This window comes from Flavobacterium gyeonganense (genome assembly GCF_029625295.1).
In the GTDB taxonomy this organism is placed as follows: domain Bacteria; phylum Bacteroidota; class Bacteroidia; order Flavobacteriales; family Flavobacteriaceae; genus Flavobacterium; species Flavobacterium gyeonganense.
The window spans coordinates 3,633,297-4,094,669 of sequence record NZ_CP121112.1 but is presented as its reverse complement, the minus strand read 5'-3'; the positions used below and the strand labels follow the sequence as shown (position 1 = coordinate 4,094,669).

Sequence of the window (461,373 nt, the reverse complement as noted above, 5' to 3'; positions counted from 1 at the left end):
GATTTTAGTCTTACTTTCCTGCAAAAGTTTGTCTTCTTTCGGATTAAAAACAAAATCATAAAAGACTTTTACAGGACTAAATTTCTCATAGAGCTCAATAATTTGCTCCTCCAGCTGTTCCTTATTTAGTCCCGTCAAATATTTTTTTAAATCACGTTTGCTCATACTCAAAGTTTAAGATTACAAAAGTAAATTACTTTTAGTACACATACTCCAATAATCATGGATAATACTTAATTTTGCGGTTATTAATTCAAAAAACAGATCATGCTTAAGATTTTTAAAGTTACTGCCATTTTAGAAGGAATCTCTTATTTAGTTTTATTCGCAAATATGCTTTTCATTAAAACAAATAATCCGGAACTGTATCACACCTTATTAAAGCCGTTGGGAATGAGTCACGGAATCTTATTTATAGGTTACATCTTATTGGCTTTTTTACTAAGAAAATCTCAAAAGTGGGACTTGAAAACATTTGGAATTATCCTGATTGCTTCTCTTATTCCCTTTGGAACGTTCTATGTTGAGAAAAAGTATTTAGAAAATAATGTATAAGTTTTTGGATAAAATATTCAACTTTTTATATCCACTTTTCAGGGATTGGGGAATGAGCCGCAACTTTGCGTCTTACATTAGCCTAATCTTTAATATTGCCATTATGCTGGCATTGGCGTATGCTATTTATTATGTTGCCAAATTTGTATTGGTTACACTTACTGCGATTTTTGCCCAGCGAACCAAAACCAAGTTTGACGACTATTTAATTAATAACAAAACCACCAAATATACCGCTTACTTAATTCCGTTTTTTTTTATTTACAAAGCCGTCCCCATCATTTTGGACCGGTATGAATATTGGGAACTGATGTTCGGAAAAATAGTAGGCGTTTATATTGTCCTGATCACCTTATGGATTGTCAGAACCATTTTTAATGCTTTACGTGATTATTTAAAAAACAAACCCGAATACAGCGACAAACCGATAGATAGTTTCGTTCAGGTAATTATGATCGTGCTTTGGATTTTTGGAATTGCCCTTATTGTTTCGACGATATTCGGAATGAAAAGAGGCGAATTACTGACTATCCTGGGAACACTTTCTGCAATTATTATCCTTATATTCAGAGATACAATCCTGGGATTTGTTTCCAGTGTTCAGGTATCCATTAACGATATGGTTCGGATTGGCGACTGGATTACAATGGATAAATTTGGTGCCGATGGCGATGTGATCGAAATTAACCTGACAACGGTAAAAGTCCGCAATTTTGATAATACCATCACTACTATTCCAACATATGCTTTAAGCTCAGATTCATTTCAGAACTGGCGCGGTATGCAAAACTCTGACGGAAGACGTATCAAGAGGCACATACTGATTAAAAGCAGCAGCATTCGTTTTTTGAATGATGAAGATTTGCATCATATGAAAAAAATACAATTGATCACCTCTTACATTGAATCAAGACAAGCTGAAATTGACAAATACAATGATTTACGCGGTATAGATAAATCCCTCAGTCTTAATGGTCGAAATATGACCAATTTAGGTTTGTTTAGAAAATATATTATACAATATCTTTTAGATCATCCCGGATTAAATAAAAATATGCATATTGTATGTCGGCAGCTGCAATCAACTGCACATGGTGTTCCGCTTGAAATTTATGTGTTTTCCAGCGACAAGCGCTGGGCCAATTACGAATATATAATGGCTGACATTTTTGACCACATTATGGCTTCAGTGATATATTTTGATCTGGAACTATTCGAACTGCCTTCTGCTATTGGATATTTAGATAAGTAATTTAGTTCAGGTTTTCAAAAATTGTAAAATCTGAATCCTGAACTATTTTTTTATCTCTTTAAAAACAAACTCAGAATCTTCATAATTAAGCGTTCCCGGCAAAAAACAGGGCAGGTTCATATAAGTTCCTATTACGCCATTTCCTAAAAACAGTTTGTTTTCTTTCTTTAATAAAGCAATTGGAATCCTTTTCCATCCTCCGCCGTTAGATATATAATGAAAATCACCTCTTAAAGTATCTCCTTTTATATCTCCCTTTACATCTCCTGAATCTTTACCAATTTGATAGTACGCTATTTCATAGCGGCCATAAAAACGTTTATCGCTCATATGAATTGCTAAAATCGCTGTGTCCTTATTATTTACAGCCCTGTAGACAAAATGATTGTACCTATCCTTTTCTTCTTTAGAATTACAGGAAATTAAAAAAGCAAATAATACTGAAGCCGTTATGAATTTTTTAAACATTTTAAGAGTTTTTTTACAATATAAAAATATTAAGTAAATAGAAGCTTAACCAAAAGTTACACGAACTTATTTTACTTATATGGTTGTATGTGTAATAATTTATAAACGATCTTTTACGAATTCTATTTTCGTTTTCCCATGTGGTTTTGGTTTTCCGTCCTCACCTAAATTAACCATTGTAGTATGATCAATTGTTATGATGATTTCGCGGGTCATCATGTTTCTTACAGCACATTTAAGCACCAAAGAAGTGGTTCCAAATTTTACCACATCGATTCCAATTTCTACAATATCTCCCTGTCTTGCCGAACTTTTAAAGTTAATTTCAGACATGTGTTTGGTCACTACTCTTGGGTTTTCTAATTGTACAATCGAATACAAAGCAAGCTCTTCATCGATCCAGGCTAATAACTGTCCTCCGAACAAAGTTCCGTTCGGATTTAAATCTTGGGGTTTAACCCATTTTCTGGTGTGGAATCTCATATTTTATTTTATTATGGGTAAAAATAGTTTTTTACTCCCATAATCGGATTATGTTTTTTTATTAATCCTTACGATTTCAATAATTCGAAAATTTGCTGCTGAATTATTTCAAAAATCATTTTTAAAACACCAAAAATTAAAGTCAACGAAATATTTTAATTTATGAACTTATTTTTTTAGAATTGTCAGTAATTAAATCCGGTGAAAGTATTTTTATAGAAGATATTTTTATAACTTTAAATAAAAACCATGGCAGAGAGAGACACTTTTTTAAAAGAATTCAGAGGCGAAACTTTAGGAACTATAAGCACTCAGTCATCACCTGATGAAATTTTTCAAAACCAAACCATTAGACCGATTTTAAAACTTCAGAATGATTTATTCATTGCTGTCTTCATCAACTATGTAAATAAAAACAAAGCTGATTTTTATTCTTATACTATCGAAAAGAAACTCCAGACCATAGAAAATTCTATCCAAAAAGATATCAAATTCAGAAATTCTTTAAAAGGAATTGTGATGGCACTTTTTACTATTGAAGAATATGACACTTATATCCAAAATTCATCAAGTTTAAACAAAAGAATGATGAATTTATTGATTGAAAGGTTAAAAAGTCAGGTGCAATTGTTTGAAAAGGAATCTAATTTTAAATAATTTTTAAATATACTTCCTCTAAGATCGCTTAAATTAAGACATCAAAAAAGGATTTGATAAATAATTATCAAACCCTTTTTCCTTATATAAATCCGTAATTTCAAATCTATTCTCCAGACAGCATCAACTCCCTGATATATTTAACCGGAGCACTTCCAAAACTTAAAAATTTCTCATGGAATTTTTTCAGGTTAAAATTTTCACCTTCTTTCTTTTTAAGCTCTTCCCTTAAATTGTAAATTTCTGTGTAACCTGTGAAATAAGAACATAATTGTACCTGAGATAACGTAACGCGTTTCCATTTTCCTTCTGCTTCTGCCTGTTGTTGGAAAGCTTCTTTAATAAGTAAATCCAAGGCAGCCTCTTTAGACATATTTTTGGTATGAACACTAATGTCCAAAATAGTATTACAAGTTGCTCTTAAATTCCATTTATAATACATCAGCCACATTTCATCAGAATTTTTATAACCGTTTTCCAGCATCATCTTTTCTGCATAAACAGCCCACCCTTCAATCATTGCGCCATTCCCAAGAATAGATTTAATAATACTTGGAGACTGATTGCTATAAACCAGCTGTGTATAATGCCCGGGAATTGCTTCATGAATATTTAAAATCTGTAAAATATAATCGTTGTATTCTCTTAAATAACTTTCAGCATTTTCGGCCGTCCAGCCAGACATACTGCCAACGTTATAATAGGTATTTCCGTTTTTGTCATAAGGACCCGGCGCAGAGATTGAAGCACCGGCAACTCCTGCCATATAAGCAGGCTCTTTACGAACAACCAATGGTTTTGACGGATCGATGTATAATAAATCTTTTTCTTTTACATAAGCTGTAAGTTCAGGAATCTGTTTTTCAATTTCAGACTGGAATTTTTCAGGTGTCGTATGTTTCAATGATATCTGATCAATAACCTGTTTGATTAAATCCAGCTTGTTGGCAGGTTTTGTCTGGCTTCCTTTGTATTTTGACCAAAGTTTATCAGCCAAAGCAAACATTTTATCATGCAGGTCTTTTTTGTGATCAACGGCGATTTTATAAATTTCATCTGTAGAATAACCGGACTGAATATCAAAACCAAACTTTTTAGCATACAAATCAGCTCCTAATCTAAAAGAACGTGGTGTTTTATTTGGCAGATTTTTTAGCCAGTCAGCATAATCTTTAATTGCTTTTACCGAAACTTTTGCTTTGTCCTGAATTTCTTTTTTCTCTGCAGGTGTCAGTTTACTTTTCGAAAGCGCATCATTTAAATCTGCTTCAAAAACAGAAGAACCTCCTATGTTTTGTGCGATTGCAAGTTCTGTATGTTCAACTGTTGGGTTTTTGATATTCTTTTTGGCTGCTTCATAATAAGCCGGAATAGCATTCATTTTTGTATTAAAAGAACGCAGTCGAACTTCAAGCGAATCATATTTACCATTTAAAATTTCTGCAAATGCACCACAGACATTATATTCGGATGGATTCCATTGTGAGGATTTTAATTCTTTAATACCGAAAATTACAGATTCCAAATGATTTTTTATCATGTGATAATCTGTTTTATTTTTATCGGATAAGTCTTCAATGTCATATTTCTTTAAAGAGTCTAATTGCACATTTGCAAAATCAAGCTGTACTTTGTCTGCCGCAGCATCAGGAACCACCAAAACGCTGTCTAATTTATGATAGCCGACAGCAGAAGCCCATCCTGGATTCATTTTCCACAAAGAGGTAACAAAACCATCTTTATATTTGTCAAATTTTTTATCTAAAGCATTGTCATCACCAGACTTCGTGCTTTTATTACAGGAAATAAACAATGTAAGCGTAAAAATTGAAACAAACAGTTTTTTCATATTTTAATGTATTTAAGTAATATTAATTTTAGATAATTTAAATCAGCTCCTTATTTTTTGGTTCTAATAAGCCAGCAAGTCCATAAGTTCTTTTTCAAAGCGCTCTTTTGGCAAAAACTGATCTTCCAGAGCCTTAGTAAACGGAATTGGAGAATCTAAGCTAGCAACTCTTTTTACCGGCCCGTCAAGATATTCAAAACACTGTTCCATGATCAAAGCGGATATATCGCTGGCAATTCCGCCAAACAAAGTATCTTCCTGATAAATAATCACTTTGCCCGTTTTTTTGACAGATGCAAAAATAGTTTCAGTATCCAAAGGCTGCAATGTTCTTAAATCAATCAAATCAGCCTCAATATCCGGATGTTTTTCTAATGTTTCCAGTGCCCAGTGAACCGTTGCACCAAAGGCAATAATGGTTATCTTTTCTCCTTCTTTTATCATTGCTGCTTTTCCTAATGGAATCGTATAATAATCATTTGGAACATCCTGATAGATGCTTCTGTATAAAAGTTTATGTTCAAAAAACAAAACCGGATTCGGATCGTTTATTGAGGTATTTAATAATCCTTTAGCATCATAAGGGAAGGCCGGGTAAACTACTTTTAATCCCGGAGTTTTGGTAAACCAGGCTTCATTTGTCTGTGAATGAAAAGGTCCTGCCTGAGTTCCTCCGCCACAAGGCATGCGTACTACAACATCGGCTTTTTCACCCCAGCGATAATGCGATTTGGCCAGTAAATTTACAATCGGATTAAAACCTGTTGAAACGAAATCTGCAAATTGCATTTCAACAATTGCTTTATAGCCGTTAATTGATAATCCCATTCCGGTTGAAACAACGGCGCTTTCACAAATTGGGGTATTTCGAACACGTGCTTTTCCAAAAAACTCAACAAAACCATCTGTTATTTTAAAAGCTCCTCCATATTCTGCTATATCCTGCCCCATCATAACGAGATTTTCATGCTTTTTCATAGACTGTTCCAGACTCGTTCTGATAGCATCTATAAAACGAATATTCTTAGATTCTGATGAATGAATCACTTCTTCATACTCATAAGGCTTATAAACATCTGCTAATTCACCTTCATAAGTCGGAACAATTTCCGGTTCCGCATGTGCTATAGCTAAATTTTCGTCGATTTCCTGCTTGATTTCATTATGAAGCTGTTCGTCGAATTCTGCTGTCAGGACACCACTTTCTGTTAAAAATCTTCGATAATTGGTAACCGGGTCTTTTTCACTCCACTCATCCCTCAATTCCTGAGGAACATATTTTGTACCGCTCGCCTCTTCATGCCCACGCATTCTAAAGGTTTTAAATTCCAATAAAACCGGACGGGGATTTTCCTGCATCTGCTCCTTAAGTTTTGAAAGTTTGTTATAAACTTCCAGAATATTATTTCCGTCAATAATATGGCTTTCCATACCATAACCCGTGCCCTTATCTGCCAGGTTTTCGCACATATACTGCTCATTTGTAGGTGTAGAAAGTCCGTAACCGTTGTTTTCAATAATAAACATTACAGGCAATTTCCAGACTGCAGCAATATTTAAGGCTTCATGAAAATCACCTTCGCTGGTTGCGCCTTCACCAGTAAAAACAGCAGTTATTTTTTTATTGTTTTGAAGTTTATTTGCCAAAGCAATCCCATCTGCAATACCTAATTGTGGCCCCAGATGCGAAATCATTCCGATAATTTTATATTCCTGGGTTCCAAAATGAAAACTGCGGTCCCTGCCTTTTGTAAAACCATTTGCTTTTCCCTGCCATTGCGAAAACAATCGGTACAAAGGAATATTTCTTGAAGTAAAAACCCCCAGATTTCTATGCATAGGCAATACATATTCTGACTCATCCAAAACAGCTGTAACACCTACTGCAATTGCTTCCTGTCCAATTCCTGAAAACCATTTTGATACTTTGCCCTGTCGGATCAGGATGAGCATTTTTTCTTCGATTAAACGTGGCTTGAGTATTTTTTTATATAAATCCAGTAATTGAGTGTCAGTCAGGTCTTGTCTGTAAAAGATCATTTTGTTTCGGTTTTAGCATTTCAAATATATTAAAATATAACAACTCAAATACTAATAGTGAAATAAATACTAAAAAATAAGCTGTTGCTCAACTATAATTGTAATAAGTAATTTTTAGCATAAAATTATTTAAGCAACAAAATAAGGAGATAAAATATCTTCAAAGTTATATAGTCCTTCTTCTTTATTTTTTAAATTTTCAGCAACAAATACAACCCCGCTGCCAAAAGCTTCACGGGAAATGCTTTCATGAATCAGCCTGACTGTCTGGAAAGGAAATCCAAAAACGACTTCGTGTTTCCCTACGATGCCACCGGCTCTTACCGAATTTATATCATTTTCCTCTAAATCAAGTGTTTCTGCAATTTTAAGGGCAGTCCCTGAAATGCCGTCTTTACCTTTAAAATGTTCTTCAATAATTTCGATATCAACCCAGGGCGCAATTTTCTTCAAAAATTTAGAAGCAAATAACAAATAATTTACCCCAAGCGTGATATTAGGACTCCAAAATACAGTAGTAATTTTTGAAAGCGACTTTAAAAAATCTTTTTCTTGTTTAGAATAATGAGAAATAGCAGATATAATTTTTACCTTTCTGATACTAGCTTCTTCTCCGTAACTATAAATTCCCATAGCTGAAGAAAAATCAATTATCATATCAACAGGTTCCTTATCCAGTAGTTCTGTTATCGAAGTACTTTCAATTGAATATATTTTACCTGTTTCTTCAGAATCAATTCCCAGATATTCCGCTGTAGTTCGATTCTCTAAAATATGACTTCTTTTCAAAACCCATTTAAGTGAAATTTTTTTATTTTGCAGCAAAACCGAAGCTACCGCTTTTCCGGTTTTCCCAAATCCGATTAGTCCTATTTTCATAATGTTCTTTTTTATAAAAATAGAATTTTCTATTTTAAAACCCATGTTTTTCAGAATTATTAACATGTTTTTAAAGCAAAACAAGTTCGAAATTAAAGTTTAATCAAAATTACCCTCTCCATCTTTATGTTAAATTATTACAGGAAAAATCTAATTTTATAGTATTTTTTAAAATTCAAATCTAAAATATTCTATACCTTTGTTATGAAGGCCTAAAACCTTTTTTTCTTAAAATAAAAATGTAAAGTATGCAAAACATTCCTAGTGTAGACTTACGTGATTTCCTTTCGGGCGACCCGGAACGTAAACAAAAATTTGTAAATGAAATCGGCAGTGCATTTGAAAACATTGGCTTCGTTGCCTTAAAAGGTCATTTTCTTGATGACCAGCTGGTAAACGAACTTTATGGCGAAATTCGAAAATTTTTCGCCTTGCCATTAGAAACCAAACACAATTATGAAATTCCCGGAATAGGCGGACAAAGAGGTTATGTTTCATTTGGAAAAGAACATGCTAAAGGACGAAAAGAGGGAGATTTAAAAGAGTTCTGGCATTTTGGCCAGTATGTTGACAAAGATTCGAAATGGGCTTCTGAATATCCAGACAACGTTGAGGTTAAGGAGTTGCCTCGTTTTAACGAAGTTGGTAAAGAAGCTTATCAAATGCTAGAAAAAACAGGTATTTATGTATTAAGGGCACTTGCCTTGCATTTAGGCCTTGATGAATTCTATTTTGATGAATATGCAAAAGAAGGAAACTCTATTTTAAGACCGATTCATTATCCTCCGATTACTTCTGAACCGGAGAATGCGATTCGTGCAGCTGCTCACGGCGATATAAATCTAATTACGCTTTTGATGGGAGCTCAGGGTAAAGGATTACAAGTTCAGAATCATAATGGGGAATGGATTGATGCCATTGCTGCAGATGATGAATTGGTAATCAACGTTGGAGACATGCTCTCAAGACATACAAACAACAAATTAAAATCGACTATACATCAGGTTGTAAATCCGCCAAGGGAATTATGGGGAACTTCACGTTATTCTATTCCGTTTTTTATGCATCCTGTGAGCGATATGCGTCTGGATTGTTTAGAAAACTGTATTGATGCTGAAAATCCTAAGAAATATGAAGATATTTCAGCAGGTGATTTTTTACATGAACGCTTAGTAGATTTAGGTTTAATAAAAAAATAAACTTATTAAATTCCAAATTTTATAAAATTCCAAATTCCAAAATTATTAAATTGGGATTTGGAATTTGATTTTTTAAATTTAAGCATTGGAATTTATTTTTTAAAACAAAACTTATGGACTTTAAAGATCAGTTAAAAAATTTATTTCCGGATCATATAGAATCCAATGAACCAGAAGAGGTTCAGGAACAAGAACATGTGCTTTATGTACAAAAGGAGCCTATGATCTGCAAATTCGAAAAACGAAAAGGAAAAGCAACAACCATCATCGAAGGTTACGAAGGATCTGATGAAGATTTTAAAATTCTGGCCAAAGAAATCAAGACAAAACTGAGCGTTGGCGGAACTTTTAAAGATGATTCTATTATCATTCAGGGAGATTACCGTGATAAAATTATGGCAATTTTAAAAGAAAAAGGCTTTAAAACAAAACGGGTTGGTGGATAAAAAATAGTTATTTGTTTAAAGTTTCATGTGCTCAACTTAAGCCGAAACCTGAAATAAAATCTTAGTAACTTAGCAACTTAAAAAAAATGATAAAGGCATCAGAATTAATACTCAACCCGGATGGAAGTGTTTATCACTTAAACCTTCGACCTGAACATATAGCCCACGATATAATTTTTGTGGGAGATCAGAACAGGGTTGAAAAAATTACCCAGTTTTTTGATTCGATTGAATATTCAACTCAAAAAAGAGAATTTAAAACCCAAACTGGAGTTTACAAAGGCAAAAGAATTACAGTCATGTCAACAGGAATTGGACCTGATAATATTGACATTGTACTAAATGAATTAGACGCCTTGGTTAACATCGATTTAGAAACACGTCTACCAAAAAAAGAACTAACCTCTCTAAATATAATCCGAATCGGGACTTCGGGTTCGTTACATGCAGATATACCTGTTGACAGCTTTGTAATATCTAAATTTGGATTAGGACTGGATAATATGCTTCGCTCTTATCTAATTGATAATGTTTCCCATAATGCGATTGAAGATGCTTTTATCCTGCATACCAACTGGGATATCAGAAAAGGAAAACCGTATGCAATTGCCTGCTCAGAAACATTAGAAAAAATTATTGAAAGTGAGAAAATTTTCAAAGGAATTACAGCTACTGCCGGAGGTTTTTATGGCCCCCAGGGGCGTATTCTGCGTTTAAATATTCAGGATGAGGAATTAAATAACAAAATGGATAATTTTGATTTTAATGATAACCGAATCACAAACCTGGAAATGGAAACTGCTGCTATTTACGGACTTTCAGCATTACTGGGACATAATGCTTTGTCATTAAATGCGATTATTGCGAATCGTGCTTCTGGAACTTTTAGTCAGGATCCTTATAAGGCAGTTGATGAACTGATTGCATATACTTTAGATAAATTAGCGGTAAAATAATTAGCCAATCTTAAAATTAGATAATTTATTATTTAAAAATTACAAAATTATGATGCTAAGAGTTGCAAGGCATACAAATAATTTAGAGACTATTGAAAATTTTTACGTCAATATTTTAGGTTTTGAAAGACTTGGCGGCTTCCAAAACCATAATAATTATGATGGTCTTTTTATTGGAAAACCTGATTTAGACTGGTATTTTGAATTCACACAATCTAAAACCAAAACTGATCATAAGTTTGATGAAGATGATATCATTGTACTTTATCCCAAAACAATTTTAAAATATAATACCTTAATAAAAAAGGTGGTAAATAACAATATTTCAATCATACCGGCCATAAATCCATATTGGAATGAAAATGGAAAAATGTTTATGGATCCCGACGGATATCGTATTGTAATATCGCCTTTAAAAGCCTTAAATTAATGTCTAAATAATGGAAGTAGAAACGCACAAAAAAATAGTATTCAGATATTACAGTGATTTGCTTGAAGATACAGTGGTTGAAACCATGTGGGCTGAAATTATTGATTTGGAAAAAGGAATTTTCAAACTAGATAATATTCCCTTTTTTGGGCCTTTAATTGCAACAGATGATATTTTCTTCGCTGAATTCGATGAAAATGAAGATGCGCTTGTTTACAGAAAGACTATAGAAAGTTTTGGAAATTCAATTCTCCAGGTTGTAATTTTAGAAAAAGGATTCGATAAAGAAATAATCCGTGAAGAACTAAAATCAGTTCATTGTGTTTCAGAAGGCTTAAATGAAACCTTATTTGCAGTTGAAGTCCCAAAAAATGTAGATTACGCAATTGTAAAGAACCTTTTGAGCCAATACGAATTACAGGAAATTATAGAATTTGCAGAACCATGCCTTTCTGAAAAACACAGAACAGATTTATTGAAAAATTAGATAGTGTGTCAAATTTGGTAATTAGATAATTTTTAAAATCTAAATACTTAAATAATCTAACATTCTAAAATTTATGAAGTCTAAAAATAATATGCCCAAACAACTTAACTTAAAACTTAATGAAAACAGTAAAAATTGTTGGTGTTCCTGAACACTTCAATTTGCCATGGCGGCTATGTATTGAAAATGGCGAATTTCAAACTGAAAATATAGATTTGCAATGGAAAAATATTCCTGAAGGTACTGGTAAAATGTGTCAGATGCTGCGTGATGGCAATACTGATATTGCTGTTATTTTGACAGAGGGCATTATAAAGGATATCGCAGCCGGAAATCCCAGTAAAATTGTTCAGATTTATGTGCAGTCACCTTTAATTTGGGGGATTCATGTTGCAGCTAACTCTGATTTTCATACTATAAAAGATCTTAAAAATAAAAAAGTGGCTATTTCACGTTTGGGTTCTGGATCTCAATTAATGGCATATGTTAATGCAAATGAACAGGGCTGGGAAACTGATAATTTAGAATTTGAAATCGTCAACACCATAGACGGTGCTGTAGAAGCTCTTACTAATGAAACTGCAGATTATTTCATGTGGGAACGTTTCATGACCAAACCTCTCGTTGATAAAGGTATTTTCAGACGCTTAGGTGATTGCCCTACTCCATGGCCTTCTTTTGTAATTGCTGCCCGTGATGAATTTTTGAAAAAAAATCCAAAAGTAATGGAGAAAATACTGGAAATCATTAATAATGCTACACGGGATTTTACCCAGATTCCGGATATTGACAAAACACTGGCAGATATTTTTGACCAAAGACTGGAAGATATTCAGGAATGGCTTAAACTGACACAATGGTCTCAGAAAAATTTAACCGAAAAAGCATTTGTAAAGATTCAAAATCAGTTATTTGATCTGGGAATTATTGATAAAAAAAGTACTTTTGTTGAAACCGTAAAAGCGATGTAAAAAACACTGCTTTTTAATGCTATGATAAAATTTCCAAAAATTGACTTTCCGCAATTAAAATCCAAGTTACAGGTAAAATCTCCCTGGGATAGGATTATTATTATGCTATTGAGTCTTTTGATTACCATCCCGGTTTTTATCATATTGCACCAAAACCTGATTGACTTAAAATGGTCTTTTAATTTAGACCGTGTTTTGATTTTTTTAGTTGTTTTTGCAGCAATTTACTTCCTGCTGATGTTGTTACGTACCATCATCTTAATTTGTATTGCCTTATACTTATTAGTTTTATTTTATGGAACAGTTATAGGGAATTATGGCTTTACCGAAATATCCGAAGATTATAATTCGATGATTTATACCATGTCTGACAATCCTTTCCCTCAGGATATCATTGTGGCAAAATTACTTCCGTTTCCTAATAAAACCAAAATTATAAACGCCATAGAGTATCAGAATCCTAAGGTTCGAAATTTTGCCATTATGGCGACTACAAAGCATTTCAAAGGTATCAGGGGGTATTCTGATTACAGAACCATCATTCAGTGTTTTGCCGTTTTTAAAGAAATTAATAATCGATGGAATTACGTTAATGATCCTAAAGAAGGCGATTATATTGCTACAGCTACTGAATCTTTAGAATATTTTTCCGGAGACTGCGATGATCATTCAATTTTGATGGCAGCTGCAATTCGTTCGATTGGCGGAACACCTAGATTAATTCATACCAAAGGACACATTTATCCCGAGATTCTGATTGGATCTTTAATTGATCTGGAAAAAGTCAATTATCTGATTAAGAATGTCCTTTTTGTGAAAGAAAGTAAAGGAAAAATAATTCATTATCATATCGACGAACGCGGCCAGGTCTGGATGAATCTTGATTATACCGCCAAATATCCTGGCGGCCCTTTTATGTATGAAGAAATTTTAGGGGCTTTAACGCTCAATTAGAAAGCAAAAAAACCTGTCAGAAAAACTTAATTCCCAACAGGTTTTCTTTAATATCTTTTATTAAAAACTACTTCTGACGCTTCTTTAAAACATCAACCACATCGTTTAACTGATATCCTTTTGCCTGTAACAAAATCAGGTAATGAAAAAGCAAATCAGCACTTTCGCTAAGGAATAAATCATCGTTGTTATCTTTGGCTTCGATAACCACTTCTACTGCTTCTTCACCTACTTTTTGAGCTATTTTATTTATTCCTTTTTCGAATAAAGAAGCCACATAACTTTTCTCAGAATCAGCATTTTCTCTTCGGGTTTTGATTGTATTTTCTAACTGGGAAATGAAACCATAATTAGCATAATTTGGTTCCTGCCAGCAAGTATCAGCACCAGTATGGCAAGTTGGTCCAACAGGTTTTGCCTGAATTAAAAGCGTATCACCATCGCAGTCATTTTTAATGCTGACCAGATTCAAAAAGTTACCACTCTCCTCTCCTTTCGTCCAAAGTCTTTGTTTTGATCGGCTGAAAAAAGTTACTTTTTGCGTTTCTATTGTTTTTTGAAGCGATTCTTCATTCATATATCCCATCATTAGGACATTTTTGGTTTCTGAATCCTGAATAATTGCCGGAATCAATCCGTGGGAACTTTTGATATCTATGTTCATCTTTTTTAGTCTAAAGTGGAAAGTCGAAAGTCTTAAAGACTATATTCGTACTTCAATATTATTGTTTTTTAACTCTTGTTTCAACGCCTTAATTTCGATTTCCTTAAAGTGAAAAACACTTGCCGCCAAAGCTGCATCTGCTTTTCCTTCTTTGAAAGAATCAACAAAATGCTGCATATTTCCGGCACCTCCCGAAGCAATAATCGGAATATTAATTAATCCTGACAATTTAGCCAAAGCCTCATTTGCAAAACCATTTTTGGTTCCGTCATTGTCCATAGAAGTAAATAATATTTCTCCTGCCCCTCGTTCTGCAACTTCTACAGCCCAATCGAATAAATTTAATTCTGTTGGTACTTTTCCACCCACCAAATGTACGATCCATTGTCCGTCAATTTGTTTGGCATCAATGGCTACTACCACACACTGGCTTCCAAATTTCTGGGCTAGGTCATTAATCAATTGTGGATTTTTTACTGCCGATGAATTGATCGAAACTTTATCAGCACCATTATTCAGCAGAATTTCAACATCTTCAACAGACGAAATTCCGCCACCAACAGTAAACGGAATATTAATTTTCTCCGCAACACTTCGGACCATATTCACTAGCGTTTTACGTCTTTCTTCCGTAGCTGAAATATCCAGAAAAACTAGTTCATCCGCACCTTCAGCCGAATAGATTTCAGCCAGTTCAACCGGATCGCCCGCATCACGCAAATCTACAAAATTTACGCCTTTTACAGTTCTTCCGTTTTTTATATCCAAACAGGGTATGATTCTTTTTGCAAGCATTTTTTTTGTTGTTTCACAGAGATTCGCAAAACGTTCACAGAGATTCACAAAGATTTTTTTTGTGAATCTTTGTGTTTTACTTCGTGCAACTTTGCGAAATAATCTATTTATTTAAAATATAATTCTCTAATTGCTTTAATGTAATTCTTCCCTCGTAAATTGCTTTTCCGATAATCGTTCCTTCACAGCCTAATTCGGCTAATTTTGGCAATTCATCAAAAGTTGAAATTCCACCCGAAGCGATTAATTTTATTCCTTTAGCTTCAGCCAAAATCTTAGCGTACAAATCGAAGCTTGGTCCTTCGAGCATGCCGTCTTTTGCAATATCAGTACAAATTACATACTGAATTCCTTTTGCCTGATAATCCTGAATAAACGGAACTAAATCTTCATCTGAATCTTCAAGCCATCCTGAAACAGATACTTTTTCATCTTTCGCATCAGCGCCCAAAATGATTTTATCCGAACCGTATTCTGCAATCCATTTTTCGAAAATAGTCCTGTTTTTTACGGCAATACTTCCACCTGTAATTTGGTTTGCACCGCTTTCAAAAGCAATTTTCAAATCTGAGTCTGCTTTTAGTCCGCCTCCAAAATCAATTTTTAAACTGGTTTGTGTCGCAATTTGCTCCAAAATTTTATAGTTGACAATTTTGCTTGATTTTGCACCGTCAAGATCTACTAAATGCAGGTATTCAATTCCGTGTGCTTCAAATGATTTCGCTACTTCAAGTGGATTTTCATTATAAATTATTTTGGTATCATAATCCCCCTTGGACAAGCGAACGCATTTTCCTTCAATGATATCTATGGCTGGTATTATTCTCATTTTATTAGTCTTAAAGTTTGAAAGTCAAAAGTCGCAAAGTCTTGGTTTTTGATTGCCGATTAACGATTTTTATTTCAGATTTTCTAAATTGATATTTATTGATTTTTGATATTGAATTGGAATTTGGGATTTAAATATTGGAATTTAACTTCAAAAAGTTATCCAATATCTTCTCCCCAACATCCCCACTCTTTTCAGGATGAAATTGTGTTCCGTAAAAATTATTTTTGTGTAAAGCCGATGCGTATTCGACATCATAATTTGTTGTGGCAATAGCTTCAGCACAATTTGGAGCATAAAAACTATGTACCAGATACATGAATTCATTTTCTGCAATATCCTTAAACAAATCCGATTTTAAATTATAGATTTGGTTCCATCCCATTTGTGGCACTTTTACTTTTGAAGTAAATTTAATCACATCTACATCAAAAATCCCCAACCCTTTTGTATTTCCTTCTTCTGTTGAATTACACATCAACTGCATTCCTAGACAAATTCCTAAAACTGGCTGTTTCAATGCCGGAATCAAAGTATCCAAACCGCTTTCTTTCAGTTTTTTCATCGCGTAACTCGCTTCGCCCACACCTGGAAAAATCACTTTATCTGCCGACTGAATTTCTTCAGGATTATTACTCAAAACAGCTTTAAAACCAAGTCTTTCAATAGCAAACATGATGCTTTGAATATTACCTGCGCCGTAATTTATGATAACTATTTTCATTTAATTTTTGTTTCAGGTTTCAAGTTTAAAGTTTCAAGTTGCCCAACAAAACGTGAAAGCTGAAACTTTAAACCTGAAACAATTTTTCTAAAGATCTGTATAATGAGCAATCATTTTATTTACCAATCCGTTTTCATTAAAAAACATAACTTCAACTGCCATTTTATTCATAACTGATTTATAATAAAGTGCAACCGAATCAATACCTGATGTAACTTCTATCAATTCAAAATGCAAATCAGGAATTTTGGTTAACGCTTTTTCCCAGTATGCCCTTACCTCTTCTTTTCCCTGGATTGAGCCACTTTCTATTCCTGCAGCCAGTTTTAACATTGGCGTTGTAATCTGAATATCATCCGCATAATGCTTCATGATATCTTCTAAATCATGCGAATTCCAGGATTCAATCCATTCTTTGGCAAATTTTTTAGCGTCCATTTCTTTTTGTTTCAGGTTTCAGGTTTAAAGTTACACGTTATTGTACAGAACCTGAAACTTTAAACCTGAAACAAAATTTTTTACAACATTCCCTTCGTCGAAGGCAAAATCATTTTCTCAGTATCTCTTTTTACGGCAACTTTTATAGCTTTAGCGAAAGCTTTAAAAATCGCTTCAATTTTATGGTGTTCGTTATCCCCTTCTGCTTTGATGTTGATATTCGCTTTTGCACCGTCAGAGAACGATTTAAAGAAGTGAAAAAACATTTCGGTTGGCATTTTACCTACCATTTCGCGTTTAAATTCGGTTTCCCAAATCAGCCAGTTTCTTCCACCAAAGTCAATGGCAACCTGAGCTAAACAATCGTCCATTGGCAAACAGAAACCGTAGCGCTCAATTCCTAATTTATTTCCTAATGCTTTTGCAAAAACTTCACCTAAAGCAATTGCCGTATCTTCAATCGTGTGGTGTTCATCAACTTCTAAATCACCTTTTACCAAAATTTCTAAATCCATTTGACCATGACGGGAGATTTGATCCAGCATATGGTCGAAAAAAGCAATTCCGGTATCGATTTTACTTTTTCCTGTTCCGTCTAAATTTAAATTGATAAAAATATCTGTTTCATGTGTTTTACGGGTGATTGAAGCAGAACGCGCCTCTAGTTTTAAAAACTCATAAATCGTTTTCCAGTCCGTTGTCTGCAGGATAATCGTTTCATCTAATTCTTCACGTTTTGATGAAATTTCAGTACTTCCTGCGCCATCAGTCAGGTTCATGAAAATGGCTTTTGCACCAAGATTTTTAGCCAGTTCAACATCGGTTAAACGATCTCCTAAAACAAAAGAATTAGCCAGATCATAGTTTGGATTGTCAATATATTTGGTTAGCATTCCTGTTCTGGGTTTGCGTGTTGGTGCATTATCTTCCGGGAATGAACGGTCTACAAAAATATCATCAAACAAAACACCTTCGTTTTCAAACGCTCTCAGAATAAAATTCTGCGTTGGCCAAAACGTATCTTCCGGAAAACTGTCCGTTCCCAAACCGTCCTGATTGGTTACCATTGCCAGTTCGTAATCCAGTTCATTGGCAATTTTAGCCAGATATTGAAACGCTTTTGGATAAAACTCTAATTTATCCAGACTATCCAATTGATATCCTTCTGGTTCTAAAACAATCGTTCCGTCACGATCGATAAAAAGTACTTTTTTCATATTATATTTTTTTTAGAATAAAGAAAACAGATTAAAGAGAATAGACTTGTTATAAAATCTCTATAGTTCTAAAATTTTTCTTTTTTCTTTACTCTATATTCTTTTCTTTCTATTTCAACAACTTCAATTCTTTAATCAAAACAGCATTTTCTTCAGGAATTCCAATCGTAAAACGAAGACAGTTTTCACATAAAGGCTGCGTAGTTCTGTTTCTGATAACAATTCCTTTTTCAATTAACTGATCGTATCTTTTATTTGCATCATCCACTTTTACCAACACAAAATTAGCTTCTGTAGGGTATACTTTTTCAACAAAAGCAACGTCTCCCAAAATTTTAAGCAGTTCTTCTCTCTGTTCGATGATAGCAGCAATTTCCTGTTTTATTTTTTCTCCATCCTTCAAACGTTCAATCGCTCTTTGCTGCGTTAGTTCGTTTACATTATAAGGAGGTTTAATTTTATTTAAAACTGAAATTACAGCTTGTGAAGCGTAACAAACCCCTAAACGAATTCCGGCCAGACCGTACGCTTTTGAAAGTGTTTGTGTGATTACAAGATTTGGATATTCATCGATTTCAATCAGCCAGCTTTCTTTATCCGAGAAATCAATATAGGCTTCATCAATTACGACTAACCCTTTGAAATTTTGAAGCAACTTCACCACACTTTCATCTGAAAAAGAGTTTCCGGTTGGATTATTTGGCGAACATAAAAAGATAATTTTGGTATTGTCATCAACCGCTTCTAAAATTTTATCAACCTGTGGCTGAAAATCTGTCGAAAGCAAAACTTCCCTGTTTTCTACCGCATTAATATTAGACAGAACGCTGTACATTCCGTAAGTTGGCGGCAATGAAATAATATTGTCTGTTTTCGGTTCACAAAAAGCCCTGAAAAGCAAGTCCAAAACCTCATCGCTTCCGTTTCCTAATAAAATCTGGCTTTGTTTTACATTATTATTTTTAGCTAAAATCGCTTTAACCGAATTCTGCTGTGGATCCGGATAACGGTTCACACCATTTTGAAACGGGTTTTCATTCGCATCCAGAAAAATCATTTCGGCAGTATCAAAATCTTCAAACTCATCACGAGCTGAAGAATAGGGTTTTAATATTTTTACGTTTTCACGTGTTATAGTATTTATATCGAAGGTACTCATTGTTTATATTTTTTTAGAAAATAGAAAAAAGAATCAAGAGAATAGACTTTTCGTATTATTCAAATTCTTTCTTGTTTCTTTGTTCTTTATTCTATTTAAAATGTTTCTTTATTTTATACTCTTTAATCGAAGTGTTACTGCATTTTTATGCGCCTGTAATCCTTCAGCTTCAGCCATAAGTTCAATTGCTGGTCCAATATTCTGAATTCCTTTTTCTGAAATTTTCTGAAAAGTCATGGATTTCATAAAACTGTCCAGATTTACTCCGCTGTAATTTTTCGCATAACCATTTGTAGGCAACGTGTGATTTGTTCCGGAAGCATAATCTCCGGCACTTTCAGGAGTGTAATTCCCGATAAAAACAGAACCCGCATTTACAACACCATTACAGTAAAAATCATCGTATTCTGAACAAATAATAAAATGTTCCGGTCCGTATTCATTGATAAGTTCTAAAGCAATTTTATCGTTTTCAACAAAAATTAATTTAGAATTGGCAATAGCTTTTTTAGCAATTTCTTTTCTTGGAAGAGCCTCTAGCTGAATTTCTATTTCTTTTTCAACAGCGTCAATCAGTTTTTTAGATGTTGAAACCAAAATTACCTGACTGTCTGCTCCATGTTCTGCCTGAGACAATAAATCCGAAGCTACAAAGGCAGGAACAGCTGTATCATCTGCCATCACCAATAATTCTGAAGGTCCGGCCGGCATATCAATTGCTACACCAAATTGTGTTGCCAATTGTTTCGCCACCGTTACAAACTGGTTTCCTGGACCAAAAATTTTATATACTTTCGGGATTGACTGCGTTCCGAAAGTCATTCCGGCAATAGCCTGGATTCCTCCTACTTTTAATATTTTAGTTACGCCACATAAATTGGCAGCATACAAAATTGCAGGATTAATTTTTCCGGTTTTATCCGGAGGTGAGCATAACACAATTTCTTTCGAACCGGCAATTTCTGCAGGCACAGCGAGCATTAAAACCGTTGAAAATAACGGAGCGGTTCCACCCGGGATATACAAACCAATTTTTTGAATTGGTCTTTTTTCCTGCCAGCAGTTTACACCTTCAATCGTTTCAACTGAGATTCTTTCTGTTTTTTGTGCTGAGTGGAATTTATAAATATTGTTTTTAGCCAGCTGAATCGCTTCTTTCAATTCAGCAGAAACTAAAGTAATTGCTTCTTCAATTTCTGCAGGAGAAACTTCATAATTGTCTAAAGCAATTCCGTCGAAGATAGAAGTGTATTTTGCAACAGCCTCATCCCCTTTTTTCTGTACTTCTTTAAATATTTCTTTAACCGTAACTTCGATATCATCGATTGTTTTCGTAGGTCTTTTTAATATTCCTGACCAGGTATCCGGTTTTGGGTTATTTATTTTATTCATAATATTTTATATTAAATTCCAAATTTTAAAATTCCAAATTCCAATGCTTTCGTCATAAAGCTAAAATTTTCAAGCTAAGTTTGGAATTTGGAATTTTATAATTGAAATTTTATTTATAGTACCATTTTCTCAATTGGGCAAACCAGAATCCCTTCTGCTCCTGCTTCTTTCAACTGATCGATTACGTCCCAAAAAGTATCTTTATCGATTACAGAGTGAACGCTGCTCCAGCCTTCCTGAGCTAAAGGCAAAACAGTAAGACTTCTTAAAACTGGTAAAATTTTGCCAATTTCATCAATCTTGTCATTTGGCACGTTCATCAAAATATATTTTGAATTTCTGGCTCTTAAAACAGACTGAATCCTAAATTTTAAAGTATCAATGTGCTTTTGAATTTCAGGGGAAACTTTTGGAGAAACCGCTAAAACCGCTTCACTTTTCAAAATTACCTCAACTTCTTTCAAATTATTTTTAAACAAAGTACTTCCGCTTGAAACGATATCAACAATCGCATCGGCAAGACCAATATTAGGTGCAATTTCTACCGAACCTGAAATCTGGTGAATATCAACTGTTAGTCCGAATGAACCAAAATATTCATTCACTGTATTTGGATATGAAGTTGCAATACGCAAACCAGCCAAATCCTGAACCGAATTGTATTCAAAAGTTTTTGGAACTGCTACAGAAACTTTACATTTTGAGAATCCTAATTTCTGAACCACTTCGATACCTTTTCCTTTTTCTACCAAAAGATTATCGCCTACAATTGCTAAATCTACTACTCCGTCAATTAAATATTGAGGGATATCAGAATTTCTTAAATATAAAACTTCAAGAGGAAAATTTGAAGCTTCTGCTTTTAACTGATCGATTCCGTTGTTGATTGAAATACCGCAGTCTTTTAGGATCTGAATGCTGTCTTCGTTTAAACGACCTGATTTCTGAATTGCAATTTTTAAAGTACTCATTTTTCTTTTTTTGTTTAATTAATAGTTTGAGTACAAAGAATAGGGAATAAAAAACCCGTTTGATGTACTCAAACGGGTTTTAAAATATGATGATTTACATCCATACATTAACACATCGCCTGAGAGCAATTATGAAAATGATGATGATGTAATTGGCTAATAAACATTTTTATGTTGTTTTTTATTCTTTGATTCGGTTGCAAATATACAGGTTAATTTCATAAAAAAGCAATTTTTATTTTAACTTAACAGCAGTTTATTGTTAAAAAAAGATTCTTTGCCATTTGCAGCCTATTTTTACTCCAGGATATTGAACTAAAAAGGTTTCGGATACATTTATAGAGAGCAAAGAAGCACACATTGTTTTTTATAGCCTAATTCCCTCTTCGTTAAATTCTAAAACTACTGTTGTACCTTCATTAATCCTGCTTTCTATCTGAAATTTAATATCAAGCAGTTCTGTAAAACGTTTAACGATAGACAATCCCAATCCTGTTCCTTTAATTTCTGGATGTACTGACGAATTCGACCTGAAAAAAGGATTAAAAATAGCCTCTAAATCTGTTTTCTTAATTCCGATTCCGTTGTCTGAAATCCTGCAGATAATTTTATTGTTTTCTTTAAAAAGTGAAACAGAAACGTGACCACCATTATTTGTATACTTAAGGGCATTAGAAATAATATTCCTAAAAATAGTTACCACAAGGTAATTATCTGAATTGATGTAAAATTCTTCTTCGGCATCAAATTTCATATGGATTGCTTTGCTGCTAATTTTCTCTGAATTTAAAGTAATTACATCTAAAATAACAGCGTTCAGATAAACAGATTCAGATAAAATATTATGTCTTTGATTCTCAAAACGCGCCAGCATAAGAAGCTGATCCACCAATATATTGAGATTATCTACTTCATTGATACAGTAATTTATTTTTTCTTCGTATTCTTTGTTATTACGTGGTTTTCTGATCAGCACTTCCAGAGTCCCCTTTATGACAGTTAAAGGTGTTCTCAATTCGTGTGATGCATCTGATGCAAATTGCTTTTCACGCTCTACGGCATCCTCAATACGATTCAGCAAATTATTGATTGTTTCAGAAAGCGTATATAATTCATCAAGCTTTTTAGGCAGCGGAATTCGGGTTTTAAGATTATCCCTTGTAATCATACCTGAAATATCTGTAATGGCATTAATAGGCCTGATGCTCCTTCCGGCAAAAAAGCGCGCAATTAAAAATAATAGTATTAAAATGAAAGGAAAAGCAATTAACAAAGTCTCAAAAAGGTTATTTAAAACTTTGGTCGAATCTGTAAGTGGCATCGCAATAATCAGATAACCAATTTTTTTTGATTTTATATCAAGCGGAACCTGAATCTGTCTGACAGTGCTTTTTAATAAGGTTGTATCAAAGGTTTTATAAAATCCTACATTATCATGAAATACAAGAACTTCATTTTTTAAATTTGGTGATTTTTCGATCACTTTTTTATGGAGATCCAAAAACTGGACAAAAACCGGATTTACATCCACTGAGTTATGCTCGCGCTCCTCCCATTCCTCTGCATCCATCAGGAAAACCATATTGTTTTCTATTTTGATCTCTTTTAAATGATTCTCAATTTCGATCTTTAAATTCTCATCAAGATGCTTATAAACCGTAAATTTTACTGTGAAATAAATAGCCGCAAAAACTACCAGGATCAACAATCCTGTTGTAATGATATAATTTAAGGCGATTCTGTTTTTAAAGGAAAGCTGTGTCATTACTTAGTCATTAGCAATATAACCTACACCACGGATGGTTTTTATATAGTCTTCTTCAATTTTTAAATTCAGTTTCTTTCTGATAGCATTCATGAAAACATCTATAACCCCGGTATCATATTCAAAATTAATATTCCAGACATCTTTTAAAATCTGGTTGCGGGTGCATACTTTTCCTTTGTTTTCAATCAGGTAACGAAGCAATTCAAATTCCCTTTGTGTAAGTGCAATCTCCTCATCATTTTTTAAGACAAGGTATTTTGATACATCAACTTTAATATTTCCTAACAGTAGTATTTCCAAACCTTTTTTATGCCTTAAATGAACTTTGATCCTTTCAGTCAGCTCCTCAAAACTAAATGGTTTCTTGATATAATCGTTTGCTCCGGCCCTCAACCCCTCGATGGTTTCTTTTACAGTATCTTTGGCTGTTAAAAAAATAATTGGGGTTGTCTGATTTTTAATCCTAATAGCTTTACAAAGGTCTATACCACTAATTTTTGGCAGCATCCAGTCCAGTAAAATCAAATCAAATTGCTGACTTTGGGTTAGTTCAAAACCTATTAAACCATCACTGGCTGTAGTTATCTCATATCCCTCTTCCTCCAGGCCCTGTTTCAAAAACTGAACAATACCCAACTCATCCTCAACTATTAAAATTTGCATTTTTTTATTTTATTAGGATTTTATTTATACATTTATAATCGCCTTTTATCAAAGATAAAAATTTTGTATGGTGTAAATGCTCAAAATTATGACAATAAAAAATATGCAATTTATCTTAAGCAAATATTAAGTTCATCCTAAGCAAGGTAAAGTTGTTTCTTAATTCCGAATTAATCAACCAGATTTAATTTTGTAAAAAAATAAGCCTATGACTTTCTACAAGAAACTTTCACCGTTTTATAATCTTGGTGTATTTTATTTTACCATCAGTTTTGTGTTGCGTATTGTACTAATGTTACATCCAATAACTCAAAGTTCTTTTAACTTTTTAGAAATAATTAAAATCTTCAGTCTTGGCTTATTGAATGATTTGCTTGTGTTTGTAATTCTAAGTGCTTTTTTATGGATGTATTTAATATTTATTTCTGATTCCAAATACAACAAGCCTGCAGGTTATATAATTCTGGGTTTTCTAACTCTCTTATTCTTATATATTGCATCTGGAAAAAGCATTTTTGATGAATATGGCGGTGCTTTGCCTAAAATTGTTACCATTTTTGTGGGAATTAAAACTTTATTGTTTGCAGTATTTTTGTTTATGCCAAAACTGAAAAAGAGAATCAGATTCTGGTTATTTGCTTTTGTTATTTTTCTATATGTTTTATTGATCCTGCAAAATGGAATAAGTGAATATTTTTTCTGGAACGAATTTGGAGTTAAATACAATTTCATAGCTGTAAACTACCTCATTTACACCAATGAAGTTATTGGGAATATTATGCAATCGTATCCTGTCATTCCAATATTTAGTGCTTTATTTTTGGCTACGGCAATCATTACTTATTTTATTATAAAAAAATCAAGAATCTATATTGATGAAATTCCTGATTTTAAAACTAAACTTAAGATTTCAGCGGTTTATATTGCATTATTTTTAGTTTCCTTAATTGCAATTCCAGCTTTAGCCAAAACAGAAAACTCAAAAAATGTATTTGTTAACGAACTGCAATCTAATGGCGTGTATAAATTTTTTCTTGCCTTTCAAAATAATAAACTGGACTATTTTGAATTTTACAAAACGCTGCCACACAGAAAAGCATATGCAATTCTACAACAGCAAATCAAAAGCGTTTCAGGGCAAAATACTAATCGTAATATAGAAAGCGATTATCCTGAGAACCATAAAAATGTAGTGCTGATTACAATAGAAAGTTATAGCGCTGATTTCCTTAAATCCTATGGAAACACTAATAATATAACACCTTTTTTAGATAGTCTGAAGCAAAAGAGTCTAGAGTTTACCAATTTATATGCAACAGGAAACCGTACGGTTCGCGGCCTCGAAGCTGTAACTTTATGCTTACCGCCTTCTCCCGGTGAAAGCATAGTAAAACGTGAAGACAATAAAAACAAATTCTCAACCGGAAACATTTTTAAACAAAAAGGATATAATGTAAAATTCATGTACGGAGGCGATGCCTTTTTTGACAATATGAGGGATTTTTATTCTGGTAACGGATATGAAATCGTTGACAAATCAAACTTTACAGATGAGGAAATTACGTTTTCGAATGTTTGGGGAGTGTGTGATGAAGATATGTACAATAAAGCCATAAAAATTATGAATGCCGAGGCAAAAGAAGGAAAACCATTCTTTAATCATATCATGACTGTCAGCAATCACAGGCCGTTTACGTATCCTAATAATAAAATTGATATTTCCGGAGATGCTAAATCCAGGGATGGTGGCGTAAAATATACGGATTATGCTTTAAGGAAATTTTTTGATATGGCAGGTAAACAACCCTGGTTTAAAAATACTGTTTTTGTAATTGTAGCCGATCATTGTGCTTCAAGCGCTGGAAAAACAGAGTTGCCGTTAGATAAATACCGAATTCCGGCTTTTATTTACAGTCCGTCTGTTAAAGCTGAAAAATACAATCAGCTCATGTCTCAAATAGATTTAATGCCAACCCTTTTCGGACTGCTGCATTTTGATTACGAAAGCAAGTTTTACGGACAGGATGTTTTTAAACCAGATTACAAACCAAGAGCTTTTATCGCAACATATCAGGATTTAGGAATGATAAAGGATAATGTGCTAACTATTTTGTCACCAAAACAGCAGGTAAAACAATACCAGTTATCTTTAATTCCAAAGAAAGGTATTTTACCCGAATATCAGATTCATTATGAAGAAAAAGCTTTGAAAACTGAAAGAACCGATTTAGTAAATGAAACTATTTCGTTTTATCAGACCGCTGCAGATTTACTGAAAAGAAAAGCATATCAAAAATGATAAGACTTTTGGTATTATGAAACCTGAAGCCCTAGCCGTGATGGAAGCGGCATCCTTTACTGCCGGGGTTCGGCAGTAAAGATATAGCGAACAGCGCGAAAATGCTCCTTAAAAACATTCTGCTTAACATTTTAAACCACTCTATTCTAAAACGTTAGATTTATGTATCTTTGAGAAGAAGCCAATTATAAATCTACAGGATGAAAGACATTTTAAAAAAATACAGCAACAAAACAAAAGCCGCTTTTATTTTACTGATTGTTATGCTGATCATCCTGCTTAGCAACTTTAATACGCTGCGAAATTCTAAAAATGTAAACGAAAACATTAACACGATTTATAATGACAGGCTGGTTGTGGCTTATTATATTTTTCAGTATGCAAATGAACTTCATTATATAAAGGCAGAAGCTCAGAAAGAGAACCTGAATGATGTCACCAAAAATGACGAAATTAAAAATGCTTTGAAAATAATACACACCATTGATGATTTGTATTTTAAAACAGTACTGACACCAAAGGAAAAGATACATTTTGACAGTTTTCTGGCTTCCTGCTCTGCGATTAATAAAGATGTACAGAATAAAAACTGGAAACATATTGTGCCTTTATGTGACAAGGCTTTGAAGACACTGGATCAGCTTTCTGAAATTCAGGTAAAGGAAGGAAAAGCAAAACTGGCAAGCGCTAATGCGATGCATAGTGGAAACAATAGTCTTGGACAGCTGGAGATAGGTTTACTGATTGTTCTGGGCGGCATTACTTTCTATTTACTTATTATAAAAAAGCATAAAAGAAATATTAAAATTCCGGGATCGCCGAGCCTTAATTAACTATTTTTATTTTACACCTTCTTTTATAAGATTTAAATTGTAAACCGGCTATTCAATATCTTAAGATATTCTGTTTTACAATTTAAACATTATTTAACTACTCTAAATACATCCCATACCAAAATGGCAATGGAATGATGTGCTTGTATCTTACTAAACTTAAACCTCAAAAGAATTTTACTCAAGATTCAAAAAAAACCAAAACATTGAACTAATTCAACTTTTTTTACAAAATATTTTATTATTCGCAATTAAATTTAATATTTTTTAAATATAATATAATTTTATATTAAAATTTTATTTAAGTTTACAAAATAAACTTTAATTGACAATCAATGATTTAACGTATCTGGAAAAATCCAGTTTTATAACCTCATTTTAACCAAACCAATTTATTTTATGAAAACAAATTTTAAGTTACTGATCATGTGTTCTATCATTCTTTTCGCTTCTTGTGATACAAATGATACTCCTGTAAAAGAAAACGAAGCAGCGACAGATTCTCAGGAAACCGTAACACAAACCAAATCCCTCACAGCAAAAAACAGTACAGTTACAAACGAAAGTGCATTACGATCTGCTGTAGCTGCTGCGGTTGCAGGAGACGTTATTACAATTAGCGGAACAATCAACCTTACAAAGACTTTAGAACTAGCTAAAAGCGGTACTGCAAGTTCAAAAATCAGTATTACAGGTGGCACCCTCAATTGTTCCGGGCTACCTTCTGGCAGCTGGGGTGTGAAAGTGAATGGCAGCTATTGGAACATCACTAATATGACAATTAAAAATGCCCCTGACTGTGGCCTGGTTTTTCAAATTGGCGGATATAATTATGCTAATAATGTTTCTACATTATCAAACGGCGATTCAGGCTTGCAAATTTACAATGGCGGACATGATAACTATATTCTTTCCTGTAAATCAAACGATAATTACGATGCTGCAAATGCCGGAGAAAATGCAGATGGCTTTGCCTGTAAATTATCTGCAGGAAAAAATAATGTGTTTGAAAAATGTACTGCAAACCATAATTCTGATGATGGATGGGATTTATACGGTCAACCTTATACTGTTACAATAAAAAACTGTACAGCAAGCAACAATGGTTTTGGAAGTAATGGAGATGGAAATGGTTTTAAATTAGGAAGCGCAGGACAAAACGTAGCTCATACAGTAACAAATAATACGGCAACAAATAATTTAGCCTGGGGTTATGATGGTAACGGAAATACCGGACATATTACAATTACCGGCAGTGGAGGATCAGGAAACAAAAAAGGATTATTTACAAGACTGTATTAATATATTCAGTAAATAGTAAAAACAAAAGGCAGCTCTATAAAAGCTGCCTTTCTTGTTCTTTATACAAGATTCTTAATCGTTTTGATTCTGCATTCCGAAAAGTTGTCCTTTATGGAATAACTTTAAATCTTCTTTTAACGCTTTGCTGTTACGTTTTGTAAGTTCCTTTGAATCTAAGTCGCTTAAGTCCGGTTTTCCTGCATTTACCCAGGCCGTGTACCAAAAACTTGCTGTTGCTGTAATGGCCTTTTTCATCTGGTTTTCTACCATTCCGTTTAATTCTGTATGCAGTTTTGCAGCATATTCGTCTGAGAATTTAGCCGAATTGTATTTGCTCTTCACAATTTTACCTTCAGCATCGACAACAAAAACCTGATTTTCGGGAGTTGAAGTTCTTAGTTTTTTGTCGACTGCCAAAAGCGGCTGAACCAGACTGTGTGTATCTTTAATCATATCCCAGGTTGCTTTGTGAACATCGTCGTAATACTGCGCTTCAGGAACATTTAATTTATAATTTTTCACAAAAAGTTCAGGCAATCTGCTTTCCCAAAGTGAATGGATTCCTTTTTGATCGCTTAATTGTCCGTCATGATTAGCAGAAGTATGCAATGGCATGTGGGCATCACCAATGTAATGTCCTAAATCGGCAGCCAGAAATAAGATTTCGGCTCTGTTTTTCTCCTTGAAGGCTTTAGTTAATTTGGTCATCATGTCTTCGATATACCAAGGTAAAATTCCGTTATCATTCAGGAATTTAGCATCATATTTTTTATTGGCTTCTTCTAAAGTTTTAGGCAAACTATCAACAGAAATATTGAAGTTTTCCAAATCAATATAATGTCTTGGGTTTTCATCTTTATACTTTAAAGCATATTTACGAATATCTGGAACAGAAGCTTCTTGTGTAATAAAATCAATATGATTATAAAAAAAGACTTGAAGTTGTTGAGGCAGCGCCATTACTGCCGCTTTATTGATGCGTTCATGACCTACAATTCCCCATGATAAGGTCAAAAATCCAATTATAACTGCAAAAAAAGCAATTAGTCTTGGTTTCATTTTAAAGTTTTTCATTTGAAGTTTATTTGAACTGCAAATTTATTTCATTTAAAGATAATTCAAAAGAATACTAATTAATATTGTGTTAATTTAATTATATTCAGTTTTAGATAAAATTCAGCACCAAGTATGCATAAAATTTATCTTTTAAAGATTTTCAAAAAGTTTGTACTATTTTTACCTTAAAATTGAAATATATGCGCCTTATTTATTCCGGATTTCTATTCTTAGTATTCACTTTTATTTGTACTGCACAAGATGATGTTGTTCAATTAAAAAACATTAGTGATACTATTCTAAATCCTAAAAGAACATTAAAAATAACCGGAACTTTAGATGGAATAAAAACAATGCAACAATTATTTCCCGGAAAGCTATATAAGAAATCTTCCTATAACACTTTTATAAGCTGGAAATGCAATACTTGTAAACCTACAGCCTACACCGATGTTAATGGCGTTGAAGAAGATCCGTTATTTCCTTACAAAGAAGGAGTTGCAACACGACTTGATACCACAATTAATTATACAGATTCAAAAGGAAATCAATTCAAAATGTTGGTTTTTAATCATTCTGTTTATGATGCCGATGGATCACAGACAGGGCGTTTTAGCGGAGGCCTTTTAGGATTAGCCAAATTTGCAAAAAATGGAAATGCCTGGGAAATGAAGTCGTATCAACCTGCAATTGCTGCGTTTGGTGCTTTCTCACACATTCCTGCTTTAAAACTGGTTGAAATTGGAGAAGATCAATATGCATTTTCGCTCATACATTCCAATGGTGGCGCTGGCGGACCTTACAATGCCTATTTGTACCTTATTGTTGGCTTTAACGGGAAATACCAAACATTGATGGAAGTTGGAGATTACAGGCTTTCTAATAATACTGAAGGCAGTACTGAATGGTCCAGTACATACAAAGTTGTTAATGATGGTAAGAAAAAGTTTTTAGGGATTTTGCCATTACAACCACCGGATTCTATAAAAAGGCCAAAGGCACCGAAGATGACTTTGAAGTAGAGATGCCAAAGGAGATAAGCGAAATGGTGAAGACGAAAAAACAATTTAATTTTAGTATTGAAAAACGACTTTCGTTTGATGGCAAATGGTACAAGATTGTTGGTAAACCAGTTGTAAAATTTTCTAATGTTAAATAAAATTATTTCAAATAAAGTATAGATATTAAACCCAGTCCCGCAATAAATATCCACAAGAAAACACCTTGCAACAAAGGCTTCACTCCTACTGATTTTAGAGTATTACTATTCAAAGTTGCCCCAATTAAAAACAAAGTAATGGTTAAACCGATTTTGGCAATTCCTACGATACTTGGTGTAAAAAAGGCTATTTGCGGCACATATGAATTAAGCAGCATTGCCAAAATAAATAATCCAATAAAGTACGGAATCTTAATTTTTGAGTTTTTATTTTTAAAAACAATTGCGGTCAGAATAGAAATCGGAATAATCCATAAGGCTCTGGCCAGTTTTACGGTTGTAGCAATCTGCAAAGCTTCGGCACCGTATTTATTTGCTGCACCTACTACAGAACTGGTGTCATGAATGGCAATGGCACACCATAATCCAAAATCTTTCTGGGATAAATCAAGCTGATGCCCAATGAATGGAAACACAAACAAGGCAACTGAGTTTAAAATAAAAATCACACCCAAAGCTATTGAAGTCTGATTTTCGTTTGATTTGATTGTTGGCGAAATGGCTGCTATGGCACTCCCGCCGCAGATTGCTGTTCCACATGAAATCAAGTGAGAAGTTTTTTTATCTGTTTTAAGCCATTTTCCTAAAAGTGTACCAAAAATTAATGTGCTGAAAATAGACAGGACTGTCAGCAAAAAACCTTCTTTACCAGCTGAAATCGCTGATGAAGCATTCATTCCGAAACCTAAGCCTATTACAGAAAACTGCAATAAAAAAGTGATGGCTTTATGATTGAATGCTAAAAACGGGTTTCCAAAAACATTTACAATCAGAACGCCTAATAATAAAGCAATGGGCGGTGATATAACTGAAAACAGACACAAAATGATTACTGCTCCAAAAATAAGCTGCTGAAGAAAAAGATTAACTTCTACTAAATGAGACGCTGTATGTTGTTGTGTTTTCAAAATAGGATACTTGATATTTACCCTGCAAAGTTCTGCCCTTTATTTTGAAAACACCAATCGTAAAATGCAATCGGCTATAACTTCAGGTTATAATAAGAAGATATATTTTGAATAAACAGTTCCGATAAGGCATCTGATTTTCCGAGTAAGGTAATAATGTAAAAGTATCTTTCAATCGTTAAATTCTTTACATCTAAAACTATCAGTTCGTTATTTTTAAGTTCCTTGCCTACTGCATGTATTGACATAAAAGCAAAACAGTCTGAATTTAATAAATAAGATTTGATACTTTCTGTATTACCTAACTGCATTTCGATTTGCAGATCGGATAATTTTAAACCAACTTGTTTCAAAGCATACTCTATAACTTCAAGTGTTCCGGAACCACGTTCGCGGGTAATGAATTTCATTGACTTTAAATCTTCCAATGAAATTTCATTTTGCTTTACAAAAGAATTCTGAGTATTACAAACCAAAACCAATTCGTCTTTTATAAACGGAACATATTTAATGGACTGATTTTTAGATTGTCCTTCTACAATTCCGATTTCAATTTCCTTGTTGATTAAGGCGTTTTCAATTTGCTCGGTATTTCCGTTCAGTAGATTGACTTTTATATCCTGCTGTTTTTGGTGAAATCTTGCCAAAACCGGTGAAATAATATATTGCGAAATGGTGGTGCTTGAACCCAATCGCAGTAATCCCTGACGCTCGTTACGAAACGAACTCATATCAAAGTCGATTTCACGATAGATTTCGAAGATGTTTTTGGTATGTTGCAAAAGGATTTTTCCTGCCGGAGTCAAGGCAATTTTAGAACCGTTTCGTTCAAAAAGCTTGGTTTTATAGGTTTCTTCGAGTTCTTGTATGTGTTTTGAAACGGCCGGCTGAGTAATGTATAATTCTGTTGCCGCTTTAGTAAAATTAAGGCGGAGTGCAACGGTGTAGAAAACTTTTAGCCTGAAGTCCATTATTATTAATATTTACCTATTGCTTCAACTCCAACTTCAGAAAATCTTAATATTTCAGTTGTAATTGGATATCCTGAATTATTGTATTCGTCAAGAACAACAGAACCAAGACGTTGAGAGAAATATTCAAAATCTTCTTCGGCAAAAATATAACAAAAATCTCTTACAGGAATAACAGCATAAAATGGAAAACCAATATTATTTTGAACTAAAGTTTTTATTTTTGAAGAAAAAAGGCAGGAGCTTTTAAGTGACACTTCTTGGATATTAATCATTCCAAGTTTATGATTATCTATATCTTCAAATTCTATCTTTACTTTATCTAATAGCTTTCCTAAATTAAAATCGGCTTGTTTTTCTAATTCGTTAAGATCTTTTTTCCAATCGGATAATTCTTCTTTAGTTATAAATGAAAAACCATTATTTATATTAAGTACGAAGACTTTACTAAATTCATTAGTAACTTTTTCATTTAGCATGTTTTCGAAATCAAAATCATTTGGGATGAATTGAATATATATTTTATCCTTTACATTCTCCCAATCCTCATTTTTTAATGAATGTGATACAATTACATCAACTAATTCATCAATATGACTTTCATCAGAATCTCTTTCATAATTTCGCCTAGCATTTTCTAAGCTAATTTTCAGATCAGATTCCCCAATTTTCACATTGATAAATCCATCTTCATCAATGGACCCAATGTTCAAACCATTGATTTCCAGTTTATTTTTAAATTTATTAAAAACAATATCTTCTTCTTGATTATTATTTTTGGAAAAATTAGTCATAGGACGAAATTTGATTTTATACTATTCAAAGAATTATAAAAGACCATTATACTTCCTGACAAACCATTCCGTAGTCAATACAGCAGCAATTAAAACCAACAACCAAACCCAGTCAATTAAAGGAGTTTTGGTCGAAATGTTTTTTTCAATTGATTTGTATTCCTTATTTTCTAAAAGCGTCTGAATCAAATCATCACTCTGGTTTTCGAAAAAGGCTTTTCCATTGGTCTGCAACGCCAGTTGTTCAAGTTTTTGAACATCCGGATTAACAAATTGTTTTTCGATATCAAAATCCAAAATCTCAAAACGGCTGGAATAAACCGTATTACTGTTTAATTCTTTTACGGTGAAACTATATTTTCCGGCAGCCAGACCGTCTAGGTTTGCCGAGAAAGAGTTATTTCCTTTAAGCAAATCGTAATTTTTGCTTTGCTTGGTTTTGGCATTTGTAACTGAGATTGTTAATCTGGCTTTTTCGTCAAACTCATAGTTTTTATTGAAGTATTGCGCGTTGATCACAATCGCTTCTCCCGAATTATAAAAACTTTCGTGCGTTACCACCAATGATTTTCTGGAAGCCGAGGAAGCCAGAAATTGAATTATTTTATCTGTAAAAACATCATACTTTGCAAACGACTGATTGTCAATATGACTTTGCAAACGCCATTTCCAGCTGTTTTCCCCTAAGAGAAAAGCGGTTCGTCTGCCCTGATTTTCGGCGAAAGCCAATAAAGGCGCATTGGTAGAAACGTTTCTGATTTTAGACGAAAGCAAAACCGATACATTTCCGCTCGTTGTAATGCTTCCGAATAGGTTCTGCAATGGCGGAAAATTTTCAAAACCAATGTTTTCAATCGCAAACAAATTGAACTGCGACTGAAATTCGCTTAAATAATCTTCTCTCTGACCACTCATTTTAAAAACCAGATTATTCTGTTTTTGATTCAGAAAATTAAAGTCGGTACTGTTTCCAGTAATGATAAAACTATTCGTCCCTGCCAGTTTATTGTTATCAAAAATAGGTTTGAAAGCACTATTTGGCTGATACAAAACCAAAACTGATACATCATTTAACTTATCTAGTTCATTTGGTTTTGCTAAAATCACTTTTCGTTGCGCGTTTGTTTCGATTGAACGTTTCAAAGCTCCTATATCAGGATGATTTATAGTAGAAACTATTGCAATAGTGGATTTTTGATCAATTATTTCAACTGCAAAGTTTTTGATGTTGTTGTAGCTGTTTTTCTCTTTTACGTTAGAAGAAACATTTGCCATGAAAATCTGCAGTCCAACTTTATCAGCAGGAAGTAATACATTTATAGAAGCTGTTTTTTTAGAAGGAGAGAAAGAAACTTTCTCTCTGGCTACAACTGAATTTCCTTGTGAAATTGTAAAATCGGCGTTTACAGCTTTAGTCCCTGCATATTGCAAAAATACTTCAACTGGGAATTTATTTTTATGAAAAGCGTATTTATTTACGTTTAACTGATTGATTTTTAAATCAAAAAAAGTGGTTGTATCTCCCACAACCAAAGGATAAACTTTATTAACAGGATCAAAACGATATACATAATCGTTTCCTGTAGTCTGATTTCCGTCGGTGATGATAACCGTTGGGTAAATCAGGTTTTTATTGATGCTTTTTAAATTTTTAGCAACCTCATCCAAATTAGTCTGTTTTCCTTTAAAATCAAACTTGTCCGAAGGCTTAAAATCAGCATCAAACTGATAAGACTGGATTTCAAATTTGTCCTGTAGAGCCGCATTCGAAATCAGTTTTTGATATAATTCGGTAACTTTTTTATCCGATTTTAAAGCTGTTATAGAACTCGAATTATCTACCGCAATGGCCAAAGGCGTTTTGGTAACCTGAAGCGAATTTTTCGTCATAACAGGATTAATCAGTAAAATCAATAATCCGAAAATTGCTAAAAAACGCAAAAAAGCCAAAAACACATTCACATTCGAATGGTTTTTGGCTTTGTAAAAATATTGAAAATACGACAATCCACCAGCTATTACTAAAGAAAGTAATAATAATAGAATCGTGTTTGTAGTCATATATATATTTAGTTTATAGTTGTTAGTTTATAGTTTTTGGTTCTGGACAATAACAACAAACCATCAACAATCAACTTATTTAAGTAAGCATTCCTCCGCAAACATTAAGTACCTGTCCCGTAACATAAGCACTCAAATCTGAAGCCAGGTAAAGACATGCATTGGCAACATCTTCAGTAGTTCCGCCACGTTTCAACGGAATTCCGTCTCTCCATCCTTTTACTACATCTTCCGGTAATTTTGCCGTCATTTCGGTTTCAATGAACCCAGGAGCGATTGCGTTGCAGCGAATATTACGTGAACCCAGCTCTAAAGCTACTGATTTTGTAAAACCAATTGCACCCGCTTTTGAAGCTGCATAGTTAGTTTGTCCCGCATTTCCTGAAACCCCAACCACAGAACTAATATTAACGATAGAACCTGAACGCTGTTTCAAAAAAGTTTTCTGAATTGCTTTAGTCATATTAAAAACCGATTTCAGATTGACATCTATAACCTGATCAAAATCAGCTTCAGACATACGCATCAAAAGGTTATCTTTTGTAATACCGGCATTGTTAATCAAAATATCAACTGTTCCAAAATCTGCTAAAACAGCGTCAACAAAAGTCTGCGCTTCATTAAAATCCGCTGCATTCGACTGGTATCCTTTTGCTTTTACTCCCAAACCGTTCAATTCTGCTTCCAGAGCCTGAGCTGATTCTACAGATGAACTGTATGTAAAGGCGACATTGGCACCATGTTTAGCAAAAACTTCGGCAATTCCTTTACCAATTCCGCGGCTCGCGCCTGTAATGATGGCTACTTTTCCTTCTAGTAATTTCATAATCAAAATTAATTTTAATAATTATTTGTAGCTAATCCTGCTATCCGTTGCAATCTTTTCTGTTTTAAAGAAAAACACAAAAGGATTTCCACTTCTATCAGGGCTAAAAACGACTTGTCAAATATAGGACAATTCCTTTTTTTAAAAAAATAACAATTGTAATAACGTTTAAAGATTGCCAAAGATAAAAAACCTAAAAGTATTAAATCAAAAAAAGCGGCTCCATTGAACCGCTTAATATTTAAATACTATGAAATAAAGTTATTAAAATCTGTAATTTGTCAATCTAAAAGGGGTTGAAGCACTTGCATAAGTATAAATTACATTGGTATAGAAAATTGTAAAACTCTCTTTTTTAAGATATAATCCTTTAGGGTTTGTTATTTCATCATCTAAAATTTTCAAAAATGCCCTTGCTGCCGGAGTTCCAATCCAACCATCATCAGTTAAAATAATGGTTTTATTTACAGGGTCTTCAGTCGTGGTAAAGAAATGATAGATAGGTGCTTTTCCCCCATTAAATGTATAAGCAATATAATTACCATTTAACGGATCGTTAAATGCTATCTGAACTCTCGCAAGTTTTTGATTAGCAGCCAGAGTAGCATTCACCTTATCTAAAATTGATTTAGCATATGGCGAGTTTGTAGCGGCTGTAGCTAAGTTGGCAGCTATATAGCCTATTGTAATTTGAGGACCACCCTCTAAGAATATTTTATAATCATCTGTTAACCTTGGTGGTGCATTTGTAAATTTAATAGATGCAGAGACTCCGTTTGTTCCTGTAGCTACAAAAGTCTTATCAATTGCATTATAAGTAAAATCTGTTAAACTCTGATTTCCTACAACTACAGCGGGTTTTACAGTTATTCCTGTAGGAGTGTAAGCAATAGCTGCTTTAAGTGTTTCTGAATTTTCTGCTTCTAATGGAATAGCTGATCCAAATCTCGTTACAGAATTAAAACTAAACTCGTATTTTTTTACTGAACCTCCATTAGTAGTTTCAAGTATTCTAAACAACGGACTATTAATATCTCCTGTCATATTAGCATTTATGACAGTATTTTTCTTTAAATCAGTCCAATCCTGAGCAGTTGCTTTTACAAAACGAACTTCTTTAACAGTCCTATTTGTTCTAAAAACAATGTCACCATTTTCTTGTCCATAATATAAAAACTGAAAATCACCTAAGAAGCCTTTACCTGCAGCAAGAGGCGAATTATTCGAATCTGATAATAAATGAATTTTGTTTTTTGTCGTAAAAACCAGACTTACTGTACTACCTAACTGAATTTCATACTGGCTATTATAAATTTCTGTATCAGAATCAAAATCAGAAGCCATGTCTACTTTTCCATTTGGTAAAAATTTAAATAAGTGTGTAAATCCACCTAATTGGCTATCGTCAGTATAATATACAGCTTTCCATCCATTTTCAGAGGAAAGTAATAAATTACTTAGTTCGCTTCTTTGTTTATTTAAACGTTCAGTTGGTGTTTCCTCAAATTTTTGTTCAGCCTCTGTACTGACACAACTATTTAGTTGCAAAGTCAGGACTAGAAGCATAAAATACTTAAATATATTTTTAGTTTTCATAATTCCTTTGTTTAAGTTTTTAATTATTTAAAACATCAGTAGTGTTTTTCTGAGCTTCGTCTCTTAAAGCATAAAAATCGATATTAAAAGCATCCCTGTAATACTGAACAACCAGAGCTTCTTTTTTCTTAAGAGCAGTAACTGCTGCGGGCACGGTGATACTTGCATATAAAGCGTCGTATTCTGCTTTTGACATGAGTAAAATTATTGCAGCAGTTTCTGCAAAATCCTCTGTATAATTTGATCTCGCGTAAGCACTAATAAATCCAAGCCTTTGAGCTGCAGCATCAGTAATACCAAACGGATTTGAAGTATAATCATTAGGTGTGATTTTTGCCCAGGCTTCTACATCAAAAGTTTTAGTCTGATTTAAAATATGTACGTATTCATGCTGAATAGTGTGTACAAATTGCGTAACACTTGCGCGATTTTTTTTATCAACATAATCTACCTGAAATAAAGATATTCTCTTTCCACCTTCGGCTAATCCTAAAGTGTTAGAAACATTATCCGGGTTTACATTGACACCACCTACCAAAACAAAATCTCTTGGTGCAATAATTTTAACAAAATCTTTTCCTGCAATAGCACTATAACTATCTATCCATATCTTTTTGATTATTTCAAGTGCAGGTTGTACTTTATTAATAGCTGGTGGATATAAAAATCTATTTTGTTCTACTACATTTTGGTTCCACTTATATTGAACACTAATATTGTAAGGATTTATATAATTTTGATCTATCCATGTATCTAAATCTGTTTTTACAGGCTGAGTAAAATCTAATGTACTTTGAGTTGGCTGATCTTCGTGAGAACATGATATTACTGACATAATCCCAGCTGCCAATACTATTTTTATATATTTTTTAATTAATTTCATAATAGTTTAAATTAAATTTATCTCGGATTTTTTTCTATACCATTGTTAGATGCATTTAGTGGTATTTGCACAGCACGACGCTTATCATCTTTAACCAGAATGTTTTTTTGCTTATTTGTCCCTGAGCGTTATAAGTATCATGTTCTACCACGAGATTAAATCTTTTGATATCAAACCATCTTTGTCCTTCATGCAAAAACTCTCTTCTTCTTGCCTCAGTAATTGCTTTAATAAAAGAAGCTTGTTCCGTAGTTAGGGAATAAAAAGGAGTATATTCATTATCAATAACAGGATACTTTGCATATATTTTAGCTTTTGTCAACACATCAGTAGATGTATAACCATCTGTTCTTGTTCCTAAAAAATATTCTAATTCTGCGGTGGCAATATCTAATTGATTGGTCATAACATGAGCTTCAATACGATTTAAAAACATTTCATCATTAGAAAAAAGTACAACTCCTGTATAAGGAAGACCAATCTGTGCTGTTAAATTTGTATATTTAAAATATTCATCAAATTTATAAACTGCTACATTAGCTCCACTCGCTCCTTGTATTACAATATCGATTAACCAATCCTTATTAAATATATTGGTTTCGCTTCCAAGTATTTCATCTCTTTCTTTTGCTCTGGTAAAAGCAAATCTGTTCAAATTAGTTGCCCTGCCGCAAATTGAACTTGGAAAACCAACTAATAAATTCGTAACCTGCGTATTTTTTGCATATTCGATAGGTTTATTAGGAAAATCATAGCTATTATAAGCTGCCCAGTCTCTTAATTTACCAACAGGTTTGTTTCCTAACCCATCTGTATATTCAAGGACTTTTTCCCAATCTCCTTTTATAGTGTAAAAACGTGCAGCAAATGCTTTAGCCGCTTCTTTATTAAAGTGATATTTTAAATACTCTGTCCTGTAATCATTTGTAACATACTTTAAGCCTTCTTTTATGTCGGATTCTACTAAATCAAAAACCTCTTTTACTGAATTACGTTTGTAATTCTTAATCAAAACCTCCTCAGGTTCTGTCACATACGGAATACCGAGATCAGTAGCAGCAGTAGCAGGATTATAACGATTAGACCATATAGAAACCAACATAAAATGAGCATAAGCCCTCGCTAATAAAGCTTCTCCTTTTTGAGGATTAAGATCAGCGGTGTCTCCCAATTCTTTTATAGCCGCTAATGCCTTATTAGCTGTAGCAATTGCTTTATATGCAGCATTCCAGTAAAATCCCTGAGTATCTCTGCTTGTTTGATCATCTTGCAATTCCCAGTTAAAACTTTGCTCATTATTTATATTTACAAGTGAGGTTTTATTGTCAGATACATTATCGGTCATACTTTCTGTAATAGAAATATAAGACCCATCCGGGTAAGCATCTGCCAATAATTCTGATATTTTTTCAGGAGTATCAATTTGCAATCTATTATCTGGTACTTCAGAAAGAAAATCATCGCAACTACTAATACAAATAAGCATCAATAGAGATAAGGCTATTTTTATATTTTTCATAATCAATTATATTAAAATGAAAGGTTTATGGTAAAAGTATATTGTGATGTGATTGGAAAAGCCACACCTCCAGTATTACGAAATTCAGGATCCTGACCGTTAAGTCTTTTATCTGAATAAATTAACAATGGGTTCACTGCTGATCCCTTTAATGAAAATATACTTAGTCCTAATTTTTTCTTTAAATCTGAAGGGAACTCCCAGCTAAGTGATACATTTTTTAATCTTACGAAATCTCCATCTGCAATTCTAACATCCGAGTAATTATAGGTATTATATGCTTTTGCTAACGTACGTTCCCCCCCATTGTTTTCTATTAGCCTTTTATCAGCAATCACAGGAACATTCGTAATGTTTTCGTCACCAGGATTTATCCAACGATTTGTAAAATCTTTTGTAAACACTGTCAAATCATCATAAACACTATCATATACAGGATTTAAACGAACTTTATTCCCTCCTGAGCCAACAATAAACACATATAATGACCAATTTTTATAAGTAAAAGTATTAGCTAAACCAATTGATTTATTTGGCTCAATAGAACCTTCATATTTAAGATATTTTGTAACATCTTTAGTGTCCTGAAAATCAGCATCAGTCATATTATTATCAGCCCCATCCTGCAATTTGAAAGTTGGTAATCCCTGATTATTTAATCCTGTAAATTCATATGAATAAATTGAATTTCTTGGGCTGCCTAATGCATTTCCGCCATTTCCGTTCACCAGGCTAAAAGCTGATGGCTTATTTTGCAACTTCGTAATTTTTTGATCATAAACTGAAAAATTAAGGGTTGTAGCCCATTTAAAATCTTTATTTACAATGTTTTGAGTCGTAAAACCTACCTCTAGTCCTTTAGTCTCCATATCTGCATTATTTCCTTGCTTGATACTTTGCCCTCCAACACCTGAAGTCGTTACAAAATCAACCAAATCAAAAGCTTTACGGCTATAAACATCTGTTACAAACTGTACTCTATTGTTAAACATTCCTAAATCTAGACCAATATTGGTTTCAAATTGTTTCTCCCATGTTAAATCGCCATTTTGTAATTCGTCAATTGATATTGCAGACTCTCTGTTTTGTAAGAAAAGACGATTCGTGATAAAACTTTTATAGATTGCCAATGAATTTGTTGCTGGTCCTGCAGTTGCTGTAAGTCCGTAGGAAGCTCTTAATGCTAAATTGTTTATGTTTTTTGAAGTTTTCATGAAGTTTTCTTCAGTAACATTCCATTTCCCACTAACTGTATAAGTTGGTAACCATCTGTTTGACCCGCTATTTCCTTGTCTGTTAGAACCATCATAACGACCTGTAAGTGATGCTGTATAACGTCGATCGTAAGTATAGCCTACTTTACCAAAAAAACCAACAGTTCTTTCTCTTTCGGCATCAAATCCATAATAGGAGTCTCCGTCATTTACAATTTTTTCAATAAATCTTGGATCAATAAAAGGTGTAAGACCTCTGTCAAATTGAAGTCCTGCTGCAGTAAAATTGTCACTACTTCTATCTACTGATCTAAGTTCTGTTCCCAAAAAACCCTCTAATTCGTGCTTCTCGTTTAATGTATTTCTATAATTAACACTATTTCTAATGTTATATGATGTCATTTCATTCGTGAATTTTCTTAAAAATCCACCATTTGGAAGTACAGATATTTTTGGCGCTGTTAAATTATCAGGATCTTTAAATAAAAAGATATTAGCTTCCTGAACAATAGAATTTTCACCTTCCGGGCTTAAAGCTGTACCTGCTTTGTAAGCTGCTGCTACATTTGAACCTTCATAAACTTTATGCTCTCTTGATGTATTTGCATAACGCGAAGAACCAGTTAGATTATAAGTTAAATTTTTATTTATTTTATATTCTAAATCCAATTGAAAACGGATGTCATTTACTTTAATATCCAGAGTGTTGTTATTAAGCTCATTGATAATATTCATAGGAGCCCAGTTATTTCTGTAATACTCTAAATTTCCGTTATCATCATAAGGCCTTAATGTTCTGCTGGTGTTTAAAACATACTTAAACGGATTGATATCAAACTCTCTGTTTACACTTCCATATACGGGATCTGATTTGCTTTCGTAACTTCCAGGAGCAGTTTGATTACGTACAGATCCCATTGTGGATACAGTCACATTTAATCTATCATTCACAAAAAAGGTTCCTTTAATATTAGAAGTTAACTGCTTTACGTTATCAGCAATTGTCCATCCCGGATCACTATAATACCCAAGAGATGCATAGAATGTATTATTTTTTCCACCACCTGAAAAGCTTAAAGAATGATTTTGTGTAATGGAAGGCCTAAATAATACGCTAAACCAGTCTGTATTGCCTAATTCATATTTTTTTAAAAACTGATTACGGCTAACCACATCATTTCTAACACCAAACTCCCCATTTGTGTTGTTGTAAGTATCAATTTGTTTGGCCAAAATATTATATACACCTCCAAATCTTCCGTTAAGAGATGATGCTATTTCTAAAAAACCCTTACCATCCCCACCGTATCCTTCTAATTCTTTTAAAATACTCATTGATTCCTGAGAATTTAAAATATCATATTGAGAATAATTTGGTACAGTTCTCACGGTATTTTCAACAGAATAACTCACTTTTAGTGGTGAGTCCCTGCGTCCTTGTTTTGTTGTTACAACTACAACTCCATTTAACGATCTTGAACCATAAATAGAAGTTGCCGAAGCATCTTTAAGTATTTCAATGCTTTGAATATCATTAGAATTTAAACCGGCTACAGAAGAACTTAATAAAGTTTCAGAATTTCCTGACGCTAAATCAGCAAAAGAAATATTAATAATATCTTCCTGCACAACACCATCAATTACCCATAATGGTTTAGTATCTCCAAAAATAGAAGATGATCCACGAACTGTAATTTTAGGAGCTGTACCAAATGTTCCGGTAACATTTTGTACAGTTACACCCGCAGCCTTGCCCTCAATCATTCTGCTCACATCCACTACTCCGTCAACTTTTAGTTCAGCAGCTGAGATTTTACTAATCGCTCCTGTAAAAGTCCTTTTAGAAGTTTTTTCATATCCAGTTGTAACAATAACTTCTTTTAAGTTCTGTCCTGCTTCATTTAAAACAATAGTGGGAGAAGTATTTTCTATTCCAATTTCTTTAGTTTCAAAACCTACATAAGAAATTACTAACTGACTGCTATTAGCAGGCATTTCAATAGAAAAATTTCCGTCAAAATCAGTCAGGACAGCTATTTTAGTACCTTTTGCAAGTATAGTGGCTCCAGGCAGAGGGCTACCATTTACATCTGTAACTTTTCCTTTTATAATAGGGCCAGCTGATAATATTTCAAATAAGGATGTATGTGATTCATCTGTAGAAAAACCATCTGATTTTGCGTTTTTTTGCAAAATAATCTGATTGCTTATTTCTGCATAAGTAATATTGAATGGTTTCAAAATTCTGTTAAGGATACTTTCCAGAGTTTCCTGATTTGCCTCGATACTAACTTTTTGATTTAACTGAGGCAATCTTGAATTGTATGAGAATTTCACATGGGCAGACTTTTCAAGTTTAGACAACGTATTATCCAAACTTAAATTATCAACTGCAATGGTAACTTTCGTATCTAATTTTCTTTGTCCACTCACACTGTTTGCCATGGTGACACTTGAAAATACAAGTGCTAAGACGAACTGAAATAGCGTTATTTTCATGATTCGATGGAGTAATCGTTGTTTCACAACTGGTTTTTTCATAATTTTGGTTTGTTTTGATTAATACTATTCACGTGTATTTTTAGAACGCAATAAATAAACCTTTACAGAGATTTATTTAATTTTTATAAGTGTCGAATATGTTACAGCATTTCGGCACTTTTGTTTTTTTTTACATAGGCAACAAGTTGATTATTATTTATTATACATATCCATTATCAAAAACTTAATTACAGCCTTGTGATGTTATTACAATTTGATTTCCATTCATCTCAAAACTCGTATCATTGCCAATACTCTTGCAAATAATTTTAAGTTTTTCTGATAAAGGCTGATCACTTAATGAAGTGGTTAAATGACAATCTTTTAATTTATCTTTAGGAAAATCAATTTCAACCTGATACGCTTGTTCTATCGTTGTAAGAATCTGTCCTACCGGAATATCAGTAAATTCAAAACTTAATTGTTCAATATTGCCCACATTCCTAGCTAATGACTTATCCTCTGTTATATTACTTATTTTATTAAAAATTAGGTCTTTTCTTAAAAAACGTAAAGCTTCATTAGGCAATAAAATAACCTCATGTTTTGAATCTCCTGCCAATTCATTTGAACTTACCTTAACTTTACCGGTTCGAACAAGTACTTCAACATTCGGCTGATCTGAATAAGCTCTTACCCTAAAACTAGTACCAACAACTTTTGTAATGATTTCGTTAGCATAAACAAGAAAAGGTTTTTGGGGATTTTTGCTAATTTCAAAAAAACCCTCACCTGATAAATACACTTTTCTTTGATTTCCGGTAAAGATTTTAGGATAACTTAATTTACTGTTTGGCTGTAATAAAACTGAACTGCCATCTGACAAAGTAATTATTTGTGGTTTATTAGAATTATTCGTCTGCTCAACGAGTCCTTCATTATTTTCTTCTAGAAGTTCCTTATAAGTTACAACAGAATCATTACTCTTAAATTCATTATTGTAAAACCAAAGTGATAAAAATGCAAAAAATAAAGTAGCAGCAATACTACGCCAATACACCTTTAAATACTTAAATGAATTATCTCTTATGCTTTTGTTTCGATTCTCTTTTTCTTCAATCTTAATCCAGGTGGATTGTAGTGCGGTAGTAAGCTCCGAGTAAGAAATTTTATTTTCTGGTACTTTCATTGCCAACAATAAAAGTCTGGCATCTTCAACCAATTTTGCCCGTTGCTGATTTTCTAATGTCCATTCTTCCCAGCCTTGCTGATCAATTTTTGACAAGACCCACAATTGAAATGACGAATCTGCTAAAAAATCTTCAATTTCGATATAATAATTACGTTTTTGCATCTATAGAAATAAGGTTACAAAAACATAGAGGACAGCTTTTTTATTATATACTCACCTATTTATGATTTTTTTTAATTTTTTTTAAGATATTTTTAATTAACAACAGACGACAGCAATACCAAGATAGAAAGACTTCCCTTCCATTCCTGGCGAAGCTTAAGTAAACCGCGGTGTAAAAGATTATTTGCCGATTGATAATTTACATCTAACATTTCTGCAATTTGTTCGACTGATAATCCTTGGTTGTATCTTAAAAATAATGCTTCTTTTTGGCGTGAAGGCAATTCATTTAGTAATTTATTGAGATAAAGCACATTTTCAGCAGTAGCCTCATCATCAATAAGTTCATGTTCTACCGAAAAATCAAAAAGAAACTCAATTGAATCGGTGGTTGTAATTTTTTTAAAAATATGGTCACGTTCATACAATCTTGCAATTCTTTTTCGGACACTTGATAATAAATAGGCCTTTACAACATTAGGCTCCTGCAATGATTCACGATACAGCCAAATATCTGCAAATACATCCTGAACGCAATCCTGAACCTTTTCTGCAAAAGGAGAAAATGAATTTCCATAATGAATTAAATCACCATAATACTTTTCAAAAAGTAAGGAAAAAGATTTTTCATCTCCTGCTTTAAGTTTGCTCCAAAGTTTACGATCGTCGTAAGTTTTTAATGTTAAGATTTGGGTCTTCATCATATTTTCCGGTTTACATTAGAATTTCACCCAAACTTATTTTTAAAAATTCAGCATTTATTAGTTTAATTAATTATTCAAAAACTAAATTATTAGGGCTAAAATATAATTGTCATAAGGATGAAAGTAAATAATTACAAAAACATAATTATAATTTAACATTATATTTAGTTTTTGTTTTATAAATATAGTTAGCTTAAATTTTAAAACAAATTTTTTTATAAAAAAGTAAACTCATATTTAAACTTTTAGATTTTCATAATTATATACAAAAAAACCTTGCTAATATTTAACAAGGTTTTTTTAGGTATTTATTAATAATGACTTTTAAAAAGCTACATTCCACCTAGGCAATTTTGCATTTTCATCAAGGAAATTCTGCAAAACCTGTCCTTCAACTGCAGTTGGAATAGCTTTAACATCAGCATTAAAAGTTTCATACCAGACCACTTCAAGAGCTTCAATATTTTCTAACTTCATTTGTGAAGGCCATGAGTATTTTCTTCCAGTTTTGGCAAATTGGTGTCCATTTACAATTTTATCATATAGACCACCATTTTTACTTTTTAAAATACCATCATTCTGAACAGTTCCTGTAGAAGCTACCATAATTAATTCCTTTGCATCACCTTCAACTGCATACACAATAAAAATTCCTGCACTCCCTTCTGGAGCATTACAGACCTGTTCTAAACTGTCTTCTACCGTAAAAGTAAAACTATTACTTACTTCAAACTTTTTTAATTCTTTCTTCATTTTTCTTGTTTTAAGCTACTCAGATTCTGAGAATCTGAGTAGCCAATTTTTTAATTATATTCCTGACACCTTAAAAATGTAAAAAAGTCTCAACAAAATATTGAGACTTTTTTGGAATTTGTTATTTTGAATATTGGAGATTATCCCAACACTTCTTTTACTTTTTTACCAATTTCAGCTGGTGAATCAACAACATGGATTCCGTTGTCTCTCATGATTTGTTTTTTAGCAGCAGCTGTATCATCAGAACCACCAACAATAGCACCTGCGTGTCCCATTGTTCTACCTGCTGGAGCAGTTTCTCCTGCAATAAAACCAACAACTGGTTTACGGTTACCATCAGCTTTAACCCATTTAGCAGCATCAGCTTCTAATTGACCTCCGATTTCACCAATCATGATGATGATTTCAGTTTCCGGATCGTTCATTAATAACTCAACAGCTTCTTTAGTTGTAGTTCCAATAATTGGGTCACCACCGATACCAATTGCAGTAGTGATTCCTAAGCCTTGTTTTACAACCTGGTCAGCAGCTTCATAAGTTAAAGTTCCTGATTTAGAAACGATACCAACAGATCCTTTTTTGAAAACAAAACCTGGCATAATACCAACTTTAGCCTCACCCGGAGTAATAATTCCAGGACAGTTTGGTCCAATTAATCTAGAATTTCTTTCTTTAACATAATTATTTGCTTTAATCATATCTGCTACAGGAATTCCTTCTGTAATAGCAATGATTACTTTAATTCCGGCGTCAGCAGCTTCCATAATTGCATCAGCAGCAAAAGCTGGCGGAACAAAAATGATCGATGTATCAGCTCCAGCCTGATCTACAGCATCTTTTACTGTGTTAAAAACCGGACGATCTAAATGGCTAGTTCCTCCTTTTCCAGGAGTTACACCACCTACAACATTAGTACCGTACTCAATCATTTGAGAAGCGTGGAAAGTTCCTTCGCTACCTGTAAATCCCTGAACAATTATTTTGGAATCTTTATTAACTAAAACACTCATGATATATATTTTATGTAGTTTTTAAAATTGTGATGCAAAAGTAAGGTTTTGTAACTTATTTTCACCTTTTTTATCGGCAAAAAATATCACGAAAATTGACTCATTTGATAACCACGATATAATTTACCGTCTTTTATCTGCCAAATTGTAAAAAAATGGGCTAATAACATTTCTTCACGAGGATTTTCGATTGTTTTTACATAATGAGAGTAACGTACTGAAACCAAATCATCTTCGGCAATTATATGAGTAATCCTTACTTTTGAACGAACATAGGCCCGATTTAATTCATTAGCCATATTTATTATCGAATCGTAATCCATATGGATTAACCCTCTGCTGCTATTCCACTCTATTGTAACGTCAGGATGCAGATAGGTTTTAAAAATTTCACTATCAATCAGAGCATCCGATTTATAAAATTTTTGCACAAATTCTTTAATAGACATATTACTTTAATTTATTTAGAATTTCAGGAATCTTTTTGATATTCGCTAATTGTTTCAGCTTTTCTCTTGATTCTTCTATTGGAGTTCCAAAGTAAGATTTTCCTCCTTCAACAGATTTAGTAACACCCGTTTGTCCCATCACAACAGCTTTTGCGCCAATTGTAATTCCGCTGGTAGTTCCAACCTGTCCCCATAGCGTTACTTCGTCTTCAATAATTACGCAGCCTGCAATACCTGTCTGAGAAGCAATTAAACATTTTTTCCCGATAACGGTATCATGTCCAACATGAACCTGATTATCTAGTTTTGTTCCCTCCCCAATAGTTGTATCTCCTGTTACACCTTTATCAATCGTACAAAGCGCTCCAATTCCAACATTATTTTCAATTACAACTCTTCCGCCCGAAATTAGCTGATCAAAACCTTCAGGACGCTTTTTATAATAAAACGCATCAGCTCCTAAAATAGTACCGGCATGAATAATTACATTATCTCCAATTACTGTATGATCGTAAATAGAAACATTAGAATGAATTAGACAGTTTTTACCAATTGTAACGTGATTTCCAACAAAAGAATTTGGCTGAATAACGGTCCCTTCACCAATTTGTGCCGATGGAGCAATAGCAACATTCGCAAATTGAAAAGGCTTAAAATGCCTTGTGAGGACATTAAAATCCCTGAAAGGATCATCAGAAATTAAAAGAGCTTTACCTTCTGGACAATCTACCTTCTTATTGATTAAGACAATAGTTGCAGCCGATTGTAAAGCCTTATCATAATATTTTGGATGGTCAACAAAAACGATATCTCCCGGTTCAACTACATGTATCTCGTTCATGCCTAAAACCTCAAAATTTTTATCACCAATAAATTCGCAGCTAAGCAAATTTGCAATTTCTAGTAAAGAGTGAACCTTTGGAAATTTCATATTTTATAATTAGAAAATGTGCTAATTGGAAATGAGTCAATTAGAATGTGAATATACAAATTATGCCGATTCACAAATTACCTAACTGACTCATTGCCAAATTATATCAATTAAAAAATTACTCTTTTACACGCTCCATATAAGAACCTGAAGCAGTATCTATTTTTATTTTATCACCTTCATTGATAAACAGTGGAACATTTATTGTTGCTCCTGTCTCAACCGTAGCAGATTTCGTTGCATTTGTTGCTGTGTTACCTTTTACACCTGGTTCAGCATATGTAACTTCCAGAACTACAGATGCAGGCATATCTACTGATAATGGTAAATCTGTTTCTGTGTTGATCTGAACCATTACATTTGTTCCTTCTTTCAATAAATCCGGAGCATCAAGAATATTTTTATTTAAAGAAATCTGCTCAAAGGTTTCAGCATTCATAAAATGAAACTCATCACCTTCCGGATATAAAAACTGAAATGTATGTGTTTCAACTCTAATAACGTCAATTTTGTGACCTGCTGAAAAAGTATTATCTAATACTTTTCCTGAAGTTAAACTTTTTAATTTTGTTCTTACGAAAGCTGGTCCTTTTCCTGGTTTTACGTGAAGAAATTCAATGATTTTATAAATATCGTGATTAAATTTAATACACAATCCGTTTCTAATATCTGATGTAGATGCCATTTTTTTGTTTTTTATTTAATGTTTGTATTCATCAATATTGTTTCGATTAACATTAAACGATACAAATTGCCGAATAAATTTTATTTAGTAATTCCCTGAATATCCCTTCATTACACCTCTTGATGAATTTCTGATAAAATCTAAAATTTCATCTCTTTCAGGAGTAGCTTCCATTTCTGCTTCTATAATACTCAGTGCCTGAGTAGTATTATAATTTTTTTGGTATAAAATTCTGTAGATATCCTGTATTTCTCTAATTTTTTCGGTTGAAAAACCTCTTCTCCTTAATCCTACTGAGTTAATACCAACATAAGATAAGGGTTCTTTTGCAGCTTTGGTATATGGCGGAACATCTTTTCTTAATAATGATCCTCCGGAAATCATAGCATGATCTCCAACACTAATAAATTGGTGAACTGCAGATAAACCTCCAATTATGGCATAATTACCAATAGTAACATGACCTCCTAAAAGAACTCCATTAACAATAATAGCATTATTACCTACATGGCAGTCATGAGCAATATGTGCAGTTGCCATTATTAAACAATTATTACCTATAACTGTCTGTCCAGAAGCTATTGTTCCTCTATTTATAGTTACACATTCTCTTATTGTACAATTATCTCCAATAATAGCCAGAGAATCTTCTCCTCCAAATTTTAAATCCTGAGGAACTGCTGAAATTACAGCGCCTGGGAAAATGTTACAGTTTTTACCAATTCTTGCACCTTCCATGATAGTTACATTTGAACCTATCCAGGTACCATCACCAATAACAACATTATTATGAATTGTTGTAAAAGGCTCAATTACAACATTTTTAGCGATTTTAGCGCCAGGATGAACATATGCTAATGGTTGATTCATCTGTATTTTTTATATTTTAATAAATAATCTAAATTTAGGCAACAAACGTAAACAATAATTTTGATTAATTATTGTTTTTTCGCAATTTGAGCCATTAATTCTGCTTCAGCTACTAATTTCCCGTTTGCATAAGCATTTGCCTGCATATGACATATTCCTCTTCTGATAGGAGAAATTAAATCACACTTGAATATTAGAGTATCTCCTGGTAAAACTTTGTGTTTAAATTTAACATTATCTATTTTCATAAAATATGTCAAATAATTTTCAGGATCCGGAACTGTACTTAAAACTAAAATTCCACCTGTTTGTGCCATTGCTTCAACAATTAATACCCCCGGCATTACAGGAGCATCAGGAAAATGACCCACAAAGAAATTTTCATTCATGGTAACATTTTTCAATCCCACTACATGACTTGATGACATTTCAATAATTCTGTCAATCAACAAAAATGGAGGTCTATGAGGCAATACAGCCATGATTTTATGGATATCCATCAAAGGCTCCTGATTTAAATCATAAACCGGAATATGGTTTCTCTGCTCTATTTTTATAATTTTTGCTAATTTTTTTGCAAATTGAGTATTTACATAATGCCCAGGTTTATTAGCAATAATTTTTCCCTGAATTCTAACTCCAATCAAAGATAAATCACCAATAACATCCAACAGTTTATGTCTTGCAGCCTCGTTTGGATAATGTAAAGTCAGATTATCAAGAACACCGTTTGGTTTAACAGAAATTTCATCTTTTCCGAAGGCTTTTTTAAGACTCTCCATTGTAGAATCAGAAATCTCTTTATCTACGTAAACAATAGCGTTATTTAAATCGCCACCTTTTATCAGTCCGTTTTCTAATAAAGATTCTAATTCGTGTAAAAAGCTAAACGTTCTCGAGTTTGAAATTTCATCTTTAAAATCAGAAATACTTTTTAATGTCGCATTTTGAGTACCTAAAACTTTAGTTCCAAAATCTACCATTGTAGTAACCTGATAATCATCACTTGGCATAACCAAAATCTCACTACCTGTAGCCTCATCAGTAAATGAGATTACCTCTTTTACTACATAAACATTTCGTTTTGCATCCTGCTCTTCGATACCAGCTTTTTCAATAGCCTCAACAAAATATTTTGAAGAACCATCCATAATAGGTAGTTCTGAAGCATTTAACTCTATAATAACGTTATCCAGATCACACCCTACTAATGCTGCTAAAACGTGTTCAGGAGTTTGAATTTTCACACCTAATTTTTCTAAATTGGTACCTCTTTGTGTGTTAACAACATAATTGGCATCTGCCTCAATTATTGGCTGACCTTGCAAATCAATCCTAACAAAAGTGAAACCATTATTAATAGGAGCAGGTTTAAAAGTCATAGTAACTTCTTTTCCAGTATGTAATCCAACTCCTGTTAGTGAAATTTCATTCTTGATGGTCTTCTGTTTAACCATTATTTCCATTTTTTGGGTTTATTATTTGTTTCTTTAATTCTTCTAATTCGGCAACAATCTTAGGCAAGTTCTTAAAATGCACATAGGATTTACTAAAATCACTATAACCAAAAGTTGGACTTCCCTGCAAAACTTCGTCATCTTTAATGTTTCTGCCAATTCCTGACTGTGCCTGTACTCGAACATTATTTCCTATTACTAAGTGTCCTGCAATACCTACCTGACCTCCAATCATACAGTTTTCACCAATTTTTGTTGAGCCTGCAACTCCTGATTGAGCTGCGATAACAGTATTTCTTCCAATCTCTACGTTATGTGCAATCTGGATCTGATTATCTAATTTTACTCCTTTTCTAATAATTGTAGACCCAAGTGTTGCCCTGTCTATTGTAGTATTGGCACCAATATCTACATTATCTTCTATAATAACATTCCCAATTTGTGGAACTTTAGTATACTCACCATCTTCATTTGGGGCAAAACCAAAACCATCAGCTCCAATGATACTCCCTGAATGAATTGTACAATTATTACCAATTATCGTTTCAGAGTAAATTTTAGCGCCTGCAAAAATATATACATTATCACCAATAACAACATTATCACCAATAAAACTGTTTGGATATATTTTTACATTATTACCCAAAGTTACATTTTGCCCTACATAACTAAAACTTCCCAAATACAGGTTCTCACCATATTTAGTGCCCTCAGTTAGAAAAGCATGTTTTTCGATTCCACTTTTATTTAATTTAACCTGATTATAAAATTCCAAAAGTTTTGAAAAAGACGCATAAGCATCTTCAACTTTAATTAAAGTGGTTGTAATTTCAGATTCCGGAACAAAAGAATCATTAACAATTGTAATAGATGCTTTTGTTGTATATATGTAGTTAATATATTTAGGATTTGCCAGGAAAGTAAGAGAACCTTCCTCTCCTTCTTCTATTTTAGAAAGCCGGGAAACTTCTGCATTGGGATCACCAACAACTTCTCCTTCTAAAATTCCTGCTATTTGTTCTGCTGTAAATTTCATCCCGACAAAAATATAAAAAATAGGTTTTAAATGTTAATTTTAGATAAGTTGTTTTGGAAAACAGATGTAATATTTTGTCACCAATTTAGATAACGATTTCAAATTCAACTGGTCAGATGCCTCAACAACATCTTCAATTGTTTTGTCTTTTTTCAAAATTCGTATAGGTTCTGCTTCTTTACTGTAAGCCTGATTTTTAATTTTCCCTCTAAAAATAAAGTAGCCTGCTTCCAGCTGGGAAATATTATGCTCCTCTGCAAATTCTTCTTTCATTGCCTGAGATTCCTCCATTGGAATTTTATCAGCACTCATTTTAATTTTCAATAAATCCCTGTTAATGATCATTTTACTCAAAGTAGACAATATAAAATCATTATGCTTCTGCCAAGCTTTCAAAGCGCTAATAATATCAAAATCATCTAATTGAGAAAATAAATCTAATTTTTCAGCATCAAAATTTTCAAGTGAAATCTTATTTTGCATGAAATATAAAAGAGGTTCACTACAATGCAATTTAACTCCCTTCAATGTTAGTTCTTTAGCTCGTTTAAGTACTTTCATCAAAATTAATTCGGCTACCAGACTTGTTTTATGCAAATAAGCCTGCCAGTACATTAATCTTCTTGATAATAGAAATTTTTCTACTGAATAAATCCCTTTTTCTTCTATAACTAAAACATCGTTTTCAACATTCATCATCTGGATGAGACGCTCAGAATTGACATTTCCCTCTGCAACTCCAGTATAAAAACTATCGCGTTTTAAATAATCCATTCTGTCCATATCCAACTGGCTCGAAATCAATTGCAGCATGAACTTTCTGTGATATTCTCCTTTAAAAACCTGAATTGCCAAACTCAGCTTTCCATCAAATTCATGGTTTAGCTGATTCATAAACAATAATGAAATGGATTCATGGTTAACATCTTCTACAATACTCTTTTCCATTGCATGCGAAAAAGGCCCATGACCAATATCATGCAGTAAAATAGCAATCAATAAAGCACACTCTTCATCACTTGAAATAGCAACTCCCTTAAAACGAAGTGTTTCAATTGCCTTTTGCATCAAATGCATACAGCCCAAAGCATGATGAAAACGTGTATGATTAGCTCCCGGGTAAACCAAATACGACAATCCCATTTGAGAAATACGTCTCAAACGCTGAAAATACGGATGCTGAATTAAATCATAAATAAGCTCATTCGGAATAGAAATGAAGCCATAAATCGGGTCATTGAATATTTTTAACTTATTGATATGATTCACTATTTCTGGTGTTTTTTTTAAGTGAACAAATATAAGTAATTAACTATAAACCGTTTTCTGTTTATCTTAAAAAACAAAGAAATTCATTTTACTAAAGAGAAAAACAAAACATCATTCAATATTTCTTAGTTGTATTTTTTAAGATGTTAATAACTAAGGATTAGTTTTCGTGTTGCTATAAACGATGTCACTTTCAAAATTAATATATTTGAAAGTAACAAAAATTTGGAAATTCATGAGAATAGAAACCGATCTTAAATTAGGCTTTAAAGATGTCATGATCAGACCCAAAAGATCGACGTTAAAAAGCAGGGCTGAAGTATCTTTACAAAGAAATTTTATTTTTTTGCACAGTTCAGCAGCATGGACAGGAATTCCAATTATGGCAGCAAATATGGATACTGTAGGCACTTTTGAAATTGCTGCTGTTTTAGCTAAAGAAAAACTTTTTACTGCTATTCATAAACATTATTCGCTTCAGGAGTGGAATAATTTTCTACAAAACGTATCTCCTGATTTCTATAATTACATTGCTATTAGCACAGGAACAGGAAAAGAAGATGCTTCAAAAATTACAGAAATTATTAAAGCCAATCCGTTATTGAAATTTATTTGTATCGATGTTGCTAATGGATATTCAGAACATTTTGTGCAGTTTTTAAAACAAACCCGCCAACAATATCCGGATAAAGTGATTATTGCAGGAAATGTAGTAACCGGCGAAATGACAGAAGAATTATTATTAGCCGGAGCAGATATCGTTAAGGTCGGAATTGGCCCTGGTTCCGTTTGTACTACCCGAGTAAAAACCGGCGTGGGATATCCGCAGCTCTCGGCTATTATTGAATGTGCAGATGCAGCTCATGGTTTGGGAGGGCATATTATCAGTGACGGAGGCTGTACTACACCCGGTGATGTTGCCAAAGCTTTTGGTGCAGGTTCAGATTTTGTAATGCTTGGCGGAATGCTGGCCGGACACACAGAAAGCGGTGGTGAAATGATCGAAATAAAAGGCGAAAAATTCAAACAGTTTTACGGAATGAGTTCTGCAACTGCAATGGACAAACATGCCGGAGGAGTAGCTGAATACAGAGCCAGTGAAGGAAAAACAGTTCAGATTCCGTTTAAAGGCAATGTCATCAACACAATTTTAGATATCTTAGGCGGTTTGCGCAGCACATGTACATATGTGGGTGCTTCCAGACTAAAAGAATTGACAAAAAGAACCACTTTTATACGCGTAAGCGAGCAGGAAAATCAGGTTTTCACAAAATAAAGTTATGATTAAAATTACTGAAGCATACATTGAGGATATTAGTAAAATTCAACAAATTGCGCATCTAACCTGGCCAATTACATATGGTCAAATTTTGACGGATGAACAATTAGATTACATGCTCGATTTAATTTATTCTGATGAAGCTTTAATCAGTCAAATCGAGAAAAAAGAGCAATTATTTTACTTGATTTCAGAAAACGAATCAATTTTAGGTTTTATCGGAATTGAGCATGATTATAAAAATGAACCAGTAACCCGAATTCATAAAATCTATCTTTTGCCTGAAACACAGGGGAAAGGTATTGGCAAAAAAGTAATTGAAGAGATTCAAAAACTGGCTTTAGAAAATAATTCAACAAGCTTATCTTTAAATGTAAACCGTTTTAACTCTGCATTAAGTTTTTATAAAAAAATAGGATTTGAAATCATTGATGAAGTCAATATTGACATTGGAAATGGCTACCTAATGGAGGATTATGTGATGGAAAAAAAGTTGTAATCAGCTCACAATTACATCATGCTTAAACAATAAACCTTTTACTTCATTCAAAGCAAAAACAGCTTTTTTAAGTTTCGTTTTGGATGGATCAATGGTGTAATTATAACTCGTTTTGAAATCAACTTTGTTGGCAATCGCTTTATTAAACTCAGAACGATACAAATCACAATTATCAAAAAGAACACTAGTAAGATCGGCAGCCATAAAATCGACGGCAACTAAACTGCAATTTGTAAAAGTTGTTCCTTTTATTTTTAAGGTATAAAACTTTGAAAAATCTAAAATACAATCGTTAAAATGAATTTCGAAAATGAGTTTGTCGCACATGGCAAAATTTACATCTTTGATTTCACACCGATTAAAAGTTGCTGTTCTAAAAGCCACATAATTGATTTTTGCTTCAGAAAAAGTGCAGTCATTAAAAACACAGTCAATAAATGTAACGGCTAAAAAAGTGCAGGCAGAAAAATTACAATTATTAAAAACACAAGATTCAAATTCCTTAAAATTAGCACCATCCTTATCATAAATGACATTATTATATTCTTTATCAAGGAAATACTCGCTCGTCATTAAAGATTTATTGTTTAATTTAAAATAAAAACGCAAGAATCAAATGTATGATAATTGCGTTTAGACTGAATATTATTTTACTAATTATTTTTTATGTACTCTTTTTAAAAGAAAAATTGCAGTCACGAAAAACAATCCTAAGAATACAATTGCCAAACGAGGACTTCCTGTAATTTGATCGATAATTCCGTAAAGACACATCCCTATTACGATTCCAATTTTTTCAGCTACATCATAAAAGCTAAAAAATGATGCTGTATCTTCTGTTTCGGGCAATAATTTTGAATACGTTGAGCGTGACAAAGCCTGAATTCCTCCCATTACAAATCCTGCTACCGTAGCCATTACATAAAAATGTATTGGCAAGGTAATAAAAAAAGCAAGTGCACAAAAAACTGCCCAAATAGTATTGATAACAATTAAAGTTGGGATGTTACCAAATTTCTCTGAAGCTCTAGAAGTTAAAATAGCTCCGATTACAGCAACCAATTGTATAATTAAAATACAAATAATCAAACCGATGGTACTTTCTTCTTTAGATGCCCACTGAATTTCCTGTGCTCCAAAATAAGTCGCTACCAACATTACAGTCTGAACCGCCATACTTGACACGAAAAATCCGCCTAAGTATCTTTTTAAAGGAATATTATTCTGTAATATTGCCCAAACTTTCTTTAATTCTTTAAAGCCATTAAACACAACATCTTTCGATAACTTTTGATTGGTTTCTTTGCTTCCCTTAGGTAAAAAATAATAGCTGTACTGGCTAAACAAAATCCACCACACTCCTACCATAATAAAAGAATATCTCATGGCTTTCATAGCTGCTTCACCATCTGTTCCAGTGATTCCAAATATTTTTGGTTTCATAATCATTGCCAGATTGATAATCAGTAAAATTACACTTCCAATATACCCTAAAGAATACCCTTTGGCACTAATTTTATCCTGCTGTTCAGGAAACGCAATATCCGGCAAATAGGAATTATAGAAAACCAAACTTCCCCAATAACCAATAAGCCCCAGAAAATAAAACAATAATCCGATGTAAATGTTTTCAAGGTTAAACCAATACAGTCCCATGCAGGATAAAGCCCCAACATAGCAGAAAAATTTCATGAATGATTTTTTATTCCCAACATAATCTGCAATACCGGATAATAATGGTGAAAAGACGGCTACAAATACAAAGGCAAATGCGGTTACAAAACTAATCAGGGCTGAATTTTTCAATTCCAATCCAAAAACTTCTATATAATGTCCTCGTTCAGAAAATAAGGCTTCGTAAAAAATAGGAAATACAGCTGATGCGATTGTAAGAGTGTAAACTGAATTTGCCCAATCATAAAAGGCCCAGGCATTCAATAATTTTTTACTCCCTTTTGGTAAGTTCGTCATGGTTATGGTTTTGAAGGAGCTAATTTATTTATTTTTTCTTATAAACATCACTGAATCTTCATTAATAAATAATCAATAATTAGTTTTATTGATGATGATAAGGTTCATTTCTTAAAATTGTAAAACCTCTGTACAATTGTTCTATAAAAAACAAACGCACCATCTGATGTGAAAAAGTCATCAGTGAAAGTGAAATTTTGCCTTGTGCCTTACTATAAACTGTTTCTGAAAAGCCATAAGGCCCCCCAATTACAAAAACCAGCGTTTTGATTCCGGAATTCATCTTTTTTTGCAACTCTTCAGAAAAACCAACACTTGAGAAGTTTTTTCCGTTTTCATCCAATAAAATCAACTGATCTGTAGGTGTCAATTTAGATAAAATCAACTCTCCTTCCTTCTCTTTTTGCTGGCTTTCAGATAAATTCTTTACATTCTTAATATCGGGAATGATTTCTAAATCAAATTTGATATAAAACGACAACCGTTTAGTATAATCATCGATTAATGTTTGTAATGATTTGTTATCCGTTTTGCCAATGGCGATAAGTTTGATATTCATTTTTAAATTGATTTATGAACAGCAAAGATAAAAATGATTTGAAGTCTATAGCATTAATTTTATTAGTATACCTGAAAATGCCGCTATTAAAATAATAATTGGCTCAGCTATTTTTTTTATAAATATTAAAGCAAAAATAGTAAGAATTGCAATTAATGCGGTCGACACATCAACAATACTTCTTGATGCAATTATAACTACAGCCCCTACTAATGCCCCAATAACTGCTGCTGTGATACCTGTAACAAAGTTTTTTATAGATTCATTTTTTGCAATTTTATGAAAGTAAGGAGCCGGAATAACCGTGAATAAATAACACGGCAAAAATGTCGCTAATGAAGATACACATGCGCCTGAAAATCCGGCAACAATATATCCTATAAAAGCAACTGTAATTACTACCGGGCCTGGAGTAATCATTGCTATAGCAACAGCATCAAGGAATTGCTGTTCACTTAACCAGTGATTTTCTGTCACTACACCTGCATATAAAAAAGGGATTATCGCTAAACCGCTTCCAAAAACAAAGGCTCCAGCTTTGATAAAGAAAATTGCTATTTTTTGTAAAATTGTCAGCTCATCATTAAAAAATAAAATTTGCAGCATAAACAAGGAGTATGTTTTTTTCGTTCTCCAAAATTTTTGAGGAGATTTATAAAACATATACATAAGACCTGCACAAATAAATAATAAAATATGCTCTCGTTTTGTTACCAATGTTATAGCCAAAGACACTCCAAATATTAACCATAAAAGCCAATTATTTTTTAGTGATTCTAATGTAAACTTTCCAATAGCTTTTTGTGTAAGTTTATATGAGCTCATTACGATAATTCCAATTACTGCCGCGCCAACACCATAAAAAATAGCCTGCAGCCATGACAGTCCTCCGTAGATCGTATAAGTAATACTTAATAAGACAACAATAATAAAGGAAGGAATTATAAAAGCTAATCCAGCCAGTGTCGCACCTAAAATTCTATAATGCAAAAAACCTAAATAAATACCAAGTTGTGCCGCTAAAGGTCCCGGAGCCAGTTGTGCTAATGCCAGACCTTCTCTATAGTTCTCCTCTGAAATCCATTTACGCTTTTCTACCAGATCTTCATGCATGTAACCTACTAAAGCAACAGGACCTCCAAATCCGGTTGTTCCCAGTTTCAAAAAATAGTAAACAAGCTGTCGTAAAGTATAAGTTGGTTTTTCTATCATGACAATTTTCTTTAAAATAAAACTCCGAATTGAAATCCAATAGTAAACGTTGCCGGTTTATCATTGCCAAATCGGGCAGGCAAAGGCAAAGCAGCATAGTAACTGCAATTTTCACTTTTAATAAGTGTCTTATTGAAAACCGGAGTAAAACCATACCTGCCGGAAGTTTCAAAGGCGGCTCTTCCTGCAAAAGAAAATCCGCTTCCGAGAGGTACCAAAACACCCGGATGAAAGGTTAAATTACTTGATTTACTTACTCCAGCTTCGTCTTTGATTGTTGGAACAATTTCGAAGGAAAATCCTATTTTAGAAGTTTTCCATAAATTGATTCCTATTGGAAAAGCTACAACATAATGACCATCAAAGTTCGTTGTTGTTTCATCTTCACTGAAAGTAACAATTGGATGCATAATGCCCACATAGCCATTAATTTTTGGATAAGTAGTTTGAGAATAAGCTGTTTTAAAAAATAATAAAAAAAGAAAAATAATTTTTGTAATCCGTGTCATTTTTGTTTGTTTAATTAATTTAAACAAAGCTACGGAGCTTAAAAAGCAACAAATAGGATACTATTTACCTTTTGTATCTGAATTACTTTTTTGCTGTTTTTTTCTAAATGAAGAAGGATTTTCACCAGTATGAAGCTTAAAAATTCTGGTAAAATGACTTTGATCTGAAAAACCTGTTAAGTAAGAGATTTCAGTTAACGTATAATTTGAATTCTGAATAAGGTTTATAGCCTTTTCAATTCTGATTTTCCTAATATAATCCCCAAAATTGAGATCTTCAAAATATTTAGAAAATTCTCTTGATAAATAAGAAGGATTCAATTCTAAATCGGTTGATATTTTTTTGAGGTCAAATGTAAACTGAGCATCAATCTGGTCCTGAATCATTTCTTTTAATTCATTTACCCAACCCGGAACTTTCTTTTTCTCTGTTTTATTCGTTTTTAAAAACTTAATGTAAACTTCATGTAGTAAATTTTCAAAAGGACTATTTTGAAGGTGTTTTTGATGATATAAATGAGAAGCCCAGCTATATAAAGCATCATAAATCACCATTCCCATTTCTAAAAGTTTAGCATCATCAGTAATATTATGCGCCAATCCTGCAGAAATTGCCCAAAGCCCAGCCGATTCATTAGCAATATCATGTCTGTCTGTATCAGCTCCCCGAACTATTTTTGAAATTACAGCAATAGCAGGATCATTAATTTTGTGTTTTTTAACTATATAGTCAAATGTACACTGATCTTCATAATGCGTGTATTCGACTCCGGGAATATCAAACGGAATTGCATTTAGCTTTTTTGCTTCTTCAATAACATTATCAAAAGGAACATAAATAAATTCAGCTTCAGCATCAACAAATTTCTGAATTAGCCATGGACAAGCTAAACGGTCTATTTTAGGTCGTTCCCGAGTAATCCATTTCATTTGTTACTTTTTAGAAAATTGGTTTTCAAAGGTTATAAATCTGGCATCCAAATCTTTTAATAATTGCTTTTTTACTGATGCATCCTGAATAAAACTGTAATTGATACTGTTGTAAACATATTGTTTTATTGTTGCATACGAAACATCTGGGTATCTTTTTGCCAATAAAACGTATTGTTCTGTCATATTGGTTCGCAAAATTCCTGCATCATCTGTACTAATTACAATTGGTACATTAAACTCTTTATAAAGTGCAAAAGGATGTCTTCCCTCTTTTACTTTTAAAATAAATTCGTTACTGGCCAAATTAATTTCAATAGGAATATTATTTTTTGACATATAGCGCAATAAGTCATACGAATTTGCTTCATAAGCAATATCAACTCCGTGTCCAATTCTATTGGCTCCGGCTATATAAATCGCCGAATTAATATGCCAGGTTAAATCTTCTGGCTGAACCAATCCTAATGTCAATTCACCTGCATGAAGCGTATATTTTACGTTAGGAAATTGAGAATGGCAATATTTAAACATCACCATATGCAACCAATAATCTTTCATGGAAGTTTCGCCATCTTCAGGAGAAACAATGTTTACGCCAGCAACCAGTTTACTTTCATTTCCGGAAATAAAAGCAATAGTAAGATTTTTAAACAAATCAACAGGTTCCATAAAGCGTAATACGAAATTTTGATAACGCATCGTAAATCTATCATCGTCAATTTTTAAATCTCTGTGAAGTTTTGTTATAAAATTGTTATTAAAATCTTCCGCATATTTTTTAGCATTTCTTTGTTGAATGTTTTTATACAGATCATCCAGAAGTTTTAAAACAGCTTTTTCATTTTTTTGAACAGAAGCCTCACGAAGTTTTAAATTGAAATCATTCAGATCATCTACTTTCATATCACATGGAATTGTAGACAATTGCGTTTCAATATAACTTACATTTTCAGAAAGTGCACGGTTCTTAAGTTCTGTCAAGCCTTCTGCAAAATGACCTTCGATTGCAGGAGAAAACTTTTGAAAAGAATCAAAAAACAAATCATCAGAAGGAACAGTCACACCATTAAAGTCTTTAGCTGACCAGGTTTGCATTATCTGCTGTTTATAAAAAGCCAGTTTTCCTGTGTTTTTTAACGACGAAAAAGTCTCCCAATCTCCTTTTACAGGTTTTATTTTGGAAACTTCCATCGTTTCTAAATTTAGATAAAAATCTTCTGCAATAACTCTTTCTAAAAGAGGTTCTGCATAAACAGATCCTGAAAAATGGTGGTGTAAATCGCCTCCTTTTGGCATTTGCTGAAAGAAAGCTGTTAAGAGAGCCTCATTATTTCTGATTTTTTCTAAATAATTTCCAACCGATTGAGAGAAATTAAATTGTGTTATCAAAAAACAGAAAAGTGTAATTATCCTTGTCATACTCTAAGTTTAAATTACATGCAAATATAGTCAATTTTGAAGACATTTGAGATATTAGCATAAGTTGCCATTTTTATAGTTTTGAATGTGTATCAATATTCTAAAAATTAACATTTTAAAAAAATCAAAAGCTTTTTAAGGCATTTATGTCGTTTTATTAAGCAAATTATTCAAATAAAAAAACAAATAAATACTTTTCATCAATCTCTATTTTAAGGAATCATCAAAAAATTAAATTTAAGGACATAACTATTACGATTTCAATTTTTCTATTATAAACGATTTTTCTCTTTTTGAATCTAAAATTGACTGTTTCCTGAATTTTTATATTCTGTATTTCTGTTTCAATTTGTTTGTTTAACTTTGTTCAAAACATATAAAAATGAAACAATTAGTTATATTACTTATTGCTTTTGCTACATTTTCTTGTACAAATGCTCAAAAGAACAATTTTTCGGAAGTAGCATTATCTGAAAAATTATTATCAACGAATGAAAGTCAGGTTGCATTTAAAGACATATTAAATAAATACAAAGGAAAAACTTTGGTAATTGAAGTATGGGCTTCATGGTGTGGTGACTGTGTAAAAGCAATGCCAAAAATAAAAGAACTTCAAGCAAATAATCCTGATGTCTCTTATTTATTCATTTCAGCTGATAAAACCGCTGATAAATGGAAAATCGGAATTGAAAAACACGAATTGAAAGGTGATCATTACATGATGAATGACGGAATGAAAGGTGTTTTTGGGAAATCAATTGATTTAGACTGGATTCCCAGATATATTATTCTTGACAAAACCGGAAAAATTGTACTATATCGTGCCATAGAAACCGACTTTGATAAAATCAATGAGACACTAAAAAGTCTTAAATAATTTCAATTTAAACAACCTTTAAAATTCATAAAAAACAAAAAATTAATACCTATCCAAAATGAGAAAACAAATTGTTGCAGGAAACTGGAAAATGCATAAAAATGCTAGTCAAACAGAAGAATTACTAAGCGAGTTAATTTCAAAAATTCCTGCAAAAACAAACGCACAGGTTATCGTTGCACCAACATTTATCAACTTGGCTGCAGCTGCTGCAAAATTAAAAAATACTCCTATTGGAGTTTCCGCTCAAAATGTTCACCAGGCTGAAGGCGGGGCTTTTACCGGAGAAATTTCTGCTGATATGTTAAAAAGTGTTGGAGTTGATACCGTAATTTTAGGTCACTCAGAACGCAGAGCTATTTTTAATGAAACTGATGCCTTAATTGCTAATAAAGTTGACACAGCTTTAAAACACGAAATGACTGTTATTTTTTGTTTTGGAGAAGAATTAAAAGACCGTCAATCAGACAATCATTTCAACATTGTTGAAAATCAATTACGTGATGGATTATTTCACATTTCAAAAGAATCATGGTCAAATGTAGTTTTGGCTTATGAGCCAGTTTGGGCTATTGGTACAGGGGAAACAGCTTCTCCTGAGCAGGCACAGGAAATGCATGAATTTATCAGAGAAACAATTCGTAAAGCTTTTGGAAATGATATTGCTGATGAAGTTTCTATATTATATGGTGGTTCAGTTAAACCGGAAAATGCAAAAGAAATATTCTCTAAACCTGATGTAGACGGCGGTTTAATTGGGGGTGCGGCTCTAAAAGCTGATGACTTTCTTGCAATTGTAACAGCTATTTAATTAGATATATATAAAACAAAACCCGATAACTTAATTTATCGGGTTTTGTTTTTATTCTGTAATATTAGATGTAGTCACATAAAAATCTTTACTTACTTCAATTGTTTTCTGATTGCCCGTAGTTTTCTCAGATTTCCATTCTGTTGTTGGTTTTAACCAAGTATCAATTCCATTTAGTTTTACTTTTACCGGCATATCAAATTTAGCCACACAATTAGACCAATGGTAGCCAAAAGATCCGTCTTTAAAAATATACTCTAAAACTGGAATTTTAGTCGTCGTTAAATATTGAGCAAATACCCTGTTTAAATTAATTCCAGACTGATTATTAATATAATCTTCAATCTGTTTAGATGTAACTGTCTGATGATAAAACGTACTGTTCAGACCTCTTAAAATAGATTTCCATTTCACATCATCATTAATTACCTGACGAATCATGTGCAGCATATTTGCTCCTTTTGGATACATATCACCAGATCCTTCATTATTTACATTATAGTGTCCTATAATTGGAATGTCATTTTCAATATTTTTTCTACATCCTATAACATATTCTGCTCCTGCTTCTTTTCCATAATAATATTCCAGAAAAAGGCTCTCCGAGTAATTAGTAAAACTCTCATGAATCCACATATCTGCAATATCTTTGTAGGTAATATTATTTGCAAACCATTCATGCCCTGATTCATGAATAATAATAAAATCGAATTTTAGTCCCCAGCCAGTTCCGCTCAAATCACGTCCTAAATATCCATTTTTGTACTGATTCCCATAAGTAACACTACTTTGATGCTCCATTCCCAGATAAGGAGCTTCAACCAATTTATAACTATCTTCATAAAAAGGATATGGTCCAAACCAGTTTTCAAAAGCTTTCATCATTTTTGGAACATCTTTAAATTGTTTTTTAGCTGAGGCTAAATTGTAACTCAAAACATAATAATTACAGTCTAAATCACCTTTTTCACCTTTATATTTCTCAGAAAAGTTTACATAATCACCAATATTTATATTTACACCATAATTATTAATAGGATTAGAAACGTACCAGTTAAATGTCTTTGTACCATCTTTTTGTTTTTTGATACTTTTTAATCTTCCATTTGAAACATCAGTCAAATCTCCCGGAACATTTACACTAATTAACATGTCTTCTACTTCATCATACATATGATCTTTACATGGCCACCAAATACTGGCCCCTAATCCCTGACATGATGAAGCTATAAAGTCTTTCCCATTTTTGTCTTTTTTCCAGGTAATTCCTCCATCCCATGGCGGATTAACCGCTTCTTTAGGTTTTCCTCCAAACGAAACAATAATCTCTTTAATTTCTCCTACTTTCTGATCTGCAACCAACTGAACAAAAAAAGCATTTCCATCTCTTTCAAATTTCAATTCTTTTCCGTCCTGTGTCACTTTATATATTTCCATTGGTTCCTGTAAATCAATCTGCATTTTCATAGACTCGTTTAAAACTGTATACCGAATTGTATTTGAACCTGAAATAGTTTTATCAACCGGATCTACCTTTATATCCAAATGATAATATTTTAAATCCCACCATGCTCTTTCTTTTGTTATACTTCCCCTTAAAGTATCCTGATGTGTAAATACCTTTTGTGACTTATTTAGAAGTCCTTGTGAGTTTGAAGTAAAAACTATAAATAGGAAGGTAAAAGTAATTATATAACTTTTCATTAATATAAATTTAAATTTTATAACAAAAATAAACATTCAATTCATTTTAATTACCTCTTTCCAACTTAAAATCAGAAACTTTTATAAAACAAAAAACCCTATTCTTATTCAGAATAGGGTTTTCAAAAGAAAGGCGACGACATACTCTCCCACAAAACTGCAGTACCATCTGCGCAGGCGGGCTTAACTTCTCTGTTCGGAATGGGAAGAGGTGAGCCCCGCCGCAATAACCACCTTAAGGTCGTTTGTTGCTTTGGCAACTTTTTTAATTGACAATTGATAATTAACAACTGATAATTAAAAACAATATCTTAACATACTGAGATAAAGAAAAGTATTTTTGTATTAGAAAGTTTCTCCCCGAGCCTTGCGGCTCGGGAAAAGGGTGTACATAAGCTTACGGATTATTAGTACTACTCGACTATGACATTACTGCCTTTACATCTATAGCCTATCAACGTGGTCATCTTCCACGATCCTTAAAAGAAATCTCATCTTGTGGTGGGTTTCGCGCTTATATGCTTTCAGCGCTTATCCCTTCCCAACGTAGCTACTCTGCGGTGCCCCTGGCGGGACAACAGATACACTAGAGGTTAGTCCAATTCGGTCCTCTCGTACTAGAATCAGATCCACTCAAATTTCTAACGCCCACAGTAGATAGAGACCGAACTGTCTCACGACGTTCTGAACCCAGCTCGCGTGCCACTTTAATGGGCGAACAGCCCAACCCTTGGGACCTTCTCCAGCCCCAGGATGTGACGAGCCGACATCGAGGTGCCAAACCCCCCGTCGATATGAGCTCTTGGGGGAGATCAGCCTGTTATCCCCGGCGTACCTTTTATCCTTTGAGCGATGGCCCTTCCATGCGGAACCACCGGATCACTATGCTCTACTTTCGTACCTGATCGACCTGTATGTCTCTCAGTCAAGCTCCCTTATGCCATTGCACTCTACGCACGGTTACCAAGCGTACTGAGGGAACCTTTAGAAGCCTCCGTTACTCTTTTGGAGGCGACCACCCCAGTCAAACTACCCACCAAGCACTGTCCCCCGCAATACGGGGTTAGGCCTCAGATAAACAAAGGGTTGTATTTCAACAATGACTCCACAACGCCTGGCGACGCCACTTCATAGTCTCCAACCTATCCTACACATCATTTATCCAAGGTCAATACTAAGCTATAGTAAAGGTGCACAGGGTCTTTTCGTCCCACTGCGGGTAAACGGCATCTTCACCGTTACTACAATTTCACCGAGCTCATGGCTGAGACAGTGTCCAGATCGTTACACCATTCGTGCAGGTCGGAACTTACCCGACAAGGAATTTCGCTACCTTAGGACCGTTATAGTTACGGCCGCCGTTTACTGGGGCTTCAATTCAATGCTTCTCCGAAGATAACATCTCCTCTTAACCTTCCAGCACCGGGCAGGTGTCAGGCCCTATACTTCATCTTACGATTTTGCAGAGCCCTGTGTTTTTGATAAACAGTCGCCTGGACCTCTTCACTGCGGCCAGCATTGCTGCTGGCGACCCTTCTCCCGAAGTTACGGGTCTATTTTGCCTAATTCCTTAGCCATGAATCTCTCGAGCACCTTAGGATTCTCTCCTCAACTACCTGTGTCGGTTTACGGTACTGGTACTAATTACCTGAAGTTTAGAGGTTTTTCTTGGAAGCCCTTAGGCGCACTATCTCTTTGTCCGAAGACTCCGAGTACTATTGTATTTCACCATTCCCTACGGATTTGCCTATAGGAAATATAGCTAGGTACTTTAACGAACTATTCCGTCAGTTCGCGGCGCTTTCATCACTCCGTCACCCCATCACAGTAATTAGTAGTACGGGAATATTAACCCGTTGGCCATCGACTGTCCCTTTCGGGTTCGCCTTAGGACCAGACTAACCCACAGCTGATTAGCATAGCTGTGGAAACCTTAGTTTTTCGGTGTGCGGGTTTCTCGCCCGCATTATCGTTACTTATGCCTACATTTTCTTTTCCAGCCAGTCCAGCATACCTTACGATACACCTTCAACCCTGCTGGAATGCTCCCCTACCACTTGCAGTAAACTGCAAATCCATAGCTTCGGTAATATGCTTATGCCCGATTATTATCCATGCTCGTCCGCTCGACTAGTGAGCTGTTACGCACTCTTTAAATGAATGGCTGCTTCCAAGCCAACATCCTAGCTGTCTGGGCAGACAAACCTCGTTCTTTCAACTTAGCATATATTTGGGGACCTTAGCTGATGGTCTGGGTTCTTTCCCTCTCGGACTTGGACCTTAGCACCCAAGCCCTCACTGCTGTAAAACATTATATAGCATTCGGAGTTTGTCAGGAATTGGTAGGCGGTGAAGCCCCCGCATCCAATCAGTAGCTCTACCTCTATATAACTATTATCAGCGCTGCACCTAAATGCATTTCGGGGAGTACGAGCTATTTCCGAGTTTGATTGGCCTTTCACCCCTACCCACAGGTCATCCGAAGACTTTTCAACGTCAACCGGTTCGGTCCTCCACTGTGTGTTACCACAGCTTCAACCTGCCCATGGGTAGATCACACGGTTTCGCGTCTAACACTACTGACTAAAGCGCCCTATTCAGACTCGCTTTCGCTACGGATCCGTGGCTTAACCACTTAACCTTGCCAGCAACGTTAACTCGTAGGCTCATTATGCAAAAGGCACGCCGTCACCCCACAAAAGGGCTCCGACCGCTTGTAAGCGTATGGTTTCAGGATCTATTTCACTCCGTTATTCACGGTTCTTTTCACCTTTCCCTCACGGTACTGGTTCACTATCGGTCTCTCAGGAGTATTTAGCCTTAGCGGATGGTCCCGCCAAATTCAGACAGGGTTTCACGTGCCCCGCCCTACTCAGGATACCACTATCTATTATACTTGTTACCCATACGGGGCTATCACCCTCTATGGCGTCACTTTCCAGTAACTTCCGGTTCCGTGTACATAAAATATCGTGGTCCTACAACCCCAATCATGCCGTAACAAAATTGGTTTGGGCTAATCCGCGTTCGCTCGCCACTACTTACGGAATCACTTTTGTTTTCTTCTCCTCCGCCTACTTAGATGTTTCAGTTCAGCGGGTTTGCCCACCTATCGGTGTACTATGTCTTCAACATAGTGGGTTGCCCCATTCGGGTATCTGCGGATCAAATGGTGTGTGCCCATACCCGCAGCTTTTCGCAGCTTATCACGCCCTTCATCGCCTCTGAGAGCCTAGGCATCCCCCATACGCCCTTATTTTGCTTATTGTACCAATCATTCACTTAAGAATGACCGTTTTTTTTGTCTTTTGTTTTTTTGTATTACTACAGAAAACAAAAAACGCTTTCTACTTTTTAAATTTTTCTTATCTCAATATGTCAATGAACTTTAACAATTAATAATTATCAATTGATAATTGTCAATTATTTCGTGGAGAATAACGGAGTCGAACCGTTGACCTCCTGCGTGCAAGGCAGGCGCTCTAGCCAGCTGAGCTAATCCCCCATTTTTTAGTTGTCAGTTAACAGTTTTTAGTTAACAGTACTTAAAACGGTTACTCAACCTCTAAAATTTCCTTTTTTAAGTTAAAATAGTAGTCCCGGGCAGACTCGAACTGCCGACCCCTACATTATCAGTGTAGTACTCTAACCAGCTGAGCTACGAGACTCTGTTTTTACTTAATTTTCATTATTTTTTAAATTAACAGCAAGAGTAATTGAACCTTACGATTCAGAACTTTCAAAATAATCATCTTTTATCCCCAACGTGTGTCTCCACTAACATATGAGGCTCTAGAAAGGAGGTGTTCCAGCCGCACCTTCCGGTACGGCTACCTTGTTACGACTTAGCCCTAGTTACCAGTTTTACCCTAGGCAGCTCCTTGCGGTCACCGACTTCAGGCACCCCCAGCTTCCATGGCTTGACGGGCGGTGTGTACAAGGCCCGGGAACGTATTCACCGGATCATGGCTGATATCCGATTACTAGCGATTCCAGCTTCACGGAGTCGAGTTGCAGACTCCGATCCGAACTGTGACCGGCTTTATAGATTCGCTCCTGGTCGCCCAGTGGCTGCTCTCTGTACCGGCCATTGTAGCACGTGTGTAGCCCAAGGCGTAAGGGCCGTGATGATTTGACGTCATCCCCACCTTCCTCACAGTTTGCACTGGCAGTCTTGTTAGAGTTCCCGACACTACTCGCTGGCAACTAACAACAGGGGTTGCGCTCGTTATAGGACTTAACCTGACACCTCACGGCACGAGCTGACGACAACCATGCAGCACCTTGTAAACTGTCTTGCGAAAGATCTGTTTCCAAATCGGTCAGTCTGCATTTAAGCCTTGGTAAGGTTCCTCGCGTATCATCGAATTAAACCACATGCTCCACCGCTTGTGCGGGCCCCCGTCAATTCCTTTGAGTTTCAAACTTGCGTTCGTACTCCCCAGGTGGGATACTTATCACTTTCGCTTAGCCACTGAAGTTGCCCCCAACAGCTAGTATCCATCGTTTACGGCGTGGACTACCAGGGTATCTAATCCTGTTCGCTACCCACGCTTTCGTCCATCAGCGTCAATCCATTAGTAGTAACCTGCCTTCGCAATTGGTATTCCATGTAATCTCTAAGCATTTCACCGCTACACTACATATTCTAGTTACTTCCTAATAATTCAAGTTCAGCAGTATCAATGGCCGTTCCACCGTTGAGCGATGGGCTTTCACCACTGACTTACTAAACCGCCTACGGACCCTTTAAACCCAATGATTCCGGATAACGCTTGGATCCTCCGTATTACCGCGGCTGCTGGCACGGAGTTAGCCGATCCTTATTCTTACGATACCGTCAAGCTGATTCACGAATCAGTGTTTCTTCTCGTATAAAAGCAGTTTACAATCCATAGGACCGTCATCCTGCACGCGGCATGGCTGGATCAGGCTTGCGCCCATTGTCCAATATTCCTCACTGCTGCCTCCCGTAGGAGTCTGGTCCGTGTCTCAGTACCAGTGTGGGGGATCTCCCTCTCAGGACCCCTACCCATCGTAGCCATGGTAAGCCGTTACCTTACCATCTAGCTAATGGGACGCATGCTCATCTTTTACCGTTGTGACTTTAATAATGTGTTGATGCCAACTCACTATACTATGGGGTATTAATCCAAATTTCTCTGGGCTATCCCCCTGTAAAAGGTAGATTGCATACGCGTTACGCACCCGTGCGCCGGTCTCTCCCGCCCGAAAGCGGGATACCCCTCGACTTGCATGTGTTAAGCCTGCCGCTAGCGTTCATCCTGAGCCAGGATCAAACTCTTCATCGTATATTGTAAATATTATATTGCGACGAATATCTATCGGTTCTTTTTCGAATCTCTCGATTCCATTACTCTTATTTTTTTGTTCTAACATCTCTGTTAAAACGGCTGTCAATTCAATATGTCTACGAACGTAATTTCTTTGTCTTTCCGCTTGTCTCTCAAAGCGGGTGCAAAACTAAAACTTCTTTTTGTTTCCTGCAAGAAAAATTTAAAAAAAATTGAAACTTTTTTTCGTCTCCGTTTTCTATTTTTTTCTCCCAATCTCTCAATGAACTTTCCCTGTTTTGCGGGGTGCAAATGTAAAAAGCATTTTCAAATCTCACAAGCTTTTTTGAATCTTTTTTTTTGAAAATTTCTTCTCTTTTAATTCTTATTACCTGTCAGTATTTCAGTGAACGACTTCGTTGTTGCGGGTGCAAAAGTACCACCTTTATTTACATTTACAACCCTTTTCTTTATATTTTTTCCATCTTTTTTAAAACTTTTTCTTAACTAACTCATAACAGCTTGGTTACAATTTAAACTTTTTTTACAAAATGTAAGTTTTTTCCTTTTACTAACTCGCTTTTCGTATTTTTAGCAGCTTTGGGTTTAACCATTTTACAGAGTTTACAGCTTTTTCATCCCTTTTCTGAAGAAATTTCAAGTTTCAAAGTTTCTTTTTATGTCGCTTTTAATCCCAAAAACTACTAAGACCCCTGGTTTTAACTTCTCTTTCTTCTGAAAAGCCATATCCTAGCCCCGATAGAAGTGAAAATCCTTTTGCTTTTTTCTTTAAAAAGAAAAAGATTGAAGCGCATAGCGGGAATAGCTACTAATATGAATCAATAATCCAACTCTTAAACTTATACCATTATATATATGTATAAAAAAAACAATCCTGATAGTATTAAGTAACTATCGGAATTGTTTTTTAGTAAATATTCAAGATCTTATTTCTTAGCAGGGAACTTCCAATCGAATTCATCTTTATCATTAATTATAGCTCCTATTTCGAATTTTACAACTTCTTCGAATTCAGTTTGCAGAATAAACCAGTTATCTTCGTTGAAATAGTTTTCGAAAGTATCAAAAGTTTCCTGAGTATATTTTGTAATTCCTTTAGTCGCCATGTCTTTTTTTACATCTGCAATTTTTCTACCTATTAACTTAAATCCAAAAACCTCGAGATCATTACTGGAAGCAACTACATATCCTAATTTTAAGTCTTCATCCTGATAAAATGTTAATCTAATTTTATATGTATTGTAAACAAAAATGACATTATCATCTTCATCCTTGTAATTCTTATCAGGTTTTCCTAAAGCTGCTGTCACATCATTTTGCTTCATTCCGAAAAGCAATTTATCAATTCCTGATTTTAGATTTATTTTCATATTCGTTATTAATTTTTAAAATGTAAATTTTGCGAAGTTTTTATAAACTCTTCAATTTTTGTTTTAGTTTTTCTTTGACTTCCTCAAACCATTCGTTTTTTAGAATACTCAAAACAATAGAATCACGACGGACTTCACTATTTGCAGTTGGCATATGACTTCTCAAAACACCTTCTACTTTACAGCCAATACTTTTCATTGCTGCAATACTTCTTTCGTTATTATTATCTGCACGGAATTCTACACGTTCTAATCCGAGAGTTTCAAACGCAAACTGAAGCAATAAAAATTTGCAATGTTTATTAAGTCCGGTTCCTCTAAAAGCAGAACCGTACCAGGTATATCCTAATTGAAGTGTCTTAAAATCTAAGTTTATATCGTAAAAACGAGTTGAGCCTGCATATTTTTGAGATTTTTTATCAAAAACGATAAAAGGAAATTCTTTTTTAGCCTCTCTTGCTTTTACGGCAGACTGAATATAATTTATCAGATTTTCTTTTCCATCGGCGCCAACTAGAGAATATTTCCATGTCTCAGGTTCGTTAATGGAAATTTCTAGTAAATTTTGAACATCTGATTCCTGAAGCGAACGTAATAAAACGAAATCATCTTCTAAAACTATATTTTTTGTGAAATTGAAATCTGATGCCATATTATATTTTTTAAAGAATCTTATAACTTTTCGTAGTAGCTATTCGAAAAAGACTCACGAAATAATCGAAAGATTCACAAAGATTTTTGAAAAAGAATTTAAGATTATTGAAGCAGAAAATTACTCACTCATTTCGTCATAGCGTTCCGGAACTTGCGGATCATATAAAGGACATTTGAATTCTTCCAGTACATCGACCAGTTTGTTCATTGTTTTACCTTCGGTTCCGTAGCAGTCTATTTTGATGCTCTGCGGTGTGGTTATAATTTGAAAAGCACCTTTTCCTGTGTTATTTTGCCAGCTGTTTTCATCTACTCTTTCCCATTGCGAGAAAACAGAATTGATTCGGTTAAGGATTAGCTGTACAGGGAGAATTTCGAGACCATCAACTTCCTGCTTTTCAAGTAAAGCTTCATAAACTTCCTGATTGTTCAGGTAAATTTCGTCTAAATATCTCCAAAAAAGCAGTTCATACATAACGAGGTCGTGTTTTTAGCCCCGATAGCAGCGGCATCCTTTTGTGGCGGTGTTCGCCACAAAAGATACAGCGAATAGCGGGATCAGCTCCTGAAAAAGCTAATAGTTATATATTTTAATATTCGAAAGTTCCGTATTCGCTGGAGATAGTCAGTTTTTTAGCATCAGCAGCTTCTACTCTTCCTACGATTTGTGCGTCAACATTGAATGATTTTGAAATCTCGATAATATCCTGAGCAATATTTTCAGGAACGTAAATTTCCATACGGTGACCGCAGTTGAAAACCTGATACATTTCTTTCCAGTCGGTTTTTGATTGTTCCTGAATCAGTTTGAACAATGGCGGAACCGGAAATAAATTGTCTTTTATAATATGTAAATTTTGAACGAAATGTAAAATTTTAGTCTGTGCTCCTCCACTGCAATGCACCATTCCGTGAATTTCGTTTGGTGTATAGTTATCTAAAATTTTCTTGATAATTGGCGCATACGTTCTGGTTGGCGAAAGCACCAACTGACCTGCGTTTATTGGACTGTTTTCTACAGCATCAGTCAAATTAACCTGACCTGAATAAATCAATTCTTCAGGAACGGCTGCGTCAAAACTTTCAGGATATTTTTTAGCTAAATATTTTCCAAAAACATCGTGGCGTGCAGATGTTAATCCGTTGCTCCCCATTCCGCCGTTATAGCTTTTTTCGTAAGTTGCCTGACCAAAAGAAGCCAAACCAACGATTACGTCTCCAGCCTGAATATTTGCATTATCTACGACATTGGAGCGTTTCATACGGGCTGTAACGGTTGAATCTACAATAATAGTACGAACCACATCTCCAACATCAGCAGTTTCTCCTCCTGTTGAATGAATGGTTACTCCGAAAGATTTTAATTCGTTGATTAATTCTTCTGTTCCGTTAATGATTGCTGAGATAACTTCGGCTGGAATTAAATTTTTATTTCTTCCGATAGTGGATGAAAGCAAAATATTATCGGTTGCTCCAACACATAACAAATCATCAATATTCATAATTAAAGCATCCTGCGCAATTCCTTTCCAGACTGAAATATCTCCGGTTTCTTTCCAATACATATACGCCAAAGACGATTTTGTACCTGCTCCGTCAGCATGCATAATCAGGCAGTGTTCTTGGTCCTGTGTTAAATAATCAGGAACGATTTTACAGAATGCCTGCGGGAATAAACCTTTATCAATATTTTTTATGGCGTTGTGTACGTCTTCTTTTGATGCCGAAACACCTCTTTGTGCGTACCTTTTGCTAGAATCTGAACTCATGAAACTTAGTTTGTGTTGAATGTGGGGCAAAGATAATCCCTTTTTTTAATTCTTTGATGATTCGTAAGTTTGATTGACAAAAAAATCCAATCTAACTTAAAATGTTACCATTCAATTTCTTTTAATCCCTTCGCTTTCAGGAAAGTATTTGTCTGGCTAAAATGTTTGTTTCCAAACCAAAACCCTCTGTTGGCACTTAAAGGCGAAGGATGTCCTGATTTTAAAATATGATGTTTTGAAGCATCAATCAAAGTTGCTTTTTTTTGAGCAAAACCTCCCCAAAGCAGGAAAACAACATTTTCTTTTTCAGCAGAAATTTGTTTGATAACGGCATCCGTAAATTTTTCCCAACCCTTTCCCTGATGGCTTCCGGCTTCAGATTGTCTGACTGTCAGAGTTGCATTTAAAAGAAAAACACCCTGATCTGCCCAACGTTCTAAATTTCCTGTTTTTGGAAGCGGCTTATTTAAATCTGTTTCAATTTCTTTGAATATATTATACAGGGATGGAGGAAACGGAATCCCGTCATTGACAGAAAAACACAATCCATTCGCCTGATTAGGACCGTGATAAGGATCTTGTCCAATAATTACCACTTTTACCTGATCGAAATGGCAATGATCAAAAGCGGAAAAAATCTGGCTGCCTTTTGGATAACAGACTTTCGTCGTGTATTCAGATTTTACGAAAGAAATCAATTCGGTGAAATATGGTTTTTCAAATTCTTCATTCAAAACCGGCTTCCATGAATCATGCATTTTTACGTCCATACTTTTTTTATGCGAATTTCAGGATTTTTTTATTGAAATCATATCTGCAGCGAATAAAATAACACCTATAAACTTTACAGCATTCATTGCTACTATTTTTGTATTTTTGTCTTCACTTTCTTAAAGAAATTAAATGATTAGTATTACCGAAAAAACATTACAAGACTTACAATTTCCAACAGTACTCGAAACCATCTCAGCCGGTTGTAATACAGATATAGGAAAAGAAAAAGCTTTACAAATAACACCATTTAGAGACAAAGAAACTTTGATGCAGGCCTTAATGCAGACATCTGAATATGTTTCGTCTTTTGAAAATAACAATGCCATTCCGAATCACGGATTTGACGCCATCACGCATGAAATTAAGTTTTTGGCCATTGAAGACAGTTTTCTTGAAGTGGGAAGTTTCAGAAAAATTGCCAATCTTTCTTCCACGACAAATGTCTTATTGAATTTCTTACGAAAGTTTGATGATTATTATCCAAACCTAAATGCAAGAGCTTCACGTGTTGAACTGACCAAAGAGATCATCACTGCAATTGATGCGATTGTAGACAAATACGGAGAAATAAAAGACAATGCTTCTCCTGCTTTATTAAGTATTCGCCAAAATATGAATTTGGTTCGCGGGAAAGTAAACCAAAGTTTTGGTGTGGCATTAACCCAATATAATGGTTTAGGATATCTGGATGATATTAAGGAGAGTTTTGTACAAAATCGTAGAGTTTTAGCAGTTTTAGCGATGTATCGCCGTAAAGTAAAAGGTTCTATTTTAGGAAGTTCCAAAACAGGAAGTATTGCTTATATTGAACCTGAAGCTACTTTGAAATATTCCCGCGAATTAGCGAATTTAGAATACGAAGAGAAAGAAGAAATTACGAGAATTTTAAAGAATTTATCGAATATCATTCGGCCATATCTTCCATTATTAATTGAATATCAGGATTTTTTAAGTGATATAGATGTCGTTGCCGGAAAAGCAAAATATGCCAACAGAATCAACGGAATTTTACCAGCCATTACAGACGAAAGAAGATTGTTCTTTAGAGAAGCGTATCATCCAATTTTGTATCTGAACAACAAACAAAAAAAGAAGTTACCCATCCGCAGACCATCGAACTGAAACAAGAAAACAGAATTATTGTAATTTCAGGTCCAAATGCCGGAGGAAAAACAATTTCCCTGAAAACGGTTGGATTATTACAATTAATGCTGCAATCCGGAATTTTAATTCCGGTTCATGAAAGAAGTGAAACATTCTTATTTGACAGAATCTTAACTGATATTGGAGATAATCAGTCCATTGAAAATCATTTAAGCACTTACAGCTACCGATTAAAAAACATGAATTATTTTTTGAAGAAATGTAATCATAAGACCATGTTTTTAATTGATGAGTTTGGTACAGGTTCTGATCCTGAGCTGGGTGGTGCTCTGGCTGAAATTTTCCTTGAAGAATTTTATCATCGTGAAGCGTTCGGGATTATCACAACACATTACTCCAATTTAAAGATTCTGGCTAACGAATTGCCATATGCAACGAACGCGAATATGATGTTTGATGAAAAGTCACTTGAACCGATGTACAAACTGGCTCTGGGTCAGGCCGGAAGTTCGTTTACTTTTGAGGTTGCTTTGAAAAACGGTATTCCGTTTGGATTGATTAATCGTGCGAAAAAGAAGATTGAAGTTGGTAAAGTCCGTTTTGATAAAACTATAGCTACGCTTCAAAAAGAAAGATCAAAACTGGAAAAAACTTCTCTGAATTTAAAAGAAGAAGAAACCCGAGCGCGTGAAGAAAGCAAAAAGATGGAAAATATCAATACCAGAATCCAGCAGAAACTGGAAAGCTACCAGGAATTGTATGACAGTAATCAAAAAATAATTTACATCGGTCAAAAAATTGATGATATTGCCGAGAAATATTTCAACAATAAAAACAAAAAAGAACTTATTGGTGAATTCCTGAAGATTGTTGAGATAGAAAACTCAAAACGTAAAAAAGCAACTCCAAAAGAAGCGAAAGCTATAGTGGAAAAGAAAAAAGAAGTTATTGCGGAAGTACAAGTAAAAGTTGAAGAAATCCGAAAAGAGAAAAAAGAAAAGAAACTTAAACCAGTTATAGAGAAACCAAAACCTATTTTAAAGGTTGGTGACAGGGTAAGAATGTTGGATGGAAGATCTGTTGGAAGTATTGATGCTATTGAAAAAAATAAAGCAACTGTTAATTACGGAATCTTTACTTCGAAAGTAAGTCTGGACGAATTGGAATTGGTTGAAGCGGTTAAAAAGTAATTTTATACTATGCAAAACTTGCCTAAAAATAAAAAAATAATCCTCTTTGACGGCGTTTGCAATCTCTGCAACGGAGCAGTTCAGTTTATTATCAAACACGATAAAAAAGACACTTTTCGTTTTGCAGCCTTGCAATCAGATTTGGGAAAAGACATTTGCAGTTATATTAATGTTGATCAGACTAAAATTGACAGTATTATTTTATACAATCCCGGAGTCGCTTATTATTATAAATCGTCTGCAGCTATTGAAATTACAAATGACTTAGGAGGGATTTACAGTTTAATTTCTGTTTTTAAAATTTTACCCGAAAAACTTCGAAATTACATTTACGATTATATTGCCCGAAACCGTTACAAATGGTATGGCAAAAAAGATAGCTGTATGATTCCTACTCCGGAACTGAAGACTAAGTTTCTTTAGAAAAATTCCAAATTTAAAATTCAAATTGTTCTCAGTTATAATTCTGAAGAAATGTTAGAAACAAAATCCCAAACTTCAATTTTACAATTGGAATTTGGGATTTTAAATATTTGAAAATTAAAAGATTTATCTAATCAATTTTCTGTATTTCAAACGTTTTGGAGTTAAATCACCCCCAAGACGTTTCTTTTTGTTTTCTTCGTAATCAGAGAAACTTCCTTCGAAGAAATAAACTTCAGAATCTCCTTCGAAAGCCAGAATATGTGTACAAATTCTGTCTAAGAACCATCTGTCGTGTGAAATAATAACGGCACAACCGGCAAAATTCTCTAAACCTTCTTCAAGTGCACGAAGTGTATTTACATCAAGGTCGTTTGTAGGCTCATCCAGTAAAAGTACGTTTCCTTCTTCTTTCAAAGTCATTGCCAAGTGTAAACGGTTACGTTCTCCACCGGAAAGCATTGACACTTTCTTGTTTTGCTCACCACCTCCAAAGTTGAAACGTGATAAATATGCTCTTGAATTCACTTGTTTACCACCCATCATAATCAATTCCTGACCATCTGCAAAGTTTTCCCAGATAGATTTATTCGGATCAATATTAGAGTGTGACTGATCCACGTAAGCTATTTTCACCGTTTCCCCAACAGAAAATTCTCCGCTGTCTGTAGCTTGCTCGCCCATAATCATTTTGAAAATGGTAGATTTACCAGCACCGTTTGGCCCGATAATTCCAACAATTCCGGCTTGTGGCAAAGTGAAATTTAAATTATCATACAATAATTTGTCACCAAAAGCTTTGGCAACACTTTTTGCTTCAATAACATTTGTTCCTAAACGTGGACCATTTGGAATGTAGATTTCCAAATTCTCATCTAATTGTTTTTGGTCTTCATTTAATAATTTATCGTAGTTCTGTAAACGCGCTTTTTGTTTGGTCTGACGACCTTTTGCTCCCTGACGAACCCAGTCAAGCTCACGCTCTAAAGTTTTTCTGCGTTTAGAAGCCACTTTTTCTTCCTGAGCCATACGGTTTGATTTTTGGTCTAACCATGAAGAATAATTTCCTTTCCACGGAATACCTTCTCCTCTATCCAACTCTAAAATCCATCCTGCTACATTATCCAGGAAATAACGATCGTGCGTTACAGCAATTACAGTTCCTGAATATTGCGCTAAATGCTGCTCTAACCAAAGAACTGATTCAGCATCAAGGTGGTTAGTAGGCTCATCCAGAAGCAATACATCCGGCTGTTGCAACAACAAACGACATAAAGCTACACGACGACGCTCACCTCCCGAAAGGTTTTTGATAGGTGTATCCCCTTCCGGCGTACGCAAAGCATCCATTGCGATTTCAAGTTTGGTATCGATTTCCCAGGCGCCAAGAGCATCAATTTTGTCTTGTAAAGCCGCCTGACGATCCATCAGTTTATCCATTTTGTCCGGATCTGAGTAGTTTTCTTCAAGACCAAACAAATCATTGATTTGATTGTATTCTTCTAAAACTGCCATAGTTTCAGCAGCTCCTTCACGAACAATTTCGATAACTGTTTTAGAATCATCCAGAATTGGCTCCTGCTCCAAATACCCAACTGTATATCCTGGCTGAAAAACCACATCACCCTGATAGTTTTTATCAACACCTGCAATAATTTTTAAAAGAGAAGATTTTCCGGAACCGTTAAGACCTAAAATCCCAATTTTTGCTCCGTAAAAGAAACTCAAATAAATATTCTTAAGTACTGGCTTGTCTGCTCCCTGATAGGTTTTACTCAATTTCTGCATTGAGAAAATTACTTTCTTATCGTCTGACATTTGTTTTTATTTTTATTAATTATTTTTTATTGATTTTATATTGCAATTGTTTTTTTGCAATTAATATTGAATTTTTCTTAAACTCTCCCTTTTAAAGCATTAAAAACCCAGGCATTAGCAAAAAAACCAACACCAACAGCACCAAAGCCCCAGCCAGACACATCACTGTATCTAAAAATCCCAAGACCTATAAGCAACAATCCCATAAGTACCATTATAAAAGTAGCCCATCCTAAAACGGTATTTTTATTCATTCCCATAATTGTGTAATTAATTTAAAGAGGTATTATTTTTTTAGAAATGCAAATATCGTGAATTTTCACGGCTTAATTAAAAATTTTATACAGCATTTCTTTTAGAAGATCTGATTGAGGTAAAGCATTAGCACCTACACCTTTGCTTTTTATATCAACATCTCTTAGAGCCCCTACAATCTGACTCACTTTTCGCATTGGATAGTTCTTTACAGCTAAATCGTATTCTTTTAAAAAATAAGGATTTACTCCAATTGCTGCAGCTACATTTTTAGGATTTTTATCTTTTAGTCCATGGTATTTTAAAAGCTGTACGAAAAATCCAAAAACTAATCCGGTTGTCATTACAAGTGGATATTCTTTTGGATTATGAGCGAAATTTTCGGCAATTTTATAAGCTCTTAATTGGTTGCGTTCACCAATTGCTTTTCGAAGTTCATAAACGTTATAATCTTTGCTGAAACCAATATTTTCCTCAATATGCTGAGGCGTAATCATGATACCCTGAGGTAAAATAATCTGTAATTTCTCTAATTCATTATTAATTTTACTTAAATCAGTCCCTAAAAACTCTACCAACATGGCATTTGCTTTTGGATCAATGGTATATTTTTTTCCGGCAAGAACACGCTTAATCCAGTCTCCTACCTGATTTTCGTATAACTTTTTACTTTCATATACGATTCCATTTTGCGCTAATAATTTAGTCACTTTTTTACGTTTATCAAGTGTTTTGTATTTATAACAAAATACCAAAACCGTTGTATCCATTGGATTATTGACATAAGATTCAATTTTATCAATAGTCCTTGATAAATCCTGGGCCTCTTTTACAATAACAACCTGGCGGTCTGCCATCATGGGATAACGCTTTGCAGTTGAAACTATATCTTCTACAGAAACATCCCTCCCATATAAAACCGTCTGATTGAATCCTTTCTCTTCTTCTGAAAGGACATTCTGCTCAATATATTCCGATAATTTATCAATGTAATAAGGTTCTTCACCCATTAAAAAATAAATTGGCTTTATATTTCCGGCTTTTATATCATTAACAATTTTTACAACTTCGTCCATTCAAATTTGTTTCAAGTTTCAGGTTTCAGGTTTGTTTCAATAACTTGAAACTTTAAACCTGAAACCTGAAACTATTTTATATTTTTGCTTTATGCAGCGATTAAATTTTCCAATCTATAATTTTCGATTCAAAAATAACGAAAATAAAGTGTCCATTTTTGATGAAATCAGAAAAAAATTCATAATTCTTACCCCCGAAGAATGGGTTCGTCAGCATGTTGTTCATTATTTAATAAATGAAAAAAAATACCCCAGATCGCTCATAAACGTAGAGAAAGTTTTGATGATCAATGGTTTACGAAAACGCTATGATGTTGTAGTTTTTAATCCGGATGGTTCAATACACATATTAGTAGAATGTAAAGCACCCGAAGTAAAAATATCGCAAGCAACTTTTGATCAGATTGCGCGTTATAATATGACAATGCAGGCACGGTTTTTGAAAGTCACAAATGGTCTGCATCATTATTATTGTCAGATGGATTTTGAAAATGAAAAATATGAGTTTTTAAAATCCCTTCCCGATTACAAAGAAATTTATTAAATTATTAAAAATATTACTTTTGGATAAAATTGCTGTTGTCATTTTAAATTGGAATGGAATAAAATTATTAGAGCAATTTTTGCCATCAGTAATTCAATTTTCTTCCGATGCTGCTATATATGTAGCAGACAATGCCTCAACCGATGATTCCCTAAAATTTGTTCAGCAGCATTTTCCAACCGTAAAAATCATTAAAAATACTGGTAACCATGGCTTTGCCAGAGGGTACAATGATGCTTTAAAAGAAGTTAATGCTGAAATTTATGCTTTAGTCAATTCGGATATTGAAGTAACAGAAAACTGGCTTAAACCCATAATTGAAACTTTCGAAGCAGAAAAACAAACTGCTATTATACAACCTAAAATCCTTGATTTTAAGAATAAAGAATATTTTGAATATGCAGGGGCTGCAGGTGGTTTTGTTGATAAATATGGATATCCATTTTGCAGAGGGCGTATTTTTGATACTATAGAAAAAGATAATGGACAGTATGATGACAATTGCGAAATATTCTGGGCTTCGGGGGCTTGTTTCTTTATCAGAAAAGAGGTTTACGATGAACTGGAAGGATTTGATGAATCGTTTTTTGCACATCAGGAAGAAATTGACCTATGCTGGCGTGCTTTAAATGAAGGCCATATCATTAAATATAATCCTAAATCTGTTGTTTATCATATTGGTGGAGCAACTTTACAACAGGGTAATCCAAAAAAAACGTATTTGAATTTTAGAAATTCACTTTTGATGCTGGTAAAAAATCTTCCTAAAAGGAAATTGTTTTTTATTATTTTATTCAGAATGATCTTAGATGGCATTGCCGGAATCCGATTTTTAACACAAGGAAAATTTAAACATACGCTAGCAGTCTTACATGCGCATTTTTCATTCTATTACATGTCAGCATCTTATCTAAAAAAGAGAAAAGATTTTCAAATAGAGAAATACTACACTGTAAAAAGTATCGTTTTCATATATTATATAAAGAAATTGACTTTTTTTAAAGAAATCTTTAACAGTAATCAAAATATTAAGAATTAAATTTGTAAATCAACGTCTAATTAAATTTAACATTATGAGAAAAATAGCAATTGCTTTAACTGTCCTTATGGCTCTAACATCGTGTGTTTCTAAGAAGAAATATGCTGAATTAGAAGCTAAAAACAAAGAAACCCAAGACTTACTAAATTCATGCACGGTTAAACTTAATGCCTGTCTCGAAGAAAAAGCTGGTCTGGCTGCAACAGCTGCAAGCTATAAAGAGCACAATCAGGATTTAATCAATAGTTCTAAAGATCTAACAGTTTTAACTACTAAAGGAGCAGAAAATCTTGAGAAATCATTAGAAAGCTTAAAAGAAAAAGATCTTAAAATATCAAGGCTTCAGGATGCTCTTACTAAAAAAGACAGTGTAACTCTGGCATTAGTTACAAGTTTAAAAGGCGCTGTGGGAATCAACGACCCAGATATCGAAATCAACGTTGAAAAAGGAGTTGTATTTATTTCTATCGCTGACAAATTATTATTTAAAAGTGGAAGCTATGATGTAACTGATAAAGCAAAATCAGTTTTAGCAAAAGTAGCAAAAGTAGTAAACGACAAACCTGATTTTGAGTGTATGGTTGAAGGTCATACGGATAACGTTCCTTATAAAAGCAACGGAATTTTGTTAGACAACTGGGATTTAAGTGTGAAACGTTCTACTTCTATTGTTAGAGTATTGACAAACGATTTAGGAGTAAATCCGGCTAAATTAATTGCAGCAGGTAGAAGCTCTTATATTCCTTTGGTACCAAATGATACTGCTGAAAACAAAGGTAAAAACAGAAGAACCCGTATTGTTGTTATGCCGAAAATCGATCAGTTCTATGATATGATTGAAAAAGAAATGAAAAAACAACAGCAGTAATAATTCACTTTATATTATTTACAAAAAAGCAGGTCTCAATTGACCTGCTTTTTTTATGCTCACCAATAAAACATATTACTATCTTTTAACTAACTAAATTTAACTATTCTAAAGTTACTTAAAATTTTCCAATAGTTATTCCGTTTAAGTATTTTTTTTACAAAATATCAATATCTCCTTTTCCTTCCCTTACAATTACCGGATCATGTTCAGAGAGATCTATGATGGTAGAGCCAACATTATCGCCATACCCTCCATCAATAACCATATCAACAAGATTTTGCCATTTCTCAAAAATCAATTCAGGATCAGTAGTGTATTCAATCACATCATCTTCATCCCGTATTGATGTTGAAACAACAGGATTGCCTAATTGCCTTACAATTTCGAGAATAATATTGTTATCAGGAACACGTATCCCTACAGTTGTTTTCTTTTTAAATTCTTTAGGCAAATTATTATTACCCGGTAAAATAAACGTATAAGGACCTGGCAATGCTCTTTTTAGTATTTTAAAAGTAGAAGTATTAATCTGTCTCACATAATCTGATAAATTACTCAGGTCGTGACAGATAAAAGAGAAATTCGCTTTTTCTAATTTAACTCCTTTAATTTTTGCAATTTTTTCTAAAGCCCTTGAATTAGTTATATCGCAACCCAGACCGTAAACAGTATCTGTTGGGTAAATAACTAAACCACCATTCTGAAGTACTTTCACTACTTTTGCAATTGCAGCTTCACTAGGTTTGTCGGGGTATATTTTTATAAATTCGGCCATAAATATGGGTTAAGACTAACGCTCGTTTTTATTTTCGCGACACTCTATTAATTTTTGTTTACAAATCTCTAAATCAGTAATATTATATTTTTTATTTACTTCTATAGTATTTTTTAATTCCTTTATATATTTATCCTTTTCTGATATTTTTTTCTTAAGTTCATTTATTAATTCCTGATTATTTGGAGTTAAATTTCCACTTTCTTTATTCTTTTCAATTAATCTGTTTAATTCTAAAAGTTTATCTTCTTTTATCTTATTTTGTATCTGAAGATTTTTTAATCTGTCGAGTAATAATTTATTAGAATCCAGAAGATCTTTAGTATTCTTTAGTACATTATTTGCATTAATAGTATCAGTCTTTTCTGTACTTAGATTACTAATACTATCTTTAAACCTTAGAAGCAACACCTTTTGTTTATTTACAATCTCCATTTTAGATCTGAGTAAACTTTCGTTTTCTTTTTTTAATTTTTTATTCTCTAAAAATAAATCATTATTCTCCCACCAATTTCTATTTTTTAATTCAAAAGGAAATATTGATGCCAAATTCAAACTACTATTATTTATTCCTGCAGCAGTTCGATTATTTTCATTTGAATAACCAAATTTGCTATTTGAAGTAATTGCATTTATACCAGAAGCATTTACAAAAATAAGAAGGCCGTTAAAAAAGGCAAATAACCAGTATTCTGTTTTAATACTTGTTTTTTTTAAAGTCATAATTATTGAAATTAGCATGCTAAAAACTAATGCTATAATTCGATAATACAATGGTTCCAAATTATTGTGAATATCTAATGAGCCAATAACTATGCACAACAACCAAACTGCGCCAGCAGTTCCTGCCAAAGTGTAAAAATTCGTAGATTTATAAAAATCTTCAGGTAAATTATTATTTACTTTATTAGTAGTTATAGCATCCATTTCTCTTGTCTTTAAAATTATTATGTGAATATAATGAATTTAACAAGTAAAAGTCTTAAAAATCTTAATTATATAATAACATCAAGTTTAGCAAACCTTAAAAGTAATTTCTTAATTCCGCCAACCTCAAATTTTATTTCGGCTTTTTTATCAGCTCCTACGCCTTCTAAATTTATAACCTGGCCTTTTCCAAAACGTTCATGCATCACTACATTTCCTATGGTCAGTTTGTTATCGAATAAGTTTGCTGCAGCAGCATTTGGATTATTTCCTGCAACAGGTTTTAACTTTCTGACATTTAAATCCGGTTTTGGGCTGTTATCTGTAACAGGTTTAGGAGGAGTTCCTCCTATTGGTTTTGAAAGTCTTAGTTTAGATTTATCAACATCTCCAAAAATATCGCTATCAATCGTTGGTTTATAGCGGTAATTGCTTTCGGACGGTGTTAAAAATTCCAAATATTGCCCGTCAATTTCTTCAATAAAACGTGACGGCTCGCTATCTGTTAATTTTCCCCATCGATAACGGGATTGTGCGTACGTTAAATATGCCTGATGTTCTGCACGGGTTAACGCTACATAAAATAAACGGCGCTCTTCTTCTAATTCACTTCTTGTACTCATACTCATGGCACTCGGAAACAAATCTTCTTCCATTCCCACCACAAAAACATGCGGAAATTCCAATCCTTTTGCCAGGTGAATTGTCATTAAGGCAACACGGTCTTCATCTGATGTATCCTTATCCAAATCGGTAGCCAAAGCAACATCTTCCATGAATTCAGATAAAGCACCTCTTGCACCGTCAATTTCTTTTTGCCCTTCTGTAAAATCTTTAATACCATTTAAAAGCTCTTCAATATTCTGAATTTTCGCCATCCCTTCCGGTGTAGCATCTTTTTTCAGTTCCTGAACCAAACCTGTTTTTTTGGCAACATGGTCTGTAATATAAAAAGCATCCTGATTTTCGTTAATAACCTGAAAACTCTGAATCATGGTCACAAAATCATTCAGTTTATTTTTGGTACCTGCATTCAGTTTTAAATCGATTTTATCAATATTCACCATTACTTCCCAAATCGAACGCTTGTAATGGTTAGCAGCGATAGTAAGCTTTTCAACAGTTGTATCTCCAATTCCGCGTGCCGGATAATTGATAACACGTATCAGTGCTTCTTCATCTTTCGGATTAATTACCAGACGGAGATAGCATAAAACATCTTTAATTTCTTTACGCTGGTAAAATGAAAGCCCTCCGTAAATTCGATACGGTATATCCCTTTTTCTTAAAGCATCCTCCATGGCACGTGATTGTGCATTGGTACGGTATAAAATTGCAAAAGCGCCATTATGCAACTGATTCTGCATTTTTTGTTCGAAAATCGTACTGGCAACAAATCGGCCTTCTTCAGCATCTGTCAAACTTCTGTGGACTTTTATTTTTGGACCAAACTCATTTGCTGTCCAGACAACCTTGTCCAGTTTGGTTTTATTATGTTCCATTACAGTATTTGCTGCTTCAACAATATTTCGTGTCGAACGGTAATTTTGCTCCAAGCGAAACATTTTAACCCCTTCATAATCCTTTTGGAAATTCAGGATATTATTGATGTTTGCCCCACGGAAAGCATAAATACTCTGCGCATCATCACCAACTACACAAATATTCTGAAACTTATCTGACAGAGCCCGAACAATTAAATATTGAGAGTGGTTCGTATCCTGGTACTCATCAACCAGAATATATCGGAAACGGTTTTGATATTTCGCCAAAACTTCAGGAAAACGAGTCAGTAATTCATTGGTCTTCAACAATAAATCATCAAAATCCATTGCTCCTGCTTTAAAACAGCGCTCTACATATTGCTGATAAATTTCGCCCAAACGAGGTTTTTTTGACATCGCATCCGCTTCCATCAATTCAGGATTGTTGAAATAGGCTTTTACGGTAATCAAACTATTTTTATATGTCGAAATTCGTCCTAAAACTTGTTTCGGCTTATAAATATCACGATCCAGCTGCATTTCTTTTATAATAGAAGAAATCAGTCTGGCCGAATCCTGAGAGTCATAAATGGTAAAATTGGACGGATATCCCAAATGTTCTGATTCTGAACGAAGAATGCGCGCAAAAATAGAGTGAAAAGTCCCCATCCACAGATTTTTTGCTTCACTTGCACCTACTATTGAAGAAATCCTGTGCTTCATTTCGCGGGCAGCTTTATTCGTAAATGTAAGCGATAATATATTAAAAGCATCAACTCCCTGATGCATTAAATAAGCAATCCTAATTGTTAAAACACGCGTTTTTCCCGAACCGGCACCTGCTATAATAATCATTGGCCCGTCTTTTTGTAAAACAGGCTGTCGTTGTGCTTCGTTGAGCTGGTCAATATAATTCTGCATGAAATTGTTCTCCTTTTATGCAAAAATAAGAATTAAACTGTTAGGATTTAAATTCTATAAAAATCAAACTTGACTAAAAGAAAAAAATAAAATCACTTCACAATAATTAAATTGTATTTTAAAAACAAGATTCGGCCATTGGTGCTTCTCCTGTAATTTCCATCCAGTCTATATTTGCAAATGGCAATGCATCAATAGTCTCTAAACGAATTGTATTTACACCTTTAATCAATTTAATAGTAAGTGGCTCAGTAGTAGCAAATTTAGTTGTGCTGGATGTTATTGGAAAAACTAAATCAATTGCATTCGTTCCATTTATCTTCACTTTTGCATTTGTTGTTTTACCTCTGTGCACATATCTAAATACAACCGAGTAAAGCCCTGAATCCGGAACTTTAACCGTGTAATTTATTCCACTGCCGGAAGCATCCGTAATGTTGGTTACTTTTCTGTTATCAGCACTTGAATTAATTGCGATTACGCCATCATATTTACAAAATCCAGGTGAAGCTTCTTCAATCCTTAAAGCATGGGTTCCTGTGAGTTTTTTCCCGAAAGTTGCCGTAATGCCCATTTCAGCAGTAATTGAGACTGTTATCGACTCAGTCGTTTCTCCTGAATTCCATGATTTTAATTCATTACCCGCTGAAGGAATAGCAGTAAGCATTACTGTTTCTCCTTCTGTGTAAGTAGCTTTATTGGGATTTACTGTAATTGTTCCGCCTTCAGCCGGATTAACTGCAGTTGTCAAAACGTAAGTGGCAGGTATTATACTTTTAAAATTAGCTGTAATCGTTTTATTGGTATCCATTTTAAAAGTCGTTGTGGCTGTAGTTGAACCATCGCTCCATGATTTAAATGTATAACCAGAAGATGGCATTGCGGTCAGGGTTACAACCTCCCCTGCATCATAACTTTTTTTAACGGGACTAACAGTCACTGTTCCTCCGGCAATTGGTTTTCCTGTGACTTTTAATACAAAATCTGTTGTTTGCTGAGATCCTGACTCCCTTGCTCCAAGATCTGGCGCAGTTCCGCTAAACTCTATTCCGGTTGCCTGTACTCCTGCATCAATAAAATCGCTTGTCGTCTTTAATGCCAGAAAATCACCCAGGTTCGGGCTTCCATCTTCATTTTTTAAAACAGCAGGAACAGTCAAAGAAACAAAATCATCATCACTGATTACAAGCGCAGGGTTTCTGCCATTGGTACTTCCTTTAATCCACCAAACATTTGAATTTTCGACATCTTTACCAAAGTTTTTATCCTTAAATGATTTGTAAGAGATGTTATTTCTGAATTGATGTTTTCCACCAGGACGAAAACCAAAACCATTACTTTTATTATTGTAGGAAGTATTATTAGTCATCTCAATTGCTCCTAAATTATTGTTGTCCGTAAAACCATGCTGGCCGTTCCCGAAAGCGATACAACGCCTGAGGATATGATTTACTGGAATGCCTTCTCCTCCTAATTTAAAACCATTTTTATCACCAGTCAACGTTGTACTGCCATTTGTGAGTGTGCCATTATTGTAGGCAACACAATTTTCGAATAGTACAGCTCCAATTGGTCCGGTTTTTTTCTTGGTGTACAAATCCCATCCGTCATCACTATTATTATGTGAAATGCAGCCACGAAAAATATTCCCCTTCCCACACGTTAACTTTGCGGCAAATCCATCTGCATTTTCTGCTAATGAATCTTTATTATCAAAAGATTCGCAGTTCAGGACCAAATTATTGGAAGGCCATTGATCAATTGATGTGTAAGCAGCGAAATATCTGCTAATCTGAAGACCGCTGTCTCTGTTTTTTTCAAAAATACAATTGTCAATTGTATTGTTATTTCCGGAAAGAAGCATGCCGTTGTCTCCAGCCTTTCTAATTATTATTCCTTTAAAATACCAATAGAATCCATCCAGAACAATTCCTTTATTTTCGTTGTTTTCCCTTTGTTCCGAAAAATCAAGAATTGGGATTTCACCATTATATGCCTCTATTCGCTTCAAGTTTCCTTCAGATCCACTATTTTCTCTGGTAATAAAAATAGTTGAAGCAATCGAATAAATCCCGCCACGCATATAAATCGTTTGACCGGAAACAATTTTATTAATGGCATTCTGCAGTGTTGTCGGACTTCCAATAGATCCCTCATTATCCAATTTTCCCGCCGGAGAAACATAGATTTGAGAAAATATGCAAAGCGGAAAAAGCAACAAAACACCAAATAGAACTGCCAATTTATTTTTCATCTCAATACTGTTTTTGATTTATACTTAATTGTGTTATTTTTCTTCTTCTAAAAATCATTTGTAAAAAACATCATAAGCAAACCGAATCAAAGTCCCCACAACTACAATCAAAAAGAAAATCCTGACAAAACCATTTCCTTTGTTGATGGCCAGTTTTGCACCAAGCCAGCCACCAATTCCATTACTGATAGCCAAGGGGATTGCAATGCCCCAGATAATTTTTCCTTTTATCATGAATAGACAAATCGAACCAAAGTTGGTCGCCAGATTTACCATTTTAGCATTTGCAGAAGCATGCAAAAAGTCAAACCCTAATAAGGCGATAAAAGCAACCACAAAAAAACTGCCGGTTCCCGGACCAATAAACCCGTCATAAAAGCCAATAATAATACTGATAACAACTGCATACATAATCTGAGTCGTTGCAGAATGATCTTTAGCCACATGCTGCCCGAAGTTTTTCTTAGCATACGTATACACAAACAGCAAAGATAATACCACCAGTAAAAGCGGTTTCATGAAATCATTGCTTACAAGTGTTAAAATAGTTGAACCCAAAAAAGCTGATGGAACTGCAAGACACATCATTATTATCAATAACCGCCACTGAATGATAACATTTTTAAGGTATTGGAAAGCCGCAAAAGCAGTTCCGCTAAAGGCTGGAATCTTCAATGTTCCTATAACTGTAGAAACAGGCAGATTAGGTAACAAAATCAATCCCATAGGGGTTTGAATCAGTCCGCCACCTCCCACTATTGCATCAATAAAACCTGCTGCAAAGGCAGCCACACAGAGAAAAAATATTGTATAAGAATCCATCAAAATTGTGTTTGCAATGTTAAAAATAACAAGTTGCAAAAATACGGCTTCCATTTTGTTTATTGCTGAAAATTTAAAGCGGATTTCTCCTCAAAAAGTATATTTTTGCTAAAAATTATTGAAATGGATTTTACACGAATTATAGAATTAGCGAGTTATACCTTACCTGCCACTGTTACCGGATTTGTTGCTTACAGTTTTTTTGAACTGCATATTAAGAACAACGATAAAAAACGTGCTTTTTTGTTAAGCAGAGAATACCAAAAACAATCTTTACCAATTCGCTTGCAGGCTTACGAGCGTATGACTTTATTTTTGGAGCGTATCAACCTGACTAAATTATTGATTCGTGTTGCACCAATTTCTCAGCAAAAACACGATTATGAAAATTTCATCATTGACCAGATTGAACAGGAATTCGAGCATAACCTAACTCAGCAGATTTATATGTCTGATGAGTGCTGGACCATCATTACAACTGCAAAAAATGCAACCATACAAATGATTCGTAAAGCTGCCATGAGTGACCGTGTAGACAATGCTGATAAATTGCGTGAAGTAATTTTAAATGATTTATTGGAAAAACAATCACCTAGCAATGCGGCTTTGGGATTTATTAAAAATGAAGTTGCGGAGTTGTGGTAATATTTTATTAGTACTTAGTCCTTAGTTTTTTAGTCCTTAGTCATTAAATGTCTCTTTTTTAAAAACTAAAGACTAACTGCTAATAACTAGGGACTAAAAGACTACTTATTATCACTCATAATCTCAGATTTATTCTGAGCGTATTCATATCCCTGTTCCCACCAGTTTTTCATTACTTCCTTATTAAAAATCAAGGCATTATTTGTAAGCTTTGTTGGCGTGTAATATAAATTAAGTTTGACATTTTTATTATTTGCTATTAGTTTTCCTATAGCAATGTCGTGTTTTTCAACCTGATCCAAAGCTATTCTAAACAAATCAATCATCAGTGAAAACGGATTTTTCCCAATCACGGTTTTCTCCATATTAACTTCAGTTTCCAGAATGATGACATCTATTTCTGTAGCTCCGCGATTGATTGCTTCGCGAATAGGAACCAGACTTGAGAAGCCGCCATCTCCATATTCACAGTTATTTTTTTCAACAAGGCTCATAAAAGGAACGTAATTACTCGAAATCCACGACCAGTCACAAAACTCTTCATAAGTACATTCTTTTATCGATTTATATTCGGCTTCGTTTTTTGTAAAATTGGTTACCGTAATGACAACATCCTTTTTAAGCTTTTTCAACTGATTGAAATCAGACAATGAGAAGTTACTTCTAATGTATTTCCTTAATCCTTTACTTTCCCCAAACGTTCTTTTCCCTTTAAAAAACTGACGGATTACATTGAAGTGATTAATGGTTACAATATCTACTCCGTCTTTAACTTTAACCACAAATGGACAAATATTAAATATTTTAGACATGCTGACATTGGTGTAAATCGAGTGAATCTGCTCAATATTTCCGAGTGCGAGATGCGGGATCAATAAACTTCCGGTTGAAGTGCCAAGAAATAAATCGTATTGATGTTTTTTTACTTCTAATAAATATTGTGCAACACCCCCGGCAAATGCGCCTTTACTGCCGCCACCGGAAATAACCAATGCTCTCATAAATTAATTGTAGGTTTTGTTTTTAGAACAAAGAAAATAGAATAAAGAATAAAGATTTTTGCATTCTTGCATCTTGTTTTTTTCTTCTATATATCTATGCTTCATCACTATTTTATTCTTTCAATAAACGATTCAATTGAAATTGTTCATCGGGGTTCAAATTAGGCAAAATTCTTTCAAACGAAGCACGCATTTCAGAATTTTTTAATAACAATCGAATAGTTTCTCTTCCAAATTTCGAAAATTGCCACATATGATGCGTTGTAGCCCCAACTAAATTACTCAGCACCTGATCGTTAATAATTTTAAACGCAATTAATTTTTCTAAAGCATTTTGCCTGGTTGTTGCCTCATATTTTACAGATGAAAAAGCAATCAATTCTGAAATCAAAACCTCAGGATCATTGCTGTAATTTTCTGTGGACAACGCCAATGAAAGCCATAAAGTACGAAGATTGTAATCGTTGAACCCAATCCATGTTTTTGTTTTATCAAGATATGCTGCTCTTAGTTCAGGAAAATTCTTCCACAAAAAATAAAGCGCTATTTCCTGCGTCTGATACGATTTATCTTCTAACAAAGTTTCATATTCTAACCTAAAATCTTCCGGGATTTTCGGTAAATTCTCAGCAACAGCCTGACGGACTTTTATATTGTTCGTTTGCAAAGCAGCTCTCAAAAGTGCTTTTTTAGCTTCATATTTTTCCGTTCCAACCTGATCAACAACAGATACTTTTACAGCCTGATAGGCATCTGAATTTAAAACTTTTAAAAAGTAATCCTGCTTTTCAGCCAAAGGTGTTTTTTTTAGTTTGTCTACTTCCAGTCTTTCCTGAATTGCTTTGTTTTTACTTAATAAAGCATTCGCTGTGGGAGTATCAAAAGCAGTAATTTCCAACCATGTTTTCTGAAATTTGTCCAGATCAAAATCAGATACTTTTTTAATTTCGTTGAAGAAATCCTGCGTGTTGACAGTTTGATAAGCATACTTCTTTAAATAGCTTTTTATAGCCTTTTTAAATGCTTTATCACCAATAGATTCATGCAGAATAAATAATGCCCAGGCTCCTTTTTCGTAAAAAGTCAGTGAACTGGCTTTGGGATTCAAAACAGGAATTGAATCGGTTCTGGAAGCAAATTTGAGCTGTTGCGCAGTATCGTATAATTTGGAATAAAAATAATCTTCTCCGTAAATTTCTTTCTCTGCCAATAAAGCATAATAGGTTGCAAAACCTTCCTGAAGCCAGTGATGTGTACTACTTTCTGCGGTAATTAAATCTCCAAACCAATGATGTGCCAGCTCATGTGCATCAACATTAGTATAGTTTCGGTCTTCAAAACCTATAGAATCTACGACATAGCGCGTAGCAAAAAGTGTTGTCGTCGTATTTTCCATTCCGGCATACAAAAAGTCACGAACCGGAATTTGTCTGTTGATTTTCCAAGGATATCTAACTCCTATTTCTTTCTCTAAAAAGTCAAAAATACGTTTCGAATAACGGTATGTCGGTTCAAAACGATCTGCATCTTCAGGTTCGAGATAATATTCAAGCGGAATTTTAGATTTTGATCTGAATTCTTTTTTATCAAATTTTCCAATGGCAAGCATTAATAAATAAGAACTCATTGGCTTTTCCATTTGATATTGCCAATAAAACTGATTGTTTTCTTCTTCCTTTTCTTTTAAAATCCCGTTAGAGATAACCTGATAGTTTTTATCGTAGGTAATTCTGAGGTTAAAAATCATTTTTTCATTCACATCATCAAAACTCGGAAACCAGTTACTTGTGTACCTTCCCTGCCCCTGTGTCCAGATTTGTACCTCGGCATTTTCAATATCTACAAAATACAAGGCTTGTTTAGGTTTTACAGTATATTCAAAAGTCAATTGATTTTCGCCTTCCTTAAAATGATCAACGATTTGTAACTGCTTGCCTGTATTAATAAAAACCGCTTCTTTATGATTGATTGCTACTTTGGAAAATTCCATATTTTTAGCATCAATCTTTATAGTATCTATTGGTTTTAAAACTTCAAAATGATAGTTAACAAAACCTGAAACCGATCTTTCATTTGCATTTAGTTTTAATTGTGCTGAAACCGATTTAAAATCCACAAATTGGATTTGTTGTGCAAAACCAAAGGTGGTGAAAAATAATAGAATGTATTTCATTGAATAAAATTGAAGGCAAAATCCAAAGTTACAAAGGTTTCATCAACAAATCGAATGAAATTTGTATGTTTACAATAGAAAAATTACCTGAACGTGTCAACACCTAAAAAAGCCTTATTCAACTGGAGCAGCGGGAAAGATTCTGCTCTCACTTTATATAAAATTCTTCAGAACCCTGATTATAAAATTGAATATTTGTTAACTAGTGTCAATCAGCAATATCAACGAATTTCAATGCATGGTGTCCGCACAGAATTACTCCAAGCACAGGCTAAAAGTCTTGGTTTGCCTTTGAAAATAATGCAGATTCCGGAAATGCCAACGATGGAAGTATATGAAAATGTCATGACTGAAACTTTATCCGGATTAAAAAAAGAGGGTATTACACATTCTGTTTTTGGGGATATTTTTCTGGAAGATTTACGAAAATACCGTGAAGACAAATTAGCTGAAATGGGCTTTGAAGGCGTTTTCCCAATCTGGAAAATCCCGACTTCTGATTTGATTCAGGAATTTATCCGTTTAGGTTTTAAAACAATTGTGGTTTGTGTTAATGAACGTTATCTGGACAAAAGTTTTGTTGGTCGAATCATAGACCAGGATTTTATAAATGATTTACCTGAAGATGTTGATGTTTGTGGCGAAAATGGTGAATTTCATACTTTTACTTTTGAAGGCCCTATTTTCTCAGAAACTATCAATTTCGAAATTGGTGAAATGGTATATCGCAAATATGAAAACCCAAAGACAGAATCCAGTAATACCGTGTGCGACACCAGTGCAACAGATGCCTTTGATTATGGATTTTGGTACATTGATTTAATAAAGAAAAGTTAGTTATCTATCGAAAGGATAAACTTTAATATCTCCTGAACATTTAAAACATAATCTGGCACTGTATTCTGGATAGCGTGATTGGGCATAAATGGCATGTCAGCAGAATCCGGATTCTGGACAATTATAGTTCCTCCTTGATTTTTAATTGCTTTTAATCCTTCTGTGCCGTCAGAATTTGAACCAGACAATAAAATCCCTGTCAGCTGTTCTTTATATATCTCAGCAGCTGATTCAAACGACACATCAATACTTGGTCTGCTGTAATTTACTTTTTCAGAAGTATCAAGTGACAGTGTGTGATTTTTTTCAAATAATAAATGATAATTTGACGGAGCTATATAAATAAATCCGGGTATTAATGCTACTTTATCTTCAACCTTTTTTACTTTAACAGGTGATTTTATTTCAATCAGTTCTTCAAAAGTTTGCTCATCTGTACTTTTACGATGCACAACAATTACAATAGCAAAAGATTTTATAACAGACAACTGAGGTAAGATTTGCATTAGCGCATTTAAACTTCCGGCTGAGCCTCCTATAATTACAACTTTAAAATCTGGATTTATTTGATTTTTCTCCATATTTTTTCCCTATCTAATTGTTTGTACTTACCTGGAGATATGGAATACTTTATGGTTTCTTTTGTACCCAAAGCTAAAAACCCCAAAACTGCCAGACTATCATCAAATAAGCTAATTGCCCTTTTTTGTAAATCATTATCAAAATAAATCAGGACATTACGACAAAAAATTACATCAAATTCATTAAATGAAGTGTCAGAAACTAAATTATGCTGTGAAAAAACCATTTTTTGGGATAGTTCTTCATTAAATTTTGCAATACCATAATTGGCCGTATAATAACTCGAAAAATCTTCTTTTCCTCCTGAGTCGCGGTAATTCTCTGAATACTCCTTCATCATTCTCAATGGAAAGATTCCTTTTTTGGCTGAATCAAGGACCTTTGCATTTATATCTGTAGCATAAATTAGGGATTTATGCAGTAGTCCTGCTTCCTTTAATAAAATGGCCATTGAATACACTTCTTCACCCGTAGAACATCCTGCATGCCATAAACGAATAAAAGGCTTTGTACCTAATAAAGGGAGAACCTGATTACGGATTACAGTATAAAATGCAGGGTCCCGAAACATTTCGGTAACATTTACTGTAATTTCATCAATAACATGCTTGAAATAGTCAGGATCGTATCTGACCTTAGATAAAAATTCACCAAAATGAATAAAACCATCCAATTGATATATTCTGTTTACGCGTCTTTTTAAAGAAGCTCTTGAATAACTACCAAAATCAAAACCATAATATTCATACACTTCATTTATAAAGGTTTCTAATTCGATATCTTCTATCATAAAATTCTAAATTCTGCTTAACATCAAAAGCAATTTATCCACATCAACTGGTTTAGAAATATAATCATCTGCACCAGCCTCTAAACATTTTTCTTTATCTCCATTCATTGCCTGAGCGGTAACTGCTACAACAAAAGTTGATTCGTGCGAAGGTATATTCTTTATCAAAGGAATAGCTTCATAACCATCCATTTCAGGCATCATCATATCAATTAAAACAGCATCTATATTTTCATCCGAATTTAATATTTTTAAAGCTTCCTCTGCACTCAGGCATGATAAACACTCAAATGATTTGGCACGGAGCGTATTTTCTAAAGCAAAAATATTTCTGGAATCATCATCCACAATCAAAAGCCTTTTTTTATCCATTTTTCACTTTTTAATTAAACTTTATCATAGAGCCACACTCGCAGCAATGAAAGCAGCTGGTCAATATCTACTGGCTTCGTGATATAATCTGAAGCTCCTGCCCTAATACATTTTTCGCGGTCTCCAGTCATCGCTTTTGCTGTAACTGCAATTAATGGCAAAGTTAAATATTTTGGGTTGCTTCGTATTTTTTCTGCTGTTTCATATCCATCCATATTTGGCATCATCATGTCCAGTAAAACAATGTCAGTATTTGGATTTTCTTCAAGCACTTTTATAGCTTCCTTACCATCAAATGCAGTTATTACATTCATTTTAAATACTTCAAGCGCTTTTGTCAACGAATAGATATTACGAACGTCATCATCTACGATTAAAACCGTTTTATCAAATAAAATATTATTCAGTAAATTCAGTTTTTTATGGTTTTCCTTTTTGCCTTCCGAACCTTTATTTTCTTCAACCAAATGCAGGAAAAGGGATACCTCGTCGAGCATTCTCTGATAGGAATGTGCCGTTTTAACGATTATAGAATCTGCATATTTTTTAATTTTTACTTCTTCTTTAAGGGATAAGCTTTTTCCGGTAAACACGATTACAGGAAGATTTTCTAAGCCGGGGCTTTTTTTAACGCCATCCAGGATTTCATAAGCCTGTTTGTCAGGAATTCCCATATCTAAAATTACGCAGTCTACGTCACTTTTATCAAGTGCTTTTAATCCTTCAGAAACTTCACTCTTAATTTCAGAATTGATATTATTACTTCCTAAAAAGTAAGCCAAAGCTTTGGCATGTTTAGGATTATCCTCAATAATCAGCACTTTTTGGGCCTCTTTACTGATGATATGTTCTATTCGCATAAAAACGTCAGGGATTTTTTCAAAAGCTACCGGTTTATCCAGAAAATCAACAGCACCTTTTAGTAAACTTTCCTGTTTTAGTTTATGTGAGGACATAATATGAACCGGAATATGTTTGGTTTGGGAGTTGTTTTTAAGTTCTTCCAAAATTTCCCATCCGCTTTTTACAGGCAATTCTATATCCAGCAACACACCGATTGGTTTATAGATCAGAGCAAAATTCACGGCATAATCTCCTCTTACAGCAACAACTCCTTTATATCCTTTTTCTCTGGTAAATGTTAACAATGATTTTGCAAAATTGATATCGTCTTCAACAATCAAAATAACTTTATCATCCTGTGAAATAGAATTTCGGTCATCTTCGATTTCATCCGGGATAACAGTACTGATATATTTATTTTTCTGATTTTCTGCATTAGCAGTTTCATTTGGTTCAATTTCTATTGGAGGTGTTTTTTCGACTGTTATTTTTTTATTTCGGAACCAAAAACAGGAAGGCATAGGGTAAAAGTACTTCCCTCGTTTACTTTACTATGCAAAATAATTTCTCCTTTAAGCAATTTGGCCAGTTCCCTGCTTATTGAAAGACCTAAACCGGTTCCGCCATATTTTCTTTTCGTAGAGCCGTCTGCCTGTTGGAAAGCTTCAAAAATCAATGGCTGCTTATCCAATGGTATCCCGATTCCGGTATCTTTTACAATAAAACAGATTATTTTATCATCGTCGTCATTCAACTTGATTTCTAAACTTACAGATCCTTTTTCTGTAAATTTAATTGCATTTGAAATTAGATTTTTAAGGATTTGCTCCAAACGCATTTTGTCGGTTTTTATAACTACAGGTGCATCTTTGGCGATGATTTCAAAGTCTATCTTTTTTTCTTTTGCTACTACTGAAAATAAATTTGACAGATTGTCTGTTATTTCTTTGGTTGAAACATCTAAAAATTCTAGTTCCATTTTACCGGCTTCAATTTTAGATAAATCCAGGATTTCATCAATTAAGCCTAACAAACTGTTTCCTGAACTCTGAATCACTTTAGCAAACTCAATTTCTTCGGAATTCATGCTTTTGTTGTTATTCTCAGCTAATAAGCGGCTTAAGAGCAAAATAGAATTCAAAGGAGTCCTTAACTCATGTGACATATTTGCTAAAAACTCCGACTTGTAACGTGTGGTAAGTTCCAATGCTTCAGATTTTTTCTGAATTTCAGTATTTCTTTCTTCTAATAACACACTTCGTTCTGATAGTTCTTCATTAGTCTGTTCCAGCTCCTCCTGCTGCACCCTTAATTCTTCTTCTGAAGCCTGTAGCTTTTCAGTCTGGGTTTCTAATTCGGCGTTCATAGCTTCCAATTCACTATGCTGAATTCTTAACTCTTCTGATTGTGCCTGGGTTTCCTCGAGAAGTTCCAAAACACGTTTTCTGTTTCGGGTTGATTTTATGGCAATCGCTATATTATTAGAAACAGTCTGTAGAAATTCTAAATCAATTTCAGTAAACTCTTTTACGTTTGCTAATTCAAAAGCACCTTCAATTTTGGTATCAATTAAAGGGACAGCAACAATATGTTTAGGTTTTATTTCACCAAGGGCATAGGTAATCTGAACATCATTTTCAGAAAAGGATTTTAATTCCAGTATTTTTCTTGAAGCCACACATTGCCCAATCAATCCCTCTCCCTTCTTGATATGTTCCCTGCTTTTGTTGGGAAGATAACTGTAACCCGAAATTGCATACAATTCATCACCTTCTGTTGAATAAATAACGCCAGCACTGCTTTTCGTATATTGGCATAAAAATTCAATAACGTCTTTCGATAGTGTTTCGAGTTCCTTATCTCCAATCATCACATTATTTAGCTGGGCAATACCGGTTTGCAGCCATTCTTTTTGAGACAATAAATCAAAAGATGATTTTAAGGAAATCCCCATACTGTTTAAAGACTCTCCAACGCTACCTAATGCATCAGAGTTTGTATCATCGACCCTTATATCGTAATTGCCCTGTGAAATATTAGATGCAACTGTACTTATTGCGTGAATTCTTTCAGCAGTTTCCCTGTCCTTTTTTTCTAACTCTTCCTGAAGAAAAGAACGTTCATTATAATCTTTTAAAATACGCAGCAAGAACATTATCGTTATAATAAAAGCGATTATGAAAGCTGCAATAATTAAAATAAAACTATAGTTACCATATCGCTGAGAATTGGCATTTCGTTCCTTTAAAAGTACCTGTTCAGTATTTTCAATGCTTTTGTAGTACGCACGAAGTTCATCCATCATTTTCTTTCCTTCGTTCAGATCAAAAGTAGCAGTTTGTCCGCCCAGTCGTTTTTTTACCACCAGATTGTGAAGGTATTTGTAAAAAACATTTGTACGTTCCTTTACTTCTTTTAGGTTTCTTTGCTGGGAAGGATTATCTTGTGTGAGTTCGTCCATTATGCCAAAAATCTTATCCGATCTTTTTTCGGCATCATTGTAATGGTCCAGAAACTGTTCGTTTCCGGTTATTAAATAACCCCGCATACTGGTCTGGGCATCGGTAAGTATTGATATACCTTCATTAAGATTATAAATCACTTCCTGAGTGTGATTTACCCAGTAGTTGCTGTTTAAAAGGTTTCTTATACTTAAAAATGAAGCTGTAGAGCTTATCATTAATATAAATAAAGAAACTAATGAGCTGATTAATAAATTTCTTTTAAAGTTGTTTTGCTTCATATAAAATTATTTTATTTCCTGATATTCTAAAGGTAAAACCATAATAAAGCTTGCCCCTTTGCCTATTTGGCTTTTGGCAGTAATTAGTCCGTTATGTTTTTCGATTATTTTTTTTGCAATTGCAAGTCCAATACCTGTTCCTTCATAGCTTTGACGATCATTAAGGCTCTGAAAAATGATAAAAATCCTGTCCAGGTAAATTTCATCAAAACCAATTCCGTTATCTTTTACAGTGATACGGCAATAGTCTCCGTTTGGAGAAGGTTTTGCATCGAAATCTTTGGTTTCAATCAATTCTGAAGTGATTTCGATTATCGGATTTTCGGTATTATTAGAAAACTTAAGGGCATTTCCGATCAAATTTTGGAAAACCTGCCTCAGCTGGCTCGGAATACTGTCTATAGTTGGAAGTACATTTGTTTTTATTGTAGCGTTTTTACGCTCGATCAGATAATCAAAATCAGAAAGCACTTCTTGCAAAACTTCATTTAAATCTGTTTTTTCAGGCTGTACCTTTGCAGATAACCTTGAATAAGCCAGTAAATCAGTGATTAACGTCTGCATTCTTTCAGCTGATTTAATAGTTCGGTTCACATAATCAACCGCTTTATCATCTTTGGCAAGATATAAATCTTTAATGATTTTAATAAAAATCTGAATCTTTCGGATTGGCTCATTCAAATCATGTGAAACTACCCATGCAAACTGCTGAAGCTCATGGTTTTTAAGTTCCAGTTCTTCGTTCTTTATTATTAATTCTTTGGTTCTTTCTGTAATTTTTATTTCCAGGTTATCCTGCGCTTCTTTTCTGATTTTGATTTCTTTAGACAGAAGCTCTTTCATTTCTCTTAACTGATTCTGCTGTTCGTAAATCTTTAGGAATGTTTTTACTTTTAAAATCAGCAAATCAGAGTCAACCGGCTTCGTAATATATTCTACTGCACCGGTTTCATAACCTTTAAAAATATATTTTTTTTCTATATTAAGTGCTGAAAGAAAAATAACAGGAATATCTTTTGTTTTTTTATTTCCGGAAAGGATTTTCACTACCTCAAAACCATCCAGTCCAGGCATCTGAACATCCATTATGATGAGGGAATAATTTATCTGTAAAATTTTCTTTAATGCCTCTTCACCTGATTCTGCGGTGTCTACATCGATATTATGCAGCTCTAAAGTTTTTTTAGGGCAAGTATATTTGCCTTTATATCGTCTACAATTAATACCATCTATTTGTAAGCTAAAGTGTTATAGTTACAGTAAATTTTGAAAATTTACTTCTAAGTTAAATTTTATAAAATCTCAAATATATCTAAAAAAAATTAACACTTTTTTTATTTAAAAACATATTAATTACATAATTCCCATATTGAAATTATTTATAAATCAAAAGACCTTTTGCGACAATCTAAAATTCTTTTAAGTCAATAATTACTGGGGGTTAGGGCTATTTTAGTAAAGTATTGTAAAAAAAATGAGTCATGAAAAAGATAAAAATATTTCCTGAACAAAAACAAAATTTGCCAGGAAACGAACATTTGATGAATCCTGAACCAGAAATTATTAAAGAAAATTATAATGGAAGCGGAAAACTTTTGGGAAAAGTAGCCTTTATAACCGGAGGTGACAGTGGAATTGGGCGAAGTGTTGCAGTTCATTTTGCCAGAGAAGGTGCTAACATAGCTATTGTTTATCTCAAAGAGGATAAAGATGCTCAAAAAACAAAAGAGCTTATTGAGAAAGAAGGTCAGCAATGCCTGCTAATAAGTGGTGATCTGAAAGATGAAAAATTCTGTAAAAGCGCCATAAAAAGCTGTGTAAAAACTTTTAGTAAAATAAACATAATTGTAAACAACGCAGCAGTTCAGTTTCCTCAGAATGAACTTGAAAAGATTACTGCAGCACAACTTCAAAAAACATTCGAGACCAACATTTACCCCTATTTTTATATTACTAAAGCCGCTTTACCCTTTTTAGATAAAGGTGACAGCATTATAAATACAAGTTCGGTTACGGCTTACAGAGGAAGCGAACATCTTTTGGATTATTCGAGTACAAAAGGTGCCATTCTAACTTTCACCAGATCATTGTCAACCATGCTGGCAAAAAGGCAAATCAGGGTTAACGGAGTGGCTCCCGGACCTATCTGGACACCGTTGATTGTTGCAACATTCGATAAGGTTTCTGATTTTGGAAAAGACAATCCAATGGGGCGTGCAGGTCAGCCGTCTGAAGTTGGTCCGGCTTATGTTTTTTTAGCTTCTGAGGACAGCAGTTACATTACCGGCCAATTTATTCACATTAACGGCGGTGAACTTGTGGGAGGCTAACTTAAAAAATCAAAATTATGAATTACATTGATCTGATTGGTCTTTTTGCGGGTATTTGCGTAACCATTTCGGTAATTCCACAAATTATAAAGGTCTGGAAAACAAAAAAGGTAAAGCAAATTTCACTGCTTACCTTTGGCGTCCTGACATTTGGAATCGCTATATGGGTTGTTTACGGGATTTTGAAAAAAGATTTGCCTGTAATCGTTACGAATAGTGTTTCTTTGTTCTTAAATTTAATTATGGTTTATTTCCTAATTTACTACGAAAAAGAACAATAAGCATAAAACTCTCTAATAAAAAAAACAGCTTCGGTAAAAGCTGTTTTTTTCAATATATAAGGCTTATTAGCTAACTAGTTTTTGATTGTATGATTTATTAAAGGACAAATGATATTTTTCTTTTAATAATCTTGGAAAATAATTTCGTCCTGATAAACCAGCTCCTGAGAATATTTCAAGAACATTAAAGTTCGAAACTCTTTTTAGCTCTACTATTTGTCTGTTTGCCAATGATAAAATTGGCTGTATATTTTTTCTATATCCATAAATATGCTGGTCAAGTTCGATTTGAAGGATATTTTCTAAAATTCGATATTTCAAGAGGTTCTTAACGATTCCTTTTTGAGGAAGAGCATTGAACTCTTTAATTTTTTCAGTAACTTTTGAATTTTGCTGACCCACATAGATATAATTTCCAGACTTGCTTACAAATCTGTTTTTTAAATCTAAAAATAATTTGCTGTTTTCAGATACTGCTGCATGATAGGTATTATTACAAATCATAGCAAACTGTATATGCTTATACCCTTCAAAATACAAAACACTATTAATATTAGAAGTATTTCGTATGATACCTGTTTGATTCGGTTTTATTGTTTTTCTTTCGCCGTTAATCCCGAAGCTATGTGTGACATTACCTTCAAAACAATACGTAAACAGAATTGGTGAATTAGCAAATGACTCCATACTCAATTCAATATCTTCATTAAAAACAATATCAAACTGAATGTATGAAATTTGTTTATTAAGCGTAATACCACTTATAGTTCCGTTTGCATTTTTGGACTTGACTTTTAAGTTGTACTGATTGTTTTCTAAAGTCAAAGTTCCATTAAGACTATCTTTAAGATCGTTAAAAATGGTATTAATTCCGCCTGTATTTAAGTAAAGTTTTTTCATTTGATAATAATTAAAAGTTCAAATAATTAAGTGTTCAAATTTTTAACTATTACATAATCATCTTCTTTTGAACAATTCAAATTTCGTCCAACTACAAATATTTAGTGTTATATAATTTTTCGTACAACTTTCATAATTAATACTTTATAAAAATTCCTGCAAAAACAAAAACAGCTGCTCCAGACACAATGTCCAAAACAGCTGTTTTTTCAGCAAAATAAAAAAATCCTTAACCTATTTATCTATAAATCTAAAATTACTTTTAAGTGAGCTTTTGTATATCCGCATTCGCCGAATAATTTTTTTCTGGTATGTCTTTAAAAAATTCAGCCGCTTCTAAATCCCCGGAAGGTCCATATCCTAATAAATAAGTCCCTTTTTTCTCATCTCCTGTTTCTATAACATATAAAATAGACATATCCTCAGGATTGCTCATTCCTTCATATCGATGATGGGCAACAATAAAAATTTCTTCAGGCTGATAAGCATATTTCGATTCGGTTTCTAAGAGGACTCCGTCCTGAAATAAAAAATTACAGCAATATCCTTTTTTTGATATTCATCAAGATATTCTAATTCATGTTTTGAAAGTTCGTTTTTCATGGCAATTTGAATTATTTGATTTATTTTAAAGTTTCCCAAACCTTACTTAGCAAAGTTCATCCTTTTAAAACCGACGTTTTAACTCAAAAAATTTTTTTTATCTCATTCAGATGATCTGTTAAAAATGTAAAAAGTACAATTTTTAAGAACTTTATGGTCTAAGAATTTATTTATAAATCACTACATTTATTGATTCTAAGCATCATCTCTTTTTTTTATAATATTCAATTAAAAATGATTCACACTAATCAGGATTTCCTGGCAAAAGGCGGGGAAATGGGAGAATTAATAAGGGCTAAAGACTGGAGTAAAACTTTAGTTGGTCCTGTTGAGAAATGGCCACAAAGTCTAAAAACAACACTTGGCACACTTTTAAATTCGAAATTCCCTATGTTTTTATTCTGGGGATCTGAACATATTTGTTTTTATAATGATGCTTATCGCCCAAGCCTCGGAAATGAGGGAAAACATCCTTTTATTTTAGGTGAGAAAGGAGCTGATTTCTGGCCTGAAATCTGGGGCTTCATAAAACCTCTTATTGACAACGTGCTTATAAATGGAGAAGCAACCTGGCATGAAGATCAATTGCTGCCCATTTACAGAAACGGAAAAATGGAAGATGTATACTGGACTTTCAGTTACAGCCCGGTAAACGACGAATCAGGTAAACCGGCAGGTGTTTTAGTTATTTGCAATGAAACAACAGATAAAGTCAATCTGGTCAAAAAATTAGAAGAAAGCAACAAACGTTATCTTAATAACATTCTTCAGACACCAAATGCAATGTGTATTTTTAGAGGCAAGGAATATGTTGTTGAAATAGCCAATGCACGTATGCTGGAAATTTGGGAAAGAAAGGAACATGAAGTTATAAACAGACCTATTTTTCAGGCACTTCCGGAAGCTGCAGGTCAGGGACTGGAGGCTATTTTAAACAATGTATATACAAATGGTGAAACTTTCAGGGATTATGAACTCCCGGTACGATTAACAAGAAATGGTAAGATTGAAAACACTTTTATAAATGTTGTTTATGAACCTTTAAAAGAGCCTGACGGAACTATCTCTGGAATTGTAGCCATTGCAAATGATGTTACTACACAGGTTTCTGCCCGAAATAAAGTAGAAGAAAGTGAAAAAAAATTCAGGAATACTATAAAACAGGTTCCTGTTGGAATCGCAATTTTAAAAGGAAACGATTTAGTAGTAGAAACAGCAAACGACACCTACCTTAAGATTATTGATAAAAGTAAGGATAAAATTCTGGACAAGCCGCTTTTTGAAGCAGTACCGGAAGCAAGAAAAACAGTTTATCCTTTACTTTCAAAAGTTTATAAAGATGGAACACCTTATTATACGGATGAACTTGCGGTAACTTTAAACCGTCATGGCAAGGAAGAATTAGGTTATTTTAATTTGGTTTTCTATCCTTTAAAGGAAGAAAATGATGAGATTACCGGAGTTATTACTGTTTGCTATGAAGTAACAGAAGCTGTAAAATCACGTCATCTTTTGGCAGAAAGTGAAAAAGCATTCCGGAAATTTGTAATGGAATCACCGCTAGCCATGACGATCTTCAGGGAGAAAACCATGTCATTGAAATAGCAAATGATGCAATGATGGAAAAAATCTGGCAAAGAAAGACAGATGAAACAATTGGGAAACCTATTCTGGAGGTATTCCCTGAACTATTGGATCAAAAATATCCCGAACTCTTAAATGATGTCCTTTCTAAAGGAATAACAATTCGTGAAAATGAATCAATAGCTTACATTCAACAGAAAGAAAAACTGGAAAAATTTTATCTGGATTATCAATATACTCCTCTTTTTGAAAAAAATGGGACGGTAAATGGAATAATGATTACTGTTTATGATGTGACAAATAAAGTGGAAGCCCGCAAAAAAGTAGAAGTCGCTGAGCAAAGAACAAGACTGGCTATTGAAATTGCCGAAATTGCCACCTGGGATTTAGATTTTCTAACAGACAACATTATTTATTCTGAAAATTTACCGCAAATTTTCGGGCAGGAAAAAGGCAGCGTCATAACACGCCAAAAAATTAAAAGACAGATACATAAAGACGATCTCCCTGTTTTGAAAAAAGCATTCGGACTTGCACTTCAGACAGGTATTTATAAATATGAGTGCAGGATCATCAAACCAGACGCTGAAGTGTGCTGGATCAGAGTTCACGGTAAACTCTTTTTTGATGAAAATAAAAATATTACTAAAATGCTCGGAACTGTTTTAGACATTACCGATGAAAAAAACAGCCATCAAACCTTAATGAAAAGTGAGGAAAAATTCAGACTTCTTGCAGATTCTATGCCTCAGCACATATGGACCAGCGACCCATTGGGGAATTTGAATTACTTTAATAAATCTGTTTATAAATACACGGGATTATTTATAGATGATTTAAAAGAACAGGGATGGATTCAAATTGTGCATCCTGATGACCAGAAGGAAAATATCAATAGTTGGATGGAGGCTGTAAAAACCGGTAACGACTTTTTGTTTGAACACCGTTTCAGACGTTATGACGGTGAATACAGATGGCAGTTAAGCCTGGCAATAGCCCAGAAAGATGAATATGGAAATATACAAATGTGGGTAGGCACCAGTACAGATATTCAGGATCAGAAAAACTTTACGGATAAACTTGAAAGAGAAGTTTCTGAACGTACTGCACAATTAGAGCTTAAAAACAGGGATCTTATTAATATGAATATCGAACTGCAGTCATTTGCTTATATCTCAAGTCATGATTTGCAGGAACCACTTCGAAAAATTCAGACTTTTGCCAGCCGCTTGTCTGACCTTGACGAACAGAACATTTCGGCAAAAGCCAAAACATATTTAGGCAGGATTGAAGTTTCTGCGAAAAGAATGCAGACTTTAATTCAGGATTTGCTCACGTATTCCAGAACTAATTCGGCTGAGAGGGTATTTGTAAAAGCTAATTTAGATGAAATTGCCGAAGAAGTGCATAGCGATTTTTATGAGCGTATTGAGGAAAAAAAGCTATTGTCAATTTTCACCCTTTAGGTGAAGCTACTATTATTACATTTCAATTCAGACAATTATTACACAATCTGATTGGAAATGCGCTTAAATTTTCCAGAAATGGAATTGCTCCTATTATAGAAATTAAAGCAGACAGAATTATAGGAAGTAAAATAAATATACAGGTCGATTTTCCTGATAAAATGTATTACCATCTTCAGATATCTGACAATGGAATTGGTTTCGAGCCGGAATACAAAAACCGCATTTTCGAAGTTTTTCAACGTCTAAATACTGAAAGTGAATTTACCGGAACCGGAATTGGATTGGCAATAGTAAAAAAAATTGTAGAAAACCATAAAGGAATCATAACTGCTAATGGCGAAAAAGACAAAGGAGCTACTTTCGATATTTATTTACCAGAATTATAAAAGACTTTATGATTTATAAACAAAATTACCTATTGTCGGAATAAAATTTTCCCAGTCTATTTCCAATGCATGATTAATTGATTTCACAATATCTTTCATCAGTACAGGCTTGGTTATAAATAAATTAGCCCCCAGAACACGGCATTTTTCAATGATTCCGGGCTCATTTGAAGTAGAAAAAATAATAATAGGGATATTTATTTTGAAATCACCGTTACGCAGTTCGGCCAAAACATCAAAACCGTTTTTCCCTGGCATGTTCAAATCTAAAAAGACAACAGTTGGAACTGGCGGCGGATTATAAATTGCACTTAACAATTTTTCGCCTCCAGTATAAGTTTGTAATATTATTTTTTTTTGTAATGAGTCCACAGCGTCTGCAAAAATACTTAAATCATCCTCGTCATCATCCGTGTAGAATATAATTATATCATTCATAAGTATTCCTGAAGTTAAATCTACCCCAAAGATAGAGAATAAAATAGAATTATCACTAAATTCTTAATTTCTGGAAAAGTTAAAAATAGAAATATCATAATCCTTAAAATGAATTATATAACTATAAAAAAGAGAAAATTCTGAAATTTATTTTGATATGTATTTAAAATAATCATTAAAAATAAAGTCATGGGAGATCAAAAAGACCTTAAAAATACTTCTGCAGCTGAAAAAATAAAAGATTTAGCTGAAGACATTAAAACTTGTATACTGTGTACTTACAAAGAAGGAAAATTACAATCACGACCAATGTCATTTCAGGAAATTGATGAAGATGGAAATATTTTTTTCTTATCAGATAAAAACAGTAACAAGAATGCCGAAATTAACGAAAATTCAAAAGTTGAATTAGTATTTGCACAACCGCACGATAAATTTCTTTTCCTTCACGGCAACGCTTCTGTTTCTTACGACAGAAAAAGAATTAAAGAATTATGGAATCCAATTATTAAAGTCTGGATGACCGGTGGTGAAGACGATCCTAACCTTAGTATCATAAAATTTGTTCCTGAAGATGGTTATTACTGGAATAATAAGCATGGTAAAATGGTCGCAATTGCTAAAATGACAGTTGCTTTTGTTACCGGAAAAACTATGGATGACGGAATTGAAGGCAATCTCAAATTATAATTTTTTTATAAAGTGGCAACTAAAGTAATTGCCACTTTTTTTTATATTTTTTTGAATTCCAAAGCATTTAAAATTCCTTTTGTACTGGCTGTATTATTAAAATACACAAAGGCATTTTGGTGTTCCAGCTTATTCTTTACCTGATGTAGTTGGGCTGCAGAATAACCCGAGTAAAAAAGCTCTTTATTACCATGCAACCTGATATAAACTAAAGGGAATTCAGTAAAAATAGTCTGCGGAAGATTTGGATAACTAACGCTACAGAAAGTAATATTATTTTCCAGAAAGGTTGCCCAGACATCATCATTCCACCAGCTTTCATGTCTAAATTCAATAACATTTTTAAATTCCGGATCTAAATTGACTATTATATTGTTAAGCCTTTCCGTGCTGTAGTGATATCTGGGCGGAAACTGAAACAAAATACAGCCTAATTTTTCTTTTAACCCATTTTTTGAAACAGCATAAAAGTCTTCGATAAGGTTCTTACAATTTTCAAATTTTTTAATATGTGTAATTTCTTTGGGAGCTTTAACAGAAAATATAAAATTATCTGGCGCTTTTTTGTACCAATTTTCGAAAATCTTTATTGTTGGGAATTTATAAAAACTGCCATTAAATTCATATGTATCGAAATGTTCACAATAGTATTCAAACCATTTAGATACCGGAAGATTTTCAGGGTAAAAAACACCTTTCCAAAAGCGGTTATTAAAACTGGAACAGCCTATTAAAACTTCATCTTTCATTGATGTAATTTTTGACAATTAGTACAAAAGAAACTTCTTCTCTTTTTAGTGCCTGTATATTTCTTTACAAGAGGTAGTTTGCAGCGTACACAAGTCTTTTTTGTGTGGGCAAGCCAATGTTTTTTTAGTTCATAATTTTTCTTCCAATCGAGAAACTGGAAACTGTAAACAACGCTCTCATCAATAAGGCTTTCGATATCCTTTTTCGGAATTTTACCAACCCGAGATTCCGGGTGGATTTTACATCGGTACAAGACCTCATTTTTGATGATGTTTCCTACTCCTGAAAATATATTCTGTTCCAGCAAAGCATCACAAATCATCTGTTTCGGAATCTTATCCAGACTTTTTTTTGCTTTCTCTGGATTCCACTTTTCATTCATAACATCTTCTTCCCAATCATAATGAAGATTGATATCCCCTTCTAAAATTTTAATAGAACAAGTGTAAAAATTGATTTCTCCATCGGCAAAAACCAGTCTTAATCTTGGTACCGTTTCTTTTCTTTCGTTAATCCGATAAGTACCAAACATCAGCATATGTATTTTAACAGTAAAGTCATCGAAGCAAATTAAAAAATGTTTGCCCCAGGTTTTAAACTCACGTATCGTTTTCTTTTTTAACCTCAAAATATCAATACTGCTATTCCCGGAAACATCGATGATTTTTTGCCCCGAAAATTGCTGTACTGCTTCTTTTAATATCACTATAGATGGACCTTCCGGCATAATTCATTTAATTTAAATTAAAAAAAGCGCAGCAGGACTGCACTTTTTTTAATAATTTTGAAATTACTCCAATTCTGCTGCTTCAACATTTATTGTATTAACAGCAACCTCAGTAAGTTTTTTGTCTGCTTCTTTTTCTTCATCAAGCGTTTGCTCTAATAGGGCTGCTGCTGCTTCAAATCCTAATGTCTCGGCAAATTGTCTTAGTGTTCCGTAAGTGGCAATTTCGTAATGTTCAATCTTTTGACTCGCTGCAATTATTCCTGCATCACGTACAACTCCCACTTCTGTTTCTTCTATAATTCCTTTCCCCTCTTCAATTAATCCTTCCATAGCATCACATTTTTTGGCCGCCGCTTTTTTGCCTATCAACTCAAAAACTTGTTCCAGACGGATAATATGTTCTTCTGTTTCGGTGAGATGAGAATTTAATGCTTCGATTAAATCAGCTGAAGTAGCATTTTTTACCATTGTTGGAAGCGATTTGGCCAGAGCTTTTTCTGCCCAGTAAATATCTTTCAGACTATCTTCAAACAATTCTGTCAATCCCGATGCAGCATTGGACTTTGCTTTTGTCGTATCACTTCTTTTTGCTTTTTCTACAGTTTCTTTTTGTTGCTTATTATCAGTTTTCATAATGCTATATTTTTATCCTTATTACTTTTAATTATTTCAAAATTAGACTGTTAAACGAAGTATATATTTATATCATTTAGATTCAAAGTTTCAAGATAAACACCTGTATATTATGAAACGAGACAGACAAATCGTGTAAGGTTTTCCCTTGAAATGATAGATAAATTTGTAATATCAATTTATTAAAAGCAAATATCATGAAAACACATATCACATATCATACTAATAAATACAACGATTACGAAAACGCGCAATTGTACTTTCAACAAAAATTTCAGGGAGGCTTTTTAGATCCTGAAGCTGCTTTGCTAATCGAAAAAGCGATTGATAAACTGCTGAAAAAGGACAACATAGTTAGAAATGAGAACATTCCAAACGACGGAAGCATCAGTGAAGAAGAATATGTAAAAAAACATCAGGAAGACGATAATTATTACCAACCTGAAAAACCGGAACAGGAAGAAGAAGGCATACAAAATGATGAGAACTTAGATTATGACGAGTTAGAACAACGAAATGACTGATCATAAGCTAAATTAATTAAGAACACTAAAAACTACTATTATGAGCACTATAGATCAAAATACTACGGATAAAAATATCCTTATGAATGAGGAATTATATCAAAACAATGATCAGAGACAAACTAACAGAGAAATCGCAGAACAGGGATTTGCAGTTCGAAATGGTCATGACCCAAACAAACCAAATCCGGATGAACGAATCACAAATGATGAAGACGATTTAGACGACTTAAATGATGATTTTCATGCAGACAGAGATTTAGAAGGCGACGACAATTTAGACGACATGGATGAAGAAATCGATCTTGACGGCGATGAAAGAGTGGTTAATGACGAGTTTGACAATCCTTCTGATTCATTCGAAAACACATTTAATGAAGCAGAAGAAGATCTGGAAGATATCGATCAGGATGAAGAAGAAATTGAAGAAGAGGACAATTACCAATATCAGGAAGATGATATTCAGCAAGAAGAAAATGAGGAAGACTATCCTGCAAACGACCCTAGAAAATTCTAAACTTTAGAAATACCACAAAAAAACCGTTAGAATTCTAACGGTTTTTTTTATTTGCAGCAATTAATTTAATCACCAATTTTTTCAAGAGGAGGAATATCATCCATTTTTTCAAGTCTTTCCGCCAAACCAGCCCTTGCTTCTGCCAGTTCTTCTTCGGCTTTAATCAGTTCCTTGTACCACTTGTCTTTTTCAAAACTGTTTGAACTTTCTATTTTACGCATGATTTCATAGATTTCACCTTCAGCCTCCATCACTTTTAATCTTTTATAATAAGTCAGGCTTTCTGTCATATGAGCCAGTGCAATCATAGCTGTTAAAAAAGGATGATTATTGGTCACATTTACATCTTTGATTTTACCGTGCTCCAATTCAACTTTTAAAGCAAATGCAAATTCCTCCATATTAAAAGCTTCATATTTGCCCTCCGGATTTAAATATGCTTTTATGGCTTCAACATTGTTCATCGTAGAAAGATCAACGTCAGTTTCTTTTTCATCACTAAGGTCTTTAAAAACAAGTCGTCCAATTACCCTTGCTTCTTCAATAGTAGGGTCATTTTCCGAATTTTCAAAATCACGAACCGACCAGTCCCAGTTTTCTGGATGGACAGGTTTTATGTATTTTTCGCAAAAATCCGTCACATCATTCTTCAAGCTTACCATTTCATCTTCACGCTTTATGTACACATCCTGATAAGCACCACTTTTAGTTCCCATAATTCTATTTTCATTTTAATTAAAAACGACACATTTACCGAAATACATGTGTCGTTTTTTCTGATATTTTTAAATACTGTTTTAAATTTTTCTTCTGCCGCTAATCAAAGACAACAGGAACAATACGATAAATATAAAGAATAATACTTTCGCTATACTTGCAGCTCCGGCAGCTATACCCCCGAAACCAAATATTCCGGCTACTATAGCCAGGATAATAAAAATGACTGTCCAACGTAACATAATATTGATTTTTTTAGTTAATACTGATTTTGTTTGTTACTCAAATTTCGAATTTTAACAAGAATTCGATTAACTCAAAACATTATTTTTTTATCTCTATCGAATGTCATTCTTAATCTGGATTAAGTTGGTTTTGACTTATATAAACTATTTTTGTACTATAAATATCTTTATGATGAAAAAATATGACTTTTTAATATTGGGTAAAAATCAGCCTATACTTGAAATTTTACTTCGACTGGTAAATGCTAATGAAAATTGGAGTGCCGTTGGGTTCAGTGATGAAGAATTGGCCAAAGATTATTTTTTACAGCATAAGGTTGATTTTGTTTTGTTAAGTTCTGCTATTGAGGATCATGTCGAAAAAGAATTTGCAGCATTTTGTTTAAAAGCACATCCGGGAGTTGAAGTTATAGAGCATTTTGGTGGAGGAAGCGGATTATTGCAATCTGAAATTTATGACCGGTTGTTTAAGAAAGGAGAGCTTTAAAAATGGAGAAAAAGTATTCGGTTGCGATTTATCCTTCGCAGCATGTTATTGATGCTGTCAAAACAATGAAGGATTATTTAAAAAGCAAAATCAACTGGTACAATAGCTGTAACTCTACTGCGCATATTACGATTTGCGAATTCACAATTGACGATTCTCAAATCGATAGTTTTAAACAAAAACTTTTTAAAACCTGCGATACTTTTACTCCTTTCACCGTTTATCTGGATCATTTTTCTTTTTATGAAAACAGCGGTGCCTTTTTTATTGCCCCAAATGAAATTTCTAAAAATAATCTAAAACCAGCGATGAAAAAGGTTCAGGAAACTTTGAAATCATTAAAATTAAAAAAAAGTGATGATCCGCACCTGTCGATTGGAAGAAAACTCACAGCTGAAAATCTCAAAATAGCTTCACAACTTTTTACTACTATTAAAATTGAATTTTTGTGTAAACAAATTGTTTTACGAGAGCTGGATCCTGTTAAAAAACAGTTTTTTGTTATTGACACTTTTACATTTAACGGAAATGCAAAACCTGAATTTGTTCAGGGAAGTTTGTTTTGATTTTGTAAAATGTTAGAAGTTAGAAAGTGAATAATAATTAGTTTTACATTCACATTCTACATCTCACAATTAGTTTCCGTATATTTGAATTTTACAATTCAAACTTATGAAATCATTAGACTCTTTTTACAAGGATATTACCGAAGGCTCAACTGTAGAACCAAATTCATTATTGCCAAGTGATATTCAGAAAGAGATTGGTCATTTTAATGTTTTTGATATCAAAGATCTTTTAGAAAGGCTTTCCAGTAAGTGCTCCGCCATGCCTTATGACCGACGAGCCTATTACAAAATAAGTTTAATTCGGGGGAAAAACAGAGCAGAATATGCCGACAAAATAATCGAAATTGAAAAGCAGGGGCTTTTGTTTGCCACACCCAGGATCCCTTACAATTATATCCCTCAGGAAACCAATCAGGCTGGACAATTTTGTGTATTTTCGAGTGAATTTTTATCAAAAAATAAAAGCGGGATTGATTTAAACGAACTACCTATTTTTGCTTCAGACGGCTATCCCGTTTTCCAGCTTTCGGATGAAGAAGTTTCAGAAGTAGAATTGATTTTCAATAAAATACAAAAAGAAATCAACTCTGATTATGTCTATAAATATGATTTGATTCGGAATTATGTCGCTGAGTTAATTCACTTTGGACAGAAATTACAGCCCATTACAGCATTGTATTCCAAACATAATTCGGCTGCAAGGGTCTCTTCTTTATTTGCAGAATTATTAGAAAGACAGTTCCCAATAGAATCTCCGCATCAGCGTTTAGAACTCAGAACCGCCAAGGATTTTGCAGAAAGGCTATCAGTTCACGTTAATCACTTAAACAAAGTTTTAAAGGAAAACACAGGAAAGACTACAACAGAATTAATTAGCTCCCGATTAACAAGCGAAGCCAAAATTCTTTTAAAACAAACCGACTGGAATATTTCTGAAATTGCCTATTCGCTGGGTTTTGAAGAACTGGCACATTTTTCGAATTTCTTTAAAAAACAAACTTCTTTAACACCTTTGGCTTTTAGAAGTTAGTTTTTGGTTTCATGTTTAATGTTTCAATTTGGAAATTTTGGAATTTGAGATTGATATTGTCATTGTCATTAATTTTTGAACTATGATTTGAATTTCGCAAACTTCTGTTTGATATTTACAATTTCCCAACTCTGCTTTGCTTATACCTTTGTCATATCAATTTAAAATAAAATATAAAATGGCAGTAAATACAAAAATCGCCTTGGTAACAGGCGGAAGCAGGGGTTTGGGAAAAAATATGGCAATCGCAATTGCAAAAAAAGGAATTGACGTAATTATTACTTATAACAGTAAAAAAGACGAAGCTGATGAAGTAGTCAAAGAGATTGAAACTTTAGGTCAGACAGCAGCTGCAATTCAGTTAAATGTTGCTCATTCCGCTGCTTTTGATTCCTTTATTGAAAACGTTTCAACTGTTCTGAAAAACACTTTCAAAACAAATAAATTCGACTTTTTGGTAAACAATGCCGGAATCGGAATTCATAATTCATTTGCAGAAACTACTGAAGATGAATTTGACCTCCTGACTAATATTCATTTTAAAGGCCCTTTCTTTTTAACCCAAAAAGCATTACCCATACTAAACGATGGCGGCGGAATTGTAAATATCTCAAGCGGTCTGGCAAGATTTTCATTTCCGGGTTATGCTGCTTATGCTTCGATGAAAGGTGCTATCGAAACCCTGACACAATATCAGGCAAAAGAACTGGGCGAAAGAAAAATCAGAGCCAACATAGTGGCTCCCGGTGCTATTGAAACTGATTTTGGCGGAGGCGCTGTTCGTGACAATGATGAAATAAACCAAATGATTGCCGGCTTAACCTCTTTAGGAAGAGTTGGTCTTCCTGATGATATTGGCGGTGTAGTTGCCTTTTTATGTTCTGAAGAATCCCGTTGGGTAAATGGACAGCGTATTGAGGTTTCGGGAGGAATATTTTTATAATATTTTAGAAACTCAACCTGTTTTCAACACACAGAAACATAGATTTTTCTTTTTTAAAAAAGTTAAAAAAGAGAAACTCATTTCTCAACACATAGCTATTCACTTTTTGAATAAGTTAAGCACTTTTTTACGCTTACAAAAGCTATGTTTCTATCTGTTTAAATTAACACTATACTTCTTTAAAAACAAAACCCGATAAGCTAAAACTTATCGGGTTTGTCGTTTAAATATCTGAATTAGTAAGTAAGCACATTTAATTTTTTTCGATACTCACATCAAATCCTCCGTTTTTATCAAAAATGAGATCGTAAAACTTTGAATCTTTTTCGACTCCAACTTCATAAGTAGTTTGATTTTTATCATCAACCACTACTGCAATTTCTTTTATTGCTTTTGCCGGATAATTTTTCTTCAGGTAAGTCTGTGCTTTTACCGGCAGTTTACTTAACGGAATCTGTAGCTCATACGCTTTCATATTTCCTGAGTTGTCATAAATCGCCAACGCTTTTATAGTATTGTCTACATTGTATTTAGCCTCGTAGCGGATTTCATCATTATCATCTCCAACGTATTCTTCAGACCAGACCGGTATTTTTCCAGGGTATTCTTTTTCAAAAGCAACTCTTACCAGTTCTGGAGGAATTACTGTCTTTTTGATATTCGTTCCTTCCTGTGCCATTAGAAAACTAAAGCTAAACAATGCGAAAATTAAAGATACTCTTCTCATTTTTCTATCATCAAAATTAATAATCAAAAAAAAACAGTAATAAATTTACTACTTATAAATGAATTAAAAATAAAGATGTAATGAAAATTTAAGCCTGAATAAAAAATTAATATGATTTTATTAAGTTAAACAGGTAACTTTTCCCCCTATTACCCGTCTAATTTTCAAACCAAATCATAAACAATGAAAGACAACACAAAATTTGAAACTTGTCCACAACTCTATGCCAGAATTGCTGGTTTATTATATCTCCTTATTATTATTGCCGGATTTTTTGCTGAAACCTTTGTTAGAAATAAATTATTTGTTTCAGGAGATGCAACAGCTACTGCTAACAACATCATCAATTCTGAGTTTTTATGGAAAATTGGCATTACCGCAGATTTGATTATGCAGGTGTGCGATCTGCCTGTCATGATAATTCTTTATTATTTACTTAGACCTGTAAACAAAAAACTGGCACTTTTAAATCTTTCTTTTAATCTCATCCAGACAGCTGTTTTAGTGGCTAACAAATTAAACCTGCTGGCAGCCTTATTTTTTTTGGGTGATGCTGCTTATTTAAAATCCTTTAGTCCCGATCAATTGCATACCTTATCTTATCTTTCTATAAAATTGCACGACTTTGGCTTCGGCGTGGGATTGATCTTTTTTGGTTTTGTATGTCTTATCGAAGGGTATTTAATTTACAAATCCGGATATTTCCCTAAAGTATTCGGAATGCTGATGTCCATCGCCGGATTTTGTTATCTTCTAAACAGTTTTGCTTTAATTCTTTTTCCGCAGTTTTCCAGTATTCTATTATTGATGCCTTGCCTTATCGCAGAATTAGCACTTAGCTTATGGCTTATTTTTAAAGGAGTCAACCTTCCTGTTTGGAAAGAAAAGTTAGCAGTTAGCTAATCTAAAATAAAATCAGAATCAAAAAAGCCTGCAGGAAATGAATCTTAGCAGGCTTCTTTTTTGAAATAACTGAATTAGTAAGCACTTATTTCTGAACTTTTATATATGGTCTTTATTCTTCAGTCGGTCGGTCAATTCTCGTCGATAGGTAATACCAACCGGAAGTTTTTCATTTTTTATCACCACAAAATCTTTTTCACTTTCTTCAATTTTATCCAATGCTACAATATACGATTTATGAATGCGCATAAAACTTTTTTCAGGAAGGCATTTTTCTAATTCTGTAGTAGTACTTGAAGCCAGATACGTTCTTTTTAAAGTATGGATTTTTACGTAATTGCCAAAACTTTGTGCAAACAAAAGCTGGTCTAATTCGATATCCATAAAATAACCATCTACTTTTACACTAACCGAATTTATTACTTCCTCTTCCCTGCTTTTTACATTTTCTGTTGCAAAAAAACGGTCAATAGCTTTTAAAAACCTTGGAAAATAAATAGGTTTCAAAAGATAATCAATCACACCGTAATCATAGCTTTCCAAAGCAAATTCAGAATAAGCTGTTGTTAAAATCGTTTTGGGATGCGTTGGAATAATCTTGAGCAATTCCATTCCTGAAATTTCAGGCATATTGATATCCAGAAACATCAGATCGACTTTGTTTTCGCGCAGATAATCCATAGCTTCAACGCCATTATAGCCCTGAAAAACGAGTTCCAGCTGTGGATTTTGTTTGATATAATTGGCCAGAACATAATGTGCTGCCGGCTCATCATCAACGATAATGCATTTTTTAGTCTCCTTCATCATACAAACTTTTTCAGTTGTAATTTCAAATCAACGATGTAGGTGTTTTTATCTTCCTGAATATTCAATTTGTATTCTTTTCCATAAATCAAATTCAAACGTTCTTTGGTATTTTTTAAACCAATTTTAGTCGATACAACATCTGTTTTTTTATTCGGAATTGAATTTACAACGTGCAAATGCAGTAAACCGTTTTCGACTGTAACAATAATGCGAACATAACATTTTTCGATGGCGCAGGTTCCATGTTTAAAGGCATTTTCGATAAATGCAATTAATAACATTGGTGAAACTTTATAGGCGTTTTCGTTGTCAATTTTGCAATCGTACGTAATATCACAGCGATAGCCTACGCGTTCTTTTTCAAGCTGCACATAACTGTTTATAAATTCCAGTTCATCTTCAAGTGATACACATTGTTTGTTGTTGCTTTCCAGCTGATAACGCATCAGTTGTGACACTTTCATAATCAGATCTGGCGTTCTTTCGGGAAATTCTAAACTAATCCCGTAAAGTGTATTAAAAGTATTGAATAAAAAATGGGGATTCAGTTGTCCTTTTAATGAGTTTAGCTGCATTTCATTAAACAGCAAGGTTTCATTGGTTTGTTTTCTGTGGATTCTGTAGAATTTAAACACAATTATCGGACTCAAAATACAAACCAGAGTCCCCAAAACACTTGCCAATTGATAGACATAACTTCTTTGATGCGAATTTTGGTAGAGATGACAATTGCTAAACATCTTCAGCATGGTAATCTCGTACAGTAAAACCGAAAAGACAAATACACCAAAAAGGGTTAGAAACACATATGTTAAAGGACGTTGTGTTTTGAATAATATAGGAAGAAGAAAAAAGCGGTTGAACTGGGCGTGCATGTATAAAACGAAGTAGAAAAAAACACCCATTAAAATAGAAGTAAAAGAACTAAATAACATCCAGTCATTCTTCAAAGTATAAATTGTAAATGAGAAGAGGACAACGGCAATTTCCTGCCACCATTTGTTGTCCAGTATGTTATCAAATTTTTTATTCATTTTTAAAATTAAATAGTTTACAAAGTACGGACAAATATTTAATTTCTTTTTCCAAAAAATGACAAATTCAATTGGTCATTTATTATTGCAGTACATCATTTAAGAAGGCATATATCGATACAAGTGAAATAATTTTGGACTATAATTTCACACTTTGAGTTTATGTATTTCAAAAAAATTACTTTATTATTTTTCTTGATTTTTGCCTCAATCGGTTATTCACAAACGTTGTCTTTAAAGGACGCTATTAAAACAGGCCTTGAAAACTACGGATCAATCAGAGCAAAAACCAATTATACGAATGCTTCACGGGAAACACTAAAACAGTCCAAACGCGATTACTTGCCTAATCTGAACTTGTCGGCTCAGCAAGATTATGGAACTGTAAACGGGCAAAACGGTCCACTTTATGGTTTTGGAGGATTGGGAGTGGCTTCATCAGGGCTTCCGCTTCCTGAACAAAACTGGAATTCAGCTTTTGGAGCACTTTATCTGGTCAACATGAACTGGGATTTTTTCACTTTCGGAAAAGCTAAGGAAAAAATCAACCTCTCTAAAATTGATGTTCAGGCCAAAGAACAGGATCTGAATCAGGAGAAATTCCAGCTGGAAATCAAAATTTCAGCAGCTTATTTGAATTTACTGGCAAGCCAAAGATTATTGATTTCACAGCAAAAAAACCTGAACCGAGCTGAAGTTTTCAAAAGAACCGCCGCAGCCAGAGTCAAAAACGGATTACTGGCCGGAGTGGATTCGACATTGGCTACAGCCGAAGTTTCGAAAGCTAAAATGGCACTGAATCTGGCTAAAAATTTCGTTAAAGAACAAAACAATAAACTGGTCGATTTAATGGGCGTTACGCCTCAGGATTTTGTTACCGATACCCTTTTTGTGAACCAGATTCCGAAAGCCTTATTATTGGCCGAAAAAACAACTGACAGCCTTCATCCGTTATTGCAATTATATAAAACCAGAATCGATTACAGCAATCAGCAGACGAAATTATACAAGCGATTTTATTATCCAACCATGAGTGCTTTTGGGATTTTGCAGACAAGAGCCTCGGGGTTTGACTCGGCTTATGCAACAGACCAGACAGCCTTTAACCGAAATTACTGGGATGGCGTAAATCCAGATCGTACCAATTATTTAATTGGAGTTGGAATTACCTGGAATCTGACCACACCGTTCCGAATGAGCAAACAGGTAAGTGCGCAGAAATTTGTTTCGCAAGGTTTACAGGAAGAATACGATCAGGCGGACAGGGAGTTAAAGTCGCAATTGAATTTTGCCGAAGATAAAATAAAAATCACGCTGGAGAATTACGCCGAAGCACCCATTCAGGTCAATGCGGCACAAAGAGCGTATCTTCAAAAATCGACTTTATACAAAAACGGTCTGACAGATTTGACAGACATCACACAAACGTTATTCACCTTAAACCGTGCCGAAATCGACCGTGATATCGTCAATAATAATGTGTGGCAATCGTATTTGCTAAAAGTAGCCGCAACGGGCAATTTCGACTTATTTATAAATGAATTTTAATTATAGATCCTAATGAATTTAATACGTTTTGCACTCCGCAAACCCATCTCCATATTAGTATTGGTTGCGGGTCTATTTTTCTTCGGAATTGGTGCCATCAAAGACATTAAGGTAGATATTCTTCCGAAGATGAATTTGCCGGTAATTTATATTGCGCATCCTTTTGGAGGGTATACACCGGACCAGATGGAGGCTTATTTTGCCAAAAACTATGTAAACATTCTTCCTTTTGCCAATGGCGTAAAATCGGTAGAAACCAAGAATATTCAGGGGTTAATGATTATGAAATTAACCTATTATGAAAACACTAATATGGCGCAGGCTGCAGCCGAATTAAGTTCACTCTCGAACCGAATTCAGGCGGCATTTCCTCCGGGAACACAGCCTCCGTTTATCATTCGTTTTGATGCTTCTTCTTTGCCAATTGGACAATTGGTTTTAAGCAGTAAAATACGTTCTAACAACGAATTGCAGGATTTGGCGAATGTCTATGTTCGTGCCTCTTTTACTTCGATTCCAGGTTTATTATCTCCGGCTCCCTTTGGCGGAAGCCCAAGAACGGTAGAGGTTAACGTAGATCCTGATTTGTTGCGTTCACATAACCTGACACCCGATCAGATTGTGGAAGCGATTCGTGTGAACAACCAGACCGCTCCATCCGGAAACGTAAGAATTGGCGATATCAATTACATTTCGCCAACCAATAATACGATTAAGGAAATCAAGGATTTTGAGCAGATTCCGTTGTTTAAAGGCGGAGTTCAAAACCTGAAATTAGGTGATGTGGCAACCGTAAAGGACGGTGCCGATGTGACCAACGGATATGCTTTGGTAAACGGAAAACGTTCTGTTTATATCAGTATTGCAAAGGCCGGAGACGCTTCAACCTGGGATGTGGTTCAGAAATTAAAAGCCGAATTGCCTAAAATTCAGAGTACACTTCCCGAAGACGTACAATTATCATACGAATTTGACCAGTCGGTTTATGTCATCAACTCGGTTAAAAGTTTGATTACCGAAGGAATCATCGGAGCAGTCCTTACCGGATTAATGGTTTTACTATTCTTAAGTGATAGACGTGCGGCGTTAATCGTAATCCTGACCATTCCAATTTCGATTATTTCGGGCGTTTTATTCCTGAAATTATTCGGACAGACCATCAACTTAATGTCTTTGAGCGGACTCGCTTTGGCGATTGGAATTCTGGTGGATGAAAGTACCGTAACCATCGAAAACATTCACCAGCATCTCGATATGGGCAAACCAAAAGCACTCGCGATTTGGGATGCTTGTCAGGAAATTGCCTTGCCCAAATTATTGATCCTGCTTTGTATTCTGGCGGTTTTTGCACCTGCCTTTACAATGGTCGGAATTCCGGGAGCCTTGTTTTTGCCGTTGGCACTGGCGATTGGTTTTTCGATGGTAATTTCGTTTTTACTTTCTCAGACTTTTGTTCCTGTCATGGCAAACTGGTTAATGAAAGCGCATCCAAAACACGAACATACACCGGAAATCACAGACGATGAAGCCGAATTCAACGCTTGCGGATTGACGCCGGAATCTGAGAAACAACTGATCACTCAGAAAAAAGAGTATGTTGAAAGAACGGATACTGATGGCAACGGAAAAATAGGTGCTTTTGAGCGTTTCAGAATCCGATTTATGAGAACGCTGGACAGACTTTTTCCATACAAAAAAATAGCGGGTTTAACCTATTTAATCGGAATTACGGTTCTTGCTTTAGTCTTCTTAACCTTTATCGGAAAAGATGTTTTTCCGAAAGTAAATTCAAGTCAGTTTCAGCTGAGAATGCGTGCTCCTGACGGAACCCGTTTGGAACGCACAGAAGAAAAAGCCATTTTGGTATTGAAAGAATTAGAGAAAATGGTGGGCAAAGAACACATCGGAATTTCGTCTGTCTATGTTGGTCAGCACCCGTCGCTGTTCTCGATTAACCCGATTTATCTGTTTATGGCAGGTTCTCATGAAGCGGTTTTTCAGGTGAGTTTAAAAGAATATCATACCGATATGGATGATTTTAAAGATGACCTTCGGGCGAGAATCAAGAAAATCCTTCCGGATGTAAAAATCTCTTTCGAACCTATCGAATTGACAGATAAGGTTTTGAGTCAGGGCTCTCCTACTCCAATCGAAATTCGAATTGCCGGAAAAGACAAAAAACGAAATGAATTATATGCCAGTCAAATTGTAGAAAAACTACAGAAAATAGCGTATTTCAGAGATGTTCAGATTGGTCAGCCTATTCATTATCCGGCCATGAATATTGATATTGACAGAACCCGTGCTGCCGAATTAGGTGTTGATATGAACGATATTTCGCGTTCGCTGGTTGCTGCTACCTCATCATCCAGATATACGGAAAAAAATACGTGGATCGATGAAAAATCAGGTCTTTCGGTGAATGTTCAGGTTCAGGTGCCGTTGAACCAAATGAAAAGCAAAACTGATATTGGAGAAATTCCGGTATTAAAAAACTCGCTTCGTCCTGTTTTAAGCGACATCGCCAAAATTACACCCGGCTTTGTAAGCGGTGAAAATGACAATTTAGGGGCAATGCCATACATTACGGTTACAGCAAACATCAGTCAAACCGATTTGGGGACGGCGACTAAAGATGTGGCTGCAACAATCAGTTCATTAGGCGAATTACCACGTGGCTTGTTTGTCACGCCAATTGGACTGAGTAAAGTATTGGAAGAAACATTAAGTAGTTTACAAGTAGGGTTATTGGTTGCCATCTTTGTAATCTTCTTAATGTTGGCCGCTAATTTCCAGTCATTCAAGGTTTCTCTGGTGATTTTAACCACAGTTCCGGCGGTAGTTTTAGGAGCGTTATTAATGCTGACCATTACTGGTTCAACCCTAAACTTACAATCGTATATGGGGATCATCATGTCGGTTGGGGTTTCGATTGCGAATGCCGTTTTATTGGTTACCAATGCCGAACAATTGCGAAAAATAAACGGAAACGCCTTAGAGTCGGCTCGTGAAGCTGCGGCACTGCGTCTTCGTCCGATTATCATGACTTCGGTGGCGATGATTGCGGGAATGTTGCCTATGGCGATTGGGCACGGCGAAGGAGGCGATCAGGTTTCTCCGTTGGGTAGAGCCGTAATTGGCGGACTGTTATTTTCGACCTTTGCTGTATTATTGATTTTACCACTAATTTTTGCCTGGGCGCAGGAACATACCACGACACAATCTGTTTCTTTAGATCCTGAAGACGAAGAAAGCATCCATTATATCTCATCAATAAATCCAAAAAATGATAACTAAAATTATACAATCGACCGCATTATTTTTTGCAGCCGTATTTCTTCTAACTAGTTGTAATAATAAGAAAGAAGAAGTAGTTACGGCAGCCATCGAACCTAAAACAGAAACGTTTCTTTTAGAAAAAGAAAAACTAACTACCGAATTGCGTTTGCCAGCCGAATTAACCGGTTTTCAACAAGTGGATCTGTATGCTAAAGTGAGCAGTTTCGTAAAAACATTAAAAGTAGATATTGGTTCAAAAGTAACCAAAGGACAGCTTTTGATCGTTTTGGAAGCGCCGGAAATCAGTTCACAACTGGCGGCAGCCCAATCGAGATTAAAATCGATGGAAGCTATTTACGCGACCAGCAAAAGCACCTACAACCGTTTGTATGAAACGAGCAAGGTCGAAGGAACGATTTCTAAAAATGATCTGGAAATGGCCAGCGGAAAGAAAAACTCTGATTATGCCCAATATCAGGCAGCGGTTGCAGCGCATAAAGAAGTGTCAATCATGAGAGGTTATCTTGAAATCCGAGCTCCTTTTGATGGTGTTGTGGCATCCAGAAACGTGAATTTAGGAACTTTTGTGGGTCCTAGTTCAAGTTCGCCATTATTGACGATTCAGCAGCAAAACAAATTGCGTCTGGCGGTTTCAGTTCCCGAATTGTACACCGGATATTTACACAGTGGCGACGAAATGAGTTTTAACGTAAAATCATTGCCGGAAACTTTTAAAGCAACAATCACCAGAATGTCAGGTGCTTTAGATTTGAAACTGCGTTCTGAACGTGTCGAAATGGACGTTCACAACACCAAAGGAAATTTATTACCCGGAATGGTAGCCGAAGTGCTATTGCCGCTTAACGCAAAAGACAGCACCTTTGTAGTGCCAAAATCGGCTTTGGTGAGTTCTGCGGAAGGTTTGTTTGTGATTAAAGTACTGAACCACAAAGCCACAAGAGTAGATGTAAAAAAAGGAAGGGAAATCGAAGATAAAATCGAAATATTCGGTGATTTGAACCGCAAAGACAGACTGATAAAAATCGCCAGCGAAGAAATTAAGGAAGGCGATGTTATAAACGAATAACCTGTACTCATTTAATTAATTATTGATTTGTTCGAAAGTGCTGTAAGACTTAGGTTTTATGGCACTTTTTTTATTTAGGAGCTGTTTCCTGCTATCCGTTACAAACGAAGTTCACTGAACTCCGATTAAATGAATATAAAGTGAAGTAATCTTTTGTGCCTAACCCCGGCACAAAAGATTACTTCACTGCTATCAGGGCTAAGGTTTGGGTTTCATAAGGAATAAATCAGGTATAAGTACGTGGTTGTTTATAGCTCCAAAATGATATTTTTGGAAAGAATAATATGAAACAAAACTTCGAGTATACAGCCAAATTTAGGTAGATTGACGAATGTTAGTTTCATATATATAAGTTAGGCATCAGTTCTGCCGAACTGACTCAGACGGAAATAGTTTAATTTTAATCTTAACAATAAACAAAATGAGAAAAGTATTAGTAGCAAATGTTTCTTCAAAAGTGTCGAATGATACAAGTAATTCAGGTAAAAGAAATATTGAATTTGAATTAACCGAATTAAACCAACACTTGGCAGACGGTTGGGTGATTGAAAAATACGACATTGTGACCAACCAAATTGCATATAATTTTAGTATTGTTTATCAATTGGTTAAATAACTAAAATTATCAACCATTTCTTTGGTGGACTTGAAATATGAAACCAAAGAAAACGGTAAATTTTTACTGACTTAGAAATGTTATTTGTTCTGTAATCATTTTGAAATTTTGTGTGTTTTGAAAATATAATATTCAGTTTTAAAATATTTCCGACTTAAACGGTTTGAAAACTTTACCGAAAACTTTGTGGATAAACAACCGAATGTCTAACCGCCGTTATACAAAATGCAAAGATTTTGTGAAATTGCCGTTTCGCTTTGAAAATTTATAATTTAACAGGAAACACTTATTATAAGTTTCATTGCACCTCATGTAGCGGCTAACATTAGTCTTAATTTAAAAAAAACCGAATAAATATGCCATATACCGCAGATGAAAGAATAAATTTAAGCCCAAAAGTCTTAAGTGAATACATAATATCTTCACAACACAGACGTGTTGGTAATGCAAATAAGTGTGTTTGGACTATATCTTTTGAAGAAGAAGTAAATTGTTTTTCTAATTCATTTACTGAAAATTGGATTTCTAATTCAAAAGCTTGGGGATTAATTATAGAAAACGATTTCTTAAAAGTTATAGGATTGAACAATGATAAACAAGAATTAAAATTGGCTAAATTTGTTGATGCCAATAAAAATAATATTTGGCATGGTTATCCTGCAGATTATATGAATCGCGCTCAAGATATTCCTTTAGAAAATATTTTAAAAAAATGGGTAACTAAAAAGTATATTACAAAAGCGAAGATGAACAAAATTAGAAGAGGTATATCATGCAACCTGTAAAAATAAGTATCAAAGGAGATTATTACGACTGTCAAATATATCGCGGTAGACTATATCTATGGACTTTTGATGGAGCTCTAAAAGTATATAAATGGAATGAATTAGTTCAATCTTTCATCAAAAAAGAAACTGATAAAATCGCAATGACTTTTTGTTTTTTAGACGGTAATTATTTATACAAATCTTCTCTTATTGAATTATTTAAAGACCCAGACTTTAAAAGAATATTATTAAAAAAATTCAATAAAATTGAAAAATTATCACTTGAATTAACCGAAAAAGAACTTGAAAAATTCTTATTTGGAGAACAAGATACACCAACAGGAATTATACCAACTGACACTGAAATATATAGTAATAAATTATATTTTATACATGAAAAAGGACTATATTCGGGTTCTGCACATAGACCTAAAGGAGATAAATTTGCAGTTAGTTCTCGCCCAAAAAAATTTGGGATTGTAATTTAATGTCTATAAAAGCAAATAAATACCCACAGTTAGCTTTATCTGGTGGTGATGAAGGACTGTTCGAGTTAAATTTAGCAAATAGTTTGCCTAATAATTTAAAAAGAGTTGAAAAACAAAATCCTATTTATCAAATAAGTAAAAATCATTCTTCTTTTTCAAACTATTCATATTTAAACATTTACAATACTTCATTAGTAGAGAAATCGTTTTTAGCTCAATTTAAATGGAGTATCGAAAAAGGAAAAAATGATAGAGAAATTCCTATTCGGAATTTTGATAGTAATATAAATGACAAAGATATTTTTGAGATAAATAATGATAAACATTTTTTAAGTTGGGGTATAGAAGATAAAATTTACAAAGCCAGAAATGGTGGCTTTGATATTATAAAACTAAACTATTATGCAAATTTAGATAAAGGTGAAAAAAAATTCACTAAACTTGATTCAGTCAATCTACATGCATGGAAAGGTGAGGTAATAAGTGGTGGAACTGCATATTTTGGAAATATCGTTGAATGTGAAAATGCATTAGTCGTTATTCAAAGTAACGGAGAAAATTTAACTATTCCTGGACCAATAACTCGATGGAGAGTCTATCCAAGGTCTATGAATTATGAAAATCACCTTCATGTTATTTTAGATGACAAAATTGAAATTTATTCATTCAATCATGACTACTTTGTCAATCAATTTGAAAAAAGTATTGGCATTCAATTTAATCAAGAAAAACATAGAAGAATTATTAAAAAAAGTTACTTTGACGATACCGATGAAAGTCTATTTGACGATGGTGAAGACCTACCGTTTTAAAAAAATACAACTAACATCCCCGTCTGGTGCTCGTTTGCAACGAGTACCAGACGGGGGGATTTAGGGCTACGAGAAAATAGCTTCAAGAATAACTTCACGTTTACTTATTCTTATCAATTAACACTAAAATAAATATTATGGTAGAATTTAAACCTGGTGATACCGTTAGACTAAAGAGCGGTGGGCCACTAATGACAATAGATTATATAGAGCCTGAAAATGGATTAATTGCTTGTGAATGGTTTGACAAAAAAGCTTTAAAATCATCACATTTTAAAGCTACAAGTATTGAACATGATAATGATGATATTGATATTACATTTTTGTAGTAATTAAAATCATCATTAATCCCTACGCTCCCCCGCTCCCGCACGAATCTTTTCGTGTGGGCTTTTGAGTCCAGAGTGCGGAGAATTGCATTCTATTCTAAAAGAGAAAAGGAAAGATTAATATTATACTGAATATTTTTTTACCTTTGAAATTAAGACTTTTTAATGCAAATGGCTTTAAGCCTTCAGAAAATTGATATTATGGAACAAAAAATACATCAGGGAAGAAATGTAAAACGATTCAGGGAAATGTTGGGCATCAAACAGGAAGCATTAGCTTTTGATTTGGGTAACGACTGGAATCAGAAGAAAATTTCTTTGTTGGAGCAAAAAGATGTAATCGAAGATGATATGCTCAGACAAATCTCAAATGCATTGAAAATTCCTGTTGAAGCATTCCAGAATTTTGATGAGGAGCAAGCGGTAAATATTATATCTAATACTTTTACAAATAACGACAGTTCAACAGGAATAACTTATAATTTTCACCCAACTTTTAATCCAATAGATAAAGTCATTCAACTTTATGATGAAAAAATTGCTCTTTACGAACGTATGCTGAAAGAAAAAGAAGAGATGATGGCTAAGCTGGAAAGCTTATTAACAAATATAAATATTAAGTAATTTGAAAGTATTACTTTTTCATAGGATAAAAGGCTCAACCGTTTAGTTGAGCTTTTTTAATGGGCAAAAATGTAAAAAAAAGTAACGAACATCCCCGCTCCCGCACGAATCCTTTCGTGTGGGCTTTTGAAAACCAAATTTTCTTATACCTCAAAAAACATTCTAAATTTTACTATATCATCATAAAAGACTAAATTTCTTATCTAGTCCCGATGGGAGGGAAAATCCTTTTATTTTTTCCTTTAAAAAATAAAAGATTGGAAGGACAGCGGGACTAAAAGCTATTATGAGGACCAATTTTCTGCTTCTAAAAATAATGAAAACCTCTTTGGTGCTTATTTGCAACGAGTACAAAATGATAAAATTTAGATTTCAAAAGCCACACGAAAGGATTCGTGCGGGAGCGATGGGGAGCGATGAAAGGATTCGTGTGGGCTTTTGAAAACCAGAGTTTCTTATACCTCAAACATTCTAAATAAAACTACATCACCAATAAGACCTTTCTGTCCTGAATAATCAATAGCACTACTGTACACATAATCTTCAGGTTTATATACTAAGCCAGCTTCAACCGGATTATTATGCACATAGTCTATTTTTTGCTGAATTACTTTATTGCTCCACAACTCTATTGGTTTGTTATCATGACGCCAAAATTGGTAATGTTTTACATTTGAACTCTTTTGGGCTTCTTTTCTGAAAAAATCCAACAGAAATTCTTTTCGGCTTTCTCTTGGATTTTCCTGTATGCTTTTTACTATGGAATTACTGGTAAACCTTTTTAAGTCCCCCACTAATAACTCAGGTTTTTGTCCTTTTATACTACGAAAAACCAAATGCACATGATTACTCATAATACACCATGCATGAATTTCTAATCCTTTGTTTTTCTGACAATAGACAATGCTTTCAATAAACAAATCTTTATATTCATTTCGCGTAAATACATCTAACCAACCTACTACTGCAAAACTTATAAAATACAATCCTTCAGGATTATGAAATTTGTAATTTCTACTCATTGACAAAAAAATAAGATTATTCCGTAAATATATATTGTTGTTTTATATATGACAAACAATTAGTTATAATGTAATAAGAAAAATTAGGTTTCAAAAGCCCACACGAAAGGATTCGTGCGGGAGCTCGGGGATTCGTGCGGGAGCTCGGAACTTAGAAGAGAGCAGGAATTAAAAACTAGAAAACCTTCAAAACAATAAGAATTGAAGGCTTTATTTATGTCATATAAAATTTTTTAGACCAATATCAAAGTTCTAAAAGCAATCCGATTCATATTCTTTAATCAATTCAATTACACCTTCTTCACCATTAATTTTCAAAGTTTTATTTTCTACCTTTTCTAATATTTGTGGGCAATCAGTAATTTCACGGGTAATCACTTTTTTTGAAATGAGTCTGCTTAAACCCTTAGCTTCCATATAAGATGTTTTTCCATTATTAGGCCTTATAACTATAAAAAAATAAACTTTAGTATAACCAGAGCTTACCGCTTTTACCAGCTTTAGCTTATTAGAATACATTAAGAATCCAAATACTTTATCTTCGACATTAATAAATTCAACACGTTTATTATCTCTAATAAAATTAAATGATTTAAGCTCTGAAGGAAGAAATTCTTTCTTTTTATCTTTTGCATCGTAAACTACTAATTTATTCTGTAAATCAATAACCATACTATTTTCGAAGGTATAATCCGAATATATTTGATATTCTCTTATTGTATCATTATTTTTAGTAATAAGCTCAATTTTTACTTTTTGAGCTATTGATTGCATTGATAATAGAAAAATAAAAATTTTAAAATAAAGTTTATTCATAATTATATTTAGTTAATTTATATAGAGGTCAGAATTTATTGTCAAATATATGTAGAAACTACTATATTTTTAGTAAATTAAACAACATTATTCCTTTGAAAACCGATCGCGAAGTTACACAAAAATAATGCAGACTTACTTCGTAAGTTAGATCGAACGGATGAGAAGAACATTTTGACACCATGTAGTGTGACTTTCTAATTACAATTGTCCCCGCTCTCATAATTATACCCAACAAAAAAATGCAAGACCAAAATTGATCCTGCATTTTTGTAACCTGATAAACCTCATTAAAGATCTTTTTTACACTGTCTGACGCTCGTGTTTTCCTTCTTTAATTTCTTCCACCATTTTTTTATTAAAAGCGGGTAAATCATTAGGGTTTCGGCTGGTCACCAATCCGTTGTCTACGACTACTTCTGCGTCTTCCCATTGTGCTCCGGCATTTATTAAATCGTTTTTAACAGAGAAGAACGAAGTTACTTTTCGGCCTTGCAAAACATCAGCATCTACCAGAATCTGAGGCCCATGACAAATTGCCGCTACCGGTTTTTTACTTTCAAAAAAGGAACGTACAAAATGTACTGCTGCCTCTTCTCTTCTCAATAAATCGGGGTTTATAACACCTCCCGGAAGAACCAAAGCATCGTAATTGGCTTCATTTGCCTGATCTAATGTTACATCAACATCGTATTCGTTACTCCAGTTACCATCTTTCCATGATTTTATAGTTCCTGATTTTAAACTGATGATATCGGCATTCCAGCCCTGCTCTTCCAGATAAGCTTTAGGCGATGCTAATTCTGATTCTTCAAAACCGTTTGTGGCTAATATGGCTATATTCTTTTTCATAATTTTAAAATTTAATGTGTTATTAATTTGATTTATCTAAAATTACTTATTCGGTTAGCCAATCAAAAACAGACCATGTTAAACCTTTCTTTACTAAAAGTTAATTAATTACTATTCAGATCATTATTAAAAATTAAAGTGAAATTATATAAGATTGATCTCTATTTTATTTAGTAAAGGGTTATATGATTAAAGTTCGAACATAAGATATTTCGAAAACCGAATCTTGTTTTAAAGGCATCATTTCATTTTTCACATGCTTTTATAAAAGCAAATATCATTTGTAAGCAAATTTTCATATTTTTGAATTAAAATAACATACTGTAAATCAAACCAGTATTTTATTTATTCCATCAACTATTGCAAAACATACAAAGAATGAAAAATATACCAACATTGTATGAATGGGCAGGCGACATGAAGACTTTTGAAACTTTATTTTCGAAATTTTACGAAAAAGTACTGAATGACGAAATACTGGGCGAAGTCTTTAAAAACATGTCACCTGATCATGTTGAACACGTAGCACATTTTGTTGCTGAAGTTTTTGGCGGTGAAAAATTATATACGTCTAATGATGATGGCAGCCATGCAAAAATGATTGGAAAACATATTGGCAAAATGCTGACAGAAGAAATGAGACAGCGCTGGGTTCATTTGCTTCTGCAAACTTCAGACGAAATTGGATTAAAAAGTGATCCTGAATTTCGTTCGGCTTTTGTTGGCTATATCGAATGGGGCACGCGTCTCGCAGTTATAAATTCTCAGCTGACAGAAAATCCAATAGACTCAAACGAACCTATGCCAAAATGGGACTGGGGTGCAACTGGCGGACCCTATATAAATTAAAAATATATCATTTATGACAATTGAATATATCCGATACAAGATTAGCGAAGAACAAAGACAGAAATTTATTGCTGCTTATAAGGACGCTTCGAAAGAATTAGATAATTCTGCTTTTTGCATTGCATATGAGCTTACAGAATGTGAAGAAGAATTGGGACAGTTTATTTTAAGAATCGAATGGACTTCAACAGAGGAACACCTTCAGGGATTTAGAAAAAGCGAACTCTTCCCTTTATTTTTCAGCAAAATAAAACCATACTTTGAAAATATTCTGGAAATGAGGCACTACAAAGTAACAGATGTTACAGGAAGAAAAAAATAAAATACGCTCCCTTACGAATCTTTGTATGAGCTTTTGAAATAAGATTCTAAACGTTTCAAGCTTTAGATCTCAACTAAACTAATGAAAGAAATTATTGAACTTTCGAATCAAACCATCATTATCGACAGAAATGATTTTCTGAAAGTAAAAGACAGCATTGACACTAATTTATATTATGTGGAAAGTGGAAGTCTGAGAATTTTTGTTTTAGACAATGATGAAGAGCAGACCATTCGGTTTGGCTACAAAGACAACATAATCGTTTCACTCGATTCTTTTTTAACCCAAAAACCTTCCGAACTGTCTATTCAGGCTATTAAAAAGACCGTTTTAAAAGTAATTACCAAACCACAAATTGAAAAATTTCTGGAAACTGAAACGAACAGAAATTTGTGGGTGAAGATTCTGGAAAACCTCGTGATTCAACAAATGGAGCGCGAAATAGATATCCTGACAAGTTCTCCAAAAGAAAGATACGAAAGGGTTTTAAAAAGGAGTCCACAGCTTTTTCAGCATATTCCAAACCGCCATATTGCCAATTACTTAAGGATGACTCCCGAAACTTTATCAAGATTAAAAAAATCTTGATTTCAATCAAGATTTATAAAAAATGCTTTCCTGAATTTTGCAGTAAAATTTTAAATTATGCAATCAGAAATATTAATTCACACACTTTTAGAACAGACAAAACGAATCATAAATCAGGCTGAAAAGCTACAAACCTATGATTTAGAAAAACTCATCTGGAGAGAAAATGAAACGTCCTGGAACATTTTGGAATGTCTGGAGCATTTGAATCTGTATGGCGACTTTTACCTTCCACAAATAGAACGCAAAATAAAAAATTCAGATACTAAAACTGATTTTGAGTTTAAAAGCGGACTTTTAGGGAATTACTTTTCAAAAACGATGCTGCCAAAAGAAAAATTGAATAAAATGAAAACGTTTAGAGACAAAAACCCTTTAAATACGAATCTTAACAAAACAGTCATCAGTAAATTTATTGATCAGCAAATTAAATTGTTAGATTTACTCAACCAATCTGGAAAAATAAGTCTGAACAAGGTAAAAATTCAGATTTCTATTTCAAGTCTGGTAAAATTAAAATTGGGTGATACTTTTCAATTCTACGTAAATCATATGATGAGACATTTGAACCAAATTGACAGAATTGAGGCTTCGATGAAAGATGCCAGATAAAAAAAGAATGTAAACAGATGATTTAAACGTGGAGAAACGGATCCAAAAATAATTAAAAGACTTCATGAACTTAATTTAGCAACTGAATGCGATTATGAGCTAATGGTATAAAACCGTATTTTCGTTTAGCAAACACTGACACAAGGTTGCAGAACGTTGATAGCACAAAACTCTTAAATAAACTAATTATGAAATTCACCATCTGTCTTTTTACTGTATTATTTGGATTCAGCTTCTTGGGCAATCAAAAATTGACAGTAAAACCGCTGCGATTATTGAAGAAGGAAAAATATTGTATAAATCAGAAATGGCCTCATGGTACGGAACCGATATTTTCATGGAAAAATATAGCGAAAAAGAAAAAATAGGCGGTTATCTCTCTTACACCCAAAATGAAACCTCAACCTGTATTTTCTATTCAAAAGATGAAAAGCCAAAAGTCTTAGGAACAATCAGCTTCGATACCGATTTTAAGGTTGAAACTGCAAAAACAGATTTTGGCCCAAAGGGAACTGACAGAAAGTGAGTTACATCTCTATAAAATAAGAACAGAAGCATTAAAAATTATCAACTCAGACACATTATACAAAAGATATAATAATACTAACCTTAATTTGATTCCTCTAATAACCAATAAGGAGAAAAAAGTATTTGTTTTAACTGGTCCAAAAAATAATGGTGTTATGATTTTTGGAAATGATTATTTATTGACATTTGACAACAACAGTAAATTAATAAAACAAAAACAATTGCATAAAAGTCTCATCCCAATAGAATTTGGCAGTAAAGATGAAATAGAAGCTACAATCCACAGCCATATCATAGACGATTTAATAACATCGACAGATATTTGTACGTTGATGTTATATGGAAAATTTGCAAAAATGAAAACTCATTATGTCATGTCAAAAAAGTATGTTTCTATCTGGGATTTCAAAAAAGAAACATTGACAGTAATGACACGGGAGGACTTTGAAAAAATCAAATAGCAAATTGATATTACATATGTTCTAAACTGTCACTAAATGGCAATTTATAAGAAAAAAAAACATAAACAACTGAACAACTAACACTTAACACTTTTTTTTATAATTTAGTTTCCTTTCAGCAAAATATTTTCAATTCCTCATGCATAAAGTGCTTGACAATGAAAAAAGTTTTTTAAAGAAACATCAACTAATTAAAAAAGGTAAATAATATGGAAGACTTATTGAAAACAATTTTAGGCAGTTCAATAGTAACCACAATTTTAACAAGTGCTATTGTCTATTATTTTCATAAAAAAACTGAAAGAAGCAATGCTGTAATAAAACATGAATTTGACAGAATCTCACAAATACACAACACCGACTTTGAATGGAGAAAAAAGACAACCGAACTACTTGGACAGGTTTATACACATTTAAACAGAACCCGCCTTGCATTCGAAAATACTTATTCCAGGCTAGAAAAATATGACGCGAAGTTCGAAGATGAAATAATGTACAATTCGAACAAAAAAATACGTGATATTCTTTTGGAAAATGGACATCATTTACCTCCGGAATTATTAGGCGAAGCGTCAAAACTAATAGAGCATTACGATGCCTGGCTAGTTAAATATCATCATTTAAGAAAGATGAACGAGGATAAAAATACCATTCATATTTATGTAGGCACTGACAGGTTTCCATTTCCTAAAAAAGCAGAAGGCATGTTTAAAGAAAAGTATGAAGAAATGTTTCAAAAAATCAGACAGCTATAGCATAACTATATCAAATTAAATAACAAAATAATATCCAATGTATGCTTACAGCAATTAGCCCAAAATTACCGATGCGCGATAAAACTGCCACCAGGGAATTTTACATCAACAAGCTAGGTTTCGAAGAATTTGGAAACGTTAATTTTGAGCATTATCTAATGCTGCAAAAAGATAGTATTGAAATTCATTTCTTTGAATTTAAAGAACTTGACCCCAAAGAAAATTATGGACAGGTCTATATCAGAACTGACAATATTGATACGTTTTATCAATCACTTCTAGATAATAAAACAGACATCCATCCAAACGGGCACTTGCAACTGAAACCTTGGGGACAAAAGGAATTTTCGATGCTTGATCCTGACAATAATCTGCTTACTTTTGGGCAGAGTACTCTTTAAAAACAACAACCAAATAAAATTACTATAATATCTGAAGATATAATCCACAAAGCTTATACTGCTTTTAATGAAAGAAATATAGACAATGCTTTAACTCAAGCTTAAAAAGAGAAAGTCTGTCAAAAAAATAATTAAATAACAAAGCCAACTCCTTAGGGTTGGCTTTGTTATATATTATGTATGGTTATCAAAAAAATAACTAATTTATTTCAGTTCCCTGATTTTAATACTTCTAAAACTTACTTCATTTCCATGGTCCTGAATTAAAATATGCCCTTCCGGAGCCTCTCCAAAGTTTGGCCATACTTTATATTTACTCATCGCAACCAAATCGCGGAAAGCCTGAGATCCTCGGTCATACTCTAAGACTTTAATACCATTAAGATAATGCTCTACATGGTTATTTGGATAAACAACAACGCGTGCAGTATTCCAATGGCCGGGCTGTTTGAAGAATCGTGCTGATTTTTCGGATTTAATGAGGTCGTACAACGAAGCAAGTGTTCTGTTTCCTTCACGCCCTAATTTTGCATCCGGATGTAACGTATCATCAAGCAATTGATATTCCAGACCTATAGCCGATCCGTTACTTTTTTCATTAAGTGTTACGAAGTACTTTATACCACTATTTGCCCCTTTCGTTAATTTAAAATCGACTGACAGATCAAATGCTTTGAACATTTCTTTGGTCACAATATCCCCTCCATTTATAGATTCGCCACCGGATGATGGCAATACTTTCAAAACACCGCCCTTTACTTCCCAGCCTTTTTCCGGAAAAGTAGTTTTGTGGGCACCCACCCAGCCTGATGTACTTTTTCCGTCAAATAACAATTTCCAGCCGCTTTCCTGCTCATAAGGAATAAGTTTATTGGGCATCAGGTTAACAACATATATCCCTTTTGGAAAAGGAAGTGGTTTTATATTTTTCGTCTGAATACGGATATTCTTCCAGCATATTTTAATCCCCGCATGTTCCGGTTTTCCAATAGAATGAACCTGCAAAGCAAGAAGCCCCTCATTAACAGATAAAGAATCAGCCAGATAAGCAACAGGCACATCATCTAACCAGGTCTTTACTGTATTGCCTATACACTCGATACGTATTTTATGAAAAACGTTCAGTGTAAAAAGCTGCTGTCCTGCAGGATTATAGGATCCCGGATACAGCCATTCTCTTCTTCCTTCATCATAAATTCCCCCACTCCATTTACGTGCTGAAGGATCTAATTCATATTGGTAACCATAAACACGTCCTTTTCCATTATTTGCCTTAGGGTCAAAATTACTTTTAAACTGTACACCTGAATTGGTATTTGCATCAGATAACATGGTTTCCATTTCTAATACAAAGTCTCCGGTAAATTTTTGATCGCTCACTAAAAATGAATTGGGTGATTTATCAACAGTTGTACCTACAATCATTCCATTCTCTACAGTGTAAGGTGCAGATCCGGTAACTTGTTTCCAGCCTTTGAGTGTTTTTCCGTCAAATAAGGATTTCCATTCTTTGTTTTGTGCAACACCATTGGCGGCAATACATAACAAAAAAATTATTGTGATTTTTTTCATAGTCGTTTTTGTTTATTCTTATGTAAGATTATATTCAGGCTTCCATTTTTCAATATCATCCTTATAAATTGCTTTATTCATCAGATGCACACAACAAGCTGTTTTAGCACCGGTTATGACATTTGAAACCGGTTTAGAATTGGTTGTAATCGTTTTATAAAACTCCTGTAGTGCATACCAGCTTCCATCTTTTGTTTTTTCTTTAAGAATGGGAGTACCACCCTCTTTGTTCCATTCAATTTTTGAGGCACCGGTAACGCCATCAACTGTTTCAAGTTCTTTTCTGGTTTGCTTCTCAGGAAAAAACAGCCCTTCGTCCATAAGCAGCTCTATGGTTCCTTTTGTTCCTTTTAGCTTAAAAAGATATCCGTCTTTTTCATTCGCACAGGTAGCACCAAAATTTCCGATCATTCCTTCCTTCTTATAACGGAGAATAGTTTGTATGTTGTCGAAAGTTTCTCTTCCATCCTTGTAATAATCAATGCCCCCTGTTCCGTAAATTTCATCCGGATGGGTATCAAAAGCCCAATTGATAAAATCTACCTGATGTGATAATAACTCAGCCGGCAAACCTCCTGAATATTCTTTGTACATGCGCCAGTTTACCTGCTTATCCGTATAGCCGGCAGGTACAGGTCTGCGCCAATTTGCATTCCGGTCCCATCGGCAATCAATTTGTGTTACTTTACCAAGGTAACCGTTGTCAATCATCTGCTTCACTTTGAAATATAGTGGAGTGTATCGATATTGATGTCCAACCTGCAAAATTTGATTGGGATGCTGCTGCGCCAATTTAACCAAAGCAAGCGCCTGATCTGCATTGTAGGTCATTGTTTTTTCCAGATATACATGCTTTCCTGCCTGAATGGCTGCTGCTGCAATTTCATAATGATTGTGTAGAGGTGTAGCAATAATTACAGCATCAATATTCTTATCATCCAGTAGCTTGCGATAGTCTTTTTCGTACCGGATAGTATTCTGTATATCCAGCCTCTTTGCCTGATCGAGACGGAAAGGCAACACATCACAAACGGCTTTTAACTGAAATTCTTCCCGCATGCTGTTAATGACACTTCCGAGCCCTTTACCTCTGTCGCCACAGCCAATTATTCCAACTGAAATTATTTTTGCCGTTTCAGTAAAAGAATAAGCATGCAGCATTTGCTGATGCAATAACATTCCAGCGGTAAATAATCCCGATTGGCGAATAAAATCCCTGCGTTTCATAAATAAAAATTACACTTTATAATATTCTTCCCATCCTTTACGTGGCGGAGGCCCGATTAACAATTGATTGGCCTTTTTACTACTTGTGATCACTTTTTTTGTTCTGTCAAAAACAATTTTTTCACCAGTCCATTGAGCAAGAACGCCAAGACAAAATACCTGACTTAACGGACCTGCAATTGCAAAAGGCGAACGTGTTCCTTCTTCTCCTTTACATGCTTTGAGGAAATTAGCAAAGTGATTAGACGGACTTATAGGGACAGTAGGCAATTTAGAAACCATTTCCTTTGCTTTTTCTTCAGGTATAATCGACAATTTACTGCCATGAGATCCTCCTTTGAAGGTGAGTTCCTTGCTGTAAATAATTTTGCCCGGATTAAGTTTTGCAGGTTCAATGGCACCTGTACTTGGAGGCGGTATATTGGGATCAAGCCCTTGTACACCGTATCCTTCAGGTATTGGAGGAAAATTATCTACTCCATCATACCATTTTATTTCTACTGGTGGCATATCACCACGTTTTGGAAATTTGAAAGAAAGCGTAGTCGACATAGGATAAAAGAAATTATTATGTCCGTCTAATTTCAAAGGATCAACTTCGTATGGAAGTCCGAGATCCAGAAACTGATGCGCTGTATCCAGAATATGTGCACCCCAGTCGCCTAGAGCTCCCATTCCAAAGTCATACCAGCAGCGCCATTGTCCGTTGATAAAATCTTTGTTAAAATCATGACCCTTTGTCTGTGCCTGCCAAAGGTCCCAGTCGAGGGTTGGCGGAATAGGTTCAGCTGGCGGGAAAGAAGTAATTTTTGGATCCCATTTGTGCCAGCGTCTTGGTGAATTCATATGTGAGGTAATAGCGGTAACATCTTTAATGATCCCAGCCTCTTTCCATGCTTTAAACTGAAAATAATTTTCTTCTGAATGTCCCTGATTTCCCATTTGTGTAACCACTTTTGGGTGCTTTGCAGCAGCCTTCATCATCAGTTCTACTTCGTTAAAAGTACGTGCCATAGGTTTTTCTACATATACGTGTTTTCCTAAACCAATTGCCATCATCGTAATAGGAAAATGAGAAAAATCGGGAGTTCCAATAGACACAGCCTCAATTTTATTACCCATTTTATCAAACATCTGCCTAAAATCCTTAAATCTTGGAACATCAGGAAACATTTTTAGTATCTCCAATGTATGCGGTGCTTCCAAATCCACATCACAAAGTGCTACAATATTAGCTAATCCTGTAGCGTATAATGCTTTAATAATTTCTGCACCACGGTTACCGATACCAACACAGGCAAGGTTGACTTTATCAACACTGGCAAAAGCCTTTCCTGCAGCCATTACCAAATCAGGTGTCGCAACAGCAACAGATGCTAATAAGGCATCCCTTAAAAATTTCCTTCTTGAATAATCATCATTAAACATATGTATAAATTATTGAATTAAAAAATTGTTCCGCTTAAATATAAGGAATTAATACTTTTGAAAGGATATCCTTAAAATTATTTCACAAAACAAACTAAAACGTTAAATTACTTTTATTGCATGTTTCATTTCAATAATTGCTGATCTGTACAAAATAAATAATACTTTTAAGCTTTAAAATTTAAAATGAAAAAGAAAAAGAAAAAATACCTCCTGCCCGTCATTACCTTTCTACTTAGCTTTTGTTGTGCACTGTATGTAACGCTTCAGGTTTTTCCAAACAATCCGTTTTTGGCAGCCAAAACAAAAGGAGAAACAAGTTTGCCTGAGAAAATTCAGGATGGCGATATTATCTTTCAAACTTCTGAATCTCCCCAGTGTGAGGCAGTACGAATTGCAACCAATTCGAAGTTTTCGCATTGCGGAATTATTTATGAAATTAACGGAAACTTGTTTGTTTTTGAAGCTGTTCAGCCCGTAAAACTAACTCGTCTGGAAGATTGGATTGCGCATGGAAGGGATAAAAATTATGTGGTAAAAAGATTAAAAAATGCTGCTCAAATATTGACTCCGGATACGCTTCAAAAAATGAAAGACTACAGCCAGCAATTTATGGGCAAAGAATACGATGCTTTTTTTGAATGGACCGACACCAGAATCTATTGTTCAGAATTAGTATGGAAAATCTATAAAAACGGGGCTAATATTGAGTTGTCGAAACTAATGGAACTAAAAGATTTCAATCTAACAGATGAAAGGGTTAAAAAAATTCTAAAAGAAAGATATGGTAATGATATTCCGCTGGAAGAAAAAGTGGTTTCGCCATCTAATCTGGCAGATTCTGATTTATTGGTAACGGTGGTTGATACTTATTAAATCATAAATATTTTTTAACCAAAATTTTTCAAGAAAAGAAAAAACATAAAACTCTTAATTGCTTTAAAAACCTAAATAACAACACATTATTCAAAACCAAAAATGCTTTATTTTAGAAAATATATTTTTAATTTTGCTTTTTTCAAGTTTTTCTTTCCAGTTGACATCAAATTTTTCACTAGAGTTTTCTATACTTTTATATGGAGTATTTACTACGGCTTTAAATGGGCCGGTTCCTCTTTCCAAATAATAAATTTCTGATTCATCTCTGAATTGACGACTAAAAAATATTTTCACAACAGTTTTGTCTAAAGTTGATGATTTGATGTTGCAATCTGCCCATTTTGGAGTTTTTCCATTTTTATATAATAATTCAATAACCTGTTCAAAAGAGATTTCTTTATTTTCTAATTTATTCCATGTTTTTAAGTATTCATTTTCATCTTTCGTCAAATGTCCACTCACATTTCTTTCACTTGGTTCTAAAACAAATTTGTAGTTTTCAGAAATATCATTAAAGCAAAACTCTTCCGTTAAATCACGAAGATGAACTAATAAAAGTTTGAAATTTTCTATAAATTTTTCTTTTGTCATTTATACACGATTTAATAGTTTGTCGATAATGCGTAGCCTATATTAATTTAAATAATTAAAAAATCTTTTCTTCTAAGAAAAACTATGATACTATGTATTTAAATAGTATCTCCATAAATAACTACAAATCCTTCAATACAGGATAAACCTTTTTAAACTTCACAAAAGCATCTTCATATACCTTTTTATGCACAGGATTCGGTAGAAAAGTCTTTCCGGTTTTGCTTTCGGTGGTTATGTCAATTCCTAAAGATTTCATCCCTATCAAAACAGCTCCCCAGGCAGAACCTTCAATGGTTTGCGAGGTTTCTACTGTCATCTGAAAAATATCTGCAACCATTTGAAGCCACAATTCACTTTTTCCAAATCCACCGCTGGCCATGACTTTGGTTTGTTTTCGTTTTTCGGGATCAGGAAGCAGAATTTCTGTGATTTGGAACAATCCAAACAAAATACCTTCCAGAGTTGCCTTTACCAAATGCGCTTGCGTATGTGTAATCTGCATTCCTAAAATTGTACCTTGGGCAGAAGCATCCCAGATTGGCGCTCTTTCACCCAATAAATAAGGTACGAAAAGCAAACCTTCAGAACCGGCAGGGATTTTTTCTGCTGCTGAAAAAAGGACTTCGAAAGATTTGTCTGTTTTTAATAACGTTTCACGAAGCCATTGCAGGACAATTGCACCATTATTAACAGCTCCCAAAGTCAGGTATTGGTTATCCATCAAATGGTAACATTGGGTACGCATGTGTTCATCCAGATATGGCTTGTCAATAGGCAATCGCACTGCACCGCTTGTACCAATGGTCAAAGCCATACAATTTTTATTCATCGCTCCGGTTCCCAAATTAGCCAAGGCCCCATCTCCACCTCCAATGACGTACAGAAAATCATCTGAAATGCCTTTGCATTGGTGTGTTACCTCACAAACAGCGGATAATTGTTCGGTTTTTATGTTTAAAAAATCAAGCACTTTATCATCCCATTTTAAAGTATGAATATTCAATAACCCCGTACCGGAAGCCATTGAAGTATCCGTACAATATTCATGGGTCAGATGATGCCAGACATATTCTTTAATGCTAATGAATTTATATGTTTTCAAAAAAATATCTGAGTCAAATTCCTTCAACCAGGTTATTTTAGTCATAGGTGAAAAAGGATGAATCGGAATCCCGGTTTTTTGATAAAAATACTTCCCTTTTTCAGAGTTTTTTAGCTCTTCTGCAATTCCCATCGCTCTGTTATCTGCCCATAAAATTGCATCTGTTAAAGGTTTTCCGGTTTGATCAATAGCAACAATACTTTGCATAGCCGAACTAAAACTGATAAACTCCGGCTGAATATCTTTTGTAATTTTTTTGATACATTCTAAAACCGTTTCTAAAATTTCCTGTGGATGCTGCACACTCCAATTTGGTTTGGGATGATACATAGCATACGGATGTGAAACCTGCCTGATTACATTTCCGTGTACATCAAAACAGATTGCTTTTGTGGCCGTGGTTCCTATATCGATTCCTATATAAAGTTTTTCCATTTTTTTATTTAATCCATAAATTCAGCAGTAATACGCCTATTAGTCCCATTACCCCAATAATGGTTTCCATTACGGTCCAGGTTTTAAAAGTATCTGAAACACTAATTCCAAAATATTCCTTGAACATCCAGAATCCGGTATCGTTGACATGCGAACACATCAAACTTCCTGCGCCAATCGAAAGCACCATTAATTCCGGACTTACACCCGAAGCAACAACCAGAGGCTGTACAATTCCTGCTGCTGTTAAGCCGGCCACCGTTGCAGAACCTAAGGCAATCCTGATTATTGTTGCAATCAGCCAGCCTAAAACCAGCGGAGACAGCGATGACTTTTCGAAAAACTGACTCAAATCTGTCCCCATTCCGCTATCGATCAGGACTTGTTTAAAAGCACCTCCTGCCCCAATAATTAAAATGATCATCGTGGCAGAACTCATAGCACTACCCGATTTATCCATAATATCCTGCATTTTTCTTCCTCGGAAAATCCCTAATGAAAATATCGCAAAAAGCACTGCAATCAGCATCGAAGTGGTTGGGTTTCCTATAAAAAGTAAAACTGAACGCAATGTACTTTCTTCCGGTAAAGCCAATTCGCTGAAGGTTGCCATTCCCATTAAAAAAACCGGAACCAATGCTGTTACAATACTAATTCCGAACGAAGGCATTTCGGCTTCTGTAAACGTTTTGCTTTCGAATAACCCTTTTGGCGGAAAAGCATTGATTTTTTTAATGAATTCTGGAAACACGATTCCGGCAGCAAAAAGTGAAGGCAGGGCTACTAAAAGTCCGTAAATAAGAGTTTTGCCAATATTCGCTTTAAAAATAACCGCAATGGCAGTTGGTCCCGGATGCGGAGGTAAAAAACCATGTGTGATGGAAAGTGCTGAGGCCATCGCAATACCGAGATAAATAATCGGCTGTTTAGTGCTTTTGGCTACAGCAAAAACCATCGGGATCAAAATAATGAAACCTGCATTATAAAACATCGAAATCCCAACTGAGAAACCGGTAATCACCATCGCCCATTTGATGTGCCTGACCCCGAAAGAACGAATCATTACCGAACTAATTCGCTGAGCGGCTCCACTGTCTGAAAGCAGATTTCCTAATACAACTCCAAAAGCAATAATCAAAATCAAAGAACCTAACGTGCTTCCGACTCCCAGCTGAATGGAATTAATCAAATCCGTAAAAGACATTTCCTTAGCGATTCCCACAAAAAAGGCCGCAATAATCAAGGCAATAAAAGCATTAAGTTTAACCCCGGAAATCAGGATTAATAATAAAAGAATACTGGTAATCAGAATCAGTAATGACATAGGTTTCGAAATGATAAATGAATACTATTCTTTGGGTGTAAATGTGTTAAACACATAGAATCATAGATTTTGTAAACTCATTAATAAGCGTTTCACTTATTTAAAAACTCATAGCTATGTGTTGAGAAATAAGTTTCTCTTTTATATTTTCAAAAAAAGAAAAACCTATGTTTCTATATGTTTAAATTAAACGTTTAAACTATAATTCGCTTTTTTCAACAGCATGTCCTCCAAACTCGTTTCGAAGTGCCGCCACCACTTTTCCTGAAAATGTATCCGACATTTGCGAACGGTAACGCATCATGATCGAAAGTGCAATTACCGGAGTTGGAACGCCTAAATCCAGTGCGGTTTCGAGTGTCCATTTCCCTTCGCCTGAGGAGTGCATAATTCCTTTTATTCCGTCTAGTCGGGCGTCTTTTGAAAAAGCATTTCCTGTCAGTTCCATCAGCCAGCTGCGTACTACTGAACCGTGATTGAAAAGTTTAGCCGTTTTTTGAAAATCGATATCAAATTCGGAATGCTCAAAAACCTCAAATCCTTCTGCGATAGACTGCATCATCCCGTATTCAATACCGTTGTGGACCATTTTGGTAAAATGCCCGCTTCCGGCAGCTCCGGTGTACAGAAAGCCGTTTTCAACTGAAATGTCTTTAAAAACTCCTGCTACATAATCGAATACATCGGCATCACCGCCAATCATGGTACAGGCACCGTTTAATGCTCCAGAAGTTCCACCAGAAGTTCCGCAGTCCAGAAAATCAATTCCATGTTCTTTTAGCTGGGCATAACGGCGTTTGGAATCGTTGTAATTCGAATTTCCGCCATCAATAATGATATCATTTTTGGATAAATATGGAAGTAATGAAGTAATTACCCCATCTACAATTTCGCCCGCCGGAACCATAAGCCAAATGACTCTTCTGTCGGTTAGTTTTTGGCAGAGTTCTTCAACAGTATAAGCAGTTTCAATTCCTTCCTGACCTATTTTTGACACAAAATCAGTGTTGACATCTTGTGCCACAACCTGATAGTTGTTACGTTTTAAATTCAAGGCGAGATTAAATCCCATTTTTCCCAGTCCTATTATTCCTACTTGCATGTGTGTGGTTTTTGTATTTGTTTCGTAAAAATATTACTTTCAATTAATTATGGGTTGTTATTTGTGATTTTAATTTTTGGGATTTGGGTTGAATATGTTAAATAACCTAAATATTTAGTAAAGGAAAAACCATTTCCTTTCGAAGAATACCTTTCAATAAAAAACTTTAAAAAGATAGTTATAAAACGTACTAAAATGCTGATCTTAAATTTGTCTATCCATCCACCTATTTAATTTTTATTAACTCAAAAAAGTATCAAATCTAAGAATAATCTTAAATGCACTACTAAATCTGCAAAATATTTAAGATTTCGTAGTTATTTCCTTGATTATATGACATTTTAAGTTGTATTTTCGCCGGGCAAAAAATACGTTATTGATAATTCTTTATTCTAATTAATATCAGACTTTCAGGCAATAAACCTGAATGGATCTGTACTTTTTTTTATGATTTATAAATAAAAAAGAGTTCAAAAAAGTAAACTATATCCTAAATATATTAAATATTAAAAGCCTAAATCTATGAAACAAAATTACATTTTAGCATCATTACTTATGTTACTGTCTACAGCTCTAAATGCACAGTCAACTAACGCTCTAAATTTTGACGGTGTTAATGATGTTGTTGCTATTAACAATGTTACAACTTCATCATTTACATTAGAAGCCAACATTAAATTGTTAAACAATTCACCTACAGGATCTGTTGCTTATCAAGGAGCCGGAATCATGGATTCTGATGTTGGAGGTTATGCCAATGATTTTGCTTTCTCCGTTTTAAACAATAAATTAAGTTTTTGGGATGGAAGTCTTAATCAAACCGTAAACGGTAATATTAATCTTTTTGATGGAAACTGGCATCATGTTGCCCTTGTTAGAGATGCTAATGTTGGAGCTGCTCTTTATGTTGACGGTGTTTTGGATAATCAGTCAAACAGTCCTAGTTCAACTATTTTGAATGCAAATCCTAAAATATATATAGGTGCGGCATTTATCGACAACAGATACCTGAATGTAGATATAGCCGAAGTACGTATTTGGAGTACAGCCAGAACGGCGACTGAAATCAATTCCAATAAATCTACCAGACTAACTTTACCACAGACAGATTTAATCTCTTATTATAAATTCAATCAGGGAATTGCCAATGGAAGCAACACTTCAGAAACTAGTCTGATTGATGAACTCGGTTCTAATAATGGAACACTTTATAATTTTACTTTGACCGGTACATCTTCAAACTGGATAGGAAGTACACTGACATTGTCAACAGACAAGTTTAATGGAACAAATAATAGCTTACAATTATATCCAAACCCTTCGTCAGATTTTATTCAGGTTTCAGAATTAACTCAAACTGGAAGTTATAAAATATATACTGTTTCTGGTACCGAAGTAAAAACCGGAACTGTTGACAGCAGTACAAAAATCAACATTCAAAGTCTGACTAACGGAGCTTACTTCTTAAAATTGAATAGTGGCAATACTCTCAAATTTATCAAAAAGTAAACGTTTATAAACAACAAAAAACAGCCTCATTTAAGAAATTAAATGGGGCTGTTTTTTATAATAGTTCTAAAAACAGCTATTTTATTTTTTTTTACAACTAAGCTGTTCTCCCGGATTCTGATTTGTATTTTAATATGAAAATACTTTTCATTCTTTCTCCATGTTTTCGAATGACTTTAGTATATTTAGCAGATGAAATTATTTTCATTTCATAATAAACCTTTAAAAATTTCATTATGAATCACTCCAAACTTAAAATAAAAACACTTCCTTTCTTCGTAATCTGTTTCGCCTTTACAAATTTTATATATTCTCAAATATCAGAAAATCACAATTTAATAGCCAAGGGGGCGGTTCTCACAAAATTATCAGATCAATACAGTTTTACAGAAGGACCTGCTGCCGATAAAAAGGGCAATATTTATTTTACCGACCAGCCTAATAACCGAATCATGAAATGGTCGGTTGATGGTGTGCTTTCTGTTTATATGGAAAATGCGGGAAGAGCGAACGGCATGTATTTTGACCGCGAAGGCAATCTTTTGGCCTGCGCCGATGAGAAAAATGAAATCTGGAAAATTGATCCAAACAAAAATGTTACGGTATTGGTAAATGATTTTGAAGGCAAAAGACTCAATGGCCCGAATGATCTTTGGGTTGACCCGAAAGGCGGTATTTACTTTACAGATCCTTTTTACAAACGTGATTACTGGAAACATACTTCCAAAGAAATAGAAAAAGAATGCGTTTATTATTTATCTCCTAATAAAACTAAAATTACCAACGTTGCCAGCGACCTGATAAAACCCAACGGCATTATAGGAACTTCGGATGGAAAAATGCTGTACGTTGCTGATATTGAAGCAAACAAAACCTACTCGTATAAAATCAACAATGATGGTTCATTAGGCGAAAAAACACTTTTTACCGAATCCGGTTCAGATGGAATCACGATTGATGAAGCTGGGAATATTTACTTAACCGGAAAAGGCGTTTCAGTTTTTAATCCAAAGGGAGAAAAAATTGCTCACATTGATGTAAAAGAACCCTGGACTGCGAATGTATGCTTTGGAGGAAAAAAATTCAAAACCTTATTTATTACTGCAGGTAAAAGCGTTTATACTTTAGAGATGAACATTCGGGGAATGAAATAATTTGAGATCTCTTCTAAATCCTGATATTTCTTTCTAAACCCACTTTAGGAAATTTCTCCGACTTCTAATTTCCAATTAATTTGGGCGTGACCACATTTAGAAAAGGCGCCACTTAGCATTGCGTTTATATGCGCCTTTACTAAATGCGGTCGGGCTATCCGCACTACTTCGGTAGTTACTCCTATCCCTCACGCAAAAAAAACCATAAAAAAAATCACATCAAAATTTGCGTAGTTAAATAACTACACATATATTTGTAGTCAAATAACTTCATAATGAATTTAAGACGAGACGTATTTCAAGCTATTGCCGACCCGACTAGAAGGTCGATCCTGTTGCTGCTCACGACACAATCGATGACAGCCGGAGCCATTGCTTCTAATTTTAATACAGCAAGACCCACTGTTTCCAAACATCTGCAAATTTTAACCGAATGTGAATTACTGAGGCAAGAACAGCAAGGCAGGGAAATTTATTATCATTTTAATCCCAATAAAATGAAAGAAATAGCCGAGTTTATTGAACCCTTCCGTAAAATGTGGGACACTAAATTCAATAAATTGGAAGAAGTCATGAAAAATTATAAAAAAGACTAACATGGAAGAAAAAACAAAAGTACATGCCGAAGACGGCAAACAGGAATTAACCATAATCCGGGAATTTGACCTGCCTGTAGAATTGGTCTTCAAAGCCTATTCTGAAGCAGCCCTTTTTGAACAATGGATGGGCACAAAAGTGCTCAAACTTGAAAGCAAAAAACACGGCAGTTATGCCTTCGAAACTTCCTACGATGGAAATGTGGTATTCAGGGCAAATGGCGTAATTCACGAGTTTGTCTTAAACGAAAAAATCACAAGAACCTTTGAAATGGAAAACACGCCGTTTCCGGTTCAGCTGGAATACCTTGAATTTGAAAAACGGACAGAGACCACCAGCATACTTACCATGCAGATTGTGTTTAAATCGATAGAATTCAGGGACCAGCTGCTTAAAATGCCGTTTGCTCAGGGAATCAATATGGCACACAACCGACTTCAGGAAATTGTATCATCACTAAAGTAATATCGCAATGACAAAAAGAAACAAAATTATTTATTGGATTACTACCATTTGGTTAGCATTAGGAATGGTTTCAACCGGAATCGTACAGCTTATTAAACTGAAAGAAGAAGTCGACAAAACAAGTTTACATTTAGGTTACCCGGTTTACTTCCTCACTATTATTGGAATCTGGAAATTACTGGGTTCAATTGCAGTGCTGCTTCCAAAATTAGGATTACTAAAAGAGTGGGCTTATGCCGGTTTTTTCTTTGTGATGACAGGTGCGATTTTCTCTCATTTTGCGGTTGGCGATGTTGCTATAGAATGTTTTGGACCAACGTTACTTTTATTGCTTACCTTTTTGTCGTGGCATTTCAGGCCTGCTGATCGAAAAGTATTCACCGTTACCTCAAATCCTTCTTAATCACCAAATACTTCAAATCGGTTTTCCCAACATTGCTGATTCCGTGTTCCGCATTTGGAGGGCAATAAAAACTGGTATTTGGTCCGGCTGTGACCGTTTTTCCGTCAAGAAAGAATTCGGCAGTGCCTTCCAGGATATAGAAGAATTCTTCTTCAGGATGATGATGCGGCGCGTGGGTTGATTTCCCAGGCTCGACGATACTCATTTTGAGCGTATTTTCCTGAGTGAAATTTTTATCGGCAAACCAATATTGATACCCCACCTTTGTTTTTGTGGCTTTGTTTAGATCAAAATGATTCACACAATTTTCAATCGAATATTTTATTTCTGCAGAGGTTCTTTGTTTTTTAGTTTCCTGAGCTTGGGTTGATTGTATAATTAAAGTAAAAATCGCAATTTTTATAACTGTCGTTGGTTTCATTTTTTATTTTTTTCTGTAATAATACAAAAAAATGACATGGATACAGTACTTTAAATCACTCCAAAACGTTCCACAATGCTGACAGAAGTTTTAGAAGAACAAAATATGAATATGTTTGGGCGTAATACAAAGCCATAAAAATCACAGTTAATTATATTACTCTAAATTTAAAATTGCATGCAGGATTAATTGAACTACCTTTATCAAAAACACAAATGAACAAAGGTGGTCCAATTATTATTATTGAAGACGATTTAGATGACCAGGATATTTTAACTGATGTATTTAATGAACTTGATTATAAAAATGAAATTATCTTTTTTGCTGAGGGCGAAAAAGCTTTAGAATATTTAACTACCACAGAAATTGAGCCTTTTATCATTTTTTCAGACATTAATATGCCTAAGCTAAGTGGAATTGAACTGCGGGAAAAAATCCATCAAAATGAAGATTTAAGACTTAAGTCCATTCCATACTTGTTCTTTACTACAAGCGCAGAACAAAGGCATGTTGTGGATGCTTATTCTAAATCTATTCAGGGATTTTTTGTAAAGCCTACTGATTACAATCAAATCAAACAAACAATTAAAACAATTGTAAGCTATTGGGAAGCATGTGTATCCCCAAACTATGTAAAATAAATACACCGCAAACAAATAGAACACTAAAAGTTTGATATCCGGAATTGATTCATTTAATACATAGATAGTTATTTTCTGTGAAAATTATGAAAACAATAATTCCTTTTATCTAGCCCAGATCGAAACGGCATCCTTTTATGGCGGGGTTCGCCATAAAAGATATAGTGAAGAGCGGGACAAAACGTCTTGAAAAACGAAAAATCTCCTGCTCCTAAAAATATTTAAAATCAAAAAACCTTGATTAAAACAATGTTTCCCAAGCTTTTTTAAAGAAGCTTATTGTACGATAAGAAAATATTATAATAAAATTATGGTGTAATTCGAAAAACCGCCTTACATTTGCCTAACGGTGTTAAACAATTTAATACTTATTCAAAATGGCTAGTAAAGATCGTATTTTAAGACAAAAAGAAGAGACAAGAAATAATATTCTTGGCGCTGCTTATGATATCGTGAAAGAAGAAGGCTGGACTGGTTTGAGTATGCGTAAAATTGCCGACAGAATCGAATATACTGCTCCCATCATATATGAGTACTTCTCAAATAAAGATGCCATATTAAGAGAGTTAACCGGTAAAGGTTTCCTTAAATTAGGCAAAGAGCTGGAAGATGCCAAAGCTAAGTTTGACAAACCGGAAGAGCAGATTGAAGCCATGTGGATGGCCTATTGGGATTTTGCCTTTACGGATACCGAAATGTACCAGGTAATGTTTGGTGTGCAGATGAACTGCTGTTCTGAACAATGTGATGCTGCAAAAACACCTTATAAATTATTTACTTCGGTCATTGCAGAAATCATGAAAAACAGCAACCCGACTGAAGAAGTTATCAAACAAAAGTATTTTACTTTCTTTTCGGTCATTCATGGTCTGATTGCGATTAATATTATCAACAAAAGCATTTCGCTGGACACTATTAACGGACAGATTCTTAAAGATGCAATTGGCGGTATCATAAAGTCAATACAATAAAAAAAATTTCATTTTAACTTAACAGGGGTAAATGATTTAATAGGTAATTTAGCTAATACTTTTTTTTACTCTTTTACTTAACAGTGATAAATAATTTAACTAACATAAAAATAAGTTTCTTTAGCTTATTACTTAACACTGATAAATAATTTAATGACTATTATAAAATAGATTTGAAACACATCATTATATGGAATTTTACACTTTTTTACTTAACAGTGTTAGAAAAATAAACAAGCTTAAATATGAATTCAAATAATACTATAAATAAATTTTTTAAAAACGAGAATGTCCAACAAATTAAAACCAATATTAAGATGAAAAATGTAATTATAACCAGCTTTATTCTGGCACTAGTTCTTAGTAGCTGCGCCGATAAATCGCAGGCTCCGGCCGCTGCACCCGCTCCTGTATTGCCGGTTATGGCCATAACAAGCGAAAATACTACTACTGACAATGAATACCCTGCTTCTATACAAGGAACTGTAGATGTGGAGATTCGTCCGCAGGTAAGCGGAAACCTTGACCGTGTTTTGGTAGATGAAGGAGCTTATGTAAGCAAAGGCCAGACTTTGTTCAAAATAAACGAACGTCCGTTTCGTGAGCAGTTAAACAATGCTTTGGCAAGCCTTCACGCTGCTGAAGCCGCTTTGATCAACTCACAATTAGAAGTGGATAAATTAACTCCTTTAGTACAAAACAAAGTAGTTTCTGATTATCAGTTAAAAACGGCTAAAGCTTCTCAAAAAATTGCTGCTGCTAATATTGAACAGGCAAAAGCCATGGTTGCTTCTGCTAAAATCAATTTAGGATATACGAATGTTACTGCTCCGGTAAGCGGATACATCGGAAGATTGCCTAAAAAACAAGGAAGTCTGGTTTCTGCTTCAGATATTGAACCTTTAACTACACTTTCAGATGTTCATGAAGTTTTTGCTTATTTCTCTTTAGGTGAAACAGATTTTATCAACTTCAAATCACAATATGCAGGAAACAGCATTGGAGACAAAATCAAAAAATTACCTCCTGTTTCTTTAATCTTAGCTGATAACAACGCTTATCCTCAAACAGGAAAAATTGACATGGTAGACGGTCAGTTTGATAAAACTACAGGTGCTATTACGTTGAGAGCAACTTTCCCAAATGTAAACGGAACTTTACGTTCTGGGAATACAGGAAGAATCCGTTTAGGACTACAGCATGATGATGCTATTCTTGTTCCACAATCGGCTACGATTGAAATGCAGGATAAAGTTTTTGTCTTTACAGTAAACAAAGACAACAAGGTTACAAAAATGCCAATTACTGTTGTAGGTAAAAGCGGTACCAACTATCTGATTAAAGATGGTGTACAAGCTGGTGACCAAATTGTATTAAGCGGTATTGACAAACTTCAGGAAGGTCAGGTGATCCAGCCTGAGAAAGGTGCTGCTAAGGTTGCTCAAATAACTAACAAAAAATAATTTTTACGAAAATGTTCAAAATATTTATACAAAGACCCGTACTGGCAACCGTAATCTCCATTTTACTGGTGATTCTGGGAGTACTTGGACTTACGAAATTGCCTTTACAACAGTTTCCTGATATTGCGCCACCATCGGTTTTGGTAACGGCGGTATATCCCGGAGCTAACGCAGAAACGGTTTTACGTTCTGTGGCACCATCTCTGGAAGAATCTATAAATGGTGTTGAGAATATGACTTATATGAGTTCAACTGCCAGTAATGATGGTACGTTAGCGATTACCGTTTTCTTTAAATTAGGTACAGATGCCGATCAGGCTGCTGTAAACGTTCAGAACAGGGTTGCTCAGGCGACAAGTCAGTTGCCTGCAGAGGTTGTTCAGCAAGGTGTAATTACGGCAAAACAACAAAACAGTTTTATCATGGCAATCGGTATGTATACTGATGATGAGTCAAAATATGATCAGACATTTGTTGCCAATTATGCTCAAATTAATATTATTCCGGAGATTAAACGTATTCCGGGTGTAGGTTCTGCCAGTATTTTTGGTGGTGTAAAAGATTACTCTATGCGTGTTTGGTTAAATCCAACACAAATGGCAACTCACAATGTTACACCAAGCGAAGTTATGGGCGCTATTCAGGATAAAAGTCTGGAAGCGGCTCCAGGTAAATTTGGTGAAAGAAGTAAAGAGGTTTTCGAATATGTAATTAAATACAAAGGAAAACTAACCAAACCTGAAGATTATCAAAATATTGCCATTCGTTCTAACGCAGATGGTTCTGTCCTGCGTTTAAAAGATGTGGCAAGAGTTGAATTGGGCGCTTATTCTTATAACAGTTTAACACGTCTGAATGGTAAAAAAGGAATTGTAATCGGAGTTATTCAGTTAGCAGGTTCAAATTCTAATGATATTCAGATTGCGATTAATAAAATGATGGAAAAAGCTTCAAAAGATTTTCCAAATGGTATTAAACATAACATTTTCTATAGCACAAAAGTTTCTTTAGATCAATCTATTGAGCAAGTAGAACATACATTACTGGAAGCCTTTATCCTGGTATTTATCGTGGTATTTATCTTCTTACAGGATTTCAGATCAACATTAATCCCGGCTATTGCTGTACCTGTAGCAATTTTAGGAACGTTCTTCTTCATGCAGTTATTCGGATTCTCGATTAACCTTCTAACGCTTTTCGCATTAATTCTTGCGATTGGTATTGTGGTAGATGATGCCATTGTAGTGGTCGAAGCCGTGCATGCGAAAATGGAGCATAAACATTTGTCTCCAAAAGTAGCCACGCATGAAGCAATGCACGAAATAACGGGTGCTATTATCTCGATTACGCTGGTAATGGCTGCTGTATTCCTGCCGGTTGGTTTTATGGAAGGCTCAACAGGAGTTTTCTATCGTCAGTTTGCCTTTACGATGGCAATTGCAATTGTAATTTCGGCAGTTAACGCTTTGACTTTAAGTCCTGCCCTTGCCGCTTTATTCTTAAAGGATAATCACGCAGCGCATGATGGAAATACGCCATATGCTAAACAAGGCTTTAAAGAGAAATTCTTTATCGGATTCAATAATAGTTTCGAATCTTTGACCAACCGTTATGTTGGCGGATTAAAATTCTTAATTCGCAATAAATGGGTTAGTTTAGGAGGTTTAGCTTTAATTGCTTTCGCAACGGTTGTAATGGTAAAAACAACTCCGGCTGGATTTATTCCAACTGAAGATCAGGGATTTATTGCAATTGCAGTAAATACACCTTCGGGAACTTCGCTTGACGGAACTCAAAAAGTAATGACTGAAGCAGAAAATACTTTAAGAGGTTTAAATTCATCACGATTTGTAACTGCAATTTCAGGTTTCAACTTATTGACGAATTCTACAAGTCCGTCTTCTGCAGTTGTTTTCGTATTACTTAAACCAAACGAAGAACGTGGAGAGGTTAAAAATATTGACGAAATCATGAATGAAGTCCGCGGAAAATTAGGTGCGATTTCAGGAGGAAGTTTCTTCGTATTTAGTTTCCCGACTGTACCTGGATTTAGTAATGTTGAAGCTTTGGATTTAGTATTGCAGGATAAAACCGGAGGCAAACTGGATAAGTTTAGCGGGATTTCGCAACAATTCATTGGAGAGTTAATGAAACGTCCGGAAATTGCTGTAGCCTTTACCAGTTTCAAAGCCGATTATCCTCAATTACAATTGGATATCAATGATGCCAAAGCAGATCAGTTAGGCGTAAAAGTAAAAGACATTCTACAAACCATGCAGGCGTATTTTGGTAGTGCACAGGCATCTGACTTTAACAGATTTGGTAAATATTACAGAGTTGTAGTTCAGGCCGATATTGCAGACAGAGCAGATCCTACCGCTATTGACCGTGTGTTTGTAAAAAACAAAAATGGCGAAATGGTTCCAATAAATACCCTTGTAAAATTAAGCCGTATTTATGGTTCAGAAACCGCTTCGAGATACAACTTGTTTAACTCAATTTCGATTAATGCGATTCCGAAACCTGGATTTAGTTCGGGAGATGCCATTAAAGCAATTGAAGAAGTGGCAGCGCAACAGTTACCTGCAGGTTATAGTTATGAATTTTCAGGACAAACCCGTGAAGAAATTTCTTCAGGAGGACAATCGGCAACTATTTTCTTATTGTGCCTGATCTTTATCTATTTCTTACTTGCTGCACAGTATGAAAGTTACATCTTGCCTCTTGCTGTAATCTTATCTATCCCTGCAGGTATATTTGGAGTTTTTGTAGCAATTGGATTAACCGGTATCGAAAACAACATTTATGTACAGGTTGCCTTAGTAATGCTTATCGGATTGCTGGCCAAAAATGCGATTCTGATTGTAGAGTTCGCAGTACAAAAAAGACGATCTGGTCAGGCGTTAATAAAAGCTTCTATTGAAGCTGCAAAATTACGTTTGCGCCCAATTATCATGACGTCACTGGCCTTCGTTGTTGGATTGATTCCAATGATGAGTGCCAAAGGTCCATCGGCTCAGGGTAATCACTCTATTAGTATTGGTGCCGCCGGAGGAATGGTTTCGGGAGTAATTCTTGGGTTAATGATTATCCCGGTTTTATTTATCGTATTCCAGCATTTACAAGAAAAAGTTTCCGGAAAACCGGTAGCTGTAATTCATAACGAAGAAAAATAAATGGAAAACTATATAACGACAATTCTGATGACAATCATCGGAAGCCTAGCATACATCTCTTATAGAATTTCGAAAGACCTCGAAAGCAAAAAAGATAAATGTCCAGAAATTTAATTACGATAAAGTAAAATGAAAAATTATATAACCAAAATCGTGATGATTGCCATTTTGATCGTCACATTCATATCCTGTAAAGTTTCTAAGGATATTGAAACTCCAAAAGATGCATTCCCTGAAAATTTCAGGAGTGCATCGATTTCATCCGACACCACTAGTATCGGAGATGTGGAGTGGAAAAAATTCTTTACAGAACAGGATATTGTCAAATTAATTGATAGTGCTGTAACACGTAATAACGATTTACAAATTGCACAGAAAAACATGGAGATTGCGCAATACAGATTTACACAATCAAAATGGGGAAATGTGCCTCAGGTTAATTTATTTGTAAATGCAAGCACCAGCAATCCGTCTGACAATAGTTTTACAGGATTAAATCTAAGTCAGGCGATTGGTGCCAAACATATTGACGATTATGCTGCAGGCGCTTCACTTTCATGGGAAGCAGACATATGGGGGAAAATCAGAAATCAGAAAAAAGGTGCTTACGCCAGTTATCTTCAGTCATCAGAAGTAAAAAAAGCATTGCAGACTACTATTGTGGCAAATGTTTCTAAAGGATATTACAATCTTCTAATGCTTGATGCACAATTGGAAATCGCTAAGAAAAATGTTCAGTTGAATGACAGTACAACCAATATCATCAAATTAAAATACGATGCAGGACAGGTTACTTCATTGGCTGTTCAACAATCTGAAGCACAAAAATTAACTGCTGCTCAATTGGTTCCTTTATTAGAACAAAATATTGCGATTCAGGAAAATGCTTTGAGTGTTTTAACAGGATCTTTTCCGAATGCGAAAGAAAGAAATACGCTTTTGACCAGTATTACAATTGAAAACAATACTAAAATTGGAATTCCATCTTCTGTAGTAAGCAGAAGACCCGATGTAAAAAGTGCAGAATTGGCTTTAAAAGCAGCAAATGCTAATGTTGGAATCACAAAAGCAGATTTATATCCTGCTTTAAGAATCACAGCGCAAGGCGGATTAAACTCTTTCGAAACGAGCAACTGGTTTAATATTCCGGCTTCTTTATTCGGAACTGTAGCCGGTGGTCTGACTCAGCCAATATTCAATAATAAAAGAGTACGAACACAATATAATATCGCTGTAGCGGAAAGAGAAAAAGCAGTTCTAAATTTCAGACAACAAGTTTTGGTTGCTGTAAGTGAAGTTGCGGATGCTATGGTTAAAGTAGAAAAATTACAACAACAGGAAACGCTTCTTCAGGAACGTGTAAAAACATTACAGACAGCTATCAGAAATGCTAATTTATTATTCAAAAATGGTATGGCTGAATATCTTGAAGTAATTACGGCACAATCGAATTTGTTACAAAGCGAATTGGAACTTGCCGACATAAAAAGACAACATTTATCTGCCAATACCGATTTATATCGCGCATTGGGCGGAGGCTGGAGATAATACCCGTTTTTTAATTATTTATTTCTGAAAGCGCTGTGAGACTTTACGTTTTGCAGCGTTTTTTATATGTATTGAAATTCAGATATTTAGACCTATTCTCTAAAATTTTGTAAGATAATTATTTAATAATTTATTAAAAGACTTATATTTGTAAAAATTTAATTACAAATATAAAATGAAACATTTACTAGCATTACTTCTTCTCCTAACACTCTCATTTCAGGGCTATTCCCAGAAAAAAGGTAAAAAAAAGCCAATATCTAAAGCTAAAACCACAGCCGTTCAGGAAATCGCAATGGCAGCACCAATTATAGAAGAAAAAAGAATCCCAGATACTTTGCAGATTAAAAAAGGTAAAAAGTATGTTTTCCTGGTCGATGTAAACGAATATTCTTCACAAGGGAATACTGTCTATGCAGGCAATGAAGACAATTCTGAAAAAGCGGAACTGAATCGTAATTTTCCAAAAGAAAACCTAGAAATCATTACCATCAGTAAATACACCTATGTTCTTTTCGAAAATAAACAAACACTAGATATTACCGGAGACGGCCAGTCTTTTCAGGCATTTGCTTATTGGAGCGGAAAACTGGATGATAAAGTACAAGTAAAGGAAGGCACAAAAATGGCAACTGAATTTGTAGCAGAACAATTGAAATCGAAAAAAGAGTCTTCATACGTTATCAATACGAGAAAGTACAAAAAGGAAGTTGCTTCATTGCAAGGCAAAAACAAAATTACTGCCAAATCCAAAGAAGTGATGAAAGCGTTGTTGAGCGATCACTCCCTCCCTATTCCTGATATTAAATTAGATGATGAAGCCATTTTTAAACAGGGAACAGCAAAATTAAAAACGCTGGATTCTTACTTCCTTAAAAAGAAAGGTGTCCGGATTCCTTTAAAAAGTGTTTCCTTTAACGACCAAGGGCTTCCCACAGCCGTGACCTACTATAAAGATGAAGGAAAAAGCAACAGCAAAAAAGAATTCGTTTACAAAGATGGTATGCTTACAAAAATCACGAGAGAGGATCAGACTGTAGTCTGTTCTGTTAACTATGATGATAACAAAGTGATATTTAGCGGGAACGTTGGCGATGCCAATGAAACAACAGTATATTGGCTTGAGAATGGTAAACTGCTGCAAAAATCATATACCCTTATGGCGGATGACAAGTTTTCTTATATGAATACTTTTACAGAAGAAAAATTTGAAAACAATTGTATCTCGTATTATATCAATAATGTAGTCTGGTCAAATAACTGTGGAGGTACAGAGAACAAGTTTCCGTTTATTCATACCTACACCTCCTATCAGGATAAAGAAGTCCTGCAATACAGAAAATCCAAAATAGAAAAAAAGACGACAGGACTTTTGAGAAATATTACTCACAAGCAGAACGCGCCGATCAGAATGATGATTACAAACTTTGGGGAACCATTTATTTAGATGACTTTAATTTAGTAGATACCTACAGTTTCACAAAAGACAATGAAGCCAAAACTATCAAAGTAGATTATACTTGTTACGAATAACACATTTCGATAAAATTTAAAAAACGCTGTGAGACTTTTAGTTTTCATGGCGTTTTTTTTAGGAGCTGTTTCCTGCTATCCACTATATCTTTTATGAACCCCACCATAAAAGGATAACGCTGCTATCAGGGCTACGAAATTAGTTTTCATAAAGAAATATTTATTTTTGTCACAAAATGAAAACTTAAAAACTTTACGACTTTACGTTTTTTCGAGAGCTATCCCTCAACTTGCAACTAAAAAAAAACTTATTTATTTTAGTCTTCCATAAAAGCTAAAATAAAAATGACTTTCAATAAAGAAAAATACCTAAACAACCTAAATCAAAAAATTGAAAGTTACTCCCCTATTTCCGGAAAAACATGGAAATTTATTGAGGAAATCGCAGAATTCCAAACCCTTAAAAAAGGTGAAACACTATTACAAAATGGAGAAATCGCTAAAAACCTTCATTTTATAGCAAAAGGAATCCTGAGAGCATATATTACAGACCAACAGGGAAATTTCTACAATAAAAATCTCTTTTTCGAAAATGCATTCGCAGGTTCTAAAGTTTCATTGATGCTTCAAACCCCTTCAAATTTTACAATTGAAGCTTTGGAAGACTGTTTAGTAATCAACATTGACTATAAAAAATATATGACGCTGATTAACGAAAATGAAGATCTCAAAAACTTCTATATCGCTCATTTGGAAAAAAACTGGATTATCGAAAAAGAGCAAAGAGAAGTTGCGCTCGTTATGCAAAATGCTACTGAGAGATACGTACAACTTCTTGAAAAACATACTGATATTGCAGACCGTATTCCGCTACTGCATATCGCATCGCATTTGGGAATCACGCCTACTCAGTTAAGCCGAATCAGGAAGAGTCTCGAAAAAGATTTATAAATCAACATATGTAAAGGTTTTTCAAGAAGGCTAAATTTATCTTTGCTGTATTATTAATTTCGTCATTAAAAAATGAAAAATATAAATCTCATAAAAGATAATATCGACAATCTAACCGGTTTTTGGAAAACAGTTGGAGTTCCTTCCCAAGCCTACAAAAAACAGGATGCAATCGAATACTGCAAAATACAAAATTCCGGCTGGCCTAATAAGTTGTGGTTTAGAGAAGATATTAAAGAAAGTGATGTCTCAAAAATCATTGAAATTGTAAAAAACAATCCTGGTTTGGTAATTCCATATTGGGATATTTTTGAAAGTAATTCCAGTCATTTTCTGGAACAAAACAGTTTTGAAATCAAAACGGAACAGATTGGAATGTTTTTAAAGCTGAATAAAAAATTCACACTTCAGGATAATTTAACTTTCAAAAAAGTAATTACTGAAGAAGATGCCAAAATCTGGTCAGAGGTTTATCCCAATGCTTTTGGATACGTCATCAGAAAAGACATTCTGATTAAGGATTATCAAAACGCACATTTCTATTTGGTATCTGCAGATAAAAAACCAATCGGAACTTTTATGCTTTACCAAACAGAAAAAGATATGGGGATTCATGGTGTTGGCGTAATTCCCGAAATGCGCAGAAAAGGTTTTGCAGAGGAAATCATGAAATTTGCCATAAATCTCTCTATCGATTTAAATGCCGAAACCGCACATTTACAAGCCTCAGCAATGGGAAAAGATATTTATACCAGATTGGGTTTTGAGGATTTATTTGTAATTCGAAATTATGTTTTGAAAAGGGAGTGCATGGCTAACGGATAATACGGATTCGCTAAACGAAACGTTGGTAAAACGGATTTTTTGTCATTTCGACGAAAGGAGAAATGACTGAGGGAGAGCAACTCACTGCTGTCGAGTTACTAGTGTAATTTCTCCCAAAAGCTCGAAATGACAAGATTGCGATTACTTTGCCAAAAATTTTCAAGTAAATTATACAGATTTAAGCAACCCCATCCTGCTTAATTCTTTCTTCTATCATCTTTCTTCTTCCAATCTAAAAAAAATCATCAATATGTCCTAAATGCCCCTAAAATAGTCAGAAATACCTGTTTCATAAAAAAAATAGTAATGGTAGATTTGTATTGAATAATTAACTAATAACTATTTTAAAACAAACCAATGAAAAAAGAAAAAATTATTTTCTGGACTACGACCATTCTTATTTTTCTGTTTGAAGGTGTCATGCCAGCCCTTACATCACAGACAGAGCTGGCAAAAGAAGGAATAAGGCATTTAGGATATCCTGAATATTTCGGAAATGCATTAGTCATTTTCAAAATTTTGGGCGTATTGGCATTAGTGATTCCGCAAGTACCAAATCGTATTAAGGAGTGGGCTTATGCCGGTTTTGCTTTCGACTTTATATTCGCATCAATAAGTCATTTTGCAGTTGACGGATTGGATTTTCAGGGATTCTTTCCTTTAATCATTCTGGCGATTTTAATGACTTCTTATATCTATCATCATAAAATAGAACGTGCTAAAAACAGTTCTATATAAATCCAATTGCGATGATAGAAGTTTTTAAAACAAATGTTCAGGAAGCAACACAGTCAGAAATGATTATAGGGCGGCTTCTTGAACATTTCCCTAACAGCGTCATCAATTTTGATCTGGAGGACTGCGATAAAATTCTGCGTATCCATGCTTCCGAAATTTCAAATCATAAAATAATCGAACTTCTAAATTCACATGGCTTTCAGTGTGAAGTACTTTTATAAAACCTTAATTTACTGATTAACAAAACAATAAATAAAAATCGTAATTTTAAGTTTCAACTTTAAAATAGTACAAAATGAATATACCGGCAGCACATCAGACTATCATGCCTTATTTGATTTTACAGGGCGCTACAAAATTTATCGATTTCACAAAAAAAGTTTTCGGCGCTGCTGAGACTACTACAAAATCACTTCGGGAAGACGGAACTATTATGCATGCCGAAATTACCCTAAACGGCAGCACGATAATGGTAACTGATGAAAATACCGACTGGGCAAAACAAACTGCAAACTTATTTGTATATGTTCATAATGCAGATGAAACATATAAAAAAGCAATAGAAAACGGTGCAGTTTCTTTAATAGAATTAAGCAATCAGGATTACGGAAGAACCTGTGGGGTAACCGATCCTTTTGGAAATGTATGGTGGATCACTTCTGTAAATAATGCGCATCTTAATTAAAAATTATGAAAATGGAATTAAAACAAGAAATTACCACAACTTTTGAACAATTAAATGAAACAATTTCTTTATTTACGCAAGAAGAGATTAATCGTATTCCGTTTGAAGGAAGCTGGACAGCTGGTCAGGTGATCCGACATATTATAAAAGCAACATCTGGCTTTACTAAAGTTTGCGATTCAAATACCAAAAAGTTAGATCAGCCAGCTGATGCTAAGATTGCTACACTCAAAGAAATATTTCTCAATTTGAATAAAAAATATGAGTCACCCGATTTTATATATCCGGAAAGTAAAGAATACGACAAAATTAATCTGCTAGCCACACTCCAAAAGATCAAAAATGAAATGCTGGGCATAGCCACCAATTATGATTTAACGCTTACCTGCATGGATTTTGAAATACCCGGAATAGGAAATTTAACTATTTATGAACTGCTTAGCTTTGGAGTTTTTCATACGCAAAGACATACATATCAACTAAAAAATATCTGTACTTCATTAAAAAATAATCCCGAAGCTTAAACAGATAACGGCTGATAATGCTGTATCATTTCTAAAAATACGGTTTCTGTACGGGAAAAATATTGTCTGTTGCTGCGGCTTTTTTTAACTTCTCAAAATATTCTTTAATAGTTCCGTCTTCATAAGTTGAAATCAATAAAGGATGTACATAATAGTTTTTGCAAACATTTCGTGTGTTTCCTAAAGCTTCAGCAGTAACATCAAAAGCAGTCAAAATATTTTTCTTGATTTCCTTTTCATTTTCTGCAATCCCTAATTCCATTAATGCTTCAAAGAAAATGACAGATGCTGACCATGTCCGGAAATCTTTCGCACTAAAATATTCTCCTGATATTTCATGCAGATATACATTGACCATGTGACTGTCCAGAATTCTCTTTTCGCCATTTTCATCATAATATTTAAAAACCTCCCAGCCTGGAATTTCCTCACATTTACTGACTAATTTAATGAGTCTTTTATTTCGGATAGTAATGGTATGCTGTATTCCCTTTTTGCCGGTAAATTCAAATTTTATTGCATTCTTATCAATGTTAATGTGCCTTTTTCTTAGGGTAGAAAGCCCATAAGATTTATTATCTTTAGCATACTTTTCATTTCCTATCCTGATATGGGTTTCTTCCATCAAACGAATTACCAGTGCTACGACTTTTTCTTTTGACCATTCTTTTTTCTCTAAATCAGAATCGACCTGTTTTCTAATAGCAGGGAGCATTCTCCCAAAATCGGCTATTTTATAGAATTTGGTTTGATTGCGGATTAAATTCCATTTTGGATGGTAACGATACTGCTTTCTGTTTTTCTGGTCCAGGCCAATCGCCTGAAGATGACCATTGGACAAATCCGAAATCCTGACATTTTCCCATGCAGGCGGGAGTACCAGACTGTGGATACGTTTTAGCTCACTCTTCTTTTTAATGTGCCTTCCATTTTTTTTATAAACAAAAATATCCCCTTCTTTATATCTCTCTATGGGCATAGATTTATCACTTACATAAACTAAATCTAGTTTTTCTATAGCCTTTTCAGGTTTTGTGATTAAAAGGGTCATTAATTTTTCCTGGGATTTTGTATTTGTTTTCATAATATCTCTATATTGAATAAGAAACTTTGTATTTTCCATCACTATTCTTTTAATTTTAATTACCTTACAGAGATTAATTTTTTTGTTCTAAAAAAAGCTTCTTAACTCTCTACAAATTTTATTGATTAAAATGATTCGTTTTAATCCTATTGATTTTTTTATTGACTATAAAAGTTCTTATAACGAACTGATTCTCTTATATAATTCCCACATTAAACCTTTTGAGTTAATTTTTTAGCTGATTGGATTAAATACAGGCTTGCTTCTAAAATAATTTTATATCAAAATAAATTAAGTAAGGAAATTAACTACAAAACAATTAAAATTCTTTGGTTCTTATATAATCCGAATGATTTATTAAACAAAATAAAATGATCCCAATGAAAACGCTACAAACTATTAAATCGAAAATTATTTTCATGTCTACTTATCCGCCGACTCAATGTGGTATTGCCACTTATACACAAGATACCATCAAAGGGATTATGGACGTATATGGAAATTCAATCAGCTGTGAAATTTGTGAACTGGTAAAATCTCCCAAAGAAAATTCAACTCAGGCTTTTACATTAAATACAAACGACAAGAAGGACTATGTAAGAGTAGCCGAAGAAATTAATAATGATGATTTGGTAAAACTGGTACACATTCAGCATGAATTTGGTTTATTTGCCGGCAACTATGGAGATTATTTATTAGAGTTTTTAAATGCTATAAAAAAACCGGTAACCTTTACTTTTCACAGTGTTATTCAAAATCCAAATAACGAATTAAAAACTTTTGTAAAATTACTTTTAAGTTACAGTAATTCTGTTTTTGTAATGACAAATCAATCTCAGGAAATCCTAATGAGAGATTATAACATTCAGGAAGACATTATCACATGCGTACCACACGGAACCCACGTTGTGGTTTATGAAACACCTGAACAGGCCAAACAAAAATTCAATGTGGAAGGCAGAAAAGTACTTTCTACTTTCGGACTTTTGGGTGAAGGAAAAAATATTGAGACAGGGTTACAGGCTTTATCTAAAATTGTAGAAAAAGAGCCAAATGTGCTTTACCTGATTATCGGAAGAACGCATCCTAATTTAATTATAGATGGTGTTGATCATTACCGTAATAAATTAGAAGCCCTTGTTGATGAATTAAACTTACATAACAATGTTCGTTTCATCAATCAATATTTAGAAACAAATGAACTTTTGGATTACCTGAAAGCAACAGATGTCTATTTGTTTACTTCAAAAGATCCAAATCAGGCTGTAAGTGGTACTTTTGCTTATGCAATGAGCTGTGCATGCCCTCTTGTTGCATCAAAAATCCCTCATACTTTAGAAGTCCTAAGTTCAGATTGTGGTGTTTTGGTTGATATTGGAAACGTTGATCAGTTTGCTGAAGCAACGCTTAAACTACTTTCTGATGATAATTTAAGAGAGGAAATGGGTAAAAATGCTTTTCGCAAAATGAGAGCATCTTCATGGGAAAATGTTGCCATAACACACATGAGCAGATACACTGACCTAATAGAAAACGATACTGTAATTGACTTCGATTATCCTGAAATTCACCTGAAACACGTTAAAAAACTGACAACCGAATTAGGAATGATTCAATTCAGTAACATTTCTATTCCGGATTTATCTTCTGGTTATACTTTGGATGATAACGCCAGAGCATTGGTAGCCGTTGGGATGCACTATAAATTAACGGGCGACAAAGATGATTTGCCTTATATGCTGATTTACCTCGATTTTATTCACCGTTGTCAAAAACCGGACGGAAGCTTCATTAATTATGTTGATGAACACAACAGAGAACATATCGAACAAAATGCAGAGGTAAACCTTGAAGATTCAAACGCCAGAGGAATCTGGGCATTAGGAAGCGTGATTGCCTTAAAAGATATTTTACCGGAAAACATTGTACAAAAAGCTTCAGAATGTTTTCTGAAAAGCCTGCCTTGGGCTGAAACGATTCAGTCACCGCGTTCGATCGGATTTGCCACAAAAGGATTGTATTTATACAATTCTGCAATCCCAAACTTGTATGTTTCGGCAATTGTCAATAAACTGAATGCAAAACTGGTTTCCAGCTACGAAATCAATGCTACCGAAGACTGGAAATGGTTCGAAAATTATTTAACATACGGAAACGGAATCCTTCCTGAATCTATGTTGTACGCCTATTTGGTAACCAACAAGCCTATTTACAAAAAGATAGCACTGGAATCCCTGGATTTCCTTCTGTCAAAAATGTTTACTAAAAATGGCTTCAAAGTTATTTCAAATAACGGGTGGTACCATAAAGGTTCAGAACCTCAGGAATATGGAGAACAACCAATTGATGTTTCATACATTATACAGACACTAAACGGCTTTTACAATGAATTCAAAAATCCGTTATATAAAGAATATATGAAAACCGCATTTAACTGGTTTTTAGGCAAAAATCATTTAAATCAGATTATGTATAATCCGGTTAGCGGAGGCGGTTATGACGGCCTTGAAAAAGACAATATAAATCTTAACCAGGGTGCAGAATCGACCGTTTGTTATCTGACAGCCAGATTAATCATGGAGAACTTTAAAGAAGCCGAATGCAAGGTAATTGATCTTGTTAAAACAAAGGCTGACCTGATTATAAATTCTTAAAGTGCTTATATATTTTTCAAATCCAATCCCTTTTTAGCGAAAGGGATTTTTTATTTAGAATTGTCTAAAACGTCACTTTTTTATAATTATTGCAACAGAATGAAAATTATATAAGGTTGCAAAAAAGTTGTGTAAAGAATTTTAACAAGTATCGAGGTAACTTTCAACTACAATTAAAAAGCAATACAAAATTGTTAAAAAACTGATTTTCAAGACATATAACTCTAAAACTAAAGATTTTGATTCTAACCTTAAAAAATACTTTCGAAGATGTAGGAAATGCAACAATGTTTGCAGTCCGGTTTTTTAAAGAGCTGTTTGTTCCGCCTTATGAAACCAGACAGTTCCTTAAACAATGTTATGTTATTGGTTATAAGTCATTGCCATTGGTAGCCATAACAGGGTTTATCATGGGTCTGGTACTTACTTTACAATCAAGACCTACCTTAGTAAAATTTGGCGCCGAATCATGGCTGCCAGGTATGGTCGCTCTTTCCTTAATCCGTGAAATTGCGCCTGTAATCACCGCTTTGATTTGTGCCGGAAAAGTATCATCCGGAATTGGCGCCGAATTAGGCTCTATGAAAGTGACCGAGCAAATTGATGCTATGGAAGTTTCGGCTATTAACCCTTATAATTATTTAGTCGTTACCCGAATCCTTGCTACCACTTTAATGGTTCCCATACTTGTGTTTTTTGCAGATGCTATTGGAGTTTTCGGAGGTTATATAGGTGTCAATATACATGGTGACATGAGCTTTTACAGATACATCACAAAGATATTCCAGTCACTTGAATTTCTGGATTTGATTCCGGCCACTATAAAGACTTTTTTCTTTGGATTTTTTATTGGAATGATTGGATGTTATAAAGGATTCAATGCTTCCAACGGGACAGAAAGTGTCGGAAAGGCTGCAAATTCTGCAGTTGTAACAGCTTCTCTTTCGATTTTCATTATTGATATGCTTGCCGTTCAGATAACCGATTTATTTTTTAAGATGATTAAGGAAAAAGAAAATACAGAACAAATAACCAATGCGGGTAAAAAAACTCCCATAATCGAAATCAAAGATTTACATAAAACTTTTGGTAAGGATAACCAGGTTTTAAAAGGAGTAAATTTTACCGTGAACAAAGGCGAAGACTTAGTCATTTTAGGACGCTCCGGTTCTGGAAAATCGGTAACCATAAAATGCATTGTCGGACTTATTACACCTGATAAAGGCGAAATAAAAGTCTTTGATGAAAATGTTCTGGAACTTAAAAAAAGGAACTCAATGAAATGAGGGTCAGAATTGGATTTTTGTTTCAAAGCGGTGCTTTATATGACTCAATGTCAGTAAGAGAAAATCTCGCTTTTACCCTTAAAAAACACAAGCGCGATCTAAGTGCGGATGAAGTTGAGAAGGAAGTTATAGAAGCCCTGGATAGTGTAGGACTGACCGATGCAATTGATAAAATGCCATCTGAATTATCAGGAGGAATGCGCAAAAGAATAGGCCTGGCACGTACTCTCATTTTAAAGCCTGAAATTATTTTATATGATGAGCCCACTACAGGATTAGATACGATTACGTCAAGAGAAATAAGCGAATTGATATTAGATATCAAACAAAAACAAAAAACCACTGCAATCATTATTACACACGATATGCCTTGTGCAAAATTAACCGCTGACCGCATTATCGTTTTAAAAGAAGGTACCATACAGGCAGAAGGAACTTACGAAGAATTAGAAAAAAGTGAAGACGAATGGGTACGCTCATTCTTTGAATAAAAATATAAAACCAAAAACAAAGATCATGAAGAAGCAATCTGGATATACCTGGAAATTAGGAATGTTTGTAACAATAGGTTTACTGCTTTTTATACTGGCAGTTTACTTTATCGGAAAACAAAAAAATCTTTTTGGATCTACATTCCGAATTACATCTAGTTTTAAAACTGTAAGCGGATTGGAGGTTGGTAATAATGTACGATTTTCCGGAATCAATATTGGGACTATAGACGAAATTCAGCTGGTGAATGATTCCACCGTTGTAGTAGGAATGGTCATTAAAGATGATGTCCGCGAATTTATTAAAACAGATGCAAGGGCAAGTATTGGATCTGACGGACTGATGGGTGATAAAGTACTTACCATATCTCCGGGAGTAAAGTCGCAGACAGCAATTGAAAATAATGGTCAAATTGCCTCAGTCAGCAGTGTAGAAATGAGCGACATTATGAAAACCGTCAAAAAAAGCATGGATAATGTAAGCGTAATTTCCGAAGAACTGGCGATTTTTAGTCATAGTATGAACAATGGTAACGGAGCTCTGTCAAAATTAATTAGCGATCCGGGAATGGCAAACGCTATGGATAAAACCCTTAACAATCTTGAAAAAGGAACGAAAGGTTTCAGTGAAAATATGGAAGCTGCCAAAAGCAACTTTCTGCTAAGAGGTTACTTTAAGAAAAAAGAAAAAGAGAAGGAAGAAAAACTGGAAGAAGCAAAAGAAAAAAAGGAAGAACAGCAGGAAAAAGCGGAGAAAGAAAAGGAAGAAAAATTGAAAGAAGAAAAGAAAAAAGCAGAGGAAGCAGCTAAAAAAGCTGAAGAGAACAAAAAAAAGAATAAATAAAGTTAGCGTGCATGAATTCCAACTTCAAACATATTGCCTTTAAAACAGCAAAAATTTCAGGAATAGTAATAGCAAGTATTTTGCTGTTACTTTTTTTGATTCCGTTGCTTTTCCCGGGAACTGTTGCTTCTGAAGTAAAAAAAATTGCCAATGAAAGATTAGACAGTAAAATGGAGTTTTCAAAATCTCATTTTTCATTCTTTACACACTTTCCTTCACTCACAGTTTCACTTGACGATTTATCCCTTACAGGCTCTGCACCTTTCAAAAATGACACTTTGCTGAAAGCTGAACAGGTTTCTTTTGGAATAAATATTAAAAGATTATTATTCGACAATGAAGTAAAAATTAATGAATTATATGTTTCAAAAGCAGATATAAATGTGATGGTAAACCAAAAAGGAGAAGCCAATTATAACATTTATATTGCTCCAAAAGATGTGAAAAAGGATAAAAATGCTCCTGAAGAAGGAACTGCAATTCGCCTGGAACGTATTGATTTTAAAGATTGTCATATCAAATACAACGACCGCTCGGCTAAAATTCTGGTTGATGCAAAAGGTTTCAATTATGTTGGAAAAGGGAACTTAAGCGAAGATATTTTCGACCTCAATACGGATGCAAAAATTGATAACGTAGATTTTTATTACGACCGAACAGCTTATCTCCGAAAAAAAAGAATTGCGTGCCGATTTAATTACACGAATAAATACAAATGCACTTTCATTCATCCTTCAGAAAAATGAATTAAAAATCAATAAACTGCCTTTAAAGTTCACCGGTTTATTTACTATTTTAAGAGATGGATACAAAATCAATATTAAAGCTGCTTCAGAGGATACTACTGTAAAAGATTTATTATCTGTAATGCCTCCGGAATATTTAACATGGCTTGAAGAAACCAAAATTTCTGGCAAAAGTGATTTGATTTTTACTTTTAAAGGCAATTATAATGTATCCAAAAAGCAAAAGCCGGACTTGGCTTTTAATCTAAAAGTTAATGAAGGCGCCATCGATTATCAGAATGCCCCTGCCCCATTGACAGATTTTCAAATGAATGTGAATGCTATTATGCCTTCACTGGATATGGAGAAACTTTTAGTGAATCTAAATACATTCAGGTTTAAAGTGGGCGAAAAAGATTATTTCACTGCTTATTTACGAAGCAAAGGTTTTACCGAAATGGATGTAGATGCAAGCGTAAAAGGCGCATTGGATCTGGCAACTGTAGATGCTGCTATAGGCTTAAGCAGTTTAGAACTCAAAGGAATTTTAAAAACCAATATTCAGGCAAAAGGCAAATTCAGTACTTCAAAAAAATTATTCCCAAAAACCATTGGCGGAATTTCATTACGCAATGGCTGGCTTAAAACAGATTCGTATCCTAACCCAATCACCAATATCACTTTTGTAGCCAATACACTTAATAAAGCTGGCACCTACAAAGATTTGATAATAGCTGTGGCGCCTGCCTCTTTTGTGTTTGAAGGCAATCCGGTTTATGTAAATGCAGCACTTTCAGATTTTAGTGATCTGGCTTATAATGCAAAAATCAAGGGAGAACTCAACGTGGGGAATATTTACAAGGTATTCTCGAAAAAAGGAATGGATGTTTCCGGCTATGCCAAAGCAGACCTTTCACTTCAGGGAAAACAAAGTTATGCTACAAACGGACAGTATGATAAACTGAATAATAAAGGAACTATTATACTAAAAAATATCAAGGCAACATCAGAACTTTTTCCGAAGGCATTTTTTATCAAACAGGGCAACTTCAGGTTTCAGAATGAAAAAATGTGGTTCGAGAAGTTCTACGCTACTTATGGAAAATCCGATTTCGATATCAACGGATACCTTTTGAATACAATCAATTATTTCCTGGAATCACGCGGAACACTAAGCGGTAATTTCAATATGAAATCGAAACTGATCAATGTAGATCAATTTATGGCTTTGAAAAAAGGCGAAAACACAGACCGGAAATTAGAAGTAGAATATGCAAAAGAAGATCATCCAAAAATGAGCGGAGTAGTTATTATACCCGAAAATTTAGATGTCAGCCTTACCGCAAATGCAGATAAAGTCGAATATAACGGTCTTGTCTTTAACGATCTTAAAGGAAAAACAGGTGTCTCTAAAGGCAATTTCTATTTGCAAAATGCCGTATTTAATATTATTGATTGTGCGCTGGTGGTTGATGCATCATACACAGATGAATCTCCTACTGCAGCTCGTTTTGATGCACATTTTCGTGCAAAAGATTTCAGTGTTCAAAGAGCTTATAAAGAAATCCCGATGTTTCATGAGATGGTTACTGCCGCCGAAAAAGCGCATGGAATTATCTCTGTAGATTATAAAGTTAAAGGCGATCTGGACGGAAATATGAGTCCTATATACGAATCTCTTGAAGGAGGCGGTACGCTGAATCTGCGCGATGTAAAAATCAAAGGCCTTAAATTATTTGACGGAATAAGTTCTAAAACCGGTCAGGATGGGCTAAACAATCCTGATATGAAAGGTATCGAAATCAAATCAAAAATTGATAAGAATCTCATTCACCTTGAACCATTTACTTTCAGTGTAGCCAGTTTTAGACCCACTGTAAAAGGAACAACCAGCTTTAACGGATTACTGGACTTAAGAATGCGATTGGGGCTTCCGCCATTTGGGATTGTTGGTTTTCCAATAACCATTACCGGTACTCATGAAGAGCCGAAAATAAAAATATTCAGCAAAACAGGAAAAGAAATACTTGGTGCTGTTTATAACGAAAAAAGCAATACAGTAATAAAGAAAGAAAAAGTGAAGTAAAATAAATGCAATATTAAAAAGACACTTATCTATAAGCACAAGCGAAATAATATAAAAATCGACGCCAAACCCCTAAAAACATGAAATTACGCTCAACAGAAAGTTTCTGGCCCTTGAAACATGCAATGAACACTAGTTATCCATCATTAGATTCTGATATTGAAACGGAAATTTTAATCATTGGAGGCGGGATTACCGGAGCCCTCATTGCCTATAAGCTTATTAATGAAGGAAAAAAAGTAGTTGTCGTTGACCGCCGTGACATTGGCAACGGAAGTACAGCAGCAAGTACTGCCCTGCTGCAATATGAAATTGACGTTCCGCTGCATGAACTCATTAATTTAAGGGGTAAAGAATGCGCTGTTGACAGTTATAACAACGGAAAAAAAGCCATCTTTGACATCCGAAAAATTATAGACGATGTAAAAAGCGACTGCCATTTTGAATTCAAAAAAAGCATTTATTTCTGCTCTTTAAAAAAAGATATTCCGTTTTTAAAAAATGAATTTAATGCCAGAAAAGAACATGGTTTTGATGTAAACTGGCTTGAAAGATGGGATCTGGAAAAATATGGGTTAAATGCTATTGCTGCTATAGAATCCACAACAGCTGCCGTGATGGACCCGTACAGACTTGCGCAAGATTTATATGTTTATTGCGAAGAAAAAGGAATGCAGATTTTTGACCGTACAAACATTGTTTCGACAGAAAATCAAAAAGAAAAAATGATTGCCCGAACGCAAAATAAATATACCATAAAAGCAAACCACATCATCCACTGCAGCGGTTACGAAAGCACCGAAACCCTTAAAGAGAAAGTGGTGAACTTAAAAAGCACTTATGTAATTGCATCTGAAAGCATACCAGGATTATCTACTGCATTTAAAAATTGTATCTTCTGGGATACATCAAAACCCTATCTCTATTTTAGGAGTACTCCTGACAATCGAATTATTATGGGCGGTGGAGATGAAGATTTTAAAGATCCCGTAAAACGTGACAAATTTCTGCCAAGAAAAGAAAAGTTTCTTTTACATAAATTCGAAAAAAAATTCCCGAAAATTAATTTCAAAATAGATTATTCATGGGCTGGTACTTTTGGAGAAACCAAAGACGGCCTGCCCTACTTTGGAAAACCAGATCCTGATGTAAACGAACACTACATTTTAGGATTTGGCGGTAACGGAATCACTTTTAGCGTTATGGCCATGAATTCTGTTTTGCATTCTATAAAAAACAAAACAAACCCGGATTTAGAATATTATCGATTTGGAAGATGATTTTATCCGCATAAATCTGGTTTATCTAATTATTCGATAATCAAAACTTCGTTTGATTTTTGTAAAGAAAAATAAATATCTTTGAGTAACTCATATTAGTAAATGATAGCTCCAATTTACCTGATTCTTGGGTATTTTAGAGCTATTATTTTTATATAAGTAGTTAGATAAGTTTTAAATGCAAAATCAATGAAAAAAACGCTTCTTACGATTTTAATTTTGGGTGGAATAGGATTTTTTTCTTGTAAGCAATCTTCTAAACCAACTAAAGATATAACCAAAAAAGAAACTTCAGATTCTACAAAAAATATCCAGAATAAAGAGATCTTTAACGATAAAGATATTTATAGCCAATTTGAATATCTGGATAATAAAGACAAAAAAATTATTATACAAAACGGCTTGCCAAGAGGCGGCATGAAATATACTGATGCAAAAGGTGACGTTTATAATTATGCTGTATTTTGGACTAATATAATCAACGAAACAGATCATACTTTTGAATTGAATTTTAATATCCCATTAAATGCATTTGAAGTTCCATCTTTGCCAGGTAAATATTATGAAGTAATAATACCTGAAGACACAATGACGATTAAAAAATTCCCTGTGTATTTATATGGTCTTAAAAATCTGGAATCTTTTTTAGATGACAATGTTCATAAATTATCTCATTCTAAGAGAATTATCAAGCCAAAAGAATCTACTGCTTTTTATTTTGTAATACTTTGTTTGGTTGACGGAGCACATGGAACTATGCGAACAGGTCTAAGCATAAAAAAGGAAAATCTTTTTTATAAAATAAAAATTGATGGTTCCAATAGCAACAGCAAATCCAATGAAAAAGAAGTAAATTTTGGACATATTAATTTAAAAAACCTGAGAATAAAGGAATAATAGGCCAGTTTGGCAAAATGAAGCGTACAGTGTAAAAATTCAGGTTCAGTTTTTCAATTACCATAACTTTAAGCAACCTATAAAAATAACTAACATGTCAAAACTTAATAAAATTCGGGAAAAATTTAACCTGACTCAGGAAGAACTTTCTGCCAAATCCGGAATTTCAGTAAGGACCATACAACGTATTGAGTCAGGAAATGAGCCCAAAGGTCAAACACTTAAAATATTAGCGAAGACTTTAGGGATACAAGAAAATGAATTAATTCAAAAACAAGAAATTCCTAACGAAATTAACCTGACATTGCTTAAATTAATTAATTTATCTTCCTTACTTTTTACTGTAATCCCACCAATAAATATAATTATCCCTCTTATTATTATGCTTGCTAAAAAGCAATTTAACCCATTAACAAAGCAAATTGTTTCTGTCCAGATTTTATGGACGGTTCTTTCGGTTATCCTTTTTATGCTTTCAGCTTTTATGAAAAACTGGTTTTCATTAGGCAGTAAGTTTATGCTGATTGTTATGATTGTTTTAGTATTGTCTAATGCATTCATCATTCTCAGAAATACAGCCGAGATAGACAAAAAAGAAAAGCTATTTTTCCGTCTGAATTTCAATATTATATGAGTGTTTTTGAAAGTTGGCGGGTTATTGTCAGGATATTGGCGGGTAGTTTTTTAGGATAAAAAAGAGTCTTTGGTGCATTTTTGAAGAAAAAAAGATGAAAAAACAATTCTTATTTATCGTATCCTTTACAACATTATTTATTTTAAGTGTCAATGCACAAATAGATAAAAATTCAGCCTTATTTATAACACTTAAAAAGCAGGATAGCATTTTCTTTGAAAAGGTATTTAATCAATGTGATTTGGATTATCTGAAAAATCACATTACGGCTGATTTAAAATTTTATCACGACAAAAGCGGGTTTCAAAATAGAAGCTTATTTTTTGAAAACACGCAAAAATACATTTGTTCAGATTCAGAAAAAAAACCAATCCGCAAGATAGATACAAAAAGTGTAGAAGTCTTTCCTCTATTTAACAACAGTAAATTATATGGGGCAATCCAAAAAGGAATTCATCACTTCTATTTAAGAGAAAAGAGTAAAGAAGATATATGGACTAGCACGGCAAAATTCACTCATGTATGGATTTTGGATAATGATAATTGGAAATTAAGCGAAATCCTGAGTTATGATCATCAAAACACAGTTGTTGAAACCGACAAGAGTAGTGAAATCCTGAGTTACGACAATCAAAAAGCAGTTGTTGAAACAGATAAGAGTAGTATTGAACAATTATTAAAACGAAATAATGTTCCTGCATTGGGAATTGGGATAATCGAAAGTGGAAAATTATCCAAAATTGAAGTTTATGGAACTTTAGACAAAGAAAAAACTGCACCCTATAATACCATCTTTAAAGTAGCATCTCTGACGAAGCCAATCTTTACGTTGACTATATTAAAACTAATTGATAAAGGATTACTGGATTTAGACGAGCCTTTATATAAATATTGGATTGATCCGGATATTAAAAATGACGAAAGATATAAAAAGCTGACACCAGAAATAGTTCTAACACACCAGACAGGTTTTCCAAATTGGCGTTATTTGACCCCATCAAATAAACTAACTTTTCAGTTTGATCCGGGAACAAAATATCAATATTCGGGTGAAGGTTTTGAATATTTGAGAACTGCCGTTGAAAATAAACTTGGTAAAAGTATAGAAGAACTTGCAAAAGAACTCTTATTTGACCCTTTAAAAATGTCAGATACTCATTTTTGGTGGGACAGGGAAATGGACGAAACAAGATATTCCCAAAACTTCAACGAGAAGGGAGAAAAATTAGAAATCGAAAAATACTATGAAGCAAATGCTGCGGCAAACCTTTTAACTACGATTGAAGATTATGGAAAATTTTTAGAGTATATGATCAATGGAGCCGGACTTACTGAAAGTTTGTTTCAGGAAATGATAAAACATCAGGTAAAACTTAAGGAAAATGATTTCTTCGGATTGGGTTGGGAAATTTTAACTGATTTCAGCAAGGATGAATTTGCTTTACTACATACTGGAAAAGACCCTGGTGTAAGCACATTAGCTATATGGTTTCCTAAATCAAAAAATGGCTATATAATTTTCCTGAATGGTGATAATGTGAATAGTATATATGAAGAATTATTGACCAGACAGCTTTATCTTGGAAATGATTTGTGGAATAAAAGATAGGAAAACGTTATTTAAAGCATCATAAACAACTCAAAATAAAAAACTGAGAAACTAAGGTTTTTAGACTAAAAATAGTCTGTTATCAAAAAAGTACTAAATAATCAAATAATAAACCTTAGCCTCTCAGTGTTTTTATTACTATGCTGTAATAGCCAGCTGATTTTGACTGAATTTATATTCTTTTGGGCTACAATTAAATTTTTGCTTGAAGATTTTAGAGAAATAACTTCTGCTTGTAAAACCAATACAATACACTATTTCAGAAATATTTAAGTCGGAGTTTTTAATTAAAAATTCGGCTTTTAAAATTCGCATGTGTGTGATAAAATCATTTACCGTTCTGTCATGAATCATTTTAAAACCTTCCTGTAACTTATTAGGTGACAAGCCAGACAGCTTACTAAGCGATTTTATAGTAAATGGTTCTTCAGGACTTTGTTTTATAAGATCTGAAAGTTTTTTTATTTCTTCCATCTCTTTTAGTGTCAGACAGCCTGATTCTTTTAAGCAGTTATTCATATCATCAGAATGCTGCTGGATTTCCATTGCCAGAATAATTTTCAGAATGCCTTCTTTTAATAGATTACGAACAATTCCGGTTTCGGTAACGGCATTTAACTCCTCGATTTTTTCGGCTATTTTTAAATTATAAGAACCTACATAGAAAAAATTACCTGAAGGGTTCTTTTCGAAAAAAGTTTCCTTTACTTTGCGATTCAAAAAATTATTTTCAGCAGAATCAGCATTTTGAGTCCCGACCACGATTAAAGTCACTTTTGTATTGGTATTCTTTTCAAAAAACAAAATATTATCTTCATTTTGTCTGGATGAAACTATAGCAGTCTGAAACTTTTTCAGTTTTCTTTCAACACCGGACATTCCAAAACTATGTGCTAAATTTCCCTTTGAACAATAAGCGAAATATACTGGAGAGATATCCGGATTTCCGATACAGATTCTTACATCTTCAGAAAAAACCATATCAAATTGCAAACAGGAAACAGCATCGCCGAAAGAAGATCCTACAATAGTACCTTTGGCAAAATTATTGTTGACTTCTAAACCATATTCATCTGAATCAAAAATTATCTTACCTCCTAAACTTTGGGTTAGTTCTTCGAATATATTTTTAATTTTATCGTTATGTATAGTTACTATTTTCATTTTGCTCGGATTTAAAATTCTAAAACTATTTTTATACCTTAAGAACTGATTTGCAATATTTTTCTTCTAATGTGGAATTTCAAAATTCGTTTAAAACACCTTCAAAAATGTTATATAATTTTTCAGATTTGTTTTATAATTACTTCTACTTTCTTTTAAATAAATAAAATATGGAAAGTTTTTCTTTTGCTCCTATCGCTCCAACTCATGCCACAATCTTAATTTTAGGAACAATGCCTGGTACAAAGTCATTGGAAATACAGCAATATTACGGTCATCCACAAAACAACTTCTGGCGTTTTATGTTTGAAATTTTAAATGAAGATTTTTCTAAAGATTATGAAACAAGGAAAAATCTTTTAATCAAAAACAACATCGCCTTATGGGACGTTCTGCAATTTTGTGAAAGAATAGGCAGTCTTGACAGTGCTATTAAAAATGAAGTAACAAATGATTTTGAGCAATTTTTAAAAGAACATCCAAACATTACAACCATCTTCTTCAATGGACAGAAAGCAGCTGCCTTTTTTAAAAAATATGTATCATTAGACAATAAGTATCAGCTAATGACGCTGCCCTCTACAAGTCCCGCTAACGCCAGTAAGACTTTTGAATCAAAACTGAATGAATGGAAAATCATTAGTCATTCCCTTAAAGTTTGAATGATATAACATTATCAAATCAAAGTGTAAAATATCTAATTCATGTTTAAATAATTTTACCATCATAAATTTTAAACATAAAAATCATGAAAAAGATACTTTTAGCAAGCAAAGTAGTTTTAGGAGCAGGAATTGTTTTACTGAGTTTAAACTCCTGCAAAAATGAAGCAAAACAAGAAGACCCAAAAGAAGTTGCAGAGGATCAAAACGAAGCAAAATTTGACTCTATAGATTCTAAAGAAGATGATTCTGAATTTTTAGTTGATGCAGCAGAAATCAATCTGGCTGAAATTGAAATTGGAAAACTTGCCCAAACAAAAAGTACCAATCCTGAAGTTAAAAAATTTGGTAAAATGCTGGTTGATGAGCATACAAAATCAACTGCAGATGTTAAAGCCATCGCAGATAAGCGTAATTTTTCATTGCCAACTTCAATCACTGAAGAAGGTAAAGACGAATACGATAAACTTAACGAAAAAACAGGAGTTGATTTTGACAAGAAGTTTGCCGATATGATGGTTGACGGGCATGAAAAAGCAATTGATAAATTTACTAAAGCATCTGAAACTGCTAACGATGCGGAAATTAAAGCATGGGCTTCAAAAAATGTGGTTGCATTAACTGCACACCTACAGCATGCTAAACAGCTTAAAGAGGCTTTAGATAAAAAATAATACCGAAAAACAATACTTTACCGTATTGGTTGTTCATTTCTTTGGAAAAAAGCTATTTTTTTAAATAGCTTTTTTACGTTTCACCAAAAACAAAACCTATCATGAAAGTGCAATCTTATCAAAATCACATTCGATTTTATACACCACATCATTTCATCTATTACCCTGTTCTGATTGTTTTTCTGGCTTTTAGCATTTATTTTGCGTTTACCACTCCACAACACTTAATCTGGGGGGTCATTGCTGTAGTTTTTATATTCCTGTTTTGTCTCGCGTTTATGCTGCGCCAGCATTATGCCTTGATCTTACAAAACAGAATTGTTAAACTGGAGCTTCGATACCGTTATTTTGTACTTACCGGAACCCGATTTGAAACCATTGAAAACAAATTTACAGACGATCAGATATTTGCATTCCGCTTTGCGCCTGATGCTGAATTTTTATCGCTAACTGAACGCGCACTTACAGAAAACCTTTCTGGAGACGATATAAAAAAGGCTATAAAACACTGGAAAGGCGATTATAACCGGGTGTGATTAAATTACATTCAGGGTGTGCCACCATCCCGATAAGAGGGCAAAGCTACATTGCGGTTATACGCCCTCTTATCACGATGCTGTCGCGCTATCCGCATTACTTCGGTAATTTGCTCCTATCGCTCACACGATACAGAACATTAAAATAAAACCTGGAACTTAAAAAAATATAGGGAGAAACCTTTATAATGCTAATTTTTCTGTTTACTAAAACTTACATTTCCTTACTCTGAACTTTCCAGCTGCAGCACGACTTTCTGATAATGTTTACTCAGCGAAAACAATTGTTCTGCAAAAATCATAATGGCAATCGGAACAAATAAAAATGTCAGTAAATTTTCTTCGTATAGAAAATAAGTGGTTACGATAAATATCCGGCCATATTCGAGATAATACATCCATTTTCGCTGTTCCAATAAAGCACCGCAATTTATCAGTGTAATTAGAATAAAAGACAAAACAAAAACTTTATCCAAAAGATTTAAAAACTCAAAATAATAAGTAAAAACAGTTAAGAATAAAATACAGACTCCTAATTGTATATAGAGATAATTACGAAATCTCAGCCTTTGATGCGTATTGCTTTTATCCTGCAAAAAACGTTTTTCTAACATGGGCCGAATATCCTGATCCATATGGGCCGGACTCCCAAAAACGGCATTCCATCTGGCTTTAAACCCTTTCGATCGTTTCCATAATTCATAAATCTCAAAGTAATAATGTGTATGCTGCCATAGGAAACTATAACTTTTTAACGGGTGGGTTAAACCGTATTTTGGTTTCTCTTCCTCCTCCTGAAAAGTGCCAAAAATACGGTCCCAAAAAGTAAACATATCACCGTAGTTTTTATCGAGATATTTTTCGTCAGATGCATGATGAACTCCGTGAATTGATGGCGTAACAAAAACGTACTCAAGCCATTTTATTTTTCCGATAAGCTGCGTATGTGTAAAAAAAGAATAAGCTCCGTGCACAATCAACATCGTGATTACCATATCAGGGTGAAACCCGACGAGAGGAAGAACACACCAAAACCCCGTTCTAACAACTGCCTGCAAAGTCGTGATTCTGGCTGCCGCAGTAAAATTAAATTCTTCACTATGGTGATGCACAATATGTGCCGCCCAGAAAAAATTAACTTCGTGCCCGAGCCTGTGGTACCAATACCAAACAAAATCAGTTGCTAAAATTAAAGCAAACCATACAAAAAAATTGCTCGGAATATCTAAAAACCTATAGTTATCATATATAAAAAAATACAGCTGATAAAAACTCCCTGCGACAAAAAGATTAATTAATCTTTCTGCAATGCCAATACTAATGTTCGAAACTGAGCTTTCGTAATTGAAGATCTCCGGTTTTTTTTCCGCTGTGCCAGTTTATATTCCAAAAATAAAAAAATGAAAAACGCAGGCATAGCGAACGCGAGAAAATTAATATGTTCCATTTTTAAAAATTACTTTTTAACTGATAAACAACTTATTATGGTTCAATTTAAGATTTAACCCAAAAGACATTTTCATTAATTACAATTTCTAACAACTAATGAAAATATCTTTTACTTAATTCCTTTCAATTCTTAATTCTGTTTGAATTTAGGTTCTTTCAGCGCTACTTCTTTTACAGATTGTGTGTCTGCCACTTTTTGCAGAGCAATAATATAGGCTGCAATTCTAGGGGTAACATTGTATTTGTCCGCAATTCTAAAAACAGTTTCAAAACCTTTTTCGAGTATATCTTCTAAACGTTTATTAATTTGATGAATTCTCCATGATTCTAACAGTGAATTCTGAAGCCATTCGAAATAAGAAACAGTCACTCCTCCTGCATTTGCCAGAATATCCGGTACAACCAAAACATTATTTTGATGCAAAATCTGATCTGCATCTGAAGCAACCGGGCCATTTGCCCCTTCTACAATAATTTTGGCTTTAATATCATTTGCGTTTTGCTGTGTTATAACATCCTCTTTTGCTGCCGGAATTAGTACATCAACCTCCAAAAGCAATAATTCTTCATGCTTAATAGCTACCGAATTGGGATATCCTTTAATACTCTTATTATTCAGGTTATAATATAAAATCAGTTCCGGAATGTTAAGTCCATCGGGATTGTAGAAAGCTTCTGAAACATCGCTGACAGCCACAACTTTTAATCCTTTTTCATATAAAAACAAAGCCGAATGCAAGCCCACATTTCCAAATCCCTGAATGGCAACTGTCGATCTTGCCGGTCTCAGTTTTAATTTTTGAAGCGCCAGAAGCGTAATAATGCTTACTCCCTTCCCTGTAGCTTCTACTCTTCCCAAAGAACCTCCGGAATGTAAATGTTTCCCTGTCACAACAGCATGAATCGTTTTGCCGTGAACCAAAGAAAATTCATCCATTAGCCAGCCCATTTCATCAGGACCTGTTCCCATGTCCGGCGCAGGAACGTCTTTTTCCGGACCAAAAATATCTGCTAATGCTTTTGTGTATGCTCTGGTAATTTTCTCTAATTCTGTTTTAGAATGTGTTCTCGGATCGCAAATAATTCCGCCTTTTGCTCCTCCAAACGGAATTCCGGTTACAGCAGATTTCCACGTCATCCAGGCTGCCAAAGCTTTTACCTCATCAAGGTTTACAGCTGTATCATAACGAATTCCTCCTTTTGACGGTCCTAAGGCTGTATTGTGAATAACACGGTATCCTTCAAAGTTTTTAGTTGTGCCGTTATCAAGTGTGATAGAAAAATTTACAACAATTTGCTTTTCTGGTTTCTGCAATTTCTGTCTGATCGATTCATCAAGGTTTAAAATATCAGCTGCGATATTAAAACGGTCAATCATTGACTGAAAAGGATTCTGTTTAATTATTTCTAGGCTCATAATTTTTAGTTTTAAGATTTTGATTCAATTAATTGTGAAATTTTATATTTAAAATCTTCTGCTCATTTGCAAAAGAGTATGGCTACATTTTCCTGTACTTAATTGCTATAAATGCAACATGGAATCTTCGTAAGAATACATCTCATATATGTATTGTTGTATTTATTTGACCTCATATCTATGTTTTTAAATAAATCCTAAAAAAAGCCTTTCATGGGTATGAAAGGCTAAAAAAAAAAAAAAAAAATAACTAACAAGTACTTTCTCTATTAACGCCATTTCAGGACATGATTCAACATGCAGCACATCGCTAAGCTGCATCTGAAAGACATCATATTTCGATTATAGTTTTTCATTGTTATGGCAAATTTATAAATATATTTTATAAATTCTATAGAATTTGTAGAGTTATTTTATAAAAAAAAGAAAATATTTACAAAGAGGTTGTAAATTAAGCCTTTACCGGCCAATAAAATTTACTAAATTTGAGAAAAAAAAATGAAAATAATTGCAATTAAAGCCAAAACAATACCCAAAAAATTCATTTTGGACAACTTCTCTTTGAAAAAAAGTACTCCAACGATACTTCCTAAAACTATAACCCCCATATTCATTCCTGCAAAAACAGTAGAAGGATTTTTAGAAAATGCTTTGTGTGCTTTAAGGTAAAACAATATATTTCCGAAATTAAAGAGTCCTACCAATCCTCCGAAAAGAATATTTTTAATTTCTAACTTTACTCTTTTCACTACAGCATTATAAATCACAATTACCAAAGAAATCAGTAAGGCGATACAAAAGACAATAAATAAAGAAGTTGTATAAGGCAGATCACTGTAAAGCGCAATTTGTTTAAAAAGGATATCAATTACTCCAAAACCTAATAAAACTAATGCAGGATAAATCCAGTTGTTCTTTTTATTATCGAAAGGCTTTTTCAAAATGAACAAAAGAGCTAAAAATCCAACCGCAAGCCCTATTACTTTATAAGAATTAAATTCTTCCTTAAAAAGAAACCAGGCTGCAAGTATCGGAATAAAAAGAGATAGTCGCTGAGCCGCATCGGTTTTTACTATGCCCATATGTTTGATCGAAGATGCTAAAAAAAGAAAAACAACTGGCAGCAAAACACCTATTGAAAGGTAAATATTCCAGGGTGCCTTTGCATTAACATCATCCAGATTTGGACTAAAAGTGAAATAACAAAATAAGAGTGCAAATACATAATTAAAAGTAATGATCTGAACCGGACGACAACTGTAATGACGAGTTATTTTAAAAATCACGCCTACTGTTACACTACAAATAATACTTAAAATCAGAAATAACATATTACTTATTTTTCAAATACAAAAATAGTGCTTAAAATCCTTGAAAAAAAATCCGGACAGATAATAAATCCTCCGGACAAATATTTAATTTCTATATTTTAGTTTTTAGCTGCTACTATACCTTTTTGCTTTCTGAAAAAAATATGGTGTGAATTGAAAACGAGTACAGCAATAAAAATAATACTATAAGCCAAAATCTGCAACGGTGTAATTTTCTCTTTATAAACGAAACAAGCGAGCCCAAAAGCAATCATTGGATTGATATTCAGCAACATTCCGACTGTTGAAGAATTGATTCCCGATAGTGCATATAAATTTAGGAACAATGGTATGATTGTAAAAAATATGGCTATCGTTTCAATACAAAAATAAAAAGTGAATTCTGTAGGTAGAGACCCACTATACACTGGATAAAACGGTAATAAAAATAAAGCAGCCAGCGTAATATGAAATGTCAGTACAATAAAGGTATCAAAACCTTTATTCACACGCTGGCTTACTAAGTAACAAGCATATGTAAATCCGATAATGACGCTAAAAAACATATCCATAATATCAGCATAGGATAACAACAAACAGCCCGAAATGCTTAGTCCTACTGCGAGCCATTGTGTTTTTTTCAATTTTTCGTGCAAAATAAAGTAAGCCAGGAGCGTTGTTAAAATAGGACAAACCAAATAAGCCAAAGAAGTCGCTTTTACACTAACATGGTTCATGACATAAATAAAAGTAAACCAGTTAGCCATCAGAAAAAAGCTTCCACCGATATTAAGTAAAATTGCATTTATTTTTTTGGAAGATGGTAAAGTCCTGAAAACTTCAATTGTCTGATTTATTTTTTTTCGCTTAAAGACAAATGAAATCAACAGCATTAAAATACTACAGCTAAAAACACGATAGAATAAAATATCCAGCGAAGCATATTCATGTATTGGTTTTAGCAGAAGGCTGAAAAAACCCCAGGTAGTGTAAGCTGTAATCGCAGCTAAATAATATTTTGTTGTTTTCATGGGATTTCTTGTTTGATATTTATATAGAGCAAATTTCTTAAAAATAATACAGCAATACAGATACAGTTTTTGTAAATTGCAGCAGAACAGTTTTTTTTTATGCGAAATTCAAATTACCTCTATTTACAGTTTGCTGATGTTATTGAAAAACAAATAAAATCAGGTCTTTTAAACGTTGGGGACAAACTGCCATCAATCCGGGAAGTTTGCGCTGAAACGGGCTACAGCATGAGCACAGTAAGCAAAGCGTATTACGAAATTGAAAGCCGGGCACTAATTGAATCAAGACCACAATCAGGTTACTACGTAAGCAATATATCGGCACGGATCGCTCCTGAGCCAACTCCCAGCTCCCCTATTCTGACCACTCGAAATATTGACCGTGAAGATTTAATCGATATGGTTTACGGAAATATGACCAGTACTACTGTCACAATGCTTTCACTAGGTTTTCCATCGAATGAACTTCTCCCAATAGCAAAACTCAATAAAGGAATGATTCAGGCGATGCGACAGCTGCCAAATAGCGGAACGAGTTATGAAGAAATGCAGGGAAATGTTAATCTTAGAAAAGAAATTGCCCGCTGGTCATTTAACTGGGGCGGTACTTTAACAGAAGAAGACATTATTACCACTCCCGGTTGTGTAAGTGCTATTTCGCATTGTTTGATGGCCGTAACAAAACCGGGCGATACAATTATTACAGAAAGTCCGGTTTATTTTGGTGTACTGCAGCTGGCCAAATCATTAGGTCTGCATGTAATGGAATTACCAACCAACATAACTACCGGAATTGAACTTGAAGCTTTAAAAAAAGCCATTTCAACAAAAAAAATAAAAGCCTGTGTATTGATGAGTAATTTCAGTAATCCATCAGGAAGTATGATGCCAAACGAACATAAGGAAGAAGTTGTTCGTTTGATGGAATTACACAATATTCCGTTAATTGAAGATGATATTCATGGTGATTTGTATTTTGGCTCAGCCAGGCCAACTAACTGCAAAACGTATGATAAAAGCGGAATTGTGATGTGCTGCAGTTCGGTTTCTAAAACTTTGGCACCAGGTTATCGTGTGGGCTGGGTTGTACCGGGAAAATTTAAAAAAGAAATATTACGGACAAAATTATATCACACCATCTCCTCTCCCACCATTACACATGAAGTTGTGGGTGATTTTCTAAAAAATGGCCGATATGAAAATCATCTTCGAAAAATTCGACAGATCCTCAATCATAACTGTAATAATTATATCAATACGATTTTAGAATCTTTCCCAAAAGGCACAAAAGTAAGCCAGCCTCAGGGCGGTTTTTTCCTTTGGATTGAACTTGATAAAAAAATAGATACTGCCGAATTTTATCATTTGGCAATGAAACATAATATCAGCATTGCTCCGGGACGTATTTTTTCTTTTCAGGATCAATTTTCAAATTGCATGCGACTGAGTTTTGGCTTGCCGTGGACCAATGAATTACGACATTCCATACAAACATTAGGTAAACTGGCCCAGCAAAATTTATAAGTATTTTGCTTGAAAATAAAAAAACCGGACAGTACAACTACTTACTGTCCGGTCAACAATTAAAACCAAGAATTAATTTACAACACGTAATAAGCGTTACTGTCCGCTTTTTTTGATTCTTCTTTTAGATCAAATTCTTTAATGATATCGAATTCGCTTTGATATTCATTCAGCATTTGTTTAATATTTTTTTCGATTGTATTTGCAATAGTCGTAACAGGCGTATCTGTTGGTCTGTTTTCGAAAGGATCCTGCAAATGAATCGCCATTTTTTCGATCAAAAAGAAAGCTCCGGCAATAGCCGTAATTAATGGAATTGCAAACCAGCTCAATACACTTGTTAAGCCAAAAGGCAGTAATAAAATAAACAAGCACAATGTTAATCTAATATACATACTGTAGGTTGTTGGGAAAATAGTATTCTTAATTCGTTCACATTTACCCATTTCATCACATAATCTCGAAAGTGTATTGTCAATTTCTACCTGTTGATACATATTAATACGCTTATCATTTTTTGCATTTCGAAGATCTCTTGCATGCAGCATCAAAATAGCATTTGGTACGTTTTGGTGATTTTTTATATACTTTATTTCTTCTTCACTCAAAAGGCCCTGAAGCGGTTTTATCGCATCCCGGTTACGAAGTGACTGCCCTAAGCTATAACACCATGCTATCTGCCTTTTAGCAAAATTCTCCTTAAATTCACTGGCCTCAACAGAAAAATCAGGGTCTTTGTAAAATGTCAGGACCTGACGAATTAACGTTCTTGAATCATTTACAACAGCTCCCCACACAATTCTGGCTTCCCACCATCTGTCATAAGCCTGGTTTGATTTAAAAGCTAATAACAACGATATAATGGTTCCAATCATGGTTGGAATCGCTATTGGAATATCTACGGGAAGCGTAACAAAATAGTGGTGAAAAACCTCAAATACTATAGTGTAGGCGGCTACAAGTCCAAGTTCTACTTTAATTTTCCCGAGAACGTACTTCATTGGTATTCTTTTCTTTAATAACATATTTTCGGTTTTAAATTATTATTCAACTAGTCCTTAGTAACTAGTGATCAGTCCTTAGTTTTTTTATATAACTAAAACAATATTTTTATCTTTTGCCTTGAAAAAATTTGATCCAACGAAAATTTAGTGCAATTCAAGGCTAATAGTCGTTACAAAGTAAACAGCTAAGGACTAATTTACTAAGGACTAAACACTAAGAAAAAAATCTAAACCAGCTCTTCGTATAATGAAAGTACCGGAAGTCCCAGTTTCTCATTAATATGCTGTTTTTTTACTTTTTTGAATTTGATTTTTTCTCCTTTGCGGGTTTCAACTAATAAATCAATCTCGTATTTTGAAATTGCTTCAGATAAAGGAGCTATATTTTCGTAATCTTCAGTTTTTGAAGTCTGGCTTACAATTTCATAAGAGAAATTTTCGTTTAAAAACTGCTGTACATCCTTAACATGCACATTAGCGCTGCTGGTTTCTATATAAAGTGCTTTGCTGAAATCTTTGAATTGTTCGTTACCCAAATGCAGAATAGGGCATTTTTGATTTCCTGCTAATTGTACGAGATATTGGTGGATACGTTTGGTTTCCTGTTTATAAGAATGTGGAAGAATAACTAATTTTATGGAGAAATTTTCAATCACCCTTCTAAAAATAGGTAATGAAAGTCCATATTGATTATGGATTTTAAGTTTACAGTTTTTAGTATGATCAATCAAATATCTGCATGTTGCTAAAACCTCTTCCTGGCTTTTAGTAAGTCCGGTTCGCATTTCACGCAAAAAATGAGATGATGAAAATGAATCCGGTGTTTCGGCAACCATCATCAAAATAATTTCACACTCCATTTTTTTTGACTGGCTGATTGCAGATTTTACAGCAGAAATTGTATCGTCTTTTAAAGTCGTAGGTATCAGGAAATTTTTCATATGTATAATCTTTTAGTTTATACAGACAAAATAACAACCTGATAATTAGAGAGGTCTTAATCTAAAATTAGAATTTTCTAAGATTCAACATTAGAATTTTTAATGTTCTTCTTTTTGTCTTTTGATTTTTTAAAAATAATCGTTACAATCGTGCCTTTATTCTGTTCCGATTGTACTTGTATTTCCCCATCATGCATGCGGATGATTTTGGAAGCCAAAGGAAGTCCTAAACCATAACCGATATATTTTGCTGCAATTTTACCACGGAAGAAAGGTTCGTATAAGTGCGGAATATCTTCTGGCGGAATGCCGATGCCGATATCATTTATCGAAATTTTAATCGCATCATTATTTGCGGAAAGCGCTACAAAAACTTCATTATTATCAGAGTATTTTACACCATTGGTAATAATATTGTTGATTGCCAGCTCTAAAAGTGGCTTATTACACGCAATTAATAGCAAATTAGAGTCTGTTGGGGCAAAATTAAGTTTAATACTAACACGATTGTCCGGAAAAATCTTATCCAGATCTGATTTTACCTCCAATAACAACTCATCAATTCGGGCAATATCCAAAACCTGTTTATTGCCATCATACCCTGTCTGAGTAAGCTTAAGGAGACTTTCAGTCAGGTTGCCTAATTTAGATGCCTGACTGTAGATATTTTCTAAAGACTGTACATATTCTTCTTTTTCACGCTCTTTTAAAAGCATAATTTCAGCTTCGGCAATTATGGTTGTAATAGGCGTTTTTAGTTCATGGGATGCATTATTGATAAAATTCGCCTGAATTTCAAAAGAAGTTTCCAACCGGTCTAACATATCGTTAAAAGTATGTGTCAGATCTGAAATTTCATCTGAGTTTTTAACCTCCGGTAATCTGTTATGAAGGTTTGAAGCACTGATTCTGTTTACTTCTTTAGTAATTCTGGCTACCGGGTTAATAACACGTTTTGCCAGAAATCGTCCTAATATGAAAGCCAGAAATATAAATCCGATGCCTCCAAAAAGTAATATTTTCACAATGTAAACGGTTGTGGTTTTTCCTCTACGGTCACGAGCACCAACAATTACAATATATTTTTGATTCCTTTCTGTAAAAACCTGCCCGAGATAATATTTGCTGTTAATTTCAAAATAATCTTTTCCGGTCTGAAGAATATTAGAATAAAATTGGTTGGGCAGATTCAGTTTTGTATTATAATCAAAACTATTCGCACTGTTTATTTTAAGAACATATTCTTCTTCTTCGATAAGTTCTTCGAGTCCGTTTTTCTTTAAATTACTGTAATATTTTATTTTTTCAGGATCATGCTGAAAATGAATAGAAGCCACAATTTTCGATCGGTCTTCGAGCCTTTTTAAGAAATGGTAGCGGTTATTTTCCCTGAATAAAACGAATACTATGACACTCAATAGCAAAGTACTAAAGGTAGAAAGTGCTACGTAAGTAAAAGTAATTCTCTTTCTGATATCCATTTTATAACTGTATAACGTAACCTAAACCTTTCATGGTATGAATAAGTTTAGTTTTGTAAGGTTTGTCTATTTTTTTCTTAAATAGGTGATATAAACATCTACAACATTTGTATTCATATCAAAATTGATATCCCAGACATTATCTAAAATCTGATCCCTTGAGACTATTCTGCCTGTGTTTTTTGCTAAATAATATAATAATTTAAATTCCTTAGCCGTTAAAACAATCGGTTCGCCATCGCGTTTTACTGTTTTGGCTTTGCCGTTTATTTCGAGATCACCAATTATTATCGTATCCACTTTTTCCGTATCCTGATGGGCTCTTCGGTTTAAAGCATTAACCCTTGCATCGAGTTCTCCAAATTTAAATGGCTTCACCAGATAATCATCCGCACCCGCATTGAGTCCGGTTACAATATTTTCTGAAGTTCCAAGCGCTGTTAAAAGCAAAATTGGAACGAAATTTTTGGCGGCACGCAATCTTCTGCAAATTTCGATTCCGTTAATATCCGGCAGCATTACATCCAAAACTACTACATCAAAAGTATAATTATAAATCATTTCTAATGCTGTTGTACCGTCAAGGGCCACGCTGACATCGTTATTATTTTCAGCGAATCCTTTGCGTAAAATAGAAAGTAGATTTGGTTCGTCTTCGACTATGAGTAATTTCATCAGAATATTTGTATTGAAGCAAAAATAAGCATTGAATCGCAAAATAGGTTACTAAACTTAAAATAAAAAACCTGACAACACTACTGTTATCAGGTTTTTTTAAATTTTAGCAATTATAATTTACTAATATAACTTCCGTACATATCTTTAAACTGATGTCCGGTTGCAAAACGGTCTTTGCTTAGTTTTTTATATTCTACCAACGCCCATAAAACAAATTCTTTCATGAAATAAAGATCCTTTTTATCCAGTTGCGGCTGGTATTTTTTGATCAGAACATCCAAAGGTGTTACTTCATCTAATATAGCCTGATATTCAGCGTCTGAAGCTTCATCTAACAATTCGAAACCGCTTTCTGCAAAAAACCATTCTATTAAATCAGAATAAGGTGTCTTTTCTCCTTGTTTTTCTAATTTTTCAATTTTCGGAAAATAATCTGCAAACAACGTTTTAATTGCAGAACCAATTAAATTCTGTGCTACCGCTGCAGCTCCCTCCTGCTCACCTTCGTAAACCAATTCTACTTTTCCGGTAATCGCCGGAATGATTCCGATAAAGTCTGATAAGCGAAGTGTAGTTTTATCAGCACCTGAAATTAAGGCACGACGCTCAGCAGTACTAATTAGGTTTTCAAAAGCCGTAATGCTCATTCTGGCACTCACACCACTTTTATTGTCTATATATTCGCTTTCACGGGCTTCAAAACTAATTTGTTCTAAAATATCCCTTGCCAAGTCTGGAACATAAACAGTGTCTGCCTGATTCTGGTCTAATTTAGATTCCTGCTCGGTAATGGTTTTGGCAATCGCTACACTTTCCGGATAATGTGTCAGGATTTGGGATCCAATTCTGTCTTTTAAAGGCGTTACAATACTTCCACGATTTGTGTAATCTTCAGGGTTTGCTGTAAAAATAAACTGCATATCAAGCGGCATTCTCAATTTAAAACCTCTAATCTGAATATCGCCTTCCTGTAAAATATTAAATAGTGCAACCTGAATTCTGGCTTGTAAATCCGGTAATTCATTAATCACAAAAATACAGCGATTCGCTCTCGGAATCATTCCGAAATGAATAACACGATCATCTGCATATGATAATTTTAAATTAGCTGCTTTAATTGGGTCAACGTCTCCGATCAAATCGGCTACTGTAACATCCGGAGTGGCCAATTTCTCGAAGAAACGATCGTTCCGGTGTAGCCATGAAATTGGAGTTTCATCGCCTTTCTCAGCAATTAAATCTTTTGCAAAGCGGGAAATTGGATTTAGCGGATCATCATTAATTTCTGAACCGGCAACAAACGGAATATTTTCATCTAATAACTCAACCATTTTACGTGCTAAACGTGTTTTTGCCTGTCCGCGAAGCCCCAGTAAATTGATATTATGACGAGACAGAATTGCACGTTCAAGTTCAGGAATTACGGTATTTTCAAATCCGTGCACACCTTCAAAAACAGGTTTACCGGATTTAATTTTTTCACGAAGATTGTTTCGCAATTCGTCCTTAATACTGGTGCTTTTATATCCTGCAGCTTTTAATTGACCTAATGTTTTTATATTGTTTATTTCCATTTTTTATTGAAATATCGATTTGTTGTTTAATTATTATGGATTGTTTTAGATGCACTGCTTTACAATCTCTACAGGGAAATCTTTAAAACCTTTGAAACTTATTTAACTCTCTTTTTCCTATTCGTTTCATAATCTTCAAAAATCATTTCTCCAAGACCTTTCAGTCCGGTGTAAAATGCTTTTCCCTGATTGGCTTCGGTAAAATGATTTACAAATCGCTGCAAATAAGGATCCCTTGCAATCATGAAAGTCGTAATCGGGATGTGTAATTTTCTCGCCTGCTGCGCCTGAGTGTAACATTTATCCACAATATACTCATCCAGACCATTGCTGTTCATATAATAAGAACCATCACGCTCGCGCACACAGCTTGGTTTCCCGTCTGTAATCATGAAAATCTGTTTATTGGTATTTCTCTTTCTACGCAAAATATCCATCGCTAACTGCAATCCTGCAACTGTATTGGTATGATAAGGTCCAACCTGAAGATAAGGTAAATCTTTAATCGGAATTGTCCAGGCATCGTTTCCAAAAACCAGAATGTCTAATGTATCTTTTGGATAACGCGTCGTAATTAATTCTGCCAAAGCCATAGCTACTTTTTTGGCAGGTGTAATTCGGTCTTCGCCATACAAAATCATACTATGACTGATGTCAATCATCAAAACCGTACTCATTTGTGCTTTGAATTGTGTTTCTTCGACAACCAGATCATTTTCGGTCAGCATGAAACTTTCAACACCGTTATTGATTTGTGCGTTTCTGAGACTTTCTGTCAATGAAATACGCTCTAAACCATCACCAAAATTAAATTCACGAAATTCTCCAGTATGCTCGTCACCGTTTCCGGCATGTTTGGTTTTATGACTACCGTTTCCGGCACGTTTTAAATTCCCGAAAATCTGATCTAAAGCCTGCTGACGAATTGCACGTTCTGTTTTTGCCGTGATTCCAAAACCAGATGTACCGTCAGGTTTTGCTTCGTCTTTTATATAACCTTTCTTTTTTAAGTCTTCGATAAAATCATCGATTGTGTAGTTTTCATCAGTGAGTTTATACTCCTTATCCAGCTCACGGAGCCAGTCTATAGCTTCATCAAAATCACCAGAAGTATGGGTAATCAGCTCCTTGAAAATACCAAAAAGCTTTTCAAACGGAGACTGAAAAGGCGCTTCGTAAGTCTTAAAATAAAAACCTTTTTTAAATTCGTTTTTCATAATTCTAAAATTAATCTTTTTTGGAACTATGAAAAAAGAAACGGTTATTAATTTTTAGTTAAAGTATTGATTAAAAACCATTAGAAATCAACGGTAATACTGACAATTATTTAAATTCCATCCAAATAAAACCACTCTCCGTTTTCAAATTTAAAAGTTGAAAACTCATGATGAATTTGCGGTTTTTGATTTTCATCCAAAAAATAGGCATTAAACTCCACCTCATTCTCCGTGAAAAATAAAATTTCAAGTTGGCGCCATTTATTACTTGTTGCCCATTTCAGAATTTCAGCTTTTGAGTACTGTTTTCTTTCAGAAATATAAGTGGTTTCCAAAAGATAATCGGCATTATGAGTGGCATAAGCCGAATATCTGGATCGCATTAAAGCCAGGGCTGTTGGCGCTTTTTGATTATTTTGAAGGTATAATCCGCAACATTTCTCAAAAGGCAATCCTGTATCACAGAAACACGCTTTATTCTCCATCAACTGGTTCTTCTCCATTAATTTTTACATGAAGCTGATTCAATAAAACCTGGTATCGGGTTATTTCACGTACTTCTTCATCTTCTTCAGCAAAATCAATCATTTCATCTAACACTTCACTTACTTCAAGCAGTTTATTATTAGCTTCTCTGCTGTTTTCTGCTGCAATCAGATCAATAATTTCCTGTACACTTGCTTTTAAAGTTTCGAATTTATTACTCATTTTTTTGTTGTTTATTTTGTTTAAGGTTTAAAGTTTCAGGTCAACTTGGAACATGAAACTTTAAACTAATATCTTACTCTTCGTTTTTATTTTCGTTAAACTTCTTTACAATTTCTTTCAGCCTTTCTTTGCGTGCCAATTCAGCTTGTTTTGCTTTTACCTGGGTTTTGTGCAATTTGTCATTATGCTTTTTGATATTTCGTTCGTTATTGCGCCCCATTATATTTCTCTTTTAATTTGTTCTAAACTTTTCTCCGTATAAATTAATTCGTTGATAATCTGTTTTCGCAGATTATCAATATCGTCATGATCAAAATATTTTGCCCACGAAGTCAATTGCTGGAGATTCCTTACTTGCTTTAATCTTTTTGCTGTTTCAAAACTAGTCCTTAAAATTGCTTTACCATCATATTCCGGATTGTTCTTGTGTTCATAATTCGCAAGATTGTTTTCGAAATCAGCTTTAAGGTAATACAATTTCTCTTCAGCATTATCGGGATAAAATTCTTCCCATTTTGCAAAACCTATTTTAGTTTTAGATTCCGTTTCAGGATTCCGGGCTATCAAACGCCATTTACTATTAGCCAGTCTTCCCCAATGATTCGAAACGCGGTACATTCCTTCTTCAGTGTAATAGTATGTACTTCCAGCCTTACTTTCGAATTGCTTTTTCAAACCTTCAATTTGACTTGGAAGCACTTCACTAAAAACACAAAATGTATTTTTGAAGGAATTCGGATGTGGCTTAAAATTTTTCTGCATGTGCAAATATACTCAGATTGTCACGAACTCCCTAAAACAAACCTAAATTGATTAACTTTGCAACTTCAATTTAAAACAAAAAAAACGATGTCTAAAGATTCAGAACAAAAAATGCCCCAAAAAGGAGTTTTTACAGGTATTATCGAAAAAGATGAAAACAATAATTATTTCTGCGGTGTATATCTTTTAGACTATAAAATGGTTCAGGCAAAATTTAAAGAGGGCGATTGGATTACAATAAAATCTGTTATTGAAAACCCAAGTGATATGAGCTATAAACAATATCCTAAAAAATCAAGAAACTTCGACAAAGCCAACCATAAACCAGAATAATTTTGTTTCATGTTACAGGTAAGACATTTTAAATTGCTATTACACGGGATTTAAATATTATGTTCGCAAAGTTTTGTATTGATAAAGCTTTGAGAACTTTTCTTTTTTATTAAGCCACTAAAAACCTTAGCGTTCTTTGAAGCTAAAACAACCTGGCAATAACAGTTAACATTTAATAAACCAACTTTCCCGAATATTTTTTATATGAAAACTAAAAAGTTAAAAAAAGTGTACCTTTGCAAAAAATTTGTCGATTTGAACTAACTAATATCGATTTCAAACTAATAGACAAGTAGTTACCTTTTATTTATGAAAAAAATAGTTGAATACCGTAAGTTACTAAACGTAGAGAAAACTGTAGAGCTAAAAGATTTAAAAACCATTTATCGTAATGCGATGAAAGAAGCTCACCCTGACAAATTTCAGGGAGATGATGCTGGTTTAAAAGCTGCAGAAGAAAAAAGCAAAACGATCATTGAAGCTTACCACTTTTTAGTAAGCATACATCCAGATACCATTAAGATTAACTTACCTGAGTACACAGAAACAATTTCGACTTGTACTATTACAGATTTCAAATTTGTTGAAGGGCGTTTAATTATTGATTTTTCTAATGGAAGCGTTTACGAATATATTAGCGTTCCTAAAGCTACTTATGTAAAAATGGTAAATGCAGATTCTCCTGCCAGATTTGCCAAAAGACACATTTTGAACTCTTTTACATGGAGAAAGAAAACAAATCAGGAATAAAATTCCATTATATATTATTTTAAAAGCATTCTGATGACAGAATGCTTTTTTTATGCTCAAAAATACCAAATTGTTTAATTTGATTCTGAATAACGAAAGAATTATTTGTTTTATCACGTTTCAGAAACCAGTAAACACTTAACTACAAGCCTTTTAAAATAAAAAAAACTATAACAAAATTTTAGGTAGTAAAATTATTGATGTTCTATATTTTTAAATACTTTTGTTGCGCAAATCAATTAACTAATTAATTTTTTATAATGAAAAAAATATTTTTTACTTACCGCTTCTGCAGCGATAATTTCTTGCAGCAAAGTTAAAGACGGAGAATTCCTTATTACCGGAACTGCAAAAGGAATTGAGAACGGAAAAACAATAATCCTTCAGGGGCAGGATCCAACAACAATGGCTGTTTTACCATTAGATACTGTAAAAGTTGAAAATGGAAAATTTGAAATAAAAGGAAAAGTTACTGAACCTGCTTTTCACACTTTAATAATTCAGGATTTACAAGGTCCAATTCCGTTTATCTTAGAAACCGGTGAAATTAAAATTGAAGTGGATAAAGACAGTATTCATAAATCAAAAATTTCAGGAACTTACAGTAATGATGAGTATGTTAAGTTCAACGAAGATGTCACAAAAGTTCAAAAAAGACTAATTGACTTTCAGAAAAAAATACTCAGGCTATGCAGACTGCTCAACAAAAACAAGATACAGCAGTTATTAATGGTTTAATGAAAGAATATATGGCTATTCAAACTGATGTTCAGGCTGAATCTAAAAAGAAATATACAGCTTACGCTGAAACACATCCAAAATCATTTATTTCAGTTTTAATTGTTCAAAGTCTGATCAATGACCCAAGCTCTGATTTCAAAAAATCAGAAGGTTTATACAACTCTTTGGATGAGTCTTTAAAAAACACTAAGCCAGGAAAAGCAATTAAAGAAAAAATTGGCCAAATGAAATTGCCTGCTGTAGGTGCATCTGCTCCTCCTGTTGGCAGCGCTAAATGAAGGTCAGATTTTTCAGCTCCTAATCCGGAAGGCAAAACAGTATCGCTTAAAGAAAGTTTAGGAAAAGTAACAATTGTAGATTTTTGGGCTTCATGGTGTGGACCATGCAGAAAAGAAAATCCTAATGTGGTAGCCATTTACAAAGAACTTCATTCAAAAGGGTTAAACATCATTGGTGTTTCACTAGATAAGGAAGCATCAGCCTGGAAAGAAGCCATTGCAAAAGACAATTTAACATGGAGACACGTTTCTAACTTAAAATTCTGGGATGAACCAATTGCAAAGCAATATGGTGTTGAATCTATCCCTGCAACCTTTATACTTGATTCATCAGGTAAGATCGTTGCACAAGACTTAAGAGGTCCTGAATTAAGAGCAAAAGTTTTAGAACTTTTAGAAAAATAAGCAAAATACAATACAAACAAAAAAACTCCGGATTTTCATCTGGAGTTTTTTTGTTTGTATACTTAAAAAGTAATTTATTTTATTACTTTACAAATTCAATTTTTTGAGCTTCTTCTTCGTTAACGCTATCAAAGAACCCTTGTTCATTCATCCAGTCATCACTAAATACTTTACTCATATAACGAGAACCATGATCTGGGAATATAGCAATAATATTACTTTCTTTAGTAAATTCGCCTTCTTCTGCGTATTGTTTAATGGCCTGCATTACTGCACCCGAAGTATACCCAACAAACAATCCTTCTTTACGTGTGATTTCCCTTGCGGTATGAGCACTTTCTTCATCCGTTACTTTCATAAACTTATCGATAATATCGAAATCAGTTGCTGAAGGAATTAAATTCTTACCTAAACCTTCAATACGGTACGGATAAATCTCTTTAGTATCAAATTCTCTTGTTTCGTGGTATTTTTTCAAAACCGATCCAAAAGCATCAACACCTAAGATTTTAATGTTTGGATTTTGCTCTTTTAAGTATTTTGCAGTTCCTGAGATTGTCCCTCCTGTTCCGCTACAAGCAATTAAGTGTGTAATCTGACCTTTGGTTTGCTGCCAGATTTCCGGTCCGGTAGTATTATAATGCGCATCAATATTTAGCTGATTAAAATATTGATTAATATAAACAGAACCTTTTGTCTCTTCATGCAAACGTTTTGCAACGTTATAATAAGATCTTTCATCATCTGCTGAAACGTGAGCAGGGCACACATATACTTTTGCACCTAAACTCCTCAGCATATCAATTTTATCTTTGGATGATTTTGAACTTACTGCCAATATGCAGTTGTAGCCTTTTATAATGCTCACCATAGCCAAACTAAAACCTGTGTTTCCAGATGTCGTTTCGATTATGGTATCACCTGGAGACAAAATCCCTCTTCTCTCCGCTTCTTCAATGATATATAATGCTATCCTATCTTTTGACGAATGTCCCGGATTAAAAGCTTCTACCTTTGCGTAGAAATTGCCTTCTAGCCCTTCGGTGACTTTATTTAGCTTAATAAGTGGGGTGTTACCTATTAACTCTAAAACATTATTATAAGCATTTATTTCTTCTTTCATAAAAAAATAGTTAATCAAGGGTAATTTTTTTGATAACCCCGATAGGTTGCAAATTTAACAAAAAATTTCTAATTAGCTTTGAATTTTCTCTAAATCTAATAAAAAACTAAATTCCTTTGCTAGGTCTTTTAAAGCCTGAAAACGTCCTGAAGCCCCTCCATGACCAGCATCCATATTAGTATCCAGAAACAATACATTATCGTTTGTTTTTAGATTTCTAAGTTTTGCCACCCATTTAGCAGGCTCCCAGTATTGAACCTGAGAATCATGTAATCCGGTAGAGACATACATATTAGGATATTTTTGCTCTTTTACATTATCATACGGCGAATAGGATAACATATAATCATAATATTTTTTATTGTTTGGGTTGCCCCATTCGTCATATTCCCCTGTTGTCAATGGAATACTATCATCAAGCATTGTTGTCACAACATCTACAAAAGGAACCTGAGCAATAACCCCATTATACAATTCCGGTGCCTCATTCGCTATAACTCCCATCAAAAGTCCTCCTGCAGAACCTCCTTCTGCATACAAATGTTTCGCAGAAGTATATTTCTCGTTTATTACAAATTTAGAGCAATCGATGAAATCTGTAAAGGTATTTTTCTTTTTTAACAGTTTTCCATCTTCGTACCATTGTCTTCCTAAGTCTTCACCTCCCCTTATATGAGCGATTGCGTACACAAATCCGCGATCAAGTAAAGAAAGCCTTGTTGAAGAAAAATAGGTTTCCATCGTAATCCCATAAGATCCATATGCATAAAGCAGCAACGGATTTTTACCATTTTTCTCCAATCCTTTGCGGTAAACCATCGAAATAGGGATTTTCACGCCATCTCTGGCAGTTGCCCAGACTCTTTCTTCGATGTAATTGTTTTTATCAAATTTCCCTCCTAAAACCTCTTGTTCTTTTAATACTTCTTTGGTTTTGGTTTTCATATTAAAATCAATTACAGATGACGGTGTTGCTAGCGATTGGTAGCTATAACGCAATACATCTGTATCAAAATCAATATTGGTTGTGGTATAGGCGTTATAAGTTTCACTTCCAAACGGCAAATAATAATCCGGCTCCCCATTCCACGGCATTATCCGGATGTGATTTAATCCATTCGAACGCTCCTCTACTACTAAATAATTTTTGAATATTTCAATGTCTTCCAACAAAACGTCCTCCCGATGCGGAATAAGATCTTTCCAGAATTTTTTTTCGGTTCTGTTTTCAGGCGTTTTCATCAGCTTAAAATTCGTCGCCTTGTCTTTATTTGTCAAAATATAAAACGAATCTTCGTAATGAGAAATACTATATTCCAAACCACGAACACGAGTCTGGAACACTTCAAATTCACCATCGGGATTATCAGAATTTAAAATTCTGTATTCAGTTGTTAAAGTACTTCCTGAACCAATCACGATATATTTTCTGGATTTTTCTTTGCTTATCGAAACATTAAATGTATCATCGGTTTCATTGAAAACCAAAATATCCGCTGCAGAATCTGAATTTAATTTATGCCTGAATACTTTATCTGACCGTAAGGTTACTTCGTCTTGTCTGACATAGAAAATAGTATTGTTATCATTTGCCCAAACCGATTCCCCGGTTACATTTTCGATTTTCTCGGACAGGATTTCTCCTGTTTCCAAATTTTTAATCTGAATGGTGTAAATTCTTCTTCCTACAATATCAACACTAAAAGTGGCAAATTTGTTATCCGGACTAACACTTAAGCCACCTAATTTAAAATACGCATGACCTTTTGCCAATTCGTTACAATTAAACATAATCTCTTCTTCAGCAGAAAGACTTCTTTTTTTCTTGAGAAAATGGGATAATCCTGTCCTGTTTCAAAACGGGTAATATAATAATAACCATTGTAAAAGTAAGGAACAGACGAATCATCTTCCTTAATTCTTGCTTTCATTTCCTCATACAAAGATCCCTGTAAATCTTTCGTATGCGCAGTCATTTTTTGATAATAATCGTTTTCCTTATTCAGGTAATCAATAACTTCAGGATTCTCTCTGTCATTTAGCCAGAAATAATTATCAATGCGGGTTTCTTTATGCTTTTTTAATGATTTTGGAATTTCTTTTGCTTTTGGAGCTACTATATCGTTTAGCATTTATTTAATTAGGCATTAGTTTTTAAATATAAAGAGCAAAAATAACACAATCACAACAGAACGAAAATTAATTTTTTCATAAAATATTCTATTGTTTTCATATAGCAATATACTAATTTTGTATGAAATAATTTAAAATAAGCAAAAATGGATTTAATGGGAATGATGGGCAAACTTAAAGAAACCCAGCAAAAGATTGAAGATACAAAAAAACGCCTGGATACTGTTTTAATTGACGAACAAAGCGCTGACGGATTATTGAAAATTACTATTACAGCCAGCCGAAAAATAAAAACTGTTTCTATCGATGATTCATTGCTTGAAGATAAAGAACAGTTAGAGGATTATTTAATTGTAACCATGAATAAAGCTATCGAAAAAGCAACAAGCGTAAACGAGCAAGAACTTGATGCAGTTGCAAAAATGGATATGCCGATGATTCCTGGAATGGATAATCTTTTTAAATAATAAAAGTTATGAGTTAGAAGTTGTTAGTTAAAAGTTTTGAATCATTTAACCTTTAACGAATAACTTCTAACTTTTTAAAACTTCTGAAGCGTATCAATCACATAAGTATGCATAACTTCTTTATAATCCAAATGAGTAACAATTCGAAGTTTATTGTTTCCCATTGAACTTATTAAAATATTCTTCTGTTTCAATTTTTCCATTAAAAGCTGATCACTGTAACCTTCAGCCAATGAAAAAATCAAAATATTAGTTTCAACTGGCTCGATCGCAGCCACCCATGGTTTTGTTTTTAAAACTGATGCAATTTCCTTAGCTCTTCGATGATCTTCAGCCATTCGTTCAATATTATGCGCTAAAGCATATAATCCTCCGGCGGCTAAATAACCAACCTGACGCATTCCGCCTCCCAATATCTTTCTGATTCTTAACGCCCTGTGAATATCTGCTTTGGTTCCCAGTAAAATAGAACCTATCGGAGCCCCTAAACCTTTTGACAAACAAACTGAAATGGTATCGAAAATCGCTCCAAATTCTTTAGGATTTTGTCTTTTAGCGACCAAGGCATTCCAAATTCTGGCGCCATCCAAATGAAACTTCAAATTATTGGCATCACAAACTTTTTTTATCTCTCTTAAATCCTCTAATTCATAGCACGCACCGCCCCCTTTATTCGTAGTATTTTCTACACAAACCAAAGTCGTCAACGGACTGTGATAAAACTCGGGATCATTTATCGCTGCAGCGACCTGCGCGGCATTTATCATACCTCGGTCACCATCCAGTAAACAGCATGAAACGCCACTATTGAAAGAAACGCCCCCGCCCTCATAGTTATAAATGTGCGCATATTTATCGGCAATTAATTGTTCTCCGGGCTGGGTATGGAGTTTAATCGCGGTTTGATTTGCCATAGTTCCTGACGGAAAAAAAAGTCCAGCTTCCATTCCAAAAAACTCAGCCACCCTGGTTTCTAATTCGATAACCGTCGGATCTTGTCTGTATACATCGTCGCCAACATGAGCGTTGAACATATACTGCAGCATTTCGTAGCTAGGCTTGGTAATAGTATCGCTGATTAAATTTATTTCCATATTCTAAAAACTATATCTTATTTTTGTAGTGCAAAATTACGTATAACTGATAGTTATTAACAGCGAGTTTTAATAAATTTTAACTTGCGGTTTATTACTCAACCAAATTAACGTAATATTTGTAAAAAACATATAAAACTATTATTAATTTATGACAACAGCCGAACAAGTAAAAGGTATTGTGGAGCGCCTTGGTGCGTTGAGGAGGTATCTTTGACGTTGATGCCAAGCTAATCGAAATTGCAAACGAAGAAGAAAAAACTTTTGCTCCTGATTTTTGGAACAAACCAAAAGAAGCAGAAATAATTGTAAAAAATCTTCGAAACAAGAAAAAATGGATTGAAGATTACAACAAAGCAGTCGAACTAACAGATGAACTCCAGCTCGCTTATGATTTTTATAAAGAAGGGGAACTTTCTGTTGAAGAGTTAGATGAAAATTACAACACAACGCAGCTTCACATTGAGAACATCGAATTCAAAAACATGCTTTCTGACGAAGGCGACAGTTTAAGTGCTGTCGTACAGATCACTGCCGGTGCCGGTGGAACAGAGAGCTGTGACTGGGCCGGAATGCTGATGCGTATGTACATGATGTGGGGCGAAAGTTATGGGTATAAAATAAAAGAACTTAACTTTCAGGAAGGTGATGTTGCCGGTATCAAAACCGTAACGTTAGAATTTGAAGGTGATTATTCTTTTGGTTATCTAAAAGGAGAAAACGGTGTACATCGCTTAGTCAGAATTTCACCTTTTGACAGTAATGCCAAACGTCATACATCATTTGTATCCGTTTATGTTTATCCGCTTGTTGATGACAGTATCGAAATTGACATTAATCCTGCCGATATCGAAATTACAACCTCACGCTCGAGTGGTGCGGGAGGACAAAACGTTAATAAGGTTGAAACTAAAGTTCAATTAGTTCATAAACCAACCGGAATACAGATTCAATGTTCTGAAACACGTTCACAGCAAGATAACAGGCAGCGTGCTATGCAAATGCTTCGCTCTCAATTGTATGAAATCGAATTAAAGAAACAGCAGGCACAACGCGCCGATATCGAAGCCGGGAAAATGAAAATTGAGTGGGGTTCGCAAATACGTAATTACGTTATGCAACCTTATAAATTGGTAAAAGATGTTCGTACTGGATATGAAACCAGTGATGTTGATGGCGTTATGAACGGAAATCTTGACCCATTTCTTAAAGCATATTTAATGATGATGGGACAAAAAGAGGAAGAATAAATAGTATTTTCAGTGTTCACATTAAGTATTCGGGCACAGGTTTGTATTCACAATAACTTGAAACCAGAAACTTGAAGCATTTAACTAAAAATAAAAAGCTATGATAAAATGGGCAGATGTAATTCATTTTACAAATAAAGGAAATCCAACTCCGGATAAAAGAGTGGAAAAAACAGAGGAAGAATGGAAACAATCATTGACTCCGGAAGAATTTCAGGTTACACGCCTAAAAGGAACTGAAAGATCATTTAGTTCTGAAATGTGCAGTTTATTTGAACCTGGAATTTATGAATGTAAATGCTGCGGTACTTTGCTTTTTGATGCTTCTGAAAAATTTGAATCAGGAACTGGATGGCCGTCTTTTACTCAGCCGGTCAAAGAAAATGCCATTGCCTATCATGCCGACAAATCATACGGAATGATTCGGGTCGAAGTAGTATGCAATACCTGCGATGCGCATTTGGGACATGTTTTTCCTGATGGACCTCAGCCAAGCGGTTTACGATATTGCATTAATGCTGTTTCACTTACCAAAGTTAAAGAGTAGCAATAATAAAATAATATTAAAGCGATTCATCGTAAAAAATGAATCGCTTTTTTGTTTTAAATTTATTGCTATAAATACAAATAGACCGAAAATCTCTTTTAGCAAAAAAATATTTTTAAAACTTACCCTGTTAATGTTTCATTTACAGAATGTTAATCTTAAAAAACAAAATTTAGCTGATATTATTTATTTCTTCTAAAGAAAAACTATAGAATCAAGTTAAATAAAAGTAAGATGCCCTTATTTGAAATATCCATATTTTTTTACCTATAAATTTTCCTAAACTAAAAAAAGAAATTAAACAAATGATTATCAATTAATTAAATAAAACATCACCATAAAATATTAAAATAAAAATCCTCAATTTACTATCTGCATTTAAATAATCAAATATTAACACATAATTAATAATTCACCAAACAATTATCAATTTATTTATTTAAATGTTAAAAAAATAATTTTAAAGCTTTTAATTAAAAATATATTTGAAAAACTTCAAAACAAGATTAGGTAATTTAAATCTAATTCATTTTATTTGGCAAAAATTAATCCTTAAATCAATTTAATCCAATAAATGAAATCCTATTCAATTCAAGAAATTAACGAAGTTATAAATGGTGAAATTTACGGTATCACTTCTGAAATTATAACCGGAACTGAACAATTAGAAAAAGCAACAACTTCTGAAATTTCTTTTATAGGAAATAAAAAATACGAAAAATTCTGGGAGACTTCCAAAGCCCCTATAGCAGTTGTTAATGAAGATATTTCTATTGAACCAGGAAAGAATCGTGCTTTTATTAAGGTAAAAAATGCTGATCTCGCCATGTCACAAATTCTGGCACTTTTTGCTCCGCCAAGTCCGATATTCCATAATGAAATTCACAGAACAGCAGTTATAGATGAAACAGCTGTTATTGGTGAAGGAAGTAAAATTGGAGCAGGATGTTATATTGGTCCAAAAGTAGAAATCGCTGCTAATGTTACGATTTATCCAAATGTTACTATTTTGGATGAATGCACAATCGGAAAAAATACTGTTATCTGGTCCGGAGCTGTAGTTCGCGAACGCTGTCATATTGGTAATGATTGTATAATTCATCCAAATGCCACCATTGGTGCCGATGGTTTTGGATTCCGCCCATGCAAAGAAAAAGGATTAGTGAAAATTCCACAAATCGGAAATGTAATCATTGGAAACGGAGTAGAAATTGGAGCTAATTCATGTGTAGACCGCGGAAAATTCAGTTCAACTGTTCTGGGAGATGGTTGTAAAATCGATAATCTTGTTCAAATTGGACATAACAGCAACTTAGGCAAGTTTTGTATTATGGCCGGAAACAGTGGTTTAGCTGGTTCTGTAACTTTAGGTAATGGAGTTATTATTGGCGGAAGTGCATCCATTAAAGATCATACTACCATTGGCGACGGTGCAATTGTAGGTGCCGGTTCAGGCGTTACCGGAGATATTCCTGCAGGAAAAACGATGCTGGGATATCCTGCTGTTGAAGCCCGTGATGCTTTGAAACAATGGGCAATCTTAAAAAGATTAGTTTGCGATTCTAAAAAATAATTTAAAACTAAATACATTATAAAAAAAACAGAAGCGACCCTTCTGTTTTTTTCTTTACGGGTGTTTGTAACCCTTCGAAATTAACTTCTATTTTGTAAATTAGCCAACACTATTTTGTAAAATCAATATTATATCATGGATTTAAACTTCAATAAAAACGAAGATCACAATAAACTTTTACTTTCTGAATTAAAACAAAAATTTGCTAAAGTAAAATTAGGCGGAGGTGAAAAAAGAATTGAAAAATTGCACTCCGAAGGCAAAATGACAGCCCGTGAAAGAATTGCTTATTTATTGGATGAAAATTCTAAAAGTATTGAAATTGGAGGTTTTGCCGGTGAAGGAATGTATGCAGAACATGGTGGGTGCCCATCAGGAGGCGTTGTCGTTAAAATAGGATACATCAGAGGAAAACAGTGTATTGTTGTAGCTAATGATGCAACAGTGAAAGCCGGTGCATGGTTTCCTATAACAGGAAAGAAAAATTTACGCGCACAGGAAATTGCGATGGAAAACAGACTCCCGATTATTTATTTAGTAGACAGTGCGGGGGTTTATCTGCCCATGCAGGATGAAATTTTCCCGGATAAAGAACATTTTGGACGTATTTTTAGAAATAATGCTCAAATGAGCAGTATGGGAATCACCCAAATTGCTGCCGTTATGGGAAGCTGTGTTGCCGGAGGAGCCTACCTCCCTATTATGAGCGATGAAGCTTTGATTGTGGATAAAACAGGGAGTATTTTCCTTGCAGGAAGCTATCTCGTAAAAGCGGCAATTGGAGAAACCATTGACAATGAAACTTTAGGAGGCGCCACGACACACTGTGAAATTTCTGGCGTTACAGATTATAAGGCAAAAGATGATAAAGACGCCTTAGATAAAATCAAAAATATTGTAGATAAAATTGGTGACTACGATAAAGCTGGTTTTAGCAGAATCAAAGCTGAAAAACCGGCTTTAGAACCTAAGGATATTTACGGAATCCTGCCAAAAGCCAGAAATGAGCAATATGATATGATGGAAATCATCAATCGTTTAGTAGACAATTCTGAATTTGAAGCTTACAAAGACGGCTATGGACAATCTCTAATTACAGGCTATGCCCGAATTGACGGCTGGGCTGTTGGAATTATTGCGAATCAAAGAAAAGTAGTAAAAACAAAAAAAGGAGAAATGCAGTTTGGCGGTGTAATTTACTCGGATAGTGCTGATAAAGCCACACGATTCATAGCCAATTGCAATCAAAAGAAAATCCCATTAGTATTTTTGCAGGATGTTACAGGTTTCATGGTCGGATCTAAATCTGAGCATGGCGGAATCATAAAAGATGGCGCAAAAATGGTCAATGCCGTTAGTAATTCAGTTGTACCAAAATTTACTGTTATTGTCGGAAATTCATACGGAGCAGGAAATTACGCCATGTGTGGCAAAGCTTATGACCCAAGATTAATTTTTGCCTGGCCAAGCGCAGAACTGGCCGTTATGGGTGGAACTCAGGCTGCAAAAGTATTGGCTCAAATTGAAGCTTCTTCGCTTAAAGCGAAAGGAGAAACCGTAGACGAAGCGAAAGAAGCTGAATTATTCAACAAAATAAAAGCACGTTACGATGAGCAGACTTCACCCTACTACGCCGCTTCAAGGTTATGGACAGACGCTATCATTGATCCGTTAGAAACGCGGACCTGGATTTCTATGGGAATCGAAGCTGCCAATCACGCCCCTATTCAAAAACCATTTAATTTAGGTGTTATTCAGGTGTAAGTTTTGAAATCCATAAAACAACCAGCATAAAAAACCAAAATACTTATTTTCAGATACTTAAAACAAAAATATCGTTAAAATTTTGTAACTTAGTGTACAACTTTTAATTATGTAGTATCATGGAAAATGTAAAAAGTTTGAATAAGTGGGCCAATGCGCATACTTATTTACCATTGGATTTAGTACGTATTGTATTGGGTGTTTTTTTATTCATGAAAGGAGTTTCGTTTGTAACCAACGCTCAATATTTACATGATTTAATTTCTCCTGTTGATCAGTATGGAGGCGGCATGTTTCTTTTACATTATATCGCGCCAGCCCATATGATTGGGGGGATAATGATTGTTTTTGGATTGCTGACCCGCTGGGCAATTGCAGCTCAGTTACCTATATTATTTGGTGCCGTAATTGTAAATTTTATGGGGCGTATGCATTCCGAAAGTTTGATTTTAGCTATAGTAATATTATTACTTTGTATATTCTTCCTATTCTATGGCGGAGGAAAACATTCAGCCGATTATTACTTCAAAATGCAGCAATAACATATCTATATCCTCAACTGAATAAAAGTTGAGGATAACTTTTAAGAAGTAATTAGCAATTTAAATTTCGTTAATTGTGTTTTATGAATTAAATTCGCCACCATGAATTGGATTCGTAAGACTGTTATTTTTATATCTCTTTTGATCATGGGATTTTTTGCCGCTCAGGCAAACCAAATTTCTGTGCAACAAATCGAAAGTCAAAAAACGGACACCAATTTTTCTAAAGATTATACAGATTCCCTGGCTTTTATACAACCACAGTCAAATTATCAGTTTGCTGCCAATATCAAAACAAGCTATCCTGCTATAATCAAATGGTTTGACTCATTGTTGGTTGTTTTACCACATTATCAGGTAATAAAATCAGCTTCAAACTTTTCTAATCAATTTTTTACCCAGAGTAAAAAGGTCTTCCTGATGCTCTATCCCTTCCACTTTTTCTGGTAGTAAATACATGAATTTTAATTTGAAGAATTCATTCTTCTAAAAACAATAAGCAGCTATCTATAAGTTGTTTATAATTCATTTATTTATCTAATTCAAAAAACATGGAAACAAGCGTAACCATAATGGGTATTGTGATTGCAATCATAGTAGCCATCCCAATCTATTTTTCAGCACGATCGAGCGCTGCGAACAAATCAAAAATCCTTAACATTAAAAAGAAATTCAATCCAACACATCCGCAGGATTTTGATTTGACTGAATCTCAAAGTAATAAAACACTCACTATAGATCAAAAACACCGGAAATTCATTCTGATGAATTTCAATCCGAATCAACAGGAATCAACTTATGTGGATTTAAGAAGTGTTTCTTCCTGTAAACTGGTTTTGACTACTGATGGGAATTCAGATACTATTCTCAAAATCGATTTTGAATTTCAGGAAAAGGAAACGGATAAAAAAATTACAATACCATTCTATGATTTTGATGATGACCGCATCAAACAAATAAGCGTTTACCAGGATCATATGTTTGCAAAAAAATGGCTTAAAATCATCCAGGATTCTATTTCACGTTAGTTATTTAATTCAGAAAAGAGGCTCATTATGAGTCTCTTTTTATTTAGGGTCAATATGATATTTATCATTTTAATCTTTCAAATGACGAAGTAATTTTGGTATTCTAAAATGCCTTGTTATGGAAATTTCATTGACTCAGAAATACAATGTCCCTGGACCAAGATACACTAGTTATCCAACAGTTCCTTATTGGGATGAAACCAGTTTTTCAACCGAAAAATGGACAGCATCCTTTCAAAAAGCCTTTTCAGAAAGCAATTCACAAAACGGAATCAGTTTATACATTCATCTGCCTTTTTGTGAAAGCATGTGTACTTTTTGCGGATGCAATAAACGAATTACAAAAAATCATGCTGTCGAAGAAACCTATATTAAAGCACTTTTGAAAGAATGGAGTTTATACTGCAGACTTCTTCCTGAAAAACCAATCATAAAGGAAATTCATCTGGGCGGCGGAACTCCAACATTCTTTTCTAAAAATAATTTAGAACAGCTCATAAATGGTATTTTTTCTTTTGCATTTAAAGCTGAAAAGCATGAATTTAGTTTTGAAGGACATCCCAATAACACAACTTACGATCAGCTTAAAAAATTATATGATTTAGGGTTTCGCAGAGTGAGTTTTGGCGTTCAGGATTATGCTGAAAAAGTTCAGAAAGCTATTCATCGCATTCAGCCTTTTCATAATGTTGCCAAAGTTACTTTTTGGGCCAAAGAAATTGGTTATACTTCAATCGGTCACGATATTATATTTGGTTTGCCATTTCAGACCATTGAAGATGTGGTAGATACTGTTGAAAAAACGAACTCTTTAAAACCGGATCGTCTGGCATTTTACAGCTATGCACATACACCCTGGATAAAAGGAAACGGTCAGCGCGGATTTAACGAAGAAGACCTTCCAAAAGATGCGGAAAAAGAAAGCTATACGAAATTGGAAAACAATTACTTTCTAAAAACGGCTATCACGAAATTGGAATGGATCATTTTGCCTTAACATCCGACAGTTTGTACAAAGCCACACAAAACAAGGAACTGCATAGAAATTTCATGGGTTACAGCTCTTCGAAAACGCAGCTTATGATTGGTTTAGGTGTTTCTTCTATCAGCGACAGCTGGTATAGTTTTGCCCAAAACACCAAAAGTCTTGAAGATTATTATCAATTATTAGAATGGGATCAGCTTCCTGTTATCAAAGGCCATATTTTAACCGATGAAGATTTAATTATCAGAAAACATATTTTGAATTTGACTTGCGAACTGGAAACTTCCTGGAGTGATGAAAACTTATATTTTAAAGAACTTCCTGCTGTTTTACTGGATTTAAAAGAAATAGAAAACGATGAGTTGATTGTAATTGAAGAAAATACAATCAGAATCACAGAGGCCGGAAGACCATTTGTACGCAATATCTGTATGGCATTCGATTTACATTTAAAAAGAAAATCACCTGAGACGAATTTGTTTTCTATGACGGTTTAAAAGAGACAGGTTTTTATTTACTTTGAATAGATATTCTTTGTTATAATTAAGATACGCGAAATGGTAATTTAGAGGTTAAAAGATAATATTTGGGGAAATTAATATGAAACAAACCTTTTTAAATACAGCTAAATTTGGGTAGACATGTGAATGTTTGTTTTGTAAATAAGCAAATTGGAAGAAATGATGCACAATTAGCTCATAGTCTCTATGCGTAAAAGTCTGTTAATAAAAATTTGGGTAAGATTTTCATGATAAATATAAATATGTAATTTTGAGTAATCTAACTATTCCCAAGCCTTAATAAATGCAGCAAATCGATTATAAAAAAGTTTTTTCAAAATTAAGTCATATAAAAGCTTTATCTCATGATCAAAAATTTGATCAAATAGTACAGAATTTAATCACACATACATTAAATAATGTTTCAGGAAAAAATCCTAAAAATGAAAGCGAAGTAGAACTAAAAATAAAAGAGGTTTACGGTATTTCTATCCGAAATAGTATAATAACTTCAAATTTAGATAAATTACTCGACAAAGAAGAGATAACTCGTGACGCAACTACTCGTGAGTATTTTGTTACACAAGCTGTTTCTATTAAGCTTAAACAAAGATTAGTTGATGCTAGTGATCTCGAAAAAAATGTACAATTACAATGGTTTGAAGAAATTAAAATTTTCATAACTGATATTTCAGAAGAGGGCTTAAATAAACTTTGGAATCTCCTTAAAATATATTTAAGTCACGTTTTTGAACAACATGGTATCCAAACCCTGAACTTTTTAAATCCCAATATTACTATAAATGAAGATGATCAAAAAAATTTGGTAGTAATTGTTGAGTCTATCTTAGAAGAAAATGGAAATCCATTTACTAAAGAAATCTTGATATCTTCTATAAATCAATTTATAATTAATGCAGATGAAATTAGAGCAAATTATATTTCTCAATTAGCAGATGCAACTTTTACAAGTTTTGCATTAACTTCAGATGCAGAAACAGTAAACTTTTTACACAAACGTTATAATAATTTACGCCTTTTTCTTGACACAAATTTTATATTCGGAATATTAGATCTCCATAAAAATAGTGAAGATGCGTCTGCTAGAGAAATTTTAGATGAAGTTAAAAAAAATCGTTTGCCATTTAAACTAATGTATCACCCTGAAACTCTTGCTGAATTCAAACGAGCCTTTGATGCTCGTGCATTATTCATACGAGCTGCCAAGTGGACTAGGGAAACTAGTCGAGTTGCAATTTTGGTTGACGGATTAAGTCCTTTGGAAGAATTGTTTCACAAACAAAATATAGAAAATGAAACAGATCCTGCTGTTTTTCTTGAAAAATATGAACATGTCGACTTAATTTTGAAAGATTTAGGATTAATAGAATATAATCCTCGACAAATATCGGAAAATGAATTAGTCGATATTGAAACAGATGTTGATGCTTACCAAAAATTCTATGAGGAAGTAAAAAATAGAAAAACAAAATCATTTTCTGGATTTAAACATGACGTTGTAGCATTAAGAGAGGTCCGTTCCTTAAATCCTAAGAAAACAAAATTTCTTGAAAGTAATGCTTTTTTTATAAGCTCCGATTTCATTCTTGCAAAATTCGAACGAATATATTATAAGAGAAATTGGGAAATTAATTATGTTGTAAATCCAAGCGTTTTTTTACAACTGATAAGACCATTCATAGAAAATGACTATTCCGCAAATAAAAGATTTATTGATACATTTTCCATACCAGAATTTAGGTCATTTGAAATTGATTATTCAACAACACGCTCAAAAGCGCTCCAAATAATTAATGATAACTATCATGCAACTTCTTTTGAAACAAAAGTTAACATTTTAAGAGATCAAGTATTATTAGATAAATTAGAAAAAGCTAACGATGACTATGATAAGCAAGCTGAAATAATTGAAAGTCATATAGCAATTGAAAACCAAATTTTAGTTCAAAAAAATGAAGAAGTACTACAAAACATAAAATCCGTCAAAATTGAAAAAGAAATTCTGGAAACTAAAAAAATAAGGGCAGAACAGAATATCAAGAATTTTAAAAAAGAAAATGAAAGTCTTCAAACTGAAAAAACTTTAGCAATTGAAGAGGTATCTTCAAAAAACACAGAAATTGAATCATTAAATTCCAAACTTGCAGAAACTGCTAAAGATTTGGAAAGACAGAGATTAGAAAATAAATTCTTAAAAGACTTAGATGAATGGAAAAATAAAAAAGATGACTATATAAAATCTCATCTTAATAACAAACGCTTGGATTATATTTCTGCATCCAAATATTGCATAAGACCTTCCGTAGTTTTATTGTGTGGATCAATGCTAACACCAGTAATTGTTCGATATTATTCCGAACTTAAAACTTATATTGAATCCAATGGCTATTCTGAAATTAATTTAGTTATTTTAATTATAATTTTAGCTATGCTCGCAGGTTGGGAACTATTATTTAGAACATATTTAGCAGACAAAGATAAAGTTAAAATGGGTTTACACTGGATTGGAACATTTGGTTTGAGTGACAATAAGAAGAAAATCCTAAAACCTTATGAACAAGTTTTTGAAAATGATTTTAACTTAATTCACACAAAACCGGAATTACCTAAATAAGAGAATTTATACTAATCACAATTGTAGCTATCCCTCTGGTACTCGTTTGCAACGAGTGCCTACATAAATTAAAAGATAAATTGTAGCATTTGTAATGCGGTTATTAAACCAAAAGTTCATTATAAATTTGTAGGGAATCCATGTAAACAGCCGCGTTGCAAACGCTTTATTTAGTTTCTATAAAGTAAAGCAGGTACTCGTTGCAAACGAACACCAGATTGAATGTTTATTTCGTATATAAATAAATTAGGTGCAACTTAATCCAAAAATTACGCAACAAAATGACAAAGAAGGATAAATTGCTATTAATCCATTTCGTGACAAGAACTGGGATGTATATAAATCCAATTGACATCAATAATGTTCATAGTTTTATTACAGGTTATACGATTGCACGAAAAAACAAATGCAATTTTATTAACTCATTCAAAAAGATACTATCAACAAAGTACAGAATGAAATACTTAAGTGATGGATGGATAGGTCAAATAAACCGCGTTTCTAAAAAACAATCTATATCCAATATTGTCACTTTCAAAAAAATTACACTGGAAACTATATTTATTGATGGACTTGATAAAGAGATGGAAAAAATATTAAAATCAAGGATTTTGGACTTAATTAATAAAATTGATCGAGCAGGTCATCCTTGGTATAAGGAAACATGGAAAGACGATTGGCTTTCTTTAATTCTTATTAATAAAAACTGGTTTAAACAAATGTGGAGTGACGAAGAATTTGAAATAATTAAATTAATAGACAAAGAAGTTACAAGTGGAAATATTACAAACATTTATAAAACTATAGTTCCTTCAGACGCTATATTAAACCTAAAAGAACAATTTGACAAAATAACCTTCAACTAACAGCAGTTTTGTACAAACAGGGTTTTAGTAACAATGGAATGATCTTTTTGTATATTTGACGGTAGTCTTGAACAGAATGGTTTGGGGACTAAATCTTCCGGCTGTCACAAAGCCTGCGAGACATTTCTGCAATCTTATCAAGATTCTGCTAACCTATCTTAAAAAGAATATGATTTTAGAAACTGAACTTTTACCATATATAGTTCGTGCACTTTTGTTTCACATAACTAGTAATATGCGATATATTTTCATCACGAAAAATACCGATCATAATTATACCCTAAATGTTATATTTGAAAAAGATCCATCAGAAAATGAAATTCAATTGCTTATTGAAATAACGGGTGAACTTGACGGCGATCTTTACTTTCAAAATACCAACTACAATTACTTTGTTTCACAGCAAGGTATATTAAATGATATATGGAAATCAAAAGAACATTTTTATCTTGTTTACGCTAGAAACGAAGATTAACTAAAAAACTGTTGAAATTAACAAAGCATCTCAAGAAACATCTCAACTATTTTGTACTTTTGAATATTAAAATTTCAGATTATGAAACTTGAATTGAACATACAGAACAAAAAATTGGAATTAATCCAATGGCTTTCTACACTGGAGGATTCAACGATTATAGAAAAAATTATTGCTTTGAGAAATAATGAATCGAAAGATTGGTGGGATTCCATTTCTGAGAGTGAAAAAGAATCTATCGAGCAAGGCCTGAATGATGCTAATTCCGGAAAATTAAGTTCTCATTCAAGCGCAAGAAAGCTATATGAAAAATGGCTATAAATACTTTGGACAGACTTTGCTCTAAAGGAATTAGAAAAAACAATTGAATACTTAGAAGAGAACTGGACCGAGAAAGAATTACATCATCTCGCTATTAAAATTGAGGAAACATTAAGCTTCATTTCAGAAAATCCAAATTTATTCCAAATCTCTGATGTCAAAAAAGGTATTCGAAGGGTTATAATATTAAATCATAATACACTTTATTATAGATTTCAGAATAATCAAGTTGAAATAATCTCATTTTTTTCTAATAGACAAAACCCTACGAAAAGAAGGTTAAAGTGACCTTACCCAGAAACAAGTAACTGTGGAACAAATTGATATAAATTCAATATTAGCCTAATGACAATCTGGACTCCCCTGTACAAACAAACTCATATTAGATGGAGAAACATACGGAATTCCCAATCCTAAACCTCTGAGAATAAATAAAACTCCAATTACAACAGCTACATAAGGAATTACTTTTTGAATTTTATTTCGAAAGGGCAGTTTCAGTAAAGAATGAATGTAAACTACAATTGTCATTAAGGGTATAGTTCCTAATCCGAACAAGAGCATGTACAAAACTCCAAAACCGGCACTCTGCATCGCTATGGCTCCAAATAAAGCCACATATACCATTCCGCAGGGCAGGAAACCGTTTAATAATCCAATGGTAAAAAGAGATTTGTAACTTTTGTTTTTGAACTGTTTCCCTAAAGTCGATTTTATATTTGAAATCACTTTATAAACCGGTTTTGAGAAATTGTATTTTGAAAAGATTCTTTCCGGAATCAAAACTGCAGCAATCATCGCCAGACCAATAAAAATGGACATTTTCTGTTGTAATCCGGCCAGGAAAAACCTCTTCCCAATAATCCGAAAATCAGTCCGATTGTGGAGTAGGCTGTTAATCTTCCCAGATGATACGTAATAATCTGCTTTACTTTTTTAGCTTCATTTTGATGATCAACCGGAAGCATCATCGCAATGGGACCACACATCCCAACGCAATGCAAACTGCTGATAAGTCCTAATATGAAAGCTGAAAATAACATTTTTATTAATTTACGTAGATAACTTCTTTGGTCAAGTATTTTTTGCCTTCATACTGCCATTCCATGTTGACATCCCAGCGTCCTTTTACCAATTTCTTCTGCGGAATAAGCAAAGATGAATTGGTCAGGGCAATCTGAGTATTGAAATCAAACTTTTTGTTTGAAGGACGATATAGCAGAACGTTTCCTTTTAGTTTATTGCTTTCGAAAGTTTCCGGAAAAGTAATTTTTACTCCGTCTTCCACATACTTAATCGAAGGTTTGTACTGTAAATCATGTGCGTTTTGAATTCGTGCCATTTCTTCCTGAAAATGCGAATCGTGCTTGTAATATTCTTCAACAACCAAATCGTTGTCGTATTTACTGTTTGATTGCACTTCAAAAACAAAATATAATATAAAGGTCATAAACAATCCGAATGCTATGACAATTCCTGTTCCCCAATTTATTTTCATGATTAAATCTTTTAATTAAAACTTCGTGGTCCTAAAAAATTTGTTGTGGTAGTTTCGAGTAATTCTTTTCCATTATAAACCCCAATTTTAACTTTGGTTTTATCACTTTCCAAAAGGACTTCATTGATTTCTATGAATAAGGTTCCCTGCGAAATGCCTTCTTTTGCTACTTTAAAATGCTGTTCTCCCACCTTGCTGATTTCGCCTTTCTGATCAATCAATTCAAAATGAATATCGCTGTAATCTTTCATAGTCTTGTTTACGATTTTATACGTATAAACGTTACTGATTTTATCGCCTTTATGCTGAAAAAGCTGTCCAGGCAAACGTAAAATAATCGCTTCAACATTAGTTCTTAAAAACAACATTCCAACAAAAACACTCAACAGAATAAATAAGACTGCTGTGTATCCTTTCATTCGGGTTGTGAATTTGAAAGGCTCTTTTTTCTCTATTTCATCTTCAGATGCATAACGAATCAATCCTTTTGGCAGACCCACTGAATCCATAATCGAATCGCATTCATCGATACAGGCTGTACAATTGGTACATTCTAATTGGGTTCCGTTTCGAATGTCGATTCCCATTGGGCAAACGTGCACACATTGATGGCAATCGATACAATCGCCTTTTCCGGTTAATGCCCGGTCTTCTTTTTTATTGAATTTGGCACGGCCCTGTTCTTTTTCTCCCCGAACAAAATCATAGGCTACATTTATGGATTTATTGTCTAAAAGCACCCCTTGTAATCTTCCGTACGGACAGGCGATAATACAAACCTGTTCGCGAAACCATACAAAAACAAAATAGAAAACACCGGTAAAAATAAGCAGGGCAGTAAAATTACCTGCTTGTTCAATCGGTCCCTGCTCTATCATTAAGAACAAGGTATCACTGCCAACCAAATACGCCAGAAAAACATTGGCTATGCCAAAGGAAATTAAAAAGAAAATTATCCATTTAGTGAGTCTTTTTCGGATTTTCTCTGCGTTCCATTCCTGTCTTGCTAAACGGGATTGTGCTCCACGGTCTCCATCTATCCAGTATTCAATTCGGCGGAAAACCATTTCGAGGAAAATCGTCTGAGGACAAATCCATCCGCAAAATATCCTTCCGAAAACAACCGTAAAAAGAATTACAAACACAACCCCAACGAGCATGGAAATCACAAAAAGATAAAAATCCTGCGGCCAGAAAGGGAATCCAAAAATATTAAAACGACGTTCAACGATATTGAACATCATAAACTGGTTTCCGTTAACTTTTATAAACGGATTAGCAATTAGAATCGCCAATAAAACATAACTGACTATTTTACGATACTCATAAAACTTACCAGACGGTTTTTTAGGAAAAATAAATTTTCTTTTTCCGCCTTCATCAATAGTTCCGATGGTATCTCTAAAAGCTTCGTCTGGTAAATTTGACATGATAATTATTTTTTAACTGCTGTACTATCTGTTGTTTTATTGGCTGCGGCATCTTTTTTTGGAGCACTATCGTCTATCCAAACTTCTCCTTCAGCTTCTTTTGCATCTTTTGGGTTACTTCCCTGTAAAGACAAAATATAACTTGCCACTTTTTGAATTTCTTTTGGTTTCATACCATTCGTTTTCCAGGAAACCATCCCTTTTCCGTCGCGACCTCCGTTTGTTATGGTGTGGAATACATTTTTAATTCCACCACCCAAAATCCATTTATCATCTGTTAAGTTAGGACCAATCTGCCCTCCTGCGTCTGCCCTGTGACAGGCCGCACAATTAGTGGTAAAAATTTCTTTTCCGGCAGCTAAACTTGCTTCATCTGTAAGCAGAACTACTGTTTTTTCGTCCATCAGATCCTGAGCGGTTTTAAGATATTCTTCTACCTCAATTTTTGCCTGAGCCATTTCTTTTTTCAATTCCATTTCCTGATTATCTCCACCAAAAACATCGTAATAGAAAACATAAAACACTCCAAAAACGATACAGATATAGAATAAATACACCCACCATGGCGGTAAATTATTATCTAATTCTTTGATTCCGTCATAATCGTGATCCATCAACAAGTCACCTTCTTTTTCAATTGGTTCTGTCTGTGTAAGTCTGTGCATCAAATTCTTAAACCAGGGACTTTCCTGTACACTTAGACTTTCTTCGTATGCCAGCTTTTCTTTTTCTTCCGGAGACAATAATTGATACATGACGCGATTTACAGCATGAAGTGTAATTTCGATAGCAATCAAAATAAACAAAAAGACAAATAAAAAGACTGAAACCATTGGATATTTGATAAAGGCAGGTCTGTCACCTGAGTCTATAAAATATTCCATCAAAGCAAATACGATAAAGAAAACCAATGGCAATCTAACATATACTGGAAAAAACTTTTTCATTTTATTTATCTTTTGAAATTATAATACTTCCCTCTTCAAGAGGAATTTGACTCATCTCTCTGATTTTATCTTTTGTGTATGAAAACACCCAGAAACCTAATCCTACAAAAAAGAAGAAGAAAATCAGAAGGGAAAGAATCGGGTAAATTTCTATACCCGATATTGTTTCCATATTGTGTTTTATCTGTTCAAACATAATGCTGTTATTTTGAAGTTTCTTTTACTTTAATATCAGTTCCAAGCCTTTGTATGTAAGCAATCAGGGCTACAATTTCTCTTTCGTTCATAGGAACAAATTTTTCTCCTTTTGCAGCAGCTTTTTTTCTGCTATCCTCATAACTTTTCACATAGTCAGGGTCATTTTCTAAACTTTTTTCAATTGAAAGAGCCTGAGTCCTTAATGTTTTTTGTGCATTAGCAACTTCTGCTTCTGAATAAGGTACTCCTAGCGAAACCATAACTTTCATTTTCTTTTCGATTAAGGAGATATCCAATGGTTTGTTATCAAACAGCCATTTATAACCCGGCATAATTGATCCTGCAGATGTACTCTGTGGATTCCACATATGGTTAAAGTGCCAGTTATCATTATACTTGCCACCTACTCGCTGCAAATCAGGGCCTGTACGTTTTGAACCCCATAAGAATGGATGATCGTACACAAATTCTCCTGCTTTGGCCTGTGGTCCGTAACGTTCTACCTCACTTCTAAAAGGACGAACTGATTGTGAGTGACAGCCTACACAGCCTTCTCGAATGTACAAATCACGGCCTTCTAATTCTAATGGTGTGTATGGTTTTACACTTGAAATGGTTGGAATATTCGATTTTACCATAATCGTTGGTACAATCTGAATAATACCTCCAATTAAAATCGCAATAGTTGCTAAAATTGATAATTGGATCGGTTTTCTTTCTAACCATGAGTGGAATTTTTCTCCACTAATTCTGCCGCTTTTAATGGTCTGCAATGCAGGAGCCTGAGCTAATTCGTCTTCTACAGGCTGTCCAGCTCTGACAGTCATGATGATATTGTAAACCAGCGTCAGCATTCCGATTAGATATAAACTACCACCGATAGCTCTCATCCAATACAATGGCATAATGGCTGTAACAGTTTCAAGGAAGTTTCCATAAGTCAAAGTACCATCCGGATTAAATTGTTTCCACATCGATGCCTGCTGGAAACCTGCAACATACATTGGTAAAGCATACAAGATAATCCCCAAAGTTCCAATCCAGAAATGGAAATTGGCTAATTTTGTTGAGAATAATGTGCTTTTTGTCATTCGTGGAATCAGCCAGTAAATAATACCGAAAGACATAAATCCGTTCCAGGCTAAAGCCCCTACGTGTACGTGCGCTACGATCCAGTCTGTATAATGTGCAATAGCGTTTACATTTTTAAAAGAAAGCATTGGTCCTTCAAAAGTTGCCATTCCGTACCCTGTAATTGCTACTACAAAGAATTTCAATACCGGCTCTACACGAACTTTATCCCAGGCACCTCTTAAGGTTAATAATCCGTTGATCATACCTCCCCAGGACGGCGCTATCAGCATAACTGAAAATGCTACACCCAAATTCTGTGCCCAGTTTGGCAAAGCAGAATATAATAAATGGTGCGGTCCTGCCCAGATATAGATGAAAATCAATGACCAAAAGTGAATGATCGACAATCGATAAGAATAAACCGGTCTATTGGCTACTTTAGGAATAAAATAATACATCAATCCTAAGAATGGAGTGGTTAAGAAAAACGCCACTGCATTATGTCCGTACCACCATTGCACCAAGGCATCCTGAACACCAGCATATACAGAGTAACTTTTTAATCCTGAAACCGGAATTTCTATATTATTGAAAATATGCAAAACGGCAACTGTAACGAATGTCGCAATGTAAAACCAGATAGCTACATACAAATGGCGCTCTCTACGACGAATCATTGTACCTATCATATTGATTCCCATTACGACCCAGATTAATGCAATTGTAATATCAATAGGCCATTCCAGTTCGGCATATTCTTTCGAAGAAGTGTATCCTAATGGCAATGTAATGGCTGCAGCAACAATAATAAGCTGCCATCCCCAGAAATGCAGATTACTTAAAAAGTCACTGAACATTCTGGCTTTCAGTAATCTTTGCAGCGAATAATACATTCCCGCAAAAAAGGCATTCCCAACAAAAGCAAAAATTACAGCGTTGGTATGCAAAGGCCTTAAACGGCCATAACTAAGCCACGAAATCCCATCGGTCATGTTGGGAAAAAGGTACATAACCGCCAGGGTCAGCCCCACTAACATACCCACTACTCCAAAAAGGATGGTGGCATAAATGAATTTTTTTACGATTTTGTTATCGTAGTAAAATTGTTCCATTTCCATAATTAAACTTGTTTTTCTTCTATTGGTAAATTATTATTTTGAGAGGTAATTTTGGTTTCATCATCAAAGAGGATTCTTACCGAGGGTGTGTAATCATCGTCGTACTGTCCGGATTTGACAGCCGCTATAAAGGCAATAAAAAAACAGATTGCAACAAAAATACTTACTGAAATTAATAGATAAATAACACTCATATCCTTAAAATTTATACTAACAAAATTATAGCCTTGATACCTGATAAAATATGATATTTATCATAGTCAAATACTTATGTTAAATTCATAAGCAGACGATGTAAAACCTACTCCTTATCCAAACCTAACTTATTACTGCTAAAATAGTTAGACATCAAAGTCACAAAACTTACAATCGTAATTGTACTTAAAGGCATAATAATCGCAGCAACCAGCGGAAGCAGATTACCTGTAACAGCAAATAAAAGTCCGACTACGTTATAAATAAGCGATAAACCAAAACTCATTTTGATAATCATAATCGATTTATGAGATAATTTTAAGAAGTAATTCAGTCGCGAAAATTCACCGGCATCCAGAATTGCGTCGCAAGCCGGAGAAAATACATTGACATTCTCTGAAATAGAAATCCCAACGTTACTCTGGGCTAAAGCACCGGCATCATTCAGCCCATCTCCTACCATCATTACATTTTGTCCTTTTTCCTGTAGTTTGCGAATGAACTCCAGCTTCTGTTCCGGTTTCTGATTAAAGATAAGTTCGATACCTTTTGGCAGAATAGTTTCCAGATTGGCTCTTTCTCCATCATTATCACCGGAAAGAACTTTTATTTCATAATTTTTATTCAAAGTATTAAATAACGTTCTGAGACCATCTCTATACTGATTCTGGAAATTAAATCGTCCGTAATATATCCCGTCAATGTTAATATGAAGGGCTGTTTTTTCTATTTCATCAGTATTATTAGTACTTTCAACAAAAGAAGCTGAACCAATTTTGATTGTTTTATTTTTAAAAGAAGCAAAAATACCTTTTCCGGTAATTTCTTCAAATGCATCAATTTTAATTCTTTTTACTTCCGGCAGAAAATCATATAACATTCTGCTCAAAGGATGATTAGAAGCCCGAAGCACATTTTTAATCAGTATGTAATTTTCATCAGAAAGCAAATTTCCTTCGTACACTATATTAGATTTTTTGTTAGTCGTAATGGTTCCGGTCTTGTCAAAAACAATGGTATCAACTTTTGCCAGCTGTTCAATCACCAAAGCATTTTTAAGATACATTTTTTGTTTTCCCATAATTCTGAGAATGTTACCAAAAGTAAACGGAGCCGTAAGTGCCAGTGCACAAGGGCAGGCGACAATTAAAACCGCTGTAAAAACATTAAAAGCGGTATTTGTATCAATAAATATCCAGTAACCAAAACCAGCAAATGCAATAAGCAGCAAGATTGGGGTGAAATACCGGCTTATTGCATCTGTTATGGTTTTATGCTTTTGATCTACTTTTTTCTGAAAAATTTCATTACTCCAAAGCTGTGTTAGATAACTTTGTGAAACCGAATGCAGCACTTCCATTTCAATTACTTTTCCAATTTGTTTTCCACCGGCAAAAACTTTGTCACCAGATTTTTTAGTAATCGGAACTGCTTCTCCGGTAACGAAACTATAATCTATTTCTGCTTTTTCGCTAATCAGAATTCCATCAACCGGAATTAACTCCTGATTTCGGATTAATAACCTGTCTCCTTTTAAAACATCATAAATCGGGACACTTTCTTCAGATGTATTGGGATTGATTCGGGTAACTGCAATTGGAAAATACGATTTAAAATCTCTTTCAAAACTCAGAAAACTATAGGTTTTGGTCTGGAACATTTTACCGAGCAGCATAAAGAAAACGAGACTCGCCAGACTATCAAAAAATCCCGGTCCATGATCCATTAGCATATCGTAAGAACTGCGAATAAACATCACTATAATTCCCAGTGCAATCGGAATATCAATATTTAGCATCTTCGTTTTAATACTGTGATACGCCGAAATGTAATAACCGCTCGCAGAATAGAGGAAACTTGGCAATGCCAAAAGAAAAATCAAAAGTCTGAAGAAGGGTTTATAACTATCCAGCCAAAATTCCTTCATCTCAAAATATTCCGGAAACGACAATAGCATTATATTTCCAAAACAGAAAAAAGCAACACCTAATTTATAAGTCAGACTTCTGTCAACCTTTGTTTTTCCTGTTTCGTAATTTTCTAAACTGATATAAGGTTCGTAACCAATTGAACTTAACAAATAGACAATTGATTTTAAAGAAACTGTTTCAGAGTTAAACGTAATTCTAACTTTTTTCTCAGGAAAATTAACCTGCGACATACTGATTCCAGGCTGCAAACGATTAAGGTTTTCAAGCAGCCAGATACATGAACTGCAGTGAATATACGGAATATTTAAGGACACAATTGAAGTATAGCCTTCCTGAAATTCCAAAACTTTAGAGATGATGACTTCATTGTCTAAAAAGTCATATTTTCCCTTAATGTCCTGCGGAGTAGCACCTGGCGATTTTTCAAAATCATAATAGCAGGTTAGATCATTAAGGCTAAAAATTTCGTAAACTGTTTTACAGCCCGTACAACAAAATTTTTTTTCATCAAAATTGATCACCTCATTTTTAGGAATTGTAAGTCCACAATGAAAACAACTCTGCCCGCTCATAATTTTTTTCTTTTATCGCAGCAAATATTCAAAATAATAAGCCTCTATTAATATGACATTTATCATATTAAAATGAAATTGATTTTTAAATTTCAGAAAATAAAATAGCAAAACTTTAATAAGAGATTTTATCTGTCTTTTTTCAAAATAATTTAACCTACCAAAGCGATTATTGGTTAATTTTGCAGTAAATACTTTTGCTATGAATAAATGTGACCAATGTATCGTACGCCAGCTTTCTTCTTTAAAAGCACTTAATAAAGAAGAAGTTATAAAACTAGCAAACAGTAAAACGACTCACAAAATTAAAAAGGGAGAAGCTATCTTTGAGGAAGGAGAAATCACCAACGGTGTTTTTTGTGTAAAAGATGGTGTCGGAAAACTCTCTAAGTTGAGCGCCAACGGAAAAGATCAGATTATAAAACTGGTAAAATCCGGAGAGCTTTTAGGACAGCGCTCCATGATTAGTAACGAGCCTGCAAATTTATCTGCAAAAGCAATTGCCGACATGGAAGTTTGCTTTATCCCAAAATCTGAAATCATAAACTTTTTTAATAACAACAATCAGTTTTCATTGAATATGATGCAATCTGTTTGTGAAGATTTGAAAGAATCTGAAAACGATAAAATTGCCCTTGTTCAAAAAACGGTAAAACAAAGGCTTGCAGAAACCTTATTGTATTTACATGATGCTTTTGGCGAAGACGAGGATAAAACACTGAAAGTACAGCTAACCAGAGAAGAGCTTGCTGGTATGATTGGTACAGCAACAGAAAGCTGTATAAGATTACTATCTGATTTTAACAAACTGGAATTAATTGAACTCGCAGGTAAAAAAATTGTGCTTAAAAACGTAAAAGCCCTGAAAAAACTGGCTGAACAGTTATAGTTTTTTGGCTTCGTTCCAAAATACATCCATTTCTGCCAAAGTCATTTCCATCAACGGTTTTCCTAATTCCTCTGCTTTACTTTCTAAATACTGAAAGCGTTTGATAAATTTTTTATTGGTTCGTTCCAGGGCATCTTCAGGATTTACATTTAAAAATCGGGCATAATTAATCATTGAGAATAAAACATCACCAAATTCGGCTTCGATTTTATCCTGGTTTCCGGATTTAATTTCAACTTGCAATTCCTGCAGTTCTTCCTGTACTTTATCCCAAACCTGATGCGGTTCTTCCCAGTCAAAACCCACGCCTTTTACTTTATCCTGTATTCTGCTTGCTTTTACTAATGCCGGTAAACTTCGTGGTACACCTTCCAAAACAGATTTTTTTCCTTCTTTAAGCTTTAGTTTTTCCCAGTTTTGTTTGACTTCTTCTTCGTCTTTTACAACAGTATCACTGTAAATATGAGGATGACGGTGAATCAGTTTATCGCAGATTTCATTACACACATCGGCTATATCAAAATCATTGGTTTCAGAACCTATTTTGGCATAAAAAACGATGTGAAGCAATAGATCTCCCAGTTCTTTTTTAACTTCACTCAAATCATTATCCAGAATAGCATCTCCTAATTCATAAGTTTCTTCTATTGTAAGATGTCTCAGGGTTTGCAAAGTTTGCTTTTTATCCCATGGGCATTGCTCACGAAGTTCATCCATGATAATTAATAATCTTTCGAAGGCTTTAAGCTGAAGTTCTTTGCTCATTTTTTTTGAAGTTTTTATGGTAACCGAATCCTGTAAAAGTAAAAAATCCTGCCAAGAAAACCATCTTAACAGGATTAATATATTTGAATGTAAAACTACTATTCTTCTTTTTTAGCTTTTGCTTTTTTTGCAGGAGCTTTTTTTACTGGTTCTTCAACAGCAATTTCTTCTGATGTTGAAGTTGCTGCAGGAGCTTCATCAGTAACCAGCCCTTTTGCCTGAAGCATATTATACCAGTTTAATACTTTTTTAATATCAGACGGATACACTCTTTCTTCATCGTACTCTGGCAAAATTTCTTTAAAATAAGCAGTCAATTTTGCATTGTCTTCTTTATGTGAAATTGCCTGTTCTTTATTTTCTTTAACTGCAATACGCTGCATTACTTCTGTCAAAGGCTTCTCTCCTTCGTAAGTATAAATTGAAATTTCAGATAATAAACTTACGTTGCTTTTTAAGTTTACAGTAATTTTTTTTCCGTCTAATAATGATTCTGCCACAAAACCTGTACGCGTTTGCACTTTCAATACATATAAACCAGGCTTTCCTGAAATGGCTAAAATTTTGTCTAAATTCATGTTTATTAAATTAGTATTAAGAATTTTTGGTGATTTATATTATCTGCCTTTTTTAGCGGATGCAAATTTCATTCTGTATTCCTGAAAAGTTTTACCCTCGGTAATATTTTTTAGTTTCTTTTGAATCAGGCGTTTCTTTAAAGATGATATTTTATCCGTAAATAAAATTCCTTCTATATGGTCATATTCGTGTTGAATAACCCTCGCAATTAGTCCGTCAAAAACTTCTGTTTTCATTACAAAATCTTCCTCACAATATTCCAGTGTAACCGTTGGTTTTCTATATACATCCTCCCGTACATCAGGAATACTTAAACATCCTTCGTTAAAACTCCATTCCTCGCCTTCTTCTTTAACAATTCTTGGATTAATAAAAGTCTTTTTGAAACCTTTTAAGCTTTTTTGCTCATCTTCTTTTAATTCTTCATCATCACTAAAAGGCGCTGTATCAATCACAAACAAACGAATTGCCAGGCCAACTTGTGGCGCAGCAAGTCCCACACCATATGCATTATACATGGTTTCGTACATATTTGCTATTGTTTCTTTTAAGTTTGGATAATCAGTTGTAATTACCTCACCAACTTTTCTCAAAACGGGATCCCCATATCCTACAATTGGTAAAATCATCTATGTTATATTGGTTGTTTTTATTTTCTAAAATATTTAATCTGGTCTTTCAAATTTAGCAGTCAAAAATAGTAAAAAATAGTCAATGACCATTTGAAAATAAGATATTAAATCTCTTTTTGGCTGTTCCTTGAAATCTCAGCCATAATTATGCCAAATTATCTTACCTTTGTTTTAAACCAATTTATATGTTTGACCGTATTGTAAAATTCACCAACAGCACTTCGTTTTTAAATGCCTCAAAAGTAACAATAGCCTCTGTTATTCCTGTATTGATTTTTAATTTTTTAGGACATTTTGAAATTGGTTTTACTATTGCGTTGGGTGCTTTTTATACTTACCCAAGCGACATTCCAAGTACATTAAGCCACAAAATAAAAGGATTGATTGTAGCTTCGTTTATTGTAGCCGGTGTTAATTTATTGGTAAATCTCGTCTATCCTTATCCTTATTTATTTTATCCCTTTTTAGGATTTTTACTTTTTTTATGCTCTATGATTTCTGTCTATGGTCAAAGAGCCACTTTGGTTTCGTTTTCTGCTTTAATATCAATCTCTTTATCATTTGGACATATACATGAAGGCTGGGAAGTCTTTGCTTACTCAGGCTATATTTTTACCGGAGGAATTTTATATCTAATTGTTTCTCTTGCTTTTCATTTCATACAGCCTTATAAATATATCGAACTTGAAATTGCCCGTGGAATCAAATTAACCGCAAAGTATTTAAAACTGAGAGGAGATTTGTGGAGTCCGGAAGCTAACCGAAAAACAATTATCGAAAAACAACTAAGCATTCAGGTAGAGTTAAATGAGATTCATGAGGATTTACGAAAAGTGCTTATTGGAAACCAAAGCAGCTCTGCTACTAGTCAGAACCGAAAAATGTTGCTGGTTTTTATTACTCTGCTTGAAATTCAGGAACTAGCTTTATATACGTCTTTCGATCACAGTAAAATTCATGAAAAGTTTGACAAACATCCGGATGTTTTAAGAACATATCAAAATGTAGCATACAAACTTGCTTCTACCTTAAAAAAACTTTCAAAAAACGTGCATCATATTGCCGTTTACGTTGATAAAAATGATTTAAAAAATGAACTTGACGCTCTGGAATTTGCCATTTTTGACTATGAAAAGACATTAGGAAAAGAAGCAGCAGCAGAAGGTGTGCTGATGCTGACCAACATGCTGAAATATGCCAAAAATCAGGTTGGAAAAATCAAGATTATACAAAGAGCCTTCTCATTGGCAATGCAATCTTACAAACTTAAAGACAAAGATAAAGAACTTGAAAAATTCCTGACCCCGCAATATTATCCTTTACGCACACTGATTGAAAACCTGAGTTTTTCTTCTTCTATTTTCAGACATTCTGTATGATTGACTATAACCATTTTAATTGGATTTATTGTTGGGAAATTTCTTCCGTTTCAAAACGTTTACTGGATTTTATTAACCATCGTTGTCATAATGCGTCCGGGTTACGGTTTAACAAAAGAACGGTCTTACAATCGTATTTTCGGAACTATTTTAGGGGGCTTACTGGCATTCGGAATTGTTTCTGTTGTACAAAATCATGTGATTTTAAGTATCTTTTCCATTATTTGTATGCTGCTTGGAATTTCTTTCGCTCAGGCTAATTACAAAATCAGTGCGACTTTTGTGACTATGTATGTGGTTTTCATTTATGGAATCCTGGTTCCAAATGTTGTCGAAGTAATTCAGTTCAGGATTCTCGATTCGCTTGTTGGGGCAATTCTCGCTTTCCTCGCCAATCAGTTTTTATGGCCAGCCTGGGAATTTATAAATACGCCTATCCATATTGAAAACTCTATTCGTGCAAACAGGACTTATCTCAGGGAAATTGCAGACTTTTATAATAAAAAAGGTGAAGTCCCAACTTCTTACCGACTGGCAAGAAAAAATGTCTTTATAGAAATTGGGAATCTAATGACTTCTTTTCAGCGTATGATGCAGGAACCAAAATCAAAGCAGAAAACGCTGCCAATTGTAAATAAATTAGTAGTTCTAAATCATTCTTTGCTCTCTGCCTTAGCTTCATTATCAACTTATATCCAGGCACACCAGACTACATCTGCATCAGAATCATTTAATTATATCATTAAAACCATTTTACTAAATTTAGATCATTCGATTTCAATTTTAAGAAATGAAACCATTATAACCGATACTTTTTTTGACAAAGAAGATGTCACTTTGCAATTTGAAGAAATGAAGCGTAAAAACTTTACCCGTCTTGCGACAGATGAAGAATTGGATAAAGAAACCAGACAGGCTAAAATGCAGGAAGCTCAAATGGTTATTGAACAACTGATCTGGATGAGTAATTTAGCCGAAAAAATATTGAAGATTACAAAAGATTTAAAAGCAACAAATCCGGATTGATTCATCCGGATTTGTTTATTATGATTAAGCTAAGATTTTATTCTATAATTAATTTCTGTTCAGTTTTAAAACTTCAGCTGTTTGTTTTCTAATTTGTTCTAACAACTCGGGCTTGTCATTTAAAGTCTGTTTGTAAGAAGGAATCATGTTTTTCAGTTTTGCTTCCCACTCCGGTGTATTTATCTGCTCTTTAAAACATCTTCCAATTAAATCAACCATAATAGAAACTGCGGTAGAAGCTCCCGGCGATGCCCCTAATAAAACAGCCAGTGTTCCGTCTTGGGTATTGATTACTTCGGTTCCAAATTCTAAAACGCCACCACCATTTTCACCTTTTTTGATCACCTGAACCCGCTGACCTGCTTTTTCCAAAACCCAGTCTTTAGATCTTGCAGTTGGCAAATATTCGCGTAAAGCTTTTATTCTGTCTTTCGGAGACTGACGAACCTGTTCTATTAAATATTTTGTTAAAGGAATATTGTTATAGCCCGCAGATAACATTGGGATCAGGTTGTTTGCCTTAATAGATAATGGCAAATCTAAATAGGATCCGTTTTTTAAGAAACGGGTTGAGAAACCAGCAAAAGGGCCAAAAAGCAATGCTTTTTCGCCATCGATTACACGCGTATCAATGTGCGGAACAGACATTGGAGGAGCTCCTACACTTGCTTTTCCGTAAACTTTCGCCTGATGTTTTGCAATAACTTCAGGATTTGTACATTTTAACCACTGACCGCTTACAGGAAAACCTCCATAACCGTCTCCTTCCGGTACATTTGCTTTTTCTAACAATGGCAATGAACCTCCTCCGGCACCAATAAATACAAATTTCGTGTAAGCCTTTCTTTTTTCACCAGAACCTAAATCTGTTATTTTAATTCTCCATGATTTATTCTCAAGCTGTTTTAACTTTCTAACTTCATGATTAAAATATAAAGAAACACCGTCTAATTTTTCCAGATAATTAAACATGCTCCTTGTCAAAGCACCAAAATTCACATCTGTACCAATTGCCATTGTAGTAGCAGCCAGTTTTTCGTCAGGCTCTCTTCCTTCCATAACTAATGGCATCCATTGTTTTAATTGCTCAAAGTCGGTACTAAAAAGCATTTCAGAAAATAATGGATTTTTTTGTAAAGCCTCAAAACGGGTTTGAAGGTATTTTACATTTTTTTCACCCCATACAAAACTCATATGAGGTACACTTTTAATAAAATTTTCAGGTGAAGGCACCTTGTTTTGCTGTACTAAATAAGACCAAAACTGTCGTGAAACCTCAAAAGCTTCGGCGATGCTAATGGCTTTTTTAGGATCTACAGAGCCATCGGCTTTTTCAGGAGTGTAATTTAATTCACAAAAAGCAGAATGTCCTGTTCCTGCATTATTCCAGGCATCTGAACTTTCAGCTGCGGCAACATCCAGTCTTTCGTAAATTTCAATCTTTATATCAGGTTGTAATTCTTTCAAAATTACTCCGAGTGTAGCACTCATAATTCCAGCACCAATAAGCACTACATCACTATTGGAACGTATTGTATTGTCAGGCATAACAGTATTTTATTTTAAAATGCAAAGGTACTTTTTATAATCCCAAAAAAAAACTAATTTTTGAAAGATAATAGTTAGATAATTACATTTTTTTCTAAATAAAGTGAAATTTATAGGCCTAAAACCTAAAAACGATTAGAAGAAAGATAGTCCTGAAGCATAATCGTTGCGGAAATTTCATCAATCAGTCCTTTGTTCTGACGCTGCTTTTTGCTTAGCCCGCTGTCAATCATGGTCTGAAAAGCCATTTTTGAAGTAAAGCGTTCATCTACACGAACAACCTTCATATCCGGAAAAATATTAGAAAAATGAGTTACAAAACCTTTTATTACAGATGCACTTTCAGATGGCTGACCATTCATTTGTTTCGGCTCGCCAATTAAAACCGCCTCCACCTTTTCTTTGGCAAAATAATCCTTTAGGAAATCAATTAAAGTATTGGTTGGAATCGTAGTTAAACCTGAAGCTATAATTTGCATTTCATCAGTTACAGCAATTCCGGTACGTTTTTGTCCGTAGTCTATAGAGAGGATTCTTGGCATTTTATATTTTTTTCAAAGATAAACTATTTTAATTTTCCAATTCTCAGCAGCAAATAGAAATACAAACTTAATTAATTACTGATTGCATGATTATTTTTATAATAGCAAGTAAAAAAATCCGTCCTGAAAATTCAAAACGGATTTTTAACCAAATTTAAAACAACTAAAAAATTATTATAAAGCAGTATTATCTGCCGAATAATCTGCTAAAAAAGCCTTTCTCCTCTTGTTCATCCTCTTCTTTAAGTTCATATTGAGCAAATTTTGACTGGGCCTTTTCATGTTCATAAATCAATTCCTTAATATACTCGATATAACTTCTCTTTTTTTCTTCCAAAAATCCAATTAAATATTTTTCGCTAAACTCAACACCACTTGCAGCCTCAATTTGCAGTAACTTTTTGTAAAGAGGTTCAATGTGCAGCGAAATCACTTCCTGAGGAACGGCTTGTCTTCTTGCAAAATAATTTACAATCACACCGTTTTCATCCCTTGCAATATCAAAATCCGTTATTACCCAGTAATATCTTCCCGATTTTGCCAGGTTTTTTACAATTGCATGAAAATTTTTCCCTTGTTTCAGATTTTCCCAAAGCACTTTAAAAATAACTTTGGGCATATCCGGATGACGAATAATATTGTGTGGCTGCCCCATTAGTTCATAATCTTCATAACCACAAACATCAACAAAAACTTCGTTGGCATATTCAATAATACCAAAAGCATTTGTTTTACTCATAATTACCTGCGTTTTGTCCCACGTGACCTCTTTATCAATAACTGTAACGCGATTTTGAAGTTGATTTTCCTGATTCATATTGGCTTTGATTAATTTTAGTACTTGCAATTCCTTCAATTACCTCAGGAATTATGGTGCGAAATTAATTCGAATAAAAATCAACAAATCTGATTTTTATCATGAAATAATAGTAAAGAATTTTCATTTTCAGAGACATTTCAGCTTATTGGAATTTTTAAAATTAAAAACAAAAAGTTATGTTTATAACATTTTCAAACTGATTTGCCTTTTTGATTTTACTTTAATGCGCTATCTTTGCCAAAAATTTAAACATATGAGTTCTTTACAAACTATAATTGAACAAGCCTGGGAAAACAGAGCTTTATTACAGGAAACAGCAACTACAGATGCTATTAGAGAAGTTATCGAATTATTGGATGCTGGGAAACTTCGTGTTGCAGAACCAAAAGGTGACGGATGGCAGGTAAACGAATGGGTAAAAAAAGCTGTTGTAATGTATTTCCCTATTCAAAAAATGGAAACATGGGAAGCAGGAGTTTTTGAATACCATGATAAAATGGAATTGAAAAAAGACTATGCAGCCAAAGGAGTTCGTGTAGTGCCTGGAGCTTCTGCACGTTATGGTTCGTTTATTTCAAGCGGAGTAATTATGATGCCTAGCTACGTAAATATCGGGGCTTATGTTGATGCCGGAACAATGGTTGACACCTGGGCTACTGTTGGTAGCTGTGCTCAGATAGGTAAAGACGTTCACTTAAGCGGTGGTGTTGGTATCGGAGGAGTTTTAGAGCCATTGCAGGCTGCTCCTGTTATCATCGAAGACGGTGCTTTTATCGGTTCTCGTTGCATCGTTGTAGAAGGAGTTCACGTAGGTAAAGAAGCTGTATTAGGGGCAAATGTATGTTTGACTGCTTCAACAAAAATCATTGACGTTACAGGCGATGAGCCAGTTGAAATGAAAGGTTTCATACCAGCTCGTTCTGTTGTAATTCCTGGAAGCTATACCAAAAAATTCGCTGCAGGTGAATATCAGGTTCCTTGTGCTTTAATCATTGGTACACGTAAACCATCTACAGATTTGAAAACGTCATTAAATAATGCTTTACGCGAATATGACGTAGCGGTATAATTTAAATTTTCAATATTTTTAAAATCCAAATTCCAAATTATGACTGGAATTTGGATTTTTTATTTGAGGACTAAGTATTTATTTCCTGCCTATCTTTCTTTTCAGGTATTTTTTCTTTGTTATTTTTCTTTTAAACTGCGTTGTTTTCTCCAAAAGAATTGCGTGTAATTTATCTTCAGGTTCACTGCTTAATTTAGCATAAGTTTTTGCGATTGCTTTTACCATTGTTTTTGACAGCCACATTTTCTTAAAATTATCCATTCGCTCTTCGATGGATAAGTTTTTAAAATTCATTCTATTTAAATCTATCAGATAAAATTCGTATTGACCGGAAGATTTTTTTACCACTAAAGTATTCCCGGGAGAATGATCTAGAAAATTGACTTTGGCTTCGTGCATTTTAAAAGTAAACTCCGCAAATTGCTCTAAAATAACATTTCTTTCCGGAAACAGAGGATCGTGAATAAGTTCACGAATCGTAAAATCATAATCTATCTGCTGAGAAACATAATAACTGTCTTTCAAAAGTCCTAAACTGTTTCTATTTTCTATATAAGCAATTGGAAAAGGCGTTAAAATATGATTATTGATCAAATAATTTGCATAATCGAAAGAGCGTTTAGCTTTGGTAGTTCTAAAAAAAGAATAGATAATGGATTTGAATAGTCCCGGTTTCTGAAAAAATTTGATATTTACTTTTTCATCACCTAAAAAATTCGACTTGATTGTATTGCGGGAACCTTTAACAATCATATTCCCTTTAGTAAAAAAATCAGCAACTAACTGAAGTATAGCTTCTTCTTTGTTTTTGTATTTCGAATGAATGATTATTGGCACAGCTTACAATTATAATTTGGTTTAAAAGTATAAAAAATAGTACTTTGCACCAAGTAATGTGTCATAAAGAAAGAGAACTTTCTTTTAGGATAAATTCGCAACCTCAATATTGAGAATTAAGCTCAAATAATAAAAAACAAATAACTTTAGGATGAAAGTTTTAATCATACAAAACAAACGAATTGGAGATGTACTGATCAGTTCTGTAATTGCTAATAATTTTAAGGCGAAATATCCAGAGAGTGAAGTTCATTTTATGGCTTATGATTTTACCCACGGCGTAATTTTGAAGAATCCTAACATTGACAGAATCATTTCAATTAATGATAAAGAGCTGAAAAAATTGCCTGTTTTACTGAAACTGATTTGCCAGATCAGAAAAGAGAAATATGATATTATTTTTGATCCTTATTCAAAAACACAAAGCAAACTGATTTGTAAATTCTCTACAGCCAAACAGACAATTGGGCATAAAAGTCGAAAAAAACTAGGAAATTGGGGTTATTACACGCATCCGGTAACTATATCTAAAGAAAAAACCAAAATCTGCGGCAAAGCAATCGAAGACCGGATTCATTTATTAAGTCAGGCTGGTAATTTTGAACCTATAGATTACCATCCCAAAATATTTTTGACTGACGAAGAAAAAAAGAAGACTTGCTGGGGAAATACGCTGATAAAAAAGTGATCGTTCTTGGGGTTTTGGGAAGTACACCACAAAAATCAATGCCGTATGAATATGTCGCGAATATGGTTGATTTTATTTCTTCTAATTATAATGTATATATCCTCTTCAATTATGCACCGCATCAAAAAGAGGAAGCTTTGAAAATATATGAAATGTGCAAAAATAAATCCAATATCATTTTAGATATTTATGCCAAAAACATTCGTGATTTCATTAAATTAATGAATCAATCTGCACTTTTGGTTTCTAACGAGGGAGGAACGGTACACATTGCAAAGGCCTTGAACAAACCTACATTTACTATATTTTCTCCTTATGTAAACAAAGATCACTGGGCAAGTTTCGAAGATGGAAAACTGCATCATTCTGTTCATTTACTGGAAATGAGACCTAATTTATTTGACAGTTTTACTTTTGAGGAACGCAAAAAAATAGAAAAAAACCCGGACGAATTGTACAAACAGCTAACTCCGGAAATGATACTTCCGGAACTGGATAAATTCCTGAAGAATAATCTATAACAAAAAAAGCATTCGCCAGTAACGAATGCTTTTTATTATTTTACAATTCCGAATTCGGTTCTTTTTTTCTTTTGAATCCGGGTTTCTTTTCGGATATTTTTATTTTTGCTTATTGACTCTGGAGTCGCATAACCGCGGGGATGATCCAGATGCAGGCAAGTGGTACTATATCTGATTTGTTTTGGTTTTATGCCATAGTTAACTAATCTCTCACCTAATTCCCTGTCCTGTCCGCCGTATTGCATACGCTCATCAAAACCATTGACAGCCATAATATCTGTTTTCCAGCCAGATGCATTGTGTCCGTTCCAGCTTGGTGTTGTGGGAGTCAAAAAATTTAAAACAGTACTTTTCAAACCTGTAGCACTGACTTTGTTATTTTTGAAAGAAGTTTTCATTCCGTTTAGCTTTAACCATGAAATGTCAAAACATTTTCCTGAATAAATATCTTCTTTGGTAATCTTTTTAGATAATTCTAATGGCAGTTTATGATAGCCTCCGGAAAGGAAATAACCTTCTTCCCTGAATTTAATATGCTGTTCCACAAAATCCGGACGCGGAATACAATCTCCGTCAGACATCATAATATAATCAGTAGTGCTGGCCAATACAGCCTTGTTCAAAATCTGCGATTTCTGAAAACCATTGTCTTCATGCCAGACATGAATAATGGGATAAAAAACTTCTTTTTTCAATTCGTTAATTAAATCGAAAGTATCCTGTCGTGAACCGTCATCGGCAATCACCATTTCGAAATTGCGATAGGTCTGAGTGTTATATCCCCAAATGACTTTTTTTAGCCATTCGACAGAATTATAAGTGCTGATTATAACGGAAATATTCTTTTGCATAATGGCGCAAAGGTAACCTAAAATTATTAATTTTGTTTTTCCTTAAAACAAAAAAATGAGCAGATTAACCGTAATAATTCCTACTTACAATGAAATTGATTATATTGAAGATGCTATAAAATCAATTGAATTTGCTGATGAAATTATTGTAATTGATTCCTTTAGTTCTGACGGTACCAAAGAAAAAGCCATTGAGTTAGGCTGTAAAGTCTTAGATAGAAAATTTGATAATTTTTCGAGCCAGAAAAACCACGCCATCTCTTATGCAACAGGTGACTGGATCCTGTTTATTGATGCTGATGAACGGGTTTCCCAAAAACTGAAAATCGAAATATTATCGGTAATCGCAACTGGAAAACATCAGGGGTATAAGCTCAGGTTCCCGCATTTTTATATGAATCGTTTTTTATATCATAAGGTAGATAAAGTAGTCAGACTTGTAAAAAATGATTCTGTCTCTTTTTCCGGAGATGTCCATGAAAAACTTTTGTTTCAGGGAACTTTAGGCACTTTGAAAAACTTCATGATCCATTACACGTATAAGGGGCTTTTCCATTTATTACAAAAAAAAGATTCTTATGCTTGGTTCCAGGCCAATACTTCTTTCAAAAGAGGAAAAAAAGCAGGTTATTTTCAATTAATTTTCAAACCTTTTTACCGCTTTTTCTCTTCTTATATTTTAAAAGGAGGATTCATGGATGGAGTTCCCGGTTTAGCTTTGGCGAGCGTTAATGCTTATGGCGTTTTTTCGAGATATGCCAAAATCATCTTAATTGAAAAGGGATTAAAATAATCTTAATTTACCGAAACGCAACTTGAGTTTAAATTTCAGCAGGCTATCTTCCCCTTTAATGTCTATCCGCTGAATTGTGTACAGATTCTTAAAAGGAAATTTATTAGTTCTATTCCCTATTCGCAATCCAAATTTAACATTATTTTGCTGCAAAACATTAGTAAATAGTGATTTTTGAGGTTCTTTTTTAGGATAATTACCATAAGGATAGGCTAAAGCATTATAAACTTTTAAGTCATTTTTTTCGATAATCTCAAAACATTTGGAAAAATCGGCATTGATTTCATCCTTTGTTAGAGATGCATATCTTTTATGCGCAAAAGAATGTAGGCCTAACTCTACACAATCATCTAATTCCTTCAACTGTTTAAGAGACATGATTTTCTCCCGGCCTGAATTCCATGAATCAACATCTCCAATATAAGCAAACGGAATAAAAAAAGTAGCCTTTAAATTATACTTCTTAAGCAACGGAAGAGCATAAAGCAGTTGGTTTTCAGTAACATCATCAAAAGTAATCACTACACTTTTTGGATGTATCGATTTTTTGTTTTCTAATTCTGAAAAATGATAAGTTGCATATCCTTTTTCTTTCAAATAATGAAATTGTTCTTCTAAATTTTTACTATAAATAGTAAGGCCCTTACTATTTATATCATCAGAAACATTATGGTACATCAATATAGGTAAACGTGTCATATCTTAAATTGCAATTAAGTTTAAAATTATTACATTTGCAGCTCATAAACTTCTTTATGCAGGAAAATAATTTATTTTCAGAAAAAGGTATCGACTTTGATGAATACAATTCGCAGTTAACAATTGAAGCCAAAGAGCTCGCTAATAAATTGTACGAAAAGAAAATCAGGCCAAATTACTTTCATTTGATAATTATACCTTTTGGTAATTTTATCCTAAATTATTTTTTAAAACTCAAAATACTAAAAGGTAAAAAAGGTTTTATCCTCTCTTATATACATGCTTTTGCGACTTTTAAAAAATATTTATTTTTATGGCTGAAGTATAGAAAAATGGAATAAACGAGATTAAAACTGCCTGAAGATTTAATATTTATCTAATATCGGTTTCCAAAAATCAACAACTTTAGGTTTATTAATTCCATGACAGCCAAAAGGAATTTCATTATTTATTATTTTAAAAGCAATTTCTGGTTTACGATCAATGGCAAAATGCAAAGCTTCCTTATAGTCTGGAATTCTAAAATCTTTACTGAATTCAGGAGCTTTCAAGGACCAAAAAACATCTTCTGTAGTATATATAGGTTTATTATCTGCGTTTAAAAAATCAGAAATGAAAATTTCCTGCTTTTTAGCAATTTCATAATGCGAACTAACCCGACGCAATGAAAAACCTCCATTACCGGCTTTATAAAAAATTTGTTTGCGTTCCTTTTTCTTTTTAGAATCAAAAAGAGCAAGGATTTTCGTTACCATTTTATTATGCTTAGTTGCAATCCAGGGAGCTCCAATATAATCATACCCTTTCTGGCACCATTCTTTTAAAGTATCTTTAAAAACAAAAGCGTCTAACTGATAAATCAGCATAAACTCAGAATCTAAAAAACGTTCGTAAAATGAAGGAGACAAAAGCAACTCATTATAACCGGAAATATTTTCAAAATATTTTTTTGAAAAATTTTCTACCAAAACATTCGGAAACGTATCTTTAATATAAGAATTATCGAGTCCTTCCGGCTGTACTAAAACAATTGGATAATCTTTCAAAACACGTAAACACTGTAATAAAGATTTCTCTTCAAGAAACCCAAAATGATCTTTGTATATAGGTATAACAACTTTTACTAAATGTTCCATTTTTTATTTTATTGATTTAATAGAAGTTAATTATTAAAGCAAAGTTTTCTTTTTAATCAGAGGTTAGCTTGAATTAGTTAAAAATAATTGATTGAAGTAAAATTATTTTGTAAAGAAATACTCTTTAAACTTATAACGGGCTTCTTCAGTATTTATAAATTTGGGAAACTCATAATTAGTGCCTGCAATTTCGAACTCCAAATCCCTGCCAAATAAATCCTTCCCACTTTCTATCAATTCCAGGATATTCTTTTCGCTTTTATATTGTTCTAAATTGTATTCTGTATGTGAAAAAGCTTCTATTTTTTGAATAATTTTTTTCACTCCTCCAATATAAGTAAAATGCCAGCCTGCATTAGGAATAATTTCGTAAACTTCTCCCCTTCTTTTGTACGCATAATCGTTTTACGAATCTTAAAAGGTTTCTTCTTTAGAAGTTTATACGGTAGCAAAGCTGTACAATGCCAAATCCCATCTTTAGATTCTTCTTTGTTCATTTTGCTTTCAATATCAAAAACAAGTCTGTTATTAAGAAAATACATGAACATATCCATCTTTAGCCCATATATTTTGCTTACACCCTCTGATAATTTCTGTTTTATAACTTCTGCTTTTGGAATTTCATCAACATCTGAAATTAAAATAACATCATCAGGTTTACAATTTACTAGTCCTTTTACAATAGAATTTCTTTGAAAAAATTCTATTTTCCAAGGTGAAAAAGGATTAATTATTGGAATAAATAAAGGATATTCAGTCAGCTTAACGTGAATTATTTTATGCAGAAACTTAGAAAAACGTTCTTTATTTTCTTCAAAAATGAAAGGCTTTGGTTTAAATTGAAAAGTTTTATCTGCTTCTACGAGCACAAATTTATCAACAACATCATCTAATTCATTTAATCTAATTTCAAGTAAATCTAATTCATTAAAAAAGATGAAACAATCATAAACCATAATATTTTTTTGACAAATATAAAAAATAATCTCAATTTCTTTATCTTTTAAATATAATCAATATGACACTTTTATTTTAATTATCACAGCATAGTAAGACAATAATATAAAACTTAGAAAAAAATATTTATGCTAAAGCTGCATTAAAATCTATACAGGTTAATACATCATAAACAACAGATAAAAAAGACATTAAGAATCTTTTTTTAAAAGTCTATCAAAAATTTAATTTTTAAAAAGAATTCTCAAACTAAATAAGAATCCTTTTGATTTTTTTATATCATATAACGCAACTATTCTTCTTTTCCTCCATCTTCAGTATATAAATTCTTACTTGTTTTTTTAATGAGAAGATTTTTTCCTGTATTAATGCTTTTACATGGATTTGTCAAAATTAAATTTCTTTAACATATAACATTACAAAACATTATAGCTATTTAAGCTTTCTATTTTTATTTATTTTTCAGATTGACTACTTCTTAAACTTTATACATACCACAATATTATATGGTTGTTTAAGGTTTAATTAATTAGCCTTTCATTATAAAATTGCCCAAAACCCAAACAAAAATTAAACTTAACATGGGAGTATTTAAAACCATAAAATTGCACATTGAAAGAGAAAGTAAAATTAAAAAACAGTGTGTAACATCTATACCAAATTTTGAAACTTACAGCGCTGCGAAAAAAACAATTGTTTTTATGAGCAATGCGCTGCCAAAACATGATGAAGATTCTGGCTCAAAATAGACTTAAAGAAATTATTCTATTGTATAAAGATTTAGGATTTAACTGCATTATTTGTGTTGAAAATATTTTTGAAAGAGATAAATATGTCAGTTTTTATAGTGATTTAGGTATTATTATATTTTTAGAAACCAATTTGCATAAAAATTATTTGAGTTTTTTAAAATCCATACCTCATATCGACTACATCTGGTACAATGGGCCAAAAAACTTTAGTAAATATATCTCCAGACTTTCTGAATGTTTTCCAGGATCGAAATCCATATTTGATATGGTAGACATTCATTTTTTAAGGTATAAAAGAGCTATAGAAATTGAACCTTATCGAATTTCGTTAAGAAAAAAATATTATCAGTATTTTAAAATAGAAACGAAATTAGCAAAAAAAGCAGATGTTGTTATCGCAATATCTGAAGTTGAAAAAGAAATCATGTCACAGTATTTGAAAGAAAATCAGATATTGTTAATTTCGAATATACATTATTGTAAAATTGACGAAAGTCAAATTGCCCCATTTGAAAAAAGAAGCGATATTTTGTTTATTGGTTCTTCACATGAACCAAATATAGATGCTATTCATTACTTATATAATGAAATAATGCCAAAAGTATGGCTAAAATTACCCAATTTAAAAGTAAATGTAATTGGAAATGTAAAAAATAAGATTCACTCTATCTCCCATCCTAATTTCAAACTATTGGGATTTGTAGAAAATATTGAGTCCTATTTTATCAACTCTAAACTGATGGTTGCTCCTTTGCGTTATGGCGCAGGTGTAAAAGGAAAAATAGGCCAGTCTTTTGAATACTTTTTACCTGTAGTAACGACTTCTATAGGCGCTGAAGGAATGTATTTAGAAAACAAAAAAAATGCTTTTATTTCTGAAACTGCAGATGAACTTTCAAAACAGATAATTACACTTTACAATGATAAAGAAATGTGGTCTAAATTATCTGTTAACTCTACTGAAAGCCTTTATCCTTTTTCAAAAGAAAAATTAAAATCTGTATTAAAAGAAATTTAAACTTTGAAAAAATGTATTCAATCGACCAAAATGAAAAATAAGTAAATTAAACTTTAGTTTTCAACAAGTATTACTACTTTTAATCCTAAACATTAATATTCTCTATAACAACCACTATGCAGATTTCACGTCCAATAAAATCTTTTTTAAAAAAAACTTTTAAACCTCAAAAATTAAAAAAATAATCCCATTAGAACTTGTTAGAAAAAACATAATTTTTGACGAGTCTGAAAAACCCATTGTTTCTATAATAATACCATTTTATAATGAAGAAAAATATACTTGGAATTGTTTAATCCATCTAAATAATAATTTAACAAAAAAATATCCATATGAAATCATTTTAGTTGACGATAATAGTTCTGAAAACTATGATTTTTCACTCATCTCCGGAATTAAATTAATTAAAAACGAGAAGAATTTAGGCTTTTTAAAAAATATAAATAAAGGAATAAGAGCTGCCAAAGGAGAATATATCTACATCTTAAATAATGATACAGCTGTAGAAAAAAACTTTATAGAAGAATTGTTCTATGTTTTCGAAAACTATAAAAATGTAGGTGCAGTAGGTTCTAAATTATTAAATGCAAATGGTACATTACAAGAAGCCGGAAGTGTTATTCTTCAAAATTTTAAGATTCATCAAGTAGTTAGAAAAAAGCACCCTAAAGATTCCGAAATAAATTATATTTATCAGGTTGATTATTGCTCAGGATGTAGTTTACTATTCAAAAAATTTAAAGATGATGGAGCCACATTAAATCTTTTAGATGAAATATTTGTTCCAGCCTATTTTGAAGAAACAGACTTTTGTTTTGATCTGAAATACAACCAAAACAAATACATATATTATACACCATTCTCTGAAGTACTTCACTATAACGGAATTTCTTATAATGGAAAAAAAAATCAGATGAAAAGTCACTACAAAAAAAGAGTTACTTTTTAAAATTAACAGCCAGAAGTTTGAAAATAAATGGAAAAAAGAAATAGAATCTATTAAAGCAACCACTATCGAAGAAAGAATTATTGAAAAATATAATAATAAATCGATTGCTTTTGTAATTAAATTTATGCCTGAATATGATAAGGATTCTGGTGCAAATAGATTAAATGAAATAATTAAGGGCTTTATCAATTTAAAATTCCATGTTACTTTGATAGTCACGCATATAAGTCCTAAAGACCCATATATAATATATTATCAAAAAATGGGAGTTAATGTATATTACAATCAATACCCAGAAAACAAATTCGTAGAGTATTTAAATAAAACAAATAAAAATGTAAGTCTAATTTGGTTCTATGGCCCTGACACTTTTAAAGAATGTTTTTTTAAATTCAAAAATGTTTTCAACAATGCTAAATTTATTTATGATATGGTTGATATACACCATTTAAGATATCAAAAAGCACTGATAATTGATAAAGACAAATCACACGAATTAAACTACAAAAAATACAAAGAAATTGAAACAGAATTTGTAAAAAATGCAGATTACATAATCCCTATTTCTGAGACAGAAAAAGAATACATGAAATTATTTTCTGATGAAGAAAAGCTTATCGAAATTTCAAACATACATTATAGTAAAATAAATATCGATTCTATAAAACATTTTTCTGAAAGAAAAGACATTTTATTTATTGGCTCAACCCACCATCCAAATGTAAATGCAATTGAATTTTTATATAACTCAATAATGCCAATCGTTTGGGAAAAATTGCCAGAAATAAAGGTTAATGTAGTCGGCAATATTAATGAATTAGTAAAAAATATAAAAGACGATCGATTTGTTTTTCATGGTTATGTATCAAATGTTGATGCAATTTTTAATTCAGTTAAATTAATGGTTGCTCCACTACAGATAGGTGCAGGTGTTAAAGGTAAAATAGGTCAGGCTCTTGAATACCATCTTCCAGTAGTTACTACCGAAATAGGTGCTGAAGGGATGTTTTTAATTGACAATGAAAATGCCTTAATTGCAAATGAAGCTAATGAATTTGCAGAAAAAGTAATTAAATTATACAGTGATGAATTAGTCTGGAAAAAACTTTCTACAAATTCAGAAAAAAGTCTACATCCTTTTTCGGTTGAAAAACTAAATCATACGATTTTAGAGCATTTTAATTAATTATTTCTATTTTGATCCCCATGCATAAAAGAAATTACTTCCCACATATTGATGGACTGCGAGGTATTGCGGTTCTATTGGTTTTGCTTTTTCATCTCGATGTAACTGTATTAAAAGGAGGATTCATCGGTGTAGATGTTTTCTTTGTAATTAGTGGCTATCTCATAAGTTCTATTTTAATACCTAAAATAGATCAAAAAGCTTTTTCTTTTAAAGAGTTTTATTTTAGGCGAATAAAAAGATTGCTGCCATCTATGCTATTCGTTGTGATACTCACATTATTAATGGCTTATTTCATTTATCCTCTTTTTTTATTCGAGAAAACATTAAAATCATCAACCGCCACAGTCCTATCCTTCTCCAATATCTATTTTTTTTAGAATCGGGTTATTTTGATAGTAATTCATATATTAAACCTTTATTACATACTTGGTCTTTATCTGTTGAAGAACAGTTTTATCTTATTTGGCCTTTTTTATTGTTTTTTACTTTAAAAATAAAAAAAAGGTTCATAGAGTTTTAGTTTTATCTTCATTTGCAGTAATTAGCCTTTTTTTTCTGAATATTATTTAACAATAAATAGTTCGGCTGCTTTTTTTCTTACTCCATTCCGAGTTTTTGAATTTCTAATAGGCACATTGCTTTTTTGGACTAATAAATTTGAATTTAAATCGTATGCCAAAGAATCGCTATCGCTAATAGGAATTACAGGTCTAATTTTTCTAGCTTCTTTTTATGATGACAAAGTCCTGTTTCCTGGAATAAATGCTTTATTGCCTTGCTTATTTTCTGCTATTTTAATTCACAATACAGGTCAAACAAAATATGTTAGTCGAATTTATAATAATCAATTAATAAGATGGTTGGGCAGAATATCCTATTCTTTATACTTGATTCATTGGCCCTTTGTCGTTTTTTATAAACATCTATACGGTCCGAATTTAAATCCGAAAGACCAAATTATACTTTTTTTTAGTGCTATCGTTGTTGGATTTATCATCTATAAATGTATTGAAACTCCTTTTAGAGTAACTAAAAGAAAAGAATCCAAAATAATTATTCTTATTTTTACAACAATAGTCTTAATTTTAGTAACAAATTATTGTTTGCTTCATTTTGAATCATTCTTTTTTAAGAATACCACTACTCAAGCATATGGCTTAAAACAGATTGAGGAAGGCAAGAATTTGAGGTTTCAACTTTTAAGCGATACCATAAATGACTTAAATTTAAAAAACACAAAACACACAGAACAAGTGTTAATACTTGGCGATAGTCATGCTCCAGATGCTCTTAACTTTTTGAAATTAGCCTACCCTAATTACGATTACCGAATGCTTTCAGAAGGAGGTTGTCCACCAATGGTTTCGGCTGATTTAAAATTAATTAGCAATCATCCCCCCGAAATGAAAGACAAATGCTATGTTATGATGGATAAAATTTATAGAAATAATTTTTTATCAAAGTATGAATACATTGTAATCAACGTAATGTTTGGCTGGTATAAACCCGAAAATTTAGTAGCTTTTGTAAAAGAAATAAAAAAGAAAACAAAAGCTAAAATTATTGTTTTTGGAAATTATATAGTTTTGAAACGAGATATGCCAGAAATCATGGGTACAGGAGAAACCATAACAAGTAAAGACATCGAAAGTTTTGGACTTTATGATAACGAATTGAAAATTAAATCAAAAGGCCTCTACCAATTTATTAGCAAAAAAGATTTACTGTCTAATGGGAATAATCTCAAGCATTGTGTACTATTTACGGCTCAAAATGCCCCAATGTCCTACGATAGTAATCACTTAAGTTTTGAATTTTCCAAAACAATTTCGGACAGTTTACGGATAAAAAAAATTAATATTTTTAAGAAAAAATAGTTTACAATTAAAAATAATTTGTTAAAATTTTAAAACAAATTGAAATACAACAAGATTGTATTAGTATTCACAATCCTTAAGGTATGGATCTGAGAAACAGACAATACACTTCCTATATCAGAAGTAGCGGAAAAACAAGGTAATTATAGCATAAGATGTAGAATATCCATTTGTATTAATAGATTTTTAGATACAGACTCTAATAGTAAGCTTAAAAAGAGTAGTATTTCTATTCTATTTAAAAAAAGGAACCTTGTACAAACTGTAAAATTAAATTTCTGAAAGACGATTCATTCTTACAAGAAAAAGTCAAACAGTTTACTCAAGAATGGATGTAGTATGCAAATATTAATTTTGTTTTTGTGAGTCAAAGTAAAAATGCGGATAATTATACCAAAGATAAATTTAAGAGACCCCTCTAAAAACTCACTTTTTTCGAATTTAAAATCTGTAAATTACTCGCTTTTAGTATTTTGAAAATACAGAAGATTATTTCCAGAGACTCCTTAAAATAGCATTTAAGCGAAATTGCAACTGCATTTAATAATTAATAACTTTAATTTACCTCTAAAGACTGTAAACTTACCAAATTAGCATAAATCCCATTCATGTTTAATAACTCATCATGAGTACCTTGCTCTACAATCCTGCCTTTACTCATTACCACAATTAAATCAGCATTTTGAATTGTAGATAAACGGTGTGCAATTACAATTGAAGTTCTGTTTTCCATCATATTCTCTAAGCCAATCTGAACTAATTGTTCTGATTCAGTATCTAATGCCGATGTAGCTTCATCTAAAATCATAATAGGTGGATTTTTCATCACCGCCCTGGCAATAGCTACACGCTGTCTCTGACCTCCAGACAGCATTCCGCCTCCATCACCAACAGGGCTATTGTACTGTTCTGGAAATTCTGAAATAAAATTATGTGCATTTGCCACTTTCGCAGCATTTTTAACAGCCTCTATATCAGGATTTTCTATGCTTAACGAAATATTATTAGCAATAGTATCATTAAACAAAATAGAGTCCTGAGCAACAATTCCCATTTGTTTTCTTAATGAATCTGCAGTAACATCCTTTATGTTAACACCATCGAAAGTGATGCTTCCTTCTGTAACATCATACAACCTTGTCACTAAGTTTGCTAATGTTGATTTTCCACTTCCGGATTCTCCTACCAGTGCTACTCTTTTGCCTTTTGGAACCGTTAGATTAAAATCTTTTAAAACATATTCCGAATCGTATTTAAACCAAACATTCGTAAATTTAATTTCATGCTTAAATTCGGTAATCTCTATAGCATCAAGATTGTCTTTTAGCGGATTGGTTGCGTCTAAAATAAAAGCAACCCTTTCATAAGCTGCATTTCCTCCCATTAAAGCCTGATTGGCTTTTGTTATAGCCTTAGCAGGTGTCAATATTTGATAAGCTAAACCCATGTATGCGATAAAAGCGCTACCGCTCATCGATCCGTCAATCAACACTAAAGACCCTCCATAAACCAATAAAATAGAAATTACGAAAATCCCTAAAAACTCACTCATAGGCCCGGCCAGACTCATTCTAACACCTATTTTATTGTTTAGATTATTAATAAACTCTGTTGAATTAAAATAACGTCGTATAAAAAAATTCTCAGAAGTAAAATTTTTAATCACTTTTATACCGCCTAAAGTTTCTTCAATATCTGATAAAAGATGTCCCTCCAGAGAGAAAATATCACCCGATTGACTTTTAATAGATTTACTCATTCTGGATATTAAAATCCCTGAAAGCGGAAGAAAAAGAAATACGAATATGGTTAATTTCCAACTTATAAAGACCATCGATATCAGAGTGAATACAATAGTCAATGGTTCACTAACCATCATCAAAATACTTAAAAAAGCACTTTTTATTGTATTGATATCTGAGGTCATTCTTGAAATTAAATCACCCTTTCTTTCATTTGAAAAAAAGAAACAGGTAAACTAATTACTTTCTGATAAACATCATTTCGCAAATCTTTCAAAATTCCATTATTCAAATAGGTCATGTAAACAATGGAAATGAAATTGAAAAGGTTTTTCAACAAAAAAGTGGTCAAAACAAATATTACCATCCATATCAATGTATCCAAAGCTCCGTTAACTTCAGTATTATGAGTTATAAAATAATTTAAGGAGTCTTCCAAATATCGTTTATCAATACTTTTAATCCCTTCATATACAGGTCTGACATGTATTTTTTCACCATCAGAAAACAATACCTTCATTAGTGGGAATAGCGAAAGCATCGAAATAGCAGAAAAAAGTGCATATAAAACATTAAAGATGATACTGATTACTAAATTTTTCTTGTGAGGTATTAAATACTTTAAAAAGCGTTTAAAATTTTTCATTTAATTATTTTGAATTGAAGGCTAACCTAATTTAATTTTGAAGGCCAATATTTTTTTTGCAAAGATAAAATTAAAATAGTTTTAAACCCAGAAAAGTAGTACCAAATCACCCTAAAAATCAATGAATTTCAACTTCTAAATTTACTTATCCATAATCAAAATCAATTATATTTTTAATGATCCGTACAAGCACAAGCTATCCAATTTATGGAGATTTCCAGAAATATTTTTCGTTACTTTGCTACTATAAATTTGTTACTTGTTTTTATAAAATGGAAAATCTCAACGAAGAAGTACATAAAGCTTTTGAAATCATAAAAGAGGGTGGTATCATTCTTTATCCAACCGACACCGTATGGGGAATTGGCTGCGATGCCACAAATCCCGAAGCAGTTGCTAAAATATACAAACTTAAGCAACGTGCAGAAACACAAAGCATGATTGTATTAATGAATGGCGAAAAAATGATGTACAATGTTTTTAAAAATATTCCCGAAGTAGCCTGGCAAATTCTTGATTTATCTGAAAAACCAACAACTTTAATTTTAGACGAACCGCGAAATGTAGCTTCTAACATCATCGCTTCAGATAACTCTTTAGCAATACGACTTGTAAAAGAACCTTTTTGTTTTAAATTATTAGAGAGAATGAAAAAACCATTAGTCTCTACCTCTGCTAATATTTCAGGACAACCAACACCATTAGCTTTCAAAGATATTAATCCTGAAATTATAAAAGGAGTTGATTATGTCGTGGATTTGTATCGTGATAAGGTTGGCGGAAAACCTTCAACAATCATTAAATTAACAAATGATTCACAGGTAAAAGTAATCCGTAAATAATTTTCAGTTATATTGTTTTAAGAGTCTCAATCAGCAAGTCGATATCTTCTTTGGTATTGTAATGACTGAAAGAAATCCGGAGATTAGGTAATTTCAAATCGGTCTCCGAAAGTATTTCTTTTAAAACATGTGAAGGCTTTATACTTCCGGACTGACATGCGCTTCCTCTTGAAACTGCAATTCCTTTCATATCCAGGCTAAACAATAACATAGAAGTTTTATCTTCAGAAAAAGGCAAAATAATATTGATAATATTATAAAAATCTTCTTTTTTACCTACGATTCTAAAATTCGGGAAATAATTTTGAAGCTGATTTATCAAATACATTTTTAAATCCAACATATACTGCCGGTCGGTTTCAAGGTTTTCATATGAAATAGCCAAAGCTTTTGCCATTCCTGCAACCTGGTGTACAGCTTCGGTTCCTGCACGTAATCCTTTTTCCTGTTCCCCGCCAAAAAGTAAAGGCTGCAACCCTGAATTTTTTCGCACAAAAGCAAAGCCAACTCCTTTTGGCCCATGAAATTTATGAGCACTGGCCACGATAAAATCGACAGCATTTTTTTGTAAATCAATTTCAGTTTTCCCAACAGACTGAACGGTATCAGAATGAAAAAGGGCATTATACTGCTTACAGATAACACTTACTCTGTCAATATCTAAAATAACTCCTATTTCATTATTTACATGCATCAAACTTACAATTGTCTTTTTTTCTTGTGATAATAAATTAGACAAATGCGTTAAATCGATGCTGCCATCAGGATTTATAGCAACATAATCAATCTCAATATCATAATCTGACTGCAAAGCCAAAACGGTATATAAAACTGCGTGATGCTCAATTTTAGAGGTGATAATCCGCTGCACTTTCAGATCTTCTACAGCTGAACGAAGAATCCAGTTATTCGCTTCGGTACCACCTGACGTAAAAATTATTTCCTGAGCCGAACAATTAAGATATTTAGCTATATTTTTTCTGGAAAGCTCAACAATCGTTTTTGCATTTCTACCAAAACTGTGAGTAGATGACGGGTTTCCAAAATCATTCATCATAATTTTTGTCATTTCCTGAACAACTTCAGGTCGTATGGCAGTAGTAGAAGCGTTATCGAGGTATACTTTTTTCATTAACGCAAAGTTATGAAATATCAATTGTCAATTCTTAAATATCATTTGCGAAATTTTTCACTATTTTTGAACCAAATAAAATTAAGATGAAAAAATATGCCTGCCTGTTACTTTTCGCTATTATGCTTAACGGTTGCGATGACGGAGATTTAACCCCTGAAATAATTAATTTTGATGAAGTAACCCCTAAAAGTTGTGATACAGAAACTAATGAACTGATTTATAAATTAAAACCACAAGAAGCTTTTATATTACAATTGGAAGAAAACACACTTGACAATGTAGTAGGAGAAAAAACAATCTCTATCACTGAAAATGGACTTTCCCAGCTTGTTTACAGAACTTTTGACGGCGTTATTAGTAGTGCTAATATTTGTGACGCCATAAGACCCTCTTCACCAAACATCATACGAGATTCTAAAGCTAAGGGCGGAACAATAACCATTACAACCACTCCGGATATACCTGAACCAGCCGCTGACGGAAGTACAAAAATTATCGGTTTTAATCATTTAATATACATGAACAATATTAGCTATGAGATAGTTGGAGGAGTACAAGTTGATCCGAGGTCATTTCCTTTTGGCACCCTGAAGACAACAACTTATACCTCTCCAACAGTTTCATTCACAGCTAATAAAGCCGGCCAATGCAACCAAACACAACTCTATAATTATAACGCTGAAAGTTCAATGATTATTGACGCTTTAGATCCTGAATTAATTCAAAACACCGAAACTTTAGAACCTAGAAAAAGCACCATAACAGCGACTCAGAACAAAATTGTTTTCAATACTTATAAAAACGCCAGTATAACGGCTGATTATTTTTGTAAAACACCAAGACCTGCTACACCAGAAATAGACGAGACCTGGAATGCTTCTGTTAATGGTACTATAGAAGTTGTAACCACAAAAAGTGGCACACAATACATCCATGTAATTACATTAAAAAACATCGAGCTCAGCAATAGCGGAGGCTTGAAATTCAAACTGCCAAGCAGTTTTATTTTTGGCGAAATTACCACACAATAAAGATTATTTGAAACCAAATCAAAGAATATTTTTTTATTTAATTCTTACAAAAAACATCCTTTTCTAAACTAATTCTGAAAGACAATTAGAATGAAAGGGATGTTTTTTTTATGCACTTAGCAAGCTGTTCTAGTCTCAAAAAAAACTATTTATTGTTTTGCCTAAAGTAAACCTCAGTTGCACCAAGACCATACTTCTGATAGTTTGCATCCTGAAAATCTACTCCATCATACCTACCTAGTAAAAAATCAAGCTCGGCTTTTAGTATTCCTTCTCCAACGCCGTGGATAAAAACAATCTTGGGGATACGGTTTTTAATTGCAAATTCAATATGCCTTCTTGCTGTTTCGGTTTGCAAAGTAAGTATATCATAATTAGACATCCCGCGTTTATTTGGTACTAATTTTTCTATATGCAAGTCAAATTCCGGAGCCGAAATCTCACGTTTATCTTTCTTTTCTTTCACAAAACTTCGTGGTTTTGGTTCTTCTTTTTGTTTTGCAACAGAATCTAAATCAATTCTTTTAATTGATTTCATTAAGTTACTGGAATCCTGAATTTTAATCAACTCATTGACAAAAAAAGTCATCATAAATCCATCTTCTGTTTCAATCAAAACTTCATTATTTTTAACTGAAACTACTGTTCCGTTAATGGCTTCGTCCAGCACAGAAACCTTCTCTCCTTTAGTCAGCATCCTCTTGTTCTTTTTCTTGATTTTTACTTGGTGTTTTTGCACTTAGCTGCATCATGCCAAACATAAAAACTGCAATTGCAATTACTGTTACATAGATATTTTTATCTTCAGAAACCTGCTGATATAATGCAACCGAAATTGCAAGAGCCATTATTAGAATTTTAAAAGTTTTCATATTTTTAATATAAGACTTCAAAAATAAGAAACTTTAAAATAGCACTTCTATCCTATTTAAATCTTATTTGATATTTTTGTAAAGTTGTAAAAAATAAAACTTTGGATTTAGAAAAATATATGCTGCCTTGTTTTAGCAAAACCCTGTTAGGAATCGAATGTTTGGGCTGTGGATTTCAACGTGCCCTATTCTTACTTTTTCGGGGTGACTTTTTAGCAGCATTTAAGATGTATCCGGCAATCTACACAACGCTTATTTTTTTAAGTTTTGTAGCTTTACATTTTTTAAACAAAGCCAAAAATTACAACAAGTTACTTTGGATTTCCGGAATTACAAATGGCATGTTTATGATTGCCGGATATTACTACAAACATTTTTATCTTTAATTTTTCTGCAATTACTTTTTAATTTGATTCAAAATATCATTCATCATCTCAATTTGAACTTTCTGAATTTCGATTAATTCCTGTTGCTGATGCATTATCAAATGATCAATTTTATCATGAATCATTCTGATTTCAAGTTCTGATTTAAGGTTAATCATATAATCTTTTTTGGCCCGCGTGCGGTCTTTTTCTTCCTGACGATTCTGGCTCATCATAATTACCGGCGCCTGCAAAGCTGCAATGCATGACAAAATTAAATTCAGCAAAATAAATGGGTAGGGATCGAAGCCTTTATTCATTAAAATATAAACATTAGAACTAATCCAAATGACAATGAAAAGCAAAAAAGAAATAATAAATGTCCAGCTTCCGCCAAAGTCTGCTACCTTATCTGCTATTTTTTGACCAAAGCTTCTTGTTTCATCTTCATCTTCTACAATATTCACAATGGATTTATCTTCATTTAAAGAAGAAATAACACTTTTTTCAAGATTGGAAAGCGCCCCTATTTCATTACTTAAATAATCCGAAATATATTTCTGCCGATACTTGTTTAATTCCTGAAAAGAGATAAAATCACTATCACAAAACGAAGGATGATCTTTAACAATAAGACCTAAGACAGGGTCATGTATTGATTTACCTGAAACTTTCTGGGTAACAGGAAATGAAAGATTAGAAATAGCACTTTTAAAAGTAGAATCATTTTTCATTTTTACTATGTTTTACTCGCTAATTTACGCATTTAACTTCTTAACAATCTTATAAATTTCAGCCCTTAAAATTTCTTTTATTTATCACAAATAGAATGATCAATAGAAAATTTCTTTAGTGAATTCGTGCTTTTATTTACAAAAAACGCCTTACTTTTAACGTTTCAAATTATCCATTCAATTTTACAATTGTGTCAAAAGATCTTATCATACAAAATATCAAAGCTTTAAAAAGCCATTCAAACATAAATTACGGCATTAAAACTAAAACCGAAGCGTTTACCGAAAAGCTTTTTTATACCCTGTTTGATTCAAATGCAGCTTTAGATGAAAGTATTGACGAACTTGAATTCCGCTTCAAAGAAATCGCTGTTTTAGCCTGCAAAAAGCCCGAAAAATTATGCGGCTCGATGTGGGATCTTTTTCTGGAAAAACTACCAAATGTTTTAGAAAAACTAAATCAGGATGCCGAATATATTTTAGAAAATGATCCTGCCTCAAACAGTATCGACGAAGTCTATTTAGGCTATCCGGGGTTTTACGCGATTGCTATTTACAGGTTAAGCCATGAATTATACAAACTCGATTTATTATTATTTTCAAGACTGATGAGCGAATACGCCCACCGCATAACAGGAACAGACATACATGCAGGTGCCAATATTGCTTCACCTTTTTTTATAGATCACGCTACCGGAATTGTTATTGGAGAAACAACCGTAATCGAAAAATACGTAAAAATTTATCAGGGTGTTACTTTAGGCGCATTAAGTGTAAGCAAGGATATGAAAAATGCGAAACGTCATCCAACTGTCGAAAAAAATGTTTGTATTTATGCAAATGCTACCATTTTAGGCGGCGAAACCGTTATTGGCAGAAATAGTATTGTGGGAGGAAATGCCTGGGTTACAAAATCTATCCCGGCAGATTCTATAGTGCTGAATACTACTACAACCGAAGTTAAAATAAAAGAAAAAAATAGAATGAAACCACAGAAATTAATCAGCCTGATTGGCAATACCCCATTGATGGAAACTGTTAATCTGGTCAAAAATAAAAACGTAAAACTTTTATTAAAACTCGAAGGAAACAATCCGGGTGGAAGTGTAAAAGACAGAGCTGCTTACAACATGATTGCATCAGCTTTGGAAAGAGGTGATATCAAAAAAGGAGATAAATTAATTGAAGCAACAAGCGGAAATACCGGAATTGCACTGGCAATGATTGCTCAGTTATTTCAGGTTGAAATAGAATTGGTTCTTCCCGAAGACTCTACAAAAGAAAGAACACAAACCATGCGCGCTTATGGTGCAACCGTTATTTTAACACCTGCCAATGAAGGAATAATCGGTTCACGTGACTATGCTGATAAAAAAGTAGCCGAAGGCGGTTATGTAATGCTAAATCAGTTTGCAAATGACGACAACTGGAAAGCACATTATAAAACTACCGGTCCTGAAATATGGGAGGATACTGAAGGAAGTGTAACGCATTTTGTATCGGCTATGGGAACAACAGGAACTATCATTGGGACTTCATCTTATCTGAAAGAAAAAAATCCAAATGTACAGATTATTGGTGCGCAGCCTAGCGACGGATCACAAATTCCGGGAATACGCAAATGGCCACAGGAATATTTACCGAAGATTTTTGACGCTTCGAAAGTAGATACTGTTGTAGATGTAAGTGAAGAAGAAGCAAGAAAAATGACGAAAAGATTAGCATTAGAAGAAGGTGTTTTTGCCGGAATGAGTAGTGGAGGCTCTGTAGCAGTAGCCCTTAAAATTGCAGAACAATTAGAATCTGGTGTTATAGTAGCCATTATCTGCGATCGCGGTGATCGTTATTTATCTTCTGATTTATTTGATTAAAAACAAAGTATCTAAGGTTCTGAGCGACTAAGAATCTAAGTTTTTTTATTGAGCTTATAAATCTTAGCACTTCAGCATCTTGGCAAATTTAGAACCTTAAAATACACAAAATGAACTATCGCAAATTAGGTAAAACCAATTTTAATATATCCGAAATCTCACTTGGCACCTGGCAGGTTGGAGGAAAATGGGGATCAGCTTTTGACAACAAAACTGCAGACGAACTTTTGAATACAGCAATTGATAATGGTGTTAACTTTATTGATACAGCAGATGTTTATGAAAATGGTTTAAGTGAAACTGCTGTAGGAAGGGTTATACGTTCGAGATCTGAGCGTATTTACGTGGCTACAAAATGCGGGCGTCATATTAATCCGCATGTAAGCGAGGGATATCAGCCAAAAGTGCTTCAAAAATACGTTGAAGACAGCTTACAAAGATTAGGATTAGAAACAATAGATTTAATTCAGTTACACTGCCCTCCTACTGAGGTTTTCTATCGTCCTGAAATTTTTGAACTATTTGATCGTCTTAAAGAGCAGGGGAAAATTTTAAATCTTGGTGTTAGCGTTGAAAAAGTAGAAGAAGCCTTGAAAGCAATCGAATATTCGAACGTTACCACAGTACAGATTATTTTTAATTTATTTCGTCAGCGACCTTCACAATTATTCTTTTCTGAAGCAAGAAAAAAAGATATCGGCATCATTGCGAGAGTTCCTCTGGCAAGTGGGCTTTTAACCGGTAAATTTGATACAAAAACAACTTTCGAACCACAAGATCATCGAAATTTCAACAGAAACGGAGATGCTTTTGACAAAGGAGAAACTTTCTCCGGTATTGATTATGAATTAGGTCTGAAAGCTGTTGAGAAATTAAAAGAATTATTTCCTGATACTTCAAATTTGGCACCATATGCTTTACAATGGATTTTGAGTTTTGAAGACATAAGCTGTATTATTCCGGGAGCTTCTAACGAAAGTCATGTATTATCCAATTTATCTGTTTATGATTTGCCTAAATTATCCTCAGAAAAAATTGAAGCAATGAATAAAGTTTATGACGAATATATAAAACCTTCTGTGCATCAGTTGTGGTAACTCTTTTAAAAAAACTGTGACATTATAACACATAAGTTTCTAAGATTTTGAAGAAGAATCTTAGAAACTTTTTCATGAATGCGCAACCCTTTTATAATCAGAGCATCTTATCAATAAACTACTCTAAAATCATTAACCATGAAAAAATTAAGCATTATTGTATTTATTGTTTGCTTTGTAACTGCTTCCTGCAGTAGTGAAGAAGAAATCCAAAAAGAAGATACCCAAAAATTAGAAGCAATGTACAATGAGATTGTTTCTCTTTCTTTATCCAACTCTCAGCCTTGTACAAATTCTCAAGAATGGGATTTTGCCCCAATTGGCTCTAAAGCTTGCGGCGGCCATGCTGGCTATATTGTATATTCTAAAAAAATTGATATTGATGCTTTTTTAGCAAAAATAAAAGAATACACTAAAGCACAAAGCAATTACAATACAAAATGGGGCATTATATCTGATTGTAGCATTACGATAAGACCTGCCGGAGTAGAATGTTTGGATGGAAAACCAAAATTAAGCTATAAAAACCCTTCAGCAGCAAAAACTACATTTTAATATTTTAAGATTAAGTAAAAAGTTCAAATTTAGTTTTCCTACCTTCGATTTTTACATAAGGATATTAAAATGCTTAAAAAATCAAATTTTAAAGAGTGGTTCAATCGTTACAAATACGCTGAATTGGCAAGTACAACTGCCGCACTTACTACCTCGCTTTTTAGTAAAGTCTATAGCGGTTTAACAACAGCTTATTTGATTACGTTTGCTGAATATCTGGCTTTTTACAGTGTGATTTTATTTTCTTCTTATAAAAAATTAGTAAATCAAAATACAGTTTTAGGAAAAAAAACTTCTCCTTCGGAAAATCTTAAACTTTTAAAAAATTTAATTTTAGAGTTTGGATACCCCGCTTTTTTGGACTTTTTAATAATTCGTCCTTTTTGTATGTACTGGATGCCGATACTTTTCGGGAATTATTTCTTCGGAATTATTTTCGGAAAAATTTCTGCTGATTTGTGTTTCTATTTTTTTACAATTATCAATTATGAATTAATCAAAAAAAAATAATCAACAATTTTCAAATACAATTTTAAACTCGGCACCTTTGTTTGTTCCTTCACTGGAAGCTGTTAATTTCCCCTTATTTCTTTCGATGATTTTTTTACATAAGTATAAACCAATCCCTGTTGAAGATTCATTGGCGGTTCCAAGTCGGCTCATTTTTGTAAATTTCTTGAATAGCTCTTCAATCTGATGCTGACTGAAACCTATTCCATTATCAGAAACCGTTATAATCAGGGAACTACGTTCAGTAAATATTCTTAATTTAATTTCGCTGTCAAAATAAGAGAACTTAACCGCATTGCTAATCAAATTTACTAAAACCTGAATTAATAATCCCTCATCAATTTTAAGCTTAGTTTCTTCAGTTTCAACACTCACATTTAGACTAATATTCTTATCTATAAGACGCTGTTCTACCTGTTCGTTGACAAAATCCAATACATCTGGAAAAGATATTTTTTTTAGCTCCGGATTTATTTTAGGAACCTGATCCTGTTCCGCCAGTAATTTGATGAAATTTTCTATATATCTGAATTGCAGATTTGTTGATTCACAAATCAACTCGGCCAAATCCTTTATTGCCTCAGATGGTTTTTCTTCTATAATGAGTTTCGCAAGTCCCTGAGGATTTCCTGCAAAGTTTTTCAAGTCATGTGAAAGCATATAAATCAAATCCTGTTTTTCATTTATAAAACTTTCGGCTTCAAATATAGATTCCTGAATATTACTCATTAACAGACCGGCTTCATCAGTATATTCTGTAGGCAAAACCGATAATTTTCTTTGATTTCTGTAGTCATCCAATGATTTTGAAGCTACAGCAATTGGTTTAATCAGCTGGTTTAAAACCAGTAGGGTAATTCCAGTTGCAAGCAAGGTCATAATTAATGAAAAAATTAAAACCGATGTCGCCGGAATCACTGTGTCGAAATATAAAGCAAAAAACAAAATTCCGATTAAAGGAATATGAATACCTATAAAAGCAACAAACAGAAATTTCAATGCATAACTTTTTTTTAAAAAGCTAATTTTCGAAAGATTATGATACAACTTCATACGAAATAACAATTACTTAGACTTAAATTGGGGCTATCGAAGCATTTGATGCAACAAAGTTAGCTTTAAAAGCTGATTTAGAGATGCAAATTATAGAATTTGATAAAATATTTTAAAAATTAAATTTATAAAAGTTTACAAACCCTTATTTTTGCGCTATGGGAAGAAAAAATACAGATAAAGTCGTCTTTCATCAAATACAAGTTCTTGATGCAGGCGCAAAAGGCGTATCAGTTGCAAAAGCACCAGACGGAAAAGTAATCTTCATACCGAATGTAGTTCCGGGCGATGTGGTTGATGTGCAAACTTTTAAAAAAGAAAAGCTTATTACGAGGGAAAAGCTGTTAAATTTCATGAATTATCAGAACACCGTGTAGATCCGATTTGCGAACATTTTGGTGTTTGCGGCGGATGTAAGTGGCAAAATATGAAATACGGCCAACAGCTGTATTATAAACAAAATGAAGTAAAAAACCATCTCCAAAGGATAGGAAAAATTGACTTACCTGAATTTGAAGATATTTTAGGTTCTGAGAAACAGTTTTTCTATAGAAATAAAATGGAATTTTCTTTTTCGAACAGCCGCTGGCTAACCGAAAAAGAGATAGAAAGTACTGAAGATTTAGGAAATAGAAATGCTTTAGGTTTTCATATTCCTAAAATGTGGGACAAAATTCTGGATATTACAAAATGTCATTTACAGGAAGACCCTTCAAATGCAATTCGCAATGAAATCAGAGCATTTGCAAACGAAAATAATTTAACATTCTTTAATCCAAGAGAACATTCAGGTTTATTGAGAACTTTTATGATTCGTACTGCTTCGACAGGTGAAATCATGGTTTTGATACAGTTTTTCGAAAATGACGAAGCTGGTCGTGAATTAATTCTGGATCATCTCTACGAAAAATTTCCACAAATTACTTCTTTGCAATACGTGGTCAATTCAAAACAAAATGATACTATTTACGATCAGGATATAAAGCTTTACAAAGGAAGAGATTATATTCTGGAAGAAATGGAAGGATTAAAGTTTAGTATTAATGCTAAATCATTTTACCAGACCAATTCAGATCAGGCCTACGAATTATACAAAATAACCAGGGATTTTGCAGGACTTTCAGGCAACGAAACTGTTTATGATTTATACACCGGAACTGGGACTATTGCACAATTTGTATCCAGAAAAGCAAAAAAAGTAATTGGTGTAGAAAGTGTTCCTGAAGCAATTTTAGATGCTAAGGCAAATGCTGAGCGCAATAATATTACGAATTGTGAGTTTTTTGTTGGTGACATGAAAGTTGTATTTAATGAAGCCTTTATCGCCCAGCATGGCAAACCTGATGTAATTATTACAGATCCGCCTAGAGACGGAATGCATAAGGATGTTATTGAACAAATTTTAAAGATTGCTCCTAAGAAAGTAGTGTATGTAAGCTGTAACTCTGCAACTCAGGCAAGGGATCTGGCTTTAATGGATGAAAAATACAAAGTAACACGCGTTCGTCCGGTAGACATGTTTCCGCAGACACATCATGTCGAAAATGTTGTACTTTTAGAACTTCGATAACACAATTATAAATGAAAAAAATACTGTATTTTTTATTGGTCTTAACATTTGGATTATCCAGTTGTGAAAAAGATGATATTTGTGATGCAAATACCCCCACAACACCAAGAATGTTGATTTCTTTTTTCTATGCCGACCGACCAGCAGTTGTAAAAAATGTAACTCGCCTGAAAGTACAGGGAGACAATGTAGAAAATGGAATTGTTTTTAACGAAACCGCTACAACTGATGATATAAAATACACCACTAGTGCGAATCAGGTTTTAATTCCATTAGACCCTACAAAAGATGCTGTCACTTATAGTTTTATATCTAATTTCAGCACCGCAAATCCTGGTTTAAGCAATACAGATATGCTAACATTTAACTATTCACGAAAAAATGTATATGTCTCAAGAGCATGCGGTTTTAAAACCATATACACTTTAACTTCAATTCAACGTGCAGGAAATGAAGATGCAAGTAACTACTGGATAAGTAACATTAGTTTATTTAATCCTAATGTCGAATTAGAAAATGAAACACATGTCAAAATATTTTTTAGTATTTGCTTATTCTTCACAGTAGTATTTCTTGGGCAGGCTCAGGAAATAGCTAATGATACAATTAAAAAAGAAATAAGCGCGACAAAACCAAAACCTAATAAAGTTCAGGTTGTTGCAGAAACCACAACAGACAGTGTTCCTGTAAAAAAAGACCGCTACGGTTTACGGGTAGGTGTTGATTTGTATAAACTTACCAGAGGTTTTTACGACAAAGACTATAAAGGAGTCGAGTTTGTGGGTGATTTTCGCCTTACTAAAAAATATTACATAGCCGCCGAACTCGGTATAGAAGATAAAACAACTGATGATGACCGATTAAATTCAACAGCAACAGGAACTTACATAAAAGGAGGTTTTGACTACAACTTGTATAATAACTGGCTGGATATGGAAAATCTTATATCAGTAGGTTTACGAGGTGGTTTTAGTACATTTAGCCAGGAACTCAACAGCTACAAAATTTATAGTCCTGATAAATATTGGGGAGAAACTCCAGTGATTACTGATGCTAAAAAATATACTGGTTTAACAGCTGCATGGGCCGAAGTTGCTGTTGGAATGAAAGCTAAGGTTTTTAATAACCTTTTTGTAGGATTCGGGGTCCAGTTAAAATTGCTCTTAGCCAACAAAGAACCTGAGGATTTTGAAAACCTTTATATTCCTGGATTTAACAGAACTTATGATGGAAGTTTCGGAGTTGGATTTAATTATACTGTTTCCTATTTTATTCCTCTTTATAAAAAGCAGGTAACAATTCCTGGAGCAGAAAAAAAAGCTTCTAAAAAATAATTTTTTATGCTATTTTGTTAAAAAAGCCATTGATTGTGAATCAAATAACATTCAGAATCAATGGCTTTAATTTACTTAGAATTCGATAACTATCTATCCAATTTCCCTAATTCCTTTTATGAAAATCCATTTCATGAAAAGCTTTTCACCATCTTTCGTCTTTAATGCTTTAAACTGAGGAGCTATCAAAGTAGCAACAATAAAAGCAGTCATCGGAATCCATATTCCAGTTAATCCTGAATATTCTGCAATTATAAATCTTCCAAGAATAAATAAAATTGCGAAGCATCCTAATTGATACAAAAAAGCTCGTACTTGTAATTTTGTCATTTTTTTAAAGTTGCTAAGATTCTGAGATAGTAATGTTCTAAGTTTTTTTTAAACAACCTAAAATTCAAAATCTTAAATTTAATTTTCTTTTTTAATCTTATTGATAAATACTCAGTCACTAGAAAATTAGTGTCTTAGTACCTTAGAACCTTTACACTTGAAATTTAGTTCTCTTACTTCCTTCGTACATTTCGTATTTGACCAGACGGGCTTCAAGACTTCCATTAAAGAGCTTGATTTTTCTTGAAGGCTTTAATCCAACAAATTTCAAGGCTTCAAGATTTGCTGTAATAAACCAGGCATTTGTACCCGGATAATTTTTCTTTAAAGTATCGCCGATATTAGCATAAAATCTTTCCATATGAATATCCAGACGCTCATCATAAGGCGGATTGAATACAATATGCAGTTTTCCTTCAACTGCTTTTTCAGTATCAAAAAAGTTGTCTTCAGAAATCGTTACATAATCTTCAAGATTTGCATTTCTGATATTGTCTTTGGCCTTGTTCACTGCACTTGGTGCTTTATCAAAACCTTGAATTGTATAATGAAATTCTCTTGTTTTTTTCATCAGACTATCGACAATTTTATCAAACAATTCATTGTCCCAGTCTTTCCATTTTTCAAAAGCAAATTCTTTTCTGTTGATGTTAGCCGGAATATTGCAGGCAATCATTGCAGCTTCAGCCAAAAAGGTTCCAGAACCGCACATTGGATCTAAAAAGTGACTTTGACCATCCCAGCCTGACAACAAAAGAATTCCTGCAGCCAAAACTTCATTAATAGGCGCAATATTAGTAGCTGTTCTGTAGCCACGCTGATGGAGTGAATTTCCTGAAGTATCCAAAGCTACCGAAACCTGATCTTTATCAATATGAACATTAATTCGTAAATCAGGATGCTGTTTATCAATACTTGGACGCTGTCCTGTTCTTTCCCTAAACTGATCTACAATGGCATCTTTACATTTTTGAGAAACAAACTCAGAATGGTTAAAATAAGTAGAATGAACCGTAGCATCAATTACAAAAGTCTGATTGGCATTCAGTAATTTCGACCAGTTTACACCAGAAATTCCTTTGTACAATGCCTGCTCATTATTAGCTCTGAATGAATAAATTGGCTTTAAAACCTTAAGGGCTGTTCTGAGTGACAAATTGGCTTTGTACATAAAGCCTTTATCACCCTTAAAACTTACCATCCTTACCCCTTTTTCAATTTCCTGGGCACCAAGATCACGCAATTCTTTTTCTAATATTTCTTCAAAACCAAAAAAACATTTGGCAATCATTCTAAAATTTTCTTCCATCTTTATTTTTGTTTAAAAAAAACTCCGATCGAATACGCATATCTGATTATTCAGGTATAGTCACGAAATAGTTATTTTTCGGCAAAAATACACTAAATTTGCCGGACTTTGAATTAATTGAATTAGAATAAATGTCTGAAGCGCCTAACCCATCAACACCTAATCAGGACCGTAACACCGAAAATTGGTTTACATCATGGTTTGATACTCCGTATTATCATATTTTGTATAAAGACAGAAATTATAGAGAAGCTCAGATTTTTATGGACAACCTTACCCATTATCTAAACTTGCCCGAAAAAGCAAAAGTATTGGATTTAGCATGTGGAAAAGGACGTCATTCTATTTATTTAAACCAACTAGGTTTTACTGTTTTAGGCGCTGATTTATCTGAAAATAGCATTGCCGAAGCCAGTAAAAACAGCAATGAAACCCTGCATTTTAAAGTTCACGATATGCGTGAACCATTTGAGGAAAAATTTGACGCCATTTTCAATCTGTTTACTAGTTTTGGTTATTTCGAAAATGACGATGATAATCTAACCACTTTAAAAGCAATCAAAGAAAGTTTATCTGAATATGGTTTTGCCGTAATTGATTTTATGAACGTAAATCAGGTTATTGAAACTTTGGTTCCCGAAGAAGTAAAAACGGTTGATGGAATTGATTTCAACATCAAAAGATATGTAGAAGACGGACATATTTTTAAGGAAATTGATTTTGAAGATCAGGGCAAAAAATACCATTTTACAGAAAAAGTAAAAGCACTCACCTTGCAGAATTTTCAGGATTTGATGGATGAAGCCGGTATTTATCTTTTAGATATTTTTGGCGATTACAAACTCAAAAAATTCCATAAAACCGAAAGTGAAAGATTAATCATGATTTTTAAATAATTTGGTAAATCAGCAAATGAACTATTTATTACCCTTATTTTCTGTACTTTTAGGTTATACATTGGCTTTGTTTATAAAACCAAAAAACAAAACCAGTCTTAAATTATTACTTGCTTTTAGCGGATCATTTCTACTATCGCTAACCGTGATGCATCTTTTACCTGAAGTTTACGAAGCACATAATCATAATATTGGTTTATTCATTATGGTCGGGATTTTATTTCAGATCATTCTTGAGTTTTTCTCAAAAGGCGCAGAACACGGACACGTGCACGGGCATGCAAAAATGTCTCAGATTCCGTGGCTGCTTTTCATAAGTCTTTGTATTCATGCATTTCTGGAAGGTTTTCCTGTAAGCCATCATCATGGTTTGGCCATCGGAATTGCAATTCATCATTTGCCGATTGCCGTGATTTTAACAACATTTTTCATCAACGCCGATTTAAACAAAAAAGCTGTTTTCGCTTTCATGCTGACTTTCGCTATCATGACTCCACTAGGAACTGTCGCTTCTGAATTTTTACCCATTTTAAACGAATATTACACCGAAATAACTGCAATCGTAATTGGAATATTATTCCATATTTCATCGACTATTATTTTCGAAAGCAGTGAAGGACACAAATTCAATGTTGCCAAAGTCTCCATGATTGTTCTCGGAATCTTTTTGGCTTTCTTTCTTTAATTAGTGAATTAGAAAATTTGTTAATTATAAAATTATTTACATTGACTGATAATATCTAATCATTTTTTAAGGCCTCCAAAACTTTATCTAATTACCTAATTGACACATTATCTAATTATATACTGTTGTTTGTGTGAGGGATAGCAGCAAACTACCGAAGTAGTGCGGATAGCCCGACCGCATTTACAAAAGGTGCACATAAGCGGTTTGTTAAATAGCGCCTTTTGTAAATGTGGTCACACCCAAAATTATAAAAATGACTAATTTCCTCTAATTTTAATTCCCCGTTCTTTTCTTCTCTTCTTCATTACCAGAATTATGTTCCTTTATATTGATCTTTTTATTTCCAAAATTGTAAACTAAAGATAAACGGGCAAACCTATTGCTTTCCTTTTGACTATAGACCTGCTTTACACCATTTACAACAGAAACATCATCTTTTAAATAAGACGTGTCGAAAATATCATTTATCAAAAAAGAAAACTGCAGTGCTTTGTTTAATAAATCCTGCCTAAAACCAATATTCAAACTAGACGTATATCCTGTTTCGTATAAACCGCTTTTGTAAGGCGTTGTATAATTGAAATCTAGTTGTAATGTAGTTGTTTTACCTAACGAGAAGGTATTATTTGTTGAAAAATAAATCTGAAGCCCATTTACCGGTGTTGCATTGATATTGTTTACAAATTTAATATCTGACCCTAAAAAATACACTGAATTTTCACTCTGCCACCAATCAGCAAAACGGGCTGAATAGATTTCACCTACCCCATAAGTAATTCCTTTAAAATAATTTTCTCTCGTTATTACCTGCGTCAATGTTTCCGGATTTGCATTGAATATTACGCCATACCCATCTGTAATAGAATTTAAAAAAACACTGGTTTTCAATATTTTTTTATAAGAATGTGCAAACTCGAAATTGTCACTAAATGAAGGTTTCAAAAATGGATTTCCTTCAGAATAGCTATTACTGCTGATGTAAATTCGAAACGGATTCAAAAGCGAAAAACCTGGTCTTCTGATTCTTCTTCCATAATTCAGACTAAAATTGTTGCTTTCATTCCTCTCATACGAAGCATAAAATGTTGGAAACAGTTTAAAATAATTGTTTACCGTTTCCTGATTTAGCGTTTTTGAAAAACCATTTGTTTGTGTATTTTCTAATCGCAAACCTAGTTGAAAATTCCATTTTTCATTCACTTTTTTGTCTCCGCTAATATAAACTGCCTGATTATTTTCAGTATATTTAAACTGATTGGACTGGTTGGTATCTAATTCAGGAGTTCCGGTAATCGTATTAAAGAAAACAACATCGCTATTACTGGTTGTGAAACTTACTTTTGCTCCATACGATAAGTTTAGGAATTGAAGCGGATGTTCCATATCAGTCTTGAAACTCACATTGTCAATGTCCTGATTCGAAATATTTTGTCCTGACTGATTTACACCAACAAAGGTTCCGTCTGGTGCATAATTATTTGCTGTAAAATCTCTGTCGAATTTTGAATTATAATTAAAGTAATCGATATCAAATGATAATTTTCGATTTTGGGAATCTAATTTTGTAATTAAATGCAGATTATAAGTCTTATTACCAGATTTTCTGTCTAAAGGACTCTTGTTGATTATATAACTCTCTAATTCATTTTGAGTATTATATTTATCAATCCTAATATCCGAGTCAAAATCCGGATTGCTTTTATCCTTTAAAAATTGGAAGCCAATTGTTGTATTTTCTGAAAAATCATAGTCAAAAGCTATTTTTCCGGAAAGGTTATCTTCATTTAATTTTGTCATTACATCCATTTTTGTAGTTCCTTCAGTAAAATACATATCCAGTTTTTCATTAATATATTTATAACCCGTTTTCCCATTGAGACTAGCCGAAAATCGAAATTTATTTTTATTATAAAAGAAATTATCCCTGAGCGAAAAAATTCCGTATTTACTTTGATCATAGGAAGCTGTGATTGTATTTTTCCAGGAATTACGAGCGCCTTTTTTCATCACAATATTAATCAGTCCGCCGTTTCCTTCCGCTTCATATTTCGACAAAGGATTACTAATAATTTCAATGTTCTTAATATCACTCGCAGAAATAGATTTCAGTAAATTATTCAGTTCCTCACCAGTTAATTCAATCATTCTTCCGTCCATCATGACCCGGGAAGTTCCTTTTCCTAATATATTGATAGCATTATTTTGTACCACAACACCCGGTGCTGTATTTATTGCGCTCAAGGCATCGCCTCCAACTGTGTTTGTATTATTCTCAGGATTATAAACCAGGCGGTCTATTTTTTGTTCAATCGTATTTTTTCTGGACTGAATGATAACTTCTCCCAATTTTGTTGCATTTTCTATTAATATAATTATTCCAAGATCAGTATCTTTTTCAACAATAATTTCATTTTTGTAATCTGTAAATCCTAAAAGACTGACTTCTATTTTATAAGAGCCTTTTTTAAGATCAATTTCGAAAGTTCCGTCTTGTTTACTTGTTGTTCTGCCTATTATTTTTCCTTCTGAATCAGATACTGAAATATCTGCCCATTCCAGTAAAGTTGTTTCACTGGATATTTTACCTCTTAATTTTATTGATTGTGCTAAACAAAATAATGGCAATACTAAAAAGATAAGGAGGTTTGTTTTTTTCATGATTTCTAATTTTTTCAACTTGTTCAATTAATATGAAGCAAAGTTGCCTTAGAAATTTTCCAGATTCGACCGACAAAAAAAGTCGAACCAATTTCTGCCTAAGAAATCAGTTCGACTTTATTAATGCTGACGTACGACTTTTTACAAAAACCCTAATTATAAAGCATTTCTGTAAGCCGTGGGCGTTAAATTTGTATATTTTTTGAAAGAGGTATTAAACGAAGATTTTGAATTGAAACCTACTTCGTATAAAATTTCTAAAATTGTCAAATCCCTTTTTAAAGGATCTTTTAAAATATTCATGGCTTTTTGAATACGATATTCATTTACAAAATCAAAAAAATGCTGATCCATATGATGATTAATCAAAACAGATAAATCCCGAACCGGAATATCAATTTGATTGGAGAGTTCCTGAATGGTAAGCGACGGATCAAGAAAAGGTTCTTTTTCTTTCATATAGCCTTTTAATGTCGCAATTTGAGTTGCAATCAGCTCATTATGATTGGTTTTTATTTCTACAATATTTTCGTCTTGTTTAGGTAGAATATCCCTTGCCAACTGTAATTTAGAATCGATACCCCGAAAAAGCTCCGGATAATTCAGCGCTTTTAATACAAACCAGCATGTTACTGTTAAAACCAGAAATTGCAAAATGGTATTGGACCAAATCCATAGAAAATCTAAATCAGCATATCTCACGATATTTTTAATTATAGACAGATAATATAAAACAAAGAGGGCGCTTGCTATTTGAAACAACCATTTAAAAATAGAAGTCCGGGGATTCGCATAATTTTCCTGATATATTTCCTTATACTTTTTTAGCACAACAAATATTCCTATACTATATGCTATTGTTTGTATTCCCAAAATAAGAAACAAAATGTACATCTCAGGCGACTGATCCCGTTGTTCATAAAATAGTTGCTTTTCTGTTGTATTTAAAAAGTAGAGCCTCATTACAAATACAATATTTGTAATTATTAATGGAATTAAATGTAATAAATGCTTCGCTTTGAAACGAAAATCTGCAAAACAAACTGATAGTACGTACAGATAAAAAGCAGGCAGTATCAAAGTACAAACGGACCATCTGAAAAATTCTAAATTAAAATGGCTTTTTATAAATTCTTCATCAATAAAAATACCACTGTTATCAATGGCAAAAAATATTAAATAGAAAGCAAATAATCTGTTTGCTAATTTATTTTTTGTTTTTACAGTAAGTAAAAAAAATGCCAGCAATAATGAAACAAAAACTGAGATTTTGGCCATGCCGGTTAAAAAACTTATTATATCCATTCTTGTTTTAATTATTTAACAAATATAGGATTTTAAGTTTTTTAATAAAGACTTATGAAGCAGTTTCACCTAAAAACAAAATCATTCAAAAAGATTAAAATCTTTACCACTTTGCTTTTAATTTTTCCCCCGATTTGCGATAAAAAACATTAATTTTGGAGGATAACTATTTCTACAAAAAATGACGTTTACAAAAACAACCGAACAATCTTCAAAGTATGAACATTTAGAGAAAATGTCAGTTCACGAACTGCTTACTAATATTAATAAGGAAGACAAAACTGTACCCGATGCTGTCGAAAAAGCATTACCGCAAATCGAAGCTTTAGTTGCACAGACTGTTTCAAATTTAAAATTGGGCGGACGTATCTTTTACATCGGAGCCGGAACTTCGGGACGTTTGGGAGTCGTAGATGCTTCAGAATGTCCTCCAACTTTTGGAGTTCCTTTTGATTTGGTAAACGGAATTATTGCGGGTGGTGACACAGCCATTCGTCGTGCCGTAGAAAATGCCGAAGACAATGCAACGCAAGCCTGGATTGATTTACTGGCACACAATATCAATCAAAACGATATCGTGATTGGAATTGCGGCATCAGGAACAACCCCGTATGTTATTGGCGGGTTGGAAACCTGTAACGAAAATAATATTGCAACCGGCTGTATTACCTGTAATGAAGGAAGTCCATTAGCACTAACAGCAAAATTCCCTGTAGTAGTCGTTGTAGGACCTGAATTTGTAACCGGAAGTTCGAGAATGAAAGCCGGAACTGCACAAAAATTGGTTTTAAACATGATTTCGACTGCATCGATGATTCAGCTTGGAAAAGTAAAGGGCAACAAAATGGTCGATATGCAGTTAAGTAATAGCAAACTGGTTGACCGTGGAGTAAAAATGATAATGGGAGAAATTCCGGTTTCGTATGAAGAAGCCTCTGAACTATTAAGAAAATATGGCAGTGTTAGAAATGCTGTTGACAATTATACTAAGTGAAAAGTTTTCTGTGAGATGTAAGATGCGTGGGATTTATTACCGCAAAGAGCGAAACCTGAAACCTTAAACCTGACACGAAGCTTTAGCCGAACAGACGAAGTAAACTAAAAAACAAATGGCAACAAATAAACAATTATTAGGAAAAGGAATTAAATATTTAACTGGCGCACTTCCGTTGATGTTTATTGGTCCATCTTTGATTTATAACGCATTTATGAATCAGCATACCAACTGGCATTATCTAGTTTTAGGAATTGGGATTGTCGCTTGTCTGAGCGCTATGTTTCTAATTTTTTACGGATTAAAAATTATTATGAAAGGTTTGTTTAATGACTAACCTTTACCCTTTAATATATATTACCAAAACACAGTATGGAAAGCCTAATTCACATTCAGAAAACATTTGAAAAAGTCATTTATATTGACAAAAAAATAAATAATCGTGAATTTGAGGATTGCGTTTTTAAAAACTGTGATTTTTCCAACAGTAATTTTGCTTACAATACCTTTTTGGACTGCGAGTTTATCGACTGTAATTTGTCGATGACAAACCTTGCAGGAACGGGTTTAAAGAATGTGACTTTTAAAAACTGTAAGCTCTTAGGAATTGCCTTTAACGAATGTGATGACTTTTTATTTCAGGTTTATTTTGAAGAAACGGCTTTAGATTACGCTATTTTTTCGAATAAAAAAATGCCTAAAACCAAGTTTATCAATTGTTCTGTAAGGGAAGTTACTTTTATAGGAACCAATTTAACCAGTTCGGTTTTTGATAATTGTGATCTGGATGGAGCTATTTTTAATGAAACCCAACTGGCTGCAGTTGATTTTAGAACAGCTTACAATTATAAAATCGATCCCGAATTTAACCCGATGAAAAAAGCACAGTTTTCTACTCAGGGAATCGTGGGACTTTTAGATAAATATGACATTAAAATTGTATAAGCATGGAAACTAATGAATCTTATCTGGAAAGCGTTAAAAAGCAGTTTTTGTATTATAAAATGCTGGGCGAAAAAGCCATCGACCAATTAGAGCCCGAACAGCTTTTTATTGCCGTCAACGAAGACACCAATAGTATTGCGACTATAATCAAACATATTTCAGGAAATATGCTCTCGCGATGGACAGATTTTCTAACCTCTGACGGCGAAAAGGAATGGCGTAACCGCGATGCAGAATTCGAAAATGATTTAGAGTCAAAAGAAGAAATCATTAACGTCTGGAATAAAGGATGGAATGTATTTTTTGATGCTTTAAACAATTTGAAACCGGAACAGCTATCGGATATAATTTATATTCGAAATGAAGGTCACACGGTTATTGAAGCGATTAACAGGCAATTGGCACATTATCCTTATCATGTCGGGCAAGTTGTTTTTTATGCTAAACAACTGAAAAACAGTTCCTGGGACAGTTTATCGATTCCGAAAAATAAATCCGGAAATTACAATGCCGAAAAGTTTGCCAAAGAAAAAGAAATTAAAAATTTTACTGATGATGAATTAAACAGATTGAAATAATTAATTCACTTTTAATTTTTCTGATGAAAACGATTCTCCCTAGCCCTGATGGAAGCGGCATCTTTTTGTGGCGTCCCGATAGCTATCGGGAGCCATAAAAGATATAGCGGACAGCAGGATTAGCTTCTTATAAAACAACTTATTTAAAATGAAAAAAATTATATTCTTATTGCCAATACTTGCTTTAGTATCCTGTTATGAAGCAGAGCACAATTGCAAAGATTTCAAAAACGGAAAATTCAAATTTGAGTTTGAAGTAAACGGTGTAAAAAAAACAACGATTTTTGAACGCAAAGACAGTATTGAAATTGAAACTTTTGAAGGAAAAACAGATACCTCAACCATACGCTGGGTAAGCGACTGTGAATATGTTTTGCAGAAAAAGCATCCGAAAAATATGGCGGAAGAAAAAGCTATTGGTATGAAAATATTAACGACTTCGAAAGATTCGTATACTTTTGAATTCGGAATGGTTGGTTCTGAAGAAAAACAGCACGGAAAAGTTTTTAAAATCGAATAAAAAATAGTAATTTGAATGTAAATTAAGATTTACATGGAAATATTTTTAAACCCTGATGCCTGGATTGCGTTGCTCACCCTGACATTTCTGGAAATTGTTCTGGGAATTGACAACATTATTTTCATCTCGATCGTTACAGGAAAACTACCAGAACAGGACCGCAAAAAAGCCACCCGGATTGGTTTGTTTCTGGCTATGTTTATGCGAATTGCACTTTTGTTAGGGATTTCGTATTTGATTGCCATGAAAGCAACTGTTTTCAGTATCCACTGGGGCTGGCTCGAAGCTGATTTTACTGGACAGGCAATTATCTTATTTTTAGGAGGATTGTTCCTTATATATAAAAGTACCAAAGAAATCAGTGAAAAAGTGGATCACAAAGGAGAAGAGGAAAAAAGCATTGAAACCGCTGCAAAGAAATCTTTTTCGAATGTTATTTTACAAATCCTGTTAATCGATTTAATTTTCTCTGTTGACTCTATTTTAACCGCTGTTGGTATGACGAATGGTGTTGAAGGTGCGCTGACAATCATGATTACAGCAGTTATTATTTCCGTTGTCGTTATGATGCTTTTTGCTGTTCCGGTTGGAAATTTCGTTAACAAAAACCCTTCGATCCAAATATTGGGTCTTTCATTTCTAATTCTGATTGGGTTTATGCTGATTACTGAAAGTATGCATTTATCTAATGCCGAGCTGATTGGCGAACACATTGGAGCTATTCCGAAAGGCTATTTGTATTTTGCCATTACCTTTTCTCTGGCTGTCGAATTTATCAATATGCGAATCCGAAAGAAAAAATCATAAGCCTAAATTTAAAAGTTCCCTTTGCGGAACTTTTTTGTTTCACAAATAAACCTGATTTTTCAAAAAATATAGTTTGAATAGATACTGAAATTTGTTTCTTTTACAATACTATTTTCTAATTCTAAATTCAGAACGTAATCCAACATGAAAAATACGATTTCACATAGAGTTGCTGATTTTTTAAAGAGCTTCCCTCCTTTTAATCTTTTGAATCAAAAAGATCTTGAAAAATTATCTGAACAGATTTCAATCATATATAAAGAAAAGGATTCAGTGATTTTTTCTGAAAACGAAAAGACACATGATTCCTTTTATGTAGTCCACAAGGGAGCTGTTGCCCTTAAGAAGAATCAGAAAACACTGGATATGTGTGATGAAGGTGACATTTTTGGATTAAGACCGCTCCTGGCGCAGGAAAACTATGTTATGGAGGCCAGTACTTATGAAGAGAGTATTTTATATGCGATTCCGATTGCGGTTTTCAAACCCTACGCATTAGAAAACAAAGCCATTGGGAATTTCCTGATCGAAAGTTATGCTTCGAATACTAAAAACCCATATTCAGAAGTCCATAAAAACAATCTGTACGGTGAAGTCATTGCTCAGCATGAACAGAATAATGAAAAGGAAGTATTTGATTTACAACCCATAAAGTTTTCGAAAAAGATTGTTACGTGCGGTCCTTCAACCACAGCAAAAGAAATCGCTAAAATCCTGACCAAGAAAAAAGTCGGGGCAATATTAATTGTGGATGAAATGCTCCCAATTGGAATTATTACCGATAAAGATTTACGCAACAAAATCGTTTCAGGTGATTACCCAATTACTACGACTGCTGAAACTATTATGACATCGCCGGTTATTACGTATTCTAAAAAATTGACAGTTACTGAAGCGCAGATGGCGATGATCAAAAGTAATATCAGTTATTTGTGTCTTACGAAAGACGGAACAGTCAATACAAAAGCTGTAGGCATTTTATCCAAACACGACCTTATGGTTTCTCTGGGAAATAATCCGGCAGTTTTGATCAAAGCTTTAAAAAGGACGACAAAAGTTAAGGAGATCAAACCTATCAGAGCCCGAATCATGCAATTGCTGCAGGGATATCTTGACCAAAATATCCCGATGACACTGATTACAAAAATCATTACTGAGTTAAATGATGCCTGCGTAACCCGTGTTATTGATATTTCACTGGAAAAAATGAATACACCGCCTCCTGTAAAATTTACATGGCTGGCATTGGGCAGTCAGGGACGCGACGAGCAAATGCTCCACACCGATCAGGATAATGCAATTGTGTATGAAAATGTTTCGGAAGTTTTTAAGGATGAAACCAAAGCTTATTTTCTAAAATTAGCCACCTACATTAACAAAGGACTTTTTACTATTGGTTATGAATATTGTCCTGCTGAAATGATGGCATCCAACCCAAAATGGTGCATGAGCCTCAATGAATGGAAAGATCAGGTGGCTTACTGGATTAAAAATCCGGGTAAAAATGAAGTTTTGTTATCGTTCATCTTTTTTGATTACAGTGTAAAATATGGTAATCGTGAGCTTGTAGACCAGTTATCAGATTCGATATTTGAAAATGTGAAAGCCAATCCTATTTTTTATGTTCATTTGGTGAGCGGTGCTTTGCAGAGCCCTTCACCAACCGGTTTTTTCAGGCAGTTTTTAGTAGAACAAGATGGTGCCAATAAAGACCAGTTTGACATTAAACGTAGAGCTTTAATGCCACTTACAGATGCTGCAAGGGTTTTAATATTGTCACATTCAGTTAAGTCAATCAGTAATACGGCTGAACGTTTTGAAAAGTTAGCTGAACTGGAACCTCAAAACAGTGAACTTTACTTATCATGCTCTTATTCATTTAAAGCCTTATTGAAATTCAGAACCAAGCAAGGTCTTTTACACCATGATTCGGGTCAGTTTATTGCTTTAGAATCTCTTTCGAAAATGGAAAAAATAAAGCTGAAAAGAACTTTTAAAACCATCAAAGAACTTCAGGAGTTAATTTCGGTACGTTTTAACGTTTCTAATATTGTATAAGAATGAGTTTATTTGATTTTTGGAAAAAGGAAGAAGATTTTTTTTCGATGAAAGCATCACCATTGAAGAAACACGTTTTATAGTGCTGGACACAGAAACAACAGGATTTGATTTTACAAACGACCGGATTTTATGTATTGGCGCACTTGTTTTACAAAATGGAACTATTTCGGTTCAGGACAGTTTTGAAGTTTATATCGAACAGGACCATTACGATGAATCAACTGCCCAGATTCATGGCATTTTAAAAGATTTTGTTGTAAAGCGTCCTTCAGAATCCGAAGCTTTAAAGCAGTTTTTAGACTATTTGGGTGATGCCGTTATTATTGCACATCATGCTTATTTTGATATTACAATGATCAACAAAGCCCTTGAAAGAAATGGCTTACCCGAATTAAAAAACAAAGCACTTGATACTGGAGTTTTGTACAAGAGAACTTTGATAAAATCTCATCTCTTTGAACGAAAAGACCATTACTCACTTGATGACCTGGCGGACAAATTTGATATTTCAAAAAAAGACCGTCATACAGCTTTAGGCGATGCTTACATTACAGCTATTGCTTTTTTGAAAATCGTAAAAAAGCTGCGAGAAAAAAAAGAAATCAACCTGAATCAGCTTTTTAAATAATTTAAGAATATTTTGTGAAGCTTAAATTTACATTGTGAATACAATTTTACCATTTCGTAATATATACCCTATTATTTATTAGCAATTTTAAAAAATTTAGTTAACATACATTTTGTTTTTCGTAGATAGCTTTGCTTCAATCAAAAAAAACAAAAAACAGTTATGAAATTTAATTTTTTAAAATCTATTGCCTTACTTGGAATTACAGGAATTTCTGTAATGAGTTGTCAAAATGACGATGAGGGTGACAAAACAAACAAAAACATTGATTTTACAACAAAATCAAAAGTTCCTGCATTTGTAGTAGCTCAGCCTGGGTTCGAAAATCTGCAAATTTCAACCTTAATCTCTACAACTGATATATTACCGGAAAGTCCTTCTTTCATTTATGCTGGTCAGCCGGATGGTGCAGGATTCATGAAAAATCCAAACGGTGATGGTTATGTAATGATTACCAATCACGAAATCATACAATCAGTTTCTAGAGTCTATTTTGACAAAACTTTAAAACCTGTAAAAGGTGACTATATTGTGGATGCTGTAGGAGGACAAACGAGACTTTGTTCCGCAACTTTAGCTACGCCTGAAATTCATGGTTTTGGGCCTATATTTTTAACTGCCGGGGAAAGCGGACAGGAAAGTATGGTTCACGGTATTAACCCACTTGCACCAACAACTGATAAAAATAGAAAAGACAGGGTTTTACCTGCTTTAGGAAAAGCGAGTATGGAAAATGCTGTTCCGTTGACAAAACAAGCTTATCCAGGCAAAAGTGTCATTATCATGGGTGAAGATCAATCGTATGCAGCATCACATGCAAGTGCCGGTCAGGTTATTATGTACGTTTCTACAGTTGGTGATTTGAATAACGGAAAATTATATGCTTTAAAAAGAAATGACAACGTTCAGGTAGAAACTACAATGACTGTTGGAAATTCTTTCGATGTATCATTTGTTGAAATTCCGAATGCCAAAAATATAACCGGAGCTGAAATCAATACTACTGTAAACGATTTAAAAGCAATCCGTTTTTCAAGAGTAGAGGATATCGACTACAGAAAAGGATCAGCAAAAAACAACAGAGAAGTTTATTTTACAGCTACAGGTCAGTCTTCAAACGGAACTACTCCTGTTGAAGGCTATACTATGTGGGGAAGAGTATATAAATTAGTTTTGGATGAAAAAGATCCGTTAAAAGGAAAACTTGAGCTAGTGGTTGAAGGTGATTCTACACCAGGCACAGGCGTTATTAATCCGGATAACCTTTGTGTAACTGAAAATTATGTTTACATTCAGGAAGATGGTGATAGTTATTATGCAGATGCCAAACATGACTCTTACATCTGGCAATATAATATTGCTTCCAAAACAAATAAACCATGGTTAACCATGAACCATAAACGTACAGACGCTGCATGGAATTCATTATACAACCAATCTGGCGAAATGAGATTTGGAAGCTGGGAATATGGAGCCATGGAAGATATATCTGATGTTATTGGTGTTCCAAATACTTTTACATTGAATATTCACGCTCATACCTGGCAAAATGATACATTCAAAAATGCTGATGGTTCAGGAGTGAGTACAAATAAAGAAGGAGGCCAAACCGTAATTATTCGTAACGTACAAAGATAATTTTACCACAATTACAACAAAAACAATCCAGTTTTCTACTGGATTGTTTTTGCTATTTATTAAAGTATCCTACAATGAAAATTGATTTTATCAAAAATATATTTTTTCCTATTCTTTTCTCTTTTCTTACTTTTTTTACCAGCTGTACAAAAGAAAAAACTGAAACTTCTGTTAAGCAGGATCTTTTGATTGACCTGGAAAAACTTGAAAACAAAATAGTACTTTTCAAAAAGCTTGCTGAAAACGAAAAAGATTCCAAAAAAATTCAGGATTATTTTAAGGAAACGAGAGTTTTATACAAAAAAACAGAATGGGCAGTTGAGTATTTTGTACCTGAAACAGCCAGATTTATTAATGGTCCCGCTTTGGATGAGCTTGAAGTCGAAGAGAATAAATTTTTGCCTCCAAATGGCTTTCAGGTTATCGAAGAACTGATTTTTCCTAAATACGAAATTACTAATAAAACAGATCTGATTCGTGAAATAGCAATAATGCGTGCTAATATTGCACAGGTAAAACAACACTTAGATGCAATAAGCATTGAAGAAAAACATATCATCGATGCCGCCCGATTTGAGGTTTACCGAATTTTGATATTAGGAATCACAGGTTTTGATTCGCCCATAGCTCAGGAATCAATAAATGAAGTTGCTCCTGCCCTTGCTTCGATTCAAACAATCGTTTTAAAAACCTGCAAAAGTAATTCTAAGGAATCCATCGGTTTAAAGTCAAAATTAAAAAAGACAATTTCAAAGAGTATTTCATATTGTTGTAAAAACAATGTCTTTAATACTTTTGACAGAGCCACATTCATTAAAGACTATCTGAATATAATTTCGAAAACAGTTTTTGAATTGCAAAAGCAAAACAATATTGCGAATATCAATAAAAACAGTGCAATCAATCCAAATACTGATACTCTTTTTGAAAAAAACGCTTTTAATGTTAATGCTTTTATTCCGTCAACAGAATATGCCTATTCAGAGGATAAAGTTGCTTTAGGCAATCAATTATTTTATGACACTACCATTTCAAAAGATCAAAAAGAAGCTGTGCAACCTGCCATATTCCTGAAAAAGCGTTTACAGACGGACGAAAAACAAATCTTTCTTTAGACGGATTCGATTTGCCGAGAAATACCCCAACCCTAACTTATGCCGGTTTACAAAATGCATTATTTTGGGATTTAAGACAGATCGATTTAGAAAAGCAAAGCGTAGACGTTGTGCAAAACGAAAAGGAAATGCATGGTTCGTTTAGTCAGATTATTCCTTTAATCAATAAAGATAAGAAGTATAAATCTTTATTTGAAAAGGCTTTTCCTAAAAACAATAAAATCGAAGAATGGCAATTGCAGAATGCTATCGCATCTTATATCCGTTCACTGAATGATTTTGATTCCAGATTTGATGTATATATGAGAGGCGAATCAAATAATTTTAGTGAAGAAGAAAAACTCGGATTTAATCTTTTTGCAGGTAAAGCAAAGTGTGCAACCTGTCACTTTATTCCTTTATTTAACGGAACTGTGCCTCCAAATTACAGTAAAACCGAACAGGAAGTAATTGGAACACCAAAAGATAAAACCGCAAAAGAAATAAGTCCGGATTTGGGGAAATACAATCAGTTTAAAATGGATCAGCTTAAAAATGCCTTTAAAACGCCTTCTATTCGAAATGTAGCCAAAACTGCGCCTTATATGCACAACGGCGTATTTACCACATTAGAAGAAGTTGTTGATTTTTATAATAAAGGAGGCGGAAAAGGTTTAGGTTACCCAGTCGAGAATCAAACCCTTCCTTTTGACCAGCTTAAGCTAACCAAAAAAGAGGAATCTGCTTTGGTGGCGTTTATGAAAACCCTGACTGATCAAAAATATCAATAACTTATAAGAATACACTGGGTGTCAAATATGCACCCAGTTTTTTTATTGAGATACTTCTAAAATTTCTTTCTTAATTTCTACCGAATAATCGTTAGGAGCAATATTACCGCCAAAAGTTTTCGCATAAACTTTGGTAAACTCTGCCCCAAAATATAATATAATAGCCGAATAATATACCCAAACTAATATGATAACTACTGATCCAGCAGCGCCATAAACGTTTGCAATGGTAGAACTACCTAAGTAAAACCCGATAGCGAACTTACCAATCATAAATAGAATTGAGGTAAATCCGGCACCAATAAAGGCATCTTTCCATTTTATATTTCCGTCAGGCAATGTTCTGAAAATAATAGCAAAAAGAAGCGCGATACTTCCTAAAACGATTAAAATATTGATAACATAAAATAGATAAACAGTACTTTCAGGGAAATAAATCTTTAACCTGGCATTCAAAATGTCCAAAGTGGCATTAAGTATTAAACTAACCAGCATTAAAAACCCTACTGAGACTATCATCGAAAACGACATCAGCCGGTTTTGAATAAATTTTCGTAAACCTTTATTCGGTTTTGCGCGCAATCCCCATATATAATTAATAGAGCTCTGAATCTCAGCAAAAACTCCTGAAGCCCCTATAAGCAGCATAATCACACCAAAAACTGTTACAAAAACATTACTGTCTGAAAGTTGCACATTTTTGATTGCTTCCTGAATTTGTTTAGCGGCATTGTTTCCAACCAGTTCATTTATCTGGCCATATAACTGTCCCGTTACTGCCTCTTCTCCAAAAAAGAAACCACAAATGGTGATAATAATAATCAATAATGGCGGTAATGCGAAAATAGTGTAATACGATAAAGCAGCACTCAATTTTATAGCGTCATCTTCTATAAATTCTAAAAAAGTTCTTTTTAGCAGATACCAGGATTTTGATAAAATATTTTGATTATTCATTTGCTGATTTTTGATATTCTCTCAAATTTAAAGAATAATAAAAATATTCGATTTCTGATTTTTAATTGAATTTTACATTTTTGCCATGTAGATTATTTATAATGATAGAAAATCCCTTTATCATAAACCGTCCATAAACTAGCTTTTTGGTTTGCGGCTTTTAAAGCATTGTTTGCCCAGGTATTGCAGGTATAAAAAAGACTGTAACTTCCTTTTGCTTCGTAAAAAGCATCTTTTTTTCCGTAACTGTGCCCTTCAATCCATTTTGGATGAACAGAATCGCTGAAACTCCCTGAAATGTAAGTTACCAGATTTTGATAGTTTTCTTTTGAAATCAGAATGCGTTTGCAGTCATCTCCTTCTTTTAACTGTTTAAAAAATGTGGTATGCATTGCGGATGAACTTACACCAAATGCGGCTTTTAAGGCCGTACTTGCTTTTAAATCTGACCATTCAGGCGTATCCAGATAAAAACCTTTATCTCCCCAGCCAAAAGCGATATAGTTCATCAAAGAATCCTTTGATTGTGTCTGACTGAACTGGATTTGGTTTCGCCAGTCTTTTATTTCGTTTTTAACGGGAACCACAATATCTGTGTGAACACCGTTGGAAAGAATATAAATTGGAATAGCATTTTGTTCTTCTACAGCGGCGATATCAGAATTCACGGTGATTTTTGAAATTAAAAGAACTGATGAAATATATAACGCAACAAAAGCGAAAATTCCGAAAAGTGTCCACCCGATAAATTTGAAAGTTTTTTTTAGCATTTTGATTGATTTTAGATTTAGTTATTGGTTGATTTTTCTTTAACCAATTTTTGAGCCAATTTTTTTTAGTTTCAATTTTTGTTTTCTTTTTTATCTTTTAAAACAAAAACTTCTCCATTTTACTGATTACCCCAGATTGCAATGGAAAGCATTTTTTTTGAATTTATATTTTTTGCGGTGATAAAAAAGCGACTGGAAGAAGCTCTTTTTATTGCCTGGCAAAAAAATAAATTTGGAAAAAATCTTGAAATGGAAAGCTGGAAATAGGTACTTAATATTTTATTTTACCCTCAGATTTTGCAGATTAAAACTGATTCTTCTTTTCTCTAATTAAAACATAAAAAAACCGCTGAATTTATCCAGCGGTTTTCTCTATTTTCTTTCTTCTTTGTTCTATTTTCTATAAAGATTATACGTTAAAACGGAAATGCATTACATCACCATCTTTTACTATATATTCTTTTCCTTCAACTTTGAATTTTCCTGCTTCTTTAGCTTTTGCCTCAGAACCGTACTGAACGTAATCCTCATAAGAAATAACTTCTGCACGGATAAATCCTTTTTCGAAATCCGTATGGATAACTCCCGCTGCCTGAGGCGCAGTTGCTCCAATATTGATGGTCCAGGCACGAACTTCTTTTACACCCGCTGTAAAATACGTTTGTTGTTTTAAAAGTTTGTAAGCTGCACGAATTAAAACAGAGGCTCCCGGCTCCGTCAATCCCATATCTTCAAGGAAAACCTGACGCTCTTCATAGCTTTCTAATTCTGTAATATCAGCCTCTGCTCCTACTGAAAGGATAATAACCTCAGCATCTTCATCTTTTACTAATTCACGAACCTGATCCACATATTTGTTGCCGCTTACTGCAGAACTTTCGTCAACATTACAAACATATAAAACCGGTTTTGCAGTAATTAACTGAAATCCCTCCATAAGAACTTCTTCGTCATTATTTTGAGGAATAATTGTTCTGGCAGATTTTGCCTGCAATAATGCTTCCCTGATTCGGTTTAATAAAGCCTCTTCTGTCTGAGCTTCTTTATTTCCTGTTTTTGCAGCACGTTTTACCTTTTCCAGACGTTTTTCGATTGTTTCTAAATCTTTTAACTGCAATTCGATATCGATCGTTTCTTTGTCACGAATTGGGTTTACGTTTCCGTCTACGTGTACGATATTATCATTGTCGAAACAACGCAGTACATGAATGATAGCGTTACACTCTCTAATGTTTCCTAAAAACTGGTTTCCAAGACCTTCACCTTTACTTGCGCCTTTTACCAAACCTGCAATATCTACGATATCTACCGTTGCCATTTGTACACGCTCTGGTTTTACCAATTCTTCCAATTTATTGATTCTTGGATCCGGAACGTTTACCACTCCAATATTCGGTTCGATTGTACAAAACGGAAAATTGGCACTTTGCGCTTTTGCATTAGATAAACAATTAAATAATGTTGATTTTCCAACATTTGGCAATCCTACAATTCCTGCTTTCATCTGTTTGTTTCTATTTATTTTATTAGCCCTTTTTATTCAGGGGATGCTTTTGCTTGTACTTTAATCCTTTATGAATTATTTGTTTGTCTACTTTTTGCCAAACTGATATTTTTTAGCATAAAAATTTTGCAAATATAAGATTTAATAACTCTTGATTGAATCAAAAATGTGTATTAATGTATTTATTATAGGTAACATTGAAATTTTTAAACTTTTTGTTACCATTTTGTTAAAAAACATTAATTTTATACAAACAACAAACCAAAACAAACCAAAAAATCAAACCAACTATGAAAAAGATTGTGTTATTTTTATTTCTGATGAATTCAGTTTTTCTTTTTGCACAAAAAGAAGTCTCCGGTGTAGTTAAAGATAAGTCAGGCGCACCCTTACCAGGTGTAAATGTTGTCGAAAAAGGAACATCCAACGGTGTCTCTACCGATTTTGAAGGCGGATTTCGTATTAAAGTAAAAGAAGACGCTACTTTAATTTTTACTTATGTTGGTTACTCGGCTGTAGAGAAGCCTGCTTCAGGCAGTAAAATTGAGGTTATCCTCGACGAAAGCGGCGGTCAGGTTTTGAGCGATGTTGTAGTCGTTGGTTCGAGAAGCGCAAAAAGAACTGTTGTAAATTCTGCTGTTCCTATTGATGTTATTAATGTGAAAGAGGTTACTACCCAAAGTGGAAAACTTGAAATTAATGAATTGCTTCAATATGTCGCTCCGTCATTTAATGCTAACAAACAATCTGGTTCTGATGGTGCTGACCACGTTGATCCGGCTTCTTTAAGAGGGATGGGGCCAGATCAGACTTTGGTTTTGATTAACGGAAAAAGAAGACATCAATCTTCTTTAATTAATTTATTTGGAACACGCGGGCGTGGGAATACAGGAACAGATTTAAATGCAATTCCGGCTGCTTCTATCAAAAGGATTGAAATCCTGAGAGATGGAGCTGCTGCACAATATGGCTCAGATGCCATTGCCGGGGTTATCAATATTGTTACAAATGATAATGTAAAAGAATTTACCGGTGCAATAACTTACGGAGCATTTAATACCGATGCAAAAGGAGATTTTCCGGAAGGTACTGCAAACACAAAAGGGTATCGGTTAGATCAAAACGGAAATGGGAATTCTTTTGGAAAAGATCAGGATTTTGACGGCGGTTCTGTAAAAGTATCTGCTAATTACGGAGTCCCAATCGGTACAAAGGGCGGTTACGTGAATGTAACAGGAGAGTTTTTAAACAAAAACAAAACATTACGTCCTGGCTTTGATTTTAGAAAAGGGTTTGGTGAAGCCTCTATTCAGGGGGTAAATTTATTTGTAAATCTGGCTGTCCCAATTTCTGATAAAACTCAATTTTATGCTTTTGGAGGAAGTAACTTTAGAAATACCGATGCTTATGCCTTTACCCGAAATGATGGCGAAAGAGTGGTAGAAGAAATTTATCCAGGAGGCTATACCCCAAGGATTACTTCAAAAATTAATGACAACTCAATCGCTGCAGGAATCAGAACCGAAACTTCCGGAGGCTGGAAATGGGATTTCAGCAATACACTTGGAAAAAACAAATTCCATTATGATATAAAAGGAACTATAAATGCTTCACTTGAAGAAAATTCTCCAACAGAATTTGATGCCGGAGGCCATAGTTTGCTTCAAAACACTACAAATTTAGATGTCTCTAAAAATTATGGGGACATTCTTGAAGGCTTGAACATAGCTTTTGGAACAGAATTCAGAGTGGAGCAATTTGAAATTTTTGCAGGAGAAGAGGGTTCTTATGCAACTTATGATACAAATGGAAATCCGATTACTGATCCAACAACTCAAAGTCCTCCAACGGTTCCAAATCCTGATTATGATCCTACAGATCCTGATTCATCCCCTACTATTGCCAGACCGGGAGGTTCTCAGGGTTTCCCTGGATATAGTCCAGCCAATCAAGTCAATAAAAATCGTAACAACTTCTCTTTATATAGTGATGTAGAATTAGATATTTCCAAGGCTTTTATGGTTAGCGGCGCAGTACGTTTTGAAAATTACAGTGATTTTGGAAGTACTATAAATGGTAAATTAGCATCCCGCCTGAAAATTACGGATAAAATTAATTTAAGAGGTTCAGTAAGTACAGGTTTCCGTGCTCCATCTTTAGCGCAGATTTATTACAATTTACGTTTTACCAACTTTAGTTCTGCAGGAGCAACAGAAGTATTATTAGCTCCAAATGATAGTGAAGTTACAAAAGCCTTTGGAATTCAAAAATTAAATGAAGAAAAAGCCATAAATGCTTCTTTAGGCTTTACGGCTAATTTTGGTGATTTTACAGCCACTGTTGATGGTTACTTGATTAATGTAAAAGACAGAATTGTATTAACAGGTTATTTTGATGCAACTCAATATAACCTTGGTGTTGATAAAGCGCAGTTTTTTGTAAATGGTGTAGATACCAAAACTAAAGGTCTTGATATTGTTTTAGCCTGGAAAAAAACAATTAACGAAAATAGATTTGGGGCAACTTTAGTCGGAAACATCAACGATATGAAAATCGATAAGGTAAAAAATGGGGCTTTAGAAGAAAAAACATTTTTTGGAGAACGTGACAAAGCCTTTTTACTTGCTTCTGCTCCGCCAAATAAATTTGGCCTAAACCTTAATTACGGCAGAAAATGGTTTGATGCAGGATTAGCATTTACAAGATTCAGCGAAGTAAAACTATTAGATTATCAAATGGATGAAGATCCTGAAGATTACAGAACAGCTCCTTCTGAAACTGATGAGCAGGTATTAGCTAACCAAAAGAGAGCAGCTACAGATACTTACGGTGCCAAAATAGTAACCGATCTGACTTTAGGTTTTAAACTTTGCAAATCCACTAAATTAAGTATTGGTGCCAACAACTTACTAAATATTTATCCTGACCAACAAGATGACTGGGTGGAAGCCGGCGGTTACTGGGATGCTGTGCAAATGGGATTCAGTGGAGCATATTACTATGCAAGGCTTGGATTTAATTTTTAATTCATATTATCTAAACAAAAAAAATCCTGAGCTTATAAACTCAGGATTTTTTTTATATATAAAAAGAAGTTATAATTTAAACTCTAAGCCATCTATAATTGCCTTTTCCTCATCTGTCGCTGTAAATCCGGAAATGTCCCAATATTTGGTCAACACTTTATTTTTTTTGTTGAAAAGCGATTTCTCTTTAAAAACATCACTTTCTTTATAAGTAAAATTCTGTCTGTTGAAGCTGGTTGTTATAAAATTATTACGAACCTGAATATTTTTAATTTCCTCTTTTAAAACCAAATCATATCCTATCTCTTCATTGGCAGTCAAAAGATAATAATCCTGACCTTCAGCCCTGTAGCTGACTTTAACAATTGATCTTGTAACATTTTTAGCACCAATTTGTTCATTTTCTACTATTTCCGACAAATTTTTTGGTTCAATAATGACATTAAATTCTATAATCAACTTTTTTTCGGGGTCATAGACTATTTCGTAAGTATCAAGAGCCGTTTTTGAATCATCCAAAGGCACTATAGACATTATATAATAACTCTTATTGTTAGGGTGTCCCTTGGTTGTAAAGCTGTATTCTTTTTTTGCTTTTGAATCTAAAAGAGGATCGAAATAATTTAAATTGCAATAATTTTCCATAATATTATTCAAATTATACCCTCGTAAATCTGCACTAATATCGGCCTCCAATAAACCATAAGATCTGTTTTGCTCAACAAGTAATGTTGTTGTTGCTTTTTTCTGACTGACTGAAAACTGAAAATTTACAAGTCCGTCGTTATAATAAGAGTATTTATTATCTAACAAAAAAAACTCCCTCACATACACCTTTAAACGGTAAGAATCAGCTAATTTGTGCCTTGAATTAGAAACGATTTTTTGAAGTGTTTTTTGAGGATTTTCAGTTGATACAACTACTTCATCTAACTTATTATGGGTGTTTTTAAGATAAACTACAAACTGATCTTCTTTTAAAGTTGCCCAGCGAAGCGTTAGTTTTTCATAATTTGTTTCAGAAACCTGAACATTTGAAGCTCCATTCAATTCAAAAGTTACTTTTCCATCTTTATTACTTATTAGAGTCTGCTTGGTTTTCATAATAAAAACCGTAGCATTTTCAATAGGCATCAACGTTTCTATATCTTTTATAACAATATAATATTCAGTGCTTTGTGCAAAAAAATCAACACTAAATAACAGAATAAATATAAGTATTAGTCTTCTCATGGTTATTATAAAAATACAAAAATTATTGCCAAATTTAACAAAAATAAAACATTAAAAACCAGATAAATACGAAATAATTGAATATTTTATTACAAATAAAAAAAATCCTAAGCATAACACTCAGGATTTTGATATAGTATAATTTTGAATATTATTCTGCGTGTAGAAACGCTTGTCTGTTTAATAGTGTCTCCTCGTCTTCAACGTGGTTTTCGTCTGGCACGCAACAATCAACAGGACATACAGCTGCACATTGAGGCTCATCATGGAAACCTTTACATTCTGTACATTTTCCGGGTACAATATAATACACTTCATCAGAAATTGGTGTTTGAGCATCATCTGCGTCAACTTCTGTTCCGTCAGGTAAAATTACTTTTCCGGAAAGACTTGTTCCGTCTTTATATCTCCAGTCATCAGCTCCTTCATAAATTGCTGTATTAGGGCATTCTGGTTCACAAGCCCCACAATTGATGCATTCGTCGGTTATAATTATTGCCATTTTATTCTTGGTTACGGGTTAAAAATTAAAAGACTTTACTAAAAATGCCAAACATTTTATTCTGCTTTGCCTTATAACTTAATATAGCTTATTTTTGTGCAAAATTACAATCAAAACCTTTCATAAACAAATTACTTATGTTACAAAACGAAAAAAAACAATCTTTTATAGCACTTGGTCAGTTTTTGAGTCAGTTTTCAGAAGAAAAAAATACTCGAAATGAATCTGTTTTAGGTAATGATTTGTTTTTTGATGATTTTATAAAACTCATTGAACTTTCGCAATCACACAATGGGTGGTATACACCTGAGCAAGTATATTTCGCCATAAAATCATGGGCAGATGCTTTGACTGAAGAAAATATCGACAAATGGCTTTCGGGCTATTCTACTGAGTTCTCTCAGGATAATAAAAAAGGAAAAACAGTAGCCTTAATTTTAGCCGGTAATATTCCGTTAGTAGGGTTTCATGATTTTTTATGCGTATTAATTACCGGAAATAAAGCTTTAATAAAAACTTCTTCTAATGATCAGCACTTACTGCCATTTTTAACCAAATATTTAATTTTTATTGATCACAGTCTAAAAGACAATATTACTTTTGTGGAAGGAAAATTAGAAAATTTTGATGCCGTCATTGCAACCGGAAGTAATAATACTGCCCGTTATTTTGAATATTATTTTAAAGATAAACCTTCGATAATCCGCAAGAACAGAAATTCTGTTGCTGTTTTAAACGGTCAGGAAACAAAAGAAGATTTAGAAGCTTTGGGGGAAGATATTTTTCGTTATTTTGGTTTGGGATGCCGAAATGTATCTAAACTTTTTGTTCCGAAAGATTACAAATTCGATACTTTTTTTGAAGCTATTTTCAAATATCAGGATGTTATCCATTATGAAAAATATGCTAATAATTATGACTACAATAAAGCGGTCTTTTTAATGAGTAATTTCAAATTACTCGACAATGGATTTTTGACCATAAAAGAGGATCCTAGTTATGCTTCTCCTATTTCAAGCATTTTTTATGAGTTTTATGAAAATATAGAAGATCTTAAAAGTCGTCTCGAAGCTGAATCTGAACAAATTCAGTGTGTTGTAAGCAATAATCTGATTAAAGACAGCATTTCTTTCGGAAAAACTCAGACTCCGCAATTATGGGATTATGCAGACAATGTAGATACTATATCGTTTTTGTTAATAACATCGGATAAAAATTTGTAATTATTGCGAATAATTTAACGGTTTTTCGGCTTGTATTCCCGAAATTTGCGTTTTTAAAATTTGGACTTTTAACTATACCATGAAAAAACACAACTACAGCGCAGGACCAAGTATTTTACCTCAGGAAGTTTTTGAAAAAGCATCAAAAGCAGTTTTAGATTTTAATAATTCAGGATTATCAATTCTTGAAATTTCACACCGAAGCAAAGATTTCGTTGCAGTTATGGACGAAGCCCGTGCATTGGCTTTAGACCTATTAGGACTTACAGGCAAAGGATACCAGGCTTTATTTTTACAGGGCGGGGCAAGTACAGCATTTATAATGGCTCCTTACAACCTGATGAAGGAAAATGGAAAAGCAGCTTATTTAGATTCTGGAACATGGGCCACAGCAGCCATCAAAGAAGCTAAACTTTTTGGAGATACTGTTATCGTAGGCTCTTCAAAAGATGATAATTATACTTATGTTCCAAAAGGTTATGAAATCCCTGCCGATGCAGATTATTTTCACTGTACAAGCAACAACACCATTTTTGGAACCCAGATGAAAGAATTCCCGTCAACCAACATCCCGGTTGTATGCGACATGAGTTCTGATATTTTTTCACGCGAATTAGATTTCTCTAAATTTGACTTAATCTATGCCGGAGCTCAAAAAAACATGGGGCCTGCAGGAACTACTTTAGTGGTAGTTAAGGAAGAAATCTTAGGAAAAAACGGAAGAACAATTCCGAGTATGCTCGATTTCAGCAAACATATCAAAGCAGAAAGTATGTACAATACACCTTCTGTATTTGCTGTATATGTTTCATTATTAACATTACAATGGATTAAAGAAAAAGGCGGTATCGCTGCTGTTGAAAAATTAAACAACGCTAAAGCAGAATTACTTTATAACGAAATCGACAGAAATCCATTATTCAAAGGTGCTGCAGCTGTTGAGGATCGTTCTAACATGAACGTTACTTTCCTTCTTACAAATGCTGATCACACAGAAACGTTTGATAAATTATGGAAAGAAGCCGGAATCTCAGGATTGCCAGGACACCGTTCTGTTGGTGGTTACAGAGCCTCTATTTACAACGCAATGCCTATCGAAAGTGTACAGGTTTTAGTGGATGTAATGAAAGCTTTGGAAACTAAAGTTTAGTTACCAAAATTATCAATCGAATACCAGAGCCTAAGCCCCGATAGCAGTGAAAATCCTTTTTATTTTTTTCTTTAAAAACATAAAAGATTACTTCATGAAAATATTTATTTAAATTGGAGTTCAGTGAACTTCGTTTGAAACGGATAGCGGGATTAGCTTCTAAATAAAAAAAGAAAAATTATATCATTCATTTTATTATTTATTTTAAACAATTAATAATAATCAAAACAAATAGACCAAAATGAAAGTATTAGCCAATGACGGAATTTCTAAAAGCGGAATTCTAGCTTTAGAAAAAGGTGGATTTGAAGTTATCACTACAAAAGTAGCTCAGGAACAAGTTGCTAACTTTATTAATGAAAACAATGTAGACGTAATTTTAGTGCGTAGTGCAACTAAAGTTCGTAAAGATATTATCGATGCCTGTCCTGGTATCAAAATCATCGGACGTGGTGGTGTTGGTATGGACAATATCGATGTTGATTATGCTAAAAGTAAAGGAATTCATGTAATTAACACTCCTGCTTCTTCTTCTGAATCAGTTGCTGAGTTAGTGTTTGGACACTTACTTTCCGGTGTTCGCTTTTTACATGATTCAAACAGAAATATGCCTCTTGAAGGAGATTCAAACTTTGACGGTCTGAAAAAAGCTTACGCAAATGGAACTGAGTTAAGAGGAAAAACATTAGGTATCGTAGGCATTGGCCGTATTGGTCAGGCAACTGCTAAAATGGCTCTTGGTTTAGGTATGAAAGTTATTGCTGCTGATGGATTTATTCCGTCTGTAGATGTAAAAGTTGAGTTTTTTGATGGTCAGTCTATTACAACTACTATCGTCCCTCAGTCTTTAGAGTCTTTATTAAAAGAATCTGATTTTATTACTTTACACGTTCCAGCTCAGGATGGTTATATCATTGGTGAGAAAGAATTTGAAATCATGAAAGATGGTGTTGGAATCGTAAACTGTGCACGTGGAGGTGTTATTGATGAAGTTGCGCTTGTAAAAGCGTTAGATTCAGGAAAAGTAGCATTTGCAGGACTAGACGTTTTTGAAAACGAACCAAAACCTGAAATGGCAATTTTAATGCACTCTAAAATTTCATTGACTCCGCATATTGGTGCAGCTACAGGAGAAGCTCAGGACAGAATTGGTACTGAATTAGCTTCACAAATCATTACTTTATTAAGTTAATTCATTATAACTAATAACTTGAGGGGATTTATTAACACTGATTAATAAATCCCCTTTCTTGTTTTTTAGATGGAAAGTTTTGTTGGTTTTTATTTGATAACACAATCATTTTAATCACAAATGTTAAATAATAGAAACCTTTATTCCTTTTTCTGTAAATTTAATGTTCAAAATTTAAACCATGAAGAATTTCGTTTACATAATAGGGATTTTATTTACAATCATTGCATGTTCAACATCTTCTAAGAACAAAATTGCGACAACTAATACTCCAATAAAAGCAGCTGTAAATGATACAGTACGAATCGCAAATGATTCCTTAGAATATGAAGTTATAATTATAGATAATGGATTTAGTTTTTGGCTCGCCTCAATGGCATTACCAAGAAATTATTATTCACTCAGCTATCTGGAAAATAAAAATCAGGTTTATGTAACAGAATGGAACAATCGTGTGTTACAGCCTCAGCGCTATAATCCAAATTTATATGAGATGACCATTGATTATCAGCCACATATCCGATACGGATACGAAGTTAACTACCTGATATACAATTACATGATTTACTTCCAAAATACTTACAAACAAAAACTGGCAGGACATGTCCCTTCCAGATAATTGTTAGTATATTTGTAATCACTACAAACAAATAATGAACAGATTAAAACAACGTTGGGGTATCACCTCAAATTTTCAGCTTGTCATTATATTTATCGTATTTGCCATCACTGGATCGGCATCTGCGTGGCTGTCCAGACCCTTTTGCGAATTATTAAACATAACAAAAGAAGATTTTGGCGGTTGGTTTACCTTAATCAGGCTACTGGTTATTTTTCCAATTTATCAGGTTCTGCTCGTTGGAATAGGAACCCTATTTGGTCAGTTTCGTTTTTTTTGGAACTTTGAAAAAAAAATGCTTAAAAGCATGGGATTGGGGTTTTTATTTAAAGATTAACTCTAGCTTAAACTATATTTACAGGCCATATTTTCTTTCTGTACTACCTGCTTTAAATACGCAACACATTACGTTTTATCACAGTAATCATTTTATTATTTTGAATAAATCCTAACAATTTAATATTTATTTATTATAAAACATGTTTTATTAGGTTAAATTACCATCAATAATCACTAAAAGAATATTGGACAGGATGGGGCAGGACAGTTTTGTTTTTGATATTTTAAAACTTTACGTTTAAGATAAAAATTTCTTTACTAACAAAACCAACCAAACTACATGTTCAACAACACCTTAAAACTATCGTTTGTAATGGCGACTATTTGCCTTACAATGTTAACTACAAAGATTTTTGCCCAAAGTCCGGTAGTAAAAATTGATTTTGATATTATTAATCAACCAACAGCTCAGGTAAGTGAACCAGGTTATATTCCATGGGTTGTAGGATCATTTAACACCAGTACTTTTACAACAAATGGAATAACTTTTACTGTAACAAGAATGGGAGATAATGGCACGGAATTAGGTACTAATTGGTATAAAGCTGGAATACAATCCCCTAATTTTGCAAAATTAACTGGTGATGGCCTTACTGTAAAAGGCACAAATGCCAATCTGGGAGCAAAAATAGAACTTAAAATAAAGGGGTTAGCAACAGGAGAACATACTTTAATGGCTTTTTTAAACGCTGTGGACAGTCCTAATGGGAATAACTTTAGTCCGATTGATATTTCGGTTGACGGCAATAAAGTAGTAGACAATTTAATTCCAAGTGTCAGAGCATTAACACCAGCGTCTGCAAAATCAGCTTATTTGAAATTTCAGGCAACCGAAAATACAGATGTTGTTATTTTATTTGAAGCCGAAACCTCAGGTACAGAAAACATTAAAAACATAATGTTCAATGGATTTGAATTAAACACACCTAATATTTTTAATCAGTCAACAAATCCTGTTCCTAAAAATAATAACGAACATGTAGAATTAAACTCCGGAAATACTACATTGAGCTGGACTTCAGCTATCAATGCAGTATCCCATAATGTTTATTTTGGCACTGAATTAGCTGCTTTGGAAGCTGCGGGAACATCATCATCAGAATACAAAGGAAATCAGGTTAAAACCAATACTTCTTATGAATTAAGCGGTTTATATACAGGAGCAACTTACTATTGGAGAGTGGATGAAGTTTTAGCTAATAATGAAATAGTAAAAGGAAACATCTGGCGCTTTCGTCCAGCCCAGCTTGCTTTTCCGGGGGCTGAAGGTTATGGCCGCTTTGCCCGTGGTGGAAGGGGCGGAAAAGTAATAGCAGTTACTAATCTTAATGATAATGGGCCTGGAAGTTTACGTGAAGCTGTTACAAATGATATTGGTCCCAGAACAATTGTTTTCAATACCTCGGGAATTATACAACTTAATTCCAGACTGGTTTTGAGTCAGCCATATGTTACAGTTGCAGGCCAGACCGCTCCAGGAAAAGGCATTTGTATTCGTACTGCTCCTTTTGGAATTACAGGAAATGATGCTGTTGTTCAGAATATAAGGGTGCGATTGGGCGGAGGAACTACTTTTGACGGAATGGGATTAACAGGTGCTGATAACAGTATAATTGATCATTGTTCAATCAGCTGGACAATTGATGAATCTTTTAGTTCCCGTTCAGGAAAAAATATTACCCTACAGAGGACTTTAATATCTGAAGCCCTGAATGCCGCAGGACATGCAAATTATCCTGCAGGAACACAGCACGGTTATGCTGCAACAATTGGTGGTGATGTGGGAAGTTTTCATCATAACTTACTAGCACATAATTATGGCCGCAATTGGAGTTTAGGAGGAGGATTAGATGCAAATAATGTTTTTAGTGGAAAATTAGATATTACCAATAATGTAGTTTACAATTGGGGTTCCAGAACGACAGATGGAGGAGCGAGTGAAGTCAATTTCGTTAACAACTACTATAAACCAGGTGCAGGTACTGAATTGAAGCAATATGCATTAACTATGGATCATGAAAATAATTTTGCAGGTATGCAAAGAGCTTATTTCAGTGGAAATGTTATGCCAGGATATTTTAACGAAACAAACCAATCAATTGGCAGAAGATCAAGATTATCGAACGGCGTTACAATAAATTATGAAACATTTGTTGACTCCCCATTTTTTCCATCTTTTGTAACAACACAATCTGCAGCTAATGCTTATAAAATTGTACTTTCTGATGTAGGTTGTGTACAGCCTGAATTGGACACACACGACCAAAGAATGATTACAGAAACGTTAAACGGGACTTACACTTACAGAGGAAGCGTTACTAATAAAGCTGGTTTTCCTGACAACGAATCTGATGTTGGAGGATACGAAATATACCCTGAAATTGTCAGAAATGCTAGTTGGGACACCGATCAGGATGGTCTGCCAAATTGGTGGGAAACAATCATAGGCACAAATCCAGATTCAGCTATTGGTGATTTTTCAGATTCTAATGCAGATAACGATCTAGACGGATACACCAATTTAGACTTGTACCTACAATGGATGTCCCTGCCGCATTACGATTCTCCAACAGGAAATAAAATTGATATTAATATACAGAAACTTTCAAGAGGCTTTACAAGTGGTGTTAATTATTCGCTTTCTAATGTTGTTAACGGAAATGCCATACTTAATGGAAATATTGCAGAATTTACACCAAATGCAACAGGTTTATGCTCTTTCGATTTTACTGTTACAGACAATGAAGGAGCAAGCATGACACGTAAAGTAAATATTGTAAGCGGATACAGCTCTACCCTTTCAGTTGAAAAAACAGCCAAAGAAAATACTTCTTTTAGTGTTTGGCCTGTACCAAATAACGGTTCATTTTCTATTTTAATGGAAAATGACAGCAATGCAGAACTTAAGATCTTTGATATTTTGGGTAAAGAAGTGATGACAAAAAACATTAACGGAAAAAATCAGGAAAACATCAATTTGAAATCAAAAGGTGTTTTTCTCTTAAAGTTTACTGACCCAAAAACAAAAGAGGTATTGCATATCAAAAAGATTATTGTTCACTAAGTTTAGTTTATTTTTTATAGTTTTCTAAAATAAATGGCAGCTCCCGGGCTGCCATTTGTTATTTTATTTCTTTTTCTTTCTGAAAAAAGTAGGTATAAATCCACGTAATTGTAAAAGACGGAATCACATCGGTAAACGGAAGTATTTCTTCTACAAAAGTCAAAATACTTGCCACCCGCCCTACTCTGCCTTTGTACATTCTTGACATGATAAAGGCTGCAATTGGTGCCCAGACTACATCGGAGAACTCGCCTAAAAACGGAATACTGAATGAAATCATCCCAATGCCGTCTAAAAGTAATCCGATCAATAGTTTCGAAATTCTATTATCCTCTGCAACATTCAGGTTCTGCATGATACTGTTATTTAGTTGTAATCAAAATTAAAAATAATTCGTTCAGCGAAATTATTTCATCATTCAAATTAATTTCTAAATTCCCATATCAATAAACATACCGCTAAAATTTATACTCATAAAATTCTGTTACACCCATTTATATATCGGCAGAATCTTTGTTTCTTTGTAAAAACAGTTTCCAGATGATACACGCAAAAAATATACATAAATTCTATGATAAGCTCGAAGTTTTAAAAGGCGTTGATTTACATATTCAAAAAGGAGAAATTGTTTCAATTGTTGGGGCTTCCGGTGCCGGAAAAACCACGTTATTGCATATTTTAGGCACTTTAGACAAACCCGAAAAATCAAATTCAGGAACTTCTCTTACCATAAACGGAGAAAACATTTTAGGACTGAATGACAAAGCTTTGTCAAAATTCAGGAATCTGAATTTAGGTTTTATTTTTCAGTTTCATCAGCTTTTACCAGAATTCACTGCTCTTGAAAATGTATGTATTCCTGCCTACATTGCAGGCAAAAAGCCTTCTGAAACAGAAGCAGATGCTAAAAAACTACTGGATTACTTAGGACTATCTCACAGAATTAATCATAAACCAAACGAACTCTCTGGCGGAGAACAGCAACGCATAGCAGTAGCAAGAGCTTTGATCAATAAACCCGATGTGATTTTTGCCGATGAACCTTCAGGAAATCTTGACACCCATTCTGCTGAAAATTTACATCAGTTATTTTTTAAGCTTAGGGATGAATTTGGACAAACATTTGTAATTGTGACTCATAACGAAGAACTGGCAAACATGGCCGACAGAAAATTGATAATGTCAGACGGGCAAATTATATCTTAAGATGCTTTTAATTTTTTTAAGTTGGATTTACATTCTTTTCTCCACTATAAATTTTGGGTTTATATTTGATAAAATCATCGGTACAAAAAACAATAATTTTGTAGTAACTTCAGTATTAGGTCTTTTTTTTACCACAATCTTAGCCAGTATTTGGGCGATTTTCGGAAGAATAAACATTGAATTTCACCTTGTTTTATTGTTCTTCAACATGCTGTTGGTACTTAAATACAAGTTCTCAATTTTAAATATTTACAAACAATTTTTACTTGATTTTAAAAAACTAGAAAAAGTTTTAAAATTAATTCTGATCTTAATTACTCTTTTAATTATAGCACAATGTAGTACTGCTCCTTTTGTAATTGACAACGAATCTTATTACATTCAAACCATAAAATGGCTTAACGAATATGGTTTTGTAAAAGGAATTGCAAATTTGCATATTTACCTGGGCCAAACAAGTGGCTGGCATATTACACAGAGTATTTTTAATTTTTCGTTTTTATATAAAAACTTCAATGATTTAAGCGGTTTTTGTTTGTTTTTAGGCAGCATTTTTTCTGTTCAAAAACTAAACGAATTTTATCAAAATAAAAAAACCAACTACCTTATTATTGGATTACTTCCTTTATTTAATGTTTTTCTTTTTCAGTTTATCAGTGCTCCTTCACCGGATATTCCTGTTTACGTATTTTCGTTTGTGCTTTTCTTTTATTTTTTAGATAATTTCAAAAAAACCACTACGGAATCTTTTTATCTTATTGTCATTTTAGTTCTTTTTTTAATTTACATTAAGAACACAACCATTGCTTTTGCAATAATTCCGATTATCTTATTTCTGCTGCACTTTAAGTTATTATCAAAAAAACTTATAAAGCCTGTTTTATTGTCGGTGATACTATTGTCGCTGTATATTATAAAGAACATGATTATTTGTGGAGGCCCGGTTTTCCCATCAAAACTATTTAGTAGTTTAGAAACCAGCTATGCGATTCCTAATGCGATTGGAAGTGCTTACTATGATAGTATCAAACATTATGGATATTTTGTAAACGAATTCCAATACAATACTATGTCTGTTAAGGATTTGTTTTTAAAGTGGCTTTTTCTTCCAAAACTTAATGGTTTATTTGATAAAACTATTGTTACTATCATGTTAATTACACCTTTTTTAATTTATAAATTTCAGAATAAAAAAAGCCTTTGGATTCTTTATTTCGTAATGCTTTTTCAAATGTTTTTGCTTTTCGTTACTTCTCCTCAGTATCGTTTTTTCATGAACTTTGTCATGTTTTTTCTCTTTTTTTGCTGACTTGTTTCATACAAAACAAAAAAGCAATTTATTCTTTACTGCTATTATCTTTAATCCCCACTTTTATTGTTTTGTTTTTTCCTTTAAATCTAAATCAATTTGCGAATCATAAATTCATGCTGAAAATTAGCAATTTTTCAATTGACAACCTTATTTTTCCTCATAAAAACACCAAAAGCGACACTGATTTTGAAACCATCCGTTTAGGAAATTTAATCTACAATTCACCTGTTGAAAACGATATTTTCTGGTCAAACGGGGACGGTGATTTGCCTTGTGTCAATAAGGATCAGATTGAGTATTATAAAAAATATTATGAAACTATTCCTCAAATGCGTACGAACGATTTAAAAGATGGGTTTTATCCAAAAAAAGTACAAAACGATGAATAAGACTGAACTAAAGGAATTTCTTGACGAAAAAGTCAATCAATACAACAACTTCGATTTTATTGAAAGCGACCCAGTACAAATTCCGCATTTATTTTCGCAGAAAGAAGATATTGAAATTGCTGGCTTTTTAAGTGCCAGCATCGCATGGGGGAACCGTAAAATGATTATTAAAAATTCACATAAAATGATGGAATTGATGGGCAATACACCATATGATTTTGTCATGTCACATTCTGATTCAGATTTGCAACGATTAGAAAATTTTGTCCACCGTACTTTTAACGGGAAAGATTTTGCAGGTTTTATTAAAGGATTACAGCATATTTATAAAAATCATAATGGCTTAGAAACTGTTTTTGCTAAACATCAGGAAAAGGACAGCTTGCAGAAGAGTATTCATGAATTCAAAAAAACATTCTTTGAAACCGATCATTTGCCCCGTACCCAGAAACATATTTCGGATCCGCTAAATAATTCTGCTGCAAAACGCATCAACATGTACCTGAGATGGATGGTACGCCAGGACACAAAAGGAGTTGATTTAGGTATCTGGAAAACTATTACCCCATCGGCCCTCTCCTGTCCTCTTGACGTTCATTCCGGAAATGTGGCGCGTAAGTTAGGACTTCTTTTGCGCAAGCAGAATGATGGAAAAGCACTAGCTGAATTAGATAAGAGATTACGTGAATTAGACCCAACTGATCCGGTAAAATATGATTTTGCATTATTCGGCTTAGGAGTTTTTGAAGGGTTTTAAAAATTTGATCAAAATCAATTTTGCAACTTTTTAAACCTTACATGTACTAAATTTTCTATTTTCATTTAATTACTAATTCCGAAAAAGGAAAGGTTTCGCTATTTTAAACATTTAAAATATTCGTTATCTTTATGTAATCTTCAATTAAACAGAATAGATTATTCGTTAAGTTTTATAGTAACACCAAACGACTTTTATTAAATGGAAGCATACCTAAAAGGATATTATATTTTTTTTAATCTATAAAGAACAAAGTAGGGAAATATGAAACGCCAAGGTTTTGATAATCCTGTAACAATCAAAGAAAAAGAAAACTTTATACAATATAAAATAAAACAAATGCAAACACACCATTTAAAATATTTATATCTCACCACGTCTTTAGTACTTATTTTTTGGCTATCCAGTTTTGCAGAAACGTATTTAAAAATAGCAAATGGTGTTACAATTCCAAACATGTGGCTTGAGATCGGATATAAATTAGCTAATGATTTTTTATCAGCCATCGCAGTGAGTTTAGTACTTTTGCCCTTATTCATAATCGTTGGATACATAAATAAAACGTTTGCCGTACGTTTTATGACTGTACTTTTTACCCTGGTTGGACTCATACAGTTTGCATTGGTAAAATACAGTTCTACGACACTTGTTAACCTTGGAGCCGACTTATTGGGCTATTCTTTTTCAGACATATACACAACTGTCACAGCATCAGAATCTCTTTCGTTTATGTTCTTTTTGCCTTTCTTTATAATTCCTCTGGTTTACCTGGGAATCAATTTTGCTTTTACCAGGTTAGGCAAAGGAAAGATAGTTTTAGCATCAACATTTGCATCATTGATTATAGCTGGAGTTATGAAACTATTTGTTTCCGGCCTGTCTGATTCTAAGTATGAAAACAAACTTGCCTTTATAACCAAAGATATCATCAGGTTTGAAAGAGATAAAAGTATAGCCGAAAACGTTCAAAGCATTAAATTCAAATCGGAATATCCGATGCTAAAATCATTTAAAGAGACTCCGGACGTTTTAGCACCTTATTTTACTATTACAAATGAAAAACCAAATATTGTTGTTATTGTAGTCGAAGGCCTGGGAGCCGAATTTATTGGCAAAAATGAATATGCAGGCTTTACACCTTATTTAGATTCAATGATCCCAAAATCATTGTATTGGGAAAATTTTTTAAGCAACGGAGGAAGGACTTTTGCTGTACTATCGTCATTATTGGGTTCATTGACTTACGGTCAAAAAGGTTTTTTAGAACTAAATCCGTATCCAAGACACCTTTCGCTGATAAACGTGTTAAAGGCAAACGGATATACCACATCTTTCTATTCAGGCGATAACGCTAATTTTGATAGAAAAATTAACTTTTTGGATCAAAACGGTATCGACAACACAATAGACAAAAGCAGCTATGGCCCTGAATATATTGAGACAAAAGCCAATTCAGGAGGTTTTTCATGGGGGTATCCTGACGCTGAAATTTTCAGAAAAGCACTTATCGAAACTAACAAAATGAAGGTTCCAAGACTGGATATCATACAAACCCTTACCAATCATGAACCTTTTGATTTTCCGGAAAAAAATGCATATCTGAAAAAAATTGACGGCATTATTGATGCGCATGAAAATTTAAAATCACAAAAAGATAATATTAGCTCTTATAAAGATATTTTTGCCTGTTTGAATTACACTGATAATTCCATTAAAAATTATATGGAAGCGTATGCAAAAAGACCTGATTATAAAAATACTATCTTTATAATTACAGGCGACCATCGTTTGATTCCTATTACACAAAAAGACAAATTATGCCGCTTTCATGTACCTTTGTATATATTTAGTCCAATGCTGAAAAAAACTGAATCGTTTAAGTCGGTTTCTTCACACTGGGATGTGACACCGAGTCTGGTTTCCTTTTTGTTTAATAATTACAAATTTAACAGACTGGATCAAACGGCCTGGATGGGAAAAGGTCTCGATACGGCAAAAGAATTCAGAAACACTCAGGGTATACCTTTAACGCGCAATAAAGGAACAATTGATGATTATGTGTATAAAGAATATTTGTACTCAAGTGGTGAATTGTACAAAATAAAAGACAATTTTGATATAGAAAGCATCAATGATGATGCCATTTTGAATAAGATCACCAGCGAATTCAATGCTTTTAAACAGCTGAATGCTTATTTGACACAAAAGGACAAAATTATTCCAAAATCTTTGAGTTTAAGCAAAGAACAGGGCGTCCATTTTACTAAAGATGAGCAAATAGAGATCGACAAACTAACCAAAGGATTAAATCCGGACCAGATGTTTTTCAAAGCTAGGGAATTAGCTTTCAATAAAAAGCACAAAACGGCGATTTTGTTATGTGATTATATTTTAAATGAATTACCCAATTATTCAGATGTACGAACTTTAAAAGGCCGGATATTTGGTTGGGACGGTGAATACAAAAAAGCAGAAAATGAGTTACTGATTGTCATCAAAAGAATGCCTTTGTATGATGATGCTTATTTAGCCCTGATGGATGTTTATTGGTGGTCTGATCAGAATAAAAAATCAATCGAAACAGGTAAATTAGCACTTTCAAACGGTGTAAAAAATCCCGAAATCAAAATAAAGATCGAAAGATCTCAAAAATCAATCAACAATTCAAATACCAAATAAGTAATGCGGACTCTTATAAAAATTGGACATAGAAATTTTCAAATCTATATTTTTATCATTATAACTTTATTTTCGGCATCGTTTCAGATGACTGGACAAGAAAAGATGTATAATGGCGACCCAGACGTTTCATTTGCAAAGGCCCGCGATTTCGCCTTTAATAATAACAGAAAACAGGCACAGGATACTTTATTGCATATCCTGACTAAATATCCCAATTATCATGATGTTCGTGAATTTTTAGCCTCAACTTATGCCTGGGATGGGGATTATAAAAAAGCAAGAACCGAATTTCAAAAAATTTTAGGAAAAGACCAACACAGAAAAACCACTTGGGTTGCTGCGATTAAAAATGAAATCTGGGGTCAGTTTCCTTTTCTTGCTCTAAAATTATCTAAAAAAGCTTTGAAAAAATTTCCAAATGACACTGAAATATTAGAGTTGCAGAAAAGTGCACAGGAAAGTACGATGATTCCAACCGCTACTGCCGGAGGGGTACAAACATTATCGAGCGATATCCCGAAGGATTCTATATCCAAAGAATCGGAATCGGAATTGAGAAAAAAGTACGAAACAATACGATTGGCGTCACTTCAGAAGTGAATATTTACTCTGATGTATTTGATCCTATGTTTTACAATGCTGTAAAATATGCACGCCAAACCAAATATGGAAGTATTATTGGGAGAGTAAACATCGACAGGAGACTTGGTGAGTACGGAACTCAATACGAGTTAGATTTATACCCTAAAATTGCCAAAGGAACGTATGCATATCTGAACTTTGGTGTATCAGACTCTTCATTATTCCCTGATTACAGATACGGTGCAGAAATTTATAAATCGCTGCCAAGAAGTTTTGAAATTTCGGCAGGGCTCAGAGGTTTACAATACGATACTACAACCATGATTTATACAGGTTCTGTAACCTGGTACAATGGAAATAATTATTGGTCTTTCCGTCCATATTTTACTCCGGGAGATAATGGTTTAAGCTCTTCAGGCACCTTAACATACCGAAAATATAGAAGTGATGCTGATAATTATTTCGGCATCAATATTGGCGCCGGAATTTCACCGGAACTCAATCAGAATTACTTTTTTGAAAATGATAACCGAATCGTAAACCTTCAATCGCAAAAACTGAATGTCTCTTATTATTTCTCGACCCATAACAAACAAAATGCCTGGGGCGCACAACTTGGAATCATTCATCAGGAAATTCCTTTTGATCAGGGAAATTATTTCTGGATTTCTACCCTTGCATTGTCCTGGGAAATCCGCTTCAGGTAATTGCTTTTGAAAATTAAAAGTGAATCATTTATACTTAAATCGTTTGAAGTCAATTTTGTAATAAGAAAGAGAAATCAAGGCTCATCTGGAGCTTCAATATCAATTCTAAAAAATGCAAATCAAACAACACATTATTTTTTACATTGTTGTTTTCTTATCTTTTCTAAACTGCAAAATTATGGCTCAAGACTCCTTACATTTAGCAAATACGAAAGGACAGGAAGTGATTATTGTTTCTTCTGATGAAAACACTCAAAAAGCTGCCGTACTCTTAAAAACCTATTTAGATCAGGCTTTTGATAATCCATTTTTAATTCAGAATGCTAAATCAGAAAATACTGAGAGTTCAAAAATAATTCTTGATGTTAATCAAGGAAGTTCTGGTAAAAACGATTCATTTATTATCAAAAGCGATGAAAAAAACATTTATCTAATTGGTTCCAGTGAAAAAACGTTACGATACGCCATTTATACCTTACTGGAAACGTGGGGTTTTAGAAAATACACTGCAAAAGACAGCTTTATTCCGAAGCTCACAGAAATAACTTTTCCAAAAAATTTCAACAAAACTTACAAACCTTCTTTTGAATACCGTGCTTTATTTTATCCTGATTGCTACGATGAAAATTTTAGGGAATGGCACAAACTGGATTGGCATATCGATGATTTTGGCATTTGGGGACACTCCTTTTATAAATTAATAAGTGCCAAAGAATATTTTAAAACAAATCCCGACTTTTTTGCTCTATACGAAGGCAGGAGAAATACCGAATCATTATGTATGACCAATGATACTGTACTAAAAATTGTTTCAAAAAAAATGACGGACATTATAAGTCAAAATCCTAATGCCCGCTTCTTTTCAATAAGCCAAAACGATGATGTGGTTTATTGTGAATGTGATAAATGCAAAGCTTTAAACGAAAAACATGGGGGACCGCAAGGATCATTATATCATTTCCTGAACAAAATTGCAGCACAATTCCCAAAAACGAACATTACAACTTTAGCTTATCTTCACACTTATCAGGCGCCAAAAAACATAAAAATTGAGCCTAATATATATACGATTTTTTGTCCAATAGAAATGAATCGCGGCAAACCTATCGAAGAAACAGCAGACAATAACAGTTTTGTAAATATTCTCAACAAATGGAATACTACAACTGACCACTTGTATTTATGGGACTACACGGTAGAGTTTACTAATTATCTTTCTCCGTTTCCGAACTTTCATACTTTTTCCAAAAACTATAAATTATACAAACAAAACAAGGTCAAAGGACTGTTTGTACAGGGCTATGCTGATATTGCCGGAGATTTATATGAATTACGACAATATCTTCTGGCAAAAATAATTTGGGATACTGATACTGATGCTGAAGCTGTCACGAATGATTTTATAAATGGATTTTATGACGATGCGGCACCATTTGTTAAAAAATACATTGATTTTCTTATTGAAAATCAGGAAAAAAGCAACCGCTATCTTGATATTTATACCAGCCCGATAGAAGGCCGGAACACATTCCTCTCCCCTGCAGCGATGGATCAGTACGATCAGTTAATAAGCCAGGCAGAAATGGTTTCAAAAAACAAACCTGTAATTGCAAAGAGAGTTTTAAAACTGAGACTGGCATTAGAATATGTGTATTTCGAACAGGCAAAATTCTACGGAAAAGAGCCCCACGGTATGTTTCAAAAAAATGGCGATTCATTTTTTGTTAAAGATCATCTGAAGAAGAGGGTTCAGAATTTTGTACAAAATTGTACTGATTTCGGAATTTATGAACTTAGTGAAGAGGGTTTAAGTCCTGAAGAATATAGTAATCAATGGAACTACATCGCTAAAAACAATGTTGTCGATCATGTAGGGGAAAACCTGAAATATGAATTTCTGACAAAACCCGAAGCTGAATTCAACCTAAAAAAAGAAAACGGAATACAAGACGGGATAAAAGGTTATAAAGATTTTAATCTGAACTGGACAGGCTGGTATGGCCAAAATGCCGAAATAATTATTAATTGCAATAATACAGATTTCAACTCGTTAGAATTTCAATGTCTGGAAGATCAGCGTCACTGGATTTTTCCACCCTCAAAAATTATCATAAAAGGATTCAAAAATCATAAATGGAAAACTTTAAAGGAGAAAAAAGAATCATATTTAACTGAAAATTATGATTTTACTGTAAAAAAATACAGTTTTAACAACATTAGTTTCCGTAATTTTGATAGAATCAAAGTCATTTTAGTCCCGGAACAAAAATTACCTGCATGGCGCGAAAGAAAAAACAAAAAACCCATGCTTATGATAGATGAAATAATACTTAAATAATAGCCCTAAAGATCACCCCATGCCAAAAAGGATATTTATTATTGAAGATGATAACATGACCATTCAAATATTAAAGTATATCTTTTCTATAATAGGGTACGAAGTTATAATTTCAAAAGACAGATTAGATGCTATTGAAAGAATTCCGGAAGAAAAGCCTGATTTAGTTATGACAGATATTTTAATGCCTATGAAATCAGGTCTTGAAGTTATAAAATTCATCAAAGACAACTTCACTAAAACACTTGTCATTGCTTTGTCTTCCCTGGGTGAAGAGTAAGCTACAGTTTTGGATGTTTTTAAATTAGGCGTTGACGATTTTATCGCTAAACCTTTTAGTCCTAACGAATTATTATTTCGGGTAAAAAGATATTTAAAATAACATTTTACCACAAAAGACATCACTAACTCAAGATGTTTTTCGTATTTCTCTGTTTCAAAGAGGATTTAATGCTATCTTTGCAAAAAATTAATGCAAATGAGTACTTTCGAAAAATTCAATCTTCCAAAATCATTACAAAAAGCTGTTGACGAATTAGGATTTGTTACACCTACTCCTATTCAGGAAAAATCTTTTTCTGTAATTATGTCCGGCCGAGATATGATGGGAATTGCACAAACCGGAACCGGTAAAACATTTGCTTATTTACTGCCTCTTTTAAAATTATATAAATTCACCAATACCAATACGCCAAAAATCGTAATTCTGGTACCAACCCGCGAATTAGTAGTACAGGTTGTGGAAGAAGTTGAAAAGTTAACCACTTATATGTCCGTTAAAACTCTGGGAATTTATGGTGGCGTAAACATAAACACTCAAAAAAAGCAGTTTACGAAGGTGTTGACATTTTAGTGGGAACTCCGGGTCGTACCATGGATTTAGCGCTTGATGCTGTTGTTCGTTTTGATGAAACACAAAAACTGGTTATCGATGAATTTGATGAAATGCTGAATTTAGGCTTCAGACCACAGCTTACTTCGCTTTTAGCTATGATGAAAACAAAACGTCAGAATATTTTGTTCTCTGCAACGATGACAGATGAAGTTGACGATATTTTAAATGATTATTTTGATTTTCCGGAAGAAGTTACTCTTGCTGCTTCAGGAACGCCGCTTGAAAAAATTACCCAGATTACCTATAACGTTCCGAATTTCAATACAAAAGTAAATTTGTTAAAACATTTATTGGAGACTGACGAAAGCATGAGCCGTATTTTGGTTTTCGTAAACAACAAAAAAATTTCGGATATGCTTTTCAATCGAATTGATGAGCTTTTTGCAGGGAAATTTGGTGTAATTCATTCTAATAAATCCCAAAATTACCGTTTGAGTACGATGGCCGAATTTCAGGAGGGAAATCTTCGTGGTTTAATAACAACCGACGTTATGGCAAGGGGTCTTGACATTTCTAACATCACACACGTAATTAATTTCGAAATGCCTGAAGAACCTGAACTGTATATGCACCGAATTGGCCGTACAGGTCGTGCAGATGCAACGGGAACAGCCATTAGTTTTGTTTCTCCAAGAGAAGAAGAATTTAAAATCGAAACTGAACTTTTGATGGATCAGGAACTTGAAATCACTGATTTGCCTGAAGAAGTTGAAATTTCAGCCAAACTAATCGAACCTGAAAAAGACAAACAACCGATTAAGTTTTTGATGAAAAAAGTAAAGCTGGAAGGAGAAGGTGCTTTTCACGAAAAATCTAAAAAGAATCAAAAAGTCAATTTGGGCGGACCTTCAAAAACAAAAAAGAAAACACATGGTTCTGTTAACAGAAATATGCTAAAGACGAGAAATGAGAAGAAGAAGAAAAAATAGCAACAGGTAGTAAATCCCAATAAAAAAAATCCAAATTCCAATTGACTTTTAAAATTGGAATTTGGATTTTTTATTTTTTGGAATTTGATATACTATATTTTAGTAAAAACCAGTCCAACAGGTGAACATAACTCAATTTTCTTCCCTGTACCAGTAAGCTTTCCGGTAATTTTATCTCTTTTGAAAATAATAATATCATTGGTGTATTGATGTCCTGCTAAAAGAAAATTTCCAGATGGATCAATCGCAAAATCCCTTGGGCCTTTTCCCTGTGTGCTTACTTGTTCTACTTTAGTGATACTACCGTCTTTAAGAATGTTATAAACCGTAATCATATTTACATCACCGCGATCTGAAACGTATAAAAATTTACCATCAGGTGAAATTTTGATGGCAGCAGAGCTGTTTGCCCCTTTGAAATCTTTCGGAATAATATTGGTTGATTTTAAAAGTTTTAAACTGCCGCTTTTGTCATAAGAAAACGTAGTCAGGGTTCCGTCCAATTCCTGCAGCAAATACACAAACTTTCCATCTTTGCTAAAAGTCAAATGTCTTGGTCCGCTTCCTGCTTTTACATTTACACTTTCTTTTAATTTTAAAATTTCATGTGCGGCACCAGAATTATATTTATAGATAAAAACTTTATCTAAACCTAAATCACTGGCTAAAACAAACTTTTTATCAGGAGAAAAAGCAACCATATGCATATGCGCTTTTTCCTGACGTGCTTCATTCGGGCCTTTACCCTCGTGCTGAATGAGCTGTTGCCCTTCTGTAATACTTCCGTCAGCATTTTTCTTAAATACGGCAATATTTCCACCCGAATAATTAGCAGTAATTACATTTTTGCTGTCATTAATCAAATGACAGGGATCTGCACCCAAAGCATCGTTCTTATTTATTAATTTTATTGTACCGGATTTAGAATCATAACTAAAAGCACTTACTGCACTTTGTTTTCCGTTTTCATTTACAGCATAAACAAACTTATTATCTGCCGAAACCGATAAATAACTCGGACTTACAACACCCTCCGAAGATTTTTTTAATTTAAAATCTCCTGAATTAGCATCAAACTCATAAATATAAATTCCTTTGCTTTCGCAGGTATTGGTATAAGTTCCTACCAACAAGTTAAACTTATTTTGAGCTTTTGAAGTGGTGACTACTAAAGCTGAAAATAGTATTAAATACATTTTTTTCATATTGTAAAGTGGTTTTTTGAATTAGCTAAAATAAGTAATAATATCTTTTAGCACAGGTTTTTCACTTATAAATGAATTTTAAAAAGTTATATTATTCAAATATCTTTTTAAATAAAAATCCTGCTTTGACCGCTTTTAACTCTCAACAAATTTGTATTTTTGGCAGGCACATTCGCGAAAATATAATGTAGTGAAATAAATCAAAGCCTGAATGCATTTTAAACACCCCGAAATTCTATACTTTCTGTTCTTATTGATTGTTCCAATTTTGGTTCATTTATTTCAATTACGACGTTTTAAAACCTCATATTTCACAAACGTCCGCTTTTTAAAAGAACTTGCGGTTCAAACCCGTAAAAGCTCGAAAATCAAAAAGCGTTTATTGCTGGCCACCCGTTTATTACTCCTTACATGTGTTATTATCGCTTTTGCCCAGCCTTTTTTTGAAGCGAAAGACCGTAAAAATGCTTCAAACGAAATGTACATTGTCCTGGATAATTCATTCAGTATGCAGGCTAAAGGAAAAAAAGGCGAATTATTAAAACGTGCTGTTCAGGAACTGTTGGAAAACACACCAGAAACTACTAAATTTTCATTACTGACCAACACTGAAAATTTATGGAACACAGATATTAAATCGGCTAAAAGTGCGCTCCAGAATTTAAAATACAGTGCTACTCCATTTGAACTTTCAGCCATAACTGCAAAAATAAAAGCACACAAATCCATCCATAAAAAGGATATTGTTATTATCACTGATGCTGTTGGTTTATCCGAAAAAGAGGTAAAAAATATGGATTTCGAAGAAAAACCTTATTTTATCATTCCGGAAGCAGAACAAAAAAACAACATTTCTATTGACAGCGTTTTTATCAATCAGACTTTAGAAAATTTCTACGAAATAGGAATCAATTTATCGGCATACGGTGAGGATTTTAAACCTGTTTCGATAGCATTGTACAATCAGAAAAAGCTAATTGCCAAAACAATTATTAACTTTGATTCGAAGAAAAAGAAGGTCAATTTCACCATTCCAAAAGAAGCTTTTCATGGTTATGTGACAATCGAAGACAACGGTCTTTCTTATGACAATACACTTTTTTTCAGCATTTCAAGAGCTAAAAAAACAAATGTGATTAGTATTGGAGAACCGGAAAAAAGCAATTTCTTATCCAGAATTTACACTCCTGCAGAATTCAATTACAACAATTACCCAACCACCTCTTTAGATTACAATAGCTTAGAAAAACAAAACACTATAATCCTGAATGAATTAACCGAAATTCCGCAGGCTTTACAGACGACTTTAAAAGCTTTTGTTTCAAAAGGCGGTAATCTGGTTATTATTCCGTCTGAAAAAAGTTCCGTTTCAAATCTAAATACTTTTTTAGGGAATTTTGGAAAAATTCAATTTAACACTCTAAAAACAGAAAATAAACTGATAACAAAAATCAATTTTGACCATCCGTTGTTTTCAGGTGTTTTTGAGAATAAAATCACGAATTTCCAATATCCAAAAACCAATTCTTCTTTTGATATTTCCAGTCCATATCCGGCTGTTTTATCTTATGAAGATCAAAGTCCTTTTGTGACCATGATCCAAAATCCGGTTGCAGGGATTACGGTTTTTTCAGCACCAATAAACAGCACCAATTCTAACTTCCAGCAATCTCCGCTAATTGTGCCTTTATTTTATAAAATAGGGCAAAACAATCAAAAAACAGGCGTAAATGCTTTGACTATTGGCAATAATCAGCCTTATTTTGTAGATGTTTTATTGAGCAAAGATGCGATTTTAGAAGTGAAAGGAAAGGAAGATTCATTTATTCCGATTCATCAGATCCTGAACAATAAGGTCAAATTAACTTTCAATGATTTCCCGGACACAGCTGGAAATTACAGTATTTACGATAAAAAAGAATCAGTCGAAAACCTGAGTTTCAATTACAACCGAAGCGAAAGCGATTTGAATCAGGTAAATACAAACGTAGTTTCAGATTTCAAAACTGCCGATACGATTTCAACCATTTTTAATACACTACAAACAGAAAGAACTGACAGCCAAATTTGGAAATGGTTTGTTATCTTTGCACTGTTATTTTTAGCATTGGAAATGGCCATTATTAAATTTGTAAAATAGATTGCACGATTTCTAAAACGTCTTGTTTTTACAAAAAATCATTTTACGACAAAAAAAATCTACATATGAAAATAATCATCAGAAGCGCCAAAATTATCGATCCAAAAAGTCCGTTTCACAATCAGACAGTTGATCTTTTAATTGCAGATGGTTTAATAGAAAAAATAGGAACTTCCATTCTTGACATTGACGACTCAACCGAAGTTAAGCTGGAAAATTTACATCTTTCTCAAGGCTGGTTTGACAGTAGTGTTTCTTTTGCAGAACCAGGCTATGAAGAAAGGGAAACGATTTCAAACGGACTGAATGTAGCTGCAAAAAGCGGATTTACAGCCATTGCTTTACAACCAAACTCCTATCCTGTAATTGATAATCAATCGCAGGTAAATTTTGTAAAAAACAAAGCAAATGGTTTTGCTACAGAATTATTTCCTATTGCTGCCTTGACCAAAGCCAGCGAAGGAAAAGACATGGCAGAATTGTTTGACATGAAAAAATCCGGAGCCATCGCTTTTGGAGATTACAATAAAAGTCTGGACAACGCCAATCTGCTTAAAATCGCCCTACAATATGTGCAGGATTTTGATGGTTTGGTAATTGCCTATTCGCAGGATGCCAACATCAAAGGAAACGGAGTGGCAAATGAAGGGATTGTTTCAACAAGATTAGGTTTGAAAGGAATTCCGAATTTAGCCGAAGAATTACAAATTGCCCGAAACTTATTTTTATTGGAATATACTGGAGGAAAACTTCACATTCCAACTATTTCCACAGGGAAATCAGTCGAATTAATTAAAGAAGCTAAAGCAAAAGGCTTACAGGTAACGTGCAGTGTTTCTGTACATCATTTAGTATTGACAGATGAAAAACTGGAAGGTTTTGATACCCGCTTTAAAGTTACACCTCCACTACGAAACGAAGCTGACAGAACAGCTCTTTTAAATGCAGTATTAGACGGAACAATCGACATGATTACTTCAGATCATAACCCAATTGATATTGAATTCAAAAAAATGGAATTTGATACGGCAAAAAACGGAACGATAGGTCTGGAAAGCACTTTTGGAGCATTATTAACGGTTTTGCCAATTGAAACCGTGGTAGCAAAATTAACTTCAGGAAGAGACGTTTTCGGTTTAGAAAACAACATCATAAAAGAAGGAGCAAAAGCTAATTTCACATTCTTTACTCCGGAAGGAAGGTCAACTTTTACAAAAGAAAATATTCTTTCAAAATCTAAAAATTCTGCTTTTTTAGGAACTGAAATCAATGGTTCTGTATACGGAATTTTAAATCAAAATCAACTTGTCATTACAAAATAATAAAATGAATAACTCAGTAGAAGAAGGAAAATCAATTGCCATTACCAGCTATATTCTGATTATTGGTGTCCTGATTGCCATGAGCATGAATTCGGAAAACAAAAACAGTTTTGCTTCTTTTCATATCCGTCAGGCTTTAGGGCTATCGATTACTTTCATTTCCCTGGCCTTAATTATTAGCCCTTTTGACAGTTTTCTGATTACGTTTCCAATGTGGATCTGCATGTCTGTTTTGTGGACTTATGGAATTTTTAGTGCCATACAAGGACAGACAAGACCCGTGCCTTTAGTTGGCGGTTTATATCAGAAATGGTTTAAATCAATAGGCTAAAAGAAATTCCAATAACTTTGTAAAAGTTTAATTTTTATAAAACAGCATAAATTTTACAATTCACAATTAGAAATGAATTTATCTTTAGAATATAAAATACAAGAGCCAAAAGTAATTTTAGATAAAAATCCGTTGTTGCTTTTATTACACGGATACGGCAGCAACGAAGCCGATTTGTTTTCGTTTGCTACAGAACTTCCGGATAATTATTATGTAATTTCTGCAAGAGCACCTTTCGATTTACAATATGGAGCTTATGCTTGGTACGCCATTAATTTTGACGCAGACCAAAATAAATTTTCAGACAACGAGCAGGCTAAAACTTCACGTGATATAATCGCTGGTTTTATTGATGAATTGATCGAAAACTATCCAATTGATGCTAATAATGTAACTTTAATCGGCTTTAGCCAGGGTTCTATTTTAAGTTATGCTACGGCACTATCCTATCCTGAAAAAATTCAGCGGGTTGTGGCAATGAGCGGCTATTTTAATGAAGAAATCATAAAAGAAGGTTTTGAAAATAATAATTTCAAAAACCTCAAAATATTCGCCTCACACGGAACTGTAGATCAGGTTATTCCAATTGAATGGGCGAGAAAAACACCTGCTGTTTTAGAAAAATTAAATATTCCTGTTACTTATAAGGAATATCCGGTTGGTCATGGTGTTGCGCCTCAGAATTTCTTTGATTTTAAGAATTGGCTGGCCGGATAGTTCAAATTACCTTACATAAAAAATCCGATACAACAACTTGTATCGGATTTTGTTAATTATAAAATAGGATTTAAAAATCCTATTTTTGATATAACCAGGTTTGATTTACTTCAAAACTTATATTTTCCTTATCGTCAACAAAGTATTTCAATAATACCTCTCCCCATAATTCACCATTACTGTAATCAGCAATAATCCACCTGTGATTTAATATTTTTACTTTGTTGATAATAAATTTATTAGGCCCAATTTTATCTTGTCCTGTGTAAGGATTTCCGTTTGGATTAGCATTTAAATCCAATAATTTTTCAGTCACTGCCGGAATCAGCTTTTCATATAAAATTACCTTTCCGCCAGAAGCGCTGTTATCAAAATAATTTTGAGCATTTTCATTGTTTTCCAACGAAAAATAGTTGGATTCAGCCAGTTTTGTAGAAACCAGATTGATGCTGTCTCTAAGCTTTTTAGTCGTTTTATCATATCTCTCCTTTTCAAACTTTACTTCTCTGCTGTAAAACATATAAGTAAAAATATTCATTAGAATTGCTAATAAAAAAAGATAAAGCATTAAGGATTTCTTCATTTTGTAGGTATAATTAAATTGTAATTTCTAAGTTATCATAAGCGAGGAAAACATTTTCAGGAAGCTGTTTCTGAACTTCTTCATGAAATCCTAAAACATGGCTAATGTGTGTTAAATAAGCCTTTTCAGGTTTTACTAAGTTGATAAAATCAAGTGCTTCCTGTAAATTAAAATGCGTGTCATGAGGTTCTACGCGAAGTGCATTCACAACCAGGACTTTCAGGTTTTTTAATTTTTCAGTTTCTGTTTTGTCAATGGTTTTTACATCTGTTAAATAAGCAAAATCATCGATTCTGTACCCAAAAACCTGCAAGTCACCATGCATAACATTTATCGGGACAGCCATCTTATCTCCAATAGCAAAAGGCCTGTTATTGATTACTTCAATAGTTTTTACACTTGGTGCGCCGGGATATTTATTGACTGTTTCAAAAACATAATCAAAACGCTTTTTTAAATTATCAATCACTCGCTTGTGGGCATAAACGGGAATTTCTCCCTGCCTGAAATTATAAGGACGAATATCATCTAAACCGGCCGTATGATCAGCATGCTCATGTGTGAATAAAATGGCATCAAGTTTTCGACAGCCGCAGGAAAGCATTTGCTGCCTGAAATCAGGTCCACAATCTACAACATAAGAATGCTCGCCCCATGTGATCCAAATCGACACACGAAGTCTTTTATCCTTAGCGTCTAAACTCTTGCAAACAGGGTGATCAATCCCAATGATGGGAATACCTTGAGAAGTACCGGTACCTAAAAAATAAATCTTCAATTGAACTTTTTTTTACAAAAATAGGGATTATTTCTCTTTCATTAGAACGCTAATTTACTAACTTTGTAACAAATCTATTCAAAATAAAATGGGCACAGAAATAAAACTCAAAGGTGACAAGGTCATCGCTCAGATTCCTTCTATAAAAGACAAAGCATTACGCATTAATTTAAATGAAAATATTTACGGAACTTTTGCAGAAATTGGTGCCGGACAGGAAACTGTAAGACATTTTTTCAGATCCGGAGGTTCATCAGGAACAATTGCAAAAGCAATGTCTGCCTATGATAAAGATTTTAGTGACGCAGTTTATGGTACAGAAAGCGATGGACGATATGTTACCGAAAACCGACTAAAAAAAATGTTAACCTTTGAAGGGGAACTAATTGAAGAGCGTTTAAGCCGTGAAAAGCATCCAAATAAACTTTTTTTAGCTACGCGAATACTGTTGCCACGATAGATTTTGCCAAACAGTTTAAAGGCCACGGATGGGTCGGAATCCGATACCAGATAGAACCTGATGAAGCTTATAACGAAATTATTCTGCACATCCGTTTTAAAGAAACCGATGCCCGATTACAACAGGAAACATTAGGAATTTTAGGCGTTAACCTGATTTATGGTGCTTTTTACACCTATAATGATCCTAAAAAATTACTTAGGCATTTATACGATCATTTAGATAAAGATCAGTTAGAGATCGATACGATTAATTTCTCAGGACCTCGTTTTGCCGATGTTGACAATCGTCTGATGAGCTTGCAGCTGGTTAAAAACGGCATGACTGATGCTGTAATGTTCAATCCGGAAGGAAAAAATATTTTACCTGCAGCTATTTTATACAAAAAAACCTTCTTGCCTTCAGAGGAAGTTTCCGCCCTGTTACCAATGTAAATGTGGACATGTACAGGAAATCTTTAAAAATGTTTCTGGAAGAAAATAAGGTTGAAAAAGAAAATACTTTAGTAGTTTTTGAAATTACGCTTTCAAATTTACGTTCAGACGGAGAAATCGATGAACGTGATTTTATGGACAGGGCTGAATTGCTTTGCTCATTAGGACAAACCGTTATGATTTCTAACTTCCAGGAATATTATAAAGTGGTTGAATACTTCTCTAACTACACCAAAGCCCGTATGGGACTTGCAATGGGTGTAAATAATCTGGTTGACATTTTTGACGAGAAATATTACCGCCATTTAAGTGGAGGAATTCTTGAAGCCTTTGGAAAATTATTCTATCGCGATATGAAAGTATTTTTATATCCGATGCTGGGCGAAAATGGCGAAATTATTACTTCTGAAAACCTGAAAGTACATCCAAGAATGAAAGAATTGTACAAATTCTTTAAATTCAACGGAAAAGTAGTTGATATTGTTGACTACAATCCTGATATTCTAAATGTATTCTCCCGTGAAGTATTAAAAATGATTGGTCAGGGAAAACCTGGCTGGGAACCAATGCTTCCATCCGGAGTTGCCGAAATTATAAAAGAACATCATCTTTTTGGTTATCATCCGGAAAAACAATTAGAACAGAATTAAATTTACTTTATTCAAAATCATAAAAGTCCAAAAAAGAAATGATTCTTTTTTGGACTTTTTTTAGTAAAATTTATTTCAATTTACAGCGTTTTAATTGTAATTTAATTTTAGTATTTTTAATTAAAAAATAAACCATGAAAATTATAGCCTTTGCAGGAAGTAACAGCCAACAATCTATCAATAGACATTTAGCAGCTTATGCCGCAAATCAATTTGAAAATGCAGAAATTGAAGTTTTAGATCTGAATGATTTTGCAATGCCTTTATTCAGCGTTGACTTAGAAAAAGAAATAGGACAGCATGAAATCGCAAAATTATTTCTAAAAAAAATAGAAAGTGCTGATATCCTTGTGGTTTCTTTGGCTGAAAATAATGGAAATTATTCAACTGCTTTTAAAAATGTATTTGACTGGAGTTCCAGGATTATAAAAGATGTGTTCCAGCAAAAACCAATGCTATTAATGGCAACTTCACCTGGGGCGAGAGGCGGTGCTTCTGTTTTAGAAATTGCAAAAACTGCATTTCCAAGATATGGCGCTCAGATAAAAGCCCTCTTTTCATTACCTTCCTTCAATGCTAATTTTGATTTGGAAAAAGATAAAATTTCAAATCCCGAATTTGATAATGAACTAAAAACTATTGTAAAAAACAGTTTTAATTAATGAAATTTAAACCATTCTTTTTTGCATTTATTTTTTTAAATGTCATTACATTTCATCTCTCCTACTCTCAAAAACTGAATGCTATTGACGGTATTATACTAAAATATCCTAAAAATTTTGACAGTACTGAAGAACTGGCTCAAAAAATCGACAAAGATTTTAATTCAGATTATGACAAAGCAAGGGCAATTTACAGCTGGATCGCGTTTAACATAAAATATGATTATGATGCTTTTTTAAATTCTCCTGGATCAATGCGTTTTTCTTATCGAAATGAAGCAGAAAAGCAAAAAAAAATACAAGAGTTTAATAACCAAATACTTCAAAAGGCTTTCAAATCGAAAAAAGCAGTCTGCGAAGGTTTTACCCTTTTATTTCAGCATTTGAATGCATTGGTGGGAATTAAATCAGAGATTATCCGAGGCGACTCCAAAACAAGGCTGGCTGACATCGGCCGAAAAAGCACTTCTTCAAATCATGCATGGAACATCGTTTTAATTGATGGAAAATGGCGATTAGTTGACGTTACCTGGGGACAAGGTTATTATGACAGCAGTAAGGGCAGAATGGTAAAAGATTTTGATCCTGCTTATTTTGACACTGAGCCTGATTATTTTTTTGCAAAACATTTTCCTGACTCAGGTTCCTTTCTTAATAGAAAATTAAATAAAGATGAGTTTTTGAATGACCCTTTAATTTACAACAAAACCATTACAGGAGATAATAAAATTATAACACCTGAATCCGGAATAATTGAAGTCAATAATGGTGATAAAATAACTTTTTTGATTAAAAACATTTCAAAATCAGATCAGTTTTATTACTTAAATAAAAAGAACCAGCCTGTCAGAATAACAAACTCAAAAGAAAAAAGAGGTGGTTTAGAATTTCAGGTTACTTTTGATAATACTATCGGAAATTATATTACATTTTATCTGGATACAAACAGTATTGCTTCTTTTAAAGTAATTCAAAAATAATTATCGCTAACCAGATTTCTTTCTTATTTTACTGAATTGACGTAACTTAGTAGTTAGTGATAAAATAGTAACGACCTGAATTATGGAAACAACTTTTTTGAAATCGATCTTAGATAATGATTTCTATAAATTTACGATGCAGCATGCTGTAATCAGGCTTTTTCCAAAAGCAAAAGTTCGTTATGGATTTATCAATCGCGGCAAACATGTTTTCCCTCCAGGTTTTTCCGATTTACTTCGAAAATCAGTAGATGCAATGGCGGATCTGAGATTAACCAAAGACGAAAAGAATTATTTATCGCACTATTGCCCGTACCTCGATCCTACTTATTTAGACTTTCTCCAGGGATATAGTTACGATCCCTCAGAAGTCTACATTACTCAGAAAGGCTCAGAAATCAAAGTTACAATTGAAGGTTATTGGTACCGTACTATTTTATGGGAAGTCCCCTTGATGGCTTTAATTTCTGAACTCTTTTATAAATCGAATCTTTTAATCAGGTTAAATGATGACGCCATAAAAGAACTGACCAAAAACAAAATTGAAAATTACAACAAACTTGGAGTTTCTGTTTTAGAATTTGGGACCAGACGTCGTCATTCTTACGATGTACATTATTTAGTAAATGAAACATTGAGAACTTATGGTTCAGAAAGCTTCATGGGAACCAGCAACGTGCACTTTGCAATGCTCAACAACAGAAGACCTTTAGGAACTCACGCACACGAATGGTTTATGTTTCATGCGGCGCAATATGGCTTTAAAATGGCTAATTCAATCAGCCTGGAACACTGGACCCAAGTTTACGGGGGCGACCTCGGAATCGCTTTGACAGACACTTATACAACAAATATATTTTTTAGTCAATTCGATAAAAAATATTCCAAACTTTTTGATGGCGTACGCCATGATAGCGGTGATCCGATAGAATTTGCTCAAAAGGTAATTTCGCATTATACCAAAAATGGAATTGACCCAAAATCTAAAGCGATTGTTTTCTCCGATTCCCTTAATTTTGATAAAGTAGAAATCATAACCGGTTTCTGCAGGGATAAAATTAAAATGTCTTTTGGAATTGGGACTAATTTTACCAATGATGTCGGCCTGCCATCGATGAATATGGTCATTAAATTAACGGAAACAAAAACCGACCACACACACTGGCAAGGCGTTGTAAAACTTTCTGATGAAAAAAACAAAAATACGGGAACATCCGAAATGATTGATTTAGCCAAACAAGTACTCGGAATCAAATAGTATTTTTTGCTAAAAAATCAGTTTTTTCATAATTTTATTGGAGTTATTATTTACAAGTCAATTTAAATAGGTTTTAAACTGTTATTATTCATAACAAATAAAGAATACGCTTTTATTTTTTACCGATAAATGGTACATTAGCCAAAAATCCTAAATTCATTTATGCTAGAGCAAAATCAATACAACGAAGATAATATTCGTTCACTCGATTGGAAGGAACATATTCGTATGCGTCCGGGTATGTACATCGGGAAATTAGGGGACGGATCATCACCGGATGATGGTATTTACATTCTTTTAAAAGAAGTTATGGACAACTGTATCGATGAATTCGTTATGGGTGCCGGAAAGACTATTGAAATAACCATTAAAGACAAAACAGTTTCTGTTCGTGATTACGGACGTGGAATTCCATTGGGTAAAGTGGTCGATGTAGTTTCGAAAATGAATACAGGAGGAAAGTACGATTCGAAAGCTTTCCAAAAGTCAGTTGGTCTGAATGGTGTCGGAACAAAAGCAGTAAATGCTTTGTCTAATTATTTCCGGGTAGAATCAGTTCGTGACGACAAACAAAAAGCAGCTGAATTCTCTGCTGGAAATCTTGTTCATGAAGAAGACGTTATTGACACTACAAAACGTAAAGGAACAAAAGTAACTTTTACACCAGACGAAACGATTTTTAAAAACTATAAATTCCGTTTAGAATATGTGATTAAGATGGTCAAAAACTATTGTTATCTGAACAATGGTTTGACGATTATTTTTAACGGTGAAAAATACTATTCAGAAAACGGTCTTCGCGATTTATTAGAAGAAACAATTAATGAAGATGATTTAGAATATCCGATTATTCACTTGAAAGATCATGATATCGAAGTCGCTTTAACACACAGTAAAACGCAGTATAGCGAAGAATATCACTCATTCGTAAACGGTCAGAATACAACGCAGGGAGGAACGCACTTAGCTGCGTATCGTGAAGCGGTTGTAAAAACAATTCGTGAGTTTTACAATAAAAACTTTGAAGCATCAGACGTTCGTAAATCAATCGTAAGTGCGATTAGTATTAAAGTAATGGAGCCGGTTTTTGAGTCTCAGACTAAAACCAAATTAGGTTCTACCGATATGGGTTCAGATGATGGAACACCTCCAGTTTCTGTACGTACTTTTGTAAACGATTTTATCAAAACCAAATTAGATAATTATTTACATAAAAATCCGCCGACAGCTGAGGCTTTACTGCGTAAAATTCTTCAGGCTGAACGCGAAAGAAAAGAATTGTCAGGAATTAGAAAACTGGCGACAGATCGTGCAAAAAAAGCCAATCTGCATAATAAAAAATTAAGAGATTGTCGTGCACATCTTCCAGACACTAAAAACCCAAGAAACTTAGAAAGTACGCTTTTTATTACCGAGGGAGATTCGGCTTCTGGATCGATTACTAAGTCACGTGACGTTAATACACAAGCGGTTTTCAGTTTACGTGGTAAGCCTTTGAATTCATACGGAATGACGAAGAAAATCGTGTATGAAAACGAAGAATTCAACTTGTTACAAGCAGCACTGGATATCGAAGACGGATTAGAAAAATTACGTTACAACAACATTGTAATCGCAACCGATGCCGATGTCGATGGTATGCACATTCGTTTGCTTTTGATTACGTTCTTTTTACAGTTTTTCCCGGAATTAATCAAAGAAGGACATTTGTATATTTTGCAAACACCGCTTTTCAGGGTTAGAAATAAAAAAGAGACAATTTATTGTTATTCTGAAGAAGAAAGAAAAGATGCGATTGAAAAGCTGAAACCAAAACCAGAAATTACTCGATTTAAAGGTTTAGGAGAGATTTCGCCAGACGAGTTCAAAAACTTTATTGGAGACACAATTCGCCTTGATCCTGTTATGATGGATAAACACACTTCGATTGAGCAATTATTGTCTTTCTACATGGGTAAAAATACACCGGACAGACAAGAGTTTATTATCAAGAATCTGAAGGTGGAAATTGATGAGCTTGAGGAGGTTTAATATTTTTAGAAATTGAAAAACGCAGACACTGACTGCGTTTTTGAAATGTAAAACCTCAGTCAGTAACTGGGGAATTGAAAATACTTCTGTTAAATTTAAATAGAAAAAATACTGAAATAATTCAGCATAAAAAATGAAAGACGAAGAAGACGATAACATTATTCCAAACGACGACGAAAATAATCAGGATGAAAATCAGATTGATGACAATCCAAATGGAGATGACGATGAGATTATCGACGTAGATGCTAAAAACTTTGAAGGGCAGCATTTTTACGAAAATGAGGAAGAAGAGGGAGAAGACGTTATAACGAAAGTAACCGGAATGTACAAAGACTGGTTCCTGGATTACGCTTCGTACGTAATTCTGGAACGTGCAGTTCCTGCTATCGAAGACGGATTCAAGCCTGTTCAGCGTCGTATTATGCACTCTTTAAAAGAGCTGGATGATGGTCGTTATAATAAAGTTGCCAATGTTGTAGGTCACACCATGCAGTATCACCCACACGGAGATGCGAGTATTGGTGATGCAATGGTACAAATCGGTCAAAAAGATTTATTGATAGACTGTCAAGGAAACTGGGGAAATATTCTAACAGGGGATGGCGCTGCAGCTTCACGTTATATCGAGGCACGTTTATCTAAGTTTGCTTTGGAGGTTTTATATTCTCCAAAAATTACAGATTGGGGTGTTTCGTATGATGGTCGTCGTGCAGAACCAAATAATCTTCCGGTAAAATTCCCATTGCTTTTAGCTCAGGGAGCGGAAGGTATTGCAGTTGGTCTTTCGACGAAAGTCCTGCCTCATAACTTCAATGAATTAATTGATGCTTCTATTAAAATATTAAAAGGAAAACCGTTTACGCTTTATCCAGATTTTATGACTGCTGGTATCGCCGATGTTTCGAATTATAATGACGGAATGCGCGGCGGACGTGTACGTGTGCGTGCTAAGATTTCACAGTTGGATAAAAATACATTGGTGATTACGCAGATTCCGTTTTCTACTAATACTTCGACTTTGATTGATAGTATTTTGAAAGCCAATGAAAAAGGTAAAATCAAAATCAAGAAAATTGAAGACAATACTGCAGCTGATGTAGAGATTTTAATTCACCTTTTCCCGGGTGTTTCTCCTGATAAAACAATTGATGCTTTATTTGCATTTACAGCTTGTGAAACGTCTGTAGCTCCTTTAGGTTGTGTTATTGAAGATAACAAACCTTTGTTTATCGGAGTTTCTGAAATGTTGAAAATCTCCACACACAGAACGGTTGATTTACTGCGTCAGGAATTAGAAATTCAGTTAGAAGAATTAAAGAATAAATGGCATTTTTCTACTTTAGAAAAAATCTTCATTCGTGAAGAAATGTATATCGATTTCAAATTATACGGAGACAGAGAATCACTTTACAAGTATTTGTATGATCGTTTTGAGCCTTTCAAAAAATCATTCGTAAGAGAAATTACAGATGAAGATTTGCAAAGATTAACTCAAATCCCGATGATTCGTATCACTCGTTTTGATTCTGATAAAGCTGATGAATTGATTTCGAGGCTGGAAGAAGAAATGAAAGAGGTAGAATACAATTTGGAACATCTAACCGATTTTGCGATTGCCTATTTCACGAAATTAAAAGAGAAATACGGAAAAGGACGCCAGCGCCAGACTGAACTTCGTGTTTTTGATAACGTTGAAGCTACAAAAGTTGTTTTGCGTAACACAAAATTATACGTGAACCGCGAAGAAGGTTTTGTAGGAACGAGTTTAAAGAAAGACGAATATGTGGGAGATTGTTCTGATATTGATGATGTAATTGTATTTCTACGAGATGGTACAATGATGATTACAAAAGTAGATGCCAAAACTTTTGTAGGTAAAGATATTATTCATGTGGCTGTATTTGATAAGAACGATAAACGTACGATTTACAATATGATTTATCGTGATGGAAAATCTGGGCCATCTTACATAAAACGTTTCAATGTTACCGGAGTTACCAGAGACAAAGCTTATGATTTGACGAATGGCACCAAAGGCTCTCAGGTTGTTTATTTCTCACATAATCCAAACGGTGAAGCTGAGGTGGTTACCATCTTATTAAGACAAATTGGAACAATTAAAAAACTGAAATTCGATATTGATTTTGCCAAACTAGCAATCAAAGGACGTAGTTCTAAAGGAAACCTGGTAACCAAATACCCAATTAAGAAAATAGAATTAAAAGAAAAAGGAATTTCGACCTTACTTCCAAGAAAAGTCTGGTTTGATGACACTGTAAAACGTTTAAATGTTGACGGAAGAGGAGAATTACTAGGCGAATTCAAACCAACGGATAAAATTTTGGTCATCAGTCAATCCGGTAAACTAAAAGTAATTATTCCGGAGTTATCAACTCACTTTGAAGAAGATATGATTGTTTTGGAAAAATGGAAACCTAAGAAACCAATTTCTGCAATTTATTACGATGGTGAAAAAGAGCGCTATTTCTTAAAGCGTTTCCTTGTGGAAAATGAAGGCAAAGAAGAAATCTTTATTACCGATCATCCGAACTCTCAGTTGGAAATTGTATCAACAGATTATCGTCCGGTGGCACAATTGGTTTTTGCAAAAGTAAAAGGTGTTCAGAAAGAAGATCTTCATATAGATGTAGCAGACTTTATAGCCGTAAAAGGTTTTAAAGCTTTAGGAAATCAATTAACAACAGAAAAGTTAAGACAAGTCAATTTATTAGAACCGCTTCCTTACGAAGAACCTGTTGAAGAAGTTCCGGAAAGACCTGAAATTTCAGAAGACGATCCTGTAGAAACTGAATTAGATGACGACGGTCAGATTGGTCTGGTTTTAGAATAATTTGAAAATAGAAATAGAAAAAAATGCCCTTTTCGAAAAAAAGGGCATTTTGTATTATTGTACTTTACTCATTAGTTATTTCAAAATTTGAGCTGCGTGTTCTTTTGTTTTCACCTGTGAAATAACCTCATCGATTATTCCGTTTTCGTCAATTACAAAAGTGGTTCTGTGGATTCCGTCATATTCTTTTCCCATGAATTTCTTTGGTCCCCACACTCCAAAAGCATTGATTACTGATTTGTCTTCATCTGCCAAAAGCGGAAAAGGGAATTCGTATTTGTCTTTGAATTTCAATTGCGCCTTCTGACTATCAGCGCTTACACCCAAAAGTTCATAATTATTAGCTTTAAATCGCTCAAAATTATCCCTTAAATCACAGGCTTCTGCGGTACAGCCCGGTGTACTTGCTTTGGGATAAAAGAAAACTACGAGCTTTTTTCCTTTATAATCTGCCAGTGTATGTGTTTTTCCGTCCTGATCTGTTCCTGAAAAATTGGGTGCTTTATCCCCTTTTTGTAATGTCGTCATGTTTTATAATTATGAATTATGAATTGTTACTTGTTTTTTCTGCCCCGGATTATAGTGAAAACCCCGGAATTGTAAAAGTTTACATTTTTTGCATTAAGAAAGCGACCAGCGGAAGCTCTTGTTAATGCTTAAAAATGTTACTTTGACAATGAGGAGTTGAAACGAAAAGCCGGATTAGGCACATCATCAAAATTATGCTATTTTTACGGTAATAAAAATACGGAAATGAATAAAGAAGCCCGAGTACAATTTGTTATAAATACGTTAAAAGAACTCTATCCTACTATACCTGTCCCGCTTGACCACAAAGATCCTTATACCTTATTGATTGCTGTATTGCTTTCGGCACAATGTACAGATGTGCGTGTGAATCAGATTACGCCTTTATTATTTGCTAAGGCTGATAATCCATATGATATGGTAAAACTGTCTGTAGAAGAAATTAAGGAAATTATTCGTCCTTGCGGGTTGTCACCAATGAAATCGAAAGGGATTCACGGGTTATCTGAGATTTTAATTGAAAAACATAACGGAGAAGTTCCTCAAAGTTTTGAGGCTCTTGAAGCTTTGCCGGCTGTTGGCCATAAAACAGCTAGTGTCGTGATGTCCCAGGCATTTGGGGTTCCGGCATTTCCGGTTGATACGCATATACACAGATTGATGTACCGATGGAATCTTTCGAACGGAAAAAATGTAGTCCAGACAGAAAAAGATGCTAAAAGGTTATTTCCAAGAGATTTATGGAATGATTTACACTTGCAGATTATCTGGTACGGACGTGAATATTCTCCTGCAAGGGGCTGGAGTCTGGAAAAAGATATTATTACAAGAACTATTGGAAAAAAATCAATAATAGAAGAAGCTGCCAAAAAGAAAGTTTAGCAGCTTCCTTATAAATTATTTACTGTTTTTCAAAGCATTATATTCATTAGTCATTTCCAGAGCTCTGTATATACCTAAAAGTGATTTTTTTGCTTCTTCATTGCCTGGTTCGATAATTAAAGCCTTTTTAAGAATCGGTATTGCACTTTTTACAATCTCATCTTTTTTAGCATTTAATTCATCGTATTGTTTTACTTCTTTTGGAGTATTTCCCAGTGCATTCATCTGATCTAACAATGCCTTTTTTAATTCCATTTTGACAAAAACGAGATTAATGCAACAATTAATACAATTAGGATTTATGTGTAAAGCATCCTGATAATTTTTTTCTGCATTAGCAAAATCATTTCTCTCTAAATATGAAAAAGCCAGATTAGTTAAAACTTCTTCTCTTTTTGAAGGAGGAGAAAAATTTCTGGGTTTCTCGTATACACCTTCACTAACGGCCAAATCACGCGCACCTAAAGAAACGAAAGCATCTTCTAATTTTGTCTTTTTATGAGTTGCATAAAAAATAGTTCCTGTTCCTGTATAGTTCCTTTTTTTAGTTCCTCGTAATATTTGATAGATGATACATAATCTTTACCTGTTAGGGAAGCTGCTGCTGCATTGTATAAGTTTAAGGTATCTTTTTTATCAAATAAATAAACTTCATAACTCTTATCAGCACTTTCTTTGTATTTCCCTTCTTTGAAATCACTAATTGCCCCTTTAACGAGTTTTGACTTAATATCTTTTAAAGCTAAATCTGCCTTAAAAGCATATTTGTAATGGCGTGAATCATTTTCATACAAAAGTACGTCCTGATATGCCCCAGAAGCCAATGTGAAATTATTTTTAGGATCTATGTTCTTATTTGCTAAATCTTTATAACTATTTCCTTTTAAGTAAAAAAAATCAGATTTGGTTACGTCAGGAGCATTGACGATAAGATATTCAATTTTTTTAAAATTGTTAATGACTCTTCGATTTTTCCTTTATCATAAAAAGACTGAGCTTCTTTTATTTGATCTTTTTGGGCAAATACCCCAACATTGACCAATAACAGAAAGGATAGTATTTTAATATTATTTTTCATTTTTTGTTTAGTTTGATTATTAAATAATTGATTAATTGAATGTAGTATATATTTAAAAGGTGCAAACAAAACAAAATAAATTATCGTAGTTTTTTTTCATAGATGTTAAAATTGATGCTTTAAATTTTTATTTTATTATTATTTACTTTTCTTCCGACCCATTTCTAATGCGACAAATCTAGATTTGATTTGTACAAAATAAAAGCTTTTTTTAATAAGCTAAAGATAAAAATCAGGCAAAATAACAAAGCACTAAACTTTAACACGGTAATAATAAAAATCCTAATTAAAGTACAATTCTTTTAACTAATTAAAAATTTAAACCGTAAATCTTTTTATTTATGTCATCCATACATTTAAGATTGATTATCTATTTTATCATTAAATTATTGCACAAAAAAACTCACTATCAGTATTTTCATACGAATAGTGAGCTTTCATGCAAAATGCCGATTTGTTTTTTATTTCGAAATAAAAAATCTCGATAAAACTAAAGCTTTTAAGTTTAAAATTTAAACTCCTAATTCTCTTTTGAACAATTAATAGCTAATAAAATTTATTATTATTAATTACTAATTGTCTTTAGAGAATTATACTCTTTTGTCATATCTAAAGATCTGTAAATTCCTAAAAGCATCTTTGTAACTTCTGGATTTTTTGGCTCAATAGTAAGTGCTTTTGTAAGATAAGGAATGGCACTTTTTATTATATCATCTTTTTTTGCTGACAATTTATCATACTCCAGCATTTCTTTTTTAGAATTTCCCAAAGCATCTATCTTGTCTACTATTTCTTTTTTTGATTCTAGTTTTAAATAAGCCAGATTGATGTACGCATCAATATAATTAGGATCTAATTCTAAAAGATAATTGTAGGTCGCCTCTGCTTTTACTAACTCCTTTCTCTCCAAATAAGCATATCCTAAGTTTCTATTTACCTCGAACTTTCTGGAAGGAATAGCTTCATTTCTTGGTTTTTCATAAAGTCCTTCCTGAATATAGGATTCTCTTGCTTTTGGAGAGATAAAAGCTTCTTCTTCTTTTGTTTTCTTATTGGTTGCGTAATAAAGAATTCCATTTCCTGAAAAGTTGATTTTTTTTAACTGCTCATAATATTGGATTGCTAAAACATATTCCTTTGCATTTAAATAAGCGGCAGCAGCATTGTACAAATTCATTGTATCCTTTTTATCGAATAAATATACTTTATAGCTCTTTTCAGCACTCTCTTTAAAATTACCTGCCTTAAAATCACTGATTGCACCATTAACAAGTTTTGACTTCATATCTTTTAAAGCCAGATTTGCTTTTACGGAAAGTTTGTATTTACCAGCTTCATTTTCATATAAAATTACATCCTGATAAGATTGTGATGCAGCAGAAAAATTATTGGCAGCATCAATGTTTTTGAGAGCCAGGTCCTTTAACACATTTCCTTTTAAGAAATAAAAATCTGATTTTTCTTCATCCGGGGCATTTAGAATTAGATATTCTGTCTTTTTTAAAATTACAATTGCCTCATCAGATTTTCCTTTTTCAAACAAAGATTGGGCATCTTTTATTTGAGACTTTTGAGAATATACTCCAACATGTATCAACAGCATTGATAACATTATAAATTTTAATTTCATGTTTAGATTAGTTTGATGGTTAATAGATTTGGGCTGCATTTAGATGCAAAACTGCAGACTTATAAATCTGATGGGATTTAAAAGCTTCATCAAACTAGATAGAAAAATTAGGGTAGTTTTTTATCATATCAACAAATTTTATACGGTTAAACATTCACTACATATAAAAAAAATCATTTTTTAACTGAATTAAAATTATAAATGTTTTTTTTACATCATTTTTTGAAGGTTATTCATTTTTTATCTAAAAATAGAATTAAAAAATGAATACACAAATAAAATACAAATTATTTTTCATATGTGTATTTAAAAGAAATAATTACTTACAAGATTAGCTATTTTAAGACATTCTGTATTACAAATGTTTTAAACAGGCTACAAACCACATGTAGTAAACAAAAAAAACTCACTATTTGTATTTCAATACGAATAGTGAGCTTTCGACCAAAACGACCATTTGGTTCTCTTTCGAATAAACATCCGACAAAGTAGTGGGCTGTTTAATTAGCTATAACTTCAAAACTTTTATTATCGATTTTCACAACTTTTAAAGCTTGTGAATAACTTAATAAAAAAGAAACGACTTCTTTGTTTGGTTTTAAATCTTTAGAAGCTAATGTCTTTTTAGAGTAAATTTTCGCCATACTATGAAAATGTTTTATACCAGTATAACGCGACAATATCTAAAATAGTATTAATTGGTTAAAATAATTTGATGCTTATCAATTATTTTTCTTAAATTCATTAGTGCATAACGCATTCTGCCTAATGCTGTGTTGATACTTACACCGGTTAATTCAGAGATTTCCTTGAAACTCATATCCTGATACATGCGCATTATCAATACTTCTTTTTGATCATCGGGAAGCTCCTGAATCAGTTTTTTAAGATCAACTTCGACCTGGTCCAAAATCATTTTACCTTCAATAGTTAAAGAATCATCAGACATAATCGAAAAAATCGAAAACTCTTCTGTTTCTCTGTACATTGGCATTTTTTTGGTTTTTCGAAAGTGATCCACAATTAAATTATGAGAAATTCGCATCACCCAAGGCAGGAATTTACCTTCTTCGTTGTATGAGTTGGATTTTAAAGTTTTAATAACCTTAATAAATGTATCCTGAAAAATATCATTTGAAATATCTCTATCAGCAATCTTTGAATATATGAATCCATAGATTTTAGATTCATGCCTTTTTATTAATGTTGCTAAAGCATTTTCATTGCCTTCAACATAATTTTTAACCAATAGAGCGTCAGGAATATGCAGATCAGCCATAATATACTACTTTTTTAGTTGTTTAAATTTGGAGTAATTTTCTAAAAAGTAATTTTATTATATAGGCTTATCTTTTTTGAGTTTGTTAATAATATGTCCAAATTTAACACATTTTTATTTTAAAAAGCAAATGAACAGAAGAATAATTAGTAGTAAAATTCGAAATAATAATAATTAATTTTAAATTTTATCGATAAAGTGCGTTTAAATCCTAAATAATTTAAATGTTTTAACAATTAAAAAAAGAAGTGCACTTATCTAAATTATTTATTTCAAACAAGTTACACCCCTTTTTTTAATAGTAGTTATTTTATATTATTTATATACACGGACATAATCAATATAAAATTTTTGAGGCAAAACTGTATCATCAACAGCCGGCCCTCCAAAATTTCCTCCAACAGCTAAATTAATAATGATATAAAATGGTTTATTAAAAGGCCAGGTATCTTCATTTTTAACTTCAGGATTAAAAGTATAAACCAAAATTTCGTCAACGAAAAAATCAATTTTATCTTTATTCCACTCAATCGCATAAATATGATATCCTTCTTCTATCTTAGGAAACTCAGTTCTTTTGGTATTAATTGTATTTCCATGACTGTCCTGAGTATGCAGGGTGGTATAAACCATATGCGGGTCTCTGCCTATATACTCTAAAATATCAATTTCTCCCGTTTTAGGCCATTTTACCTCATCAATATTGGCACCTAACATCCAAAATGCTGGCCATAGACCATGACCAATGGGCAGTTTTGCCCTTGCTTCAATTCGGCCATACAAAAACTCTTTTTTTCCTTTAGTGGTAATTTTTGTAGAAGTATACTTTTCGCCTTCTTTTCTGGCTTCAATGACCAAATTACCTTCTTTTATTTCATGATTGGTTTTGGTATAAATTTGTCTTTCATTATTTCCCCAGCCGCAAAGATTTGGACATCCGTCACCGACTTCAAAATTCCATACAGATTCGTTTACCTTATTATTAAAATTTTCTTCCCAAATCAGTTTTCTTTTTAGTCCCTGCGCCATGCAAAAACTACTAATTATAAAAAGCAACATTACTTTTTTCATGTCAATATTTTTTTAAATTAAGAAATTAAGAAGGCCAGCAAAAACTGACCTTCCAATTTTCATCATATTAATTAATTATTTTATTGATATACCCTTACATAATCAATCTCCATAGAAGACTGTGTAAAAGCAGGATCGATATTCCCTCCAAGGTTTCCTCCCATTGCTACATTTAATATTAAAAAGAAGTCGCTGTTAAACGGCAACGAAGTAGTATTCGCAACAGAATGTATGAGTGTATCATCAGCATATATTTTTATGGATGCCGGGCTCCAAACCGCTTTATATACATGAAATTCAGTTGAAACATTGGCGATTGTTTTACTGCCTGTGTCAGCGTTTCCTCCAGAGCGACCTGGATAATGGAGTGTACCATGAATTACATTTTGATTGTTTCCTACATGCTCCATAATATCAATTTCACCACAGGCAGGCCACGGACTTGTTGCGTAATTTTGTCCTAACATCCAGATCGCAGGCCAGGTTCCGGCACCTGTTGGAAGTTTGGCTCTTACTTCTACTTTTCCGTATTTGAATTTGAATTTATTATCACTTACCAATCTTGCTGATGAATAAGCGGCTCCTCCGGAAGATTCTTTTTTGGCAGTAATTTTAAGACTTCCGCCCTGAACGATTACATTCGTCGCAGAATTAGTATAATTTTGTTTTTCATTATTTCCCCAGCCATTATCTCCGGTTCCTAAATTATAACCCCATTTAACCGGATCAGGAGCACCATCAGTATTAAACTCATCTGACCATACCAAATTAGTATAATCTACATCTGTATCCGGAACCTGAGTTGGTTTTGTTGTCGTAAATATATGGTACCACGCTAGTGCAGGATTGCCCCCCATAACAGCTCTAACTACCATCCTGTTAGCCGTGATAGATAAAATCTCATAAGAACTCTGACCGATATAATACCCCATAAAACCACCATCAGAGAAATTTAACATAGTACCTCTTGTTTGTGTAGCATGATTAGGATTTTTAGTCACAACAGATTCTGACGGACTCAGGGATACATTTTTCACACCTCCTGCATTATATGCCAGACAAGCGTCATCAGGTGAACTTCCTCCTGCTACACTTGCAAAAGCAGCATTAAAAAAGGTAGAACCGCCATTATTCAATTCGTATTTTAATTGTTCTCCTTCTAAAGAAAAAGTCAATACGTTTTCGTACAAACAGCTACTGACTGGTGAGGCTGCTTTTTCAAATGCACCTGCCTGATAATAGTTCGCATAATAATTTTTAGTTGCATCACCATCATTTTGTCCCACCCCTAAATGTCCTGGTTCAGAAGCCGACCAATACCATTTTTTAGACGATCCTCCAGTTAGAAAGTCAACTGCTTCCGGATCACTAAAATTACTTAAAACCTCAACTTCAATCGTAGTATTACTAGCTATACCTCCTCTTCCGTAAGCAATAGCTGTAACTATATATTTATTTACGCCCGTTTTAGTAAATCGTTTATCAAAATGTCCACCAGGGGAATTTTCTGAAGTCCCATCGCTAAATACATATCTATATGAAATAACATCATCTCCTGTAGCTACAAGTTTAACAATTCCTGATCCGTCTCCATAGGGTTCCGCAGCTGTTTTTCCAACAATTTCAGCAGTTATCTGAATATTTGTTGGAGCAGTTATGTCTCCAAAAGTGTAATCATCTTTCTGACAACCAATCATCAGGAGAATCGCAAATAAGGATACTATTTTTATGATTATTTTTTTGCTCATGATTTCTTATTTTAATTGGATTGTTTTATATCATCGAAGTAATAGGTCGAACCTGTTCCCATTTGCCCAAAGTCAGGGAATAAAATAACTCGGTCGTATTTATTAGCAGCATTAAAACCTGGTGCAGTTGTCAAATCAAAAGTTAATACCTGCCATGCATTTGCTGTTGTGGTAGTGGCATGTGCTTCGAAAAATACTGTTGGATTTCCATTTCCGTCTTTTGGAGATGTTGAAGCTTCCATTTTATATAAAATATCAGCACCAACTTTAGGAGACAAAACAGTTACTTTTACTGTAGTACCTTTAGTAAAATCAATTGTATTTTCTAAATTCAGACTTGCACCAGCCCAAACCTGAGCTCCGGATGTTTTCTCAATTTTAACTACTTTATTTGATGTATTAGCTCCTGTTTTATCAGGATTTGTAACAACTGAAACAGGAATTGGTCCAAAACCTGCATCTCCAAAACCACCCCAAGCATAAGTTAAGCTAGCTGATTCGAAATCAAGAGGCAATTGCACAGATTGAGCAGCTGTTTTATAGAAATAAATATTATCAATAAACACTGTTCCGCCAGCCCATGGTGTTCCAACTAATTTTAACTGAAAAATTTTATCAACTGACAATCCCTGGCTTGTAAATGCTGAAATTGGAATATCAATACTTGTCCACTGATTTGCAGTAAGATCTTTTGTTACAGGTTTTTCTGAAGGACCAACATTAATCAATGAAGTTTCAATTTTCTGCAAATCTGCTGTCCAGACATCCATATGCAAATATTCCATACCCGAAACATCTACTGATGTACCATCTGCCAATGCGATTCCCTGATAACTTAATTTGATATAATTCAACATCTTGTCTCCATTTAAATCAAATTCTGTCCAACTGCTTCCTTGACCTGCCTGACCCCAGTCCGGGAAATAATTCGTTCCTGCAACATTGGTGTATTTAGAACCATAAATAGAAATCACATCACCAGCTTGTCTGTTTGGCGGAGCCGGAGCTGATGTTGTTGGATTAAGAACCAGTTTGGCAGTAACCTCAGTTTTATATTCTGTAGTTTTAACGGCAGCACTTTTTGAAACCACACGAATGGTATACACTCCTGCATTTTGGTACGTATAGGAAACCGATTCACCGTTATTTGCCGAAATTGGATCTGGTTTTCCTGCTTCTCCAAAATAAACATCATAAAATAAAGCATAATCAGCAGTCGCTTTTACTGTTATTTTTTTAGATACTGATAAATCATTCGTTACCACAACTACTAAATTCTCAGGGGCTTTAAAAGAAACTACTACCTGCTGAGCTACTTCGGTAGTTTTCCCATTTAATCCCATCGCTATGATTTTAGCAGTATAAACACCTTCAGCATATGCGTGTGTCACTGTAGCTCCTGGCGAAATATATTCTGAAACGGTACTTCCATCACCAAAATCAACTTTGTATTGTGTTGCTCCTTCTCCTTTAGGCAAAAAAGTAACTTTTCCTGAATTATCCTGTGTTACCGTAGTCAAGGCCGATATATTTTCAGGTACAGCTATACTGTCTAAATCAATATCGCTGTTATCGCTTGCACAACCCATCAGGATTGTCAAAACAAAAAAACTTATAATAAAATGTATTTTTTTCATGATTGATGCTTTTTAATATCCGGGATTTTGTTTCCAGCTTCCGTTTGCAAATTGAATCTCCTCAATTGGAATCGGAAATAACTCGTTTTTATCTTTTTCAAAACCGGGTATTTTCCCAACTGCTTTTCCAGTTCTCACCAAATCAAAAAAACGATGTCCTTCTCCAAAAAGTTCCAGTCTTCTTTCTGCTAAAATAAAATCAGTTAATGCAGCTCCTGAAGCTGATATATCATGATTAGTATCTCCAAAAGCACGTCTTCTCACCTGATTCAGATATCCTCTTGCTTTACCATCATCAATTCCTCCTCTGTTGTAAGCTTCAGCAGCCATTAATAAAACATCAGCATAACGAATAGCCCTGTAATTATTTGGATTCGTCAAATTCAAATCTCCCGCAGCATTCGCGCTTCTTTTTCTTGGTAAATATTTTCGGTTAAAAAAACCCGTATCCTCATTTCCTTTACTATACTTAACACCAGAATTAGCTGCTGCCCAGGCTGCAATATCTAATATAGCAACATCTTTACGTCTGTCGCCAACTTCAAAAGCATCCGCACTTTCCTGAGTTGGAACATTAAAACTAAAACCAGGTGAAAACAATGGCCCCTCATAACCACGTATACCACTGAAACCAACTGCTACATTCCCTTCGCTGCATTGCAAACACCCAAATCCGGCACCTTCAACGTCTGTATATTGTATTTCAAATACTGATTCAGGTCCGTTTTCTCCTTCCATTTCGAATATTGAATTATAATCTGACACCAAAGAATAAGGAGAAGTAGTTATTAAACCTTCTAAAGTTGTGGCTGCCTGTGCAAATTTTTTTTGATATAAATAGGCTTTCCCTAATAAAGCCTGCGCTGCTCCTTTAGTAATTCTTCCTTTTTGAGTTGTCGATGTTAATGGAGACAAATTAGCAATTGCAAAAGTTAAATCAGCTTCTATTGAAGCATATACTTCTGCTACTGTTGAGCGAGGAATTGTTTTTTCATCTCCAAGTTTAAATCTAGCATCGCCTTTCATCGGAATACCGCCAAACCATTTTACTAATTCAAATTGATAATATGCTCTAAGAAAACGCGTTTCTGCCAGAAGTTGTGCCTTTCCTTCAAAATCAGTTTTATCCTTAAATTCAAGGATATAGTTAGTTCTTTGCACACCTGCAAACATCCAATCCCATATATTCTTAAGGTTGCTGTTTGTTGAAGTGTGAATCATATCATCAATTTGCTGCCAGCCGATAACGTCTGTAGGGCTTTCTCCTCCACACAAAGTATTATCTGAAGCAATTTCTCCCAGCAAAACATTGGCGTATGTAGATTGAAGTATGTCATAAGCAGCAACTAATGCCTGATCATAATCACTCTTTGAGTTAAAATAGTTTTCTGAATCTATAGAATACTGTGGTTTGGTCTCTACAAAATCATCCGAGCAAGAAACAAAAACTGTTGAAAACAGTAGTCCTGTTAAAAGAAATATTTGTGTATATTTTTTCATTTTGATAGCTATTAAAAGTTAAGATTAAGTCCTAATTGATAAGTTCTTGGTACCGGATAAAACCCGTAATCAATTCCTCCCGCAATAGGATCTCCGGTAGAAGCTCCAGGATCAAAACCTTTATATTTTGTAAAAGTGTAAAGATTATTGGCCCCAACATATAGTCTAAGTTTTGTAATTCCGGCTTTTTGAGTTAATTTAGGATCTAATGTGTACCCTAACTGCACATTTTGAATTCTTAAATAAGAAGCGTCATCAACATAATAATCAGAAAAGACACTATTTGATGTAGCCCCTGTTGTAACTCTTGGTGTCGAATTTGAAGTTCCTTCTCCAGTCCATCTGTCTAATATATAATCCAAATGGTTAACATCTGACAGATTCCTCTCGTAGTTTCTTATTAAGTCATTACCCAAAGATGCATAAGTGTAAACTGCGAAATCCAGATTTTTATAATTGAGCTGTAAATTGAATCCCATAGTAGCTGCAGGAATCTGATCTCCAATATTTGTTCTGTCTTTGCTATCTACAACACCATCTCCATTAATATCTACAAATCTCAAGTCACCGGGAACAGCATTTGCTCCTAAAGCCAGTTGAGAAGGGTGTGCATCAACTTCTGCCTGATTTTGAAAAATACCATCAGTTTTATATCCATAAAAATAACCTATTGGCTTTCCTTCTTCCATTCTGGTTGGCGCAAGCTGCCCCACAGAAAATGAGCCTCTTTCTATATAATGAGTAGCATTATTTACCTCAATTACTTTATTTTTAAGAAAAGTAACATTGTATCCGGCGCTCATAGAAAAAGCATCAGAAAACTTCTCTTTGTAATCGACAGCAAATTCAAAACCTGAATTCCTTACTGTACCGGCATTTATCGTTGGAGCACCAGCACCCGGTGCACCTATCCCACTTATACCAGTAACTGCAATACCAGGGATTAGCAAATCTTTTCTGGTATCTATAAAATAATCTGCTACTACTGAAACTTTATTATCTAATAATTTCATATCAACCCCAACATCAAACTTCTTAGCTGCTTCCCATTTCACATTCGGGTTTGGCAGAATACCCTGAGCCCTGCCACTAACCAATTCGCCATTAAAAACGTAAGTAGCTTCTCCTGTGAGCTGACCTAAATAAGTAAAATCTCCAATCTGATCATTTCCTAAACTACCATAACTGGCTCTGAATTTTAAGAAATTAACTGTTTTTGAATTTCCAAAGAATTTTTCGTCAGAAACAACCCATCCTCCAGTGACAGAAGGAAAATAAGCTACTTTATTTGCCGGACCGAATCTGGAAGAGGCATCGCGTCTTATAATAGCAGAAAGTAAATATTTGCCTTTAAAATCGTATTGTACCCTTCCAAAATAAGACAATCTTCTTACATCATAATCATAAGAACTGTTATTTAAAACTTTTGAAATAGTTGATATTAATTTAAGGTCAGCAAATTCCCATGAATTATAAGGCACATCATAGCCAGTTGCATAAAGTCCATTGCCCCAGGTTTTGTAAATTGTAGTGCCAATAACGCCAACTATATTATGACTTTCACCGACTTTTTTTGTGTAAGTACCATAAAGGTCAAATGAATAATCATTATCATTTACAGCTCCCTGAGTTACTGAGCTTTGCTTTACGTCAAACACTTTACCCCCATAACTAATTTCTTTTCCAAAAGTTTTCGATTCACTGTTTGAAGTATTAAAACCGATGGTACTCGTTATTACAAAATCTTTAAAAATTTTATAATCTATACCAAAGCTTCCATTAAGTTTTTTATAATTATAATCATTATAGGTGTTAGCAATCTGGGCTAAAGGATTAATAATTTCGTTTCCTAACCCATTAAGAGGTATTACTGTAAAATTTCCATTTGCATCATATGGTTTAATTGTAGCTGGAATATTTAAAGCATTAAATAAAACAGACCCTAATCCGTTTTCATTTACTGTTTTTCTTGTAAAATAAGTATAAATTACATTAGTCTTAAATTTTAATCTATCAGTTACGTCACCACCAATAGCTACTCTGGCAGTATTTCTTAAAAATCCAGATTTATCTGCCCCAACTATTCCTTCCTGATCAAGATGGGAACCGCTAACAGAATAGTTTATTTTTTCTGATCCTCCTGAAATAGTTAAGTCATGACTGATAATTGGTATCCCTTTACCAAAAACTTCATCCTGCCAGTCGGTGCCTTTTCCTAAACCAGTAACGTTAGGATAGGGAACTGTTTTTCCTGCGTTAGCATAACTTTCATTTAATAAAAGGGCATATTCTGTAGCATTTAAAGTCTGTAGCTTTTTTGATGTTTCCTGAAACCCTGTATATGTATTGTATGAAAGTTTAGCTTTAGTATTTCTTTTCCCCATCTTAGTAGTAATCAAAATGATACCGTTTGCACCAATAGTTCCATAGATAGCAGCTTGGGAATCCTTTAATACCGTAATAGTTTCAATATCGCCAGGGTTCAGCAAACTTAAATCTCCTATATAACCATCAATAATAGCAGCTGGTTTGTTTTCACCATTAGTAGCAATACCACGTATGCGAATATCTAATCCCGCACCAGGGGCACCTGACTGACTAGTTACATTTACCCCTGAAACAGTTCCTTGCAAAGCCTGCTCTACTTTTACAGGTTTTAAAGCTTCAATCGTTTTACTGTCAACTAAACCTACTGATCCGGTAAGATCTCTCTTTTTCTGTGTACCATAACCAATCACCACAACTTCATCCAATGACTTTGCATCATCGTTCATTTTGACAGTTATTCTGTTATCCGATACAGAAACCTCTTGGGTTCGAAAACCGATGTAACTTAAAACGATTATCGTTCCTTTTGAAAGGCCTGATAATTTAAAAGAACCGTCAAAATCTGTTGTGGTACTTTGTGACGAACTTTTAACTTTTACATTTACTCCAGGCAGTGACATCCCTGAAGCATCCAGTACTGTACCATTTACATCAAAAGTCTGCGAAAACGCAAAAGAGGTAAACAGTAGCAATACTATTAATAATAATTTTGGTTTCATATTTAGTTAGTTTTTTATTGAATGATAAAATTATTATATCTCTTTAACAATAAGATAAAAATAACCTCAACAAAAAACATACATCGTAAAAAATCAATAATAAAAATAAAAATACATCAAAAAAACTATCATTAAATACGCAAATTAGAATTGTTAATTTTTTTAACAAATAAGTGTGTAATTCACAATAAAACGTAAATGTTGAGGCAATGTATAGGTATTTATAGCGTAATTTAGATTTACTATACAGACAAAATATATTCTACTAGACCAATTTCATGCTGCAAATCCATTTTTTTGCGTAGGCGATACCTTTTTATTTCAACACTTCGAACCGAGATATTAAATAATGGTGCGATTTCTTTTGAAGAAAGATTCAATCGCAGGTATGCACACAGTCGCAAATCATTGGGAGTAAGTAACGGATGTATCTGTTTTATTCTTTTTAAAAAGTCTTTGTCAGCATTATCAAAAGCTTCTTTAAAAATTTTCCAGGAATCTTCCTCTGTAATATTGTCATTGATAGTTCTAATAACCGATTTTATATTTTTGTTATCATCCTGAACCGTTTTCTTCAAATCTTCTTTAATAAATGCTAAAAGTTCATTTTTGCTATTGAGACTCATGGTTGAAACCGCTAACTCCCTGTTTTTATTATCAACATCCTGTGACAATTGCTCGTTTCTGAGTTTCATCAACTGCTGCTCGTTTTCGAGTTCCTTGATCTCTAATAATAGATTATTTTCCTCTATTAACTTCTCTTTTTGCTTTTGATAAAAGTTTCGATACGCCTTATTAATAAAATAGCCAATCACAACAAGCAGTAATAAATAAACCAAACAAGCCAGATTAGTTAAATACCAGGGTTTCAAAACTATAAAAGTATAAGTAGCTGTATTTTGTAAAAGTGTATTGGCATATTTTGCACGAACTTTGAAAGTATATTCTCCTGGTGGTAAATTTTTAAAATTAACAGAAGATTTTGTACTCCACTCACTCCATTCATTCTGAAAACCTTCTAACAAATATTGATATTCTGAATTAATATATTTATTGTATTCCGGAACAGTATAATTTAAAGTGACATTGTTTTTATTCGATTTAAAACTTCCTTCTTCATTTAAAACAACATTTTTCAAAGCCTGATTCTGCTCATTAACGGAAATCTCGGAAATGGAAACTATATAATTTTTAAAACTTAAATCATCAATATTAAGTGTATAATAACCATCGGTAGTTCCTATTAAATAAGCTGTCTTTGAAATTTGAGTAATATTTTCAAAACCCAGCATAGAATTTGTTAAGGATGAAGGAATTGGAATAATATTTTGTTTTAACTGATGACTTAACTTACTGGCAGAAAAATAATGGATATAATTTTTAGAAAATAACCAGATTTTATTCGATTTATCAACAATCAGTTTACCCGAAGTATATTCGTCCTTTTCAAAAATAGAACTCAGTAATTTGTCTTTTTCAAACTGTTTTGCAACTGAATTTAATTTGAATATTCCGTCTTTACAAGCATAATATATTGTATTATTAAATTTTGTAAGACTTGCATTTTTCCCTTTTTTGGGAGAAGAATATGTATAAAAATCTATTGCCTTTGAAAAAGAATAATCGGTTTTAATCCTAAAAACCCCCTTGTATTCATGACTTATATAAATTTCCTGATTTGGAGCAATTTCAAAATAACGTGACGAATAATTAAAACCTTCAATTTTATTTTTAAATCGCCATTGGTTATTAATTTTCTCTAAAACCGAAATTCCGTAATAATTTCCCTGAAACAGAATATTTTTATGATTCGGCACTGGCTCAAATTTCCATGTTCCTGAATTTCTAAAAATATTTTTTGCCAAAGTATTTTCTACAATAAAAGTACCTGAATCGTGACCGCAAAAAAGAGTATTATCATATTCAAATAATGACCAGACTTGCCCTTTTGTTCCATTTACAAACTGAAAATCTTCATTACTTTGGTATCTTTTACAAAACAATCCCTGATTAGTGCCTACATATAATATTCCGTTGTTTACAATTGAAGTATAAACAGTTCCTAATACTCCTGTATCGTCTGTAAAACTATGGACAGGAGTCTGTAAGTTTATACAATTAATTCCATTATCAAGACCAATCCAAACATTCTGATCTTTATCTTCAAACAAAGACAAAGCAGTATTATTACTCAATCCTTTACTTTGTGAAATATGATAATTTAATTTTCCTGAATCCGATAAAATAAAAATTCCGTCAGAAACAGTTCCTAAAGCATAGCTCCCATCATGAAGCCTCTGGCTGCTGTAAACAAACCCCGCTTTTATCTGTGAATCAACTGCTGTTTTAAAAGGAGTTAAAACTGTACCAACTAGTTTATAAAATCCGTCTAATTGCGTCTGAATCAGTAAGCCGTCATCAACTGCAAAAACATTTACAATAGTATTTTTTTTCAGAACAGGGTGCTCTGAAATCAATTTTCCTTTTCCTTCTTCGATTTCGAAGAGCCCCTCATTTGTAGTTTGGTAATAAATCGAATTTTTGGTACAAAATGATTTTACAACACCATTTTTAGGCGCAATAATTTTAAATCTTTTTGTTTTGGTATCGTAAATATAAATTCGGTTCAAAGACTGAAATAATACCCATTGATCATATTTTAAAATGTTCCAGAATTGTTCGTCGTCCAGAATTTTATTTTTGATTTTGTCGCTAAGTGAAGTGTATTTTAACTTCCCATTTGACTGTCTTGTCCAGTAACCAAAATTCATGTAGCAACCGGTATAAATCTTATTATCGATTACTTTTACCGATCGCATTATGGTTTCGTTTGGCGTTGGATATAACTCCCAATTTGTTCCATTATACTCTAAAAGTCCTTCATTATTGGCAAAATACATTATATTTTGTTCGTCCTGCGTAATCATCCAGCTTTGGTTTCCTGCACCGTGAACAGCAGAAGGATATTTTACAATTGGCGGTAATTCCTGAGAAAACAGGCTTACAGACATCAAAAAATACAGAAAGGAAAGCTTAGTCTTCAAATTTATAGTGTTTTAATTTGTTACAAAAACAGTTCTAAAATAGCTTATTTTGAATCAAACCAGCAAATTTTAATATAAAATATATAGCTATAAAAAATTGTTTTCTATCCAGATTCTGTTAAAATTTGGAACAGCCACCTTAACAAAACTCATTTCAAAATTGATTACTTTTGTAGAAATTGACTTTTTTATGCAGATTGATCTTTCGACACTAGACCCAAAACATAATATCATCATTAAAGGCGCTCAGGTACATAATTTAAAGAATGTAGATGTTGCTATTCCGCGAAATAAACTTGTAGTCATCACAGGACTTTCAGGATCTGGAAAATCAAGTTTGGCATTTGATACTTTATATGCCGAAGGACAGCGCCGTTATGTTGAAAGTTTATCATCATATGCACGCCAGTTCTTAGGGCGCTTAGACAAACCTAAAGTTGAATACATCAAAGGAATTGCTCCGGCAATTGCAATTGAACAGAAAGTAAATACCACCAACGCCCGTTCAACTGTAGGGACGTCAACCGAAATTTACGATTATATCAAACTTTTATATGCCAGAATTGGCCGTACTTATTCTCCCATTTCCGGCAGAGAAGTAAAAAAGAATACCGTAACCGATGTTATCTCAGATGTAAAAACTTTAGAAATTGACAGCAAATGGCTTTTATTGTCACCTATTCATTTAGAAGAAGGAAGAAAGCTTGAAGACAAACTTAAAGTCCTTTTACAACAGGGATTTGCGCGTATATTAATTGATAATGAAATGGTTCGTCTGGATGAATTTTCACCTTCCGATATTCACAAATTAGACAATAAAGACATTTTATTAGTCATTGACAGAATCGTTGTTAAAGAGGAAGAAGAATTCTATAACCGTCTTGCAGATGCTGTACAAACCGCTTTTTTTGAAGGAAAAGGAATTTGTTTCCTTCAGGAATTAGGTACCAATAAAAGATTTTCTTATTCTAATAATTTTGAATTAGACGGCATTACGTTTTTAGAACCCAATGTCCATTTATTCAGTTTTAATAATCCTTATGGAGCGTGCCCAGTTTGCGAAGGCTACGGAAACATCATTGGTATTGATGCCGATTTAGTTGTACCAAATACAGCATTATCTGTTTTTGAAAGTGCTATTTATCCATGGAGAGGAGAAAGCATGAGCTGGTATAAAGATGAATTAGTAAAGCATGCTTATAAATTTGATTTTCCAATTCACAAACCGTATTTTGAACTTACAGAAGATCAAAAAGATTTAGTATGGAAAGGCAATCAGTATTTTCAGGGATTAAACAGCTTTTTTAAAGAACTCGAAGAGAAAAATTATAAAATTCAAAATCGGGTAATGTTATCCCGTTACCGTGGTAAAACAAAATGTCATGCATGCCGTGGTAAACGTTTGCGTGAAGAGGCTTCATATGTAAAAATCAGTGGAAAAACGGTTTCTGAATTAGTGGATTTACCAATAAAACATTTGGTCAGTTTTTTCAAAAACATCGAATTGAATGTTTACGAACAACAGATTGCCAAACGCTTAATGGTCGAAATTAACAATCGTTTGTCATTTTTGACTGAAGTTGGTTTAGATTATCTGACTTTAAACAGAAACTCCGCATCACTATCAGGAGGTGAATCCCAAAGAATTAATCTTGCCACATCACTGGGAAGCAGTCTGGTAGGATCAATGTACATCCTAGATGAACCAAGTATAGGTTTACATCCAAAAGATTCTGAACGATTAATAAAAGTTTTATTGTCACTTCGTGATTTAGGCAATACAGTAATTGTAGTTGAACACGATGAAGATATAATGAAAGCAGCCGATATGATTATTGACATTGGTCCTGAAGCAGGAACTTTTGGCGGAAATTTGGTAGCTCAGGGAACATATGATGAAATTTTAGAGTCAGAATCTCTAACTGCAAAATATTTAAATGGTGATTTAGAAATTTCTGTACCTAAAAAAAGACGCAAATTCAAAAATCATATTGATATTATTGGGGCCAGAGAAAACAATTTAAAAAACATTAATGTTACTTTTCCATTGGATGTTTTAACGGTAGTCACAGGAGTTTCAGGAAGCGGAAAAAGTACCCTTATTAAAAAGATTTTATTTCCGGCTATGCAGAAAAAACTGGAAAGTGCTTCAGAAAAAGCGGGTCAGTTTACCGACATAAAAGGGTCTTTTTCTCAAATAAAACACATTGAGTATGTAGATCAGAATCCTATTGGAAGAAGTTCCAGATCCAATCCTGTTACTTATATAAAAGCTTATGATGATATTCGTGACTTGTACGCCAAAGAAAAACTGTCTAAAATAAGAGGTTATCAGGCCAAGCATTTTTCTTTTAATGTAGATGGCGGCAGATGCGAAACCTGTAAAGGAGAAGGCTCTATAAACGTCGAAATGGTTTTCATGGCCGATGTTTCTTTGCCTTGTGAAACCTGCGGAGGGAAACGATTCAAAAAAGAGATTTTGGAAATTAATTTCAACGAAAAAAACATCAATGATATCCTGACCATGACTATCGATGATGCTATTGCTTTTTTTGAAAAAAACAAACAACCCAAAATCACTCAAAAACTACAGCCTCTTCAGGATGTTGGTTTAGGATATGTTCAGCTCGGACAATCTTCTTCTACCCTTTCCGGAGGTGAAGCACAACGTATTAAACTTGCCTCTTTTTTAGTAAAGGGAGTCACGAAAGACAAGGCTTTATTCGTTTTTGATGAACCAACAACAGGTTTACATTTTCATGATATTAAAAAACTACTGGCATCGTTTGATGCCCTTATCGAGAAAGGTCATTCTATCATTGTAATTGAACACAATCTGGATCTTATAAAATGTGCGGACTGGATTGTTGATTTAGGTCCTGAAGGAGGTGAAAACGGCGGTCATTTATTAGCCGCAGGAACTCCTGAAGACATTGTGAAGGTTAGCGAATCTGTTACAGGAATTTATTTAAAAGAAAAACTCCAATAAAAATAAATTAGCCACAAATTATTCTTTTTACTGAATTGTAATAAGTAATAATTTGTGGCTAATTTTTAAAATTGCTTCGTCCTGCGCGTTAAGCAACTAAACATCTTTCTTCAAAGGGAACACCATCTTCATCTATAGCGACTAAAATCTTTTTTTGTTTAGACGCTTGGACTGTAAGATACAACCATGCTACTGACCATAGACCTAATGTTAGACAAAATATTATAAAATTGAAACCATGATCTACAGCTTTTCCTCCTTTTGAAAGTACCGCAAAAAGCATTTTGTCATTGCGTTCCTCAAGTATAAATCCATTATGAACCTTTTTAGAAATCATATTAGAGAATACTTGTAAACTTTCCTCCTGGCTGAATTGATTGTTTTTCATAATCATTAAATTAAAACTAATCTTATAAATTTTTAAACAAAATTACACAAACTCAATACTGTTAACAATACCCACTTTTAGTGATTTACAAATAATTTTTCAATGTAAAAGAGATTTTCTTGTTAATCCGTGAACATAAAGGTAGTTTTTATCTTATAAACTACAAATAAAACAAATGTTAAATTTAGATTAGAAATACCGAAAATGGATTATATATCTATCAAACTAATTCAATTTTTTTAATACTAGGTATTTGTACTAAACAAATCTTGTTTAAATTTTGATTCCAATTTTTCTTAGAAGACCATCAACAACTTTATTTATATCTGGCGATATATTCAATTTATAATTCAGGTATAGATATAAAATCGTGACCAAAATAGATTTCATAGCAATTCCAATCAAAGGATAAATTGGAAAATCCCAAAAATAGAACGCTAAAAACAAAGCTGTTGTAACTCCTACAGAATATAAATTTTGTATTGTAAAAGGGTATAAATGAAGTTTTTTAACTACAAACAATAATTTGGCTAAACTATAAAAAGTAATTGACAACAGGGTGGCAAATGCAGATCCCATAATACCATAAAGGGGTATGAAAATTACATTTAAAATAAACGTTAATATAACTAAACCTAAACCCAGAAATAATACGGTTTTGTAATATTTAGTATTAAAAATGATAGCATTATTATTTCCCAAAATTAAATCGAAATATTTTGAAAGACCAATCATAAAAACCACAGGAATTCCTCCCCTATACTCGTCAGGAACAATCTCATATAATTGATTGATATTAACAAATATGCACAGCATAACAAAACCACCTACAATTTGAAGATTTATAGATGTTTTTTTGTATAAAATATTTAATTCGTCATGTTTGTTTTCATGCATTAATTTAGCAGTAATCGGATATACGATTTGATGCATGGCACGACTTGGAACTGAAATAACTAAGGCAATATAAGTTGCTACAGAATAATAAGCAATATTCTTAATTTCCATGTATTGATTCAGCATCAGTTTATCACCATCTAAAAGCAGATTCGCAACACTTCCAGACAAAATAATGTAAAAAGTATATTCCATAACACTTTTTACATTGTCCGGAATTGTGATTTGAAAATTCGGCCTTTTAATATAAAATGCATAAAACATCGTAATCAAAAAAGCTAAAAAATAAATTATTGCAGTCAGATAAACAAATTGAACCAGGGATATCCAGTTAAAATACAAGCCAATCAAGGCAAAACTGGAGAATAATCTCAATCCAACTTCTTTTATAAAATTTCCAAAAACGGAATGCATGTGAACTCTTGCCCACGCATAAAAAATTTCAAAATACGCCATGCAAATTCCAATAAACGGAATTAAAAACATAAATTCCCTTACAACAGGATTTTCCTTAGAAACGAAATCGGTAATATCATCAAAGAAAAAGATTCCGATAATCCCCAAAGGAATACACATTAATATCGGAAACAATGCTGTAAAAGACAAAAATTGCTCTCTCTCCTCTTCAGTATCATATTGTGAATAAAATTTAACTAATGTATTTTGCATCCCAATAGCAAATAAAGGCATAATAACATTTGCGGCAGAAAGAATATAATTTGTTAAGGCATAATATGTTGCTCCTAAATAAATTGGGTACAAATAAAGAGTATTAATAGCCCCAATACCGAAACCTATATAAGTAATTATAGTATTTTTGAAAGATTGATTTAAAACAATACCCATGTTCGAGTGTAAATTGTTAAATTTAGATTATTTGGTTTGTTTTGGAAAACTTGTTACTTTATCAGTTGAGCCAATTCTCTGGTGAGATTTTTCCTTGAATATTGTTGTAAACCAACCCCATGAGCCTGCAAGTTTCCTTCTAAAAACTGATTATAAAAGTCCAAAATTACACTTTTTAATTTCGCTTTTTCAGAATAATCAAAAAATACGCCTGTATTGGTTTGTTTTATAATATCAGCAAAATCAGAACCTTGAGGTCCAATAGCAATTATTGGACGATCTGAGACCATGTATTCAAATAATTTTCCCGGAATGATGCTTTTAGTGTCTTCAGAATTAATTTCGATTAGTAGCAAAACCTGAGATTTTTTTTGATGAGCGATTGCTTCATGATGCGAAACGTATCCCAAAAGGTTCAGATATGAATTCAGATTAAATTCAGCAATGGAATCAAGTACTTCCTGACTTACAGCTCCAATTAATTTAATTTCTAAATGTGATTTAAAATCAGGTACGTCATTTAACAATTCAATCAGACATTCCCATAAAAACCTTGGATTTCGATCTGATAAAAAGGAACCAATATGAGCAAGAGTAAATTTAGTATCTAAAACCTGCTTCTCAACATTTTCAATATCATACCCATTTGTAATAACTGAAATAGGTTTATCGGTTATTTCCTGAAATTCTGCTTTAGTCGTTTTACTTGTTACAATAATTTCGTCTGCCGAATTAAGCACTTTATGCTCTAACTTTTTATGTTTTTTTTCAGCATAAGAAGATAACCGGAGCGCTTTATGATAACCTATAGTTGTCCAGGGGTCACGGAAATCAGCAAACCACTTTACTTTCAGTTTCTGTTGCAATTCCAAACCTATCAGATGGAGACTATGAGGGGGACCGGAAGTCACAATCGTATCAATATTATTTTCAGTGATGTATTTTTCTAAATAAGAAACAGAAGGTTTAACCCAAAAAACACGTGCATCCGGTATAAAAAGATTACCGCGCACCCACAAAAAAAGTTTATCAAGAAAACTTTGTTTTTTCTTATTGGGCATAATTCCCGAAGCGATTTTCTTCGTTTTATTTTTTGAAAAAACAGAAGCCAGCTGATAAGGTTCCCAAATTTTATTCTTTAAAACAATTACTTTATCTGAAATCTCACTTACTAAACCTTCATCAACAATTGGATATGTTGGGTTTTCAGGCACATAAACAATTGGCTGAATACCAAATTCCGGCAGGTATTTTACAAATTTGAGCCAGCGTTGTACACCGGGTCCTCCTGCTGGCGGGAAGTAATAAGTAATTATTAAAAGTTTTTTTTGTTCCATATTCAGATTCCACAGAGATTTACAAAATCTCCACTAAGGATCACAAAGATTATTAAATTATTTTTGAGTATCTCCGTGATTACTTTGCGAATCTTTGCGAAAGAATTTTTCAAAATAAATACCACAAATCAAAAGCAGCATCATTCCTATTGAGCTTGCAAGGGTAATGGTACTTCCGGTTTTAATTACCTGAGGCTCAAATTTAAATTCGATTGTATGCTTTCCGCCCGGAATTTCCATAGCCCTTAAAACATAATCTACTGGAAAATGATCTGTTAAATGACCATCGATGTAAGCATTCCAACCATTTTTATAATACATTTCAGAGAAAACAGCCAATCCGTCTTTTCCGTTATCCGATTGGTATTTGATATAATTTGGTTTATATTGCACCACTTTGATTGTTCCGGTCGTATCCCATTGTTTTTTTAAACGGGCACTTCTAAATTTTCCTTCGTGTTCATGTACATTGAAAACTGCTACTTTTTTAGTATCAATATGATCTAACGCTTTCATGACATCGTCTGGCTTATTAACAAGTTTTACTGTGCTGACAAACCATGCGTTTCCATTTGTGTTTGGGTTTATTGTTGGGAATTCTTTTCCTTCTTTATCAGTCTGGATAATGTACTTTACGTTTAACATATCCAAAACTTCCATATTATTTTTTGCGATCTGATAATCGAATAATTGCTGGATTCTTCTTGGCTTTGCAGCATGATATCCCCCTAATGAATTATGGAAATAAGAAGCACGGGCACTTGACATATTTCCGCTTACTTCAAAAACCCTGTAATGGGTCGTATCCTTTAAAATTTGTGCATCAGACGGTGTTTCCTGAAAGGGTGCAGCAATTTCCACCGGACTTACAAAATCTTTCGCAGAAACATATTTTTTATCCACAAAAAACAAATCAAAAATCATCAAAAGCCCTACAAGAATCAGAGTGGTATTTTGAGACAGTTTATTTTTAATGAATAGCCATAAAATTCCAAAAGTTACTATAATAAAAAATCCGGAACGCAATAAATCAGCTGAATACAAAGTCATTCTGTCTTCTTTCAAAGCTTCAACAAAACCAGGACCATAACTTTCTAAGAAATAATTATCACTGCTTCCGGTAAAGTGGAAAAAGCCTTTCGCAATTACCAAAATTAAAATTACGCCGAGACCGAAAACACCGGTTTGTACCAGAGCTTTTTGCTGCAGCTTTGGTTCCTCTTTTGCTTTAAAAAACGACTGGATACCCATAACAGCTAGCACCGGAAAACATAATTCAAGAATCACCTGAATAGAAGAAACAGCTCTAAACTTATCATACATCGGAACGTAATCAATAAAGAAGTCTGTTAATAGTGAAAAGTTTTTTCCCCAGGAAAGAACTAGTGAGAACAATGCGCCTGCAAGAAATACATATTTTATCTTTCTATCATCAACAAATAGGGCCAAAACACCTAAAAAGAAAACCACAACGCCAATATAGGCAGGTGCAGCAACTATAGGCTGATCTCCCCAGTAAGTAGGCATCCCTGATACAAAATCCTGAGCCTGTGTAGATGGAACTCCCTGCTCAATCATAAATGAGTACATACGGCTGTCAGTCCCTACATTTTCATGATTTGAGCCTCCAAAAAGTCTAGGCGCAATTAGATTAAAACTTTCAGCAATTCCATAACTGTATTCTGTAATATATTCACGGCTTAAGGCATTTTCATTGGTCTTTTTAGAGCCATCCGGATTGAAAGTCAGTTCGCTGTTGCTTCGCGTACTGAATTTAGCATATTCACTTGTTGCCATTAAATTTGTAGCATTTGTTCCAATGGCAAAAATTCCGGCAATAGCTAAAACACCGACTGCAATTCCAAGTTCTTTGAATTGTTTTTCTTTAATAAAAGTAAAAGTAAAATATCCTGAAAGAATCAATAAGAAAATCAACAGATAATAAGTCATTTGAAAGTGGTTTGCATTTACTTCCAATGCAACCGCAAACATTGTAAGAAGTCCTCCCCAGATGTATTTTTTTTGAAAGACCAATATAAAACCGGCTATAACCAATGGCATATAGGCAATTGCATGGGCTTTTGCATTATGTCCAACTCCCAGAATAATAATTAAATAGGTTGAAAAACCAAACGCAATTGCTCCAATAAATGCTTTTAAAGGATCAGTCTTTAAAACCAGAAGCAAACCGTAAAAACCTAAAAAGTATAAAAATAAATAATCAGCAGGACGCGGTAAAAAACGCAAAAAATCATCTAGTTTACCCACAAAATCATTTGGATAATTTGCTCCTAACTGATATGTTGGCATTCCTCCAAAAGCAGAATTAGTCCAATAGGGCTCAGCGTGTTCGGCAGCCCTAAAGTCATTTTGCTCTTTTGCCATTCCTGTATATTGAGCAATATCAGACTGAAAAATTTGTTTTCCCTGAAGGACAGGATAAAAATAAATTAACGAAACGAGAATAAAGCCCAGAATTACAAGGGCATGCGGATAGAACTTATTTACTATTTTCAATTTTGGGTGGTTTGGTTAAATGATGAATCCTGATTATTACAGGATACAAACTTAATCTATTTCTTCGTAATCAACATAATCGCCTACTTTTTTGGTCTCCCGAGGCTTTTTTGCATTAGCAGTGTTGATGATTATCTCATCATTATTGTTGTTTCTGGTTCTTTGCCATGAATTATCCTGACTATATTGCTGTTGTCTTTGAAAATTTTCCCCTGCTTTTTCTACCGCCTTTTTCACCAATACAGGTAAAAATATTTTAGCCAGAAATTTAAAAATATAATAAAAAGCTATTACCCACATTATGGTTTTAAGGAAACCTGAAAATGATGCTTCTTGCATAATCGTATAATTTTTTCCAAAATTAATAAAACCATCGTTCAAAATTAAAATATCAATCTTAAATAAATAATAAAATATAGTACATTTGAAAACGTTATTACTTTTTAATCAAAAAATACATATATGTTAAAAATTAAAAACTTTTTAATAGCTTGCCTATTTTTATTATTCCCACAATACTTTTTTGCTCAATATACAGATGTTATAAACTCTAATCGCCCAGGCGAAACTATGTCAGCTTTCTCTGTTGGAAAGTCTGTCATTCAGGCTGAAGCTGGTTTTTACGGCATATATGAAAAACATGATACACAAAATTACGAAGCTTCTGGTTTTGGCACTGATTTTACACTACGTTGGGGCCTTTTTCTCGAAGAACTTGAATTCATAGCTGACATTCAATATCAAAATGAAAAATTTACAACTCCGGCAACCAGTTTTAAGAAAAGTAATTTAAGGCAGACTTATTTAGGGGCTAAATACTTAATCTATGATCCATACAAAAATCACAAAGAAGACATCAATATTTATAGTTATTCAAATAAAAAATTCAGCTGGCGTCAATTGATTCCGGCAGTTTCGATCTTTGCTGGAGCTAATATTGTATTAAAGGACAATCCATATGCTTACAATTCTAATATACTCAATTATTATTCAACTGAATCCGGCGTTTCCCCAAAATTGATGTTAGCTACCCAACATCATTTTGGTGCCAAATGGGTATTAGTATCTAACCTCATTGCTGACTATATCGGCACTGACAATTCAGGATACGGTTATATAATAACCTTAACAAGAGGCTTTAACAAAAAATGGTCTGGTTTTGTAGAAAATCAGGGTTACAAAAGTGATTTATATAGTGATGCAATCTTTAGAGGAGGTGCAGCTTACTTATTGTCACGAAACGTTCAAATTGATGCTTCTGTAAGCAAAAATTTAAAAAACACTCCTTCATTACTTTATGGCGGAATTGGTTTTTCTATCCGTTACGATGACATGCACAAAGAAGAGTTAACCAGGGTAGGTAAAGTAAAAAAGCCTAAAAATAAAGACAAGAAAGACAAAATGTCTAAAGAAGAGCTAGAAGCACAGGATAAGACAGATCCAAAAGAAGACTATCAGGAAAAAGAGCGTAAAAGAAAGGCTAAATATGAGAAAAAGCCTTAATTTTTTCCCTTAAATACTTTTGATTTCTGAAAACAATAAAACACAAGTTAATGATTACAATTAAAGAAGCTAAAACAAAAAAGGAATTAACAGAATACATCAAATTTCCTTTTACCTTATATAAGAATAATCCATATTGGGTGCCACCTATTATTGCAGATGAATTAGAGTCATTTGACAAAACAAAAAACCCTGCTTTTGAACATGCCGAGGCTTATTTTTATATGGCCTATAAAGATGATAAAGTTGTTGGAAGAATTACAGCTATTATTAATTGGGCAGAAGTAAATAACCAACATAAAAAGAAAGTCCGCTTTGGATGGTTTGATGTTATTGATGACATCGAAGTTACTAAAGCTTTACTGGAAAAAGTGTATGAATTGGGTAAACAGAATAATCTGGAACACATCGAAGGCCCAATGGGTTTTTCAAATTTAGACAAAGTTGGAGTTTTAACAGAAGGCTTTGACCAGATCGGAACAATGATTACCTGGTATAATCATGCTTACTATGTTTCACATTTTGAGCAATTAGGCTTTCAGGTTGAAAAACAATATATAGAAAGCATTTTCCCTTTCTCAAATGTTAAACCAGAATTTTTCCAGAAAGCACAGGAACTCATAAAAAAGAGATATGGCTTAAGAGCATTAACTTTTACAAAGACAAAAGACATTATGCCCCATGTTGACAAAATGTTTGATTTGTTTAATGAGTCATACGAAAAATTAGCTTCGTTTGTCGCCATATCTGATGTCCAGAAAGAGTATTTTAAAAAGAAATATATTAGTTTTATCAATCCTGAATATATTAAGTTTGTGATGGACAAAGATGATAAATTAATAGCATTCAGTATTGTAATGCCAAGTTTTACTGAAGCTTTACAAAAAATAAAAGGAAAGCTCTTTCCATTTGGTTTTCTTCATTTATTAAGGGCAAAAAAACACAGTAAGGACGTTGTTTTTTACCTTATCGGAATCCATCCTGAATATCAAAACAAGGGCGTTACAGCAATTATCTTTGACGAATACTATAAAACCTTTTCGGAAAAAGGCATCCGTAACTGCATTAGAACACCTGAATTACTTGAAAATAACGCCATTCATCTTTTGTGGAAGAATTTTGATCCAACAATTCATTGTCAAAGAAAAACATATAGAAAAGACTTATCTCAATGGGAATAAATTATTAACATCAATATTATTTTATACAAAAAAGGTCGAAATTAAATTTCGACCTTTTTATTGCAATAATATATATTCTGAAATATTATTTCTTTTTGTTCTGAGCTTTTTTAGCTGCTTCCTGCTGCTCCATTACTTCCTGAAGACGCTGTTGAAACTTACTAGGTTTTTTAGGTTCTCTTTGTTTGTTTTCCTGGATCTGAGCATGGATTTTATCACTGTCAACAATATAATTCTTAATTACAAACATAATTCCGATTGTAATCAAGTTGGAAATAAAGTTATACAAACTCAATCCTGCACCATAACTATTGAAGAAAATCAACATCATTAGTGGCGAAACGTAAATCATGATTTTCATCATTTTTGCCATGTCCGGCATTCCTTCCTGCTGCGGAGCTGCCATCTGCTGATCTCCTGAGGTCATTTTCATGTAGAAGAAAATAGCTATTGCTGCCAAAATCGGGAACAAACTGATGTGGTCTCCATACAATGGAATATGAAATGGTAATTTTAAAACAGAGTCAAAAGATGATAAATCATCAGCCCAAAGGAAACCTTTTTGTCTTAACTCAAAAGCAGAAGGGAAGAACTGAAATGATGCATACATAAAAGGAAGCTGAATCAATGCCGGAATACAACCTGCCATTGGATTTACTCCTGCTTTATTGTACAATTTCATTGTCTCCTGCTGTTTCTTCATTGGATCTTTTTTGTATTTCTCTCCCAATTCAGTAATATCAGGTCTTAAAACCTTCATTTTTGCCTGCGACAAGAATGATTTATATGTAATTGGCGACATTGCCAATTTAATTATAATGGTAAAGATGATAATTGCAATTCCTAATGACAATCCAATTGTTGAACTTAAGAATCCAAACAATGGAATAAAAATCCACTTATTAATCCAGCCAAAAATCCCCCATCCTAAAGGAATGATTTTTTCAAAGTTTTTATCATATGATTTTAAAACTTTATAATCAGCCGGCCCAAAATACCAGTTCATTTTGTAATCAATTTCACCGTTTGTGAAAGCCAGAGGAACATTTGCTTTGAACTGTTTTGTATAAACAGTATCTATTTTTTCATCTTTTACTAAATTTTGAGAAACTAACTTTGATTTTTCGAAAGAAGTATTAGTCTGTAAAATTGAAGTGAAAAAATGTTGCTTAAATGCAATATAATCAACATTTTCAGGAGTTTCTTCTTTATGATCTCCCTGCCCTACATAGCTTTCTTTTCCATCTTCATAATTATAGTAAATCTCCGCATAACGATTTTCATAAGAAATACTTTTCTCATTTCTATACGTTTTTAAATCCCATTGCAAATCTAATGGCTTAGAAGAATTCAAAACTTTATTTAAGCCTTGTGAGCGAATATCAAAGCCAACTAAATAGTCGTTTGGCTTAAGAATGTATTTATATTCCAAAAACTCATTTGCTCCTGCTTTCAAACGCATAGATAAAACTTGGTCTGCACCAACTTTAGTCAGCGTAGGCTCAAAAAATAAATCTTTAGAATTCAAAGTTCTATTGTCTGTCGTTTGTAACTGAATATTGAGATTAGAATTATTATCTTTAATTAATTCAACTAACTGACCTGATCCTTTTTTGAATTTTTCAAATCCTTTTAAAGTTGCTTCAACAATATAACCGCCTTTATTAGCGATTTTAAGTTTTATCTTTTCGTTTTCAATCGTAGTAAAAGACTCTTTTGCAGAAGGAAGTGTTGCAGAATAAGCAAAACCACCTAATGTTTTTTGCAATTGCGCCAATTGAAGTGTATCTCCGGGAGTTACAGCAACAGCTGGTAGCACTGCAGTTTTTGCTCTATCAGCTTTTGCCTGAGCTTCTTGTTTAGCAACTAATTCTTTCTTGGCTTTTTCAGCAGCAATTTCTTTTTCAGAAGGCTGATTCTGATACATAATCCAAATCAAAATTCCAAATATCAGTACAAAACCAATGATTGAATTAAGGTCTAATTTTTTTTCTTCCATTATTTTTAAAAAAGTTATTCGTTAAAGACATTAGTTATGAGTTTGGCTCAGAAGTTACATCCTATTAGAATATTAATATTATTTTTTATGAAAATTTACAGCAGCAGCTACAAAATGTACGAAAATTGGGTGAGGGTTCGCAACCGTACTTTTATATTCAGGGTGATATTGAACGCCAATAAAAAATGGGTGGTTTTCCAATTCCACAATTTCTACTAAACCAGTATCAGGATTAACTCCGGAAGCAATCAAACCCGCTTTTACCAATTCGTCTTTATATTTATTATTGAATTCATAACGGTGACGGTGACGCTCAGAAATCGTTTTTTCTCCATAAATTCTATATGCCAGAGTATTTGGTTTTATATCACATTTCCATGCTCCAAGTCGCATTGTCCCACCTTTATCTGTAACTGTTTTTTGGTCTTCCATCAAATTCACTACCGGATGTTTTGTTTTATCATTCATCTCAGTAGAATTCGCTTCAGCGTAACCTAAAATATTTCTGGAATATTCAATTACAGACATTTGCATTCCCAAACAAATTCCAAAAAACGGAATATTATTTTCACGTGCATAACGAACTGCTTCAATCTTCCCTTCGATTCCTCTTTCGCCAAATCCCGGAGCGACTAAAACTCCATCCAATGGCCCTAATTTTTCAGCCACATTATCAATATTAATATGTTCTGAGTGAATAGAAATTACATTGACTTTTGTTTCATTTGCAGCACCTGCGTGAATAAACGCCTCTAAAATAGACTTATAACAATCCTGCATTTCTACATATTTTCCAATTAAACCGATGTTTACGGTTTGTTTTGGTGTTTTTAGTCTGCGTAAAAAAGTATTCCATGTTTTTAAATCCGGAGCAGCTTTTTTAGGTAAGTCTAATTTCTTTAAAGCCACAACATCTAATCCTTCTTCAAGCATTAAATTTGGAACTTCATATATCGTTGAAGCATCAATTGACTGAATAACTGCTTCTTTTTTAACATTACAGAATAAAGCCAGTTTTTGACGCAATTCCTGAGATAATTCATGCTCAGTTCTGCAAACTAAAATATCTGCTTTAATACCGCTTTCCATTAACGTTTTAACGGAGTGTTGTGTTGGTTTTGTTTTTAATTCACCCGCAGCAGCCAAAAATGGGACTAATGTCAAATGAATCACAATTCCATTGTTTTCACCTAACTCCCAAACCAATTGACGAACAGATTCTATGTAAGGTAAAGATTCAATATCACCTACAGTTCCGCCAATTTCGGTAATTACAATATCATAATCGCCTGATTTACCAAGCAACTGCATTCTGTCTTTAATTTCGTTTGTGATATGAGGAACAACCTGAACCGTTTTTCCTAAAAATTCCCCTCTTCTTTCTTTTTCAATAACTGAAAGATAAACTCTACCTGTAGTTACGTTATTAGCCTGAGAAGTAGGAACATTCAGAAAACGCTCGTAATGCCCTAAATCCAAATCCGTTTCTGCACCATCATCAGTAACATAACATTCTCCGTGTTCATAAGGATTTAATGTTCCCGGGTCCACATTAATATAAGGATCAAATTTTTGAATAGTGGTACGATATCCTCTTCCTTGTAACAATTTTGCCAAAGATGCCGCAATAATTCCTTTTCCTAATGAAGAGGTCACACCTCCTGTAACAAAAATATATTTTGTTTGATTCATTCTGTAATTGTTTGTATTGTAGTTGTGTAAAAAACTTGGCAAAAGTACAAATTAAATTAGACAATTTATCAATTAGAGAATGAGATAATTTGCAAATTTTCAAATAGAATGATAACATGTTTCCGTTATTGACAATTTCAACTTTTAAATAGCCATTCTTTTGAATATTCTCATTAATTAGGCTTAGGATATTGCTTTTTAATATTTCTGATTAACTCTTCAAGCCCATTTAATTTCAATTCATAAATAAGCTGAAGCTGCTGACCTAATTCTCCTTTTGGAAAACCTTTGTTATGATACCATACCACATAATATTCGGGTAAATCAATTAAAAAACGTCCTTCATATTTTCCGAAAGGCATTTTAGTATGGGCTAATTTTATAAGTTGTTTTTTATCCTGTTCCATTTTTCAAAAAGAAAAAAGAAGCAAGAAAAAAGGATACAAATTCATCCTCTTTCTTGCTTCTTTAAAGTCTGTAATTATGTTTTATTTCCAGTTGAAAATAATTCTTTTTTCGATATCCGGGTGAAGGCTCAAAAACACCGGGCATGTCATTGCGGCACGTTCCAAAATTGTTTTGTTTTTTTCATCAGCATTACTTATCAGTTCAAAAACAATTTCGATAGCACCAATTCTTCTTGGTTCAGCATTCATAATTTTAGTAACTTCAGCTGTAGAATTAACTAAATCTACATTTAAATCACGGGCTTTAATTCCCATAATGGTAAACATACAGCTTGCCAAAGCATTTGCCACTGTATCTGTTGGAGAAAATGCTTCCCCTTTTCCGTTATTATCTAATGGTGCATCCGAGATGATTTCGCTTCCCGATTGCACATGTATTGATTTCGTTCTTAAATCGCCTAAATAGGTTACTTTGGATGTCATTAATTTGCTACTTTTAAAGTTAAATCTGAATCGTAATATAAAATGTAAACACCTTTGTTTGCGTGTCCGCCATCTTCTTTTTTATAATATTGAAATTTATTATCAACCTGCTCAGTTGTCATTAAATCGGCTGTTTCCTGGTATGTTTTCCCCTGAACCAGACGCATCATGGTATCAAAAGTTACATCAAATCCACGTGTTGCATACGTATTTGGATTTACTTTATTTTTCAGCCTGTATTCTTTTTCAAAAATTAAAACCCGTGATTCGTCGCTTTCACGGGAAACTGACGGATACATCAATTTTAATTTTACCAGATTTTCAAAATAGATTTCATCCGTATCCAGCGTACTGTTTGGCTCTAAAATTACCAATTGTATCTGACATGTTTTTTGTGCTTCAATCAGAGCTTTAATCGTGTATTTTACCATGGCTGTATTAGCAGTCTCCATTACCACATAATTCATTTTGTTTGGCATTAATAAACTTTTCAGACTGGCAACGTCCAAACCACCTGTTTCAGTTAAAGAGGCAAAGGCAACACCTTTTTGGTTTTGTTTGATATAGTTAATAACTGATTCTTTTTTCTTATCAACTACCGCTACAATATTACCATTTTTAGAACGCATATAATCAAAAACTGTATTTCTGACTACATCGTTTGTTGGTATTGACTGATACAAGTTATCAATCGGATTGGCAGAATCTTTCGACAACGGAGAAATCACAGGAACATTATGTAAACGTAATGTATTAGCCGTTGTTTCTGCATTGGTTTGATAAAATGGACCAATAATTGCATCGGCATCCTGCAATTTATTTTGCGTAATAAGACTCGGAATATTTGAAGTGCTTTTTGTCTCCTGCGAATCATAAATTGAAATATCAATTGGCAGTTTTAAAGTTTTTGCCGAATCAATTGCCATCATTGCTCCTGAATAAAAATCCAGGGTCATGTTTAAAAACTTATCCGTTTTTACACGATTAGCAAATCCTACTGTATCATTTTGAATTTTGGCTATATTAAAAGGCAATAGCAAAACTAGCTTTTTACGTTCGTTCTGACCTCTCTTTTTACTCAATTCAACCACTTCCGGATCAGCAGATTTTACTTTTTCAAGAATTTGAATTCCACCTTTATTTTCTGTCGGCTTTTCAGTTTGTTTTGCTTCTTCTTTTACAATAATTGGTACGGGAGCTAAATAACCTGATGGAACTTTAAGCACCATACCTTCCTTTACTCCTTCTGAAAGTGATGGATTTAATTCTGTCAACTCCTCCTGAGTAAGATGAAATGTTCTTCCTAAACTGTAGAAAGTTTCTTTTGGTTTTACCTGATACTCCATATAAGTAGTTACTTTTTTTGAAGTTTCAGCAGACTTTTTACCTTCAGCAGGTTTTGCTGCATTTGCAACTGAAGTTGTATTTTCTGATTTTGGAGCCGTTCCTTTTATAGTCAAACGATATCCAACAGGTAAATTCGAAACAATATCAGGATTACGTTTTTCTAAATCTTCAATTGTAATTCCGTATTGTTTTGCAATAGAAAATTTAGTTTCTTTTGCTACAACATCATGATAAACATATTTTTCAGTTCCTTTATCTTTTGCTTTTTTATCCAATGATGAACCACTTTTTGAAGCAAAACCTTTTGCCGGAATTACCAGTTTCTGACCAATCTGAACACCTGTTTTTTCCAAAAACGGATTAGCAGCTTTCAAATCTTCTTCAGAAATGTCATATTTTTTTCTGATACTGAAAAAGTTTCTTTTGGCAGTACTTCATGAATAACTTCTTTCGTGTTTCCTGTCTTTTTGGTTAAATTTTCATCTTTTTTAACCGATGCCGTTTTTCCGCTGTTATTCGGAATCAATAAAACTGTGTTTGGTTTTAAAGAAGTTCTTGCGTCAGGATTTAATTCATAAATATCATAAGGTGTGACCTTAAATTTTTGAGCAATCTGATTGATTGTTTCCCCTGCTGAAACAGTGTATTTAATGACCTTTCCCTGAGAAAAAGCCGAACACGTCATAAAAAAAACAATAGAAAATACGGTGAAAAAATATTTCATAATAGATGTTAAAAACAATTATTCTTTAATGTGAACAAGATACTAATTTCTGATTAAAACAAAAATCAGACCGAAAGTTAATTCTTTACTAATTATTACCTGAGATCAATTTCTGCCTTAGCAATAATGATATTTTTATATAACTCATCTTCTTCCCTTTTCTTGCATTGGTACAGCACTTCTTCCATATTATTGTATTTATCGGAATAAACATAATAAGAAAGACTATTAATATTAAAAAAGAAACTCGCATTAAAATCGCCTGAATCAATGAGTTTGATGATGAATTGATCCCGCGGGGCAGCATCTGTAAATGTACCTAAAACCAAATAATATCCGTTTGAAACTTCTTTAAGATTATCAAAAACTTCGATTTTTATGTTTTTCTCGTTTTTAAACGGATTTTCTTTGAGTTCCTTTTTCATTTCCTCCAATGAAACAATTTTTGAAGTTTCTGCACCATTTGATTTTTTAACAGCTTCATCCTGATATTTCTTTAGTTTTACCAAAGCCAGTTTATCATCAAATTTCCTGGCTTCCATACTATAATAAGAAGCTTTGCTGATATGACGTTTTATCTCGATTTTTTTCTGAATATCCAGCGAGTCAATTTTTGCAATTAAAAGCTGATTTTTTGCATCTCCTTGTTCCTGATCAATTTTATATCGCTTAATTTCTTCTAATGAAAGTCGCTGCTGTATTGAGGTAGCATTGTTCTTTTTTTCGCTTTCGCGGATTTTTTTCTTATATTCCTGATTTTCCTCAACAGCTATCTTTTCAACTTTATTCATTAAATCAGCGTATGCTTTTCGGTTTTCAGCCAATTCCTTTTTAAGTCCCGAAGATAGTTCAGTCGTCTTACCAATACTCTCATAGGATTGTTTTTCTAATCGTTTTGATTCATCAACATTCAGAATATCCATTCTTTTTAATTCAACTAAATCATTATTCATCGTATTGACCAATGAATCTAATTTTACCATCAAAATATCCTGCACATTCTTATTGGCCTCTAAAACCAATCGTAGTTTCTCAACCGAATTTTCTTTAGAACCATTCAGATCATTCAGGTTCATTTTCAGATCATTTATTTTTATGATTTTTTGATTCATTTCTTTCTGAACAATCAATCTGTCTTTTAAATCATCAATTTCAACCGTTTTTGCTTTTGTTTTTTCAACAACAACTTGCTTTTCGGCAAGAGCCAGCATCAGTTCTTCACTTTCGTTAGCTGGTTTAATTGCTGTAGTATTGATGGCTAATTTATTCCCGACAACCAGTCCGTTTACGATTTCAGGATTTTGAGTTTCCAGTTGATCAATCGAAATACCGTACCTTTTGGCAATCGAAAATTTAGTTTCTTTAGGCTCAACCACATGAAAAACAGTTTCCTGATTAATGACACGAACCCTTCCGTCGAGCGTTTTTCTTTTGTTCGGAATCGCAATCGTCTGACCAACTTGTAATCCGTTTAGGAGTAAATCTTTATTTAAGTTTTCAAGATCCTGAACCGAAACATTGTATTGTCTGGCAATACTAAACAATGATTCTTTAGCAACAACCTGATGTTTAACTTTAGAAGATGTGGTAATTTCAGTTTTTGAAGCGTTAGAAGCATTTTTAGGAATTATTAATTCCTGACCTATCTGAAGTCCGCTGGGAAGAATTGGATTAGCATTTTGAAGGGCTTCTACAGAAACATTATATTTTTTAGATAAACCGTACAATGTTTCTTTTTCAGCAACAATATGAATAGTTTGCTGGTCCTGATTAATTTTTTGTGTAGAATGAACGGGAATCTTGATAATTTGGTTGTCCTTGATTCCGTTTTCTGATTCGGGATTGAGTTTGTAAATCTCATCTACAGAAACCTTATACTTTTGGGCAATGAAATAAGCAGTTTCCCCTTTTTGAATCTTGTGCTCAATAATTGAATCTTGCGCAGCTATTTTGTTAAAAGACAAAATAAACACAAGAGAAATCGTTAAAAGTTCTCTCATAAATAGTAGGTTATAAAAAATTAAGGCCTTACAAATGTAAGACCTTAATTTTAAAAACAATACTATTCCCACTCAATTGTTGCAGGTGGTTTTGAACTTATATCATAAACCACACGATTCACGCCTTTTACCTTGTTGATAATGTCGTTTGACACTTTCATCAGGAAATCGTAAGGTAAATGAACCCAGTCAGCTGTCATACCATCTGTTGATTCAACAGCTCTAAGCGCTACTACTTTTTCGTAAGTACGCTCATCGCCCATAACCCCAACACTGTTTACCGGAAGCAAAATTGCTCCAGCCTGCCAGACTTTGTCGTATAATCCCCAGGATTTTAATCCTTCGATGAAAACAGAATCTACGTCTTGCAAGATTCTAACTTTCTCAGGTGTAATATCTCCTAAGATTCTAATCGATAATCCAGGTCCAGGGAAAGGATGTCTTCCTAATAATTCAGGATCTATTCCTAATGTAGCTCCTACTCTGCGAACTTCGTCTTTAAACAACATTCTAAGCGGTTCTACAATTTTTAATTTCATATAATCCGGCAATCCGCCCACATTGTGGTGCGATTTAATTGTTGCAGATGGTCCTTTTACAGAAACAGATTCGATTACGTCAGGATAAATTGTTCCCTGCGCTAACCATTTTACGTCTTCTAACAAGTGTGATTCATCATCAAAAACTTCAATAAATACACGTCCAATAGTTTTACGTTTGGTTTCAGGATCGCTGATTCCGGCTAGTTCACCCAGAAAACGATCTCCTGCATCTACACCTTTCACGTTTAATCCCATTCCTTTGTATTGATCTAATACACTTTGGAATTCGTTTTTACGTAAAAGTCCGTTGTTAACAAAAATGCAGTATAAATTTTGTCCAATTGCTTTGTTTAATAAAACTGCTGCTACAGTAGAATCTACTCCTCCAGATAAACCTAAAACTACTTTATCATTCCCTAGTTTTTCTTTCAATTCTGCTACCATTTCGTCAACGAAAGCGTTTGGAGTAAAGTTTTGAGGAACTTCAGCAATTTTAACTAAGAAGTTTTCCAGCATTTTTGACCCATCTGTAGAATGAAAAACTTCAGGATGGTATTGAATTGCATAAGTAGTTTCGCCTTGAATTTTGTAAGCTGCGTATTCTACATCATGCGTGCTTGCTAATTTTACAGCATTTGTTGGAAGCGCTTTGATACTATCGCTATGGCTCATCCAAACCTGGCTGTTTTCTGAAACTCCTTCGAAGAAAGTTTCATTTTCTTTAATGTAAGACAAGTTAGCTCTTCCGTATTCTCTGGTATTTGAAACTGCCACTTCTCCACCGCTGAAATGAGCTAAATATTGAGCTCCGTAACAAACGGCAAGCAAAGGCATTTTACCTCTAATTTGCGATAAATCAGGATGTGGTGCATCTTCTCCTCTAACAGAGAAAGGGCTTCCTCCTAAAATTACGGCTTTATAACTTGATAAATCACTAGGAAAGTGGTTGTAAGGAAAAATTTCGCAGAATATATTTAATTCGCGAACTCTACGCGCAATAAGCTGAGTGTATTGCGATCCGAAATCTAAAATAAGTACGTTGTGTTGCATGCGCAAAAATACTTTTTAAATTCGAAATTGAAAAATTGATTTTTGATTTTTTTTCTTTCCTAGATACTATGTCACTAAATAATTAAGATTCTGAGTCATTATCTTTAAAATGAATAAAAAACGTAGCCTCTTAAAAAAGTAAATCCAAACTTCCGGCAATTCCGTATCTACAAAAAACAATTAAAAATTAACTATGAAATCAAAACTTATTGCCCTGACGGCTTGCATGTCTGTTTTTTTTACTTCTTGTGATGCTATTGATGATTTGCTTACATTTAATATTTCAAATGAAGCTTCTATCAAAATTAAAAGCACCTCGCCAATCAATTTGCCATCCGAAATTATTACGCCTGAAGTAACTACAAATTCTTCTTCCGAATTTGAAAATAACAAAACTAAAGCAAACTTAGTAAAAGATGTAAAACTTAGATCTTTGAAATTATCAATTTCTGATCCAACAGATAAAACATTCACATTTTTAAAATCAATACATTTATATATCTCTACAACTGATTCTAACGAAATAGAACTAGCCTATCAGGATAACATTAATGTGTCAACAAATGGAATTGACTTGATTTGTACTGATAAAAGATTGGATCAATACATTAAAGCAAATAGTTACAAAATCAGAACAAAAGTTACATTAAAAGAAACCTTAACCAAGGATGTAACAGTTAAAGCCGATATGAAATTTAGGGTTACTGCTGATCCTTTTTAATCTAAAAAGTTCTCAAGTTCTAAAATACTAAATTTTGCTGGTATTTTAGAACTTGAGAACTAAAGATTTGATTTAAAAACTCAAAATCAATTACGAAAATAAATAAGAAAATTAATCCCATATCAGAAAGTACAGATCACTTTTTTAATTTTTTATCTTCTTTTATGATAATAAATTTTGCCTGAACACCTGTATTGAAATTCTGCCAATAATCCCTTAGTATAAATTTCCCCTCAGCATCATATATTTCGAATTGACCGGTATTCCCTCCATATTGCCCCTTATTCAGTGCGATCATTTCAAATGTATTAATACCTTCCTGAAGTGAAATTTTAAATTCCTGAAACTCGTATTGCAACATCATTCTCTCTCTAATAACATCCTGATTTAAAACAGCCTTTATTAAATCGCCGTCAATTACTCCATAATCACGACATCTAATAATAAAGTAAGGAGAATCTGTTCTAATATCACCATAGCTAACATCAGTCATAACCAATGGTTGTCCATCTTCTTTTAGTCCAGCATCTTTCAAAGCCCTATCCAAATCCTTCTCCATTTTTCCAACATAGCGATCTCCCGGGTTAGCAAATTTATTTTCTGTTGACATCGAAAACTTGCTTTTTTCTTCCCCAATCTGAAACTTAGATTTTGGGGTTATACTCGTATTATCAAAAACGTTTGGTGTTTTAATACTTGGGATATCGGTATTTTGTGACTCTGGATTCTTAACTTCAGGAGCAGAAAGTTTTTTAGGTTTAGCATCAAACTTTGGAGCAGGGATAGATTTATAACCCGAATTAAATTCTCCCTGTGCAGAAACTGTCAGGGCTGTAAAAAACAATATGAAAAATAAAATATGCTTCATTGAAAAAGTGGTTATCGAATCGGCTTTAAAAATTTTTATAAAATCAAAAATCTTATATCGCAAAAATAGCATAATTTAATTTGCAGGCAGAACTTTATGACTTTTATAACACTCTGTTAAGCTAATTTTTGGAATCAAAAAACCTGCCATTTTAGTGTTATTTGATAAAAAATATTTTACTCAAAAAAGTCAAATTTCAAAACTGATTTGGGAAACGTAATTATTTTACTGCTTTAAAAGAGCCATCATCTTTTTGATAATTAACAACTTATTCTTAACTTAATTATCTAAATTTATACATCTCAAAAATGCAGAAAAATGGATTATATCGATTATTATAAAACATTAGGAATAACAAAATCAGCCACTGAGGCTGATATCAAAAAGGCTTATCGAAAGCTTGCTAGGAAACATCATCCTGATTTGAATCCGAATGATAAAGAAGCTGAGAAAAAATTCAAAGAAATAAATGAAGCTAATGAAGTTTTAGGCAATCCTGAAAATCGTAAAAAATATGATAAGTACGGAAAAGACTGGCAGCATGCAGATGAACTTGAAAAAGCCGGTTATAATCCGAATCAGCAGCAATATTCCGGACGCCAGCAAGCCAGTCAGGACTTTTCAGGTTTTGGCGGGAGTAATTTCTCTGAAAATGATTTTTCAGATTTTTTAATTCGATGTACGGCTCTGGACGAAGCAGCAGAGGTCAGTCAAAATACCGCGGTCAGGATTTTAATGCTGAATTACAATTGGATTTAGCTTCTGTTTACACCACTCACAAACAAAGCCTGACCGTTAACGGAAAAAACATCAGGATCACAATTCCGGCCGGAGTTGAAAATGGTCAGGTGATAAAAATACCCGGACATGGGGGATCAGGTGCAAACGGAGGCCCAAATGGCGATCTATATATTACGTTTCTGATTGAGAATAATTCTGATTTTAAACGCGAAGGCAATAATTTGTACGTTGATGTAGATCTTGATTTATATACTGCCATTTTAGGAGGTGAGATTAATGTCAAAACTTTTGATGGAAAAGTAAAAATAAAAGTCCCGGCAGAAACACAAACCGGAACAAAAGTGAAGCTAAAAGGAAAAGGATTTCCGGTATATAAAAAGGAAAATCAGTTTGGTGATTTATTTATTACCTATAAATTAAAAATACCAACCCAATTATCCGAAAGGGAAAAAGATTTATTTCAGGAATTATCTAAAATAAGAAATCATGAGTAACAAAAATTTAATTCAGATTAAACAATTTTGTCTGTATCACGAAATTGAAAATACTTTTATAACAGAGCTGAACAATTATGGTCTTGTTGAAATTATTGTTTTGGATAAAGATGAATATCTGCACCCTGAACAGTTACCTACGGTAGAGAAAATGATACGGCTGCATTACGATCTTAAAATAAATCTTGAAGGAATTGATGCTATAGCTAATTTATTAAACAAGATTGAGGTTTTGCAGCAAAGCCTGAATGCTGCTCAAAACAGACTCCGGTTTTTTGAACAACATCAAATCGAATAGCTATATATTCGTCACTTAAATATCACAAAAAAGGACGAATTACAGCATGATTTCAAATAATTTTTATCCCTTTTTGACGGCATATTTTATAAATTGCAACGCAATTTAATTAACCTGAATTCGTTTAAAAATTTTTAAAAACAAATTCATAAAACAGAAGATAATGAAAAGAGAAAACATCTTAACAGGATCACCGTGGGAAGACAAAATGGGATATTGTCGTGCCGTAAGAATCGGCAATATTATTGAAGTTTCCGGCACTGTGGCAATTGTTGATGGCGAAAAAGTGAAAGCCGATGATGCTTATGCACAAACTTATAATATTCTGGAGCGTATTGAAAAAGTATTAGAAGATTTAAATGTTGGAATGAAAGACGTTATCAGAACCCGAATTTTCACTACCAATATTGCTACTTTTGAAGATGTAGCCAGAGCGCATGCTGTTTTTTTTAAAGAAGTAAAGCCTACAACAGGTTTTTATGAAATCAGCAAACTTGTTGCACCTGAATATTTAGTTGAAATTGAATTTACAGCTGTAGTACAGGAATAATTTTTTTTGCCACGAATTTCATCACAGACTTTTAAAATTCATTTTAAATGGTGAAATTCGTGGCAAACTTCTTTAAATGAACTTTCAAAAACTAAGAAAAATATTTCTGAAAATTTTCAAATGGACTTTCATTTGTATTTTAATTGGCTTCTTTTCAGGATCTGCATCAGCTTTTTTTTTAGTTTCACTGGAATTTGTTACAAAATTTAGAATTCAACACGAGTGGATTGTCTGGTTATTACCTCTGGGCGGGCTATTAGTTGGATTCAGTTATTACTATTGGGGCGAATCTGTTCTAAAAGGGAACAACTTGCTTTTAGAGGAATATGAAAATCCCCATAAAATAATTCCGTTTAAAATGGCTCCTTTAGTGCTTTTAGGAACCTTACTTACTCATTTATTTGGCGGATCTGCCGGACGTGAAGGAACTGCTGTACAAATGGGAGGTGCTATTGCAGATCAATTCACAAAACTTTTTAAATTAGATAATTCCGAAAGAAAAATTCTGATTATCCTTGGCATTAGTGCAGGTTTTGCATCCGTTTTCGGAACACCTCTAGCAGGTGCTATCTTTGCGCTCGAAGTTTTATATTTCAGTAAAATCAATTTAAAAAGCATTGCTTTGTCGTTTATAGTGGCATATAGTGCTTATTTTACTGTTGAGTTCTGGCAGGTAAAACATACACATTATAGCATTCCAATTGTTCCTGAATTTAATCGCACTACATTATTTTACACGATTATCATTGGAATATTATCTGGATTAGCTGCTTTGCTTTTTTCCAGAAATGTTCATTTTTGGAGTTCTTTTTTTTCAAAAAAATAAAATTTCCGCCATTAAGACCTTTTATTGGAGGAATCATTTTAGCCATTGCCATTGCAGGTTTCGGATTTACAGAATTCTCTGGATTAGGCGTTCCAATAATTGTGGATTCCTTTTCAAATGCCAGTCCATGGTATGTTTTTTTGCTTAAAATATTGTTTACAGGATTCACTTTAGGGGCTGGCTTTAAAGGCGGTGAAGTAACCCCGATATTCTTTGTGGGTGCTACTTTAGGAAGCACTTTATCCCTTATTATTCCAATGCCGATTGCACTTTTGGCAGGTTTGGGATTTGTAGCTGTATTTTCAGGCGCGACCCACACTCCTATCGCCTGTACTATTATGGGAATGGAATTATTTGGAGTACAACCCGGAATTTTTATTGCGATTGCCTGTACAATTGCTTATTTTTCTTCTGGTTCTGTAGGGATTTATAAATCTCAAATTGTAAAAGGTGTCAAATATAAATTGTATCAAAAGATAAATTTCAAATCAAAAAAAAACAAATTCCAAAACTTCTAACTCCTGACTCATAATTTGTAAAAGTGTGTTAATCTATAAAATGATTTCAACATTAGATTAAAAAAATGTAAATTCGCACACTATGAAAATACAAGATATTCAGGCAATACAATTGTTGCTTGCTGCCCCAAAGAAAATTGCAATAATTCCGCACAGAGGACCAGATGGCGACGCTATGGGCTCTACGTTAGCACTATACCATTTTTTATTAAAAAACAATCATCAGCCAACCGTCGTTGCTCCAAATGACTTTCCTGATTTTTTAGCCTGGCTCCCAGGTTCTGAAACTGTGAAAATATTTGAAAAAGACACTCAAAACTGCACCAAAATATTAGAAGAAGCCGAACTGATCTTTACACTTGATTTTAATGCTTTTCATCGTACGGGTGAAATGGAACATACTTTAGCCAAACTAACAGTTCCTTTTATCATGATCGATCATCATGAAAAACCACATAATTACGCAGCTTACACTTATTCTGATACTTCTTTTGGTTCTACTTGTGAAATGATTTATAATTTCATCCTGTTTTTAAACAAAAAACAAGATATCGACAAAACTATCGCAACCTGCATTTATACCGGAATATTAACCGATTCAGGTTCCTTTCGCTTTCCTAAAACGACAGGAAACACACATCGTATAGTGGCAGAACTGATTGATTTAGGTGCAGATAATACCGAAATACCTGTTTTATTGTTTGACAATAGTTCGTACAGCCGTTTACAACTACTGGGACGCGCCTTGCAGAATATGAAAATTTTATCAGCACATAAAACTTCTTATACTTCGTTAACACAGGATGAGCTTGATTCTTTTAATTATGTAAAAGGGGATACTGAGGGGATAGTTAATTACGGACTAAGTATAAAAGATATTATTTTTACAGCTATTTTTATCGAAAATAAGGATGAAAATATTATTAAAATATCTTTTCGTTCCCAAGGCGGATTCGATGTAAATCAGTTTGCAAGAGATTATTTTAATGGTGGCGGACACATCAATGCTGCCGGTGGAAAATCAGAAGTTTCAATGGAAGAAACCCTGAAAAAGTTTGAAGATTTAGTAACTAAACTAAAAATATAACCCAATATGAACTACTTAAAACGAAGCATTTGCACGTTGCTTTTTACTGTTTTATTTGTTAGTTGTAAACATCATGAGGAAGCCAGAAGGCCTATTTCCCAGGCATCAGGTACTTTTATGAAAAAATCGGCTGACAGAAACAAAAAACTGGTTGCAAGTGAAGAGGATGTGATAAAAAAAATTATCAAAAACAATCCAAAAGTAAAATACTACGCCACCAGAAAAGGATATTGGCTAACTTATGACCAAAGAAATCTAACAGATACACAAACTCCTAAAAAAGGAGATATTGCCTATTTTAATTTAGAAATAAAAGACATTGAGGGCAAAATTATCTATTCTGAAGCCGAACTTGGTCCACAGACCTATTATGTCGATAAACAAGACATCATGATGGGATTGAGAGACGGAATCAAATTGATGCATAAAAATGAAACCGTAACTTTCCTGTTCCCATCCCATATTGCGTATGGATATCACGGAGACAACAAAAAAATCGGAACCAATCAGTCCTTAATCTGTACCGTTACTTTACGCAATTTTGTTCCTGATCCTAATGCAGCAGGAGCTCCGGCTGCAGACTCCACAAGACAGACTACAACGAAACAAACTCCGAAAACTACAGCAGCAAAACCGGCATCTGTAGCTAAAAAAGATACATTAAACCCATAAAACAACATTTTAAAAATGAAAAAGAGTATTTTACTATTACTATTAGCCGTTACTTCATTTTATTCCTGTAAAAACGAGAACAGCAATTTACCTGATGGTTTATATGCTGATATTGAAACGAACAAAGGGCATATTATAGTTTCATTAGATTATAAAAAAGCACCTGTAACTGTTGCTAATTTTATAACCTTAGCAGAAGGAAAAAATGAATTTGTAACGAAAGATTACCTGAAAAAAAGCCTTTTTTTGATGGATTGAAATTTCACAGGGTTATTGAAAATTTCATGATTCAGACCGGAGATCCGGAAGGAACGGGCTCTGGAGATACGGGTTATAAATTTAAAGATGAATTCTCAGATCTAAAATTTGACAAACCTGGTGTTCTGGCAATGGCCAACAATGGTCCGGGAACAAACAGCAGCCAATTCTTCATTACACATGTAGAAACTCCATGGCTAGACAATAAACATACTATTTTTGGACATGTTGTTGATGCAAAAGATCAGGAAGTAGTAAATAAAATACTTCAGGACGATACTATTGTTTCTGTGACTATTATTAGAAATGGCGAAGAAGCTAAAAAGTTCGATGCTGTAAAAGTATTTCATGATTATTTTTCAGAAATTGCAAAAGAGCAAAGTAAATATGCCGGAGTTCAAAAAGAAAAAGCAGCTTCTTTAAATGCCTTAAAAGCAAAAGCTACAAAAACAAATAGTGGCTTACAATATGTAATTACTGAAAAGGGATCAGGAAAAAAACCTGCTGCAGGTACACAAGTTTACATTAATTATTCAGGTTTTTTAGAAGATGGTACTTTATTTGATTCCAGTTCTCCTGAGATTTCAAAAACATTTGGAAAATTTATACAGGCAAAAGCCGATGCAAACGGATATCAGCCAATACCTTTTACGGCCGGAAGCAAACAAGGCTTGATCCCTGGGTTTATTGAAGGAATTGAGCAGCTTTCTTTTGGAGATAAAGCGGTTATTTTTATTCCGTCACATCTGGCGTATGGCGAAACCGGTGCAGGTGGTGTTATTCCTCCAAATGCTAATATTATTTTCGAAATTCAATTATTAGAAAAGCCATAATAATACTTAAAAACACATAATTTTAAATATAATGAAATTTAAATTTTTATTTCTATTTTGCCTTACAATACTTAATATTCAAGCGCAAACCACTAAAAAACCTGTAGCAAAATCAAAAGCACCTGCAACAAAAACACAGGCAAAAGTAAATCCAAAGGAAAATCCCAACGAAGGTATTTTTGCTACAATTTCAACAACAAAAGGTGATATTGTTTTAACTCTGGAATATTTAAAAACGCCTGTAACTGTTGCCAATTTTATTTCTTTGGCGGAAGGTAAAAATCCTAATGTTAAAGTGGAAAAACTGAAAGGAAAACCATTTTATGACGGATTAAAATTCCACAGAGTAATCAATGATTTTATGATTCAGGGAGGTGATCCTGACGGAAACGGCTCAGGAGGTCCAGGATATTCCTTTAAAGATGAATTCGTAAATGAATTAATATTTGACAAAGGCGGTATTTTGGCGATGGCTAATTCCGGGCCGGCTACTAACGGAAGCCAGTTTTTCATTACACACAAAGAGACTCCGTGGTTAAACGGTAAACATACTATTTTTGGCCATGTAGTTTCAGGAATGGACAATGTAAACAAAATTGTTCAGGATGATATCATGACAAAAATTACCATTACACGCAAAGGTGCTGCTGCCAAAAAATTTGATGCATTAAAAGTTATTGCTGATGATGCTAAAAAGGAAGAAGCTAAAAAAGGAGAAGCGCAAAAAGTAGTTAAAGAAAAAGCGGCTTATTTTGAAGCTATGAAAGCTAAAGCCACAACAACTGCTTCTGGTTTAAAATATGTAATTACACAAAAAGGAACTGGCGTAAAAGGCGCCGAAGGATCTACGATTTATTTTCATTATGCAGGATATTTTGAAGACGGAAATCTTTTTGACAGCAGTATGCCAAATGTAGAAAAAGCATATGGAAAATATAATCCTAACAGGGATGCACAGGGAGGTTATAAATCTTTTCCTTTTACTGTAGGAAAAAAAGACGGTATGATTCCTGGATTTATTGAAGCGCTTGATATGATGACAGACGGAGACAAAGCCATCTTCTTTCTTCCCTCAAATTTAGCCTATGGAGAAAAAGGTGCCGGTGGAGTTATTCCGCCAAATGCAACTTTGATTTTCGAGATTGAAACCTCTGCTAAGCAGCAATAAAAATTTTCAACTAAACTTATAAAACAAAAACTCCATTATTTCTAATGGAGTTTTTGTTTTATATCATTTACAAATCTCAAAATCGACATTAATCTTTATCCCCTCTAATAAATTTACCTTCCTTCGTAAATTCAAGGTCAATTTTGTTGGTTAAATCTACATCAACGTCTTTGTGACCGTAATCTATATGAGTAATTTTTTCATTTGGATAATGTTTTGCCACATAATCTTTTATGTTTTTCGGAATAAATTCAGTTGGAATGGGTTTCTCTCCACCATCAACTTCACGATAAGCGCCGTCTTTCCAAAACTCTACTTCGGTACCGTCTTTCAGTTTTACCTCGTATCCTTTTTCACCATGTTCTGCATCTTTTTTGACTGTTTCTACTGGTGTATTACTGAAATACTTTTTTAAAAATTCCTGCGCTGGTTTTGGCAATTCAGTAAGTTCAATTTTCTTTTGTGCGTGAGTCGATATTACAAAACCAAGTAATAATGCGACTGTAATTATTTTCGTTTTCATAATTGTTTTAATTAAAATTTCCATACTCTCTAATTTACAATAAGCAAAAACATATTCAAACCAATTTAAGAAACCTTTAGTTATTTATAAATCGTCCGTATTTAAAATCGATAAAGGTTAATCCTTTTTTCTACGAATATTAGATCCATTTCCTGCTGGGAATTTCACCTATTTAAAATGATCGTTTTCCGGAAAAGAAATATTTAAAACATTAGAATCAACTTCAAATCTTAAATTGTGCTAATCGGATAATTTTAGTATCATTGCAATTCTATATTAATTATATAGGATAAATAAATATGATATTAAAAAGCTTCTACAAACTATTCTTTCTTTTGTTTATTGTAATCACATTTAGCAGTCAGGCACAAGAAAAGGACACTTTGACCCAGCAGTTTTTAATGAATATCGAAATAAGACCAAGAGCCGAATACACTTCAAACTATATCCTTCCTCCCAATACCACAGTCGATCCTTATTTTTATCTCACACAGCGAAACAGAATTTCCATGCAGTATGAAAGAGAAAAATGGCTCATTAAATCTGATGTTCAGGAAATCCATCTTTGGGATAAAGAGCATTCGGCATCTAAAGCTGGAAGTATTAATTTTTACCAGTTATTTTTAGAAACTAAATTAAAATCGGTAAATATCCGTTTAGGGAGACAAAGCATCTTATTAGATAATGGAAGATTGTTTTCTGATGCTCCCTGGGCTCAGCAAGGAAGGGCACACGAAGGTATTCGGGTAATGAAATATTCTGAACATTTTTCTAATGACTTTTTCTTTTTATTTACCCGAAACTACAGCTCTGAATTTGAACCGGCTTATTCCCCTGTAGCTGCAAACCGATATAAATACATGCTGGTAAATAGTTTCAGTTATAATTCGAAAAGAGCATTTTCTTTTAATTCCGTAAGTACTGTGGATTTTTTAGAAAGTGCCAATTCACAACACCTCTACACCCGGGCCACAACAGGCGGACGTATTGATTTTAAAACCAAACAATGGAATTACACACTAAACAGTTATCTGCAATTCGGACGTAATCAAAAAGGACAACAACTATTTGCATATTATTTTCAGCCGGAAATTAAATTATCCCTGCAAAAATCAAATTGGCGTTTGGGGGCTGAAATGATTAGCGGAAGTAATCCACATTTAGCAACTGGCAGCTCTGGTGATTTTGATGTATTGTATGGCGTGACCTGGAAATTTAACGGAAACATGAATGTTTTTACCCGATTCCCGGCTGATGTTGGCGGCAAAGGGTTAATAAATCCTTATCTCTTTACTACGATTCCTTTACATCAAAAATTATCCATTCGTTCAGATTTTCATCTTTTTTACACCCAATACCATCTGAAAAACAATCTTGGTCAGGACATGAAAAAATTCCTTGGATTTGAAAATGACATTTCATTAAAATATACTCCTGTCAAAGCGTTAGAAATCAATTGTGCTTTTTCTTTTTATCAGGCAACAGATTCTATGAAATACCTTCCAAAAATACAAAACGAAAACAAGATGGCTTTTTGGAGCTATTTGATGGTTTCTTATTCTTTTAAGGCTGAGAACTGGAAATGTTATAAGAAATAGAATGGATTTTTTTAAGAACATTTAAACACCTCAGGCATACCTTTAAAAAATGGTCTTTTAAACAAAGTAAAGTCAGCCGTTTAAACAAAGTTGCAAGAAAAAATGCTATCTACTTTTATCCCAATAAAAATTTAAAAAAATGGGACAAAAAAATTACAAGGGAGCCTTGCAGCAACCAATAGGTTCGGGCTTCAACGCACAATCAACTTCAACTGAAGTAATCAAAGACATTGATCTTTCAGGCAAAATTGCCATTGTAACAGGAGGAAATACGGGCATTGGACTAGAGACAGTAAAAACACTTGCAAATGCAGGCGCTACTGTCATTGTACCCGCCAGGGATATTGAAAAAGCTGTGAAAAATCTGAAAGGAATTGCGAATGTAGAAATTGAGAAAATGGATTTAGTGAATCCAAATTCTATTGACAAATTTACCTCAAAATTTTTAGCTTCAGGCAGACCACTACATTTACTCATCAACAACGCAGGAATTATGTGGGTTCCGTTGAGAAGAGATTACCGCGGAATTGAATCACAACTCGCTATAAATTATTTGGCGCAATTTCAACTTACTGCAAATCTATTCCCGGCATTAAAGAGAGCTAATGGTGCAAGAGTCGTAAACGTTTCATCGCAAGGACATCAGTTTGCTCCTTTTGATTTTGATGATCCTAATTTTAAACACCGCGAATATGAAACCCTGCAAAGCTACGGGCAATCAAAAACAGCTGTAAATTTGTTTTCGGTTGAATTAGACAATCGCGCAAAAAAGTTTGGTATAAGAGCATACTCATTACACCCTGGTTCTATTAAAGGCACTGAACTGGCCAGGGAAGCACCATTAGAATTATTTGTAAAAATGGGCTTCTGTGATGAAAGAGGTAATATATTGCCAGAAGTTGCCGCTTCACTCAAAACAATTTCACAAGGTGCTTCTACCACAATTTGGTGTGCTACAAGTCCTCAATTAAAAAATATTGGAGGTGTATTTTGTGAAGATACTGATATTGCCGGATTATCTTTGGAACAGGAAGTTTCAGCAGGCGTTAAAACGTATTCACTGGACGAAAAAAACGCAAAAAAATTGTGGGAATTAAGCGAAAAACTGACCGGTATCAGATTCAATATAAATTGATAGTTGTAAATTTGTAACTACATAAGCAAATGGAATTTAAACTAAAATACATTACAGACGATATTAAACTTTCTTCTTACGAAGATAAGTTGTTTAAAACCGAGGTTGTGTTTGACCACCATATGCTTGTGTGGTTCATTTCTGGCGAGACAAAAATTATTCAGGCAGATAAAAACTACTTATTCAAATCAGGTGACATTTTTCTGATACCAAGAAATCAATTAGCGGCAATCATCAATTATCCAAAAGACGGTCAGCCCCATAAGTCAGTAGTTATGCATCTTTCTACCGACAGATTACGCGAATTTTATGCCAGCCTTAATGTGAAAACAAAAATTTCGGCGACTCAAAAAATCCGAAGTTTTGATAAGCATCCTTTGTTAGAAAGCTGCCTTGCCTCGTTGATGCCTTATTTTGATGTACAGGAAAAATTTCCTGAAAATATTGCCTCTTTAAAAATTACGGAAGCAATTTCAATTCTTCGTACCATAGATAAAGAAATAGACAACATTTTAGCCAATTTTGAAGAACCGTATAAAATTGATCTGGCAGGTTTTATGGAAAAAAATTTTATGTTCAATATGCCATTAGAAAAGTTTAGTTACTTGTCAGGACGGAGTCTGACTACTTTTAAACGCGATTTTTCTAAAATATATAACACTACTCCACAACGCTGGCTCACACAAAAACGTTTGGAACTTGCCCATTATCAATTAACGCAAAAAAACAAAAAGCCTGTTGAGGTCTATCTGGAAACAGGTTTTGAAAACTTATCGCATTTTTCATTTGCTTTCAAAAAACAATTCGGAATATCCCCCACACAATTAACAATAACTAAATAATTCTCTAAGTAATACGTACTTAAAATTATAATCTGCAAATCAAAAAAAGCTGCCTCAAATATTTCTAAAACAACTGAAAATAAAAAATTCTTTATTGGAGACGTAAATAATGATAAAATAAACGATACGGCTTTTAAGAGGTTACTACTATGGAAAAGTATTTTGATTTTTAGTTTTCTTTTATTTTCAAAAACTAATAATTTTATTCATTCAATTTAACGAGAGTACAGATTTGCTATTCAATAAAATGTAATTAACTTTAATTATTCTTAAGCATTTTAAAAGCATATTCTTTATAACTGGCTCCAATTGGAATTTCGATTGAACCTATTTCAACATCATAAGCTGTAAAGGCGGTAATATTTTTTAAATTGATTATAAAGGAGCGATGTATGCGCAGGAAATTTTTATCCTGTAGTTCGATTTCGATATCGCTAATTTTATATTTGGCATTGAGTTTAATTCCATCTTTTTGATGCACAATAATGTAATCTTTTACGCTTTCGATATACAAAATAGAATCGACATTGATTTTATTAAACTTGGATCCATTTTTTATGTAAATAAAATCTTCCTGCGATGGTGTAATGATTTTGGTATTATTTACAGGTCCGCTGATTCGTAAATAGCGATCTGTAGCCTTAAAAAAGCGGTCAAAAGTGATTGGTTTTAAAAGATAATCGACAATGTCAAGCTCATAACTTTCTAATGCATATTCGCGGTAAGCGGTAGTAAAAATAACCGAAGGCGGATTTCGTAAGGTCTTTAAAAAATCGATTCCGGTGATTTGAGGCATCTTGATATCCAAAAACATAAGGTCAACGGCAGTAGTTCTCAAAACCTCAGCCGCTTTTAGCGCATTCGGACATGTACCAACAACTTCTAAATAATCTAACTTACTTATATGGTTTTGCAGTAAACTGATTGCCAGCGGTTCGTCGTCGACTAATAAACACTTTATTTTCATCTCTAAGTTAAATTATATTGGGATGTAAGATTTATTTTTAATACTGCAGTAAAATCGGCATCTGTTTTGGTGACATTAAAAGTATAATTTTCTGTATAAATTTTATCAAGCTGCTGGATAATATTATTCAGTCCAATTTTACCGCTTTCGGCTTCATGTTCTGTTTTGCATATTGTATTTCGAATCTTAAATTCAAAGTTATTGTTTACTAGTTTTAAGTCGATTTCAATTTTTGGTGCACTTCCTATATCTTCTCCAGCTCCATGTTTAAAGGCATTTTCTACCAAAGAAAGTAAAATTAAAGGTGCGATCATTCCATTTTGATCCATTTCATGGTTGAAAACCACACTCAAACGATCGTCATAACGCAGTTTTTCCAGCGAAATATAATTTTCTAACAATGTTATTTCTTGCGTAAGAGGCACATATGTACTGCTGCAACGGTACAAAATACAATCTAGTATTTCGGATAAAACCGCAATGGACTGCGATGTTATAGGAGAATTTACAACAGAAAGCGAATAAATATTATTGAGTGTATTGAACAAAAAGTGCGGATTTAATTGCGCTTTCAGAATTTTTAATTCCGTTTCAGCTTTTTGTTTTTCTAATAATAAAGATCTTTTTTGAATGATGTATTGATCTTTAATCAACTTTATAAAAATGAAAAATATTGATAAAGAAAGTATATGCAGCGAATAGGCGATAAACAAAGTTGGCAAATCTGTGAGAATCTCTTGTATAGATTCCTGAGGAAAAGGAGGTGTGCGAGTAATAGGTTCAACGCCATAAACCATTGTTATTCTAGCAACGGCAGAAATGATGTAGGCTCCTAAAAAAAGTTCTGCCCAAACCCAATTGTATTTTTGCGGCGTCATTAAACGAGGCAGAATTCTATAGGATAAAAAATACGCTCCTATCATTGAAAAGATTTCGTAATATACGGTGTACAATACATCAATCCATAGTCCTTCTGGGTCTGAGGAAGTATTTTTACTAAAAAACATAATAAAAATAAACACCCAAAAAATAACGTGAGTAGTTATTCTGTGGGCTGTAGCGAAGTTTATAATTTTCTCGAATGGTGTCATGCAGTCAAAATTACGATTTATTTGCAAAGAGAAATTGTTTGTCGATGAACAAGCGGAAAAAAGATACAAACAAATAAAAATTGCATATCAACACAACTTAAACCCATTTTTTGATTATTTATCGCTCATAATTGCCCGTATATCATGCGTGAGAATTTTGATTGGATTTATTAAAGAGTTTTGCTTCAAATTCTAAAATCAATCAAAATGAAACCATTCAAATTACTAATTGCATTATTATTCGGATTCGCTGCTTTTGCACAATCGCCAGAATTTACAATCAAAGGAAAAGTTGTAGATGCTAAAACAAAACAGCCTTTGCCATACGTAACAATTACTTTGCTGTCATCATCTCAAAAAGTAAAAGAAACTGCTTCTGATGAAAATGGAAATTACATCTTAAAAAGTGTATCTGGAAATTACCAATTAAAGGTAGAATTTATGTCTTTTAAGACTTTTATTTCTGAAAGTTTTAAAATGAATCAGGATTTGGTTCAAAATATTTCTCTGGAAGAAGAAGTTCATCAATTAGAAGAAGTAAATGTTGTTGCCGAAAAATCGGCTGTAGAACTTAAACTGGATAAAAAAGTATTCAATGTCGGTAAAGACATTTTGTCCCGGGGAGGATCTGCAAATGACATTTTAAACAATGTTCCTTCTGTAAATGTAGATATAACGGGCGTTGTAAGCCTTCGTGGAAATAACAGCGTTACGGTTTTAATTGATGGAAAACCTTCGATGCTGGCTGCAAATAATGGTTTATCGCAGATTTCCGCAGCCAATATTGAAAAAGTAGAAGTAATCACCAATCCGTCTGCGGCTTATGAAGCGCAGGGTGGTGGCGGTATCATTAATATTATCTTGAAAAAGAATAGTTTAAAAGGTTTTAATGGTTCGCTTCAGGCTGGAATTGGAAATCCTGAAAATTATAATACGAATGCTAATGTGAGTTACAAGACAGAAAAAATAAATCTTTTTTCGAATCTGGGTTATCGCGAGCTGAATGTTTATGGCTACGACAAGCAATTTCAAAGAAACAGCAGCAATGGCGTTACCTCTATTTTGAATCAGTACAATGATGATAAAGGAAATTATAGTACGGTAAGTCTTTATTTTGGAGGAGATTATTACATCAATGATAAAAATATTTTGACAGGAAGTTACTATCGTTCTAAAAATACCAATAGAGAAAATACCCAATACAATTATAACTATTCTGATGTGAACAATGCAGCGGATAGTATTATTTCGAGATCTCAAAAATATGTAGAGCCACAGATTTATAATGTTTTTGAGTTGAATTATGCTAAGACATTTGACAAAAAAGACAAAAAATGGAATTCAAGTCTGCAATATGTTTTTTGGAATGATAATGAAAATCAATACATCGACCAGCAAAGAACATTTCCTGATCAATCGCCAGTTTCTAATTTGTATACCAATGATATTGAAAGCAGTAACGATATTTTTATAAAATCAGATTTTGTGAATCCGATTAATGAAAATTCTAAAATCGAAATGGGAATCAGAGGTGATTTGAGAGCTATTAGAAGTGATTATTACACGATTCTAGATGATATGCTGCAGGAACAATTTACCAATAAACTGAAATACGACGAAAACTTATACAGCGCTTATTTTCAATTTGGAAGCAAAATAAAAAGATTTAATTATTTATTAGGCTTGCGTTCTGAATTATCAGACATTAAAATTTCTGATCGAAAAAATACTTTCAATAATGCCAAAAATTACATCAATTTATTTCCGACAGTACATTTGGTTTACAACTTAACAGCAAAAACAGATTTGCAATTGAGCTACAGCAAAAGAATAAACCGACCTAGATTTTGGCAGCTGAATCCGTTTTCCGGACTTTCAGATTTAAGAAATTTAACGGTTGGAAATCCAGATCTAAACCCAATGTTTACTGATTCATTTGAGTTTACCGTTTTGGCAAAACCGGGAAAATTCAGCATTAATCCGTCAGTTTATTACAAGCACACGACTAATTTTTTTGAATACATAGTAGAACGCACCAATGAAAATTATTTTATAAATACTCCTGTAAATCTTGGAACAGAGAATCGTTATGGCGCAGAGGTTTTGGCAACCTATAATCCGACAAACTGGCTGCGTTTATCTTTAGATTTTAACTATTATAAATTTAAACAGGAAGGAAGTTATAAGAATGTAAATTACAATGCCGAAGACCAAACGTGGTTATCCAATTTCCGTTCGGTATTGAAGTTTCCTAAAATTATTTCGGCCGATTTTAGTTTCAGATACCGAGGGAAAAATCAAGGCGTTCAAACCCTTACAGAAGCACAATATTTAGCAAATGTTGGTGTAAGTAAAGATTTTCTTGAAGATAAAATGTCTGTGACTGTAAATGTCAATAATCTTTTTGATTCTCAAATAAGAAAAAGAGAAACCACAACTCCGTCTTATTATTTACAATCTGAAAGTAAATCCCAAGGACGTTATGTAAATCTAACAGTTATCTATCGTTTTAACCGCACAAAATCTGATAAAGATCGTTTGCCTGAAAACATGTAATTCTACAAAAATCAATCAATTAAAAACATAAATACATCAAAATAAATCATGAAAATACTTTATTCTAAATCTCTGGCAATCTCATTATTATGCTTGATAAGTTTTATTGCAAATTCTCAAAATCAGCAAAAAGCAGATAGCATTGATCTTTTTTTAAAAGAGAAAATGGAAAAACTTCATATACCGGGACTTCAGCTTGCGATAGTTCGAAACGGTAAAATAATTAAGCAGAATAGTTACGGAATGGCGAATATTGAAAACTCAGTTAACGTAAACAATCAAAGTAGGTTTGCTGTTAATTCCTGTACCAAAGCTTTTGTTGGTGTTGCGGTTATGCAGCTTCAGGAAGAAGGGAAACTCAATATTAACGATCCAATTTCTAAATATCTGGATGATTTACCTGATGCATGGAAAGATTTGAAAATCAAACAATTGTTTGCTAACATTTCCGGACTTCCAAATAGTATTGATGCAACTGAAAATTTTCTGGGCGATACTGAAGATTCTACCTGGGAAAAAGTAAAAACCCTGCCGATGGAATTTAATACCGGAGATCGCTTTCGTTACAACCAAACGGGTTATATTATTATTGGTAAAATCATCAATAAAGTGAGCGGAATTCATTTTACTAAATTCATCGAAAATCGCCAATTTAAGACGGCTGGAATGGAACAAACCCGTTTTGGAGATTCTAATGATGTGATTACAAATGCGGCAGGAGCTTATACCACGCAGGCTGTTGTTAACGGAAAATGGGTGACAACCAATGAAATAAAAAACAATTTTTTTAAATTTCCGGAGTATTTCAGAACCTGCGCCGGAATCGTTTCTACCGCTGGCGAAATTGCAAAATGGATTATTGCATTGCAAAATGGTGATTTATTAAAAGAAAAATCAAGTCTGGATTTACTTTGGCAGCCAGCCGTTCTAAATAACGGACGCACACGCGGATTCAATAAATTGGTAAACGGATATGCAATTGGCTGGCCAACGGTTTCAAGAGCAGAACATCCGGCTGTTGCACCAATTGGAGGAATGAGATCTGCGTTTTTTGTTTATCCTGAAGATGCTCTTTCTATTATTGTGCTGACCAATTTTCAAGGTGCAAATCCAGAGTTTTTTATAGACGAAATCGCTGGTTTTTATATTCCGGAAATGAAAGAATCAAATGGTTTTGGATGGTCCCTTTCACTTCGAAAATTAAGACAAGAACTCATTAAACAAAACTATAACAACGCATTAAAACTTGCCGAAAATCTCAAAAAGAATGATTCTCTTTTTACTTTAAATGAAAATGAACTAAATGATTACGGTTACAAATTATTAGCAAAAAATAAACAAACAGAAGCGCTAAAGATTTTCAAACTTAATGTTGACCTTTACTCACAAAGCGCAAATGCTTATGATAGTTATGCTGAAACACTGGCCGCTTTAGGAAATAATAAAGAAGCAATCAAAAATTATAAAAAAGCATTTCAATTAAATCCGAAGAATCTTAATGCTCAGGAGCAGATAAAGAAATTAGAAAATCTGTAAAAAATGAAAAACCAAAAACCTCCAAAGTCATCTGATTTTTGGAGGTTTATAATTTTGTTACTAATTAATTCAAGTTGCTAGTTAATTGATTTGTTTAATTGTAGCCCGAATAAAACTTAATCAAAAAAATAGCCCGATACAACATCGGGCTCATTATTTTCAAACTTAATGATAAATTTGTCTCAACTTTTGGGTGCAGTCTAGAGACAGCTTTTTTATTATCGGATCAGTTTCACATAGGCGCTATAGGCGTCGTCTTTAATAGAAGTCCGCAGGTAAACTTCGTTTTCGTCTTTTGTTTTAAATTCAAACTGAATTAAAGCAGCATCAGAAAAATAAAACAAGGATTCATCATCGCTGGCAAATTCAAAATTTGAAATGGGTCTGGTGGTTAGTTTTACTTCGAATGCTATTTCGCCGTTCGTCAAGTCTATTTGAAAAAGTTTTCCTTTTCGGGTATATCCCCAAATGTTATCACTTTCTTCAATCATGTACGCAATAGTATCGGCTTTAAAATCCGTTTTCCATAACTGAGTTCCTGTTTTAGCATCCACAGCATATATAGAAGAAACTTCCTCCCCTTGTGCCGCAAAATAGACTTTTTTGTCTTTACCCACTATATGTTGCCTTACATTATTTTGATTTTCATCGAATTTAAATTCCCATAAAATATCTAATTTATCTGGCGTTAAAGCATAAACTGCATTTTTTTCATTGGCTATAAATATAGTTTCGCCATCGGTGGCAGGTTTTCCCAAAATGGCTCCTTCAAAGCTTTTTTGACTAAGAAGTTTTCCTGTATTGGCATCAAAACTATACACATTTGATGCGCTTTGAGTAAAAACTTTGTTGTCAAAAAACAGAACCGGCATATCGTTATTGGTAGCTTCTAACTTGTTGCCCCATGCTAAACTGCCATCTTTTACATTCAGGGCATAAATGTTATTATTTGGACTTTGAGTCGTTATAAACAGTTTGCCATTATTGATGACCGGAATTTGATTTTTTAGTATAATTTGGTCTTTACTATCACCTAATCTTGACTTCCAAAAAATTTCTCCGGTTTGATTATCAATCGCAAAAATTTCTCCGTTGATAAACGGAACATATAAAACCCCATCAAGAAGTGTCACTCCGTTTGCGCACATCTCTGTAAAAGAATCTGTAGCTTTTACAGTCCAGGCAATTGTTTCAGATTCTAAATCGAATGTAAAAAGAGTGCCGTCGTAATCATAAATCAGGATTAAAGCTTCGTCTAACGGAACCTTTTTTACCGGCCTTACAGATTTATTACTAAAAGCATCTACAGCAGCTGAAATAGTATTAGCAGGATTAATAGTTTCAGTTGGCTTTGAAGTAACAGGTACTTGTCCAAATACATTTATAACAGTAAATACAAACAGAAGAATGATAAGTTTTTGTTTCATTTTTTAAATTTTGATTTTCGATTTGGGGACAATTATTTAAAAGTGGAAATCGGATATTAAATTATAATATTAGCCCGATACAGATTGATTAAAAACCAACAACAAACCAATATCTATGCCAAATATAGTAAAAAACTATTAGAGGGTTTGAGAAGTTTATAGTTATGTACTATAGAGTCGTTTATGCAGGATTTGAACAGGATTTCGTTAAGATTATACGATGCCTCTTCCTGAAAAAAATTAGATTACATTTTTTGATTAATGCTATTTTACAGTAAAGGGATGATCCTTTTATAAACAAAAACAAGTCTGTACCTCATCAGGCACAGACTTGTTTTCATATAGTCAAAATTATTGTGTTATCGCGGACCGGTGCTCCCTCCTATTTTGGTCACCATCGAGGTCAGTGTAAAACTTGACGATACCGTAGGATTGCTAAATGTTCCTCCCAGATACAGTCCGTTAAAATCCGAAGCGCTGGTCACTGTTGAAACCGTAACCAATTTATAGGTTTTACCAGAACTGAATTTACTGCCGGACAAGAGCAATGTAGTAAAACTCACAGGCGATTTAAACGTCATTACCTCTGCATTATCACTATCTAATATACTAAATATCGTTCCCGCATTTCCACTCCCCAAAATGGCAGAAGCCTGAGTAGATACGCTGGCAGTTGGCGAACTGGTAGCTCCTCCGGTGCCAATCAGCAGTCCGCCGGTAATTTTAAACGTGTTGTTATCACAATCAAAACCTTCTTCAGGGCTTTTAGCTCCTATAGCAAAGGTTCTTCCGCCGGTTACGGTCAGTGTACCATTCGAATCAATACCATCATTTGTCGTACTGTAGGCTACAATAGTTCCACCATTAATATAAATCGCATCACCGGCATTGATGGCATCATCTACAGCCTTGACATAAATGGTCCCATCATTGATGGTCAGGGTACTTTTACTCTCTATTCCTTCACCGCCTTGGCCTGTAGTCGTAATGGTAATAGTACCGCCATTGATCACCACATAAGGATCGATCGTATCATCTGTATCGTATGAAGCCACTATTCCGTCATCAGCCACAGTAGCGGTTATGGTTCCGCCATTGATGATAATATGCCCCTCTTCGGCTTCGATACCGTCACTGGACGCAAAAATGCTCAGAGTACCACCGTCGATATAAACCGCATCATTGGTATGAATCCCATCAGAAGCCGCTTTGGTAATGTTAATCGTACCGCTTTGTACACGCACATAATCATCAGCGGCAATACCATGTTTATTGTTACCAACAATATTTAGAGTACCAGAACCTGAAAAAATAAGCTGTCCTTCACTAAAAAAAGTTCCCTTTTGATCTTCGATAGAAGTAGCATAAGTTACTCCATCCTCTAAGGCATTGGTACCGCTCAGTACAATAAAAGCACGCTTGCCTGACTGAATGTTTATTGCCGGTCCATCATTATTTTTGATCGACACGCCATTGAGTGTAAGCTTATATTTTTTGTCGCTATAAATTTTGAGCATCCCATCTGTGGTGGTGCCGGTTACTTCATAAGCGACTCCTGCAACAGTAGAGGTCACTGTAACATCTGCACCGGAAGTGGTAACGGTTACTCCTGTTACTGCATTTTCTACCGTCGCACTTGTACCGCTAAATGTTATTTTTACCGTAGAAGTAAATGTGGAATTAGCCAATATATCTTCCTCATTTGCCCCGGTCTCCAATGATCCTTCTGCTGTTCCCTTTACAGTCGTGGCACTAATGGTAACAGGAGTATTGGTTGTAACGTTGGTTTCATCATCATTGCTGTCGTTGTCTTTAGAACAGGAAAAGGCAATAATGCCTAAACAGAGATAGAAATATTTTTTTGTTTTCATAGTGTAGGTATAATTAAATTAGTAATGGCGTAATGTGTCTCTAAAAAAAGGTTCAAAGCGAATAAAATGAATAGCGGTTTTTTATCTCTAATAAACGGCTGCTATACCAATGATATTCCGGAAAAGTATAACTGCAATACTATATATATTCAGGAACTCCAACAATAAATTGAGGTGAACGTACAATATTTTGGGGTAAAAGAAATCATCAACTTAAATCCAGCTTCATTTGGAAAACGGCTGCGATGAGTACCTGCTTACATGTTGAAACAAATAAAGCTTTGTAACGCAACTACAGTACGGATATAATACAATTCATTAATGATTTGGTAAATCCAAAAACAGGAACTAATTTTAGTCCAATACTGCTGCAATAAAAAAACGGTACGGGCAATTGATAATCAACTTACTACAAAAATGAAACCATCTAAAATTTTACTCGAAACTGTTCTGCCAATTACAATTGCAGCCGCACTTCCAATTGGATACTTTTTCGTCTCCCAAAATTTATTCCCTGAACCAAAATTAGAGGCTTGCGAGAGTTGTCATATTAGCAGCATTGTGTACTTAATATATTTATTTGTAATTGTAGTCTTTTGTAGTTTATACCAAATAATTTTGGGCAAATGGATTATCAAAAGAAATGAAAACAGTTTTACACTAAATGTGATTAACAGTATGGCCTTTGCTATATTTTTCACTGGAATTTTAGTTGTAATAAATTTATTCGAGAAAGAAAGAAAAACCGAATGGGATTTCTTTCCCGTTATATTCTTGGTAATTTTCCTTTTTGGATTATTTTTTTCAGCATTAATCAAATTGTGCCGAAAAATATGGAGACACAGAGATGCCAATTAAAACTAATGCCGATCCCCCACGCCATGAAGATTTGCTTCGCCTCTTCGCTATCTGCTCCGGTAACAAAATCCGAAAATAGGATTTAATTTAGTCCCGGACCCGAGGCAGCAGGCAGAACTTCAGTGGTATTTTCAAAGAACAGAAAAGTGAATACATACAAATAAATCCAATATTTTGAGAGGAAAACGAAACAAAAAAAAAACGGAAAAGAGAAAATTAAAAAACAAAGAGAAAAAAATAGACCGGATACATTATGTCCTTGTAATATCAGCTTTATTTTTTTTTATTTTTAATTATATATTTTTTGAAAGCGAAACAATTGGACACGATATAAGATATAATGTTTATATTTTTTGGCTGCCGATAATCATTGGAGTATTATTTTTTGGAATTTATAGAAAAGATTTTTTAATTAGAAAATATACCGGTTTCAAAGAAACATATGCCAAAATATATGTGATTGGGTTTTATTTGTTGCAAGGAATTTTTGTTTCATATTTAAGTTTTGGACAGATTGCAGGTGTGACGTGGAATTATTTAAATAAAAAAGAAGCAGAAAAAAACAACATAGAAATAATTAGTTGCAATGTAACGGGGTTTTACACCAAAAAAAATCCAGATGTATCTTTTAAATTTAAAAACAGAACTGAAGTTTTTAGAGTTAGTCCTGAAACGAATCGGCAAAATTACAATCGTAATCCAAAAGACTATAAATTAGAAATAACAGTACAAAAAGGAATTTGGAATTACTATTTAGTGAAACATTGGGAATTAAAAAACATCCGCTGACATACCATCTCTCCCGCTCCCAAAGAGACCTTTCTCAAAAGCTGTTGCCTGCAAATACTAACACCAATTATCATCAAGGATATACACAAATTCAATGACAAATCATTTCAATAGATATTTTATAGTGTTGACATTTGTATGGTCAGTGTTCTGCTTGTACCTATTGTTTTTTACGAATTGGTTCGACACACACCAAATATGGATCCTTAATAAGTTTCACCTTTACATCATCTTTTTCGCCTGGCTCATATCATGCCTGTATTCGTTAAGAGAATGTTTTTACTTAAAGGATCATGCATTTAGTATTGAAGCAGAAGATGCTCCTGAAGAGAAAAAAAGATTATCAATCAGCTATCACGTTTTTATGAACTGCAGCTCATTGAGGAGAAAATGGATAGTAGAACTTATTTAGACATCAGGGGCGAAAAATTCTTATCTATTATAATGACTATGAATACTTTGTAAGTATGAAATTTTCATTACTTACAGAATCAAATAATAAAAAAATTCCTGCTGAAAATACAAACCAAACTAATCGAATTAATTGAAAACGAATACGATCTGCAACAACTGCTTTAAAAGATTTAGGCAATCCGCATAATAAATATAATCTATAGACAAATCCGAAAACAGAACTCAATTCAGCCCAAACCACAGGCAGCAAGACAACAGTAGTCTTACAAACAGCAAAATTCAAAAAACAAAAGTATAAAATGGAAATACGTCTATTATTTCTAAGAACTAGCGATACAAAAAAACTATCCGACTTTTACAGCCTGTTCGGGTTGACTTTTGAGTACCACCAACACGGAAATTCTCCCTTTCATTATAGTGCGACTATCGGAAAAACAGTTTTAGAAATTTATCCTTTAACAAAGAGCCAGACCGAAGCAGACAAAAACCTAAGATTAGGATTCGGTATTGACAACTTCGAGGCTACAATTCAAAAATTAACCGCCTTAGAAGTGGTGTTTGCATTACCTCCCACACAAACGGAGTTTGGGTTTATTGCTGTAATTGAAGATTTTGAGGGGAGAAAAATTGAGTTGTATAAAAATAGCTGATTGAAATGGGGGAATTCTAACCTAGCCTTTAAAATTTTAGGACAGTATCATTTTATTCTAATATTTTTTTTCTATTCCACTCCCTACCTATTTTCTCTATGTAAAGACTTCTTTTATTTAACTATAGGCAGATTAACCCCTAATTTATAAAAGCCAACATATTTATCTATTTTATACTTTTCGGCTGTTGGATTACTTAAATCATTATTTTGAATTTCTAAATCCGGATAAATAATCAAACAATTGATGTTTTGATCGTAGTTTACTTTCAATTTGTCATACACTTTTTTTAGTCGCGCATAGCCGCTGATTTGTCTAAAATCTTCTTTATCAATACCGTTTATGGTTTTGTATTGTGGTTTGTACTTGGCGTCGATTACTAATTTTAAATCGACCGTATTTAGTAAGTAATCTATTTCGTGTGCTTTATGACACTTGAACTGGAATAGTACTTCTCCTTTTTTTGGATACTGCTTTTTTAGTAATCCTAATATGTAGTATTCGAATAATTTACTCATATCAATCCAAAAGGGAGGAGTTGAAATATTCTCTTTTTCAACATTGGCTATATTATATCCAAATCTTTTCAGGATCAATTTTGCTAATCGTGTTGCTTCGGTGTATTCTTTGTAAAATGTATTCGGTTTGTTGTATTTTATGTCATTAAGGTTTATCTCTTCGGATACATTTTCAAAAGCAGGAGTTATAAAGTTAAACAGATCTGCAGTAAATGACTGTGAGCTTATGTTTTTAAATGTGGGTAAATAGCGTTTGATGAAAATCAAAGCTTTTTTAAGGAGTCTGTTTTCTAAATTATTTATACCAAATTCTTCATAGCTACAATAGGTGTAAAGCTGTTTGTTTTTTAGACTGTTTTGCTTGATTGTTTGACCTACTAGGACTTTCCCTTTTACTTTGCTGTTGAGATTTTGCTCGACTTTGTAATACGATTTTTTTAATCCCTTGCGCACTATAGTTTTTAAGAAGTTTAAGTATTGGATTACTAAAAGAGGAGTAAGTAGATCTTTGGTTTGATGGATCTCAATGAGTGGTTTGTCCCACTTGATTTTAAATAGATCATCCAACTCTTTTTGTGAATCTATATAGGGCAAGGCTGAAAACAGCATTTGTAAATAGTTTATTTCTACTATTTCTTCAGGCTCGTTCTTGTTATTTGCATTTAACTTGGGTTCGATATAGATAGCATTGATTTCATCTATCCAATCGATACCAATACAATAAGAAGTGTTCAAGTGAAAAACACCCTCTTTTTTAATAATAGAGAAACAAGACACCTCACCTCTTTGTTTTTTAAAATTAGAACCATACGGTTTCTTTTTGTCAAAAAGGTCTTGATGTTTGTCATCTAAAGCATTATTGTAATGCTCCCAATATGTTAACAGATTAGTTACCAAATCGTTTTTTTAATTCAGAGATTTTAGTTTCTGCTGCTTCCAAGAGAATTCCATCTTTCAGGTATTCTTCTAAGATTGGAATGATTTCATATTTGGCTTTCAGTGCTAATTCGGCCTCGTCGTTCACAATGAAATAACTGTGGCCCAATCTCACCTGATCGGCTTTGAAATCAGCAGCTAGGGTGTTGTTATTGTTAAATAAATTATTGATGTCGGTAAAAAGAGCTTTAGCGTTGGTATTTGCAATAACTGAATCATCCGGTAAAACATTCACAAAAGCAAAACGTCTTCGAATGGCATAATCAATATGTCCTACCGAACGATCGGCCGTATTCATTGTGCCGATAATATAAAGATTTTCAGGCAGCATTAAAGTTCTGTTTGGCTCTTCATCACCATTTGAAATATCATAAAGACTTTCCACAGAAGCTTGTTGTTGATTGTCTTTATCAAAATAATAACGGTATTCTAAGGCATAAATTAATTCACCCAAAACCGAAGAGAGATTTGCTCTATTTATTTCATCCAGAATTAGTATGTAGTTGTTTTTAGGATTATCTAAAGCTTCCTGCGCAAATTCCATCAAGATGCGATCCTCCACTTTGTAAAATACTTTATCGTCTGAATTCGTTTTAGCAGTAATACCTCTGACAAAATCTTCATAACTAAAGGAAGGATGGAATTGAATAATTTTGAATTTCCCTTTTTTAATTAAACTTTGAACATCCAGTACTAAAGGTTCTTTTAAGTTGAATTCCACAAACAGAAAATGCATGAACTCAAAGTTTGTTATATCAGTATTAAACTGGTTACGCTTTTGAAGATAAATTTCCTGAAGCTTCAAGTTTTTTTCAAGTGGATTTAAACCTGAATAATCAACTCCAAATATTTTTAAAGCATTTTCAATGCATTTTACACTATTTATTGGAAAGAAATCATTTGGATAATAGCTGTTTAATACTTTTAAGACAAATCCATCCCCAAAATATTTTAAGATATCTGTATGATTGCCTTGATTGACAGCTTTATCTAATTCAATTGCTATTTTTTTCATAGCATCGTCAAAATCTAGTGCCGATTTAACAAAACCATGCTTGCTATATTCGCCAATTTCTTTTTTCCAAAAAAGCATATAGGATCTGGCGCTACCAGGCGAATAATATCCTAATGGCTTTAATCCTCTTTCAATCCACCAACAAAAACTATCATTTTTACCTGTTCCTAGAGCATAATTTTCTTTGGAAATATTGATTAATTGCTCTTTAGGATATCTCTTTTGAAAATTCTCAAGTAATTCATATTGCGATTTTCTTTTCTCTAAGAAAATGGAGTTTTTAGTATCTGTAGATTTAAAAAAATCATCAATTTTATCAAGCCCACTGAAGGTTGCTGTGGTTTTAGTCATTTCCTCTGCCATTAATTTGGCTAGTCGAGTTTTTCCAGTACCGGGAGGACCTTGAAGGATGATTTGCTTCTTATATTTTAATAAGGCTATTTTGTCTTGCATTGCTTTTTTTCTTTCTTCAATTTAATCAATGAATTAATTTTGTCCATCACCGATTTGTCGAACGAGTTTTCATATTTCAATTCATAAATTGTTCCTGGATTATTTGATTCTTTATAAGCATTATTTGAGTTAAGTCGAATATTGTTGTCTTTAAAATCATTTTTGTCCATGTAGTAATCAACATTTCTAAAATAAACTTCGCCTTCCTCATCATAATCTCTTTGTGAAGTAATTAAACCCGCTAAAAAAAGATTTCTATTATCCTTTGCTCCTTGAGCAATAATCACACAATCACCATTACTCAACTTGTTTTTAAATTTTTCGCCATGAATCGCGTCTTTATCATATCCAACAAAAACCTTGTTTTCTGATTTTGATCTTTCAAGCCAATGTGTTGTATTACCATCATTTAATACATTTGGAGAAATAACCCAGTATCTTCTTTTCATTATATAAACTTTAATTCTTTTGCAATATCAATCACATATATATTAACCCAAGGTTGATTTGCAGCAATTAAAAAAGCTAATACCATTCTAGTGAATTCTTTATTTGGTTTAAGCATATAGACAAGATAACTACAATTGTTATCAAAATTTTGTTTAGCTAAATTATAAACATTTTCATTGACACCTATATTATCATTCATTGCATTCCAATTTAGTTCTGCTGAATTGTAAAAATTTTTAGTAATTTCAAATACTTTTGATCTTGCGTTTTTTAATTTATTAATTTTTAATCCAAATAGATTTATTGAAATTCTGGCCCTTACATGCTCAATTGAATCTATATCTGGATTAGCTTCTTTTGGTTCAACTCCATCGTAAGTAATTAATTCAACATCTTCTTTTTTACAAGGATCTATAAAAATTGGCTCTTCTAATTTCCAAGAACCATTCAATGGAGTTCCAATCCTACTTCCTGATTGAAGTGGAAAATAAGACCCTTTGAATTGATTGGGTTTACCACCAGCTAATCTGAAATTATCAAGTTCATAAGAAAGCCACCAATATCCCTCATTATTGGCAACCGTTCTTGCTTCTGTATAACTATCTTTATTTCTAATTAGTTGAACTTTTTTTTAGGTCTAAAATGTTCAATTTGAAAATCTGAAACAGTAGCATAAGCTTCACTAAACCAACATTTATTAGAACTTAGTTTTTCAAATGCTGCTTTATGTTTTGTCCAAATTTGATTGGCTGCTAAATCAAGAAAATCTTTTTTTCTTGAATAGTTGATAATGAAATAATTTCGACATTTTTCTTTTGCAACTCTATTTTTAAAGCTTTAGGATTGTAACCAGTTGTATTAATATATCTCATTATTATAACCCATTTTCATTTAACTTTTTCATTATTAACTTAGCAATTTCTTCCCTTTCTTTGATTTCTGCTTGACTTATATCTGCTTGTTTGTAAACATCTAAATCTTCCAATGCCATAATAAAATCTTTATATAAGGGGTCAGCAAATGGTTTATTAAAATCAATATCTTTTAAGCTTTGGCTTAATTTAGTTAATTCCTCGTTTTCTTCTTCATTCAGATTACTTTTCTCTTGTTTAACTAATAACTTTCGTCTTTCAATCATATCATTCAAAGTCTCACTATCGAGTGTAGAATTTAAACCAAAAATTTCACTTGTTAAAATGGCATCAACCCCCATACCTTTTAAATCTTTATCAGGTTTATATGTTCTTTCTACGTTTTGATTTGGTTTGTTGAATATAACGACATTTTCTTTTGAAAGTCCTGATAGCAAAACAGGATCATGAGTCGTCATTAGTATTTGTGATTTATGACTATTTGTTACTTTTTTAAAAGTTTCTGTATAGTCATATTTCCATTGAGGATTAAAATGTGTTTCAGGTTCGTCAAACAAAAACAAAGATGTTTCATCTTTAAACATCAATAAAGTTCCTATTACATGAATGAACTGGTGTTCCCCATCTGATAAGTTTTTGTAGTTAATTGGATAATCTACATTATTTTTCCTTACCCTAACTTCAGAAATTTGGAAAAGCTTTTTAGTAGGATTGAAATCTGCTATATCATAATTGTTATAGATTTCAATATCAGAAACTAGCAAATCATCTATTTTACCCTTATCAACAAAATTTAAATTTAAATACCCAATGCGTTTTAAAAGTGTATATAATCCAGCCGCATCAACAAAATTATTTTGTAATTCTTTCTTCAAATTTTCAATATTTTCGAAAGTATGTTTCGTAATATCAGAGGCTATCACTAATTTATTTGTAGACTTACTTTCAAAAAACTCAAGAAGTTTATTAATATCAACATCAATAGGTAATGTTCCTCTTTTATGTGTATTTCTATTGATAATTAAGTCAAAACTGTCTATATCTTCAATCAATATAGTTTCTTTTAAAATATCTGCTTCATTTCCTTTTGCCATCAAAAAATTAGCTAGAAGAATACTCGAATTTTCTTCATAATCAATATACCTTAATCTACTATATTCAACATTATCTCTGTATGTCGATTTGTATTCTTGAATTAAAGTATTGTAATATCTAAATTTAATTCTTGTGAATGGAATACTTAATAACTCATTTTGTCCCGATGAATAACCAATTATTCTTTTAGGTAAAATAGATTTCATTCCTAAAGCAATTGGGTGTTCTTCGCTTTTAAAAACCCAATAAAAACTTGGTAAGTAGTCTTTATGTTTTATAATTTTAATATGAACAAATTCAGTATCTAGTGTAATTTCACTATCTGCAGTTATGAATTCCATATCCCAACTTAATGGTAATAAATATTCTAACTCAAAACTATTTATTAATGTTATATCAGAATGTTGCTTTACGAATTTTAAGAACGTTTGGTCTAAATAACTGAAGATTTCACCCAGTGCTTCTAGAACATTTGATTTTCCTGAGCCATTAATTCCAACCAAACAAATAGGTTCGTTTAAATTTCGATATAATCTTTCGTCATCTTCCCTAAAGATCAATTCAAAACCTTCAGGCAAACTTCTAAATGAATCATTTAACTTTAACCGTAATAACTTCATGAATTTATTTCTTAATATTTAGCTCTCCTTTAAATGCCTTTTGACTCAATACTCCATACATATTTTCTAACTCATGCAAGCTAGCTTCGTATTCCTTTTTTAAACTTTCTGCTTTTTCGACGATTGTGGCAAATTGATTTTGAAGTTCAATAGGTGGTAATAAAATTTTAAAATTTTTAATCTTTTTTAAATTCAAATAAGGCTGTCCACCACCTTCTGTTTGATTCCAAATATATTTTCTGTATTGCGGTAATCGAAGATGAGCTATAATATATTTAACATTTACAAGTTCATTATTAACTGTTAATTTAGCAACACCTGTAGTTGACAATAGTGCTTTAAAATTCTGATTAAATAAACAAGATTTTCCAATAGTATTACCAACCCTTGCTATTAGTATGTCATTATATTGAATTTTACTTCTTTTCAACTCCTCATACTTCTTTTCATTTATATATTTAAATTGATCATTATAAAAACCCTCATCACGAATATTATTAATTCTAATAATAGGAATACCAGTTTCAAAATAATCCCCCTCTTTCAAACTTGATCCAAATGGACCATCTACGATTGAATATTTTTCTTTAGCTGCAATCTCTTCTAACGCAACAACCTTATGTTTCTTGAGATTAATAAAAGGATCTCCAAACATCTCCAAAAAAGTACTTCTTAAAAAATCATCTAAAAGGTCTATACTTTCTTTGCGTTGTTTGATTAAGTTTTCGGCCTGAGTTAAAACTTCTGCAATACGGATTTGGTCTTGAAATGAAGGTAAAGTGAATGATAATTTCGCAAGATTACCTCTTGAAATTCTTTGTCGGGTTGTTCCTGTGACAAATTGACTTATTGATTTTCTAAAATCAAAACTATTAATTAGAAACTTAAGCCATATATTGGATACTATTTTTCTATCAGGGCGAATAATACATACGTCTACAACCGTTACGCAAGGCATATCTAATTCTGGAAATATACAAGCTCTCCCAATTGGATCTGGCATTCTTGCAACTAAAATATCACCTGGTTCTAAAAAAGTACATTTTAATTTTTTTGCACTGTCTATCGTAAGAAATCTATTTGATTTATTTATAAAATGTCCGTCTCCAATATCAGCTAACTGTAGTAATCTTACATCTCCATTTGGATCTTGATCTTTACTTTCAACCCAATCCCCATCAATAAAGACTCCATCTTTTCCAATAATATCATTAAAAGTTACAGTCCTCATTTAATTATTTCTTTTAATTCACTAATCCCTTTAATGATATTTTCTTCTAAATTTTCTAATTTTTCAAATATTACTTTTGGCTTTTCGTATTCAACTTCTTCATATACCTCTTTCCTATATTTGCTATAACTTAAATCATAATTGTTTAATACAATTTCTTGTTTGTCAATGGTAAAGTATGTTGCTTCACGTTCCTTATCACTACTAGGTATTGCTATTCTATTTTGAAACTGCTTTACGATATCTTGTAAATCACTACGTTCAATTTTATTACGCTTATCATCTAATGTATATCCATCATTTTGCATATCGTAAAACCAGACGTTATTGGTTTCGCTACCTTTGGTAAAAATTAAAATAGCTGTACTCACTCCAGCATACGGTTTAAAAACGCCACTTGGCATTGAAATCACCGCTTTTAATTCACTTTTTTCAACCATAATTTTACGGCATTCCACAAAAGCTTTTCCACTACCAAATAGAACTCCTTGAGGGATTACAATAGCCGCTGTTCCACCCATTTTGAGCATGGTGTAAATACGTTCTATAAAGAGCAATTCCGTTTTGGTGGTATTCAGTTTTAAACTCTCATTAATGTCCCCTTTGTCAATATTACCCGTAAAAGGTGGGTTAGCCAATACTAAATCGTACTGTGAATCTTCGTTATACGATTTACTAAGGGTATCTTTATAGTCAATATTGGGTTGGTCGATACCGTGCATCATCAGGTTCATTAGTCCTAATCGAACCATAGTTGTATCGATATCATAACCATACAACGAATCTTCAACAATATGTTTCAAGTTTTCATTTAACGTAGCCGAAACCGTGGCACGCATAAAACCATCTTCATCAGGTTGTAAAGCTTCCGTATTTTCCTTTTTAACTAAGTCGGTTAAAATGTATTGGTAGGCTCCCAACAAGAAACCAGCCGTACCACAAGCAGGGTCAACAATTCGTTGTCCTAATTGCGGTTGTACCAAATCATTCATTAATTTAATGATGTGGCGAGGCGTTCTAAATTGGCCGTTTTTACCAGCACTGGCAATTTCGCCTAATAACATCTCATAAACATCACCTTGAATATCTTGAAACGCATGACCGCCTTCCACGGCATCTCTTTCAATTTCAATAAAGATTTCTTCAATGATTTTAATAGCTTCCACCAATAGAGAAGGTTTAGGCATAATAAAAACGGCATTAGCCATCGCTTTGGTAAACTTAGAACCTCCTTCAAATACCTTTAAAAAAGGGAATACTTTAGTTTGTACATGCAATAGCATTTCATCCGCAGGCATGCGTTTAAAGGTTCTCCAACGCAAATCTTGTTTGTTAACATATGTGTTACTCCCAGGAATTTGGAATTGACCTTCAAATTTTGAAGTATAAGCTTCATCTGTAAACTCAGCATCACGTTCGCGTTTGGCTTCTAAATCATCCATTTGTTTCATAAAAATCAAATAGGTAATTTGTTCAATGGCTGTTAAAGGGTTGCTAATACCACCACTCCAGAAGTTATTCCAAAGACGGTCAATTAGGGATTTTAATATTGGGTTTGTCTGTAACATGCTATGCAGCTAATAATTTATTTGTAAGAGTAATAATTTCTTCTATTTCATTGGGTTTGAACACACCACGGATACCTTCAGGATGTAACATGGTAAAGGGTGATTCAATCAAATTTCGTTTGCTAAGTTCTCCTTTTTCTATGATATATTTTTTAAGTAAATCTAAAAACTGCAACTGTCTAGCTGTCAGATAAGAGTGTTCTTTTATAAATTCAGTAAATGCCTTTGAAACTGTTTCAGGAAAAGATTCTAAAGACTGGATACCTAAAATGTGTTTAATAAATTGCACCAATTGTGCTTTTCGGTGCGCATACACCCGGCGTAACAAATCTACTGTAATATGAGGATGTTCATCGTGCAGGACTTGGGCCAAACTTTCCGTTTCTTCAAGTGTAATTTCATGTCCTTGTTTCAACTTCTGTAAAATAGGATTGTCCTGTACTAACTGATTCACCGTTTCTTCTACTAACTCACGGTATTTTGCTACACTCAAAGCCTCGTGTTGTGGACCAAATTCAACAAATTCTTTGGTATATACTTCATCTTTAAAATTGTATTTGGCAGTTCCTAGCGGTTTCACCGTCTCTCTAAAACGCATTAAAGGAGCCATTTTTAGGATTAATTCATCGAAACGATCTTCGTTAATAGTTGCCCAATAGTTATTGGTTTGCGCTTTACGTATCAACTCGGCTTCTTTAGCTACGGCACTTACTGTTAAAGGTAATTCGCTAATTTCTTCAACGATACTATCTTTTAAGGCTTCAAATTTTTCTTTTTCTTCGCACAAATGCGCTAAGGAAACTTCTAATATGTCTTTTTCAAAACGCATCGCTTTGAAATCAACATCAGAAACCGTTCGTAATAACGGTTTTATAACTAAGCGTAAAAAATCGAGTTTATCGTGTGTTAGCAGATTCCAAAAATTATCGTCTTTTAATCGCTCTAATTCGGCTTGCGCATCAAGAATTACTATCGAATTTTGAGGTAATAAGGCTATTTGTTTTCGTAATTTTTCTACCTCACTTGTTTCAATAGTTTTATTTTGTAGTTCTTGGGCTTTTTCAATTTTATCCAATCGAATACCAAACAAACGAACTGGTAAAGGAATTTGGTTTTTTAATTCTTTTCCTTTCGGATTGATTTTGAAATATTCGAAATTATCCCAACAATCCATAATGAGAAAATTATCTTTTTGAGTACACCAAGGTTTCATTTTTGATGGTTCTAATAAACGTGTACCACGACCTATCATTTGCCAAAATTTGGTATAGGAAAAAACAGGTTTTGCAAAAACTAAATTAACCAATTCTCGTACATCAATTCCTGTATCCAACATATCGACACTAATTGCTATACGTGGTAAATTATTATGTGTGAATTGATCTAATAATCCTCCTTTACCATAAACTCTTGGATCGTCACTTACCAATACTTTAGCTAATTCACCATGATATTCGGGATAAAAAGCATCGAATAATTCTTCCATACGACGCGCATGTTTCATACTCGAACAGAAGAAAATCGTTTTACCAGGTAACACACCATCAGCATCTTTAATACACTCTTCCATGAATTCGCGAATTATCAATGCATTGGTTCCCTTGTTTGTAACTGATTTTTCAATGTCTTTCCCATCAAAATTAATTTCAGCGACTTCTTTACCTTGAAGAATTAACTCTTTTTGATCTTCTAAAGAAATAGTTCTTTTGTTTATCCCTTGTTCTAAGAACTTAGTCTTAATTTTCATCACCTGAAAGTTGCTTAAATAGGGAGGGATATTATTTACGGCTTCCTCATAAGTATACGCAAATGTTGGTATGCCATCTTCGCATTCAAAGAGGTTAAACGTATTATGATCAATTACGTCTGTAGGTGTAGCTGTTAGTCCTAATGTAATTGTATTGAAATAATCTAATATTTCTTGATACGTATTGTAGATACTTCGATGACTTTCATCTACCACAATCAAATCAAAAAAATGCGGACTTAAAGTATTTTCTTCATCCCTTATGATATTCAACATAGTAGGATAAGTCGAAACGTAAATTCTTCGATCTTTTGCGATCGACTTTTCACCAATCTTAGGCCATCTGGGTTCGTTTGGAAGGTGTTCTTTGAATGCCTCTAAACTTTGATCTCTCAACGCAATTCTATCAACTAAAAATAAAACGCGCTCTGCCCAACCAGCTCGCATTAAAGCATCTACTAAAGCAATACAGGTTCTGGTTTTACCCGTTCCGGTAGCCATTACTAACAAAAACTTTCTTTTGCGTTTCTCAATAGCTTCCATAACCGCACGAATAGAGGCAATTTGATAATCTCGTCCGGCAATTGAAGTATTAATCAATTCGCTAGCTAATGGTTTTCTGGCTTTTCGAATGTATTGGTAACGTTCAAGATCATCTCGTGTTGGAAACCCGTGTACTTTTCTTGGAGGATAATTCCCTAAATCCCAAAAATAAATATCATGTCCATTGGTAACAAAACAAAACGGTAATTCACCACCACGTTCATTTTGTATGTTGATACAATATTGTTTAGCTTGTTCCTTGCCGATGTTTGCATCTACTAAAGATTTTTTGGCTTCAACAACAGCTAACGGCTTACCATCTTTTCCTAGTAAAACATAGTCGCTAAATTGATGCCCTTCATATTTGCTTCCAGGCTCATTAACACCATCAGGTAAAGGAACTTGAATGTTAAATTCTTCAATTACTTGTGTAGTATCGTTGATATTCCAACCTGCGTCTTTTAGTCGAATATCAATTATTGATTGGCGAGTATGTCTTTCGTTTTTCAAAAGTCAATTTATCGATGTTATACTTTGTAAACATACAAAAAAGCAAGTAAAAGTAAAAAGTGAGTCTTTAAAAGTTATATGATCTTATTTCTCTTTTAACAATTTCTCCAAAACTTTAATCTGTTCATCTTTGGCTTTCAAAAGCTCTAAATTTAACCTCTTAATTTCTTCCAAAGCCTCAATCCATTTTTCTATTGGATTTACATTGAAAGTTGGATAGTAATTGTAACCATTAGATTGGTCATTAAAAGTATTAGAAATAATATTAATTGCCTGCTCCTCATCAAAATTCTGAAAAGCCTCAACAGGAATTTTCAACACAGCAGAAATTTGTTTTAGCAAACTGTCTTCAATTACATCTTTCTGCTCCAGCATAGAGATTTTCTTCTGATTCCAGTCTTCTCCCAGATCATAAGCCAATGCCTCCTGCTTTATGTTAAGCATTTCTCTAAAACGTTTTACGTTTCTTCCCTGATGTATTTTTTGTTCCATATCGAGTACAATTTCTGAAGGCTCAAAGATAAAGCCATCTGCATTAAAAAGTGTGAATTTCAAAGATAAAAAAATATCCGTAAAATATCCCTTTGTCAGATAGTATATCCAAATCAGGAATAGTTTATCCTTTGGAAAGAATAGAACTTCGTTGGTGAATCGTAAGCTACTCACTATGAAAAAGAATAAAAACGGTAAGACAGAAAAAACACTCCTAATAACGCATGCACAGGCAAAAACTGCATTGAGTCTGTTCTGGCAGGATCCGGAAAAACTGAAACTCGAAAAAGGAATTGCAGCACTGCTCGAAAAACTCAAAAATCCCGCTGTCAATAAAATATTCTACAACTATCCAGACCTTTTACAGCAATACGACTTAGAAGAACTGCTTTCAGGCAATCTGGAAATCCCTGATACTAACAAACAGGACGTCAAAACAGCAGGAATTATTTCGTGCCTGCAGGTACTGGTATATTTTTGTTATGACCTAAAAGAAAACCCAAATCCGGCTCACCATCAGTTTGACAGTCTCCGGTATATTTTAAAATCGATTACGGCATCAGAGTTCATAAACGAATTGCTCCTTATAGTAATCACAGTCACAGGAGTAGACTATTATAAAAAATATCGGCAAAAAATACAGCACTTCAATTTTGACACACAAAACGCCATATTGCTGGAGAGTGACCCTGAACTGCAGGAACACTTCGACCTGATGGTTTGGTTTGCAATGACCAGACTGTTTACAGAATCAGTGTATGTCTATTTCAGCGATCCAGACCAAAACCTTAAAACCACAAAATTATGAAAACCACAGCAAAACTTTTATTTCCAAAACTCCAAAACGAATATATAGCAAACATCCTGCGTCAGTTGGTCCGTCAGCATACCATCGTTCAGATATTTTTTACCCGGGAACCTTCACCCCTGTTTTCACAACTCATCATCCATACCGAAAAAAACGCCTCTGTCCAGGAGCTTCGGCAGAGCAAATGGGTCGCCAAAGTAAAAAACCAGTATCAGATTAATGTCTGTTTTGTCTATTCTTCAAAACTGCATCGTCAGTATGCTTTAGGAGCACCTTTCACTGCGTTTTACTGCCGTCCGGCTGCTGTGATCTATCAAAATGAAGAATTAGAAGAGGCTGTTTTCAGTACAGGAGAATGGAAAAAATACAAGAGGAAATTGAATGTCTATCAAAACAATTTCTACCACGATCACGAACTTCAGAAATGGCAGATTAAAAACCTCATGGCAGAAGGCGCCTCAAACAGTGTCTTTACCTCCTATGCCAGACTGCTGGAATACGACCTCCAATGTTTAGAAGAACTCTATACCGGAAACACTTGCAATACCCTAAGTCTCGACGAAAGAATCCGCAACCTGACCGCATGCATTCCCGAAATTCAAAAATACTTCGTCCGAAACAACCGAAACCAATATTTCCTGACAGCTCTTTTTGAAAAAGCAAAACAAGCAGCTTCAGAGGGTGATGCAATCTATAAAGACGAAATGTATCAGGCAGTTGAAAACAGCGAACAAAATCTGCTTCGCCTAGCCACAGAACGTTTTGACGAATTAAAGAAACAAATCAAAAAAGAATCGTCCAAAAAGCATTCTATGATAAAAAGCAAATATAAATAGATTAATTATCCTGCAAATTTATAAGTATTTATAAAGGGTGTTTTTCGGTTTATTACGGAGAACACTCTGCTTATTAATTTGCATCTTATATTATTCAAAACCAGCATTGTGTTTTTTCCTTCTTCTTTCTTTTTATTATAGTATTCTTTGAGCTGTGGATCGTATTTAATTGCCGTAAGCGCACACATCTGTAGAAGTGATTTCATCTTTTTTATCTGCAAAATGGTTGACTTTCGTCCTTCCTTTAATACTGGAACCCGAACTATATTCAAAAGGAGCGACGCCAGAGTAACAGGCAAATTTTCTCCAGGATTTAAAAGAGGTAAAACCTTTTGTGGCAATCAACAGATATATAGCTGATTGCTTTCCTATGCCGGGAACACTTTTTACTAAATTAAATTTTTCTTTTAAATCTTGATTTCCAATAATTACCTCATTGAGTTTTCGTTCAATCTCTTTCAGTGCTTTTTTAAGTGCTGCTATTGTTTTAAGATTTGTAGATGAGATAGTTTTATAAACATCTTTATCTATAAAAGCTGCTGCCTCTGAAGAAGCTTCAAATAATCTTCGTGCTTTTATCAATTTTTCTCTTTCAGTATAAAGTAGTTTTAAGATTTGAATTTCTTTTTCAGGAACTACAGATAAATTTAATTTATCAATATTTCTAAGGCTGTACAAAGCAATATCTTTAGCATCAGACTTATCGTTCTTACCTCTGACAATTCCCTTGGAGCGTTTAATCTCAATAGCGGGAACTACCCAATAATCTAAATTGTTTTCAGAAAGACTTATACTTAACGGATAAGTATAAACCCCAGTATTCTCACAACAGAACAAAACAGTATTTAAGCTGTATTTTCTTTTAATAAAATACTTGAATATGTCCTTAATTCCTTTTTTTGAGTTTTCTACTATGAAGTGTTCTACCTGTAGAGAGTTCTCAACATTCATTACTACAACATCCAATTTCAATTTAGAAATATCAATGCCAACATGAAACAAATACTTTTTCATAACTTTGATTTAGAGATTTAAAATAGTTGAACTTCTTTAGAGCCTTTATTAGACCTGCAAGTCTGTCATTCTATTTGAAGCAATTCAACAGGATCAAAGGAATGGCAGAGGACTAATGCGCCAGATAAGTCGTAAGCTTGGCGAGCGTCAAAGTTCACCTCTGCTTTCCTTTTGAAAAAGATACTGCTTTTTATCTAAAACAAAGTAAAGGCAAGCCTTAAGGTGATATATTATATGCATTAACGAAAGCAGCTTAAGTTTTTACAGTAGGGGCAGTCTTGCAAAGGCATCAATCAAGTTGCTTATTTAATTTTTTTTTCAGCAAATTGCATATAATTCATATACTATTTGAAATTCTCGGAATTATATATACAAAATATGATATATGTCAGATTCAGTGCGTAAGATAAATTTCCAAGATGTCAATGTCCGCATCCACTAGCAACCTGCAGATTGAGGGCACTTGTTCGCAACTTTCGTATTTAATCTTTATGCATTGCTCCAACTCGGAGATTTCTATCTCAAAGTAAAAAAATAGTTTGGCAGCCTCTCTGTTGCTTTCGGTCTTAACAATTATCCATCTTGGGTCACTTTTGTTTTTTATCAAAACTACAGGTTTTAGGATTAAATACTGCTTATGTGGCTTGTTCATAAGGGTAGTGTTTACTTCATCCCACTCTGATTTCAGCTTATGCAGAAAGTAAAATTAATCGATCGGAATGCTATTAAATTGTAAAAATGCGAACGGCACGCTATTTCTTGAACGAGAGGAAGTAATTGGGGATGTTTATCCTTTTCGGTGTCACTTTGGCAAATGACCGGAATGCATTTATAAAATGAGCTTGGTCGAAAAAGTCGCTGTCCAGGGCCAGGTCCGTCATGGAAAGGAGGTCCTGCTGCTGATAGGCAATGCTATCTACGGTATTTCGCAACCTTAGTATGAGAGACAGCTGCTTCGGAGTAAGCCCTATATGTTTCTTGAATATTTTTTGCAGGTGCCTTGAAGAGCACCCCAGGTAATCAGATAATTTCGAGACCTGCAGGTTGCCGTTGCTTTCCACTAGCATGGCTGCCGCACGGTAGATTAGTTCCTGCGTGCTGTCTTCCCGCATCATCGGTCCAAATGCCAATACGAAGGTCAGGTAGATTTCCTTGTGGCTTCGACCTGGAAGTCTGCTGAAATAATCACGTCCACTTTCCAGCACCTCGAGAGGAACAATCTGATCAGTAAATTTGCTCATGTCAGCAGCGGAAAAATGTGCAGGAGCCCAAGGATGCAATTGGACCATCGTCGCCTTGGAATAAGGGAGCAACTCCACGCTTATAGCTTGGGTCATCTGTCCGCAGAAGTAGCTGCCGGTCAGCAGGTGTTTCTCCCATCCCATATGTTTTATAATGAGTCCATTGCCTTCAATCACAGCAATATTAAAGCAGCCGTTCGGAAGAACTTGCCTATCAACTATACGTTCGGGATTGGCAAGGTTGTCCAGTATCCACATCTTTTTTAGGAATACCGAGAACCTCTTATCAGCATAGTACTCCTTATATTGAAACATTGTGTCTGTTTTTTGGCATTTTGTAAATATAGAAATTTTAAGCTATCCTGAAAGCAGTAAAAAAATGGAAGCAGATAAAGCAGGTCTACGTTTACAACATCAATAAGAAAATAGTTCAAAAAATTTATCAAGTGCTTTATTGAGTTTCATATTGTTTCTCCATCATTGCAGAATCATTATAAATAAAAATACAAAAGAAATTTTTTTGCTTAAACACAGAAAAGAAATTAAAGCAGAAGAGAATGTTCATTAAATCCTCAAATAGTTGCACCAATTAGCAGAGAGTTTTGAAAAATCCTATAAAAAATTAAAGCCACTTTCTTCCTGTGGCTTTGTTTGTCTTGTGTGAGCGATGAGGGTGTGGAAAACCCAGATCCAGAGTCGAGGCTTTACGATTAGAACAGTATCATGTTAAACTCTTCTTTTAAACTCAATGGTAAATGAATAAATATTAAATAAAATTTTAATTGATAAAAGCAACAACCATTTATTAAAAAATATTATTTTAGTTAAGTACTTCATGCTACAGTTTAACTACAATCTTTTACCAGACAAGTCTATGAGTTTTATTACAACCTTTGTCAAAAAAAAATATTCACTTGCCTTATTGGTGGTTTGTATGTCTTGCAACTCTCAGCAGCAAAAGGAAGTTAGGTTTGACACACAAACTATGAATTTAAAAGGAAATATCAAGCATATTACTGAAAAAACAGGAGACAAGACCTGGGATTTTGAGTTTAAAGATAACAACCTTTTGCTTGTGAAATCATATTTCCTAGGGGCAAGTTATGACTTGCAATATCGACTTGAATATAATAAGGGAAAGCTTTTACAAATACATAGTCGATCATCGGTAGTAAGTCCGGAGATATTTACTACCAATTTTGAATTGCGTTTGCCCTTATATGGTTTTCAAAACGCACACAAATTGGTCAGAAATAAGCAAGGGGATGTGGTAGGCGTGTTTTATAAAAACCAGACTCCAAATGAATATACGCTAAAATATACCTACGATAAGTTTAATAACTGGATCACCCGGGAAGTTTATATAGAACCTGGTAATTATCTTAAAGAACGCACTGAGAGAACCATTCTTTATGACAGGAAAATAGAGCAGAAAGAGATTAGTTCCTGGAATTCCAAACTAGATTCTATCTTTACCGTAGCTCAGAGAAGAAATGAATTCATTGCAACCTCAATAAACAATAATATTGAAGAGGATCATTCCAAATTAAACCTAATCAATAATTACCTAAATAAAAATTTTGATGGCGTAAAGACTACGGTGGCTGATGTCGACAATCTTATTATCCGGTTTGATGCAGTCTATGGAAAAGAAAACCTCTCCAAAGAATTAGAGTTTCTCAAAGATAAGATGGTAATTTTGCAGTCCATTGCAATGAAAGAAAGTTTCCTGTGGTCAGAATTGCAAGTGATAATTCCACAGCTGATAAGCGGTGAGAAGAGTGTAAAAGATATTCCAGAGCCTTTTAAAGACAGGACTTTACTTACTGCCTCCTTAGAACGAATTAAAGTTATACGACTATGGGAAGAGCAGTACATAAATAAATAGTATTTAACAATCAGTTGGCTTTTGTGTAATAGCGATACTAATTCCAGAAATAGAACGGATCTATTTTTTATAATTTTTACCAAGTATTTTGCAAAACGATTTCTCCGACTGATTCGTTTTTATTTCCAAGTGTTTTTACGATGCTATACCTAGTATAATTTTCAACTGTAATTTCAATAAGATAATTTTCTGAGTTAAGGTTTTTTATTAAAAATTCTCCATTATCATTTCGGACTTTAAAATCTTGGATTATTTTTTTTGATTTGTAAAAGGATTAAGTTCGAAAACCTTAATCGAAAATGATTCAATAGGGCTAAATCCACTATCGACAATCCTTCCCCAGATTGTAAAAGTTTTCTTCGGTGATGGAGTAGCAAAAAGGGGAATAGAAACCAAGATAATTAAAAGTATTCTTTTCATCATAATATTATACGGACTAAAGCAGTTGTAAAGAGTTTTTATAAGAGAGCGAAACTCAATGATTATAGATTAAGTATTGCTCTGTGCCATTGCAATATTCTGCTTTCTCAATTTCTGAATGCTGAGATTTTAAAATTAGAAACCAAGACCTTAGCGCCGTTTTTATATTCCCATGGAGCGGTTATAAAAAAGTTTTTAGCTGCGCCAGGACTAAATAAAACGGTATCGGCAAGCTTTGCATTATTCAGATATACAGCCATCGTGTCTCCATCAATAGTTAAGGCAACATGCAAATGCTGGTTAAGGTCCTGAGCAAGATCATACGTGGTATTGACAAATTTTTGTGGATTGCTGCTGCCGATATTGACCTGATTGGCGTCATAATAGTGTAGTTCTACATATGACCCCACATTGCTGGTATACTCACGGGCACTATTATCTGTTGCAAAACCAAAGGACATAGGCGAAATATCGGTAATCTTATCTCCCGATGCCAATATGTCAAATTCTACAGTAAATCGCTTTGGATACTTGAGCCCCTTTGAAAGCTTGAAGGTTGCTTTATCCTGCAAAACCATCCATTTTCCTTTCTGTCCGGCTACAATGGCCACAATCGCAGCACCATTTGTCTTAAAACTCCCGGCGGAGGCACCTGCTTTATATTTCGAAAAATCTTCATCAAAAATCAGCGTATCTCCTTTATGAAAATCACCAGAAGCAATGACAGTACGTCCGGAATTTTTATGGCTTTTTGTGGACCTTTTATTATTTGTCTCTTTTTCAATTACTTCCCCAGGTTTATCCTTTACTTTTTGAAGCAGGCCATCCAGCTGGGCGCTGGCAGAACTTCCGGCCAATAAGATAATTACAATAAGAAGTTTTATAAGCGATTTATATTTTAGCATGATTATAGGTTTGATGTTAGTAAATAAATTGTGAGACTGAAATTATTAGTGTGACTCTACTTTAACAATCTCGCGATATCCTACTTCAACAATTCTTCAATTCGATCCCGATTTTTTAGCATTGTTTCTATGAATTATTTGACTGCACTCTATGGCACTTTTATGGATTTACCAGCTGATCATAAGGAAGATTGAATGAACCATTAGTGATTATCCTGGTTTCTCCTTGCTGGTTTTGAAGTGTTCCCGCCATTGTTCCTTTAATGCCTTCTTTGCTGATCGCTTCTATAGTTACCTTAAATGGCAAGTCATGCCAGGATGTATTATATACATTCGTTCCCTCGGAAGTCTGGATAGCATAGCGTACTATCAAGCGCCCATCTGTGGGACTAATATAATCGCCGGGTTCGATATTCCCACCGTTATACCATATTTCAAAATCAAGAGAAGGAGGCAATGGTCCATTAAAAGTATATGAAGTTTCATGAGCTCCAACTACGACATGTTCCCATATGTTATCAGTACCGCCATCGCCTTGAAATTTTGCGGAATGGTAATTTATTTCACGGCCATCAACGGTAGCCTTAAAATAATAGTCAGATGTATTTCCTCCCCCTTCGTCATTGGAACAGGCAGAAAAAATCAAAGCACTCAGTGCCAGCAATAGGATAGTATAAACGATTTTTAAACTTTCTCGAGCAGTTGCTGATTCCTGCAATAAAACATTTTTCATGATTGATTTTCTCATAAGTATAATTTTTTTTTATAGATTAGAACACAAAATTAGCAGATGGATTTACCAAGAGATACAGGTTTAGTAATGGTTTTATTTTTTATAATTTATCTTAATGATCTTAAAGTCTCCTCCGCTGTTTGTTGTCGTTGACCGAATAGAAAGCAGGGGAGTAATATCAAAGCGAACATATAGCTAAATTTGATTTGCTTTTTCATTGAAATGCTATTTTTAATTGTCTGACAGTTTAAATGGTTCCTACTGAGAATAGACCATATTTAATAGTGATTTCGATAAGGATGCTTGCTGTCTTTTGATAAAAATATTCTCATGTACAAATATATAATACATGTAAAACAGAATAGTTACCAGTTAGATAACAGAACTACCATTTTGATAAGCATTTCTGAATTCTTTTGGTGAGATTCCTGTTTGCGCCTTGAAGAAACGCTTTAAATGATTTGCCTGTGAGAACTGCAATTGATATGAAATTCATTTATATTTAGCTTGGTATAAGTTAGCAGAGACTTTATTTCAAAGAGAATAAATTCATTTACCATTTCAGAAACGGTAACCCCGAACTGCTTTTTGATGCATTTATTTAGTGTTACCCTGCTGATACCTAACTGTTGCGCATAATAGTCGATATTTCTTATTTTACGGACTTCATTTTGTAAAATCTCTTTAAACATAAATGCAATGCTGTTATTTTCTGTTTCTGAAGACAGTAGGTAATGCTCTGCATAGGATCGATTGAGTTTGATTAATATAAAGTTCAACAGTGCTCTTATAATATGTTCACCATCTGATCTAAATGTTTTGACCTCATTAAGCAGCTCCTTAATTATATTCGTTAACTGTTTAAAGAAGTCATCATTAACTTTTAGATAGAGCGGTTTGGTTTTGTTGTAGAAAAACTGCAGCCTGAAAGAGAAGAGTTTATCTGAGAAGAAATTAGACAGAAAGCTATCCTGAAAAAACAGGAAATAACATTCAACTTTAGTCTTGTCCAAAAACCATCTTCTTTTTTGATATGGAGAAACAAAAACGACTGTATTATCTGAAATTTCAATTCTTTGCTGATCAAGTTCTAAATAGCCGTTTCCTTTAGAGAAAAATATAAGTTCATAAAAATCCGTATGATGAAGTTCACTTTCAAAAAAATAAAATGGAATGTCTTTATAAGTGCCTATATCTATTAGGAGCTCAACATTATATTTATTTTTTAAAAATTTAAATGTCTTCATTGTTAACGTATTTTTCGCATTATTTAGATGCGGATATTTAAATTGTAAGATTGAACATCGCATTTTGCTAACGATCATCGTTACAAATCCAATGCAAGCCGGTAAAAATAGTTATTTAAACCCAAATCATGCGATAGGTTTGCATTCCCAGTTTGCACTTATCCAGGTTTTGAGAGCAACTATCCATAAATCCACGTTTTTTATCCTAGAAGTAAAACCGAGAAATTCATCGTAACTTATTTGGTGAACTTCCACCAGTCGTAATCAAAAAGGCCTTTGCTCGCTCTCTTAAAAACAAAGTATAGATCATGTATGCCTGCGTGTTTTTTTACGGTACAAGACTGGCTTACCCATTTGCCTCCGGTAGTTTTGATTTTTAACACGCCTAATAAGGTGCCCGTGGGGCTGTCTAGATGGATTTCAATTGCAGCATCCGGTGACATACTGGCAATACTACCCTCAAATTTCTTTGCGCCTTTCCCAAAGTCCACTGCCTGAATTTTTATATAATCACCGTTATCAATATCTGTAACATACATGCCATTTACACCTTTGATGGTTTTGAGTCCCTGGCTCCAGGCGATCGTTTCCGCCTCTGTACGTATAAAAGGATTTAATACGCCCGCTGGTTTCACGCCGGTTTCAGACCACCAGGGCAATTTAGGTATAGTCCCGTCAGGATTGTATTGAAATTCTTCTACACACACTGAGCGCCTTTCGTGATGCTTATCGGTAATCATGAAATTTAAACGGAAATTGAAACCAAAAAGATAGGATTTTCCTTTGTAATCTATAATTCCCGGATGATTCCCGCTTGATCTGCTGTCCCCGTCCATTATACTTCCCTTATATTCCCAAGGACCTGTTGGCGATTTACTCATGGAATATCCTATTCCTTCAGGACAGCAGGTAGAGGCAAAAGCCATATAATACAGATTATTCCTTTTATAAAACCAGGGACCCTCTTCATATTGTGTTGCCCTTTTTGGATGTCCGTCCCGTTTGCCAAATTCCGCTATGGTCATTTGTTCAGCCACTATGTCTCCTTTAAAAGAAATCATATCTTCGTTTAGCTTAACATGATATACTTTAGGGTTTCCCCAGTATAAATAAGCCTGTTTGTCATCATCGATATAAACCGAAGGATCTATATCATCCATACTGTTTTTAATCAGGGGTTTTCCAAGCGGGTCTTTAAATGGACCGTACGGGCTGTCCGCTACCAGAACCCCTATACCGTTCATATGGATAGGGCAATAGAGGTAAAACTTCCCGTTGCGTTCAATACACTGCGGAGCCCATGCGCCATTGTCCTGCTTTGCCCAGCTAAAATCTTTTAATGAAGCTACCATTCCGTGATCGGTCCAGTTGACCATGTCTACAGAGGTGTAAAGCAGCCAGTCTTTCATCAGGAATTTACCCATACCCGGGCCGGCATTCTCCTCGTCATGACTAACATATAAGAAAACCGTATCCTTATAGACAAATGGAGCCGGATCCGCAGTATATTTAGTTTGAATAATAGGATTTTGAGCTTTGCACAAAAAGGACACCGATATAAAAAATAGCGTACTAAAAAATAAAGTACATTTTTTCATCGTTTTACAAATACATTTCATCATAAATGATTATTAAAGTTGTTTTAATAAGTGGACCCACTTGACTTCTATTTTAAAGCCAATTTCCTTGACGTATAAAACGATTTCATATACCAATTCAGGTCAAAATAAATTAATGGTATAAGTGAATTCTGTTGGCACTGCAAAAACCTGATATTTTTCAAGAGGCCTTGGACCACAACTGGCAGATCCAACACCTAATGTTTTGGTTGAAACGCAGAAAACTGTTGCAGTACTTGGGGGTAAATCAATTTTATATTCTACGGGATGCATTTGCTCGTCAGTATGAGGAAGTGCTGCTACCTGCATCAGTTTTTCATCTGCTTTTATCATAAGAGATGGCATTTCTTTACCACTTAATTTTGCCCAACTAACCTCTTCATGATTGCCTCGCTCCATTGGTTTTTCATATTCGTATTGCTCGTTTACTCCCAATTCATAAATGCCAACTTCAGCTGAACTTTTGCGATCAGAATAGTTTTCGAATGGCCCCCTACCAAAAAATGACATGCGATCCAGTTTTTTATCGAGTAACATTCGTACCCCAATTCGGGCCAAATTAATACGCAAACCAACAAATTGAACATCGTTATCCACTTTTATCGATCCATCACCTTTAATTAAATACGTTGCCGTATGATAAACGCCAAAACCTTCTTTACCATCTGCTTTTGTTGTAGAAGTAACCCTAACGGAGTATTTATCAATAGTTTCAACTTTAAAATCGACCACTTTGTATTGAAGCGTAGTTACTCCGTATTTTTCCCATTGCTGGTAAGCCCAATCATCATCATTACGGTGTGAGGCACGCCACAAATGTAATTTAGGTGAACCATCAGGGGTTAGAAGATTGATTCCATTTTTATTTAACTGATTCATGAAGCCAGTTTTCTTATCAAAACTTACAGAAAAATCCTTTCCTGAAATAATAGCCGATTCAGGATTTTGAACGAGTTTAACTGTCTGAGTAGTTTTTATTTCTTGTTGAGGCAGCGTATTGACCGGAACTTTAAACTGTTCTGTTGCTACTTCAAAATCCTTATCTGCCCATAGCGTTTTTTCTTTTTGCTTATATGAAATTCTTAAATAATATTCCGAACCTGCTTTAGGATGCTCTATTTTATAAGGAATATTGGCCGTAAAAATTCCTTTCCCCCAGGTAGGGCGCATTTTAATTTTTCCGCTGCCAATTTCCTGTCCGTTTTCTGTCAGGCTCCAGGTGGCATCAAAACCATCCAGAGAAATAAACTGGTATTTATTCTTAATTCTGATACTTCCGTTAACGGGATCAGTAAGTTCGGTATCAATCCATTGAAAAGCTTTTTTCATTTCAGGATAATGTGGTTTTACATTATTTCCTTCTGTGGCGCGGTCATATGAAATTACTCCTTTATGGATAAAATAGTGGTCATTTGGCTTTTCACCAAAACCGCCTCCGTAAGCTAAAATTGGATGATTAGGATCACGCCTGTTCCACAATGCCTGATCCTGGAATTCCCAAATTGCGCCTCCCAAAATTTCAGGGTTATTGTCAAATGCTTTAGAATATTCATCAAGAGATCCCATTGAGTTGAACATAGCATGAATAAACTCACAAACATAAAATGGTTTGGTAAGTCCCCAGTTCTTAACCATATCAACGTATTCAGCTGCAGTGCCATACATACGACCGTCTAAGTCTGCAGGATTGTTTTTACCCGCTCCAAAACGTTCATAATGAACAAAACGTGTAGAATCAATTGCCTTAACTTCAGCCATGGCAGCTTTAAGATTTGTGCTGACACCACCACCTTCATTTCCAAGTGACCATATAATGACGGATGGATGATTTTTAAAATTTTCAACATTCGCCACATTACGGTCAATAATAGCAGCTTTTATGGTTGGTTCTTCATCAAATCGTGTATCATAACCATGGTATTCCATATTCGCTTCAGCAACTAACCAGATTCCCCATTCGTCACATAACTCATACCAACGCGGATCATTTGAGTAATGACTAGTACGGATATGATTACAATTTCCTTGTTTAATGACTTCAAGATCACGAATCATTTGTTCTTCCGTAACGGCATGACCAACATCAGACCAGTGTTCATGACGGTTTACACCTTTCAGTTTTATAGGTACACCATTTGCCATAAAAACACGTCCTTTAATTTCTACTTTACGAAACCCTATTTTTGATGAAACTATTTCGCCTTCAGAATTTGTCAATACAACAGTATACAGGTGAGGCGTTTCTGCTGTCCATTTTAATGGATTTACCACTTTGATTTTTACGTTAAGTGATTCTTCTTTATTAGCTTTAAGTGCAGTGCCCACTACATTTCCTTTGGCTATTTCCTTTCCTTCTTTATCATAGAGTGTAGCTGTGAATGTTTGTGGTTTGGTAGTTTTATCACTATAGTTTTTAATTTTTGCTGATACATCTAATGTTGCATCCTTGTATTCCTTGTCCAAATCTGTTTTCACAAAAAAGTCACGGATATGTACTTGTGGAGCACTCCAGAGCGTTACATTCCTAAAAATTCCGTGCAGACGCCACATATCCTGATCTTCCAGCCATGTGCCAGAGCTGTATTGGTAAACCTCTACAGCAATTGTATTCTTGCCGGGTTTCAGATATTTGGTAAGGTCAAACTCTGCCGCATTGCGACTATTTACACTAAAACCCACTTTTTGACCGTTTACCCACAAAAAGAAAGCACTATCAACGCCGTCAAAAGTTATGAAATTACATCGGCCTATCCATTCAGCAGGAACAGAAAATTCTCTACGATAGCTTCCTACTGGATTTCTTTCAGTGTAAGATGTATACCATTTCTCTGGTTCACTCATTACATGCGGATAATCTTTTTTGATGGTATATCCTAAGTTTCTGTAAAATGGGGTTCCATAACCATGAATTTCCCAGTTGGAAGGTACAGGGATTTCTTTCCAGCCAGAGACATCGTAATCAGGCTTATAGAAATCAGCAGGGCGTTTTTCCGGAGTTGGCACCCAGTTAAATTTCCATTGTCCATTAAGGCTTGTGCAAAAAGATGAAGCATGGCGATTGCCTTTCAATGCTTCTGTAATGTTGGCATAAGGCATTAATGTGGCATGATAGGGTTCTTTGTTTATGCCTAGTAATTCGGGGTTATCTATTTCTGGAGGAATTGGAGATAATGAAGTATCTTGAGCCTGAGTTAGATTTAGAAAAGATAGTGATACTAAAATCAAAATTAAATAGTTGTATTTTTTCATTAGTGTATTGTTTTACTTGGACTGTAAATTATTTTTTTAAACTTTAAATGTCTGTAAATCTATTTAAATAAAGATTCTTCGTCTCCTTTGAGACCAAGAATATATTATGCACTTCCTTTGTTTTTTTAATTGCACTGAAATTCTTTCCAGATATTTAATTTCCGGCATTTATTAGAATACAATTCCCTGTTATTTCCTATTCATTTTTACATGAATTCAAAAAGTGTTGATTTAACACTTTTCAAGAGCCAAATATAACTATTATTTACAAACAATCGGTTGTGTGTTTCTTTTTAATATGTTTTACATGATAAATACCCAAGTTTTATCAATACTAAAATCGTTGCTTTATTAAAGATCTTTAAATGAATTTTAAGGAAAAGCAATTTTACTATATTATATCGATGTGTTTTGTTATATAAATAGGATTTTATATTATTTTTCCTACGGATGATGAAGTCTTTGTTTTACTAGGCTTTTGCATAGCCTTTTCCAAGAAGCGCCACCATTTCATCATTATGCTTCTGGAATTCTTCCAGCACCTTAATCTTTGGGGCTGTCCTTCCCAGGACCTCGTCCATAGTTTTGTCAGCGGTTATGGTTTTGCCGCTGTACATCATTTCGGTTTTGATTTCATTGATTTTTAAAGTCAGCGAATCCAAAAAGAAGTTCAGCGACTTTGCATCTTCCTTTGATCCGACCGCTCTTTCGAACCTTTGATCCCATCGTGTATTATCCCATCTTCTCTTAGTTGAACTTTCCTTGCGGATACCGTCAACAGTTATTCTGAAATATACAATCCATTCTCTACTTTCTATTTTTGGTCTTTTTAAAAAAAATCCCAAACCAAAACTGCTTTCCAACATAATTCTACTTTTTAAATTAATAAATGTAGAATAATATCACTGCCAAATCAAGTCATTAATCTCGTTAAGCCCTATAAATTAAGGGATTTTTGCTGTTTCTGGTGCACTTTTCTTCGCGCCGGAAAGTGCACCGATTCTGCACCTTTAATTTTGTGAGCATTTATAAATATTGAAAACAGGCCTAAAATGAAAAAGACCCGCAAATAGTTGAATTTGCAGGTCTTCAGACATTTTTTGCGGCTTTTTGAAAAGATTGAAAACTTTAAGTTTTCTGGCTTTTCGGCCTTTCCGTGGGGAGAGCAGGATTCGAACCTGCGAAGTTCACACAGCAGATTTACAGTCTGCCCTCGTTGGCCGCTTGAGTATCTCCCCAAATTTGAGTGTGAATCTACAACCTTTTAACACTCTGAAAATCGTAAAAAAAAACTCCTCAATTTCTTAAGGAGTTTCTTTGTGGGCGATGAGGGGTTCGAACCCCCGACCCCCTCGGTGTAAACGAGGTGCTCTGAACCAGCTGAGCTAATCGCCCTATTTTACTAGGCTGCTATCATTTTGTGATTGCGAGTGCAAATATACACCTAGAATTTGTATTTGCAAGCCTTTTTGATAAAAAATATAAAATAAAATTCAGGAATACTTTTAGAAAGCTATTTTTCAGCTTCTTAAAAACAAAATAAAACAGCACCTTGTCTTAGCGTTTAGTTAAAAAACGAAATCCCGAAAGCTAATTTTAATTATTCCTTTTGTATTGACTTGGTATAGTCATACATTTGCATACCTTAATTGTATATTCAAATGGCAAGATATCAGGAAAATGATTTACCGAAAGCTAAATTAGACGCAAACTCCCTCCAAAAAGCAATCCGAATTTTTAAGTATGCTAAAAACCACAAATGGAAATTCTTCCTTGGTTTGGTTTTCTTACTCCTAACTAGTGCCACTGCCCTTGCTTTTCCTAAGTTAATGGGAATGCTGGTAGACTGCGTTACGAATAAAGACCTTAGCCGAGCCAATGAAATTGCGGTTGCGCTTTTGGTAATCTTAATGCTTCAGGCAGTTTTCTCTTTTTTCAGAATTTCTCTTTTCGTCAATTTTACTGAAAATTCATTGTCGAACATTCGTTTTGCTTTGTATGAGAATTTAATCAAACTTCCGATGTCGTTTTATTCCCAAAAGCGTGTCGGCGAACTGAACAGCCGGATCAGCGCGGATATTTCCCAGTTGCAGGATACTTTTAGTACCACAATCGCAGAGTTTTTACGTCAATTTATTTTAATTATAGGCGGATTTATAATTTTAGGGAATATAAGTCCAAAATTGACTTTGATGATGCTGGCCATCGTTCCGGTTGTAGCCGTTGCAGCAGTAATTTTTGGAAGATTCATTCGCAAGTACGGAAAAAAAACGCAGGACAAAGTAGCCGAAAGCCAGGTAATTGTGGAAGAAACATTACAGGGAATCAGCAACGTAAAAGCGTTTGCCAATGAATGGTACGAAATTCAGCGTTATAAAAACAAAATCAAAGAAATTGTAAAAATAGCCATCAAAGGCGGCCAGTACAGAGGTTATTTTGCTTCTTTCATTATATTATGCCTTTTCGGATGTGTGGTTGCCGTTGTCTGGTACGGAATTACCTTAACGATAAAAGGTGAAGTTGAAGGTGTGGGTGACCTGATTTCGTTTGTACTTTATACCACATTTATTGGTGCTTCTTTTGGAGGTATAGCCGAAATGTATGCACAGATCCAAAAAGCAGTTGGCGCTACAGAACGTGTTTTTGAATTACTCGAAGAAACTCCTGAAGCTATCAATGCTAACCCTAAAGCTCTTCCTGTAGAAAAAATAAAAGGAACTGTAGCTTTCAAAAATGTGGCTTTCAGTTATCCATCCAGAAAAGAAGTTCAGGTATTGAAAGACGTAAATTTCAACGCTGATTTCGGTCAGAAGATTGCACTTGTGGGGCCAAGTGGTGCCGGAAAATCGACTATTTCTTCGTTATTATTACGTTTTTACGATATTACTTCAGGAGAAATTTTAGTGGATGGAAAAAGCATTTACGACTACGATCTTGAAAATCTTCGCGGCAATATGAGTATTGTTCCTCAGGATGTGATTTTATTTGGCGGAACCATCAGGGAAAATATCGCCTACGGAAAACCGGATGCTTCAGATGAAGAAATAATACTGGCTGCGAAACAAGCCAATGCATTGAACTTTATAGAAGGTTTCCCTGAAAAATTCGAAACGCTGGTGGGAGAACGCGGTGTAAAATTATCAGGAGGCCAACGTCAGCGTATTGCAATCGCAAGAGCACTATTAAAAAACCCGAGTATTTTAATTTTGGATGAAGCAACTTCTTCTTTAGACAGTGAAAGCGAAAAACTGGTTCAGGAAGCTTTAGAAGTTTTGATGGAAGGCAGAACCAGTATTATCATTGCACACCGTCTTTCGACGATTAGAAACGCCGACAAAATTTTAGTTTTGGACAATGGAAGAATCACCGAAGAAGGAACGCATCAGGAGCTGATTAACCTTGAAAACGGTATTTATAAAAACCTGAGCAATCTGCAGTTTAGCAATTCTTAAAAAGTTTTGAAAATCAATAATTTAAATGCAATAAGACAAAAACGTTTTATTGCATTTTTTTTGCAGGTATACAAAATCAAATATCATAATAATTAAAAAGCTGTCAGGGAAATAAATCTCTTTAATCCCAAAAAACCTAGCCCTGATCGTAACGGCATCCTGTTGTTGCGGGGTTCGCAACAACAGATATAGTGGAGAGCAGGATTAGCTTTTCAAAATCATTAAAAAAAAACATTGAATTAAACCTTTTTCCAACCGCAATGTCTAAGTTTATTAGCATTAGAAAAACCGAAACAAAATAGCTTTAAAAACACTTGTACATACAATTGTTAAATAACCATTAAGCCCTTTTGTATTCACATCAAAAAACTAAATTTGTACCACCAATTCAGACATAAAACTCATTTACCTCAATTTTCATGAAACTAAAACACCTAATTTACGCCCTTATCATTATAGTACTCGGAGGTTTTATCACGTATCGTGTGATATCCAACAAAAAGAAAAACGAAGAATCGAAGAAATTCGGCGATAAGGACAGACCAACAAGTGTAACCGGAATTGTGATCAAAACTTCGGTTTTTGACAATAATTTATCGTTATCAGGATCTATTGAAGCCAATGAGCAGGTTGAGATTCACAGTGAAATTTCCGGAATTGTTGAAGGGATCTACTTTAGCGAAGGAAGTAATGTAAAGAAAGGCCAGGTACTTTTTAAGGTAAATGATATTGAATTGAGAGCTCAGCTGAGACAGGCTCAGACAAAAGAAGGTCTGGCAGGCGAAAATCAAAGAAGAGCTAAATTGTTATTGCAAAAAGAAGCTATAAGTCAGGAAGAATTTGATGTTGCCAATGCAGACTACGCTTCCGCGAAAGCACAGACACAATTAATAAGCGCACAGATTGCCAAAACTTCTGTAAAAGCCCCTTTTTCAGGAAAAATTGGTTTGCGCTCTATTTCACCGGGAACTTATATTACGCCAACTGTTTTAGTAGCAAAACTGGTAAACACGGGCAAATTAAAAATTACATTCTCTATTCCTGAGAAATATGCTGCTCAGGTTACTTCTGGTTCTGTTATTGACTTTTCTGTTTCAGGATCTGACAAAACCTATAAAGCAAAAATATACGCAATTGAACCCGAAGTAGAAGTGGCAACACGTACTTTAAAAATTCGTGCCATTGCAGAAAACAGCGAAGGAAAACTTTTTCCGGGAACATTTGCAGATGTAAAACTTCCTTTAAACATCGTTAAAGATGCAATTGTAATACCTTCGGAAGCTATCGTTCCGATACAGGATGGTAAAAAAGTGTACATCGCCAATATGGGTAAAGCCAAAGAAGTTAAAGTAGAAGCAGCCACCAGAACAGACGCTTCTGTTTTAATTTTATCAGGATTAAAACCAGGCGACACTTTGATAACAAGTGGCGTAATGTCTTTAAAAGATGAAGCACCTATAAAGGTTAAAGTAAAATAAGTCTTAAATATAAAGTCATAAAGTCTAAAGTTTTGAAATTTAATTTTAGAGACTTAAAATCATAAATTATATGAGTTTATCAACCACAAGTATAAAGAGACCTGTTTTAACCATTGTACTGAATCTTTTGATTATTTTATTCGGTTTTATTGGTTATACTTTTCTGGGTGTTCGTGAATTTCCTTCGATTGACCCGGCGCAGGTTTCTATCAGAACCAATTATACAGGAGCCAATTCTGATATTATTGAATCACAAATTACAGAACCTCTTGAAAAAGCGGTAAATGCGATTGACGGAATCCGAAATATTACATCATCCAGTAATCAGGGGAGCAGTAATATTACTATTGAATTTAATTTAGATAAAAACCTTGAAGAAGCGGCAAATGACGTTCGTGACAAGGTTTCGCAGGCTGTTCGAAATTTACCTCAGGATATTGATGCGCCGCCCGTTGTCTCGAAAGCAGATGCAGACAGTGAATCTATTATTTCCATGACGGTTCAGAGTGATACAAGAAGTTCTCTTGAATTAAGTGATTATGCCGAAAATGTTATTTCCCAGCGTTTAGAAACCATTCCGGGTGTGAGTGGTGTTCAGATTTGGGGACAAAAAAGGTACGCCATGCGTTTATGGATTGACCCGGTAAAATTAACGGCTTACAAATGTACCGTAGCCGATGTTCGTAATGCCTTAAATGCACAAAATGTTGAATTACCTTCAGGAAAACTGACTGGAAACAATACTGAACTTACCGTAAAAACTATTGGAAATCTTTCTAAACCAGAAGAATTTAATAACATTATCATTCGTACAGAGGGCGATAAAATTATACGTCTAAGCGATGTTGGAGGTGCAGAATTAGGACCTGAAAATATCGAAACACAATTAACATCCTCCGGGCTTCCCATGATTGGTCTGGCTATTGTGCCGATGCCAGGAGCCAATTATTTAGATATCTCATCCGAATTTTATAAAAAATACGAAGCGCTAAAAAAGGATTTACCAAAAGACATCAAACTTAATATAGCATTAGACAATACGCTGTTTGTAAAAAAATCGGTATTGGAAGTTGCTGAGACTTTAGGTATTTCTATCTTGTTGGTAATCATCATTATTTACCTCTTTTTTAGGGACTGGGCAATTGCCTTCAGACCTTTAATTGATATCCCGGTTTCCCTTATTGCTACATTTTTTATCATGTGGATGCTCGGGTTTTCCATAAACGTATTAACCCTTTTGGCTATTGTTTTGGCAACAGGACTGGTAGTGGATGACGGAATCGTAGTTACCGAAAATATCTTCAAAAAAGTAGAAGAAGGAATGTCTCCTATTGAAGCAGCAATAAAAGGTTCTAATGAAATTTTCTACGCTGTAATTTCGATATCTGTAACGCTGGCTGCCGTATTTTTACCGGTAATTTTCTTAGAAGGTTTCGTAGGACGCCTTTTTAGGGAATTTGGCGTTGTGATTGGCTCAGCAGTATTGATTTCTGCTTTCGTATCATTGACCTTAACACCAATGTTAAATGCTTATCTGATGAAAGGCGGCGAACAGAAAAAATCCAAATTCTACATGAAGACGGAGCCTTTTTTCGAAAAAATGAACAGCACGTACGCAGAAAGTCTTTCTAAATTTATGGATCGAAAATGGATCAGTTTTCCAATCCTGATTGCGTGTTTCGGAATTATTTATCTGTTTTTTACCATCCTTCCAAAGGAAACAGCGCCTTTAGACGACCGTAGCTCTGTTGTAATGCGTATGACAACTCCCGAAGGATCTTCTTATGAATATACTGATCGTTTCATGCAGGAAATTTCAAAATTGGTAGACGATTCTATTCCGGAGAAAAAAGTGAGTCTGGTGATTACCTCACCAGGATTTGGTTCTTCATCAGTAAACAGTGGTTTTATCAGGCTTTCGCTAAAGCAGCCCGACGAAAGAGTTCGTTCTCAAAAAGATATTGCGGATAAATTAACAAAATGGACCAAGCAATATCCGGATGCTAAAACATCCGTAATTCAACAGCCTACTATTGCTGTGAACAGACGTGGCGGTTTACCGATTCAATACATTATTCAGGCTCCAACTTTTGAGAAATTAAGAGAGAAAATCCCTGTTTTCATGGAAGAAGTGGGCAAAAGCGACGTGTTCTCTATTAGTGATGTCAACTTGAAATTCAACAAACCTGAAATCAACGTAAGTATCGATCGTGAAAAAGCAGAAAGTTTAGGGATTTCTATAATGGATATTGCACAGACCCTACAGCTTTCGCTGAGCGGACAACGTTTTGGATATTTCATCAAGAACGGAAAACAGTATCAGGTAATTGGCCAGTTTAATCAGGAAGACCGTTCTAAACCACTTGATTTAACTTCAATTTTCGTAAAAAACAAAAACGGTGAATTGATTCAGATGGATAATGTTGTAAAAATTGAAGAGCAGAGTAATCCGCCTCAATTGTACCACAATAACCGCTACATGTCGGCAACGGTTTCTGCTGGTCTGGCACCAGGAAAAAGCATCAGTGATGGTATTGAGGAAATGGACCGGATTAAAGCAAAAGTTTTAGACCAGAGTTTCACCACTGATTTAAGTGGGGAATCACGAGATTTTGTCGAAAGTAGTTCTAATACGTCATTTGCCTTCGGATTAGCATTATTATTGATTTTCCTGATTCTGGCGGCTCAGTTTGAAAGTTTTATAGATCCGTTAATTATCATTTTAACGGTACCAATGGCGGTTGCCGGAGCTTTATTCTCCCTATGGCTTTTCAATCAGAGCTGGAATATTTTCAGCCAGATTGGAACCGTAATGCTTATTGGACTGGTAACTAAAAACGGTATTTTAATTGTGGAGTTTGCTAATCAGCTAAGAGAACAAGGAAAGCCAAAATTAGAGGCTATTATGGAAGCTTCAGAAGCACGTTTAAGACCTATTTTAATGACGAGTTTAGCCATTGCGTTAGGAGCTTTGCCAATTGCAATGTCACTTGGAGCGGCTTCTACGAGCAGAATCGGAATGGGAGTTGTTATTGTAGGAGGTACTATTTTCTCTTTGGCATTAACCCTTTTTGTTATTCCGGCAATTTATCTGATGTGGTCGAAAGCCCGTAAGCATTATCCGGAATTTGACCATATTGACGAGTACGAAAAAGAAAGTATAAAATAGCGCTGAAATCATGAATTTTAAATTTAGATTTTATGATTTAAGCAAAAGAAAAAAACATGAATAATAGAAATTTATACCGCATTTTATTAATCCTCTTATTCTGTATTGGCAAAACCAATGCGCAGGAAATCCTGACTATTGAAGAGGCTATGAAAATCGCTTTAGAAAACAATTTTGAAATTAAAATCGCTAAAAACAATTCTAAAATATCTGAAACGAATGTAACAATCGGAAATGCAGGAATGCTTCCAACCGCTAACGCTTCGATTACAGACAACAATAGTATCACAAACTCCTCTCAAACACGTCAGGACGGAACGACAACGGCTTTGGACAATGCCAAAAACAACAGCTTAAACTACGGGGTAAGTCTTGGCTGGACAGTTTTCGATGGAATGAAAATGTTCGCCAGGCTGGATCAATTAAAGGAACTTCAAAAACTGGGCGATGCTGAGTTAAAAAAAACGATTTTACTAAAAATTGCACAGGTTAATTCAGCTTATTATGACCTGGTACAACAGCAACAGCAGCTAGCTGCTTTAGACACCACCATTGTTATTTCAAACCAAAGATTAGAACTGGCAAAAAACCGTTTTACAATTGGAAAAGCATCAAAATTGGAAGTTTTGAATGCACAGGTTGATTTGAATTCAGATCAGGTAGCTTTGTTGCGACAAAAAGAATCTTATATCAATTCAAAAATTTTACTTAATCAATATTTAGCCCGTGATCCAAAAATTGATTTCAAAGTCACAGATCAGCTTACCGTTGATGATAAATTAATTTTTGCTGATTTGTTGAATTTGGCACAAAAACAAAATCCTGCATTAGAAGCTCAAATAATCAATAAACGAATTGCAGAATTGGAATTGAAACAGGTAAAAGCAGACCGATACCCTGTGATTAACTTAACCACCGGATATAATTTTGCAGAAAGTCAATCCAGTCTAGGTTTTACAAGTGAAGCTTCTTCCAGAGGATTAAATTATGGTTTTAATGCTACGCTTAACATTTTTGATGGTTTTAATCAGCATAGAAATGAAAAAGTGGCCAAATTGCAAATCGAAAATTCTCAAATTGCTATCGAACAGCAAAATATGGTCCTCAATACACAATTAAGCACTGCCTTTCAGACCTACTTAACCAACATCGAACTTATTGGACTGGAAGATGATAATGAAGAAATAGCAAAACAAAATCTTTCAATTACGCTGGATAAATTCAGGATTGGGACAATTACAACATTAGAATTCAGAACAGCTCAATTGAATTATGTGAATGCAAAAGTTCGTAACAGCAACGCTCAATATCAGGCAAAATTATCTGAAATTGCATTAAAAGAATTAGCCGGAAATATTAGTTTTTAGTTTAATTTTGTTCGAAAAACATTTAAATGATTTCATACAATACAAAGGACTGGGTAACTTTTATTTTTCGTTTTCATAAATCTGACACCATAAGAAAATTGTTTTCTGTCATGATTATTATTGGAATTTATAGTGCGGCCGTTGGTTATCTTGAAGTTCAGTATTTTAAAATCGGGAAAAACGATTACATACATAATATCAATATCATGCACGGCATGCTGGGTTTTGTTATCTCGTTGCTGCTTGTTTTCAGGACAAATACCGCTTATGATCGTTGGTGGGAAGGAAGAAAATTATGGGGCAGCCTTGTCAATAACAGCCGTAATCTTGCCATCAAGCTGTCTGCCATTTTAAAAGATGAAACCGACAGAAGCTTTTTCAGGAAATTTATTCCAATGTATGCCCATATTCTTCAGATTCATTTAAAAGATGATGACACAAGTAAACAGCTTTTTGAAGATGTTGATTTAGAAATCGATCACCATAAACACAAACCCAATCAGTTAAAAAAAATCATATATCAAAAAATTAATGATTTGTATGATGCAAAAAAAATTACAGGTGACCAGCTCATCATTTTAAATGAAGAATTAAAATCTTTTACTGATATATGCGGTGCCTGCGAGCGAATAAAAAACACACCCATACCCTATTCTTACAGTGCTTTTATCAAAAAGTTCATCTTTTTTTATACCATGACGCTTCCTTTTGGATATTCTGTGAGCCTGGGTTACTTTGTAGCTCCCGTAGTGGTTTTTGTTTTTTATGTTCTGGCAAGTTTAGAATTAATCGCTGAAGAAATCGAAGATCCGTTTGGAGATGATGAAAACGATTTGCCTATTAAAAAAATATCAGAAAACATCAAAAAACATGTTGAGGAACTGATTTAAGCCTAATCTATCTCTTTAAAAAAAATTAATTTATTGCCATTTATAATTTTGATTAGGGAATTTTAGAAAACAAAAAAATAGTTTCCAACTCCAGCAATCAATCCTTATATTTGTACACTTATCAAGAATACTGAAATCAAAATGAAAATATCTTACAACTGGTTAAAACAATTCATTAAAACAGACTGGACATCAGAGCAAACTTCAGAATTACTTACAGATTTAGGTCTGGAAGTAGAAGTGGTCGAAAAATACCAATCAGTAAAAGGAGGCTTAGAAGGAGTTGTTGTAGGACATGTACTTACCTGCGAAAAACATCCTGATGCAGACCGGTTAAAAGTAACAACTTTAGATATTGGTTTAGAGAGTCCTATTCAGGTAGTTTGCGGTGCTTCAAATGTTGCGGCTGGTCAAAAAGTGCCTGTAGCTACTATTGGAACAGTTTTATATGACAAAGAAGGAGGAGAATTTACCATTAAAAAAGGTAAAATTCGTGGACAGGAAAGCCATGGAATGATTTGCGCTGAAGACGAATTAAGCCTCGGAACAGGTCATGATGGTATTATGGTTCTGGATGAAAAACTAACTCCGGGAACTCCGGCTTCAGAAGTTTTCAAAATCGCAAATGATGAAGTCTTCGAAATCGGGTTAACTCCAAATCGTGCAGACGCCATGAGTCATTTTGGAACGGCACGTGATTTAAGAGCCGGAATGCTTCAGCGTGGAATAAATGTAGAATTGATTACGCCTTCTGTTAGCAATTTCAGGGTTGACATGCGTACTTTAAAAATTGATGTAAGCGTTGAAGAACCAACTCTTGCACCAAGATATTGCGGGGTTACTATTTCAGGTATTACAGTAGAAGAATCTCCAGCATGGCTGAAAGACCGTTTAAAAGCGATAGGTTTAACACCAAAAAATAATATTGTAGACGTTACTAATTATGTTTTACATGAATTAGGACAACCTCTGCATGCTTTTGATGCTGCAAAAATCAACGGAAAAATAATTGTAAAAACTCTTCCGGAAGGCACAAAGTTTACAACTTTGGATGATGTTGAAAGAACATTGCATAAAGAAGATTTAATGATTTGTGACGAAAAAGGACCTCTTTGCATCGCTGGTGTTTTTGGCGGAAAAAAATCAGGAGTTTCTGAAGTAACCACTTCTATATTTTTAGAAAGTGCTTATTTTGATGCCGTAAGTGTGCGTAAAACCGCCAAAAGGCATCAGTTAAATACCGATGCTTCTTTTAGATTTGAAAGAGGAATTGATCCAACTATCACAGAATATGCATTAAAACGAGCCGCACTTTTAATCCAGGAAGTGGCAGGCGGAAAAGTTACATCTGATATAATAGAAGTATATCCTAAAAAAGTAGAAGATTTTTCTGTTTTACTAAATTTCAGTCATGTATATAAAATCATCGGACAGGAAATCCCTAAAGATACGATCAAGAAAATATTAGTTTCTTTGGATATTAAAGTGAATAGTGTTTCTGAATCTGGTTTGGGATTAACTATTCCGGCATATCGCGTAGATGTTCAGCGCGAAATAGATGTGATTGAAGAAATTTTAAGAGTCTATGGATATAATAATATTGATTTTTCTAAGAAATTTAATGCTACAGTAGCCAATTCCCCAAGAACAGAAGACTACAAAGTACAAAACATAATTGCCTCACAACTGAATTCTCAGGGATTTCATGAAATGATGGCAAATTCATTAACTACTGCTGATTACGCAAAATTATCTGCTGACTTGAAAGAAGAATATAATGTTACGATGCTGAATCCGTTGAGCAGTGATTTATCAACGATGCGTCAGTCGCTATTATTTTCTGGTCTGGAAGCAATTTCATATAATATCAACAGAAGAAATTCTGATTTGAAATTATTCGAATTCGGAAAAACGTACCATAAATACCTTAATGGATACGAAGAACACAAGCATTTAAGTTTGTTAATTTCGGGTAACAGAAATAAGGAGAGCTGGACAAATCCACAAAAAACTACTGATTTCTTTTTACTAAAAGGATATGTTACCGGCATTTTAAATCGTTTAGGAATAGATAAAATTTCAAATGTCCCATCAAAATCAGATGTATTTTCTGAAGGAACTTCAAAAGTTTATAACAATGAAGTTTTAGTAGAGATTGGAGTAGTTAAAAAATCAATTTTAAAACATTTTGGAATCAAACAGGATGTTTATTATGCTGATTTTAACTGGGATTTGGTACTGAAAATAATCACAGGAAAAATTAAATATTCAGATATTCCTAAATATCCGGAAGTACGCAGGGATTTGGCATTACTAATTGACCAAAGCACAACTTATGAAAGTATCTATACACTGGCTAAACAGACAGAAAAAGGACTTTTAAAAGATGTAAATCTGTTTGATGTTTATGAAGGCAAAAACCTTCCGGAAGGCAAAAAGTCATACGCTCTGAGTTTTACAATTCAGGACAGCACGAAAACACTGACCGATAGCCAGATTGATAAAATCATGTCAAAGCTACAACAGACTTTTGAAACTGAGTTAGGAGCAAGTTTAAGATAATTTCATAAAAAAACACCAGCGTTTGCTGGTGTTTTTTTTATATGATTGTAATTACTGTTTCTTTTTGAAAATCTTTTTAAACAAATTTACAATTACCAAAACAACACAGCCTAAAACAAGACCAGTCACAAATTCTTTTACTATAGAAGGAAGTTTAATTTCTTCAGATAAATGATGGAAAAATGGAATATAGTGTACAAAAATACCACCTGCAACTAAAAGTAAAGCAATAGTACCGACAACGGTTAAACCTTTAATAACTAACGGAAGTGCTTTTACAAGTATATTACCAATAAATTTTGAAATACTTTTTTCATTTTTACTAAACTTAATAAGCTTGTATCCAGCTTCATCCATTCTTACAATAAGAGCTACAATTCCATAAACTCCAATAGTAGCAACCAAGGCAATTATTGACGTTACAATGATTTGCTGAATAATTGGCTTTCCGATTACGGTTCCCAAAGCGATAATTACAATTTCTACAGACAATATAAAATCAGTAATAATGGCTGATTTTACTTTTCCTTTTTCCATCTCAAGAATTTGTTCTTCAGAATAAGTCTTTTCAGTTATTCCTTCTGACTCTTCATGCGGATGAGGAAACACAAATTCATATATTTTTTCGGCTCCTTCGTAAGCGAGGAATAATCCACCCAGAACTAAAATTACAATAATAGCATCCGGCATAAAAGCACTCAATAAAAACGCTATTGGAAGAATAATTATTTTATTAAGTAAAGATCCTTTGCTAATTGCCCACAGTACCGGAAGCTCTCTGGATGAAGCAAACCCTGAAGCTTTCTCGGCATTTACCGCTAAATCATCCCCTAAAATCCCTGCTGTTTTCTTTGCTGCAACCTTACTCATTACAGCAACATCGTCCATAATTGCTGCTATATCGTCTAATAGTACGAAAAAACCTGATGCCATTATATTTTGCTTTTTTTAATGTTAGTGGCGCGAATCTACTACTTTTATCCTAAATCATTTTAAAGAATTCGGAATTTAATTTTAACTGCACTGACCCAACAAAAACCAAAGAATTATAAAAACGATTATGGTACCGAAACACCCTCCTCCTAATTTTTTTGCCCCATAACCGGCTAGCAATCCTCTAAATATATTGTTCATAATAATCTAATTTTTAATATTAATGTAAATTTGACAATTAATAGTGTCTATTATTTTATAATACTTTTTAATAATCTTTCATTATTCACGGATTACCCCAAAAAAAACACCAGCATTTGTGCCGGTGTAATTATAATATTATCTATTTATTTCTACATTTATACCTGATTACACTACTGGTTGTGTCTGATTTCTAAAAACCAGCTTACCATCAAAAGCATCGATCAAAATAATACTTTCCGTTGTAATATTTCCAGCCAGAATTTCTTTCGATAACTGGTTTAAAACTTCTCTCTGCACTACACGTTTTACAGGTCTTGCTCCAAATTGAGGATCATATCCTTTGTCTGACAAATAAGCAATTGCTTCCGGAGTTGCATCCATTGTAATACCTTGTTGTGCCAACATTTTGGTAACCCCTTTCAATTGTAAACTTACAATTCTTGATATATTATCTACTGTAAGTGGTGTAAACATGACTATTTCGTCAATACGGTTGATAAACTCTGGACGAACTGTTTGTTTCAATAATCCTAAAACTTCATTTTTCGCCGCCTCTGTGGCTGCTTCCACTCCGCCTTTTAGGTTTTCGAATTTTTCCTGAATAATCTGGCTTCCCATATTAGAGGTCATGATGATAATAGTGTTTTTGAAATCGGCTAAACGTCCTTTATTGTCTGTTAAACGTCCTTCATCTAGAACTTGCAGTAAAATATTAAAAGTATCAGGATGTGCTTTTTCAATCTCATCAAGCAAAACTACAGAATAAGGTTTTCTGCGAACCGCTTCTGTCAATTGCCCACCTTCATCGTAACCTACATATCCTGGAGGCGCACCCACTAAACGGCTCACACTGTGGCGTTCCTGATACTCACTCATATCGATACGAGTCATCGCATTTTCGTCATCAAAAAGATATTCTGCCAAAGCTTTTGCTAATTCTGTTTTACCAACTCCCGTTGTTCCTAAGAATAAGAATGTCCCAACTGGTTTTTTCATATCCTGTAAACCGGCACGGCTTCTTCGAACGGCATCACTCACTGCCTCTATAGCTTCTTCCTGACCTACTACACGTTTGTGCAATTCATCTTCTAAGTGCAATAGTTTTTCTCTTTCTGTCTGAAGCATTTTCATTACCGGAATTCCAGTCCATTTTGCTACAACTTCTGCAATATCTTCTCTGGTTACTTCTTCTTTGATTAAAGAATTTCCTGATTGAAATTCCTGCAATTGTTTCTGCAAATTTTCCTGACGCTCCTGTGCTTCTTTTATTTTTCCGTAACGAATCTCCGCTACTTTTCCGTAATCTCCGTCACGTTCTGCACGTTCTGCTTCATATTTAAAGTCTTCGATTTCATGCTTTACAGCCTGAATTCCGTCAACGATATCTTTTTCTTGCTTCCATTTTGCATAGATTTCATTTCGTTCTTCTTTCAGGTTGGCCAATTCCATACCTAAAATCTTAAGTTTGCTTTCTTCTTTTTCACGTTTAATCGCTTCGATCTCAATTTCAAGCTGCATTATTTTACGATCCAAAACATCTAACTCTTCTGGTTTTGAATTGATTTCCATGCGTAGTTTAGAAGCAGCTTCGTCCATTAAGTCAATTGCTTTATCTGGTAAAAAACGATTCGTAATATATCTTTGTGAAAGCTCAACCGCAGCAATAATCGCTTCGTCTTTAATCTGGACTTTATGATGCGTTTCATATTTCTCTTTGATTCCACGAAGAATCGAAATAGCACTTTCTGTATCTGGTTCATCGATTAAAACCTTTTGGAAACGTCTTTCAAGCGCTTTATCTTTTTCAAAATACTTTTGATATTCATCTAAGGTTGTAGCACCAATCGCTCTTAATTCTCCACGAGCCAAAGCTGGTTTCAGGATATTAGCCGCATCCATTGCGCCTTCTCCTCCACCTGCACCTACAAGCGTGTGAATTTCGTCAATAAATAATACGATATCTCCTTCTGCAGCCGTAACTTCTTTAACAACCGATTTTAAACGTTCCTCAAATTCTCCTTTGTATTTTGCTCCGGCAATCAAAGCTCCCATATCTAATGAAAAAACGATTTTTTCTTTTAGATTTTCCGGAACGTCTCCATCCACAATTCTATGCGCTAAACCTTCTGCGATAGCCGTCTTACCAACCCCAGGTTCACCAATAAGCATTGGATTATTTTTGGTTCTGCGAGTTAAGATTTGCAACACACGACGAATTTCTTCATCACGGCCAATAACTGGGTCTAATTTTCCCGTACGCGCTAATTCATTTAGGTTTTTAGCGTATTTATTAAGAGAATTATAGGTTTCTTCAGCTGAAGCCGATGTCACTCTTTCCCCTTTACGTAATTCTTCAATTGCCGCTTTAAGACCTTTTCCGGTAACGCCCTGATCTTTTAAAATTTGAGAAACTTTACTTTTTGAGTCAAAAATGGCTAAAATTAAATGTTCGATTGAAACGTATTCGTCGTTCATTTTTTGCGCAATAATTTCAGCTTCATTCAAAGCTTTATTTGCATCCCTTGAAAGCATTATTTCACCTCCGGAAACTTTTGGAAAACTCTGAATGGTTGCATCTAGAAGCTGTAGAAACAATGGCACATTTACGTTTAATTTTTTAAGAATAAATGGTGCCACGTTTTCGTCAACTTCAAAAATGGCTTTAAAAATATGCTCGTTTTCAATTTGCTGCTGTCCATTTCGCTGCGCTAATTGCTGCGACAACTGAATGGCTTCCTGCGATTTAATAGTAAATTTATTTATATTCATTTTTTTTCGATTTGTGATTGATATTGTTCTTTGTTGTTTTAATAAGATTAAAGTTAGCATTTATTGAGTCCCATTTTTAACTCAAATAATTTAACTTTGTATTCCAATAGACAAATTATATTCCACAGTAAAAAAACAGACAAAACGACATTAAAAACAGTTTTTAAGCTATTTTACAATGTCAAAAAGTCATAAAACAAGCCAAATATGAGTTTTTTCAATTCAATCTTCGGAAGTTCAGAGAACTCAGAAGCTTCAAAAAGTAAAGTAAACTGGACAGAATTAACCAATATTCTTCAATTACAGGAAGTAGAAGCAATATCACATGAAAAACCAGTCGTGATTTTCAAACACAGCACAAGATGCAGCATCAGCCGAATGGCTTTAAAACAATTTGAAAGAGAATATGATCTTGAAAATATTGTTGATGCTTATTTTTTAGATTTGATTGCACACAGAGATATTTCTAATGAAATTGCCAGCAAATTTGGCGTATATCATGAATCACCACAATTGATTTTAATCAAAAATGGAAAAGCTGTTTACAATGTTTCACACAGCGATATTGATGCTACAGCATTAAAAAACAAGATTTAAGTTCTTCTTTTTAAAGACACATTTCAAAGGCAGAGTTACACCTCTGCCTTTCGATTTTTTACCAATTGCATTGATTCACCATTATAAATAAATCTTAATATCGACTTAGGTTGCTACCTTTTTCATAAATTTGAAAAAAATTAAATCAATTGAAGAAATTACTCTTTTTCATATCCTTTTGTTTGGTTATAGGAATTGCTCAGGATACACAAGCTCAGGCTCCTAAAAAAATAATAGTTGAAAATTCAGATTTTTCAGACGTAAACGAAGCAGAAATTCCGGGAGCACTTTTGCTTACCGGAAATGTAAAAATAAATCATGATGGCGTAGTCCTTACTTGCAATAAAGCCTATTTCTTTCAAAAAGAAAATTACATCAAAGCCTTTGGTAATGTGCAACTTGTACAAGGCGATACATTATTCTTAAATAGTAAATATGCTGAATACAGTGGTAACGTAAAAAAGGCTTTCGCAACCGGAAACGCTGTTATGACTTCTCCTGATGCAACATTGCAAACCGATACCATCAATTTTGACAGAAATGTTCAGGAAGTTTTTTACAATACTAAAGGCACAATTGTAAATAAAGATAATACCCTGGTAAGTAAATCCGGAAGGTATTACGTGACACAGAAAAAATTTCAGTTTTTAACAGAAGTAGTACTTACAAACCCTAAATATGTTATGAAATCTAATCACTTAGATTACTATAGTAACTCAGGGCACTCTTACTTATTTGGACCATCAACCATCACAAGTAAAACAAATTATATCTATACTGAAAATGGTTTTTACGACACAAAGAAAAACCTCGCCCATTTCCTGCGAAAATCATATATTAAATATGACGACCGGCGAATAGAGGGCGACAGTTTATACTACAATCGTAATACCGAATTTGCATCAGCAACACGAAATGTAAAAATTACAGATTCTATAAACAAGGGAATCGTAAAAGGTCATTACGCCGAATTATACAAACTAAAAGATTCAATGTTTGTAACTAAAAGAGCGGTTGCCATAAATCTGGTCGAAAATGATTCAGTCTATATTCATGGCAAAAAATTAATGGTCACCGGAAAAGAAGGCGAAAGAATTATCAGAGCTTTTAATAATGTTCGCTTTTTCAAAATAGATATGAGCGGAAAATGCGACTCACTTCATTCAAACAGTAAAACTGCCCTCACGAAACTAATAGGGAAACCCATTTTATGGAATGCTGAGAGCCAGATCACAGGGGACCTCATGCACTTAATTGGAGATAATAAAACCCGAAAAATAGACTCGCTTAAAGTGTTCAATAATACTTTTCTAATCTCTAAAGATACACTTGGAACAGGTTACAACCAGGTCAAGGGTATGAACCTCATTGGAAAATTCAGAGATGGAAAGCTACATGATGTCGATATAATAAAAAACACCGAAGCAATATATTACGCAAGAAATTCAGCAAACGAACTTGTGGGAATTGACAAAAGTGTAAGCAGCAGAATCAATCTTATTATAGAGAATAACAGAGTTGAAAACATAACTCTTTTTAAGAATGTTCAAAGTGATAGCTATCCAGAAGATGAGTTGGCGGAAAATGACCGAAAATTAAAAGGTTTTGTCTGGCGTGGAGACGAAAGGATAAAATCAAAGGATGATATTTTTCCTCCTGAAGAAAACGAACTCAACGATAAATTAGTCAAAGAAGGTAAAGCAGAAGATGCCAAACCAAATGTTCCTATGAAAATCAGAAAGGAAACACTAAATTACGACAAAAAGAAACCTGCTGCTAAAGCCAGTAAAGGAACTAACAAAAAAGCTAAAAAATAATTTTTAGTAAAAAGCAGGTTTTAAGCAAACCGAAAGAATCAAAACATCAAAATCTTAGTTCTCAAAAAATGAATCCAGATTTTATAAAATATCAGGCACAGACTTCTCCATATCCACTCGGAATGGAAGTTTCACATGCAATAGGCTCCTATATTTACGATACAGGTAATAAAAAATATTTAGATTTTGTTGCCGGTGTTTCAGCCTGTACACTTGGACATCAGCATCCAAGGGTCAATCAGGCTATAAAAGATCAGTTAGACAAATATTCGCATGTAATGGTTTATGGTGAATATTCTCAAAGTCCGGCTGTTGAATATTGCAAATTAATGGCTTCACTCCTGCCGGAATCATTAAACAAAACCTATTTAGTGAACTCTGGTACTGAAGCAATCGAAGGAGCGCTTAAACTGGCTAAACGAACAACAGGCCGCAGTCAGCTTATTTCATGTCACAATGCCTACCACGGAAACACCATGGGATCTATGAGTGTTATGGGATTCGAAGAACGCAAACAAGCCTTTCGTCCTTTGCTTCCTGATGTTGATTTTATAACTTTCAACAACGAACAAGATTTACAAAAAATAACCACACGAACAGCCGCAATCTTACTTGAAACAATTCAGGGAGGAGCTGGTTTTATTGAACCAAAAGACAACTTTCTGCAAAAAGTACGCAAACGCTGTGACGAAGTTGGTGCTATGATGATTGTAGATGAAATTCAGCCTGGTTTTGGCCGCACCGGAAAATTGTTCGGTTTCCAAAATTATGATGTCGTTCCGGATATTGTAGTTATGGGAAAAGGAATGGGTGGCGGAATGCCGGTAGGTGCTTTTACAGCATCAGCAGAAAAAATGGATCTTTTAACCGAGAATCCAAAATTAGGGCATATTACAACTTTTGGAGGTCATCCTGTCATTGCGTCAGCCTGCTTAGCAACTTTGAAGGAATTAACTGAGACTAATCTGATGCAGAAAACTTTAGAAAAGGAAAAACTATTCAGATCACTTTTGGTACATCCTTTGATAACAGAAATTAGAGGAAAAGGATTAATGCTTGCCGCCATGACCAAAAGTGCCGAAATAACGAATCAGGTCATTTTAAACTGTCAGGCCAAGGGACTCATTTTATTCTGGCTATTATTTGAAGGATGCGCCATTAGAATAACACCGCCATTAACCATTTCTGAAGAAGAAATAAAAGAAGGATGTGCCATAATTCTCGAAGTTATGGATGAAATTTTGAATAATAACGAAGAGCTTAATTAGGAGCTATTTCCAGCTATACGTTGCAATCTTTTTTGAAGCTAAAAATGCTTCAAAAAAGGATTTCCACTTCTATCTGGGCTAAGGCTTCCCGTTAAAAAAAAACTTCAGAATAATAAACACATTAATCTTTTATAAATCAAAGATTAAAAATAAAAACAGAACATATATTCTGTCCATATTGTTAATTAAATTGTTCAAAACAATAAATTTCCTTTCCTCACAAAATAATATGGTTGCCTAAATTTATAACAGGCTAATTTCAAAAACAAAAAGTATGCAATTAAGCAACGAAGAAGAAGATTATAACCTATCCCTATCCAAATTTGAGTCGATGTTAAAAACCAACAAAGTACTCTTTTTTGATTCTGAAGAATTTGAAGAAATTATTCTTCATTATTTAGATATAGGTAAGGCTAATTTAGCAAAAAAAGCCTTAAAACTTGCATTAGACCAACATCCAAAATCTACAGGCTTAAAATTAGTACAAGTAGAAATGCTGGTTTATGATGACAAACTTGACATGGCTGAAAAGCTTTTGAACGAGTTGTATGCAATTGAACCTAACAACGAAGAAATTTACATCCAGAAAGCCAATATTTGTTCGAAAAGAGACCAGCACGAAAAAGCAGTAGAATTGCTTAAAATTGCCCTGCAATATACAGATGATTTTGCTGACGTTTATAACTTAATGGGAATGGAATATCTTTTTATGGATAATCTTGAGATGGCAAAAGACAGTTTCATCAAATGTCTTGAAGAGGACATAGAAGACCAGTCGGCACTTTATAACGTAGTTTACTGTTTTGAATTTTTAGACCAGAATCAGGAAGCTATTGCTTATCTTAATGAATATATCAACAAAAACCCATATAGCGAAATCGCCTGGCATCAGGTTGGACGATTGCATTACGGGATAAAAGAATACGAAAATGCGATTCGTGCTTTCGATTATGCAACGCTGATTGATGAAGAATTTCTGGGAGCATTCATGGAAAAAGCAAAAGCATACGAACGTCTTAAAAAATATGCACAGGCAATAGAAAGCTACAACCGAACCATCGAATTAGATGATGCAACCTCTTATGCCTTATTGCGAATTGGTAAATGCTACGAAAAGCTGGGAAATAATGTCCTTGCATTAAAATATTACAACCAAACAGTTCACGAAGACCCTCTTCTGGACAAAGGATGGATTGCTATTACTGATTTTTATGTGCGCCAGAAAAATTTTCAGAAAGCATTATTTTTTGTCAATAAAGCATTGGCTATAGATAATCAAAATCGTTTATACTGGAAACGTTATGCTACTATAAACAAACAAATGAACTTTTTTGAAGAAGCTGAATTTGGCTATAGAAAAGCAGTAGAATTTGGAGATTATGCATTGGATACATGGTTATTTTGGGTAGATATTCTTCAGTTTTTAGGTGAATTTGAGAGCGCCATACAAACATTACTGCAAGCCTCTGAATATTTTCCGGAAGAAAACGAAATAGAATACCGCTTGGCCGGATTGTATTTTATGATTCAGGACAATACAAAGGCGAAGTTTCATTTAAGCAATGGTTTGCGTTTAAACTTTGATAACTACATTTTGATTGAAGATCTTTTCCCTGTTGTCTGGTCAAAAAAAATGGTGAAAAATTATATTGAGAAACATAGAAAAGAATAATGATTGATATTTTAAGAAGACGCTTTGGCTTATTAGGCCGTAATATTAGCTACTCCTTTTCAAAAGGATATTTTACAGAAAAATTTAATGACGAAATTTTCGCAGGCAACAGCTACGAAAATTTTGATATTTCTGAAATTAGTCATTTCACAGGCTTACTTAAAAACAATCCAGACTTAAAAGGCCTAAATGTTACGATTCCATACAAAGAACAGATCATTCCTTATCTGGACAAGCTTTCCAAAAAAGCAACTTTGATTGGTGCAGTAAACACTATAAAATTTACAAAAAACGGAAAATTAAAAGGATATAATACTGATTATTATGGCTTCAAAAAATCATTAAAGCCATTACTTGAACCACATCACAAAAAGGCACTCATTCTGGGTACTGGTGGTGCATCAAAAGGAGTAGCATTTGCACTTGATGAACTTGACATCCCATATACTTTTGTTTCAAGAGAAGCAAAAGAGAATATCATTGATTACAATTTAATTAATGCAACAACTTTTGACAATTATCAAATCATAATTAATTGTACTCCTGTTGGAACAAGTCCAAATATTGAGGCTTGCCCCGACCTTCCCTATGAGTTTTTTACAGATAAACATATCGCTTATGATTTGATTTATAATCCTGCTGAAACTCAGTTCTTAAAGAATGCCAAAGAAAGAGGAGCAGTAATAAAAAATGGTCATGATATGCTTATTTTTCAGGCAGAAAAAGCATGGAAAATCTGGAATAAATAACTTTCAAAACAATTTATAAGTTTGGCTACACTTAAAATGTAGCCTTTTTTATTCTGTAAATTTACAGGACCCAGTCTAAAAATTTTACTAAAACAATTAAACACATTAGATTTAATCGGTTTTTACGCTAAAAAAGATAAGATTTTTAAATCGAAAAACACATAAACAAACGATTTATTTTGTATTTAGAAACACCTTTACTATCTTTCGCAATGTTTAAAATATAAACCTTATACATTTAAAAATGTTAGAAGAAAAGAATGATAACCTGCAGGAAGCAGATGGAAAATCAGAAATCAACCTGAATGATTCTTCACAAAATGATGCAACAGAAACATCAATTTCTAAAGCAACTACAGAAAAGGAAATTACAGCTCCAGAAAATATTCAGGCTGAAGAAACAAATCATCAGGAAGTATTAGATGCTATAACAAATTCTAATGCTGAAGAAAGCGAAGACGAGACACTAAAGGAACGTCATGATATTCCTATGGAGGATTATGATACTTTTTCGTTAGACAAACTTGTTGATGAATTAAAAAAACTTGTAAACACAGACAGAGTGATGTCTGTAAAAGACCATATAGAAGAAATTAAAAAATCATTTTTACTTCAATTCAATCACTTTATAGAAGAAAAAAAAGAAGAATTCAATGCATCAAACCAAGATCCTAATGAAGAATTCCAATATCATTCTCCTTTAAAATCGAAGTTCGACGAATATTATAACATATTTCGAGAAAAAAGAAATGCACACTTTAAAAATTTACAAAGTAATTTAAAATCAAATTTAGAAATCCGACTTGCTATAGTAGAGGAACTAAAAGAACTTATAAATCCACAGGAAAACATCAAAGACACTCTCAAACATTTTAATGAATTAAGAGAGAGATGGAAAAACGCCGGACCTATTCCAAAAGACAAATACAATCACGTCTGGAACAATTATCATTTTCATGTTGAGAATTTTTATGATTATCTTCATCTAGACCGCGAAGCAAGAGACCTTGATTTCAAATACAATCTTGAACAAAAACAAAAGATAATTACCCGTGTTGAAGAATTAGTGAGCGAGCCTGACATTAATAAGGCATTTCGTGAATTACAGGATTTACACAGAATCTGGAAAGAAGATATTGGTCCTGTATCGAAAGAACATCGTGATACGATTTGGAATAAATTTAGTGAACTAACTAAAAAAATACACGACAAAAGGGAACTTTTGTTCGAAAACCAAAGAGAAAACGAGCAAAAAAATCTTGAAATTAAAAAACAAATCATTGCTACAATTGAAACTTTGGCCACTGAAAAAGTAGGTTCCCATTCGCAATGGCTGGTACAAATACAAAAAGTTGAAGCACTTAGAAATGAATTTTTTGCTGCCGGAAAAGTACCAAGTGACGTAAACGAACAAACCTGGGCTGCATTTAAAACTGCCGTTAGAAATTTTAATTCTTTTAAAAACTCTTTTTATAAAGACATCAAAAAAGATCAAAACGACAATTTAAATAAAAAAATGGCATTGGTTGCAAAAGCAAAAGAATTACAGGAAAGTACTGACTTTAACGCTACTACTCCAATCATGAAACAAATTCAGGAAGAGTGGAAACAAATTGGTCATGTTCCTAAAAAATATTCAGACAAAATCTGGAAAGAATTTAAAGACGCCTGCAATCATTATTTTGACAAATTAAAAGAACACAAGTCTGAAGAAAACGAAGAAGAAGTTGCTGCATTCGACAATAAAAAAGCATATCTGGATACTTTAAGAACATTTGAACTTACTGGCGATCACAAAACAGATTTAGATGCTATTAAATTACATATTGAAACCTGGAAAGGATTCGGAAAAGTTCCTTTTTCAAGACGCCACATTGAGGGTAAATTCAATAAGATCTTAGATGCTCTTTTTGAAAAACTAAGCTTAAGCAAGAAGGATACTGAAATGATGCGTTTTTCAAACAGGATTGATTCTTTATCTGAAAGCAATGATACGCGAAAATTGGATAATGAAAAGATTTTTATAATGCGTAAAATTGAAGAAGTACAGAATGAAATATTCCAATTAGAAAATAACATACAGTTCTTTACGAATACTAAAAATGCAAAAAAAGAAAACTCGATTGTTCTTGAAGTTCGCAAAAACATTGCTATCCATAAAGAAAGTCTTGAGCTATGGAAAGATAAACTTAAACAGTTACGAAACCTAAATCAGGAATAGTTTTTTTTAAAAATTTAATCATAAAAAAGGTGTAATGAGAAATTTTTCATTACACCTTTTTTAATTAATTTACTTTCCAGAAACAAATTAATAAAACTAATCTGTAAAATATTGACTATATTTGAAAAAGTCATCATTTGGCAATTTAAATATATAATTATTAACTTTAATAACTACAAAATGAAATTTACAAGAAAAGCTAACGCAAACTGGAAAGGAACCGGTATGGAAGGAACCGGATTAATAAGCACACAAAGTACAACTCTAAATAATGCACAATTATCTTTCAAAACAAGATTTGCAGAAGGAGTAGGAACCAATCCTGAAGAACTTATTGCAGCAGCACATTCTGGCTGTTTTACAATGCAATTAAGCTTTTTATTAAACGAAAAAGGTTTCGTTGCAGACGATTTATCTACAGAAGCAACAGTTACTTTTGAAGATGGTTCTATTACTTTAATTCACTTAGAACTGAAAGGAAAAGTCCCTTCCATAACTGCTGAAAAGTTTTCAGAAATTGCAACTAAAGCAAAAGAAATTTGCCCGATTTCCAAACTATTAAAAACGGAAATCACATTAAGTGTTAACCTGATTTAAATTTAAAATATTTAATACATAAAAAAGCTCTGAGTTTTCAGAGCTTTCTTTTTTAAATTTATTCAGATACTGCTTTGCTTTTAACTACAAGTCTAAAACCTTCTCCGTGAATGTTTAGAATTTCAACATCTTCATCTGCTTTTAGATATTTTCTAAGTTTGGCGATATAAACATCCATACTTCTTGATGTAAAATAGTTATCATCTCTCCAGATTTTCGTCAAGGCTAACTCTCTTGGCATTAAGTCATTTTCATGTAAAATAAGCATTTTAAGCAACTCATTCTCTTTAGGAGATAACTTGATTGGCTCTTCATCCTGGAAGGTTAAAAATCTTAATTTAGAATTTAAATGAAACTTACCAATATTAAACTCAAACTGAACTTGCTCTGCTTTTGTATCAGATGATTTTCTTTGAATAATAGCTTTGATTTTCATCAATAAAACTTCAGAATCAAAAGGTTTGTTCAGGTAGTCATCGGCACCCGCCTTATATCCTTTTAAAACATCTTCTTTCATAGATTTTGCCGTTAAAAAAATAATCGGCACTTCACTATTTTTTTCCCTGATTTCTTTAGCTAAAGTATAACCGTCCTTATAAGGCATCATTACATCAAGAATACATAAATCATAAACATCTTTCTTGAATTTTTCGAAACCTTCCATACCATTTTTTGCTAAGGTAACTTCAAAGTCATTTAGCATTAAATAATCTTTAAGAACTGCACCAAAATTAAGGTCGTCTTCTACTAAAAGTATTCTTTTATTAATATTTTCCATATTTTAATTTATTAGTGGTATTTTTATTATGAAGGTACTTCCTTTTCCCTTTTCGCTTTCTACATAAACCTGACCATTGTGGTCTTCAACTATTCTTTTTACATAAGCAAGTCCCAGGCCATGTCCTTTTACATTATGAAGATCTCCTGTATGTTCTCTGTAAAATTTCTCAAAAACCCTCTTCTGAGCTACTTTACTCATCCCTAGTCCATGGTCTTTTATCTTTATCAGGATCATATCTTTAATATTCTCTGTAAAAACCTCTATTTCAGGAACATCCGGAGAGTACTTTATAGCATTTTCTAATATATTAACCAACACATTTGTAAAATGAACTTCATTGACCAGGCATGTAGTCCTTGCCGCATTATAATGTTTCACAATTGTACCTTGTTTGTCTTCTAAAATTAAATTTACATGTTCAATTGCATCTTCAATAATATCGTGAATTACAGTAGGCTCTTTGGTGATATCCAGTTCCTTTTTCTCCAGTTTCGAAATTCGGAGTACATTTTCAACCTGAGCATGCATCCTTTTATTTTCATCTCTGATCATTTGAAGGTAACGATATACCTTCTCTTTATCTTCAATAATTTTGGGGTTACGAATCGCATCAAGAGCTAAATTTATGGTAGCAATAGGAGTTTTAAACTCATGCGTCATATTATTTATAAAATCTGTTTTAATTTCAGATATTTGCTTTTGTCGTATTAACTGATTTAATGCACTTGTATATGCGATTACAATAATTAATGTAAAAATTATAGAAAGTATTGTAATGCTCACCAGTTGAGATAAGAGAAACTTCTTTTTTATACGGAAAAGTAACTAATAGCTCATACTTACTATTCCCTTCATTGTCTGTAAAGACAGGAATACTGTAAGTCGCATCTTTATCATAATGAAAACCATCTGACTTGACCTTTGTAGGAATACCGTTGCTATAAATTCCAAACTCAAATTTAGTTTTTATACCATGTTCTTTAAGTTCTTTCTTTAAAAGAGAATTTAATTTATCTTTGGTAATTCTTTCATCTATTGGCAATATTGACGCGTAATCATTAGATGTAATTGTTAATTGTGCTTTATTTAAAATATCAAGATTGCCATCTTTTTCAACTTTTATATCCGGAATTGTACTTTGGTTTAAAACTGAATTATCAATAATATTATTATTGTAAACTTCTGTCAACCTCTTTGAACTAAAACTTTTAAAACCGTCTGAATTGAATTTCTTATTAAAAATTGATCCGTTTGTATCATACTTTTCAGAAGTAATACTATTTTTATAAACTATAGTTTTGTTTGTTTTAGTATTTCTTTGAACAAATAAAATTTCCAGCAAATCTTCTTTTTGTGGAATTTTACCTGTACTATCCCTTATATGATTGATTTTATCTCGAAAACTATATTCTTCCAGTTTTGCAAGTGTTTCTGAAACATCACTAACTACCTGCGTTACATGATATTTAAACTGTTCATCATTATTCTCTAACGAAGAATTGAACCAATATACCTGAACCAGAATTATCCCAATTAAGGATAAACTCATTAGCAAAACAAGTATTCTAAAAAATAATTTATTCATCGAAACAAAATTAATATTTTAACAATATACTAAATAATACATTAACCAAATATTAACATTTAAGAATGATTTTGTTTTATATTTAAAATTTTAAGAATTTTAACAACTTCTTGCTTTGCATTTTTATGAGTATCATTAAAGATAATGAAATTACTCACAGGAATACGTTGTTCGTCATTCCATTGCACATTCATTCTTTCTAAGACCTGTTTCCTACTTGTTTTGTCACGTTTTATAACCCTTTTAATTTTTATTTCTTCAGGCGCTGTAACTGTGATAACAACATCACATTCTTTATACCTTCCACTCTCAAATAAAATTGCTGCTTCATAAATTACATAATCATAATTTTTATTTTTTTGAAGCCATAATTCAAAATCTTTTTTAACAGCCGGGTGTATAATAGCATTTAACTGATTAAGCTTGTCGGCATTATTAAAAACAATATCAGCTAACTTTGCCCTGTTAAGCACTTCTTTTTCAAATATCGCGTCACCAAATACAGCTTTGATTTGTTTAATTATGGATTGAGACTGCATTATTTCCTTTGCTTTATCATCAGCTATATAAACAGGCAGACCCATTTCTTTAAAATAATTCGCAATAGTTGTCTTTCCACTTCCAATGCCTCCTGTCAAACCAATAATCTTTGCCATGTTATATCCTGAAAAACATATTAGGAAAAGCTTTCTGAGGCTTTCTCTTTAAAATAATAATTTTTACAAAAGATTCTAAAAAACCTATTCCGTAACCATAAAATTGTTTCCAAACAGCAATTACAGAAAGATATCCAATTTTAAAACTCTTAGTAGCAACACTAGATGTAAGAAAAATTATAACGAAATATACAAAATATATTTGTAATAAAATATCAATATTTAAAATTAACAATAAAAAAGCTAATAATAATCCCAACATAAAAAAAGTAGGAAAGAAAAAAGTAAGTTTATTATGTTCCGGATACCAGCTATTCAATATTGGTCTTGCTTTTCCAAATTTATTTACCTGAATAGAGAACTTCTCCCAGTCTATCCTTCGTTTATGATAAACAAATGCATCAGGAAATAATCTCGTTTCATAACCTAAATTCCATAATCTGATAGATAAATCGGGATCTTCACCAGGATGAATATTCCCAAAACCTTTTGATGCTTCAAAAGCTTTTTTTGAAATCCCCATATTGAAGCTTCTTGGTTGGAACTTCCCTATTTTCTCAGAACCACCACGAATTCCACCGGTAGTCAAAAAAGAAGTCATAGCAAAATTAATTGCTTTTTGTATGTCTGAAAAGCTATCCAAAGCCTTGTCAGGCCCGCCAAAACAATCTACATATCCCCTATCTAATTCTTTACGGACTTCTGTCAAATAATTGGAAGGAATAATACAATCAGAATCGAAAATAATAAAATAATTACCTATCGCTTTTGTCATCCCAAAATTCCTGGAATCCCCAGGTCCTGAATTAGGCTTAAAGTAATATGATATGTTTAGTTTTCCCTGATATTTCATTACTACACTCTTGCAAGGAATTGAAGATCCATCTTCAACAAGAACAATTTCAAAAGCTTCATTATAATCAGATTTCGTTAAACTTTCTAAAAGCTCATCTACTTCATCCGGGCGATTATAAACGGGTATAATTAAAGAAAAAACCATAATTAGGAAATGGGAATTAAGGACAGTTTTATAAATTTAAAATTTTGCGCAAAGATAAGTTTTATTCATAAAAAAACCACCAACTTTGAGTTGATGGTTTTCCTTTATAAGGATTTAAACAAATTATTTAATACTTTCTACCTGAACCATTTCATTTGCTTCTGCTTTATAATCTATTCCGGCTAATTCAAAACCAAACAGATTTAAGAAATCGTTTCTATATCCTTCTAAATCACCAATAGCCGGTAACGTTTCCGTTGTAGTTTCCAACCAAAGTTTTGCCACTTCTGCCTGAACATCTTCGCGCATTTCCCAGTCATCAATCCTGATTCGTCCTTTATCATCAGTAAGAATTTCAGTCCCGGCATACAATCTGTCTTTAAACAAACGCTGAATCTGCTCAATACAACCTTCATGAATTCCTTTTTCTTTCATTACTTTATATAAAAGAGAAATATACAAAGGCACAACCGGAATTGCAGAACTTGATTGTGTCACTAAAGCTTTATTAACAGAAACATAAGCTGTTCCTCCTATTGATTTCAAACTATCAGCAATAGTAAAAGCTGTAGCTTCTAAATCATCTTTTGCACGACCGATAGTTCCTTTACGATAAACTGCTTCTGTTAGTTCCGGCCCGATATACGAATAAGCTATAGTTTTAGCGCCATCAGCCAATAAATTTTCATTTCTTAAAGCCTCAATCCACATTGCCCAGTCATCCCCACCCATAACTTCAACTGTATTAACAATATCTTCTTCGTTAGCAGGAGCTATAGAAACCTCAGAAACTTTTCCTGTATGAAAATCAACCGTTTTATTAGTGTATGTCTGCCCTATCGGTTTCAAAACTGAACGATGTGTTACACCTGTTTTAGGATTTGTACGTACTGGAGAAGCCAAACTATAAATTACAAGATCTACTTGTCCTAAATCTGCTTTTATCAAATCTAAAGTTTCTCTTTTAACTTCATTCGAAAAAGCATCTCCATTGATACTTTTTGCATATAACCCGGCTTTATGAGCTTCTGATTCAAAAGCCGCAGAATTGTACCAGCCCGGTGTAGCCGTTTTACCTTCAGCAGATGGTTTTTCAAAAAAAACACCAATAGTTGCTGCATCAGATCCGAAAGCACTTGTAATTCTTGAAGCTAATCCAAAACCTGTTGAAGCACCAATTACCAATACTTTTTTAGCCCCTTCGATAGGTCCTTTTGATTTGATATATTCAATTTGATTTTTAACATTTTGCTCGCATCCTTTTGGGTGTGATGTCAAACAAATAAATCCTCTCATTCTAGGTTCTATGATCATCTTGTAATTATTTATTGTATTAATTCAATTTCAATTTTAATTTTTCAAAAATAGACATTTTATCCTTAACCCTTTTCATGTTTGCATCCATATTGTCTATAAAATTAGGATTTAAAGCATTGTTTTTTGCTAAATTGTAATATTTGTAAGCAGCTATATATTGATTCTCATACTCTGCCATCCTTCCCAATTCACTATTATAAGATGATGAATCGAAATTTTCCAGAGTCTTTATAGTAAAATTAATATGCTCTTTGGCTTCTTCATACCTTCCAATATCAATAAGGAGATAAGTATAATTTAAATAAGGTGCAGGATATTTAGGTTCAAATTTCATAGCCAGTTTATAATGATAAATTCCTTTATCATAATTACTCAGCTTATTGTAATAAATCCACCCTAAATGATTATGCGCTTTACCGAAATCCGGATATTGAGACAATATTTCTTCAAGCAATTCTTTCCCTTCAGCAATATTCCCGTCAGAGATTAATGAATCTGCTTTTATAAATTGATTTTCATAATAACTAAGGCTTTCCATTTCTATTTTAACTTAATAATTGTTTTGCATGATTCAATGCAGAATCAGATATATTGGCCCCTGACAACATTTGAGCAATTTCTATAATTCTTTCGTCCTGAGACAAAAGCTTTAATTCTGATTGTGTATCATCATTAATTGTAGATTTAAACACCTTAAAATGAGAGTCACCTTTAGCCGCAATCTGAGGTAAGTGTGTGATGGCAAATATTTGCATCTTGGTACTCATCTCTTTCATGATCTCTCCCATTCTAATCGCAATTTCTCCGGAGACACCAGTATCTATTTCATCAAAAATTAAAGTTGGCAATTTAGAATATTGTGCCAATATTGCTTTTACAGCCAACATTATACGGGACATTTCCCCACCAGAAGCAACTTTTTTCAGTAAGCCGAAGTCAGTTCCTTTATTTGCTGAAAACAAAAATTGCAGCTCATCTTTTCCATTTTGAAAATAAGTGTCCGATGCTGTTAATTCCATTTTAAACTGAACATTTGGCATTCCCAATGTCTCCAATATTGAAATTAGCTGTTTAGATAAAACCGGAATTGCTTCTTTTCTATTTTGATGGATTTTAGCTGAAAACAAATCTAACTCTTCTGTTTTTTGTTCGATCGATCTCGACAGAATTGCTATTTCTTCTTCAATATTACCTAATTCAAACACAGATTTTTCCAAGTTTGACTGAATTTGCAACAATTCGTCTACAGTAGTAACCTGATGCTTTTTCTGTAAATTATGAATCAACTGCAATTTCTGATTTACTAACTCTAATTTCTCGGGATCATTTAATAATTTATCTGCTGCATTTTGCAATTCTTTTGAAACATCGTCAAATTCAATTGCTACGCTTGTGATTCTGTCAAACAAGCTTTGATATTCTGATGAAAAAGCTGCAATTTTTTGCAATGAAGCCTTAATTTCATTCAAATTATGAAAAACACCAAATTGCTCTTCATTAGCAACTAAAAGTGACTTATCAATCGACTCCTTTATAATTTCAACATTATTGAGCTTTTCAAAATCAGCTTCCAGCTCTTCCTGTTCCCCTGATTTTAATTTTGCAGCGACCAGTTCATTCAATAAAAAAGTATTGTATTCCTGCTCCTTACCTGCATCACTTTGTTTTTTAAGCAAAGCATTTAATTTTGATTTATCTGTTTTATATACTTTTAGCGATTTTTGATAAGAATCTATAATTCCTGAATTTTGAGCAATTGCGTCAATGATTTTAAACTGCACACCTTCCTCTGAAAGTTCCTGGGTTTGCTGCTGCGAATGAATATCAATCAAAAACTCACTCAGATCCTGTAATTCCTGAAGATTTACAGGACTATCATTAATAAATGCACGTGATTTACCCGAAGGAAGAATCTCACGTCTTATAATTGTTTCATCCTCATAATCAAGATCATTCAATTCAAAAAAATCTTTCAGATTGTATTTAGAAATCTCAAACTGCGCTTCGATGATACATTTTTCTTCTTTATTTTTCAGGGAAGTCAAATCAGCTCTCTTTCCTAAAACCAATCCTAAAGCTCCTAAAATAATTGATTTTCCAGCTCCGGTTTCTCCGGTTATTATAGAAAACCCTTTCGAAAAATCTATAGAAAGTTTTTCAATTAAGGCATAATTTTTAATTGACAGCGAAGTAATCATATAGCTTTAAAAGTAAAATTATTGAAGTATAAGTTCAGTTAGTATTTAATTTGAGACCATTTTGTAGAATTTAAAGGTGAAACCCTGTTTAAATTTTCTACTAAATCTGTAATTGTAATACTGGGTCCCCCTGAAAAAACAGATACTATCTCGTCTGATTTTGCATCAAAAAATACTCTTGTCAAAAAGGCATTTGGTTTAACCGAATTCAGTTTACCTATTAACATTAATGAAGATTTTATTTTTTCTTTTGCCTCTTTCAAATCCTGATTCATTATATCTAATCCTGAATAATATAAAAAAGTAGTTTGTCTCAAATCTGAATAAACAGGAGCAAGCATATCATTTATCAGGAAATATCGGTTTTGGAGTCCATCTGACTGGGTCCATCCTTTGGAGCCGCCTTGCTGTGCAATATTAGCAATATTTTGGGCGGTTTCAAAATAGGGATTTCCACCTGCGAACTGAAATGTATCACCATCCATCCCTAAGATCATATAACTGTAAAAAGATATTACTGATATTAAATTAGACTCAAATGTAGTGGGATTATACAACAAAGGCTCAAATTCTGTATACCTGAAATTAAAATCTTTATCGTTAAAATTAAAAACAGGAGAAGAATAGGTTGAATTATAGATTAATCTTGAAGATTGTACCTGTATTGTTCCTGAAAACTGATCAGAATTATGTGAAGAAAGTGTAATGTACATGGAACAGTTAATTCGCTCATTTTGCTTCAAAACAGCTCCCATCCAATCTGTTTTATTGACAAATTCAGACAAAGAAGCCTGAAGTGTTTTATAGACCTGTAAATTTGGATTTGGCAGCCTTTCTGTATTTATAGTAACTGTACAATTTAACTGTTGTGCCTGTGCAAAACCAAAAAACAAAAACAATAAAAAAGTAACTAATTTACTCATAAAAATGCCCTATAACTTTATTTAAAATATCAACCGCAACAGATTCTTTTAATTTTAAATCCATTGGTTCAATTTTAAATTCCTTATCTATAAAAGTAACTTTATTCGTTTGATATTGAAAACCTGCTCCTTTATCCTGCAACGAATTTAAAACAATCAAATCTAAGTTTTTTTCTGGATTTTCAACTTAGCATTTTCAATTTCATTTTCAGTTTCTAAAGCAAAACCAATTAAAAACTGATTTTTTTTAATTTTCCCTAAAGAAGACAAGATATCTTTTGTTTTTTCCAGTTCGATTGAAAATTCATCAGCAGCTTTCTTAATTTTCTGAACTGCAACGAACTTTGGTTTATAATCGGCTACTGCGGCAGCAGCAATAGCCACATCAGCATCATCAAAATTCAAGTGGCATGCGTCATACATTTCCTGGGCAGAAACGACATTAATAACTTTAATCAAAGAATTTTCAACCTTTAAGTGAGTAGGCCCTGTTATCAATATAACCGAAGCACCTAGATTAGCTGCTACTTTTGCAATATCAAAGCCCATTTTTCCTGAAGAATGATTTCCAATAAAACGCACCGGATCTATTGCTTCGTATGTAGGGCCTGCAGTTACAAGTATTTTTTTCCCTTTTAAAGGAAGCTTACTTTCTAAATCAGCTTCCAAAAAAGAGACTATGTTTTCAGGTTCTGCCATCCTTCCTTCGCCTGACAAACCACTTGCTAACTCACCATTTTCAGCTGGAATCATTACATTTCCAAATTGCTTTAAAGTATTAAAACTAGATAAAGTTGAAGGATGTTTGTACATGTCCAAATCCATAGCCGGAGCAAAATAAACTGGACATTTAGCAGATAAATAAGTCGCGATTAAAAGATTATCACTATTTCCCGTTACCATTTTTGACAACGTATTGGCTGTAGCAGGAGCAATTATCATAAGATCAGCCCAGAGTGCTAAATCAACATGATTGTTCCAGACTGCATCCTCCTCTTCATTAAAAAAACTGGAATATACAGGATTTTTTGATAAGGTAGATAATGTAAGTGGAGTTACAAAATCCTTAGAAGCAGGTGTCATGATCACCTGGACATGTGCACCTGCTTTTATAAAGAGTCGTACTAATGAGGCTGTTTTATAGGCTGCTATTCCACCGGAAACCCCCAGTAAAATTTTCTTACCGTTTAAAACTGACATTGTACTGTATTTATTTGTTTGAGCTTCTGTGGTATGTTTTACCGTCTAACCATTCCTGAACAGCTAAAGCGTGTGGTTTTGGTAATTTTTCGTAAAATTTAGAAACTTCAATTTGTTCTTTATTTTCAAAAACTTCTTCAAGACTGTCATTGTAAGTAGCAAATTCTTCTAATTTCTCAGTCAATTCTTTTTTAATTTCAGAATTAATCTGGTTTGCTCTTTTAGCCATAATAGTGATTGCCTCATACACATTTCCTGTTGGCTCTTCAATAACTGTTTTATTGTAAGTTATTGTATTTACAGGAGCATTCGTCTTTTTTAAATCCATGACTTTATTTATTTAGTAAATTTTTGTAAATCTGTTTCTACTCTGGCATTCATTTCGTCTGCCTGTTTTTTATATTTTGTATCGCTTTTAAACTTCAACAAGTTGTTATACGCCACTTTTGCAACATTTAAACGCTCTTCCATTTTTTGAGGAATACTGTTTATTGCTAATTGGTATGCTGAATCATATTTATAAAACAACGCATCTTCTTTAAATGGAGTTCCTGGATAATCTGCGATAAAATTATCAAACGCCACTAATGCCGATTTATAGTCAGAAATAGTATTATACCCTTTTGCATTTTCATACGCCTTTTTTTCAAGTTTTCCACTTAATACCTTAACAGCCTCATTTGCCTGAGCAATATATTCAGAGTTTGGATAATTATCAATAAAAGCCTGTAATTTATCTAATGCTTTTACTGTATCTGTCTGATCAAGACTATAAACAGGAGCTAATTTAGAATAACTGTAAGCCCCTAAAAAAGCAGCCTCCTGAACTTTTTCACTTCGCGGATAACCCGAAACAAAACTTTCAAACTGGTAACCTGCTAAATAATACTGTTTTGTTTTATAATAAGACTGAGAAAACATATAGAATAGCTTTTCCGCCTGAGGTTTTCCTCTGTATGTCGGTGCTAATTGCTCAAAAAGTCTAATTGCTTTATTATACTTCCCTGCTTCATACATCTTTGTTGCGATTTCAAATTTTGCTGCAACATCTTCATTTTTCAATGCCTTCTGATAATCACTACAAGAGCAAAAAAGGACAACAACAATTAACAGCGATACTAGTTTTTTCATTTTCTTACTTTTATTATGATTTCTTAGACAATTATGCCAAAGCAAAATCACACCGAAGTTTCGGTGGCAAATTTAGTTATTAATTTAGCTACTACAAAATATTTTTTGATACAATAAAATACTGGGATTATTGTATTTATTTTAATGCTGCTTTTACAAATTTATCTAATCGGTCTGCTAATGATTCTTCAACTGAAACTAATGGTAAACGAACCGTATTATCAGCAATCCCTAAAGACTGGAAGACATGTTTAATTCCGGCAGGATTTCCCTGTTCAAAAATCATATCAATACAATCAGACAACAAGTATTGTGTTTTAAAAGCTTCATTTACTTTTCGATTCAGGCCTAAACGAATCATTTCTGAGAATTCTTTTGGGAATCCCTGTCCAATAACCGAGATAACTCCTGCCCCGCCAGCCAATACAATTGGCAAAGCAATCATATCATCTCCTGAGATTACCAGAAAATCCTTTGGCACATTTTTAATCAGTTGTAAAGCCTGAGCCATGTCTCCTGCCGCTTCTTTTATCCCTACAACATTGTCAAAATCATTTGCAAGACGAACAACTGTTGAAGGCGCCATATTACTTGATGTTCTTCCCGGAACATTATATAGAACTACCGGAACTGGAGAAGCTTCTGCAATGGCTTTAAAATGCTGATAAATTCCTTCCTGCGTAGGTTTATTATAGTAGGGAGATACAGAAAGAATAGCTTCAAATGCAGAAAAATCCCTTGTTTTTAATTCCTCCACAACCTGCATAGTATTATTACCCCCAACTCCAAGAACTAAAGGCAATCTTCCGTTATTAACTTCAACAATAGTATTAATAACTAATTCTTTTTCGTTTTGTGTTAAAGTCGCGTTTTCAGCAGTTGTACCCATAACTACAAGATATTCTACTCCTCCATCAATCGAAAAATTAACGATTCGGTGCAAAGCTTCGATATCAATTGAAAAATCTTTTTTAAATGGAGTGACAAGGGCAACACCTGTTCCTATTAATGATTGCATAATCTAAATTATATTTTTACTTTATATTTTTTAAATACCTGAACAATTCGAAAACGAAAAGTCTATAACTGCTTAAAGAAGTATTTATCATCCAACGATTCATGTCTTTATCTATTGATGCAAATCCTACTTTAAATTTTGCTTTTGATTGATTCGTGATCAATTTCAAAATGGGTTTCTGAACATCATAATAACTAATCAAAAGATCAAATTCTGTTTCAATAAATTCAGTTAAAAAATCTACTTTACTATCCCCTTTCCAATCTATGTGCTTTTTGGTAAAAGTGGGAAAAGAATATTTTTTTTATCCTTAAATTTATTTCTGTAAACCACAATTTTAATTCTCTCAGAATCAATTCCTTTAGAAACTAACTCCTCAATAAGTGCTTTTGAATGCCTGAAATCACTCTCATCAATCAACAAGCCAATTGTTTGTATATTACTGGTAAATACTTCTTTTTTTACATTACGTAAATTATTTTTTAATGTTTTTTTTATAAAAAAATCCTTTAAGTAATTTAAAAACATAGTAATTTTACCAGATTACAAAATTAATTATTTAAGTCTCATTTAAGATGGTAAAACTAAAAAAGTATAACGGATTTTTAAAACTTTTTGTTATATTCTTAACATTCTTATTTACTTTATCATGCAGTAGAAAAAATTACCATCTAGATAAAATAGAAGGAAAACAACTTCCTATTACTGAAAAAAACAACCAGATCCCTGAGATAGAAAACTTTATTAAACCTTATCGTGATCACATCAATAAAGATTTAGACAGTGTATTAGCTTATTGTCCGGAAACACTTGATAAAAGTATTGGAAAGTGGCAAACCAATATTGGAAACCTAATAGCTGATGTTTGTTTACAAAAAGGAAATCAGGTTTTTAAGATCCGTGAAAAAAAGACATTGATTTATGTTTGTTAAATCATGGTGGAATAAGGGCTATATTGCCTAAAGGAAATGTAACAACAAGAACTGCTTTTGAAATTATGCCATTTGAAAACAATTTAGTTGTCCTCGCTTTAAAAGGTGACCAGATTCTGGAAATGGCTTCGGATATAATTAAGCAAAAGAAAGCCCATCCTTTAGCCGGTATGACTTTTACAATTTCAAAAGATAATACTGCTAAAAATATTCAAATTCAGGGAAAACCTCTTGACATTACTAAAACGTATTATGTGGCAACAAACGATTATCTGGCAAATGGTGGGGACAGCATGAACTTTTTCCTCAAAGCTTTACAGAAATATGATCTGAATTATAAACTTAGAAATGTGCTAATTGATTATTTTAAAGAAGTAGATACGATTCCGATTCCAAAAGATATTAGAATTACAGAAGAATAATCAAACACTTGAATCCAAAATAAAAAACAGGCGTTTTCGTAAAAAAACACAAAATGAAAAGAAGAGAATTTATTGAGAAAACCGCTGCGGGGACGGCTTTATTAAGCCTGGGTCTGTCATTGAGCAGTTTTGAGACAAACGATATAAAGCATCTAACTGTTCTGCACACTAACGATGTGCACAGCCATATAGATCCTTTTCCGGCTGATGACCCTCGTAATCCAAACAAAGGCGGGGTATCGCGTAGAGCTGCTCTCATTGAAACCATTCGAAAAGAAAATCCAAATGTGCTTTTACTAGATGCCGGAGACATCTTTCAGGGAACCCCTTATTTCAATTATTATGGTGGAGAACTTGAATTCAAACTAATGAGCATGATGAAATATGATGCTTCTGCAATTGGAAACCATGATTTTGACAATGGTCTTGATGGATTGTACGCACAAATGCCGCATGCCAGTTTTGATTTTATCTGCTCGAATTATGATTTTAAAAATACAATCATGAACGGACTTGTAAAACCATATAAAATTTTCAATAAAAATGGAATTAAGGTTGGTGTTTTTGGTTTAGGAATAGAACTTGCAGGATTGGTTGACAAAAAAATGTACAAGGAAACTGTTTACAATAATCCTGTAGAAATTGCGCAGGATATGACGCAATTGTTAAAGAAAGAAGAGAAATGTGACCTTGTCATCTGTCTTTCTCACCTAGGCTATAAATACAAAGAAAACGAGGCAAAAATTTGTGACTTAAAATTAGCCGAACTAACACAAGACATTGATTTGATTATTGGCGGTCATACACATACCTTTTTGGACAAACCTACTATTGTAAAAAATAAATCAGGCGAAGATGTTCTGATAAATCAGGTAGGATGCTACGGAATAAATTTAGGTAGAATCGATTTTTACTTTGACAAAAATAAATCCCACACTAATCAAGGGAAATCAATTATTGTTTGACTCTCTTTTTATTTGATACTATAAAATATTTTGCCATAAAAAAGTACGCAAGAATCTGCGCAATGTCCCTAATCAGGATTAACACTAAAGAATAAGAGAAGTATTCATTGAAAATAAAAAATATATCAGAAATTATAAAACAGGTAATCATTAATGTTAGCAGTAAAGTAACATAAGTTCCTCTGGTTATATATTTTGTATAACAAATAACCCCTAAAACACTTAATACAATACCGTAAATACAGTATAGAAATTGAAAGTCTTTGATTTTGTCAAACTGTAGACTTAAAACAGAAAACAATAAATAGATAATAATTAAGATTACCAGGGTAATAGGCAATAGGTCTGTTCTTTTAAGTTTTATCTTTTCAACAATAATCTTTTTGATTAATATAGAGTAAACAAACAAAAAGCATATTAAAGACCCAAGAGTCGAAATTTCTACATCCATAAGATGAAATACTTCTCCAACAAAGCATAAAGCAAAAATTAAAATTTGAGTTGTATCAATTTTAAAATTATTTGACGAATAAAAATAAAAGAAAACAGAAGGAATTACAATCGATTTCATACAAACCGTCAGATAATCATACTGAAGAATATCAAACCCGATTGTAAAAAAAAATGCAATCGAGTATAAAATCAATGACGGTCTACTCGCTTTCATTCAGTTTGGTTATAAATTCCTGTTCAGACAGGATAGGGATATTTAATTTATTTGCCTTTTCTAATTTTGCCGGCCCCATATTATCGCCAGCTACTACAAAATCTGTTTTTGCAGAAATTGAACTTCCCACTTTACCACCGTTATCTTCTATGGTTTTCTTTAATTCATCTCTTGAAAACTCAGTAAAAACTCCCGACACTACAAAGGTTTTTCCTAAGAACTTGTTGGTTGCATCAGGATTTACTTTTTCAACGATTTCAAACTGAACACCATATCTTTTTAATCGTTCAATTATTTTTTGATTTTCTTCATTCTCGAAAAATTCAATAACGCTTTTTGCAATTCGTTCTCCAATTTCATCTACTAAAATCAATTCCATTAACGAAGCCTTACTTAGTGCATCAATATTTTTGTAATGTCTGGCTAACTTCTTGGCAACAGTTTCACCTACAAAACGAATCCCTAATGCAAAAAGAACACTTTCAAACGGAATTTCTTTTGATTTTTCAACACCGTTTACCAAATTTTCAGCAGATTTTTGTGCCATTCTTTCCAGATGCAGAATATCCTCTACTTTTAATTCATACAAATCAGCATAATTATGAACCAGACCATTTTTGAAAAGTAAGGCCACTGTTTCACCGCCAAGGCCTTCAATATCCATGGCTTTTCTCGAAATATAGTGCTGAATCCTGCCTATAATCTGCGGTGGACAGCCATAAAAATTCGGGCAATAGTGGTTTGCCTCGCCTTCTGTACGAACCAATTGTGTTTCACATTCGGGACAATGAGTAATATAATGCGTTTTTTGTGAATCTTGAGGACGCTGTTCTAAATCCACAGCAATTATCTTCGGAATAATTTCGCCTCCTTTTTCAACAAAAACAGTGTCGTTTATTCGAATGTCTAATTTTTCGATTTGATCGGCATTATGCAATGAAGCTCTTTTTACAATTGTTCCTGCCAATTGAACAGGCTCTAAATTTGCCACTGGAGTAATTGCTCCGGTACGGCCCACCTGATACGAAATTGATTTTAATTTGGTCGAAACCTGCTCTGCTTTAAATTTATATGCTATTGCCCAACGAGGTGATTTTGCTGTATAACCTAATTCCTCCTGATGACGGAAACTGTTTACTTTTACCACGACACCATCTGTTTCGTAAGGTAGTTTGTGACGATGAGTATCCCAATAATCAATAAAATCAAAAACTTCCTGCATCGTATTGGCTAATTTTGCCTCACTTGGCACTTTAAATCCCCATTCTCTTGCTAATTGTAATCCTTCAATTTGAGAAGAAAAAGGTAAATTATTGCTTGTAACCGAATACAATAAACATTCTAAAGGACGTTTGGCAACCTCAGCACTGTCCTGTAGCTTTAAACTTCCGGAAGCTGTATTTCTTGGGTTTGAATATGGGGTTTCACCAATTTCAATTAAATCCTGATTCATTTTTTCGAAACCTTTTAAAGGCAGGATGATTTCACCACGAATATCAAACTTATCAGGATAATTCCCTTTTAATTGCAATGGAACTGATTTAATGGTTTTAATATTATTTGTAACCTCATCACCCTGAAAACCATCTCCACGTGTCAAAGCCTGAACCAGTTTTCCGTTTTCGTATGTAATGCTTATTGAAGCTCCGTCGTATTTTAGTTCACATGTATATTGTAAATCGACATTTCCAAGAACTCTCTGGATTCGGTTTTCCCACTCTACTAAATCTTCTTTTGAATAAGAGTTATCCAAAGAGTACATTCTGAACTGATGCGCTATGGTTTTAAAATTTTTGGTCACCATTCCGCCTACCCTTTGAGTCGGAGAATGTTCGTCAAAAAATTCAGGATGTTTTTTTCTAAATCCTGAAGCTCTTTTAGTTTAGTATCAAAATCATAATCAGAAATTGTAGCATCATCAAGTACATAATAATTGTAATTGTGTTGATTAAGTTCGTTTCGTAAATTCTGAATTGTCTCCTGAATACTCATAAATATTAAAAATAGTACTGATTATAATGTATAAAAACCCAGTCTCAAAATTAGGATTATTTTTTATTGTAAAATATTAAAAACTAAAACTTTTATAAAATCAAAAATCAAGCTGCAAAATTTGCAACTTGATTTTCTTCTTGTCCATTATTCTTAAAAAAGAATTAAAAAAAACCAGCTTCCAAATGGTTTTACTTTCTGCACTTTTAAAAGTGATAATCAACAACCTAAATAAAAAACACTAATTTATTTTTGAATAATAATGAAATCCGAGCGCCGGTTTAATAAATGTTCTTCTTCGGTGCATTTTACGCCGTTTTTACATTTATTGATTAATCGGCTTTCTCCGTAACCAATGGCACTTTCTATTCTTGAAGCATCAATATTTTGCGAAATAATATAATCGCGTGTTGATTTTGCCCTGTTATCAGAAAGTTTAAGGTTATAAAAATCTTTTCCCCGGGAATCAGTATGCGATTCAATTTTGATACGAATATTTGGGAATTTTTGCATAATAAAAACCACTTTTGATAATTCTTCGATAGCCAAAGGAGTTATGTCGTATTTGTCATAATCAAAATAAATTGGTTTTACATCTACTTTTTCAACACCTTTTTTCTTTACCACCAAATCATCATAATTGCTAAGTTCAAAATTAATATTTGGAATCTCTCCTTCGTTTTCTAAAGTAGTTTCTACTGTTTTTTCATCACTGCTGTAATTGGGCTTTGCTGCAATCATTTTAACTGTTTTACCGCATGGAACGACCAGAGCATATTTTCCTTCAAAATTCGTTTTTGTTTCTCCAAGAATATCACTAAAAGAATTATATCCCATAATGCTAACATCAGTAAGAGGCTGCTTTGTTTTACGATCTACTGCAATTCCTGAAATAGTCTGATTGCAAACTGGTTCTTTTTTTACAAAAGAATAAATATCATCATCCCCTTTTCCGCCTTCCCTGTTTGAAGACATGTAACCAAACCGACCCGTTTTATCAATTACAAAAGCAAAATCATCTTTATTGCTATTTATAGGAGCCCCCAGATTTCTTGGGTCAGAAAAGCTTTCGTCTGATAAAAATTTACTTTCATAAATATCCAGATCTCCCCATCCGTAATGTCCATCAGAAGAAAAATAAAGCACGTTTTTGCTAAAAAACGGAAAAAGATCATTCCCGATAGTATTAATTTTCGGGCCTAAATTTTTAGGAGAACTCATTGTGCCATCAGAAGCAATTTTTACTACATACAAATCAGTTTCACCATATCCTCCAGGCATATCCGATGCAAAGAAAAGCCATTTCCCATCTTCACTTAGAGAAGGATGCCCTACAGAATAATCCTCACTGTTAAAAAATACTTTTTGCGGGTTTTCTAATTTATTATCAACTATCGAACCTTTAATAATTTGAAAATTATTAGTTTTTGTTTCATCTACAACCAGTTTGTTGTTTTTAACAATATTGGTTGAGTAGTAAATTGTTTTTCCATCGGCATCAAAAGTAGCTGTCGCTTCGTGATATTTGGTCATTACGTTTGGCAAAAACACCGTTTCATTGAATAAACTTCCATCTGCAGCATTTCTTTCAGCCACATATAAATTAAGGAAAGGCTGATTGTTCCATGTATATAGTTTTTCGCTAAACTTTGTTGTATCCCTCGCCGAAGTAAAAACAATTTTATCCTGAAAAAATGTAGCTCCAAAATCAGACTTACTGGTGTTGATATCGAGATCTTTTATTTCGTAAAGCGATTTTGCTTTAGCCAGACTATCCATTTGCTTTTTTTGAGCAACGTATCGGTTGATTTCATTTTTATCCCCTTTTTTATCAAGATATTCTTTTGTAACCCTGTTTGCTTCATCGTAATCCATAACAGCTTTCATAGACTGAATGTAACGCAAATAATAGATATCGGTTAAGTTATTTCCCTGAGCTTCATACAATTTTCGGTACCATTTTAGTGCGTTTCTGGAGTCGGAAATAAAATAATACGAGTCAGCAGCATTCTTTAATGTTTGTGTCGAAGGCTTTTTTATGTTTTGCAAAATTTCTTCGTACGCTTTTGAAGCATCAGCATACGAGTAGTTCTTAAACAACGCATCTGCCTTTTTTAAATTAGTCTGAGCAAAACAAACCGTAAAGCTCAAAACCAGACTTAGGATATATAGTTTTTTCATAAGGTTTATTTTTAGAAGAATCTTGGAGATTTGATTTTGCTTTGATTTTTATTAAACTGGTATTTCAGAATAAATTCATGCGTACCATCATTATACTTATTCAATTGACTTGTAGTATAATCAAAAGCATATCCGACATAAAAGCTTTGTGATATCTGAAAACCTGCCAGAATACTTACAGAATCATCTGTACGATAAGACCCACCTATAACAAATTTTTCATAAAGCATAAAGTTTGCAGAAACATCAGTTGTAAGTGGAGCTCCGCTCACTGCTTTTACTAAAAACGCCGGTTTGAATTTTAAATTCGGATTCAAATCAAATACATAACCTCCCATTAAAAAATAATGTAAACGATCATAGTTTATAGATTCCTGAACATCATCATAATAATCGTTTTCGATAAAGCTTGGAATTGAAAATCCTAAATACCATTTGTCAGTATAATAATATACCCCTGCCCCAACCGCTAATTTCATCTGGTTGTCAATATTTTGATTCAACAAAACATCATTAGGATCGTAGTACCTTCCTTTAGTCCAGTCGATATTTAACATTCTCATACCGGCTTTCAAACCAAAGGCCAGTCTTTTTTCATAACCTAATGCAAGGGAATATGAAAAGTTCCCATCAAGATACAACTCGCTTGAAGGGCCAATTTTATCATTAACAACACTTAAACCCAGGCCTACTTTTTCATTTCTAAGCGGTGCATGAATAGAAAATGATTGTGTTTCCGGAGCACCTGAAATACCAACCCACTGTGAACGATGCAAAAGTGTAGCTTCTACAGTACCGGTAGACCCGGCATAAGCCGGATTTACCGCCATAGTATTGTACATATATTGTGTATACTGAGGATCTTGTTGTGCATTTGCACTAAATGTGATTATAGAACATATTAAGATTAAATACGTTTCTAATGATTTTATATATAGTTTCATAACGATACTTATTTAGTTTAATTAATTGACGATTAAATAGGCTTTATCTCATTATGGATAACCATCCTTTTTTAATTTTTCCGTCTCCAATGTCTATCACATAAAAATAAGTACCGGTTGGCAGCATATCTCCTCTATTTATAACTCCCGATACATTAGCTGTTCCGTCCCAATCATTTTGATACCCTCTTTTACTATATACCAAAGCGCCATATCTGTTAAAGACTTTTAGTTCATTATTTGGATATGATTCGATACAGTCAATTCTGAAAAGGTCATTTGATCCGTCATTATTTGGCGTGAACTCATTATAAACCGTTAAACAAATTGGTGATACCGAAGCTGAAGCCGTATTGTTTGTTGGATCAACATCCAAAGGAGTCGAGATTTCGATAGTTGCAACGTTTACATAGTTCCCATTCGGTAATACTATCACTCTAATTTCAAGAGTTTCGCTTTCTCCCGGATTTAAAGTTGGGATTGTCCATATCTGAGAAGCATCATATACTCCAGCTGATGCAGAAGACGATACAAATTCATATCCACTTGGCAATATATCACTTACCAGTGTATTAAGAATAGTTCCCTGACCAACATTGTTTACTGTTATTGTAAAGACTATTTCTTCACCAAAATTAGGAGTAGGATTACTAACTGTATTCGTTATGGTAAGATCTGAACATGTCGCTACTGTAACATTTAATGTTTTTGTAGTCGTTTCATCACATGTATTTATGTAAGTTACCGTAACTGTTCCTGCACCGATATCTGTCCATGAAACTGTTACAGATCCATCAGCAGCCCCTCCTCCGGAAGTTATGGTTCCGTTAGTAACAGACCAAACATAATTTGATTTTCCGTTAGCTACAGAATACGTTACTCCTTGGAAAACACATGGTGTATCATCTGTTGAAATGATTGGATACAGGGCATCATTTTCAAAACTAACTGTTATTGCTAAACGTGTCGCATTTGCACAGCCATTTGTTATATTGCTAAGTAATGTAGCATAATAAGTTGTAGCTGTAAGCGGCGTATTAGCTGCTAAAGGTGTTCCTCCAGTCTGTGTGCTGTACCAAATTACATTTGGTTCATTTACCTGAATATTAGCAACTGTTGGTGCTTTTGACAGGCAAAATCTTTGCGCTGTACTTGTTGTAGTAACTACACCAGGAGTATTTACATTTACTGTAACTACTAATCGTACAGCATTTTCACATCCAATTGGGCTTGAAATAGCACCATAATATAAGCCTGTAGCTAAAGGTGTTATTGCCGGTAATGGTGTACCACCCGCTGGATTACTGTACCAAACTACATTCGCTTCATTTACCTGAATATTAGCAACTGTTGGTGCATTTGATGAACAGAAGTTTTGAGTAGCTGAATTCGTAGTTGGGGTTGCAGTTGGATTATTAATCGTTACACTTACCTGCAATCTTGTACTACTTTCGCAACCCGTCATCGGATTCAAAATTGCTCCATAGTAAATTCCATTTACTAAAGCTGTTGTTGGCGCAAGTGCTGTTGTACTTGTTAGCG

General features: G+C 33.7%; 404 protein-coding genes, 4 tRNA genes, 3 rRNA genes and 20 pseudogenes (2 of these 431 running past the window's edge). 208 read left to right on the top strand and 223 right to left on the bottom strand.

The features are described 5' to 3' along the window. On the bottom strand, positions 1–165 hold the beginning of the coding sequence (locus P5P89_RS17770; protein ID WP_278009508.1) for a DUF6155 family protein. It extends 369 nt beyond the left edge of the window; 165 of the gene's 534 nt are visible here — the first part of the coding sequence; it begins with the start codon at positions 163–165; its stop codon lies off the left edge, out of view. A gap of 102 nt (positions 166–267) precedes the next feature. Here P5P89_RS17770 and P5P89_RS17765 point away from each other — a divergent pair, with 102 nt between their 5' ends. Further along, positions 268–555: a DUF3817 domain-containing protein gene (locus tag P5P89_RS17765; protein WP_278009507.1), complete on the top strand. Its 288-nt coding sequence runs from the start codon at positions 268–270 to the stop codon at positions 553–555. Beyond that, complete coding sequence (locus tag P5P89_RS17760) at positions 548–1,807, top strand: mechanosensitive ion channel family protein (protein WP_278009506.1); 1,260 nt, start codon at positions 548–550, stop codon at positions 1,805–1,807. The genes P5P89_RS17765 and P5P89_RS17760 overlap by 8 nt, the downstream gene beginning before the upstream one ends. A 42-nt stretch (positions 1,808–1,849) precedes the next feature. On the opposite strand, the gene P5P89_RS17755 is transcribed toward P5P89_RS17760, so the two are convergent. Together P5P89_RS17755 and P5P89_RS17750 are read right to left on the bottom strand one after the other, a co-directional pair. After that, positions 1,850–2,275 (bottom strand): hypothetical protein, encoded by a 426-nt coding sequence (locus tag P5P89_RS17755; RefSeq protein ID WP_278009505.1) that lies wholly within the window; start codon positions 2,273–2,275, stop codon positions 1,850–1,852. 99 nt (positions 2,276–2,374) lie between these two features. After that, positions 2,375–2,758, bottom strand: a complete 384-nt coding sequence (locus tag P5P89_RS17750; RefSeq protein ID WP_025571465.1) for an acyl-CoA thioesterase — start codon at positions 2,756–2,758, stop codon at positions 2,375–2,377. A gap of 249 nt (positions 2,759–3,007) precedes the next feature. Here P5P89_RS17750 and P5P89_RS17745 point away from each other — a divergent pair, with 249 nt between their 5' ends. After that, a complete protein-coding gene (locus tag P5P89_RS17745; protein ID WP_278009504.1) occupies positions 3,008–3,415 on the top strand; it encodes a glyoxalase in 408 nt (135 codons plus the stop codon). 106 nt (positions 3,416–3,521) lie between these two features. On the opposite strand, the gene P5P89_RS17740 is transcribed toward P5P89_RS17745, so the two are convergent. The 3 genes from P5P89_RS17740 to P5P89_RS17730 form a co-directional block, all read right to left on the bottom strand. Beyond that, a complete protein-coding gene (locus P5P89_RS17740) occupies positions 3,522–5,264 on the bottom strand; it encodes a DUF885 domain-containing protein (RefSeq protein ID WP_278009503.1) in 1,743 nt (580 codons plus the stop codon). A gap of 63 nt (positions 5,265–5,327) precedes the next feature. Then, the gene (locus P5P89_RS17735; RefSeq protein ID WP_278009502.1) at positions 5,328–7,304 is read right to left on the bottom strand and encodes an alpha-ketoacid dehydrogenase subunit alpha/beta; all 1,977 of its coding nucleotides are present in this window, start codon (positions 7,302–7,304) and stop codon (positions 5,328–5,330) included. 129 nt (positions 7,305–7,433) lie between these two features. After that, entirely contained in the window at positions 7,434–8,183 is a 750-nt protein-coding gene (locus P5P89_RS17730) for a 4-hydroxy-tetrahydrodipicolinate reductase (protein WP_278009501.1), read from the bottom strand. Between the two features lie 248 nt (positions 8,184–8,431). Between P5P89_RS17730 and P5P89_RS17725 the strand changes: the two genes are divergently transcribed. From P5P89_RS17725 to P5P89_RS17695, 7 genes are all read left to right on the top strand, one after another. Further along, positions 8,432–9,382 (top strand): isopenicillin N synthase family dioxygenase, encoded by a 951-nt coding sequence (locus P5P89_RS17725; protein ID WP_278009500.1) that lies wholly within the window; start codon positions 8,432–8,434, stop codon positions 9,380–9,382. Between the two features lie 113 nt (positions 9,383–9,495). Then, positions 9,496–9,828 carry a translation initiation factor gene (locus P5P89_RS17720; protein ID WP_223680674.1) on the top strand — a complete coding sequence of 111 codons (333 nt, stop codon included), beginning with the start codon at positions 9,496–9,498 and terminating at the stop codon, positions 9,826–9,828. Positions 9,829–9,914: 86 nt separating this feature from the next. Continuing rightward, entirely contained in the window at positions 9,915–10,784 is an 870-nt protein-coding gene (locus tag P5P89_RS17715; protein ID WP_278009499.1) for a nucleoside phosphorylase, read from the top strand. A gap of 49 nt (positions 10,785–10,833) precedes the next feature. Next, positions 10,834–11,214 (top strand): VOC family protein, encoded by a 381-nt coding sequence (locus P5P89_RS17710; protein ID WP_278009498.1) that lies wholly within the window; start codon positions 10,834–10,836, stop codon positions 11,212–11,214. 10 nt (positions 11,215–11,224) lie between these two features. After that, a complete protein-coding gene (locus tag P5P89_RS17705; protein ID WP_269235438.1) occupies positions 11,225–11,701 on the top strand; it encodes a DUF4265 domain-containing protein in 477 nt (158 codons plus the stop codon). Between the two features lie 119 nt (positions 11,702–11,820). Continuing rightward, positions 11,821–12,672, top strand: a complete 852-nt coding sequence (locus P5P89_RS17700) for a substrate-binding domain-containing protein (RefSeq protein ID WP_278009497.1) — start codon at positions 11,821–11,823, stop codon at positions 12,670–12,672. Positions 12,673–12,693: 21 nt separating this feature from the next. Then, entirely contained in the window at positions 12,694–13,626 is a 933-nt protein-coding gene (locus P5P89_RS17695; protein WP_278009496.1) for a transglutaminase-like domain-containing protein, read from the top strand. Between the two features lie 67 nt (positions 13,627–13,693). Here the strand turns inward: P5P89_RS17695 and hisIE are convergent, their stop codons facing one another. From hisIE to P5P89_RS17640, 11 genes are all read right to left on the bottom strand, one after another. Next, complete coding sequence (gene hisIE, locus P5P89_RS17690) at positions 13,694–14,290, bottom strand: bifunctional phosphoribosyl-AMP cyclohydrolase/phosphoribosyl-ATP diphosphatase HisIE (protein ID WP_278009495.1); 597 nt, start codon at positions 14,288–14,290, stop codon at positions 13,694–13,696. A gap of 39 nt (positions 14,291–14,329) precedes the next feature. Further along, complete coding sequence (gene hisF, locus P5P89_RS17685) at positions 14,330–15,085, bottom strand: imidazole glycerol phosphate synthase subunit HisF (RefSeq protein ID WP_278009494.1); 756 nt, start codon at positions 15,083–15,085, stop codon at positions 14,330–14,332. 103 nt (positions 15,086–15,188) lie between these two features. Then, complete coding sequence (gene hisA, locus P5P89_RS17680; protein WP_278009493.1) at positions 15,189–15,914, bottom strand: 1-(5-phosphoribosyl)-5-[(5-phosphoribosylamino)methylideneamino]imidazole-4-carboxamide isomerase; 726 nt, start codon at positions 15,912–15,914, stop codon at positions 15,189–15,191. 130 nt (positions 15,915–16,044) lie between these two features. Further along, complete coding sequence (gene hisH / locus P5P89_RS17675) at positions 16,045–16,638, bottom strand: imidazole glycerol phosphate synthase subunit HisH (RefSeq protein ID WP_278009492.1); 594 nt, start codon at positions 16,636–16,638, stop codon at positions 16,045–16,047. Positions 16,639–16,725: 87 nt separating this feature from the next. Next, complete coding sequence (locus P5P89_RS17670; RefSeq protein ID WP_278009491.1) at positions 16,726–17,076, bottom strand: nuclear transport factor 2 family protein; 351 nt, start codon at positions 17,074–17,076, stop codon at positions 16,726–16,728. A gap of 80 nt (positions 17,077–17,156) precedes the next feature. After that, a complete protein-coding gene (gene hisB, locus P5P89_RS17665; protein WP_223680654.1) occupies positions 17,157–18,293 on the bottom strand; it encodes a bifunctional histidinol-phosphatase/imidazoleglycerol-phosphate dehydratase HisB in 1,137 nt (378 codons plus the stop codon). 109 nt (positions 18,294–18,402) lie between these two features. After that, complete coding sequence (hisC, locus tag P5P89_RS17660; protein WP_278009490.1) at positions 18,403–19,452, bottom strand: histidinol-phosphate transaminase; 1,050 nt, start codon at positions 19,450–19,452, stop codon at positions 18,403–18,405. 108 nt (positions 19,453–19,560) lie between these two features. After that, positions 19,561–20,844 (bottom strand): histidinol dehydrogenase, encoded by a 1,284-nt coding sequence (hisD, locus tag P5P89_RS17655; protein WP_278009489.1) that lies wholly within the window; start codon positions 20,842–20,844, stop codon positions 19,561–19,563. A 113-nt stretch (positions 20,845–20,957) separates the two neighbouring features. Beyond that, positions 20,958–21,815: an ATP phosphoribosyltransferase gene (gene hisG, locus P5P89_RS17650; protein ID WP_278009488.1), complete on the bottom strand. Its 858-nt coding sequence runs from the start codon at positions 21,813–21,815 to the stop codon at positions 20,958–20,960. A 367-nt stretch (positions 21,816–22,182) separates the two neighbouring features. After that, a complete protein-coding gene (locus P5P89_RS17645; RefSeq protein WP_278009487.1) occupies positions 22,183–23,580 on the bottom strand; it encodes a sensor histidine kinase in 1,398 nt (465 codons plus the stop codon). A gap of 3 nt (positions 23,581–23,583) precedes the next feature. Next, positions 23,584–24,246, bottom strand: a complete 663-nt coding sequence (locus tag P5P89_RS17640) for a response regulator transcription factor (protein ID WP_278009486.1) — start codon at positions 24,244–24,246, stop codon at positions 23,584–23,586. Positions 24,247–24,454: 208 nt separating this feature from the next. Between P5P89_RS17640 and P5P89_RS17635 the strand changes: the two genes are divergently transcribed. From P5P89_RS17635 to P5P89_RS17625, 3 genes are all read left to right on the top strand, one after another. Further along, entirely contained in the window at positions 24,455–26,545 is a 2,091-nt protein-coding gene (locus P5P89_RS17635; protein WP_278009485.1) for an LTA synthase family protein, read from the top strand. 200 nt (positions 26,546–26,745) lie between these two features. Then, positions 26,746–27,378 (top strand): MCP four helix bundle domain-containing protein, encoded by a 633-nt coding sequence (locus P5P89_RS17630; protein WP_269235807.1) that lies wholly within the window; start codon positions 26,746–26,748, stop codon positions 27,376–27,378. Between the two features lie 399 nt (positions 27,379–27,777). Then, positions 27,778–28,680 carry a right-handed parallel beta-helix repeat-containing protein gene (locus P5P89_RS17625; protein ID WP_278009484.1) on the top strand — a complete coding sequence of 301 codons (903 nt, stop codon included), beginning with the start codon at positions 27,778–27,780 and terminating at the stop codon, positions 28,678–28,680. A 72-nt stretch (positions 28,681–28,752) separates the two neighbouring features. Here P5P89_RS17625 and P5P89_RS17620 read toward each other — a convergent pair whose 3' ends face one another. Further along, complete coding sequence (locus P5P89_RS17620; RefSeq protein WP_278009483.1) at positions 28,753–29,754, bottom strand: zinc dependent phospholipase C family protein; 1,002 nt, start codon at positions 29,752–29,754, stop codon at positions 28,753–28,755. Positions 29,755–29,936: 182 nt separating this feature from the next. Between P5P89_RS17620 and P5P89_RS17615 the strand changes: the two genes are divergently transcribed. Continuing rightward, a complete protein-coding gene (locus P5P89_RS17615) occupies positions 29,937–30,758 on the top strand; it encodes a hypothetical protein (protein ID WP_278009482.1) in 822 nt (273 codons plus the stop codon). A gap of 139 nt (positions 30,759–30,897) precedes the next feature. Here the strand turns inward: P5P89_RS17615 and P5P89_RS17610 are convergent, their stop codons facing one another. The 20 genes from P5P89_RS17610 to P5P89_RS17515 form a co-directional block, all read right to left on the bottom strand. Then, positions 30,898–31,863 (bottom strand): YeiH family protein, encoded by a 966-nt coding sequence (locus P5P89_RS17610; protein ID WP_278009481.1) that lies wholly within the window; start codon positions 31,861–31,863, stop codon positions 30,898–30,900. Between the two features lie 74 nt (positions 31,864–31,937). Next, entirely contained in the window at positions 31,938–32,834 is an 897-nt protein-coding gene (locus P5P89_RS17605; protein ID WP_278009480.1) for a LysR family transcriptional regulator, read from the bottom strand. 5 nt (positions 32,835–32,839) lie between these two features. Further along, a complete protein-coding gene (locus tag P5P89_RS17600) occupies positions 32,840–33,628 on the bottom strand; it encodes a hypothetical protein (RefSeq protein WP_278009479.1) in 789 nt (262 codons plus the stop codon). A gap of 33 nt (positions 33,629–33,661) precedes the next feature. Next, on the bottom strand, positions 33,662–35,689 hold the full coding sequence (locus tag P5P89_RS17595) for a hypothetical protein (RefSeq protein WP_278009478.1): 2,028 nt from the start codon (positions 35,687–35,689) through the stop codon (positions 33,662–33,664). Positions 35,690–35,768: 79 nt separating this feature from the next. Next, positions 35,769–36,515, bottom strand: coding sequence for a 3-oxoacyl-[acyl-carrier-protein] reductase (fabG, locus tag P5P89_RS17590; RefSeq protein ID WP_278009477.1), 747 nt, complete (start codon positions 36,513–36,515; stop codon positions 35,769–35,771). A 264-nt stretch (positions 36,516–36,779) separates the two neighbouring features. Next, positions 36,780–38,111, bottom strand: a complete 1,332-nt coding sequence (locus P5P89_RS17585; RefSeq protein WP_278009476.1) for a DUF4302 domain-containing protein — start codon at positions 38,109–38,111, stop codon at positions 36,780–36,782. A gap of 19 nt (positions 38,112–38,130) precedes the next feature. Continuing rightward, on the bottom strand, positions 38,131–38,994 hold the full coding sequence (locus P5P89_RS17580; RefSeq protein ID WP_278009475.1) for a substrate import-associated zinc metallohydrolase lipoprotein: 864 nt from the start codon (positions 38,992–38,994) through the stop codon (positions 38,131–38,133). 55 nt (positions 38,995–39,049) lie between these two features. After that, complete coding sequence (locus tag P5P89_RS17575; RefSeq protein ID WP_278009474.1) at positions 39,050–40,513, bottom strand: RagB/SusD family nutrient uptake outer membrane protein; 1,464 nt, start codon at positions 40,511–40,513, stop codon at positions 39,050–39,052. Positions 40,514–40,524: 11 nt separating this feature from the next. Then, positions 40,525–44,268 (bottom strand): SusC/RagA family TonB-linked outer membrane protein, encoded by a 3,744-nt coding sequence (locus P5P89_RS17570; protein ID WP_278009473.1) that lies wholly within the window; start codon positions 44,266–44,268, stop codon positions 40,525–40,527. A 184-nt stretch (positions 44,269–44,452) separates the two neighbouring features. After that, positions 44,453–45,493: a FecR family protein gene (locus tag P5P89_RS17565; protein WP_278009472.1), complete on the bottom strand. Its 1,041-nt coding sequence runs from the start codon at positions 45,491–45,493 to the stop codon at positions 44,453–44,455. Positions 45,494–45,654: 161 nt separating this feature from the next. After that, positions 45,655–46,263 carry an RNA polymerase sigma factor gene (locus P5P89_RS17560; RefSeq protein ID WP_278012037.1) on the bottom strand — a complete coding sequence of 203 codons (609 nt, stop codon included), beginning with the start codon at positions 46,261–46,263 and terminating at the stop codon, positions 45,655–45,657. Between the two features lie 327 nt (positions 46,264–46,590). Further along, a complete protein-coding gene (locus P5P89_RS17555; protein WP_278009471.1) occupies positions 46,591–47,019 on the bottom strand; it encodes a hypothetical protein in 429 nt (142 codons plus the stop codon). A gap of 140 nt (positions 47,020–47,159) precedes the next feature. Then, positions 47,160–48,032, bottom strand: a complete 873-nt coding sequence (sucD, locus tag P5P89_RS17550) for a succinate--CoA ligase subunit alpha (protein WP_110308046.1) — start codon at positions 48,030–48,032, stop codon at positions 47,160–47,162. A gap of 86 nt (positions 48,033–48,118) precedes the next feature. Further along, positions 48,119–48,481 (bottom strand): nuclear transport factor 2 family protein, encoded by a 363-nt coding sequence (locus P5P89_RS17545; protein ID WP_340696491.1) that lies wholly within the window; start codon positions 48,479–48,481, stop codon positions 48,119–48,121. A 1-nt stretch (position 48,482) separates the two neighbouring features. Further along, on the bottom strand, positions 48,483–49,412 hold the full coding sequence (locus P5P89_RS17540) for a UDP-3-O-(3-hydroxymyristoyl)glucosamine N-acyltransferase (protein WP_278009469.1): 930 nt from the start codon (positions 49,410–49,412) through the stop codon (positions 48,483–48,485). A gap of 118 nt (positions 49,413–49,530) precedes the next feature. Then, positions 49,531–50,097, bottom strand: coding sequence for an elongation factor P (gene efp, locus P5P89_RS17535; protein ID WP_223683306.1), 567 nt, complete (start codon positions 50,095–50,097; stop codon positions 49,531–49,533). 84 nt (positions 50,098–50,181) lie between these two features. Continuing rightward, a complete protein-coding gene (gene lpxA, locus P5P89_RS17530) occupies positions 50,182–50,967 on the bottom strand; it encodes an acyl-ACP--UDP-N-acetylglucosamine O-acyltransferase (RefSeq protein WP_223683305.1) in 786 nt (261 codons plus the stop codon). A 68-nt stretch (positions 50,968–51,035) separates the two neighbouring features. After that, entirely contained in the window at positions 51,036–52,424 is a 1,389-nt protein-coding gene (locus tag P5P89_RS17525) for a bifunctional UDP-3-O-[3-hydroxymyristoyl] N-acetylglucosamine deacetylase/3-hydroxyacyl-ACP dehydratase (RefSeq protein ID WP_223683304.1), read from the bottom strand. Further along, the gene (gene lpxD, locus P5P89_RS17520; RefSeq protein WP_278009468.1) at positions 52,417–53,460 is read right to left on the bottom strand and encodes a UDP-3-O-(3-hydroxymyristoyl)glucosamine N-acyltransferase; all 1,044 of its coding nucleotides are present in this window, start codon (positions 53,458–53,460) and stop codon (positions 52,417–52,419) included. The genes P5P89_RS17525 and lpxD (P5P89_RS17520) overlap by 8 nt, the downstream gene beginning before the upstream one ends. Positions 53,461–53,499: 39 nt before the next feature. After that, a complete protein-coding gene (locus tag P5P89_RS17515; RefSeq protein ID WP_278009467.1) occupies positions 53,500–54,729 on the bottom strand; it encodes an HD domain-containing protein in 1,230 nt (409 codons plus the stop codon). 235 nt (positions 54,730–54,964) lie between these two features. Between P5P89_RS17515 and guaC the strand changes: the two genes are divergently transcribed. Continuing rightward, positions 54,965–56,005 carry a GMP reductase gene (gene guaC, locus P5P89_RS17510; protein WP_278009466.1) on the top strand — a complete coding sequence of 347 codons (1,041 nt, stop codon included), beginning with the start codon at positions 54,965–54,967 and terminating at the stop codon, positions 56,003–56,005. 4 nt (positions 56,006–56,009) lie between these two features. Next, complete coding sequence (locus tag P5P89_RS17505; RefSeq protein ID WP_278009465.1) at positions 56,010–56,507, top strand: GNAT family N-acetyltransferase; 498 nt, start codon at positions 56,010–56,012, stop codon at positions 56,505–56,507. Here the strand turns inward: P5P89_RS17505 and P5P89_RS17500 are convergent, their stop codons facing one another. From P5P89_RS17500 to P5P89_RS17470, 7 genes are all read right to left on the bottom strand, one after another. Then, the gene (locus P5P89_RS17500) at positions 56,508–57,080 is read right to left on the bottom strand and encodes a pentapeptide repeat-containing protein (protein WP_278009464.1); all 573 of its coding nucleotides are present in this window, start codon (positions 57,078–57,080) and stop codon (positions 56,508–56,510) included. A gap of 84 nt (positions 57,081–57,164) precedes the next feature. Further along, the gene (locus P5P89_RS17495; protein ID WP_110346290.1) at positions 57,165–58,478 is read right to left on the bottom strand and encodes an MFS transporter; all 1,314 of its coding nucleotides are present in this window, start codon (positions 58,476–58,478) and stop codon (positions 57,165–57,167) included. An 85-nt stretch (positions 58,479–58,563) separates the two neighbouring features. Further along, positions 58,564–59,037, bottom strand: coding sequence for a 23S rRNA (pseudouridine(1915)-N(3))-methyltransferase RlmH (gene rlmH, locus P5P89_RS17490; RefSeq protein ID WP_078229761.1), 474 nt, complete (start codon positions 59,035–59,037; stop codon positions 58,564–58,566). A gap of 45 nt (positions 59,038–59,082) precedes the next feature. After that, positions 59,083–60,249, bottom strand: a complete 1,167-nt coding sequence (locus tag P5P89_RS17485) for a chromate transporter (protein ID WP_278009463.1) — start codon at positions 60,247–60,249, stop codon at positions 59,083–59,085. An 11-nt stretch (positions 60,250–60,260) separates the two neighbouring features. Then, the gene (locus tag P5P89_RS17480; protein WP_278009462.1) at positions 60,261–60,758 is read right to left on the bottom strand and encodes a hypothetical protein; all 498 of its coding nucleotides are present in this window, start codon (positions 60,756–60,758) and stop codon (positions 60,261–60,263) included. A 60-nt stretch (positions 60,759–60,818) separates the two neighbouring features. Then, a complete protein-coding gene (locus P5P89_RS17475) occupies positions 60,819–61,688 on the bottom strand; it encodes a chromate resistance protein ChrB domain-containing protein (protein WP_278009461.1) in 870 nt (289 codons plus the stop codon). A gap of 3 nt (positions 61,689–61,691) precedes the next feature. Beyond that, a complete protein-coding gene (locus tag P5P89_RS17470; RefSeq protein WP_278009460.1) occupies positions 61,692–63,110 on the bottom strand; it encodes an amidohydrolase family protein in 1,419 nt (472 codons plus the stop codon). A gap of 382 nt (positions 63,111–63,492) precedes the next feature. Between P5P89_RS17470 and P5P89_RS17465 the strand changes: the two genes are divergently transcribed. Further along, positions 63,493–63,987, top strand: a complete 495-nt coding sequence (locus P5P89_RS17465; protein ID WP_031455304.1) for a TlpA family protein disulfide reductase — start codon at positions 63,493–63,495, stop codon at positions 63,985–63,987. A 58-nt stretch (positions 63,988–64,045) separates the two neighbouring features. Next, positions 64,046–64,798: a triose-phosphate isomerase gene (gene tpiA, locus P5P89_RS17460; RefSeq protein WP_110346296.1), complete on the top strand. Its 753-nt coding sequence runs from the start codon at positions 64,046–64,048 to the stop codon at positions 64,796–64,798. Positions 64,799–64,849: 51 nt separating this feature from the next. Here the strand turns inward: tpiA and P5P89_RS17455 are convergent, their stop codons facing one another. The 11 genes from P5P89_RS17455 to P5P89_RS17405 all read right to left on the bottom strand — a co-directional run bounded on the left by P5P89_RS17455 (position 64,850) and on the right by P5P89_RS17405 (position 76,380). Continuing rightward, complete coding sequence (locus P5P89_RS17455; protein WP_278009459.1) at positions 64,850–66,502, bottom strand: M1 family metallopeptidase; 1,653 nt, start codon at positions 66,500–66,502, stop codon at positions 64,850–64,852. A gap of 128 nt (positions 66,503–66,630) precedes the next feature. After that, positions 66,631–66,740 (bottom strand): 5S ribosomal RNA (rrf, locus tag P5P89_RS17450). 149 nt (positions 66,741–66,889) lie between these two features. Next, a 23S ribosomal RNA gene (locus P5P89_RS17445) occupies positions 66,890–69,770 on the bottom strand. Positions 69,771–69,933: 163 nt separating this feature from the next. After that, positions 69,934–70,007, bottom strand: a tRNA-Ala gene (locus tag P5P89_RS17440). An 89-nt stretch (positions 70,008–70,096) separates the two neighbouring features. After that, positions 70,097–70,170: transfer RNA gene (locus tag P5P89_RS17435), tRNA-Ile, on the bottom strand. A gap of 128 nt (positions 70,171–70,298) precedes the next feature. Beyond that, positions 70,299–71,814: ribosomal RNA gene (locus tag P5P89_RS17430) — 16S ribosomal RNA — on the bottom strand. The 16S, 23S and 5S rRNA genes sit together here with 2 tRNA genes alongside, the layout of an rRNA operon. A gap of 929 nt (positions 71,815–72,743) precedes the next feature. Further along, the gene (locus tag P5P89_RS17425) at positions 72,744–73,187 is read right to left on the bottom strand and encodes a hypothetical protein (protein ID WP_278009458.1); all 444 of its coding nucleotides are present in this window, start codon (positions 73,185–73,187) and stop codon (positions 72,744–72,746) included. Positions 73,188–73,227: 40 nt separating this feature from the next. Next, entirely contained in the window at positions 73,228–73,839 is a 612-nt protein-coding gene (locus P5P89_RS17420) for a GNAT family N-acetyltransferase (protein ID WP_278009457.1), read from the bottom strand. 120 nt (positions 73,840–73,959) lie between these two features. Next, positions 73,960–74,316 carry a hypothetical protein gene (locus P5P89_RS17415; protein WP_278009456.1) on the bottom strand — a complete coding sequence of 119 codons (357 nt, stop codon included), beginning with the start codon at positions 74,314–74,316 and terminating at the stop codon, positions 73,960–73,962. Positions 74,317–74,431: 115 nt separating this feature from the next. Beyond that, positions 74,432–75,610 carry an AIR synthase related protein gene (locus P5P89_RS17410; protein ID WP_278009455.1) on the bottom strand — a complete coding sequence of 393 codons (1,179 nt, stop codon included), beginning with the start codon at positions 75,608–75,610 and terminating at the stop codon, positions 74,432–74,434. Between the two features lie 104 nt (positions 75,611–75,714). Continuing rightward, complete coding sequence (locus P5P89_RS17405) at positions 75,715–76,380, bottom strand: uracil-DNA glycosylase (RefSeq protein ID WP_278009454.1); 666 nt, start codon at positions 76,378–76,380, stop codon at positions 75,715–75,717. Between the two features lie 133 nt (positions 76,381–76,513). Here P5P89_RS17405 and P5P89_RS17400 point away from each other — a divergent pair. Together P5P89_RS17400 and P5P89_RS17395 are read left to right on the top strand one after the other, a co-directional pair. After that, positions 76,514–78,678 (top strand): annotated as a pseudogene (locus tag P5P89_RS17400) (endonuclease MutS2). Positions 78,679–78,687: 9 nt separating this feature from the next. Then, entirely contained in the window at positions 78,688–79,101 is a 414-nt protein-coding gene (locus P5P89_RS17395; protein ID WP_278009453.1) for a thiol-disulfide oxidoreductase DCC family protein, read from the top strand. Positions 79,102–79,227: 126 nt separating this feature from the next. On the opposite strand, the gene ettA is transcribed toward P5P89_RS17395, so the two are convergent. The 3 genes from ettA to holA form a co-directional block, all read right to left on the bottom strand. Continuing rightward, positions 79,228–80,919, bottom strand: coding sequence for an energy-dependent translational throttle protein EttA (gene ettA / locus P5P89_RS17390; protein WP_278009452.1), 1,692 nt, complete (start codon positions 80,917–80,919; stop codon positions 79,228–79,230). A gap of 77 nt (positions 80,920–80,996) precedes the next feature. Beyond that, a complete protein-coding gene (locus tag P5P89_RS17385; RefSeq protein ID WP_163410748.1) occupies positions 80,997–81,179 on the bottom strand; it encodes a CAL67264 family membrane protein in 183 nt (60 codons plus the stop codon). A gap of 66 nt (positions 81,180–81,245) precedes the next feature. Beyond that, on the bottom strand, positions 81,246–82,250 hold the full coding sequence (gene holA, locus P5P89_RS17380) for a DNA polymerase III subunit delta (protein ID WP_278009451.1): 1,005 nt from the start codon (positions 82,248–82,250) through the stop codon (positions 81,246–81,248). A gap of 91 nt (positions 82,251–82,341) precedes the next feature. Here holA and P5P89_RS17375 point away from each other — a divergent pair, with 91 nt between their 5' ends. From P5P89_RS17375 to P5P89_RS17365, 3 genes are read left to right on the top strand one after another with little or no spacing between them, the layout of a single operon-like run. After that, positions 82,342–82,794, top strand: a complete 453-nt coding sequence (locus tag P5P89_RS17375; protein ID WP_278009450.1) for a type I restriction enzyme HsdR N-terminal domain-containing protein — start codon at positions 82,342–82,344, stop codon at positions 82,792–82,794. Positions 82,795–82,813: 19 nt separating this feature from the next. Further along, positions 82,814–83,833: a glycosyltransferase family 2 protein gene (locus P5P89_RS17370; protein ID WP_278009449.1), complete on the top strand. Its 1,020-nt coding sequence runs from the start codon at positions 82,814–82,816 to the stop codon at positions 83,831–83,833. A 34-nt stretch (positions 83,834–83,867) separates the two neighbouring features. Continuing rightward, the gene (locus P5P89_RS17365) at positions 83,868–84,701 is read left to right on the top strand and encodes an OmpA/MotB family protein (protein WP_269235771.1); all 834 of its coding nucleotides are present in this window, start codon (positions 83,868–83,870) and stop codon (positions 84,699–84,701) included. Between the two features lie 157 nt (positions 84,702–84,858). On the opposite strand, the gene P5P89_RS17360 is transcribed toward P5P89_RS17365, so the two are convergent. The 5 genes from P5P89_RS17360 to P5P89_RS17340 all read right to left on the bottom strand — a co-directional run bounded on the left by P5P89_RS17360 (position 84,859) and on the right by P5P89_RS17340 (position 91,887). Continuing rightward, positions 84,859–85,479, bottom strand: a complete 621-nt coding sequence (locus P5P89_RS17360) for an L-threonylcarbamoyladenylate synthase (protein WP_278009448.1) — start codon at positions 85,477–85,479, stop codon at positions 84,859–84,861. Between the two features lie 15 nt (positions 85,480–85,494). Next, positions 85,495–86,406: a hypothetical protein gene (locus P5P89_RS17355; protein WP_278009447.1), complete on the bottom strand. Its 912-nt coding sequence runs from the start codon at positions 86,404–86,406 to the stop codon at positions 85,495–85,497. Positions 86,407–86,474: 68 nt separating this feature from the next. Continuing rightward, positions 86,475–88,811: an ATP-dependent helicase gene (locus P5P89_RS17350; RefSeq protein ID WP_278009446.1), complete on the bottom strand. Its 2,337-nt coding sequence runs from the start codon at positions 88,809–88,811 to the stop codon at positions 86,475–86,477. 118 nt (positions 88,812–88,929) lie between these two features. Continuing rightward, the gene (locus P5P89_RS17345) at positions 88,930–91,065 is read right to left on the bottom strand and encodes an InlB B-repeat-containing protein (protein ID WP_278009445.1); all 2,136 of its coding nucleotides are present in this window, start codon (positions 91,063–91,065) and stop codon (positions 88,930–88,932) included. 54 nt (positions 91,066–91,119) lie between these two features. After that, complete coding sequence (locus P5P89_RS17340; RefSeq protein WP_278012036.1) at positions 91,120–91,887, bottom strand: sulfite exporter TauE/SafE family protein; 768 nt, start codon at positions 91,885–91,887, stop codon at positions 91,120–91,122. Between the two features lie 123 nt (positions 91,888–92,010). Between P5P89_RS17340 and P5P89_RS17335 the strand changes: the two genes are divergently transcribed. Continuing rightward, the gene (locus P5P89_RS17335) at positions 92,011–92,532 is read left to right on the top strand and encodes a DUF7935 family protein (protein ID WP_278009444.1); all 522 of its coding nucleotides are present in this window, start codon (positions 92,011–92,013) and stop codon (positions 92,530–92,532) included. A 101-nt stretch (positions 92,533–92,633) separates the two neighbouring features. Here the strand turns inward: P5P89_RS17335 and P5P89_RS17330 are convergent, their stop codons facing one another. Both P5P89_RS17330 and P5P89_RS17325 read right to left on the bottom strand, forming a co-directional pair. Continuing rightward, complete coding sequence (locus P5P89_RS17330; protein ID WP_278009443.1) at positions 92,634–93,533, bottom strand: patatin-like phospholipase family protein; 900 nt, start codon at positions 93,531–93,533, stop codon at positions 92,634–92,636. A 112-nt stretch (positions 93,534–93,645) separates the two neighbouring features. Next, positions 93,646–95,706 (bottom strand): M1 family metallopeptidase, encoded by a 2,061-nt coding sequence (locus P5P89_RS17325; RefSeq protein WP_278009442.1) that lies wholly within the window; start codon positions 95,704–95,706, stop codon positions 93,646–93,648. Between the two features lie 93 nt (positions 95,707–95,799). Here P5P89_RS17325 and P5P89_RS17320 point away from each other — a divergent pair, with 93 nt between their 5' ends. After that, positions 95,800–96,543 carry a Dph6-related ATP pyrophosphatase gene (locus tag P5P89_RS17320; RefSeq protein WP_278009441.1) on the top strand — a complete coding sequence of 248 codons (744 nt, stop codon included), beginning with the start codon at positions 95,800–95,802 and terminating at the stop codon, positions 96,541–96,543. Here P5P89_RS17320 and P5P89_RS17315 read toward each other — a convergent pair. From P5P89_RS17315 to P5P89_RS17290, 6 genes are read right to left on the bottom strand one after another with little or no spacing between them, the layout of a single operon-like run. Continuing rightward, the gene (locus P5P89_RS17315) at positions 96,540–97,124 is read right to left on the bottom strand and encodes a chemotaxis protein CheB (protein ID WP_278009440.1); all 585 of its coding nucleotides are present in this window, start codon (positions 97,122–97,124) and stop codon (positions 96,540–96,542) included. The genes P5P89_RS17320 and P5P89_RS17315 overlap by 4 nt on opposite strands. After that, positions 97,106–97,915 (bottom strand): CheR family methyltransferase, encoded by an 810-nt coding sequence (locus P5P89_RS17310; protein ID WP_278009439.1) that lies wholly within the window; start codon positions 97,913–97,915, stop codon positions 97,106–97,108. The genes P5P89_RS17315 and P5P89_RS17310 overlap by 19 nt, the downstream gene beginning before the upstream one ends. A 6-nt stretch (positions 97,916–97,921) precedes the next feature. Further along, on the bottom strand, positions 97,922–98,287 hold the full coding sequence (locus P5P89_RS17305) for a response regulator (protein ID WP_278009438.1): 366 nt from the start codon (positions 98,285–98,287) through the stop codon (positions 97,922–97,924). Positions 98,288–98,301: 14 nt separating this feature from the next. Continuing rightward, positions 98,302–99,651, bottom strand: coding sequence for a response regulator (locus tag P5P89_RS17300; RefSeq protein WP_278009437.1), 1,350 nt, complete (start codon positions 99,649–99,651; stop codon positions 98,302–98,304). Then, positions 99,615–101,873, bottom strand: coding sequence for a sensor histidine kinase (locus P5P89_RS17295; RefSeq protein ID WP_278009436.1), 2,259 nt, complete (start codon positions 101,871–101,873; stop codon positions 99,615–99,617). The genes P5P89_RS17300 and P5P89_RS17295 overlap by 37 nt, the downstream gene beginning before the upstream one ends. 6 nt (positions 101,874–101,879) lie before the next feature. Continuing rightward, positions 101,880–103,034: a hybrid sensor histidine kinase/response regulator gene (locus P5P89_RS17290; protein ID WP_278012035.1), complete on the bottom strand. Its 1,155-nt coding sequence runs from the start codon at positions 103,032–103,034 to the stop codon at positions 101,880–101,882. 320 nt (positions 103,035–103,354) lie between these two features. Between P5P89_RS17290 and P5P89_RS17285 the strand changes: the two genes are divergently transcribed. Further along, complete coding sequence (locus P5P89_RS17285) at positions 103,355–104,203, top strand: SDR family oxidoreductase (protein ID WP_278009435.1); 849 nt, start codon at positions 103,355–103,357, stop codon at positions 104,201–104,203. A 17-nt stretch (positions 104,204–104,220) separates the two neighbouring features. Next, positions 104,221–104,484, top strand: a complete 264-nt coding sequence (locus P5P89_RS17280) for a SemiSWEET family sugar transporter (RefSeq protein ID WP_223682986.1) — start codon at positions 104,221–104,223, stop codon at positions 104,482–104,484. Between the two features lie 66 nt (positions 104,485–104,550). Here P5P89_RS17280 and P5P89_RS17275 read toward each other — a convergent pair whose 3' ends face one another. Further along, entirely contained in the window at positions 104,551–105,384 is an 834-nt protein-coding gene (locus tag P5P89_RS17275) for a hypothetical protein (RefSeq protein WP_278009434.1), read from the bottom strand. A 262-nt stretch (positions 105,385–105,646) separates the two neighbouring features. Next, a complete protein-coding gene (locus tag P5P89_RS17270; RefSeq protein WP_278009433.1) occupies positions 105,647–105,820 on the bottom strand; it encodes a hypothetical protein in 174 nt (57 codons plus the stop codon). A gap of 401 nt (positions 105,821–106,221) precedes the next feature. Here P5P89_RS17270 and P5P89_RS17265 point away from each other — a divergent pair, with 401 nt between their 5' ends. From P5P89_RS17265 to P5P89_RS17255, 3 genes are read left to right on the top strand one after another with little or no spacing between them, the layout of a single operon-like run. Then, the gene (locus P5P89_RS17265; protein ID WP_278009432.1) at positions 106,222–107,592 is read left to right on the top strand and encodes a PAS domain-containing protein; all 1,371 of its coding nucleotides are present in this window, start codon (positions 106,222–106,224) and stop codon (positions 107,590–107,592) included. A gap of 11 nt (positions 107,593–107,603) precedes the next feature. Then, positions 107,604–109,037 (top strand): PAS domain-containing sensor histidine kinase, encoded by a 1,434-nt coding sequence (locus tag P5P89_RS17260; protein ID WP_278009431.1) that lies wholly within the window; start codon positions 107,604–107,606, stop codon positions 109,035–109,037. Further along, complete coding sequence (locus tag P5P89_RS17255) at positions 109,016–109,426, top strand: sensor histidine kinase (protein ID WP_340696551.1); 411 nt, start codon at positions 109,016–109,018, stop codon at positions 109,424–109,426. Before P5P89_RS17260 ends, P5P89_RS17255 begins: the two co-directional genes overlap by 22 nt. 6 nt (positions 109,427–109,432) lie before the next feature. Here the strand turns inward: P5P89_RS17255 and P5P89_RS17250 are convergent, their stop codons facing one another. Further along, a complete protein-coding gene (locus tag P5P89_RS17250; RefSeq protein WP_278009430.1) occupies positions 109,433–109,864 on the bottom strand; it encodes a response regulator in 432 nt (143 codons plus the stop codon). 189 nt (positions 109,865–110,053) lie between these two features. On the opposite strand from P5P89_RS17250, the gene P5P89_RS17245 reads away from it, so the two are divergent. After that, the gene (locus P5P89_RS17245; RefSeq protein WP_278009429.1) at positions 110,054–110,554 is read left to right on the top strand and encodes a pyridoxamine 5'-phosphate oxidase family protein; all 501 of its coding nucleotides are present in this window, start codon (positions 110,054–110,056) and stop codon (positions 110,552–110,554) included. Between the two features lie 41 nt (positions 110,555–110,595). Here P5P89_RS17245 and P5P89_RS17240 read toward each other — a convergent pair whose 3' ends face one another. From P5P89_RS17240 to P5P89_RS17230, 3 genes are all read right to left on the bottom strand, one after another. Next, positions 110,596–111,303 (bottom strand): DUF72 domain-containing protein, encoded by a 708-nt coding sequence (locus P5P89_RS17240; RefSeq protein ID WP_278009428.1) that lies wholly within the window; start codon positions 111,301–111,303, stop codon positions 110,596–110,598. Next, positions 111,300–112,031: a DNA-formamidopyrimidine glycosylase family protein gene (locus P5P89_RS17235; protein ID WP_278009427.1), complete on the bottom strand. Its 732-nt coding sequence runs from the start codon at positions 112,029–112,031 to the stop codon at positions 111,300–111,302. Before P5P89_RS17235 ends, P5P89_RS17240 begins: the two co-directional genes overlap by 4 nt. A gap of 63 nt (positions 112,032–112,094) precedes the next feature. Next, positions 112,095–112,667, bottom strand: a complete 573-nt coding sequence (locus P5P89_RS17230) for a YciE/YciF ferroxidase family protein (protein WP_278009426.1) — start codon at positions 112,665–112,667, stop codon at positions 112,095–112,097. 197 nt (positions 112,668–112,864) lie between these two features. Between P5P89_RS17230 and P5P89_RS17225 the strand changes: the two genes are divergently transcribed. Together P5P89_RS17225 and P5P89_RS17220 are read left to right on the top strand one after the other, a co-directional pair. Continuing rightward, positions 112,865–113,191 (top strand): hypothetical protein, encoded by a 327-nt coding sequence (locus tag P5P89_RS17225; protein ID WP_278009425.1) that lies wholly within the window; start codon positions 112,865–112,867, stop codon positions 113,189–113,191. A 40-nt stretch (positions 113,192–113,231) separates the two neighbouring features. Continuing rightward, positions 113,232–113,708, top strand: a complete 477-nt coding sequence (locus P5P89_RS17220) for a hypothetical protein (RefSeq protein WP_278009424.1) — start codon at positions 113,232–113,234, stop codon at positions 113,706–113,708. 65 nt (positions 113,709–113,773) lie between these two features. Here P5P89_RS17220 and P5P89_RS17215 read toward each other — a convergent pair whose 3' ends face one another. Together P5P89_RS17215 and P5P89_RS17210 are read right to left on the bottom strand one after the other, a co-directional pair. After that, positions 113,774–114,424, bottom strand: coding sequence for a DUF5661 family protein (locus P5P89_RS17215; protein ID WP_278009423.1), 651 nt, complete (start codon positions 114,422–114,424; stop codon positions 113,774–113,776). An 81-nt stretch (positions 114,425–114,505) separates the two neighbouring features. Next, entirely contained in the window at positions 114,506–114,667 is a 162-nt protein-coding gene (locus P5P89_RS17210; RefSeq protein ID WP_078230027.1) for a DUF1328 domain-containing protein, read from the bottom strand. A 172-nt stretch (positions 114,668–114,839) separates the two neighbouring features. Between P5P89_RS17210 and P5P89_RS17205 the strand changes: the two genes are divergently transcribed. The 4 genes from P5P89_RS17205 (at position 114,840) to P5P89_RS17190 (ending at position 117,699) form a co-directional block, all read left to right on the top strand. Then, positions 114,840–115,157 (top strand): hypothetical protein, encoded by a 318-nt coding sequence (locus P5P89_RS17205; protein WP_278009422.1) that lies wholly within the window; start codon positions 114,840–114,842, stop codon positions 115,155–115,157. Between the two features lie 2 nt (positions 115,158–115,159). Further along, positions 115,160–115,723, top strand: coding sequence for a 2'-5' RNA ligase family protein (locus P5P89_RS17200; protein ID WP_278009421.1), 564 nt, complete (start codon positions 115,160–115,162; stop codon positions 115,721–115,723). A 106-nt stretch (positions 115,724–115,829) separates the two neighbouring features. Next, a complete protein-coding gene (locus P5P89_RS17195) occupies positions 115,830–116,756 on the top strand; it encodes a helix-turn-helix domain-containing protein (RefSeq protein WP_278009420.1) in 927 nt (308 codons plus the stop codon). Positions 116,757–116,934: 178 nt separating this feature from the next. After that, entirely contained in the window at positions 116,935–117,699 is a 765-nt protein-coding gene (locus P5P89_RS17190; RefSeq protein WP_278009419.1) for an SDR family NAD(P)-dependent oxidoreductase, read from the top strand. 253 nt (positions 117,700–117,952) lie between these two features. On the opposite strand, the gene P5P89_RS17185 is transcribed toward P5P89_RS17190, so the two are convergent. Beyond that, the gene (locus P5P89_RS17185) at positions 117,953–118,426 is read right to left on the bottom strand and encodes a PepSY-like domain-containing protein (protein ID WP_278009418.1); all 474 of its coding nucleotides are present in this window, start codon (positions 118,424–118,426) and stop codon (positions 117,953–117,955) included. Between the two features lie 183 nt (positions 118,427–118,609). Between P5P89_RS17185 and P5P89_RS17180 the strand changes: the two genes are divergently transcribed. After that, entirely contained in the window at positions 118,610–119,329 is a 720-nt protein-coding gene (locus tag P5P89_RS17180; RefSeq protein WP_278009417.1) for a DUF4386 domain-containing protein, read from the top strand. Positions 119,330–119,428: 99 nt separating this feature from the next. Here P5P89_RS17180 and P5P89_RS17175 read toward each other — a convergent pair whose 3' ends face one another. Continuing rightward, positions 119,429–120,136: a LytR/AlgR family response regulator transcription factor gene (locus P5P89_RS17175; protein WP_031454706.1), complete on the bottom strand. Its 708-nt coding sequence runs from the start codon at positions 120,134–120,136 to the stop codon at positions 119,429–119,431. Next, positions 120,136–121,173: a sensor histidine kinase gene (locus P5P89_RS17170; protein WP_031454707.1), complete on the bottom strand. Its 1,038-nt coding sequence runs from the start codon at positions 121,171–121,173 to the stop codon at positions 120,136–120,138. Before P5P89_RS17170 ends, P5P89_RS17175 begins: the two co-directional genes overlap by 1 nt. A 162-nt stretch (positions 121,174–121,335) precedes the next feature. Between P5P89_RS17170 and P5P89_RS17165 the strand changes: the two genes are divergently transcribed. The 9 genes from P5P89_RS17165 to P5P89_RS17125 all read left to right on the top strand — a co-directional run bounded on the left by P5P89_RS17165 (position 121,336) and on the right by P5P89_RS17125 (position 130,723). Further along, positions 121,336–122,721 (top strand): TolC family protein, encoded by a 1,386-nt coding sequence (locus tag P5P89_RS17165; RefSeq protein WP_278009416.1) that lies wholly within the window; start codon positions 121,336–121,338, stop codon positions 122,719–122,721. A 12-nt stretch (positions 122,722–122,733) separates the two neighbouring features. Then, positions 122,734–126,018 (top strand): efflux RND transporter permease subunit, encoded by a 3,285-nt coding sequence (locus P5P89_RS17160; protein ID WP_278009415.1) that lies wholly within the window; start codon positions 122,734–122,736, stop codon positions 126,016–126,018. Then, positions 126,008–127,087: an efflux RND transporter periplasmic adaptor subunit gene (locus tag P5P89_RS17155; RefSeq protein ID WP_278009414.1), complete on the top strand. Its 1,080-nt coding sequence runs from the start codon at positions 126,008–126,010 to the stop codon at positions 127,085–127,087. Before P5P89_RS17160 ends, P5P89_RS17155 begins: the two co-directional genes overlap by 11 nt. A gap of 421 nt (positions 127,088–127,508) precedes the next feature. Further along, on the top strand, positions 127,509–127,703 hold the full coding sequence (locus P5P89_RS17150) for a hypothetical protein (RefSeq protein ID WP_278009413.1): 195 nt from the start codon (positions 127,509–127,511) through the stop codon (positions 127,701–127,703). 356 nt (positions 127,704–128,059) lie between these two features. After that, the gene (locus P5P89_RS17145; RefSeq protein WP_278009412.1) at positions 128,060–128,488 is read left to right on the top strand and encodes a hypothetical protein; all 429 of its coding nucleotides are present in this window, start codon (positions 128,060–128,062) and stop codon (positions 128,486–128,488) included. After that, entirely contained in the window at positions 128,476–128,958 is a 483-nt protein-coding gene (locus P5P89_RS17140) for a hypothetical protein (protein WP_278009411.1), read from the top strand. The genes P5P89_RS17145 and P5P89_RS17140 overlap by 13 nt, the downstream gene beginning before the upstream one ends. After that, positions 128,958–129,770 carry a hypothetical protein gene (locus P5P89_RS17135; RefSeq protein WP_278009410.1) on the top strand — a complete coding sequence of 271 codons (813 nt, stop codon included), beginning with the start codon at positions 128,958–128,960 and terminating at the stop codon, positions 129,768–129,770. Before P5P89_RS17140 ends, P5P89_RS17135 begins: the two co-directional genes overlap by 1 nt. Positions 129,771–129,907: 137 nt before the next feature. After that, complete coding sequence (locus P5P89_RS17130) at positions 129,908–130,099, top strand: YodC family protein (protein ID WP_278009409.1); 192 nt, start codon at positions 129,908–129,910, stop codon at positions 130,097–130,099. Between the two features lie 201 nt (positions 130,100–130,300). Next, positions 130,301–130,723, top strand: a complete 423-nt coding sequence (locus P5P89_RS17125; RefSeq protein ID WP_278009408.1) for a helix-turn-helix domain-containing protein — start codon at positions 130,301–130,303, stop codon at positions 130,721–130,723. A gap of 455 nt (positions 130,724–131,178) precedes the next feature. Here the strand turns inward: P5P89_RS17125 and P5P89_RS17120 are convergent, their stop codons facing one another. From P5P89_RS17120 to P5P89_RS17110, 3 genes are all read right to left on the bottom strand, one after another. Further along, entirely contained in the window at positions 131,179–131,745 is a 567-nt protein-coding gene (locus tag P5P89_RS17120) for an REP-associated tyrosine transposase (protein ID WP_278009407.1), read from the bottom strand. A gap of 252 nt (positions 131,746–131,997) precedes the next feature. Then, positions 131,998–132,561, bottom strand: a complete 564-nt coding sequence (locus P5P89_RS17115; protein ID WP_278009406.1) for a hypothetical protein — start codon at positions 132,559–132,561, stop codon at positions 131,998–132,000. A gap of 303 nt (positions 132,562–132,864) precedes the next feature. Continuing rightward, on the bottom strand, positions 132,865–133,413 hold the full coding sequence (locus tag P5P89_RS17110) for a type 1 glutamine amidotransferase domain-containing protein (protein ID WP_278009405.1): 549 nt from the start codon (positions 133,411–133,413) through the stop codon (positions 132,865–132,867). Between the two features lie 378 nt (positions 133,414–133,791). Between P5P89_RS17110 and P5P89_RS17105 the strand changes: the two genes are divergently transcribed. From P5P89_RS17105 to P5P89_RS17070, 8 genes are all read left to right on the top strand, one after another. Next, entirely contained in the window at positions 133,792–134,262 is a 471-nt protein-coding gene (locus P5P89_RS17105; RefSeq protein ID WP_278009404.1) for a group II truncated hemoglobin, read from the top strand. Between the two features lie 13 nt (positions 134,263–134,275). Further along, a complete protein-coding gene (locus P5P89_RS17100; protein WP_278009403.1) occupies positions 134,276–134,584 on the top strand; it encodes a putative quinol monooxygenase in 309 nt (102 codons plus the stop codon). A gap of 81 nt (positions 134,585–134,665) precedes the next feature. Further along, complete coding sequence (locus tag P5P89_RS17095) at positions 134,666–135,172, top strand: Crp/Fnr family transcriptional regulator (protein ID WP_278009402.1); 507 nt, start codon at positions 134,666–134,668, stop codon at positions 135,170–135,172. A gap of 57 nt (positions 135,173–135,229) precedes the next feature. Next, positions 135,230–135,784, top strand: coding sequence for a DinB family protein (locus P5P89_RS17090; protein WP_278009401.1), 555 nt, complete (start codon positions 135,230–135,232; stop codon positions 135,782–135,784). A 292-nt stretch (positions 135,785–136,076) separates the two neighbouring features. Further along, complete coding sequence (locus P5P89_RS17085; protein WP_278009400.1) at positions 136,077–136,310, top strand: hypothetical protein; 234 nt, start codon at positions 136,077–136,079, stop codon at positions 136,308–136,310. 88 nt (positions 136,311–136,398) lie between these two features. Further along, complete coding sequence (locus tag P5P89_RS17080) at positions 136,399–136,773, top strand: hypothetical protein (RefSeq protein ID WP_278009399.1); 375 nt, start codon at positions 136,399–136,401, stop codon at positions 136,771–136,773. Between the two features lie 209 nt (positions 136,774–136,982). Further along, a complete protein-coding gene (locus P5P89_RS17075) occupies positions 136,983–137,528 on the top strand; it encodes a hypothetical protein (protein ID WP_278009398.1) in 546 nt (181 codons plus the stop codon). A gap of 41 nt (positions 137,529–137,569) precedes the next feature. Continuing rightward, a complete protein-coding gene (locus P5P89_RS17070) occupies positions 137,570–137,929 on the top strand; it encodes a bleomycin resistance protein (protein ID WP_278009397.1) in 360 nt (119 codons plus the stop codon). 204 nt (positions 137,930–138,133) lie between these two features. Here P5P89_RS17070 and P5P89_RS17065 read toward each other — a convergent pair whose 3' ends face one another. From P5P89_RS17065 to P5P89_RS17055, 3 genes are read right to left on the bottom strand one after another with little or no spacing between them, the layout of a single operon-like run. Then, a complete protein-coding gene (locus P5P89_RS17065; protein WP_278009396.1) occupies positions 138,134–139,501 on the bottom strand; it encodes a 3-keto-disaccharide hydrolase in 1,368 nt (455 codons plus the stop codon). A gap of 18 nt (positions 139,502–139,519) precedes the next feature. Beyond that, on the bottom strand, positions 139,520–140,728 hold the full coding sequence (locus tag P5P89_RS17060) for a Gfo/Idh/MocA family protein (RefSeq protein ID WP_278009395.1): 1,209 nt from the start codon (positions 140,726–140,728) through the stop codon (positions 139,520–139,522). Between the two features lie 9 nt (positions 140,729–140,737). After that, positions 140,738–142,156 (bottom strand): Gfo/Idh/MocA family protein, encoded by a 1,419-nt coding sequence (locus P5P89_RS17055; RefSeq protein ID WP_278009394.1) that lies wholly within the window; start codon positions 142,154–142,156, stop codon positions 140,738–140,740. A gap of 186 nt (positions 142,157–142,342) precedes the next feature. Here P5P89_RS17055 and P5P89_RS17050 point away from each other — a divergent pair, with 186 nt between their 5' ends. Then, positions 142,343–143,032 carry a YiiX family permuted papain-like enzyme gene (locus P5P89_RS17050; protein WP_278009393.1) on the top strand — a complete coding sequence of 230 codons (690 nt, stop codon included), beginning with the start codon at positions 142,343–142,345 and terminating at the stop codon, positions 143,030–143,032. 90 nt (positions 143,033–143,122) lie between these two features. Here P5P89_RS17050 and P5P89_RS17045 read toward each other — a convergent pair whose 3' ends face one another. The 4 genes from P5P89_RS17045 to gnd all read right to left on the bottom strand — a co-directional run bounded on the left by P5P89_RS17045 (position 143,123) and on the right by gnd (position 147,592). Then, positions 143,123–143,626, bottom strand: coding sequence for a hypothetical protein (locus P5P89_RS17045; protein WP_278009392.1), 504 nt, complete (start codon positions 143,624–143,626; stop codon positions 143,123–143,125). Positions 143,627–143,747: 121 nt separating this feature from the next. Next, positions 143,748–145,166: a gluconokinase gene (locus P5P89_RS17040; protein WP_278009391.1), complete on the bottom strand. Its 1,419-nt coding sequence runs from the start codon at positions 145,164–145,166 to the stop codon at positions 143,748–143,750. 4 nt (positions 145,167–145,170) lie between these two features. Continuing rightward, positions 145,171–146,490, bottom strand: coding sequence for a gluconate:H+ symporter (locus P5P89_RS17035; RefSeq protein ID WP_278009390.1), 1,320 nt, complete (start codon positions 146,488–146,490; stop codon positions 145,171–145,173). Positions 146,491–146,689: 199 nt separating this feature from the next. Further along, positions 146,690–147,592 (bottom strand): phosphogluconate dehydrogenase (NAD(+)-dependent, decarboxylating), encoded by a 903-nt coding sequence (gene gnd / locus P5P89_RS17030; protein ID WP_278009389.1) that lies wholly within the window; start codon positions 147,590–147,592, stop codon positions 146,690–146,692. 522 nt (positions 147,593–148,114) lie between these two features. On the opposite strand from gnd, the gene P5P89_RS17025 reads away from it, so the two are divergent. The 5 genes from P5P89_RS17025 (at position 148,115) to P5P89_RS17005 (ending at position 151,720) form a co-directional block, all read left to right on the top strand. Further along, positions 148,115–149,101: a LamG-like jellyroll fold domain-containing protein gene (locus tag P5P89_RS17025; protein WP_278009388.1), complete on the top strand. Its 987-nt coding sequence runs from the start codon at positions 148,115–148,117 to the stop codon at positions 149,099–149,101. Between the two features lie 236 nt (positions 149,102–149,337). Continuing rightward, positions 149,338–150,255: an SMP-30/gluconolactonase/LRE family protein gene (locus tag P5P89_RS17020; RefSeq protein ID WP_278009387.1), complete on the top strand. Its 918-nt coding sequence runs from the start codon at positions 149,338–149,340 to the stop codon at positions 150,253–150,255. Positions 150,256–150,530: 275 nt separating this feature from the next. Next, entirely contained in the window at positions 150,531–150,851 is a 321-nt protein-coding gene (locus P5P89_RS17015; RefSeq protein WP_110348145.1) for an ArsR/SmtB family transcription factor, read from the top strand. A gap of 1 nt (position 150,852) precedes the next feature. Beyond that, positions 150,853–151,317, top strand: a complete 465-nt coding sequence (locus P5P89_RS17010) for an SRPBCC family protein (protein WP_278009386.1) — start codon at positions 150,853–150,855, stop codon at positions 151,315–151,317. Positions 151,318–151,324: 7 nt separating this feature from the next. Beyond that, positions 151,325–151,720 carry a DoxX family protein gene (locus P5P89_RS17005; RefSeq protein WP_278009385.1) on the top strand — a complete coding sequence of 132 codons (396 nt, stop codon included), beginning with the start codon at positions 151,325–151,327 and terminating at the stop codon, positions 151,718–151,720. On the opposite strand, the gene P5P89_RS17000 is transcribed toward P5P89_RS17005, so the two are convergent. Beyond that, positions 151,701–152,141, bottom strand: a complete 441-nt coding sequence (locus tag P5P89_RS17000) for a cupin domain-containing protein (protein WP_223683213.1) — start codon at positions 152,139–152,141, stop codon at positions 151,701–151,703. The two genes, P5P89_RS17005 and P5P89_RS17000, sit on opposite strands and share 20 nt — an antisense overlap. Before the next feature lie 173 nt (positions 152,142–152,314). Between P5P89_RS17000 and P5P89_RS16995 the strand changes: the two genes are divergently transcribed. The 12 genes from P5P89_RS16995 (at position 152,315) to P5P89_RS16940 (ending at position 165,136) form a co-directional block, all read left to right on the top strand. After that, on the top strand, positions 152,315–152,782 hold the full coding sequence (locus P5P89_RS16995) for a response regulator (RefSeq protein ID WP_278009384.1): 468 nt from the start codon (positions 152,315–152,317) through the stop codon (positions 152,780–152,782). Between the two features lie 377 nt (positions 152,783–153,159). Beyond that, positions 153,160–153,753 carry a TetR/AcrR family transcriptional regulator gene (locus tag P5P89_RS16990; protein WP_223683211.1) on the top strand — a complete coding sequence of 198 codons (594 nt, stop codon included), beginning with the start codon at positions 153,160–153,162 and terminating at the stop codon, positions 153,751–153,753. A 317-nt stretch (positions 153,754–154,070) separates the two neighbouring features. Continuing rightward, positions 154,071–155,216, top strand: coding sequence for an efflux RND transporter periplasmic adaptor subunit (locus P5P89_RS16985; protein ID WP_223683210.1), 1,146 nt, complete (start codon positions 154,071–154,073; stop codon positions 155,214–155,216). A gap of 11 nt (positions 155,217–155,227) precedes the next feature. Then, positions 155,228–158,392, top strand: a complete 3,165-nt coding sequence (locus P5P89_RS16980) for an efflux RND transporter permease subunit (protein ID WP_278009383.1) — start codon at positions 155,228–155,230, stop codon at positions 158,390–158,392. Between the two features lie 129 nt (positions 158,393–158,521). Continuing rightward, on the top strand, positions 158,522–159,940 hold the full coding sequence (locus tag P5P89_RS16975) for a TolC family protein (protein WP_278009382.1): 1,419 nt from the start codon (positions 158,522–158,524) through the stop codon (positions 159,938–159,940). 175 nt (positions 159,941–160,115) lie between these two features. Continuing rightward, positions 160,116–161,387: a hypothetical protein gene (locus tag P5P89_RS16970; protein WP_278009381.1), complete on the top strand. Its 1,272-nt coding sequence runs from the start codon at positions 160,116–160,118 to the stop codon at positions 161,385–161,387. A 371-nt stretch (positions 161,388–161,758) separates the two neighbouring features. Continuing rightward, complete coding sequence (locus P5P89_RS16965; RefSeq protein WP_278009380.1) at positions 161,759–162,364, top strand: Crp/Fnr family transcriptional regulator; 606 nt, start codon at positions 161,759–161,761, stop codon at positions 162,362–162,364. Positions 162,365–162,436: 72 nt separating this feature from the next. Next, positions 162,437–163,189 (top strand): GNAT family N-acetyltransferase, encoded by a 753-nt coding sequence (locus P5P89_RS16960; protein ID WP_278009379.1) that lies wholly within the window; start codon positions 162,437–162,439, stop codon positions 163,187–163,189. A gap of 357 nt (positions 163,190–163,546) precedes the next feature. Next, positions 163,547–163,927 carry a DoxX family protein gene (locus tag P5P89_RS16955; protein ID WP_278009378.1) on the top strand — a complete coding sequence of 127 codons (381 nt, stop codon included), beginning with the start codon at positions 163,547–163,549 and terminating at the stop codon, positions 163,925–163,927. Between the two features lie 11 nt (positions 163,928–163,938). Next, positions 163,939–164,148, top strand: a complete 210-nt coding sequence (locus tag P5P89_RS16950) for a hypothetical protein (protein WP_278009377.1) — start codon at positions 163,939–163,941, stop codon at positions 164,146–164,148. A 74-nt stretch (positions 164,149–164,222) separates the two neighbouring features. Beyond that, the gene (locus P5P89_RS16945; protein WP_278009376.1) at positions 164,223–164,612 is read left to right on the top strand and encodes a VOC family protein; all 390 of its coding nucleotides are present in this window, start codon (positions 164,223–164,225) and stop codon (positions 164,610–164,612) included. Positions 164,613–164,623: 11 nt separating this feature from the next. Continuing rightward, complete coding sequence (locus tag P5P89_RS16940) at positions 164,624–165,136, top strand: DinB family protein (protein ID WP_278009375.1); 513 nt, start codon at positions 164,624–164,626, stop codon at positions 165,134–165,136. 31 nt (positions 165,137–165,167) lie between these two features. Here P5P89_RS16940 and P5P89_RS16935 read toward each other — a convergent pair whose 3' ends face one another. Continuing rightward, positions 165,168–166,220 (bottom strand): DNA topoisomerase IB, encoded by a 1,053-nt coding sequence (locus P5P89_RS16935; RefSeq protein WP_278009374.1) that lies wholly within the window; start codon positions 166,218–166,220, stop codon positions 165,168–165,170. Between the two features lie 380 nt (positions 166,221–166,600). Between P5P89_RS16935 and P5P89_RS16930 the strand changes: the two genes are divergently transcribed. The 10 genes and pseudogenes from P5P89_RS16930 (at position 166,601) to P5P89_RS16885 (ending at position 178,726) form a co-directional block, all read left to right on the top strand. Then, entirely contained in the window at positions 166,601–168,874 is a 2,274-nt protein-coding gene (locus P5P89_RS16930; RefSeq protein WP_278009373.1) for a glycosyltransferase, read from the top strand. 239 nt (positions 168,875–169,113) lie between these two features. Continuing rightward, a pseudogene (locus P5P89_RS16925) lies at positions 169,114–169,869 on the top strand (MlaE family ABC transporter permease); the annotation flags it as partial. Positions 169,870–169,872: 3 nt separating this feature from the next. Continuing rightward, positions 169,873–170,651, top strand: a pseudogene (locus tag P5P89_RS16920) (ABC transporter ATP-binding protein). A 25-nt stretch (positions 170,652–170,676) separates the two neighbouring features. Next, positions 170,677–171,495, top strand: a complete 819-nt coding sequence (locus tag P5P89_RS16915; RefSeq protein ID WP_025571731.1) for an MlaD family protein — start codon at positions 170,677–170,679, stop codon at positions 171,493–171,495. Positions 171,496–171,506: 11 nt separating this feature from the next. Beyond that, entirely contained in the window at positions 171,507–172,241 is a 735-nt protein-coding gene (locus P5P89_RS16910) for an AsmA family protein (protein ID WP_278009372.1), read from the top strand. Beyond that, positions 172,177–174,306 carry an AsmA-like C-terminal region-containing protein gene (locus tag P5P89_RS16905; RefSeq protein WP_278009371.1) on the top strand — a complete coding sequence of 710 codons (2,130 nt, stop codon included), beginning with the start codon at positions 172,177–172,179 and terminating at the stop codon, positions 174,304–174,306. Before P5P89_RS16910 ends, P5P89_RS16905 begins: the two co-directional genes overlap by 65 nt. 80 nt (positions 174,307–174,386) lie before the next feature. Further along, on the top strand, positions 174,387–175,586 hold the full coding sequence (locus P5P89_RS16900; protein ID WP_278009370.1) for an NAD(P)/FAD-dependent oxidoreductase: 1,200 nt from the start codon (positions 174,387–174,389) through the stop codon (positions 175,584–175,586). A gap of 189 nt (positions 175,587–175,775) precedes the next feature. Further along, entirely contained in the window at positions 175,776–176,483 is a 708-nt protein-coding gene (locus P5P89_RS16895) for a hypothetical protein (protein WP_278009369.1), read from the top strand. 94 nt (positions 176,484–176,577) lie between these two features. After that, positions 176,578–177,117, top strand: a complete 540-nt coding sequence (locus P5P89_RS16890; protein WP_278009368.1) for a helix-turn-helix domain-containing protein — start codon at positions 176,578–176,580, stop codon at positions 177,115–177,117. A 94-nt stretch (positions 177,118–177,211) separates the two neighbouring features. Continuing rightward, positions 177,212–178,726, top strand: coding sequence for a serine hydrolase domain-containing protein (locus tag P5P89_RS16885; protein WP_278009367.1), 1,515 nt, complete (start codon positions 177,212–177,214; stop codon positions 178,724–178,726). 138 nt (positions 178,727–178,864) lie between these two features. Here P5P89_RS16885 and P5P89_RS16880 read toward each other — a convergent pair whose 3' ends face one another. After that, positions 178,865–179,890 (bottom strand): helix-turn-helix domain-containing protein, encoded by a 1,026-nt coding sequence (locus P5P89_RS16880; RefSeq protein ID WP_278009366.1) that lies wholly within the window; start codon positions 179,888–179,890, stop codon positions 178,865–178,867. Between the two features lie 170 nt (positions 179,891–180,060). On the opposite strand from P5P89_RS16880, the gene P5P89_RS16875 reads away from it, so the two are divergent. The 3 genes from P5P89_RS16875 to P5P89_RS16865 all read left to right on the top strand — a co-directional run bounded on the left by P5P89_RS16875 (position 180,061) and on the right by P5P89_RS16865 (position 181,762). Further along, entirely contained in the window at positions 180,061–180,552 is a 492-nt protein-coding gene (locus tag P5P89_RS16875; RefSeq protein WP_278009365.1) for a DNA-deoxyinosine glycosylase, read from the top strand. A gap of 86 nt (positions 180,553–180,638) precedes the next feature. Next, entirely contained in the window at positions 180,639–181,226 is a 588-nt protein-coding gene (locus tag P5P89_RS16870) for a DUF4142 domain-containing protein (protein ID WP_278009364.1), read from the top strand. A 101-nt stretch (positions 181,227–181,327) separates the two neighbouring features. After that, complete coding sequence (locus P5P89_RS16865; RefSeq protein ID WP_278009363.1) at positions 181,328–181,762, top strand: DUF6526 family protein; 435 nt, start codon at positions 181,328–181,330, stop codon at positions 181,760–181,762. A gap of 224 nt (positions 181,763–181,986) precedes the next feature. On the opposite strand, the gene P5P89_RS16860 is transcribed toward P5P89_RS16865, so the two are convergent. From P5P89_RS16860 to P5P89_RS16845, 4 genes are all read right to left on the bottom strand, one after another. Next, the gene (locus tag P5P89_RS16860; RefSeq protein ID WP_278012033.1) at positions 181,987–182,952 is read right to left on the bottom strand and encodes a sterol desaturase family protein; all 966 of its coding nucleotides are present in this window, start codon (positions 182,950–182,952) and stop codon (positions 181,987–181,989) included. Between the two features lie 389 nt (positions 182,953–183,341). After that, complete coding sequence (locus P5P89_RS16855) at positions 183,342–184,628, bottom strand: Glu/Leu/Phe/Val family dehydrogenase (protein WP_278009362.1); 1,287 nt, start codon at positions 184,626–184,628, stop codon at positions 183,342–183,344. Between the two features lie 479 nt (positions 184,629–185,107). Then, on the bottom strand, positions 185,108–185,959 hold the full coding sequence (locus tag P5P89_RS16850; protein ID WP_278009361.1) for a DMT family transporter: 852 nt from the start codon (positions 185,957–185,959) through the stop codon (positions 185,108–185,110). Between the two features lie 98 nt (positions 185,960–186,057). Continuing rightward, a complete protein-coding gene (locus P5P89_RS16845; protein ID WP_278009360.1) occupies positions 186,058–186,969 on the bottom strand; it encodes an EamA family transporter in 912 nt (303 codons plus the stop codon). Positions 186,970–187,068: 99 nt separating this feature from the next. On the opposite strand from P5P89_RS16845, the gene P5P89_RS16840 reads away from it, so the two are divergent. Continuing rightward, positions 187,069–188,493, top strand: a complete 1,425-nt coding sequence (locus P5P89_RS16840; RefSeq protein ID WP_278009359.1) for an aminotransferase-like domain-containing protein — start codon at positions 187,069–187,071, stop codon at positions 188,491–188,493. 77 nt (positions 188,494–188,570) lie between these two features. On the opposite strand, the gene P5P89_RS16835 is transcribed toward P5P89_RS16840, so the two are convergent. From P5P89_RS16835 to P5P89_RS16790, 10 genes are all read right to left on the bottom strand, one after another. Next, on the bottom strand, positions 188,571–189,518 hold the full coding sequence (locus P5P89_RS16835; protein ID WP_340696490.1) for a bestrophin family protein: 948 nt from the start codon (positions 189,516–189,518) through the stop codon (positions 188,571–188,573). 206 nt (positions 189,519–189,724) lie between these two features. Further along, positions 189,725–190,438 (bottom strand): hypothetical protein, encoded by a 714-nt coding sequence (locus P5P89_RS16830; protein ID WP_278009357.1) that lies wholly within the window; start codon positions 190,436–190,438, stop codon positions 189,725–189,727. A gap of 77 nt (positions 190,439–190,515) precedes the next feature. Further along, entirely contained in the window at positions 190,516–191,919 is a 1,404-nt protein-coding gene (locus P5P89_RS16825) for a sensor histidine kinase (protein ID WP_278009356.1), read from the bottom strand. A gap of 66 nt (positions 191,920–191,985) precedes the next feature. Further along, entirely contained in the window at positions 191,986–192,594 is a 609-nt protein-coding gene (locus P5P89_RS16820; RefSeq protein ID WP_278009355.1) for a response regulator transcription factor, read from the bottom strand. A gap of 113 nt (positions 192,595–192,707) precedes the next feature. Next, on the bottom strand, positions 192,708–194,171 hold the full coding sequence (locus P5P89_RS16815) for an AAA family ATPase (RefSeq protein ID WP_278009354.1): 1,464 nt from the start codon (positions 194,169–194,171) through the stop codon (positions 192,708–192,710). Between the two features lie 98 nt (positions 194,172–194,269). Next, positions 194,270–195,388 carry a vWA domain-containing protein gene (locus P5P89_RS16810; RefSeq protein WP_278009353.1) on the bottom strand — a complete coding sequence of 373 codons (1,119 nt, stop codon included), beginning with the start codon at positions 195,386–195,388 and terminating at the stop codon, positions 194,270–194,272. A gap of 110 nt (positions 195,389–195,498) precedes the next feature. Then, positions 195,499–195,891, bottom strand: a complete 393-nt coding sequence (locus P5P89_RS16805) for a YchJ family protein (RefSeq protein ID WP_278009352.1) — start codon at positions 195,889–195,891, stop codon at positions 195,499–195,501. After that, entirely contained in the window at positions 195,863–196,096 is a 234-nt protein-coding gene (locus tag P5P89_RS16800) for a hypothetical protein (protein ID WP_278009351.1), read from the bottom strand. The genes P5P89_RS16805 and P5P89_RS16800 overlap by 29 nt, the downstream gene beginning before the upstream one ends. A 73-nt stretch (positions 196,097–196,169) precedes the next feature. Beyond that, a complete protein-coding gene (locus P5P89_RS16795) occupies positions 196,170–196,316 on the bottom strand; it encodes a hypothetical protein (RefSeq protein ID WP_278009350.1) in 147 nt (48 codons plus the stop codon). Continuing rightward, positions 196,316–196,858, bottom strand: a complete 543-nt coding sequence (locus P5P89_RS16790; protein WP_278009349.1) for a hypothetical protein — start codon at positions 196,856–196,858, stop codon at positions 196,316–196,318. Before P5P89_RS16790 ends, P5P89_RS16795 begins: the two co-directional genes overlap by 1 nt. An 87-nt stretch (positions 196,859–196,945) precedes the next feature. Here P5P89_RS16790 and P5P89_RS16785 point away from each other — a divergent pair, with 87 nt between their 5' ends. The 5 genes and pseudogenes from P5P89_RS16785 to P5P89_RS16765 form a co-directional block, all read left to right on the top strand. Continuing rightward, positions 196,946–197,191 (top strand): hypothetical protein, encoded by a 246-nt coding sequence (locus P5P89_RS16785; RefSeq protein WP_278009348.1) that lies wholly within the window; start codon positions 196,946–196,948, stop codon positions 197,189–197,191. A 309-nt stretch (positions 197,192–197,500) separates the two neighbouring features. Next, positions 197,501–197,941 (top strand): KTSC domain-containing protein, encoded by a 441-nt coding sequence (locus P5P89_RS16780; protein WP_025572025.1) that lies wholly within the window; start codon positions 197,501–197,503, stop codon positions 197,939–197,941. Positions 197,942–198,238: 297 nt separating this feature from the next. Further along, positions 198,239–198,679, top strand: a complete 441-nt coding sequence (locus tag P5P89_RS16775; protein WP_340696550.1) for a DUF4369 domain-containing protein — start codon at positions 198,239–198,241, stop codon at positions 198,677–198,679. Between the two features lie 11 nt (positions 198,680–198,690). After that, on the top strand, positions 198,691–198,960 hold the full coding sequence (locus P5P89_RS16770; protein ID WP_278009347.1) for a hypothetical protein: 270 nt from the start codon (positions 198,691–198,693) through the stop codon (positions 198,958–198,960). 66 nt (positions 198,961–199,026) lie between these two features. Beyond that, positions 199,027–199,365, top strand: a pseudogene (locus tag P5P89_RS16765) (peroxiredoxin family protein); the annotation flags it as partial. 82 nt (positions 199,366–199,447) lie between these two features. Here the strand turns inward: P5P89_RS16765 and capA are convergent. Further along, positions 199,448–200,488 (bottom strand): cysteate synthase, encoded by a 1,041-nt coding sequence (gene capA / locus P5P89_RS16760; protein WP_278009346.1) that lies wholly within the window; start codon positions 200,486–200,488, stop codon positions 199,448–199,450. Positions 200,489–200,560: 72 nt separating this feature from the next. Further along, positions 200,561–202,620, bottom strand: a pseudogene (locus P5P89_RS16755) (S9 family peptidase). Between the two features lie 147 nt (positions 202,621–202,767). Between P5P89_RS16755 and P5P89_RS16750 the strand changes: the two are divergent. Next, complete coding sequence (locus P5P89_RS16750) at positions 202,768–203,088, top strand: YbaB/EbfC family nucleoid-associated protein (RefSeq protein ID WP_278009345.1); 321 nt, start codon at positions 202,768–202,770, stop codon at positions 203,086–203,088. Positions 203,089–203,162: 74 nt separating this feature from the next. Here the strand turns inward: P5P89_RS16750 and P5P89_RS16745 are convergent, their stop codons facing one another. Beyond that, positions 203,163–204,182, bottom strand: coding sequence for a threonine aldolase family protein (locus P5P89_RS16745; RefSeq protein ID WP_278009344.1), 1,020 nt, complete (start codon positions 204,180–204,182; stop codon positions 203,163–203,165). 151 nt (positions 204,183–204,333) lie between these two features. Here P5P89_RS16745 and prfB point away from each other — a divergent pair. The 13 genes and pseudogenes from prfB to P5P89_RS16680 all read left to right on the top strand — a co-directional run bounded on the left by prfB (position 204,334) and on the right by P5P89_RS16680 (position 216,956). Then, positions 204,334–205,432 (top strand): peptide chain release factor 2 gene (gene prfB / locus P5P89_RS16740; RefSeq protein WP_278009343.1). Its coding sequence is split into 2 segments (ribosomal slippage): positions 204,334–204,396 and positions 204,398–205,432, totalling 1,098 coding nucleotides; the frame shifts between segments, so codons are not numbered across the junction. Between the two features lie 100 nt (positions 205,433–205,532). Further along, positions 205,533–205,979 (top strand): peptide-methionine (R)-S-oxide reductase MsrB, encoded by a 447-nt coding sequence (gene msrB, locus P5P89_RS16735; RefSeq protein WP_025571273.1) that lies wholly within the window; start codon positions 205,533–205,535, stop codon positions 205,977–205,979. Between the two features lie 574 nt (positions 205,980–206,553). Further along, positions 206,554–207,552 carry a UDP-3-O-(3-hydroxymyristoyl)glucosamine N-acyltransferase gene (lpxD, locus tag P5P89_RS16730; RefSeq protein ID WP_278009342.1) on the top strand — a complete coding sequence of 333 codons (999 nt, stop codon included), beginning with the start codon at positions 206,554–206,556 and terminating at the stop codon, positions 207,550–207,552. A gap of 135 nt (positions 207,553–207,687) precedes the next feature. Then, complete coding sequence (locus P5P89_RS16725; protein WP_278009341.1) at positions 207,688–209,316, top strand: acyl-CoA carboxylase subunit beta; 1,629 nt, start codon at positions 207,688–207,690, stop codon at positions 209,314–209,316. Positions 209,317–209,435: 119 nt separating this feature from the next. Next, positions 209,436–209,858, top strand: coding sequence for a DoxX family protein (locus P5P89_RS16720; protein ID WP_278009340.1), 423 nt, complete (start codon positions 209,436–209,438; stop codon positions 209,856–209,858). Positions 209,859–209,960: 102 nt separating this feature from the next. Then, entirely contained in the window at positions 209,961–210,308 is a 348-nt protein-coding gene (locus P5P89_RS16715) for a hypothetical protein (protein ID WP_278009339.1), read from the top strand. A 101-nt stretch (positions 210,309–210,409) separates the two neighbouring features. Continuing rightward, on the top strand, positions 210,410–210,886 hold the full coding sequence (locus P5P89_RS16710) for a hypothetical protein (protein WP_278009338.1): 477 nt from the start codon (positions 210,410–210,412) through the stop codon (positions 210,884–210,886). Between the two features lie 118 nt (positions 210,887–211,004). Continuing rightward, positions 211,005–212,368 (top strand): annotated as a pseudogene (gene hemN, locus P5P89_RS16705) (oxygen-independent coproporphyrinogen III oxidase). Between the two features lie 307 nt (positions 212,369–212,675). Then, positions 212,676–215,006, top strand: a complete 2,331-nt coding sequence (locus P5P89_RS16700; protein ID WP_031454806.1) for a hypothetical protein — start codon at positions 212,676–212,678, stop codon at positions 215,004–215,006. A 455-nt stretch (positions 215,007–215,461) separates the two neighbouring features. Then, entirely contained in the window at positions 215,462–215,872 is a 411-nt protein-coding gene (locus P5P89_RS16695) for a hypothetical protein (protein WP_157505893.1), read from the top strand. Positions 215,873–216,107: 235 nt separating this feature from the next. Next, positions 216,108–216,347 (top strand): hypothetical protein, encoded by a 240-nt coding sequence (locus tag P5P89_RS16690; RefSeq protein WP_167343423.1) that lies wholly within the window; start codon positions 216,108–216,110, stop codon positions 216,345–216,347. A gap of 81 nt (positions 216,348–216,428) precedes the next feature. Continuing rightward, entirely contained in the window at positions 216,429–216,668 is a 240-nt protein-coding gene (locus P5P89_RS16685) for a hypothetical protein (protein ID WP_031454809.1), read from the top strand. Beyond that, a complete protein-coding gene (locus P5P89_RS16680; RefSeq protein ID WP_157505898.1) occupies positions 216,669–216,956 on the top strand; it encodes a type II toxin-antitoxin system RelE/ParE family toxin in 288 nt (95 codons plus the stop codon). It begins immediately after the preceding gene. 54 nt (positions 216,957–217,010) lie between these two features. Here P5P89_RS16680 and P5P89_RS16675 read toward each other — a convergent pair. From P5P89_RS16675 to P5P89_RS16640, 8 genes and pseudogenes are all read right to left on the bottom strand, one after another. Then, a pseudogene (locus P5P89_RS16675) lies at positions 217,011–217,711 on the bottom strand (sulfite exporter TauE/SafE family protein). Positions 217,712–217,716: 5 nt separating this feature from the next. Further along, positions 217,717–218,166 (bottom strand): FixH family protein, encoded by a 450-nt coding sequence (locus P5P89_RS16670; RefSeq protein WP_278009337.1) that lies wholly within the window; start codon positions 218,164–218,166, stop codon positions 217,717–217,719. Between the two features lie 11 nt (positions 218,167–218,177). After that, positions 218,178–219,596, bottom strand: coding sequence for a cytochrome c oxidase accessory protein CcoG (gene ccoG / locus P5P89_RS16665; RefSeq protein ID WP_278009336.1), 1,419 nt, complete (start codon positions 219,594–219,596; stop codon positions 218,178–218,180). A 5-nt stretch (positions 219,597–219,601) separates the two neighbouring features. Continuing rightward, the gene (locus P5P89_RS16660; RefSeq protein ID WP_278009335.1) at positions 219,602–220,543 is read right to left on the bottom strand and encodes a cbb3-type cytochrome c oxidase N-terminal domain-containing protein; all 942 of its coding nucleotides are present in this window, start codon (positions 220,541–220,543) and stop codon (positions 219,602–219,604) included. 1 nt (position 220,544) lies between these two features. After that, entirely contained in the window at positions 220,545–220,739 is a 195-nt protein-coding gene (locus P5P89_RS16655; RefSeq protein ID WP_278009334.1) for a CcoQ/FixQ family Cbb3-type cytochrome c oxidase assembly chaperone, read from the bottom strand. A 7-nt stretch (positions 220,740–220,746) separates the two neighbouring features. After that, positions 220,747–222,933, bottom strand: a complete 2,187-nt coding sequence (gene ccoN, locus P5P89_RS16650) for a cytochrome-c oxidase, cbb3-type subunit I (RefSeq protein ID WP_278009333.1) — start codon at positions 222,931–222,933, stop codon at positions 220,747–220,749. A gap of 2 nt (positions 222,934–222,935) precedes the next feature. Beyond that, entirely contained in the window at positions 222,936–223,127 is a 192-nt protein-coding gene (gene ccoS, locus P5P89_RS16645) for a cbb3-type cytochrome oxidase assembly protein CcoS (RefSeq protein ID WP_031454816.1), read from the bottom strand. Between the two features lie 107 nt (positions 223,128–223,234). Continuing rightward, entirely contained in the window at positions 223,235–225,631 is a 2,397-nt protein-coding gene (locus P5P89_RS16640) for a heavy metal translocating P-type ATPase (RefSeq protein ID WP_278009332.1), read from the bottom strand. A gap of 202 nt (positions 225,632–225,833) precedes the next feature. On the opposite strand from P5P89_RS16640, the gene P5P89_RS16635 reads away from it, so the two are divergent. Continuing rightward, a complete protein-coding gene (locus P5P89_RS16635) occupies positions 225,834–226,520 on the top strand; it encodes a Crp/Fnr family transcriptional regulator (RefSeq protein WP_278009331.1) in 687 nt (228 codons plus the stop codon). Here the strand turns inward: P5P89_RS16635 and mazG are convergent. The 3 genes from mazG to def all read right to left on the bottom strand — a co-directional run bounded on the left by mazG (position 226,515) and on the right by def (position 228,493). Then, positions 226,515–227,285 carry a nucleoside triphosphate pyrophosphohydrolase gene (mazG, locus tag P5P89_RS16630; protein ID WP_278009330.1) on the bottom strand — a complete coding sequence of 257 codons (771 nt, stop codon included), beginning with the start codon at positions 227,283–227,285 and terminating at the stop codon, positions 226,515–226,517. The genes P5P89_RS16635 and mazG overlap by 6 nt on opposite strands. Before the next feature lie 98 nt (positions 227,286–227,383). Next, the gene (locus P5P89_RS16625; RefSeq protein ID WP_163395075.1) at positions 227,384–227,863 is read right to left on the bottom strand and encodes a DUF5606 family protein; all 480 of its coding nucleotides are present in this window, start codon (positions 227,861–227,863) and stop codon (positions 227,384–227,386) included. Between the two features lie 39 nt (positions 227,864–227,902). Continuing rightward, a complete protein-coding gene (def, locus tag P5P89_RS16620) occupies positions 227,903–228,493 on the bottom strand; it encodes a peptide deformylase (RefSeq protein ID WP_278009329.1) in 591 nt (196 codons plus the stop codon). Positions 228,494–228,681: 188 nt separating this feature from the next. Between def and P5P89_RS21715 the strand changes: the two genes are divergently transcribed. Both P5P89_RS21715 and P5P89_RS21710 read left to right on the top strand, forming a co-directional pair. Beyond that, entirely contained in the window at positions 228,682–229,875 is a 1,194-nt protein-coding gene (locus P5P89_RS21715) for an FUSC family membrane protein (protein WP_340696489.1), read from the top strand. Continuing rightward, on the top strand, positions 229,876–230,901 hold the full coding sequence (locus P5P89_RS21710; protein ID WP_340696488.1) for an FUSC family protein: 1,026 nt from the start codon (positions 229,876–229,878) through the stop codon (positions 230,899–230,901). Positions 230,902–230,949: 48 nt separating this feature from the next. Here P5P89_RS21710 and P5P89_RS16610 read toward each other — a convergent pair whose 3' ends face one another. The 3 genes from P5P89_RS16610 to P5P89_RS16600 all read right to left on the bottom strand — a co-directional run bounded on the left by P5P89_RS16610 (position 230,950) and on the right by P5P89_RS16600 (position 233,808). Further along, complete coding sequence (locus tag P5P89_RS16610; protein ID WP_278009328.1) at positions 230,950–232,449, bottom strand: malate:quinone oxidoreductase; 1,500 nt, start codon at positions 232,447–232,449, stop codon at positions 230,950–230,952. Positions 232,450–232,574: 125 nt separating this feature from the next. Further along, entirely contained in the window at positions 232,575–232,991 is a 417-nt protein-coding gene (gene ruvX, locus P5P89_RS16605; RefSeq protein ID WP_278009327.1) for a Holliday junction resolvase RuvX, read from the bottom strand. Between the two features lie 187 nt (positions 232,992–233,178). Beyond that, positions 233,179–233,808 (bottom strand): PAS domain-containing protein, encoded by a 630-nt coding sequence (locus P5P89_RS16600; RefSeq protein WP_278009326.1) that lies wholly within the window; start codon positions 233,806–233,808, stop codon positions 233,179–233,181. Between the two features lie 256 nt (positions 233,809–234,064). Here P5P89_RS16600 and P5P89_RS16595 point away from each other — a divergent pair, with 256 nt between their 5' ends. Next, on the top strand, positions 234,065–234,880 hold the full coding sequence (locus P5P89_RS16595; RefSeq protein ID WP_278009325.1) for a 2,3,4,5-tetrahydropyridine-2,6-dicarboxylate N-succinyltransferase: 816 nt from the start codon (positions 234,065–234,067) through the stop codon (positions 234,878–234,880). A gap of 78 nt (positions 234,881–234,958) precedes the next feature. Here P5P89_RS16595 and P5P89_RS16590 read toward each other — a convergent pair whose 3' ends face one another. Continuing rightward, on the bottom strand, positions 234,959–235,717 hold the full coding sequence (locus P5P89_RS16590) for a lipopolysaccharide kinase InaA family protein (protein ID WP_278009324.1): 759 nt from the start codon (positions 235,715–235,717) through the stop codon (positions 234,959–234,961). A gap of 151 nt (positions 235,718–235,868) precedes the next feature. Here P5P89_RS16590 and P5P89_RS16585 point away from each other — a divergent pair, with 151 nt between their 5' ends. Together P5P89_RS16585 and P5P89_RS16580 are read left to right on the top strand one after the other, a co-directional pair. Further along, positions 235,869–236,405, top strand: coding sequence for a glycosyltransferase family 9 protein (locus tag P5P89_RS16585; RefSeq protein ID WP_278009323.1), 537 nt, complete (start codon positions 235,869–235,871; stop codon positions 236,403–236,405). After that, on the top strand, positions 236,375–236,926 hold the full coding sequence (locus P5P89_RS16580; RefSeq protein ID WP_278009322.1) for a glycosyltransferase family 9 protein: 552 nt from the start codon (positions 236,375–236,377) through the stop codon (positions 236,924–236,926). The genes P5P89_RS16585 and P5P89_RS16580 overlap by 31 nt, the downstream gene beginning before the upstream one ends. A gap of 35 nt (positions 236,927–236,961) precedes the next feature. Here the strand turns inward: P5P89_RS16580 and P5P89_RS16575 are convergent, their stop codons facing one another. Further along, entirely contained in the window at positions 236,962–237,777 is an 816-nt protein-coding gene (locus P5P89_RS16575) for a glycosyltransferase family 2 protein (protein ID WP_278009321.1), read from the bottom strand. Between the two features lie 55 nt (positions 237,778–237,832). Between P5P89_RS16575 and P5P89_RS16570 the strand changes: the two genes are divergently transcribed. Then, the gene (locus tag P5P89_RS16570) at positions 237,833–238,570 is read left to right on the top strand and encodes a glycosyltransferase family 2 protein (RefSeq protein WP_278009320.1); all 738 of its coding nucleotides are present in this window, start codon (positions 237,833–237,835) and stop codon (positions 238,568–238,570) included. Here the strand turns inward: P5P89_RS16570 and P5P89_RS16565 are convergent. Next, the gene (locus P5P89_RS16565; protein WP_278009319.1) at positions 238,562–239,269 is read right to left on the bottom strand and encodes a polysaccharide deacetylase family protein; all 708 of its coding nucleotides are present in this window, start codon (positions 239,267–239,269) and stop codon (positions 238,562–238,564) included. The genes P5P89_RS16570 and P5P89_RS16565 overlap by 9 nt on opposite strands. Positions 239,270–239,304: 35 nt before the next feature. On the opposite strand from P5P89_RS16565, the gene P5P89_RS16560 reads away from it, so the two are divergent. Beyond that, complete coding sequence (locus P5P89_RS16560) at positions 239,305–239,610, top strand: hypothetical protein (protein ID WP_278009318.1); 306 nt, start codon at positions 239,305–239,307, stop codon at positions 239,608–239,610. Positions 239,611–239,634: 24 nt separating this feature from the next. On the opposite strand, the gene P5P89_RS16555 is transcribed toward P5P89_RS16560, so the two are convergent. The 3 genes from P5P89_RS16555 to P5P89_RS16545 form a co-directional block, all read right to left on the bottom strand. Further along, positions 239,635–240,405, bottom strand: coding sequence for a DUF5672 family protein (locus P5P89_RS16555; protein WP_278009317.1), 771 nt, complete (start codon positions 240,403–240,405; stop codon positions 239,635–239,637). A 102-nt stretch (positions 240,406–240,507) separates the two neighbouring features. Then, positions 240,508–240,729 carry a hypothetical protein gene (locus P5P89_RS16550; RefSeq protein WP_340696487.1) on the bottom strand — a complete coding sequence of 74 codons (222 nt, stop codon included), beginning with the start codon at positions 240,727–240,729 and terminating at the stop codon, positions 240,508–240,510. Continuing rightward, positions 240,726–241,361: a glycosyltransferase family 17 protein gene (locus P5P89_RS16545; RefSeq protein ID WP_278009316.1), complete on the bottom strand. Its 636-nt coding sequence runs from the start codon at positions 241,359–241,361 to the stop codon at positions 240,726–240,728. Before P5P89_RS16545 ends, P5P89_RS16550 begins: the two co-directional genes overlap by 4 nt. A gap of 582 nt (positions 241,362–241,943) precedes the next feature. On the opposite strand from P5P89_RS16545, the gene P5P89_RS16540 reads away from it, so the two are divergent. The 6 genes from P5P89_RS16540 to P5P89_RS16520 all read left to right on the top strand — a co-directional run bounded on the left by P5P89_RS16540 (position 241,944) and on the right by P5P89_RS16520 (position 247,147). Then, complete coding sequence (locus P5P89_RS16540; protein ID WP_278009315.1) at positions 241,944–242,111, top strand: hypothetical protein; 168 nt, start codon at positions 241,944–241,946, stop codon at positions 242,109–242,111. Further along, positions 242,086–243,132: a glycosyltransferase gene (locus tag P5P89_RS16535; RefSeq protein WP_278009314.1), complete on the top strand. Its 1,047-nt coding sequence runs from the start codon at positions 242,086–242,088 to the stop codon at positions 243,130–243,132. The genes P5P89_RS16540 and P5P89_RS16535 overlap by 26 nt, the downstream gene beginning before the upstream one ends. Before the next feature lie 172 nt (positions 243,133–243,304). Further along, the gene (locus tag P5P89_RS21705) at positions 243,305–244,081 is read left to right on the top strand and encodes a glycosyltransferase (RefSeq protein WP_340696549.1); all 777 of its coding nucleotides are present in this window, start codon (positions 243,305–243,307) and stop codon (positions 244,079–244,081) included. A gap of 124 nt (positions 244,082–244,205) precedes the next feature. Continuing rightward, on the top strand, positions 244,206–245,267 hold the full coding sequence (locus tag P5P89_RS16525; RefSeq protein ID WP_278009312.1) for a glycosyltransferase: 1,062 nt from the start codon (positions 244,206–244,208) through the stop codon (positions 245,265–245,267). A 20-nt stretch (positions 245,268–245,287) separates the two neighbouring features. Continuing rightward, on the top strand, positions 245,288–245,647 hold the full coding sequence (locus P5P89_RS21820; RefSeq protein ID WP_422851753.1) for an acyltransferase family protein: 360 nt from the start codon (positions 245,288–245,290) through the stop codon (positions 245,645–245,647). A 258-nt stretch (positions 245,648–245,905) separates the two neighbouring features. Beyond that, on the top strand, positions 245,906–247,147 hold the full coding sequence (locus tag P5P89_RS16520) for an acyltransferase family protein (protein WP_278009311.1): 1,242 nt from the start codon (positions 245,906–245,908) through the stop codon (positions 247,145–247,147). Positions 247,148–247,703: 556 nt separating this feature from the next. Here P5P89_RS16520 and P5P89_RS16515 read toward each other — a convergent pair. Next, positions 247,704–249,535, bottom strand: a pseudogene (locus P5P89_RS16515) (ABC transporter ATP-binding protein). 272 nt (positions 249,536–249,807) lie between these two features. Between P5P89_RS16515 and P5P89_RS16510 the strand changes: the two are divergent. Next, positions 249,808–250,377, top strand: coding sequence for an L-threonylcarbamoyladenylate synthase (locus P5P89_RS16510; protein WP_278009310.1), 570 nt, complete (start codon positions 249,808–249,810; stop codon positions 250,375–250,377). A gap of 7 nt (positions 250,378–250,384) precedes the next feature. On the opposite strand, the gene P5P89_RS16505 is transcribed toward P5P89_RS16510, so the two are convergent. Further along, positions 250,385–251,509 carry a cysteine desulfurase family protein gene (locus P5P89_RS16505; RefSeq protein WP_278009309.1) on the bottom strand — a complete coding sequence of 375 codons (1,125 nt, stop codon included), beginning with the start codon at positions 251,507–251,509 and terminating at the stop codon, positions 250,385–250,387. An 86-nt stretch (positions 251,510–251,595) separates the two neighbouring features. Here P5P89_RS16505 and P5P89_RS16500 point away from each other — a divergent pair, with 86 nt between their 5' ends. Next, entirely contained in the window at positions 251,596–252,543 is a 948-nt protein-coding gene (locus P5P89_RS16500; protein WP_278009308.1) for a hypothetical protein, read from the top strand. A 145-nt stretch (positions 252,544–252,688) separates the two neighbouring features. Here the strand turns inward: P5P89_RS16500 and P5P89_RS16495 are convergent, their stop codons facing one another. Next, entirely contained in the window at positions 252,689–253,240 is a 552-nt protein-coding gene (locus P5P89_RS16495) for a Smr/MutS family protein (protein WP_278009307.1), read from the bottom strand. Then, the gene (locus P5P89_RS16490; protein ID WP_278009306.1) at positions 253,230–253,415 is read right to left on the bottom strand and encodes a hypothetical protein; all 186 of its coding nucleotides are present in this window, start codon (positions 253,413–253,415) and stop codon (positions 253,230–253,232) included. Before P5P89_RS16490 ends, P5P89_RS16495 begins: the two co-directional genes overlap by 11 nt. 101 nt (positions 253,416–253,516) lie before the next feature. On the opposite strand from P5P89_RS16490, the gene P5P89_RS16485 reads away from it, so the two are divergent. Continuing rightward, entirely contained in the window at positions 253,517–253,801 is a 285-nt protein-coding gene (locus P5P89_RS16485; RefSeq protein ID WP_278009305.1) for a DUF2752 domain-containing protein, read from the top strand. 11 nt (positions 253,802–253,812) lie between these two features. On the opposite strand, the gene P5P89_RS16480 is transcribed toward P5P89_RS16485, so the two are convergent. Further along, positions 253,813–254,514, bottom strand: a complete 702-nt coding sequence (locus tag P5P89_RS16480) for a DUF1003 domain-containing protein (RefSeq protein ID WP_278009304.1) — start codon at positions 254,512–254,514, stop codon at positions 253,813–253,815. Between the two features lie 191 nt (positions 254,515–254,705). Between P5P89_RS16480 and epsC the strand changes: the two are divergent. The 5 genes and pseudogenes from epsC to P5P89_RS16455 form a co-directional block, all read left to right on the top strand. Next, positions 254,706–255,491 (top strand): annotated as a pseudogene (epsC, locus tag P5P89_RS16475) (serine O-acetyltransferase EpsC); the annotation flags it as partial. 6 nt (positions 255,492–255,497) lie between these two features. Next, positions 255,498–256,385: a cysteine synthase CysM gene (gene cysM, locus P5P89_RS16470; RefSeq protein WP_278012030.1), complete on the top strand. Its 888-nt coding sequence runs from the start codon at positions 255,498–255,500 to the stop codon at positions 256,383–256,385. A gap of 110 nt (positions 256,386–256,495) precedes the next feature. Then, positions 256,496–257,482 (top strand): aldo/keto reductase, encoded by a 987-nt coding sequence (locus P5P89_RS16465; RefSeq protein WP_278009303.1) that lies wholly within the window; start codon positions 256,496–256,498, stop codon positions 257,480–257,482. 138 nt (positions 257,483–257,620) lie between these two features. Next, positions 257,621–258,037, top strand: a complete 417-nt coding sequence (locus tag P5P89_RS16460; protein WP_278009302.1) for a hypothetical protein — start codon at positions 257,621–257,623, stop codon at positions 258,035–258,037. 69 nt (positions 258,038–258,106) lie between these two features. Beyond that, positions 258,107–258,547 carry a hypothetical protein gene (locus tag P5P89_RS16455; RefSeq protein ID WP_278009301.1) on the top strand — a complete coding sequence of 147 codons (441 nt, stop codon included), beginning with the start codon at positions 258,107–258,109 and terminating at the stop codon, positions 258,545–258,547. Here the strand turns inward: P5P89_RS16455 and P5P89_RS16450 are convergent, their stop codons facing one another. After that, the gene (locus P5P89_RS16450) at positions 258,548–259,546 is read right to left on the bottom strand and encodes a sensor histidine kinase (protein WP_278009300.1); all 999 of its coding nucleotides are present in this window, start codon (positions 259,544–259,546) and stop codon (positions 258,548–258,550) included. A 212-nt stretch (positions 259,547–259,758) separates the two neighbouring features. On the opposite strand from P5P89_RS16450, the pseudogene rlmD reads away from it, so the two are divergent. Further along, positions 259,759–261,170 (top strand): annotated as a pseudogene (rlmD, locus tag P5P89_RS16445) (23S rRNA (uracil(1939)-C(5))-methyltransferase RlmD). Positions 261,171–261,181: 11 nt separating this feature from the next. Continuing rightward, positions 261,182–262,504, top strand: coding sequence for a DUF6048 family protein (locus tag P5P89_RS21700; RefSeq protein WP_340696486.1), 1,323 nt, complete (start codon positions 261,182–261,184; stop codon positions 262,502–262,504). A 93-nt stretch (positions 262,505–262,597) separates the two neighbouring features. Here the strand turns inward: P5P89_RS21700 and P5P89_RS16430 are convergent, their stop codons facing one another. Together P5P89_RS16430 and P5P89_RS16425 are read right to left on the bottom strand one after the other, a co-directional pair. Then, the gene (locus tag P5P89_RS16430; protein WP_278009299.1) at positions 262,598–262,834 is read right to left on the bottom strand and encodes a hypothetical protein; all 237 of its coding nucleotides are present in this window, start codon (positions 262,832–262,834) and stop codon (positions 262,598–262,600) included. A gap of 151 nt (positions 262,835–262,985) precedes the next feature. Continuing rightward, the gene (locus tag P5P89_RS16425; RefSeq protein WP_278009298.1) at positions 262,986–264,143 is read right to left on the bottom strand and encodes a THUMP domain-containing class I SAM-dependent RNA methyltransferase; all 1,158 of its coding nucleotides are present in this window, start codon (positions 264,141–264,143) and stop codon (positions 262,986–262,988) included. 131 nt (positions 264,144–264,274) lie between these two features. Here P5P89_RS16425 and P5P89_RS16420 point away from each other — a divergent pair, with 131 nt between their 5' ends. Then, positions 264,275–265,039 (top strand): class I SAM-dependent methyltransferase, encoded by a 765-nt coding sequence (locus P5P89_RS16420; RefSeq protein ID WP_278009297.1) that lies wholly within the window; start codon positions 264,275–264,277, stop codon positions 265,037–265,039. A gap of 16 nt (positions 265,040–265,055) precedes the next feature. Next, positions 265,056–265,724 (top strand): ZIP family metal transporter, encoded by a 669-nt coding sequence (locus P5P89_RS16415; protein WP_278009296.1) that lies wholly within the window; start codon positions 265,056–265,058, stop codon positions 265,722–265,724. Positions 265,725–266,000: 276 nt separating this feature from the next. Here P5P89_RS16415 and P5P89_RS16410 read toward each other — a convergent pair whose 3' ends face one another. Together P5P89_RS16410 and P5P89_RS16405 are read right to left on the bottom strand one after the other, a co-directional pair. After that, positions 266,001–268,385: a TonB-dependent receptor gene (locus tag P5P89_RS16410; protein WP_278009295.1), complete on the bottom strand. Its 2,385-nt coding sequence runs from the start codon at positions 268,383–268,385 to the stop codon at positions 266,001–266,003. 156 nt (positions 268,386–268,541) lie between these two features. Next, a complete protein-coding gene (locus P5P89_RS16405) occupies positions 268,542–269,690 on the bottom strand; it encodes a helix-turn-helix domain-containing protein (RefSeq protein WP_278009294.1) in 1,149 nt (382 codons plus the stop codon). Between the two features lie 181 nt (positions 269,691–269,871). Here P5P89_RS16405 and murQ point away from each other — a divergent pair, with 181 nt between their 5' ends. The 11 genes from murQ to P5P89_RS16350 all read left to right on the top strand — a co-directional run bounded on the left by murQ (position 269,872) and on the right by P5P89_RS16350 (position 279,746). Further along, positions 269,872–270,684, top strand: a complete 813-nt coding sequence (gene murQ / locus P5P89_RS16400; protein WP_278009293.1) for an N-acetylmuramic acid 6-phosphate etherase — start codon at positions 269,872–269,874, stop codon at positions 270,682–270,684. 115 nt (positions 270,685–270,799) lie between these two features. Beyond that, entirely contained in the window at positions 270,800–271,021 is a 222-nt protein-coding gene (locus tag P5P89_RS16395) for a DUF6095 family protein (protein ID WP_278009292.1), read from the top strand. Positions 271,022–271,056: 35 nt separating this feature from the next. Beyond that, the gene (locus tag P5P89_RS16390) at positions 271,057–271,629 is read left to right on the top strand and encodes a pentapeptide repeat-containing protein (protein WP_278009291.1); all 573 of its coding nucleotides are present in this window, start codon (positions 271,057–271,059) and stop codon (positions 271,627–271,629) included. Positions 271,630–271,631: 2 nt separating this feature from the next. Next, a complete protein-coding gene (locus P5P89_RS16385) occupies positions 271,632–272,207 on the top strand; it encodes a DUF1572 family protein (protein WP_278009290.1) in 576 nt (191 codons plus the stop codon). A gap of 148 nt (positions 272,208–272,355) precedes the next feature. Further along, entirely contained in the window at positions 272,356–272,727 is a 372-nt protein-coding gene (locus P5P89_RS16380; RefSeq protein ID WP_278009289.1) for a DNA topoisomerase IV, read from the top strand. Between the two features lie 33 nt (positions 272,728–272,760). Then, positions 272,761–273,534: a TerC family protein gene (locus tag P5P89_RS16375; RefSeq protein WP_278009288.1), complete on the top strand. Its 774-nt coding sequence runs from the start codon at positions 272,761–272,763 to the stop codon at positions 273,532–273,534. Positions 273,535–273,678: 144 nt separating this feature from the next. Next, positions 273,679–275,592 carry a DUF294 nucleotidyltransferase-like domain-containing protein gene (locus P5P89_RS16370; RefSeq protein WP_278009287.1) on the top strand — a complete coding sequence of 638 codons (1,914 nt, stop codon included), beginning with the start codon at positions 273,679–273,681 and terminating at the stop codon, positions 275,590–275,592. Positions 275,593–275,611: 19 nt separating this feature from the next. Further along, the gene (locus P5P89_RS16365) at positions 275,612–276,223 is read left to right on the top strand and encodes a 3'-5' exonuclease (RefSeq protein ID WP_278009286.1); all 612 of its coding nucleotides are present in this window, start codon (positions 275,612–275,614) and stop codon (positions 276,221–276,223) included. 162 nt (positions 276,224–276,385) lie between these two features. Further along, a complete protein-coding gene (locus P5P89_RS16360; protein WP_278009285.1) occupies positions 276,386–277,861 on the top strand; it encodes a PhoX family protein in 1,476 nt (491 codons plus the stop codon). A gap of 74 nt (positions 277,862–277,935) precedes the next feature. Beyond that, on the top strand, positions 277,936–278,976 hold the full coding sequence (locus P5P89_RS16355) for a hypothetical protein (RefSeq protein ID WP_278009284.1): 1,041 nt from the start codon (positions 277,936–277,938) through the stop codon (positions 278,974–278,976). Further along, positions 278,928–279,746, top strand: a complete 819-nt coding sequence (locus P5P89_RS16350) for a cytochrome-c peroxidase (RefSeq protein WP_278012028.1) — start codon at positions 278,928–278,930, stop codon at positions 279,744–279,746. Before P5P89_RS16355 ends, P5P89_RS16350 begins: the two co-directional genes overlap by 49 nt. Positions 279,747–279,788: 42 nt before the next feature. Here P5P89_RS16350 and P5P89_RS16345 read toward each other — a convergent pair whose 3' ends face one another. The 3 genes from P5P89_RS16345 to ychF form a co-directional block, all read right to left on the bottom strand. After that, complete coding sequence (locus P5P89_RS16345) at positions 279,789–280,703, bottom strand: YihY/virulence factor BrkB family protein (RefSeq protein ID WP_278009283.1); 915 nt, start codon at positions 280,701–280,703, stop codon at positions 279,789–279,791. A gap of 92 nt (positions 280,704–280,795) precedes the next feature. Next, positions 280,796–281,473, bottom strand: a complete 678-nt coding sequence (locus P5P89_RS16340) for a TIGR02117 family protein (RefSeq protein WP_278009282.1) — start codon at positions 281,471–281,473, stop codon at positions 280,796–280,798. Positions 281,474–281,882: 409 nt separating this feature from the next. Then, entirely contained in the window at positions 281,883–282,977 is a 1,095-nt protein-coding gene (gene ychF / locus P5P89_RS16335; RefSeq protein WP_278009281.1) for a redox-regulated ATPase YchF, read from the bottom strand. Between the two features lie 290 nt (positions 282,978–283,267). On the opposite strand from ychF, the gene P5P89_RS16330 reads away from it, so the two are divergent. Further along, positions 283,268–286,003: a TonB-dependent receptor gene (locus tag P5P89_RS16330; RefSeq protein WP_278009280.1), complete on the top strand. Its 2,736-nt coding sequence runs from the start codon at positions 283,268–283,270 to the stop codon at positions 286,001–286,003. A gap of 69 nt (positions 286,004–286,072) precedes the next feature. On the opposite strand, the gene P5P89_RS16325 is transcribed toward P5P89_RS16330, so the two are convergent. Then, positions 286,073–287,236: a peptidase associated/transthyretin-like domain-containing protein gene (locus tag P5P89_RS16325; protein ID WP_278009279.1), complete on the bottom strand. Its 1,164-nt coding sequence runs from the start codon at positions 287,234–287,236 to the stop codon at positions 286,073–286,075. Between the two features lie 151 nt (positions 287,237–287,387). Continuing rightward, on the bottom strand, positions 287,388–287,738 hold the full coding sequence (locus P5P89_RS16320) for a 4Fe-4S dicluster domain-containing protein (RefSeq protein WP_223681550.1): 351 nt from the start codon (positions 287,736–287,738) through the stop codon (positions 287,388–287,390). 137 nt (positions 287,739–287,875) lie between these two features. On the opposite strand from P5P89_RS16320, the gene P5P89_RS16315 reads away from it, so the two are divergent. The 6 genes from P5P89_RS16315 to P5P89_RS16290 all read left to right on the top strand — a co-directional run bounded on the left by P5P89_RS16315 (position 287,876) and on the right by P5P89_RS16290 (position 295,325). After that, a complete protein-coding gene (locus P5P89_RS16315; RefSeq protein ID WP_278009278.1) occupies positions 287,876–288,961 on the top strand; it encodes an acyl-CoA reductase in 1,086 nt (361 codons plus the stop codon). A 79-nt stretch (positions 288,962–289,040) separates the two neighbouring features. Beyond that, positions 289,041–290,111, top strand: coding sequence for a 3-phosphoserine/phosphohydroxythreonine transaminase (serC, locus tag P5P89_RS16310; protein WP_278009277.1), 1,071 nt, complete (start codon positions 289,041–289,043; stop codon positions 290,109–290,111). Positions 290,112–290,352: 241 nt separating this feature from the next. After that, complete coding sequence (locus tag P5P89_RS16305; protein ID WP_223681553.1) at positions 290,353–291,303, top strand: D-2-hydroxyacid dehydrogenase; 951 nt, start codon at positions 290,353–290,355, stop codon at positions 291,301–291,303. A gap of 181 nt (positions 291,304–291,484) precedes the next feature. Next, a complete protein-coding gene (locus P5P89_RS16300; protein WP_278009276.1) occupies positions 291,485–291,922 on the top strand; it encodes a DUF6146 family protein in 438 nt (145 codons plus the stop codon). A 34-nt stretch (positions 291,923–291,956) separates the two neighbouring features. Next, on the top strand, positions 291,957–292,259 hold the full coding sequence (locus P5P89_RS16295; protein WP_223681555.1) for a DUF6787 family protein: 303 nt from the start codon (positions 291,957–291,959) through the stop codon (positions 292,257–292,259). A 336-nt stretch (positions 292,260–292,595) separates the two neighbouring features. After that, the gene (locus P5P89_RS16290) at positions 292,596–295,325 is read left to right on the top strand and encodes a T9SS type A sorting domain-containing protein (protein ID WP_278009275.1); all 2,730 of its coding nucleotides are present in this window, start codon (positions 292,596–292,598) and stop codon (positions 295,323–295,325) included. 58 nt (positions 295,326–295,383) lie between these two features. Here the strand turns inward: P5P89_RS16290 and P5P89_RS16285 are convergent, their stop codons facing one another. Beyond that, a complete protein-coding gene (locus P5P89_RS16285; RefSeq protein WP_278009274.1) occupies positions 295,384–295,680 on the bottom strand; it encodes a hypothetical protein in 297 nt (98 codons plus the stop codon). A gap of 185 nt (positions 295,681–295,865) precedes the next feature. Between P5P89_RS16285 and P5P89_RS16280 the strand changes: the two genes are divergently transcribed. From P5P89_RS16280 to P5P89_RS16235, 10 genes and pseudogenes are all read left to right on the top strand, one after another. Beyond that, entirely contained in the window at positions 295,866–296,531 is a 666-nt protein-coding gene (locus P5P89_RS16280; RefSeq protein WP_278009273.1) for an ABC transporter ATP-binding protein, read from the top strand. 1 nt (position 296,532) lies between these two features. Then, positions 296,533–297,840 carry an LIC_10190 family membrane protein gene (locus P5P89_RS16275; RefSeq protein ID WP_278009272.1) on the top strand — a complete coding sequence of 436 codons (1,308 nt, stop codon included), beginning with the start codon at positions 296,533–296,535 and terminating at the stop codon, positions 297,838–297,840. Between the two features lie 116 nt (positions 297,841–297,956). Beyond that, on the top strand, positions 297,957–298,232 hold the full coding sequence (locus P5P89_RS16270; RefSeq protein WP_278009271.1) for a hypothetical protein: 276 nt from the start codon (positions 297,957–297,959) through the stop codon (positions 298,230–298,232). Next, positions 298,225–298,989 carry a TIGR02757 family protein gene (locus P5P89_RS16265; RefSeq protein ID WP_278009270.1) on the top strand — a complete coding sequence of 255 codons (765 nt, stop codon included), beginning with the start codon at positions 298,225–298,227 and terminating at the stop codon, positions 298,987–298,989. The genes P5P89_RS16270 and P5P89_RS16265 overlap by 8 nt, the downstream gene beginning before the upstream one ends. A 264-nt stretch (positions 298,990–299,253) precedes the next feature. Next, on the top strand, positions 299,254–301,668 hold the full coding sequence (locus P5P89_RS16260; RefSeq protein ID WP_278009269.1) for an alkaline phosphatase family protein: 2,415 nt from the start codon (positions 299,254–299,256) through the stop codon (positions 301,666–301,668). Positions 301,669–301,755: 87 nt separating this feature from the next. Continuing rightward, a complete protein-coding gene (locus P5P89_RS16255; protein WP_278009268.1) occupies positions 301,756–302,271 on the top strand; it encodes a tetratricopeptide repeat protein in 516 nt (171 codons plus the stop codon). Continuing rightward, positions 302,268–302,960: a YaiO family outer membrane beta-barrel protein gene (locus P5P89_RS16250; RefSeq protein WP_278009267.1), complete on the top strand. Its 693-nt coding sequence runs from the start codon at positions 302,268–302,270 to the stop codon at positions 302,958–302,960. Before P5P89_RS16255 ends, P5P89_RS16250 begins: the two co-directional genes overlap by 4 nt. A gap of 178 nt (positions 302,961–303,138) precedes the next feature. Beyond that, positions 303,139–305,298, top strand: coding sequence for a DUF4838 domain-containing protein (locus P5P89_RS16245; RefSeq protein ID WP_278009266.1), 2,160 nt, complete (start codon positions 303,139–303,141; stop codon positions 305,296–305,298). A 19-nt stretch (positions 305,299–305,317) separates the two neighbouring features. Further along, on the top strand, positions 305,318–305,578 hold the full coding sequence (locus P5P89_RS16240; RefSeq protein WP_278009265.1) for a response regulator transcription factor: 261 nt from the start codon (positions 305,318–305,320) through the stop codon (positions 305,576–305,578). A 198-nt stretch (positions 305,579–305,776) separates the two neighbouring features. Continuing rightward, positions 305,777–307,122: pseudogene (locus P5P89_RS16235) on the top strand (DEAD/DEAH box helicase). Between the two features lie 92 nt (positions 307,123–307,214). On the opposite strand, the gene P5P89_RS16230 reads toward P5P89_RS16235, so the two are convergent. Further along, positions 307,215–308,327 carry a lactonase family protein gene (locus P5P89_RS16230; RefSeq protein ID WP_278009264.1) on the bottom strand — a complete coding sequence of 371 codons (1,113 nt, stop codon included), beginning with the start codon at positions 308,325–308,327 and terminating at the stop codon, positions 307,215–307,217. 211 nt (positions 308,328–308,538) lie between these two features. Between P5P89_RS16230 and P5P89_RS16225 the strand changes: the two genes are divergently transcribed. The 4 genes from P5P89_RS16225 to P5P89_RS16210 all read left to right on the top strand — a co-directional run bounded on the left by P5P89_RS16225 (position 308,539) and on the right by P5P89_RS16210 (position 312,837). Further along, entirely contained in the window at positions 308,539–310,467 is a 1,929-nt protein-coding gene (locus tag P5P89_RS16225) for a vWA domain-containing protein (RefSeq protein ID WP_278009263.1), read from the top strand. A 65-nt stretch (positions 310,468–310,532) separates the two neighbouring features. Next, positions 310,533–311,789 (top strand): dihydroorotase, encoded by a 1,257-nt coding sequence (locus P5P89_RS16220; protein ID WP_278009262.1) that lies wholly within the window; start codon positions 310,533–310,535, stop codon positions 311,787–311,789. Between the two features lie 4 nt (positions 311,790–311,793). Continuing rightward, positions 311,794–312,120: a hypothetical protein gene (locus P5P89_RS16215; RefSeq protein WP_278009261.1), complete on the top strand. Its 327-nt coding sequence runs from the start codon at positions 311,794–311,796 to the stop codon at positions 312,118–312,120. 72 nt (positions 312,121–312,192) lie between these two features. Further along, the gene (locus P5P89_RS16210) at positions 312,193–312,837 is read left to right on the top strand and encodes an alpha/beta hydrolase (protein WP_278009260.1); all 645 of its coding nucleotides are present in this window, start codon (positions 312,193–312,195) and stop codon (positions 312,835–312,837) included. Between the two features lie 79 nt (positions 312,838–312,916). Here P5P89_RS16210 and P5P89_RS16205 read toward each other — a convergent pair whose 3' ends face one another. Together P5P89_RS16205 and P5P89_RS16200 are read right to left on the bottom strand one after the other, a co-directional pair. Beyond that, positions 312,917–313,420 carry a hypothetical protein gene (locus P5P89_RS16205; protein WP_278009259.1) on the bottom strand — a complete coding sequence of 168 codons (504 nt, stop codon included), beginning with the start codon at positions 313,418–313,420 and terminating at the stop codon, positions 312,917–312,919. 13 nt (positions 313,421–313,433) lie between these two features. Further along, on the bottom strand, positions 313,434–314,198 hold the full coding sequence (locus tag P5P89_RS16200; protein WP_278009258.1) for an MBL fold metallo-hydrolase: 765 nt from the start codon (positions 314,196–314,198) through the stop codon (positions 313,434–313,436). 88 nt (positions 314,199–314,286) lie between these two features. On the opposite strand from P5P89_RS16200, the pseudogene P5P89_RS16195 reads away from it, so the two are divergent. The 6 genes and pseudogenes from P5P89_RS16195 to P5P89_RS16170 all read left to right on the top strand — a co-directional run bounded on the left by P5P89_RS16195 (position 314,287) and on the right by P5P89_RS16170 (position 323,527). Beyond that, positions 314,287–315,742, top strand: a pseudogene (locus P5P89_RS16195) (TonB-dependent receptor). Between the two features lie 134 nt (positions 315,743–315,876). Further along, positions 315,877–316,404 (top strand): NADPH-dependent FMN reductase, encoded by a 528-nt coding sequence (locus P5P89_RS16190; protein ID WP_278009257.1) that lies wholly within the window; start codon positions 315,877–315,879, stop codon positions 316,402–316,404. Next, positions 316,404–317,384 (top strand): transglutaminase domain-containing protein, encoded by a 981-nt coding sequence (locus tag P5P89_RS16185; RefSeq protein WP_278009256.1) that lies wholly within the window; start codon positions 316,404–316,406, stop codon positions 317,382–317,384. Before P5P89_RS16190 ends, P5P89_RS16185 begins: the two co-directional genes overlap by 1 nt. A gap of 82 nt (positions 317,385–317,466) precedes the next feature. Next, positions 317,467–318,642 (top strand): nicotinate phosphoribosyltransferase, encoded by a 1,176-nt coding sequence (gene pncB / locus P5P89_RS16180; RefSeq protein ID WP_278009255.1) that lies wholly within the window; start codon positions 317,467–317,469, stop codon positions 318,640–318,642. Between the two features lie 162 nt (positions 318,643–318,804). Further along, on the top strand, positions 318,805–320,673 hold the full coding sequence (locus P5P89_RS16175) for a DNA topoisomerase IV subunit B (protein ID WP_278009254.1): 1,869 nt from the start codon (positions 318,805–318,807) through the stop codon (positions 320,671–320,673). A gap of 133 nt (positions 320,674–320,806) precedes the next feature. Further along, on the top strand, positions 320,807–323,527 hold the full coding sequence (locus P5P89_RS16170) for a DNA gyrase/topoisomerase IV subunit A (RefSeq protein WP_278009253.1): 2,721 nt from the start codon (positions 320,807–320,809) through the stop codon (positions 323,525–323,527). A 75-nt stretch (positions 323,528–323,602) separates the two neighbouring features. On the opposite strand, the gene bcp is transcribed toward P5P89_RS16170, so the two are convergent. Continuing rightward, positions 323,603–324,055 carry a thioredoxin-dependent thiol peroxidase gene (bcp, locus tag P5P89_RS16165; RefSeq protein ID WP_223681594.1) on the bottom strand — a complete coding sequence of 151 codons (453 nt, stop codon included), beginning with the start codon at positions 324,053–324,055 and terminating at the stop codon, positions 323,603–323,605. Positions 324,056–324,280: 225 nt separating this feature from the next. Between bcp and P5P89_RS16160 the strand changes: the two genes are divergently transcribed. After that, positions 324,281–324,937, top strand: coding sequence for an endonuclease III domain-containing protein (locus tag P5P89_RS16160; protein WP_278009252.1), 657 nt, complete (start codon positions 324,281–324,283; stop codon positions 324,935–324,937). A 15-nt stretch (positions 324,938–324,952) separates the two neighbouring features. Here the strand turns inward: P5P89_RS16160 and P5P89_RS16155 are convergent, their stop codons facing one another. The 12 genes from P5P89_RS16155 to P5P89_RS16100 all read right to left on the bottom strand — a co-directional run bounded on the left by P5P89_RS16155 (position 324,953) and on the right by P5P89_RS16100 (position 340,971). Beyond that, positions 324,953–325,387, bottom strand: a complete 435-nt coding sequence (locus tag P5P89_RS16155; RefSeq protein WP_278009251.1) for a tetratricopeptide repeat protein — start codon at positions 325,385–325,387, stop codon at positions 324,953–324,955. Positions 325,388–325,419: 32 nt separating this feature from the next. After that, positions 325,420–325,761 carry a hypothetical protein gene (locus P5P89_RS16150; RefSeq protein WP_278009250.1) on the bottom strand — a complete coding sequence of 114 codons (342 nt, stop codon included), beginning with the start codon at positions 325,759–325,761 and terminating at the stop codon, positions 325,420–325,422. Between the two features lie 83 nt (positions 325,762–325,844). After that, a complete protein-coding gene (locus P5P89_RS16145) occupies positions 325,845–326,015 on the bottom strand; it encodes a hypothetical protein (protein WP_278009249.1) in 171 nt (56 codons plus the stop codon). Between the two features lie 565 nt (positions 326,016–326,580). Continuing rightward, on the bottom strand, positions 326,581–327,645 hold the full coding sequence (locus P5P89_RS16140) for a tetratricopeptide repeat protein (RefSeq protein WP_278009248.1): 1,065 nt from the start codon (positions 327,643–327,645) through the stop codon (positions 326,581–326,583). A gap of 500 nt (positions 327,646–328,145) precedes the next feature. Then, positions 328,146–328,289 carry a hypothetical protein gene (locus P5P89_RS16135; RefSeq protein WP_223681598.1) on the bottom strand — a complete coding sequence of 48 codons (144 nt, stop codon included), beginning with the start codon at positions 328,287–328,289 and terminating at the stop codon, positions 328,146–328,148. Positions 328,290–328,339: 50 nt separating this feature from the next. Next, positions 328,340–328,924, bottom strand: a complete 585-nt coding sequence (locus P5P89_RS16130) for an RNA polymerase sigma factor (RefSeq protein ID WP_223681599.1) — start codon at positions 328,922–328,924, stop codon at positions 328,340–328,342. 315 nt (positions 328,925–329,239) lie between these two features. After that, positions 329,240–329,995, bottom strand: a complete 756-nt coding sequence (locus P5P89_RS16125; RefSeq protein ID WP_278009247.1) for a glycoside hydrolase family 16 protein — start codon at positions 329,993–329,995, stop codon at positions 329,240–329,242. A gap of 80 nt (positions 329,996–330,075) precedes the next feature. Further along, complete coding sequence (locus tag P5P89_RS16120) at positions 330,076–331,743, bottom strand: glycoside hydrolase family 16 protein (RefSeq protein WP_278009246.1); 1,668 nt, start codon at positions 331,741–331,743, stop codon at positions 330,076–330,078. A gap of 11 nt (positions 331,744–331,754) precedes the next feature. Beyond that, positions 331,755–333,380 carry a hypothetical protein gene (locus P5P89_RS16115; RefSeq protein WP_278009245.1) on the bottom strand — a complete coding sequence of 542 codons (1,626 nt, stop codon included), beginning with the start codon at positions 333,378–333,380 and terminating at the stop codon, positions 331,755–331,757. A 12-nt stretch (positions 333,381–333,392) separates the two neighbouring features. Continuing rightward, positions 333,393–334,880, bottom strand: coding sequence for a RagB/SusD family nutrient uptake outer membrane protein (locus P5P89_RS16110; RefSeq protein ID WP_278009244.1), 1,488 nt, complete (start codon positions 334,878–334,880; stop codon positions 333,393–333,395). An 11-nt stretch (positions 334,881–334,891) separates the two neighbouring features. Further along, the gene (locus P5P89_RS16105) at positions 334,892–337,927 is read right to left on the bottom strand and encodes a SusC/RagA family TonB-linked outer membrane protein (protein ID WP_278009243.1); all 3,036 of its coding nucleotides are present in this window, start codon (positions 337,925–337,927) and stop codon (positions 334,892–334,894) included. 242 nt (positions 337,928–338,169) lie between these two features. Beyond that, positions 338,170–340,971, bottom strand: coding sequence for a triple tyrosine motif-containing protein (locus P5P89_RS16100; RefSeq protein WP_278009242.1), 2,802 nt, complete (start codon positions 340,969–340,971; stop codon positions 338,170–338,172). A gap of 190 nt (positions 340,972–341,161) precedes the next feature. Here P5P89_RS16100 and uvrA point away from each other — a divergent pair, with 190 nt between their 5' ends. Then, entirely contained in the window at positions 341,162–343,960 is a 2,799-nt protein-coding gene (gene uvrA / locus P5P89_RS16095) for an excinuclease ABC subunit UvrA (protein ID WP_278012027.1), read from the top strand. 88 nt (positions 343,961–344,048) lie between these two features. On the opposite strand, the gene P5P89_RS16090 is transcribed toward uvrA, so the two are convergent. The 5 genes from P5P89_RS16090 to P5P89_RS16070 all read right to left on the bottom strand — a co-directional run bounded on the left by P5P89_RS16090 (position 344,049) and on the right by P5P89_RS16070 (position 350,284). Further along, complete coding sequence (locus P5P89_RS16090; protein WP_269235241.1) at positions 344,049–344,348, bottom strand: hypothetical protein; 300 nt, start codon at positions 344,346–344,348, stop codon at positions 344,049–344,051. A gap of 273 nt (positions 344,349–344,621) precedes the next feature. Then, a complete protein-coding gene (locus P5P89_RS16085; protein ID WP_278009241.1) occupies positions 344,622–346,091 on the bottom strand; it encodes an oligosaccharide flippase family protein in 1,470 nt (489 codons plus the stop codon). Between the two features lie 53 nt (positions 346,092–346,144). Beyond that, positions 346,145–347,428, bottom strand: a complete 1,284-nt coding sequence (locus tag P5P89_RS16080) for a glycosyltransferase family 4 protein (protein WP_278009240.1) — start codon at positions 347,426–347,428, stop codon at positions 346,145–346,147. A 57-nt stretch (positions 347,429–347,485) separates the two neighbouring features. Continuing rightward, positions 347,486–349,945 (bottom strand): YfhO family protein, encoded by a 2,460-nt coding sequence (locus tag P5P89_RS16075; protein ID WP_278009239.1) that lies wholly within the window; start codon positions 349,943–349,945, stop codon positions 347,486–347,488. A gap of 51 nt (positions 349,946–349,996) precedes the next feature. Then, positions 349,997–350,284 carry a DUF4834 family protein gene (locus tag P5P89_RS16070; protein WP_278009238.1) on the bottom strand — a complete coding sequence of 96 codons (288 nt, stop codon included), beginning with the start codon at positions 350,282–350,284 and terminating at the stop codon, positions 349,997–349,999. Positions 350,285–350,407: 123 nt separating this feature from the next. Here P5P89_RS16070 and P5P89_RS16065 point away from each other — a divergent pair, with 123 nt between their 5' ends. Both P5P89_RS16065 and P5P89_RS16060 read left to right on the top strand, forming a co-directional pair. Then, complete coding sequence (locus P5P89_RS16065; RefSeq protein WP_278009237.1) at positions 350,408–351,448, top strand: transporter; 1,041 nt, start codon at positions 350,408–350,410, stop codon at positions 351,446–351,448. A 50-nt stretch (positions 351,449–351,498) separates the two neighbouring features. Then, positions 351,499–352,629 (top strand): GTP cyclohydrolase, encoded by a 1,131-nt coding sequence (locus P5P89_RS16060; protein WP_278009236.1) that lies wholly within the window; start codon positions 351,499–351,501, stop codon positions 352,627–352,629. 85 nt (positions 352,630–352,714) lie between these two features. Here the strand turns inward: P5P89_RS16060 and yidC are convergent, their stop codons facing one another. The 8 genes from yidC to guaA form a co-directional block, all read right to left on the bottom strand. Beyond that, positions 352,715–354,628, bottom strand: coding sequence for a membrane protein insertase YidC (gene yidC / locus P5P89_RS16055; RefSeq protein ID WP_278009235.1), 1,914 nt, complete (start codon positions 354,626–354,628; stop codon positions 352,715–352,717). Positions 354,629–354,706: 78 nt separating this feature from the next. Beyond that, entirely contained in the window at positions 354,707–356,320 is a 1,614-nt protein-coding gene (locus P5P89_RS16050) for a CTP synthase (protein WP_278009234.1), read from the bottom strand. 173 nt (positions 356,321–356,493) lie between these two features. Next, positions 356,494–356,727, bottom strand: a complete 234-nt coding sequence (locus P5P89_RS16045) for a DUF3820 family protein (RefSeq protein ID WP_278009233.1) — start codon at positions 356,725–356,727, stop codon at positions 356,494–356,496. 81 nt (positions 356,728–356,808) lie between these two features. After that, positions 356,809–357,210, bottom strand: a complete 402-nt coding sequence (locus P5P89_RS16040) for an OsmC family protein (RefSeq protein ID WP_278009232.1) — start codon at positions 357,208–357,210, stop codon at positions 356,809–356,811. Continuing rightward, entirely contained in the window at positions 357,210–358,931 is a 1,722-nt protein-coding gene (locus P5P89_RS16035) for a PBP1 and LysM peptidoglycan-binding domain-containing protein (protein ID WP_278009231.1), read from the bottom strand. The genes P5P89_RS16040 and P5P89_RS16035 overlap by 1 nt, the downstream gene beginning before the upstream one ends. Continuing rightward, entirely contained in the window at positions 358,928–359,281 is a 354-nt protein-coding gene (locus P5P89_RS16030) for a LysM peptidoglycan-binding domain-containing protein (RefSeq protein WP_278009230.1), read from the bottom strand. The genes P5P89_RS16035 and P5P89_RS16030 overlap by 4 nt, the downstream gene beginning before the upstream one ends. Positions 359,282–359,376: 95 nt before the next feature. Next, complete coding sequence (locus P5P89_RS16025; protein ID WP_278009229.1) at positions 359,377–361,281, bottom strand: LysM peptidoglycan-binding domain-containing protein; 1,905 nt, start codon at positions 361,279–361,281, stop codon at positions 359,377–359,379. Positions 361,282–361,343: 62 nt separating this feature from the next. Beyond that, on the bottom strand, positions 361,344–362,873 hold the full coding sequence (gene guaA, locus P5P89_RS16020; RefSeq protein WP_278009228.1) for a glutamine-hydrolyzing GMP synthase: 1,530 nt from the start codon (positions 362,871–362,873) through the stop codon (positions 361,344–361,346). 193 nt (positions 362,874–363,066) lie between these two features. On the opposite strand from guaA, the gene P5P89_RS16015 reads away from it, so the two are divergent. Then, positions 363,067–363,594 carry a hypothetical protein gene (locus tag P5P89_RS16015; protein WP_278009227.1) on the top strand — a complete coding sequence of 176 codons (528 nt, stop codon included), beginning with the start codon at positions 363,067–363,069 and terminating at the stop codon, positions 363,592–363,594. A gap of 136 nt (positions 363,595–363,730) precedes the next feature. Here P5P89_RS16015 and P5P89_RS16010 read toward each other — a convergent pair whose 3' ends face one another. After that, complete coding sequence (locus P5P89_RS16010) at positions 363,731–364,462, bottom strand: hypothetical protein (RefSeq protein ID WP_278009226.1); 732 nt, start codon at positions 364,460–364,462, stop codon at positions 363,731–363,733. Between the two features lie 318 nt (positions 364,463–364,780). Between P5P89_RS16010 and P5P89_RS16005 the strand changes: the two are divergent. The 8 genes and pseudogenes from P5P89_RS16005 (at position 364,781) to P5P89_RS15970 (ending at position 371,907) form a co-directional block, all read left to right on the top strand. Beyond that, positions 364,781–365,697: pseudogene (locus tag P5P89_RS16005) on the top strand (DnaJ C-terminal domain-containing protein). Beyond that, positions 365,690–365,995, top strand: coding sequence for a chaperone modulator CbpM (locus P5P89_RS16000; protein ID WP_278009225.1), 306 nt, complete (start codon positions 365,690–365,692; stop codon positions 365,993–365,995). The pseudogene P5P89_RS16005 and the gene P5P89_RS16000 overlap by 8 nt, the downstream one beginning before the upstream one ends. A 163-nt stretch (positions 365,996–366,158) precedes the next feature. Further along, positions 366,159–366,545 carry a RidA family protein gene (locus tag P5P89_RS15995; protein WP_278009224.1) on the top strand — a complete coding sequence of 129 codons (387 nt, stop codon included), beginning with the start codon at positions 366,159–366,161 and terminating at the stop codon, positions 366,543–366,545. Positions 366,546–366,621: 76 nt separating this feature from the next. Then, a pseudogene (locus P5P89_RS15990) lies at positions 366,622–367,889 on the top strand (chloride channel protein). A gap of 82 nt (positions 367,890–367,971) precedes the next feature. Further along, positions 367,972–368,976, top strand: a complete 1,005-nt coding sequence (locus tag P5P89_RS15985; RefSeq protein ID WP_278009223.1) for a DHH family phosphoesterase — start codon at positions 367,972–367,974, stop codon at positions 368,974–368,976. 6 nt (positions 368,977–368,982) lie between these two features. After that, positions 368,983–369,648, top strand: a complete 666-nt coding sequence (gene gldI / locus P5P89_RS15980) for a gliding motility-associated peptidyl-prolyl isomerase GldI (protein ID WP_278009222.1) — start codon at positions 368,983–368,985, stop codon at positions 369,646–369,648. 15 nt (positions 369,649–369,663) lie between these two features. Then, positions 369,664–370,739, top strand: a pseudogene (locus tag P5P89_RS15975) (peptidylprolyl isomerase). 31 nt (positions 370,740–370,770) lie between these two features. Then, complete coding sequence (locus P5P89_RS15970) at positions 370,771–371,907, top strand: peptidylprolyl isomerase (RefSeq protein WP_278009221.1); 1,137 nt, start codon at positions 370,771–370,773, stop codon at positions 371,905–371,907. Between the two features lie 88 nt (positions 371,908–371,995). Here P5P89_RS15970 and P5P89_RS15965 read toward each other — a convergent pair whose 3' ends face one another. After that, entirely contained in the window at positions 371,996–372,430 is a 435-nt protein-coding gene (locus tag P5P89_RS15965; RefSeq protein ID WP_278009220.1) for a PepSY-like domain-containing protein, read from the bottom strand. Positions 372,431–372,729: 299 nt separating this feature from the next. Between P5P89_RS15965 and P5P89_RS15960 the strand changes: the two genes are divergently transcribed. From P5P89_RS15960 to P5P89_RS15950, 3 genes are all read left to right on the top strand, one after another. Continuing rightward, on the top strand, positions 372,730–374,028 hold the full coding sequence (locus tag P5P89_RS15960; protein WP_278009219.1) for an alginate export family protein: 1,299 nt from the start codon (positions 372,730–372,732) through the stop codon (positions 374,026–374,028). Between the two features lie 139 nt (positions 374,029–374,167). Further along, the gene (locus P5P89_RS15955; protein WP_278009218.1) at positions 374,168–375,163 is read left to right on the top strand and encodes an SDR family NAD(P)-dependent oxidoreductase; all 996 of its coding nucleotides are present in this window, start codon (positions 374,168–374,170) and stop codon (positions 375,161–375,163) included. 29 nt (positions 375,164–375,192) lie between these two features. Continuing rightward, complete coding sequence (locus P5P89_RS15950; RefSeq protein ID WP_278009217.1) at positions 375,193–376,005, top strand: helix-turn-helix domain-containing protein; 813 nt, start codon at positions 375,193–375,195, stop codon at positions 376,003–376,005. 259 nt (positions 376,006–376,264) lie between these two features. Here P5P89_RS15950 and P5P89_RS15945 read toward each other — a convergent pair whose 3' ends face one another. Continuing rightward, positions 376,265–376,972, bottom strand: coding sequence for a LytR/AlgR family response regulator transcription factor (locus P5P89_RS15945; RefSeq protein WP_278009216.1), 708 nt, complete (start codon positions 376,970–376,972; stop codon positions 376,265–376,267). 2 nt (positions 376,973–376,974) lie between these two features. Then, complete coding sequence (locus P5P89_RS15940; protein ID WP_278009215.1) at positions 376,975–378,063, bottom strand: sensor histidine kinase; 1,089 nt, start codon at positions 378,061–378,063, stop codon at positions 376,975–376,977. A gap of 207 nt (positions 378,064–378,270) precedes the next feature. Here P5P89_RS15940 and P5P89_RS15935 point away from each other — a divergent pair, with 207 nt between their 5' ends. Both P5P89_RS15935 and P5P89_RS15930 read left to right on the top strand, forming a co-directional pair. Then, positions 378,271–380,619, top strand: a complete 2,349-nt coding sequence (locus tag P5P89_RS15935) for a TonB-dependent receptor (RefSeq protein ID WP_278009214.1) — start codon at positions 378,271–378,273, stop codon at positions 380,617–380,619. 48 nt (positions 380,620–380,667) lie between these two features. Next, entirely contained in the window at positions 380,668–382,155 is a 1,488-nt protein-coding gene (locus P5P89_RS15930) for a serine hydrolase (RefSeq protein WP_278009213.1), read from the top strand. A gap of 218 nt (positions 382,156–382,373) precedes the next feature. Here P5P89_RS15930 and P5P89_RS15925 read toward each other — a convergent pair whose 3' ends face one another. Beyond that, positions 382,374–383,582: a PQQ-binding-like beta-propeller repeat protein gene (locus P5P89_RS15925; protein WP_278009212.1), complete on the bottom strand. Its 1,209-nt coding sequence runs from the start codon at positions 383,580–383,582 to the stop codon at positions 382,374–382,376. A gap of 359 nt (positions 383,583–383,941) precedes the next feature. Continuing rightward, positions 383,942–385,453: a carbohydrate-binding domain-containing protein gene (locus P5P89_RS15920; RefSeq protein WP_278009211.1), complete on the bottom strand. Its 1,512-nt coding sequence runs from the start codon at positions 385,451–385,453 to the stop codon at positions 383,942–383,944. 1,314 nt (positions 385,454–386,767) lie between these two features. On the opposite strand from P5P89_RS15920, the gene P5P89_RS15915 reads away from it, so the two are divergent. Both P5P89_RS15915 and P5P89_RS15910 read left to right on the top strand, forming a co-directional pair. After that, positions 386,768–387,100 (top strand): hypothetical protein, encoded by a 333-nt coding sequence (locus P5P89_RS15915; protein WP_278009210.1) that lies wholly within the window; start codon positions 386,768–386,770, stop codon positions 387,098–387,100. A 713-nt stretch (positions 387,101–387,813) separates the two neighbouring features. Then, positions 387,814–388,164 carry a VOC family protein gene (locus P5P89_RS15910; RefSeq protein WP_278009209.1) on the top strand — a complete coding sequence of 117 codons (351 nt, stop codon included), beginning with the start codon at positions 387,814–387,816 and terminating at the stop codon, positions 388,162–388,164. Positions 388,165–388,277: 113 nt separating this feature from the next. Here P5P89_RS15910 and P5P89_RS15905 read toward each other — a convergent pair whose 3' ends face one another. The 9 genes from P5P89_RS15905 to P5P89_RS15865 form a co-directional block, all read right to left on the bottom strand. After that, positions 388,278–389,579, bottom strand: coding sequence for a 5-methylcytosine restriction system specificity protein McrC (locus tag P5P89_RS15905; protein ID WP_278009208.1), 1,302 nt, complete (start codon positions 389,577–389,579; stop codon positions 388,278–388,280). Next, entirely contained in the window at positions 389,569–391,086 is a 1,518-nt protein-coding gene (locus P5P89_RS15900) for an AAA family ATPase (RefSeq protein WP_278009207.1), read from the bottom strand. The genes P5P89_RS15905 and P5P89_RS15900 overlap by 11 nt, the downstream gene beginning before the upstream one ends. Then, positions 391,071–391,535 carry a hypothetical protein gene (locus tag P5P89_RS15895; protein WP_278009206.1) on the bottom strand — a complete coding sequence of 155 codons (465 nt, stop codon included), beginning with the start codon at positions 391,533–391,535 and terminating at the stop codon, positions 391,071–391,073. Before P5P89_RS15895 ends, P5P89_RS15900 begins: the two co-directional genes overlap by 16 nt. Beyond that, entirely contained in the window at positions 391,535–391,987 is a 453-nt protein-coding gene (locus P5P89_RS15890) for a hypothetical protein (RefSeq protein WP_278009205.1), read from the bottom strand. Before P5P89_RS15890 ends, P5P89_RS15895 begins: the two co-directional genes overlap by 1 nt. 423 nt (positions 391,988–392,410) lie before the next feature. Then, positions 392,411–394,123 (bottom strand): restriction system-associated AAA family ATPase, encoded by a 1,713-nt coding sequence (locus P5P89_RS15885; protein WP_278009204.1) that lies wholly within the window; start codon positions 394,121–394,123, stop codon positions 392,411–392,413. Between the two features lie 4 nt (positions 394,124–394,127). Continuing rightward, complete coding sequence (locus P5P89_RS15880; RefSeq protein WP_278009203.1) at positions 394,128–395,354, bottom strand: restriction endonuclease subunit S; 1,227 nt, start codon at positions 395,352–395,354, stop codon at positions 394,128–394,130. After that, the gene (locus tag P5P89_RS15875) at positions 395,351–396,922 is read right to left on the bottom strand and encodes a type I restriction-modification system subunit M (protein ID WP_278009202.1); all 1,572 of its coding nucleotides are present in this window, start codon (positions 396,920–396,922) and stop codon (positions 395,351–395,353) included. The genes P5P89_RS15880 and P5P89_RS15875 overlap by 4 nt, the downstream gene beginning before the upstream one ends. 1 nt (position 396,923) lies before the next feature. Next, positions 396,924–399,722: a type I restriction endonuclease subunit R gene (locus P5P89_RS15870; RefSeq protein ID WP_278009201.1), complete on the bottom strand. Its 2,799-nt coding sequence runs from the start codon at positions 399,720–399,722 to the stop codon at positions 396,924–396,926. 84 nt (positions 399,723–399,806) lie between these two features. Beyond that, positions 399,807–400,214, bottom strand: a complete 408-nt coding sequence (locus P5P89_RS15865; RefSeq protein ID WP_278009200.1) for a helix-turn-helix domain-containing protein — start codon at positions 400,212–400,214, stop codon at positions 399,807–399,809. Between the two features lie 175 nt (positions 400,215–400,389). On the opposite strand from P5P89_RS15865, the gene P5P89_RS15860 reads away from it, so the two are divergent. Then, positions 400,390–401,022, top strand: coding sequence for a hypothetical protein (locus tag P5P89_RS15860; RefSeq protein WP_278009199.1), 633 nt, complete (start codon positions 400,390–400,392; stop codon positions 401,020–401,022). Beyond that, positions 401,019–401,858, top strand: a complete 840-nt coding sequence (locus tag P5P89_RS15855) for a hypothetical protein (protein WP_278009198.1) — start codon at positions 401,019–401,021, stop codon at positions 401,856–401,858. Before P5P89_RS15860 ends, P5P89_RS15855 begins: the two co-directional genes overlap by 4 nt. Before the next feature lie 165 nt (positions 401,859–402,023). Here the strand turns inward: P5P89_RS15855 and P5P89_RS15850 are convergent, their stop codons facing one another. Both P5P89_RS15850 and P5P89_RS15845 read right to left on the bottom strand, forming a co-directional pair. Next, on the bottom strand, positions 402,024–402,872 hold the full coding sequence (locus tag P5P89_RS15850) for an IS110 family transposase (protein WP_278009197.1): 849 nt from the start codon (positions 402,870–402,872) through the stop codon (positions 402,024–402,026). A 752-nt stretch (positions 402,873–403,624) separates the two neighbouring features. Further along, the gene (locus tag P5P89_RS15845) at positions 403,625–404,428 is read right to left on the bottom strand and encodes a helix-turn-helix domain-containing protein (RefSeq protein ID WP_278009196.1); all 804 of its coding nucleotides are present in this window, start codon (positions 404,426–404,428) and stop codon (positions 403,625–403,627) included. Positions 404,429–405,047: 619 nt separating this feature from the next. On the opposite strand from P5P89_RS15845, the gene P5P89_RS15840 reads away from it, so the two are divergent. After that, a complete protein-coding gene (locus P5P89_RS15840) occupies positions 405,048–406,001 on the top strand; it encodes a hypothetical protein (RefSeq protein ID WP_278009195.1) in 954 nt (317 codons plus the stop codon). Between the two features lie 527 nt (positions 406,002–406,528). Here the strand turns inward: P5P89_RS15840 and P5P89_RS15835 are convergent. The 9 genes from P5P89_RS15835 to P5P89_RS15800 all read right to left on the bottom strand — a co-directional run bounded on the left by P5P89_RS15835 (position 406,529) and on the right by P5P89_RS15800 (position 415,569). Further along, on the bottom strand, positions 406,529–407,326 hold the full coding sequence (locus P5P89_RS15835) for a hypothetical protein (protein ID WP_278009194.1): 798 nt from the start codon (positions 407,324–407,326) through the stop codon (positions 406,529–406,531). Positions 407,327–407,486: 160 nt separating this feature from the next. Next, entirely contained in the window at positions 407,487–408,074 is a 588-nt protein-coding gene (locus P5P89_RS15830; RefSeq protein ID WP_278009193.1) for a hypothetical protein, read from the bottom strand. Between the two features lie 357 nt (positions 408,075–408,431). After that, positions 408,432–408,539, bottom strand: coding sequence for a hypothetical protein (locus P5P89_RS21815; protein ID WP_379679552.1), 108 nt, complete (start codon positions 408,537–408,539; stop codon positions 408,432–408,434). Beyond that, entirely contained in the window at positions 408,512–409,306 is a 795-nt protein-coding gene (locus tag P5P89_RS15825) for a helix-turn-helix domain-containing protein (protein ID WP_278009192.1), read from the bottom strand. Before P5P89_RS15825 ends, P5P89_RS21815 begins: the two co-directional genes overlap by 28 nt. A 236-nt stretch (positions 409,307–409,542) precedes the next feature. Continuing rightward, positions 409,543–410,859, bottom strand: coding sequence for a glycoside hydrolase family 43 protein (locus P5P89_RS15820; RefSeq protein WP_340696548.1), 1,317 nt, complete (start codon positions 410,857–410,859; stop codon positions 409,543–409,545). 168 nt (positions 410,860–411,027) lie between these two features. Further along, positions 411,028–414,174, bottom strand: coding sequence for a glycoside hydrolase family 2 TIM barrel-domain containing protein (locus tag P5P89_RS15815; protein WP_278009190.1), 3,147 nt, complete (start codon positions 414,172–414,174; stop codon positions 411,028–411,030). A gap of 470 nt (positions 414,175–414,644) precedes the next feature. Beyond that, positions 414,645–415,040 carry an Arm DNA-binding domain-containing protein gene (locus P5P89_RS15810; RefSeq protein ID WP_278009189.1) on the bottom strand — a complete coding sequence of 132 codons (396 nt, stop codon included), beginning with the start codon at positions 415,038–415,040 and terminating at the stop codon, positions 414,645–414,647. 291 nt (positions 415,041–415,331) lie between these two features. Next, positions 415,332–415,412, bottom strand: a tRNA-Tyr gene (locus P5P89_RS15805). An 82-nt stretch (positions 415,413–415,494) separates the two neighbouring features. Further along, a tRNA-Val gene (locus P5P89_RS15800) sits at positions 415,495–415,569 on the bottom strand. Between the two features lie 266 nt (positions 415,570–415,835). On the opposite strand from P5P89_RS15800, the gene P5P89_RS15795 reads away from it, so the two are divergent. From P5P89_RS15795 to pheT, 6 genes are all read left to right on the top strand, one after another. After that, on the top strand, positions 415,836–417,626 hold the full coding sequence (locus P5P89_RS15795) for an ABC transporter ATP-binding protein (RefSeq protein WP_278009188.1): 1,791 nt from the start codon (positions 415,836–415,838) through the stop codon (positions 417,624–417,626). Between the two features lie 419 nt (positions 417,627–418,045). Continuing rightward, complete coding sequence (locus tag P5P89_RS15790; protein WP_278009187.1) at positions 418,046–419,104, top strand: efflux RND transporter periplasmic adaptor subunit; 1,059 nt, start codon at positions 418,046–418,048, stop codon at positions 419,102–419,104. Positions 419,105–419,174: 70 nt separating this feature from the next. Next, positions 419,175–422,273: an efflux RND transporter permease subunit gene (locus P5P89_RS15785; RefSeq protein ID WP_278009186.1), complete on the top strand. Its 3,099-nt coding sequence runs from the start codon at positions 419,175–419,177 to the stop codon at positions 422,271–422,273. Between the two features lie 56 nt (positions 422,274–422,329). Continuing rightward, positions 422,330–423,640: a TolC family protein gene (locus P5P89_RS15780; RefSeq protein ID WP_278009185.1), complete on the top strand. Its 1,311-nt coding sequence runs from the start codon at positions 422,330–422,332 to the stop codon at positions 423,638–423,640. Positions 423,641–423,666: 26 nt separating this feature from the next. Continuing rightward, positions 423,667–424,530, top strand: coding sequence for a bestrophin family protein (locus P5P89_RS15775; protein WP_278009184.1), 864 nt, complete (start codon positions 423,667–423,669; stop codon positions 424,528–424,530). A 141-nt stretch (positions 424,531–424,671) separates the two neighbouring features. Continuing rightward, positions 424,672–427,092, top strand: a complete 2,421-nt coding sequence (gene pheT / locus P5P89_RS15770) for a phenylalanine--tRNA ligase subunit beta (RefSeq protein WP_278009183.1) — start codon at positions 424,672–424,674, stop codon at positions 427,090–427,092. Positions 427,093–427,143: 51 nt separating this feature from the next. Here pheT and P5P89_RS15765 read toward each other — a convergent pair whose 3' ends face one another. Continuing rightward, a complete protein-coding gene (locus tag P5P89_RS15765; protein WP_278009182.1) occupies positions 427,144–428,025 on the bottom strand; it encodes a DUF808 domain-containing protein in 882 nt (293 codons plus the stop codon). A 369-nt stretch (positions 428,026–428,394) separates the two neighbouring features. Then, a complete protein-coding gene (gene clpB, locus P5P89_RS15760; protein WP_278009181.1) occupies positions 428,395–430,998 on the bottom strand; it encodes an ATP-dependent chaperone ClpB in 2,604 nt (867 codons plus the stop codon). Positions 430,999–431,205: 207 nt separating this feature from the next. On the opposite strand from clpB, the gene ytxJ reads away from it, so the two are divergent. The 7 genes from ytxJ (at position 431,206) to P5P89_RS15725 (ending at position 439,919) form a co-directional block, all read left to right on the top strand. Beyond that, on the top strand, positions 431,206–431,595 hold the full coding sequence (gene ytxJ, locus P5P89_RS15755; RefSeq protein WP_278009180.1) for a bacillithiol system redox-active protein YtxJ: 390 nt from the start codon (positions 431,206–431,208) through the stop codon (positions 431,593–431,595). Between the two features lie 149 nt (positions 431,596–431,744). Next, entirely contained in the window at positions 431,745–433,412 is a 1,668-nt protein-coding gene (locus P5P89_RS15750) for an OstA-like protein (protein WP_278009179.1), read from the top strand. A 68-nt stretch (positions 433,413–433,480) separates the two neighbouring features. After that, complete coding sequence (locus P5P89_RS15745; RefSeq protein WP_278009178.1) at positions 433,481–434,680, top strand: aspartate aminotransferase family protein; 1,200 nt, start codon at positions 433,481–433,483, stop codon at positions 434,678–434,680. Positions 434,681–434,954: 274 nt separating this feature from the next. After that, positions 434,955–436,352: a tetratricopeptide repeat protein gene (locus P5P89_RS15740; RefSeq protein WP_223683048.1), complete on the top strand. Its 1,398-nt coding sequence runs from the start codon at positions 434,955–434,957 to the stop codon at positions 436,350–436,352. Beyond that, entirely contained in the window at positions 436,352–437,101 is a 750-nt protein-coding gene (locus P5P89_RS15735; RefSeq protein ID WP_223683047.1) for a shikimate dehydrogenase family protein, read from the top strand. Before P5P89_RS15740 ends, P5P89_RS15735 begins: the two co-directional genes overlap by 1 nt. 244 nt (positions 437,102–437,345) lie before the next feature. After that, positions 437,346–439,322, top strand: coding sequence for a DUF349 domain-containing protein (locus P5P89_RS15730; RefSeq protein WP_278009177.1), 1,977 nt, complete (start codon positions 437,346–437,348; stop codon positions 439,320–439,322). A gap of 180 nt (positions 439,323–439,502) precedes the next feature. Then, positions 439,503–439,919: an OsmC family protein gene (locus tag P5P89_RS15725; protein WP_278009176.1), complete on the top strand. Its 417-nt coding sequence runs from the start codon at positions 439,503–439,505 to the stop codon at positions 439,917–439,919. Between the two features lie 58 nt (positions 439,920–439,977). Here P5P89_RS15725 and P5P89_RS15720 read toward each other — a convergent pair whose 3' ends face one another. From P5P89_RS15720 to P5P89_RS21810, 13 genes and pseudogenes are all read right to left on the bottom strand, one after another. After that, positions 439,978–440,697, bottom strand: coding sequence for a response regulator transcription factor (locus P5P89_RS15720; RefSeq protein WP_223683044.1), 720 nt, complete (start codon positions 440,695–440,697; stop codon positions 439,978–439,980). A gap of 3 nt (positions 440,698–440,700) precedes the next feature. Beyond that, positions 440,701–442,285: pseudogene (locus tag P5P89_RS15715) on the bottom strand (sensor histidine kinase). A gap of 59 nt (positions 442,286–442,344) precedes the next feature. After that, positions 442,345–442,941, bottom strand: coding sequence for a dephospho-CoA kinase (gene coaE / locus P5P89_RS15710; protein WP_278009175.1), 597 nt, complete (start codon positions 442,939–442,941; stop codon positions 442,345–442,347). 1 nt (position 442,942) lies between these two features. After that, the gene (locus P5P89_RS15705; protein ID WP_278009174.1) at positions 442,943–443,941 is read right to left on the bottom strand and encodes a glycosyltransferase family 2 protein; all 999 of its coding nucleotides are present in this window, start codon (positions 443,939–443,941) and stop codon (positions 442,943–442,945) included. 123 nt (positions 443,942–444,064) lie between these two features. Beyond that, positions 444,065–445,255, bottom strand: a complete 1,191-nt coding sequence (fabV, locus tag P5P89_RS15700; RefSeq protein ID WP_278009173.1) for an enoyl-ACP reductase FabV — start codon at positions 445,253–445,255, stop codon at positions 444,065–444,067. Positions 445,256–445,274: 19 nt separating this feature from the next. Then, the gene (locus P5P89_RS15695) at positions 445,275–445,796 is read right to left on the bottom strand and encodes a tetratricopeptide repeat protein (RefSeq protein ID WP_278009172.1); all 522 of its coding nucleotides are present in this window, start codon (positions 445,794–445,796) and stop codon (positions 445,275–445,277) included. A gap of 7 nt (positions 445,797–445,803) precedes the next feature. After that, on the bottom strand, positions 445,804–447,456 hold the full coding sequence (recN, locus tag P5P89_RS15690) for a DNA repair protein RecN (protein WP_278009171.1): 1,653 nt from the start codon (positions 447,454–447,456) through the stop codon (positions 445,804–445,806). A gap of 38 nt (positions 447,457–447,494) precedes the next feature. After that, positions 447,495–448,379, bottom strand: coding sequence for a type IX secretion system protein PorD (porD, locus tag P5P89_RS15685; protein WP_278009170.1), 885 nt, complete (start codon positions 448,377–448,379; stop codon positions 447,495–447,497). Further along, positions 448,372–449,579, bottom strand: a pseudogene (gene coaBC / locus P5P89_RS15680) (bifunctional phosphopantothenoylcysteine decarboxylase/phosphopantothenate--cysteine ligase CoaBC). Before coaBC ends, porD begins: the two are co-directional and overlap by 8 nt. Positions 449,580–449,589: 10 nt before the next feature. Next, the gene (locus P5P89_RS15675; RefSeq protein ID WP_008463064.1) at positions 449,590–449,907 is read right to left on the bottom strand and encodes a DNA-directed RNA polymerase subunit omega; all 318 of its coding nucleotides are present in this window, start codon (positions 449,905–449,907) and stop codon (positions 449,590–449,592) included. An 8-nt stretch (positions 449,908–449,915) separates the two neighbouring features. After that, a complete protein-coding gene (locus P5P89_RS15670) occupies positions 449,916–450,710 on the bottom strand; it encodes an outer membrane protein assembly factor BamD (RefSeq protein WP_278009169.1) in 795 nt (264 codons plus the stop codon). A gap of 136 nt (positions 450,711–450,846) precedes the next feature. After that, positions 450,847–451,728 carry a 4-hydroxy-tetrahydrodipicolinate synthase gene (gene dapA, locus P5P89_RS15665; RefSeq protein ID WP_278009168.1) on the bottom strand — a complete coding sequence of 294 codons (882 nt, stop codon included), beginning with the start codon at positions 451,726–451,728 and terminating at the stop codon, positions 450,847–450,849. 16 nt (positions 451,729–451,744) lie between these two features. Beyond that, a pseudogene (locus tag P5P89_RS21810) lies at positions 451,745–452,256 on the bottom strand (DUF6913 domain-containing protein). A gap of 47 nt (positions 452,257–452,303) precedes the next feature. Between P5P89_RS21810 and P5P89_RS15655 the strand changes: the two are divergent. Further along, a pseudogene (locus P5P89_RS15655) lies at positions 452,304–453,082 on the top strand (5'-nucleotidase C-terminal domain-containing protein). Between the two features lie 53 nt (positions 453,083–453,135). Then, entirely contained in the window at positions 453,136–454,047 is a 912-nt protein-coding gene (locus P5P89_RS15650) for a bifunctional metallophosphatase/5'-nucleotidase (protein WP_278009166.1), read from the top strand. Positions 454,048–454,700: 653 nt separating this feature from the next. On the opposite strand, the pseudogene ligA reads toward P5P89_RS15650, so the two are convergent. From ligA to P5P89_RS15630, 4 genes and pseudogenes are all read right to left on the bottom strand, one after another. Then, positions 454,701–456,706 (bottom strand): annotated as a pseudogene (ligA, locus tag P5P89_RS15645) (NAD-dependent DNA ligase LigA). 246 nt (positions 456,707–456,952) lie between these two features. Beyond that, a complete protein-coding gene (locus tag P5P89_RS15640) occupies positions 456,953–458,887 on the bottom strand; it encodes an OmpA family protein (RefSeq protein WP_278009165.1) in 1,935 nt (644 codons plus the stop codon). A gap of 11 nt (positions 458,888–458,898) precedes the next feature. Beyond that, positions 458,899–459,831 (bottom strand): PorP/SprF family type IX secretion system membrane protein, encoded by a 933-nt coding sequence (locus P5P89_RS15635; RefSeq protein WP_278009164.1) that lies wholly within the window; start codon positions 459,829–459,831, stop codon positions 458,899–458,901. A 43-nt stretch (positions 459,832–459,874) separates the two neighbouring features. Continuing rightward, positions 459,875–461,373, bottom strand: the 3' end of a protein-coding gene (locus P5P89_RS15630; RefSeq protein ID WP_278009163.1) for an Ig-like domain-containing protein. The gene runs 9,841 nt beyond the window's last position; the window shows 1,499 of its 11,340 coding nt (coding positions 9,842–11,340); the start codon falls outside the window, past its right edge; the stop codon is at positions 459,875–459,877.

Coding starts and splice junctions, on each gene's coding strand:
- P5P89_RS17765 (WP_278009507.1), top strand. CDS start 268: ATGCTTAAGATTTTTAAAGTTACTGCCATTTTAGAAGGAATCTCTTAT.
- P5P89_RS17760 (WP_278009506.1), top strand. CDS start 548: ATGTATAAGTTTTTGGATAAAATATTCAACTTTTTATATCCACTTTTC.
- P5P89_RS17755 (WP_278009505.1), bottom strand. CDS start 2,275: ATGTTTAAAAAATTCATAACGGCTTCAGTATTATTTGCTTTTTTAATT.
- P5P89_RS17750 (WP_025571465.1), bottom strand. CDS start 2,758: ATGAGATTCCACACCAGAAAATGGGTTAAACCCCAAGATTTAAATCCG.
- P5P89_RS17745 (WP_278009504.1), top strand. CDS start 3,008: ATGGCAGAGAGAGACACTTTTTTAAAAGAATTCAGAGGCGAAACTTTA.
- P5P89_RS17740 (WP_278009503.1), bottom strand. CDS start 5,264: ATGAAAAAACTGTTTGTTTCAATTTTTACGCTTACATTGTTTATTTCC.
- P5P89_RS17735 (WP_278009502.1), bottom strand. CDS start 7,304: ATGATCTTTTACAGACAAGACCTGACTGACACTCAATTACTGGATTTA.
- P5P89_RS17730 (WP_278009501.1), bottom strand. CDS start 8,183: ATGAAAATAGGACTAATCGGATTTGGGAAAACCGGAAAAGCGGTAGCT.
- P5P89_RS17725 (WP_278009500.1), top strand. CDS start 8,432: ATGCAAAACATTCCTAGTGTAGACTTACGTGATTTCCTTTCGGGCGAC.
- P5P89_RS17720 (WP_223680674.1), top strand. CDS start 9,496: ATGGACTTTAAAGATCAGTTAAAAAATTTATTTCCGGATCATATAGAA.
- P5P89_RS17715 (WP_278009499.1), top strand. CDS start 9,915: ATGATAAAGGCATCAGAATTAATACTCAACCCGGATGGAAGTGTTTAT.
- P5P89_RS17710 (WP_278009498.1), top strand. CDS start 10,834: ATGATGCTAAGAGTTGCAAGGCATACAAATAATTTAGAGACTATTGAA.
- P5P89_RS17705 (WP_269235438.1), top strand. CDS start 11,225: ATGGAAGTAGAAACGCACAAAAAAATAGTATTCAGATATTACAGTGAT.
- P5P89_RS17700 (WP_278009497.1), top strand. CDS start 11,821: ATGAAAACAGTAAAAATTGTTGGTGTTCCTGAACACTTCAATTTGCCA.
- P5P89_RS17695 (WP_278009496.1), top strand. CDS start 12,694: ATGATAAAATTTCCAAAAATTGACTTTCCGCAATTAAAATCCAAGTTA.
- hisIE (WP_278009495.1), bottom strand. CDS start 14,290: ATGAACATAGATATCAAAAGTTCCCACGGATTGATTCCGGCAATTATT.
- hisF (WP_278009494.1), bottom strand. CDS start 15,085: ATGCTTGCAAAAAGAATCATACCCTGTTTGGATATAAAAAACGGAAGA.
- hisA (WP_278009493.1), bottom strand. CDS start 15,914: ATGAGAATAATACCAGCCATAGATATCATTGAAGGAAAATGCGTTCGC.
- hisH (WP_278009492.1), bottom strand. CDS start 16,638: ATGAAAATAGTTATCATAAATTACGGCGCAGGTAATATTCAAAGCATC.
- P5P89_RS17670 (WP_278009491.1), bottom strand. CDS start 17,076: ATGGACGCTAAAAAATTTGCCAAAGAATGGATTGAATCCTGGAATTCG.
- hisB (WP_223680654.1), bottom strand. CDS start 18,293: ATGAAAAAAGTACTTTTTATCGATCGTGACGGAACGATTGTTTTAGAA.
- hisC (WP_278009490.1), bottom strand. CDS start 19,452: ATGAGTACCTTCGATATAAATACTATAACACGTGAAAACGTAAAAATA.
- hisD (WP_278009489.1), bottom strand. CDS start 20,844: ATGAATAAAATAAATAACCCAAAACCGGATACCTGGTCAGGAATATTA.
- hisG (WP_278009488.1), bottom strand. CDS start 21,815: ATGAGTACTTTAAAAATTGCAATTCAGAAATCAGGTCGTTTAAACGAA.
- P5P89_RS17645 (WP_278009487.1), bottom strand. CDS start 23,580: ATGACACAGCTTTCCTTTAAAAACAGAATCGCCTTAAATTATATCATT.
- P5P89_RS17640 (WP_278009486.1), bottom strand. CDS start 24,246: ATGCAAATTTTAATAGTTGAGGATGAGTTGGGTATTGTTCAGTTTTTG.
- P5P89_RS17635 (WP_278009485.1), top strand. CDS start 24,455: ATGACTTTCTACAAGAAACTTTCACCGTTTTATAATCTTGGTGTATTT.
- P5P89_RS17630 (WP_269235807.1), top strand. CDS start 26,746: ATGAAAGACATTTTAAAAAAATACAGCAACAAAACAAAAGCCGCTTTT.
- P5P89_RS17625 (WP_278009484.1), top strand. CDS start 27,778: ATGAAAACAAATTTTAAGTTACTGATCATGTGTTCTATCATTCTTTTC.
- P5P89_RS17620 (WP_278009483.1), bottom strand. CDS start 29,754: ATGAAAAACTTTAAAATGAAACCAAGACTAATTGCTTTTTTTGCAGTT.
- P5P89_RS17615 (WP_278009482.1), top strand. CDS start 29,937: ATGCGCCTTATTTATTCCGGATTTCTATTCTTAGTATTCACTTTTATT.
- P5P89_RS17605 (WP_278009480.1), bottom strand. CDS start 32,834: ATGGACTTCAGGCTAAAAGTTTTCTACACCGTTGCACTCCGCCTTAAT.
- P5P89_RS17600 (WP_278009479.1), bottom strand. CDS start 33,628: ATGACTAATTTTTCCAAAAATAATAATCAAGAAGAAGATATTGTTTTT.
- P5P89_RS17595 (WP_278009478.1), bottom strand. CDS start 35,689: ATGACTACAAACACGATTCTATTATTATTACTTTCTTTAGTAATAGCT.
- fabG (WP_278009477.1), bottom strand. CDS start 36,515: ATGAAATTACTAGAAGGAAAAGTAGCCATCATTACAGGCGCGAGCCGC.
- P5P89_RS17585 (WP_278009476.1), bottom strand. CDS start 38,111: ATGAAAACTAAAAATATATTTAAGTATTTTATGCTTCTAGTCCTGACT.
- P5P89_RS17580 (WP_278009475.1), bottom strand. CDS start 38,994: ATGAAATTAATTAAAAAATATATAAAAATAGTATTGGCAGCTGGGATT.
- P5P89_RS17575 (WP_278009474.1), bottom strand. CDS start 40,513: ATGAAAAATATAAAAATAGCCTTATCTCTATTGATGCTTATTTGTATT.
- P5P89_RS17570 (WP_278009473.1), bottom strand. CDS start 44,268: ATGAAAAAACCAGTTGTGAAACAACGATTACTCCATCGAATCATGAAA.
- P5P89_RS17560 (WP_278012037.1), bottom strand. CDS start 46,263: ATGAAGACCCAAATCTTAACATTAAAAACTTACGACGATCGTAAACTT.
- P5P89_RS17555 (WP_278009471.1), bottom strand. CDS start 47,019: ATGAAGAAAGAATTAAAAAAGTTTGAAGTAAGTAATAGTTTTACTTTT.
- sucD (WP_110308046.1), bottom strand. CDS start 48,032: ATGAGTGTTTTAGTTAATAAAGATTCCAAAATAATTGTTCAGGGATTT.
- P5P89_RS17545 (WP_340696491.1), bottom strand. CDS start 48,481: ATGTCTATTAAAGAATTTGTGCAAAAATTTTATAAATCGGATGCTCTG.
- P5P89_RS17540 (WP_278009469.1), bottom strand. CDS start 49,412: ATGAAATTTCCAAAGGTTCACTCTTTACTAGAAATTGCAAATTTGCTT.
- efp (WP_223683306.1), bottom strand. CDS start 50,097: ATGGCATCTACATCAGATATTAGAAACGGATTGTGTATTAAATTTAAT.
- lpxA (WP_223683305.1), bottom strand. CDS start 50,967: ATGAATCAACCATTAGCATATGTTCATCCTGGCGCTAAAATCGCTAAA.
- P5P89_RS17525 (WP_223683304.1), bottom strand. CDS start 52,424: ATGGTTAAACAGAAGACCATCAAGAATGAAATTTCACTAACAGGAGTT.
- lpxD (WP_278009468.1), bottom strand. CDS start 53,460: ATGAAATTTACAGCAGAACAAATAGCAGGAATTTTAGAAGGAGAAGTT.
- guaC (WP_278009466.1), top strand. CDS start 54,965: ATGAGAATAGAAACCGATCTTAAATTAGGCTTTAAAGATGTCATGATC.
- P5P89_RS17505 (WP_278009465.1), top strand. CDS start 56,010: ATGATTAAAATTACTGAAGCATACATTGAGGATATTAGTAAAATTCAA.
- P5P89_RS17500 (WP_278009464.1), bottom strand. CDS start 57,080: ATGACGAGCGAGTATTTCCTTGATAAAGAATATAATAATGTCATTTAT.
- P5P89_RS17495 (WP_110346290.1), bottom strand. CDS start 58,478: ATGACGAACTTACCAAAAGGGAGTAAAAAATTATTGAATGCCTGGGCC.
- rlmH (WP_078229761.1), bottom strand. CDS start 59,037: ATGAATATCAAACTTATCGCCATTGGCAAAACGGATAACAAATCATTA.
- P5P89_RS17485 (WP_278009463.1), bottom strand. CDS start 60,249: ATGATAGAAAAACCAACTTATACTTTACGACAGCTTGTTTACTATTTT.
- P5P89_RS17480 (WP_278009462.1), bottom strand. CDS start 60,758: ATGACACGGATTACAAAAATTATTTTTCTTTTTTTATTATTTTTTAAA.
- P5P89_RS17475 (WP_278009461.1), bottom strand. CDS start 61,688: ATGAAATGGATTACTCGGGAACGACCTAAAATAGACCGTTTAGCTTGT.
- P5P89_RS17470 (WP_278009460.1), bottom strand. CDS start 63,110: ATGACAAGGATAATTACACTTTTCTGTTTTTTGATAACACAATTTAAT.
- P5P89_RS17465 (WP_031455304.1), top strand. CDS start 63,493: ATGAAACAATTAGTTATATTACTTATTGCTTTTGCTACATTTTCTTGT.
- tpiA (WP_110346296.1), top strand. CDS start 64,046: ATGAGAAAACAAATTGTTGCAGGAAACTGGAAAATGCATAAAAATGCT.
- P5P89_RS17455 (WP_278009459.1), bottom strand. CDS start 66,502: ATGAAAAGTTATATAATTACTTTTACCTTCCTATTTATAGTTTTTACT.
- P5P89_RS17425 (WP_278009458.1), bottom strand. CDS start 73,187: ATGAAAATAAATCTAAAATCAGGAATTGATAAATTGCTTTTCGGAATG.
- P5P89_RS17420 (WP_278009457.1), bottom strand. CDS start 73,839: ATGGCATCAGATTTCAATTTCACAAAAAATATAGTTTTAGAAGATGAT.
- P5P89_RS17415 (WP_278009456.1), bottom strand. CDS start 74,316: ATGTATGAACTGCTTTTTTGGAGATATTTAGACGAAATTTACCTGAAC.
- P5P89_RS17410 (WP_278009455.1), bottom strand. CDS start 75,610: ATGAGTTCAGATTCTAGCAAAAGGTACGCACAAAGAGGTGTTTCGGCA.
- P5P89_RS17405 (WP_278009454.1), bottom strand. CDS start 76,380: ATGGACGTAAAAATGCATGATTCATGGAAGCCGGTTTTGAATGAAGAA.
- P5P89_RS17395 (WP_278009453.1), top strand. CDS start 78,688: ATGCAAAACTTGCCTAAAAATAAAAAAATAATCCTCTTTGACGGCGTT.
- ettA (WP_278009452.1), bottom strand. CDS start 80,919: ATGTCAGACGATAAGAAAGTAATTTTCTCAATGCAGAAATTGAGTAAA.
- P5P89_RS17385 (WP_163410748.1), bottom strand. CDS start 81,179: ATGGGAATGAATAAAAATACCGTTTTAGGATGGGCTACTTTTATAATG.
- holA (WP_278009451.1), bottom strand. CDS start 82,250: ATGGACGAAGTTGTAAAAATTGTTAATGATATAAAAGCCGGAAATATA.
- P5P89_RS17375 (WP_278009450.1), top strand. CDS start 82,342: ATGCAGCGATTAAATTTTCCAATCTATAATTTTCGATTCAAAAATAAC.
- P5P89_RS17365 (WP_269235771.1), top strand. CDS start 83,868: ATGAGAAAAATAGCAATTGCTTTAACTGTCCTTATGGCTCTAACATCG.
- P5P89_RS17360 (WP_278009448.1), bottom strand. CDS start 85,479: ATGGCCGAATTTATAAAAATATACCCCGACAAACCTAGTGAAGCTGCA.
- P5P89_RS17355 (WP_278009447.1), bottom strand. CDS start 86,406: ATGGATGCTATAACTACTAATAAAGTAAATAATAATTTACCTGAAGAT.
- P5P89_RS17350 (WP_278009446.1), bottom strand. CDS start 88,811: ATGCAGAATTATATTGACCAGCTCAACGAAGCACAACGACAGCCTGTT.
- P5P89_RS17345 (WP_278009445.1), bottom strand. CDS start 91,065: ATGAAAAATAAATTGGCAGTTCTATTTGGTGTTTTGTTGCTTTTTCCG.
- P5P89_RS17340 (WP_278012036.1), bottom strand. CDS start 91,887: ATGGATTCTTATACAATATTTTTTCTCTGTGTGGCTGCCTTTGCAGCA.
- P5P89_RS17335 (WP_278009444.1), top strand. CDS start 92,011: ATGGATTTTACACGAATTATAGAATTAGCGAGTTATACCTTACCTGCC.
- P5P89_RS17330 (WP_278009443.1), bottom strand. CDS start 93,533: ATGAGAGCATTGGTTATTTCCGGTGGCGGCAGTAAAGGCGCATTTGCC.
- P5P89_RS17325 (WP_278009442.1), bottom strand. CDS start 95,706: ATGAAATACATTCTATTATTTTTCACCACCTTTGGTTTTGCACAACAA.
- P5P89_RS17315 (WP_278009440.1), bottom strand. CDS start 97,124: ATGGAGAAAAATCAAATAAATCCAGATTTTAAAGTTGTAATTATAGGA.
- P5P89_RS17310 (WP_278009439.1), bottom strand. CDS start 97,915: ATGATAGAAGATATCGAATTAGAAACCTTTATAAATGAAGTGTATGAA.
- P5P89_RS17305 (WP_278009438.1), bottom strand. CDS start 98,287: ATGGATAAAAAAAGGCTTTTGATTGTGGATGATGATTCCAGAAATATT.
- P5P89_RS17300 (WP_278009437.1), bottom strand. CDS start 99,651: ATGCCTTCCTGTTTTTGGTTCCGAAATAAAAAAATAACAGTCGAAAAA.
- P5P89_RS17295 (WP_278009436.1), bottom strand. CDS start 101,873: ATGAAGCAAAACAACTTTAAAAGAAATTTATTAATCAGCTCATTAGTT.
- P5P89_RS17285 (WP_278009435.1), top strand. CDS start 103,355: ATGAAAAAGATAAAAATATTTCCTGAACAAAAACAAAATTTGCCAGGA.
- P5P89_RS17280 (WP_223682986.1), top strand. CDS start 104,221: ATGAATTACATTGATCTGATTGGTCTTTTTGCGGGTATTTGCGTAACC.
- P5P89_RS17275 (WP_278009434.1), bottom strand. CDS start 105,384: ATGAAAAAACTTTACTTAAATACAGGCGGAATTAATACCATTTTTAAC.
- P5P89_RS17270 (WP_278009433.1), bottom strand. CDS start 105,820: ATGAGCAATCCTGAGGATATGTCTATTTTATATGTTATAGAAACAGGA.
- P5P89_RS17265 (WP_278009432.1), top strand. CDS start 106,222: ATGATTCACACTAATCAGGATTTCCTGGCAAAAGGCGGGGAAATGGGA.
- P5P89_RS17260 (WP_278009431.1), top strand. CDS start 107,604: ATGATGGAAAAAATCTGGCAAAGAAAGACAGATGAAACAATTGGGAAA.
- P5P89_RS17250 (WP_278009430.1), bottom strand. CDS start 109,864: ATGAATGATATAATTATATTCTACACGGATGATGACGAGGATGATTTA.
- P5P89_RS17245 (WP_278009429.1), top strand. CDS start 110,054: ATGGGAGATCAAAAAGACCTTAAAAATACTTCTGCAGCTGAAAAAATA.
- P5P89_RS17240 (WP_278009428.1), bottom strand. CDS start 111,303: ATGAAAGATGAAGTTTTAATAGGCTGTTCCAGTTTTAATAACCGCTTT.
- P5P89_RS17235 (WP_278009427.1), bottom strand. CDS start 112,031: ATGCCGGAAGGTCCATCTATAGTGATATTAAAAGAAGCAGTACAGCAA.
- P5P89_RS17230 (WP_278009426.1), bottom strand. CDS start 112,667: ATGAAAACTGATAATAAGCAACAAAAAGAAACTGTAGAAAAAGCAAAA.
- P5P89_RS17225 (WP_278009425.1), top strand. CDS start 112,865: ATGAAAACACATATCACATATCATACTAATAAATACAACGATTACGAA.
- P5P89_RS17220 (WP_278009424.1), top strand. CDS start 113,232: ATGAGCACTATAGATCAAAATACTACGGATAAAAATATCCTTATGAAT.
- P5P89_RS17215 (WP_278009423.1), bottom strand. CDS start 114,424: ATGGGAACTAAAAGTGGTGCTTATCAGGATGTGTACATAAAGCGTGAA.
- P5P89_RS17210 (WP_078230027.1), bottom strand. CDS start 114,667: ATGTTACGTTGGACAGTCATTTTTATTATCCTGGCTATAGTAGCCGGA.
- P5P89_RS17205 (WP_278009422.1), top strand. CDS start 114,840: ATGATGAAAAAATATGACTTTTTAATATTGGGTAAAAATCAGCCTATA.
- P5P89_RS17200 (WP_278009421.1), top strand. CDS start 115,160: ATGGAGAAAAAGTATTCGGTTGCGATTTATCCTTCGCAGCATGTTATT.
- P5P89_RS17195 (WP_278009420.1), top strand. CDS start 115,830: ATGAAATCATTAGACTCTTTTTACAAGGATATTACCGAAGGCTCAACT.
- P5P89_RS17190 (WP_278009419.1), top strand. CDS start 116,935: ATGGCAGTAAATACAAAAATCGCCTTGGTAACAGGCGGAAGCAGGGGT.
- P5P89_RS17185 (WP_278009418.1), bottom strand. CDS start 118,426: ATGAGAAGAGTATCTTTAATTTTCGCATTGTTTAGCTTTAGTTTTCTA.
- P5P89_RS17180 (WP_278009417.1), top strand. CDS start 118,610: ATGAAAGACAACACAAAATTTGAAACTTGTCCACAACTCTATGCCAGA.
- P5P89_RS17175 (WP_031454706.1), bottom strand. CDS start 120,136: ATGAAGGAGACTAAAAAATGCATTATCGTTGATGATGAGCCGGCAGCA.
- P5P89_RS17170 (WP_031454707.1), bottom strand. CDS start 121,173: ATGAATAAAAAATTTGATAACATACTGGACAACAAATGGTGGCAGGAA.
- P5P89_RS17165 (WP_278009416.1), top strand. CDS start 121,336: ATGTATTTCAAAAAAATTACTTTATTATTTTTCTTGATTTTTGCCTCA.
- P5P89_RS17160 (WP_278009415.1), top strand. CDS start 122,734: ATGAATTTAATACGTTTTGCACTCCGCAAACCCATCTCCATATTAGTA.
- P5P89_RS17155 (WP_278009414.1), top strand. CDS start 126,008: ATGATAACTAAAATTATACAATCGACCGCATTATTTTTTGCAGCCGTA.
- P5P89_RS17150 (WP_278009413.1), top strand. CDS start 127,509: ATGAGAAAAGTATTAGTAGCAAATGTTTCTTCAAAAGTGTCGAATGAT.
- P5P89_RS17145 (WP_278009412.1), top strand. CDS start 128,060: ATGCCATATACCGCAGATGAAAGAATAAATTTAAGCCCAAAAGTCTTA.
- P5P89_RS17140 (WP_278009411.1), top strand. CDS start 128,476: ATGCAACCTGTAAAAATAAGTATCAAAGGAGATTATTACGACTGTCAA.
- P5P89_RS17135 (WP_278009410.1), top strand. CDS start 128,958: ATGTCTATAAAAGCAAATAAATACCCACAGTTAGCTTTATCTGGTGGT.
- P5P89_RS17130 (WP_278009409.1), top strand. CDS start 129,908: ATGGTAGAATTTAAACCTGGTGATACCGTTAGACTAAAGAGCGGTGGG.
- P5P89_RS17125 (WP_278009408.1), top strand. CDS start 130,301: ATGGAACAAAAAATACATCAGGGAAGAAATGTAAAACGATTCAGGGAA.
- P5P89_RS17120 (WP_278009407.1), bottom strand. CDS start 131,745: ATGAGTAGAAATTACAAATTTCATAATCCTGAAGGATTGTATTTTATA.
- P5P89_RS17115 (WP_278009406.1), bottom strand. CDS start 132,561: ATGAATAAACTTTATTTTAAAATTTTTATTTTTCTATTATCAATGCAA.
- P5P89_RS17110 (WP_278009405.1), bottom strand. CDS start 133,413: ATGAAAAAGAATATAGCCATATTAGCCACAAACGGTTTTGAAGAATCA.
- P5P89_RS17105 (WP_278009404.1), top strand. CDS start 133,792: ATGAAAAATATACCAACATTGTATGAATGGGCAGGCGACATGAAGACT.
- P5P89_RS17100 (WP_278009403.1), top strand. CDS start 134,276: ATGACAATTGAATATATCCGATACAAGATTAGCGAAGAACAAAGACAG.
- P5P89_RS17095 (WP_278009402.1), top strand. CDS start 134,666: ATGAAAGAAATTATTGAACTTTCGAATCAAACCATCATTATCGACAGA.
- P5P89_RS17090 (WP_278009401.1), top strand. CDS start 135,230: ATGCAATCAGAAATATTAATTCACACACTTTTAGAACAGACAAAACGA.
- P5P89_RS17075 (WP_278009398.1), top strand. CDS start 136,983: ATGGAAGACTTATTGAAAACAATTTTAGGCAGTTCAATAGTAACCACA.
- P5P89_RS17070 (WP_278009397.1), top strand. CDS start 137,570: ATGCTTACAGCAATTAGCCCAAAATTACCGATGCGCGATAAAACTGCC.
- P5P89_RS17065 (WP_278009396.1), bottom strand. CDS start 139,501: ATGAAAAAAATCACAATAATTTTTTTGTTATGTATTGCCGCCAATGGT.
- P5P89_RS17060 (WP_278009395.1), bottom strand. CDS start 140,728: ATGAAACGCAGGGATTTTATTCGCCAATCGGGATTATTTACCGCTGGA.
- P5P89_RS17055 (WP_278009394.1), bottom strand. CDS start 142,156: ATGTTTAATGATGATTATTCAAGAAGGAAATTTTTAAGGGATGCCTTA.
- P5P89_RS17050 (WP_278009393.1), top strand. CDS start 142,343: ATGAAAAAGAAAAAGAAAAAATACCTCCTGCCCGTCATTACCTTTCTA.
- P5P89_RS17045 (WP_278009392.1), bottom strand. CDS start 143,626: ATGACAAAAGAAAAATTTATAGAAAATTTCAAACTTTTATTAGTTCAT.
- P5P89_RS17040 (WP_278009391.1), bottom strand. CDS start 145,166: ATGGAAAAACTTTATATAGGAATCGATATAGGAACCACGGCCACAAAA.
- P5P89_RS17035 (WP_278009390.1), bottom strand. CDS start 146,490: ATGTCATTACTGATTCTGATTACCAGTATTCTTTTATTATTAATCCTG.
- gnd (WP_278009389.1), bottom strand. CDS start 147,592: ATGCAAGTAGGAATAATAGGACTGGGAAAAATGGGATTTAATCTCGCC.
- P5P89_RS17025 (WP_278009388.1), top strand. CDS start 148,115: ATGAAACAAAATTACATTTTAGCATCATTACTTATGTTACTGTCTACA.
- P5P89_RS17020 (WP_278009387.1), top strand. CDS start 149,338: ATGAATCACTCCAAACTTAAAATAAAAACACTTCCTTTCTTCGTAATC.
- P5P89_RS17015 (WP_110348145.1), top strand. CDS start 150,531: ATGAATTTAAGACGAGACGTATTTCAAGCTATTGCCGACCCGACTAGA.
- P5P89_RS17010 (WP_278009386.1), top strand. CDS start 150,853: ATGGAAGAAAAAACAAAAGTACATGCCGAAGACGGCAAACAGGAATTA.
- P5P89_RS17005 (WP_278009385.1), top strand. CDS start 151,325: ATGACAAAAAGAAACAAAATTATTTATTGGATTACTACCATTTGGTTA.
- P5P89_RS17000 (WP_223683213.1), bottom strand. CDS start 152,141: ATGAAACCAACGACAGTTATAAAAATTGCGATTTTTACTTTAATTATA.
- P5P89_RS16990 (WP_223683211.1), top strand. CDS start 153,160: ATGGCTAGTAAAGATCGTATTTTAAGACAAAAAGAAGAGACAAGAAAT.
- P5P89_RS16985 (WP_223683210.1), top strand. CDS start 154,071: ATGAAAAATGTAATTATAACCAGCTTTATTCTGGCACTAGTTCTTAGT.
- P5P89_RS16980 (WP_278009383.1), top strand. CDS start 155,228: ATGTTCAAAATATTTATACAAAGACCCGTACTGGCAACCGTAATCTCC.
- P5P89_RS16975 (WP_278009382.1), top strand. CDS start 158,522: ATGAAAAATTATATAACCAAAATCGTGATGATTGCCATTTTGATCGTC.
- P5P89_RS16970 (WP_278009381.1), top strand. CDS start 160,116: ATGAAACATTTACTAGCATTACTTCTTCTCCTAACACTCTCATTTCAG.
- P5P89_RS16965 (WP_278009380.1), top strand. CDS start 161,759: ATGACTTTCAATAAAGAAAAATACCTAAACAACCTAAATCAAAAAATT.
- P5P89_RS16960 (WP_278009379.1), top strand. CDS start 162,437: ATGAAAAATATAAATCTCATAAAAGATAATATCGACAATCTAACCGGT.
- P5P89_RS16955 (WP_278009378.1), top strand. CDS start 163,547: ATGAAAAAAGAAAAAATTATTTTCTGGACTACGACCATTCTTATTTTT.
- P5P89_RS16950 (WP_278009377.1), top strand. CDS start 163,939: ATGATAGAAGTTTTTAAAACAAATGTTCAGGAAGCAACACAGTCAGAA.
- P5P89_RS16945 (WP_278009376.1), top strand. CDS start 164,223: ATGAATATACCGGCAGCACATCAGACTATCATGCCTTATTTGATTTTA.
- P5P89_RS16940 (WP_278009375.1), top strand. CDS start 164,624: ATGGAATTAAAACAAGAAATTACCACAACTTTTGAACAATTAAATGAA.
- P5P89_RS16935 (WP_278009374.1), bottom strand. CDS start 166,220: ATGAAAACAAATACAAAATCCCAGGAAAAATTAATGACCCTTTTAATC.
- P5P89_RS16930 (WP_278009373.1), top strand. CDS start 166,601: ATGAAAACGCTACAAACTATTAAATCGAAAATTATTTTCATGTCTACT.
- P5P89_RS16915 (WP_025571731.1), top strand. CDS start 170,677: ATGAAGAAGCAATCTGGATATACCTGGAAATTAGGAATGTTTGTAACA.
- P5P89_RS16910 (WP_278009372.1), top strand. CDS start 171,507: ATGAATTCCAACTTCAAACATATTGCCTTTAAAACAGCAAAAATTTCA.
- P5P89_RS16900 (WP_278009370.1), top strand. CDS start 174,387: ATGAAATTACGCTCAACAGAAAGTTTCTGGCCCTTGAAACATGCAATG.
- P5P89_RS16895 (WP_278009369.1), top strand. CDS start 175,776: ATGAAAAAAACGCTTCTTACGATTTTAATTTTGGGTGGAATAGGATTT.
- P5P89_RS16890 (WP_278009368.1), top strand. CDS start 176,578: ATGTCAAAACTTAATAAAATTCGGGAAAAATTTAACCTGACTCAGGAA.
- P5P89_RS16885 (WP_278009367.1), top strand. CDS start 177,212: ATGAAAAAACAATTCTTATTTATCGTATCCTTTACAACATTATTTATT.
- P5P89_RS16880 (WP_278009366.1), bottom strand. CDS start 179,890: ATGAAAATAGTAACTATACATAACGATAAAATTAAAAATATATTCGAA.
- P5P89_RS16875 (WP_278009365.1), top strand. CDS start 180,061: ATGGAAAGTTTTTCTTTTGCTCCTATCGCTCCAACTCATGCCACAATC.
- P5P89_RS16870 (WP_278009364.1), top strand. CDS start 180,639: ATGAAAAAGATACTTTTAGCAAGCAAAGTAGTTTTAGGAGCAGGAATT.
- P5P89_RS16865 (WP_278009363.1), top strand. CDS start 181,328: ATGAAAGTGCAATCTTATCAAAATCACATTCGATTTTATACACCACAT.
- P5P89_RS16855 (WP_278009362.1), bottom strand. CDS start 184,628: ATGAGCCTAGAAATAATTAAACAGAATCCTTTTCAGTCAATGATTGAC.
- P5P89_RS16850 (WP_278009361.1), bottom strand. CDS start 185,959: ATGTTATTTCTGATTTTAAGTATTATTTGTAGTGTAACAGTAGGCGTG.
- P5P89_RS16845 (WP_278009360.1), bottom strand. CDS start 186,969: ATGAAAACAACAAAATATTATTTAGCTGCGATTACAGCTTACACTACC.
- P5P89_RS16840 (WP_278009359.1), top strand. CDS start 187,069: ATGCGAAATTCAAATTACCTCTATTTACAGTTTGCTGATGTTATTGAA.
- P5P89_RS16835 (WP_340696490.1), bottom strand. CDS start 189,518: ATGTTATTAAAGAAAAGAATACCAATGAAGTACGTTCTCGGGAAAATT.
- P5P89_RS16830 (WP_278009357.1), bottom strand. CDS start 190,438: ATGAAAAATTTCCTGATACCTACGACTTTAAAAGACGATACAATTTCT.
- P5P89_RS16825 (WP_278009356.1), bottom strand. CDS start 191,919: ATGGATATCAGAAAGAGAATTACTTTTACTTACGTAGCACTTTCTACC.
- P5P89_RS16820 (WP_278009355.1), bottom strand. CDS start 192,594: ATGAAATTACTCATAGTCGAAGACGAACCAAATCTACTTTCTATTTTA.
- P5P89_RS16815 (WP_278009354.1), bottom strand. CDS start 194,171: ATGGAAATAAACAATATAAAAACATTAGGTCAATTAAAAGCTGCAGGA.
- P5P89_RS16810 (WP_278009353.1), bottom strand. CDS start 195,388: ATGAAAAACGAATTTAAAAAAGGTTTTTATTTTAAGACTTACGAAGCG.
- P5P89_RS16805 (WP_278009352.1), bottom strand. CDS start 195,891: ATGGAGAAGAACCAGTTGATGGAGAATAAAGCGTGTTTCTGTGATACA.
- P5P89_RS16800 (WP_278009351.1), bottom strand. CDS start 196,096: ATGAGTAATAAATTCGAAACTTTAAAAGCAAGTGTACAGGAAATTATT.
- P5P89_RS16795 (WP_278009350.1), bottom strand. CDS start 196,316: ATGGGGCGCAATAACGAACGAAATATCAAAAAGCATAATGACAAATTG.
- P5P89_RS16790 (WP_278009349.1), bottom strand. CDS start 196,858: ATGCAGAAAAATTTTAAGCCACATCCGAATTCCTTCAAAAATACATTT.
- P5P89_RS16785 (WP_278009348.1), top strand. CDS start 196,946: ATGTCTAAAGATTCAGAACAAAAAATGCCCCAAAAAGGAGTTTTTACA.
- P5P89_RS16780 (WP_025572025.1), top strand. CDS start 197,501: ATGAAAAAAATAGTTGAATACCGTAAGTTACTAAACGTAGAGAAAACT.
- P5P89_RS16770 (WP_278009347.1), top strand. CDS start 198,691: ATGGCTATTCAAACTGATGTTCAGGCTGAATCTAAAAAGAAATATACA.
- capA (WP_278009346.1), bottom strand. CDS start 200,488: ATGAAAGAAGAAATAAATGCTTATAATAATGTTTTAGAGTTAATAGGT.
- P5P89_RS16750 (WP_278009345.1), top strand. CDS start 202,768: ATGGATTTAATGGGAATGATGGGCAAACTTAAAGAAACCCAGCAAAAG.
- P5P89_RS16745 (WP_278009344.1), bottom strand. CDS start 204,182: ATGGAAATAAATTTAATCAGCGATACTATTACCAAGCCTAGCTACGAA.
- msrB (WP_025571273.1), top strand. CDS start 205,533: ATGATAAAATGGGCAGATGTAATTCATTTTACAAATAAAGGAAATCCA.
- lpxD (WP_278009342.1), top strand. CDS start 206,554: ATGAAATCCTATTCAATTCAAGAAATTAACGAAGTTATAAATGGTGAA.
- P5P89_RS16725 (WP_278009341.1), top strand. CDS start 207,688: ATGGATTTAAACTTCAATAAAAACGAAGATCACAATAAACTTTTACTT.
- P5P89_RS16720 (WP_278009340.1), top strand. CDS start 209,436: ATGGAAAATGTAAAAAGTTTGAATAAGTGGGCCAATGCGCATACTTAT.
- P5P89_RS16715 (WP_278009339.1), top strand. CDS start 209,961: ATGAATTGGATTCGTAAGACTGTTATTTTTATATCTCTTTTGATCATG.
- P5P89_RS16710 (WP_278009338.1), top strand. CDS start 210,410: ATGGAAACAAGCGTAACCATAATGGGTATTGTGATTGCAATCATAGTA.
- P5P89_RS16700 (WP_031454806.1), top strand. CDS start 212,676: ATGCAGCAAATCGATTATAAAAAAGTTTTTTCAAAATTAAGTCATATA.
- P5P89_RS16695 (WP_157505893.1), top strand. CDS start 215,462: ATGAAATACTTAAGTGATGGATGGATAGGTCAAATAAACCGCGTTTCT.
- P5P89_RS16690 (WP_167343423.1), top strand. CDS start 216,108: ATGCGATATATTTTCATCACGAAAAATACCGATCATAATTATACCCTA.
- P5P89_RS16685 (WP_031454809.1), top strand. CDS start 216,429: ATGAAACTTGAATTGAACATACAGAACAAAAAATTGGAATTAATCCAA.
- P5P89_RS16670 (WP_278009337.1), bottom strand. CDS start 218,166: ATGAAAATAAATTGGGGAACAGGAATTGTCATAGCATTCGGATTGTTT.
- ccoG (WP_278009336.1), bottom strand. CDS start 219,596: ATGTCAAATTTACCAGACGAAGCTTTTAGAGATACCATCGGAACTATT.
- P5P89_RS16660 (WP_278009335.1), bottom strand. CDS start 220,543: ATGAAAAAGTTTTTTCCAGTATATGTTAGATTGCCATTGGTTTTCTTT.
- P5P89_RS16655 (WP_278009334.1), bottom strand. CDS start 220,739: ATGTTTGAACAGATAAAACACAATATGGAAACAATATCGGGTATAGAA.
- ccoN (WP_278009333.1), bottom strand. CDS start 222,933: ATGGAAATGGAACAATTTTACTACGATAACAAAATCGTAAAAAAATTC.
- ccoS (WP_031454816.1), bottom strand. CDS start 223,127: ATGAGTGTTATTTATCTATTAATTTCAGTAAGTATTTTTGTTGCAATC.
- P5P89_RS16640 (WP_278009332.1), bottom strand. CDS start 225,631: ATGAGCGGGCAGAGTTGTTTTCATTGTGGACTTACAATTCCTAAAAAT.
- P5P89_RS16635 (WP_278009331.1), top strand. CDS start 225,834: ATGAATAAATGTGACCAATGTATCGTACGCCAGCTTTCTTCTTTAAAA.
- mazG (WP_278009330.1), bottom strand. CDS start 227,285: ATGAGCAAAGAACTTCAGCTTAAAGCCTTCGAAAGATTATTAATTATC.
- P5P89_RS16625 (WP_163395075.1), bottom strand. CDS start 227,863: ATGAATTTAGACAAAATTTTAGCCATTTCAGGAAAGCCTGGTTTATAT.
- def (WP_278009329.1), bottom strand. CDS start 228,493: ATGATTTTACCAATTGTAGGATATGGGGATCCCGTTTTGAGAAAAGTT.
- P5P89_RS21715 (WP_340696489.1), top strand. CDS start 228,682: ATGTTTGACCGTATTGTAAAATTCACCAACAGCACTTCGTTTTTAAAT.
- P5P89_RS16610 (WP_278009328.1), bottom strand. CDS start 232,449: ATGCCTGACAATACAATACGTTCCAATAGTGATGTAGTGCTTATTGGT.
- ruvX (WP_278009327.1), bottom strand. CDS start 232,991: ATGCCAAGAATCCTCTCTATAGACTACGGACAAAAACGTACCGGAATT.
- P5P89_RS16600 (WP_278009326.1), bottom strand. CDS start 233,808: ATGAATCAGGAAAATCAACTTCAAAATCGCGTTACAGTTATTGATAAA.
- P5P89_RS16595 (WP_278009325.1), top strand. CDS start 234,065: ATGAGTTCTTTACAAACTATAATTGAACAAGCCTGGGAAAACAGAGCT.
- P5P89_RS16585 (WP_278009323.1), top strand. CDS start 235,869: ATGAAAGTTTTAATCATACAAAACAAACGAATTGGAGATGTACTGATC.
- P5P89_RS16575 (WP_278009321.1), bottom strand. CDS start 237,777: ATGCAAAAGAATATTTCCGTTATAATCAGCACTTATAATTCTGTCGAA.
- P5P89_RS16570 (WP_278009320.1), top strand. CDS start 237,833: ATGAGCAGATTAACCGTAATAATTCCTACTTACAATGAAATTGATTAT.
- P5P89_RS16565 (WP_278009319.1), bottom strand. CDS start 239,269: ATGACACGTTTACCTATATTGATGTACCATAATGTTTCTGATGATATA.
- P5P89_RS16555 (WP_278009317.1), bottom strand. CDS start 240,405: ATGGAACATTTAGTAAAAGTTGTTATACCTATATACAAAGATCATTTT.
- P5P89_RS16545 (WP_278009316.1), bottom strand. CDS start 241,361: ATGGTTTATGATTGTTTCATCTTTTTTAATGAATTAGATTTACTTGAA.
- P5P89_RS16540 (WP_278009315.1), top strand. CDS start 241,944: ATGGGAGTATTTAAAACCATAAAATTGCACATTGAAAGAGAAAGTAAA.
- P5P89_RS16535 (WP_278009314.1), top strand. CDS start 242,086: ATGATGAAGATTCTGGCTCAAAATAGACTTAAAGAAATTATTCTATTG.
- P5P89_RS16525 (WP_278009312.1), top strand. CDS start 244,206: ATGCCTGAATATGATAAGGATTCTGGTGCAAATAGATTAAATGAAATA.
- P5P89_RS21820 (WP_422851753.1), top strand. CDS start 245,288: ATGCATAAAAGAAATTACTTCCCACATATTGATGGACTGCGAGGTATT.
- P5P89_RS16510 (WP_278009310.1), top strand. CDS start 249,808: ATGGAAAATCTCAACGAAGAAGTACATAAAGCTTTTGAAATCATAAAA.
- P5P89_RS16505 (WP_278009309.1), bottom strand. CDS start 251,509: ATGAAAAAAGTATACCTCGATAACGCTTCTACTACTGCCATACGACCT.
- P5P89_RS16500 (WP_278009308.1), top strand. CDS start 251,596: ATGAAAAAATATGCCTGCCTGTTACTTTTCGCTATTATGCTTAACGGT.
- P5P89_RS16495 (WP_278009307.1), bottom strand. CDS start 253,240: ATGCTGACTAAAGGAGAGAAGGTTTCTGTGCTGGACGAAGCCATTAAC.
- P5P89_RS16490 (WP_278009306.1), bottom strand. CDS start 253,415: ATGAAAACTTTTAAAATTCTAATAATGGCTCTTGCAATTTCGGTTGCA.
- P5P89_RS16480 (WP_278009304.1), bottom strand. CDS start 254,514: ATGAAAAATGATTCTACTTTTAAAAGTGCTATTTCTAATCTTTCATTT.
- cysM (WP_278012030.1), top strand. CDS start 255,498: ATGAAACCACAGAAATTAATCAGCCTGATTGGCAATACCCCATTGATG.
- P5P89_RS16465 (WP_278009303.1), top strand. CDS start 256,496: ATGAACTATCGCAAATTAGGTAAAACCAATTTTAATATATCCGAAATC.
- P5P89_RS16460 (WP_278009302.1), top strand. CDS start 257,621: ATGAAAAAATTAAGCATTATTGTATTTATTGTTTGCTTTGTAACTGCT.
- P5P89_RS16455 (WP_278009301.1), top strand. CDS start 258,107: ATGCTTAAAAAATCAAATTTTAAAGAGTGGTTCAATCGTTACAAATAC.
- P5P89_RS21700 (WP_340696486.1), top strand. CDS start 261,182: ATGAAAAAAATACTGTATTTTTTATTGGTCTTAACATTTGGATTATCC.
- P5P89_RS16430 (WP_278009299.1), bottom strand. CDS start 262,834: ATGACAAAATTACAAGTACGAGCTTTTTTGTATCAATTAGGATGCTTC.
- P5P89_RS16425 (WP_278009298.1), bottom strand. CDS start 264,143: ATGGAAGAAAATTTTAGAATGATTGCCAAATGTTTTTTTGGTTTTGAA.
- P5P89_RS16420 (WP_278009297.1), top strand. CDS start 264,275: ATGTCTGAAGCGCCTAACCCATCAACACCTAATCAGGACCGTAACACC.
- P5P89_RS16415 (WP_278009296.1), top strand. CDS start 265,056: ATGAACTATTTATTACCCTTATTTTCTGTACTTTTAGGTTATACATTG.
- P5P89_RS16410 (WP_278009295.1), bottom strand. CDS start 268,385: ATGAAAAAAACAAACCTCCTTATCTTTTTAGTATTGCCATTATTTTGT.
- P5P89_RS16405 (WP_278009294.1), bottom strand. CDS start 269,690: ATGGATATAATAAGTTTTTTAACCGGCATGGCCAAAATCTCAGTTTTT.
- murQ (WP_278009293.1), top strand. CDS start 269,872: ATGACGTTTACAAAAACAACCGAACAATCTTCAAAGTATGAACATTTA.
- P5P89_RS16395 (WP_278009292.1), top strand. CDS start 270,800: ATGGCAACAAATAAACAATTATTAGGAAAAGGAATTAAATATTTAACT.
- P5P89_RS16390 (WP_278009291.1), top strand. CDS start 271,057: ATGGAAAGCCTAATTCACATTCAGAAAACATTTGAAAAAGTCATTTAT.
- P5P89_RS16385 (WP_278009290.1), top strand. CDS start 271,632: ATGGAAACTAATGAATCTTATCTGGAAAGCGTTAAAAAGCAGTTTTTG.
- P5P89_RS16380 (WP_278009289.1), top strand. CDS start 272,356: ATGAAAAAAATTATATTCTTATTGCCAATACTTGCTTTAGTATCCTGT.
- P5P89_RS16375 (WP_278009288.1), top strand. CDS start 272,761: ATGGAAATATTTTTAAACCCTGATGCCTGGATTGCGTTGCTCACCCTG.
- P5P89_RS16370 (WP_278009287.1), top strand. CDS start 273,679: ATGAAAAATACGATTTCACATAGAGTTGCTGATTTTTTAAAGAGCTTC.
- P5P89_RS16360 (WP_278009285.1), top strand. CDS start 276,386: ATGAAATTTAATTTTTTAAAATCTATTGCCTTACTTGGAATTACAGGA.
- P5P89_RS16355 (WP_278009284.1), top strand. CDS start 277,936: ATGAAAATTGATTTTATCAAAAATATATTTTTTCCTATTCTTTTCTCT.
- P5P89_RS16345 (WP_278009283.1), bottom strand. CDS start 280,703: ATGAATAATCAAAATATTTTATCAAAATCCTGGTATCTGCTAAAAAGA.
- P5P89_RS16340 (WP_278009282.1), bottom strand. CDS start 281,473: ATGCTAAAAAAAACTTTCAAATTTATCGGGTGGACACTTTTCGGAATT.
- ychF (WP_278009281.1), bottom strand. CDS start 282,977: ATGAAAGCAGGAATTGTAGGATTGCCAAATGTTGGAAAATCAACATTA.
- P5P89_RS16330 (WP_278009280.1), top strand. CDS start 283,268: ATGAAAAAGATTGTGTTATTTTTATTTCTGATGAATTCAGTTTTTCTT.
- P5P89_RS16325 (WP_278009279.1), bottom strand. CDS start 287,236: ATGAGAAGACTAATACTTATATTTATTCTGTTATTTAGTGTTGATTTT.
- P5P89_RS16320 (WP_223681550.1), bottom strand. CDS start 287,738: ATGGCAATAATTATAACCGACGAATGCATCAATTGTGGGGCTTGTGAA.
- P5P89_RS16315 (WP_278009278.1), top strand. CDS start 287,876: ATGTTACAAAACGAAAAAAAACAATCTTTTATAGCACTTGGTCAGTTT.
- serC (WP_278009277.1), top strand. CDS start 289,041: ATGAAAAAACACAACTACAGCGCAGGACCAAGTATTTTACCTCAGGAA.
- P5P89_RS16305 (WP_223681553.1), top strand. CDS start 290,353: ATGAAAGTATTAGCCAATGACGGAATTTCTAAAAGCGGAATTCTAGCT.
- P5P89_RS16300 (WP_278009276.1), top strand. CDS start 291,485: ATGAAGAATTTCGTTTACATAATAGGGATTTTATTTACAATCATTGCA.
- P5P89_RS16295 (WP_223681555.1), top strand. CDS start 291,957: ATGAACAGATTAAAACAACGTTGGGGTATCACCTCAAATTTTCAGCTT.
- P5P89_RS16290 (WP_278009275.1), top strand. CDS start 292,596: ATGTTAACTACAAAGATTTTTGCCCAAAGTCCGGTAGTAAAAATTGAT.
- P5P89_RS16285 (WP_278009274.1), bottom strand. CDS start 295,680: ATGCAGAACCTGAATGTTGCAGAGGATAATAGAATTTCGAAACTATTG.
- P5P89_RS16280 (WP_278009273.1), top strand. CDS start 295,866: ATGATACACGCAAAAAATATACATAAATTCTATGATAAGCTCGAAGTT.
- P5P89_RS16275 (WP_278009272.1), top strand. CDS start 296,533: ATGCTTTTAATTTTTTTAAGTTGGATTTACATTCTTTTCTCCACTATA.
- P5P89_RS16270 (WP_278009271.1), top strand. CDS start 297,957: ATGCTGAAAATTAGCAATTTTTCAATTGACAACCTTATTTTTCCTCAT.
- P5P89_RS16265 (WP_278009270.1), top strand. CDS start 298,225: ATGAATAAGACTGAACTAAAGGAATTTCTTGACGAAAAAGTCAATCAA.
- P5P89_RS16260 (WP_278009269.1), top strand. CDS start 299,254: ATGAAACGCCAAGGTTTTGATAATCCTGTAACAATCAAAGAAAAAGAA.
- P5P89_RS16255 (WP_278009268.1), top strand. CDS start 301,756: ATGACTGGACAAGAAAAGATGTATAATGGCGACCCAGACGTTTCATTT.
- P5P89_RS16245 (WP_278009266.1), top strand. CDS start 303,139: ATGGCTCAAGACTCCTTACATTTAGCAAATACGAAAGGACAGGAAGTG.
- P5P89_RS16240 (WP_278009265.1), top strand. CDS start 305,318: ATGCCAAAAAGGATATTTATTATTGAAGATGATAACATGACCATTCAA.
- P5P89_RS16230 (WP_278009264.1), bottom strand. CDS start 308,327: ATGAAAAAAATGTATTTAATACTATTTTCAGCTTTAGTAGTCACCACT.
- P5P89_RS16225 (WP_278009263.1), top strand. CDS start 308,539: ATGCATTTTAAACACCCCGAAATTCTATACTTTCTGTTCTTATTGATT.
- P5P89_RS16220 (WP_278009262.1), top strand. CDS start 310,533: ATGAAAATAATCATCAGAAGCGCCAAAATTATCGATCCAAAAAGTCCG.
- P5P89_RS16215 (WP_278009261.1), top strand. CDS start 311,794: ATGAATAACTCAGTAGAAGAAGGAAAATCAATTGCCATTACCAGCTAT.
- P5P89_RS16210 (WP_278009260.1), top strand. CDS start 312,193: ATGAATTTATCTTTAGAATATAAAATACAAGAGCCAAAAGTAATTTTA.
- P5P89_RS16205 (WP_278009259.1), bottom strand. CDS start 313,420: ATGAAGAAATCCTTAATGCTTTATCTTTTTTTATTAGCAATTCTAATG.
- P5P89_RS16190 (WP_278009257.1), top strand. CDS start 315,877: ATGAAAATTATAGCCTTTGCAGGAAGTAACAGCCAACAATCTATCAAT.
- P5P89_RS16185 (WP_278009256.1), top strand. CDS start 316,404: ATGAAATTTAAACCATTCTTTTTTGCATTTATTTTTTTAAATGTCATT.
- pncB (WP_278009255.1), top strand. CDS start 317,467: ATGGAAACAACTTTTTTGAAATCGATCTTAGATAATGATTTCTATAAA.
- P5P89_RS16175 (WP_278009254.1), top strand. CDS start 318,805: ATGCTAGAGCAAAATCAATACAACGAAGATAATATTCGTTCACTCGAT.
- P5P89_RS16170 (WP_278009253.1), top strand. CDS start 320,807: ATGAAAGACGAAGAAGACGATAACATTATTCCAAACGACGACGAAAAT.
- bcp (WP_223681594.1), bottom strand. CDS start 324,055: ATGACGACATTACAAAAAGGGGATAAAGCACCCAATTTTTCAGGAACA.
- P5P89_RS16160 (WP_278009252.1), top strand. CDS start 324,281: ATGAATAAAGAAGCCCGAGTACAATTTGTTATAAATACGTTAAAAGAA.
- P5P89_RS16145 (WP_278009249.1), bottom strand. CDS start 326,015: ATGAAAAATAATATTAAAATACTATCCTTTCTGTTATTGGTCAATGTT.
- P5P89_RS16140 (WP_278009248.1), bottom strand. CDS start 327,645: ATGAAATTAAAATTTATAATGTTATCAATGCTGTTGATACATGTTGGA.
- P5P89_RS16135 (WP_223681598.1), bottom strand. CDS start 328,289: ATGGCGAAAATTTACTCTAAAAAGACATTAGCTTCTAAAGATTTAAAA.
- P5P89_RS16130 (WP_223681599.1), bottom strand. CDS start 328,924: ATGGCTGATCTGCATATTCCTGACGCTCTATTGGTTAAAAATTATGTT.
- P5P89_RS16125 (WP_278009247.1), bottom strand. CDS start 329,995: ATGAAAAAAGTAATGTTGCTTTTTATAATTAGTAGTTTTTGCATGGCG.
- P5P89_RS16120 (WP_278009246.1), bottom strand. CDS start 331,743: ATGAGCAAAAAAATAATCATAAAAATAGTATCCTTATTTGCGATTCTC.
- P5P89_RS16115 (WP_278009245.1), bottom strand. CDS start 333,380: ATGAAAAAAATACATTTTATTATAAGTTTTTTTGTTTTGACAATCCTG.
- P5P89_RS16110 (WP_278009244.1), bottom strand. CDS start 334,880: ATGAAAAAATATACACAAATATTTCTTTTAACAGGACTACTGTTTTCA.
- P5P89_RS16105 (WP_278009243.1), bottom strand. CDS start 337,927: ATGAAACCAAAATTATTATTAATAGTATTGCTACTGTTTACCTCTTTT.
- uvrA (WP_278012027.1), top strand. CDS start 341,162: ATGCAGATTGATCTTTCGACACTAGACCCAAAACATAATATCATCATT.
- P5P89_RS16090 (WP_269235241.1), bottom strand. CDS start 344,348: ATGAAAAACAATCAATTCAGCCAGGAGGAAAGTTTACAAGTATTCTCT.
- P5P89_RS16085 (WP_278009241.1), bottom strand. CDS start 346,091: ATGGGTATTGTTTTAAATCAATCTTTCAAAAATACTATAATTACTTAT.
- P5P89_RS16080 (WP_278009240.1), bottom strand. CDS start 347,428: ATGGAACAAAAAAAACTTTTAATAATTACTTATTACTTCCCGCCAGCA.
- P5P89_RS16070 (WP_278009238.1), bottom strand. CDS start 350,284: ATGCAAGAAGCATCATTTTCAGGTTTCCTTAAAACCATAATGTGGGTA.
- P5P89_RS16065 (WP_278009237.1), top strand. CDS start 350,408: ATGTTAAAAATTAAAAACTTTTTAATAGCTTGCCTATTTTTATTATTC.
- P5P89_RS16060 (WP_278009236.1), top strand. CDS start 351,499: ATGATTACAATTAAAGAAGCTAAAACAAAAAAGGAATTAACAGAATAC.
- yidC (WP_278009235.1), bottom strand. CDS start 354,628: ATGGAAGAAAAAAAATTAGACCTTAATTCAATCATTGGTTTTGTACTG.
- P5P89_RS16050 (WP_278009234.1), bottom strand. CDS start 356,320: ATGAATCAAACAAAATATATTTTTGTTACAGGAGGTGTGACCTCTTCA.
- P5P89_RS16045 (WP_278009233.1), bottom strand. CDS start 356,727: ATGGAACAGGATAAAAAACAACTTATAAAATTAGCCCATACTAAAATG.
- P5P89_RS16040 (WP_278009232.1), bottom strand. CDS start 357,210: ATGACATCCAAAGTAACCTATTTAGGCGATTTAAGAACGAAATCAATA.
- P5P89_RS16030 (WP_278009230.1), bottom strand. CDS start 359,281: ATGAAATATTTTTTCACCGTATTTTCTATTGTTTTTTTTATGACGTGT.
- P5P89_RS16025 (WP_278009229.1), bottom strand. CDS start 361,281: ATGAGAGAACTTTTAACGATTTCTCTTGTGTTTATTTTGTCTTTTAAC.
- guaA (WP_278009228.1), bottom strand. CDS start 362,873: ATGCAACACAACGTACTTATTTTAGATTTCGGATCGCAATACACTCAG.
- P5P89_RS16015 (WP_278009227.1), top strand. CDS start 363,067: ATGAAATCAAAACTTATTGCCCTGACGGCTTGCATGTCTGTTTTTTTT.
- P5P89_RS16010 (WP_278009226.1), bottom strand. CDS start 364,462: ATGAAGCATATTTTATTTTTCATATTGTTTTTTACAGCCCTGACAGTT.
- P5P89_RS16000 (WP_278009225.1), top strand. CDS start 365,690: ATGAGTAACAAAAATTTAATTCAGATTAAACAATTTTGTCTGTATCAC.
- P5P89_RS15995 (WP_278009224.1), top strand. CDS start 366,159: ATGAAAAGAGAAAACATCTTAACAGGATCACCGTGGGAAGACAAAATG.
- P5P89_RS15985 (WP_278009223.1), top strand. CDS start 367,972: ATGAAAATACAAGATATTCAGGCAATACAATTGTTGCTTGCTGCCCCA.
- gldI (WP_278009222.1), top strand. CDS start 368,983: ATGAACTACTTAAAACGAAGCATTTGCACGTTGCTTTTTACTGTTTTA.
- P5P89_RS15970 (WP_278009221.1), top strand. CDS start 370,771: ATGAAATTTAAATTTTTATTTCTATTTTGCCTTACAATACTTAATATT.
- P5P89_RS15965 (WP_278009220.1), bottom strand. CDS start 372,430: ATGAAAACGAAAATAATTACAGTCGCATTATTACTTGGTTTTGTAATA.
- P5P89_RS15960 (WP_278009219.1), top strand. CDS start 372,730: ATGATATTAAAAAGCTTCTACAAACTATTCTTTCTTTTGTTTATTGTA.
- P5P89_RS15955 (WP_278009218.1), top strand. CDS start 374,168: ATGGGACAAAAAAATTACAAGGGAGCCTTGCAGCAACCAATAGGTTCG.
- P5P89_RS15950 (WP_278009217.1), top strand. CDS start 375,193: ATGGAATTTAAACTAAAATACATTACAGACGATATTAAACTTTCTTCT.
- P5P89_RS15945 (WP_278009216.1), bottom strand. CDS start 376,972: ATGAAAATAAAGTGTTTATTAGTCGACGACGAACCGCTGGCAATCAGT.
- P5P89_RS15940 (WP_278009215.1), bottom strand. CDS start 378,063: ATGACACCATTCGAGAAAATTATAAACTTCGCTACAGCCCACAGAATA.
- P5P89_RS15935 (WP_278009214.1), top strand. CDS start 378,271: ATGAAACCATTCAAATTACTAATTGCATTATTATTCGGATTCGCTGCT.
- P5P89_RS15930 (WP_278009213.1), top strand. CDS start 380,668: ATGAAAATACTTTATTCTAAATCTCTGGCAATCTCATTATTATGCTTG.
- P5P89_RS15925 (WP_278009212.1), bottom strand. CDS start 383,582: ATGAAACAAAAACTTATCATTCTTCTGTTTGTATTTACTGTTATAAAT.
- P5P89_RS15920 (WP_278009211.1), bottom strand. CDS start 385,453: ATGAAAACAAAAAAATATTTCTATCTCTGTTTAGGCATTATTGCCTTT.
- P5P89_RS15910 (WP_278009209.1), top strand. CDS start 387,814: ATGGAAATACGTCTATTATTTCTAAGAACTAGCGATACAAAAAAACTA.
- P5P89_RS15900 (WP_278009207.1), bottom strand. CDS start 391,086: ATGCAAGACAAAATAGCCTTATTAAAATATAAGAAGCAAATCATCCTT.
- P5P89_RS15895 (WP_278009206.1), bottom strand. CDS start 391,535: ATGAAAAGAAGATACTGGGTTATTTCTCCAAATGTATTAAATGATGGT.
- P5P89_RS15885 (WP_278009204.1), bottom strand. CDS start 394,123: ATGAAGTTATTACGGTTAAAGTTAAATGATTCATTTAGAAGTTTGCCT.
- P5P89_RS15880 (WP_278009203.1), bottom strand. CDS start 395,354: ATGAGGACTGTAACTTTTAATGATATTATTGGAAAAGATGGAGTCTTT.
- P5P89_RS15875 (WP_278009202.1), bottom strand. CDS start 396,922: ATGTTACAGACAAACCCAATATTAAAATCCCTAATTGACCGTCTTTGG.
- P5P89_RS15865 (WP_278009200.1), bottom strand. CDS start 400,214: ATGGAACAAAAAATACATCAGGGAAGAAACGTAAAACGTTTTAGAGAA.
- P5P89_RS15860 (WP_278009199.1), top strand. CDS start 400,390: ATGAAAAAGAATAAAAACGGTAAGACAGAAAAAACACTCCTAATAACG.
- P5P89_RS15855 (WP_278009198.1), top strand. CDS start 401,019: ATGAAAACCACAGCAAAACTTTTATTTCCAAAACTCCAAAACGAATAT.
- P5P89_RS15850 (WP_278009197.1), bottom strand. CDS start 402,872: ATGAAAAAGTATTTGTTTCATGTTGGCATTGATATTTCTAAATTGAAA.
- P5P89_RS15845 (WP_278009196.1), bottom strand. CDS start 404,428: ATGTTTCAATATAAGGAGTACTATGCTGATAAGAGGTTCTCGGTATTC.
- P5P89_RS15840 (WP_278009195.1), top strand. CDS start 405,048: ATGTCTTGCAACTCTCAGCAGCAAAAGGAAGTTAGGTTTGACACACAA.
- P5P89_RS15835 (WP_278009194.1), bottom strand. CDS start 407,326: ATGCTAAAATATAAATCGCTTATAAAACTTCTTATTGTAATTATCTTA.
- P5P89_RS15830 (WP_278009193.1), bottom strand. CDS start 408,074: ATGAGAAAATCAATCATGAAAAATGTTTTATTGCAGGAATCAGCAACT.
- P5P89_RS15825 (WP_278009192.1), bottom strand. CDS start 409,306: ATGAAGACATTTAAATTTTTAAAAAATAAATATAATGTTGAGCTCCTA.
- P5P89_RS15815 (WP_278009190.1), bottom strand. CDS start 414,174: ATGAAAAAATACAACTATTTAATTTTGATTTTAGTATCACTATCTTTT.
- P5P89_RS15810 (WP_278009189.1), bottom strand. CDS start 415,040: ATGTTGGAAAGCAGTTTTGGTTTGGGATTTTTTTTAAAAAGACCAAAA.
- P5P89_RS15795 (WP_278009188.1), top strand. CDS start 415,836: ATGGCAAGATATCAGGAAAATGATTTACCGAAAGCTAAATTAGACGCA.
- P5P89_RS15790 (WP_278009187.1), top strand. CDS start 418,046: ATGAAACTAAAACACCTAATTTACGCCCTTATCATTATAGTACTCGGA.
- P5P89_RS15785 (WP_278009186.1), top strand. CDS start 419,175: ATGAGTTTATCAACCACAAGTATAAAGAGACCTGTTTTAACCATTGTA.
- P5P89_RS15780 (WP_278009185.1), top strand. CDS start 422,330: ATGAATAATAGAAATTTATACCGCATTTTATTAATCCTCTTATTCTGT.
- P5P89_RS15775 (WP_278009184.1), top strand. CDS start 423,667: ATGATTTCATACAATACAAAGGACTGGGTAACTTTTATTTTTCGTTTT.
- pheT (WP_278009183.1), top strand. CDS start 424,672: ATGAAAATATCTTACAACTGGTTAAAACAATTCATTAAAACAGACTGG.
- P5P89_RS15765 (WP_278009182.1), bottom strand. CDS start 428,025: ATGGCATCAGGTTTTTTCGTACTATTAGACGATATAGCAGCAATTATG.
- clpB (WP_278009181.1), bottom strand. CDS start 430,998: ATGAATATAAATAAATTTACTATTAAATCGCAGGAAGCCATTCAGTTG.
- ytxJ (WP_278009180.1), top strand. CDS start 431,206: ATGAGTTTTTTCAATTCAATCTTCGGAAGTTCAGAGAACTCAGAAGCT.
- P5P89_RS15745 (WP_278009178.1), top strand. CDS start 433,481: ATGAATCCAGATTTTATAAAATATCAGGCACAGACTTCTCCATATCCA.
- P5P89_RS15740 (WP_223683048.1), top strand. CDS start 434,955: ATGCAATTAAGCAACGAAGAAGAAGATTATAACCTATCCCTATCCAAA.
- P5P89_RS15735 (WP_223683047.1), top strand. CDS start 436,352: ATGATTGATATTTTAAGAAGACGCTTTGGCTTATTAGGCCGTAATATT.
- P5P89_RS15730 (WP_278009177.1), top strand. CDS start 437,346: ATGTTAGAAGAAAAGAATGATAACCTGCAGGAAGCAGATGGAAAATCA.
- P5P89_RS15725 (WP_278009176.1), top strand. CDS start 439,503: ATGAAATTTACAAGAAAAGCTAACGCAAACTGGAAAGGAACCGGTATG.
- P5P89_RS15720 (WP_223683044.1), bottom strand. CDS start 440,697: ATGGAAAATATTAATAAAAGAATACTTTTAGTAGAAGACGACCTTAAT.
- coaE (WP_278009175.1), bottom strand. CDS start 442,941: ATGGCAAAGATTATTGGTTTGACAGGAGGCATTGGAAGTGGAAAGACA.
- P5P89_RS15705 (WP_278009174.1), bottom strand. CDS start 443,941: ATGGTTTTTTCTTTAATTATACCCGTTTATAATCGCCCGGATGAAGTA.
- fabV (WP_278009173.1), bottom strand. CDS start 445,255: ATGATCATAGAACCTAGAATGAGAGGATTTATTTGTTTGACATCACAC.
- P5P89_RS15695 (WP_278009172.1), bottom strand. CDS start 445,796: ATGGAAAGCCTTAGTTATTATGAAAATCAATTTATAAAAGCAGATTCA.
- recN (WP_278009171.1), bottom strand. CDS start 447,456: ATGATTACTTCGCTGTCAATTAAAAATTATGCCTTAATTGAAAAACTT.
- porD (WP_278009170.1), bottom strand. CDS start 448,379: ATGAGTAAATTAGTTACTTTTTTATTGTTTTTGTTTTTTGGTTTTGCA.
- P5P89_RS15675 (WP_008463064.1), bottom strand. CDS start 449,907: ATGGATTTAAAAAAGACGAATGCTCCTGTAAATACAATAACTTACAAT.
- P5P89_RS15670 (WP_278009169.1), bottom strand. CDS start 450,710: ATGAAAAAACTAGTATCGCTGTTAATTGTTGTTGTCCTTTTTTGCTCT.
- dapA (WP_278009168.1), bottom strand. CDS start 451,728: ATGCAATCATTAATAGGAACAGGTGTTGCCCTTGTCACTCCATTTAAA.
- P5P89_RS15650 (WP_278009166.1), top strand. CDS start 453,136: ATGAAAAGAAGAGAATTTATTGAGAAAACCGCTGCGGGGACGGCTTTA.
- P5P89_RS15640 (WP_278009165.1), bottom strand. CDS start 458,887: ATGAAAAAACTATATATCCTAAGTCTGGTTTTGAGCTTTACGGTTTGT.
- P5P89_RS15635 (WP_278009164.1), bottom strand. CDS start 459,831: ATGAAACTATATATAAAATCATTAGAAACGTATTTAATCTTAATATGT.